Raw genomic sequence first — 381,684 nt, forward strand, 5'->3', positions numbered from 1 at the left:
TCGGCGGCTCGTTCACGAACGCGCAGAACCGGGGTTCCTCACCCACTCCGGTCGACCGCCGCGGGCTGCTCGCCTTCGACAAGGCGACCGGCAAGATTGACAACGCGTTCGCGCCGGTGCTGGACAACGACGTCACCGCCGTCATCGCCGGCCCGACGCCGGACACCGTCTACGTCGCCGGCAAGTTCAACAAGGTCGGTGACAAGAACTTCCGCAAGCTGGTGCTGCTGAACGTCGCCGACGGCACCCCCGTCGACGGCTTCAAGGGCCCGGCGTTCAACGGCACCGTCAACGACATCGCGCTCGTCGACGGCCACCTGCTGGTCGGCGGCATCTTCACCACGGCGACCGCGACGATCAACCGCAACGGGCTGGCCTCGCTGAACCCGACCACCGGCGCGGTGGACGACTACCTCACCGTGGCGCTCACCGAGAACCACAACTGGACCCCGACCAACAACGGCGCCTCGGCCGGTGTCGGCGTGGAGAAGTTCACCGTCTCGCCGGACGGCAAGCACCTCGTGGTGATCGGCAACTTCAAGAAGGCCGACGGCGTCGTGCACGACCAGATCGTGCGGATCAACCTGGGTGCGAACTCGGCGACCGTCGCCGACTGGAACACCGACGGCTACTCCGCGGCCTGCAAGTACACCGCGTTCGACTCGTGGGTGCGCGACATCCAGTTCTCCCCGGACAGCAAGTACTTCGTCGTGGTCACCACCGGCGCGTCGTACCCGGGCACGCTCTGCGACTCCGCGGCCCGCTGGGAGACCGCCGCCACCGGTGACGGCCAGAAGCCGACCTGGACGAACTTCAGCGGCGGCGACACGTTCCTCTCCGTCGGCATCAGCGAGAAGGCCATCTACGTCGGCGGTCACTTCCGCTGGTCGAACAACCCGCTCGCCCGCGACAAGGCCGGACCGGGCGCGGTGCCGCGGGCCAGCATCGCCGCGCTCGACCCGGCGAGCGGCCTGCCGCTGTCCTGGAACCCGGGCCGCCACCCGCGCGGCTACGGCGTCACCGAGATGCTGGTGACCCAGGAGGGCCTCTGGCTCGGCAGCGACCAGGAGTACATCGGCAACTTCGACTACCAGCGCAAGCGGCTCGCCTTCTTCCCGCTGGACGGCGGCAACGCCCCGCACTCGACCAGCACCAAGGGCCTGCCGGGCAACGTCTACCAGGCCGGTCGCGCGGCGCAGACCGAGGTGCTCTACCGGGTCAACGCCGGTGGCCCGGCCATCCCGGCCACCGACGGCGGGCCGGACTGGGCCGCCGACAGCGCCACTGAGCCCAGCCCGTACCACAACACCGGCAACCAGGTCACCAGCTACACCACGAACGCGACGTTCGACCCCACCGTGCCGGCGAGCACGCCGGCCACGCTGTTCAACACGGAGCGGTGGGACGAGGCGACCACGCCGGACATGCAGTGGGACATCCCCGTCGCGGCCGGCACCCGGGTCGACGTCCGGATCTACATGGGCAACCGCTGGTCCGGCACGAGCAAGCCGGGCGCCCGCAAGTTCGACGTCAGCGTCGACGGCGTGCTCAAGCTGAACGACTTCGACCCGGTCGTCGCCGCCGGCGGGACCGACCGCGGCACCATGCAGTCCATCTCGGTGGTCAGCGACGGCGTCGTCGACATCGACTTCGGCCGGGTGCTCCAGAACCCGCTGCTGCACGGCATCGAGATCGTCAAGACCGCGCCCACGCCGGACGCCTCGGACGTGCTCTACCGGGTCAACGCCGGTGGCGACCAGTTGGCCGCGCCGAGCGGACCGGCCTGGGCCGCGGACAGCGCCACCGCGCCGAGCACCTACCACAACGCCGGCAACCAGGTGACCAGCTACACCACGAACGCCTCGCTCGACGGCACGGTGCCGTCGGGCACGCCGGTCGAGCTGTTCAACGCGGAGCGGTGGGACGAGTCGCCCGCGCCGGACATGCAGTGGGACTTCCCGGTCCCGGCCGGCACGCCGGTGCAGGTGCGTCTCTACCTGGCGAACCGCTGGGCCGGCACCGCCACCGCCGGCAAGCGCAAGTTCAACGTGACCATCGACGGCGTGGTCAAGCTGAGCAACTTCGATCCGATCGCCTCGATCGGCGCCACCAACCGGGGCACGATGCGCGCGTTCCCGATCACCAGCGACGGCAACATCGACATCGACTTCGGTCGCGTCTTGGAGAACCCGCTGGTGCAGGGCATCGAGATCGTCAAGCTGCCCCCGGTGCCGCCGGCCACCACCGTCGACAGCATCACCAAGCGGACGTACGACGGCGCGACCTCGGTCGGCAACGCGATGTCGGTGCCGAATGCGGACAGCACCCGCTGGTCGGGCGTCAAGGGCGCGTTCTGGGTCGGCGGTGACCTGTTCTACGGCGTCGGCGGCGACCTCTACAAGCGCTCGTTCGACGGCAGCGAGTTCGGCACCCCGAAGAAGCTGGACCCGTACCACGACGCCAAGTGGGACACGGTCGTCACCGGCTCCGCGCCGGAAGGCTCCACGTACGCCGGCATGACCGGCAACTTCGCCGCCGAACTGCCGAACGTGACCGCGATGTTCTACAAGAGCGGCCGGATCTACTACTCGCTGGCCGGTCAGAGCACGCTGTTCTGGCGTCAGTTCGCGCCGGACACCGGCACCGTCGGCGCCGAGCGCAACACCGTCACCGGCACCACGGCCTTCGCCGACGCGGGCGGCCTGTTCCTGGACGGCGACACGCTCTACGTCGTGTCCCGGAGCAACGGCAACCTGTCCTCGATGGCCTGGTCCGACGGCGTGCCGACCGGCTCCGCCACGGTGCGCAGCGGCCCGGCCGTCGACGACGTGGACTGGCGCGGCACCTCGGTCTTCGTCGGCCCCTGACGGGCGGACACGACCGAACAGCACGACGATGGCCCGGCCGGTATCGGCCGGGCCATCGCCCTTTCTCCGGCTTCTCCCTCGCCCGGGGGAGGATCAGGTCCGGTTCGGCGCGTGCTCTCCCGCCCAGACCCGCATCAGGTCCCGTACCGAGATCACTCCCGCCACCTCCCGCCCGTCGAGCACGACCAGGTGCCGGAACCCGCCCCGGGCCATCGCCGCGGCCGCCTCCTCGACCGTCCAGTCCGGGCCGGCGTAGACGACGTCCCAGGTCAGGTGTGCGCCGGTGCGCTCGACATCCGGGTCGAGCCCGGCGCCGATCGCCTTCAGCACATCGCGTTCGGTCATGATCCCGACCCCTTCGGAGTCCGGGTCGATCACGACCGCCGACCCGACACCGCGGGCCGACATCATCCGGGCCGCCTGCCGGAGCGTGTGCTCCGGCCCGACCACCAGTACCTCGCTGGACATCGCTTCGCGTACCTGCATCACACATCACCCCTGTGGGACGGCGACTGAGTACGGACATGGTGGGCCCTCGATGCGTACCGGGACAAGAACGGGCATCGCCGCAGACGGCGCGGATGGCTACTGTCGGAGGGTGCCTACCGAGCCCCTCCGCTGCGCCGGCGCGCTGATCGTCGACGACGACGCCCGCATCTTCATCCAACGCCGATCACCCGAGCGACGCCTCTTCCCGAACTGCTGGGACATCGTCGGCGGGCACCTCGAACCGGGCGAGGAGATCGACGACGCGCTGTGCCGGGAGGTCACCGAGGAGACCGGCTGGGCCGTCTCGCACGTGCTCGGCCTGGTCGGCGAATACCGGTACACCGCCGACGACGGGCTGACCCGGGTGGAGACCGACTTCCTGGTCCGGGTGGACGGCGACCTGAGCCGGCCCCGGCTGGAACCCGGCAAGCACACCGAGTTCCGCTGGCTGGCGGAGTCCGAGATCGCGCTGCTCGACGAGCACCGGGACGTCAACGAGGGGCTGATTCGGCGGATCGCCGAGGACGGCTTCGCCGCGCTGCGCTCGATCGGGTTGACGGGCTGACGGGCTGAACCACTGCGGGTCGGTGCCCGGCGATATCCTCGCCGGGTGGAATCGGGTCGAGAAGAGGAGCGTGTCGGCATGATCGGGATGGTGCTCGCCGCCGGTGCGGGGCGCCGGCTGCGGCCGTACACCGACACCCTGCCCAAGGCCCTGGTGCCGGTCGACGGGGAGACCACCATCCTCGACATCGCGCTGCGCAACCTCGCCGAGGTGGGGCTGAACGAGGTCGTGATCGTGGTCGGCTACGCGGCCGACGCGGTGCGGCAGCGCCAGGCCGCCCTGGAGGAGAAGTACGGCGTCACGCTCAACCTGGTGCACAACGACAAGGCCGAGGAGTGGAACAACGCGTACTCGCTCTGGCTGGCGCGGGAGCACTTCTCCCGGGGCGTGCTGCTCGTCAACGGCGACACCGTGCACCCGGTGAGCGTGGAGAAGACGCTGCTGGCCGAGCGCGGTCCGGGCATCCTGCTCGCCGTGGACACGCTCAAGCCGCTGGCCGAGGAGGAGATGAAGACCACCTTCGACGCGGCCGGCCAGCTCACCCGCATCACCAAGCTGATGGACCCGGGCGAGGCGTACGGCGAGTACATCGGCGCGACGCTGATCGAGCCGCAGGTGGCAGTGCCGCTCGCCGACGCGCTGGAGACGACCTGGCGGCGTGACCCGAACCTCTACTACGAGGACGGCTACCAGGAGTTCGCCGAGCGCGGTGGCGAGGTGCGGGCGGCCCCGATCGGCGACGTCTCCTGGGTCGAGGTCGACAACCACGCCGATCTGGCCCGGGCGCGGGAGATCGCGTGCCGCTACTAGCCCGCAGCGTCCTCACCCCGCTGCACATCGACGTGCGGCGGGGCGCGGTGGCCGACCTGGCGGCGATCCTGTCCGACGGCCGGATCTCGGCCGGTGGCGACGTCGCCGTGGTGGTCGGGCCGGGGCAGGGCGAACGGATCGCCGAACTGCTCCGGCCGTCGCTGCGCTCGGCGGACGTGTTCACCGTCGCCGGGGGCACGCTGGACGCCGCCGACGACCTGGGAGCGAAGCTGCGCAGCCGGTCGTACGACGCGGTGGTCGGCATCGGCGGCGGCAAGACGATCGACGTGGCGAAGTACGCGGCGACCCGGCGTGGGCTGCCGATGGTCTCGGTCGCGACGAGCCTCGCCAACGACGGCATCGCCTCCCCCGTGGCCAGCCTGATCACCGAGGGCCTGAAGGGCTCCTACGGCGTCCACATCCCGATCGCGGTGATCGTCGACCTGGACTTCGTGGACGCCGGGCCGGATCGGCACAACCGGGCCGGCATCGGCGACGTGATCAGCAACATCAGCGCGCTCGCGGACTGGGAACTCGCCCGGCGCGTACGCGGCGAGCGGGTCGACGGGCTGGCCGCCTCGCTGTCGCGGGCCGGCGCCGAGGCCGTGCTCAACCACCCCGGCGACATGAGCGACGACGGCTTCGTCACTGTGCTCGCCGACGCGCTGATCTCCAGCGGTCTGGCGATGGCGATCGAGGGCACCAGCCGGCCGTGCAGCGGCGGCTGCCACGAGATCATGCACGCGATCGACGCGCTGTTCCCCGGCACCGCCTCGCACGGCGAGCTGGCCGGGCTCGGCGCGTTGTTCTGCACGTTCCTGCGCGGCGACGAGCGCCGGTTCGCCGAGATGGCTGCCTGCCTGACCCGGCACGGGCTGCCCCGCCTGCCCGCCGAGGTCGAGCTGACCGACGACCAGTTCGTGGAGGCGGTGCAGTTCGCGCCCGCCACCCGGCCGGACCGCTACACCATCCTCGAACACCTCGCGATGTCCGCTACCGAGACGCGGGAGCGGCTGGCAGACTACGCCGGTGCCCTCCGCGACCACATTGGCTGAGCCCCGTCCCACCGTCGCCGACTTCCACCGGGTCAACCGGGGAGGCGGCCTGTTCAGCGAGTCGATCAGCCAGTGGATCGGGGCGGCGTTCGCGCTTGCGGCCCAGCGGTTGGGGCTGCGCCCGACCGCGCTGACGCTGACCAACCTGGTGCTGGGGCTGGCCGCCTCGGTCACCGTGGTGGCGCTCGCCGACGACGTGGCCGCCGGCACCGTCCCGGCCTGGGTGGTCGGGCTGGTCGCCCTGGTCGCCTGGCAGATCGCGTACGCGCTCGACTGCGCCGACGGTCAGCTCGCCCGGGTGACCGGTCAGAACAACGCGGCCGGGGCCCGGGTCGACGTGCTCTGCGACGTGGCCGCCCAGATCGCGCTGGTGGCCGCCCTGTCCGCCACGGCCGTGGCGCAGCGCCCGTCCACGCCGGTCTGGCTGGTGGCGGCCTTCGCCGGCACCTGGATGGTCAACCTGGTGACCTCGGTGATGCAGTCCGGGCCGAACGCGGCGAGCATGGTCACCTCGACCTCGTTCCCGGTACGCCTGGTCAAGCTGGTGCGCGACTACGGCGCCGTGATCTTCGTGGCCGGCCTGGTGCTGGCGTTCGCCCCCGCGCTGGCGCTCTGGCTGATGGTCGCGTTCACGGTCGTCAACGGCGGGTTCCTGCTGGCCAGCATCGCGTTCTCCGCCCGCGCCTCTTTGCGCTGAGGCCTGCCCTGGCTTTGCCGCTTGCGTCGGCCCCTCCGACGCTGCCCTGCGCTGTCGTGCCCTGCGCCGTCCTGTCCTGGCACCGTCCTGCTCGGTGAGACGGCCACCCGGGCGGGACGCGCCGATGACGCCTGCGCAGGCCAGCCCTTCTGCCGCCGCACCAGAGGCCGGTTACTGATAGTGACCTCCCAGGGAGGGGCGGGGTGCCTCTTCGGCGACTTTGCTCTGCAGCCATACGCGCACCAGGAACTCTCAGTTACCGCTGCCTCGATGGCTGCAGAGCGAAGGTGCGAAGGGGCATCTGTCGGCAAAAGCCAGCTTTCAGGTATTCGACCAGCTCAGGCTTATGATGGGTGACCCAGAGCAGGGATCGGCGACAAACCGACCGTCACAGATGGTGACCGACGCAGGGGCGCACCTACCAGTAACGCAAGGTGATCGAATTGCGTCAGGAGTGCCTCTGCAAGCCCGCGTAGACGTCGATCAGGCGCTTGGTGATCACGTCGGGGTGGAAGGTGCGCTCGTAGCGGCTTCGAGCCGCTGGGGCCAGCGCGGGCGCCTCGGCGGCGGCCAGCGGCAGGGCGGCGGCGAGCGCCTCGACCTCGGGCGCGACCACCCAGCCGGCCTCGCCGCGCTGCACCCCGGAGGGCAACGCGACCCGCCCGTCGCCCGGCGCCGAGGTGGCCACCTCGGCCGGGCCGGTGCCGGCGGGCTCCCTCGGCCCGTCCGCGCCCACCAGGTACGGGATGCCGCCGAGCGCGGTCCCGAGCACCGGCCGCCCGGCAGCCAGCGCCTCGATGATCACGGTGGGCAGCACGTCGTGCCAGGTGGAGGTGGCCAGCACCACGGAGCTGTCGGCCAGCGCCGCGCGTACCCCGGAGCGGTCGAGCTGGCCCAGGTAGAGCACGTCGGGCCGTTCGGCGGCGGCCGCCTCGGCGAGCGGACGCAGCTCGCCGTCACCGGCGACGCGCAGCGGGCCGAGCGCGCCCACCGGGTGCCGCCGCCACGCCGAGAGCAGCAGGTCCAGGCCCTTCTCCGGGCTGAGCCGGCCCATGAACAGGAAGCCGTTCCCGGCCGGCGACGGGGTGCCCGGATCGGGCACCGCGTTCGGCTTGACCACGATCCGCTCGTCCGGGATGCCGTAGTCGCGCAGATGATCGGCGACCGCCGTGGTGAGCGCGATGAACCGGTCCACCGACTTCCAGGTGGGGCGGTGCACGGCGAGCGTGGTCGCCATCAGCGCGCTCTGCGCCCGGGAGTTGCGGTAGCAGCGGTGCACGATCGCCGGTACGCCGAGCGTCCGGCCCCGGCAGTCCTGGCAGATCACGCCGTCGCGGAAGTAGAGACCCGAGGAGCAGACCTGCCGGTAGTTGTGCACGGTCTGCACCACCGGCACGCCGCGCTTGTGCGCGGTCCGCACCACCCAGGGCGAGAGCAGGGGGTACGGGTTGTGCAGGTGCAACACGTCCGGCCGGTGCTCGGTGAGCAGGCGGTCGAGGTCGTGCTGGGCCTTCGGGGCCCAGATCGGCGAGATCGGCAGCAGCGCCTTGGCCGGCTTGGACATCGACGGGATCTCGTCGGAGCTGCGCAGGAACGGCAGCACCTCCACACCGGCGGCGGTGAGCTGGGCGATCTCCGCGTCGACGATGGTGTTCTCGCCGGAGGGCTGGGCTTCCCGGTACCGGTTGTGCGCCACCACGATTCTCACGGGAAAGAAGGCTACCGTTGGACGATGCCCGAACTACCGGAGGTGGAAGCGCTCGCCGGTTATCTGCGTGAGCGTGCGGTGGGCCGCCGCGTCGAGCGGTTCGAGGTCACCGCGATCAGTGCGCTGAAGACGTACGACCCGCCGCCGAGCGCGGTCACCGGCCGGACGGTCACCGGCACGGGCCGGCACGGCAAGTTCCTGGACGTCCGGTTCGACGAGGGACTGCACCTGGTGATCCACCTGGCCCGGGCGGGCTGGCTGCACTACCGGGAGGCGTTCCCGTCGGCGACCCCGCTGCGACCCGGCAAGGGCCCGATCGCGGTGCGGGTACGCCTCGACGACGGCTCCGGCTTCGACCTGACCGAGGCGGGCACCCAGAAGAAGCTGGCCGCCTACCTGGTCACCGATCCGGCGCAGGTGCCGGGCGTGTCGAAGCTCGGGCCGGACGCGCTGGAGGCGGACCTGCCGACCTTCGCCGAGCGGCTGCGCAGCCGCCGGGGCCAGGTGAAGGGCGTGCTGACCGACCAGTCGGTGCTGGCCGGCGTCGGGAACGCGTACTCGGACGAGATCCTGCACGCGGCGCGGCTCTCGCCGTTCGCGATCACCGACCGGCTCACCGATGACCAGCTCGCCGGTCTGCACGCGGCGACGCGCACGGTCCTGGCTGACGCGGTGCGCCGGTCGATGGGACAGGGGGCCGCGGAGCTGAAGGGTGAGAAGCGTTCGGGCCTGAAGGTGCACGCCCGCAAGGGACTGCCGTGTCCGGTCTGCGGCGACACCGTGCGGGAGGTCTCGTTCGCCGATTCGAGCATCCAGTACTGCCCCACCTGTCAGACCGGCGGCAAGCCGCTGGCTGACCGAAGGTTGTCCCGCCTCGTACGGTGAGTGATGGCATTCGCCGGTTACCGAGCGGAATCGACCCGCGATCACCCAAGGTCCGGTCCGCCCCTCTACCCGAGCCGTCATCCATCGGTATAGTGGCTCGGTCCCCGGCTTCACAACTGATTCGGAGCCGGCCAGATCTCACCGAGCACCAGCGGAGCGGCTTCCTCGCGGGGCCGGTCCGGGCCGGGCCCGCGTGGGAGACTGGGACGGTGAGCGACCCGGGCCCTCACGCCGAGTGAGGACGCGGGTCATGCGGGAGGACATGGGTTGAGGTGACGACAAGCCTCCAGCGCCCGGTAACCGAAAGAGGCCGGAGCAAGAGCGTGCGGCACGTCGACAGCTTTGAGATCCAGCCGCCGACTCCGCCGTCGCACAACGGCGTGCCCCGGTCGGCGTGGGCCCGCGCCCGGCGCCGGGTGTCCCGGTGGCACCGGCCCTACATCGTGTTCCTGCTGCTGCTCGACTTCGGCGCGGCGGCCCTGGCCAGCTTCCTGGCCGTGCAGATCTTCGAGCAGGCCGACTCCGGCTTCCGCAACTCGCCGCAGGTCTGGTTCTACACCGTGGCGTTCGTGCTGCTGCCGCTCGGCTGGCTGCTCTTCCTCTGGGGCAACCGGGCCTACGACCGGCGCTACCTGGGGCTCGGCCCGGACGAGTTCAAACGGGTGATCCGGGCCGGCGTCGCGGTGGCGGCGGCGGTCTCGTTCATCGCCTTCGCCACGAAGACCTACTCGCTGTCCCGGTGGACGGTCGGCTTCGCGCTGCTCGGCGCCCTGTTGCTGATCCTGCTCGGCCGCATGATCGCCCGGGCCTTCCTGCACGCGCTGCGCCGCCGCGCCGGCCACGCCGGGCACCGGATGGTGCTCATCGGCACGCTTCCGGAGTGCCTGGAGGTCTACACCACTGTCACCCGGAACCCGTCCGTCGGTCTGGTGCCGGTGGCCATCCACCTCACCGACGGATACGCCGCCGCGCGCGGCCTGGAGACCCCGGTGCCGGTGTACGCGGGCCGCGACGTGCTGGCCCTGGTGCGTGAGGTGGGCGGCGACACCATCGCGGTCTGCGGCTCGGCCAGTGCCGAGCCGGGCGAGCTGCGCCGGCTGGCCTGGCAACTGGAGGGCTCCGGCGTCGACCTGGTGGTCGCGCCCCAGCTCACCGACATCGCCGGTCCCCGGGTGCACATCCGCCCGATCGAGGGCCTGCCGCTGCTGCACGTCGAGGAGCCGACCCTGTCCGGGCCGGCGCTGCTGGCCAAGAACCTGATGGACCGGGTCGCCGCCGGGCTGGGCCTGCTGCTGCTGGTCCCGCTCTTCCTCGCCATCGGCCTCGCCATCCGCATCTCCGACCCCGGGCCGGTCTTCTTCCGTCAGCCCCGGGTGGGGCACGAGGGGCGGACGTTCCGGGTCTGGAAGTTCCGGACCATGTACGTCGACGCCGAGGAGCGGCTGGCCGGCCTGGTCGACCGGAACGAGACCGACGGCATGCTGTTCAAGATGAAGCAGGACCCCCGGGTCTTCCCGGTGGGCCGCTTCCTACGGGCCACGTCGCTCGACGAACTGCCCCAGTTGATCAATGTGCTCTGGGGCGAGATGTCGCTGGTCGGCCCGCGCCCGTTGCCCGCCGACGACGGCGACTTCCTCGGCGACGTCCGGCGCCGGCTGCTGGTCCGACCGGGCATGACGGGTCTGTGGCAGGTCTCCGGCCGCTCCGACCTTTCCTGGGACGAGGCGGTCCGGCTCGACCTCTACTACGTCGACAACTGGTCGCTGGCGTACGACCTGAGCATCCTGTGGCGGACCGTCGGCGTGGTGCTGGCCCGCAAGGGCGCGTACTAGCGCTACCGGGCCGACACCCGGCAGGATCGCTGCGTGGGTGGCAACCTCTCCGCCGTCTTGGCCGTCGTCTCGCTGGTCACCGCGTTGGCCGCGGCGCTCTGGGCGGTGCTGCGCCTGCGCGGTCGGCGGGGCATCGCCACCGCCACCCAGCGGGCCACGTACGAGGTGTTGCACACCGCCGGGCTCGCCGCCGAGCCGCTGCGGGCCGGCCTGACCGCAGCGGACGCGGCGAAGGCCGTACGCCATCTGCGGGCCCTGGTGGGTGCGGCCGGGCTGGCGCTCACGGACCGGGACGCGTTGCTCGCGATCGACGGGCAGGGGGCGCACCACGGCGACCAACTGGTCGCGGCGGCCCGGCGGGCGGCCGACAGCGGGCGCTCCACGGTGCTTGGCGACTCCGAGCTGCACTGCGACCTGGTCGACTGCCCGGTACGCGGCGCGGTGGTGGCGCCGCTGCGCGCGGACGGCCGGGTGGTCGGCGCGCTGGTGGCGGTGGCCGACGAGCGGCCGGCGCCGGGTCTGGTGCAGGCGACGCTGGAGACCGCGCACTGGGCCGGTGACCAGCTCGCGCTGGCCGAACTGGAGTCGTCGCGGGAGCGGCTGGCCCGGGCCGAGGTACGCGCGCTGCGCGCCCAGATCAGCCCGCACTTCATCTACAACGCGCTCACCGCGATCGGCTCGTTCGTGCGCACCGACCCGGAGCGGGCCCGGGAGCTGATCCTGGAGTTCGCCGAGTTCACCCGCTACTCGTTCCGGGCGCACGGCGAGTTCACCACGCTCGCCGAGGAGCTGCGCTCGATCGACCGCTACCTGACGATCGAGCGGGCACGCTTCGGCGAGCGGCTCCAGGTGCGTCTCCAGATCGCGCCCGAGGTGCTGCCGGTGACGCTGCCGTTCCTCTGCCTCCAGCCGCTCGTGGAGAACGCCGTCCGGCACGGGTTGTCCCGCAAGCCGGGCACCGGCATGGTGAGCATCGAGGCCCGGGACGCGGGCGCGGAGTGTCACATCACGGTGGAGGACGACGGGGTGGGGATGGATCCGACGACGCTCACCGCAGGCATCGCCGAGGTCTCCGGCGCGGCCGGCGACCCGGCCGACGACCCGGGGCAGCACGTCGGCCTCTCGAACGTCGACGAACGGCTCCGGTCGGTCTTCGGGAACGGTTTCGGCCTGGTCGTGGAGACCGGGCTGGGTTCGGGTACGAAGGTCAGCATGCGCGTACCGAAGTTCCACCCCGGGGTACGGGTGTCGTCATGACCGTCACCGGCACCGGGTTCCTGCGGGTGCTGGCGGTGGACGACGAGCCGCCCGCGCTGGACGAGCTGGCGTACCACCTGCGCGCCGACCCCCGGGTGGCCCGGCTGCACACGGCCGGCGACGCGACCGAGGCGCTACGCGTGCTCCGCGACGACGACGTGGACGTCGTGTTCCTCGACATCCGGATGCCAGGGCTGGACGGCATGGAGCTGGCCCGGGTGCTGCGCCGCTTCGCCCGGCCACCGGCGATCGTTTTCGTCACCGCGTACGACGACGGCGCGGTGGACGCGTTCGATCTGGGCGCCACCGACTACGTGCGCAAGCCGGTCCGCGCCGAGCGGCTGGCCGAGTCGCTGCGCCGGGTGATCGGTTCCCGGGTGGTGCCCTCGCATCCGGCCGCGCTGGCCAGGGCGGAGGAGGATCCGACCATCCCGATCGAGCTGGCCGGCACCACCCGGATGCTGCCCCGCTCGGCGGTGCGGTGGGTGGAGGCACAGGGTGACTATGCGCGGCTGCACACGGCGGAGGGGTCGCACCTGGTCCGGGTCTCGCTGGCCACGCTGGCCGAGCGCTGGGCCGATGCCGGCTTCGTCCGGATCCACCGCTCCTATCTGGTGCAGTTGCGGCTCATCGCCGAGCTGCGGCTGGTCAACTCCGGCTACGTGGTGGTGATCGACGGATCGGAGCTGCCGGTGAGCCGTCGGCACACCCGGGAGTTGAAGGACAAGCTGGTCCGCGCCGCGAAGCAGGACTGGAGCCGCTGAGGGACGGGGTGCCGACGGCATGTCGTCGGCTTGTCGCTGCGGCGCCCTGCCGTACACTGTACGGCAGACCGTACGACAGCATGGGGGACCGCATGTCCGACGCCCGCTTCGACGCCGCCGCCGAATTCGACAGTCAGCTCGACCGCCTCGTACAGCTCGGCTACCCGGCGCTGGCCGGACAGACCGAGGACGAGTTCCGCGCGCTGCTCAGCCCACTGCGCGACGCGGCCGTCACCGGTGCCGCCGGGCTGGCCGCCCCAACCGACGCGCGCGTGCCGTTCCTGCTGGTGACCACGCGGGAACTGGTGCCGGCACCGGAGCGCATCGCGCTCACCACGCTCGCCGGCAAGCGCAAGACCGGCGTCCTCGACCGGAACTTTCCCGCCGACGACCTGCCGGCGTTCCACCCGATCAAGGAGCTGGAGGTGCCGGCCGGTCCCGCGTACCTGCTGTTCGACGTGGACCGGGGCGAGGAGTACCGCAACGTGCCGCCGTCGGCCGCGCTGGAGGACATGACCGCGAAGGACCGGCTGCCGCTCACCATCGACGAGGGACTGGCCTTCGTCACGCTGCACCCCGCCGCGCTGGCGAGCAACAGGTGCTTCTCGCTTGTCGGGTCGCGCTGCGGCGACCGGCGGGTGCCGGCGCTGTGGATCAGCCAGGGGGCGCCGAAGCTCGGCTGGTGCTGGTTCGGCAACCCGCACACCTGGCTCGGCTCGGCGACCGCGAACCCGGTACGGGTAGGCCTGGACTGACCGGTGGTCGGGGCGGGCCGGAACGGTCCCGCCCCGGCACGGTCAGGAGGACGCCAGCGGGATCCGCGACCAGACCCGCGCGTCAGGCGTGAGGACCAGATGGTCCGCCTCCCCGTCCCGCCCGTCGTTCCGGCCGAACAGCCACGCGTAGCCCGGCGCGACACTCACCGAGGCGACCGGCATGCCGCCCGCCCGGGCCACGGCGAGGCTCCGGCCGTCGTCGCGGCTGACCCGCACCTCCGCGACCCGGTCGTCGCCCGCACCGGTCTGGGTGACGGCCAGCAGGGATCCGTCCGATCCCACTGTCAGATCCCAGTGCGCCACCTCCGGCAGCCCGGTGACCGTGGTGGACCAGGTCGTCCCGCCGTCCTGGGTCCGCTCCAGCGTCACCGCGCCATCCGCGTCCGCGGCGATCTGGTAGCCCACCCGCCGGTCCACCCCGGCCAGCGCCAGAACCGTCTTCCCCGGGGCCGGCGTCCAGGTCGTCCAGGTCACTCCCCGGTCGGCGCTACGGGCCCCGACCGTCGTTCCGTTGCTCCCGTACGTGGTCCAGATGCTGCCGTCCGACGCGGGGTAGAGGCCGGAGAACGCCAGTGGTGACGGCGGCTGCCCGCTGAGCCGGTAGACGTCCCCCGTCGACGGGTCCACCGCGAGCGGCTCGGTCACGGCCGGCGACGCCAGTCCGCGCGGGATGGGCCGGGCGGCGGGCGGGAAGGCCCGTACGGCGGTGATCGCCTGCTCGGCGTCCCGCCAGGTGCGGCCGTAGTCGGTGGAGAGCCGACGGACTCCGTCGTCGTGGACCAGATAGGTGCGGTCGCTCAGGACGGCGTAGTCCAGGCTCGTCGCGCTGCGGGCCGGACCGGGCTCGCAGTCGGCGGCCCGGTAACGCGCATCGTCCCAGTCGGTCCAGGTCCGGCCCCCGTCGGCGGTCCGGGCGAAGGGCAACACGCACGTCTCGACCCGTACGTCCACCCCGGAGGTCGGGCCGGTCAACGTGAAGTCGCCGGCCTTGCCCGGCAGGTTCGGCCCGGGTGGATCCGACGATCCGAACTGCGCGGACCGGCTCGCCAGCGGCGGGGCGACCAGGGCCGCCAGCACCACCAGGGCGGTGGCGCCCAGGACACCGGACCGACGTCGGCGGGAGTGGGCCACGGACCGCAGCGACGTTCACCGCGACCCGCCGCAGCCACGCCTCCGGATTCTCGAGCCGGGCGAACCTCCCGGGCGCGACCAGCGCCTTGGTGAACGCCTCCTGGACCGCCTCCTGAGCCTCGCTCAGGTCACCGGTCACCGCGTAAAGCTGGACCACCAGCCGGCGGAAGGACCCCGCGTACAGCTCCGCGATGAGATCACCGTCGGGCACCGTCACCCCCTCTCCCCACCTGTCCACTCACAGGACGGCGGGAAGGTTCCGGGGGCGTTCAGGAGATCTCGTAGTCCTGGCCGTCCTCGGGGAGATCCTGGAGGTCGTCGACCGTCCAGCATGCTGACATCCCGTCCGGTCGTCCACAACGACTCCGCGCCATCCACCGGGTTATCCACAACCGTGAAGCGTTATCCACAGGTTGTGCACAGGGCTCGGAATTGTGCTCTTGACATTCCCGCTGAGCGGGCGAGACTGCCGGGGGTGACCGGAGCCGAGGAACAGCACCCTTCGGGCCGGGCCGCCGAGGCCGCCCCGGTTCCGGGCCCGCGCGCGTCCCGCACGCCCGGCCTCCGCGAGCCGGGCAGCAGGCCGGAAAGCGGGCCGCAGCCGGCCGCCGCGCCGAAGCGGACGCGGATCGTGCTGGCCGAGGTCTCCAGGGTGGGCAGCCCGGCCGATCGCGCCCGCTCGGAGCTGACCCAGCAGACCCCGGTCGGCGAGACGCTCGTACGTGGGCTGATGCGCGCCCAGCTCTCGCTGGCGCTGCGGCTCAGCCTGCTGGTGCTGATCGGGCTCGGCGGCCTGCCCTGGCTGTTCGCCATCGCGCCCACCGTCGGCCGGGTCACCGTGCTCGGCGTCAACCTGCCGTGGCTGCTGCTCGGCGTGGTCTCGTTCCCGTTCCTGATCGTGGTGGGCTGGGCGTACGTGCGGCTGGCCGAACGCAACGAGCAGGACTTCGTCGACCTGATCCGACGGCCGGAACGCTGATGCCGAACGACTACGTGGTACCGGCGATCGTCGCCGTCACACTGGTCACCGTCGGCATCGGCTTCTACGGGCTGCGGCTGGCCCGGACCACCTCGGACTTCCTGGTCGCCTCCCGGTCGGTGAGCCCGACCTGGAACGCGGCCGCGATCGGCGGGGAGTACCTGTCGGCGGCGAGCTTCCTCGGCGTCGCCGGGCTGATCCTCAAGTACGGCGTGGACGTGCTCTGGTACCCGGTCGGCTTCGCCGCCGGATACCTGGCGCTGCTGCTGTTCGTGGCCGCGCCGCTGCGCCGCTCCGGCGCGTTCACGCTGCCCGACTTCTGCGAGGTGCGGCTCGGCTCGCGCCGGCTGCGCACGCTCGCCACCGTCTTCGTGATCTTCATCGGGTGGCTCTACCTGGTGCCGCAGTTGCAGGGCGCCGGGCTGACGCTCGCCACGCTCACCGGCTCGCCGTACCCGCTCGGTGCGCTGCTCGTCGCCGTGGTGGTGACCGCCAACGTGGCGCTGGGCGGCATGCGGGCGATCACGTTCGTGCAGGCGTTCCAGTACTGGCTGAAGCTCACCGCGCTCGCCGTACCCGCGATCTTCCTGGCGTTGCAGTGGCAGGCCGACGCCCGCCCGGCGGTGACCCCGCCCGACGGGCCGACGTTCCGGACCGCGACCACAGTGGTGGTCGAGCACCGCGCGACGCTCACCCTGCCCGACGGCGACATCCGGGAGGTACGCCCCGGCGACCGCATCGAATTCGCCGCCGGCGACCCGGTGCCGGAGGTGACCGGCGCGGCGAACGGCGCCGCCGAATGGCTGCTGCCGGACACCGCGGGCGAGGACGACCGAGGGCTGTTCGCCACGTACTCGCTGATCCTGGCCACGTTCCTCGGCACGATGGGTCTGCCGCACGTGCTGGTCCGCTTCTACACCAACCCCGACGGCGCCGCCGCCCGCCGCACCACGCTCGTGGTGCTGGCGCTCGTCGGCGTCTTCTACCTGCTGCCCACCGTCTACGGCGTGCTGGGCCGCGTCTACACCCCGCAACTGCTGGTGAGCGGCCAGACCGACGCGGTGGTGGTGCTGCTGCCCGAGGCGGCGCTCGGTGACGGCACCACCGGCCGGCTGCTCGCCGCGCTCGTCGCCGCCGGCGCGTTCGCGGCCTTCCTGTCCACCTCGTCCGGCCTGCTCACCAGCGTGGCCGGAGTGATCTCCACGGACGTGCTGGGACGCGGCTCGGTACGCGGTTTCCGGCTCGCCACGGTGATCGCCGGGGCGGTGCCGGCGGTGCTCTCCCTGAACGTCTCCGGGCTCGACGTGTCGCAGGTGGTGGGGCTGGCGTTCGCGGTGGCCGCGTCGAGCTTCTGCCCGCTGCTGGTGCTCGGCATCTGGTGGCGCGGCCTGACCGACCTGGGCGCCGCCGCCGGGGTGCTGGTCGGCGGCGGCGCGGCGATCGGGGCGGTGCTGCTCACCGTGCTCGGCCCGCCGCTGACCGGGTGGCCGGCGACGCTGACCAGCCAGCCGGCCGCGTGGACGGTGCCGCTGGCGTTCACGGTCATGGTGGTCGTCTCGATGGCGAGCCGGCGGCGGCTCCCGCGCGACGTCGGCGCCACCATGCTCCGCCTGCACACCCCGGAGTCGCTGCGGTTGTAGGGCAGGCGGTGCGGAGCGGCGATGCGACTCGTACCTCTCAGAAATGACGCGAGATCACCCTGCCGCCCGAGCAGCGGTTGGCCGGGGCCGGATACGGTCGGACCATGACCGATCAGCACCCGGCGCTCTCCCTTCGCGGTCTGGCCAAGCAGTTCGACACCAAGGTCGCGGTGGCGGGCGTCGACCTCGCCGTGCCGACCGGCTCGTTCTACGGCCTGCTCGGTCCGAACGGCGCGGGCAAGACGACCACGCTCTCCATGGCCGTCGGCCTGCTGCGGCCCGACGCCGGTGAGGCGCGGGTGCTCGGGTACGACGTCTGGGCCGACCCGGTACGCGCCAAGCGCCTGCTCGGTGTGATGCCGGACGGCGTACGCCTCTTCGACCGGCTGAGCGGGGCGGAGCTGCTGGCCTACCATGGTCTGCTGCGCGGCATGGACCCGGCGGTGGTCGATCAGCGGGCCGCGGAGCTGCTCGACGTGCTGGCGCTCTCCGACGCCGGCCGCACGCTCGTGGTCGACTACTCGGCCGGCATGAAGAAGAAGATCGGGCTGGCCTGCGCGCTGCTGCACGGTCCGCGCCTGCTGGTGCTGGACGAGCCGTTCGAGGCGGTCGACCCGGTCTCGGCGGCGCTGATCCGCGACATCCTGCACCGGTACGTCAGCGGTGGCGGCACGGTGATCTTCTCCAGCCACGTGATGGAGGTGGTCGAGCGGCTCTGCTCACACGTGGCGATCCTGGCCGAGGGCCGGATCAAGCGGGTGGGCACGCTCGCCGAGGTGCGCGGCGACCGGTCGCTGGAGGACGTCTTCGTGGAGGTGGTCGGCGGCCGGACCGCGACCGGCGAGGAGCTGTCGTGGCTGTCCCGGTGACCGTGCCCGAACGTCCGGCCCGGCGCGTGTCGCCCCGGCACTTCGTCCGGCTCAAGCTGCGGGTGCTCGCCAACAACTTCCGGGGCCAGAACTGGCGGATCGCGCTGTTCGTCCTCGGCCTGCTGTTCGGGCTCTGGTTCGCCGCCGTCGGGTTCTTCCTGCTCGCCGCGCCGGGGCTGGCCGGCGAGTCCCGGTACGCGCTGATGGTCGCCGCCTTCGGCGGTGGCCTGCTGACGCTCGGCTGGCTACTCCTGCCGCTCGTCTTCTTCGGCGTGGACGAGACGCTCGACCCGGCCCGGTTCGCGCTGCTGCCGCTGTCCCGCCGCACCCTGGTCACCGGCCTGCTCGCCGCCGCGCTGGTCAGCGTGCCGGCCCTGGCGACGGTGATCGCGGCGGCCGGGCTGGTGGTCACCGCCGGTGCGCTGGGTGGATGGTCGGCCGCCCTGGTCGGCGCGCTCGGCGTGGTCGTCGGGCTGTTCGTCTGCCTGGCCGGCGCCCGCGCGCTGACCAGCGCGTTCGCCACCATGCTGCGGTCCCGCCGGGTACGCGACCTGGCCGCCGTGCTGCTGGCGGTGCTGGCCGCGCTGCTCGGGCCGTTGCAGTTGCTGGTGCTCGCGGCGGTACGGCAGACCGACTGGGACCGGCTGGACGGTGTGGCCCGGGTGGTCGGCTGGACGCCGTTCGGCGCGCCGTGGACGGCCGGTGTGGACGTGGCACAGGGCCGGGCCGGCACGGCGGTGGTGAAGCTGCTGATCGCGCTCGCGACGCTCGGCGTACTCCTGTTCTGGTGGTCCCGGTCGCTGGAGTCGGCGATGGTGGGCACGGCGAGCAGCGGCCCGGCGCGGGCACCGCGCGGCGTGGCCGGTGGCGCGGTGGCGCAACTCTTCCCCCGCGCGGTGGGCTGGGCCCGGCGGGGCCGGTTCGGGGCGCTCGTCGCCCGCGAGTGCCGCTACTGGTGGCGGGACGCCCGGCGGCGGGCCAACCTGATCACGATCGCCGTGGTCGGCGTGTTCGTGCCGGTGATGGTGAACCTCGGCGGCTTCTCGTTCAGCACCGACGACGGGGCGGCGTTCGGCGGGACCGCCGCCGACTCGTCGCCGGTGCTGGTCAGCATCTCCATGCTCTTCGTCGGGGTGCTCGCGTCGGTGACACTCGCCAACCAGTTCGGCTTCGACGGCAGCTCCTACGCCGCGAACGTGGTCGCTGGTGTGCCCGGACGGGTGGAGCTGCGGGCCCGGATGGCCGCGTTCTCGCTCTACGTGGTGCCGATGCTCGTCGTGATCGCGGTCGTGCTGGCGGTCGCGCTCGGGCGCCCCGGATGGCTCGGGGTGATGGTCGGGGCCCTGTTCGCGTCCTACGGCTGCGGGCTGGCGATCAACGGGTTCGTGTCGGTGCTCGGCGCCTACTCGCTGCCCGAGTCGAGCAACCCGTTCGCCATGAACAGCGGCGCGAGCTTCACCAAGGGACTGCTCACCCTCGTCTCCATGGTCGTCTCGGCGGTGGCGGCGGTGCCGTTCGTGGTGGCCGCCGCGCTGCTCGGCGACGTGTGGCTCTGGCTGGCGCTGCCGGTCGGCCTGGCGTACGGCGCAGGCGCGGCGCTGCTCGGCGCGTACATGGCGGGGGACACACTCGATCACCGGCAGCCGGAGCTGCTGGCCGCAGTCACCCCGAGGCGCTGATGCCTGTCGTCGAAGCGGTCACCACGGTCCCGGTTCCGCCGGAGCTGGCGTTCGCCGTCTCCCAGACCACCGCCCCGGTGCGGTACCGCTGGGACCCGTTCGTCCGCGAGCAGCACTTCGTCGACGGCGCGACGCGGCCCGGCCGAGGCGTGCGCACGTTCACCCGCTCCCGGCACGGGCTGGTCATGGTCAGTGAGTACGTCTCCTGGTCACCACCGACGAACGTCGGCATGAAGATGGTGCGCGGACCGTGGTTCTTCGAGCGGTTCGGCGGCGGGTGGCGCTTCGCGCCCGGCCCGGAGCCCGGCACCACGATCGCGACGTGGCGGTACAACTTCCGCTGCCGCCCGGCGTTCCTGCGCCCGGTCGCCGAGCGGATCGGGGGATGGTTGCTCGGGCGCGACATCCGCCGCCGGATCGCCGGGTACGCGGCCGGCTGCGCCGACCCGGAGGTGCTGGCCGCCGCCCGTCTGTTGCTCGCCGACGGAACGCCGGACGGCGGCTGACCGGACGGCGGCGGGCCGGTCCGACGTCGACCGGTACGGCGGGTCTCAGCGGTCCCCGGCCGGTAACGCTCAGGCGGTCCGGCGCATCGCCGCGTAGAGAATGCTGCTCTCGCCGACGCTCGTGATGTTGATCAGCTCCCAGCCGTAGTTCGACAGGTGCTCGATCGCCTCCATGAGTGGCTGGAAGCTCTTGCGACCCCAGGAGGTAGCGCAGGCGATCACCAGGTGCCGGTGCGGATAGAGCCGCAGGTCGACCCGGCCCCCGACGATGGCGTCGGCGCTGACGACCCGTTCCTGGGCGAGCTTCTGCGGGGGTATGAGAGACATACCCGACAGCGTAGGGCGCACCGGCGAGCGGCGCGGTCGCCGCAGGACCGGGCGGCCCGGGCGGCACAATGTTTCACGTGAATCCAGAGCCGGGCGCCGAGATCCATTCCACCGATCCGTTCGCGGCACCGGCCGCGCAACGCTCGCCGGCACGGCGGCTGCGCGGCCGGCTGGCTTCTCCGGTGACGCTCTGGACCGCGCCCGGCCCGGCCGGGCTGACCGTCTCCTCCACGCTCGTGGCCGAGGGGGAGCCGGACCGGCTGCTCGGGCTGATCGATCCGGAGTCCGACCTGTGGGCGGCGATCGAGGAGGCCGGGCGGTTCGCGGTGGCCCCGCTGGGCCCGCGGCACCGGCAGCTCGCCGACCGCTTCGCCGGCCTGTTCCCGTCGCCCGGCGGCCTGTTCGCCCTGGACGCCTGGACCGGGACGCCGTACGGCCCGGTGCCCGCGGACGCCGGCGGGTGGGCGGGCTGCCGCCTCACCGCCGCCCGGGAGTACGGCTGGAGCCTGCTGGTCGAGGCCACCATCGAGTCGGTGGACCTGCCCGGGGAGACACCCCCCTTGCTCCACTACCGAGGCCGCTACCACGACCTCCCCCACTGAGCCCCCTGCACGCCCGACGCCCCCCGGGGGTGAGGGCTTTGCGGTTGGGCAGAGCGCGGGGGGCGACCGGTTAGCGGAGTGATGTGGGTCACTGGGCGCAGTGGAGGTGCCGTTCGGCGCAGCCGTTCGCCGCCGGGCGGCGGAGCCTTCCGGGGCCGGGAGCGCGCTCTCTACGGTGCGCGAAACTCCCCACGCCTTGCGAAGGTGGTGATCCACAGATGTCCACGGACACACCCGCGTCCGCACCCGCCGAGTCGGCGGCGGAACGGTACCTCGCCGTCCAGCGGTCGGACGAGTTCGCCGGGTTGCGGCGCACTCTGCGCGGCTTCGTCTTCCCGATGACCGTCGCGTTCTTCCTGTGGTACGCGCTCTACGTCATCCTCTCCGCGTACGCGCGGGGATTCATGGGCACGAAGCTGATCGGCAACATCAACGTCGCCCTGGTCTTCGGCCTGCTCCAGTTCGTCTCCACGTTCGTCATCGCCTGGCTCTACTCGCGGTTCGCCAACCGCCGGATCGATCCGGTCGCCGACCGGATCCGCGACGAGATGGGGGAGGTGACCCATGAACACGGTCCTCGCGGCTGAGGCGGGCAGCACCACCGCCCGGAACCTCACCATCACGCTGTTCCTGGTGTTCGTGGCGATCACGCTGGCGATCACCGTCTGGGCCAGCCGGCAGACCAAGACCGCCACCGACTTCTACGCCGGCGGCCGTTCCTTCTCCGGCTTCCAGAACGGCATGGCGATCGGCGGCGACTACATGTCGGCGGCGTCCTTCCTGGGCATCGCCGGCATCATCGCGCTGTACGGCTACGACGGCTTCCTCTACTCGATCGGCTTCCTGGTCGCCTGGCTGGTGGCGTTGCTGCTGGTCGCCGAGCTGCTGCGGAACTCCGGCCGCTACACGATGGCGGACGTGCTGGCGTTCCGGATGCGGCAGCGGCCGGTCCGGACCGCGGCGGCGGTCTCCACCATCACCGTTTCGATCTTCTACCTGCTGGCCCAGATGGTCGGCGCGGGTGCGCTCGTCGCCCTGCTGCTCGGTATCAAGCCGGGCACCACCTTCCTCGGCATGGACGCCGGCACCGCCAAGGTCGCCACCATCATCATGGTCGGCGCTCTGATGATCATCTACGTGACGGTCGGTGGCATGAAGGGCACCACGTACGTGCAGATCGTCAAGGCGTTCCTGCTGATGGGCGGCGCGCTGCTGATGACGCTGCTGGTGCTCGCCAAGTACAAGTTCAACCTGTCGTCGCTGCTCGGTGACGCGGCGGCCGCGTCGGGCAAGGGAGCGTCCTTCCTCGAACCCGGGCTGCGCTACGGCGTGGAGACACCCGGCGACGCGCTGAAGACGTTCTACAGCAAGATGGACCTGCTCTCGCTGGGCATCGCGCTGGTCCTCGGCACGGCCGGCCTGCCGCACATCCTGATCCGCTTCTACACCGTGCCGACCGCGCGGGCGGCCCGCAAGAGCGTGCTCTGGGCGATCGGCATCATCGGCGCGTTCTACCTGCTGACCCTGGCGCTGGGCTTCGGCGCGGCGGCGATCGTCGGCGGGCAGGCGATCACCGCGCAGGACAAGGCCGGCAACACCGCGGCCCCACAGCTCGCCGAGGCACTGGGGATGGACTTCTTCGGCGGGAACCTGGGCGGGGCGACACTACTGGCGATCATCGCGGCGGTCGCGTTCGCCACGATCCTCGCGGTGGTCGCCGGGCTCACCCTGGCGTCGTCGTCGAGCCTGGCGCACGACTTCTACGCCAACGTGATGAAGAACGGTGAGGCGTCGGAGCGGCAGGAGGTGAACGTCGCCCGGATCTCCGCGCTGGTGATCGGCGCGGTCTCGATCGTCCTGTCGATCTTCGCGCAGAACCTGAACGTGGCGTTCCTGGTGGCGCTGGCGTTCGCGGTGGCCGCCTCGGGCAACCTGCCGGCGATCCTCTACAGCCTGTTCTGGAAGCGGTTCAACACCTCCGGGGCGGTCTGGTCGATCTACGGCGGCCTCCTCGCCGCCGTGGTGCTGGTCTTCTTCTCCCCGGTCGTCTCCGGCGCGGCGACGGCGATGTTCCCCGAGCACGACTGGCAGTGGTTCCCGCTGTCCAACCCGGGCATCATCTCGATCCCGTTCGGCTTCCTGTGCGGCTGGCTCGGCACGATCCTCTCGAAGGAGAACGACGAGGAGAAGTACGCGGAACTGGAGGTGCGCTCGCTCACCGGAGCCGGCGCCCACTGATCACCACGGTGGAGCGGGGCCCCTGCCTTACGCGGGGGCCCCGCCTCGCGTGTATAGGCTGACCGCCATGAAGGTCGCTCCCCGCTTCGGTACCGGACACCGCATCCTCGTCACCGGCGGCGCCGGTTTCGTCCCGTCCCACCTGGTCGACCGGCTCGTCGAGCGCGGCTGCACCGTCGTGGTGCTGGACAACTTCGTCACCGGGTCCAAGGACAACGTGGCCCACCTGCTGGACACGCCGACCTTCACGCTCGTCGAGGCGGACATCTCCGACGGCCTGCCGCACCACCCGGCGATGACCGAGCGGTTCGACGCGATCCTGCACATGGCGTCCCCGGCCAGCCCCACCGACTTCGAGAAGCTGCCGGTGGAGATCCTCCGGGTCGGCTCGGTGGCCACGCTGGCGCTGCTGGAGCGGGCCACCGACGACGGCGCGCGGTTCCTGATGGCCTCCACCTCCGAGGCGTACGGCGACCCGAAGGAGCACCCGCAGCGCGAGACGTACTGGGGCAACGTCAACCCGATCGGCATCCGGAGCGTCTACGACGAGGCGAAGAGGTTCTCCGAGGCGGCCGCCATGGCCTACCACCGCAGCCGGGGCACCGACACGGCGATCGTGCGGATCTTCAACACGTACGGCCCGCGGATGCGCCCGGACGACGGCCGGGCCATTCCGACGTTCATCTCCCAGGCGCTGCGCGGGGAGCCGATCACGGTGCACGGCACCGGCAACCAGACCCGGTCGATCTGCTACGTCGACGATCTGGTGCGCGGCATCCTGCTGCTGCTGGACTCGACCGAGACCGGGCCGATCAACTGCGGCACCGAGCACGAGATGTCGATGCGGCAACTGGCCGAGACGATCGTGTCACTCACCGGAAGCAGGTCCGAGGTGAGCTACATCACTCGCGCCTCCGACGACCCGGAGATGCGCCGCCCGGACCTGACCCTCGCCCGCGAACTGCTCGGATACGAGCCGAGCGTCACGCCCGAGGACGGCCTCCGGCGCACGATCGAGTACTTCCGCGAGCGTCTCGGGTACTGAACCCGCCGAGGACCCGGCTGACATCGGCGCGCGTACGAGGGCGTCGGTGGCCCGGCCGACCTACCCTCGGTTACATGTCAGCGACCTCGTCTGCCGGCGCACCGCTCCCCCGACACCTGAACCGGGGCGCGGGCCGCGCACCGGTTCCCGGCTCCGGCCGGGCCGCCACCGGGCGTACCCGGCCCTCGGAAGCCAGGTGGTACCCCGCACACGACGAGGCACCCCGCTCCGGCGGTCCCGGCGGCCCGGCGGGCCCGGCCGGTCCCGATGGTCCGGGCGGCGGCGGTCCGGGCGGGTCCGGCAGGCGTGGTCCCCGGCCGCGCTGGGGGCGCATCGGCCTGGTGGCCGGCGTCGCGGTGCTGGTGCTGGCGCTGCTCGGCGGCCTCGGCGCCTGGTTCTACGCCCGCAACCTGGACGACGATCTGGCGCGTACCGACCCGTTCGCCGGACTCACCGGGGGCCGGCCGGCCAAACAGGTCGACGGCGCGTTCAACATCCTGCTCGTCGGCAGCGACTCGCGTGATCCGGACGCTCCGGTCGACGGCTCCGGCAAGTGGCGCGCGGACACCGTGATCGTCATGCACATCCCGGCCGACCACAAGCGCGCCTATCTGGTCTCGGTGCCGCGCGACCTGTACGTGCCGATCCCGGAGAGCGCCGGCGCGTCCTGTGACTCCGGTTCCCGCAACAAGATCAACGCGGCGTTCGCGTTCGGCGGCCTGCCCCTCGCGGTGAAGACCGTCGAGTGCTTCACCGACGTACGGATAGACCACGTGATGGCCATCGACTTCGGCGGTTTCAAGGAGGTCACCGACGCGCTGGGCGGGGTCGACCTCAAGGTGGAGCGGACCATCACCTCGATCCACAAGCCGTACCGGACGTTCACCAAGGGCGTGAACCACATGAACGGCGCCGAGGCGCTGGACTGGGTCCGGCAGCGCAAGCAGTTCCCGGACGGCGACTTCGCCCGGATGCGGCACCAGCAGGAGTTCCTGAAGGCGCTGATGGACAAGGCGGCGAGCACCGGGACGCTCACCAACCCGAAGAAGCTCAACGATTTCCTCAAGGCGGTGACCGCCGCCGTCACGGTCGACCAGGGCTTCTCGTTGACCGACATGGCAGTGCAGTTCCGCAGCCTGCGGGGCGAGAACCTGACGTTCGTCACCAGCCCGCACCTGGGCGGCCAGACCATCGACGGCCAGTCGGTGGTGGTGTCCGATCGGGAGAAGGCGCTGGCGATGTACAAGGCGATCGCCGCGGACCGGATGGCCGAGTGGATGCAGGCCAACCAGAAGGATTCGGGCGACAGCGCGGGCGGCTGACGCCGGCACGGCATGACCGGTGTCGCGCGCTGGATCCCTCGCCACCACGGAGGCCAACCGCCGACCGGCTCCTTACTCCTGCCCGTTCGGCCACACCCCGAGGGTGCTGCCGGGATTGACGGGAATTGCCGCTCTACGAGGTCGCATAAACGAGAACCAGTACGTAAAGTGGTCCCGCCCCCGATCACCGAGCTGGAGCACGCATGCCGGTCCAGACCAGCCGTCGCACCCACTCACCGGGACCCGGATCATCCGGGCGGGTTCCTCCGGTCATCCCCCCACAGCCCGGTTCCGGCGGTCGCGGTCCCGGCGGTGGCAAGAAGAAGCGCACCAAGCGCAAGGACCCGCTCTGGGCGAAGCTCACGCTCGTGCTCGGCGCGGTGCTGATGGTGACGAGTGGCGTGGCGATCGTCGGCAGCAAGGCGGTCATCGGTCAGGCCACCAGCAACATCGCCCAGCGCAACCTGCTCGGCGAGGCGGGCAAGACCAAGGCCGAGGGCGGCAACAACCTCGAAGGCCCGATCGACATGCTGCTGCTCGGCGTGGACGCGCGTGCCCGCTGGGCCGCCGACGACGTCCGGGCCGACACGATCATCGTGCTGCACATTCCGGCCAGCCACGACCAGGCTTACCTGATCTCGATTCCGCGTGACACCGAGGCGCACATCCCGGCGTCCAAGAACGGCTTCAGGGGCGGCACCGACAAAATCAACTCCGCCTTCCAGATCGGCGCGCGCAACGGCGGCGGCTGGGAGGGCGGCGCCCAGATGATGGCCAAGACCATCAAGGGGATGACCGGGATCAGCTTCGACGGGGCCGCGATCATCAACTTCGGCGGATTCAAGAACGTCATCGACGAGCTCGGATCGGTGCGGATCTGCGTGACCGAGGAGGTCTCCTCCCTGCACATGTCGTACGTCGACGGCAAGCCGATGTGGAACGCGGACGCCAAGAAGACCGGCAAGCAGCGCAAGCCGGTGACGTACAAGAAGGGCTGCCAGGAGATGGAGGGCTGGCAGGCGCTCGACTACTCCCGGCAGCGCAAGACCCTCCGCAACGGCGACTACGACCGCCAGCAGAACCAGCAGCAGCTGATCAAGGCGATGGCCAAGAAGGCCTCCGAGAGCGGTACGCTGACCAACCCGATCAAGCTGAACGGGCTCATCAAGGCGGCCGGCAAGGCGTTCGTGCTGGACACCGGCGGCGTATCGATCGAGGACTTCATCTTCACGATGAAGGGTGTGACCGGCAACGACCTCGTCACCCTGCGGACCAACGGTGGCACCTTCAACGGCAACGGCAACAACCGCGAGGTGCTCAACCAGCTCAGCATGGACATGTTCCAGGCGGTCAAGGACGACAAGCTGGCCGAGTTCGTGGTGAACAACCCGGACGTCCTCTCCACCCGTAAATGACGTTCTGACCTGCGCGAAAGCGATACCGGTCGGCCGATCCCCCGTACCCTGGACGTGAGCGGGTCTCATGTCGCGGCTACGGGGGGATCGTCACGTCCAGGCCAGCACGGAACCGACGCGGGCGGGGTGGACCCGCCCGCTGGGCGCGGATCCTGCTCGGCGCCGGGCTCGTCCTGGTGCTGCTCGCCACGCTCGGCGTCGCCGGTCTGCGCTGGCTCAGCTCACGCTACGACCGCACGGTCGCCAAGGAGCAACTGCTCGACCCGGCCGCCCGGAAGAAGCGGACAGACCTGGACGGCGCACTCAACTACCTGCTGATCGGCTCGGACCACCGGCCCGGCGCGAGCCCGGACGACCAGCGCTCCGACAGCATCCTGATCGTGCACGTGCCGGCCGGGATGCGGCAGGCGTACCTGATCTCCGTGCCGCGCGACCTGCTGGTGGCGCTCCCCGCGACGCCCGGCTTCCCCGGCGGCCAGGACAAGGTGAACGCCGCGTACGAGCACGGCGGCGGCGGTGAGGGCGGCGCGCGGCTGCTCAGCGCCACCCTGAGCCGGCTCACCGGGATCCGCTTCGACGGCGCGGCGCTCGTCGACTTCTCCGGTTTCAAGCAGGTGATCGACCAGCTCGGCGGCATCCGGATGTGCGTGGACACGCCGGTGCGCTCGATCCACACCCAGCACCAGTTCGACGCCGGCTGCCAGCAGATGGACGGCGCGCGGACGCTCGACTACGTACGGCAGCGCTACGACCTGCCCGGCGGCGACTACGACAGGCAGCGGCACCAGCAGCAGATGCTGCGGGCGATGGTCGACCGGGCCGGCCAGACGCGGCTGCGCAACGACCCGGTCAAGCTGGACCGGGTGCTGCGCGCGGCGGGCGGGGCGCTGACCGTGGACACCAACGGCGTACCCCTGGACGAGCTGTTGTTCGCGCTGCGCGGCCTGCCCGCGGACGCCCTGCGCGGGGTCCAGGTGCCCTCCTACCCGCAGACCATCGACGGCGTCTCGTACGTGGTGCTGGACGACGACGGCGGCGGCGGGCTGTTCACCGCGCTGCGCGACACGCGCGTGCCGCAGTGGGCCGGCGCGAACCCGCGCTGGGTCAACCGGCTGTGAGCGGCTCGGGCGACTAGGCTTGGTTACCGTGTTCGGAGCCTCACTACCCAGCGTGCCCGCGTCGGCCGTGCCCGACGACGTCTACCTGCTCGACGTCCGGGAGGACGACGAGTGGGCCGCCGGCCACGCGCCGGCCGCCCATCACCTGCCGATGACCGAGTTGCCCGCCCGGATCGCCGAGATCCCGCAGGACCGCGACGTGGCGGTGATCTGCCGTTCGGGCGGACGGTCCGCCCAGGTGGTCGGTTACCTCATGCGCAACGGCTGGGACCAGGTGCGCAACGTCGACGGCGGGATGGGTGACTGGGCCGCCGCCGGTCGTCCGGTGGTCACCGACGACGGGCAGCCGGGCCGGGTCGCCTGAGCCGGTGACGCGTCCGTGACCGCCCCCCTGGTCTTCGCCCATCGCGGCGCCTCGTACGACCTGCCGGAGCACACGCTCGCCGCCTACCTGCGCGCCCTGGACGAGGGCGCGGACGGGCTGGAGTGCGATGTCCGGCTGACCCGCGACGGGCACCTGGTCTGCGTCCACGACCGCCGGCTGGACCGCACCAGCAACGGCCGTGGGCTGGTCAGCGCGCGAACGCTCGCCGAGCTGGAGGCGCTCGACTTCGGCTCCTGGCACCGGGCCGCGGCGCTCGCCGAGGACGACGTGCCGCTGGACGAGTCGCACACCCGGTTGCTCACGCTGGAACGGCTGCTCGACGCGGTGCTGGCCGCCGGGCGGCCGGTCCGGCTGCTGATCGAGACCAAGCACCCGTCGCGCTATCGGGGCGAGGTGGAGCGCCGCCTGGTCGAGTTGCTGCGCCGGTACGGGCTGGCCGAGCCGCGCCCGGACCATCCCGTCCAGGTGACCGCGATGTCGTTCTCGCCGTTCGCCGTACGCCGGATCCGGGAACTCGCGCCGGCGCTGCCCACGGTGCTGCTGCTGGAGGTCCTGCCGCGCCTGCTGCCGCTGGGCCGGTTGCCGTTCGGCACCCGGATCGCCGGTCCCGGCGTGGCTCTCGTCCGGGCCCGCCCGCGCCTGGTCCCCTCGCTGCGCGCCGCCGGCAACTCGGTGTACGTCTGGACCGTCAACGAGCCGGAGGACCTGGAACTCGTGCTCGAAGCGGGCGTGGACGGGGTGATCACGGACCGGCCGGCCCACGCGCTGGCCCGGTTGGGCCGGTGAGTCCCGTCGATCGGTACGGGGGGACGGTCGACCGGCCGGGGGTGTCCCCGACGCGCACGGCGCGGCACACTCGTGGCATGCCGGAGCGAACCGACTACCCCGCCTTCATCGCCGGCCACACCGCAGTGATCAATATGATCAACTCCGGCGAGTCCGGTCTCGCCGTGCTCACCCGCCTGCTCGGCGAGGTCCAGCCGACGGTCGGCGCGGCCGGCCTGGTCTTCGTGGAGTTCACCCCGGCCGGTGGACGGGTGATCGCGGCGACCGGCAACGCCGAGTTCGTGCTCGGCCGCCCGCTGCCCGCCAGCGATCCGGCCACCGTCTGCCTGCTCGCCGGCCCGCCGGTACGGGAGGTCCGGGTCGACGCGATCCCGGGCGCGCTCGCCGACGAGGTCGCCGGCCGTGGTCTCTGCCGGATGATCGTGGCGCGCGCCGAGATCGGCGGGCTCACAGTCGGCAGCCTGCACGCGCTCTACCCGCTGGGCGAGCCGCTGCAACCCTCGCAACGGGCCGTCATCGGCTACATCGCCGCGTGCGTCGCCCACATGTACGGCGACCAGACCGGTCTGCCGGTGCACGGGGACGGCCCGGTCGTGGCGGCGCTCGCCGACGGGCTGGCGGTGGTGGACCGGGACGGGCGGGTCCGGCTCTGGAACCCGGCCGCGGTCCAGGTCACCGGCCGGCCGGCGGACGAGGCGTTGAGCCGCCCGCTGCCGTTCCCGCTGCCGCCGCCCGGCCATGTGCTCGACCACCGGCTGCCCGACGGCCGCTGGCTGCGGATCACCTCCGGCGAGTTGCCCGGCCCGAACGCGCTGCGCGTGGTCACCTTCCGCGACACCACCGACCAGCAGCGGCGCGACCACGACCGGGATCTGTTCGTCGCGGTGACCAGCCACGAGCTGCGTACCCCGGTCACCGTCATCAAGGGGTACGCGGACACGCTCACCGACCACTGGGACTCGCTGAGCGACGGCGACCGCAGGCAGGCCGCCCGGATCATCGGCCAGCGCGCGAACGAGCTGGCCCGCCTGGTCGACCGACTGCTGACCGCCGCCACCGAGAACCGCCCCGGCGGTGAGCCGACCGCGCCGTTCGACCTGGTCGACGCGCTGCGCGCGGCGGTGACCGACCTGCCGGCCGACGTCCGGCACCGGGTCGTGCTCGACCTGCCCGCCGACCTGCCGAAGGCGCTCGGCGACCGGCACAGCCTCGCCACGGTACTCACCGAACTGGGCACCAACGCCGGAAAGTACTCGCTGCCGGACACGCCGATCGAGATCACCGCCGAGGCGAACGAGCGGACCGTCTCGTTCCGGGTGGCCGACCGGGGCATCGGCATCCGCCCGGAACACGTGGAGCGGGCCTTCGAACGGTTCTGGCAGGGGGAGTCCGGCGACCGCCGCCGCTATCCCGGGGCCGGGCTCGGCCTCTATCTCGTTCGCCAGATCGTTGAACAGCAGAAAGGATGGGTATCCCTACGGCCTAGAAACGGTGGCGGTACGGTCGCAGAGGTGCGGCTGCCCCGGGGCTGACCCGGGGCGCTCACGGGCGGGGAAGGAACTGCGGGTCGCCTGGCGGCTACGCCCGACCGAGCGGGGACCGAGCATCGAGCTACGGGTCACCGACGGCGGCACCGGCGCCGGCCCGTGCATGCGTACCGCCTCGCCGGACGCGGCCGACGGGCGCGGGCTGCACATCGTCGCCGGGCTCGCCAGCGGCTGGGGGGTGGAGCGCGATGGTCTGGGCCAGAGCGTGTGGGCCCGGTTCGACCCGGTCCCGGCGCAGCGGACGGACCTGGTCGCCGCCGGCTGACCGACGCGACAGCCGGGTCCGGCCCCCACCGCCGGGGCTCGGCATCTAGGCTGTCTCGCCATGAGCGAGCGGAGCGGAGCGGGCGCATGAGCAAGCGTCGGAAGAACCAGCGGGCCGTCGAGGCCACCCCGAAGCGGGAGAAGGTACGCGACGTCTTCGTGCCCCGGCCGTTCGAGGGCTTGGCCGACGAGCCGGAGTGGATCGCCCTGCGCGAGCTGGTCCCGGCCGCGTCCGCGCCGCTGCGGCTGACCCCGGACCTGATCGAGGAGTACGGCGACCGGCCGGTCACGCTGGCCACGGTGCTGCCGATGGCCGCCCCGGCGATCACCAAGCCGGACGGGCGGGTCTTCATCGGCCTGCAGCGGCACCAGCAGTCCGGCGACGTCTCCCGGGACCTGGCCGACGCGCTGATCTCCGCGCTGCGCACCGAGCCGGGCGGCCAGGTGAGCGTGCCGCCGCTGCCCGGGCCGGGCCCCCGCCTCCAGGACATCCTGGTGGACGGCCCGCTGGAGATCAGCATGCACGACGGGTTCGACTTCTGGCTCGACCCGGGCGCGGCCGACGACCCGAACGTGCAGGCGTCCCTGGAGCGGGCCAACTCGGCCATCTACCCGACCGTCAAGCTGGCCGCCGCGCGGGCCGCGTACTGGTGCCAGGTGCCGGAGAAGGCCCACGTTCGCCTGGTCCTGGCGGAGGACGAGGACGCCGCGCTGGACGCGCTGTCCCGGCTGGCCGCGGCGGGCGCGCTGACGCTCGGCGACGACACGAAGTTCGCGGGCATGTTCCGGGCGCACGGGCGGCTGGCGCCGGTCTGGGACCTGCCGGAGGACACCCCGGCCGCCGAGTGGGAGGCGCCGGTGGCGGAGTTCGCCAAGCGCTACGCCGAGGCGGTCGCGGAGCGGGAGCCACTCGACGCGGCCGGCCGCCGGGCCCGCCAGGGCCTGCTCGGCCGCCAGTTGACGCTGCGCTGACGTCTCCGGGTCAGGCGGCCCCGCCCTTCTCCCGCACCAGCGGGCAGGACATGCAGCGCGGGCCGCCCCGCCCGGAGCCCAGCTCCGACCCGGCGATGGCGATCACCTCGATGCCGGCCCGTTCCAGTTGCGCGTTGGTCTCCACGTTGCGCTCGTAGCCGACGCAGAGCCGGGGCGCGAGCGCGAGCGTGTTGTTGCCGTCATCCCACTGCTCCCGTTCGGCGGTGACCGGGTCGAGGCCGGTGTCGATCACCCGGAGCTGGTCGAGGTCCATCGCGTCGGCAGCGGCCCGCAGGAACGGCGCCGGCCCGTCGACCCGCAGGTCGTCGCCGTCCGCGCCGGCGATGACCGTGTACGCGGACAGCTCGTCGGCGACGTTCGGGTACATCAGCACGGCGTCGGCGTCGACCATCGTGCAGATCGTGTCCAGGTGCATGGTGGCGCGTTCCTGCGCGATCGGCACCACCAGGATGGTGTGTGCCAGGCCGGCCGCGAACACCTGCCGGGCCAGCCGTTCCGCGCCGGCCGGGGTGGTGCGCTCGCCGACGCCGACGGCGAGCACTCCTGGCGCGAGCAGCAGCACGTCGCCGCCCTCCAGGTGCTCCAGCCGGGGGTGGTAGACGAACTCGGTGCCGGCGAAGCGCGGGTGGTAGCGGTAGATGGCGTCGGTGAGCGTGGTCTCCCGCCGCCGGGCCGGCATGGCCAGGCTGGTCACACCGACCCGGTCGCCGATCCAGACCGACGAGTCGCGGGTGAACAGCAGGTTGGGCAGCGGGTCGATGACGAAGTCGTGCCGGTTCATCAGCGTCCAGACCAGACCGCCGGGGCGGTCGGCGCCGATCCGCAGTTCCTCGTGGGCCAGCCCGGCGGTGAGCACGTCGGCCAGCCCGGCCGGGTCGAGGTACGTCAGATGGTCGGCGACCCGGCGCCGCAGGGTGTGGCCGAGCCGGCGGGACCGCAGCACCTGCTCGGTCAGCTCGGCCCGGGCGTCGGCCACGGCGAGCGTCTCGACCAGCAGGTCGACCAGATAGAGCACCTCGACCCCGCGGGACCGCAGCGCCGCCGCGAACGCGTCGTGCTCCTCCTGCGCGCGTCCCACCCATGGGATAGCGTCGAACAGGAGACTGTCGTTGTTGCGTGGGGTGAGGCGGGCCAGTTCCGGTCCCGGACGGTGCAGCAGCACCGTCCCGAGGCGGGCGACTTCGCTGTCCACATAGTGGGTCACCCCCGCAGCCTAGGGCAGGCTTGCGCAGCATCCGGAAAAGAAGTGTGAATGAATATGGCATTCATCCGCACTCACTCCGGCGGTCCAACTTGCCGAGCCCCCGGGGGCGCAACGTAGGGTAGTGGAGACATAACTTCGAGAGACCTTTTGCCGGAGGTCGCGATGACTGTCTTTCCCGCTCGTCGAGCCGTATCGAGTAGGGCACTGCCGCCCCACACGGTGCCGCACTCCCGGGTCGAGCCCACCTCGGTGCTCGAACCGGCCCGACCGACTCCATTGGAGTGGGCCCGGCGTCGCCGGGCGGAGCGGGGGGCCCGCCGGTTGGAAGCGGCCGGGGCCCGCGCCCTGGGCCAACTCGACCACCTCGGTCCCGCCTGGCACGTCATCGAATGGCCCCGGACGGACCCGGCCGAGATGCTGCTCGACCGCGGCGGCGACGACCGCGCCGGGTTCCTGGCCATCGGGCCGAGCGGCCTGTTCGCGGTCACCATCGCCGACCACGGCCGGGCCCGGGTGCTGGTGGCCGGAGACGTGGTCCAGATCAACGGCAAGCGCCCGCCGTACGTGGCGGAGGCACGCCGGGACGCCAAGCGGGCCAGCAAGGCCCTCTCCGACGCGGTCGGCCTGCCGATCCCGGTTACCCCGGTGCTGACGTTCGTCGGCTCCGGGGTGATCAGCGTCTACGGCCTGCCGAAGGACTGCCTCATGGCCACCCACCGCGAGCTGGATCGCCTGCTGGTGGCCGGCGGAAACCGGATCAGCCCGGCCACCGCCGAGAAGCTCTCCCGCGTCGCCCAGGCACCGGCGACCTGGTTCAACGGCACGTACCGTCCATCCGCCGACTACCGGTGGTATGACGAGGGCCGAACGGCCGCTGACAAGCGGGCCGCCCGCCGGTAACGTCTCCGGCGACGCCACGCGGCCCCCGGCACCGCCCCCGACTGGTTCCGTCGGTCCGCGCCGTCGCCGGCCGCCCGGCAGCCGATGCTTCCGCCGCACCGACCGGCTAGCGTGGACAGACGGTCGGTGTACATAGGAGGCGCGGTGGCCCACGTCGAACTCTCACTCTCGGAAGTGTTCGCGCCCGCGGCATCCACCGAGCAGGAGTCCGACAACTTCGGGCAGTGGTCCGGCATGGTCTCCCGGGCCGCCGAGCCGTGCCTGCTGATCGACGCCGGCACCACTGTCGTGGCGATCTCCTCGTCCGGCTGCGGCCTGCTCTGCCTGGGCGCCCCGGAGGACGTGATCGGCCTGCCCCTGCTGGAGGGCGGCCTGCGCCTGGTCGACTTCACGGCCAGACCGAGCGAGCTGACCGAGCAGGAGACCGACAAGATCCCGCCGTTGCTCGCGCTGCACTCCGGGCGGCTCGCCCGCGGCCTGCTGCGCGTGCAGGGGCCCGGCTCCCACGCCGGCCGGACGGTCGACGCCATCTCCACGCCGGTGCTCACCGACGGCGCGGTGGCCGGCTCGCTCACCTTCCTCTCCGCGGTCTGACCCCCGCGACGGGACCCGGTGTGCTTCACCCGGGCCGGTCGACCTCCTACGATGACCTCGGCCCCGCAACACGACGACACCCCTCGATGTCGAGGACGCACACCGTGCCAGGCACCCCGCACCCCCGCCGCCACCGCCACCGCCCGCTGGCGCTGCTGATGCTGCTCGCCCTCACCGCCTGCGGCACCCCGCCCGAGCTGCGCGCACCACCATCCGCCGCCGCGACGCCCGGCCCGGCCCGGACGGCGTCCGCCACGCCGACCCCGAGCGCCACCCCGACCCCACCGGCGCCGGTCCTCCCGCCCACGCTCGCCCCGTCCGTGCCGTCGTCGGCGGCGCCCTGCCGGGGGCGGCCCTCCGGCGACCGGATAGTCGCGCTGTTGCGCGGCTCCGCAGGCGTGCTGCCCCGCGACGTCCGGGTCACCGTGACGACCGGTCCGCTCTGCGCCGACGGCTGGCAGTACACAGTGCTGACGGTCCCCGGGCACGAGGAGTTGCAGGTGGTCACCCGCGGCGAGACCGGCACGCCGAGGCTGGTCACCGCCGGCACCGACGTGTGCGGCGTCGAGGTACGGACCGTGGCGCCGGCCGGCATCCGCACCCTGGCCTGCGACGGCACGCCAGGTGCGTAGGCTGGTCGGCATGCCCGGAACACCGCCGACCCGCTTCATCTACCTGGGCCCCGAGGGCACCTTCGCCGAGCAGGCGCTGCGTACCGTGCCCGCCGCCGAGCGCGGGGACCGCACACCCGCCCGCAGCGTCGGCGAGGCGCTCGACGCGGTACGCGCCGGAGAGGCGGACGCGGCACTGGTGCCGCTGGAGAACTCCATCGGCGGCGCGGTCGGGGTGACGCTCGACGAACTGGTCGAGGGCGACCCGCTGGTGATCACCCGCGAGGTGGTCCTGCCGGTGGAGTTCGTGCTGGCCGCCCGCGCCGGCGGGCTGTCCGACGTCCGCGCCGTCGCGGCCCACCCGCAGGCGTCCACCCAGTGCCGGGGCTGGCTGCGGGAGCACCTGCCCGACGCCACAGTGGTCGACGTGCTCTCCAACGGCGCCGCCGCGGCCGGGGCGGCCAGCGGCGAGTACGACGCCGCCATCTGCGCCCCGATCGGGGCGACCCGGCACCGGTTGTCGGTGCTCGCCGACAAGATCGCCGACCACTCGGACGCGGTGACCCGGTTCGCGCTCGTGGCCCGCCCCGGACCGCCCCCGCCGCCCACCGGCGACGACCTCACCTCGCTCGCGGTGTTCCTCGCCCACGACCGGGTGGGCGCGCTGCTGGCGGTGCTGATGGAGCTGGCGGTACGCGGCGTGAACATGACCCGGATCGAGTCCCGCCCCACCGGCGAGGCGCTCGGCCGTTACGTGTTCTTCCTGGACTGCGCCGGGCACGTCGCCGACGTACGCCTCGGCGAGGCGTTGCAGGGGCTGCGCCGGGTCTGCGCCGACGTGCGGTTCCTGGGGTCGTACCCCCGGCACCGCTGGAGCACGGCGGTGGGTGAGCAGCCGGCGCCGGTGCCGCCCGGGCTCACGGACGCCGACTACGCCGACGCGGCGGCCTGGGTGGCCCGGCTACGGGCCGGAGAGCTGAGCTGACCGGCCCGGGGCGACCTCGCCGCCCCGGGCACCGGAGGGTCACTGAAGCAGGCCGCCGAGCACGCCGCCCTGCTGCTGGGAGCCGCTGCCGGCCACCGGAGGCTCCTCGGAGGGCTGGACCACCACGAAGCCCTGCCCGGCGAAGCTCATCGTGAACGCCTCGCCGGTGCTGCGGCCGAGCAGCGTGCCGAGGCCGAGCTGCTCAGCTCGGTGGTAGCCGGTCTGGAGGTTCGCCGACCAGCAGACCGCCGCCTGCGGGTCCACGTACGTCGGCGCGTCCACGTTCAGCACCACAGGGGTGCCCTTGGTGGTGATGGCGATCCGGCCGTGCCCGGTGAAGACGCAGTTGAACAGGCCGGAGGAGGACGCGAAACCGGCGCCGCCCACCATCTTGATGTCGTACTGAAGGGTCGGGTCGAACGCCAGCACGCTGGAACCGTTGATGGACAGCGCGTCGCCCGGCTCCAGGTCGATGATGTGCACGTCCTTGGCGAAGTCGGCGAGGAAGACGTCACCGCGCCCGGAGAGCTTCATCAGCGGCACGCCCTCACCGGTGAGCCGCTGCTTGATGAACTTGCCGATGCCGCCGGAACCGAGCGCCTGGAAGTGCACCTGCCCCTGGTAGGCGACCATCGACCCGACGCGGGCCATCGCCTCGCCGTTCAGCTCGATCTTCAGCATCTTGGCGTTCTGCAACCTCATGCCCGGCTGCTGGGACTCCTTCTCAAGGTTCTCTGCGGAGAACAGCGCGCTGCGCATGGGTCTTCCTCCTGCATCAGATCGGTCTGATCCGCAGGTTAGGGGACCGGCGCAACCGCCGGAATCGGCCGGGCGGGGACGCTCCGCAGGCCGGTCAGCCCCAGCCCAGGGCGTGCAGCCGCTCGTCGTCGATGCCGAAGTGGTGGGCGATCTCGTGCACCACCGTCACCGCCACCTCCTCGACGACGTCGTCGTCGGTGTCGCAGATCGCCAGGATCGGGTTGCGGTAGATCAGGATGCGGTCGGGCAGCACGCCCGAGTAGTCCCAGCCGCGATTGGTGAGGGCATGTCCCTCGTACAGGCCGAGCAGGTCCTCGCCCGGCGGCGGGTCGTCCTCCACCAGGATGACCACGTTGCTCATCAACCCGAGCAGTTCCTCGGGCACCTCGTCGAGCGCCTCGCCGACCAGTTCCTCGAACCGGTCCCGGCTCATCTCCACAGCCACGCGGCCCGGTCACTCCCTCCCGATCGGGCACACCGCAGGGCGAGGGCGTCCCGCAGGACACCCCCGCCGTGCCGTACGCGATGTCAGGCCAGACGGGCGTTCAGCGTGATCTGCGCGCCCGGGGACAGCAGCCGGGAGATCGGGCAGTTCTCCTTGGCCGCCTCGGCGAGCTTGGTGAACTCGGTCTGGTCGATGCCCGGTACCTGGCCCACGGTCTCCAGGTCGATGCGGGTCACCGTCATACCGGCGTCGGTCTTGTCGAAGTGCACCTTGGCGGTGGTCTCCACTGCCGACTCCTGGGCGCCGGCGTCGGCGAGCTGCTTGGAGAGGGCCATCGAGAAGCAGCCGGCGTGCGCGGCCCCGATCAGTTCCTCGGGGTTGGTGCCCTCGCCCTCCTCGAAGCGCGACTTGAAGGAGTAGTTGCCGGACAGGCCGCCCTTGCCGGTGCGGACGGTGCCGGACCCCTCGGTGAGGTTGCCCTGCCAGCGAGCGGATGCGGTACGGATAGGCATGGCACCGACGCTAACCGAAAGCGGGCCGCCCCGCACCGGACCTCGGGTCGCGATCCCGGCCGGTGGGCGTGGGCTGTGCCATGATTCGACCCAGGCCCGCGCACGGGAAGGGTGGCCATGTCGCAGGATCTCCCCGTTCCCCGGCAGGACAAGCGGATCCCCATGCAGGACAACCGGTCCGACGACACCACGATCGTCGAGTGGGGCGACACCGAGCCGGAGTCGTCCGGCCGGGCCGGGCGCTCGTTCGCCGCGCTGGGCCGGGACCGTCGCCTGCCGACGGTGCTCACCGGGCTCGGCGCGGTGGCCGCCGTCGCCTCGCTGATCGGCGAGTGGCTGGTGATCGCGGTGCCGGCCGAGGTCCGGGGCGGCGAGACACCCACCCGGCTGACGAACGGCATCTCCGACATCGGCGGGCTCGGGACGGCGTACCTGGTGGGCCTGCTCGGGCTGTCGGTCGCGGTGGTGCTGACGCTGCGCGGCGCCCCGGCCGTACGGCGGCACGCCGGGCTGGCCGGGCTGGGCCTTGCCGCGGGCGTGCTCGGGGTGCTCGTCGCGACCGCCGCCTCCCTCGAACAGATCGCCCGGCGCATCCTGTTCTTCGTCGGCGAGCAGCGCCTCCAGGTCGAGCACGGACGCGGCCTGGTCAGCGCGTTCGTCGCCGTCGCGCTGCTGGCGGCCGCGCTGTACCTGGCCGGCCGGGCGCCCGGCGCCGAGGAGCCGGACGTGGACCGGCCCGGCCACGGCCGCCGGGCGGACGAGGACGATCTGCCCCCGGCCCCGGCGGACCTGACTGTGCAGCCCACGACGCCGTTCGCCGATCCCGGCCGGTCCCGCTGAGCCACGCCCGGCAGGGCGTACGCCGGCCACCGGAGCTTCGCCGCCGATTCGCCGGAAAGCCGTGGTTGCCGCCCGTCGCGCGAGATACGGTTGCTGCCCGCCGTCCCATGGTCGCGGCACCCGAGGACCTGGTCGGCCGGCGTGACGGCGGCGGGCGAAGGAGGAACCATGACCCGCCCGGGACTGCCCAAGCTGATCGCCACCGACCTCGACGGCACGCTCGTCCGCAGCGACGAGACCGTCTCCGCGTACACCCATCGGGTGCTGGACCGGGTGCGGTCCGCCGGGATCCCGGTGGTCGGCGCGACCGGCCGCGGACCGCGCCTGACCGAACTCACCCGCAACGACATCCGGGCCGCCGACTTTCTGGTGATGGCCGGCGGCGGCCGGGTGGTGGACCAGAGCGACCCCGAGGGGCCGCTGGTGCTGCGCGACGAGCGCCTGCCCGGCGAGGTGCTGGCCCGGATCCTCACCGACCTGGAGGCGGCGGTCGGTCCGCTGACGGTGATGGTGGAGGCGTCGGACGAGCACGACGCGCCGTTGTGGGGCGACTACCACCCGAGCTGGCCCTACCCGGACCGGTTCGAGGCGCGCAGCCGGACGGAATGCCTGTCCTGCGACGTCATCAAGGCGTTCGCCCGGACCGCCGACCACCACGTGGACGAGCTGCTGGCCGCGGCCCGCGCGATCGTGCCGCCGGAGGTGGCCACGCTCACCCAGGCCGGGCTCGGCTTCATCGAGATCTGCCCGCCCCGCACGGACAAGGCCAGCGGCCTGAGCGTGATCGCCGAGCGGCTCGGCGTGGACCCGGCGGACGTGCTGGTCTTCGGCGACCAGCCGAACGACCTGCCGATGTTCGGCTGGGCGGGATGGGCCCGGGTGGCGGTGGCGAACGCCCACCCGGAGGTGCGCGCCGCGGCGGACGAGGTCACCCTGCGCAACGACGACGACGGCGTCGCGGTCTACCTGGACCGACTACTGTCCCGATGATGGAAGATCCACCTCGGCTCGTCGCCTCCGACATCGACGGCACGCTGCTGCGCGACGACCGGACGCTCAGCCCGCGTACCGCCGCGGTGCTGGCCCGCATCGCCGCCGCCGGCACCCCGGTGGTCCTGGTCACCGGCCGTCCGATCCGCTGGCTCCAACTCGTGTACGAGCAGCTCACCGAGCCGCTGCCGGCCATCTGCGCGAACGGCGCCGTGGTGTACGACCCGCACACCGACCAGGTGCTGCGGGCCGACCCGTTCGCCCCGGAACTGCTGGCCGAGGTGGCCCGGCGGCTGCGCGCCGAGGTGCCCGGAATCAGCTTCGCGGTGGAGATCGTGGACAGCCGGCAGATGCGGCACGAGGCGCACTACCCGCTGCGCTGGGACGCCGACCACGACGCGATCCGGGCGATCGAGTCGCCCGAGGAGCTACTCGCCGCGCCCGCGGTGAAGCTGCTGGCCCGCGCCGGCGACCAGGACCCGGACGTGTTCGTCCGGGTGGTGGCGGGCGCGCTGGAAGGGCTGGCCGAGGCGACCCACTCGTCGTACAGCGGGCTGATCGAGATCTCCGCCGCCGGTGTGACGAAGGCGGCCGGCCTGGCCTGGTACGCGGAGCGGCTGGGCGTCGACGAGCGGGACGTGCTGGCCTTCGGCGACATGCCGAACGACGTGCCGATGCTGGCCTGGGCCGGACGGGCGGTGGCCGTCGCCAACGCCCACCCGGCCGTACGGGAGATCGCACACGAGGTCACCGGGCCGAACACCGAGGACGGCGTGGCGGCGTACCTGGAGAAGGTCTTCGGGGTGGACTGAGCGGCCGGGGCGCGCGACGCGCCCCGGCCTGCGGTCACAGGTACTGGCCGGGCGCGTGGCCCTCGGCGCTCCCGGGCATCCCGGGCATGCCCGGGATCACGCCGCCCGGGCCGCTGGGCAGCGCCTGACGGCCGGAACGCATCTGCTCCAACTGGACGCGGGCGGCCATCTGCTGGGCCACGAGCGCGGCCTGGATGCCGTGGAACAGCCCTTCCAGCCAGCCCACGAGCTGGGCGTGTGCGATGCGCAGCTCGCCCTCGCTCGGCGTCTGCTGCTCGGTGAACGGCAGCGAGATCCGCTCCAGCTCCTCGCGCAGCTCGGGGGCGAGGCCCTCCTTCAGCTCGACGATCGAGCGTTCGTGGATCTCCCGCATCCGGTTCCGGCTGGCGTCGTCCAGCGGCGCGGCCTTCACCTCCTCCAGCAGCTGCTTGATCATGCTGCCGATCCGCATCACCTTGGCCGGCTGCTCGACCAGCCGGGTCGGGTCCTCGCCCTTGTCCTCGTCGGTCTGCACCGTGCCGACCGGGCGGCCGTCCGGCCCGACCACCACCACGGTGCCGGGGATCCCATCGTTGCCCTGTTCGTCGTCGTGTCCGGCGGAATGCGCTTCGGTCATGGCACCCATCTTTACCCACGCGAACCAGGTGCACGCGGCCGGACCGGTGGCGCTACCGTCGCCGCATGCTCTCCGACCCGCGCGAGGTGCTGACCCGCCCGTCCCCGCCCCCGGATGCCACAGTCGCCTACGGCGACCATCCGGACCAGTGCGCCGACCTGCGCCGGCCGGCCGGCGACGGGCCACCCCGGCCGCTGGTGGTCGTGGTGCACGGGGGCTTCTGGCGGGCGGAGTACGACCGCACCCACACCGGTCCGATGGCGGCGGCGCTCGCCGCGCTCGGCCACCCGGTCGCGCAGATCGAGTACCGCCGGACCGGCCAGCCGGGCGGTGGCTGGCCGCACACGCTGGCCGACGTCCGCGCCGGGATCGCCGCGCTGCCGGAGCTGGCCGCCGCCGCACTGCCCGGCCGGGTGGCGCCGGCGCCGCCGATCCTGGTCGGTCACTCCGCAGGCGGGCACCTGGCCCTGTACGTGGCCGCGAAGGCCCCGGAGACGGTCGGCGGGGTGCTCGCGCTGGCGCCGGTTGCCGACCTCGCTCAGGCGTACCGGCTGGACCTGGACGGGGGTGCGGTGGCCGCGCTGCTCGGCGGCGGCCCGGAGGAGGTGCCGGACCGGTACGCGGAGGCGGATCCATCATCATTGGTGCCTTTTCGCACACGCACGGTAGTCATTCACGGCCAGGCGGACCTCCAGGTTTCGGTGGCGATCAGCCGGTCCTGGGTGGCCGCCGACCGGGCCGCCGGAGGCTCCGCCACCCTCGTTGAGCTGCCGGAATGCGAGCATTTCGGACTCATCGCCCCGGATTCCACCGCCTGGCCCCTGGTGATCGAGGCGTTGCGGTCGCTTCACGGTGATCTTCAGGGCATTGACGCAGCGTCTCCGAGCAGGTAGAACGCCGAAGGGGTGTGCACCATGGCCACCCTGTCGGGAAGGAAATCGGTGGCACAGATGAACCGCAGGCGGACGCTGCAACTGCTGGCCGCGCTGGGTACCACCGGACTGGCGGCGGGCTGCGGCTCCGGGGACGACTCCGGGGAGCAGGCCGGATCCGGCAGCCCGATCAAAGTCGGGCTGATCGTGCCCGGCAGCGGGGCGAACAAGGCCATCGGCGACGAGATCACGAACGGCTTCCAGCTCTTCCTCAGCATGCGCGGCCAGCAGATCGCCGGCCACCCGGTCACGCTCGTGGCCGCCGAGGAGGGCGACACCGCCGCCACCGGCAAGGCCGCCGTCGACCGGCTGCTCAAGGAGGGCGTTCTCGCGCTCACCGGCGTGGTCAACCCGGCCGTGATGACCGGCATCAAGGATGCCGTCGAAGAGGCCCGGGTGCCGCTGCTCGGCTCCAACGCCTCCCCGTCGACGCTCCAGGGCGTGGTCTACATCTGGCGCACGTCGTACGTGCTGACCGAGCCCGGCGAGGCGCTCGGCGAGTACCTGCGCCAGAAGCTGGACGCGTCGAGCCGGATCGCCATCTTCGGCACCCGCGGCCCGGGCAGCCAGGACGTCGTCGAGGGCCTGCGGCGCACGTACGAGCGGGGCCGCCGGCTCACCGAGGACCCGATCTTCACCGACGACGACCCCAACCCCTCCCGGACGCTCTACTCCGGGCCGATCAGCAAGGCGCTCGGGCGCAAGCCGGACGCGGTCTTCTGCCACTACTCCGGCGCGCAGGCCGTGCAGTTCGTCAAGCAGCTCTACGCGCAGGGCTACCGGGGACCGATCTACGCTCCCGGGTTCCTCACCGAGGGCACCGCGCTCGACCAGCTCGACGACGGGGAGAAGGGCCGCGAGCGCAAGCTGATCCAGTCGCACGGCATCGAGACCGCGCTGAACTACTCGGCCGACCTCAACAGCACCGCGAACCGGATCTTCGCCTCGGCGTACCGGAAGACGTTCAACTCGGCACCCACCACGTACGCGATGGCCTCCTACGACGCCGCGCTGGTGCTGGACAAGGCGATCCGGCTGGCCGGCGCGAACCCGTCGCCGCAGCAGGTCAACCTGGCACTCGGCAAAATCGGCCAGGTGGACAGCCCGCGCGGCACCTGGCAGTTCAACCAGACCCGTACCCCACAGCAGAAGTGGTACCTGCGCCGGGTGCAGACCGACGGCCGCCTGCTCTCCAACGTCGTGATCAACGAACTGGCCACGCTGGGCTGACCGGAACCCGTACGCGCCGAAGGGCGGTCTCCCCGGGGGAGGCCGCCCTTCGCGCGTCGAGGCGTGACGTCGAGGCGTGGCTCAGTGCCGCAGCTCGGCGATGCAGCACTTCACGCTGCCGCCGCCCTTCTTCAGCTCGGCCAGCTCCACCGGGACCGGGTGGTAGCCGGCCGCCTTCAGCTTGCCGGCCAGCCGGGTCGCCTCGTTGTTCAGCACCACGTTGAGCCCGTCGCTGACGAGGTTCAGGCCGAACGCCAGCGCGTCCTCGTCGTCCGCGACGATCGCGCCCGGGAAGAGCTGGGCCAGCACCTGCTGGCTCGCGTGGGAGAAGGCGCCCGGGTAGTAGACGATGTTCTCGTCGTCGATCGAGGCCAGCGCGACGTCCAGGTGGTAGAAGCGCGGATCGACCAGGTGCAACGAGACCACCGGCCGTCCGAGCGCCTCCTGCGCCTCCGCGTGCGCGGCCGGCTCGGTCCGAAAGCCGTAGCCGGCGAGGATCAGGCCGCCGTGCGCGTCCGGCAGGTACGCGAAGTCGCCCTCGCCCTCGTTCGTCTCGCTCGGCGCGATGAACCGCCAGCCCTGCTCCTCGTAGAACGCCCGGTGCGCGGCGGCCTCGGCGGACCGCTGCTCGTGCTTGAACCGGGCGCCGTAGGCGGTGCCGTCGACCACGAGGGCACCGTTGGCCGCGTACACCATGTCCGGCAGGCCCGCCTCGGGGGCGAGCAGGTGCACGTCGTGACCCAGCCCGACGAGCGTCTCCCGCAGCCGGTCCCACTGCTTGACCGCCAGTTCGGCGTCGACCGGCGTGGTCACGTCCATCCACGGGTTGATCGCGTACTCGACCGTGAAGTGCTCGGGCGAACACATGAGATATGTCCGCTTTCGCGGGACTCGCTGCTGGTTCACGGTCACCAACAGTAGGTACGGTACAACTTTGGTAACAGCCACAAGCATTGCTTCCCGGGAGCAGAACGTTGCAGATAGACGCGGTTGACCAGCGAATCATTGCGTTACTCGTCGCGGATGCTCGCGCCTCGTACGCGGACATCGGCAGCCGGGTGTCACTCTCCGCCCCCGCCGTCAAGCGACGGGTCGACCGCCTCCGATCCGCCGGGGTGATCCGGGGGTTCACCGCCGTCGTCGACCCGGCCGCGGTCGGCTGGACCACCGAGGCGTTCGTCGAGCTGTTCTGCGCCGGCCGGACCACTCCGGCGCAGATCGGCGCCGCCGCCCGCCGGCATCCCGAGGTGGTCGGCGCGTACACCGTCTCCGGAGAGGCGGACGCGCTCGTGCACCTGCGCGCCGCGGACATCTCCCACCTGGAGGACGCGCTGGAACGGCTGCGCGCCGAATCGTTCGTCACCTCGTCCCGCAGCACCATCGTGCTCTCCCGGCTCGTCGAGTCCCCGGGCGTCGGACCGTCCACTCCTTGACCTCAACCTCACTTCATGTCGTGCACTCGTCATCGGTGGACGACGAGGAGGCGGTATGCGTGCGGTGTGGCTACGAGAGTTCGGCGGACCGGAGATGCTCGTGCCCGGAACGGCGCCCGACCCGGCACCCGGACCGGGCCAGGTGCTCGTCGACGTGGCACACGCGAACATCACGTTCATCGAGACGATGTTCCGGGCCAGCGGATTCGGACCGTTCGGCACCGAGCTGCCGGTGATCCCCGGCAACGGCGTCGGCGGCACGATCACCGCGCTCGGACCGGACGTCGACCCGGCGCTCGCCGGACGCGTCGTGGTCACCGTGACCGGCGGCACCGGCGGGTACGCCGAGCGCGTCGTGGTCGACCAGGCCGCGCCCGTCCCCGTACCCCCGGGGTTGCCGCTGGACGCGGCGGTGGCGCTGATGGCCGACGGCCGGACCGCCCTGATGCTGGCCCGGGCAGCCGGGCTGCGGCCGGGCGACCGGGTCCTGGTCGAGGCGGCGGCCGGTGGCGTCGGATCCCTGCTCACGCAGTCGGCGGCGGCGGCCGGGGCGACGGTGGTGGCCGCCGCCGGCGGCCCGGCGAAGGTCGACCTGCTCCGCGCCGCCGGCCTCGACGTGGCCGTCGACTACCGGCAGGCCGGCTGGACCGACCGGGTCCGGGACGCCGTCGGCGCCGTCGACGTGGTGTTCGACGGCGTCGGCGGGCCGCTCGCCCGGGAGGCGTTCGACCTGCTGGACCGCGGCGGGCGGATGCTCAGCTTCGGGCTGGCCGGCGGCGCCTGGGCGGACATCCCGGCCGAGGCGGCAGCCGCACGCGGCGTCACGCTGCTGAGCCCACGCCCCGGCCCGGACGAGCTGCGCGCCCTCACCGAGGCGGCACTCGCCGAGGGCGCGGCCGGGCGGCTGCGACCGCTGATCGGGCAGCGTTTCCCGCTGGACCGGGCCGCCGCCGCGCACGCCGCGATCGAGGCCCGTCAGACGGTGGGCAAGACCCTGCTCGACGTACGCTGATCCGGGCTCAGAGGTACATGCCGGTGCGGTGCTCCTCGGCCCGCGCCGGCTTGTCGCCCTCGCCGAAAAAGCGCTTGCCGCCGAACTCGCCGTGCAGACGGTCGTCCAGCTCGTCCGCGAGACCGGTCATCACCTGCACCGCGAGCATCAGATGGGTGGCCTGGAAGTTGCGGCCGAAGACCGGGATCGACGCCCACACCGTGTCGTCGGCGCAGTAGAGCCGGCCGATCGGCATCCGGTTGGTCAACTCGGAGAGCTTCACGTAGAGGCGCTCGGTCGGCTCGACCTCGGTCAGCACCGGCGAGAAGACGTCCACCAGCGGCGGGTTGTCGCGCACCCGGACGAAAACCATGGCCGACCCGGCCCGGATGTTTATGTCACCGTCGGAGTCGACCTGGAGCTGGTCGGACGCGGACTTCAGCATCGTCGACACGACGGTGCGGACCCGCTCCTCCAGCGCCAGCACGTCGTTCTCGCCGGCCTGGGCGGCCGCCGCCGCGGCCAGCGCCTCCTCCAGGTCGGCCTCGACGTCGCGGTCCGGGCCGAACTCGCCGCGGGCGGTGCCGAGCGGCTCCACCGGTAGCGGCTCGTCCTCGGCGTCGTGCACCAGGTAGACGAGGAAGGCCGGGTGCGGGGCGCCGTAGACGTCACGCAGCGTCCGGGACAGCACGGCAGCCAGCCGGGTCGCCTCGTCGGCGCCGCAGTCCAGCCCGAACTGCTCGCCGGAACCCGCCACCACACCCGGCGGCGACCAGCCGAGCGCCACCATGTCGGCCACCGCCGCCCGGTCCAGCCGGTAGCCCTGCGGCAGCGTGGCGTTGCCGACCGCGCGGGCCGAGAGGCGTCCCTCCTCGCCGGCATCCGCACTCACCGAGTAGACGGCGTCCCCGGTGCCCGAGGCGGTCGGGTCGAGCGTCACCTCCAGATGCCCGCCCGTGGGCAGCCCGCGCAGCCGGTCGGCGAGGGCCCGGGCGAACTCCCGCCAGGCCTCGGTGACCTTGGCCCGGAGATCAGCAGTGGTCGGCTCGTCGAGCAGGATCGGCTCGTGGTGCTCCGGCGTGGCGCCGGTGGCCTGCTCCTCCGGCGCCGAGGGGTGGTCTGCCGTCATATATCGCCTCCGTCCGTTCCCGTCACCCTACCCAGGCGCGACGGGGACCGAATCCCGCGCGAGGCGCTATTCCTCAGGTGTGGAACCGCCCAGGTCCACCGGCCAGGAGCCGGCCAGCGCGATGAGCCGCTCGGCCGCCGCGGCCGGGTCCGCGCCGCGCCCCACCGCCACCCCCAGCAGGTACGCGGTGACCGGCGCACCGGGCCGGACCACCTGGTGGGCCACGTCCCGGGCCACGTCGAGCACTGCCGACACGGGCACGCCCGCCGGGTCCAGGTCCAGTTCGGCGCAGACCGCCGTGACCCAGTCGTCAAGCACCGTCATCTCGTCCACTCCTCCGCCCGGCGTACGTCCTCGTCAGTGTCGCAGTCGAACCAGGGCGGCGGCCCTGAGCCGGACCAGGACACCTCCCGTACCGGAATCCCGGCGAGCAGCCCGCGTACCGGCGCACCGTCGAGCGAGCCGCCGCGCGTCGCGGCGAGCCGGTCGAGGGCGGCCCGCAGGGCGGGCACCCGCCAGATGGCGCAGAGGTGCTGGCGGCGGCCGTCACCGTCCACGTAGCAGGCGAGCGCGCCGGCCGGCCCGTCGAGCGGAACGTCGAGCGCACGTCGCAGCTCGGCCACCGCTGCGGCAGTAAGTAGCGGCAGGTCGGCGGCGAGCAGGGCGACTGTCGTCGTACCGGGGTCGAGCAACGCCGACCCGGCCGCTGTGGCGGCCACCGGACCGCCCCCGGGCGGCTCCTCCCGGGTCGTCCGGACTCCCCTCGGCACGGGGCCGGACGAGCCGACCACGATCCGCTGGTCTGCGTCAGTCACCGCCTCCAGCACCCGGTGCAACATCGGCCGGCCGCCGACCGCACGGGCCGGCTTGTCCACCCCGCCCATCCGCCGGGCCGCGCCACCGGCGAGCAGGATCGCCGCGTACCCCGTCACCGCCTCACAGTAGCGACAGCCACGACCGCCGCATCCCGGCTCGGGCCGGCGTTGTGCGGCGGTTCCGACGTCGATCGACCGCTCCTCGCCGAAGTGGTGGCGATCATCGGGCCGGGCAGGGCAGGCCGCACAGGCGAGGCGGAAAGGTGTGGGGCGAGGTGCGGGCGGCGGGGCGCCCGGGGAGGATGGCGGCATGGGACGGGCGACGGACAGGCATGCTGTGCTGCGGATCGACCTCGGCGCGCGGCACAACGGCCGAGGACGGATCCGGCGGCAGGACACCCTGGCGGTGGAGGAACCGCTGGAGATCCGCGTGGGCGCGGCCGGACCGGGCCGGCGCCGGCCGCTGGCGGTGACGATGCGTACGCCCGGCGACGACCTGGACCTGGCGATCGGCTTCCTGCTCACCGAAGGACTGATCCGGTCGGCGGAGGACGTGCACACCGCGCAACTCTGTGCCGGGGCGGAGACCCCGAACACCTACAACGTGGTCGACGTGGTGCTCTCGCCCGGAGTGCCCGAGCCCGTCACCGACCCGTCGCGCAACTTCTACACCACCAGCTCGTGCGGCGTGTGCGGCAAGGCGAGCATCGAGTCGGTGCGGACCCGCTCGCAGTTCGTGGTGCGGGACGACCCACTGGCGGTCAGCGACGAACTGTTGGCCGGGCTGCCGGACCGGCTGCGCGCGGCGCAGCGCGCCTTCGACCGCACCGGTGGCCTGCACGCCGCAGGTCTCTTCACCCCCGACGGGGAGCTGGTCGTGCTGCGCGAGGACGTCGGGCGGCACAACGCGGTGGACAAGGTGCTCGGCTGGGCCACCCGGGAAGGGCGGCTGCCGCTGGCCGGGCACGTGCTGCTGGTCTCCGGACGGGCCAGCTTCGAACTCACCCAGAAGGCGTGGATGGCGGGTGTGCCGCTGCTCGCGGCGGTGTCCGCACCCAGCACGCTCGCGGTCGAGCTGGCCGAGGAGGCCGGCATGACGCTCGTCGGCTTCCTGCGCGGGCCGACCATGAACGTCTACACCGGCGCGGAGCGCGTCGGCGGGTGACGGCTCACCCGCGTGGCCGGCGTCGGCGACGCCGGAGGACCGCGCCGCCGTCGGAATCCGGCCACCCGTCCAGCGCGGCCGGGGCGACGCCGCGGCGGAGCGCCTCGTCGAGCAGCACCGCGAGCGAATAGCCGGGGTGGGCGGACAACACCCGTTCCAGGGCGACGGCCGCGAGTGCCCCGTATCCGGATCGCCAGGCGGCGAACGCGAGCAGACATCCCGGCGCGGCGATCAGGTCCGGCTCGGCGCGTCGCAGCACGTCCGTCCAGAGGCTGATGTCGTCGTCCCGGCCATCGGTGCGGGACCACGCGTGGTCGCGCACCGCCACGCGGGTGAGGAGCACTGTCAGCCAGGCCACCTCGTCGTCGTCCAGCCGCTCACCGCGCCGCTGCCGGCGGAAGGCGGCGCGCACGGCCGCCGTGCCCGCCGTCCGCACGGCCCGAGGCTCACCGCCCGATCCGGCACCGGCCACCGGGACCGACGGCTCCCCACCCACGCCGGCACCGTCGGCCCGGACCGGTGACTCCGGGGCCGGTCCGGGCTCGCCTTCCGGTGCGCCGCCCGCCGGAGGACTCCCGGCCGTCGGCGTGGACGGCCGTCCGGTGAGTGCGGCCAGGCGGAGACGGGCCCGGGCGGTGGCCCGGCGCATGGCGAGCCGGACCGGCCCGCCGAGCGGGGACACCTGCGCCGCGAGCGCCGCCCGGTCGGGCAGCGCCACCTGACCGGCGAACACCGCCGCCGCGCTGACCCGGCTGGCGGCCGGGTCGTACGGGGTGCCATCGGGTGGGCAGCAGGACGGCTCCGCGCACAGGTAGGAGAACCAGCGGCCCTCGGTGACCCGCAGCGCGTCGAGCACCACCAGGCCGGTGGCGGTCAGCGCCTCGCCGATCGCGTCCACGATCCCCGTCACCCGGGAAGCCGGACCGTAGCCGACGACGGTGGCGGCATCGGCGTCCTGCCGGGCCACCACCTGCGCCAGGTGCCGGGCCGCCGGACCGGGATCGGCGCCCGGTGCGGGCAGGTCGCCGCGGGCGGCGAAGAAGACGCGCCGGCCGCGTACCGCGACCACCACGATGCTGTCGGCGGGGTGGAAGCCGAGCAGGTAGGGCACGGCCGCCACCATGTCGGCGGGTGAGCGGACGGAGAGGCGCGCTGGCTCGGTGGAGTTCATGCCGGGAGCCTGGGCGGCCGGACGACACCGCGTCGGCCCCTGTGGACGACACGCGGTCCATCCACAGATACGGAGCGTATCGGCGCAGGTCAGCGGCGATCGGCGACGCCGCAAGGTACACAGATGTCCGGGGTACCCGTTACCTTGCGCACATGGACCTGGCGTACCTGCGGGCACACCCGGAGCACCTGCCGACCTTCCTGACCCACCAGCGGATCCGGGAGACCCCGGTCTCCGGCGGCGAGATCTGCGCCGCCTCCCGGCTCACGCTCGACGACGGGCACTCGGTGTTCGCCAAGACCTGGCCGGAACGGGCCGCGCGTCCGTTGCCGGAGGGCTTCTTCGCCGCCGAGGCGGCCGGGCTGCGCTGGCTGCGCGAGCCCGGTTCGGTGCCCGTACCGGACGTGATCGTCACTCTGCCCGGCCTGCTCGCGCTCGACTGGGTGGAGCCCGGCGAGCCGACGCCGGAGGCCGCGGAGGCGTTCGGCCGCGACCTGGCCGGGCTGCACCGCGCCGGGGCGCCTGCCTTCGGCGCGGACTGGGCCGGCTTCATCGGCGCGCTGCCGCAGGACAACACGCCCGACCCCGGCCCGTGGGCGGACTGGTTCGCCCGGCGCCGTCTCCTGCCCTATCTGCGCATGTCGGTCGACGGCGGCGCGCTCGACCGACCCGGGACGGCGCTCGTCGAGCAGGTCGTCGACCGGATCGGCGAGTTCGGCGGGGACGAGCCGCCGGCCCGGCTGCACGGCGACCTCTGGCCGGGCAACCTGATCTGGGGTGCCGACGACCGGGTCTGGCTGGTCGACCCGGCCGCGCACGGCGGGCACCGCGAGACCGACCTGGCGCAACTCGCGCTGTTCGGTGGCCCTCCGCACCTGGATCGGATCATGGCGGCCTACCGGGAGGCGTGGCCGCCGGGTGACGGGTGGCGGGAACGTGTGCCGCTGCACCAACTGCACCTGCTGCTCGTGCACACCGCGATCTTCGGAGCGGCATACGCGGATGCCGTGCGCTCCACCGCTCGGGCCGCCCTCCGAGGGCTCGACCGCGCTACGGTCGACGGATGAGCGCCCCCCGGACGACGACCGACGGCCTTCTCGCCGACCGGTACGGCCGTGTCGCCCAGGACCTGCGGGTCTCGCTCACCGACAAGTGCAACCTGCGCTGCACCTACTGCATGCCGGCGGAGGGCCTGCCCTGGCTGGCCAGTCCGCAGTTGCTCAGCGACGACGAGGTCGTCCGGCTGGTGGGTGTCGCGGTGACCCGGCTCGGCATCACCGAGGTGCGCTTCACCGGCGGTGAGCCGCTGATCCGGCCGGGCCTGCCGGGCATCGTCGCGGCGGTCGCCGCGCTCACGCCCCGGCCCCGCATCTCGCTGACCACGAACGGCATCGGCCTGGCCCGGATGGCGACGGCACTGCGTGCGGCCGGGCTGGACCGCGTGAACGTCTCGCTCGACACGCTGGACCGGGACCGGTTCACCGCGCTGACCCGTCGTGACCGGCTCGCCGACGTGCTCGCCGGGCTGGCCGGCGCGGCGGACGCCGGGCTGACCCCCGTGAAGATCAATTCGGTGCTGATGCGGGGCACGAACGACGACGAGGCGCCGGCGCTGCTCCGGTTCGCCCTGGCGCACGGCTACGAGCTGCGGTTCATCGAGCAGATGCCGCTCGACGCCCAGCACGGCTGGGACCGCTCGACCATGGTCACCGCCGACGAGATCCTGATCTCACTGCGCGCCGCGTTCGCGCTGACCCCGGACCCGTCCGATCGGGGTGCGGCGCCGGCCGAGACGTGGCTGGTGGACGGCGGGCCGGCCCGGGTCGGGGTGATCGCCAGCGTGACCCGGCCGTTCTGCGGCGACTGTGACCGCACCCGGCTCACCGCCGACGGCCAGGTGCGCAACTGCCTGTTCGCCACCGAGGAGTCGGACCTGCGCGGCGCGCTGCGTGACGGCGCGGACGACGAGGAACTGGCCCGGCGCTGGCGTGCGGCGATGTGGGTCAAGCGGGCCGGGCACGGCATCGACGACCCGACGTTCCTCCAGCCCGCGCGTTCGATGTCGGCGATCGGAGGCTGAGGGTGGAGCTGACCGTCCGCTACTTCGCCGGCGCCCGGGCGGCCGCCGGACGATCCGAGGAGACCGCATCCGCCGGCCGGTCGCTGGACGAACTCCTCGACGAACTGGCCGCCCGGCACGGCGAACGCCTCGGCGTGGTGCTGACGGCGGCGAGTTTCCTGGTCGACGGCGTCGCCTGTCATGATCGACGGGCGCTGTTGCCGGCCGGGGTGACGGTGGACGTGTTGCCGCCCTTCGCGGGCGGCTGAGGGGGGCACACGTGCTGGCCACGGCAACATTCCTGGGCTTCGTCGTGCTCGTGATCGGCCTGATCCACTTCTACCTGTGGAAGCGGCTGGTCCGGGACACCATGCGCCCCGGGCGGTGGCGGCGGGCCGGCACGGTGGCGATCGCGGCGCTGGCGGTGCTCGTACCGGTGACCCTGGCCGGCACGCGCACCGGCTGGTACTGGCTGGCCTGGCCCGGCTACCTCTGGGTCGCGCTCATGTTCTACCTGCTGGTGCTGCTGCTGGTGCTGGAGGCGCCGACCGCGGTGGCCCGGCTCGTGCTGCGCCGGCGGGCCCGCTCGGCGACCACCGCCGGTCCCGAGCCCGCGCCCGCACTCGTCGGCGCGGCCACCGCGGATGGTCCGGCGCCGCCGCCGGTCGACCCCACCGAGGCGCCGCCCGCCGGTACCGACGCGCCGGACCACGACCCCTCCCGGCGGCTGCTGCTCGCCCGTGGGGCGGCGATCTTCGCCGGACTCACCGCCGCCGGCATCACCGGGTACGGCGTGCGTACCGCGATCGGTCCACCGCAGCTCGACCGCGTGCAGATCCCGCTGGCCAAGCTGCCCCGCAGCATGGACGGGCTGCGCATCGCCACCGTCTCCGACATCCACCTCGGACCGTTGCGCGGCCGGGCGCACACCGAGCGGATCGTTGCCATGATCAACCGGATGGACGCCGACCTGGTCGCGGTGGTCGGTGACCTGGTCGACGGCACGGTGGCCGAACTGGGCGAGGCCGCCGAGCCGCTGCGCGACCTGCAGTCCCGGTACGGCAGCTTCTTCGTCACCGGCAACCACGAGTACTACTCGGGCGTGGAGGAGTGGGTCCGCGAGGTGGACCGGCTCGGCCTGCGGGTGCTCCAGAACGAGCGGCAGGAGATCCAGGCCCGGGGCGGTGTGCTGGACCTGGCCGGGGTGAACGACGTGAGCGCCGAGGGCACCGGGGTGGCCGGGCCCGCCGACTACGCCGCCGCCCTCGGCGACCGCGACCCGAGCCGGCCGGTGGTGCTGCTGGCGCACCAGCCGGTGGCAGCGCAGGAGGCGGCGAAGTTCGGCGTCGACCTCCAACTCTCCGGGCACACCCACGGCGGCCAGATGGTGCCGTTCAACCTGGCGGTGAAACTCGAACAGCCGGTGGTCTCCGGGCTCGGCGAGGTCGACGGCACGAAGGTCTACGTCACGAACGGCGCCGGTTTCTGGGGCCCGCCGGTGCGGGTTGGCGCGCCGCCCCAGGTGACGCTCGTCGAGCTGCGCGCGCAATAGCGTGCCGGGGCCGCCGAGTCCAGCACCGCATTGCTCAGGTCACCCGTACGCGTGGCGGCGGGCGGGCGGGGGACCGGACGTGACAGGATGCGGCGTGCCTCCGTTCAGCGCCGCACCCCCCGGTGGCCTCCCGCCATACGTCGCGGATCTGCACATCCACTCGAAGTACTCCCGCGCGTGCAGCCGCGACCTGACCCTGCCGAACCTGGCCTGGTGGGCCCGGCGCAAGGGCATCGGCGTGCTCGGCACCGGCGACTTCACCCATCCCGCCTGGTACGACCACCTGCGCGAGACACTGCACCCGGCCGAGCCGGGCCTGTACCGGCTCTCGCCCGACGCGGAGCGGGACGTCGCCCGGCGGCTGCCGCCCCGGCTCGCCAGCGAGGCGGAGGCCGACCCGGTCCGGTACATGCTCAGCGTGGAGATCTCCACGATCTACAAGCGCGACGACCGCACGCGCAAGGTGCACCACCTGATCTACCTGCCGGACCTGGACGCGGTGGCCCGGTTCAACGCCGCGCTGGGCCGGATCGGCAACCTCGGCTCGGACGGCCGGCCGATCCTCGGGCTGGACTCCCGCGACCTGCTGGAGATCACGCTGGAGGCGAGCCCGGACGGTTTCCTGGTGCCCGCGCACATCTGGACGCCCTGGTTCTCCGCGCTCGGCTCGAAGTCCGGCTTCGACGCGATCGCCGACTGCTACGCCGACCTGGCCGGGCACATCTTCGCGGTGGAGACCGGCCTGTCGTCCGACCCGGAGATGAACTGGCGGGTCGGCAGCCTGGACCGCTACCAACTGGTGTCGAACTCGGACGCCCACTCGCCGCCCGCGCTGGCCCGGGAGGCCACCGTCCTCACCGCCGCCCGCGACTACTTCGCGATCCGCGAGGCGCTGCGTACCGGCGACGGGCTCGCGGGCACCGTGGAGTTCTTCCCGGAGGAGGGCAAGTACCACGCCGACGGGCACCGGCTGTGCGGGGTGAACTGGTCGCCGGAGCGGACCCGCGAGGCCGGTGGACGCTGCCCGGAGTGCGGCAAGCCGCTGACAGTGGGCGTACTCAGCCGGGTCGAGGAGCTGGCGGACCGGCCGGCCGGGCACCGTCCGGCGCACGCGCGCGAGGTGACGCATCTGGTGCCGCTGGCCGAGATCCTGGGCGAGCTGAACCGGGTCGGCGCACGGTCGAAGAAGGTCGAGGGCAAGCTCAACGAGCTGATCGCCGCGCTCGGCCCGGAGCTGGAGATCCTCACGCGTACCCCGGTCGAGGAGATCGGCCGCGTCGGCGGCGAGCTGCTCGCGGAGGGCATCGGCCGGCTGCGCCGCGGCGAGGTGCGCCGGGTGCCGGGCTACGACGGCGAGTACGGCGTGATCACGCTGTTCGATCCGGCGGAACTGGGCGGCCCGGGTGCCGGCGCGGGGCAGGAGACGCTGTTCGACGTACCGGTGCCAGCGCAGCGGCGGCCGGCGGAGCCGGCGCCGAAGCCGAAGGCCAAGCGCCCGGCGGGGGCCCGGCCGGAGCCGAGGCGCACGCCGCCGCCCGCGCCTCCGATCGCGCCGCCACCGTCGCCGCACGAGCCGTTCGAGCCGATGCTCGCCGGGATGGAGGAGGTCGGCACCGGTCTGCTGGACCGGCTGGACGCGATGCAGCGGGTGGCCGCGTCCGCGCCGGGTGGTCCGCTGCTGATCGTGGCCGGTCCGGGCACCGGCAAGACGCGGACGCTGACCCACCGGATCGCGTACCTGTGCGCGGAGCTGAACGTCTTCCCGGACCAGTGCCTGGCGATCACGTTCACCCGGCGGGCCGCCGAGGAGCTGCGGCACCGGCTGGACGGGCTGCTCGGCCCGGTCGCCGAGGACGTCACGGTGGGTACGTTCCACTCGCTCGGCCTGACCGTGCTGCGGGAGAACGCGGCGGCGGCCGGGCTGCCGGCGGACTTCCGGATCGCCGACGACGCGGACCGGGCCGCGGCGCGCGCCGAGGCCGGTGCGGACGACGAGCGGTACGCGGCGCTGCTGCGCAAGCGGGACCTGGTCGACCTGGACGAGCTGCTGACGCTGCCGGTGGCCCTGCTCAAGGGGGACCGGAAGCTGGTCCGCGAGTACCGCGAGCGCTGGAAGTGGATCTTCGTCGACGAGTACCAGGACGTCGACGCGGTGCAGTACGAGCTGCTGCGGCTGCTCAGCCCGCCGGACGGGAACCTGTGCGCGATCGGTGACCCGGACCAGGCGATCTACTCGTTCCGGGGCGCCGACGTCGGCTACTTCCTGCGCTTCTCGCAGGACTTCACCGACGCGCGGCTGGTCCGGCTGAACCGCAACTACCGTTCCTCCGCGCCGATCCTGGCCGCCGCGGTGCAGGCCATCGCGCCGTCGTCGCTGGTGCGCGGCCGTCGCCTCGACCCGGCCCGGCTCGACCCGGAGGCGCCGTTGGTCGGCCGGTACGCGGCCAGTTCGGTCGCCGACGAGGCCGACTTCGTGGTCCGTACCGTCGACGAGCTGGTCGGCGGGCTGTCCCACCGCTCGCTCGACTCGGGCCGGATCGACGGGCGGGCCACCTCGCTGTCCTTCTCCGACATCGCGGTGCTGTACCGCACCGACGCGCAGGCCGCGCCGGTCGTGGACGCGCTGGCCCGGGCGAACATCCCGGTGCAGAAGCGCTCGCACGACCGGCTACGCGACCGCCCCGGTGTGCCGGCCATCGCCCGCGAGTTGCGTCACGCCGGTCTCGACGGTCCGCTCGCCACCCGGGTACGCCAGGCCGGGCAGATCGTGGCCGAACGCTTCGCCGTGCCCACGCTCGACGGCTCCGGCGCGGTACGCCCCGACGACGTCCGTACGGCGGTGGACCTGCTCGCCCCGCTGGCCCGGCGCTGCGAGGACGATCTCGACCTGTTCCTCAACCAGCTCGCCACCGGCGCGGAGGTGGACGCGCTGGACCCGCGCGCCGAGGCGGTCACGCTGCTCACGCTGCACGCCGCGAAGGGGCTGGAGTTCCCGGTGGTGTTCCTGGTCGGCGCCGAGGACGGCCTGCTGCCGCTGCGCTGGCCCGGCGCCGAGCCGGACGACGACGCGGTGGCCGAGGAGCGCCGGCTGTTCTTCGTCGGGCTGACCCGGGCGCAGGACCGGCTCTACGTCAGCCACGCGGGCCGGCGTGCCCGGCACGGCGCGGAACGCGACACCCGCCCGTCGCCGTTCCTCGACGTGATCGACCCGGCGTTGTTCGAGCGCCTGGACGCCGCCGAGCCCCGCCGCCCGAAGGACCACCAGCTCCGGCTGATCTGAGCGGCCCGCGTCAGGTCAGGACGGCGGCGAGCCACGCGCCGCCGAGCAGCGCCGGGCCGAACGGCACCGGCGTGTCCCGGCGTACCCGGCCGGTGGCGAGCAGGACGAGCACCGCGACTCCGGCGAGCACGTGCGGCAGGAGCAGCCCGAGGCGCAGGGCCGGCCAGCCGAGCCAGCCCAGCGGCAGCCCGAGCGCCGCGGCGAGCTTCACGTCGCCGAAGCCGAGCCGGGCGCGGGGCAGGAGCGTCAGCAGCGCGTACCCGGTGAAGGAGAGCGCGGCCCCGGCCACCGCGACGGCCAGGCGGCGCGGTTCGCCGGTGACCGCCGTGACAGCGGCCGGGCCGAGGCCACCCACGAGCGCGACCACGCCGACGAGCGGGTCCGGCAGTCGCAGCGCGGTCAGATCGGTGACCGCGAGGACCAGCCCTGCGACGGCGACGAGCAGCAGCGCGGGCAGCGCCGGATCGGCGCCCCGGGCGGCGGCGAGCCCGCCGAAGACCACGCCGCCGACCAGTGCGAACGCCTCCCGGCTCGGCGTGTGTCTCCCGGCGATCCGATCCGTGCAGATCGACCGGCCGACCGGGACGGCAGCCCATCCGGTCGCCGCACCGAGCAGCGCGACCCCTGTCACCAGCACCGCCGACACGGGGCGGGACGCTACCGCCCGGCGGGCTTCCCGGCCGTCCCGTCGACGGCTGGTCGCGGGGACCGGCGCGGGCTGCGCGTGGGCGAGTCCTGCAGCGGACAGACCAGCACGAGGACTGCCCAGATCAGTGCGGTCCGGCCGGTGGCGCCGCGGAATCGACGAGGTTCGTCGCACTCGTGGGGCGTGAGCTCATCGTGGGACCACGCTACGGTGGCCACGGCGTCGGCGTCGCCAGTTGGTGGCCGGCCCCTCAGCACTGGCGTACGCAGGAGGCGTTCATGTCGAACTTCGGTCCACCGGGCGGTGGCTCTACCGAGCCGTGGGGACGGCGCGACGACGGCTACGCCCCGCAGCCCGACCCGCGTTACCCCCCGCAGGGCGACCCGCGTTACGCCGCCCAGCCCGATCCGCGGTACGGCCCGCCGGACGCGCGGCCGTACGGCCCGCCCGCCGATCAGTACGGCCCGCCCGACCAGTACGGAACGCCCACCCAGCAGTACGGGCCCGCCGACCGGTACGGCCCGCCGGCCGATCAGTACGGCCCGTCGACGCAGCGCTACGAGCCGGGTCCGGCCTGGTCCCCCGGACCGCCGCAGCAGGGCCACCCGGCCGGCCCCTACGCCGGGCCGCAGTACGACGCCGGCCGGCCGCCCTACGCCGAGCCGACGCCGCCCAAGCGCGGAAAGGGCCCGTTGCTGGTGGTCGTGATCGTGCTGGCCGTGCTGCTGCTGGGCGGCGCCGGGGCGTACTGGATGCTGGGCCGGGACGAGCAGAGCCCGACCGGCGGCACGACCGCCGCCACCGCGCCGGCCGCGGATCCGACCGGGGCGGCGCCGAGCGAACCGGCCGACACGACGCCCACGACGGCGTCTCCGGCCTCCTCGACCGATCCGCGTTTCGTCAAGGCGGGCCAGTGCGTCGCCAACGAGGGTGGCGGCGGTCAGCCCAAGCTGGTGATCGCCGACTGCGGCCCGAAGACGTACGAGGTGCTGCGCCGCATCGACGGCGCGACGAGCGGCAAGAAGGACGCGGAGGCGAAGTGCGGGAAGGTGGCCGGTTACACCGACTGGTACTTCTTCGACAGCGAGCTGGACGCGCTCGACTTCGTGCTCTGCCTGAAGCGCCGCTGACGCTCCACGCGGGTCGGTAACCAAAACTAGGGCTGTCTAGCATCCACGCTAGACAGCCCTAGTTTTATCTCGACGCCGACACGCGGTAGCCGCCTCTACGCGCATCTAGCCTGGTCGCTAGAGAACCCGATACTGTGCGATTCGTGGATCCGGTCCGCAACCCGTACGCCCCGGGCGCCGGCCAGCGCCCGCCCGAACTCGCCGGGCGGGGGCGGGAACTGGACGTCTTCGACGTGGTGCTGGAACGGGTCGCCCGCGGTCGCCCGGAACGCAGCCTGATGCTCACCGGCCTTCGTGGAGTGGGCAAGACGGTCCTGCTCAACACGCTGCGCTCCGAGGCGATAAACCACCTCTGGGGCACCGGCAAGATCGAGGCCCGGCCGGACCAGTCGTTACGCCGGCCAATCGCCGCCGCGCTGCACATGGCGGTCCGTGAGCTGGCGCCCCGGCACCGTGCCCCGGACCGGATCGACGCGTTCCTCGGCGTCCTCAAGGCGTTCGCGCAACGCTCCGGGCCGACCGGCCGGGGCGGTGCGGCGCCCAAGCTGCGCGACCGCTGGCAGCCCGGCATCGACGTACCCGCCAGCAGCGGACGCGCCGACTCCGGCGACATCGAGATCGACCTGGTCGAGCTGCTGAGCGACGCGGCGGCGGTCGCCACCGACGTCGGCACCGGCATCGCGATCTTCATCGACGAGATGCAGGACGTCGGCGCCGAGGACGTCTCCGCGCTCTGCGCCGCCTGCCACGAGCTGTCCCAGCTCGGCGCGCCGCTGATCGTCGTGGGCGCGGGCCTGCCGCACCTGCCGGCCGTGCTCAGCGCCGCCAAGTCCTACTCCGAGCGGCTCTACCGCTACCAGCGCATCGACCGGCTCGACCGGATCGCCGCCGACCAGGCGCTCTGCGCGCCGGCCGAGCGGGAGGAGGTCGAGTACGAGCAGAAGGCCCTCGATCTGCTCTACGAGAAGTCCGGCGGCTATCCCTACTTCGTCCAGGCGTACGGCAAGGCCACCTGGGACCACGCGCCCCGCTCACCGATCACCGCGGCGGACGTCCGGGTCGCCGCGCCGGAGGCGGAGGCCGAGCTGGCGGTGGGGTTCTTCGGCTCCCGCTTCGAGCGGGCCACTCCCGCCGAACGCGAGTACATGCGCGCGATGGCCACGCTGGCGCTGGTGGACGGCGAGGAGGGCGGCCGGGACGACATGGACGCGGCGGTGCCGACCGCCGAGATCGCGCGCGCGCTCGGCCGCAAGCCGGCCAGTCTCTCCCCGGCACGGGACGCGCTGATCAAGAAGGGGCTGATCTACTCCGGTGAGCGGGGAACCGTGGCGTTCACGGTGCCGCACTTCGGCCGCTACCTGCGCACCCAGCCCGCCTGACGGTCCGGATCGCGTCGGCTCGGATCGCGTCGGCCCGGCCGCGTCGACTCAGACCCGCGACCACGGCGCCGGGAAGACCACCTCGCCGGCCGGCGGCGGTGGCTCGTCGCTCGCCGACGGCGGCAGCACCAGCGCCTGCCACGGCTCCCCCAGCCCGGACCAGGGACTGGTGAGGCCGAGCCGGGCCGCCGGGCCGAACCCGAACCGCCGGTAGTAGGCCGGATCGCCGAGCACCACCACCAGCCTTTCCCCCAGCTCGGTCGCGGCATCCAGCGCCGCCTGAACCGCGGCCGTCCCGTGCCCCAGCCGCTGCCGGTGCCGGGCCACCGCCACCGGGCCCAGTGCCAGCGCCGGCCAGGTGCCGCGTCCGGTGCGTACGCCGACGCGCGTGAGCAGCGCGTACGCCACCACCTCGCCGCCGTACTCGGCGACCATGGCCAGCTCCGGGATCCACGCCGGGCTGTGTCGCAACTCCTCGACCAGGCCCACCTCCGGTGGGGCGGCCACGTCGGGCCGGGCGAAGGCGGCGGCCAGCACCCGGGCCACCGGCGCCTCGTCGGCCGGGCCCTCCGGGCGCAGTCGCAGCGTCGTCACCCGCGCGACCTTACCGAACGCGACGGGTCCATCCGCGACTGTCGCTGAAATCGATACCGTTCGGACGTCCACGTCGGCCCATACCTTTCGTGTGTTGCGGGGATGACGACGCCGCCGACGGGGTAAGACTGAGCCATGAAGCCCGTGCGTTCCCTCGCCCGAGTCATGTTGAGCGGCATCTTCGTGGTCAGCGGCGCCCGCAACCTGCGCAACCCGGAACGCGTGGTGCAGGCCGCGGAACCGGTCACCGGGAAGGTCGCCCCGCTGATCCGGAACGTCCACCCCCGCATCCCCACCGACACGGTCTCGCTCATCCGCGCCAACGCCGCCGCCCAGCTGGCCGGCGGCCTGATGCTCGCCACCGGCCGGTTCACCCGGCCGGCCGCGCTGGTGCTCGCGGGCACGCTGATCCCGACCACCGCCGCCGGTCACCCCTTCTGGACCAACGACGACCCGGCCACGCGCACCAGCAACCAGGTCCACTTCCTGAAGAACCTCGGCCTGCTCGGTGGCCTCCTCCTCGCCGCCGCCGACACCGAGGGCAAGCCGGGGCTGCGCTGGCGCGCGGGCCACCGGATCGACCACTCGCGCCGGTCGGTGAAGCGTGCGGTCCGCACCGCGCGCCGCGAGGCGAAGATCGCCGTGCGCTCCGCGGCGACCGCCCGCCGGATGCCCGGCTGACCAGGCGTTTCGTACGGCCCACCACCCCCCGCCAAGGCCACCAATCACCTGAACCGTCCGACACCCGTTAACGCGGTGGAAATGTCGCAAACACGTGTGGGATCGGACACGGTCGTGTAACGCGGGAGGCAGCAACGTGAGGCGCCGTTCTAGGCTCCGTTCTGGACCTGAACGGGTACGACGACCTTGGTACGGGGGTGGCCACGCCATGCCGACGACAGTCGGTAGACGGACCAACCGCCTCGCCCCGGCCTCCCGCGTCGACCGCCGGATCGTGGTGCGTCTCGGCGTGGTCGCCGCCGTGTCGTACGCGGCGTGGCTCGCCATCGGCGCCTTCGGACGGCCCTACAACTTCTTCGACATGAAGATCTACCACGGCGCGGTGCTGTGGTGGGCCGGTGGCGACGGGCTGTACGACTTCGTCGCGCCCTCGACCACGCTGGGCTTCACCTACCCGCCGTTCGCCGCGCTGGTCATGCTGCCGATGTCCTGGCTCCCGGTCAACGGCGCCGGTTTCGTCAACGGGATGGCCAGCATCGGCGCGCTCGCTGTCGTCCTCGCGGCACTGCTCCGTCCCATCGTGGACCGGCTCGGCTGGCCGCTCTGGTTCAGCGTCGGCATCGCCACCCCGCTCGCCGTCGCCATCGAGCCGTCCCGGGAGACGCTCGGCTACGGGCAGATCAATCTGCTGCTGTTTGCGCTGATCATGGCGGACATGGTGGGCCTGCGCTGGCGGGCCAAGCGGGGCACCCACCATGAGACAGCCGACTCTCCGCTGGCCCGGTTCGTCTACAGCGGCGCCTGGGCCGGTGTGGGCATCGGGCTCGCCACCGCGGTCAAGCTCACCCCGGCGCTGTTCGTGGTGTACCTGATGCTCACCCGGCAGTGGCGGGCCGCGCTCACCGCGGTCGGCACCACGATCGGCGTGACCATCGCGACGTTCGGCGTGCTCGGTGAGGAGTCCCGCGCGTACTTCACCGGGGTTCTCTGGCAGACCGAGCGGGTCGGCGCGGCGGACATGACCGCCAACCAGTCCCTCGCCGGACTGCTGGCGCGGCTCTACGACTCGATCGAGACGCCCGGCCTGCTCTGGCTGGCGTTCTCGGTGCTGGTCCTGGCGCTGGGCCTGTCCCGGGCGATGAGCGCCCGCGCCGACGGCGACGAGCTGACCGCGTTCACGCTCGTCGGGCTCACCGCCAACGTGATCAGCCCGATCTCCTGGTCGCATCACCTGATCTGGGTCATCCCGGCGATCATCGTGCTGGCCGACGCCGCGGTACGCCGCCGCGAAGCCAGTCGCGGCCTGCCGTTGCGCGGCACCGGCGGCCCCTCGGCCAACGGCGTGCCGGCGCTGCGCCCGCCGATCTGGTACCCGACGCTGACCGGACTCCGCCACGGCGCCGGCGCGCTCGGGCTCTACCTGCTGTTCCTGATCTCACCGATCTGGCCGTACGAGCACCAACTCCCCGAGGTGTCCCACTACCAGGACGGCCTGTTCGGCGCGCTCATGGAGAACTCCCTGGCCATCGCGCTGATCGTGCTCGTCACGGCGCTGCCGTGGCGCCCCGGTGCCGAGCCGGCGTTCTACCACGACCGGTTGGGCCGCACCGCCGCCCTCGCCGCCCGCCGCTGAGCCCTCAGGGGCAGTTCACCCACTCCTCGGTGCCGTCGTCGAAAACCTGGCGCTTCCAGATCGGGAGCCGCGCCTTCACCTCGTCGACCAGCCGGGCGCAGGCGACGAACGCGGCCGCCCGGTGCGCCGTGCTGACCGCGGCCACCAGCGCCACGTCCCCGATCTCCAGCGGGCCGATCCGGTGCGACACCGCCACCGCGTACACCTGCGGGTCGGCTGCGATCTCGGCCGCCACCTCGCGCAGCACCGCCTCGGCGGTGGGGTGGCCCTCGTACTCCAGCCGGGTGACCACCCGCCCGTGGTCGTGGTCGCGGACCACGCCCTGGAAGGACACCACCGCCCCGGCCCGGCGGTCGGTGACCGCCGCCTCGTGCGCGGCCAGGTCGAGCGGCCGGTCCGTGACCGTGCCGAGGACCACGCCTGCTCCCACCGTCACGACGTCTCCCGTCGGCTCGTTCGTCACGCTCACCCGAATCGCTCCCCCGGGGTCAGCGGCAGCGGCACGAGCGGCACCCGGTCGCCGGCCGCGCCGCTGGTGCCGGGCCGGATCACCGCGAAGCCGTCGGCGCCGGCCAGCCCGCGCAGCATCGCCGAGCCCACGTGCCGCACCGGGTACGCGGTCCCGGCGACCCGGTCCCAGCGGGCCAGCGCCAGATGGGTGTAGGCGCCGCGTCCGGCAACCGGCTCGGCGAGCGTCACCTGCGGCAGCACCGGCATCGGCCGGCCGGTGAGACCGGCGAGCAGCGGCGCGACGAGCGACACGAGCGCCACCACGGCCGACTGCGGGTTGCCGGGCAGGCCGGCCACGAACCGGACCCGCCCGTCGCCGTCCACCAGCCGGGCGAGCAGCATCGGGAAGCCGGGGCGCACCGCCACCGTGTTCACCACGTAGTCGGCGCCGAGCGCCTCCAGCGTCGGGTGCAGGTGGTCGACCGGGCCGTGCATGGTGCCGCCGGTGGTGCAGATTACGTCGGCGTTGGCGAGCGCGCCCCGCACCGCAGCGACGTGCGCGGGCAGCGTGTCGGCGACCGGGCCGACCACGTCGGCCGCGCGCACCTGGCAGCCGTAGCGGCGCAGCCAGGCCGGCACCGACGGACCGAGCGCGTCCCGGACCCGCCCGGCGCCGGGCGGACCCGAGGTGAGCAGTTCGTCGCCGAAGACCAGCAGCGCGGCCCGGGGCGGGCGGCGGACCCGCAGCGTGTCGTGCCCGCAGGAGGCGGCCAGGCCGATCACCGCCGGGTCCACCGGCGTGCCGGCGGGCAACAGTTCCTCCCCGAGGCACGCCTCCTCGCCCGGCTCCCGCCACTCCGGCGCCGGGCGGGGCGTGCCGGTCACCAGGCCGTCCGCCGTACGTGTCGACTCCTCGATCCGCAGGATCGCCGTCGTGCCCTCGGGCACCATCGCGCCGGTGGCGATCTCCACGGTGCTGCCGTCCGCCTCCAGCGGCGGCGGGGTGTGCCCGGCGAGCACCCGCCCGACCACCCGCCACGGCCCGGGACCCCGCACCGCCCAGCCGTCCACACTGGAGGTCGGGAACGCCGGCAGATCGGTGCGCGTGCTCAACGGCTCGGCCAGCGTGTGCCCGTCGGCCTCCGCCAGCGGGCGGGCGACGGCGGGGAGCGCGGCGGACAGCCCCACCGCGTACACCCGGGAGCGGGCCTCATCCCACCCGGCGGGGGGTGGCGTGCCCGCCTCGGCCGCGGCGGCTTCGGTTTCCGTGCTCATCCGGCGAGCCTAGCGCCGGGACACGTGCCGCGCGGGTTCAGTGGTCGCCGCCGCGAAGCTGGTCCACGGCGTGGCGCAGGATCGGCCCGAGCACCGCCAGGCCGTCGCGGGCGCCGCCGCGCGAACCGGGCAGGTTGACCACGAGCGTCCGGCCGGTCACCCCGGCCAGCCCTCGGGACAGCGCGGCCGTCGGCACGGTGTCGCGGCTGTGCGCGCGGATCGCCTCGGCGATGCCGGGGATCTCGTAGTCGAGCAGCTCGCGGGTCACCTCGGGCGTGCGGTCGGTCGGGGTGACGCCGGTGCCACCGCTGGTCAGCACCACGTCGACGCCGTCGGCGCGGGCCGCGCGCAGGGCGTCGCCGACCGGTTCGCCGTCCGGCACCACCACCGGGGCGTCGACCTCGCACCCCAGCTCGCGCAGCCCGGTCACGAGCAGCGGGCCGCTGGTGTCCTCGTAGACTCCGGCGGCGGCCCGGTTGGACGCGACGATCACCCGGGCCCGGATCACGGCCGGTCCTCCGGCCGGGCCCACTCGCCGGTCTTGCCGCCCTCCTTGCGGAGCACCCGGACGGCGTCCACCGAGGCGGCCGGGTCGACCGCCTTGACCATGTCGACCAGGGCGAGGCCGGCGACCGCCACCGCGGTCAGCGCCTCCATCTCGACGCCCGTACGGTCGGCGGTCCTCGCGGTGGCGGTGATCTCCACCGTGTCGGCGGTGAGGTCGAGGTCGACTGTGACGCCGTGCAGCGCGATCGGGTGGCAGAGCGGGATCAGGTCGGGTGTGCGCTTGGCCCCCATGATGCCGGCGAGGCGGCCGACGGCGAGCGCGTCGCCCTTGGGCAGGCCGTCTCGGCGCAGTAGCTCCACCACCTCGGCCGTGGTGCGGAGGCGGCCGGCGGCGACCGCGAGCCGGCCCGAGACCGGCTTGGCGGAGACGTCGACCATCCGGGCCGCACCGGCCGGGTCGACGTGGGTGAGCTGCGTGGTTTCGGGCACGGCCCGACCCTATCCAGCAGCCGGATATCCACCAACTGTTCCTCCGCGCGCGCCGAACGCGCTGAATCAAAATTATCCGCACCCGGGTGGACCGTGCGAAATGCAGACTTATGGAAGATAGCACTCAATACTCCGCCGACGTTCCGGTGCCGGAGAGCGACGAGGCTTTTTCAGTGAGTTGTCGTGGCGGATGTTACGTAAGGGGAAACCGAACGGCTACAGACACCCGGTGCGGAGGAGCTTGATAATCCCACTTGAAAGGATGCACTGAATACGCGTTCAGTCTCCAACCAAAGACCGAGCGTAACAAGAACCAGGTGCATTGGCGCAATATGCGCATATGGACATCTAATGGGATGTATCAGGGCCTAAAAGCCATAACATGTTCGACGTTGGATGGGCCGGCAGCGCCGGTTCCGGGGGTCGAACGAAGGGGCGAGGCCATGCGCGGCAACGACTGGCTGTGAAGCGAACTTCCGAGGGCGCCTGAGCGGGCCGTAGAGTACGGACACACGCACCGCTACGAACGAGCGCGGTGGAGGCAGACCACGTGACTCGCGCCCACGCACGCGACAATGGGACCGATCGGCGGCTCTTGCTGCTTGTCGGTCTCGTCGTGTTTCTGGCCGGCCTGGCCACGCTGGCGAGCATCCACCTGATCGCCGCCGGCGACCTGGTCACCCAGAAGGACGTCACCCGCGCGGCGACGATCGCCTTTCTGGTCGCCGCGGCCGCGACGGTGAATGTGCGAATCCGCATTCGCGCCACCACCCACGGCGTTTCCTGGACGGACGCGGCAACCGTGATCGGGCTCGCCGTCGCACCCGTGCCATGGGTCGTCATCGCCACCGGCGTCGGTGTCGCCGTCACCCGCCTCATCGGTCGCCTCCCCCCGATCAAGCTGGTCTTCGGTATCGCCAAGGAGATGACGCTGGCGGCGGCCGGAGGCCTGGTCCTCATCGCCGCCGGCTGGTCCTGGCCCTGGTCCGGCCCAATCAGCCGCTCACTGCCCGCCCTGGTGCTGGCCTACGTGACAGTCGTCGCCCTCGACGAGCTGCTCACCTTCCCGGTCCTGGCCTTCGCGACCGGGACGCCGATCCGCAAGCGCTTCCGGGAGCAGTGGGACCTCCGGCTGGCGAGCGTGCTCGCCCGCTTCTCGGTGATCGTGTGCACGCTGCTCATCCTCCGGATCGACCCGACCTTCCTGATCGTCGTACCCCCTCTCGTGCTGAGCCTGCATCTCGCCTACTCCAGCCGGCTTCGCAATCGCGCCGAACGGGAAGCCTGGCAACGGCTGGCCCGGACGACCGACGCATTGAATGTAGTCGATCTGAATCGGGTACTCACGACGGCCGTCACACAGGCGACCGAGCTGTTCTCCGCCGACGAGGTGGAAATCGAACTGCGTGAGGAAGCGCTGGTGGTACGCGGCGTCGGCGGAGCGATCACCTACCGCGGCCCGGCCGGTGAACCGAGCTCGATCGAAGGTTCGGTGCTGACCAACCGCCTCGAAGGCCACGACCGGACCGTCGACGTCGGCGTGCTGCGGCTACGGTTCGCCGGGCCGGTGGAATTCTCCGAACGGGAGGAGTACACGCTGCGCACCTTCGCCTCCGCCCTCTGCACCGCGGTCCGCAACGCCCAGGCGTACGCCGAACTCGCCCGCATCGCCGAGGACCACGCCTACGCCGCCACCCACGACGCCCTCACCGGCCTGTCCAACCGCCGGCACCTGCTCGACGAGGGCGGCGCCCAGCTCACCACCCGGCACGCCGACGGCGTCACCGCCCTGGTGCTGATCGACCTCAACCACTTCAAGGAAGTGAACGACACCCTCGGCCACGGCACCGGCGACCGGGTGCTCATCCAGGTCGCCGAACGGCTGCGCGACGCGGCCCGCCCCGACGACCTGGTCGCCCGGCTCGGCGGCGACGAGTTCGCCGTACTGCTGCGCGGCCTGCCCGCCCCGGCCGTCGCCGCCCACCGCGCCGAGGCCCTGCTCGCGGCGCTGCACGACCCGCTCGACCTCGACGGCATGCGGATCAGCGTCGAGGCCAGCGGCGGCATCGCCGTCGCCCCCGCCACCGGCGGCATGGCGGAACTGCTACGCCGCGCCGACGTGGCGATGTACCAGGCCAAACGAGCCGGCCAACGGGTCGCCACCTACGCGCCCGCCCGCGACACCGCCGACCTGAGCCGGCTCACCCTCGGCGGCGAACTGCCCCGCGCCGTGGCCGACCACGAGTTCACCGTCAACTTCCAGCCCATCGTCGACCTCGGCAGCGGCCAGGTGATCGGCGCCGAAGCCCTGGCCCGCTGGCACCACCCCACCCACGGGCTCATCGACCCGCTGCGCTTCCTCGAAGCGGTGGAACGCTCCGGGCTGCTCCCCGCGTTCGCCGAGGCCATCCTCGACCAGGCGCTCATCGCCGCCGGCTCCTGGCGCGACGCTGGCTTCGACCTGCCCGTCTCGGTGAACGTGTCCCCGCGCAGCCTCCTCGACGCCCGCTTCCCCGGCGCGGTGCTGGCCCGGCTACGAGCCCACGACCTCCCGCCGGACCGGCTCGTACTGGAACTCACCGAGACACTCACGCTCAGCCAGCTCGACGTGGTCGACCGCGTACTCAGCCGGCTACGTGACTCCGGCGTCCGGCTGGCACTCGACGACTTCGGCACCGGATACTCGTCGCTCTCCCTGCTCTCCCGCATCCCCGTACACGAATTGAAGATCGACCGCAGCTTCGTCGGCGCGATGGAGACCGCCCCCGAAGCCGCCGCCGTCATCCGCTCGACCCTCGACCTCGGCCGCAGCCTCGACCTCACAGTCGTCGCCGAGGGCGTGGAGAGCGAACCGCAACGTCGCGCGCTCTGGGAACTCGGCTGCGCCGCCGGGCAGGGCCACCTGTTCGCCCGGCCACTGCCCGCCGCCGCGCTGCTCGCCACCCTCCAACGCGGCCACGGCGGCCGGACCGGCGCGCTCGCACCGGCACTGCACGACGCTGGCGCCGTGATCCGCCTCCCCGGCCGCCGCACCGGCCGCACCCGCCCCTCACCCCCCGCCGCCACCGGCGACGCCCGGCAACCCTGACCCGGCCGGGGCACACCACCGGTCTGCCAGACTGGCCCGCGTGACCGCCCTCGCCGACCGACCGACCGCCCTCTCCCGCCGCTGGTCGGCGCTCGACGCCGCAGCCGGCGGCCTCGCCCTCGACCTGGGCCTCTACGCCGCCGCCACGGCCTTCGCCGCGATCACCGCCGCCACCTCCACGCTCCCTCCGCACCGCGCCTGGGGCGCCGTCGCCACCATCGGGTACGCGCTCGCCACGCTCGCCGCCGCCACCCAACTGCTCGCCTACCGCCGCCACCCCGGCACCCCCCTGGCCGGCCTGCCCGCACGGTGGACGATCACCGGCCTCACCTGGGCCGCCACCGCGCTGCTGCCCGTCGTCACCCAGAGCGTCGAACGCGCTGCCGGACGCACCGACCGCGCCCAGGAGGAGGTGATCGTCGTCGAACACGCCGGCGCCCGCCTCGCCGAGCAGGGCACCCCCTACCTCGGACCCGACGCCATCGCCGCCCTGCCCCCCGGCGAGCAACTCCTCGGCTACACCCCCTACCAGCCCGGCATGGCACTGTTCGGACTGCCCAGAGCCGCCGTGGACGCCTGGTGGACCGACTCCCGCGTCTGGTTCGCAGTGGTCACCGCACTCACCCTCGTCGCCCTCGTCGCCACGCTGCGCGCACACGGCGGCCCCGCCGCACCCCGCCGCGACGCCGCAGTCCTACGCGCCGTCCAGGCCGCCACCGTCCTGCCCGTCTGCGCGCTCACCCTCGCCACCGGCGGCGACGACCTCCCCGTACTCGCGCTCTGCCTGCTCGCCCTCGCGCTCGCCGCCGCCGGCCGACCCGGCCGGGTCGGCCTCGCGGTCGGCGCCGCCGGCGCGCTGAAACTCCTCGCCTGGCCGGTCGCCGTCGTCCTGATCTGCTGGGCCGCCACGCGCCGGGCCGCGCCCCGCACCGCCCTCGGAGCCCTCGGCCTCCCCCTCCTCGCCCTGCTCCCGGTGCTGCTGGTCGACCGCGACGCCCTCGTCGAGAACGTGCTGCGCTTCCCCCTCGGCCACGGCCTCGTCACCAGCCCCGCCCAGTCGCCGTTCCCCGGACACCTCATCGCCGAGGCCCTCCCCGCCGGACGCGCCGTCGCCGCCGCGCTGCTCGTCGCCGCCGGACTCGCCATCGCCGCCCGGCTGCTGCGCCGCCCGCCCCGCACCGCCGCCGCCACGGCGCTCATCTGCGGGTACGGGCTGCTCGCCGCGATCCTGCTGATGCCCTCCACCCGCTTCGGGTACCTGCTCTACCCGGCCGCCCTGCTCGTCCTCGCCCCCGCGCTGGCGCTCACCCGACCGGACGACCCGGCCGCATTCCCGGCAACCGCCCCGCGCGATCCGGCCGGAAGGCGTACACCTGAGGGATGACCACCTACCGCGACCGGGCCGAGGCGGGACGGGAACTCGCCGAACGCCTCACCGACCTCGCCGGCCGACCCGACGTCATCGTGCTCGGCCTGGTCCGCGGCGGCGTACCCGTCGCCCGGGTGGTCGCCGACCGGCTCGGCGCACCACTCGACGTGCTCGTCGTCCGCAAGCTCGGCGTGCCCTGGGCGCCCGAGGTCGCGTACGGCGCACTCGGCCCCGGCGGCGTGCAGGTCCTCAACGAGATGGTCGCCGGCCGGATCAGCGAGAACGACAGGGCCCAGGTCCGCCGCCGCGAACAGGCCGAACTGGAACACCGCGAGCAGCGCTACCGCGGCGGCCGGCCACCGCTCGACCTCACCGGACGCACCGCCGTCGTCGTCGACGACGGACTCGCCACCGGCGCCACCGCACGCGCCGCCGTCCAGGTCGCCCGCCACCTCGGAGCCGCCCGCGTCCTCGTCGCCGTCCCGGTCGGCTCCGAGCAGGCGTACGACATGCTCGCCACCGACGCCGACACGGTCGTGAGCAGCCGGCTCCCGCACGACTTCGCCGCCGTCGGCGCGTACTACGAGGACTTTCACGAGGTCTCCGACGACGAGGTCACGCAGGCGCTGACCGCCCCCGCGTGAGAACACCCGGTACCTTCGTTGTCATGCAGATGACCTGTCCCAAGTGCCGCGGAGAAATGCGCCAGTACGAGCGCAGCGGAGTAGTCATCGACCAGTGCGGCGAATGCCGCGGCATCTTCCTCGACCGTGGCGAGTTGGAGAAGCTGTTCGATGCCGAGGCCAACTGGAACCGGCAGCACGGCGGCGCCCCGCAGCAGCCCGCGCCGACCGGTGCCGGCTACCCGCCGCCCCCGCCACCCCCGCCCGCCGCCGCGCCGCACCAGCCCGGCTACGGCGCCGTCCCCCCGCCCCCGCCGCCGCCGCCGCCGCCCGGCCACGGCTACGCGCAGCCCGCGTACGGCCACAGCCAGCAGCAGCACTACGGCTACCACGGCCACTACCGGCGCAAGAAGAAGCACGGCTTCCTCGGCGAACTGTTCGACTGACCGCCGACCACACGCACGCCGGGTCGGTGCGCCGCACCGACCCGGCGCGCTCGTCGGCGTGCCGCACCCGCCACAGCGTGGCAGGCTGCACGGCATGAGCCCGATCCGGCAGCACGAGGCGCTGGCCCAGGCGTACGACGGCATCACCGCAGTGGTCAGCCCGCTCGACGACGCCGGCCTGCAACGGCCCACCCGATGCCGCGGCTGGCTCGTCGCCGACCTGCTCTTCCACGTGCTCTGCGACGCCCAGCGCGCACTCGTCGCCCTGGCCAGCCCCGCACCCGGACCGGCCGACGTGGACGACGTCAGCTACTGGCGTGCCTTCACGCCCGGCGATGACGACACGGGCATCAGGCACGCCTGGTGGGCCCGCCGGTCCGCCGTCGCCTTCGACCGGCCCACGGGCGTGGTCCGCCTCTGGGCCGACACCGCGCCCGCCGCCGTCCGCGCGGCAGCCACGGCAGACCCCGACGGGTACGTGACCACGCAGGGGCACGTGCTGCGCGTACCCCATCTGCTCGCCACCCTGACCACCGAGGCGGTCATCCATCACCTGGACCTGGTGGTGGACCTGCCGGACGCGCCGCGACCGGCGGCAGACCCGACGCGGGTCGCGGCGACCGCGATGGATGGTCTGCTCAGCGACGACGCGGTACGGCCGGCCGGCTGGGACGACCACGAATTCCTGCTGAAGGCGGCGGGGCGGGTGCCGCTCACCGACCGGGACCGGCTGGAGCTGGGCGAGGCGGCGGGCTGGTTCCCGCTGCTCGGCTGACGCCGCTCAGACGATCGCCATGTCCACGAAGCGCGACAGGTGCAGCTGGGCCGCCACCGTCACCGTGTCAGTCGGGCCATTCCGGTGCTTGGCGATGATGAAGTCCGCCTCGCCCGCTCGCGGCGACTCCTTGTCGTAGTAGTCGTCGCGGTGCAGAAGAATGACAACGTCTGCGTCCTGCTCGATCGAGTTGTGCGCGGCGATGCCGTTGGCGATGAAGTTGTGCGTGCCGAGCACCGTAGCGTCGTAGACGTCCTTCTCGCCGACGGATTCGATCGAGACGATCTCGTCCCAGAACACATCGTTCGTCGCGTGCAGGTCAAGATCCACGGAATCCAGGACTGCGGCGACCTTGACGAGACGTGACCGGCTGGGCGCACGCTTCCCCATCGCACTGCCGGAGAACTGGGTGCCGACGGCAGCCGCGAACTCTCGGTGACTCGTCTCGCGCTCCGCCAGGACCTCGCGAACCCGTGACCACACCTCCTTGGGCACCGTGTCCACGTTCGGATTGCTGACGACGGATTCGAGAATCACCAGCAGCGCCACGCACCCGTTGGCGCGCTCGCCGTGCACACCGATCTCCCGAAGGAAGCGGAGCTGGTCGTCACGACCCGAGATGTCCAGGGTGTACTGCGGCCGGTGTTTAGTGACCGGAACCTGTCGCAACCGAGCAGAGATTCCGTAGCGCAGCAGCAGGCGTGAGATGTCCTCCAGCATCCGGCGCGAGGTGGAGGAGAAGTAGATTCGCCCTCCTCGACCGGACTTGTTGACGGTCACTGACCCGTCGGTGGCCCAGAGGTGCCGCAGGAAGAGGGTGATCTGCTCCTTAGGCAGACCGAACACCGCTGGGGGCACGAACTTCTCGTGGGACCGCAGCCCGAACAGGCCCAAACCGTCCAGCCACTCGGCAATCGGGTTCCGCCGACCGCGGGCGAGCCGGAATGGTGCCGGTAGCCGGAGCGTGGTCACTCGGGCAGCCGGGTAGTCGTCTCGCACAGCCGTGATCCCGAAGTGCGTGGCCGCCTTCGTCACTGCCGCCAGGCTGGCCTCGTCGCAACTCGCGTAGCGGATCGGCTGCCGACGGACGAACGAACCGTCCCCGAGGAGGTGTGCCAGCATCACCACCTCCGCCTCGGCCCACGGCTGGATGTTCAACGGCGGCGGAATGTGCCGAGGCGCCGCAAGCCGAGTGCCAACCGTGAGTTCTCGCAGTGGCAGCCACCCGCCGAACGTGAGAAAAGGATGGTTGGCAGTCGCTTCTACCTGCTTGCCGGACGCAAGGGTCATCCGGAAGACCTCGCGCGTTCCGCTGGGGAAGGCGTGCGTGAGCGTTCGGGGGGTGTAGCGGAGACCCTCATCGAGTGCCCAGACGGGGATCTCCCTCAGGTTCCCGGCAAGAAGCGCCCCGAGAGTGATCTCCGAGTTGTCGTCGGCTCGAACGAGCCTGGTGTCGGCCGTCAGGCAGCCGGATTCGCGCAGATCGGAAAGCTGCGGCCGCTTGTCGGTACGCTGCTCGGGCCCACGGTTCAGCTGACTCACCGCGATCACCGGGCACTCGACCTCCTTCGCCAGCAGCTTCAGGCCACGGGACAGGTCCGCGACCTCCTGCTGCCGGCTCTCGGTGCGCTTCGGCGAGGTCATCAGCTGGAGATAGTCGACGACGATCAGCTTCAGGTCGTGCTTCTGCTTGAGCCGCCGCGCCTTCGCCCGGATCTCCATCAGGTTCATGCTCGGCGTGTCGTCGACGAAGAGCGGCGCCTCGCTGATCTCGCCCATGCAGCGCGCCAGCTTGGTCCAGTCGTCGTCGGAGAGCTGCCCGCTGCGCAGGACATGCAGCGGCACGCGCGCCTCGGCCGAGAGGAGTCGCATGACGATCTCGACCTTGCTCATTTCCAGCGAGAAGATCGCCGCCGCCTGGTTGGCGCGAATCGCCGCATTTCGGGCGAAGTCCATACTCGCCGTGCTGTTGTGCGTCGGGATCATCGAGCGGCCCGCCAGATACAGATGGTCGGGATTGTCAACCGTCACACAACGCACCGGCACGCTCGGCACCGGACGAACATCCACGATGAACCGCGAGTGGGAGCGGACGTCCGAGGACGTCCGGCGTCGGGCCGCATGAGCGGTGCGCTTCCGGTCCAGCCGGAAGACCGTGTCCGGGGTGGAGAAGTTCAGCGTGTATGCGATCGACGATTCCTCGGTACGGCCGCGCACCTTGCGCTCGGTCATGGTGCACCGGTAGCCCAGGCTGACGACGAGTTCCCGAACGCCGTCGATCAGGCGCCGCGAGGTGGACGTGTACTGCAGGTTCCCGGTCGGCGCCACCGTGCCGTCGGTGTCCATGAGACCGGCGAGCAACGCCCGGCGCTGTGTTTCGGAGGCGCGTAGGTAGTCCCGCGGAATGTGCTTGTCGTAGGCCACCCCGACTCGGCGGAGCAGGGCCAGGAATGAGCCGTTCCGCTCGTGACACTCGGCGCAGCGGCGGGTTCCGGGGTTCTCCCGCAGGGCACGGGTGGAGCCGCCGCAGTCGACGCAGGTGCGGTCCACCGTCCTGGCCGGCGTGGGCAGCTGCACGCTGTAGACCATGGGGCCGCTCGGGCATACCAGGAAGCCGTCCTGGGCCACGAGGTCGAGCATCTCCGCGTCCGCGGTGGTGAAGCGGCTGGCCCCGGTGTGCCCGTCGCCGAGCCACACCCCGAGGGTGTACGGCGGGACGGCCAGATCGCGTTCCGGAAGTCGGAGCGGCGCGCAGTTCCGCACGGCGTGGTTGAGACGGCGGTCGGCCGTCTCGGTACGCAGCGTGGCCGCGATCTGCGCCGTCGTGACGATCCCGTCGTGCTCGGCGCGGCTGCCGGCGTTCACCGGTCGTTCCGCGCGTGCACGGAGGCCGGAGACCAACGCGCCCACCGGGTAGCCCGGAGCCGTCCAGTTGCGTGTCTTGCCGGCCCGGGTCACCGGTCGGGTGGTGACCCGGCCGTTGGAGCCCATCGTCTGCGCCACCGTGTGGAGCACGTTGCGGAATTCCGGGCCGACCTGATCCAGGGTCTCCGCGAGAGTGACCAGCCGGTGCGGTTCGGCGGATGCGGCAGTCTCGGCCTCCCGCACCTTCGCCAACGCCGGCTCGGCCCAGTGGTGCCGCCGGCGTGCCTCCGGCTGACGTCGGCTGGCCCGGGTGGTGGTCTTCCACAGGTGCTCGGCGTCCGCCACGATGACGCTTCCGTCGGAGAACTCGACCTCGTAGCAGGGGCGGTCGTACATCACGTCGAAGACGTTGGTGATCGTCGTCGGAGTGCCGTCCGCGGCGAGGAGCTGCTCGCCGGCGCGCACCTCACCCATGGTGGTCCAGCCCTGTGGGGTGGGCAGCGGGGTGTCGAGTGCAAGCGCCTTACCGAGACCAGGCCGGCCGGCCACGATGATGAGCTGGCCGGCGTGCAGGCCGTTGAGCAGGCGGTCGAGGTCGGTGAACCCGGTCGGCACACCTGTCATCATCCCGCCCTGGGCACCGACCGCCTCGATCTCGTCGAGCGTCGGCTGGAGCATGTCGGCCAGGACGGCGAAGTCCTCACTGACACGCTTCTCCGTGATCTCGTAGACGGCCTGCTGGGCGAGGTCGACGATGTCGTCGACGTCGCGGCTGCCGCTCGGGCCGGTGCCGTAGCCGAGCTGCACGATCCGGGTGCCGGCCTCGACCAGTCGGCGGAGCACTGCCCGTTCGCCGACGATGCGGGCGTAGTAGGCGGCATTCGCGGCGGTGGGCACGCTCGCGATGAGCGTGTGCAGGTAGGGGGCGCCGCCGATCCGGGCGAGGTCGCCGGAGTCGGCGAGCGCGGCCGCCACGGTGATCGGGTCGGCGGGTTCGCCACGTCCGTAGATGTCCAGGATCGCGTCGAAGATGGTGGCGTGGACCGGGCGGTAGAAGTCGTTGGTCTTCAGGATCTCCACGACGTCGGCGATGGCGTCCTTGGAGAGCAGCATGCCGCCGAGTACGCACTGCTCGGCGGCGACGTCCTGCGGTGGTGTCTTCTCGAACGGCGCATCGCGCGGCGGCGGCTCGGGCGCTTGTCCCCCGGCCCGTTCCGCACGCGTCTCGTCGGTGACCGACACGGGTTCCCCCCTCGCTGCGTCGGATCGAGTCCAGCTCTATCGCCCGGGTGTGACAACTCCGCGCCGACCCTCCGGTCGATCGGGGGTCATCGCCCGGCGGTCGGGGGACAACGATACGGAACCCGAGGTCAGCCGCTCAACAAGGCCGGTGGACGAGCCTCGGGACAACCTGTGGACGCCGGTGCCCCCTCCTGTGCGCAGGGTGTGCACCGGGGTGTGGATAAGTGATGGGGAAATCCGGGCCTATCGCCTCTGACCTGCGGTTTTCCTGTCCCCACCCTGTGGACGAAAGATTTCCGGCTGAGCTTTGTCGTCGTTCGTCCCGTACTATCGCTGCGAACGGCGACACCTGGGACAGCGGGTTTACTTTCGGGTTGAGAGAGGTCACGCTCCGGCCGTGAGACACCAGGACTGGGGAAGCGGGGAGGACAGCCCGCGCGAGCGACGGCCGAGCGGTTCCTGGGACGAGCCCGCCGGTCGGCGCCGGGTCGACTCGTACGCGCTGGAGGGCCGTCGCACGGCGAGCCGGCGACGGGCGATCGAGCGTGGCCAGGACGAGCCGGTGGAGACGTACCTTCCTCGCTGGGCGCTGGAATCCGGGGTGAGTCGCGCGGACGGCGGCGGGCGGCATGCCGCGCCGGACGACGAGGTGGAGAAGCCCTCGTCGGCGGGCACCCGGCGGGATCTGCGCGCGATCGGTGCGGGTCCGCTGTCGGACCACACCGCCGAGTGGACGATGGACGCCCCGCAGGAGCGGGGGTACGTGGGCAACCGGCGGGCGGACGAGGACGACGAGCCGGTGTCGGGGGCGGCGCCCCGGAGTCGTCCGCGTCGCGCGGCGACGCGCCGGCCGCAGGTGACCTGGTCGGGGCTGCCGGAGTCGGCGGGTTCGGGCGAAGGGCCGGCCGGGCCGGAGGCCGGACTGCCGACGGATCGGCGGCGTCGGTCGGCGTCGGGCTCCTCCTGGCCGCCGGCGGGGTCGGACTCGGCCTGGTCGCGGTCGGCGGCCCCGGACGGCGCGTGGTCCCGGCCGGCGTCGGATGCCGAGTGGCCGGCGGCGCCGGATACGGGCTGGTCGCCGTCGACGGCCGCGGAGCCGGAGGCCACCTGGGGACGGACGGCGGCGTCCGCGAAGGCGGCGGAGCCGGAGTCAGCCCGGTCGCGGCCGGCGGCGAATCCGTGGCAGCGTCGCCGGGCGGCCGAGCGTGAGCCGGTGGAGCCGCCCGCTGTGGATCCGTGGGACGCGTCAGGGCTGCATGCCTGGGGCCGGTCGGTGCCCGCGAGCGGCTGGGGTCGGGCGGAGAGCCGGTGGGACCGTACGGAGCACACGGGTGAGTGGGACCGGTTCACCGATACGGGTTTCCTGGAGCCGGTGCGGGACACCGACGACCGGTACGCGAATGCCGATCCGTGGGACCGTTCGGCGCCGCCGGTACGGGAGGGCTGGGCGTCGCCGGAGCGGGCCGAGGCGTTCTGGTCGGGTACCCGGCTCTCGGGTGACGATCCGCGGTGGATGGAGACGCCGTCGACGGCACCGCGCTCGCCTGCCGTGGCGTATTCGGCGCCGCGTCCCCGTACCGCGCCTCGTCGTCGCCCGGTGGAGCCCGCGCCGTGGACGTTGCGGCGGCAGGTGGAGACGATCGGCGGCGGTTCGTGGGGCCGGCGACTGGAAGACGACCTGCTGGATCCGGATCCGGGTGGCCCGTTGCGTCCGCTGGTCTACACGGCGGCGTGCTATCTGATGCCGGCGGTGCTGCTGGTGGTCGGTCTGCTCTTCCTGAGTGGCCAGCCGCCGGCGGGGTGTGTCACGGACATCACCGGTGGCGGCTGTGATTCGCCGCGTGCGCACGCGTTGGAGTCGTTGTTGTCGGCGGCGCCGCGGTTCGGGTTGGCGATGGTGAGCAGTCTGGTGGTGGCGGTGCTGTTGCGGCAGGTCGGGACGACGTGGCGGTCGGCGACCGTGGCGCTGGCGGCCGCGGTGGTGGGTGGTGGGCTGTCCACGGTGGTGATCAGCGCGGTGACGGGCAAGCCGCTCGGTTGAGCCGCTTCGGTCGAGCGGCCAGGTTGCGAAAAGGCCCGCACCGGTTGCCGGTGCGGGCCTTTCACGTCGTGCTTCGGTGTCAGCCCTTGACCACGTTCAGGTCGAACTTGGCGGTCACCTCGGGGTGCAGCCGGATGCTGACCGGGTAGGAGCCGAGCGCCTTGATGTGACCAGGCAGCTCCAGCCGGCGGCGGTCCAGGGCCGGGCCGCCGGCGGCCTTCACGGCGTCGACGATCTCAGCCGGCGTGACCGAGCCGAAGAGCCGACCGCCGTCGCCGGCGCGGGCCTTCAGGTTGACCTTCAGGCCCTCGACCTGGGTCTTGACCTCGGTGGCGTGGCCGAGGTCGCGGATCTCGCGGGCCGAGCGGGCCCGCTTGATGACCGTGACCTGCTTCTCCGCACCCTTGGTCCAGGTGATCGCGAAGCCCTGCGGCAGCAGGTAGTTACGGCCGAAGCCGTCCTTCACCTCGACGATGTCGCCCGGAGAGCCGAGACCGGACACCTCCTGAGTCAGGATGATCTTCATGTCCGTGCCTCCTCTCAGCGGGCCGTGGCCGTGTAGGGCAGGAGCGCCATCTCACGGGCGTTCTTGACCGCACGGGCGATCTGCCGCTGCTGCTGCGAGGTCACGCCGGTCACCCGCCGAGCGCGGATCTTGCCGCGGTCGGAGATGAACTTGCGCAGCAGCGCGGTGTCCTTGTAATCGATATAGGTGATCCCGTCCTTGTCGAGCGGGTTCACCTTCTTCTTCGGCTTGCGCAGTGCCGCAGCCTTCGCCATTGCTCTTGCTCCTGGTTTGCGATCGCGGGCGCTCGGCGCCATCAGAACGGGGGCTCCTCGTCGAAGTTTCCGCCGCCCGAACCAGCGCGGGAGGGGGCGGGGGCAGCAGAGGCCCAGGGGTCGTCGAAGTTGCCTCCGCCGCCACCCTGGCCGCCACCACCACCGAAGCCGCCGCCACCGCCACCGGAGCGGGACATCTTCTGCACCTTCGCCGTGGCGTAGCGCAGCGACGGGCCGATCTCGTCGACCTCCAGCTCGATGACGGTGCGCTTCTCACCCTCACGGGTCTCGTACGACCGCTGACGCAGCCGGCCGGACACGATCACGCGAGCGCCGCGCTGCAGCGACTCGGCGACGTTCTCGGCGGCCTGGCGCCAGACCGTGCACGAGAGGAAGAGCGGCTCGCCGTCCTTCCACTCGCCGGAGGCCTTGTCCATGAAGCGGGGCGTCGAAGCGACCCGGAACTTGGCGACCGCCGCGCCGGAGGGGGTGAATCGCAACTCGGGGTCATCGGTCAGGTTGCCGATGACCGTGATGGTGGTGTCTCCTGCCATGACCATCTCCTCGCGCACTCATCGTTGTGCCGTACAGGCTCCCAGAGCCGTACGACAGCGTGGATGAGGCTTGATCCGGACGTGCCGGGTCTAGATGCTCAGCGCATCTCCGGACGGATGACCTTGGTGCGCAGCACCGACTCGTTGAGTCGGAGCTGACGGTCCAGCTCGCCAACGGCCTCCGGCGTCGCCTGGAGGTCGATGACGGCGTAGATGCCCTCGGCCTTCTTGTTGATCTCGTACGCGAGGCGCCGGCGGCCCCACACGTCGGTCTTCTCCACCGAGCCACCCGCGGTCCGGATCACGTTCAGATACGTGTCGAGCGACGGGGCGACGGTGCGCTCCTCGAGGCTGGGGTCGAGGATCACCATGACTTCGTAGTGACGCAAGACGTGCTCACCTCCTGTGGGCTAAGCGGCCACGGTCCTTCCGTGGCAGGAGGTCGTGCGTCGCTGCCCGCGCCGGTGCCGGGGGAACCCGGCCGGACACGGACAACCGCACCAGAATAGCCGGTCCGGACGATCATGGCCGCGCCGGTGGCTCCGGTGCGCCGGATGCGTGACAGGGGTCCACCTCCGGATGAGAGGTGGACCCCTGTCCACGGGACCGCGGGGCGTCCCGTCCGCATTCCTTGGGTGGGACCTGGGGAGGAACGACCACACCGATGAGGTTGGATCGAAGACGCCCCGCGGAGCTTTATCGTGTTGTCACCTGGTCTGACCATACAATGGCTCTCGTCACCACTTGGGGCAAATGGAAGAATTGGTCCTACTGCTGGTCTCCCGTACCGGAATGACGAGCGGATCCCGCCCCGTCGCGCCGGGCCGCACGGCGGGGCGTCCCGTTGCCGGGGGTCCACCCTCGCCCGTACGTGCTGTGGACCACGTGCGGGCGGAGCGTCGACCATCGATCCCATCTCGGACAACGACCGCCGGGCCCGGTGGTGACGCGTCCGACCCGCCGGACGCCTCGCGCGAGCGCGCCGACCGTCGCAGGCGCGACGTAGGCTGCCCAGCATGCGAATCGGAGCCCACGTCGATCCGACCGACCCGCTGGCCGAGGCGACCGCCCGGCAGGCCGAGGCGGTCCAGTTCTTCCTGGCCGACCCGCAGGGCTGGAAGGCCCCGAAGCCGCGCGAGGACGCCGAGCGTCTGCGCTCCGCCGACGTCGACATCTACGTGCACGCGCCGTACGTGATCAACGTAGCCACGCTCAACAACCGCATCCGCATCCCCAGCCGCAAGCTCCTGCTCGCCCACGCCACCGCGGCGGCCGACGTCGGGGCCAGCGGGCTGATCGTGCACGGCGGCCACGTCAACGCCGGCCACGACGTCGCCGTCGGCTTCGACAACTGGCGCAAGACCTTCGCGTACGCGGCGGATTCCGGCGGGTTCCCGCTGCCGGTGCTGATCGAGAACACCGCCGGCGGTGACAACGCCTGCGCCCGGCGCCTCGACTCCCTGGCCCGGCTCTGGGACGCGCTCGGCGACTACGAGGTCGGCTTCTGCCTGGACACCTGCCACGCGTACGCGGGCGGTGAGGAACTGCTGGGCCTGGTCGACCGGGTGAAGGCGATCACCGGCCGGATCGACCTGATCCACGCGAACAACTCCAAGGGCGCGTTCAACTCCGGCCAGGACCGGCACGACAACCTCACCGGAGGCACCATCGACCCGGAGCTGCTGGTGGCGGTGATCCGCGCGGCCGGCGCACCGGTGATCGTGGAGACCCCCGGTGGCGTCGAGGGCCAGGCCACCGACATCGCGTTCCTGCGCGGGCAGTTGGGCGCGGCGGCGTGACGACCGAGCAGTCCGGCACGACCGGACGCCGGTCCCGCGCCGGGACGCGGCCGGACGACGGCGCGAGCGCACCGGACGACACCGCCGGGGCGACCCCGCCCGGCGAGAGCGGGACCACGGGGATCGGGTCCGGCGAGGACGACACGGAGACGGCCGGGGCGTCCTCGTCCGACCAGGCCGGGAGTCCTGCGGGCAGCTCCGTCGAGGACGAGACCGCCGCCCCGGCGGTGAAGACCGGCAAGACGAGGAAGCCCGGCAGGGCAACCGGGGCCGGCAGGACAGCCGGGGCCCGGGACGGGACCGCCGCCGACGAGGACGACGCCCACGACACCCGGCCGAACGGCGGCGACGCCGATGACGGCGAGAAGGCGGACGCCGGGGACAGGAAGGCAGCGGGTACGGACGGCGACAAGCCCGCCGACCCCTGGTCCGCGTTCGGGCCGGCGCCGGAGCCGGTGCTCGGCCGGCCACGCCGGGCGGTCCGCGCGGTCGGCCGCTTCCTGGCGCACGAGTGGACGCTCGCCGCCGTCGCCGCGCTCGCGCTGGCCGCGGCGATGACGTGGCCCACGCTGCGCTATCCGCGGCACACGCTGCCGCAGGACTACTGGGATCCGAGCCTGCAGGCGTGGCAGATGGCGTGGTCCGGGCGCATCCTGCGCACCGACCCGGCGATGCTGTGGCACGCGAACACGTTCTATCCGGAGAACTGGAGCTTCGCGTTCTCCGACACGCTCCTCGGGTACGCCCCGGCCGGCCTGATCGGGGTCGGCCCGGAGCACGCCGTGCTGCGCTACAACATCATGTTCGTGCTGGCGCACGCGCTCGCCGCGTTCGGCGCGTACGCGCTGGCCCGGCAGCTCGGCGCGGGCCGCATCGGCGGCGCGGTGGCCGGGGCGAGCTTCGCCTACGCGCCGTGGCTGCTGGCCCAGGCGGGGCACCTGCACATCATCTCCAACGGCGGCATCCCGCTGGCGCTGGCCATGCTGGCCCGGGGTCACGGCTGGTCGCTGCGGCACGGCTACCGGCCGCGTCGCCGGCACGCGGGCTGGGCGCTCGCCGGGTGGCTGGTGGCCGCATGGCAGCTCAGCCTGGGGTTCGGCATCGGGTTGCCGTTCGCGTACATGCTGGCCGGGGCCGTGCTGGTCTCGGTGGTGCTGTGGTTCGTGCGGCGGCGCCGGGTGAAGCGTCCGTTCGGCCGGCGGCTGTTCCTGGCCGACGTGTTCGGCGGGCTCGCCTTCGCCGCGGTGGGCGCGGCGCTGGCGGTGCCCTACTTCAAGGTCGCCGAGATGCACCCGAACGCGGAGCGGACGCTCGGCGACATCGGGCTCTACTCACCACCCGCGAGCGGGTTCTTCACCGCGCCGGCCGAGTCGCGCGTCTGGGGCGGGCTGCACGAGGGCGCCCGCGCCGTGCTGCCCTGGCACCCGGAGATGACGCTGCTGCCGGGCTTCGCGCTCTACGCGCTCGCCGCCGGTGGCCTGTTCTTCTCGGTCTGGCGGGTCCGGCACCGGATCTTCCTGCTCGCCGGGGTGCTCGTGACGATGGCGCTGGCGATGGGCACCCGGTTCTTCGGCGGCCGGTTCACCTACGTGCCGTTGTTCGACTACCTGCCGGGCTGGAGCGGGCTGCGCACGCCGGGCCGGATGATGCTCTGGACCACGCTGCTGCTGGGTCTGCTCGCGGCCGGCGCGGTCACCGCGTTCTGCATGCGGGTCCGCGAGCTGGCCGCCGAGCGGGTGCCGCCGTGGCCGGGCCCGTGGCTGCGCCTGGCCACGCTGCTGCCGTTGGCGCTGGTGCTCGTGGAAGGGCTGAACGCCACGCCGCAGCCGGTGGTGCCGCAGCAGCCGGCGGCGCTGCGCACGGTGGACGGCCCGATGCTGGTGCTGCCGAGCAGCCAGAACCTGGACCAGCCGGTGATGCTCTGGTCCACCGACCGGTTCCAGCCGATGGTCAACGGCGGCAGTGGCTTCACGCCGCGCTCCCAGGCGCAGATCCGGGAGGCGACGGTGAGCTTCCCGGAATACGCGAGCGTCGAATACCTGCGGCAGATAGGCGTGAAGAACGTAATCGTGTTGCGCGACGAACTGGCGGGCACTCCGTGGGAGGGGATGCTCGACCGGCCGGTCGATGCGCCGGGGGTCACCCGGGAGCAGGTCGGCGAGGCGGTCGTCTATCGGCTGTGACATAAGGGCATGGTTCGCCCGAATGGTCGCACTTTACAGTCCGGCATCCCTTGACTAGCAAGATCCTCACTGCCATAGTCGCCTGACTACTAACGGGGAGCGTAGGGGTGCTGCGGTTCAGAATACTCGGGCCGTTGACGGTCCGGAGTGGGGATTCCTTTATCTCAATTTCGAGCTCACGTCAGCGGAAACTGTTGGCAGCGTTGTTGATCGGAAATTCGAAGAGCGTGTCGGTGGATCGCCTGATCGACGTGGTCTGGCCGGATTCCCCGCCAGTCACCGCGCGTCAACAGGTGCAGAACTGCGTGGGCCGGATCAATTCCTGGCTGATCCGGCACGAGCACCTGCATACGGTGCGGCGCTCCGGCTGCAACTACGTGCTCGAGGTCGAAGATGAATCGGTCGACGAACGCGTCTTCCGTGCCGAATACCGGGTCGCGGCGGAATTCGCGCGGGCGGGCAATTTGTCCACCGCGACCGCCCGTCTCCGGACGGCGCTGGCGATGTGGCGCGGGGAAGCGCTGGAGGACATCGGTTCCGAACGCCTCGTCGGGGAGGCCACGCATCTGCAGGAGATGCGGGTGCGGTCCCTGGAACAGTTGGCCGAATGGGAGTTCAGCCAGGGCCGGCACGGTGAACTGATCCCCGAGTTGAGTCTGTGGACCGAGTCCTATCCGTATAACGAGTACATGCACGGCTGCCTGGCGCGCGCGCTTCACCGCACCGGCCGGACGGCCGAAGCACTGCAGGTGCTCCAGCGGCTCCGCCGGCGGTTCGGGCAGGAGTTGGGACTCGGCCCCGGCCCGGCGCTGCTCCGCCTCGAAGACGACCTGCTGCGATCGGACGAGACGACCGAGCAGCACCCGCCGGCGATCCTTCCGATGCTCCGGGAGATTCAGTCCACTCTCAGCAACCTGTCCGAGGTCGTGCAGACTCTGATGATGAACACCGACGACCGGCAGTTGGTCGCTCCCCCGCCGGCGTCGACTCACGCCCGACGCGACGGGCCGGTGGTCGACTGCTCGACCACCGGCCGGAGCGGGAATGGACAGCCGTCCACCGTCCACTCATCCGCCTCGAACGGTGCCACCACCCACGTCGTTCAGACGGCCTGGGGCTCGGGATGGCCGGCAGAAGCGCGGGAGCGCCAGCGCTGATACCAGGGTGCGTCGGCTGCGCCGTCGAGCACCCCGCCGTCCGGGTCGTCGGTGTAGGTGTGCCGGACCACGTCCAGTTCGGGCCGCAGGATGTCCCGGATAACGAGCCCGCAGAGCACCGCCACGGTGATCAGTCGCAGGCTCGACGCCAGCACGAAGACGCCTTCGGGGAAGACCGGCCGGGACATGGCCGTGCCGAGCAGTTCGCCGTAGAACGCGGCGAAGTAGCAGACCTCCGCGACCTGCCAGGCCAGGAACGCTCCCCAGCGCGGCCGGGCGAGCACCGCGAGCGGCAGCAGCCAGAGCACGAACTGCTGGGACCAGACCTTGCTGAAGATGAGGAACGCGGCGACCACCAGGAAGGCGAGCTGGGCCAGCCGAGGGCGGCGCGGGGCGAGCAGCGCCAGCCCGGCCACGCCGAGGCAGGCGAGGCCAAAGAGCAGGTACGACACCCAGTTGAGGGTGGAGATGTTGGCGTTCAGCCATTCGAACGGCCCGAGTTCCCCGGGCGCGGACGGGCTGATCCGGCCGTCCAGGTAGCGGCCGATGTACCAGAGCGTGCCCCAGTCGATGGGGCGTGTCGTGTTCAGATCGAAGAAGCGTTCCCAGTTCTCTCGGTAGGGGATCGCCACCGGCAGGTTCACCGCCACGAGCGTCACCAGCGCGGTCGCCGTGGCGGCCAGGCCGGCCAGGAGCTTGCCGGCGCGCAGCGTGAGGACCAGGATCGGGCCGAGGAGGAACAGCGGCCACATCTTGGCCGCGCCGCCCAGTCCGATCAGGACGCCGGCCAGTCCGGGCAGCAGTAGCGCGTACCGGTCGGGTCGGGCGCGCGCCCACGCCAGCAGGCCGAACGCGGCCAGGCCGATGGCGAGCAGGTCCCAGTTGACGGTGGCGGTGAGCACCAGGGCCGGGGAGAGCGCGAACAACGCGGCGTCCCATGGTCGCCGTCGGCGCAGGCTGAGGATCACGGCGACGGTGGCGACCGCGAGCGCGCCGAGCACCAGCGCGTTCAGGTTGTAGAACCACTGGCCCTGGTTGATGCCGGGGTTGTCGGCACCGAGGGCGTGCACCGGCAGGCCGAGCGCGCCCATGAAATAGCCGGTCAGCACCGGGTACTCCACCGGGTGGTCGGCGTAGGGCACCTTGCCCTCGTTGAGCCCTTCGGCGTAGTAGAGCGCCAGCACGTCCGTGTAGCACATGCGGGTGTACTGGACGTTGTTCTGCCAGGCCCCGTCCTGGCAGGGCGACTTCTGCACCCAGTGCAGGGCCAGCGTCAGGCAGACGAGTGCCAGCACGATCCGGCCGGCGGTCCAGAACCGGCTTTCCCGGTCGGCTGGCTGGTCCAGGGCGACGGCGTGGTCGCCGAGCGGCCCACCGATTGCCTCCGAGGCGCCGCGGACGAAACCGTCCGACCGGGACGGGTGGTCGCTCGGGCCGGCTTCGCCAGTACCCGGGATCGGCTGGATGCTCATGGCAATGCATCCTGCCGCAACCGGCTCGAGAGGACGAGTACCCTCGCGAGCTTGCCGGTCTCGCTCCGGTGAAGCTTGCCTGCGGCAAGCACCTCCTCACAGACTGGCTCGATTTGCACCCTTTAGCTCCTTATGAATCCCTTGACCGCCATCGACCGCGGGCTATGCTGAGCGCGGCTCGCCAGAGCCAGGAAGCGCAGCTCCACGGGGGAAAGAATGGAATATCGATTCCTTGGCCCTTTGGCCATGTGGTCGGAAAGCAAGACGGTTAGAATTTCCGGTGAGCGAAGTCGAAAATTGCTCGCCGGCCTTGTCGTAAATGCCAACCGAGACATCAGCATCGACCGCCTCATCGACATCGTATGGGGAGAGGATCCCCCGGCGACCGCTCGGCAGCAGATCCAGAACCGACTCGGCCGCCTCCGCTCAGTGGTCTCACTCAACGCGCCTGATCAGCAGGTCCGGCGACACGGCGACTCCTACCAGCTGACCACGGCCGAGGAGCATGTCGACGGGCTCAGGTTCCGCAGCCTCTGCGCCGAGGCGGAGATCGCCCATCGCCACGGTCACCTCCCGCGCGCCGCTGATCTCCTCCGGCAAGGGCTGACGCTCTGGCGCGGAAAGGCCATGCAGGACGTCCGTTCCGACGCACTTCAGGCCGATGCCGTCCGCTGGGAGGAATCGCGCCTGCGGGCGATCGAGCGCCTGGTCGCGCTGGAATTCGCCCAGGGAAACAGTGCCGCCACCATTCCGGAACTGCAATCCTGGGTCGACAGCCATCCCTATCACGAAAGTCTGCACTGTCAGCTGGCCGAGGCCCTGCACGCGGCGGGGCGGACGGCCGAGTCGTTGGCCGTGATCCGTGAGCTGCGCGCCCGGCTCGACACCGAGTTGGGCATCGCACCGGGCGTCACCGTCCACGAGGTCGAGCGCCGGATCCTGGTGGGGCAGGGCGGGGATTCCTCGACCGGCTTCCACCTCGACCGGGAGGCGGCCGAGGCGCTGCGACGTGCGCTGACCGAGACCACACGCGCGCTGTCGATCCTGACGGTAGCCCTCGCCTGAACCGCCTTCCGCCTCGGGCAGCGACGGCGGCCGAGCCCGGATGGCCGGCCGCCGTCGTCCCGTCCGATCGCGGTTTCCCGACCGCAGCCCGGTACGGCAGCGGGCGGCGTCGAATCCAGGATCAGTACTTGGCGGTGCAGTTGCGGACGTGCCGGGTCGTCATCGTCTCGTCGTCGTAGTAATACCAGCACGCCTGCGCGGTCATGCCCTTGTCGTTCACCATGAACGACCAGTCGCCCGAGGTCCCGTTGTCGTAGTACGTCTTGCGCAAGCTGCCGTCGGCCGCGTAGCTGCGGATCAGGACCCCGGTCAGGTAACCCCCGCCGCCGGTCCATCGTGCCCACGCCGTGCGGCACCAGGGGCTGTACCGCAGTTCGACGTCGGTGGAGGTCGCCACCGTCCTCCCGTCCTGGTAGCAGTAGCCGGCCTGACCGACGACCGCCACATAGGTCTGCGGGTCCTTGCCGTCACAGGAACTGCCGCAGCCGGTGGTGGCCGCGGAGGCGGCACCGGGAGCCACCATCGTCCCGGTGACCACGGCGGCGGCGACGACCGCGCCGAGGCGCGTGAAGGCCCGCCCCGAGGTGCCGACCGGATTCCGTCGCGTTCTGCTCAGCATCTGCATCTTCTCGCCCGTCCGCTCGGCTCGTATCGAATGAGCAGATCCTGGCGAGGATGGCCACGGCGACGTCACCGTGCGGTCATCACCGGCGCGGCCCACCGTGGAGACGGCGGCGGCCGGACCCACTCAGGGATCCGGCCGCCGCCGTCAGGTGGTACGCGTCAGTTCTGTCGTGTCGGTGGTGTGCTCGGTAGCAACCCGCCACCGCCACCGCCACCGCCGGGACGTCCACCGCCACCGGGGAGCCCGCCACCGGGGTTGTTGCCACCGCCGGGATTGCCGCCCTGGTTGCCGCCGCCGGGCGTGCCTCCGGGGCAGAACAGGCCCAGTGGGTCACAGTTCTGGCCGGGCTGGCCGGGCTCGTTCGTCGGCGGAGGCGGCGGAGCCTCGCCGTTACCGGCGTCGTCCTTGCCGATGTTCGCCGGCGGCGGGAAGTCCTCCTTGTCCTGGCCCTTCAGCGCGTCGTTCATGAAGCGCTGGAAGATGGCGCCCGGCATTCGGGAACCGGTGATGCTCTTACCCTGGTCGTCCTTGATCGCCTTGCGGGCGCCCTTGTTGCCGATCCAGACCGCTGTGGCGAGCTGCGGGGTGTAACCGATCATCCAGGCGTCACCGTTGTCGGCAGTGCCGTTACCGAGTTCCCAGGTACCGGTCTTCTCCGCCACCTTGCGCCCGTCGTCCAGCCGGCGGCTCACCTGGGCCGGGTACTTCTCCAGCACGGCGGTCACGTCCGCGACGACCTCCGGGCGGATGCGCTGCTCCGGCTTCAGCTTCTCGCCGCCGAGCGTGTCCCACTTGCCGGTGGCCGGGTTCTGCTTCTGGACCTTGTAGACGAAGTGCGCCTTGTTGTAGCGCCCCTTGTTGGCGAAGGTGGCGATGCCGTTGGCGTGGTCCAGCACGGTGATCGGGTACTTGCCGAAGCCGACGTTGTAGTAGAACGGCTCCGGGGCGACGTCGGCCGCCTTCACCTTGGTGAGGTCGTACGCCTTCGCCGGACTGGTGTCCGTCCGCCACATGGTGGTGACGCCGGCCCGCCTGGCCATGTCGACCACCTTGTCCGGGCCGATCTTCTCGGCGACGTGCCAGAACGGCACGTTCAGCGAGAGCAGCGTCGACCTCTCCAGGGTGCAGGAGTCGCCGCAGTCCGGATTGTCGTTACCGGCGTTGCTGATCTTGTCCTTGAAGCCTTCCGGCTTGAAGGCCTTACCCTTCCAGCGGGACTTGATCGAGATGTCGTTGTCCAGCGCCGCCGCCAACGTGTAGATCTTGAAACTCGAACCCGGCGAGTGGCCACCGGCCAGCACACCGTTGTCGATGTTCTTGCCGGCGTAGTCGAAGTCGGTGCCGTTGTCACCGCCGTAGTACGCCCGTACGCCGCCGGTCTTCGGGTCGATCGCGACCACGGCGGACATCAGGTGCTTCGGCTGCCCGGAGAGCTCCGAGCCCTTGGTCGCCGCCCGGGCCGCCTCGAGCGCCGCCTTCTGCGCCTTGGTGTCGATGGTAGTGGTGATCTTGTAGCCGCCTCGGCTCAGCGCCTTCGCGCAGAGCGGCCGGTCCTGGGTCGCCTCGGCCTCGTTGTCCGTGCAGAGCTTCATCTCGCGCAGTTCCTGCGAGACGTAGTTGACGATGTTGCCGTACGGGGTGTCGATGCCGAAGCTGCCGCCGTTGTTCTTCTTCGGCGGCGCGATCTTCTTCGGGTACTCGGTGGGGTGCTGCGGCGTGTTCGGCGCATCAAGCCACTTCTCCGTGATCATGCCGTTGATCACGTAGTTCCACCGGTCCAGCGCGTCCTGCGGGTTGATCGCCGGATCGTAGCCCCTGTGGGTCGCGCTCGGCTCCGGCTGCTTGATCACCGCGGCGAGCACCGCCGCCTCGGCCACCGTGAGGCTCTTGACGTCCTTGTCGAAGTAGGTCCGCGCCGCCGCCTGGATGCCGTACGCGCCACGCCCGAAGTAGATCACGTTCAGGTAGTGCTGCATGATCACGCGCTTGTCGTACTTGTCGTTCAGCTTGGAGGCGAGGACCGCCTCCTTCACCTTGCGACCGTACGTGTCCTGGTTCAGGTTCTCGAACGCGTTGCGCGCGTACTGCTGGGTGATGGTCGAGGCACCCTGCTTGTCACCGCCGGTGAGGTTGTTCCACGCGGCCCGGGTGATGCCCTTGTAGTCCACACCGGAGTGCCGGTAGAAGTTCCGGTCCTCAGCGGCCGCGACCGCGTGCTGGACGTGCTCCGGGATCTGGTCGATGGTGACGAGCTGGCGGTTCTGGTCGCCGATCTTGGCGATGGCGGTCTTGCCGGTGCGCTCGTAGATGGTGGTGGACAACGGCGGGATGGTGTCCTCGGGGAGCACCACCTTGGTGGAGTACCAGGTGAAGGTCACCACACCCATGCCGGCGAGCATGATGAACACGGCGAAGCCGGCGATCAGGATGTTGATCCGGCGGCGCTTCTTGGCGCGCGCCGGGTCCTCACCGCGGCCACCCCGGCCGGGGCCGGTCGGGCCGCCGGGGCCACCGGGACCGCCGCCGGCAGGGCCGGGCACCCGGGCGCGGCCACCGACCGCCGCCGCGCCGACTGTCGCCCGAGCGCCCACGCTCGCCCGCCCGCCGACGCCGGCCGCGCCGACGCTCGCCGCGCCCACCGAGGCACGCCCGGCCGGAGCGGCCGGGGAGACCGGCACGGACGCCCGGCCGGCGCCCGCACGTCCGGTGGCACCGGGTGCCGGCGACACCGGCACCGAGGCGCGGCCCGCACCGGCCCGGCCGACCGAGGCCGACCCGGACGCTCCGCGTGGCGCCGGAGCGGCGGGACCGACCGAGGCCCGGCCGCCCGCACCGTACGGTGTCACGGAGGCACGCGCCGAGGCGCCGCCGTCCGCCGCGCCGGACCAACCGTTCCCGCCCCGGCTCCCTTCGGAACCGGGGTCGCCGTTCGGGCCCGGGATCTGGGCCCGCGCACGCGAAGAACTGGAATCGCCGTAGTTCATTCCTCACACCCTGCCGGTCGCGGTGGGACGCGGGGGCGCCGCCACCGGGTTGCCGTGAGCTGGAACACGGGACGCTACCCGCCGGTGGTGCCGGCGCACGCCCGTCAAATCCGATCTATTCGGACCAGTTGCGCTCAAAGGCTGTCGTTCGTGCCACCCGGGGAATGGGCCGGCAGTGATCGGGACAGCCGTGTTCACCGTTGCGCCTCTCGCCTTCGCCGAGGGGTGGAGCCGTCGGCCGCGACCGCTTCGTCCGCGTCCTCCGCCAGACCGTCCCAGCCGAGCAGGAACTGCTCGACGAGATGGTTCCAGTCGCAGCCGGGGCAGACCTCCACCACGAACACCTGGAACTCACGCAGCGTCATGGCCAGGACGGGCAACTCAGCCCGGGTACGCGCCTGGCCGGCCGACTGCTTGAGCTCGTCACCGTAAATGTAGTGGACGTGGATCAGGTTCTCGCTGCGGCAGATCGGGCAGCGGTGGTCGGTCGGCTCGCCGTGGAAACGAGCAGCGTTCTTCAGGTACGGCGAGGCGTCGCAGACGTCGTACGTGCCGATCCGCCCGGCGAGCAGTTCACGCAGCACAGCCCGCTTCTGAAGCGAGTAGTCGACTACCTGGCGCTGCGTACGCATGCGGCAAAGGGTACGCGCTCCGGCGAACCCAGGCGACCATGGTCACGAGGCGTGACGAACGCGTCGCGTAAGCAGAGGGTTTGCCCCGACCCCACCTCTCCGCTAACGTGCGATGTATCGGTCCGATACATCGCGGTGGTCAGTGCTCCGCGCAGGGGAAAGAGGGGATGGCTCGTGCTCGAGTTCGCCATCCTCGGCCTCCTGCAGGAGGCGCCGATGCACGGCTACGAGCTGCGCAAGGAGCTGACCGCCAAACTCGGTGCCATCCGGGCGGCGATCAGCTACGGCTCGCTCTATCCGACGCTGCGCCGGCTCCAGGCGGCCGGATGGATCACCGAAGCCGCGGAGGCACCCGCGACCGCCGAGGAGGTTCCCGCGCTGACCAGCCGGCGCGGTCGGGTGGTCTACACCATTACCGCGGAGGGCAAGGAACGCTTCGCCCAGCTCATAGCGCAGGCTGGACCCGAGACGTACGACGACACGGGCTTCGGCGTGCACTTCGCGTTCTTCGCCCGGACCGACCAGGCCACCCGGCTCCGGATCCTGGAAGGTCGTCGCCGCAAGATCGAGGAACGTCGCGAAGGTCTTCGTGACGTGCTCGGCCGGGCAGCCGAGCGACTCGACGCGTACACCCTGGAACTGCAACGCCACGGGCTCGACGCCTGTGAGCGCGAGGTCCGCTGGCTGGAGGAGCTCATCGCCAACGAGCGCTCCGGCCGGGCCCCCGCCGACCCGCGACGCGGGACGGCCGGTGGCCGAGGAGACAACGACAGCCCGCCCACGCCTGGAACGTCCAGGACAGAGCGGCCGTGATGAAGAAGAAGGAGGCAGACGCTATGGGCTCCGTCCGCGTCGCCATCGTCGGTGTGGGTAACTGCGCCTCGTCCCTCGTACAGGGCGTGGAGTACTACCGGAACGCCGACCCGAACGACCGCGTCCCGGGTCTCATGCACGTCACCTTCGGCGACTACCACGTCTCGGACGTGAAGTTCGTCGCGGCGTTCGACGTGGACGCCAAGAAGGTGGGCATGGACCTCGCGGAGGCGATCGTCGCCAGCGAGAACAACACGATCAAGCTCTGCGACGTGCCGCCGACCGGCGTCACCGTGCAGCGCGGCCCGACCTTCGACGGTCTCGGCCAGTACTACCGCGAGATCGTCGAGGAGTCGGACGCCAAGCCGGTCGACGTGGCGCAGGCGCTGCGCGACGCCCAGGTCGACGTGGTCGTCTCCTACCTCCCGGTGGGTTCCGAGGAGGCCGACAAGTTCTACGCCCAGGCCGCGATCGACGCCGGCTGCGCGTTCGTGAACGCCCTGCCGGTGTTCATCGCCTCCGACCCGGAGTGGGCGAAGAAGTTCACCGACGCCGGCCTGCCGATCGTCGGCGACGACATCAAGAGCCAGGTCGGCGCCACCATCGTGCACCGCGCCCTGGCGAAGCTCTTCGAGGACCGCGGGGTCGAGCTGCTGCGCACGTACCAGCTCAACTTCGGCGGCAACATGGACTTCATGAACATGCTGGAGCGCAACCGCCTGGTCTCGAAGAAGATCTCGAAGACCCAGTCGGTCACCTCCCAGATCCCGCACGAGATGAGCAAGAGCGACGTGCACATCGGCCCGTCCGACCACGTGCCGTGGCTGGACGACCGCAAGTGGGCGTACATCCGCCTGGAGGGCCGTTCCTTCGGCGACACCCCGCTCAACGCGGAGCTGAAGCTCGAGGTGTGGGACTCGCCGAACTCGGCCGGTGTCATCATCGACGCCGTCCGGGCCGCGAAGATCGCGCTGGACCGCAAGATCGGCGGCCCGATCCTCTCCGCCTCCTCGTACTTCATGAAGTCCCCGCCGGAGCAGTACGCCGACCACGACGCGCACGCCGCCGTCGAGGCGTTCATCGCCGGCGAGATCGAGCGCTGACGCGCCGCACGAGCACACGAAGAAGGCCGGGTCCGTCGGACCCGGCCTTCTTTCTCTTCGCGTACGTCAGGACCAGGCTCGCCGCAGCGCCACGGACGCCTCCAACTCCAGCAGCGTCACCTTGCGCGGCAGTCCCCCGCCGAAGCCGACGAGCTTGCCGCCCGCGCCGACGATCCGGTGGCACGGCACGATCACCGGCACCGGGTTGCGGTTGCAGGCGACCCCGACCGCCCGGGCGGCTCCGGGGTCGCCGAGCGCCTTCGCCACCTCGCCGTAGGTGGTCGTCTCGCCGTACGGGATGCGGGTCATCTCCCGCCAGACGGCGCGTTCGAACTCCGAGCCCCAGGGTGCCGACACGGGAATGCCGAACTCGGTCAGCTCACCGGCGAAGTACGCCCGCAGCTCCGCCACCGCCAGCCGGGCCACCGCGTCGCCGGGCTCGTCGGCCGCCCCCGCCGCCCGGCCGAAGTGCGCGCCGCGCACCGCGTCGTCGTCGGTGCCGACGGAGAACTCCCCGATCGGCGAGTCGAGCACGGTCCAGCGCATGCCGCCCATTGTCGCGCGTACGCCGACATTCTCGGCGACCGGCTCTCTGAGGCCGGGCTGGACGACCGCTGAGCGAAGTCGATGTTGCGCGGAGTCGATACCGTGCAGGTCATGGCCACCGGGACGCTCATCTTCCTGATCATCGGCGGGATCGGGGTCGGCGTGCTGACCCTCGCCCTGCTCGGCTCGGGAGTACTCCACCTCGGCCAGCCGGACGTCGACGGCCCGGTCTCGCTGGAGGCGGTCGCCGGGTTCACCGGGGCGTTCGGTTTCGGCGGCGCGATCGTCAACGAGTTGCTCGGAGGCCGTACCCCCGGAATGATCGCGGCGGCGGCGGCCGGCGGCGCGCTGGCCGCCGTGCCCACCGCGTGGCTGGCGGCCCGGCTGAGCCGCGCGGCCCGCAACATGCGCACCGACGCCACCCCTACCCGCGACCACCTGGCCGGCGCGATCGGCCTGGTGGTCACCCCGATCCCCGGCGACGGTTACGGCGAGGTCCGGGTACACCTCGCCGGACAGCCGGTGAAGCTCAACGCCCGCGCCGCCCGGCCGATCCCGGTCGGCGCCCGGATCTTCGTGGTCGAAGCACTGAGCGAGACCAGCGTGCACGTCGAGACCTACTGACACCAAACCACAGACAGGAACCCCCATGCCCCTGCTCGTCGCCATCGGCGGCGCGGTCCTCCTCGCCGTCGTCCTCGTCCTGTTCGTGCTCTCCCGGATCAAGGTGGCCGGGCCGAACCAAGCGTTCATCGTCACCGGCCGCAAGGGCCGGACCACCCAGACCGCCGACGGGGCCCGGTCCACCGACATGTCCGGTCAGAAGGTCGTGCTCGGCGCCTCGGTCTTCGTGCTCCCGGTGGTGCAGAAGCTCCAGTCGCTCGACCTGTCCAGCCGCCGGATCGACGTCAGCATCCGCGGCGCGGTGAGCAAGCAGGGCATCCGGACCGAACTGCACGGCGTCGCCATCGTCAAGGTCGGCGGCACCGAGAACGCGATCCGGGCCGCCGCCCAGCGCTTCCTGAACCAGCAGGAGGAGATCGACAACTTCACCCGGGAGGTGCTGGCCGGCGCGCTGCGTTCCATCGTCGGCCGGCTCACCGTCGAGGAGATCATCCGGGACCGGGCGGCGTTCGCCAGTGCGGTCGCCGAGGAGGCCGAGCACTCGATGACCAACCAGGGCCTGGTCCTGGACACGTTCCAGCTCCAGGACATCCTGGCCGAGGGGTCCTACCTGCAGGACCTGGGCCGGCCGGAGGCCGCCCGGGTGCTCAAGGACGCGGCCATCGCCGAGGCGCGGGCCCGGCAGCAGGCCGAGCAGGAGCGGCTGCTCGCCGAGGAGGCGATCGCCGAGGCGAACCGGAACCTGTCGCTCAAGCAGGCCGGCATCCAGGCCGAGATCGACGCGGCGAAGGCCAGGTCGGCGGCGTCCGGCCCGCTCGCCCAGGCCGAGCGGGACCAGGCCATCCTCTCCGAGCAGCAGAAGGTGGCCGAGCGCAACGCCGAGCTGAAGCAGCGCCAGCTCGACACCGAGGTGCGCAAGCCGGCCGACGCGGCCCGGTACAAGGTCGAGCAGGAGGCCGAGGCGGCTCGCAACGCGGCGGTGCTCAACGCCGACGCGCAGCGGCAGGCCACCATCGCCGCCGCGCAGGCCTCCGCCGAGCAGGCGCGCCTCACCGGTGAGGGCGAGCGGGCCCGCCGCGCCGCGCTGGCCGAGGCGAACGCGATCGAGGGCGCCAAGGAGGGCGAGGCCGAGCAGCGTCGTCGTTCCGCCATCGCCGAGGCGGTCGAGCGGGAGGGCCAGGCCGAGGCGGCGGCCATCCTCGCAAAGGGTCAGGCCGAGGCCGACGCGATGGCCCGCAAGGCCGAGGCGTTCGCCGCGTACGGCGAGGCGGCGGTGCTGGACCTGCTGGTCAAGGTGCTGCCCGAGGTGGTCGGCGCGGCGAGCGCCCCGATCGGCGCGATCGACAAGATGACAGTGATCTCCACCGACGGCGCGTCGTCGCTGACCAAGTCCGTGGCCGGCAACGTCGCCCAGGGCCTCCAGCTCGGCACCGACCTGACCGGCATCGACCTGGCCGGGCTGCTGGCACGGCTGGGCAGCAACGCGCAGCCCAACGGCAAGAACACGGTGGACGGCAGCACCGTCACCCAGTGACGACGGCGACGCCCGCCGGTTCCCCTCGGGAGCCGGCGGGCGTCGTACTGTGGTTCAACCGGTGATGCCCTCGTCGCGCGCCCAGCGCAGCAGCTCCGCCTCGGCCTCGTCGCGGTCCAGCGGGCCGCGCTCCAGACGCAGCTCCTTGAGGTGCTGCCAGGCGCGGCCGACCACCGGCCCAGGCGGTACGCCGAGCAGCTCCATGATCGCGTTGCCGTCCAGGTCGGGCCGGACCCGGGCCAGGTCCTCCTCGGCGGCGAGCCGGGCGATCCGCTCCTCCAGCGCGTCGTAGTCGGCGGCGAGCTGGGCGGCCTTGCGCCGGTTGCGGGTGGTGCAATCGGACCGGGTCAGCTTGTGCAGCCGCGGCAGCAGGTCACCGGCGTCGGTGACGTACCGGCGCACCGCCGAGTCGGTCCACTCGCCCCGGCCGTACCCGTAGAAGCGCAGGTGCAGCCCGACCAGCTTGACCACCTGGGAGGTGATCTCCTTGGAGTAGCGCATCGCCTTCATGCGGCTCTTGGTCAGGCGGGCGCCGACCACCTCGTGGTGGTGGAAGCTGACCCGGCCGTCCGCGCCGACCGCCTTGGTGGCCGGCTTGCCGACGTCGTGCATCAGCGCGGCCATCCGCAGCACGAAGTCGCAGCCGTCGGACTCCAGCGACACGGCGTTGCTGACCACTGTGAGCGTGTGCTCGTAGACGTCCTTGTGCTGCGCGTGCTCGTCGATGGTGAGCTTCAGGCCGGTCAGCTCGGGCAGGAAGCGCTCGGCCAGCCCGGTGTCGACGAGCAGGCGCAGCCCGGTGATCGGGTCGGCGCCGCAGAGCAGCTTGGTGAACTCGTCCCTGATCCGCTCGGCGGTGATCCGGTCCAGGTCGCCGACCATCTCGGTCATGGCCGCGCGGACGTCCGGGTCGACGGCGAAGCGGAGCTGGGCGACGAACCGGGCCGCGCGCAGCATCCGCAGGGGGTCGTCGCGGAACGACTCCTGGGGCGTACCGGGGGTACGAATGATCTTGGCAGCCAGGTCGGCCAGCCCGCCGTACGGGTCGGTGAACCGGTGGTCGGGAAGGCTGACCGCCATCGCGTTGACGGTGAAGTCGCGGCGCTTGAGGTCTTCGGTGAGGCTGGTGCCGTACTGCACCACCGGGTTGCGGCTGACCTGGTCGTAGACCTCCGCCCGGAACGTGGTGATCTCCAGGTTGAGGCCGTCGCGCTGGCAGGCGATGGTGCCGAACTCGCGGCCGGTCTCCCAGATCGACTCCGCCCAGCCGCGGATGACCTTGATCGTCTCGTCCGGGTGGGCGTCGGTGCAGAAGTCGAGGTCGTTGCCGAGCCGGCCGAGCAGCGCGTCGCGGACGGATCCGCCCACCAGGTGCAGTTCGTGACCGGCCTGGGCGAAGCGCCGGCCCAGCTCGTCGGCGACCGGTGAGACTCGGAGCAGTTCGGCGACGGCGTTGCGCTGCGCGGCGGTCAGCTCGCGGCGGTCGGCGGCGTGGGAGGCGGAGGCTTCGGACATGGGATCGCCAGCCTATCGGGCCGGGGGCGGATCGACCGCGCCGGGCGCGGGTAACGGGCTCGGGTTGACTAAGGTTCCGGTTGGGCGGGGCCGGCCGGGCCCGGTTGCCACGTACCCCCTGGAGGCTGGCAGATGAGCGGCGGGCTCTACCGCAGCGCGAACGCGCACGGCGGCGGCCTGCCGCCGGACGACGGCGCCACCTTCATCTCGGCCGATCCGCTGAACCAGCCCGGCGCCGAGGCCGTCGCGCCCCCACAGGAGGTGGTCGCCGAGACCAGCGCCGCGGCGAACAGCGCGGTGATGGCGATCGGCAGCCTGGTCAGCCGGGGTACCGGCTTCATCCGCAACCTGATGATCGGCGCGGCGCTGGGCGGCGCGCTGGTCGGCGACGCCTTCACCACAGCCATCTTCCTGCCGAACCAGGTCTACGAGTTCCTGCTCGGCGGCGTGCTCACCAGCGTGCTGATCCCGGTTCTGGTCCGGCGGCGCAAGTCGGACCCGGACCGGGGCGAGGCGTACTCCCAGCGGCTGCTCACGCTGGCCGTGCTGGCCCTCGCCGCCGTCGCGCTGATCGCGATGATCGGCGCGCCGGTGCTGACCGCCATCTACGCGGGCGGCAAGGACGAGAACTATCGGAACCTCGTCACCGGCCTGTCGTACCTGATGCTGCCGATGCTGTTCTTCACCGGCGTGAGCGCGCTCATCGCCGCGGTGCTGAACACGCGCGGGCACTTCGCCGCCCCGATGTGGGCGCCGATCCTGAACAACCTCGTGGTGATCGGCGTCTGCGGGCTCTACATCGCGGTCTTCGGCGCCAAGATCATCGAGCCCGACGAGATGGGCTGGGACCGGATCCTGCTCATCGGCGGCGGCACGCTGCTCGGCGTCGCGGTCCAGACCGCCGGCCTGCTGCCCGCGCTGCGCAAGGTCGGCTTCCGGTGGAAGTGGCGGTTCGACTTCCGCGCCCTCGGCCTGAGCGAGCTGGCCCGGCTCGGCGGCTGGATGTTCTGCTACGTCGGGGTCAACCAGCTCGGCCTCTTCGTGGTGGTCAACCTGCTCACCCGAGCGGCCGGCGGCGACAACGCCGGCCTGCTGATCTACAACAACGTCTTCCTGTTGCTGATGATGGCGCACGGCATCATCGCGGTCTCGATCATCACCGCGCTGATGCCCCGGATGAGCGCTGCCGCCGCCGAGAACCGGTTCGGCGACGTCACCGCCGACCTGTCCCGCGGCACCCGGATGGTCAGCGCGGTGCTCGCACCCATCGCGGTCTGCTACGCGGTGCTGGCCGCCCCGCTCTCGGTGGTGGTCTTCCGGTACGGCGCGTTCACCGGCGACAACGCGGTGGCCACCTCGACAGTGCTGCTGGTGGCGGCGCTCGGTCTGGTGCCGTTCGCGGTCAGCCAGCTCTTCACCTTCGCGTTCTACGCGCTGCCGGACACCCGTACCCCGGCTCTGGTCAACATCCCGGTGGTGATCCTGCGCGTCCTGCTCCAGGTGGGTCTGTTCCTGCTCTTCTCGAACACGTTCGCCGCGGCCGGGATGATGCTCGGCAACGCCGTGTCGTACCTGGCGGCGGCGATCATCTCGGCGATGCTGCTGCGGCCCCGGGTGGGCCGGATCGGGCTGGGCGGGATCGTGCGGACGCTCGGCCGGGTGGTAGTGGCAGCCCTCGGCGCGGCGGTCGTCGGCCTGCTCGTGGTGGCGGTGCTCCCCGGCGACCCGGAGAACCTGAGCTGGCTCGCCGCCGCGGCCCAGTTGGTGATCGGCGGCGCGGCGATCGGCGCGACCTACCTCGGACTCGCCATGGTGCTGCGGATCGGCGAGATCACCGAGGTGGTCGGGATGGTCCGGCGACGCCTCGGGCGTTGACGCCGTCGGTGACCGACGGTGAACGAGGATCACCAGCCTGGGGATACGGCTGTGGATAACTCGGAATTCCCCCGTCCACTGGGCCTCTCGGCCTGTGGACAACCAACCGTACGGACGAGGGAGCGCAGGCCGGGGCGGGGGAAACCACTCCACCGCCGCACCGGTACGCCCCTGTGCCACCTCGTTGCCGTCAACCTCTAGATTGGCGGTGCGTGTCCGGCTCGCCCGCCGGGTGGGCGGGTGACCCGGCCGGGGCCAGTGGCGACTGGCCTTCCGGCCGGTCACAGCGGGAAGATGACATGTCGGAGAACCGGGCATCCCGGGTAAGGTCGCTCTCGACGGGTACGACCGGGATCGACGCGGGTGTCGAGACCGTCGGCCGTTCCACCGAAGGCAGAGCGGGAAGCCACATGCCCAGCAGCACGGGTCCATCGATCGACGCGATCACCGAGGGAGGACGGGTGACCCAGGTCGGCGAGGGTCAGGAAGCGGAGGAGACCACTCCTGCGAACGTGACCCTCGGTGCTCCCACGGTCGGTGAGCTGCTCGCCGAGCGGTACGAGCTGGTCGAGCACGTCAACAACGACAGCGCGGGCCGGCTGGTCTGGCGTGGTGTCGACGTGGTGCTGCGCCGTCCGGTCGCCGTGGTCCTCCGCTACCCGGGTGGCGACTCCGCCACCGAGATGCTTCAGGCCGCGGTCGCCGCGAGCCGCGTCATCCACCCCAACCTGGTCGGCGTCTACGACGCGATCGACGAGGACGACCGGGCCTACGTGGTCCGCGAGTGGGTCGACGGGCAGTCGCTGCGCGAGCTGGTCGCCGCCGACGGGCCGCTTGATCCGGCGCGGGCCACCGCGATCGGCAACGCCGTCGCCAGCGCCCTCGCCGCCGTGCACGCCACCGGCATGGTGCACGGCAACCTGCACCCCGGCACCGTGATGATCAGCGACGAGGGCCGGGTGGTGCTCGCCGACGCCCGTACCGACGGTGCGGACAGCCAGGAGAACGACCTGCGCGCGGTCGGCGGGGTGCTCTACTTCGCCCTGACCGGGCACTGGCCGCACGGTGAGGCCCCGCTGCACGGCGCCACCGCCGGGCACGGCCGCGCCGCCCTGCCGGACGCCGTCCGGGACGCCGGTGGCGCCATCGCCGCGCCCCGGCAGATGCGCGCCGGAGTGCCGGCCTACCTCGACGACCTGACCATGGACCTGCTCGACCCGGAGATCGCCCCGCCGTCGTCGGACGTGCTGGCCGCCGAGCTGAGCCGGCTCGACATCCCGGCCGACGAGCAGTTCCTGGAGCAGGCCGGCCCGCTGCGCTTCACCGCCGAGCCCGGCGAGGAGCCTTCCCCGCTGGCCGCGGCCGGCGGTCGCAAGGTCGCCATCGGCATCGCCGGTCTGCTGGCGGTGGCCCTGGTCGGGCTGCTCATCGGCATCAACGCGCTCGGTGGTGGCGACGACGGCGACAAGGAGCCGGTCGCCCAGCCGTCGAACAGCGCGCCGGCCACCGGCGGGGCCGAGCCCGCCGCGCAGGTCCGCAAGCTCACCATCGACGACGTACGGATCATCGATCCGGACGGCGACCGCGCCGAGGTGCGCAACGCCGAGAAGGTGATCGACGGTAACGACGACGAGGGCTGGGAGACAAACACCTACCGGACGAACGCCAAGTTCGGCGGGCTCAAGAAGGGCATGGGTGTCTGGATCGACCTGGGCGCCCCGCACTCGGTCAAGCAGTTGGAGGCCACGCTCTCGGCCACCGGCGCCACGGTCGAACTGCGCGCCGGCACCCGCGGCGACTTCCCGTCCAGCTCCTCCGGCGACAAGCAGCTCGTCAACGCCTACTCGACGCTGATCGGTCCGCCGAACGAGGACGGCGGCACCAAGATGATCTTCAACGCGTTCGAGCCGGACCAGAAGTACCAGTACCTGCTGTTCTGGATCACCAAGCTGCCGGCGAAGGACAGCGGCAACTGGAAGCTCGGCGTCCAGGAGATCGTGGTCCAGGGCTCGTGACCCGGCCGCCGTCCCCGCCGCGCCACCTCCACCGGATGTGGTGATGGCGGAACGCGACGGCCTGCGGCCCGGCCGCACCGACCTGGAACTCCTGCGGGCGCACGTGGCCGGCGACCGGGACGCCTTCACCGAACTGTTCCAGCGGCACCGGGACCGGCTCTGGGCGGTCGCGCTGCGGACGATCGGCGACCGGGAGGAGGCCGCCGACGCCCTCCAGGACGCCATGCTGTCGGCGCACCGCGCGGCGGCCCGGTTCCGGGGCGACTCGGCGGTCACCACCTGGATGCACCGCATCGTGGTGAACGCCTGCCTGGACCGGATCCGGCGCCGGCAGACACACGCCACCGTCCCACTGCCCGACGGGGTGCACACCGACGGCGAGCCGGGCCGGCACACCGGCGGTCCGGAACCGGCCGCGCCGGTCCGCGACCACGACACCGCGCTCGTGGTCCGGCAGGCGCTCGCCGCACTGCCCGCGGAACAGCGGGCCGCGTTGGTCCTGGTCGACGTGCAGGGCTACCCGGTGGCCGAGGCCGCCGCCGTGCTCGGCGTCGCCGAGGGAACGGTCAAGAGCCGGTGCGCCAGGGGCCGGGCACGTCTCGCCGTGCTGCTCGGACACCTGCGGACCGGCACCGACGCCCCGGCCGGCGACGTGCCGCCGCTCACTCCCGGGAACCGTCGGCGTCCCGAGGGCGTCGGATCCTCGTCGGGAGCGTCCCGTCAGGCCGTCAGCCAGGAGGAGCCGTGACTTCCCGGGAGTTCAGCGAGGTCGACCACGACCTGCTCGCCGACTACCTCGGCGGTGCGCTGGACGGCACCCCCGAGCAGGCCACCGTGGCGCGGCTGGTCAAGCAGGACCCGGCCTGGCGTGCCGCGTACGAGAATCTCGCCGACGCGGTCGAGCTGGTCGGCGCCGACCTGGCCGGCTGGGCCGCGTCCTCCCCGCCGGAGATGCCACAGGCGGTGGCCGACCGGATCACGGCGGCGCTCGCCGGGGCAGGCCCGGCGCTGCGCGACGGTACGCCGCTCGTGCCGGCGCAGTCCGGCGGCCCGAGCCGGCCACCCGGCACGGCATCCCGTACCGACCGGCCCGGCGGCCCCGGCCGTCGCCCTCGGCGCTGGGCCCGCATCGCCGGGCCGGTGGCCCTGGCCGCGGCGTCGGTCGCCGCGGTGGGGCTCGGTGTCGGCCGGCTGGCGGACCCGGGCGACGGCGGTACGGCCGACCAGGCAGCCCGGGAGGCGGCGCCGATGGCCGCCGCGCCGTACCGGACCACCGGACCGGCCCTGCGCAGCGACACCGACTGGACACCGGAACGCCTCGCCGTCGACCGGATGCCCGCCCGAGCGAAGTCGATGCCGGCGGACATGGCCGGGCCGTCCGGCGCGGCGAAGGACGGCGCGGAGACGCCCCTGTACACCGAGAAGTACCGCGTCGGCGCCCTCGGCGGGCTGGACCGGCTGACCCGGCCGGAGACGCTCGCCGCGTGCCTCACCGCGATCGGTGCCGAGCACGCCGCCGGGCCGCTCACCGTGAACATGGTCGACTACGCCCGGTTCCAGGGCGCTCCGGCGCTCGTGGTGACGTTCGCGGACTCGACCGGCGCCCGCTGGGGCTGGGCGAGCGGGCCGGAGTGCGGCGTACCCGGGTCCGGCGCGGACACGCGCTTCCGTACGCGGGTAGGGTGAAAACGCGGTCATCACGCATGTCCCGCCACGTGACCTGACCCACCGGATGACCGGCTCGGGAATCCCCGCTTCGTACGATGACGTTCTGCAAGTCAGGCGCCGGCGCCGCTGAGCCGTCGGCACTCGGGATCGACATCGGTGCGGCCGGTGACGAACACACACATCGGGAGACGGCAGTGGACGAGGTCCGCAACCTGATCATCATCGGCTCCGGTCCGGCCGGCTACACGGCGGCGGTCTACGCCGCCCGCGCCAACCTGAAGCCGCTGGTGATCGAGGGCGTGCAGTCGGGTGGCGCGCTGATGACCACCACCGAGGTGGAGAACTTCCCCGGTTTCGCGGACGGCATCCTCGGCCCCGAGCTGATGGACAACATGCGCAAGCAGGCCGAGCGTTTCGGCGCCGAGTTCCTCACCGACGACGTGACCCGCGTCGAGCTGAAGGACACCGGCGAGATCGGCTCCGACACGGTGAGCACCGTGTGGGTGGGCGAGACCGCGTACCGCGCCCGCGCCGTGATCCTCTCCACCGGCTCGGCCTGGCGTCCGCTGGGCGTGCCGGGCGAGCAGGAATACCTGGGCCACGGCGTGTCGTCCTGCGCCACCTGTGACGGCTTCTTCTTCCGCAACCAGCACATCGTGGTGGTCGGCGGCGGCGACTCGGCGATGGAGGAGGCCAGCTTCCTCACCCGGTTCGCCGAGTCGGTGACCATCATCCACCGCCGCGACTCGTTCCGCGCCAGCAAGATCATGGCCGATCGGGCGCTGGGCAACGAGAAGATCAAGGTCGAGTGGAACTCCGTGGTCGAGGAGATCCTCGGCGACGACGGCAAGGTCAACGGCGTACGGGTGCGCAACGTGCACACCGGCGAGAGCAAGGTGCTCGACGTCACGGGCGTCTTCGTGGCGATCGGTCACGACCCCCGCAGCGAGCTGTTCCGCGGTCAGGTGGAGCTCGACGACGAGGGGTACGTGAAGGTCGAGGCACCGAGCACCCGTACCAGCGTGCCCGGCGTGTTCGCGGCGGGTGACGTGGTCGACCACACCTACCGGCAGGCCATCACGGCGGCCGGCACCGGCTGCGCCGCCGCGCTGGACGCCGAGCGCTTCATCGCCACCATCCAGGGCTGAGAGTTCGACGAGCAAGGTTCGGAGGAGGAGAGTTCATAGTGGGAGCAACCAAGGCGGTCACTGACGCGAGTTTCGTCAGCGACGTGCTGCAGTCCGACAAGCCGGTCCTGGTCGACTTCTGGGCGGAGTGGTGCGGCCCGTGCCGCAAGGTCTCGCCGCTGCTGGAGGAAATCGCCGGCGAAATGAAGGACCAGGTCACCATCGTCAAGCTGAACATCGACGAGAACCCGGAGACGGCCCGCGCCTACCGGGTGATGTCGGTGCCGACGCTGACGATCTTCAAGAACGGCCAGCCCGTCCAGTCGATCGCCGGCGCCAAGCCGAAGGGCGAGTTGCTCAAGCTCATCGAGTCGGCGCTCTGAGCCGTACCGACAGCGCCGGAACCCCCGTCACCCAGCCCGGGTGACGGGGGTTCCCGCTTTCCTGACCTGCATGAACACGAACCCGCTGGGTACCGGTCACGGTACGCTCCGTAAGCATCCGTCGGAGTTCCGGTCCTGCCAAAGTCCGTGCATAGGGGGTCGTCGTGCATCCGATCCGACCCGGTGACCAGGGACCGGCGGTGGCCGAGATCCGTACCGTGCTCGTCGGCCTGGAGCTTCTTCCCGCCGACAGCGGGGGCGACGACTACGACGCCGAGACCGAACGCGCGGTCCGGGCGTTCCAGCAGTCCCGCGGCCTCAGCGTCGACGGGCGCGTCGGTGCCGAGACCTGGCGGGCGCTGGACGCGGCCCGCTGGCGGTTCGGCGCCCGCGCGCTCTTCCACGCCGTACCCGAGCCGATCACCGGCGAGGACGTCCGCTCGCTCCAGGAACGCCTGCTGGAGATGGGGTACGACGTGGGACGCGCCGACGCCATCTACGGCATCCGAACCTCCCGCGCGGTGGCCCAGTTCCAGCGGGAGATGGGGCTGAAACCGGACGGCTCGTGCGGGCCGCACACCGTCAACGCGCTGCGCCGCCTCGGCCGGAAGGTGGTCGGCGGACGCCCGCAGTGGCTGCGCGAGTCCGACGCCATCCGGCAGGCCGGACCGGAACTCGTCGGGCGGACCGTGGTGATCGACCCGGGGCACGGGGGCACCGATCCGGGCGTGGTGGTGCCCGACGGCACGCTGCGCTGGACCGAGGCGGACCTCGTCCACGACCTCGCCAGCCGGCTGGAAGGGCGGCTCGCCGCCGCGGGCGTACGCGTGCAGCTCACCCGGGGCCCGTCGCCGGACGACTGCCTGCCGGACGCGGACCGGGCCGAGCTCGCCAACTCCCTCGGCGCCGACGTGTTCGTCTCGCTGCACACCGACGGGCACGCCAACCCGGAGGCCGAGGGGGTGGCCACCTACCACTACGGCACCGACAACGGCGTCACGTCGGCGACCGGCGAACGCCTGGCCGGGCTCGTGCAGCGGGAGATCGTGGCCCGCACCGGGCTGCGCGACTGCCGTACCCACGCCAAGGCGTGGGAGCTGCTCCGGCTCACCCGGATGCCCGCGGTACGTGTCGAGGTCGGCTACCTCACCTCACCTGACGACCGGGCGCGGCTCGTCGACCCGCGATTCCGGGACCGGGTGGTCGAGGCCATCGTGGCCGGCGTGCAGCGCATGTACCTGCCGATCGAACGGGACGTGCCGACCGGCTCGATCGACGTGAGCGAACTGCGGGCGATCGTCGCCGCCGGCAACGTGGTCGACTGACCCGCGGCTCAGCCGGTGGAGCGGGTGGCGGGCGCCGGGCGGACCGGCCGCAGCAGCGTCTCCGGGCTCATCGAGCCGAGCAGCTTCTCCAGCGCGTACTCGACGTCCGACTTCCAGCTCAGCGCCGTTCGCAACTCCAGCCGCAGGCGGGGGTAACGCGGGTGCGGCCGGACCGTCTTGAAGCCCACCGAGAGGAAGAAGTCGGCGGGCGCCACGCAGGCTCGGGCCGGGTCGTCCGCGTCGTCGCCGAACTTCGCGTCGCCGAACGCCTCGATCGCCTTGATGCCGCGCTTGGTCAGGTCGCGGGCCACACCCTGCACCAGCATCCGGCCCAGGCCGCCGTCGGCGAAGGCGGGCACCACGTGCGCCGTCATCAGCAGCGCCGCGTCCGCCGAGACCGGCGAGGTGGGAAACGCCATCGAGCGCGGGACGTACGCGGGCGGGGCGTACATGACGAAACCGGCCGGCATGCCGTCGACGTAGATGAGCTTGCCGCAGGAGCCCCACTCCAGCAGCGTCTGGGAGACCCACGCCTCCTTCTCCAGGCCCGGGTCGCCCGCGGCGCAGGCCCGCTCGGCGGAGACCGGATCCAGCTCCCAGTAGACGCACTGCCGGCAGGATCGAGGCAGGTCCTCCAGCGTGTCGAGGGTCAGGCTGACCAGACGTCGCGACATGAGCGCACCCCACCACTAGGCTCGGAGCGCCGGTGACCCCGCGCCCTCCTGCTCCCGACGAGCGATCGTACGCGTCTGTCCGGCGATACGGGAGGGAACGCGCGAACGCCCGCCCGGACCGGCGGGGGCGGGTCCGGGATGTGGACGTGTCCACACGGCCGGTGCCGCCGCCGTCACCGGGGACTACGATCGACAAACGGCCCCCGCCGCCAATGGATGTCGGCATCGCGGGTACCACACCGGGCGGCAGCCCCGCCGACACCCGATCGAGGTGATGTCATGACCGGCACGACGCTCGACGACTACACCGACCGGTACGCCCGGCGCGTCCGCGGGATGACCGCCTCGGAGATCCGGGCGCTCTTCGCGGTGGCCAGTCGGCCGGAGGTCGTCTCGCTCGCCGGTGGGGCACCCTACATCGCGGCGCTGCCGCTGGACGCAGTCGGCGAGATGCTCGGCCGGCTCGGCTCCGACCACGGCGCCACCACCCTCCAGTACGGCATCGGCCAGGGCACTCTCGAGCTGCGCGAGCGGATCTGCGAGGTGATGTCGCTGTCCGGGATCGACGCCTCCTGCGGCGCCTCACCGGAGGACGTGGTGGTCACGGTCGGCGGCCAGCAGGCCCTCGACCTGGTGGCTCGCCTCTTCCTGGATCCGGGTGACGTGGTGCTCGCCGAGGGCCCGACGTACGTCGGCGCGCTCGGGGTGTTCCAGGCCGCCCAGGCCCAGGTGGCCCACGTGCCGATGGACGACGAAGGACTCATCCCGGAGGCGCTGGAGGTGGCCATCGCCGACCTGGCGCGCGCCGGCCGGCGGGTGAAGTTCCTCTACACGATCCCCACCTACCAGAACCCCGCCGGCGTGACGCTGAGCGAGGAGCGGCGCGAACGGGTGCTCGACATCTGCGAGCGCGCCGGACTGCTCGTGGTGGAGGACGACCCGTACGGTCAGCTCGGTTTCGAGGGTGAGGCGCCCGCACCGCTGCGCGCCCGGCGCCGCGACGGCGTCTTCTACCTGAGCACGTTCTCCAAGACGTTCGCGCCGGGCCTGCGGGTGGGCTGGATCCTGGCGCCGCACGCGGTCCGCGACAAGCTGGTCATCGCCAGCGAGGCACAGATCCTCTGCCCGAGCGCCTACGCGCAGGCGGCCGTCTCGACGTACCTCGGCACCATGCCCTGGCGGCAGCAGCTCAAGGTCTACCGCGAGGTCTACCGCGAGCGCCGGGACGCGTTGCTCGACGCGATGGCCGACCTGATGCCCGAGGGCACCACGTGGACCAGGCCGCAAGGCGGCCTGTTCGTCTGGGCGACGCTGCCCGGCGGCCTCGACTCCAAGGCGATGATGCCGCGGGCCGTTGCCGCCCGCGTCGCGTACGTGCCGGGGACCGGCTTCTACGCCGACGGCACCGGCACCGGCAACATGCGGCTCAACTTCTCCTTCCCGACGCCGGAGCGGATCCGCGAGGGCGTTCGCCGGCTCGCCGGGGTGATGGAGCAGGAGATCGCCATGCGCAGGGTCTTCGGCGCGGTCGGCGGTGCCGGACCTCGCCGTCGCCAGGGCGGCTCGGACGCGCCCGGCCCCGACTTGGCATGATGCCCGCATGTCCGACAGCACCGCCGCACCCTCTCCCGTGACCGGATCCTCCGTCGACGAGTTGCACGTGCTCGTGCTCGCGGGTGGCCTCTCCTACGAGCGGGACGTCTCGCTGCGCTCCGGTCGCCGGGTCCTCGACGCGCTGCGCGCGGTGGGCGTACAGGCGGAACTCCGCGACGCCGACGTGACGCTGCTGCCCGCCCTGACCGCTGACCCCCCGGACGCGGTGGTGATCGCCCTGCACGGCGCCACCGGCGAGGACGGCTCGCTGCGCGGCGTACTCGACCTCTGGGACGTGCCCTACGTCGGCTGCGACGCCCGCTCGTCCCGGCTCGCCTGGGACAAGCCGTCGGCGAAGGCGGTGCTGCGCGAGGCGGGCATCCCCACGCCCGACTGGGTGGCGCTGCCGCACGACCGCTTCTCCGAGCTGGGCGCGGTGGCCGTCCTGGACCGGATCGTCGAGCGCCTCGGGCTGCCGCTGATGGTCAAGCCCGCGCAGGGCGGTTCGGGACTGGGCGCCGCCGTGGTCCGGGAGGCGGCGTCGCTGCCGGCCGCGATGGTGGGTTGTTTCGCGTACGACCAGACGGCGCTCGTGGAGCGCTACGTCCCCGGAATGGACGTGGCGGTCTCCGTGCTCGACCTCGGCGAGGGCCCGCAGGCCCTGCCCCCGGTCGAGATCGTGCCGCGCAACGGCGTCTACGACTACGCGGCCCGCTACACCGCCGGGCGTACCACCTGGCACGCGCCCGCCCGGCTCGACGCCGCGACCACCGCCCGGGTGACCGAGGTGGCGCTCGCCGCACACGCCGCGCTCGGCTTGCGCGACCTGTCCCGGGTCGACCTCATCGTCGACGCCGAGGGCGAGCCGCACGTGCTGGAGGTGAACGTCTCGCCGGGCATGACCGAGACGTCGCTCCTGCCGCTGGCGATCCAGGCGGCCGGGCTGGACTTCGGCCGGGTCCTGGGCGCGCTCGTGACCCGGGCCGCCGCCCGCCGCCGCTGACCTCAGCTCTCCGGGGTACGCCCCGCGCCCGGCCGGTCGTCCGGGACGTTCTTCGGCTCGTCCTCGTCGTCGCTGGTTGGATCGCCGCTCGGCGCGCTGGCCGGCGCCGGGCCGGCCTGCGGCACCGGGCCGGGCTCCGAGGGGTCCGTCGAGGGGTCTGAGAGGTCCGCTACCGCGTCGGACTCCGGGATCTCGTCCGCAGCCTCGATGACCGACACGGACTCCTCCTCGATCTCCTCAGGGGTGTTCGCCGGGGAGGTCGCGGAGAGAGTCGACGGCGCCTGCCAGTGGATGCGCGGCGGCTCGGCCAGCGGACGGCCGCCGAACTCGGCGAGCCACGCGGCAACCATGGCGAGGTTCTCCCGCCACTGCTCCTCGGAGATCGGGGGCAGGATCGAGTCCCACAGCGACAGGAACGTGCCCCGCAGTTGCAGCCGCCCGTACGGCCGGGCCAGGAACCACAGGTGCAGGTGCGCCGACCCGTCGCCCCACCGGTTCACGTGAACCCGAGCCACCCCGTCGAGCGAGCGCACGGCCCGCTCCAGGCGCACTGTCATCACGCCAAGCTCGGCGGCGAGCAGGTTCGGCAGATCGCCCAGATCCAGGTGGGAGCGGGATTCCAGGATCAGGACCATCGGCAGGCCGGTGGGCCGGTCCATGGCGCGGACGCGCCACCGCTCACCGACCCAGATGTACGCCTCGTCGGGCGCGTTGCAGGCGGTGCACTCCCGGTCCGCCTCGCCACGGCGGGGAGGTTCGAACGGTACGGGGTCGTCGAGCTGCTTGACGCGGAGATCGCCCTCGAAGGGGAAGGACGGCCACTGGGTGAAGTCGGGAACTGAGGGAGGGGTGTCCGGCACGACGCTGACCCTAACCGAGTTGGCGACGCCTGTCCCTACCCGTTCCACTGACCGCACACAGGTTGTCCACCGCGTTGTCCACAGGCTGGCGAGATCACCAGCACAGCGCGTCATGCACTGCTCAGTAAGGGTTTCATCGCTCCGTTTCACGTGAAACGGAGCGAGCCTGTGGACAACCGCTGTGGATAACCCTGGGTGGATCCCGGGCCCGTTCATCAAACGATCCAGCGACGGATCGGCACCGGCGGTGGTGGCTTCTGGTATTCGTTTCACGTGAAACGGCCCGGGCGTCGTGGTCGCTGCTCTGCTCCGCGGCTGGCGTTGGCACCGCGCCTCGCTTTGTCTCAGACGGCTGCTTTTCTGGCCGGCGGCAAGTCATGGCACGGCGACGGCTGAAGCTGTCCGAGTGCGAGCTGCTGCTGTCGATCGGTCATGGGTCAGGGTCTAGCCGACGACCGAACGACAGCGCGTCCTCGGTTGGATCGGGCGGCTTCGCCGCACCCGACATCGGAGTTGCTGTTTCACGTGAAACGGCCGTCCTCGTCAGTCACCACACCGGAGCGCAAGAGTTGCGGGCTGGATGTGGTTCGGTAGCGGGAGGCCTCATCGCCGGAGCCTTCGACTGCCTCGGTCTGAACCAAGGGTGTCGGTCCTCGGATCTACCGCGCGTGACGTCGGCGAATGGGGCCAGGCTGTGCCGGAGCATCTACTCGCCAGGAGTGCCCCGTGGCTCGTCTTCGTCGCCATACTCCGGCGCCTGAGCCCGCCGCGCTCTGCTCAGCGTGACCCGCCGGAGGGTGGCAGGTCCGGGCTGCCCCACCCGAGCACGCTGATGCGGACTACAGCCGTCGGACCTCTACACGCCAAGGGTCAGGCTCTCCGGCTAACCGCTTGCGGCCACCGTTCGCGGTCTCCACCCGTTTGACTCCGTTCCCGGCTCGGCTTGGCGGCAACGGCTAAGACCAACCCGGCTCAGCGTGCCCAGCTAGGACCAACCCGGCTCAGCGGTCCCCAACTTCAGCGCTCCCGAACTCAGCGCCTCACCCGGCTGGCGCCTCACCCGGCTCAGCGGCGATCTGGCTCACCGCGTGGCGGCTCGCTTCGCGGCTTTGCGCGCCGCGGCTCGCGCACTTCGAGGCTTACGGTGCACGGTGCACGCCCAACGGCCGTGGCTCGCGCTTCAAGGCACCCCTCCAGCATCCGCGCTTCGCGCCCCAACGCTCAGCGCGCCACCGTTCAAACGCCCTGGCTCCCTTAGGCCCTCTTCGGCCCTCGGTCTTCGCCTGCCGACACGCCCGCTCGCCAGTTCGGGCTCGTCAAGCCACCGCAGGGTCGGCCGACCGCAGTCAGGCTCGGCCACAGGCTCTCCGTTTCACGTGAAACGGCGGTCAATGTCGGGGAGACTCCTCGCCCGCTCAAAGACCGGGAGGCGAGAGCCCTCGCTTCAACCTCCCGACCGGGGCAAGGCCCGGAAACGTTGATCCGGCCGCACCCCCTCGGCGGGGTGCGGCCGGATCAACGACCTGAGAAGCCGGGCTACGCCTCGGGCTGCCCCTCCTCGCCCATGCCGATGATCCCGACGATCCGCTCCAGGTCGTCAACGGTGGCGAACTCGATCGTGATCTTGCCCTTGCTGCGGCCGATGTCGACCTTCACCCGGGTGTCGAACCGGTCGGAGAGCCGGTCCGCGAGATCGGTGAGGGCCGGGGCGTGCGCCTTCGGCCTGCGCTTGGCCGCGGCGGACTTCGCCGGCTCCTCGGCGAGCGCCAGGTGCACGAGTTCCTCGGCGCCGCGTACGGTGATGCCCTCGCGCACGATGCGCTCCGCCAGCGCCTCCTGCGCCTCTGCGTTGTCCAGGCTGAGCAGGGCCCGGGCGTGGCCGGCGGAGAGGACGCCGGCGGCGACCCGGCGCTGCACGGCCGGCGGCAGGTTCATCAGCCGGATGGTGTTGGAGATCTGCGGGCGGCTACGGCCGATCCGCCGGGCCAACTCCTCGTGCGTGGCGCCGAACTCCTCCAGCAGTTGCTGGTACGCCGCCGCCTCTTCGAGCGGGTTGAGGTTCGCGCGGTGGATGTTCTCCAGCAGCGCGTCCCGGAGCATGGCGTCGTCCTTGGTGTCCCGGACGATGGCGGGGATGGTCTCCCGGCCGACCGCCTGGGCGGCACGCCAGCGCCGCTCGCCCATCACGAGTTCGAACTTCTCGAGGTCGAGCTGGCGAACCACGATCGGCTGGAGGAAGCCGACCTCCTGGATCGAGGTCTTCAGCTCCTCCAGTGCCTCCTCGTCGAAGACGTGCCGGGGCTGCTTCGGGTTCGGCACGATCGCGTCGACCGGGATCTCCGCGAAGCGGGCACCGGGCACCGGGCTCAGATGAGACTCGGGCTCGGCCGGCGGAGGCGGGGTGCTCCCGACGCCACCGGTTATGGCAGCGGTGGCGTCGGCAACCGGGGTCGGGGCCGACGGAGACGCGCTGCCAACTGACGGCTCCGGCTCGACGGCAGCCGGTTCGGTGCCCGGTACCGGGCCTGTGGGGATGAGTGCGCCGAGCCCTCGGCCCAGCCCGCCGCGGGGACGGTTCTTCATACGACGCCTCCCAGCGACATCTCCGCACTACGCATTCCGGCTCACCGGCTCCTTGACGCCTCGCTCCGCGATCTCCTGGGCGGCCTCGAAGTAACTCGTGGCCCCCCGCGAACCGGGATCGTAGGTCATCACCGACTGGCCGTAGCTCGGTGCCTCGGAGACACGCACGTTGCGGGGAATCACCGCTTGGAGCACCTTGTCCCCGAAGTGGTTCCGGACGTCCTGCTCCACCGCGTCGGCCAGCCGCGTACGCCTGTCGTACATGGTGAGCAGAATCGTGGAGACCTCAAGCTGCGGGTTGAGGTGCTGGCGAACCAGGTTGATGTTGTTGATCAGCTGGTTGAGGCCCTCCAGCGCGTAGTACTCGCACTGGATCGGGATCAGCACCTCCTGCGCGGCCACGAGCGCGTTGACGGTGAGCAGGCCGAGCGACGGCGGACAGTCTATGAAGACGTAGTCGAAGTGACCCGGGTACGCGGCGATGGCCCGCGCCAGACGCGACTCCCGAGCCACCACCGAGACCAGCTCGATCTCGGCGCCGGCAAGGTCGATGGTGGCCGGTACGCACCACAGGTTGGGGATGCCCTCGACCGCCTGGGCCACCTCTTCGAGCGGCACGCTGTCGATCAGGCAGTCGTACACGTCGGGTACGCCCGTGTGGTGCGGCACGTTCAGACCGGTGGAGGCGTTGCCCTGGGGGTCAAGATCGACCACGAGCACCCGGTTGCCGTGCAGCGCGAGCGCCACTGCGAGGTTCACGGTGGTGGTCGTCTTGCCGACGCCGCCCTTTTGGTTGGCGACGCACATCACCCGGGTCCGGTCGGGGCGCGGCATGGTGACCTCGCCACTGGGATTCAGGATCTGCACGGCGCGCATCGCCTCCATAGCCAACGGTGGATCATCCTCTTCGCGCGTCGGGGTTTCACGTGAAACGTACGTGCTGGCGTCTACCTGGTCCCCGCACCCGTCCGCCTGTGGCGTGTCGGACGGCGCCATGGCGGCCTCGGGGGCAGCCTGGTGCGGTACGGCCGAAACGGGCGGCTGGGGTTCGTAGCGGGTGGGTACCGCGGCGTTCGCCCGCACTGCGGGCGGACGCGGGGTCGGCGCGTTCACCGGACCGTCGGCCGGGTCGAGCGGATCGCGGGCCGGTGGCACATTGGCAGGCACGGACGAGACCGGACGCATGCCGCCGGCCGACGACTCCCGTCGGTTCGCCGGCTGGTGCGGAGAGGACGGCTCGCCGGACTCGTTCACCGTCCACTCCTGGTAGTTGGTTTCACGTGAAACGGGGTCGGCGGAGGGCTTGCCTCCTGGTCCGGTCAATCGTGGATCGTCGTACCTGCCGTCGTCATGCACCTGTCATCCCTACCCGCTCCGGATGGTCGGTCCGCACCCGTCGAATCGCGTCCGCGCCGCGCGCGGCGCCATCGGCTCGGCGGGAACCGTCGGGCTCGAGTGCCGCCCGGCACCGCCGTTTCCACACTATCGACGCGCGGTCAGCCTACGGCCGACGGGCGTGGTGGGTCCATGTCGGGTTGTGATCGATCACGTCACGCCTACCGGTCCAACGACCGGACCGGGCGTGCGGAATGGCGTACCCGGTCAGCGGTCGCCGCGACGGCGGCCGCCCCGCGACCGCTTCGGCTTCTTGGGACGGCGCGGGTTGACCACGCGCTCCCGGACCACCTCGACCACAGTCGCCGGGGGTTCGATCACGCCGTCCCCGCACCGGTGCAGCTCCGGCGTCCCGCCGCCAAGGCGGATCACGGCCTCGGCGTGCTCGGCGATCTCGTCGGCCGCCGAGGCGCCCTTGAGGGCGACCAGGCGGCCGCCGGGCACCACGAGCGGCAGGCACCACGAGGCGAGCCGGTCCAGCGGCGCCACCGCGCGGGCCGTCACGACGTCGGCGCTCAGCGGTTCCCGGTCGCGCGAGCCGGCCGCCGCCTCCTCGGCCCGCCCACGGAACACACGCACGTCCCGGGTCAGACCGAGACGCTGTACCGCCTCGATCAGGAAAGTCGTGCGCCGGGCCAGCGGCTCCACCAGCGTCACGGTGAGGTCGGGACGCGCGATCGCCAGCACCAAGCCGGGCAGCCCGGCTCCGGAGCCGACGTCGATCACGGTGGCCCCCTCCGGGATCCGTTCCGCCACCACCGCGCAGTTGAGCAGGTGCCGCTCCCACAGCCGCGGCGTCTCGCGCGGGCCGATCAGGCCGCGGACCACGCCGTCGGTGGCGAGCAGTTCGGCGTACGCGGCGGCCAGGTCGAGTCGGTCCCCGAACAGCGCGCGGGCGGCCTCCGCCAGTTCCGGCGGAAGCGTCGCCGACGCCGGGTCGGGCTCAGCCGGACCGTCCACCAGGGACGGTCCGTCCTCCGACGGCTCCGCGAAGAACGGGTCGGCCGCCGCGGCCGGGCCGACCGGCGTCACCTCCGCCGGGGGCTCACTGGAGAAGGCGGGCGTCACGTCCACCCCGGGATCGGCCGGCTCGATCCCGGTCACCACCTCCGGTTCGCCGGAGAAGGCAGGCTCGCCAGGGTCGGTCACGGCCCTTCCCGGGCACGCCGGTTCGGCCGTCCCGTTCTTGCCGGAGAAGACCGGGTCGACAGTGGGGTCGGGGCGCGCAGCCGACGGCCCGGGCGGCGTACCGCCCGGGCCGCTCACGGCTCCTGCCGTCGTCTCGTCGGAGATCACTGACCTCAGTCCGCCACCGGCCGGACGACGATGCGGCGGTTGGGCTCGACGCCCTCGGACTCGCTCTCCACCCCGCTCATCGCGTTCACCACGTCGTGCACGCACTTGCGCTCGAACGCGGACATCGGCTCCAGGCGCACCGGCTCACCGTGCTCCTTGACCTTCTCGACCGCGTTCTTCGCCACGGCGGCCAGCTCCTTGCGCCGGGTGGCCCGGTAGCCGCCGACGTCGAGCAGCAGCCGGCTCGGCGTGCCGGTCTGGCGGAACACGGCCAGCCGGGCCAGTTCCTGGAGCGCCTCAAGGGTCGCGCCGCGCTGGCCGACCAGGTTCTGCAACCGGCCACCGACCACCTCGACGACCGGGCGGCCACCGGACACCAGCTCGTCGATGTCGCCGTCGTAGTCGAGGATGTCCAGCAGACCCTCGACGTAGTCGGCGGCGATCTCGCTCTGCCGGAACAGGTCGCTCTCGGCCGGGGCCTTCTTCTCCCGGGCCTCGCCCGCGGCGTCCTCGGTCTCGGTGGCGGCGGTAACGGGGGCCTCCTCGTCCAGGGACTGGTCGGCGCTGGGGGTGCTGGTCTCGGTCACGGGTCTCATCTCCGTACTCGCTCGGCCGGACCGTCGGGGGTCCGCTGGTCTCCCGGGGCCGGCGGGAGGTTCGCCGGGTGCCCTCGGGCACGTCTGTACGGGCCAGTTTCGCCCGTGTCCGCGCTCCGCGCGGCGATTCCGGCCCGGCGCCGACTTCTCGGATGGCAGCACGCGGCCGGAACGGGCCACCGACGACGTCGCGCCGGTGGCCCGAGGGCTCAGCCCTGTCGCTTGGCGGGCCGGTTGCCGCCCTTCTTCGGGTTGGCCGGCTTGGCGCCCGGCTTCGGGCCGGCCACCTTCGGCGCCGCGGCCGGAGCCTTCGCCGGCGGCTGCGCCGCCTTGCGGCCGAACAGGCCACCGGCCTTGGCCGGCTGCACCGGGCCCTTGGCGGCGCTGGTGCTCTTGGCGGTCACCGGCGGCGGGAACTTCCGCAGCACCCACTGCTGCTGGCCGAGCGTGAAGAGGTTGTTGGTGACCCAGTAGATGATCACACCGATCGGGAAGATCGCACCCGAGATCAGCAGCGACAGCGGGATGCCGTAGAGCATCAGTCGCTGCACCATGCGCTGCTGCGGGTCCTCGGCCCACCCGGTCTTCAGGATCATCTGCCGGCTGGTCAGGTAGGTGGTGGCGATCATGATGACCACCAGGATGCCGGCGACCACCTTGACCGTGCCGGTGCTCGCGCCCAGCCGGCTCAGCTCCTCGGCGGTGGAGCCGAACTTGCCGGAGATCGGCGCGGTGAACAGCGTCGCGTTGGAGGCGCTGTTGAACTGGTCGACGGTCCAGCCGTACAGCGTCTTGCCCTGGTTGTCGGGGCTGAGGCGGCGCAGCGTGTGGAACAGGCCCAGGAAGACCGGGATCTGGAGGAACATCGGAAGGCAGCCCATGAGCGGGTTGGCCTTTTCCTTCCGGTAGAGCTCCATCATCTCCTTCTGGAGCGTCTCCCGGTCACCCTTGTGCTTCTCCTGGAGCTCCTTCACCTTCGGCTGGAGCGCCTGCATCGCACGCTGCGACTTGATCTGCTTGACGAAGACCGGGAACAGGATCACCCGGACCGTCACCACGAGGAAGATGATGGCGAGGATCCAGGCCCAGTTCGTACCGATCACGGTCCCGACCGGCACTCCGATGGCGTCCCAGGCCGAGTGCCAGGTCAGCAGGATCCACGAGATCGCGTAGTAGATCCAGTCGAGACTAAACACTCAGGCTCCAGTCACGTCGGAACGGCGGCGGTCGCCCGGCTCCGGGACCGGGTCGTGTCCACCTGGGTGGAAGGGATGGCAGCGCGACAGCCGACGGACCGTCAGCCAGGCACCCCGCAGCGCACCGTGCCGGGAAACCGCCTCCACGGCGTAGGCACTGCACGACGGGTAGAACCGGCAGCGGGCCGGCAGAGCCGGACTTATCCACCGACGGTACGCGATGATGGGCGCCAGCAGCATGCGGGCACCGGTTGTGGGGGACGGCGTCGCCGTCGTCGGGCCGTTCACCGCGGCCGCCGTCCCCGGGAGGACCGCGCCGCGGCGAGGGCGGCGTCCAGGTCGGCCCCGAGCCGGGCGTACGTCGCGTCGGCGGACGCGGGCAGCGCGCGTACCACGACTGTGGTGCCGGCGGGCAGCTCGGCCAGCCGCTCGCGGACCAGGTGCCGCAGGCGACGGCGGACCTTGTTGCGGACCACGGCGCCGCCGACGGCCTTGGACACGACGAAGCCGGCGCGGCTGGGTGCGGAGGTCTCCGCACCGTTGCTTCGCGCCGGCTCCGGCAAGGGTGTCGCTGTGGTGCCGATCGGCTCGGGGATGGTCAGGTGGACCACGACGGCGCCACGGCCGACGCGTCGGCCACTGCGAACCGCTGCGGCGAAGTCGCTACTGCGCCGCAGTCGTTGCGCGGCTGCCAGCACGACTGCCCACGTCCCCGGACCGGACCTGTCGGCGTCAGGCCGACAGGCGCGCGCGGCCCTTGGAGCGACGGGTCGAGATGATGGCGCGGCCGGCACGGGTGCGCATGCGCAGCCGGAAGCCGTGGGTCTTCGCGCGCCGGCGGGTGTTCGGCTGGTAGGTGCGCTTGCTCACGTCAGGCTCTCCGTTGTCGTACGCCCCGCGCGGCGGATCGCCCGGGGTCGTGTGCTGGTTCAGATCACCTGTCGGTGACCTCCGATCGGCGCTGCCGTGACACTCGCCCCGGCGATGCGGGATGACAGCCACGGACAGCAAGCATCAATCACCCTAGCAGAGGGCGAGAGAGCAGCCGCTCCAGCCTACGCAGGGTCGCAATGACCGTCAACGTCACACTCAGGCGCCCGACCTGCGCGCAACCGCGACCGAAGGGGCGGTTTCACTGATGTTGCCAAGGTCGTCAGGGTGTCGCCGGTTGATGCTGTGGGGTCCGCGCTGTTAGCGTGCGCGATTGCGGTCGGCGTCGGGGTCCGGGGTTTGTCGCCGATCGGCAAGACCGGACACGCTGTTGAATCGTTCGGCACGGTGAACCCGCTTCAACGCCCCCGTGAATCGAGGGGGCAGGTCCGACCCGCGTCCGGCGGGCGGCCACAATCGGTCGGTACACAGGCTGTGGATAACTTGTGGATGACGACCGGTCAGCCGTCCGGGCGGGCGTGAGAAGGAGCAGGCGAGGGGGTGGGACGACGGTGACCGGAGCGACCGACCTTGCCGCGGTGTGGACGGCGACCACGGACGAACTCGCCGACGAGATCATCTCCGCGCAACAACGGGCATACCTCCGGCTCACCCGGCTACGGGCGATCGTCGAGGACACCGCGCTGCTCTCGGTGCCGGACGCCTTCACCCGGGACGTGATCGAGTCCCGGCTCCGCCCGGCCATCACCGAGGCGTTGAGCCGGCGGCTCGGGCGGCCGATCCAGGTGGCCGTCACCGTACGGGTCGCCGACGACCCCGCCGCCCGCCCGGCCGGCACGGTCTACCGCAGCAACCCGGAACCGCTGCCCGAGCACGACGGCGCCGCTCCACTGCCCGGTTTCGACCAGCCCGGCCCGTCCGCCCCGACCTACCCGTCACGGCGCCCGCAGTCCGGGTACGGCGAGCCCGGGTACGCCGATTCCGGATACGGCGAGCCCCGGCCGGAGCAGCCGGTCGACGAGCCGGCACCCCGCCAGCGGACCGCCGACACTTCCCGCTCGCACCTGATCCCGGCCGGCCGCGACGCGCAGGACACGCTGTTCAGCGCCGCGTTCGGCGAACCGGTGCGTACCGCGCCCGAGCGCCGCGCCTTCGACGAGCGCACCCGCGTCGAGCCGCCCGTGCCCGACGCCGGGGGGTACGAGCCCCGGTACCGGGAGAGCCCGGCCGCCGACCGCGCGCCGATGCGCGGCCTGCCCCGCGACGGCGCCACTGACAGCGGCCCTGGCCGGGGCGGTGCCGACCACCGCCGCCCGGGTAGCGGCCAGGCCGACCGCAGGCTCCCCGGCGGTACGGAGAGCGGCGGCAACCGGCTCAACCCGAAGTACATGTTCGAGACGTTCGTCATCGGCTCGTCCAACCGGTTCGCGCACGCCGCGAGCGTGGCGGTGGCCGAGTCGCCGGCGAAGGCCTACAACCCGCTGTTCATCTACGGCAGCTCCGGGCTGGGCAAGACCCACCTGCTGCACGCCATCGGGCACTACGCCACGACGCTCGGCAACGCGCGCTCGGTCCGGTACGTCTCGACCGAGGAGTTCACGAACGACTTCATCAACTCGCTGCGCGACGACAAGACGAGCGCGTTCCAGCGCCGCTACCGGGACGTGGACATCCTCCTGATCGACGACATCCAGTTCCTGGAGAACCGGGAGCGGACGCAGGAGGAGTTCTTCCACACGTTCAACACGCTGCACAACGCGAACAAGCAGATCGTGATCACGTCCGACCGCTCGCCGAAGCAACTGGCGACGCTGGAGGACCGGCTGCGTACCCGGTTCGAGTGGGGCCTGCTCGCCGACATCCAGCCGCCGGACCTGGAGACGCGCATCGCGATCCTGCAGAAGAAGGCGGCGCAGGAGCGGCTGTTCGCCCCGCCGGACGTACTGGAGTTCATCGCGTCCCGGGTGTCGAACTCGATCCGCGAACTGGAGGGGGCGCTGATCCGGGTCACCGCCTTCGCCAGCCTGACCCGCTCCTCGGTCGAGCTGTCGCTGGCCGAGGAGGTGCTGCGGGACTTCATCCCGGACGGCGCCGGCCCGGAGATCACCGCTGACCAGATCATGGTGTCCACGGCCGACTACTTCGGCGTGAGCATGGAGGACCTGCGCGGCCACTCCCGTTCCCGGGTGCTGGTGAACGCGCGTCAGGTGGCCATGTACCTGTGCCGCGAGTTGACCGACCTGTCGCTGCCCCGGATCGGGCAGGCGTTCGGCGGCCGGGACCACACCACTGTGATGCACGCGGACCGCAAGATCCGCCAGCAGATGGCCGAACGGCGCTCGCTCTACAACCAGATCGCCGAGCTGACCAACCGCATCAAGCAGAACACCTGACCCTCTCGCGGTCCCACCCTCCTCTGGCTCCCCGCTTCGGCGGTGAGATCAAGGAGTTCGTGGAGGCAGACCGCGTGTTTTCCGTCCCAAACTCCTTCGTCAACAGGAGAACCCGGGCGCCCGGACACAGCTGGAGCTGACGGGCGATCATGAGGTTGCCTATGACAAATCGGACGGTCGACGCCGTCAACCTCATGATCGACCTGAGCCGCGTCCGGGTGGGCGGATCGGCGTGCCGGCTGACGTGAGTGAGGCGACAGGTCGGGGGGCCGGGTTGGCGAGTGGCGGGAAGCCGACAACGGAACTTGTTGACCCTTGACCCGGTCGAGGGCCCAGGATCGGTCGCGTGCTCGTCCACAGCTCGTACCCGTTGTCCACAGCCCCTGTGTCACAGGCGGTGGACAACCACGCTTCGCACTCGGCCGGTTACCCACAGACTGTGGACAACTCCTGGGGACGAGCCTGTGGACGCCTGGGGACGACCGTCACGTTGTCCCCAGACGGCGGCACGGCTGTGGGCGGCCTGTTGAAGGTTCTGTGGATGACGGTCGCCGGCGCTGCCGCGGCTGTCCACAGAGCTGGGGAGAAAACCGGTGGATTACCGGTGGACAACCGGTGGACAGCCGTGGAAAACCCGGCGGCTGGCGAGGGCTGTGGACCGGGACACGAGTTCCACCCCTGGTTCTCCACAGCCAACCCACCTGTAGATAACGTGTCTGACCTGCGCGGACGCGGGTTCTCCACAGTTTGCACAGGTGCGATGAAGACGATGAGTTATCTCTTCTAAACAACAAAAACCAATCATCACCGTTGGACTTCCTGTGGATCGGGCCACGGCACTGCCGTCGGCAGTCGCCCGGGCACCTGGATCCACGGGGTCGGGCGCACAGCCGATGCCCGCGCGCCCTAAGGTGCGATGGGTACCCGCACGGTCGGGCGGGACGGGTGGCAGCGGTCGGCATGAGAGAGTTGTCGCTGACGTCGACGCGGAGGCATTGATGAAGTTCCGAGTGGAGCGCGACGCGCTCGCCGAGGCGGTCGCGTGGACCGCCAAGAGCCTGCCCAACCGACCCTCCGTACCGGTACTTGCCGGGGTGATGCTCCGGGTGACCGACGGCAACCTCCAGGTCTCCGGCTTCGACTACGAGGTTTCCAGCCAGGTCACCGTCGAGGTGCAGGGTGACGCGGACGGCGCCGCCCTGGTTTCCGGCCGGCTGCTCGCCGAGATCACCAAGGCCCTGCCGGCCAAGCCGGTGGACATCGCCGCCGTCGGCGCCCACCTGGAACTGGTCTGCGGCAGCGCCCGGTTCACGCTGCCCACCATGCCGGTGGAGGACTACCCGACGCTGCCGGAGATGCCGGAGAGCGCCGGCACCGTGGACGCCGCCGCCTTCGCCGCCGCCGTGGCCCAGGTGGCAGTCGCCGCCGGCCGTGACGAGACGCTGCCGATGATGACCGGCGTACGCCTCGAGCTGAGCGGCAGCACGATGGCCATGCTGGCGACTGACCGCTACCGCCTCGCGCTGCGTGAGATGGAGTGGAACCCGGACGACCCGGAGATCAGCCTCAACGCGCTGGTGCCGGCCCGCACGCTGCACGACACCGCCAAGGCGCTCGGCCCGCTGGGCGGCCACGTCACCATGGCGCTGTCCTCCGGCGGCGCCGGTGAAGGCATGATCGGTTTTTCCGGCGGCACCCGCCGGACCACCAGCCGGCTGCTCGACGGCGCCAACTACCCGCCGGTGCGTTCGCTGTTCCCGGCCGACCACAACGCCGAGGCCCGCGTCGCCGTCTCCGCGCTCATCGAGGTGGTCAAGCGCGTCGCGCTGGTCGCCGAGCGCACCACACCGGTCCTGCTGAGCTTCAGCGCCGACGGTCTGGTGGTCGAGGCGGGCGGCACCGAGGAGGCCCGGGCCAGCGAGGCCATGGATGCCACCTTCAGCGGCGAGCCGCTGACCATCGGGTTCAACCCGCAGTACCTCATCGACGGTCTGACCAACCTGGGCGCGCAGCACGCCCTGCTCCGGTTCGTCGACGCGTTCAAGCCCGCGGTCATCTCCCCGGCCGGCGAGGATGGCGAGGTCATCCCGGGGTACCGGTACCTCATCATGCCGATCCGCGTGTCCCGCTGATCGCAGGCAGCACGACCCTGACGTACGGAGGTAGGAGCAGATGCAGCTCGGCCTGGTAGGACTCGGCCGGATGGGCGGCAACATGCGGGAGCGGTTGCGCGCCGCCGGGCACGAGGTGGTCGGCTACGACCGCAACCCGGAGATCAGCGACGCCGCGAGCCTGGCTGAGCTGGCCGAGAAGCTCCAGTCGCCCCGCGCGATCTGGGTGATGGTCCCCGCAGGCGTCACCGACGCCACCATCGACGAGCTCGCCGGTGTGCTCGGCGAGGGCGACATCATCATCGACGGCGGCAACTCCCGGTTCAGCGACGACGCCCCGCGCGCCGAGCGGCTGAACGAGCACGGCATCGGCTACCTCGACGTCGGCGTCTCCGGCGGCGTCTGGGGCCGGCAGAACGGGTACGCGCTGATGGTCGGTGGTGCGCAGGAGCACGTCGAGCGCCTGATGCCGATCTTTGAGGCGCTCAAGCCCGAGGGCGAGTTCGGCTTCGTGCACGCCGGCCCGGTCGGCGCCGGCCACTACGCCAAGATGGTGCACAACGGCATCGAGTACGGCCTGATGCACGCCTACGCCGAGGGCTACGAGCTGATGGCCGCCTCCGAGCTGGTCACGAACGTCCCCGGCGTGTTCAAGTCGTGGCGTGAGGGCACCGTCGTCCGGTCCTGGCTGCTCGACCTGTTGGACCGGGCGCTCGACGAGGACCCGGAGCTGGCCGAGCTGAGCGGCTACACCGAGGACACCGGCGAGGGCCGCTGGACCGTGGACGAGGCGGTCCGGCTCGCCGTACCGCTCAACGTCATCACCGCGTCGCTCTTCGCCCGGTTCGCCTCCCGGCAGGACGACTCGCCCGCGATGAAGGCCGTTGCCGCGCTGCGCCAGCAGTTCGGCGGCCACGCCGTCCACAAGCGTTGACCGGTATCCACAGCCTGTGTACGTCCGCCGGCTCGAACTGGTCGACTTCCGCTCCTACGAGCGCGTCGGCGTAGACCTGGAGCCGGGTCCGAACGTGCTCGTCGGCGCCAACGGCGTCGGCAAGACCAACCTGGTCGAGGCGCTCGGCTACGTGGCGACCCTGGACTCGCACCGGGTCGCCACGGACGCCCCGCTGGTCCGGATGGGCGCCACCTCGGCGGTGATCCGCTGCGCGGTGGTGCACGAGGGCCGCGAACTGCTGGTCGAGCTGGAGATCGTGCCGGGCAAGGCCAACCGGGCCAGGCTCGGCCGGTCCCCGGCCCGGCGCGCCCGGGACGTGCTCGGCGCGCTGCGTCTCGTGCTGTTCGCGCCGGAGGATCTGGAACTGGTCCGCGGCGACCCGGCCGAGCGCCGCCGCTACCTGGACGACCTGCTGGTCACCCGCCAGCCCCGCTACGCGGGGGTACGCGCCGACTACGAGCGCGTGGTCAAGCAGCGCAACGCGCTGCTGCGTACCTCGTACCTCGCTCGCAAGACCGGCGGCACACGCGGCGGCGACCTGTCGACGCTGGCCGTGTGGGACGCGCATCTGGCGCAGCACGGCGCGGACCTGCTCGCCGGCCGTCTGGAGCTGGTCGCCGCGCTGACCCCGCACGTGGCGAAGGCGTACGACGCGGTGGCCGCCGGCCGCGGCGCGGCGGGCATCGCGTATCGGCCCTCGGTCGAGCTGCCCGAACCCGGCGCCGACCGGGCGGCGCTGGCGGAGGCGCTCGCCGCCGCGCTCACCGCGAACCGCGCCGCCGAGATCGAGCGCGGCACCACGCTCGTCGGCCCGCACCGCGACGACCTGGCCCTCACCCTCGGCCCGCTGCCCGCAAAGGGGTACGCGAGCCACGGCGAGTCCTGGTCGTACGCGCTGGCGCTGCGGCTGGCCGGGTACGACCTGCTGCGCGCCGACGGGATCGAGCCGGTGCTGGTGCTCGACGACGTCTTCGCCGAGCTGGACACCGGCCGCCGGGAACGGCTGGCCGAGCTGGTCGGCGGCGCCAGTCAGCTCCTGGTCACCTGTGCTGTTGACGACGACGTGCCGGCGACGCTGCGCGGCACCCGGTACGCGGTGGGCGAGGGGACGGTGCGGCGTGTCTGACGACGAGGTTCTGCTCCCGCCCGCGCGACTCGGGCCGGGACGCGACGCGCGTACCCCGGGGAAACCGGCGGACGGTGCGCCGGCCGCGAGCCCGCCGGAGGGCGCGGCCGGGCCGGAACTGGCCCGGGCGGTGCTCGACGCGGCGAAGGCCCGGCGGCAGGCAGCGGCGCCCCGGCGGCGCGGCGCGGTCCGCGGCGACGGCGAGAAGCGGCTGCGCGGCTATTCCGGCCCCGGACCGGACCCGCGCGACCCGCAGCCGCTCGGCGCGGTGCTGGACAAGCTCATGAAGGCGCGCGGCTGGCAGCAGCCGGCGGCCGAGGCGACGGTCTTCGGCGCGTGGGAGAAGGTGGTCGGCGCGGAGGTCGCGCAGCACAGCCGTCCGGTCAAGCTGGAGAACGGCGAGCTGACGGTGGAGGCCCGTTCGACCGCCTGGGCGACCCAACTGCGCCTGCTGGCGGGCTCGCTGCTCAAACAGATCGCCAGCGAGGTCGGCCACAACGTCGTGCGAAAGCTGCACATCCACGGCCCGGCGACGCCGTCGTGGTCGCGCGGCCCTCGACGGGTACGCGGGCGCGGCCCCCGCGACACCTACGGCTGACCGACACCGCCCGAACGCCGCGCCTCACGCCGGGCGCGCTTGAGTTCGCGCTGCTCGCGGCTCCACTGCTTGCGCCGCTCCAGGTCCTGCTTCCACGCCTCGCGGGCCAGCTTCGAGCCGCCCTGCACCGCGCCCTGCACCTGGGAGGGGCCGGCGAGGTTCTGGAACACCCAGCCCAGCAGGCGGCCACCCTTGCCGGAGGCGTCGCCCACCTGCTCGTCGTCGCTCATCCGCCGCCCCTCTCCCTGCTTTGTGTACAAACCATTGGTACACCAATCGTTGCTACGATCGCAACGACGACGAGGAGGACGCGGTGACCGATCCGATCGAGGATCCCCTGGCGCTGGAGCAGCAGGTCTGCTTCGCGCTGTCCGTCGCCGCCCGGAGCGTCGTCGCGGTCTACCGCCCGCTGCTGGAGCCGATGGGCCTCACCCATCCGCAATACCTGGTGATGCTGGCGCTCTGGCAGCACGCACCGCTGTCCGGGCGGGATCTGAGCCGGCTGCTCCAACTCGACCCGGGCACGCTGTCACCGCTGCTCAAGCGACTGGAGGCGGCCGGCTACGTCCGACGCGAACGGGACGCCGCCGACGAGCGCAGCCTGGCCGTCTCGCTCACCGCCGCCGGGCAGGCGCTGCGGGCGCAGGCCGAGCGGATCCCGCCGGCCATCGTGCAGCGCCTCGGCCTGCCGCTGGCCGACCTGCGGCACCTGCACACGGCGCTGACCGAGGTGATCGCCGCGGCCAACCGGGCCACGGCCGCCGTCTCCGAGCATGGATCGCGCGGGCCCGGCCCGGCCGCTCAGGCGTCCGCGTAGACCGCGAAGCCCCGCTCCGCGCAGCGCCGGTAGAAGGCGGCCAGCACGCTCAGCTCGGCGCAGGTGAAGTTCCACTGCGGCGGGTCGCCGCTCTCGTCCCGCAGCCGGTCCAGCCGGCTGTCCAGCCAGCGGAGCTGCTGCTCGGCCAGCCGGCCGTCGCCGAGCAGCGCGCGCAGCACCTCGCTCACCGACTCGAACGTGACCGACTCGCCGTACGGCCGGTGCCGGGCGACGAACTTCTCCACACCCTCGGCGATCCAGGAGCAGCCCTCCGGGTCGATCACCGGGTCCTCGTCCTCGACCGCGTTCTCCGTGGCGTAGAGCACATTCTCCAGCCCGAGGATCAGGTCGACCAACTCGGTGTACGCGGTCGCCCGTACCGTGCCGGTCTTCGCGATCAGCTCGGCGAGCGCCGCGGTCGGCGCGGAGATCCGGGGCACGTCCACGATCTCGCCGAAGTCCACGAACTCAGCCGGCGCGACCGGGTCGTAGAAGCGGCCGGTCCGCGGCCAGTGCACCGCGACGTTGTCCAGCCCCATCTGGCGTCACCTCTCACCAAGCGTTTTCGGACCATCTTCGACGATCGTCCCGGTTCCGGGCGCAAAAGATCAAGACCGCAACGGCGGCGCCGCAAAAGCTACGGCACGCCGGGCCCGGCCGCGACCCCCGGGCGGCGCACTGCCGATCGCCGGCCGGACGACCGGCCGCGGCTCACGGTGGCCGGTGGCGTGGGATCGGCCCGTTGGCGTGTAGGGGGAGTAGCGGGCGGAGCGGTTCGTCCGGCTACGGCATTCTCAGCCGCCCCGGAGAGGGTGCCGAGTGGCGGTTTGGTCGGCTCCGCACAGTAAGATTGAGGGCGAGACGAAAGACCCGAGACGGAGCGACGGACAGGGGCCCGCATGAGCCCTCGATCATAGTCCCGCATCGGGTCCGAGCCGATCGCGATCCGCGGGCAACCGCGGCGCCCGGCGTACGTGATCCGAGCCTGGCGATCCCAGGGGCGGTCCATGCGCGCCGACGTCGCGTCCTGTCCGCCGAACCCGTGCCCCCGCGCCCCACGCGCGGCCGGTGCGAGAAAGTGGCCGAGCGTGGCAGCGGAGGACAACAAGAAGTACGGTGCCGAGTCCATCACCGTTCTCGAGGGCCTGGAAGCGGTCCGGAAGCGGCCCGGTATGTACATCGGGTCCACCGGCGAGCGCGGTCTGCACCACCTGGTGTGGGAGGTCGTCGACAACGCGGTGGACGAGGCGCTGGCCGGGCACTGCGACACCATCGACGTGGTGCTGCTCGCCGACGGCGGCGTCCGGGTGACGGACAACGGCCGTGGCTTCCCGGTCGACCTGCACCCCAAGCTGAAGAAGCCGGGTGTCGAGGTCGCGCTGACCGTGCTGCACGCCGGCGGCAAGTTCGACGGCAAGGCCTACGCCGTCTCCGGCGGCCTGCACGGCGTCGGTGTCTCCGTGGTCAACGCGCTGTCCACCAAGATGGCCGTGGAGATCCACAAGGACGGCTTCGTCTGGCGGCAGGAATACCACCACTCCAAGCCGACGCCGCTGGAGAAGGGTGAGGCGACCGACCGCACCGGTTCGGCGGTCTCCTTCTGGCCCGATCCGGACGTCTTCGAGACCGTCGACTTCGACTTCCACACCATCTACCGGCGCCTGCAGGAGATGGCCTTCCTCACTCGGGGCCTCACGATCCACCTGCTCGACGAGCGGGTGCCGGAGGACGAGGACGGCAAGATCCGCGAGGTCACCTTCCACTACGACGGCGGCATCGCCGACTTCGTCCGGCACCTCAACGCCTCCAAGACCCCGATCCACAAGACGGTGGTCGAGTTCGGCGCCGAGGAGACGGGCATGTCGGTCGAGATCGCCATGCAGTGGAACGAGTCGTACGGCGAGTCGGTCTACACCTTCGCCAACAACATCAACACCCACGAGGGCGGCACCCACGAGGAAGGCTTCCGGGCCGCGCTGACCAGCGTCGTCAACCGCTACGGCGCTGAGAAGAAGCTGCTCAAGGGCGACGAGCGCCTCTCGGGTGAGGACATCCGCGAGGGCCTGGCCGCGATCATCTCGGTCAAGCTCACCGACCCGCAGTTCGAGGGCCAGACCAAGACCAAGCTGGGCAACACCCCGGTCAAGGGCTTCGTGCAGCGGGTCTGCAACGAGTCGCTCGTCGACTGGTTCGACCGCAACCCGGCCGAAGCGAAGATCATCATCCAGAAGGCGTCCCAGGCGGCGCGCGCCCGGATCGCCGCCCAGCAGGCGCGCAAGCTCGCCCGGCGCAAGTCGCTGCTGGAGTCCGGGTCGATGCCCGGCAAGCTGGCCGACTGCCAGTCCACCGACCCGCGCGAGTCCGAGGTCTTCATCGTCGAGGGCGACTCGGCCGGCGGCTCGGCCAAGCAGGGCCGCGACCCGCGCGTCCAGGCGATCCTGCCGATCCGCGGCAAGATCCTCAACGTCGAGAAGGCCCGCATCGACCGGGTGCTGAAGAACAACGAGGTGCAGGCGCTGATCACCGCGCTCGGCACCGGCATCCACGACGACTTCGACATCGAGAAGCTGCGCTACCACAAGATCGTGCTGATGGCCGACGCCGACGTCGACGGCCAGCACATCCAGACGTTGCTGCTCACGCTGCTGTTCCGCTTCATGCGTCCGCTGGTCGAGCTGGGCCACGTCTACCTGGCCGCCCCGCCGCTCTACAAGATCAAGTGGAACAAGAAGGGCGACGACGCCCAGTACGCGTACTCGGACCGCGAGCGCGACGGGCTGATCGCCCTGCGCCAGCAGAAGAAGCCCAACGCCCGCCCGGACGACATCCAGCGGTTCAAGGGTCTCGGCGAGATGAACTACCCGGAGCTGTGGGAGACCACCATGAACCCGGGGACGCGTACGTTGCGCCGGGTCACGCTCGACGACGCCGCAACCGCGGACGAGCTGTTCAGCGTCCTGATGGGTGAGGACGTCGAGGCTCGCCGGTCGTTCATCCAGCGCAACGCCAAGGACGTGCGGTTCCTGGACATCTGACGGACGCGCCGGGCCGGCCGGAGATCCACCGGCCGGCCCGGAAGTCCACAGAGTTATCCACAGCCTGGCCGCTTTCCACAGCCGTTATCCACAGCGAGACCACGACTGAAGAGTCTGATAAGGGTTAACAGTGACCGATACTCCCGAGTCCACCCCGAACGAGCCGGAGACCCCGGAGACACTGGCCGCGGTCGTCCAGCACGACCGGATCGAGCCGGTCGGCCTCGAGGTCGAGATGCAGCGCTCGTACCTCGACTACGCGATGAGCGTCATCGTCGGGCGGGCCCTGCCGGACGTCCGGGACGGGCTCAAGCCGGTCCACCGCAAGATCCTCTACGCCATGTTCGACTCCGGCTACCGGCCGGACCGCGGGTACGTGAAGTGCTCCCGTGTCGTCGGTGACGTGATGGGCCAGTTCCACCCGCACGGCGACTCGGCCATCTACGACGCGCTGGTTCGGATGGCGCAGCCGTGGTCGCTGCGCTACCCGCTGGTCGACGGCAACGGCAACTTCGGTTCGCCCGGTAACGACCCGGCCGCCGCCATGCGGTACACGGAGTGCAAGCTCGACCCGCTGGCCATGGAAATGCTGCGGGACATCGACGAGGACACCGTCGACCTGCAGGACAACTACGACGGCCGGGCCAAGGAGCCCACCATCCTGCCGTCGCGGATCCCGAACCTGCTGATCAACGGCTCCGAGGGCATCGCGGTCGGCATGGCCACCAAGATCCCGCCGCACAACCTGCGCGAGATCGGCGCGGCGGTCCAGTGGTGCCTGGAGCACCCGGAGGCCGACGAGGCGACCACTCTGGAAGCCCTGCTGGAGATCGTCAAGGGCCCGGACTTCCCGACCCACGGCCTGATCGTCGGGCAGGCGGCCATCCAGGACGCGTACCGGACCGGGCGCGGCTCGATTCGCATGCGTGCCGTGGTCGAGGTCGAGGAGGACAAGCGCGGGCGGCCGGCGCTCGTGGTCAGCGAGCTGCCGTACCAGGTCAACCCGGACAACCTCGCCGAGCGCATCGCCGAGCTGATCAAGGAGGGCAAGCTCGCCGGCATCGCCGACATCCGCGACGAGTCCTCCGGGCGTACCGGCATGCGGATCGTGCTCGTGCTCAAGCGCGACGCGGTCGCCAAGGTGGTGCTGAACAACCTCTACAAGCACACCCAGCTTCAGGAGACGTTCGGCGCCAACATGCTGGCGCTGGTCGACGGTGTGCCGCGCACGCTCAACCTGGCCCAGTTCATCCGCTACTACGTCGAGCACCAGATCGAGGTGATCCGGCGGCGGACCGCGTTCCGGCTGCGCAAGGCCGAGGAGCGGGCGCACATCCTGCGCGGTTTGTCCAAGGCGCTGGACGCGCTGGACGACGTGATCGCCCTGATCCGGCGCTCGCCCACAGTGGATGACGCACGGCAGGGCCTGATCCGGCTGCTGGACATCGACGAGGTCCAGGCGACCGCGATCCTGGACATGCAGCTTCGCCGGCTGGCCGCCCTGGAGCGGCAGCGGATCCTGGACGACCTGGCCAAGCTGGAAGTGGAGATCGCCGATCTCAAGGACATCCTGGCCAAGCCGGAGCGGCAGCGGCGGATCGTCTCGGAGGAGCTGGGCGAGATCGTCGCGAAGTGGGGCGACGAGCGGCGTACGAAGATCATTCCGTTCGACGGTGAGGTCTCGATGGAGGACCTCATCGCCCGCGAGGACGTGGTGGTGACGATCACGCGCACCGGGTACGCGAAGCGGACGAAGGTCGATCTCTACCGGTCACAGCGCCGCGGTGGGAAGGGCGTCAGCGGGGCGACGCTCCGCCAGGACGACATCGTCAGCCACTTCTTCGTATGCTCTACCCACGACTGGATCCTGTTCTTCACGAACAAGGGTCGGGTCTACCGGGCGAAGGCTTACGAGCTTCCCGAGGCCAGTAGGGTGGCCAAGGGCCAGCACGTGGCCAACCTGCTCGCGTTCCAGCCCGACGAGCAGATCGCGCAGATCATTGAAATCCCGAACTACCAGGTGGCGCCCTACCTGGTACTGGCCACGAAGAACGGCCTGGTGAAGAAGACGCGGCTCGAGGAGTTCGACTCCAACCGTACCGGCGGCATCATCGCGATCAACCTGCGCGATGAGGACGAGCTGGTCGGTGCGGTGCTGGCCGCACCGGAGGACGACCTGTTGCTGGTGTCGAAGAACGCCCAGGCGATCCGCTTCAACGCCACCGACGAGGCACTGCGCCCGATGGGCCGGGCCACCTCCGGCGTGATCGGCATGCGCTTCAGCGGCGAGGACGAGTTGCTCGCCGTCGAGGTGGTGCGAGAGGGTCTTGACGTTCTGGTCGCGACGAACGGGGGTTTCGCGAAACGTACCCCGATCGAGGAATACCCGGTCCAGGGCCGGGGAGGTAAAGGCGTGCTGACCGCGAAGATCACCGAGCGACGCGGTGGCCTGGTCGGCGCGGTCGTGATCGATCCGGAGGACGAGCTGTTCGCCATCACGAGCAACGGCGGCGTCATCCGGACTCCGGTGAAGCCTGTACGGCGTACGCGTGACCGGAACACAATGGGGGTCAAGCTGATGGACCTCCCGGACGGCGTGACTATCGTGGCGATTGCTCGCAATGCCGACGAGCCTGACGAACAGGACTAGTTGATGACGGAGACACAGGCGAAGTCGGGGAACAAGGGGACCTCGGCCAACCCGGTCGAGGAGGAGGCCGCGCAGGGCGGCACACCAGCGACCGGCCGCGCGGCCGTGGGCCGGGCCACGGTTCCCGCCGACGCGCCTGCCCCGAAGTTCACCCGGGCTCCCGGCATGGTCCCGCCTCCGGACAAGCCGGGCGAGGACTCCGGTTCCCGGGACTCGACCGAGACCAAGGTCGACGCGCCGACGTCGGCCGACGGTCTGGCCGCTCCGGCCGCCAAGTCCGCGAACCCCACGAACACCCAGGCGACCAGGATGCCGTCGGCGTCCGGCCGGGCCTCCACCGGCACGACCGGCACGCAGCCGCGGATCGGCGCCGGCCTGGGCACCGCCCCGAAGGCGTCGCCCGACGGCTCGCGCCCGGCCAGCCCTGGAAGCGCCCAGGCCCGGCCCACGAACGGCGGCGGCCTGCCGCCGGGCATCAGCGGCGCGGCAGCCGTCGGCGCCGCGCGCGTGGGTGAGGCGGTACGCGCCGCGCGTACCTCGGTCGGCTCGGCCGCGTCGCGCGGACCGCGACGGGCCCGGCTGAACCTGAAGCGGATCGACCCCTGGTCGGTGATGAAGTTCGCCTTCGCGGTGTCCGTGGTGCTCTTCATCGTGGTCGTGGTGGCGACGTCCGTGCTCTACCTGGCGCTTGACGCGATGGGCGTGTTCAAGAGCGTCAACGACAGCCTGACGGACCTGGTGAACGCCGGCGGCGGCCAGGGTGGCGGCGGCTTCAGGATCACCGCCAAGGGCGTGATCCTGACGTCGGCGCTGATCGGCCTGGTGAACGTCGTGCTGTTCACCGCGCTGGCCACGCTCAGCGCGTTCGTCTACAACGTCTGCGCCGACCTGGTCGGCGGCATCGAGCTGACGCTCGCCGAGCGGGACTGATCGGTCGACGCCGGGGCACCGCGTAAAGCGGTCGCCCCGGCGTCGTGCGTCCGGGTAGGTTCGAGATGGCGGGTGCTTCCGCCACGGACCCCGATTTGGGCGCGGTGGAGGCGATGGGTTAACCTAGCTCGTCGCTACGCGGGGCTATAGCTCAGTCGGTTAGAGCGCAGAGCTGATAACTCTGAGGTCGCTGGTTCGATTCCAGCTAGCCCCACCGCACGTCGTCCGACGGCAGTCGAGCGCGAGGGGTCAAGCAACATGTTCAAGAAGCTCCTGATCCTGGCCGGCATCGTCGGTGTGGCCGCCGTCGTGGCCAAGAAGGTCAAGGCCTCGAACGACGAGCGCGCCCTGTGGCACGAGGCGACCACGGCGCCCGACCTGCGCTGAGCGCCGTCACGGGGCCCTAGCTCAACTGGCAGAGCACTGCCTTTGCAAGGCAGGGGTTAGGGGTTCGAGTCCCCTGGGCTCCACAACACACACCGCCTGTCTCGGGTGGCATCTACCGGTGGGCCGCAGCACGCAGGACATCACCGATGACACCGCGCCAGCCGGGAACCGGCCGGACTGCCGACGTGTCTAGTCCCACCACATGCTTGACGAATCCGTCCCGACTGATGCTTACATCCGACAGATCGGTTGGGCATCCTTCCACGATCGCGCGCTGTCACGGCGGTCGCGTCGCGATAGCGGCGACCGACTCCAGGTCTTCTCTGCCTCTAGGGCTGCGACGTGGCCGTCGGGGAGATCGGCGCAGCCAGCAAGGTGCGGGTGTCGTTGTACGAGTTCACCCAGGAAGGCCAGGCAGAGGTCATCCGCGCGATATCCCCGCTCGTCAAGTACGTCGTAGCTGCCCTCGTCATGAATCACTTGGGCGATGGGGCGGGCGCCGCCAGCGATCCCGCGAGTGGTCAGTGCCCACGAGTCTGGGCCGACGGGGAACGGGAACTCTGGTTCCAACTCGCCGACCAGGCGCCAACCGCCCGCCGGGTGCTCATGGACCGGTAGCCAGGAGAAGGCTTGGCGGTCGCGACTACTCGCTGTGGCTTCTTCCGCCCAGGGCCAGAGGCCGTTTCGGTCCGGCCACACCAACTGCTGGAAGGGCACTGCCGCCCCTCGATAGAAGCGGGACGCCGTGCCGAAGAGGGCATCGTGCCAGGAGTCGTGCACCGGCCGAAGCTGCGTGGGGAAGTCCTCGATCACCCCGTGGAACGATTCGTTCTCACCGGGCCAGTCATGCTCGCGGGCATGGTCCACGTAGGCGTTCAGCCAGTGCTGCATGCCCTGGCCGTCGAGCCCGAACATCACTGCCTCTGGACGACGGAAGGTGTGCCACAGACCGACCGTATACGCGAAGTCCATCCCCCCGGTCACCCAACACCGACCAGCCGTGCTCGCGCACCTTCTCGGCTGTACCGCCATCCCGGCCTGGGGCACTTCCGCTGCAGATCAGGCACGAGCAACCCTCAATCGCCACCGGGCGATCCTACCGGGACCGCTACGGGATCCGCTTCCCGCACGAACGGGCACCACAACACCGCAACCGGCCAGGCGTTCCGGACAGCTCCACCGGGCGGGACGATCTTCCAAACTGACGGTGCGAGCTGTCGCTACGAGGTAGGTCCGACCGCAGCCCACCAGGCAACAAGCCGATCTGCGACGGAGTCGACGTCGTAGCGTGTCGGGTCCAGGCCGAAGTGGTCTTCAAGCTCGTGCCACAGAAACTCGCTGATCTCGGCGCGGCCCGCCCCGGCTCCCAACCTGCCCAACAACGGCCCGAGCATGCAGTCGTACTCGTCCGGCGCAATCTCGGCGACCCCGATGGGATCCCACTCGTTGAGCAGGTACCTCAGGTGCAGGTCGGCCAAGTCCATCCGTTGATCGTGCCAGCTGTGCGCGTGGGCCGTACAGCCATCCGTGCAGCCAAGCGTTCGGGTGGCCCGTGACCGCGAGCCGGGCGTGACGGTCGAGTAGATCGCCAAGGACGTCGGGGTGCACCCGATGACGTTGTTCAAGTGGCTGCGCGAGGCCGCAAGCGGATCCGGTTGTTGGAGCAGGAGAACGAGGTCCTGCGGCGGGCCGCGGCGTACTTGTCGCAGGCGCATCTCCCCGGAAAGGCTCTACCCCCCCCCCGCTCGTGAGCGAGCTGGCCACTGACGGGGTCCCTGTGCCGAGCGGATTCCGCCCGTGTCCACACTTCCTGAACCGTGTGTCGCAGTCCCGGCAGGGTCCGGCGCTGAACGGCTAGTCGCCGACGAATCGGAGACGCAGGTCTGGAGCGACGAGGCATCGCCCGGCAAGCCCACGAATGGCGTCGATCACCTGGCGCTCGCCGACGTTCTGGACGTTCCCCACGAGAACATCCAATTCGCCGAGGAACTGAGTCATCTCGGCGGGCGTGAGTTCCAGCAGCCCGCAGGGATCGATGCGGTCCAACATCGGAGTCCTGCCGTTGTGCTGCGAGCGCTCAAGCACGGCAGCGAACCGGAAGTGCGCGTCACCTACTACAGCTACTTCAAAATCCCGTCGGTGGCGCGGGCTCGTACCCAGCTGTTCGACCCTGATCAGCTCAACGTCTACGCCCACGCCGAGAACGCTAGCAATGGCACCTAACGGCAGACGACCGACCATCAGCAGTCCCCAAGGCGTGCCGGACCGCTCGCCTTGGTTCGAGCACCCGCTCCAGGCATTCAGCGAGATCCACAGCCCGCACGGTAGGCGACGAATTCAGCGGTGGTCACGGGCGAGCCGCAGGCCAGTAGCCGGGGTGCCAGTTTGCCCGGAGGTAGGTGCTTGACGATCTTGCCAGCGAGCGTGGGGCACCATTCCTGCGGTAGGGCCGTGCTGGGCTGAGGTCGATACTTCGACCTGATCGACAACGAGAGGTACAGAGGGATGGACGAGCATGCCGCCGAGCAGGCAGGGCCCTCGGCAGAAGAACTCGCGCGCCGAACCAGGTGGTTCGAGCAGTATGTCGAGGCGTTGAACCAGCGATCGGTAGTGGCAGAAGCAGGTGGCGAACCATACGCGTGTCCCTGCTGTCGGCACCCGACGCTCGAAGGGCGAGGTCAGTTCGAGATCTGCTTCGCCTGCGGCTGGGAGGACGACGGGCAGGATGACGAAGACGCTGACACGGTGCGCGGCGGTCCCAACGGTTCGCTCAGTCTGACTGAGGCACGGCGCGCTTACGCCGAACGGCCGGTCACTCTGGCGGATGCGCGGCGTGCGTACGCCGAGCGACAAGCCCGTTGGGAGGGTCGACGCCGGCGGTCGGCGCCCGAGAGGACTTGACGTGCCGGACCGCACAGCGGATCGCTTCCGGGCTCTCGGGATCATGGAGGCATGCGTCACGTCCTGGACGATCCTTCGGGGTTGTCGCCGAGAGCCGTCCGCTTCCTGAGGCATGCCGCGGAGCGAACGTCGTTCGACGTGTCGACCGGGCCAGCGACGGACGATCTCCGGTCGTTGTTGAGTCAGATGCCGGGCGTGGACGTTCAGGCAACGCTGACCCTCTTCCGGCGAGCGGTGGCCCGCTACGGGGGTCTGCGGTACCGCAGCGTCGCTTGGTCGTTCGAAGAAACCGTCACGTTCCTGCCGGCCCCGTGGGCGGCAGACGACTACGGTCCCGAGGACCAGGACGCGATGGCCGACCTCATCGAGCACGACGTCGCGCACCCGTACGCGGTCTGGCTGCGCGGCGACGGCACTGTCGTCTACTGCTTCACGGGCCCGCACTCAGCGCCGGTGGTGCCCGTCTTTCCCGGCATCGACGCGATGCTCGAAGCCGAGGCGCTCTACCAGGATTGCGCCACCTGGATGCCGGTATCGCTCGACGACGCGCCAGGCCTGGCGGCGGTCGAGGCACACGCCGTGCACCTCACCCCGATACCGGAGGCGTGGGGGTACACCGAGCGCTGGTGGGAGCAGGACGGCTACCGGCTGCACGTCTGGAAAACATTCGCCACCGTCTTCCCCGGCTCTGGAGCCCGGTGGGCGGTGTGGGCCCGTGACCGTTCAGGCGAGCGGGCGGCCCGATCCTTCCTCACGCAGGCAAGGACGTAGCTACAGTCGCGTCTGCTGGTCCAGCGATGCCGGGTGAGGCTCAGTAGAGTGCATCGACATGAGGCGTCGTATCGCTGTGGCCGGGGGCGGCCCCGCGGGCCTCACCTTCGCTCGTGTCCTGCACCGCCACGGCCACCCGGTCACCGTCTTCGAACGAGATTCCGGCCCCGACGCCCGTCCGCCGGGCGGCACGTTGGACCTGCACGAAGGGCTGGGTCAGCTGGCTCTGGCCAAGGCCGGAGTGCTGGCGGAGTTTCAGGCGCTGTCCCGCCCCGAGGGGCAGGCCATGCGCATCCTGGACACGGCCGGGAATGTCCTGCGCGACTGGCGACCGCGGCCGGACGAGCGGGCCAATCCCGAGATCGACCGCAGACAACTGCGTGACCTGCTGCTCGTCCCGCTCGACGTCCAGTGGGGACGGCGTGTGACGGGGGTCGTGCCGGGCACTGCTGACGGCGTCGTGGTCCAGTTCGACGACGGGCGGACGGAGACGTACGACCTCGTGGTCGGCGCGGACGGCGCCTGGTCCCGGGTGCGCCCGGCGGTCTCGCCGGTGACGCCGCACTACACCGGCGTGACCTCGATCGAGACCTCCCTCGACGCCGTCGACGCCCGCCATCCCGACCTCGCCCGGTTGGTCGGTGACGGTTCGGTGGCGGTCTACGGCGTGCACCGATCTCTCGTCGCACAACGCAACAGCGGCGGCCACGTCAAGGTGTACGCCCGCTTCCGCGCGCCGCTCGACTGGCACACGAACCTGGACCTGGCCGACGTCGAGGCCGTCCGGGCGAGCATGCTGGCTCTGTTCGACGGCTGGGCCGATTCCGTCCTCGACCTCCTCCTCCAGGGTGCCACCTTCACCCACCGTCCGCTGTACGTACTGCCGGTGTCCCACACCTGGACCCACGTCCCCGGGGTGACACTCCTGGGCGATGCCGCCCACCTGATGCCTCCGTTGGGGGCGGGTGCGAACCTCGCGATGCTGGACGGTGCCGAACTTGCCGAGTCCGTTGCCGCCGGCCCCGCCGATCTGGACGAGGCGGTCCGCGCCTTCGAGGAACAGATGTGGGCGCGGGCCGGCAAGTGGGCGGAGGTCACGACGGCGGGCCTGGAACGCCTCGTGAGCCCGGATCCCGCCGAAGCCCTCGCCCTCTTCGACGAGGTCCAGCCGGGCTGACCGCGCGGACGCAGGTCGTGCGACTGGACTCGCCGTCGCAGGCCGGAGCTCTCTCTTCAGCAGCGCGCCCGCCTGGCGGCGCGGAAACTCGGCCGCGAGCAGCGCGCCCGCCGCGGACAGCGGGCGCGCGGCTCCGGCGATCACTTCGGTAAGACGAAGATCAGGAAGTACGGCGACGAACGCCACGAGGACGCGCAGGCAGACGGTGGCATCGGCGGGAGCTACGGCGACGGTGGCGGGTACGGCGACAGCAGCAGCGGCAGCTCGTCCTGGTGATCGTTCAGCGCGTCCGGGGAGCTACGCGACGAAGCGGGCGCGGCGTCGGCGTCCGATGACGTAGCCCGCGCCGCCGAGGAGCAGCAGCGCTCCGCCGATGCCGGCCGCTGTCGCGGTGTCGGCGCCGGTCACGGGCAGGCCGCCACCCTCGCCGCCGCCGTCACCGCCGGGGACGCCCACGGTGGTGGAGGCGGCGGCGGTGGGCGGTACGACGGTCGTCGTGGCGCTGGGCGTCGCACTCGGCACCGTCGTCGGCTTGGACGTCGGCGTCGGCGTCGGCTGGGACGCGCAGTCGAGCGCACGCGCCGCGTACAGGTCGTCGTTCAGGTAGGCCAGGTAGGCGTCGTCGGAAGGGTTGTCGAGCACCTTTTGCGCGGCTGCCCGCACATTGGGGCCGGCACCCGTCAAGGTCTGGCCCACCGAGATGCGCAGAGCGGTCGACCACGTCCTCTGCAGGTCGTTCCTGAGGAATGCGCGAAGGTCGTCCGAGGTGCCCTTCAGCCGCTCCTCGATCGCGCCCGGCAGAACGGGCAACGATTCGGCTTGCGCCTCGGCCAGCAGCCGGTACGCCAGCACCCGCAGCTCGGAGATGGTGGCGGTGTCCAGGTCGATGGTGACAAGCTCGCGGAAGTCCTTGTACACCTTGCGTTCGACCGTCTGGCAGGACTCGTTCAGCCCGGGCGCCACGGTCTGAGCCGTTGCCGGTGCCGCCGGAATCACGAATGCCAGCGCCACCAGGGCGCCGGCCGGAATTTTCCACTGCATGGGGACCGTCCTCCCCGTGGAGATCAAAACATGGAGATGTTACCGGCGGCCCGCAGAAAGGGAAGGGAATTCGTTTCGCCGTTTTGCGTACACGATTCGGGTGAACGGATCAGGGCGACGGCTGATCGACTGCCTGCCCTATCAGCGCCACCCGGGTCGAGAGCGGGCCTGCCGGCACGTCAACGAGGTCGAATCCGGCCTCCAGGTAAGTCAGTTCGTGGACCCGCTCGAAGACGAGTGATTCGGTGAAGCTGATCCGGCGTGCCGCGGTTGCTTCGACGAAACCCTGGTGGCGTACGAAGAAGACGGACCGTTCGTACCGGCGCTCCGCCGTCATGCGCTCGATCTCGTCCGTAAGGGCCGACGGGACCGGCAGGTCGAGGTAGCGGCACAACGCCAGCGTGCACAGGGGTGAGCGGTCGTGGAAGACGACATCCGAGCCGTTGGCCTCGGCTCGGCGGCAGCGCTCTCGCTGGAGAGCCAGCACCTGGTCGGCGAAGTCCGGCTCACGCCACGGTTCTGGTCGGCCGAGTGCCTGGTGCAGCGCGATCACGTCGGTAGCGGACTCCTCCACGACGGGATACCCGTCGACCTCCAGGTGGCGCAGGATCGCTGTCTTACCGGAGCCGGGAGTGCCGGTGAGGATGTATCCGGGCATGAACGTCCTCCGATGCGGGCAACTCTCTTGATAGGCAAGCTGCTGCTTGCATATGGTGGTGACGTGGGCGACCTGTACCAGGCGCTGGCCGATCCCACCCGCCGCCTGATCCTCGACGAGCTGACCGAGCGCGACGGTCAGACCCTGTTCGAGATCTGCGGCCGGTTGGCCACCAAACACCAGGTCACGTCGTCCCGGCAGGCGATCTCCCAGCACCTCGACGTTCTGGAGGCCGCTGGCCTGCTCGTCACGCGGCGGCAGGGTCGCTACAAGTTCCACCACCTCGACACCCGCCCGCTGCGGTCCATCACCGAGCGATGGCTCAGGCCCGCCGCACCCACCCAGGAGAACCCATGAGAATCAACCTCACCAGCGTGTACGTCGACGACCAGGCCAAGGCCCTGCGCTTCTACACGGAGGTGCTGGGCTTCGTGAAGAAGACAGACGTGCCGACCGGGGAGTACCGCTGGTTGACGGTGGTGTCACCGGACGCCCCGGACGGCGTGGAGCTGCTGCTGGAGCCCGACGCGCACCCGGCCGCCAAGGCGTTCAAGGAGGCGCTCGCGGGTGACGGCATCCCGCTGACGCAGTTCGCCGTGGACGATGTGGCCGCCGAGCACGACCGGCTGCGGGGCCTCGGCGTGCTGTTCACCCAGGAGCCGGTCGACATGGGCCCGGTGACCACCGCGGTGTTCGACGACACCTGCGGCAACCTGATCCAGATCGCACAGTACCGGTAGCGGCGGGCCACGGCCGGAGCGGCGACCCGGCGGAGCCCTGAGCCGGCCTGGCTCGTCGTGGACGCTCGCGGGGCCGGTGACCGTGGGCCACCCCGGTCGAGCCGGTCCAGGAGTGCGCCGTGACTCGGCGGCGAACCGCTGGACACGATCGGTCACCCTGGCGGCATGATGGTGTGGCGGCGTCCGTACTCGCTGGACCTGACCACCGGCGGCGCGTTGGGCAGCGCGGTGGTCACGGCCGGCCTCCTGGTCTTCTTCGTGCTCGGTGGCCTTCGTGGCTTGCTGTCGGTTCCGGAGGCGACGTTCTGCGGGGTGTGGACCGCCGCCTCCGGCCTCGCCGTCGGGGTCCGCCGCGCGATGCTCGGCGTCTGGGTCAGCGACGCCGGCGTACGCTCGCGCTCGCTGTTCCACACGACCACCGTGCCGTGGGCGTCGGTTGCGGAGATCCGCAGCGGTGCCGGTTCGATACTGGGTCTCGACATGGGACGCGACGCGATAGTCATCGAGCGGATCGACGGCGATCCGGTGCAGACGCCGCTGCAGTCCGGCTCCCTCATCCGGCCGTTCCGCCCGGAGCTGACCCGGCTGGTCACCTGGCCGGAGCACTACGACGAGATCCTCGCGGCCCTGCGGGAGTGCCACCGGAACGCCCGGCCCCGGGAGCAGAGCCCGGCGCCGGACCCGGTCCCCGCCGACCGTCCGGACGAGCCGGAGCAGATCCGGAGACCCGCTCCGAGCGCCGCGCAGCGCGTGACATCCACGCGCTGACCAGGCAGTACGAGCGTGGGGTGTTGACCGGCGCCGAATACGCGGCGGCCCTGGCGCGGCTGCGGGGTGACGGGTAGGCGTCAGCCGAGCCGGTTGAGAAGATCGCGGCTGCGGCTCACCACCAGCGCGGTCGCGTCGGCGTCGTACGAGGGCAGCGAACTGTCGGTGAACAGGTGCCGGTCGCCGGGGTAGACGTACAGCTCGCCGCGCTCGGGACCGACGATCGACACCAGCTCGCGGGCGGCGTCCACGTCGCCTTCCAGCCCGAAGAACGGATCCCGCTCCATGCCGTGCACCTGCACCGCGACCCCGTCGGGCCAGGGACCGATCGCCCACTCGCCGGTGACCGGCAGGCAGGCTTCGTAGAGCAGGGCGGCCCGGGCACCGGCCCGGGTCTGGGCGAGCCGCTGGGCGGTCGCGGCGCCGAAGGACACGCCCGCGTAGACGAGGCCGGCGGGCAGGTCGGCGACGAACGCGTCCGCGCGCTGGTCGAGGACGTCGCCGCCGATCCGCTTGACCAGTGCGGAGCCGTCCTCGACGGTGGCCGGCCGCTCGCCGTCGAAGAAGTCGGGGGCGTGCACGGTGTGCCCGCCGGAGCGCAGCGAGTCGGCGAGCGCGCGTACCCCGTCGGTGAGCCCTTGAATGTGGTGGAAGAGCACGATCTCGGCCATCACTACACTCCTGGATTGTCGAACCAGAGTTATCGAACGAACCAGAATCTTAGAACGGTCGAGAAATGTCGGTCAATCAGCGGATCCCGGACTACGACCTCGACGACCTGCTCGTGGTGACCGCCGCGGAGCAGTTGCGTGCGCTCGCCGACCCGCTGCGCGGCACGCTGCTGGAACTTCTCCTGGAACGCGCCGCGACCGTGAACGAGCTGGCCGGTGCCGTCGGCCGGCCCAAGAGCAGCGTGGCCTACCACGTGAACCAACTGGTGGACGCCGGTCTGCTGCGCGTGGTGCGGACCCGGCGGGTACGTGCCATCGAGGAGCGGTTCTACGGGCGCGTCGCCCGCACCTACTACGTCGGCGCGCTCAGCCGGCCCGAGGACAAGCGGGTGGCAGCCGGGATCAACGGGCTGGCGGAGGCGGCCGCCGAAGCGGCTGCCGCGCACGCCGCCGACGAGCTGCGGTGCACGCTCGTGCACGCCCGTATCCCGATCGAGGATGTCCGGGAGTTCTGGGCGGAGGTCCAGGCGCTGGCCCGGCGGTTCACCCAGATTCCCCGGGCCGGTGACCAGGTGTACGGCTTCGCCGCCGGCCTCTACCCGACCGACGCCCCCACGCTCCCCGACGTGGAATCCGCCTCCGACCCGGCAACTGAATCCGGGCCATGACGGCACCTGGGCGAAAGAGAGATGTCTGGTCCGCCGCGACGCGCCCGGCCGCACGACCCGCCCGGCCCCACCACGGCGGGTAGGCGGCGTGCCCTCGGGGTCCTGCGGGGAGAGCGACGCGGGCAGGCTAGCGTCGGAAGTGTGAGCACCGGATCCCCGCGCGTCCTGCCGGCCGAACACGGCATCGACGAGGCAGCCGCCGTCCTGCGCGCCGGCGGGCTGGTCGCCTTCCCCACCGAGACGGTCTACGGCCTGGGCGCGAACGCGCTGGACGCCCGGGCCGCCGCGCGGATCTTCGAGGCGAAGGCCCGGCCCAGCTTCGACCCGCTGATCAGCCACCTGGCCGACGCCGCCGACCTGGCCGCGCTGGTGGGCGAGGTGCCCGTGGCGGTGGCCGCGCTGGCGAAGCGGTTCTGGCCCGGCCCGCTCACCCTGATCGTGGACCGGCCGGAGATCATCCCACCGATCGTCACCTCCGGCCTGGACACCATGGCGGTACGGGTGCCGGACGAGCCGTCGGCGCGGGCGCTGATCGCGGCGGCCGGTGTGCCGGTGGCCGCGCCGAGCGCCAACCGGTTCGGCCAGCTCAGCCCGACCCGGGCCGAGCACGTGGTGGCCGGGCTGGGCGGCGCGGTGGACGTGGTGCTCGACGGTGGGCCCACCCGGTGCGGCATCGAGTCGACGATCGTGGACGCCCGGGGCGAGCGGCCGGTGGTGCTGCGACTGGGCGCGCTGCCGGTCGAGGCGCTGGTCGACGCGGTCGGCCCGGTCGAGGTGCGCCAGGGCAGCTCCGGCCAGCCGGTCGCGCCCGGGACGCTCGCCGCGCACTACGCCCCGCGTACCCCGTTGCGGTTGGGCGCGGCGGCCGAGCCCGGCGGTGGCCGGCGGGGGTTCCTGGCCTTCCGGGAGCCACCGGCGGACGGTGACTGGGCGGCGGTGGAGGTGCTGTCGCCGGACGGCGACGTGACTGCGGCGGCGGCGCGCCTGTTCGACGCGCTGCACCGGCTCGACGCCGCCGGGGTGACCGAGATCGTCGCCGAGCCGGTGCCGGAGACCGGCGTGGGCCGGGCGATCAACGACCGGCTGCGCCGGGCCGCCGCCACCTGGCACTAGGAACCGTCAGGGCGTCAGGGGGACCGTCTCGCCACGACTGACGGTACGGACCTGGCCGGCGAAGCCGCGTCGCCTCGCCTCCTCGACGAAGTGCCGCAGCGGGGACCGGAACACCGGGTAGTCGTCATAGTGGATCGGCACGGTGAGTCGCGGCCGGATCAGCTCGACCACGTCGGCGCCCTGCCGGGCGTCCATGGTGAGCAGGATGCCCGCGATGCGGGTGCCGCCGAGGTGGATCAGCATGGCGTCGATGTCCGGGAAGCGGGCGGGGATCTCGGCGAGCTGCGGGCGGCGCAGCGTGTCCCCGGTGACGTAGAGGCGGAACCGCCGCTGCCCGCCCTCCTCCAGGTCGATCAGGCTGCCCATCACGTCGGGGAGCGCGTGGTCCAGCAGCCCGGGCCCGTGCTGGCCGGGCAGCGCGGTCAGCCGCAGCGTCTCGTCGCCCCGGTGCAGCTCGTACGCGCGCCACGTGGGCAGCCCTTCCGCCGCGCCGAAGCCCCAGCGGCGCAGCTTCCGCTGGGCCTGAGGTGTGGTGAGGATCGGCAGCGCCCGGTCCAGTCCACGCCGGGCGACCCGGTCGAAGTGGTCGCCGTGCAGGTGGGACAGCACCACCGCGTCCAGTGCGGGCAGTTCGGGGATGGTCAGCGCGGGATCGGTGCTGCGCTTGGACCACAGGCCCCGGCCCAGGTACGCCCGCTGCCCCCGGTGCAGGAAGTTCGGGTCGGTGAGCAGTGTGAAGCGGCCGATCCGTAGCACAGTCGTCGCCGTACCGACGAACGTCACCTCAGGCGTCATGCCCTTCGCCGTACCCCTGATCGGGACGCCCATGCGAGCCGGGCTGCGGCAGGCGGTCCATCAGCTTGGTCAGCGTGCCGTTGGCGAACGTCGCGCCGAGCGCCGAGCCGGTGGCGATGGTCCAGCCCACCGGGCCGAGCGGGGTGCAGCCGAAGAACTGGCTGACACCCGGCGTCTGCACCACCGCCACGAGCACACCAACCGACGCGGCGGTGGCGGCGAGCACGCTGGGGCTGGTGCCGCCGGCCAGCACGGTCTGCCCGAGCTGTGTGCCGACCAGGGAGGCGAGCGCGACGGTGCTGGCACGCCGGCGGGTGCCGGTCCACCTGGCGATGGTCCAGCCGGCGGTCGCGCCCAGCGTGGTCGACGCCGCGCGTAGCCCGATCTCCCGGGTCATGGTGACGCCGAGCGAGGAGTCCGGCCCCTCCCGCAGCAGGTGGTCGGCGCTGTCGTCGGCGGGCGGACGGACCGCGATGGCGAGCGCGGGCGCGAGGTCGGTGAGCAGGTTGACCAGCAGCAACTGCCGGCCACCCAGGGCGGACCGGCCGGTCGCGGCGGCGCTGAGCACGCTGAACGCGATCTCGCCGAGGTTGCCGCCGACCAGGATGCTCAGCGCGTGCCGCACCGACGACCACATGGCCCGGCCCTCGACCAGCGTGGCGATGATCGTCTCCAGCCGGTCGTCGGTGACCACCAGGTCGGCGGCGGCGCGGGCGGCGGGAGTGCCGCGCTGGCCGAGCGCGATGCCGACGTCGGCGAGGCGGATCGCCGGTGCGTCGTTGGCACCGTCACCGGTCATCGCGACAGTGCGGTCCTGGCGCTGCAACGCCTGGATGATGCGTACCTTGTGCGCGGGCGTGCAGCGCGCCACCACGTCGGTGGCCATCAGGCGCTCGGCGAGCGCGGCGTCGTCCAGCCGGTCCAGGTCGGTGGCGGTGACGACGCGCTGCCCGCCGTCGTCCGGGCTGATGGTGGCGGCGATCGCCTCGGCCGTGGCCGGATGGTCGCCGGTGATCATGATGGTGTGCACACCCGCCGCCCGGATCCGGGCCACCGCCGGCCGGGCGCTGTCCCGCACCCCGTCGGCCAGGGTCAGGAAACCCACGAAGACCAGGCCGTCGACCTGCTCGTCGCTCACCTGCTCGGTGGAGACCGGGCACTCGGCCACGGCCAGGACGCGGTGCCCGGCGCCCGCCCGCCCGGCCAGCATCGCCTGCACCTCCTCGCGTCCGGCCGCGTCAAGCGGCCGGTCACCCCCGGCGGTGCGCCGGGACGCGCAGCGCGGCAGCACCGACTCGGGGGCGCCCTTCACACTCAGCAGCAGCCCGTCTGCCGCCCGCCCGACGGCGGCGCTGTAGCCGCGGGACGGCTCGAACGGCAGCCCGGCCGTCGCGGCCCAGTCCGCCGCACCGGTCCGCTCGGTCACCCCGGCGGCATCCGCGCCGTGGCGTACCGCCCGGTCGGTCTGCTGCGGCAACTCGTCCGGGTCGTCGGCGGCCGGGGTGGCCCGCACCGCGGCGGCCAGCGTCGACCGGAGCGGCTCGTCCAGTTCGTCCAGCACGGCGTACCGGCCGTCGCCCGTACCCACCCCGGCCAGCAGCAGCTTCCCCTCCGTCAGCGTGCCGGTCTTGTCGAAGCAGAGCACGTCGACCCGGCCCAGCGCCTCGATGGTCCGGGGGTTGCGGACCAGGGCGCCGTGCTCGGCCAGCCGCCGCGCCGCCGCCAGCTGCGCGGCGCTGACCAGGAACGGCAACCCCTCCGGCACCGACGCCACGGCCAGGTTCGCGGCGGTCGCCGCCGTTTCGGCAAGGGGTACGCCCCGAAGCAGCCCCGCCCCGGCCACCGCGATCGCCGAAGCGGCCGCCATGGGTACGGCGCTGCTGGTCAGCTTGCCCAGCCGCGCCTCCACCCCACTCGCGGGCGGGGCCTCCCGGGCCATCGCGAGGCTCCGCCCGGCCTCGGTCTCCGCGCCGGTGGCCACCACCACCGCGGTGCCGTGCCCGGCGGCCACGGTGGTGCCCTCGAACAGCATCGAGCGCCGTTCCGCGATGGCCGCCGCCACCACGGGTTCCGGGCTCTTCAGCACCGGCAGCGACTCGCCGGTCAGTGACGACTCGTCCGCCTCCAGCCCGTCGCTCGTCAGCACCCGGCAGTCGGCCGGTACGGCGTCCCCGGAGCTGACCGTGATCACGTCACCGCGTACCAGCTCCTCGGCGGGCACCACCCGCTCGGCGCCGTCGCGCAGCACCCGGGCGGTGACCGCCGAACGGGACAGCAACTCGGCCAGGGAGCGTTCGGTGTTGCGCTGGTGCACCGCGCCGACCAGCGCCGACCCGCCCACCACGCCGCCGACCAGGGCCGCGTCGACCAGCGAGCCGAACGCGGCGGAGAGCACCGCACCGGCGGCCAGCACCGGAGTGAGCGGGTTGGACAGCTCCTCCACGAACGCGCGGAGCAGTCCGGCCGGGCCGTGCTCGTCCCCGACCTCGACGCGGCGGCGACGGACCGCCTCCTCCTCGGCCAGCCCGGACGGGTCGGTGGTGAGCTGGTCCAGGACGGTCTGCACCGGCATGAGATGCCAGGCGGTGAGCGCGGGCATCGGGGCTCCGGTACGGTCCGGCAGCCGGTGCGCCCGGAACACGCCGTGCGCGAACGCGAGCGCCGCCGCGCCGTTGACCGCCGCCAGGGCCGGGCGGGGCAGCCGTCGCCGGTCCGCGGTGAACGCGGCGAGCGCGCCCAGCCCGCTGCCGGCCATCGCGATCCGGACGTTCTGCGCGGTCATCCGGCGGGCCACCCCGGCGGCGTCGATGAGCAGGGCGGGTATCCGCAGGTCGTCGCCGACGAGCAGGTGCGCGCCCCACGGTGGCAGGTCGTCCGGGCCGTACACGCCGAGGCCACAGTCCGAGGCGGCGAGCGCCGACCGCTCACCGGAGACCACCATCACCACGGCGCCCTCGCGTTGCAGGTCGTGCACCCCGTCGGCGAGCCGGGGACCACCGGGCACCAGCAGGTCCGCGAAGTCGTACCGGCCGTCGTCCGCGCCGCCGACCACGAGCCGCAGGCCCGCCTGCCGGGCGGCCGACGCCAGCGCGTCCACCCCGGGCGCGGGCTCCGGCTCGATCCGCAGTACGGCGGCGAGCCGGCCGTTCCCGGCCAGCCCGAGCAGCCGTCCACCGTCGGCGCGCAGCCGGGCGCTGTCCGGGGTGTCACCGGGATCGTCGGCACCGAGGCGGTCCAGCGGGCCGATCCGCCAGCCGTCGGCGGCGCGTACCGCGTCCGGCTCGGCCGGGTCGAACAACGCGAACGCCCGGGCGGCCACCTGCCCGGTGTCGGCGTCGGCCAGCGGCGCGAGATCGGCCAGGATGCCCCGGTCCGAGCCGAGCACCGCCGCGTCCAGCACCACGGTGTCGATCCGGTCCAGCTCGCGCAGCACGCTGCGGTCCATCGCGATCACGCCGCGCCGGGCGAGCATCCGGCCGAGCTGGGCGCCGTACCCCTCGCGGCCGGAGCCGGGCGCCTTCGGCAGCGAGGACAGCGCCAGCGCGGCGGCCCGCTTCGGCCCCAGCACCGGCAGCGCCGCCGCCCCGGCGACCGCGCCGGCCGGAAGCACCCGCTTGGCGTACCGCTCGGGCTGCCCGTCCGGCACCGGGCAGGGCCGCTCGCTGTCCGGCACTCGGGCGACAGCCCGTTCCGGGTCACCGGTCAGGTGCGGCTCGGCCCGCCGCCACGCGACCAGTTGCGCGGCGCCCTCGCCCCATTGCACCACGCGCTGTGCGCCGTCGAGCACGATGCCCGCCCAGCCGCCGGTGAGACCCTGCACCACCGCCTCGGCCAGCGGGAACAGCACCTCGGCCCGGGGGTCGGCGCGGATACCCAGCCCGGCCAGCGTGTGCAGCTTCGGGTGCAGGTCGACCGCGCCGAGCAGCCCGGCCACCTCGGCCGGAACGGGGGTGAGCGGCAGCACCCGGGTGGCCGCGGAGATGCTCAACCCGAGGGCGTCGGACAGCAGCGCGCCGAACGTCCGCGCGGTGCGCGGGCCGTCCTCGGGCGGCTGCGGCGGTTCGATCTCCGGGTCCGGCTCGTACGGGCTGGCCCGCTCGACGCGCGCCACGGTGGCGATCAGGTCGCGCAGTCTCGGCGCCGGCTCCCCGGTGGCCACCACCACCCGGCCCGACGGCGCGTTGACCCGCGCCCAGGTGACGCCCGGCATCGACTCCAGCGCCGCCTCCACCTGGCGGGCCAGCCGGTCGCCGCCGTCCTGGCAGACGCCGTGCACCTCGATGTGGTGCCGGCCGTCGTGCGACCACACCCGTCGGCTGGTCAGACCGGTGAGGCGGGCCAGCCGGGCCGCGGCCGTACCGACACTGCCCGCAACCTCGGTGACCCGGGCCGGCACGGCGTCCGTGGGCAGGGCCGATCCGACGGTACGCGCGACGCGCGCGGCCGCTCCCGGTACGGCGGTCGGCGACAGCAGCAGGCCGGCGAACCGTGCCAGCGCCATCTCGCCTCCCGGTCTCGTCCCGGCGGCCCGACTTCCCGGCGCGGCGTCCGTCATGCCACCCCGACGGCAGAAGTTTCGGCGTGTGCGCCACCGTTCCCTCCGTTCCGGGTGTCCTGCCGTTCCCGGCGTCCCCGGGCGGACGAGACGCGCGACACAGTTGACCTCAACCGGGGGTGAGGGCCGAGGCTGAACGCCATGACCAGCACCGCCGCCGTACCGACTGATCCACCCGTCGACCTGTGGTCGCCGCGCCTGCGGGCGATGACCGTGGGCAGCGTCGCCCTGGTGTCCCTGCTCGCGTTCGAGGCGCTGGCGGTGGGCACCGCCATGCCGACCGTGGCACGCAGCCTCGATGGGCTCGGCCTGTACGCGCTGGCGTTCGGCGGCCCGTTCGCCTCCAGCGTGGTGGCGATGGTCGCCTCCGGCATCTGGTGCGACGCGCGCGGACCACGCCCGGCCATGTGGCACGGGGTCGTCTGGTTCGTCGCCGGGCTGGTCGTGGCCGGTGCCGCGACGACTATGGAAGTGCTGGTCGTCGGGCGGGTGGTGCAGGGCTTCGGCTCCGGACTGGTCTCGGTGGCGCTCTACGTGGTCGTCGGTCAGGCGTACCCGGAGCAGTTGCGGCGGCGGATCTTCGCCGCGTTCGCCGCGGCGTGGGTGGTGCCTTCGCTCGTCGGCCCGGCACTGGCCGGGCTGATCGTGGAACACCTGGGCTGGCGGTGGGTGTTCCTGGCGGTGCCGGCGGTGGCGATCCCGGCTGCGCTGCTGGTCCAGCCGGGGCTGCGGGCGCTGACCGGGACCGTGGCGACCCGCCCACCGGCCGGCGCGCTGGCGCGGCTCGGCTGGGCCTGCGGGGCGGGGGCGAGCGCCGCACTGCTGCACTACGGGGGGCAGCAGCGCGGCGCGCTCGCCGCCGGCCTGATCGCCGCGGCGCTGGCCGGGCTGCTCGCCTGCGTACCGCATCTGTTGCCGGCCGGGTTCCTGCGCGCGGCACGAGGGCTGCCGACGGTGATCGGGCTGCGCGCGCTGGCGTCGGCGGCGTTCGTCGCCGCCGAGGTGGTGATCCCGCTGATGCTGTCCCGGGAGCGCGGTTTCTCGCCCACCGGCGCCGGCCTGGTGCTGACCGTCGGGGCGCTGTCCTGGTCGGTGGGCTCGTGGATCCAGGGCCGGATCAGCTCACCGCGCTCGGCGGCGACGCTGCCCCGGGCCGGGCTGGCCTGCATCACGATCGGTACGGCGGGCGTGGCGTCCGCGCTGCTCCCAGAGCTGCCGGTGCTGCCGGCGGTGCTGAGCTGGTCGGTGGCCGGGCTGGGCATGGGCCTGCTCTATCCGTCGCTGTCGGTGCTCACCCTGGCCCATTCCGCCCCGGCCGAGCAGGGACGCAACAGCTCCGCGTTGCAACTGGGCGACTCGCTCGCCGCCGCAACCGTGCTGGCGCTGACCGGCGCGGTCCTGGCCGCCAATTCGTCCCCCGGCCCGGCCGGCTACGCGACCACGCTGGCCGTGGCCGCCGTTTGCGGCCTGCTCGGCCTGGCCGTGGCCGGCCGAGTGGTTCCCCGCCCCACCCCCTGACCACCCCACCGCCCGCCCCTCCTCGCCGATTGATCAAGGAGGGGCGGGCGGGGCTGAGGCGGGCGGGGTGATCCGGGCCGGGCGGACCGTCGGATGGCGCAGGATCAGGTGAGGGCGATGCCGGGCCGGCGACTGTCACGATCCGGGTCGGCGTTCCGTCCCAGAGTGGAGCCGCGGTGTGGCGGCTGCGCGTTTGTGGAAGGAGTGGCGATGCGGGTGCTGGTGACCGGGGCGACCGGGCGGCTCGGCCGGGTGGCGGTGCCGCGGCTGCGGGACGAGGGCTTCACGCTGCGGGCGGTCAGCCGCCGGCCGCGTACCGGGGACGGGGTCGAGTGGGTGACCGCCGACCTGGCCACCGGCGCCGGACTCGCGGAGGCGGTCGCCGGGATGGATGCGGTGCTGCACCTGGCGTCGTCGCCGCAGCGGCGTACCCACGACGTCGACGTGCTCGGCACCCGCCGTCTGGCCGTGGCCGCCGGGCACGCCGGGGTGCGCCACCTGGTGTTCGTCTCGATCGTCGGCGTCGGCCGGGTGCCGCTCGGCTACTACCGGCACAAGCTGGCGGCCGAGCAGGTGGTGGCCGCCGGACCGGTGCCGTGGAGCGTGCTGCGGGCGACTCAGTTCCCGGAGTTCCTGGCCGGGCTGCTGAGCGGCGCGAGCCGGCTCGGCCCGGTGATCGGGGACCGCGCGGTGCTCGCCCAGCCGGTCGACCCGGTCGACGTGACGGACCGGCTCGCGGTCCTGCTGCTGGCCGGGCCGTCCAACCGGATCGAGGACTTCGGCGGACCGGAGGTGTTGCGCTTCGACGAGGCGGCCCGCGCCTGGCTGGCGGCCCGCCGGGTACGTCGTCCGCTGCTGCCGGTCCGGATCCCCGGCCGTCTCGGGCGGGAACTGCGCGCGGGTGGGCTCACCACGACTGCCACGCCGACCGGCACCCGGACCTGGGCCGACTACCTGGCGGACACGTACGGGGGAACCGGCGGAAGATGAGAAACGGTCGGGTCAGCACCGGCCTACGGTGACCGCATGCTGGTCTTCGTCGCCACAGTGGTCCTCTACGTCTTCGGGTTCGTCTTCCTCTACGGCGTGATCCGGGTCGGCGTCCGGCACGGCATCGAGGACGCCGAGGCGAACCGTCCCGAGGTGCTGCGCCGCCGGCAGCTCACCACCGCCGAGAGCCGGGACTTCGCCCAGGAGAACGCGTTCCTCAGCAATCCCAACTGAAGGGCGAGGGCCGGGGTCCGGCGGGCCGATCCGCAGGGCGGGTGCGAGGATCGCGGCATGATGGGGACGCTGAAGACGGAGCCGGCCCGGACGCGGCTCGACCTGCTGGCCCCGCCGGTCGCCGCGGTTGTGCAGGTGTGGCCGGCCGAGGCCCCGGTGGACGTGGACGACGTGCTGGTCGCCCCGATCGACGCCGACCTGGCCGACACCGCCGCCTTCTGCGAGGCGTACGAGGTGGGGCTGGCGGAGTCGGCAAACTGCGTGGTGGTCGCCGGTAAGCGTGGCGGTGAGACCCGGTACGCGGCCTGCGTCGTGCTCGCCACCACCCGCGCCGACGTGAACGGCGTGGTCCGCAAGCTGCTCGACGTACGCAAGGCGAGCTTCGCGCCGATGGCCGAGGCGGTCGAGTTGAGCGGCATGGAGTACGGCGGGATCACGCCGATCGGCCTGCCGGCGGACTGGCCGATCCTCGTCGACTCCCGGGTGATCGCCACGCCGCACGTGATCATCGGATCGGGCGTACGGCACAGCAAGATCGCCCTGCCCGGGCCGGCGCTCGGCGCGCTGCCCGGGGCGAGGGTGGTGGAGGACCTGGCCAAGCCGGCCTAGGTCCTCATCCGCATCGATCTTGTTCCACGTGAAACATCAGGCTGCCGCTTCGCGCTGCGCCACCTCGCGCAGCGCGGCGAGCAGCGTCTCCGGCTCCTGGGCGCCGGTGACCGCGTACTTCCCGGCCAGCACGAACGTCGGCACGCTGGAGACGCCGAGCTGGTGGGCGGTGCTCAGGTCGGCGGCGACCTCCCGGCGGCCCAGGTTCGACTCCAGGTACTGCCGCGCCTCGCTCTCGTCCAACCCGGCCTCACCGGCCAGCGTGACGAGCGCGTCGGTCGAGCCGACGTCGACGCCGTCGTGGAAGTGCGCCCGGTAGAGCCGCTCGACCATCTCGGCGGAGCGGCCGTGCTCGGTGGCGAACCGCACCAGCCGGTGCGCGTCGAACGTGTTCGCCGCCACGGCGCGGTCGAACCGCAGGTCGAGGCCCGCGCCCGCGGCGACACCAGTGACGTGCGCGGCCATCCCCTCGGCCTTGTCCCGCCCGCCGAACTTGTCGCCGAGCGCCTCCAGCAGCGGCTTCGGCTCGGTGACCGGCGTCGGGTCCAGCTGGAACGGCCGGAACCGGACGTTCACCTCGCCGTCGTACGACTCCAGTGCCTGTTCCAGCCGGCGCTTGCCGATCCAGCACCAGGGGCAGACCACGTCGGCGTAGATCTCGATGTCCATGACCAGCGACAACCCGCCGGTCAGGAGATCTGTTCCCGGACCTGGCGCTTGAGCCGGGCCAGGATGGCGGTGCCGCCGCGTACCCGCAGCGGGCTGATCGCCTGCGCCAGGCCCATCCGCTGGTAGAGGTCGTCCGGTACGGCCAGCACCTCCTCGGCGCTCGCCCCGGCCAGCCCTTCGGCGAGGATGCCGGCGAACGCGCGGGTGGTGGGCGCCTCCGGCGGGCAGTCGAAGACGGTGCTCACGGTCTTGTCCGCGTTCACCTCGGCGCGCAGGAAGAACGCGGTCTGGCACTCGGGGACCTGCTCCAGCTCCTCCCGGCTCACGCCCTCGGGCAGGGGCGGGATCACGTCGGAGAACTCCAGCAGCATCTCCAGGACGACGTCGCGGGGCGCGGCGGCGAACTCGTCGACGATCTCGGCCAGCTTGGTCGGCATCTCGGGCATGGGTCGAGGCTATCCGCCGCCGCGCGTCGCCACGCGACGGTGTCGAGCGGGGCCTGCGACGGTGCCGAGCGGGCCCCGCGTCACGCGAGCGGGGCCCGCCCTCACATGTTCGGTGCCGCCTCGCTGATGTCGCTGAGCGCCGACTGGGGGTCGAGCTGCATGGCGAGGTCACCGAGGGAGACGATGCCGACGAGCTTGCGCTCGTTGTCGCACACGAGCACCCGGCGGATGTTGCGCTCGCGCATCAGCGCCGCCGCCTCGTTCGCCGTGCAGTTCTGCTCGATCATCACCACCTCGCGGGTGATGATCGAACCGATGGTCGTGCTGCCGGGGTCGGCGCGTTCGGCCACCGCCCGAACCACGATGTCGCGGTCGGTCAGCATGCCGGCGAGCGTGGCACCGTCGGTCACCACCACATCGCCGATGTCCGACTCCTTCATCACCCGGGCCGCCTCGTCCAACGGGGTCTCTGCCGGGAGGTAGACCACCTGCCTGGTCATGACGTCACTGACGCGGAACATGAGAGCCTCCGAACGCTTCGGTCGATCCGTTTGCGGTACCCGGTGGCGCGATTGCTACACCCCGTCGCGGTGCGTCGCGCGTACCTCGTCGCGCAATCGCTCCACGATGGCCTCCACCGGCAGTTCGGTGCGCTCACCGGTAGCCCGGTCGCGCAGTTCCACGTACCCCTCGGCGAGGCGACGGCCGACCACGACGGCGCGCGGGATGCCGATCAGCTCGGCGTCGGTGAACTTCACCCCGGCGGACACGTGCGTGCGGTCGTCGACCAGCACGTGCAGGCCGGCGGCGGCGAGCCGCCCGCCGAGGTCGAGCGCCGCGTCGAGCTGCGGCCCCTTCCCGGCGGCGATCAGGTGTACGTCACACGGCGCGACAGCGGCCGGCCAGACCAGCCCTCTGTCGTCGTGGTGTTGTTCGGCCACGGCGGCGACCGCCCGGGACACGCCGATGCCGTAGCAGCCCATCGTCGGCCGGACCGGCTTGCCCTGAGGGCCGAGCACGTCTACCGCGAAGGCGTCGGTGTACCGGCGGCCGAGTTGGAAGATGTGCCCGACCTCGATGCCCCGCCGGATGGTCAGCTCGCCGTCGGCGCAGGCCGGGCAGGGGTCGCCGGGCCGCACCTCGGCCGCCTCGATCGTGCCGTCCGGAACGAAGTCGCGCCCGCACACCACGTCGGTCGCGTGTCGGCCCGGCTCGTTCGCGCCGGTCAGCCAGGCGGTGCCGGACACCACGCGAGGGTCGACCAGGTAGCGGATGCCGTGCTTGGCCAGGATCTGCGGCCCGATGTAGCCGCGGACCAACTCCGGGTGGGCGTCCCAGTCCTCGAAGACCGCCACGGTGGCGGGGGCCAGCACCGCCTCGACCCGCTTGAGGTCCACCTCGCGGTCGCCGGGCAGCCCGATCACCAACAGCTCGGCCTGCTCCGCACCGGGTCGGCGGACCGTGAGGACAACGTTCTTCAACGTGTCGGCGGCGGTCCAGCCGGTGCGCCCGCCCAGTTTGCGGGCCTCGGCCAGCTCGACCAGGGCGGCGATGGTCGGCGTCTCCGGGGTGTCGTGCACCTCGGTGGACGGGTGCGCGTCCGGGTCACCGGCGGCCGGGGCGCGGGTCACCACCGCCTCGGTGTTCGCCGCGTAGTCGCAGGCGGTGCAGCCGACGAACGTGTCCTCGCCGACCGGCGTGGCGGCCAGGAACTCCTCCGAAGCGGAGCCACCCATCGCGCCGGACATCGCGTGGACGGTGGTGAAGTCCAGCCCGAGCCGGGTGAAGACGCGCTCGTAGGCGGCCCGGTGGCGGTCGTACGCCTGCTGGAGCCCGGTCTCGTCCAGGTCGAACGAGTAGGCGTCCTTCATCAGGAACTCGCGCCCGCGCAGCAGACCGGCCCGGGGCCGGGCCTCGTCGCGGAACTTGGTCTGGATCTGGAACAGCGTCACCGGGAAGTCCCGGTACGACGTGAACAGGTCCTTCACCAGCAGCGCGGCCAGTTCCTCGTGGGTCGGCGCGAGCAGGTGCTCGGCGCCCTTGCGGTCGGCGAGCGTGAAGATGTCGTCCCCGTACTCGGTCCACCGCCCGCTGGTCCGGTACGGCTCGGCCGGGAGCAGCGCCGGGAAGTGCACCTCCTGGTCGCCGATGGCGGTCATCTCGTCCCGCACGATCGCGGTGATCCGGTCCAGCACGAGCTTGCCCAGCGGCAGCCACGTGTAGCCGCCCGGCGCGGCCCGGCGGACGTATCCGGCGCGCAGCAGCAGCCGGTGGCTCGGCACCTCCGCGTCGGCCGGGTCCTCGCGCAGGGTCCGGAGCAGCAGGGTCGACATGCGCAGCAGCATTGCCGCAGCTTATGGCGCGAGTGGACGGCCGGGCGACCCCTTTCGGTGTCCGTGTGGACCGCTCGTCGCCAGCTCGGCGAGGTGGCGGTATCGACGCCAACCGGATGCCGCCACCCCGCCGAGGTGGCGCGGACGGGCCAGAAAATGCCGCGAGGATGGGGTAGGAATGCGGCATGGCTGAGCGACCGCTGATGAAGCTGACGACCACGGTGCTGGACGCGCCGTCCGCAGAGGACCTGGCCGCGTTCTACGAGCGGCTGCTCGGCTGGATCCGGCACGAGGAAGAACCCGAGTGGGTCGTGCTCGCCCCGCCGGAGGGCGGCCACTGGCTGGCGTTCCAGGACGAGTCGGCCTACGTGCGGCCGGTGTGGCCGGCCGGTCCCGGTGACCAGCAGATGTCGGTCCACCTGGACATCAAGGTCGACGACCTGGAGGCGGCCGTGGCGTACGCGGTGTCGGTGGGCGCGACGCTGCCGGACTTCCAGCCGCAGGACGACGTCCGGGTGCTCCTCGACCCGGTGGGTCACCCGTTCTGCTTCTATCTCTGATGACCGGTGGCGCCACTCCGTCGGCTCGCGCGACCAGCCAGTACGCGACGACGACCGGCAACCTGACCGCCCGCATGGCGCTGCACTCCCGGACGAGTTGGCGGTTCCGGCCGTGGAGCCGATCCTGGCCTACATCGCCAGCATGATCGGGTCGCTCACCGCAGCGCAGGAGGCGGCGGCGCGGGAGGTGGTGGGCGCCCGCATCGACGCCGAGGGCGCCTTCCGGGTACGCAAGCACACCGTCCTGGTCAGCGCGGTGCGCGGCTCCGGCTGACGCGGATGAAGGACCGCCAGGCATCAGGTGTGAAGGTGAGCACCGGCCCGGTCGGGTCCTTGCTGTCCCGCACCCCGACCACACCGGCAAGGTTGTCCGCCACCTCGACACACTCGCTCTGGCCGCTGCGGGTGGACTTGCGCCAGACCGCGCCGATCAGCTCCACGACTCGACCACTTCCTTCATCAGCTCGATCGACTGCCGGCGGGACAGTGCCTCGCTTCGGACGCTCTCCCATCTGGACAGCAGGATAGCTACGTCCTCATCTTTGTCGATCACTGTTCCGCCGAGTTGGTTCTCCAGGTAGCCGAGCCAACCCCCGTCGGCGCCCCGAGCGAGGGTGAACGGCCCGGTCAGTCCGATATGCAGGCCCACGTCTGCCGGAATGATGTGAATCGCGATGTGCGGGTGGCTGCTCGCCTCAATCAGGTGCGCCACCTGCTGGCTCATCAACCCGCGAAAGCTCTCGTCGGCGCGGCGCAGGACGGTCTCCTCGATCACCGCGACGAACTTAGGTGGATCGGCGACGGCGAGCACTGCCTGCCGGTCGAGTCGGACCGCGAGCCGCCGTTCTGCTTCCTGCTCGGCGAGCATGTCGTCCGTGTCGCGCTCGGCGAGCGTGAGCAATGACATCAACAACCCACCCGTGCCCAGCACCTCGTCGGCGCGGCGCAGGAAGAACCGGTCCAGCGGCCGGTGACCCAGCTCGACCGCCGACACCTGGGAGCCGGAGAAGTGCACCAGTTTCCCGAACTCTTCCTGACTCAGCTCGGCCCGTAAGCGCAGCCGCCGCAGTTGTGTGCGGATCAACTCGGCGGTCGGCTCGTTCTCCACACGCCCTCCCCGGTCGGCCGCCGGTCTCCCGGCCCTTTCCCGGACCAGCCCCGACGACTTCCGAGCGTAGTGGCGTTCTCAGCAGACTGTCACGCATGAACCTTCCGGTACCCCGACTCGGGCCGTACCCCGATCGGCCGCGCCCCTACCCGCCGGGCCAGCCCGCCCACCTGCCAATCCGGCCGCTGTGGCTCTGCCGCGCCTGCGGCGGACCGTGGCCCTGCGCGCAGGCCCGCCTGCTGCTCAAGGCCGAGTACGCGGACCACCCGGTCGACATGGCCGTCTACCTGTCCGGGCTCTACCACGAGGCCACCCACGACCTGTTCCGCCTCAACCCGCAGGACGGGCCGACCCCGCGCGAGCTGTTCGAGAGGTTCGTCGGCTGGGGGCCTTACCGGCGCGGCGCCACCGATACGATGCCGGCGACATGACAGCGCCCGGGGACTTCGAGCTGACGACGGACGAGCTGCGCGAGGTGGCGCGGTACGCGGTCCGGCACGCCGAGGACGTCCTCCCGGTCTACGAGCGGGCGGTTCCCGGCGACGGCCGTCCCCGCGCGGCTGTCGAGGCGGCCTGGACGTTCGTGCGCGGTGCCGCCCGGACGAAACTCCAGCGGGTCGCGTCCCTGGAGGCGCACCGCGCCGCCCGGTCCGCTCCCACCGAGTCCGTGCGTCTGGCCGCCCGGGCCGCCGGTGACGCGGCGGCCGCCGCGTATCTGCACCCGATCGCGAAGGCCACCCAGGTCGGTCACATCCTGCGGGCCGCCGCCAACGCCGCGCGGGTCGCCGAACTGGAGGCCGGTGGCGACGAGACCGTGGGCGAGGCGGTGCTGGACCGGTACCGGCGGCTCGCCACACCCGTGTTGGTCGACGTGCTCCGCCGCTACCCGCCGGTGACCGGCGGCGGCGGCCGGGTCGCCCGGCTCATGAGCACCTTGGACCACGACCTACGCCAGGGCGGCGCCGGATCGGAGGCCGGGCCATGATCCTGCCGACGGTCCGCGATCCCCGGTTCATCACCAGCCGCCGGGGCGGGACGCTCACCGACGAGCACCACCACCTGCTGGCGCTCTGGGCGGCCACCTGCGCCGAGCACGTCCTCGGGCTGTTCGAGGCGGTCCGGCCGGACGATCCGCGTCCGCGCGAGGCGATCGAGCACGCCCGGGCCTGGGTGCGGGGCGAGGTGAAGATGATGCAGGCGCGGACGGCCGGTGGGCACGCCATGGGCGCGGCCCGGGACCTGCGCGGGGCGGCCCGCCACGCCGCGTACGCCGCCGGTCAGGCCGCCGTCGTGGCCCATGTCGCCGCGCACGAACTCGGCGCCGCCGCGTACGCGATAAAGGCGGTACGCGCGGCGGCGCCCGTCGGGCTCGGCGAGGCGGCCGGGCGTGACGAGTGCCGGTGGCAGCGCGACCGGCTCCCGGCGGAGATCCGTGACCTGGTCCTGGACGACCAGCGCCTGCGCAACGACATCTGCTGGTCGGTCTTCGACTGCTGACGCCGGCCGGAGCCGGTCGGGAAAGAGTCACCGGCGGCGGCAACCATGGCGTGGACAGGTGGCGTCTCGGAAGGCGTCACGCTGATGCACCACCTGACCCCAAGGACCGGCTCGTGTGGACCCTCTCCTGAATGAGTTCGACCTTTTCGTCCGAACTCGCACCGCCGCGTTACTGCGATCCGCCTACCTGCTGACCGGCGACCAGTACCTGGCCGAGGATCTCGTCCAGTCCGCGCTCGCCCGTACCCACCGTGCCTGGAACCGGTTGCACGAGACCGGCAACGCGGAGGCGTACACCCGGAAGATCATGTACCACCTCCAGGTCTCCTGGTGGCGGCGCCGCCGGGTGGCCGAGTCGATGCCGGGCGACATGCCCGAGCCGCGCGGAGGCGGCTCGGCCCCCGACCACGCCCAGCAGACCTCGCTCCGGCTGACCCTCCGGGCCGCGCTGGCCCGGCTGTCGGCCAAGCAACGGGCCGTGCTGGTCCTGCGGTTCTTCGAGGACCGCACCGAAGCCGAGGCCGCCGAACTACTCGGCGTGACCGTCGGCACCGTCAAGAGCCAGACGTTCAAGGCGCTGGCGAAGCTGCGCAGCGTGGCCCCGGAGCTCGCCGAGCTGTACGTCACGGAAGGAACCGCCCGATGAACCAGGACCGACTGCGTTTCGACCTGTCCGACCTGGCCGAGGAGGTCACCCCGGTCGACCTGCGGGACCGGGCGCTGCGTACCTCGCGGCGACTCGGCATCCAGCGGGCCGTCGCCACCTCCGCCGCCGCGCTCGTGGTGCTGGCCGCCGCGACCGGAACCGCACTGGCGATCCGGCCGAACAGCCAGGCGCCCGCACCCGCCGGGCCCTCGGTGACCGTCACCGCCCCGCCGGTCGAGCCGTCCCGTACGCCCTCCACCGACCCGTCCCGCACGACGTCGACCGCGCCCGACGGCACCACCGATGGTGGGTCCAGCGCCGCCGCGACGTTCGGGCGGATGGTCTACGGGCCGTCGCTGCTGCCGGACGGCACGTCCTCGACGAGCACCGTCCGTCTCCAGTCCTGGCGACCGGGCGGCGACCCGGTCCGCCTGCTCGGCGTCCCGTACGAGGCAGCGGTGCTCAACGTCGCGGTGTCGCCCGACGGAAAGCGGGTGGCGTGGGCCGACGAAGCCGGTGCGGTCTGGGTGTCGGACCTCGACGGCTCGGGGCGGCGCAAGCTCAGGGACGGCCTCGACAACCTGTGCTGGTCACCCGTCTGGTTGCCGAACTCGCAACAGCTCGTCGTGCGGGTGACCGCCGGCGGCGACACCGGCCTGCTGGACGCCTCCTCCGGGAAGTTCACCAAGGTCACCGGCCTCGACGGCTGTCACGCCGTGTTCGCGGCGAACGGAACGCTGGCGTTCGCCGACGGCTCCGACGGCACGATCGTCCTCACCGACCGGAACGGCAACGGGCGGCGGACGATTCCGGACCTGGGCACCAAGGGCAGCCGGTACGTCGCCTTCGACCTGTCCAGTCTCTCCCCGGACGGCCGGCGGATCGCGCTGTTCCGGATCGACCGCAGCGGCACGTACGGCGACGCGGCGCGGGACCTCGACGTCAACGCCGTGCTCGACACCCGCACCGGCAAGGAGGTGGCGCTGCCGCTGGAGGGGCGTCAACTGCGGCAGGTCTTCTTCCAGCCGGACGGGTCGATGGTGGTCCGGGTCCGCAGTGGTGACGGCTACACGGTGATCCTGGTGGACGCGGCGGGCAAGAAGCTCGCCGAGCGGGCGGAGCCCTCGGCGCTGCGGAACATGCAGATCGTCAACGCGCTCGGCTGAGCGACTCATCGGGGCGGGCCACCGGAAGGTGGCCCGCCCCTCGTCGTTCCAGCGCGGTCGAGGCGGTCGAACTTTTCTCGATCAGGCGGCAACCACGCAGAACGAAATCGACGTCTGGGAGTGCGTCAGAGACGCGCACCACCAACCCCCGAGGACCGAATCGTGAACGTCATCGTCACCACCGCCCGCGGACTGCGTACCGTCGCCGCCCTCGCCGCCGCCGCGTTCGTCGCCGTGGGTGTGAGCGCTTGCGGCGACGGCGGGTCCGAGCCGTCCGCTCCCGCAGCCGGGCAGTCGTCCGCCGTCGCACCGTCGTCCGCCGCACCGAGCCCGTCGGACGCCTCCTCCGCCGCACTGCCCGGCACCCGGTACTACCTGTCGTTCGGCGAGCAGGCCGCGGAGGTGCACGTGGTCAAGGGCGGCATCGACCGGGTGAGCGCCAGCGTCCCCTACGGCGGCGGCGACTGCGTCCGGAACACCATCACCATCTCCCCGTACGGCGAGCGGCTGGCCTGGGTGGAGGGGGGCGCTGGGGCGGAGGCCGGCGCGCTCGTGACCACCCGGATCGACGGCAGCGACCGGGCCACCATCGCGGCGGAGTCGCCCTTCTCCGGCAAGGCGCCCTGCGACGGCGGCGACCCGCTCGTGTGGAACACCGACGACCGGGTGCTGGTGCAGCAGGACGGCCACATGGCGCTCATCGACCTGAGCAGCCGCAAGCCCGCCGACGGCGACGCCGGCAACGAGACCCTGAAATGGTGGACGCCGGACGGCCGCAACTGGGCCGCCGTCTCCGAGGGTCGGCCGTACGCGACGACCGACCCGAAGGTGAGGTTCTACCGCTACACGCCGCCGGCGGTCCAGGCGGCCCGCTACGACGGCTGGCGGGTCCGCAGCGTCTCGGCGGACGGCCGGTACGTGGCCGTCGGCTGGATCAACAAGGACGAGACCCGCAACGACGGGAGCTTCGCGGTGGTCGACACCACCATCAGCAAGACCGTCGAGCTGCCCGGCGAGGGCGCGGTCCGCAGCATCCTGTTCAGCACCGACGGCACGGTGCTGGTCCGGCGCGACAGCGGTATCAGCGTCCTGGACAAGCGTTTCCAGCCGGTCGGGACCGTGACCGAGCCGGCCGGGCTGAGCGGGGCGGCGCTGCTGGCGTACGTGCCTGCCTGACGACGGGCGACGCGGGGCGGGTCACCGAGGGGTGGCCCGCCCCGCGTCGTTTCAGCGCAGGACGGTGATCGCCGCGTCCGCGCTGACCTGCTTCCACGGCACCAGCACCACGGTGCCGTCGCGTTCCAGCACCTTTGCGTCGCTGCCCTCGGTGCCGGCCGAACGCGGCGCCTCGGCCAGCACGTCCACCTTTCCGGTGGCCGGGTCGATCCGGACCAGCCGGGGGGCGAGATCCCGCCGGTCGCCCACCTCCCACGCCAGCACACCCTGATCGTCGAGGCGGATCAGTTCCACCTCGCTGTCGGTGTGCCCGGCCGACACCCAGCGCCGCTTCCCGGTGGCCAGGTCGATCGCCACCACCTGATTGGCCTGGCGCATCCGGTCGCCGACCGGAGAGGCTTCGGTGGGCAGGTAGAGCGTGTCCGCGTCGGCCAGGTACGGCCTGATCTCCGGCCCCTCGACCGTGTTGGAGCGGTTGACCGCGAGGTCGCTGAACCGCGTACCGTCGACGGGGTTGCCGAAGGTGGCCCGCTCCTTGCCGGCGGCGTCGCGCGCGACGAACGTCTCGCCGACCAGGCCGGGCAGGCTGACCAGCGGGTCGGCGCTCAGCACCCCGCCGCTCTGCTGCGCGGCCGGCAGGTCGCGCTTCCAGCGCGGCTTGCCGGTGGCCGGGTCCAGGCCGAGCAACGCTCCCCGGTCGCCGTCGCAGAGCGCGGTGACCACGGCCTGGTCCCCGGTGGCCTGCGCGTCGGCCAGGCGGCAGTCGCGGCCGGGCAGCAGCCGGTCGGCGTCGGCCTGCCACAGCCGCTTGCCGTCGGCCAGCGAGTACCCGAGGACGCTCTGGTCGCTGCGCACGACGACCTGCCCGTTCGTCACCGACAGGTCCGGCGCGGTGACCGTGGACCGGCCCTTGCGGCGTTCGACCGGGAACGTCGCCCGCCACGTCCGGGTGCCGCCGGCCGCGTCGAACCCGACGAGCGTGTCGCAGGACTCGGCGGATCCGAGCGCCACCACACCACGCCCCTCGGCCAGCGTCTGCGCCGCCGCGCACAGCGATGTCGCCTGTGGCGCGGGCACACCCCACGCCTGGGCGCCGTCGCCGAGCCGGTAGGCGATGATCCCGTCCGGCTGGGCCCGGACCACCGCGTCGCCGACCAGCCAGGCGCCGAACATGTCCTGCCCGTCGTACGTCTTCAGCCCGTTGCGCTGCAGTTCCGGGAAGTCGAGCACCCACGCGGTACGCAGCTTCCGCCCGTCGCCGTCACCGCCGCCGACCAGCCGGGACACGCCGTAGGCGGTGCCGCCCGCGACCGCCAGCACGGCCACCAGGCCACCGGCGACGAGCAACGCCAGGCGTCCGCGTTTCCCGGGCGCCGCGGGCGGCGGGGCCACCGGCGGCGGCCAGCCCGCCGGGGGGTACGCGGGGGGCGGCTGCTGCTGGTGCTGATACGTCATCAGTCGTCTCCGTTCCCGGTCAGCGCGCCTGCGCGCGGACGTAGTCAGCCCAGCCGGCCTGGAACTCGTCGAACGACACGCCGAGCACGTCCCGGGCGGCGCGGTCGGTCGGGGTGCCGGCGTAGACGGCCTCGACGAAGCGGAACAGCTTCGGCTCACCGTGCTTCTCGGCGAGGTGGTTCATCGCGGTGTGCCCGAGCCAGTAGTGGAAGCTCAGCCGGTCGGGGTTGTCCCACTCGCCGTTGCCGGGCAGCTTGCCGTTCCACCCGTTGCGGACCAACTGCCGGGCCGGCGCGGTGCGTTCGCTGGCGGTCAGCGGAAGGCCGCTGAAGGCGATGTACTCGGCGAAGCCCTCGACCACCCACTCGTCGAGCTTGTTGAACTCGTCCACGGCGGCCAGGTCGGTGCGGAGCGTCATCAGCGAGTGCGCGATCTCGTGCCGCAACACCATGCGGGCGTCGTTGTCGCCGCCGGAGCGGGTGAAGTAGCGATCGGTGGTGTCCACCACGATGCGGGTGCCGCCGATCGTGGCCTTGCCGTCCTTGCGCTCGGCCGCGACCATGCCCACCGAGAAGCCCGCCGCGGTGGCCTTCTCGGTGCCGATCCGGTAGAGCGAGGTCATCTCGTCCTTGCCCGCGGCGAACGTGACGACGAACTTGCCCGTCATCGGTTCGGGCGGCGCGTTGGCCCGCCACACGGCCAGGTTGTCCGTCACCGACCTGTCGACGGCCAGGGCGTACCGTACCGCCAGGTCGGCCCGGGCCGCGTCGGTGATGATCAGGGCGTACGCGGTCCGCTCGACATGGATCTCCTGCCACTTGTCCCACGGCCCGGGGTAGTAGACGGTCTTCGAGTCGCCGTTGCCGCCGGCCGGTGCGCCGGTCACAGCGGTGACCCGGATCGGCGCGTCCTTGCCGGCGCGGACGATCGTCCAGCGGTACCACTCGGCGACCGGGGCCAGGTCGAAGCCGTCCAACTGGTGCACGAACGAGACGTCGAGCTGGAACGTGACGCCCTGCCCGAACGCGTCGCTGGCGCGGCCCTGCTTCTCGACCGTCTCGTAGCGGGCCACCGACAGCGGCAACTTCGCCAGGTTGCGGAAGAGCTGGGTCTGCCCGGCGATCAGCTCCTCGCGGGCCGGGTCGAACGCGGCCAGGTAGCCGTCCAGGTCCTTCGCCGCCAGCGCCTTGCTGTGCCGGTCGAGCAGGGCGTTCAGCTCGGCGTCCGTGACGGTGACGCCGTTCGCGCCGGCTGCCGCCTTCGGCGCCGGGCCGTCCTCGTCGTCGCCGCGCAGGCCCAGCCCGACGCCGACCGCCGTGCCGGCGCAGACCGCCAGCGCGAGCGCGCCCGCCGCGAGACCGATCCATAGCCCTCGGCGGGACTTCGGCGCCGGGGGCGGCGGCGGCCCCCACGGGACCGGCTGCGCGGGCGGCGGTGCTCCGTACCGGGGGTCGGCGTTGCCGGGCGGCGGCCAGCCCGCCGCGGGAGGGTGCCCCTGCGTCATCTGGTTCCTCGCTCGTGCCGTGTGCGGGACCGGCCGGACGGTTCCGCGCGGCCGGACGACGGGAGCCATCATCCCCGGTCCGGACGACGGATTCTGCCCCGGCTGGCGTGTCTGGTCGATTCGTCCCCCGGGTGCCGCTCGTTGCAGGACGTCGAGACATCCGCCACGTCCGGCGTCCAGGGCCAGCGGGATCGGCCCGCGCGGTGACAGACTGTGCGATGCACTTCTGCCGGGACGTCTGAGGGAGGCGCCGTGCGCTGGCGCAGCTACGTGGCGGTGGGCGACAGCTTCACCGAGGGCATGGACGACGCGTATCCGGACGGCAGCTACCGGGGCTGGGCCGATCTGGTCGCCACCCGTCTCGCCGCCGAGGCCGGACCCGACTTCGGGTACGCCAACCTGGCCATCCGGGGCCGGCTGTTCCCGAACGTGGTGGCCGAGCAGGTGCCGTCCGCGCTGGCCATGAAGCCCGACCTGATCAGCTTCGCGGCCGGTGGCAACGACGTGCTGCGCCGCAGCTTCGACCCGGACTCGTTCGTCCCCCGCTTCGACTCGGTCGTGCAGCGGCTGCGGTCCGTTGGCAGCGACGTGGTGCTGTTCCGGTTCGCCGACGTGATGTCCCGGCTGCCCGGCCAGCGGATGATGGCCCCGCGCGTGGCGTTGCTCAACCGGGTGGTGGGCGAGGTGGCCGAGCGGCACGGCGCGATCCTGGTCGACCTGTACGCCGACGACACGTACCTCAACCCGCTGCTCTGGAGCACCGACCGGATTCACCTCTCCGCGGAGGGCCACCGCCGGGTCGCCGCCCAGGTGCTCACCGCGCTCGGCGTCGGCTGCGACGAGGAGTGGCTGCTGGTCCCGCCGCACCCGGCGCCCAGCCCGTGGATGGCCGCCCGTGCCGCCGATCTGCGCTGGGCCGGCAAGCACCTCGCGCCGTGGCTCAAGCGTCGGCTGACCGGGCGGTCCTCCGGGGACTTCCTCACCGCCAAGCGGCCGGTGCTCGGCCCGGTCGACGCCGACTGAGCGTGCGTACCGTCCACGCCGCCGACCTGCTGCGGCTGACAGCCGACGACCCGCCCCGCGCCGGGTTGGCCGTCGTGGTCGCCGGTGACCGGGTCGAGGCGATCGTGCCGACGGCCGAGTTGTCCGGCGCGTACCCCGGGGTGCGGGTGCGGCGGTGGGCCGGCACTCTCGGGCCGGCGCTGGTGCACGACGGCCCGCTGCCCCCGGCGCCCACGCCCCGCGAGCGGGTGCACGCGCTGTTCCGGCTCGGCGTCGCCGCGGTGGTCGAGGAGCACGTCACCGATCCGGCGCTGCGGGCCGCCGCCGCCCGCAACGACGTGGCGGTGCTGCCCAGCGTGCGGCCGCCCGCGCTGGTGGCCGGCGGGCGGGCCGACCTCGCCGTGTTCGGTCCGGACGGCTCCTGCCTGGCCACAGTGGTCGCCGGGCGTCTGGTGCACCGCCGCGCCTGACCCCCGCCGGACGGCTCGACCTTCACCGCCGATCGTCCGATGTGCTACCTCGCCGGGCTATTGGGATCGTCCGATGTCCGACCGGATGGATAGCATCCGCTGCCCCCGTCGATCGAGCACGGGGCGACATCAGGGAAAGGGTGGATGGGGTTTGACCCTCACGCCTGACAGAAATCGACGTCGAAACGGCCGGCGAGGTCTGCTCGCCGCCGCGCTGTCGATTGTGACCGTGGCCGGAACGGTGACCGCCACCGCGGCGCCGGCCGCCGCGTACGACATCCGCTACGAGATCGTCGAGGGCTGATCGCCTGATCGCACCGGCCCCACCACCTTTCGCGAGGTGGTGGGGCCGGTGTCACATCCGTCGCCCCGGATCCGGCGTACCTTGGGGATCATGCCTGTGCCGAGCGATCCGCATCCCCGCCTCCAGTCGTACGCCGACCCGCAGCGCCTGGTCACCACCGAGTGGCTGGCCGAGCACCTGGGCGACGAAGGGCTCGTGGTGGTCGAGTCCGACGAGGACGTGCTCCTCTACGACACCGGCCACATCCCCGGCGCCGTCAAGGTCGACTGGCACACCGAACTCAACGACCAGGTCACCCGCGACTACCTGGACGCCGCGAGCTTCGCCGAGATGTGCGCGGCCAAGGGCATCGGGCGGGACGACACCGTCGTCTTCTACGGCGACAACTTCAACTGGTGGGCCGCGTACGCCCTCTGGGTCTTCACGCTCTTCGGTCACCCCGACGTGCGGCTGCTCGACGGCGGCCGGCAGAAGTGGATCGCCGAGGGACGGGAACTGACCCGGGACAAGGTGAGCCGGCCCCGCGCCTCGTACCCGGTGCCGGAGCGGAACGACGCGCCGATCCGCGCGTACCGGGAGCAGGTCATGGACCACGTGGCGGCCGGCCGGCCGCTGGTGGACGTGCGTTCACCGGGCGAGTACACCGGCGAGATGCTGCACATGCCGGACTACCCGCAGGAGGGCGCGCTGCGCGGCGGGCACATCCCGGGCGCGGTGAGCAAGCCGTGGAAGTCCGCCGCGAACGACGACGGCACGTTCAAGTCCGCCGACGAGCTGCGCGCCATCTACGCCGACCAGCTCGGGCTGAGCCCGTCCGACGACGTGGTGGCGTACTGCCGGATCGGCGAGCGGTCCAGCCACACCTGGTTCGTGCTGCACCACCTGCTCGGGTTCCCGCAGGTACGCAACTACGACGGCTCGTGGACCGAGTGGGGCAACCTGGTCCGGGCCCCTGTCGTGAGGGGCGACCAGCCCGGCGGCCTGACCCGCTGAGCGTCCCGGCCGGTCCCGCCGTCACCGCGCGGTGGGACCGGCCGCGTTCCGGGTCGGTCAGCGGGCGGCGATCGACAGTCGGCCCGGGACGTCGCTCGCCACCCAGTCGACAGCGCCGGTCTCCGGCCGCCACCGGGCCAGCCCGGCGTCGTAGTGGAACAGCAGCGCGCCGTCGGCGGTCCAGCCGTACACCTCGCAGCACCCCTTCGCCCGGTCCTCGCGGCCCAGGTCGAGCAGGCGGGTCACCGCCCCGGTCCGGGCGTCGAGCACCGCCACGCCCTCGGCGCCGATCGTCGTGCCGGCGGCGCCCGCGGTGGTGGTCCACCCGGCCTGCCCGATCCGGTCGCCGCGCTGCCAGCCCCGCCCGTAGACCTCGTTCACCTGGTAACCGGGGGGAAGCTCCCCGGTGGTCACCGGCCGCCGCTCCGGCGCGCGCCGGCCCGACCGGATCACCGGCATGGCGTGGTCGTCCCGATTCCGGATCCACCACCGGATCGCGAGCACGTACCGCTCCGGCCCGGTGCTGCTCGCCGGGGACGCGGCGCACGTGCACAGCCCCGCCGGTGGGCAGGGGATGAACCTCGGCCTGCGGGACGCGGTCGCCCTCGGCGACGCGCTCGCCGCCGGCCCGCAGGCCCTCGACGGGTACGCCGCCGATCGCCGTCCCCTCGCCGAGGAGGTGCTCGGTTTCGCCGCCGGGCTGACTCGGCTCGCCGCCGTCCCACCGGCCGTGCGACCGCTGCGGAATCTGCTGCTCCGGGTGGTCTCCGCGCTGCCGCCGGCCCGCCACCGTATCGCCGTCCGCCTGGCCGGCTTCGAACCCACTCCCTCCCGCCCTCGTCCTTGACCTCGCTGATCTTGCAGTGGCGGCCCCTTCGCCGTTCCTTGTGTACGCCCTTGCCCGGGCGAAAAGTGCAAGATCGCGGGGAGTTGGGGCGAGGGTGAGACGGGACGGACACTGTCGGCGCTGACCGGTACGGTGAGCGCCGAAATCCGAACCGGGAGCGCGATTGGACCGCACCTTCCAGGTCGACCTCCGTGGCGTGGTCGACCTGCTCAGTCATCACCTCTACGGCAGTCCGCGGGTGTACGTGCGCGAGCTGCTCCAGAACGCCGTCGACGCGATCACCGCGCGCCGCTCCGCCGAGCCGAAGGCCCCGGCCCGGGTCCGCATCGAGCCGCCGGAGCTGACCGGCGACGGCACACTGCGCGTGCACGACACCGGCATCGGCCTCACCGAGGCGCAGGTGCACGAGCTGCTCGCCACCATCGGCCGCAGCTCCAAGCGCGACGAGCTGGGCTTCTCCCGGCACGAGTTCCTCGGCCAGTTCGGCATCGGCCTGCTCTCCTGCTTCCTGGTCGCGGACGAGATCCGGGTGGTCACCCGGCACGCCGACGAGCCCACTGTGCTCTGGACGGGCTGGTCCGACGGGCGGTACGCGGTGCGCCTCGCCGAACCGGAGCAGGCCCGGGACGAGCCCGGCACCACAGTCACGCTGGTGCCCCGGCGCGACGCCGACCAGTGGCTCGGCGTACCCACCGTCACCGAGCTGGCCCGTCTCTACGGCGGCCTGCTGCCGGTCGACATCCGGGTCGGTGACACGCCGACCACCGCCGGCCCGCCGCCCTGGCCGACGACGCCCGGAGCGCCGGTCGACCGCGTCGCCCTCCATCGGTACGCGCAGGAACTGCTCGGGGTCGTCCCGTTCGACGTGGTGCCGCTGTCGGTGCCGGAGGCCGGCCTGACCGGCGTGGCGTTCATCCTGCCCACAGCGGTGAACCCGGCCGCCCGGACCGGGCACCGGGTCTACCTGAAGCGGATGCTGCTCAGCGAGCACGCCGACGGGCTGCTGCCCGAGTGGGCCTTCTTCGCGCACTGCGTGATCGATGCCGGCGAGCTGCGTCCCACCGCCAGCCGCGAGGCGCTCTACGAGGACGCGCTGCTCACCTCCGTCCGGGAGGCGCTCGGCGACCAGATCCGGGGCTGGCTGGTCCGGCTGGCGAAGCACGACCCGCGCCGGCTCGGCGAGTTCCTCCAGGTGCACCACCTCGGGGTCAAGGCGCTGGCGATGCACGACGACGAGATGCTGCGGCTGGTCGACCAGTGGTGGCCGATGGACACCAACGTCGGCACGATGACGCTCGCCGAGTTCCGGCAGCGCCACGGCGTGCTCCGGTACGCCGCCAGCCTGGACGAGTTCCGCCAGCTCGCCGCAGTGGCCGCCGCGCAGGACCTGGCCCTGGTGAACGGCGGTTACACGTACGACACCGAGCTGATCGAGCGGCTGCCCACCGTGGATCGCTCGGTGCTGATCGAGCGGTTGGAGCCGAGCGACCTGACCACCCGGTTCGAGATCCTCGACTCGGCGACCGAGCTGGCCCTGCGGCCGTTCCGCACCGCCGCGCAGCGGGCCCTCGAACGGCTCGGCTGCGAGGTGGTGATCCGGGCGTACGACCCGGTCTCGCTCCCCGCGCTCTACCTGGTGTCCCGCTCGGCGGCGTTCCACGACCAGCTCGTCGCCAGCCGCGACAAGGCCGATGAGTTGTGGGGCGGGGTGCTCGACGCGCTCGCCGCCACGGCCCCGCCGGACCGCCCGCAACTGGTGCTCAACCACCGCAACCCGCTGGTGCGCCGGGTCACCACGCTCGCCGACCCGGAGCTGGTCGGGCTGGCCGTCGAGGCGCTCTACGGGCAGGCGCTGCTGCTCGGGCACCACCCGATCCGGGCGGCCGACGCCGCACTGCTGAACAGTTCCTTCCTCGGCCTCCTCGGCCGGGCCGTACCGGGAGAGACCCGTGACTGACGACGACCTCTGGCGCATGCACCACGAGATCGAATCCATGCCGTACGGCCCGGGGCAGATCGCCGCGCTGGAGCAGTTGCTGCGCCGCGCCGACGCGGGCGACGACCGGCACCTCGCCTTCGCCGCCCGGATCATGGGCACCACCGCGTACGTCTACGGCGGCGAACCGGCGAAGTCCTTCGTCACGTTCTCCTGGTGCCTGTCCGAGTACGACAAGGATCCGCAGCCCTACCACCAGCGCTACACGCACCAACTGCTGTGGTTCTTCAAGTACATGGTCAACGCCATGGTGAAGTTCCCGGAGCTGCCGCTGGACCGGACGTACGCGGTCCTCGACGACATGGAACGGCGCTACCGCGAGTCCGGGCACTCGCTCCAGGCGGTCTACAAGCACCGCTACCTGGTGGCCGCGCACCTGGGCGACGAGGAGGCGGCGGACGGGTGGTACCGCAAGTGGATGACCACGCCCCGCGACGCACTCTCCGACTGCGCCGGCTGCGACCCGACCACGCAGGTCACGCACCTGGTGCGGCTCGGTCGCCACGAGGAGGCGGTGGCGCTGGCCGAGCCGGTGCTCGCCGGCCGGCTGACCTGTAACGAGCAGCCACAGGGGATCCTCACCGCGCTGCTCACGCCCTACCGGGAGACCGGCCGGACCGACGCCGCGCGGGACGCGCACCGGGAGGCGTACCGGCGGGTGCGCGGACACCTCGCCGACCTGTGGGACATCGCCGACCACATCGAGTTCTGCACCGTCACCGGCAACGAGGCGCGCGCGTTGGAGCTGGTCGAGCGGCACCTGGACTGGCTGGACCGGGCGCCCACCCCGGCCGCCGCGATGCACTTCGCGGCCGCCGCCTCGGCGGCGCTGCGTCAGGTGCCGGCCGAGCTGACCGTGCACCGCCGCGCCTCCGGTGAGCGGCCGGCCGCGGACGTGCCGGCGGGCGCGCTCGCCGACGAGCTGGCCGGTACGGCGACGGCGCTGGCCGAGCGCTTCGACGCGCGCAACGGCACCACGCACCAGTCCGGGGTGATCGCCCGCAAGCTGGCGGCCGGGCCGGTCGGCGAGCACCTGCCGCTCTCCGCGAGCATGCGTCGCCCGGCGGTGCCCGCCCCGCGTACCGGCTCGGACGCTTCGGTGGCCGTCGCGCAGCCGGTCGCCGTGCCCGCCGACGCCGGTGCCGACGAGTTGCTGGGGCTGGCGGAGGACTACTGGCGCACCAACCGCCGGGACGGTCTGGGCGCCGCGTTGCACGCGTACGACAAGCGGTTCGGCGACGCCGACGTGCCCGCGAGCACCCGGGCCTGGCGGCTGGAGCTGCGGGCCGGTGAACTGTCCCAGGACGACGACGGCGTGCCGGCGGCGATCGCTGTCAACCAGGAGGCGCTCGCCGCATGGCGGGACGTGCCGGATCCGCTGCGCGAGCAGGTGGTGGCCGGGCGGCTCGGTGTGCTGCTCAGCATGGTCGACGAGAGCGCGGACGAAGGGCTGGCTCTGGCCCGGGAGTCGGCCGAATACCTGACCGCGAACGGCGAACCGCGCGACCGGGCCGCGGGCTGGGACCGGCTCGCCCTGGCCCACGTGCACCGCGGGCGGTGGGCGGAGGCGCTCGACGCGCTCGACCGGGCCGAGCCGGACGCCGACGCCGATCCGTGGCTGGCCGGCCGGGTCGCGCTGCACCGCACGCACGTGCTGGAACAGTTGGAGCGGGCCGAGGAGTTCCGGGACGCGGCGGCGCGGTCCCGCCGGCTGGCGGGCGAGCTGGGCGACACCGACATGCTCATCGGCGCCTGCCTGGCGTACGCCCGAGCCGCCGACGATCCGGCCGACGCGGTGGCCGCGTGTGACGAGGCGCTGTCGGTCGCCCCGCCCGGCGTCCACCTGCCGCTGCGGGTGACCCGGGGCCGGGCGCTGATGGCCGCCGACCGGGCCGGCGAGGCGGTGGAGGATCTGGCCGAGGCGGTCACCCTCTGCGTCGAGCAGGGGCTCGACGGCGACGCGCTGCTGCGCTGGGAGCTGGCCGAGGCGTACCGGGTGGCCGGGCGGCTCACCGAGGCCGCCGAGGTGGCCGAGGAGGCGGTGCTCGGGCTCGACCGGGCCGGCGCGCAGGCCGAGGCGGACCGGTGCCGGCACCTGCTGGCCGGCATCTACGCGGGGCTGGGCGAGACGGACCTGGCGCTCACCGCGCTCGACAAGCTGGCCGAGAACCTGGACGGGCCGGACAACCTCCCCCATCGGGCGCAGGTGCTCGAAGAATCAGGTGGCCTGCTCTACGACGCCGACCGGGACGCCCTGGCCGCGCAGCGGTTCGCCGCGGCGGCGACCGCCTGGCGGCTGGCCGGCTATCAGGTGGACGAGCTGCGGTCCCGGCGGCGGGAACTGCTAGCCCTGCACTGGTCCGGCGATCTGCCGGCCGCGGTGGCCGCGATCGACCGGGTGGACGAGGCGGCGGCCGCGCTCCCGGGCGGGGCCGACGAGCCGCCGGTGCTCACGTACGAGCGGGCAATGGCCGCCGACGCGGTGGCCCGGGTGCTGATCGGCGAGGACCGGATCACCGCCGCCCTGGACCGGGTGGACGGCGTGCCGGAGCGCCTGCGGTCGATCGAGGCGTTCGGCGAGGCGGCGCAGGTCGAGGTGCTGACCGGTGAGCTGCTGCTGCGCGACGGCCGGCCGGAGCAGGCCGAAGGACTGCTGCGCCCGGTCCTCGCCGGGCTGCCCGCCGGTTCCCGCCCGGCCACGCAGGCCGCCTGGCTGCTGGCCCGGGCGCTCGACGAGCAGGGCCGGGAGGCCGAGGCGGCGAAGGTCCGCGCCGAACACGGCATCGAGGAGGACTGAGACGGCGAGCCGGGGCAACAGTCCACCGCGGCTGCCCCGGCTCGTACGCGAGGTCTAGGCTGGGCCGGTGGCGGTGGAACAGCAGGCACGGGGGGCGGCGGGTGCGGCCCGGCGGCGGTCCCGGCGGGACGAGATCCTGGAGATCGCGGTCGGCCTCTTCGCGGCGCGCGGCTACCACGGTGTGTCGATGGACGACATCGGCGCGGCGGCCGGGGTCACCGGGCCGGCGCTCTACCACCACTTCGCCGGCAAGGAGGCGATGCTCGCCGCCGCGCTGATCCCGGTGAGCGAGGGGTTGCTCGCGGGCGGGCGGGAACGGGCCGCCGCCCATCCGGGCGATCCGCGTGCCGCGTTGGAGTCGTTGATCGATTTCCATGTCGACTTCGCGCTGGCCCATCCGGCGGTGATCGCGTTGCACCTGCACGAGCTGGACCGCCTCCCGGACGAGCCGCGCCGCCGGATCCGCCGGCTCCAGCGGATGTACGTCGAGGAATGGGTCACCGTGCTGACCGCGCTGCACCCCGGCCTGCCCGACGGCGCGGCCCGGGTGCTCGCCCACGCGGCGTTCGGCCTGATGAACTCGACCCCGTTCCTCGGCGGGGAGGTGGACCGCCGGCGCCGTGCCGAACTGCTGCGCGGCGCGACCCTCGCGGCCCTGCTCGCGCCCACCGATCCGGCCTGACACGCCGCGCGCACCTTAACGCGTGTTAAGAAGAGACCCCGGCTTTGCGTCGAGAAGGGGTCATGTCCGTGCAGAAGATGATCGAATCGTTGTTGGTCGCGAATCGGGGGGAGATCGCGCGGCGGATCATTCGTACCGGCAGGCGGCTCGGGATCCGGACGATCGCTGTCCACTCGGAGGCCGACGCCGGCCTGCCGTTCGTGACCGAGGCCGACGAGGCGGTCTGTGTCGGCCCGGCCAACCCGGCGCAGAGCTACCGCAACGTGGAGGCGATCCTCGACGCCGCCCGTAGCACCGGCGCGCAGGCGATCCACCCCGGCTACGGCTTCCTGTCCGAGAACGCGGACTTCGCCCGTACCGTCGAAGGGGCCGGCCTGATCTGGGTCGGGCCCGGCGCGGACGCGATCAGCGCGATGGGCGACAAGATCAATGCCCGGAACCTGATGGCGGCGGCCGGTGTCCCGGTCGCGCCCGGCACCACCGAACCGGCGACCGACCTGGCCGCGGCGGTGGCCGCCGCGGAGATCGGCTACCCGGTGATGGTCAAGGCCGCCGCTGGTGGCGGCGGCATGGGCATGGGCGTGGCGGCCGACGAGACGGCGCTGCGCACCGAGTACGACAAGGTCCGCGCGTTCGCCGAGCGGATGTTCGGCGACGGGTCGGTGCTCATCGAGCGGTACTTCCCCCGGGTGCGCCACGTCGAGGTGCAGATCCTCGGCCTGGCCGACGGCCGGGTGGTGGCGCTCGGCGAGCGGGAGTGCTCGGTGCAGCGGCGTAACCAGAAGCTGGTCGAGGAGTCGCCGTCCCCGGCGGTCTCGCCGGAGCTGCGCGAGCGGTTCCTGGCCGCGGCGGTACGGGCGGGCGAGGCGGTGGGTTACCGCAACGCGGGGACCGTCGAGTGTTTGCTGGTCCCGCGTGAGCGGGATTTCAAGGGCGACAGCTCCCTCGTCGAAGAGTTCTTCTTCCTGGAGATGAACACGCGGCTGCAGGTCGAGCACCCGGTCACCGAGTACGTCTACGGCGTCGACCTGGTCGAGGAGCAGCTGCGGGTGGCGTCCGGCCTGGCACCGACGTTCGACCCGGACGCGCTCACCCCGCGCGGTCACGCCATCGAGCTGCGGATCAACGCCGAGGACCCGAAGCGTTTCCTGCCCGGTCCGGGCACGATCTCCACCTGGAACGAGCCGACCGGCGCCGGTGTGCGTGTCGACTCCGGCTACGTCGCCGGCAACACCGTCACGCCGTTCTACGACAGCCTGATGGCCAAGCTGATCGTCAGCGGCGCGACCCGCGAGGAGGCGGTCGAGCGGGCGCGGGCGGCGGTCGCCCAGTTCGAGATCGCCGGCCCGAAGTGCAACCTGCCGTTCTTCGCCGAGCTGCTGGAGAACCAGGAGTTCCTCTCCGGCGACTACGACACCGGCATCGTCTCCCGGATGCGCTGACGCCACCCGGTGTCACGCTTGAACCAAGTGAGGTGAACCTGATGGCGCAACGTCCGGAATCCGTGAGCATCCGTGAGGTCGGTCCCCGCGACGGCCTCCAGAACGAGGAGCCCATCCCCACCGACGCCAAGGTGCGGCTGCTCGACGCGCTGTCCCGTACCGGGGTCCGGCGCATCGAGGCCGTCTCCTTCGTCCACCCGAAGGCGATCCCGCAGATGGCCGACGCCGACGAGGTGTGGCAGCGGGCGGAGAAGGTCGACGGGGTGCGCTACTCCGCGCTGGTGCCGAACACCCGGGGCGCGCAGCGGGCGCTGGCGGCCGGCTTCACCGAGATCGAGGTGGTGGTCTCGGCCAGCGACACGCACAACCGCCGCAACGTCAACCGTTCCACGGACGAGTCGCTCGACGACATCGCCGAGCTGATCGACCTGCTGCACGGCGCGGGCGCCACCGCCGAGGTGATCGTGGCGACCAGCTTCGGCTGCCCCTACGAGGGTGACGTCGACCCCCGCCGGGTCGCCGCGATCGTCGATCGCGTCGCCCGCGACGGCGCGGACCGCGTCGCCTTCGGCGACACCACCGGCATGGGTACGCCGCGGCGGGTCCGCGAACTGGTCACGGCGGTCCGGGACCGTAACGCCCACCTGCCGGTGCTGCTGCACTTCCACAACACCCGGGGCACCGCCCTGGCGAACATGCTCACCGCTATGGAGCTGGGCGTCACCGAGTTCGACGCCAGCGTCGGCGGTCTGGGCGGCTGCCCGTACGCCCCGGGAGCCAGCGGCAACCTGGCCACCGAGGAGGCGGTGCACATGCTGCACGACATGGGCATCGACACCGGCATCGACCTGGATGCCCTGATCGAGGCCGCCGAACTGGCGGAAACCCTGGTGGGCAAGAAGCTCCCGTCCGGAGTCCTCCGAGCCGGCCCTCGCACCCGCCTGACTCCCCTTCCGACCTGACCCTCCCCGCCGCCCTCGCCCCTCCCCACCCCGTTGATCAAGAAGTTTGTGTCCTCGTTCGGGTGCCCGGAGGACACGAACTCCTTGACCACGGGAGTGGATGAGTGGGTGGAGTGGGCGGGGGCCAGCGGGTCGCCGGGAGGGGCGGCGTTGGGGTAGCCTAACGATCGTTCAGGTCGGTGGCGCCCTGCGCGGGCGGTGGCAACGGGAGTCGGCGTGACGCTCGATGGTGAGGCTCTGGAGCAGCTACGCAAGCGCGCCCGCGCCGGCGGCGCGGACAAGTACCACGCGGCCAACGCCGCGAAGGGCAAGCTGTTCGCCCGTGAGCGCGTGGCCTACCTGGTCGACGAGGGCTCCTTCGTCGAGGACGGGCTCTACGCCAACGCCATGGCCGACGGGCTGCCCGCCGACGGCGTGGTCACCGGCACCGCCACCATCGACGGGCGCCCGGTCTGCCTGATGGCCAACGACTCCACGGTCAAGGCCGGAAGCTGGGGCGCGCGTACCGTCGAGAAGATCATCCGGATCATCGAGCGGGCGTACGCGACCGGCGTCCCGATGGTCTACCTGGTCGACTCGGCCGGCGCCCGGATCACCGACCAGGTCGACCTGTTCCCGGGGCGGCGCGGCGCCGGCAAGATCTTCTGGAACCAGGTCCGCGCCTCCGGCTCGATCCCGCAGGTCTGCGCGCTGTTCGGCCCGAGCGCGGCGGGTGGGGCGTACATCCCGGCGTTCTGCGACGTGGTGGCCATGGTGGACGGCAACGCCAGCATGTACCTCGGCTCCGACCGGATGGTCGAGATGGTCACCGGCGAGAAGACCACGCTGGAGGCGATGGGCGGCGCGAAGGTGCACTGCGCCGAGTCCGGCGTGGGTCACTTCCTCTGCAAGACCGAGAACGACGCGCTCGACGTGGTGCGGACCTACCTGTCGTACCTGCCGTCGAACTGGAAGCAGGACCCGCCGGCCGCCGAGGCGGTGGCCGCGCCGGAGAAGGCCGACCTGGCCGCGCTGGTCCCGGCCAGCGAGCGGCAGGCGTTCGACATGCGCCGGTACGTCAAAGGGCTGCTCGACGAGGGCAGCTTCTTCGAGATCCAGGCGCTCTGGGCCAAGGAGTTGACCATCGGGTTCGGCCGGCTGAACGGCGAGGTCGTCGGCGTGATCGGCAACAACTCGATGTTCAAGGGCGGCGTGCTCTTCGTCGACTCGGCCGACAAGGCGACCCGGTTCGTGCAGCTCTGCGACGCGTTCAACGTGCCGCTGCTGTTCCTCAGCGACGTGCCCGGGTTCATGGTCGGCAGCGCGGTGGAGAAGCAGGGCATCATCCGCCACGGCGCGAAGATGATCACGGCGATCTCCGAGGCGACCGTACCCAAGATCTGTGTGGTGGTCCGCAAGGCGTACGGCGCGGGTCTGTACGCGATGGCCGGCCCCGGCTTCGAGCCGGACGCCACGATCGCGCTGCCCACCGCGAAGATCGCGGTGATGGGCGCGGAGGCCGCCGTCAACGCGGTCTACGCCAACAAGATCGCCGCCATCGAGGACGAGGCCGAGCGGGCCGCGTTCGTGGCCGCGAAGCGCGAGGAGTACGAGCGCGACATCGACGTGGTCCGCCTCGCCAGTGAGCTGGTGGTGGACGCGATCGTCGAGCCGCACGAGCTGCGCGTCGAGCTGGTACGCCGGTTCGCCGCCGCGCGCGGCAAGGAGCGGCACTTCTCCCGGCGCCGGCACGGCGTCACCCCGGTCTGACCGACCCACGCACCGGCGTCACGAGCGCCCGGCCCGTCCGCACCGCCGTCCCACCAGGAGGATCAGATGGACTTCCGGCTCAGCGACGAACAGGAGGCGCTGCGCTCCAGCGTGCGGGAGTTCGCCCGCGACGTGGTCGCGCCCACCATCGCCGAGCACTACGAGCGGCACACCTTCCCGTACGAGATCGTCCGTCAGATGGGGAAGATGGGCCTGTTCGGTCTGCCCTTCGCGGAGGAGCACGGCGGCATGGGCGGCGACTACTTCGCGCTGTGTCTCGCGCTGGAGGAGCTGGCCCGGGTGGATTCCAGCGTGGCGATCACGCTGGAGGCGGCGGTGTCGCTCGGCGCGATGCCGATCTACCGGTTCGGCACCGAGGAGCAGAAGGAGCGGTGGCTGCCGAAGCTGCTCAGCGGTGAGGCGCTGGCCGCGTTCGGGCTCACCGAGCCGGGCACCGGGTCGGACGCGGGCGGCACCCGGACGCGCGCGGTCCTGGACGGCGACGAGTGGGTGATCAACGGCTCGAAGGCCTTCATCACCAACTCCGGCACCGACATCACCGCGCTGGTCACCGTCACCGCCGTCACCGGTACGCGGCCGGACGGCGGCAAGGAGCTGTCCACGATCATCGTGCCGTCCGGCACGCCCGGCTTCACCGTCGCGCCCGGCTACTCGAAGGTCGGCTGGACCGCCTCGGACACGCACGAGCTGACGTTCGACGACTGCCGGGTGCCGGCGGCCAACCTGCTCGGCGAGCGTGGCCGGGGCTTCGCCCAGTTCCTGCGCATCCTGGACGAGGGACGGATCGCCATCGCGGCGCTCGCCGTCGGCCTGGCCCAGGGCTGCGTCGACGAGTCGATCAAGTACGCGAAGGAGCGCCAGGCGTTCGGTCAGCCGATCGGCAACTACCAGGCCATCCAGTTCAAGATCGCGGACATGGAGATGAAGGCCCACACCGCACGGCTGGCCTACTACGACGCGGCGGCCCGGATGCTCGCCGGTGAGCCGTTCAAACGTCAGGCGGCCATCGCCAAGCTGCACGCCAGCACCGTCGCGGTGGACAACGCCCGCGAGGCGACGCAGATCCACGGCGGGTACGGCTTCATGAACGAGTACCCGGTCGCCCGCTTCTGGCGTGACTCCAAGATTCTGGAGATCGGTGAGGGCACCAGCGAGGTGCAGCGCATGATCATCGCGCGCGACCTCGGTATGTGACATTCACCCGCGTCCTCGTCCTGTCGGATAACGGCGGTGGACGGTCGGGTGGTTGACGATGGGCTGTGGAGCGTCGGACTCCATCCGTACTCTTCGTGGCCATGACTCCGGATCATGACCGTGCGCGGGGCCCGGGCGGTCGCGCCGGTCTGTCCGAACTGTTACGCGGGCACCGGCTCGCCGTCGGCCTGACCCAGGCCGAGCTGGCGGACCGGGCCGGCGTGGGCGTACGGACGGTCCGCGACCTGGAACGGGGACGCGCCACCCGGCCCCAGCGCACCACCGTCGACCTGCTGGCCGACGCGCTCGGTCTGACCGCTGAGCGGCGGCGGGAGTTCGTGGACACCGCCCGGCCCGCGGCACTCCGCCCGCCCGCCACGGGTGCCACCGACGATCCGCCGGTCGCGCTGCCCCAGCCCGTACCGCTGCTGGGCCGCGAGCGGGACGTGGCGGAGGTGTCCGGCCTGCTCGACGCGTACCCCGTGGTGAGCCTGGTGGGGCTCGCCGGGGTGGGCAAGACCGCGCTGGCCGTCTCGGTCGCGCACGTGGTGGCGGCCCGGCATCCGGCGGGCGTGGCCGGGGTGCTCGTGGGCGAGGGCTCGGACACCGCCGACGTGCTCGCCGCGTCGACCTCGATGTTCGGCGTGAACCGGCTGGCCGACCTCGCCTGCAGGATCGGCGACCGGCGGGCGTTGCTGGTCGTCGACGCCGTGGACCGGGCGCCGGACGCGGTGGCTGGGGCACTGCGTGCGCTGACCGCCGCCGCGCCGACGCTGCGGGTGCTGGTGACCGGCCGCCGCCCGGCCGGCCTGCCCGGCGAGCTGGTCCGGCCGGTCGCGCCGCTCGACGTGCCACCGGCCGGCGTCGAACCCGCGTACGCCGCCGACCTGGACCGCTGGCCGGCAGCAGCGCTGTTCGCCGCCCGGCTCGCCCAGGTCCGCCCGGAACCACCCACAGCGGCCGAGCTGCCGGCGCTCGCCGCGCTCGTGCGCCGGCTCGGCGGACTGCCGCTGGCCATCGAGCTGATGGCGGCACGGGGACGCATCCTCGACGTCGTCGAACTGCTCGACCGCTACGGCGACCGCGTCCTGGACCTGACCGGCGTACGCCCCGGCTGGGAGCCCGCCGACCCGTCCGCCGGCACGGTGACGCTGCGCGACGCGGTGGCGACCAGCTATCACTCGCTCGCGTCCGCCGACCGGACGGCGCTGCGGTGGCTGTCCGCGTTCCGTAACCGCTGGTCGGTCGAGCTGGCCGAGGAACTGCTCGCCGACGGCGGCCGGCGGTGGGACGCCGCGCCGATGCTGGACCGGCTGCGCGAGCTGGGCCTGCTGAGCGTCCGCGGCACCGGCCGGTTCCGGTTCCGCCTGCTGGACGCCGTGCGTGACTTCGCCGCCGAGCAGGCCGACGTCGAGGGCGAGACCCACCGCGTCCGGTCGCGCCACGCCTCGGTGATCGCCGGTCTGGTCAACCGCACCGCGCCAGGGCTGGTGGGCCCGCGGATGGCCGGCGCGGTGCACGTGCTCGACGAGGTGACGAGCGACATCACCGCCGCGCTGGCGTACGCCGCCGAGCACGCGCCGGAGACGGCTCTCCTTCTCGCCGCCTCACTGCCGCGATGGTGGCGGCTGCGTGGGCGGGACGTCTCCGGCCGGCACCGGCTGCGCGGGCTGCTCGCCGATCCGCGTACCGCAGGCGCCCGGCCCACGCTGCGGGCCTGGGCCATGATCGGCGCGGCCCGGCTGGCCGTCGAGCACGGCGCGGGCGCGGAGGAACTGCCCGCGGCCCGGGCTGCCCTGGTCATCTTCACCGAGGCGGGCGACGTGACCGGCGAGCTGTCCGCCCGGTCCGTGCTCTGCGCGCTCCTGCCCGGGCTCGGCGCGCACGACGAGGCCCGCGCGCAGGCCGAGGCCGCGCTGGCGGCGGCCACCCGGCAGCACCGGGTACGCGAGATGGCCGTGGCCCAGTCGCACCTCACCTGGCACGACGTACGCGAAGCGAAGCTGGCCGGTGCCCGGCGGCGGCTGGCCACCGTGGACCGGCTGGCGGCGCAGTGCGGTGACCAGCGCCTGCGTGTGCTGGCGCGGGCCGATCAGGCCGAGCTGACCCGCCTGGAGGGCCGGTACGCGGAGGCGGTCGAGCAGGGGCGCCGGGTGGCGTCCGCGCTCACGGAGCTGGGCGATCCCGGGCGGCGGCGCCGGACGATCGGCGCGGTCGGGTTGGCCCTGGCCCACGCCGGGCGCGTGGACGAGGCGCTGGCCACCGTGGCCGAGCTGTGGCCGTCGGGGGCGGTGCCGGACCGTCGTCGGCCACCGGCGGTGGAGATGCTCGACGCGCCAGGCTCGGCCGGGGACGCCCGCACCGGGGACGCGCTGCGCGGTTTGATCGAGGGGCATGTGGCGTTGCGCCGGGGGGATCGGGATCTGGCGGCGGAGTGGTTCGCCGCGGCGGCTGACGCGGCCGAGGGCGTCGCCGACCGGCGGGATCTGGTCGAGGCGCTCGTGGGGCTGGCGGTCAGCACCGCCGACCCTGGTGTGCTGGACCGGTTGGACGCGGCGCGGCGGGTCACCGGCGTCAGCCTGCTGCCGCAGGAGGAGGAATTGCTGTTCTCCCTGATGGGTCGTCGGGCGCGATGAGCGCTGTCAGCGTTGCGACGGCCCGGGCGCGGGGCGGTGGAGGGCGCGGGGGTGGCACGAGCGAAGTAGCCCCCTGGTGCTGCCCCTCGCTCAACGCTCGCGCCAGCACCCCCCGGTGCCCCCCGCGCTCGGGAAGACTACCGAGGTCGGACGATCGATTCGCGATTACTTATGCTGATTTGTCTGACCGCTTGGCCGATTCTGCCGGTCATTCTGCCGGTGACCGGCGGGTAGCCGTCGCAGGCCGTCAGGCGACGTCCTCGGCCAGGTCGGTGCTGCCGGCGGTAGCGCCCGGATGGACCGCGTCGCGTACCCGGCGCAGCCCGTCCAGCAGCCCGGCGAGCTGCGCCGGATCGAGCTGGCTGGTGAACCACTGCTCGATGATCCGCAGATGGCCGGGAAGCACGGCGTCCAGCCGGCCAAGTCCCGCGGCGGTCACCACCGCGAAGGAACTGCGCCGGTCGGACGGGCAGGCACGCCGGCGGATCAGCCCGTCCCGTTCCATCCGGTCCACCACGCGGGTGACACCGCTGGTGGAGAGCGAGGTCTGTGCGGCCAGGTCGGTCATCCGCAACTGGTTGTTGGGTGAGCGGGCGAGTCGGGTCAGCACCTCGAACTCGACCGGAGAGAGGCCGTGCTCCTCGAATTGGGCGGCGAACCGGGCGGCGAGCCCGGCGTGCGCCTCGACGAGCAGGCCGACGGCAGTGATCCGGGGGTCGTCGAACACGTTCTGGTCCACGCCACCATCCTAGCAACACTTGACACGGGGAATATTGTCTAAACTATAGTTGCTTAGTCAGTCGTTGGGCACCTAGACATTCTTCTCCGGAGGAGAGCATCATGACCAGCAGCACCGAGGCGACTACCCGCGACTGGGAGGGTCTCACCATCCCCACCCCCGGCACCTACGTGCTGGACGCCGCGCACAAGCGCGTCGGCTTCGTCGCGCGGCACATGATGGTCAGCAAGGTACGCGGTGAGTTCGCGGACGCCACCGCCACCATCACCGTCGCCGACGACCCGATGCAGTCCTCGGTCACCGCCAGCATCCAGGCGGCCAGCATCAACACCGCCCAGGCGGATCGTGACGCGCACCTGCGCAGCCCGGAGTTCCTCGACGCCGAGCAGTTCCCGACGCTGGAGTTCCGCAGCACCGCTGTGAAGTCCCGCGAGGGCAACGAGTTCGTGCTCGCCGGCGAGCTGACCATCAAGGGCGTGACCCGCCAGGTCGAGCTGGAGGTGGAGTTCGAGGGCGTGGGCCGCAGCCCGTTCGGGCAGGACATCTTCGGCTTCTCCGCCTCCACCGAGATCGACCGGGAGGACTTCGGCCTGACCTGGAACGTGGCGCTGGAGACCGGCGGCGTCCTGGTCGGCCGCAAGATCAAGATCGAGATCGAGGGTGAGGCCATCCGCCAGGGCTGAGCCCGGCACCGGCCCGTGGGGCCCGCACCGTCCGCCGACGGTGCGGGCCCTTCCCGTGTACGCCCCGGCGGTGCGAATCGTCATGTGACGTTCTCCGCACGGATGTGCTGGTGACGGCGGTGACGGGGTACAGGTGCAGACCTGTCGCCCGCCCAGCAGGACGACGGCACGGGCGCACTTACGCCCATCACGCGAATGGTTCACAATGCGTTGCGGAACGGGTACGGTTCCGTCGCACCGGCGCCGGGAGGACACATGGGCAGAGACGTCGAGCAGGGCGCCTTCTCCCGCGAGGATCGGGTCCGCTACCGGCAGAAGGTGCGGCGGTGCCTGGACGTCTTCGCGCTGATGCTCGACGACTTCGGCTTCGACGCCGACCGCCCGATGACCGGGCTGGAGATCGAGCTGAACCTGATCGACGCCGCCGCTGAACCGGCCATGCGCAACGACCAGATCCTGGCCGACATCGCCGACCCGCTCTTCCAGACCGAGCTGGGACAGTTCAACCTCGAACTGAACGCCTCGCCCCGGCTGATCGAGGGCGGCGGCTTCGCCGACTACGAGCAGGACCTGCGCAGCAGCCTCAGCCGCGCCGACGAGCGGGCCGCCAAGTCCGACGCGACGATCATGATGGTCGGCATCCTCCCCACGCTCACCGAGCGCCACCTGGTCGCCGACAACCTCTCCACGAACGAGCGGTACCGCGTCCTCAACGACCAGATCGTCGGGGCCCGGGGCGAGGACATCGAGCTGGACATCAACGGCGTGGAGCGGCTGCGTACGCACACCGACTCGATCGCGCCGGAGGCCGCCTGCACCAGCCTCCAGTTCCATCTCCAGGTCGCGCCGGACAGCTTCGCCGACTACTGGAACGCGTCCCAGGCCATCGCCGGCGTGCAGGTCGCCGTCGGCGCCAACTCGCCGTTCCTCTACGGCCGGCAGCTCTGGGCGGAAACCCGGATCGCGCTGTTCCAGCAGGCCACCGACACTCGCCCGGACGAGCTGAAGGCTCAGGGCGTACGCCCCCGGGTGTGGTTCGGCGAACGCTGGATCACCTCGATCTTCGACCTGTTCGAGGAGAACGTCCGCTACTTCCCCCCGCTGCTGCCCATCTGCGAGGAGGAGGACCCGGTCGAGGTGCTGCACGCCGGTGGCGTGCCACAGCTCGGCGAGCTGCGACTGCACAACGGCACCGTCTACCGCTGGAACCGTCCGGTGTACGACATCATGAACGACCGCCCGCACCTGCGGGTGGAGAACCGGGTGCTGCCCGCCGGACCGACAGTGGTCGACATGCTCGCCAACGCGGCGTTCTACTTCGGGCTGGCCCGGGGCCTCGCCGAGTCCGATCGTCCGATCTGGAGCCAGCTGACGTTCAGCTCGGCGGAGGAGAACTTCCACGCCGCCGCCCGGCGCGGCATCGAGGCGGTCCTGCACTGGCCCCGGCTCGGCGACGTGCCGGTCACCAAGCTCGTCCTGGACACGCTGCTCCCGGTGGCCGAGCAAGGGCTGGACCGGTTCGGCGTCGCGCCCGCCGAGCGGGACCGCCTGCTCGGTGTGATCGAGGGCCGCTGCCGTACCGGCCGTAACGGCGCGGTCTGGCAGACCGAGACGGTGTGGACGGCCGAGCGGCACCGGGGCCTGGATCGGGAGGCCGCGCTGCACCACATGGTCAAGCGGTACGCCGAACTCCAGCGCGGCAACGAGCCCGTCCACACCTGGCCGGTCGACTGACCCTGTCGCCCCGCCCCACCCGCCCCGCGGGTGTCGCTTCAGCGGCCTCGACGGCGGGTGCTCTCGGTGGCCGGCGGATCGGTCTGGCCTGACGGCGTGGTCGGGGACGGCGTGGTCGGGGACGAGGAGTCGTCCTGGGGCGCTGCGGCCGTACTCTGCGGGTCCGGCCCCTCGGCGCTCGGACCGGCCGGCACGACCTCCGCGGATGCCTCGGGCTGCCGCTGCGCGGGCACGGCCCGGCTGCGACGCCCGGTGGTGGACCGGGTGGCACGTCCACGATTCGCCTCTGGCCGGCCGGGTGCCGTGCCCGGTGCGTCCTCCACTGCCGCATCCACGAGATCCGACGCCGACCGGCCCGACACCGACGTGCCGGACAGGGCGGACGCCGACGTGCTCGACCGGCCCGACGCTGCCGCGCCGGCCACGGTCGACGCTGCCGCGTTCGACTGCGACGTGTCGGACGTCGAGGCGTCCGACGGCGGCGTGCCCGGCTCGGCCGGGTCCGCGGTGACCGGCTCGGCCTCCGCGCCGATCGGATCCGGCTCACCGGTGCGCCGGCGGGGCGCAGCCGTCCGCTCGGCGCTACGGCGATCGCCGCGCTGGGCCAGCGCGGCCATCACCATCGAGCCGCCGACGCCCGCGATCACCGCGTACGGGGCGATCAGATGGGCCGACAACTGCTCCGCGGCGATCCCGGCCAGACGCGGTACGGCAAGCAGGTACGCCAGCGCGACGAGCAGCGGTCCGGCCGCCCCGGAGGCCGCCGCGCCGACCCGGATCTCCGGTGCGCGAGCGGCTCGCCGCGCCGCCACCAGGCCGATCACCAGAGCGGAGAGCACCGACAGCAGCGCGCCGGGCCAGTAGAAGTAGTCGCGGATCCAGAACACGCCACGGTCCGCGCTGATCTGCCAGATGCCGAGCTGGGCGGTGGTCAGGCCACGGCCGGCCACCACACCGTCCACCACCGACACCACGGCGAGCAGCCAGAGCCAGCCGGTGGTGGCGATCAGGTTGGTGGCGGCGGCACGGGTGTGCAGCGCCCAGACGGCCAGCAGCACGCCGAGCACCAGCCCGGCACCCGCGTACGCGGCGGCGACGGCCTGCGGCGAGGAGACGTCCGGCACCCGGGCCGCCCGCGCCGGAACCGCCACCAGCAGTACGGTGACGAGCGCGCCGACACCCGCGGCGAGCGCCAGCCCGAGCCGGGGCGGCGCGGCCTGCGGCTCCTCGTCGTGACCGCGCAGGCGCTGGGCGCAGACCGCACCGACGACGACCGAGGTCGCCGCGATCCAGGTCGCCCAGGCGAGGCTCGCCACCCAGGCCGCCTCGTCCCGTACCGCGCCGGCCGGCGACCAGTCGATGATGCCCAGCCCGTACCCGAACCCGAGTTGCGCGGCGCCCGCGCCGGCGGCGACGCCGAGCGCGGCGGCTGTCGATCCTCCCCAGCCCCGTCTGACCATGCCGGGGAGCGTAACGTCCCGAGGTCGGCGCGGCGAGTCGTAGCGACGGGCCGTGACCGCTTGGCGGCAAGGGATACGGTCGTCGATGATCGGGGCGAGGGAGCATGACGGACGAGCAGCAACCGGCAGACGAGGGCACCCGCCCGGGGCGGGCCAGGCTGCTCGTCAGCGGCGGCCTGGCCGTGGTCCTGCTGGCGGTGATCGGCGCCAGCGTCGGCTGGATCCTGGCCGGCGAGCCGGAGCGCCAGGCCGCGCCCGCCGGCACTCCACCGGTCGGCGCCACGCCCACGTCGGCCTCCCCGTCCACAGCGCCGTCGACCGCCACCGCCTCGCCCACCGGCACGCGCACGAGCGCCCCGGCCGGGCTCACGGTGCCCGAGGTGGTGGGCGCCGACTTCGAGCAGGCCCGCCGGGACCTGCGCGAGCGCCGGCTCGGCTGGCGACTGGTGTTCGGTACGGGCACCGGACGCACCGTGGAGCGCGCCTCACCGCCGCCCGGCACCCCCGTGAAACGCGGCATAACCGTCACCGTGTGGGTCTCCGGCCCGGCGCCGGCCGTCACCGTGCCCGCCGTGGACACGCTGTCCTGCTCCGACGCGGCAGACGATCTGGTGGACGCCGGGCTCTATCCCCGGTACGCCACCGGCCGCCAGGGCCCGGTAACGGCCCAGGATCCGGTGGCGCGCAGCACTGCCCGGTGGAACGACCAGGTCACGTTGACCTGCGGTAATGCGGTGTCGACGCCGCCGGCGGCGTCGCCGTCGCCGACTCCCTGACGAGCGCGGGCGCGCTGATCCCGGCCGAGCGGGCCGGGGCCCGCTACGGTGGACGATCGAGGGCCGTGCGCCCCGTCCCGGTGGGGAAAGGACGTGCCATGAGCGACGACCGTCAGGAATCTCCCGCCGGTGACGCGGACGCGACCCGGGCGCTGCCCCGGAACGCGGGCGGGGAGGACGCCGACGCGACCCGCGCCATGCCGCGGAACGCGGGCGACGCCACCCGTCCGTTGCCCGGCGGCCCGGTCGGACAGGGCGGGCCACCGGTGCCGGGCCGTCCGCTCGACGCCACCACCCCGCAGGAACCGGTGGGTGCCTGGTCCGGCCGGGCCGGGGTGCCGCCACCACGGCCGGCGGGCTATCCCGAGCCCGGAAGCGAGTGGTACGGCGAGGAGCAGGCCGGGCGCCGCTGGTGGATGCCGATTCTGCTCGGCATCCTGGCGCTGCTTCTGCTCGCGTTGATCGGGGTGGGGGTGTGGCTGGCGCTGCGTGCCGCCGACCGGGACTCCGATCCGGGCCCGCCGGTGCCGAGCATCTCGGCGCAGACGAGCGCCGCCCCGACGACCGCCGCACCGACCAGTGCCGCGCCGAGCAGTTCACCGCCGAGCACGCCGGCCACCACCGCGCCGGTCGAGGTGCCGATGCCGCCGCTCGTGGGGCTGCCGGAGGCCGCTGCCCGCGCGGCGCTCGATCGGCTGGACGTGGACTACCGGGTGCAGCGGCGGGCGTCGGACCGCCCGGCCGGTACGGTGATCGCCACCGATCCGGAGGCCGGCTACCCGGTGGGTGAGGACGACCGGGTCACCATCGTGGTGGCCGTACCCGCTCCGCCGACGAGCGGTCCGAGCACGCCGGGCTCCGCTCCGGCGACGACCACGACGCCCTGAGGTTCACGGCGTCGAGCATCCGAGGTCACCACTGGCGCCTGCGAGTGCCGACCAGGCCCAGCCCGGCCAGCGAGATGGCGAGCCCGAGCAGCCCGGAGTAGAACAGTGACCGGCTGAGGTCGTCGGTGCCGGCGGCCGGCCGCTCGGCCAGCGTGCCCTCGCCGCCCCCGGTGCCCGCCGGCGGGTCGTCCTCGTCCTGTGAGGTGTCGGTGGCGGCCCAGCCGTCCTGGTCGTCGGCCGTGTCGGACGCCGCCGGGCCGGAACCGGCCGCATCGGATCGAGCCGCATCGGACTCGGTCCGGCCGTCCTCACCGGCCACGGTGATCTCCGGGGCCGGCACCGGCTCGGCGAGCTGCTGGGTGGCGGAGAAGGCGGGGTGGCGTACCGCGAGCGCGAGCGCTGTCGCGGTGACGAGGAAGAGGAAGAGACCGAGGGCATAGCCGACACGGAAGCGGTGGTGCCGCCGCGCGGCGGGCAGATTGACCATGACCATCCCAGGTTCGGGGTCCATGGCGCGCGGGGTGGAACGTGCCGGGGTGGGCGTACCGATTCTATGGCGACGGCACGCCCACCCGACCGGGAATCGGCAGGTCAGCCGATCCGGACCGGAGTCCGGACCACCGGGCGGCGGGCCGTCCGCACGGTGTGCTGCCGCGGAGCCGGCGCGGCCTGGAGCTGCCGCAACCCCTCCTGGAGTACGAAGATCGACCGCCGGCTGACCGCGTCCCCCGCCGCGTTCAACTCGTAGCCTTCGAGCCAGAGCCAACCGTCGTAGGTCGGCCAGTCGAGCACCCGGATGACCCGGAACATGATCGGTCTGAGGAACTGGACACTCGCCGCGCGAGTCACGTGCAGTACGTCACCGGAGCGGGGAAGCACATGGGCTCCTGGGAGGGTCGGCCGGCCGGGACCGGCGAGGCGGATCGGGTCGGTGCGGTCCGGTGACGGGGGTTGCCTCGTGGACCGACGGTCTGTGGGTCGGTGGTGGTCGGGCAGTACCCGCGGTGGCGGACCGCCACCCGACCATCACCCGGCTGCTCCCGGTTACCGCTCCCGCCGCCGCAGCCAAGCTGGCGTGCAGCGACGGGGTCTTCATTCCGGGGCAGGTCGCACGGCGCGGGACGGCTCCCCTCCGGCCGTCCCGCGGACCGTGGTGCCACCACGCCCGGAGATCAAGCGAAGACGGTGAGTAACCCGTGCCATACGGACAGCCTGCATCAGGGACGTGCGACATGCAAGTTGCACGTCGACTTTTGCCGATAGGTGAGTCGGACACGCAATCGGCGATACTTGAAGCGTCAGGCACCAGAACGGCACACTGGACGCCGGTTTCGCCCGTCGCGGCCGGTCGACGACTGGCACCACCCTGCCGCGAACGTTCGCCCGCCGCCCCGGTCGCGCCCGCGGTGGGTTCCGAATCGGGGCGCGACCGACCGGAGGTAGCTGTGAATCGTGGTCCCGCCAGCCGATGGATGGCGCCGTGACCGAACGGCGCAGCCCTACCATCCGGCGACGCCGGCTGGGTGCGGAACTTCGCCGGCAGCGGGAGGCGGCGGGCATCACCATAGAGGTGGTCGCCGAGCAGCTGGAGTGCTCCGCGTCCAAGATCTCCCGGATCGAGACCGGCCACACCACAGCCACCCCGCGCGACGTGCGCGACATGCTCCGCATCTACGGGATCGTCGGCGCGGAGAGCGACGAGCTGGTGCAGATCGCCCGGGAGGCCCGGCAGAAGGGCTGGTGGCATCCGTACAGCACGGTGCTCGTCGGCGCCTACGTCGGCCTGGAGGCGGCGGCCGGCTCGATCCGCACCTACGAGCAGCAGGTGGTGCCGGGGCTGCTGGAGACCGAGGAGTACGCCGGCGCGATGATCCGCGCGGCCCGTCCGGACATCACCGACGATCAGGTCGACCAACGGGTGCGTGTCCGTCTGGGCCGTCAGTCGTTGTTGACGCAGGATGATCCGGTCGATCTGTGGGTGGTGCTCGATGAGGCGGTGCTGAGTCGGCCGGTTGGCGGCGACGCGGTGATGCGTGGTCAGCTCAAGCGGTTGGTGGAGGTGGCCGAACTGCCGAACGTGACGGTGCAGGTCCTGCCCTTCGCGGTGGGAGCGCACGCCGGCATGGACGGGACCTTCACCATTCTCAGCTTCCCCGAGCCGAGTGATCCCGATGTCGTGTACGCGGAGAACGCCACGGGTGGGCTCTTCCTGGAGAAGAGCGACGAACTTCAGAAGTACAGCTTCATCTTCGATCACATTCGAGCAGCGGCCATGCGCCCGGAGGAGTCCGTCGCATACATCGCGAGACTGGCAGAGGAGCCACTGTGGAAATGGCGACCAAGGAGTTCCCCGTGGACCTGACGCAGGCGACGTGGTTCAAGAGCTCGAAGAGCGGGCCGAACTGCGACAACTGCGTCGAGGTCGCGTACGTGACCGGGGCGGTCGGAGTGCGGGACTCAAAGGACAAGGCCGGCCCGGCCCTGGTCTTCGCTCCGGGTGACTGGCACGCCTTCGTCGCCCGCGCGCGAGGCGGCGCGTTCGGCCGGAGCTGACCGGCAACGAAGTGTGGTCCCGCCCGGCAGCGCCGCCGGGCGGGACCATTCGCGTTCCCGGGCCCGTGCGGTGGCGGGCACCCGTCGCCAGTTCCGATCCGCCTCGTTGAACCGCACGGATCGGCAACCGAACGAGGCAGGCGAGACGGATGACGACGATCGGTTCAGAGAACCTCACCAGCGGCCCGGGCAAGCCCGAGCGGTTCGGTGGCAAGTACCGGGGGGCCCGCCGGGACACCGTCCTCACCGAGGTGGTCTCCGGCGACGGTGAGGACGCGCGCGAGGGCAGCGTCCCCGAGCCGGCCGCGGCGCCGCTGTCCCTGCCGTCGCTGGACCCGAACCCGCTCACCGAGCCGTCCTTCCCGCCGAGCGGCTGGCCGGTCGAGCAGCAGGAGTCCCTGGTGGACCATCCACTGCTGCGCGGCCTGCTGATGGAGCTGCCCCCGAAGGGCAGCGTGCCCCCGCCCGGCTGGCTGGACCGCTGGTTCGAGGCGACCCGCGCGATCCTGGAACTGCTATACGTGCAGGGCACGAGCCGGTCGCGCTGACACCGCCTCGGCCGCCGGCATCGCCCGCTCGGCGAGCCGGTTGTGCCGCAGCGCGTGGCGTACCCCGATCGCGCACGCACCGAGCACCCCGACGGTGGTCACCGGCCCGGCGACGCCCGGCGCGGCGAACAGGTCGACCCCGACCGACGGCAGCACCGCCACCAGCACCGCGATCGCCGTCACCTGGAGAGGCAGCGCGATCAGCGGGTGCGCGGCCGCCGCGCGCAGTCCGTGCGGGGCGGGCGTGCCCGGTGCCGCCGCGAACGCGCCCGCGCCGGACCGCAGCCGCCGGACCCGCCGTACCGTGCAGACCGCCACCACGGCCGCCGGAAGCGCCGCGACACCGAGCGCGGCGGCGGCGCGGTCCACAGTGGTGCCGTCGGCGCGTTGCAGGCCCGCGGCGAGGACCGCCGCGGTGAGTGCGAGGCCGGTCAGCACCAGGGCGGACAACCATCCGGTACGCCGGCGCAGCGCCCGGGCGCGGTCGAGCCCGGGCAGGCCCTCCGCGACCAGTCCGGCGGCGAGCCAGACGGCGGCGACGGGAAGCAGTACGGCGAGACGGTCATCCATGCCCCCTAGCCTTGCCCGGTTCGGCGTTCGACGAATCCGGGACGGCACCCGGGTTCGTCCCGTACCCGGGCCCGTAGGGGTCGAGGGCTCAGACGTCGAACGTGGCAGGACGCCCGGTGGCCGGCGCCGGCGGAGTGGCCTTCCACAGCCCGGTCTTCTGGGCGGCGAGCCGGGCCAGGTAGGCCGGGTTGAGGATGACGTACCGGCGCCACAGGCGCTTGGGCTCCAGACCGAGCCGCCAGAACCACTCCAGTCCGGCGCGCTGCATCCACGGTGGCGGGTTGCGCAGCAGGCCGGCGTGATAGTCGAAGGCCGCGCCGACAGCCATCAGCGGCATGTCCAGCAGCGGGCGCATGGCGTACGCGAAGATCTCCTGGCGCGGGCAGCCCAGCCCGACCAGGACGAGGCGGGCGCCGCTGGCCCGGATCCGGTCGGCGATCTCGGCGTCCTCGCCCGGTGCGACGGCCCGGAACTTGGACGGCTCCACCCCGGCGATCTTCAGCGCGGGGAACTTGCGCTCCAACGCCGGGACCAGCCGGGACAGGGTCTCCTCGGTGGAGCCGTAGAGGTAGACCGGCAGCCCTTCCTCGGCGAACCGGGCGAGCACCCGCAGGGTCAGCTCCGGGCCGTAGACGCGGTCGGTGAGCCCGGCGCCGTGCAGCAGGTTGAGCGCCCAGCGCACCGGCTGCCCGTCGGGGGTGACCACGTCGAAGGAGTTGAGCCGGGCGTTGTGCGCCGGGTCGAGCACGCCTGTCATCACGCCGTGCACGGCCAGCGCGGTGAGCGCCAGCGGGCGGCGCTCGTGCGCGGCCGCCACCACGGCCTCGGTGGCCCGGGCGTAGTCGGTCGCGTCGACGCCCACGCCGAGCACGTTGCGCTTGGTCCCGGTGGTCATGCCTTCGGTACCCACTTGTCGGCGTTCGCCTCGTAGATCTCGCGGAGGATCATCGGCACGTCGTACGTGATCTTCCAGGACGGGTAGTGCTCCTCGAACCGGGCCATGCTGCTGACGTACCACTGGTGGTCGCCGGTGCGGGCCTGCTCGACGTAGTTGATCCGGGCCTCGCGGCCGGTGATCTCCTGGGCGACCCGGAACGCCTCGATGTGCGAGGTGTTCGAGTGCCGGCCGCCGCCGAGGTTGTAGACCTGGGCGGAGCGCGGTTCGCGGAAGAACGCCTCGAACGCGGTCAGCACGTCGTGCGAGTGGATCGCGTCCCGGACCATCTTCCCCTTGTAGCCGAAGAGGTTGTACGTCCGGCCCTCCATCACGCACCGCATCAGGTACGCCAGGAAGCCGTGCAGCTCGGCGGCGGAGTGCGCCGGGCCGGTCAGCGTGCCGCCCCGGAAGCAGGCGGTCCTCATGTCGAAGTAGCGGCCGTACTCCTGCACCATCACGTCCGCGGCGACCTTCGAGGCGCCGAAGATCGAGTGCAGCGACTCGTCGATCGACATGTCCTCGGTGATGCCGCCGTACCAGCGGTGGTCCTCGGGCAGCTCGTAGCGGGTCTCCAGCTCGATCAGCGGGAGCGAGTTCGGCCGGTCGCCGTACACCTTGTTCGTGGAACAGTGGATGAACGGCGCGTCGATCGCGTGCCGCCGGGTGTTCTCCAGCACGTTGAGCGTGCCACCGGCGTTCACGTCGAAGTCGGTGAACGGCTCCTTGGCGGCCCAGTCGTGGCTCGGCTGGGCAGCGCTGTGGATCACCACGGCGATGTCCTTGCCGTACCGCTTGAAGACCTGCTCCAGCCCGTCGCGGTCGCGGATGTCGACGGCGTGGTGGGTGTACGCGGAGCCCAGGTCGGCGGCGAGCCGGTCGAGGCTCCAGGCGGTCGAGCCGTCCTCACCGAAGAAGTACCGCCGCATGTCGTTGTCGATGCCGACCACGTCGAGACCGAGTCCGGCGAAGTGCCGGGCCGCCTCGGAGCCGATCAGACCGCCGGAACCGGTCACCAACGCGACAGTCACACGCCACTCCTGGTCCATGGGAGGCAGGGAAACCATCGGAGCATAGCGTGACGTCCGGAACGCCCCGATACGAAGCGAGGGCCCCGCAGTATGCGGAGCCCTCGTCCTGGTGGGGATGGGGGGAGTTGAACCCCCACGTCCTTTCGGACACACGGACCTGAACCGTGCGCGTCTGCCATTCCGCCACATCCCCGTGGCTGACCTGCGACACCATATCGCATCCCGCGCCCGCCATCTGCGGCGGGTGCCGGGACATATTACGCTGTCCACTGGCCACGCCACGAACGATCACCGCTCGTGGCGGGCGAAACTTTAGCACGTCCGCGGGCCTGGTCACGAACAGGCCGACGGCAGCCGGCCGAGCGGCGTGTGAGCTGCGGAGGCGGTGTCCGGATACCATCATTGCCTCGGGACCCGAGGAGGAGCCGGTGAGCGTGCTGCAACGCTTCGAGAAGCGTCTGGAAGGCCTGGTCGAGGGGGCCTTCGCCAAGGTCTTCAAAGGGGTGGTCCACCCCGTGGAGATCCTCAACGCCATGCAGCGGGAGGCCGAGGCGCACAAGGCGATCCTGGCCGGTGGGCGCACCCTTGTGCCCAACCGCTACGTGATCGATCTCTCGCCGTACGACCACAGTCGGTTGGCGCCGTACGCGGCCGCGCTGGCCCAGGAGCTGGCCCAGTCGCAGGCCGAGTTCATCGGCGAGCAGGCGTGGACGGTCTACGGCGACGTGATCGTCGAGGTCGAACGCGGTGAGGGCCTGGACACCGGCATGTTCCGGGTCACCGCCGAGGTCTACACGGGCGGGGACGTCGCCCCGGTCTCCGCGCCCGGCGGCTACGACGCCGGCCCGGCGTACCCGGCGTACGACCAGGGTGGCGGCTACGGCCCCCCGCCCGGTCACGGCGGTGGCCGCAACGTCCGCCTGGTCTCCGGCGACGGTCGCACCTACCCGCTCCAGATGGGCTCGACCGTGATCGGCCGCGGCGACCAGGCCAACCTGCGCCTGCCCGACGTCGGCATCTCCCGGCGCCACGCCCGGCTCGACTTCGACGGCGGTCAGGTGGTGCTCACCGACCTGGGCTCCACGAACGGCACCATGGTCAACGGCCAGCGGGTGTCGGCGGTCGCCCTCAACCCCGGCGACATGATCCAGCTCGGCACCACGACGCTGACCTTCCGCGTGGACGGCTGATCCGCGTTGCCGGAACTGGTCATCACCGTCGCCCGGTTCGGGTTCCTGATCCTGCTGTGGATCTTCGTGTTCACGGTGGTCGGCGTGATCCGCCGGGATCTCTTCGCCGGCGCCCGGTCGGGCAAGCTCGTGGCCGCGCCGCGGGGGATCGGCGCGTCGACCGGGCAGCAGCAGGGGAAGCCCGCCAAGGCCAAGCGCGGCCGGGCCGCCCACCAGTTGGTGGTCACCGCCGGGCAGCTCGCCGGCACCCGGATCACCCTCGGGGAGGCCCAGATCACCATCGGCCGGGCGGAGGACTCGACCCTGGTGATCACCGACGACTACGCCTCGGCGCGACACGCCCGGCTGATGCCCCGTGAGGGGCAGTGGTACGTCGAGGACCTCGGATCGACTAACGGCACCTATCTCGATCGCGCTAAGGTCACCGGACCAACCCCCGTCCCCCTCGGCGTGCCGATCCGGATCGGCCGCACTTCCCTCGAATTACGGCCATGACTCTGACCCTGCGCTACGCGGCCCACAGCGACCGCGGTCTGATCCGAGACGGTAATCAGGATTCCGTCTACGCCGGACCGCGGCTGCTCGCCGTGGCCGACGGCATGGGCGGCATGGCCGCCGGTGACGTCGCCAGCAACATCGTCATCGGTGCCATGGCGCCACTCGACGAGGACGTCCCCGGTGACGCCCTGGTCGACGCGCTCCGCTCCGCCGTGGGCACCGCCAACCAGCAGCTCCGCGACACCGTGGACGCCAACCCGCAGCTGGAGGGGATGGGCACGACGCTCACCGCGACCCTCTTCTCCGGCAGCAAGCTCGGCATGGTCCACATCGGTGACTCGCGGGCCTATCTCCTGCGCAACGGCGAGTTCGCGCAGATCACCAAGGACGACACGTACGTCCAGATGCTCGTCGACGAGGGCCGGATCAGCGCGGAGGAGGCGAGCAGCCACCCCCAGCGCTCGCTGCTCACCCGGGCGCTCGACGGCCGTGACATCGACCCGGAGTACAGCGTCCGCCAGGTGCTGCCCGGTGATCGCTACCTGATCTGCTCCGACGGGCTCTCGGGCGTGGTCAGCGCGGAGACCATCGCGGACGCCATGCGGGAGTACCCCGAACCGCAGCGGTGCGTGGAACGCCTGGTGCAGCTCGCGCTGCGCGGCGGCGGCCCGGACAACATCACCGTGATCATCGCCGACGCCACCGACCAGGACATCGTCGAGGCGTCCCCGATCGTCGGCGGCGCCGCCGCCCGCGACCGGGGCATGGCGACCTCGGCCGACGACTCCACCCCGGCGGCCCGCGCCTCGGCGTTGTCCGCACCCCGGCCGCCCGCGCCCGAGGAACCGGTGGACAACCGCGACGACGAGCCCGAGCGGCGTCGCCGCCGGCCGCTACGCACCGTCGCGATGGTGCTGGCGCTCGCGGTGATCGTCGGCGGCGCCGGGTTCGGCGGCTGGACGTACACCCAGCGGCAGTACTACGTCGGCGCCACCGACGACGGCCAGCTCGCGGTCTTCCGCGGGGTGCCCGGGCAGATCGCCGGGCTGGACCTGTCGGACGTGCACGCGCGCAGCGACGCCCGGCTCGACGACCTGACCCTGGCCGCCCAGGAGCGGGTGAAGCAGGGCATCCAGGCCCGCAACGAGCCGGACGCGGAGCGTCGGCTGGCGGAGTTGACCAGCGAGGACCCGGCGAACCCGAACCTCAAGCCGCTCTGCCCGCCCGAGCCGTCGCCGGGCCTGACCAGCCCGGCACCGGCGGCGACGCCGAACGCGCTGACCCCGCAGCTCAACGGCAGCCCTGCACCCTCCGCGCCGCCCGCCGGCTCGCCGACCTCGACCATCACGCCCGACGCCGTACCCTCCGACACCGTTCCGCCGGCCGACCCGGCGGGTTGCCGGTCGCCGGAGTGAGTGCCCGTTCGATCCTGAGGACGTATCCGTGACCGCAGCCGCCGTACCGGCCGCCTCGCCCGCTTCGACGGGCGGGGAGTCCGGCGCACGCCTGGCCCGGTCCCGGCGTAACGCCGAACTGTCCCTGCTCCTGCTCGCCATGGTGCTCGTGGCGGCGTACGCGGCGATGGTCGAGGCGAAGGCGCTGGACACGATCACGCCCGACTTCTGGATCCCGGCCGCCGCGCTGGGGCTGGTCTTCCTCGGCCTGCACCTGGTGATCCGCTGGCTGGCGCCGTACGCCGATCCGGCGCTGCTGCCGGCGGTGGCCCTGCTCAACGGCATCGGCGTGGGCTTCCTGCGCCGCTACGACCTGGCCAAGGCCACGCCCGCGGAGCGGGAGGACCTGGCCATCTTCGCCGGCACCGGCGGCCGGCAGCTCGCCTGGACGCTGGCGGCCGTGGTGCTCGCCGCCGGGCTGCTGGCGATCCTGCGCGACCACCGTTCGCTGTCCCGGTACGCGTACACGCTGGGCCTGGCCGGCATCGTGCTGGTGATGATCCCGGCGGTGCTGCCGAGCCGGTTCTCCGAGATCAACGGCGCCAAGCTGTGGATCAAGTTCGGCGGGTTCTCCATCCAGCCCGGCGAGTTCGCCAAGCTTGCCCTGCTCACGTTCTTCGCCTACTACCTGGTGCGCAAGCGTGAGGTGCTCTCGCTGGCCAGCCGGCGGGTGCTCGGCATCGACTTCCCGCGCGGGCGCGACCTCGGCCCGGTCCTCGTGGTCTGGCTGATCAGCCTCCTGGTCCTGATCTTCGAGAAGGACCTGGGCACCTCGCTGCTCTACTTCGGCATGTTCGTGGTGACGCTCTACATCGCCACCGAGCGGGTCAGCTGGCTGCTCATCGGTCTGCTCCTGTTCTTCGGCGGCGCCTATCTGGCATACGTGCTGGGCAGCACCGTGGGCGGCCCGTTCGCCAACTTCTACGACCGGGCGCAGATCTGGCTCGACCCGTTCGCCGAGCCGTACGACAGGGGCTACCAGCTGGTGCAGGGCCTGCTGACGCTCGGCACCGGCGGCCTGTTCGGGGCCGGCCCGGGTGGGGGCCAGCCGGCGCTGCTGCCCGAGGTGCAGACCGACTTCATCTTCGCCGGCATCGGTGAGGAGATCGGCCTGTTCGGTCTCTCCGCGCTGCTGGTGATCTACCTGCTGATCGTGGAGCGGGGCCTGCGGGCCGCGCTCGCGGTGCGGGACTCGTTCGGCAAGCTGCTCGCCGGTGGTCTGGCGTTCACGCTGGGCCTCCAGGTCTTCGTGATCGTCGGCGGCATCAGCAAGCTCATCCCGCTGACCGGTCAGACCACCCCGTTCCTGTCCGCCGGTGGCTCCTCGCTGATGGCGAACTGGCTGCTCATCGCGGTGCTGCTGCGCGTCTCCGACGGCGCCCGCCGTTCGGTGACCGGTGGCGGCGGTCCGGCGGCCCGGCCGTCCGGCGGTCCGCCCGAGCAGTTGCACGGCGCCCCGACGGAGGTGATCCGGCCGTGAACGCCCCCCTGCGCCGTGTCGGCGTTGTCGTGATGGTCCTGTTCGGGCTGCTGTTCGCGAACCTGAACTGGATTCAGGCCTACAAGGCCGACGAGTACCGCAACAGCGACTACAACGGCCGGGTCCAGGTCGCCGAGTACGACCGCAAGCGCGGCAACATCGAGGTCGGCGGCACCGCGTACGCGCTCAGCAAGGAGACCGGCGGTGAGCTGAAGTACCAGCGCACCTACCCGGGCGGGGAGATGTACGCGCACGTGCTCGGCTGGAAGCCGGTGAACGGCAGCGCGAGCGGCATCGAGCGGGTGGAGAACGACTTCCTGGCGGGCACCAGCGACGTGCTCATCGCCAGCCGGATCAAGGACATGTTCACCGGTGACGAGACCGGTGGCGGCAACGTGCTGCTGACGCTCTCCAAGCGCGCCCAGGAAGCGGCGTACAAGCAGCTCAACGACAACCAGGTCGGCGCGAAGAAGGGCGCGGCCATCGCTATCGACCCGCGTACCGGCGCGGTGCAGGCGCTGGTGTCCATGCCGAGCTTCGACCCGAACCCGCTGGCCAGTCACAACAGCACCGAGGCGGACCGGGCGTACAACACACTGGAGAAGGACAAGGACCGGCCGCTGGCGAACCGGGCGCTGTCCGAGACGCTGCCGCCCGGCTCCACCTTCAAGATCATTATGGCCGCGGCGGCGCTGGAGAACGGCGTCGGGCAGCAGACCCGCATCCCGGCCGGCTCCAGCTACACCGCGCCCGGCGCCGGCCAGCCGATCCGCAACGCCGCGCCGTCCATCTGCCCGGAGTCCCAGGTGACGCTCCGGGAGGCGGTGACCGAGTCCTGCAACACCGGTTTCGCCCAGCTCGGCGTACGCCTCGGCGCGGACAAGGTCAAGGAGAAGGCGAAGCAGTTCGGCTTCGAGCAGGAGGACCTCACCGTCGGGCAGCTCGGCGAGGGCGGCCTGCCGGTGGCGGCCAGCCGCACCGGCGACATGCAGAACCCGGACGGCAGCACCGACCCGGCTGCGCTCGCCCAGTCGTCGATCGGCCAGAACAACGTGCGGATGACGCCGTTGCAGGGCGCGCTGATCGCCGCCGCGGTGGCGAACAAGGACGGCAAGCAGATGCGTCCGTACCTGGTCAAGCAGCTGCTCGGGCCGGACCGCACCACCGTCTACGACGCCGCCCAGCCGCGCGAGCTGCGCCGCCCGATCAGCGGCCAGGTCGCGGCCGACCTGCGCGACATGATGCAGAACGTGGTGAAGGAGGGCACCGGCCGCCGGGCCGCCATCGACGGCTTCGTGGTCGGCGGCAAGACCGGCACCGCCGAGTCCGGCCCGAACACCCCGGACCACGGCTGGTTCATCGGCTTCGCGCTGGACAAGGACGGCACGCCTATCTCCGCGGTCTGCGTAGAGCTGGAGCAGGCGGGCAGCGGCGGCAGCGCCGAGGCGGCCCGCATCGCCGGCCGGATCATGGCGGCGGTCATCACGGACTCCGGGAGGCGCTGACGTGCTGGCCCCGGGAGTGAAGCTCGGCAACCGCTACCGCCTCGACGAGCGGATCGCCAGCGGTGGCATGGGCGACGTCTGGCGCGGCACCGACCAGGTGCTGGGCCGTACCGTCGCGGTCAAGAGCCTGCTCCCCGCGCTGCTGGACGAACCGGGCTTCGCCGAGCGGTTCCGCGGTGAGGCCCGGACCATGGCCACCATCAACCACCCCGGCGTGGTCGACGTCTACGACTTCGGCAGCGACCAGCACATCGCGTTCCTGGTGATGGAGTACGTCGAGGGCGACGCGCTCTCCGCCACGCTCAGCCGGGTCGGCCGGCTGACCCCGGCCCGCACGATGGCCCTGCTGGCGCAGGCCGCCGACGCGTTGCACGCGGCGCACGAGAAGGGCATCGTGCACCGCGACGTGAAGCCCGGCAACCTGCTGGTCCGGCCGAACGGCACGCTCGTGCTCACCGACTTCGGCATCGCCCGCTCGGAACTGATCGGCCAGCTCACCGCCGCCGGATCGGTGCTCGGCACCGCGTCGTACATCTCGCCGGAGCAGGCCACCGGCGCGGTCGCCACCCCCGCCTCGGACGTCTACGCGCTGGGTGTGGTCGCGTACCAGTGCCTGGCCGGCCGCCGCCCGTTCGAGGGGGACAACCCCCTTGAAATCGCCATGAAGCACGTGCGGGACAACCCACGCGCGCTTCCGCCCGACATCCCGCCGCAGGTGCGGGCGATCGTCGAGCGGGCCATGGCGAAGGATCCGGCCGCGCGCTGGCCCAGCGCCGCCGCCCTGGCGAGCATCGCCCGGCAGGCCAAGCTCGCGCTCTCCCAGGCGGCCCGCGCCGGGCACCCGATCTCCGGCGTGCCCGCCTCACCGGCTGCGCCCGTCGCGCGGGCGCAGGTGCCGGCCGCCGCGCCGCGTCCGCAGCCAGCCGCCGCGCCGCGCCCGCAGCCGGTCGCCGCCCCGCGCCCGCAGCCCCGGCCGCCCGTGTCCCCGGCCCGCCCGCCGGTCACGCCGCACCCGGCCGTGGTCGCGCACCCCGCCCCGCAGCCCCGTCCGCCGGTGGCGCCGCGCGGCGCGGCCCCCGTCCCACAGCCTCGCCCCATGCCCCACCACAACCCCGTGGGGTACCCGCGACCGCCCGCCGCCGCAGCACCCCGGCGCTCCCGGTCCGGGCTGTGGACGACGGCGATCGTGGTGGCCGTACTGGTCATCCTCTGCTCGGGCGTGATTTCGTTCCTGTACCGGAAATACGGTGCTACCGCAGCCGCTCCGGCGAGTGTGAGCGTGACCTCCGGCGCGGTGCGGCCGTACGAAGGCGACTATCCGGTCCGTACGTCGTACCGTCGTGAGGTACGCCTCCTGCCGGCCGGCGGCGGTACGACGACGAGCGAAGGACGAGAGACGCGATGACAGCGCAGGCCCGCCTGCTCGGTGGCAGGTACCAGGTCGGCGAGCTGCTGGGCTACGGCGGCATGGCGGAGGTGCACCGCGGCCGTGATCTCCGGCTCGGGCGCGATGTCGCGATCAAGATGCTCCGTACCGACCTGGCCCGCGATGCCACCTTCCAGATGCGGTTCCGCCGCGAGGCGCAGAACGCCGCTTCGCTCAACCACCCGGCCATCGTCGCCGTCTACGACACGGGGGAGGAGACCGCCCCCACCGGCGAGACCCTGCCGTTCATCGTGATGGAGTTCGTCAACGGCCGGACCCTCAAGGAGGTCCTCGGCGTCGAGGGGCGGCTCCAGCCGCGCCGGGCGCTGGAGATCTGCGCCGACATGTGCGCGGCGCTGGAGTTCAGCCACCGGCACGGGATCATCCACCGGGACATCAAGCCCGGAAACGTGATGCTCACCCAGACCGGCCAGGTCAAGGTGATGGACTTCGGCATCGCCCGGGCGCTCGCCAGCGGCGCCACCACGATGACGCAGACCAGCGCGGTCATCGGCACCGCGCAATACCTCTCCCCGGAGCAGGCGCGCGGCGAGGCGGTCGACGCCCGCTCCGACGTCTACGCGGCCGGCTGCGTGCTGTTCGAGCTGGTCTGCGGCCACCCGCCGTTCGTCGGGGACAGCCCGGTCAGCGTCGCGTACCAGCACGTACGGGAGCAGCCGCCGACGCCGAGCACGATCAACCCGGACGTCAACCCCGCTGTCGACGCCATCGTGCTCAAGGCGCTGTCGAAGAACCCGCTCAACCGCTACCAGAGCGCCGGCGAGATGCGGGCGGACCTGCTCCGCGCCGCCGCCGGCCGGCCGGTGCTCGCCACCCCGGTGATGCCGGCCGACGAGACGATGCCGATGGGCGCCGCCGCGGGCGGCGGGTACCAGCAGGCGCAGCAGACCCAGATGATGGGGCCGCAGACCCGCCAGCAGCCGGTGGCGCGGGTGGGCGACCCGGGCAAGCGCAAGAGTTCGTCCTGGGTCATCGCCGCGCTCGCCGCGATCGGCGTGCTCTCGGTGATCGCGCTCGGCACCGTGCTCTGGCTCAACCAGTCCGGTGCCGAGAAGGTCTCCGTACCGCAGTTGGTGGGCCGTTCGCAGGCCGAGGCGCAGGCGGCACTCACCCAGGCCGGGCTGCGGTTCAAGCCCGGGGCCCCGGTGCAGAACACCACGTGCGAGAAGGGCTCGGTGGTCGACCAGAGCCCGTCGTTCGGCCAGCGGGTGGAGAAGGACACCGAGGTAACCGTCAACGTCTGCACCGGCCCGGGCCAGGTGAACATCCCCACCGGCCTGAAGGGCAGCACCCTGGCCGCCGCCGAGTCGCGTCTGCGCGAGCAGAAGCTCATTCCGGTGGTGGAGCAGGTGAACAACAGCGCGCCGAAGGACCAGGTCGTCTCCGTGTCGCCCACCGAGGGCAGCCCGGTCGCCGAGGGCAGCAAGGTGACGCTCAAGGTCTCCCGGGGCAACGTCAGCGAGGTGCCGAACGTCCGCGGCTACACCGAGGCGCAGGCGACGCAGCGGCTCAAGGAGGCCGGCTACGAGGTCCGGGTCCAGGAGGGCGAGGAGGTCGATCCGGCCGAGGCGGGCAAGGTCAGCAGCCAGTCGCCCCGCGCCGGGACCAGCCTGGAAAAGGGTGAGCGGGTGACCATCAAGGTCGACGTGCCGCGCGAGGAGGAACCCACCAGCCCGACGCCGAGCGTCACCCCCAGCACGACGCCGAGCACGCCGGGTGGCGGTGGCGGCAACGGTGGCGGCAGTGGCTTCCCGTTCCCGACCATCGCGCCGACACGTACCGACCGCTGACCTTCACCTGACCCACCGCGGCGGTGTCCCCGATCCCCGGGGCCGCCGCCGCGCCCGTTTCCCGCGACGATCATGAAGTTAGCGGCGCCGGACGTCCGATTTGTCCCCGCTAACTTCATGATCAACGGGGAGGCGGGAGGGCGGGAGGGCGGGACGCGCGGGGGCCGGGGTGGGAGGCGCGGGGTGGGTCAGGCTGCGGAGAAGGCGGCCTGGCGGCGGGCGTCCACTTCGGCGGCCAGCTCCGGGGCGCGCTCCAGCGCCGCCGGGAAGCCGCAGGCGGCCAGCCAGTTCGCCAGCATCAGGTGGCCGCCCTCGGTGAGCACCGACTCGGGGTGGAACTGCACACCCTCGATCGGCAGCGAGCGGTGCCGCATCGCCATCACCACGCCGGAGGTGGTCCGGCCGGTGACCTCCAGCTCGTCGGGGAGCGTCTCCGGCAGTACGGCCAGCGAGTGGTAGCGGGTGGCGGTGAACGGGTCGGGCAGGCCGGCGAGCACGCCCACGCCGTCGTGGCGTACCTCGGAGGTCTTGCCGTGCAGCAGCTCGGGCGCGCGGGCGACGGTCGCGCCGAACGCCTCGCCGATCGCCTGGTGACCGAGGCAGACGCCGAGGATCGGGAGCTTGCCGGCGTACTCGCGGATCACGTCCAGGCAGATACCGGCCCGATCCGGGCTGCCCGGACCGGGCGACAGCAGGACACCGTCGGCGCCGACGCGGCCCACCTCGGCGACGTCGATCTCGTCGTTGCGTCGCACCTCGCAGTCGGCCCCGAGCTGGCCGAGGTACTGCACGAGGTTGAAGACGAACGAGTCGTAGTTGTCGATCACCAGTACGCGCATCGGGTCACCTGTTCGGGGTGGAGGGTGGGGCGTTGTTCGTCTCGGTGCTGTACGGCAGCTCCTCGCCGGGCGGCCCGCTGTCGCCTGGCACGCCGGAGTCCTGGGTGACCTGCACGTCGTCGAAGGGCAGCAGCGGTTCGGCCCAGGGGAAGACCACGAGCCAGAGCAGCGCGACGGTGGCGGTGGCGAGCAGCAGCGAGCCGATCAGCTTGCCGGGCAGCCCGAACGGCAGTTTGCGCCAGATCCACGCGTACACGGCTCACGCCTCCAACTCGGCCGGGCGGCCCGCCGACTTCGCCTGCGCGTGGTCCAGCCGGGCATGGATGATCAGCCGCTGGTAGTTGTCGAACTTCGGGTTGCAGGTGGTCAGCGTGAGCAGCTTCTCGGTGGCCTTCTGTTCCGGCTTGTCCGGAACCGGCGCGACCACCTCCACCTGGGACGGCTTGACGATCCGTTGCTGGTAGACCCGGTAGACGAGCCAGTCGCTCCTGGTCTCGACCACTATGGCGTCGCCGGCCTTCAGCTCGTCCAGCCGCCAGAACGTGGAGCGGATGCGGTGACCGGCGACGGAGAAGTTGCCCACCTCGCCGGGCATGGCGCTGTCCGGGTAGTGGCCCGGGGCGTACCGGATGTTCTCCGGGTCGACCCCCTCGACCACGACCCAGTGCTTGTCGAACTGGGGGATGTAGAGGCCGGCGACCGGCTGCCCCTTGGCCGGTGGCTTCGGCTTGACGGCCGGGCGGCTGGTCGGGCCGACAGTCGGGTCCGCCGGCGTGTCCCACTGCTGGGCGAGCTGGCTGCTCAGGTCGTTCTGGTGGGCCTCGACGATGACCGACTTGCCCCAGATCTCGTACCCGACGAAGAGGAGCACCACGAGGCCGAAGGTGATCAGCAGTTCGCCGGTGCCCCGCACGACGGTGCGCACCCGGGAGCCGACGGTGGGACGGGTCAGCTCGGAGTGGACGCTTCGGTATCCGTCGCCGGTCTGCTCCGGCCGCAGTCGCACCACCCGCTCGCCGCGACGGGGACGGGGCGGCTCGGCCGGTGGGCCGTCGTCGCCGGTGTCCGGCGCCGGGGGCACCGCGCCCATCAGCCCGGTGGCGTCCAGGCGGGGATCGGTGGGCGGGCGGGGAACGGCGGGCAGCACCGCTGTCGCTCCGGGGTCGACCGGCGGATTCCGGTCCGCGCCGGTCGGCCTGCCGAAACGGGGTACGCCGGGCGGCCGGGGCGCGCCCGCGGAAGGCTCGCGCGCCGGCGGGCGGCGCCGGGGGTCGGCCTCGGGATGGGAGGCGCCCAGGGACTGATGCGCCCGGCTGCCCGGCCACGGCGGCGGGGCGGTCCGGGGCGGAGTGCTCCGGGGCGGTGCGGACGGCGGTGTGGTGGTCCGCGGCGGTGCGGGCGGTGGGAGGTGCGGCCGGTCGGCCGGGCCGCGCCGGGCCGGGGCGGTGTGTGCCGGGCCGGCGTCGGGCCAGGGCAGGTCGAGCGGCTGTGGCGACCCCGGGGCAGGTGCCGGACGCTCGACCCGGGGGAGGAACGCGGTGGGTTCCTCCTCGCGGTCGTGACCGGCGCGTGCCCGCGGGTCGCCGCCGGTCACCGGGGCACCGTCGCCGACTGCAACGCGGTGGAGTCCTCGAACGCCGGCACGGTGACTGTGGAGACGCGCTCGGCGTACCCGAGTTGGTAGTGGTCGGCCACTTCCTTGAACACCCGCACTCCCTCAGAGGCGGCGAGCGCCCGCTGGAGTTCCGCGGGATCGCCGATTGCCACGATCTTGAAAGGAGGGGAGTACACCCGGCCGTGCAGCAGCAGGGTGTTACCGACGCAGCGTACCGCGCTGGTGCTGAGCACGCGCACGTTCATGATTGACATGGCTTCCGCGCCGCCGGCCCAGAGCGCGTTCACCACCGCCTGGACGTCGCCCTGGTGCACCACCAGGTCGTCGTTGCTGGCGCCCTTCGGCAGCGGCTGGTCGGGCCGGCGGTCGGCGTCGTTCAGCTCGACCGTCACGCCGCTGCCGGTGAGCGCGGTGAATCCGGCCGTCTGCCGGCTGGCGGCGGCCCGGTCCCGCTCGGTCTTGATCGGGCCGTCGGCGCCGGCCAGCGCGGCGGTCTGCTCCTCCACCTCGGCGCGGAGGCGGGCGGCCTTCGCCTCGCTGGCGGCGACCTCCTCGCGGCGGTCCTCGATGAGCTGGGTGAGCTGGGGTCGCCGGTCCTCGCGCAGGGGTGTGCCGCCCGCGGTGGTGGCGGTGGTGGTGAACAGCAGACCGGCCGCGGCGGCGATCAGGGGTACGCCGACGGACCAGCCCGGGCGGCGCTGGCGGGCGCGCCGGGGCAGCAGGGCGGCTACCGCGCGGCGGAGGACCTTCTGCCAGGAGGCGGCGCCGGACGTGTACTCCACCGGGCGTTCCCTTTCCCGTCGTCTCGTTTCCGGCCCGCGCCGGTGCGAGCCGACCTGCTCGACCCGGAAAGTCCGCTCTTTCCGGTTACTGAGTGCACCGTCCTGGCCCCATTCGTGGCCTGGAGGGTCCGTCGGGACTACGCTAGCTGTCGAACATTATTGGCCATGGACCGTCGCCCTCGCGCCCGGTTGTCAGGCCGGACGAGGTCGTACCCCCCTCTGGAGAGCGTCGTGCCCAAGTCTCAGGTTCGTAAGAAGAAGGTGTACACCCCGCCGACGGACGTGCGTCCGACGGCGACGGCGTCGACGCGCAAGCCTAGCCCGATCTGGCTGCCGGTCACGGCGGTCGCGCTGATCGTGGTGGGTATCGGCTGGCTGGTGATCTATTACCTCTCCGAGCAGGCGTACCCGGTCGCCAGCTGGGGTTACTGGAACCTCGCGGTGGGCTTCGGGGCGATGGTCTCGTCGCTGATCCTGCTCTCCCGCTGGCGCTGATCGGGCGCTGCGCCGCCACGGCGTAGGTCACGCCACGCCGCCCCTGCCCGGCGCTTCGACGCCGGTACACCTAAGGTGTGCGCAGGGCGGCGTGGCCTGGTGCGAGAAGACTCACGTTACTGCTGGGTAACCTTGCGCGTAGGCTGCACGGACAAGCAGCAGACCGGGAGGCCAACTCGATGGGCAGCGTCCAGATCGTCACCACGATCCTCGCGGCCGCCATCACCGCCGTTGCGGTGTGGCTTGCGGTGCGCGCGGTCATGAAGATGACCGCCGTCATCCGGCTCGGCCAGCCCGCGCCGGAGCGGTTCGGCGACAAGGGCGCGCGGACGACGAAGATGCTGGTGGAGACCGCCGGTCACACCCGCATGCTCAAGTGGAGCGTGGTCGGCGCCGCCCACTGGTTCGTGATGGTCGGCTTCATCGTGCTGTCGCTGCTGGTGCTGGAGGCCTACTTCGAGGTGGTCTCGACCGGCGGCGGGCTGCCGATCATCGGCCACTGGACGATCTTCGGCCTGGTCACCGAGTGGATCGGCATCCTCGGCCTGGTCGGCATCGTCGTGCTGATGGCGATCCGGCTGCGTAACCGCCCGAACCGCGCGGAGAACCGCTCCCGGTTCACCGGCTCGACCATGTGGCAGGGCTACTTCGTCGAGTGGGTCGTCCTGCTGGTCCTGATCTTCGGGTTCGTGATCCGGGGCTTCAAGGTCGCCACCGACCACTTCGAGTACCCGGTCTGGGCCGCCCCGCTCAGCCACGCGATCGGCTCGGTGCTCCCGAGCTGGGAGGCCGGCGTCAGCGTCGCCGCGCTCATCAAGATCTGCATCTCGATGACCTGGCTCATCGTGATCTCGCTCAACGTCACCATGGGCGTGGCCTGGCACCGTTTCCTGGCCTTCCCGAACATCTTCTTCAAGCGCGACCCGGAGAAGCCGGCCGGCTCCGGCCTGGGCCCGCTGCGCCCGATGACCAGCGAGGGCAAGCCGCTGGACTTCGAGGAGGCCGACCCGGAGAAGGACCAGTTCGGTGTCGCCCACGTCGAGCAGTTCACCTGGAAGGGTCTGCTCGACTTCAGCACCTGCACCGAGTGCGGTCGCTGCCAGTCGCAGTGCCCCGCCTGGAACACCGGCAAGCCGCTCTCGCCGAAGCTGCTGGTGCTGAGCCTGCGCGACCACGCGTACGCCAAGGCGCCGTACCTGCTGGCCGGTGGCGGCAAGGACCTGACCGGCGAGGAGAAGGCCACCGAGGCGCAGCTCGCCCACATGGACGTGCTGGCCCTGGCCGAGGCCGACCGGCCGCTGATCGGCACCGCCGAGGAGGGCGGCGTCATCGACCCGGACGTGCTCTGGTCCTGCACCACCTGCGGCGCCTGCGTCGAGCAGTGCCCGGTCGACATCGAGCACGTGGACCACATCGTCGACATGCGCCGCTACCAGGTGCTGATCGAGTCGAGCTTCCCGTCCGAGGCCGGCGTCATGCTGCGCAACCTGGAGAACAAGGGCAACCCGTGGGGCGCCCCGCAGAACACCCGCGAGGACTGGACCAAGGGCCTCGGGTTCGAGGTGCCGCGCGTCGGTGAGGTCGACGACTTCGAGTACCTCTTCTGGGTCGGCTGCGCCGGCGCGTTCGAGGACCGGGCCAAGAAGACCACCCGCGCGGTCGCCACGCTGCTCAACGAGGCCGGCGTCAAGTTCGCCATCCTGGGCGAGGGCGAGACCTGCTCCGGCGACCCGGCGCGGCGCATCGGCAACGAGTTCGTCTTCCAGATGCTCGCCCAGCAGAACGTCGAGACGCTGAACGAGGCGTTCGAGGGCCGGGAGAAGAGCAAGCGCAAGATCGTTGCCACCTGCCCGCACTGCTTCAACACCCTTGGCAACGAGTACGGCCAGCTCGGCGGCGAGTTCGAGGTCGTGCACCACACCCAGTTGCTGGCCCACCTGGTCAGCGCCGGCAAGCTCACCCCGGTGCAGCCGGTCGACGGCGGCGTGACCTACCACGACCCGTGCTACCTGGGCCGCCACAACCGGATCTTCGCCGCGCCGCGTGAGGTCCTCGGCGATTCCATCCAGGGCGAACTCACCGAGATGCCCCGTAACAGCGAGCGCTCCTTCTGCTGCGGGGCCGGCGGCGCCCGGATGTGGATGGAGGAGAAGATCGGCAAGCGGATCAACGTGGACCGGGTCGAGGAGGCCATGTCCACGGGCGCGAAGACCATCGCGGTCGGCTGCCCGTTCTGCTCGACGATGCTGAACGACGGCGTCAACGGCAAGGGCGCGGGCGAGCAGGTCGAAGTCGTCGACGTGGCGAGCGTGCTGCTGCGCTCGGTCAAGCCGGAGGCCCCCGCCGGTGAGCCGGAGGTCGCGCCGAGCGCGAGCTGAGGCGTACCCCGGCAGAAGCCGGACCACGACGGCGGCGGCACCCGTGCGGTGCCGCCGCCGTCGCGTTCAGCTGGTCGTGGCGGTCATGATGGCGGCGCTCGTCGTGGTCGTCATCACGACCAGCAACGCGGCCTGCATCTCCTCGATCGCCTTCTTGGTGGCGGCCGACGCCCAGTCGCCCGCCGCGATCTCGTCGATCCGGGCCTTGACGCGCTCCTTCGGCAGCTCGCGGAAGATCTTGCGGTCCAGGCCGACGGCGCGGGTCAGCGTGAGCAGCGCGGCGGTCCGGGCGTCGACCGGGGCGTCGGTGGTGAGCGCCGCCGTCATCCGCTGCCGGGCCGCGGTCTCCGCCGGCGGCTCCGCGCCGGTCGGCGAGGGATAGCGGGTACGCGGGAAGACCAGCAGCACTTTGTCGGACTCCCGGCGCAGCACCCCGGCGTCGACGAGCCCGCCGAGCACCCGGTCCGGCAGCCCCGGGGCGAGCTTGCCGATCCAGTCCTTCGGCTTGCGCGCCCGGCCGGTTCCCACAGTCGCCAGCGCCTCGTCGAGCAGCGGTACGCCGGTCGGGGCGGGATCGGTCACCACGAGCCGCTCGTCCGCCACCTCCGCCCGCCCGGCCAGGGCCAGTTCCAGCAGCACCGCACCGGCGAGGCCGTAGCCGAGGTGCGTACTGCCGAGCTGGTTCGTGCCGTCGTCGTCGTACGCGAGCAGGACCAGTTCATCAGTGAGCAACAGGCCGTCCATGCGTGCCACGCTACCGGGGGGTACGCCATCGTCGCGCGCGTGCCACAATCACGCCCATCGACGGCCTTCTGCTTCTGACGCTGTTGCCACTGGTCGGTTTCGTGCTGCTGACCGCCGGCAACGCCTTCTTCGTCGCGGCCGAGTTCGCCTTGGTCACCGTCGACCGGGCGGAGATCGGCAGGCGGGCCGACGAGGGGGACGGCCGGGCCGCCACGGTACGCCGCGCGCTGCGCGAGCTGTCCTTCCAGCTCTCCGGCGCGCAGCTCGGCATCACGCTCACCGCGCTGCTGACCGGCTACCTGGCCGAGCCCGCCCTGGCCCGGCTCGTCGCGCCGCTGCTGCACCCGCTCGGCGGCGCGGAACGCTTCACCGGCCTGCTCGCGCTGGCCCTGGCCACGCTCATCTCGATGCTCTTCGGCGAGCTGGTGCCGAAGAACCTCGCGCTGGCCCGCCCGATGCCGGCCGCGCTCGCCACCGCCGCGCCGATGCGGGCCTTCTCGCGCACCTTCGGCTGGCTTATCCGGCTGCTGAACGAGTCCGCGAACCGGCTGGTGCGCCGCCTCGGCGTCGAGCCGCAGGAGGAACTGGCGAGCGCCCGCTCCCCGGAGGAGCTGGGACTGCTCGCCGCCATCTCGGCACGCGCGGGCGCCCTGCCGCCGGACACCGCGATGCTGCTGCGCCGCACCATCCGCTTCGGCGACAAGCGGGCCGCCGAGGCCATGACGCCCCGGGTCGACGTGACAGCGTTGCGCGCGACCGCGACGGTGGCCGAGTTGCTGGAGGCGTCCCGGCGGACCGGCCGGACCCGGTTCCCCGTCTACGAGGAGACGCTCGACCTGGTCACCGGCGTCGCCGGGGTGCCCGACGCGCTCGGCGTGCCGCTGGCCCGCCGGACGGCCACCACTGTCGCCGCCGTCGCCCGGGAACCGGTGTACGTCCCGGAGAGCCTGAACCTGAACGGGGTGCTGGCCGCGCTCAAGGCCGCCGGGGCGGACCTGGCGATCGTGGTGGACGAGTACGGCGGCACCGACGGTGTGGTGACCGTCGAGGACCTGGTCGAGGAGCTGGTCGGGGAGATCGCCGACGAGTTCGACCCGGACGCGCTGGACGGCTTCGGGCCGATGGAGCTGACCGTGCCCGGCGGCGAGCGGACCGTCCTGGCCGACGGTGTGCTGCGCGCTGACGAGCTGGTCGAGCAGACCGGTTTCCGGCTGCCCGACGGGCCGTACGAGACGCTCGGCGGCTTCCTCATGGCGCGGCTCGGCCACATCCCGGTGCCGGGCGAGACGGTCGACGAGGCCGGGTACGAGTTCACGGTGGTGGAGGTCGACCGGCACCGGATCGAGCAGGTGCGGGTGGTGCGCCCCGAGGAGCCCGACGACGGTGCCTGAACTACTGGTCGCAGTGGGCCTGCTGCTCGGCAACGCGTTCTTCGTGGGCAGTGAGTTCGCGCTGATCGCCTCCCGCCGTACGGTGATCGAACCGCTCGCGGCGACGTCGAAGCGGGCCCGGTGGGCACTGGCCGCGATGAACCAGATCCCGTTGATGATCGCCGGGGCGCAGCTCGGCATCACCGTCTGCTCGCTCGGCCTCGGCGCGATCGCCGAACCGGCGCTGGCCCACCTGCTGGAGCCCTCGTTCACCGCGCTGGGGCTGCCCGCCCCGGCGGTGCATCCGGTGGCGTTCGTCATCGCGCTCGCCGTGGTGGTGTTCCTGCACACGGTGGTCGGCGAGATGGTGCCGAAGAACATCACGCTGGCCGGGCCGGAGCCGTCGGCGCTCTGGCTCGGCCCGGCCATGCTGGCGTTCTGCCTGGCCACCAAGCCGCTGCTGCTGGCGATGAAGTGGGCGGCACGGCAGGTGCTGCGGTGGTGGCGGGTGGAGGCGACCGACGCGGTGAAGACCGTGTTCACCGCCGAGGAACTGGCCGGTCTGGTCTCCCAGGCGCGTACCGAGGGGTTACTCGACGCCGAGGTGCACGCGCGGATCACCGGCGCGCTGGCCCTGCACAGCCGTACCGCTGCGGACGCGCTGCAACCCTGGTCCACGGTGACCACAGTGGCCGAGGACGTCTCCCCGGCTTCGCTGGAAGTGCTGGCGACCCGTACCGGCCGGTCCCGCTTCCCGGTGGTGCAGCGGGCCACCCGCCGGGTGCTCGGGTTCGTGCACGTCAAGGACGTGCTCGGGTACGCGGGGGCGAGCCGCCGGGCGCCGGTGCCGGCCACCGTCTACCGGCCGCTGGCGGTGGTGCCGCCGGACCGTACGCTGGCCGACCTGCTGCTCGCGATGCGCCGCGAACGCCGCCACATGGTGCTGGTCAGCGACGGGCGCCGGCCAATGGGAGTGGTCACGCTCGATGACGTATTGACGGCCATCGTCGGAAGGTGAAACGAATACCCTTGGTGTGCAATCGATTGCGGAAACGTGATGAAACAAACGGTCGCCTTGATTCCACCGGACGCCTTCCCTAATGTTGGGCACCGACCGCTGTGGGTCGTCTGCCTCGATCTTCCCTCTCGCGAGGCGCCCGGCGGTCGGTTGCAAAGGAGTCCGTGCCGGTGGCAACCACGCCCCCTCAACGTCACGCCCCGAGCGCACCACCCATCCGGCGGGCCGGGTTCCGACGGGTGGTCCACCGTCTGGTCACCCTGGTCGCGGCCGCCGCGGTCGGCGCCGGAATGCTGACGGCCCCGGCGCACGCGGCGCCGTCGGTGGACGAGATCGACGCGCAGATCGACAAGCAGTGGCAGCAGCTCGAACCCACGATCGAGCAGTTCAACAAGGTCCGTTCGCAGCTGCGCGCCAACCAGAAGAAGTCCAAGGCGTTGAAGGACAAGATGGTGCCGCTGGAGCTGGCCTCCACGCTCGCCATGAACAAGGTCGGCGACATCGCGGCCCGCTACTACATCCAGGGCCCGTCGCAGGAACTGGGCGCGCTGCTGGTGAACTCCAAGCCGGGCGCGCTGGCCGAGCAGCTGGTCATGCTGGACCGGATCGCCGAGGACCAGCGCCGCCAGATCGCCGGTGTGCTCAAGGTGCGCGACGAGTACAACAAGCAGAAGGAGAAGCTCGACGCGCTGATCGCGCTGGAGATCAAGCAGCAGAACGATCTCGCGGCGAAGAAGAAGCAGATCGACTCGGAGATCAAGCGGCTGACCGCCATGCTGCCGGTGACCTCGATCCGCCCGGCGGGCTGCCCCGCCGTCGACGGTGTGGTGAGCAGCGCCGCGCGGACCGCGATCAAGACGGCGTGTGCCCAGGTCGGCGACCCGTACGTGTGGGGTGCCACCGGCCCGAACTCGTTCGACTGCTCCGGCCTCACCCAGTACGCGTACAAGGCGGCGGGCATCTCGCTCACCCACTTCACCGGCGCGCAGTGGAACGAGGGCCGCAAGGTGTCCCGCTCCGAGGCGCGACCTGGTGACCTGGTGTTCTTCGGCTCCGATCTGCACCACGTCGGGCTCTATCTCGGCAATGGGGTGATGGTGCACGCGCCACGAACCGGTAAACCGGTCCAGGTGTCGAGCATCAGCACCCAGCCGCTCGCCGGCTTCGTCCGGGTCGCCTGACCCGCACCTCGTACCACGCGAGAGGCCCCCGGTCCGCATGGACCGGGGGCCTCTCGCCGTACGGTGACGGGATCAGCGCGGCGCACCGACCGGGGACGGCAGGATCAGCACGTCGTCCAGGTTCACGAACATGATCCGGTGGCCGAACTGGACCTGCACGTAGCGGTTCTCACCGCGTACCACGGTCCGGTCACCCGGGGCCGAGCCGTCGAACGAGACGGCCCGGTAGTACTCGCCGGGCAGCACTCCGCCGACCGCGTACCGCTGGCCCGCCGCGAACGTGTACTGAAGCGGCGAGATGGTCTGGTACGGGATGGTGTCCGGGTAGGCGGCCTGCTCCGGGTAGGCCCGCCCGTACACCGGGATGGTGGCCTTGCCGGGCCGCGGGGTCACCACGAAGCCGGTGGCCCACTTGGCGGTCGGCGCGGAGGCCGGGTTGAGGAACCATGCCTTCTGGCCGAGGTACCAGATCGCGGTCCAGTCACCCTGCCGGCCGGCGAGCGCGTACGTCTGACCGGCCGAGGCGCGGGCGCCGTGGTCGGAGATGTACATCGTGTCCGGCGTGCCGTCCGGGCGCAGCCCGAGGTCGTTCACGAGCGGGGCGTCCGGGCTCGGCGCGGTCCGCAGGATCACCGAGGATGAGCCGCGCGACGGGCACGGCTCGGCCGGCGGCCTGGGCGTCGGGACGCCCGGCGGCTGCTGGTTGCAGCCGACGAACGCCGGCCGGTTGGTGGCGAAGTCCGGGTCGATGGTGACCAGGCCGGTCCGCGCCGTGCCGGTGGTGCGGAACGGCGCCTTCATCAGGTCGAAGTAGTGCGACCAGTCCCAGTAGGGTCCCGGATCCCAGTGCATGCCGCCCACCGCGCCGGCGTTGATGCCGGGCACGTTGTCGTGGCCGATGATGTGCTGCCGGTCCATCGGGATGCCGAGCTTCAGCGCCAGGTGGCGCACCAGCTTGGCGGAGGTGCGGTACATCGCCTCGGTGTACCAGGTGCCCTGACCGGCGAAGCCCTCGTGCTCCAGGCCGATGGACTTCGCGTTCACGTACCAGTTGCCGGCGTGCCAGCCGACGTCCTTGGTCTTGATGTGCTGGGCGATGTAGCCGTCCACCGAGCGCAGCGTGTAGTGCCAGCCCAGGTAGTCGGCCCGCTTCACCAGGTCGACGCTCGGGCCGAAGTAGCCCTCGGTGTCGTGGATGACGATGTACTCGATCTTCTGCTGCTTCGGCCGGTCGCCCAGGTCGTGGTTGCCGTAGTCGCCCGGGTCGTCGCTGAGCTGCTCGTACGGCGCGGGGATCCACTCGCAGGCCAGCCGGACCGGGCACTCCAGCCCGTCCGGCCGCTCGGCGTTGCGCAGGCCGAGCCGGGCCAGCCGGGAGCGGTCCGGCTTCGCGGCGGTGGCGGCGAGCGTGACCCGCTGGCCGTCGTCGGTGGTCCGGCTGGCGCCCTGGCCGAGCTGGTCGTACACCTCGTCGGCGAAGGCCGCCGCGCCGTCGGTGGTGTCCGCGCCGGAGTACCGGGCCACCGCCCCGTACCAGGCCGCCGGGTCGGTGCCGGCGCCGACCGGCCCGCCCAGGGCCTTCTGGTACGACGCCAGCAGCGCCGCGCCACCGCGGATGTTCGCGGCCGGGTCGGTCCGCAGCGTCCCCGCGTCGAGCCCGGTGAGCGCGGCGGCGGCGTCGAGCGTCTGGAGCGAGGCGGGCGGCAGTGGGGTCTCCCGCTCCGGCGTGGCGGCCGTGGCCGGGTCGAGCTTCAGCGGGCGGGAGTCGTCGCCGCGCGGGTCCTCGTCCTCGTCGACGTGGGCGCTGCCCGGCGTGGCGAGGATGTGCGCGGCGTCGGTCAGGTGCATCGGGCCGTATCCGCCGCTGGTGCTCGGCTGCCCGGTGTGGGTGTCCCAGCGGGACTCCAGGTAGGAGACACCGAGCAGCACGTTCTGCGGGACGCCGTACTCGGCGGCCGCGGCGGCGTATTGTTGTTGCCTGTCGCTCGCGGGCGCGGACGTGTCCGGCGCGGCGTTCACCGGGCCGGTCGTCGCCAGCGCGGTGGCGGTCACCACGGCGGCGGCGAGCAGTATCCGTCTGCCTGACGGCGGGGCGGAGAGGTGCATCGAACCTCCTGGACAGGGATGGGGGTCACTGCGTTTCCACCCTCACTCCGCACACCCGCGATGGTCAATACCTTTCCAGTGGGTAATCAGTCTTGAAAGAAAATTTCGCCTCCGCTCGCGGCGCGCTGCCGCATCGCGTACGGAGTGTCACGCCGCCGGAAGTTGCGGATCGATAACTGTGGTCCCTACTCTGGTGAATCGTCGGCCGCATGTCTCACCGTCCACCCCGGTCGGTGACGGTCCGGCACCGCCGAGTCGCCCACGGGCGAGCCGGGGAACCAGGTACCTGGGGTGAATCCGCAGCGCTGCTGCGGTAGGGCGGCTCCCTTCCCGCCCGAATCCGTCAGCTAACCCGGTAGGCGGAACTGAAGAAGGAGTACGGACGCCCGGTGGCACTCCATGCCCCGCGGCCGTCGTCGAGCCGGTCGGTCGACCGGTTCACGGCTGTGCCGCGTACCCGCTGGTCCCGCTTCACCACCGCACTCGCCGCCCTGGTCGGCACCGCCGTCGTCCTGACCGGCGGCGCCACGGCGGCACACGCCGAACCCTCGGTCGCCGAGATCGAAGCCCAGATCGACCGCGACTGGAACAAGCTCGAACCGGTCATCGAGCAGGTGAACGCCGTACGCGAGCAACTCGCCGCGCGGCGCAAGCAAGCCGACGCGCTCGGCCGGCAGATCGCACCCCTCCAGGCCCGGGTGGACGCCGCGCTCGGCCAGGTCGGCGGGCTCGCCGCCGACGCCTACAAGGGCGACAACCTGTCCACTGTCAACGCGCTGCTCGGCAGCCGCTCGCCCGGTGACCTGGTCAACGGCCTGGAACTGCTCGACCGCTTCGCGCACCGGCAGCACGAGCAGGTGCGCTCCGTCGCGGCGCTGCGCGACGAGCTGGCGGCGAAGAAGAAGCCGCTGGACGAGATGATCGCCGGGCTGGCGCGCACCGAGGCCCAGCTCGCGGCGAAGAAGAAGCAGATCGACGCCGAGATCGCCCGGCTGCAGAAGCTGCGGCTCAAGGTGTACGGCAAGGGTGGTGGCGGCCCGCTGCGCCCGGCGCCCTGCCCGGCCGGTTACCCCGGTGGCGCGGCCGGTGCGGCGGTCAAGTTCGCCTGCGCCCAGATCGGCAAGATCTACGTCTGGGGCGCGGCCGGGCCGGACCACTTCGACTGCTCGGGCCTGACCATGGCGGCCTGGGCCAAGGGCGGTGTGTCGCTGCCGCACAACGCGCGCCAACAGCACGGCGTGACGAAGCGGATCAGCCGGGCCGAGCTGCGTGCCGGTGACCTCGTCTTCTACTACGGCGACCTGCACCACGTGGCGATGTACGTGGGCGACGGCTGGGTGGTGCACGCCTCCCAGTCCGGCAAGCCGATCACGATGAAGCGGGTCGACGACGGCGACATCAACAGCTACGGCCGGGTGTGAGGAAGGGCCCTCTCTTGACGCCTCCGGCAGCGGAGGGGGCCCCTCTCGACAGCCGCGGGCGCCGTCAGCGCGTCGGCCAGGTGCGCCAGCTCTGCCAGGACCGGCTCGGCGTCGGGCCGCGCTGGCCCTGGTAACGCGAGCCGTAGACGGCCGAGCCGTACGGGTGCTCGGCCGGCGAGGAGAGCCGGAAGATGCAGAGCTGGCCGATCTTCATGCCCGGCCAGAGCGTGATCGGCAGGTTCGCCACGTTCGACAGCTCCAGCGTGACGTGGCCGGAGAAGCCCGGGTCGATGAAGCCGGCGGTCGAGTGGGTCAGCAGCCCCAGCCGCCCCAGGCTCGACTTGCCTTCCAGTCGCCCGGCGAGCTGGTCACCCAGCGAGATCACCTCGAGCGTGGAGGCGAGCACGAACTCGCCCGGGTGCAGCACGAACGGCTGCCCCTCCGGCACCTCGACCATCGAGGTCAGGTCGTCCTGCTGCTTCGACGGGTCGATGTGTGTGTAGAGGTGGTTGTTGAAGACCCGGAACAGCCGGTCCAGGCGTACGTCGATGCTCGACGGCTGCACCAGCGTCGGCTCGAAGGGCTCCAGCGCGAGCGTGCCGGCCTTGATCTCGGAGACCAGGTCGCGGTCGGAGAGCAGCATCGGAACACCATAGCGACCGGTATGGGTGACCTGCGTGTCGCACTACATCTTCGTACATGTGTTCGATAGAGTGTCCACATGGCTTCCTGGTCCGAATTCGCCGCCGACGAGCCCTGCCTCGCCGACGAGATCCGCCTCCTGATGCAGCAGTACGGGCCGGGCTTCGGCTACCTCGCCACGGTCCGAGCCGACGGCGGCCCCCGGGTCCACCCGGTCTCCCCCGTGATCACCGCCGACGGGCTCTGGTGCTTCGTCGTCGACTCGCCGAAGCGCCGCGACCTGGAACGCGACGGCCGCTACGCGCTGCACTCGTTCCCGCCGGAGGAGAGCGACGACGAGGCGTACATCGCGGGGCGCGCGCAGCCGGTGACCGACCCGGCCACGGTCGCGCGGCTGGCCCGGATCGCCCGGGCGTCGCCCCAGGGCGACTGGCGGCTGTTCGAGTTCACCGTCGAGGCGGCGATGCTGACCCGGCGCGACCCGGTGGCCCAGCCCGGCGCCGCCCCGCCGCAGGTGCGGGTCTGGCTCGACCCGCGCGGGGCCGAACCGGCCCGGCGCGAGCCGGTCGCCGCGGAGGGCCTTCGCGGCCGGCACGGCTTCGACACCCGCCGCCCGGCCGCCTGACCACGACCCGAAACGAACGGTGCCGGCCCGTCCGAGGACAGGGCCGGCACCGGTGTACGTGGTGCGATGAGGTCAGGCTGCGCGGTAGGCGTTCCACGCGGTGAGCATGCGGCTCGCCTGGCCGGCGGTGAACTGGTACATGCAGGAGTCGTACGTGTAGTCCATGAAGTTGGTGATCGGGTCCTTGCCGGTGGTCGAGCAGGTGTCCCGCCCGGTCGGGCACTGGTACGCCGGGGACGACTCTGCCGGGGTGTCGGAGACGCTGTCGCCCGAGCCGGAGCAGCCGCCCTGGAAGGTGTGGTAGAGGTTCAGCCAGTGGCCGACCTCGTGGGTGCCGGTGTCACCCTGGTTGTAGTTGGTCGCGGTGCCGCCGGGCAGCGACTCGTTGAGCACCACCACGCCGTCCATCTTGTCCAGCGTCCGCTTCGGGAACGTGGCCCAGCCCAGCAGGCTGTCACTCAGCTCGCCGAGGTAGATGTTCAGCGTGTTCTTGCCGCCCACACGCAGCGAGGTCTTCATCGAGCGCTCGGCGGAGGAACCCTGCACGATCGGGTACCACGACGTGTTGGTCACCCGGTTGATCTTCGTGAGCTGGAACCCGAACGCGGTGGCGGCGCCGCCGGTCGAGCCCGCGTACGCCTGGTTCAGCACGGTGATCTGCTGGTTGATCATCGAGTCCGTGATGTTGCCGCCGGCCCGGGTGCTGTTCTCCTGGATGACGTGCACGACGACCGGGATCGTCACGGTGGCCAGCGGGGCGACGGCGCCGGTCCGGAAGTTGGCCCGCTCGCGCTGCGCCGCGGCGAGGTCGGCCTCACGGTCGCGGACCTGCTGGGCGGTCAGGTGGTTGGGGTCGAGCTTGGCGTTGCCGCCCTTCGCGACGCGGGCGTTCGCGTACTCGTCGGCGTGGGCGCCGACCGGCTCGGCGCAGACGCCGGCCGGGGCGGCCGAGAAGGCCGAAGCAGCGGGGACGACGCCGACGGCGGCGGTGCTGAGCAGCAGCGCGAGGGTCGACGTCGCGACACCGGCGGTACGCCGGGTCAGCAGGTCGGGACGGAGTCCCATGGGCCCACCTCTTTCTGACGGCGTGCCAGGGGGTGTGTCACGCCGGTTCGGAAACGTGGGGCAGACGTTACATCGCATCGACGCATTTGAGAACGCCCATAGGTTTCCGGCGTGCAACTTCGCGCCTGGGGGTGCCTGGGTGCACGGGCGTGGTGACCTCAGGTAGAGTGATGCCGCCTGCGGGTGTAGTTCAATGGCAGAACATCAGCTTCCCAAGCTGACAGTGCGGGTTCGATTCCCGTCACCCGCTCCACGCGGAAGGCCCTGGTCAGGATGCGAGTCCCAGCCAGGGCCTTCGACGTTTCTTGGGCCACGAGCACCCGTCGGGCCATCCACGGGCCACTGGCCACGCTTCTTGCTCTCGCCCTTGGCCTTGTCCGAGGAGCCGCGCGCCGACTTCTTGGCCTTCTTGCGCTCGGCCTTCACCGCGTCGCTCACCGCCTGGGCGACAGCACGGCACAGCAACACCCGGTCGCCGTCCCGAAGAACGGTCGTAACGATTCGGGCTCGACCCAGGGCTGCCGGCGGAGATCGGCGTCCATCGTCGCCACGGGCCTTCACCGTCGGCGGATCGACTGACACAATGCGGCGTGCGATCACGTCTGCGGATGATCAGAGTGACGACCACGCCGGTGCAGGTACGGGAGACGGCCACCGTCGACCTGCCCACCAGCGCGGAGGCGGCCTTCGGCTTCATGTGGGATCCGGCCTCGTCGGTCGCGATGCACGATTCGGTGGAGCTCGGCGTCACGCTGCCCGGCCCGGAGGGAGTCGGCGAGATCCAGGCGTTCGTGCATCGGACCCCCACGGACCGGATGGGCGTCATCCACGAGGTCGTCGAGATGGAACCGGGTCGTCGTGCCGTCACCCGTACCCTGACGGCCGGATGCCCCAGCGGCGGCGTGCTCACCGTCGTGCCGCTCGGTCCCGACTCCTGCCGTCTCACCCAGGAGTTCTGGCTGGAGCTTCCGGCGGGTATGCCGGCGGGCACCGACAGGCAGGTACGTGACGAGTACCGGACCCGGCTCGCTGAGCTGACGCGGCGGCTCGCGGCCTGGGCCGCTCACGCGCCCCGGGACGCCGCTCGCTGACACGCCCTCGGACCGAGCACGCGACGCATCGTCGTGAGGGCGGTCAGGCCCACCGCTCGGCATCGGGCAGGCCGAGCCGGCGTCGGGCCACTTCGTCGAACAGGTGATTCCGGCGGCGATGAGTCGCGGATCGTCGGCGGGTCTACCGGTTGACGGAGCGGAAACCGAAGGAGCAGACCCATGGGTACGTTGATCGTGACCGAGTTCCTGACCCTCGACGGCGTGGCGCAGGCGCCCGGCGAACCGGACGAGGACCGCGAGGGCGGCTTCAGCCACGGTGGCTGGCAGATGCCGCTGCTGGACGACAAGTCCGGCGCGGTGATGTTCCAGCGGGCGAGCAGCATGGACGCGCTGCTGCTGGGCCGCAAGACGTACGACATCTTCGCCGGCTACTGGCCCAAGGCGCCCGCGGACATGCCCTTCACCGGGCTGCTCAACGGCGTGCCCAAGTACGTCGCCAGCCGCACCCTGACCGAGCCGCTGGCCTGGGCGAACTCGACGCTGGTGAGCGGCGACCTGGCCGAGCGGGTGACCGAGATGAAGGCCCGCCACGACGAGGTGCACGTGATCGGCAGCCTCGACCTGGTGCAGTCGCTGCTGCGCGCCGGCCTCGTCGACCGGCTCAACCTGTGGCTGTATCCGGTCGTGCTCGGCACCGGCAAGCGCCTGTTCGGCGAGGGAACGGTGCCGAGCGCGCTGCGGCTCACCGAGTCGGTCACCCACGCGCACGGCACGCTGCAACTGACGTACGAGCCGGCCGGCGCACCCGTCTACGGGGACGCCGCCGCGTAGGGCGCGCGGAGGTCGAGCACGTGTCGCAGGCCGGGCTGCCCGTCGAGATCCACCTCGCAGTCGGAACCCGTGCCGTCCGGCACGAAACCGGCACGCCGGAGCACCGCCAGTGAGGCCGGGTTCGCCAGCGCCGCCGAGGCGACCAGCCGGCGCAGGCCGTACGTCGTGCGGGCCAGCTCGCACACGCGCCGTACGCCTTCACTCGCGAGCCCGCGCCCGGCGGCGCGCTCGGCCACCCGGTAGCCCAGCTCGGCGCTGCCGTCCGCCACGTCGACCAGGTTGAACCGCCCGAGCACGGTGCCGTGTTCGTCGACCAGCACGTGGAAGTGGCAGGTGCCGCGTTCCTGCTCGTCCAGGAGGGCCGCGTGCCGGGCGGGGTACCGGGTGAAGTAGTCGTCGCCCCGGTCGGGGACGTACCGGGCGAAGTACGCCTGGTTCTCCCGCTCGAACCGCAGCACGGCGGGTGCGTGGTGAGCGGCGAGTCGTTCCAGCTCCGGCATCGGACCAGGTTAGGCGTCGGCCGGGTAGGAGCGCAGTTCGATTGTGTTGCCGTCCGGGTCGCTGACGTAGATCGAGGTGCCGGTGCCGCGCGCGCCGAAGCGCGGTACCGGGCCGGTCAGCACGGTGAAGACCCCGGAGTCGACCACCCGCTGCCAGTCGACCGGCTCGACCACCAGGCAGAAGTGGTCCACGTTGGACCCGCCCGGCTCGCCCCGTACCAGGTCGATGATGGTGCCGGCGTCGACGCGTACGGACGGGAAGGGCACCTCGCCGGCCCGCCACCTGTCGACCCGCACCGGGGCCAGGCCGAGCGTGCCGCAGTAGAAGTCGAGCGAGCGTTCGACATCGCTCACCGAGAGCACGAGGTGGTCGAAACCGGTCACCGTCACGAGATCGTTGTGCATGCGTCTACCCTGGTCCGCCGCACCACCGGGACCAAGCCCGATCCGGACTACGATCGTTGACCCGCAGGCAACGACGGAGGTGCTCCGGTGCTGGAGCGGTACGAGATCGAGACGTTCCTGACCCTGGCCGAGGAACTGCACTTCGGGCGGACCGGCGAGCGGCTGCGGGTGAGCACCGGCCGGGTCAGCCACGTGGTGCGCAAGCTGGAACGCCGGATCGGCGCGCCGTTGTTCGAGCGCACCAGCCGGGTCGTCCGGCTCACCCCGATCGGCGTCCGCCTGGCCGAGGAGATGCGCCCGCTGGTGGCCGGCATCGAGGCGGCGGTCCAGCGGGCCGTGGACGCCGGGCGCGGGCTCACCGGCGAGCTGCGGGTGGCGTACGTGGGCGAGTCGACGGCTCCGGTGCTGTTGCGTGCGGTGGCCCTGTTCACCGAGCGTCACCCGGACTGCGAGGTGCACGTGCACGAGGCGCCCCTGGCCGGCACCCGGTCGAGCCTGCGGGACGGCACGATCGACGTGCTGATCGCCTCGTACCCCTTCGACGGGATGGCGAACGGCCCGGTGCTGATGCGCGAACGCCGGGTGCTCGCGGTGGCCGCCGGCCATCCGCTCGCGGCCGAGGAGTCGGTGTCGCTGGAGGTGCTCGGTGACCATCCGGTGGTGCAGTACCCGGCGGTGACCTCGGCCGCGTTCAAGCAGGACCGCACGCCGGACCGCACCCCGGCGGGCCGTCCGGTGCCGAAGGGCCCGGTCGGCGGCAGCTTCTCCGAAATGCTGGCGCTCGTCGCGCTGGGGCGGGGCGTGCTGCCGGTGGGCGAGCAGACCCGGCAGTTCTACGCCCGTCCGGACGTGGCCTACGTGCCGATCCACGACGCGCCGCCGATCAGTCGCGGTCCGGTGTGGATGGCCGAGAACACCACTTCCCGGGTACGCGAGTTCGTCCGCGCGGCGGCCGACGCCAACCCGCTACCGCCGGGCTGACGTCGTACCCGGGTGGCAACATCGGCGGGCATGTTGGAGGAGATCCGCGCACTGGTCGAGGAGCTGACACCTGGCGACGACCAGGAGGCGCGGCACCGGGAGGCGGCGCTTGCCTGGCTGGCCGGCACGGAGGACATCTTCCGCCGGGCCAAGCCGCGCACCCCGTCGCCGCACCTGGTCGCGTACTTCCTGCTCCGCGACCCGGCCGACGGCGCGGTGCTGCTGGTCGACCACCGTCTCGCGGGCATGTGGCTGCCCAGCGGCGGTCACGTCGAGCCCGGCGAGCACCCGGCCGACACGGTGCGCCGCGAGCTGCGGGAGGAGTTGGGCGTGGCGGCGGCCTTCGCGCCGCCGTTCGGCGAGCGCCCGGCGTTCCTCACCGTCACCGAGACGGTCGGCCCGCCCGAGCTGCGGCACACCGACGTGAGTCTCTGGTACGTGCTCTCCGCCCACCGTGACCAGCGCTTCACGCCCGATCCGGTGGAGTTCGCCGGCATTCGCTGGTGGACGCCCGCCGAGGTGGCGGACGCGCCGGCCGGCACGATCGAGCCGCATCTGGGCCGGATGCTGACCAAGCTGGCGGCAACCACGCTTTGACCCGTCCCCTGCGGCAAGGCCCAGCGTGGTCGGTGCCGGTCGCGGTGACCGGCACGAGGAGCGCGAGGGAGGACACGTGCGACTGCTGACCATCGGGGCGTTCGCCCGCGCGACCGGCCTGAGCGCCAAGGCGCTGCGCATCTACGACGACTGCGGGCTGCTGCCCCCGGCCGCGGTGGACCCGCACTCGGGCTACCGCTACTACGCGCCGGAGCAGCAGGACCGGGCCCGGCTGATCGGCGGGCTACGCCGGGCCGGGATGCCGCTGGCCGAGATCCGTACCGTCTGCGGCCTGCCGCCCGCCGCCGCCGCCGAGGCGCTCGACGCCTGGTGGCGGCGGGTCAGCGCGGACACGGCGGCGCGCGGCCGGGCCGTCGCGCTCCTCGCCGACACACTCAGCGAGAGGGGCACCACCATGTCCGAGACCACCTTCCGGTACGCGACGCGCTGCGAGACCGGCGCGGTCCGCGACTCCAACGAGGACACCGCGTACGCGAGCGCGGCGCTGCTGGCGGTCGCCGACGGCGTACGCGGTCCGGCCGGGTCCACGGCGAGCGCGGCGGCGGTGGACGCGCTGCGGCCGCTGGAGCAGGCGGACGCGCCGCAGGGCGACCTGCTCGCCGCGCTGGCCGACGCGGTGACCCGGGCCGACCGGGCGGTACGCGCGCACGCCACCGACGCCGACCAGCCGGCCACCACGCTCACCGCGCTCGTGCGGCGCGGCACCCGGCTCGCGCTGGTGCACGTCGGGGACAGCCGGGCGTACCTGCTGCGCGGCGGCGAGCTGTCCCGGCTCACCCAGGACCACACGTACGTGCAGACGCTCGTCGACCAGGGGCGGCTCACTCCGGCCGAGGCCGGGGCGCATCCGCAGCGGGCGCTGCTGGCCCGGGCGCTCGGCGCGGGCGCGGAGGTGGAGGCGGATCTGGCGCTGCGTACGGCGCTGCCCGGCGACCGCTACCTGCTCTGCTCCGACGGCCTGTCCGCGGTGGTGGAGCCGGGCGCGTTGCACGCCGCGCTGACGGAGGCGGACGGTCCGGAGACCGCCGTCGAGCGCCTGGTCGAGCTGGCGTACGCGGCCGGCGCGCCGGACAACGTCGCCTGCGTGGTCGCCGACGTGGCGGCGTGATCCCCGCGACCCGGGTCGGACTGTCCGGCCCGGGTCGTACCCTGGCGATCATGCGAATCGGCATCGTGATCCTGCCCGACCAGCGCTGGTCGGAAGCGCGCCGGCGGTGGGCCCAGGTGGACGAGTGGGGCTTCGACCACGCCTGGACCTACGACCACCTGGGCTGGCGTGACCTCGTCGACGGCCCGTGGTTCGACTCGTGGACGACGCTCACCGCTGCGGCCGGCGTGACGTCCCGGGTGAAGCTGGGGACGCTCGTCGCCTCGCCGAACTTCCGGCACCCGGCGGCGTTCGCCCGGCAGGTCACGGCGCTCGACGACGTGTCCGGCGGCCGGGTGCTGCTCGGCCTCGGCGCGGGCGGCATCGGCTTCGACTCGGCCGTGCTCGGCGGCGAGACGCTGCCGCCCCGGCAGCGCGTGGACCGGTTCGCCGAGTTCACCGAGTTGCTCGACGCGATCCTGCGGGAGGACGGCACGACCTGGCGCGGGGAGTGGTTCACCGCTGTGGACGCCCGCAACAACCCGGGGTGCGTCCAGCAGCCCCGGGTGCCGTTCGTGGTCGCCGCGAACGGTCCCCGCTCGATGCGGCTGGTCGCCCGGTTCGGGCAGGGCTGGGTCACCACCGGGCTCGGCGGCGACGACATCGAGACCTGGTGGGGCACGGTGGCGGAGCTGTCCGAGCGGATGGACCGCACGCTGGAGCAGGCCGGCCGTGACCCGGCGACGCTCGACCGCTATCTGTCGCTCGACTCGGCGCCGGTGTTCTCGCTCACCAGCGCCGGCTTCCTCGTCGAGCAGGTGGCCCGGGCGGCCCGGCTGGGCTTCACCGACGTGGTGACGCACTGGCCCCGGGCCAGCAGTTGGTACGCCGGTGACGAGGCGGTGCTGGTCGAGGCGGCGGCGCTGCTGCCGGAGCTGCGCCGGGCCGGTTAGGTGCCGACGCTGCCCTCGGTGGAGACCAGCCGGAACCGGAGGCAGACGATCCGGGTGTCGTCGGTGACCGGCGTGCCCTGCCGGGCCCAGTAGGCGCCGTGGCCCTCGCGCCACTCCTCGATCGACCGGTCGCCCTCGCCCTCGGCGCGGGCGAAGTCCCACGGCACGTCGGCGAAGCGCACCACCTCGACGCCGGTCACCTCGATCACGGCGACGAACCGGTCGTCGTCGTCGACGAGCACCTGCCGCTCGCCGACGTACTCCAGTTCCTCGTTCTCGTCGTCGTACTCCTGGACCAGCCCGGCGGTGGCGGTCTTCACACCGGAGAGCACGAGGGTGTTGAGTCGGGTGCGCAGCTCGCCGGGCGTGCCGAGGGCGAGCGCGCGCAATCCACCGATGCGGGGCCACATGCCGCCGACGCTACGGCACGTTCCGTCACCATCGGCGGGCTCACGGCAGGTCGGCGCCGGTGAGCAGGGCGCGCAGCCTCAGCCGCCCGGCCACCTCGGGCGGGCAGGTCGCGACCAGTGCGGCGGCGCCGATCAGGTCGGCTCCGGCGTCCGCGACGACCCGGCGCAGCGCGTCCAGTTGCGCGCCGGTGTCGACCCAGTCGTCGACCAGCAGCACCCGGTCTCCGGGGTTCAGCCGCCGGCCGTCCACGCCGACCCGCAGCCGCCGTCCCCGGTAGTCCGGGGGCGTCTGGGCCCAGCGCGTCGGACCGGCCCGGCGGCGCTCGCCACCGTCCTTGTACGCGGGCAGGAAGCCGGCGCCGGCGGCGACCGCGACGAGCGGGCCGAGCAGCAGCCCGGTCACCTCCGGGGCGATCACGACGGTTGGGCGGTCACCCGGGAACAGCCCGGCCAGTGCCGGCCCGACCTGGGCCAGCACGTCGGGGTCGCGCCACCAGCCGGAGATGTCGCTGACCAGGTGGGTGCTGCCCGGCCCGGGGTCGATCCACCGGAACAGCTCGACCAGGCGACGAGTCAGCACGGGTTCCATCCTGGCGGATCGGTGGGCCGTTCGGCCGATCGACTGTGGCGCGATCGGCTACACGTACCAGGGTAAATACGGGCATAACACCATGATCACGTTGACTTCGGAAGTGCTTCTCTCGTTACGGTCCGGGCGGTTTGTTCAATTGACGAAAGGACCGGGCCGGTGGCTGCTAGGCACCTTCGTACCCGCAAGTTCTCCTCGCCCGCCGCCATCGCCGCGACCGCCGCGGTCGGTGTGGCCCTCGCGGTCGGCGGCACCGTCGGCGCCGTGCGGCTCACCGCCGGCGAGCCGCCCGCCGCGCCGGTCGCGGTCGAGACCCTGCCCAGCACGCCCGCCCCCACCTCGGTCGCCCCCTCGCCGAGCGCGTCGGCCTCGCCGAGCGCGAGCCTCAGCCCGTCACCGAAGGCCACCCCGAGCCCGAAGGCGAGCCGTACCCAGGCGGCCTCCCGGAGCAAGCCCCGCACCACCGCGCCGTCGCCGACGGCGAAGAAGACGAGCAGCCCGAAGGTCGTGGACAGCGGCTCGTGCGGCGCCTCCTTCTACGCCGAGGGCCAGATGACGGCGAACGGCGAGACGTTCAACCCGAACGCGCTCACCGCGGCGCACAAGACGTTGCCGTTCAACACGAAGGTCCGGGTCACCAACCCGGCCAACGGCAAGTCGGTGGTGGTGCGGATCAACGACCGCGGCCCGTTCATCGACGGCCGGTGCCTGGACCTGTCCCGCGCCGCGTTCGCGACCATCGCCGCCACCGGTCTCGGCCACGTGAACGTCCGGTACGAGGTGCTGGGCTGACCGGCCACTCGGGCAGAACTTCCACAACCGACGGGCCAGGTTCATTCTCCCGCTCACATCCATCAGGCATGCTGTCCGATGTACGCACGCAACCCTTCCAGCCGGGCCGAGGCCCGCTGAGTCCCGGATCCCGCGCCGGCCTCGGCGCGGCCCTCGCGCTGCTCGCGATCGTGGTGGCGGTGGAGCTGGCCGACGGCCGCCCGGCGCACTACCTCGCGCTGATGGCCGTCGCGCCGTTCCTCGCGGCGGCACTGGCGTCCTGGCGGGTGGTGCTCGCGGTGGGCGGCCTGGCCACCGCCATCGGGATCGCCTTCGCCTTCGCCGAGCGGGGTAGCCCGCTGGTGACTGTCGTCAACGTGACGGCGGTCGGGGCGGCCACCGCGATCGCGGCGGCCACGGCGGCGATACGCCAGCGCCAGGCAGAGCGGATCGCGGAGCTGACCCGACTCGCCTCGGTGGCCCAGCAGGCGGTGCTGAGACCGCTCGGACCGCAGGTCGGCACGCTCGCGGTGGCGGCGCGGTACATCTCCTCCACCGCTACCGCCGCGATCGGCGGCGACCTGTACGAGGTGATGGACACCCCGTACGGCGTTCGCATGATCATCGGTGACGTACGCGGAAAGGGGCTGGACGCGGTCCGCCTGGCCAGCATCGTGCTCGGCTCGTACCGGCACGTCGCGTACGAGCGGGCCGACCTGCGCGCGGTGGTGACCGACCTGGACCGCGCGGTGGCCCGCAACGTCGGCGACGAGGACTTCGTCACGGCGGCCCTGGTCGAGGAGCGCGGCGGCACGCTGACCATCGTCAACTGCGGGCACCCACCGCCGCTGCTGCTGCGCCGGGGCGCGGTGATCCCGTTGGAGCCGCCCGCGCCCGCGCCGCCGCTCGGGTTCATGCCCGTGGTCCGGCCCCGGGTGGAGCGGCTGGAACCGGGTGACCGGCTGCTGCTGTTCACCGACGGGCTGGGCGAGGCACGCCGGGACGGCGAGTTCTTCCCCACCGCCGACCGGGCCTGGCGGCTGCTCGGCCACGGCACCGTCGGCGACGGGCTGGCCTCGTTGGAGACCGCCCTGGTCGAGTGGGTGCACGGGCGGCTCGACGACGACATCGCGCTGGTCCTGATGGAGTACGTCGGCCCGCGCAGCGCCACCGCCGCCGCGGTGCCGAGCTGGGAGGTCGGCGCCGCCGACGGATGAACGGGAAGTATGTAATCGCTGTCACTTCCGAGATCCGCTTGTCGTTGCCTACCGGCGAGTAATACAGTCTGGAGTTACTGATCGGTAACACCTGTCCGGAAGCGGGGCCAGCGAGCATGACCCACTACAAGAGCAACGTGCGGGACCTCGAGTTCAACCTGTTCGAGGTATTCGGGGCGGACCGGACGCTCGGTCAGGCCCCGTTCACGGACCTGGACGTCGACACCGCCCGCAGCTTCCTCGGCGAGGTCGACCGCCTCGCCCGCGAGGACCTGGCTGCCAGCTACTCGGACAGCGACCGCAACCCGCCGGTCTTCGACCCGGCGACGTTCACCGCGCCGCTGCCGGAGTCGTTCAAGAAGTCGTACAAGGCGTTCATGGACTCCGAGTTCTGGCGTCTGGACCTGCCGGAGGTCCTGGGCGGCACCAACGCTCCGCGCGCCCTCTGGTGGTCGCTCGCCGAGCTGGTGCTCGGCGCCAACGCCCCGATCTGGATGTACGCCTCCGGTCCGTCCTTCGCGCACGTGCTGCACGTCGAGGGCACCGAGGAGCAGAAGAAGTGGGCCCGGCTGTTCATCGACAAGCAGTGGGGCTCGACCATGGTCCTCACCGAGCCGGACGCCGGCTCCGACGTGGGCGCCGGCCGTACCCGCGCGATCCAGCAGCCGGACGGCTCGTGGCACATCGAGGGCGTGAAGCGCTTCATCACCTCCGGTGAGCACGACCTGAGCGACAACATCGTCCACTACGTGCTGGCCCGTCCGGTCGGCGTCGAGGGCGTCGGCGGTCCGGGCACCAAGGGCCTGTCGCTGTTCGTCGTGCCGAAGTTCCACTTCGACCCGGAGACCGGTGAGCTGGGCGAGCGCAACGGCGTCTACGCCACCAACGTCGAGCACAAGATGGGCCTGAAGGTCTCGAACACCTGCGAGGTGACCTTCGGCGAGCACGGCGTACCGGCCAAGGGCTGGCTGCTGGGCGAGAAGCACGACGGCATCCGCCAGATGTTCATGATCATCGAGTACGCCCGGATGCTGGTCGGCACCAAGGCGATCGCCACGCTCTCCACCGGCTACCTCAACGCCCTGGAGTACGCCAAGAACCGGGTGCAGGGCGCCGACCTCACCCAGATGGCCGACAAGACCGCCCCGCGGGTGACCATCACCCACCACCCGGACGTGCGCCGTTCGCTGCTGCTGCAGAAGTCGTACGCCGAGGGCCTGCGCGCGCTCGTCTGCTACACCGCCACCTGGCAGGACAAGGTCACGATCGCCGAGGCGGCCGGTGACGAGAAGGCCACCAAGCTGGCGAAGCGGGTGAACGACCTGCTGCTGCCGCTGGTCAAGGGCGTCGGCTCGGAGCGCGCGTACGAGTTGCTCGGCCACGAGGCGCTGCAGACCTACGGCGGTTCCGGCTTCCTCCAGGACTACCCGCTGGAGCAGTACGTCCGGGACGCCAAGATCGACACTCTGTACGAGGGCACCACCGCGATCCAGAGCCTCGACCTGATCTTCCGGAAGATCGTCCGGGACAACGGCAAGGCCCTGATGGCGGTCGCCGCCGAGATCCAGGAGCACATCGCCTCCGAGGCCGGCAACGGCCAGCTCAAGGAGGAGCGTCAGGCGCTCGGCAAGGCGCTCGCCGAGATCCAGAACATCCTCGGCGTGATGACCGGCTGGCTGGGCGAGGCCCAGGGCGGCGACACCCGCGCGCTCTACAAGGTCGGCCTGAGCAGCCGCCGGTTCCTGCTGGCGATCGGCGACCTGGTGGTCGGCTGGCTGCTGCAGAAGCAGGCGGACGTGGCGCTGAAGGCGCTGGCCGGCGAGGTCTCCGCGGCCGACAAGTCCTTCTACACCGGCAAGGTCGCCGCCGCCCGGTTCTTCGCCCGCGAGGTGCTGCCCCGCATCGGCGCCGACCGGCGGATCATCGAGGGCACCGACCTGGAGATCATGGACCTCCCGGAGGAGGTTTTCTGAGCCCTTCCGGGGGCTTTCACCCCTAGAACGTCACTCTTCCCCTCATGACGACGGCCGGCGGGCACCAGCCCGCCGGCCGTCGTCGTGCGCGTGCCCGGGGTGGATAGGCGGCCCGGTGGCGGGTAACCGTCGCGGACCACGACCGGAGTACGCCCAAGGCCATCGCACGGGGGAGTGCAGCGCACATGGGCATTGGTAGCGCCATCTTTCTCATCGCGCTCGGCGCGATCATGACCTTCGCCATCCGGGCCAACGTCTGGTGGATCGACCTGCGCGCGGTCGGCTGGGTGTTCATCCTGGCCGGGCTGGGCGTCCTGCTGACCACGCTGTGGTTCTGGCAGGACCGCCGCAAGCGGGCCCGCACGCTCATCGTGGAGGAGAACCGGCTCTCGCATCCGACCGCGATGATGCCGCCGCCGCCCGACCCGCCGCCGCCGACGGCCCCGCCGTCCTGACGCCGCGTCTCAGCGGCCGATCCGGTCCAGCTCGGCGAGGTCCTCGCCGGAGAGGGCCCGGCCGGCGCCCGTGATGTTCTCGCGCAGGTGCGCGACGGATTTGGTGCCGGGGATCAGCAGGATGTTCGGCGAGCGCCGCAGCAGCCAGGCCAGGGCGACGCCCATCGGCGTCGCCCCCAGGCGTTCGGCCACCGCCGACAACGCCGAGGACTGCAACGGGGTGAACCCGCCGAGCGGGAAGAACGGCACGTAGGCGAGGCCCAGCCGGGCCAGCTCGTCGATCAGGTCGTCGTCCTGGCGGTGGGCCAGGTTGTAGAGGTTCTGCACGCAGACGATCGGCGCGATCGACCGTGCCTCGGCCACCTGTTCCGGCGTCACGTTGCTCAGGCCCAGGTGGCGGATGAGGCCCTCCTGCTGGAGCGTGGCGAGCGTTTCCAGCGCCTCGGCGAGCGACCCGGGCTGGGGCCCGGCAGCGTCGCCCAGCCGCAGGTTGACCAGGCCGAGCGCGTCCACGCCGAGCGTCTCCAGGTTCTCCTGGACCTGCCGGCGCAGGCTCTCCGGACCCCGTGCGGTGGGCCAGCCGCCCTGCCGGTCCCGGTCCGCGCCGACCTTGGTGACGACGTGCAGCGAATCCGGGTACGGGTGCAGCGCCTCCCGGATCAGCCGGTTGGTGAGGAACGGCCCGTACGCCGCGCTGGTGTCGATGTGGGTGATGCCGAGCGCGACCGCCTCGCGCAGCACCGCCAGGGCGCCGTCGTGGTCGGCTGGCGGTCCCATCACCCAGGGGCCGGCGAGCTGCATCGCGCCGTAGCCGAACCGGGTGACGGTCAGGTCGCCCAGCGTCCAGGTGCCGCCGGGAAGGTTGGTGGGGGCCATACGTGTACCTCTTGGCTCTCGTCGTCCGTCATGGGCGCCGCCGGATCGCGGCGCCCGGCCTCCACTATCGGGGTGTAACTTTCCGGGGGGAAGTAGGCACCCAAAAGTGCGTAGCTCACCGGCGTGGCAGGAGCAGAGAATGAGCAAGGCGGAGTACGACGCGTTCCTGGCCCAGTGCCCCAGCCGGCAACTGCTCGACCGGATCACCGACAAGTGGGTCACGTTGGTGCTGGCCGCGTTGCGCAGCGACGGCTCGCACCGGTTCGGAGCGGACTGCGCCGGCGAGCCGCGACCGAGGCGATACTCCGAGCTGTTCCGCACGCTGCCCGGGGTCAGCCAGAAGATGCTCACCCAGACGCTGCGCGCCCTGGAGCGCGACGGAATGATTACCCGCACCGTGGAGCCGACGGTGCCGGTGACTGTCACCTACGAGCTGACCGACCTCGGGTTCTCCCTGCACGAGATGATCCGGGGCCTGAAGACCTGGGCGGAGACGCACATGGACGACGTGCTCACCAACCGGGCGGCCTACGACAGCCGGGTCTGAGTCGTACCGGTCAGGCGCGGGCGGTGTGGCGGCCGGTGATCGGCGCGTTCCCCGGCGCGAGGTCGGCCCAGCGGGTCGTCGGCCGGTGCACCACCAGGTCGGTGGTCCGTAGCCCGTCCGGGTCGGCCCGCTGCGGATCGAGCAGCGCCGACAGCAGAGAGATCCCCGGGTTGTGCGCGACGAGCAGCACCGTCCCGGCGGTCGGCTCGACCGTCCACAGCAGCTCCAGCAGCTGATCCGGAAGCGCGTCGTACGCGCTCACCTCGTATCGCACCGCGGGAGCCGAGCCCGCCGGACCGCCCTCCGGCGGGGAACCGGTCATGCCCGTCGCCACGTCGTGCCAGGTCTGCCGGGTGCGCCGGGCCGGTGAGCAGAGCACCACGTCGGGAAGCAGCCCTTGCCGGGCCAGCCAGGCGCCGGCCGCCGCCGCGTCGGCGTGACCGCGCGCGGTGAGCGACCGCTCCGCGTCCGGGCCGTTCGCGGACTGCTCGGCCTTGGCGTGCCGCAGCAGCACCAGCCTCCGCTGCGCGTTCCTGCCGTCCGTCATACCGCCCAGCTTGCCTGATTGACGATCAGAGCGCCTGGGTATGTCGATGTGTGCCGCTACCTCATCCATGGCCGCGGCGGGCAGGAAACGCCAGCAGTACGCCAAGGAGGCGACGTCATGGGCATCGGTGCCAGCATCTTTCTCATCGCGCTCGGCGCGATCTTCGCGTTCGCCGTGGACGCCGACCTGGGGTGGCTGAACCTCAACGTGGTGGGTTGGGTGCTCATGCTCGCCGGGGCCGCCGGCCTGCTCACCACGCTCTACTTCTGGAACAGCCGCCGCCGGGTGGTGGCCGCCCCGGTGCGCGAGCAGGTGGTCGCCGAGCCGGTGGTGCCGGTGCGCGACGACCGCGTCGTGCGCGAGGAGTACCGCGAGGTGCGCCGTCCGGGTTCGGGCTACCCGGCCTGACCCCTGAGAACCCGAGGGCCCCGCGCCGTTGCGGGGCCCTCGCGCATGTCCGGGGACAGGCTTCGGTTCCGTGAGGCCCGGCTCAGGCGAACAGCGCGAAGTAGATCGCGATGTGGTGGCAGATCGCCGCGACGACAGTGCAGGCGTGGAAGAACTCGTGGTGCCCGAAGACGGTGGGCCACGGGTTCGGCCGGCGCAGCGCGTAGAACACCGCGCCCACGCTGTAGATCGCGCCGCCCACGCTCAGCAGCACCAGCGCCGTGACGCCGCCGCCGCGCAGGATCTGCGGCAGCATGGCCACCGCGACCCAGCCGAGCGCCAGGTAGAGCGGGGCGGAGACCCAGCGCGGCGCGTGCGGCCAGATCAGCTTGACCGCCACGCCGGCCAGCGCGCCACCCCAGACCAGGCTCAGCATGATCGTGGCCTGCCCGTTGTCCAGCAGCAGGACGCAGAACGGCGTGTAGGTGCCGGCGATGAACACGAAGATCATCGAGTGATCCATCCGGCGCATGATCTGGTAGCCGCGTTCGGACCAGACCCGCCGGTGGTAGAGCGCGCTGGTGCCGAAAAGCCCGCACACGGTGAAGCTGTAGATCAGGCAGCTCACCAGCGGCGCCCAGCCGGGACGACCGGCGGCGACGGAACAGAGCACGATGCCGCAGACGAGAGCGGCGAAGAACGCGTAGGCGTGCAGCCAGCCGCGCATGCGCGGCTTCCCGATGTCGGCCGGCCGTAGCCGGGACGGTGCGGAGGTCGTCACCTCCTTAGGTTACGACGGCGTAGGTTACTTGCAAGTAGTGTGGACCGTCACCTCACCCGACGGCAGGATGACCGGATGCGGATCCGGCCGGTCGGGGCGTACGCCCTGCTCCTCGACTGTGACGACGCGGCCCAGGCACAGGCCTGGCGGGCCGAGCTGTGGCACCGGCGCGAGGCGGGCGAGCTGACCGCCACCGAGATCGTCCCCGGCGCGGCCACCGTGCTGCTCGACGGCGTACCGGACCCGGAGGCGGCCGCCGCCCGGATCGCCGGCTGGCGCCCCCGCACCACCGACTCCGGCACGGCCACCGCCGAGGTCCGGGTGCCGGTCGTGTACGACGGCGAGGACCTTCCGCTGGTCGCGGAACACTGGCACGCCGACGTACCGGCGGTCGTCGACCGGCTCCGGCGTACCGAGTTCCGGGTCGCGTTCTGCGGGTTCGCGCCCGGGTTCGCGTACCTGACCGGGCTGCCGCCCGAGCTGGCGGTGCCCCGGCTCGCCACGCCGCGTACCCGGGTGCCGGCCGGCTCGGTGGCGCTCGCCGGCCCGTACGCGGGCATCTACCCCACCGCGTCCCCCGGTGGCTGGCTACTGGTCGGTCGCACCGACCTGCCGCTGTTCGACGTGCACGCCCACCCGCCGGCCCGGCTCACCCCCGGCGCCCGCGTCCGGCTGGTCGACGCGCCGTGATCGAGGTGCTGCGGGCCGGGGTGCTCACCACCGTTCAGGACCAGGGCCGGCCCGGGTGGGCGCACCTCGGCGTACCTCGTTCCGGTGCCCTCGACCCGGCCGCCCTGCGCCTGGCCAACCGGCTGGTGGGCAACGACGAACGCGCCGCCGGCTTGGAGATCACCATGACCGGCTGCGTACTGCGGGTGACCCGGGCGATCGCTGTCGCGCTCACCGGCGCTCCGGCCGACGTGGTCGTCGAGTGGCGGGCCGGGGACACACAGCCGCGCCCGGGGGACGTGGGACGCGCGCTCTCGCTGCCGGCGGGCGCGGTGCTGCGCGTCGGGCCGGCCCGCGCCGGGGTACGGACGTGGTTGGCGGTCAGCGGCGGGATCGCCGTCGAGCCGGTGCTCGGCAGCCGCGCCACCGACACGCTCTCCGGCCTCGGACCACCACCGCTGCGCGACGGCGACCGGCTGCCGCTCGGCACCCCGGCCGGTCCGCCCGCACCCGTCGACCTCGCCGTCACCGGGCCGCTCCCGGACGAACCGCGGCTCGCCGTGCGCCCGGGCCCCCGGCAGGACTGGTTCACGGCTGACGCGCTGGACCTGCTGTGCCGTGCCGCGTACACGGTGAGCCCGGACAGCAACCGGGTCGGCGCGCGGCTGGCCGGTCCGGCGCTGCCCCGCGCGGTCGCCGGCGAACTGCCGAGCGAGGGCCTGGTGCTCGGCGCGGTGCAGGTGCCGCCGGACGGCCGGCCCCTGGTCTTCCTGGCCGACCACCCCACCACCGGCGGGTACCCGGTCATCGGGGTGGTGGACGACGTGACCCCGCTCGCCCAGGCCCGGCCAGGCACTACGGTGACGTTCCATGGACCTCAACGCTGACCTGGGCGAGGGATTCGGAAGCTGGCGGCTCGGCGACGACCAGGCGCTGCTCGACCTGATCAGCTCCGCGAACGTCGCCTGCGGCTTCCACGCCGGTGACGCGCCCACCATGCACCGGGTGTGCGCCGCCGCCGCCGAACGCGGCGTCGCGGTGGGCGCGCAGGTCGGGTACCGGGACCTCGCCGGCTTCGGCCGGCGGCACATCGCGTACGACTTCGCCGAGCTGCGCGACGAGACGATCTACCAGCTCGGGGCGCTCGACGCCTTCTGCCGGCTGTACCGCACCCGGGTTCGCTACCTCAAGCCGCACGGCGCGCTCTACCACGCGGCGGCCCGCGACGAATCGCAGGCCGCCGCGCTGGTGGCGGCGATCAGCGGGTACGACCACGAGCTGCCGGTGCTCTGCCAGCCCGGCACCGTGCTGGCCCAGTTGGCGGCCGGCTCGGGCCTACGGGTGGTGGCCGAAGGCTTCGCCGACCGCAACTACCTGCCGAACGGCGCGCTGGTGCCGCGCAGCTCACCGGACGCGCTGGTGACCGACCCGGAGCAGGTGGCCGTCCGGGCGGTACGGATGGCGGTCGAGCGCACGCTGGTCGCGATCGACGGGACGGTGATCCCCGCCCTGGTCGAGTCGATCTGCCTGCACGGCGACACCCCCGGCGCGGTGCGGTGCGCGGAGCTGGTGCGGGCCGCTCTCATCGACGCCGGGGTGACCCCCACCCCGTTCGCCTGAACGGGACGGTCAGGACTCGTCCAGACCCCGCAGGACCAGCGGCACGCGGCTCGCGCCGCCGGTGACCACCCGGACCGGCACGCCCCAGTCCTGCCGCGTCAGGTGGCAGGCCGCGTGCTCGACGTCGGCGTCGCAGGTCGCTGCCTGAGCCGTCACCTGGAGCACCCCCTGCGCCACGTCGCCGCTGAGCACCAGCCTGCGGGACAGGTCGGTGGTCGTGCCCGCGCCCTCGACCAGCAGCTCCGGCGGGGACGCCGAGACCACCAGCCGGGTCGACGGCCCGTACGTCTCGTCCAGCTTCTGCCCCGGCGCCGGCGTGAAGATCACGTCCAGGGCCAGCTCCCCGGCCGCCACGTCGGTCGGCTTGCGCTCCAACCGGTGCCGGGGGCCGTCCACCGTGTTCGCCCCGGCCGACGTCAGCGCGCCCGGCGCCAGCCGGGTCAGCCGGTGCGCGGCCGACTCGACCACCAGCACGTCGCCCTCGCCGGTGAGCACCAGGTCGCTCGGCTCGGCCAGCCCGTCCGCCACGGTGCCCACCTGACCCGTCTCCGGGTCGAAGCGGCGCACCGCCCCGTTGTACGTGTCGGCGATCAGCACCGAACCGTCGGGCAGTGCGCACACCCCCAGCGGGTGCTGGAGCAACGCCTGGTCGGCCGGGCCGTCCACGTGCCCGAAGTCGAACAGGCCCTGTCCGACGGCGGTGTGCATCACGCCGCCGGAGACCCACCGGATCGAGCTGGTCTCGCTGTCCGCGATCCAGAGCCGGCTGCCGTCGGCCGACACCGACAACCCGGACGGCTGGGCCATCCACACGTCCGGCAGCGGGCCGTCGCGCAGCGCCTCGACAGTGGTGCCGGCGTACATGCCGGCGGTCCGCTTGATCGGGTCGAACCACCAGAGCTGGTGGATGCCGGCCATCGCGACGATCACCCGATCGTCGTACCAGGCCACGTCCCACGGGGAGGACAGGTCGACCACGCGGGCGTCGTGCGCGTGGTCGTCGACAGTCGAGCGCCACTGCCGCCCGGTGCCGGCCACCGTGACCACCTCGCCGGAGGACAGCCGTACGCCGCGCAGCAGGTGATTGACCGTGTCCGCGACGACCAGGTCGTAACCGGCCACCTCGGCCACGTGCGGCGGCAGCAGGCACAGCCCCTGCGGCTCGGCGAACGTGGCGGCGGAGGGCGGGCCGTCCGTACGGCCCCGGGAACCGGCGCCGATGCGGCGGACCACTGTCTCGCCGTCGGCGGCCAGCTCGACCACCGAGTGCCGGGCCGAGTCGCTGACCAGCAGGTTCCCGCCTTCGAGCGGTACGGCCTTGCCGGGGAACCGCAGGACGGTGTCCGGCTCGGCCGGCGGCACGTACGGCCCTTCACCCCGGTGCAGCGTCCCCTTCGCCTCGTGGGCAGCGATCAGCTCGTCGAGCAGGCGGGCCAGCCCTTCGGCGTGTCCCTCGCCGGCCATGGTGGCGACCACGTACCCCTCGGGGTCGATCACGGCGAGCGTCGGCCACGCCTTGGCCGCGTACTGCTGCCACATGTCCATCTCGGCGTCGTCGAGCACCGGGTGGTGCACGCCGTACCGCTCGACCGCGGCAGCCAGCGCCGCCGGGTCCTTCTCGTGCTCGAACTTCGGCGAGTGCACCCCGATCACGACCAGGACGTCGCCGTACTTCTCTTCGAGCGGACGCAGTTCGTCGAGCACGTGCAGGCAGTTGATGCAGCAGAACGTCCATAAATCTAGGATGACGCAGCGACCTCGAAGGTCCCGCAATGTCAGATTTCGTCCGCCTGTGTTGAGCCAGGCTCGGCCGCGAAGTTCGGGCGCTCGTACGCGGGGCGAGGTAGCCATACGGCAACCCTCCCACGGGGTCGCCGAGGGCGGCGCGGGGGATCGGTCAACGTGATGCGGCGAACGGCAGGCGGCCGAGGTGGTGGCCCTCGCCGCCCTCGTTGGCCTCTCGGCGCTCGAGCACGAGGATCACCCGAAGCGCCTCGCCGAGCTGCCCGAGACGCCGGACCGCTGGGAGGACGTCCCGACCGGCGAGACCTTCCGCCAGGTGTGGGACCGGGACCCGGAAGGGCGGAACGAGATCCTTCGGACGGCCGGCGTCCGGGTCTTCGTGACCCGCGAGCCGCGACGCCGCGGAACCCCCGCCGATGTCCGCTTCACGATGGGCGAGTTTGACGACCCAGAAGCGCGGCGCCTGGCCGAGATCGCGGCCGAGGAAGCTTTCTAGCCGACGCCAGTCCTCCGCCGTAGCTGCACGGGTCCGAGATCGGCGATCCCGCTCGTATGGACGATCGATGCCACCAAGTGTCCCGTGGCGGACTTCCTCGCGTGGTACGGGGCGGTGGCGGTGCGTCTGCGGCCTGCTCTGGCGGGCGTGCCCTGACCGTCGCCGAGTGCCGCCGCCCGCCGAGCCAGCACCCCGCCCGGCGTGGGCGGACGAGGCGACGGACGCCTACCCGCAGCCCGGCCGGTCCCCCTGGTTGACATGAGGCCAGGCGTACCGCGCGAACGCGGGGCGGCGCTGGTGAGCCTGCACCGGCCGCAACGCCCGGCCTGGAACTGCGAGGCGTGTAAACAGCCGTACCCGTGTCCGGAAGCGCGGGCGACCCTGGCGGTCGGCGACGCCTGGGCGACGGCGACCTACCTCGCGGGTCTCTTCGTGACCGCCGTGGACGATCTCCCGGCGGTGCCGGTGGCGGATCTCTACGCGCGCTTCATGCTCGCCGTGCCTGTGCGGGGGTCGAGAGACGGCCGTCGACGGCCCAGGGCGGCCCGGCCGTAGGTAGGACCGGGGTCCGGGCCGTCCGGACGCCTGAGGTTGCCCCTAGAAGCCGAAGCGCTCGCGGTCGCTGATCGGGTCGGGGCCGGTCGCGCGGGTCGCTTCAAGCCGCTCCCGTAGCGCGGCGCGCCGATCGGCCAGGGATGAAACACCCTCGGGTAAGTCGTCGTCCTCCGCGTGCTCTATGACCATGCGGGCGCGCTGCCGGTCGACCACGGTCGCCCCTAGACGCTCTTCATTCATCCGCAGCTCGGCCAACAGCGCGGCCGATGGACGTTTCAGGATGGCTTCATAGACGAGAGCAAGCACGCCCAGTCGGCGCCAGTCCGTGCGCTCGAAGATCGCCGCTTGCGGAGAGTTCCGCCAGTCAGCGAACCAATCCAACGTGCCGGCGGCCGACGGGTCCGGACGGGCGCGGGGTGAAGGTGTTCGGGCAGCCCGGCGCTTCGCACGGGCGCGGGGTCAGACGGTCAACGTCAATCACGGCGGGTCCAATCCAGGAGGGGCGGTCGCCGTGGTCAGCGGCGACCGTAGAACGCTGACGAACTTCAGGTAGGCCAGCTCGGCGCTCTCGCGCAGCGGCCCTCTCCCTCAGAAGTCGGGCGCGGCGTCGAAGGACCGGTAGGGCTTCCCGACGGTGGTGAACCGGACGGGTCGATTTGGGCTGATCAGCTACAGCGTTAAGCGCGCCCGAATAGGCACCATCTGCACGGCGAAGGGATGAGTCGAGGCGTCGGCCGAACGGCTAGATCAACTGCACTGTCTGGCATGGACACGCACAGGCACGCACCGAGCCCCACGGGCGCAGCGTGCCCGCTCACCTGGGATAGAGCTACAGCGCTTCGAGCGCTGAGGACAGCGGCGCTCCCGCCCCGTACCGTCGCCGTCGTGACGACCGAAGAGCAGACCGGCGCCGCCGTGAGCGGCCGGCACGCGATCATCCTCGAATACCTTCGGACGGCCCCTGCCGTCCTGGGCGCCTTGGCCGGTCTCCTCGGCGCCGTGACGGCGCTCCTCGCTCTACTGGTCCGTTGAGCGCCGCCGGTCGACGTACGCCGCCCACGACGGGTACGCCGGATCGCCGCACCGGACGACCTCGTAACCGGCCAGCTCGACCGGCGGCGGTCAGGCGGACGCGCCGGATCAGAACCGAGTCGGCGTCGAGGCGGCGCGGGACAGGGCCAGGCGGCGGCCAGGCGGCGTCCATGGGCATTGGGCGGTAGGGCATGGGAACTCCTCGGCGTGATCGGTCGTAGCGGGCCCCGGGTACGGTGCGCGGCATGGGTGCTCTCAAGCCGTGGCACATCGCCACGCTGTGCTGTCTCGTCACGTCCGCCGCGCTTATCGGGGGCCTGGTCTGGTTCCTGATCAAGCGGACTGGTCGCCGCTAACCGGGGCCGACCGGAACGATCCGGCCGACCCCGGCGGGCGGTCAGGCGCTCGCCAGTGACGGCGTGCGGGCGGTACGTCGGCCCGCTGGCGGCACCTTGTCGGCAGGCAGGTAACGGCGGGCGGTGCGCTCGCTCACGCCCAGGCGTGCGGCGACCTGAGCGGGCGTCGCGTCGGGCGTCTCGGCGAGCACGGCGGCCACCCTGACGGCGGTCGTGGGCGGTGCCGCCGCCGGGTCAGGCGCGGCGGGCGGCGTGCCGACAGCGGCGACCAGCGGCAACGTCCGGGCGCCGGGCGGGACGACGGGCGGACGCGGGCGAGGCGCGGGCGTCGGTGCCTCGACGGCGGGCGGGGGCAGGGTGACCGCCTCGGCCAGCTCGGGCGCGCGCCCGGAACGGGCCAGGACCTCGACGGTCAGTAGCAGCGCCACGGCGGGCCACGCCGAGACGACCCGGGCGGTGGCGTCCGGCGGGGCGACGATCACGTTCGCGGCTAGCGAGGCAGCCACGCCGAGGACGAAGGCGAGCCACGCCGACCAGCGAGACCGGCGACCGTCGCCCAGGGCCAGCGTCGCCACGAGGATCATCCCGTCGACAGAGAGCGGCAGCAGGGAGGCCAGTAGCGGCGGCTGTCCGGCGCGCTCGGCCAGCTCGCGCATGTGGTCGTAGGAGGCAACGGCGGCGATGACGGTCACGGCGACCGTGCCAGCGAGGGAAGCGAAGCGGCGGGCGTTCACCGGGTCACCGCCAAGGCGTCGCCGAGGGACAGGACCGGGACGCCGAACAGGGCGGCGTAGACGGCCTCGGGGGAGTCCTCAGCCCCGGGCAGGATCACCACAACGTCAGCCGTGCGGGCGGCGTCCATGTCGGCGGCGACGTCGGCGACCAGGCCCGCGGCGTCGGCGGGGTCGGCGTCCGTCGCCGAGGTAACCAGGTAGCCGGCGGCGACGAGGGCGCCAGGGCCCGGCCGAGGTCGGCGGCGGCGAGGGCGGAACCGGCGAGGTAGGCGCGGAGGTGGGTAGGGTTGTGGGTCATGGCGGAAGCTCCGTTTCCGTCTAGGGCCTCGGAGGCGTTGCAGTCGCCTTTCCGGGGCCCGCCTTTATTGGTTAGCGGGTGAAATCTGTTAGGCGTCCAAGGACGCAGGGGCCGGTTCGTCGGCCCACGTGAACCGGAGGCGCGCTGCTGGGTCGAATCGCACGCCCCGGCGGCCATTCGCGGGGGCGACGGTTACGGCGTTCAGGGCCAGACCGAGGAGGTCGCGTCGGTCGGCGACGGTGGCGACGTCCCATGCTTCGCGGGCCTGTACCGGGTCGAGGAGCGGCGAAATATCGGCCTCGGGCAACGGGAAGTCGGCCAGGTTGCGACGCAGCCCGGCGACGCGGGCGGTCAGGCGTTCGTGTAGGCGCTCCCAGCGCTTCACGGCCTCGGGGCCGACAAACTCGCCGCGCAGATACCGGGCGTCCTCCAGGTCGACCAGGGAGGCGTTCGCGTCCTCCAGAGCGGTCGTGATGGTCGCCCGTTCGCGGATCACGTCCGGGTCGTGCCGGGCCACCCATCGTTCCGCCACGGCGTCTAGCAACGGATCGCCAGGTTCGGTCGCGGCCAGGCGGCTAATAAAGGAATCGACCACGGCGCGGTCTACGGCGGCGATCATCGCCGTGACGTGCGCCGGGCACGGGTGGCCGAGGCGGCGACCCTGGCAGACGTACGACTGACCGGCGGCGGACATACGACGCCCGCACGAACCGCACCGAAGGAAGCCGGTCAGGAGGTGCGAAGTCTGAGCACGGACGCCCCGGGCCCGGCCGGTCGGCTCGGCGACGGTGCGGGCTTCTAGGGCGCGGGTGATCTGTAGTTGTTCGGCGGGCGTGATGATGCCCCGGCCAATCTCGACGGTCTCGCCAGTCTCCGGGTCCCGCCAGGGGACGACCTTCCCGGTGTACTTGCCGTCACGCTTCACGGTCTCGGGCAGTAGCCCGGCGAACGCGGGGGACTTGAGCAGGACCGACAGGGACCCGACGCCCCATTTTCCGCCTCGGGTTGCGGGGATCTCTCGGGCGTTCAGGTCGCGGGCGATACGGACCAGGGGTTCACCGGACAGGGCGCGGTCGGCGATCTCCCGGGCGATGGGCGCGGTGCGCGGGTCATGATCTAACTTCCCGTCCTCGGCGACCGCCAGGCCGTACGGCGGCTGTCCGCCGATCCAGCGACCGAGGTTGCGAAGGTGAGCCTTCGCCGAGGCGACGCGAAGACCGATGTTCGCTGACTCGCTCCGGGCGACCTCGGACAGCAACGCCAGAACTAGAAGCGACTGTTGCTGCGTGGTGTCTAGACCGTCCTGGACGAAGACGATTCGCCCGCCGACCTTCTCGATCTGGTCCAAGACCTGTCCGACCTGGCCCATACCGCGCCGAGACAGGCGGTCGACCTTCCAGACGACCAGGGTCCCGACGGTGCTGGTCGTCAGGGCGGATATGGCGGCGTCGAACCCAGCGCGGTCTACCGACTTGTAACCGGACCGGCCCCGGTCAATATGAACGGTGCGAACTTCCAACCCGTTGCGCTCACACCAGGCCCGGCAGTCGGCCTCCTGGCGTTCGATGGCGGTCTTTCCCTCGCGGTCAAGGGATAGGCGTAGGTACAGGTCGGCGAGGTGTTCGTGATGGGACATGCCGAGGACGTTAAGGCCCTCGGCGCTGAGTTGCAAGCTTCTTCTAGGATTTCCAGAAGTCGAGCAGGACGATCCTGCCGCGCAGATCGGCCAGCGTGACGGCCTTGCCGCCGGTGTTCAGCCAGGCCCGACCCCGCAGTTCCGGTGCCCGTACGCGTGCGCTCATGCCCCCCATCGTGCCGCACCGGCGCGGCGCGTTCCCGGCGGTCGCGGCGTGAACAGACGCACACCCGGAACGGCGCGGAGCGCCCACCCCGGCGAGGGATGGACGCTCCGCGTACGTGCGGTTACTGGCCGGCCGGCTTCAGGCAGAGCACCCGGGTGGTCCCGCCGCTCTCCACCGAGACCGTCGGCTGGGACAGGTCGGCGCACTTGTCCTTGTTGTCCACCTTCGACACCACACTGAACGCGCCCGGCTCGCCGCAGTCGGCCGCTGCCGCGCTCGTGCCGGTCTGCTTCACGCAGGAACCGACCGCCGGGTCGAAGCCCGCCGACTTGTCGTCGCCGACCTTGCCGAGCAGCGTCAGCAGACCCAGCGGCACGGCGAGAATGAGCACCGCCGCGATCAGCACCGCGGCGAGCACCCGGCCGTTGCGCACCTTGGGCGGGGGCGCCTCGGTCTGCGACTCGGCGTCCGGCTTGAACGAGTCGAAGCGGCCCTGCTCCTGCTCGCCGCCGGAAGCGTCCTGCGCCCAGGCCGGAGGGGCCTGCTGGGGCGACGGGAAGGCGTTCATCCCACCGGCCGGGCCCTGGCCGGGCACCGCTACCGAGGCGCGTCCCCCGGCCGACGGGCCGAACCGGTCCGGCTCGCCGAGCGGCGCCTGCTGACCGGCCGGCCCACCGAACGCAGCCGGCCCGCCGAACGGCTCGGGTCGCCCGGCCGGGCTGCCGAACGGGGACTGCTGCCCGGCCGGCCCGTCGAACGGATCCGGCCGGCCGCCCGGGGTGCCGTACGCGTCCTGACCGCCGGGGGTGCCGTACGCGTCCGGCCGACCGCCCGGGGTGCCGTACGCGTCCGCCCGGCCGCCCGGGGCACCGTACGCGTCCTGGCCGCCGTACGGGCTCTGCGGACCGCCGTACGGGTCATGTGCCGCGTCGGGCTGCTCGTCGCCCGGGTGCACGCCGTTGGCGGGACGGGTGTTGCCGGGCGGGTCCACGAAGGACGGCACACCGACCGGGAAGGACGGCGGCGCGGCCGGCGAGGAGGACGCTCCGGCGTACCCGTGCGGGCCGTCGGCGTCCTCGGACCGCGCCTGCCGGCCCGGACCGGGGAAGCCGGTGCCGTGCGGCCCGTCCTGGCCGGGGTACCCGGCCTCTTCGGGTTCGCGGGCGTCCTCGGGCTCCGGACGGGCGGGCCGGCCGTACACCCGGGGCTGCGGCGTCGGGGCGCTGGTCGGCAGCGGCTGGTCGGACGGCGGGGTGACCCGGCTGGCCACCGGGACCGACGCGCTCGCCGAGACCGGGCCGCCCTCCGGGGAGGTACGCGGCGTGGGAACGGCAGGCGGCTGCGGCTCCTCCGGGCGGTGCGCGCCCCGGGCGCCGTCGCCGCGCTCCGGCTCGTACCCCTGGGGTTCGGTGCCCGGGCGGTTGGCGGGCGGCGCAGCGGCCAGCGCGGCGCCCGGCACCCGCTGCTGCTGCGCCGGCAACGGCACCGCGTTGCCGGGGGAGATGCCCGGCGCGGGGGCGGGCTGGTAGGCCGGAGCGGAGTCCTCGGACCGGCCCCACGCCTCGGCCGGCGACCACGGCTCGGGCGACGGTGCGGCCGGACGCTCGTCCTGGTTGCCGCCCCAGCCGGAGGGCGCGTCGGGAGACGGTGCGGGCACGCTCGCGCGGGCCTCGGCCGGCGCGGCGGCGCCCCAGGCGGGCTGCGCCGGTTCGTCCGCCGGACGCCCGCTCTCGTGCTGCTGCGGTACGGCGGCCGCGCCACCCCAGGCGCCGGCCTGCTCACCGGAGTCACGCTGCTGCGGTACGGCGGGGGCGTCGTTCCAGCCGCCGGCCTGCCGGCTCTGGTCCGGCTCCCAACCGCCCGGCTGCGCCGCCTCGGCCGGGTTCGCGGCCCGCCCGGCGGCCCAGCCGCCGGAACGGTCCGGGTCCTCGTTGCGGGCCGGCTCGTCCCAGCCGCCGGACCGGTTCTCCGCCTGCGGGGCGGGCCAGCCGCCGGGGCGGTGTCCCTCGTCGTGCGGCGCACCCGACTGCCGCCAGCCGCCGCTGTCCTCCGGCGAGCGGCCGTCCTGATCGGACTGCTCGGCGGCGGACCAGGCGTTGTCCGGGCGGGCGGCGCCGGGCACCGAGACCGCGGCGGCGGCCCGGGCGGGCGGGTCGGCCGGCGGCCAGGTGGCGCCGGTCTGCTGACCCGGTGCCCAGGCCGGCTGGCTCTCCCGCGGATTCCAGCCGCCCGAGCGGTTCGGGTCGTCGGACGCGGCGGGCTGCTCGTCGCGCGGGTTCCAGCCGCCGGAGCGGTTCGGGTCGTCCGGCGGCGGCGCGGCGGCCCAGCCGGCGGCGCGGCCGGGAGCGTCGTCGTGCTGCCGGCCCGTGGGCGCGAAGCCGCCGGAGCGGTGCGGGTCGTCCGCCGGGGCGGGCGTGACCCAGGTCTCGTTCGGCACGGTGGCCGGGGCGGGCACGTAACCGGTGCCGCGGGCGGGCTGGTCACCTGAGGGCGACCAGCCCGGCTGCTCGCCGGAGCCCCGGCCGGGACGGTTCTGCTCGGCGGCCCAGGGGGCCTGCGCCGGCTCGGCCGGGCTGCCCGGCGGCGTGGTGGCCCAGGCGGGCGGCGACGGTTCGGCGGCGCGGTCCGGTCCGGGCTGCTCCTGGTTGCCCCAGGCGGGGCTGCCGGAGCCGGCCCAGGCGGGATCGCCCTGGTCGTTGCCGCCCCAGGCGGGCTGCGGGACCTGGGCGGTCGCCCGCCCGGTCACCGATTGGCCCGCGGGTGGGGCCCACGCGGGTGGCTGGTCGTCGTTCGCGGCCCAGGCCGGGGCCGGCTGCGCGGGCCGACCGGCCGGCGGGGGCGGTGCCCAGCCGAGGTCGGGCGCGCCGTTGTACCCGTTGTCCTGCTGCGCCGGCTGATCGCCGTACGGCACCGGTCCGCCGGTGCCCGGCGACACCTCGCCCGGCTCCTGGCCGGGGCGGTGCGGAGCCTCGGACGTCATGGGTGCGCCTCCTCCATCACAGGTCGGCCGCCGATGCCGGTCGGGGAACCGTCGGCATGGCTGCCGGCGTCGCCGGCGGGTACCGGCCGTGCGGGCTCCCCGCACCGTATCCGGTGGTCGCCCGAGGCCGCTCGGGGGAGCATCAGCGGTCACCGAATGTCACCGGACGACGTCGATGGGTTTCGCTGTCTCTCGTTCGTCCGGAGTCAGCCGGTTGGCGACCGTGCCAACCGTACCGGGCGGTGGAGCGAGGTGGAATCCCGGTGCCGACCGAGACCGGTACGCCGAAGACCCGCCCGGTGCCGGGCGGGTCTTCGGACTGGAGGAGGTGAGAAAGGTCTGTGGCGTCAGCTCAGGTGACGCTGGGCGATGGCGAGAAGCTCCTCGCGGACCGCGGGCGAGTTGGCGGAACGCAGCGCGTGCTCGATGGCGCGGGCGCGGCGGTTGGCGTCGCGGCGGGTGCGGATTCGCTCGATCATGCTCATCTCGGGTCTCTCCTCCTGGCTATTCGGTTGTCAGCCCCTTGATGTCTCTATTTAAGCGCACCGGGCGGCCGGTTGCCATCGATTGTTAGGTGAGCTGAACCACTTACCTAAGGATCGTAGATCCACAGGGCTGGGACCCTACGATTCCTTTCCCGCAAACGGCCACGGCCGGTGTGCCGGGCGGTTCACCCATTGGCACACCGGCCGTGACCGGAGCGGTGGTACGTCAGGTCCAGGCGAGCAGCGCCGCCTCCGGGTCGGCCAGGAAGTCCCCGATGTCGCGGAGGAACTTCGAGCCCAGCTCACCGTCGATGATCCGGTGATCGAAGGACAGCCCCAGTGTGGTCACCAGGCGCGGCTTGACCTTGCCCTTGTGCACCCACGGCTGCTCGCGTACCGCGCCGAAGGCGAGGATCGCCGACTCGCCCGGGGGCAGGATCGGCGTACCGGTGTCGACGCCGAAGACGCCGACGTTGGTGATGGTGAGCGTGCCGCCGGACATGTCCGACGGGGACGTCCTGCCCGACTTCGCGGTCTGCACCAGATCCGTCATCGCGTCCGCCAGCTCGCGCAGCGAGAGCCGCCCGGCGTCCTTGATGTTCGGCACGATCAGACCGCGCTCGGTGGCCGCCGCGATGCCGAGGTTGACGTACTCCTTCACCACGATCTCGTCGCCGGCCCAGGTCGAGTTGACCATCGGGTGCCGCTTGACCGCCAGCAGCACCGCCTTGGCGACCAGCAGCAGCGGCGAGACCCGTACGTCCCGCCACTCGCGCCGGTCGCGGAGCCGGTCCAGCGCCTTCATCGCCCGGGTCACGTCGACGGTCAGGAACTCCGTGACGTGCGGGGCGGTGAACGCCGAGCGGGCCATGTTCTCCGCGGTGAGCTTGCGTACCCCCTTGACCGGGATGCGCTGCTCGCGGTCCGCGCCGAAGCTCGCGGCCGACGCGGCCGGTGCCGGGACCGCCAGCGGCTCGGCCGCCGGGGTCGCGCTCGCCGCCCGCTGTAGGTCCTCGCGGGTGATCGAGCCGAGCGGACCCGAGCCGGTCAGCGTGGCCAGGTCGATGCCGAGATCCTTCGCCAGCTTGCGGACCGGCGGCTTGGCCAGCACCGGCACGGCGACCCGCCCGTTGCCGTTCACCGCCGGCGCGGGCGCCACCGGTGCGGGGGCGGCGGGCTGAACCGGGGCGGCGGCCACCGGCGCGGGCTGGGCCGGCGCGTCGGCCTTGCGCAGGCGGCGCTTGGCCGGGGCGTTGCGCGGCCCGTAGCCGACCAGCACCGCGGTACGCCCACCCGGGGCCACACCACCGATCAGGCCCGGCTCGACCATGCCCTCGGCGGGCGCGACCTGGACCGCCGCCAGCGACGCGGCCGACGGGGTGGGCAGCTCCGACGTCGGGGTGGCAGTCGTCGACTCCGCGATCGGCCCGGCGCCGGGGTCGGTGTCGATCGCGATGATCGGCACGCCGACCTCGACGGTGGACCCCTCCGGGTGGAAGATCGCCTGCACCCGTCCGGCCCACTTCGCCGGGATCTCGACCGCCGCCTTGGCGGTCTCCACCTCGACGATCGGCTGGTTCAGCTCGATGTCGTCGCCGACCTTGACCAGCCAGGCGAGGATCTCACCCTCGGTCAGGCCCTCGCCCAGGTCGGGAAGGTTGAACTCCTTGATCCGGGACATGCCGCTCACCAGCCGAAGGTGCGGTCGACGGCGTCGAGCACCCGGTCCAGGTCGGGCAGGTACTCCTCCTCCACCCGGGCGGCCGGGTAGGGGGTGTCGAAGCCGGTCACCCGCAGAACCGGGGACTCCAGGGAGTAGAAGCACTCCTCGGTGATCCGGGCCGCGATCTCCGACCCGAGACCCAGGTTGCCCGGGGCCTCGTGCACGACCACGCAGCGGCCGGTGCGCCGCACCGACTCGTACGCGGCGGTCAGGTCCAGCGGTGAGATCGTGCGCAGGTCGATGACCTCCAGCTCCCGGCCGTCCTCGGCGGCGGCGGTGGCCGCGTCCAGCGCGGTGCGGACCATCGGGCCGTACGCGAGCACCGTCGCGTCGGTGCCGGGCCGCGCGACCCGGGCCGAGTGCAGCGGGTACGCGTCGGCGATCGGCGCCTCCAGGTCCACCGGACCCTTCTCCCAGTAGCGCCGCTTCGGCTCCAGGAACACGATCGGGTCGTCCGACGCGATCGCCTGCTGGATCATCACGTACGCGTCCTGCGGGTTCGCGCAGCTCACCACCTTGAGACCGGCGGTGTGCGCGAAGTACGCCTCCGGCGACTCGGAGTGGTGCTCGACGGCGCCGATGCCGCCGCCGAACGGGATACGGATGACCATCGGGATCCGCACCTTGCCCTGCGAGCGGTAGTGCATCTTCGCCACCTGCGACACGATCTGGTCGTACGCGGGGTAGACGAAGCCGTCGAACTGGATCTCGCAGACCGGCCGGAAACCGCGGATGGCCAGGCCGACAGCGGTGCCGATGATGCCGGACTCGGCCAGCGGGGTGTCGATCACGCGCTGGTCGCCGAAGTCCTTCTGGAGGCCGTCGGTGATCCGGAACACGCCGCCGAGCTTGCCGACGTCCTCGCCCATGATGACGACCTTGGGGTCGCTCTCCAGGGCCCGCCGCAGACCGGTGTTCAGTGCCTTGCCGAGGGTGAGCGTCTCCGTGGCCATCAGTGCGCGCTCCCCTCGAAGGACTCCATGTACTGCGTGAACCGGGCCCGCTGCTCGTCGAGCTCGGGAGAGCCGTTGGGGTAGACGTGGTCGAACATGGTCACCGGCTGCGGGTCGGGCATCGCGAGCACGCGCTCGCGCAGGTGCACCGACTCGGTGCGGGCCTGCTCGTCGACCTCGGTGAAGAACGACTCGTCGGCGATCTTCTGCTTGGTCAGGAACGCCTTCATCCGGGCGATCGGGTCCTTGGCCTGCCACGCCTCGACCTCGCTGGCGATGCGGTAGCGGGTCGGGTCGTCGGAGGTGGTGTGCGCGCCCATCCGATAGGTGTACGCCTCGATCAGGCTCGGGCCCTGGCCGTTGCGCGCGTTGTCCAGCGCGTGCCGGGTCACCGCGTACGACGCGAGCACGTCGTTGCCGTCCACCCGGACGCCGGGGAAGCCGAAACCGCCGGCCCGCCGGTACAGCGGCACGCGGGTCTGCCGCTCCAGCGGCTGGGAGATGGCGTACTGGTTGTTCTGGCAGAAGAACACCAGCGGCGCGTTGAAGACGCTGGCCCAGACGAACGACTCGTTGACGTCGCCCTGGCTGGTGGCGCCGTCGCCGAAGTAGGCGATGACCGCCTCGCCGTCCTCGCCGCCGGTCTTGCCGTCCATGGCGACACCCATGGCGTACCCGGTCGCGTGCAGGGTCTGCGCCCCGATGACGATCGTGTACATGTTGAACTTGAACTCGTTCGGGTCCCAGCCGCCCTGGTCGACGCCGCGGAACAGGCCCAGCGGCATGATCGGGTCGATGCCGCGGCAGTAGAGCACGCCGTGCTCGCGGTAGGTCGGGAAGGCCATGTCCTGCGTACGCAGCGCCCGGCCGGAGCCGACCTGCGCGGCCTCCTGGCCCAGCAGGCTGGCCCACAGGCCCAGCTCACCCTGACGCTGGAGGGCGGTGGCCTCGGCGTCCAGCTTGCGGACCAGGACGAGGTCGCGGTAGAGCCCGCGGTACTCCTCGTCGGTGAAGTCGACGCGGTACTCGGTCCCGTCCGGGCCGAGCGCGGTCTCGATCCGCTCACCCTCGGGGGTCAGCAGCTGTACGAGTTCTGGTTCACCGGGCGCGGCGGCGCGTCTGGTGCGGGGTGCGGCCCGCTTGCTGCGGGTGGCGGCCCCGGGGTCGCCCTTTGCCATCCGTCTCTCCCTGTCTGTCTGCGCCGGCGCCGGGGGTGACCCGAGCCGAGCACCTCGTGCGCCGCCCGGCTGGTGCCGGGTCGGTCCCTGGCGACCGCGCCTCACCCCGGTAGGGGTTGCCGCGCGGCGTGAGCCGGAGTCGGTCGGGGGACGGACCCTGGCCCGGGAGCGCCGGCACCGTTCCGCACCAGCCGCGGGGTACGCGGAGGTGTCGGCTGCGTTGCCGTCATGTCTGAATGATTGCAGAGGAGGTGAGCGGGCCCACAGTATGGCCTCCCTCGCAGGTGAGGTTCGGCCGGGTTGACGACGGATCGGCGGTTTTGTCCGCAGTGGTGAGAGCGCCCGACGTACAAAATGTGTGTCGACACGCGGTTGTGGCTGGTGAACTGAGCGTCACTGGGTCAAGCTGACGGCGAGCCCTAGCGCGGCATTTGTCCTAATCCGCGCGCTCTCCCGTCCCGTCCGCGCGTGAGGAGTGTGCCGGTGTCCGAACCAGAGGGTCCACCCGGTACGCCTCTCCTCGGCCGGCACCGGGTGCTGCCCGCCTCGCCGTACCGCCCGATCGTCGGCGTGCACCGCGCCCCCGGAACCGGCGGTCCCCGCCGCGGCTACCTGCTCACCGTGGCGCTGCTCGCCGGCACCGCGTCGATGCCGATCCTCGCCGCGATCAGCACCGGGTCGGCCACCGTCGGCAACAGCGCGCTCCCCGACACCAGCACCCCGTTCCTGCCGACGCCCTCCATCGGACCGGTGGTCATCCCGATGCCGCACGGCACCCAGGCCCCGGTGCCGTCCACGCCCATGCCCGCCGTCGACGTGACCTCGGTGCCCCCGGCGCGGCCGTTCCTGCCGGTGCTCCCGGCGGCACCGGCCCTGCCCGACGACAGTGACCTCGGCGGCCGGCGCCGGTCCCGCCCGGTCGCCGTACCCCCGCCGCCGTCCACGCCGGTCCGGCCCACCCCGGTACGCCCGCCGCGCCCGTCGCCGGTGCCGTCGCCGTCGCCGTCGCATCCGGGTACGCCCGGGCCCAGCCGGACGCCGAGCCCGAGCCCCAGCCCCAGACCGGAGCCGTCCGTCACGACCGTCGAGCCGACGCCCTCGGAGAGCTCGTCCGAGCCGTCCGGCCCGTCGGATCCGTCCGAACCGCCGGCCACCTCGCCGTCGAACTCCACCGCCGAGCCGACGTCATCCAGCGAAGACCCCGAGGGAGCGCCGGCACGCCGGGGCGCTACCGCCTAGGCCGGGTCGTCGGTGAGGCGGTGACGGTTCGCCTCGATCCAGGCGTTCAGCGCCTCCGGGTCGTCCGGGTCCACCCCGTCCGCCATCAGCTGGGCCACCGCCGCGGTGGCCGGGCTGCGCCGCTCGCCGGTGCTGTAGAGCCGGGCGAACTCCGGGACCATCTCGGTGATCGCCTCGTCCGTCCGGGCGGCGGCCGGCTGCGACAGCCCGCGCTGGCGGGCCGCGTACGCCGCCCAGGCGCGCAGCACCCGGGGGAGCATCGCCGCGTCGTCCATGTCCAGCACGGCCCGGCGGTGCACCCAGTCGAGCAGGAACAGCTCGGCGACCATCGGGCTCCACCGCATCGGGTCGGCGTCCGGGAAACTGGCCGCGTGGTCGAGCAGCAGGCCCAGGCAGAAATGCAGCGAGGCCAGCTCGCCGTCGGCCACCTCGGGCAGGCCGAACCGGGTCGCCTCCGGCGAGTCGAGGAAGGCCCGGACCAGGCGGGTGCGCTCCTCGTCGGTGGGCGGCGGCACGACCGCCGGACCGGCCGGCGGCGTCGGCCCCGGTAGCGCGGCCAACCGGGCGCCCACCAGCGCCCGGTCGGTTGCGAGCGAGCCCTGCGCGGGCAGCTCGGCGAGGTCGTCGGTGACCGCCAGGTGACGGCTCACCTCGGCGTGCATCCGGGCCGGGTCCTCGGTGCGGAACCAGGTGAACTCGTCCTCGGTGCAGATCTCCCGGGCCTGCTCGACGATCCGTCCGGCCGGACCGCCGACGAAGACGTCCTTGGTGATGCCGATGTTGTGGTCGACGAGGGCCACCAGGGCGTGCTCCGGGCCGCCCTCCTCCTCGTCGTCGTACGCGAACGTGGCGAGGTAGGAGGTCTGGTCGCCGTACACGTCGCCGTAGGCCCAGGCGCCTGTCACGCGCACCCGGCCGAGCTGGCCGACCCACGACGGGGCGTACGCGCCGGGCCGGACCCGGGCGGCGCCCTCGGCGTCGGGCACCAGGGCGGCGAAGACGGCCCGCAGGGTGGTCGCGGCGGCGCTGCGGCGCCGGGACGTGGCGGCGAGGAAGCCGCTGACGAACTCGCGGACGGCCTGCTCCCGGTCGTGCTCCGCGACGGCGTAGACGCTGCCCAGCAACGCGGCGCCGAGCATCTCCGCGTCCAGGGCCGAGTCGAGCCTCGTCACGTCGCGCGCGGCGTGCAGCACCGCGTCGTAGGGGGTCTGTGGCGTGGCCATGCGTCGACCCTACGCCGCGCGCGCCGCCCTCACACCGGTCAGCGCGCCGGGCTCAGCGCCGCCCGGCGTCGCGCAGCGCGTCCCGAGCCGTGCCGTAGCGCGCGAGCACCGCCCAGGCCGGGTCGAGCACGTACTTCTCGCTGACACTGCCCACCGACGTGAGTAGGCGTTGCTCGGCCCGCGCCCGGGCCCGCCGGGCCGCCCACCCGACCACCGGCCGGGTCACCGCCGCGATCAGCGCCCCGGCCAGCAGGCCACCGAGCAGCAGGACGGTCGGCCACGGCACCACGCCGAGCGTCGGGTGCTCCAGCGGCGGCAGGCCGAGCAGGCGCAGCGCGTACCCGAGGAGCAGCCAGACCAGGCCGGCCAGCGCGGCCAGGGTGACCACCCACTGGAGCACGCCCACCACCCGCCACCAGGCCGGCCGCCGCTCCATGCCCAGGTCTGTCGCCGCGACCGCGTGGTCGAGCGCGCCCGGCAGGTCGGCCTGCCGGGACCGGGCCGCGGCGGTCACCGCGGCGGGCCACGGCGCCGGCAGGCCGGCCCCGGAACGCTCGGCCACCGCGCGGATCGCCAGCGTGACGGCGGAGCGCTGCGCGGCTGTCGGATCGGGTACGGAGGTGGCCGCGACCAGGCTCTCCCCCGGCGCGTCCGGATCCCGCCCGGACAGGTGCAGGCGGCGCAGCGGATCCGGCCGCAGTTTGCGCCAGCTCCGCAGCAGCGGCCAGCCGGTGTTGCTCACCGCCCGGTGGCGGTACGCGCCCTCCACCGCCGCCGCCACCGTCGGCACCCCGGCCGCGCCGGCGAGTGCCCGGGTCAGCTCCCGCGCCGAGGCGTCACCGGGCCGGGTGCGCGGCGGCTCCGGCCCCACCAGCGGTTCGAGATCGGCCACCACGGCGTCCACGTCACCGGAGAGCCGGCGCAGCGCGGCCTGACGCTCGGCGACCGTACGCTCCAGCTCGGCCCGCAGCCCGTCCAGCCCGTTCGGGTCCACCGCGACGGTGGGCAGCAGCGGCACCCCGTCCAGCCCGTCGGCGTCGAGCAGCCGGCGCAGGTCGTCGAGGACCTTGGGCAGCTCGGTCGGGTGCAGCCGGTCGGCCTGGTTGAGCACCACGACCGTGACGTCCTTGTGCCTGTGGAACTCGCGCAGGTAGCTGGTGTGGATCACGCGGTCGGCGTACTTCTGCGGGTCGACCACCCAGACCACGAGGTCGACCAGGCCGAGCAGGCGGTCGACCTCCAACCGGTGGCCGTGCTGCACCGAGTCGAAGTCGGGCAGGTCGAGCAGGACGAGGCCGTGCAGGTCCGACTCGTCGTCGCCGTCGAGCGGGCTCTCCCGGACGAACCGGTGCCGGGGCAGCACCCCCACCCAGTCCAGCAGCCGGACCGCGCCGTCCAGCGGGCCCCATACGCAGGCGTGCGCGACACCGGTGGTGGGCCGGCGCACGCCGACCGGGGAGAGGTCGAGCCGGGCCAGCGAGTTGAACAGGCTCGACTTGCCGCTGCCGGTCGCGCCGGCCAGCGCGACCACCGTGTGCCGGCCGGACAGCGCGAGCCGGTCACCGGCGCGCTCGACCACCGTGTGGGCGGGGACGAGCTGGGCGTCGGGCACGTGGCCGTCCACCGCGCCGAGGAACCGCTGGATCGCGGTCAGCCGCTCGATCAGGACGTCCGGGTCGACCCGCTGCTCACCCCGCATCGCCTCGCGCATCCGTCCCACGATGTTGCTCACGGTGCCTTCCTCGCGCTCACGGGGCACGTCCTTGTTCGCGACTGCGGGGCTCGCAGGACCGGCTCGCTCCTCGCGCTCACGGGCGACCGTCCTGCTCGGGGGTCGGGAACAGACCACTGCGGTGCCGGGCCCGCTCGACCTCGACGGACGCCCAGCGCAGCGCCGCACCGGCGTTCGCGGCCGGGCGTTCGGCCTCGGTGCGGGTCAGGTAGCGCGCGGCCTCCTCGGCCAGCAGCTTGCCGACCCGGTCGAGCAGGTCGACGCGGGCCTTGCGGGACAGGTTGCGGACCGCCTGGTCACCGAAGATCGCCTGGAGCACCGTCTGCCCGGCCACCGCGGTGCCGGTGCCCGCGGCGACCTCCAGCCCCGTCGGGATGAACGCGGTGGAGGCGAAGACGCCGATCATGACGACGAGGCCGGTGGCGTTCACCGCGTACGCGGCCGTGCGGGCCACGAACCGCCGGTCGCCGCCCTCGACCCGCACCAGCTCCAGCACGCCGCGCTGCCAGTCGCGGACGAGCTGCTCGGCCCGCTCGGGCAGATCGGCCGAGGGGTGGGCCAGGTCCGGCTCCAGCAGCGCCGCGCCCGCCGGGTGCGCCTTCCAACTGGTGTACGCGTTCTCCGCCGCCTCGGCGGTCACTCCGCGCAGCAGCGTGACGAGCTGGGACTCGATCGCGGTACGCAGTTCCGCAGCGGGCGCCGGCCGTCCGGTGACCGCGGCGACCACCCGGTCGCGCAGCCGCCCGATGCGGGCCTCCAGGCCACGGAAGAACTCGCCGGTGCCGACGAACTCCTGCCAGCGGGCCAGCACCTCGCCGCGCAGCAGCCGCCCGTCCTTGAGCCCTTGGTCGACGCTCCGCTCCGCGCCCCGGTACGCGGCCTGGACCCGCTCGTCCAGCGCGTCGGCGGCGGTGACCTGCTCGTCGGCGGCCTCGGCCAGCGCCTCCACCACCGGGTGCAGCGCGGCGAGCGCGCCGTCGAGCGTCTGCCGGACCACGGCGGCGCGGGCCTCGGCGTCGGCGGCCAGCCGGGTGAACCAGTCGCTCAGCGGTGCGGTGATCCGGTCCGGCAGCAGCCCCTGCCCGTCCACCCAGGTCTCCGGCAGCACGAACAGCGGCGCGGCGCCCAGTTCCTGCTCGGCGAGCATCTCGGACAGATGGGTGGCGATCTCGTCGGCAGCCTCCGGGGGCACCCGGTCCAGCACCATCGCCACAGCGGTGCCCCGGGCGCGGGCGCTGCGCAGCAGTTCCCAGGGGACGGCGTCGGCGTAGCGGGCGGCGGTGGTGACGAACAACCAGAGGTCGGCGGCGGCGAGCAGTTGGCCGGCGAGCGCCCGGTTGGCGTCGACCACCGAGTCGATGTCGGGCGCGTCCAGGAAGGCCAGGCCGGGCGGCAGCGCCGGGGCGGTGACCAGGTGCAGGGTGCCCGGCTGGTCGCTCGGTTCGGTGGTCCGGGTCAGGCCGGGCAGCAGCTCGCCCTGCCGGAACCAGGAGGCGTCGGCCGGGCTGCACACCAGCACCGGGGAGCGGGTGGTCGGGCGGAGCACGCCGGCCGCGCTGACCCGCGCCTTGACCAGGCTGTTGACGAGCGTCGACTTGCCGGCGCCGGTGGAGCCGCCGACGACCACCAGGAGCGGGGCGTCGAGCCGGGCCAGCCGGGGCAGCAGGTAGTCGTCGAGCTGGTCGGTGACGCTCGCCGCGGCGTGCCGGGCCGGCTCGGCCGAGGGCAGGGTGAGCGGAAAGCGGGCGGCACTGATCGCCGCCCGCAGGCCGGTGAGCGCGGCGGGCAGGCCGTCGGCGCCGTGAGCAGGCTGGTCGGCGCCGTTGGTGGCTCCGGTGCGGGCTGCGACGGCGGGCGCGCCGGCACGGGTGGCGGAATCGCCATGCGTCGTCACCGCTAAAGCGTGCCCGACCGACGCAAGGTAAGACAACCGGACGGTAGTAACGGTCGGGTTGCGCCGGGTCGGCTCAACCTCGACTTGCGGATTGGCGACCGCGTGGCACTATTGAGTCAAGTTCACTCAACTTGTGGTGCGGTCGCTTCCGGGCGGCCCGCCGGGCAGGCCGTCTGACCTGCTCACCCGTTATGAAGCGAGGAAGCGAACATGGCACGTGCGGTCGGCATCGACCTCGGCACGACGAACTCCTGCGTCAGCGTTCTCGAGGGCGGTGAGCCCACCGTCATCGCCAACGCCGAGGGCTCGCGTACGACTCCCTCGATCGTCGCGTTCGCCCGCAACGGCGAGGTGCTCGTCGGTGAGGTCGCCAAGCGCCAGGCGGTGACCAACCCCGACCGGACCATCCGGTCGGTCAAGCGTGAGATCGGCACCAACTGGACCGTCGACATCGACGGCAAGAAGTACACCCCGCAGGAGATCTCGGCGCGCACGCTGATGAAGCTCAAGCGGGACGCCGAGGCGTACCTGGGCGAGCAGATCACCGACGCGGTGATCACCGTCCCGGCCTACTTCAACGACGGGCAGCGCCAGGCCACCAAGGAGGCCGGTGAGATCGCCGGCTTCAACGTGCTGCGGATCGTGAACGAGCCGACCGCGGCGGCCCTGGCGTACGGCCTGGACAAGGGCTCCAAGGAGCAGACCGTCCTGGTCTTCGACCTCGGCGGCGGCACCTTCGACGTGTCGCTGCTGGAGCTGGCCGAGGGCGTGGTGGAGGTCAAGTCCACCAGCGGTGACAACCAGCTCGGTGGTGACGACTGGGACCAGCGCATCATCGACCACCTGGTGAAGACGTTCCGCGGCGAGCACGGCATCGACCTCTCGCAGGACAAGATGGCCATGCAGCGGCTCAAGGAGGCGGCCGAGAAGGCCAAGATCGAGCTGTCCGCCGCCACCACCAGCAACATCAACCTGCCGTACATCACCGCCGGCTCGGCCGGTCCACTGCACCTCGACGTGACGCTCAGCCGCGCCGAGTTCCAGCGCATGACGCAGGACCTGCTGGACCGCTGCAAGGGCCCGTTCGAGCAGGCCGTGAAGGACGCCGGGATCAAGATCTCCGACGTCGACCACGTCATCCTGGTCGGCGGCTCGACCCGGATGCCGGCCGTGACCGACCTGGTCAAGCAGCTCACCGGCCGCGACCCGAACAAGGGCGTCAACCCGGACGAGGTCGTCGCCGTCGGCGCCGCCCTCCAGGCCGGCGTGCTCAAGGGCGAGGTCAAGGACGTCCTGCTGCTCGACGTGACCCCGCTGAGCCTGGGCATCGAGACCAAGGGCGGCATCTTCACCAAGCTCATCGAGCGCAACACCACCATCCCGACCAAGCGCTCCGAGGTGTTCACCACCGCCGACGACAACCAGCCGTCGGTGCTGATCCAGGTGTTCCAGGGCGAGCGGGACATCGCCGCCTACAACAAGAAGCTCGGCACCTTCGAGCTGACCGGTCTCCCGCCGGCCCCGCGCGGCGTGCCGCAGATCGAGGTCACGTTCGACATCGACGCCAACGGCATCGTGAACGTGCACGCGAAGGACCTGGGCACCGGCAAGGAGCAGAAGATGACGATCACCGGCGGCTCCTCGCTGCCGAAGGACGACATCGAGCGGATGCGCCGGGACGCCGAGGAGCACGCCGACGAGGACAAGCGTCGCCGTGAGGAGGCCGAGACCCGCAACGTGGCCGAGGCGCTCCAGTGGCAGACCGAGAAGTTCCTCGCCGAGAGCGGCGACAAGCTGCCCGGCGAGAACCGCGACCAGCTCAACGAGGCGCTCGGCGAGCTGCGCAGCGCCCTCGGCGGACAGGACATCGAGAAGATCAAGTCCGCGCACGAGAAGCTGGCGCAGGTCTCCCAGCAGGCGGGCTCGCTGCTCTACGCCCAGCAGCAGGAGGGCGAGCAGACCGCCCCGGGCGCGGCCGGGCCGGGTGCCGGCGCGGGTGCGGCCGGTGGCCCGAAGGCCGGTGGCGCCGACGACGACGTGGTCGACGCGGAGATCGTGGACGAGGACAAGAAGTGACATCCGGTCCCGGACACGACTCGACGGCAGAGGGATGAGGTAACCGCATGACGGACAAGCCACGAGCGGCCGACCCGGGTGCCACCGGGTCGGCGCCGGGCGCCGGCAAGGACACCGGCGACGAACCCCGGGTCGTCATCCGCGACAAGCGCAAGCTCGGCAAGGTGACCGAGCAGTCGGCGAACGACGCCTCGGCGGCCGACGCGGCTTCCGACGCGCCCGCCGAAGGGCTGGTCGAGGAGGCCGAGGTCGTGGTCGACGAGATCGGCGGCGAGGCCGAGGTCAGCGGTCCGACAGTGGTGGTCGACTCGCCCGCCGAACCGGACGGCGGGACCGGCACGGACGCGCCACTCGGCGCCGAGTTGGAGTCGCTGCGCACCGACCTGGAGGAGCGCACCCGCGACCTCCAGCGGGTGACCGCGGAGTACGCCAACTACCGCAAGCGGGTCGACCGGGACCGCAACCTGGTGCAGGAGCAGGCCACCGGGGCGGTGCTGACCGCGCTGCTGCCGATCCTCGACGACCTGGACCGGGCCCGCGAGCACGGCGACCTGGTGGGGCCGTTCGGGAGCGTGGCCGAGCAGCTCACCGGCGCGCTCGCCAAGTTCGGCCTGACCGCGTTCGGCGAGAAGGGTGACCCGTTCGACCCGACCCAACACGAGGCGGTGGCGCACCAGACCTCCGCCGACGTGACCGAGCCGACCTGCGTGCAGGTCATGCGTCGGGGTTACCAGCTCGGCGAGCGGCTGCTGCGGCCCGCCATGGTCGCGGTCGCGGACCCGGAGTAGTGCCGACCCGTGACGTCCCGCCCGCCCGCACCGGGCGGGCGGGACGACCGGGATTCGACCCGTGGAAGGGGGTGGACCGGTGAGTTCCAAGGACTGGATCGAGAAGGACTACTACGCCGCGTTGGGCGTGGACAAGTCCGCCTCCTCGGACGAGATCAAGAAGGCGTACCGCAAGTTGGCCCGGGAGTCGCACCCGGACCACAACCCCGGCGACACCGGGGCCGAGGAGCGGTTCAAGACCGTCTCCGAGGCGTACGCGGTGCTCGGTGACGAGAAGAAGCGCCGCGAGTACGACGAGATGCGCTCGCTGTTCGGCTCCGGCGCCTTCCGGCGCAACTCCCGCGGCCCGGGTCAGCCGGGCGGCATGCCGTTCGATGTCTCCGACCTGTTCGGCGGCGGCGCCGGCGGTGGCGACAGCCGGTTCGGCGGTGGCGGCTTCACCGACCTGTTCAGCACGATCTTCTCGGGTGGCGGCGGGGGCGGTGGCCCGGCGCGTCCGCGCGGCCCGGCCCGTGGCCGCGACGTCGAGGCCGAGGTGGCGCTCGACTTCACCGACGCGGTAAGCGGCGTCACGCTGCCGCTGACGCTGCGCGCCCCCGGGGTCTGCGACACCTGCCACGGCAACGGCGCGAAGCCCGGCACCCAGCCGGTGGCCTGCCCGGTCTGCCACGGCGCCGGGGTGACCACCCGCAACCAGGGGTCGTTCAGCTTCTCCGAGCCGTGCCGCAACTGCCAGGGCGTCGGCACGATGGTCGAGGAGAAGTGCCCGGAGTGCCACGGCACCGGCGGGGTCACCAAGACCCGCACGCTGACCGTGCGCTTCCCCGCCGGGGTGGCCGACGGGCAGCGGATCCGGCTGGCCGGCCGGGGCGAGCCCGGCGAGCGGGGCGGTCCGGCCGGTGACCTGTTCGTGCAGGTGAAGGTCCGCCCGGACGAGCTGTTCGGGCGTACCGGGGACGACCTGACCCTGAACGTCCCGATCACGTACGCCGAGGCGGTTCTCGGCACGGACCTGCGCGTACCGACCCTGGACGGGACGGTGACCCTGCGGGTGCCACCGGGTACGCCCGCTGGGCGGGTGCTGCGCGCCCGCGGCAAGGGCGTCGTACGCAAGGACGGCCGCGCCGGTGACCTGCTGGTCACGCTCGACGTGGTGGTCCCGGCGAAGGTCTCGGACGAGGCGCGGGCGGCGCTGGAGACCTTCGCGGCGCAGACCCCGCCCGCCGCGCGGGAACATCTCGACGCGCGGGTACGTCGATTCAGTTGACGGCGGCAGCGGAGGTGAGCGGGCATGTCGGAGGAGTACGTCGGCTCGGGTGACCCGGCCTACGAGGCCAAGGTCTTGATGATCTCGGTGGCCGCGCGGATGGCGGGGATGCACCCCCAGACGCTGCGCCAGTACGACCGGCTGGGCCTGGTGCAGGCCGGCCGGGCGTCCGGCGGCGGTCGCCGGTACAGCGTCCGGGACGTGGTGCTGCTCCGCGAGGTGCAGCGGCTCAGCCAGGACGACGGGATCAACCTGGCCGGGGTCAAGCGGATCATCGGGTTGGAACGGCTGCTCGAAGAGGCGCAGCAGCGGGTGGCCCGGCTGGAGGCGGAGCTGGACGCCGCGTACCGGCGGATCACCGAGCTGGAGTCGCTCGGCGGCTTCCCCCGCGGTGACCTCGTGCCCACCAGCCGCACGTCCACCGCGCTCGTCGTCTGGCGTCCACGCCGCGCACCCGACCGCTGACCTCGTACCGGAAGGCCGGCGCGCCCCGCTCCCCCGGGGCCGCGCCGGCCTTCGTCGTCGCCCGGACGGTTCGCGGGCCGGGTCGGGGAAAACGGGGTACGGCAGGGCGCGGTCCACTACGCTTTTCCATAGGGGCAAAAGCCCCGAATGCGGACTCCGGGCTGGCGGGGGGAGCCATGACGGAACCGGCGAAGAAGGTGGCCGAGCGCGCGGAGGAACGGCTGGAGAAGGTGGCCGAGAGCGTCCGCGAGCGGTTCGACCGGGTCACCGAGGGACGCTTCAGCGACACGGTCAAGGAAGGGCGCTTCGCCGACCAGACGGACCACGGCGTGGACCGGGCGCGGGACGACGAGCGGCGCCGCAAGCAGGGCGGATCGACCTGACGATCCGCCGACGTGCGGGCCGGGATCCACGGGGGATCCCGGCCCGTTCGTCGTTTGCTCAGAGGCGGCGGTTCTCGCGGACCAGGCCGCCCTCGCACCAGTCCCGGTAGACGAAGAGGTCCGGCCGGGCCAGCAGCACCCGGCTGTTGTGCGCCCAGTTGATCATCAAGTCGTCGCCGGACTTCTCCGCCTGCTCGACCAGCTTGCGGAACCGGCGCTTGGGGTGGGCGCGGAAGTTCGTCCGGATGCCGTCGGCGGCGTAGATGTAGAGGCAGTGCAGGGCGAACCGCCGGGCCGGGCAGCTCTGGTCCATCGCCAGGTCGAACAGCGTCTGCACCAGGTGGTCACCGGCGACCAGCAGATCCCAGTCCGGCGGCATCGAGGTCAGCGGCACCGAATCCGGCTGATACGCCCACGCCCGCAGTTCGGCGGGCGAGGGATCGACCGGGTTGGCAAAGCCGCGGAACGTACCTTCCTGCACGCTCACCGGCCGACCTTCCGCTTGCGCTGGCGGGGGCGCGCGCCACCCGCGGACCCTGGCTGCTGGGCCGAAACGTTAACGCGGTTTGACGGAGCAGGGGTAGACCTTCCCGGGATCAATTTGACAACGCCGGGCCGGATCTGCCCTGCGGCTGATCCGGCCCGGCCCCGGGTCAGTCGCCGGAGCCCAGAGGCAGCGGCGTGGGCGGCCGTACGGCGGCGGCGCGGGTACGCAGCCACTGCTTGAACCACCGGGTGTCGGGCAGCCGGGCGAGCAGCGGCCCGGTCACCACCGTGATCAACACGTACGCGGTGGCGAGCGCGGCGAGCTTCGGCTCCACCGGGTAGACGGCCGCGACGGCGAGCCCGGCGATGACGATGGAGAACTCGCCGCGCGGGGTCAGCGCCAGCCCGGCCCGCCAGCGTCCGGGCTCGGCGATCCCGACCCGGCGGGCGGCCAGGTAGCCGGTGGCCACCTTCGTCGCCATGGTCACCACTGCGAGCAGCAGCGCGGGCAGCAGCACCGGAGGCATGTCCAGCGGATTGGTGACCAGCCCGAAGAACACGAAGAAGACCGCGGCGAACAGATCGCGCAGCGGGGAGAGCAGTTCGGTGGCGTGGTGCGCCACCGGCCCGGACAGCGCGATGCCCACCAGGAACGCGCCGACCGCCGCCGACACCTGGAGCTTGGCCGCGACGCCGGCGACCAGCAGGGTCAGGCCGAGCACCCCGAGCAGCAGCGCCTCCGGGTCCTTCGCGGAGAGCGCGGCGGAGATCAGGTGGCCGTACCGGATCGCCACGCCCAGCACGAGGACCACGGTGAACACCGCGACGGCGAGCGCGATGCCGCCCTTGGTCAGGCCGACCCCGGCGAGCAGCGCCGTGACCAGCGGCAGGTAGAGGGCCATCGCCAAGTCCTCGATCACCAGGACGGAGAGGATCACCGGGGTCTCCCGGTTGCCGACCCGGCCCAGGTCGGCGAGCACCTTGGCGATCACGCCGGACGACGACACCCAGGTCACGCCCGCCAGCACCACGGCCGCCACCCAGCCCCAGCCGAGCAGGAGCGCGAAGGCGAAACCGGGCAGCGCGTTGAACACCGCGTCGATCAGGCCGGCCGGCGCGGCCGAGCGGAGGTTGCCCACCAGCTCGTTGGCGCTGTATTCCAGGCCGAGCATGACCAGCAGCAGGATCACGCCGATCTCCGCGCCGACGGCGAAGAACTCCTCGCTGGCGTTGAGCGGCAGCAGGCCACCGTGCCCGAACGCCAGGCCGGCGAACAGGTACAGCGGGATGGGTGAGACCCCGACGCGGCGGCTCAGGCGGCCGAGCAGGCCGAGCAGGAGCAGCAGCGCACCGACTTCGATGAGCAGGATTGTGGTTTCGTGCATACGCGTCAGCCGTCCGGGTCGGTCTCGGCGAGGATCGCTGTCACGCCGTCGAGCCCCTGACGGGTACCGACCACGACGATCACGTCGCCGGCTTCGAACCGGAAGGTGGGTTCGGGTGAGACGTTCACGGCGCCCTGACGCAGCACGGCCACGATGGACGCGCTGGTCCGGGTGCGTGCCTTGGTGTCCGCGAGCCGCCTGCCCACGTACTTCGACCCGGCCGGCATGGCGATCTGCTCGGTCAGCAGCCCGGCGGCCTGCTCGCGCAGACCGGAGAGCTGACCCAGCATCAGCGACGCGCCGAGGATGTCGGCGAGCGCCTCGGCCTCGTCGTCGGTCAGCGGTATGTCATGTTGACAGGAGTCGGGATCGTCCGGGTCGTAGAGGACCAGGTCGCGGCGGCCATTGCGGTGGGAGACCACGCCGAGCCGGCGGCCGGATTCCGTCATCAGATCATGACGTACGCCGATCCCGGGCAGGGCGGTCTGTTCGACACGTACTCGCACGCGGGTGAGGCTACCGCTGCCGCGCACCTGCCGCGTTCGGGGTGGATCGGCCGCCCGGCGGTGCGGGATCAGGGGGCGCCGAGCGGACCCCTTGCGCCCCCGGCCGGACCGGCGGACGGTGACTCACGTCACAGGGATGGAGTTGAGCGGAATAGACTCAACTCTGGTTGTGTCATGTCCAGTGGACACGCCGATCCGGGGGAGCCCATGAACACGGAACGTCTCACCACCAAGAGCCGCGAGGCCATCACCGGTGCCGTCGCGCTGGCGAACCAGCGCGGTCACGCCACCGTGGAGCCCTGGCACCTCCTGCTGTCACTGCTGGAAACCGAGGGTTCGACCGCCGCAGGTCTGCTGCGTGCTGTCGGGGCCGACCCGGCCGAGCTGCGCCGCGTCGCGCTGCGTTCGGTCGACGCGCTGCCCGCCGCCCGCGGGTCGAGCATCGCCGAGCCGACGCTGGCGCGCGAGTTCGTCAACGCCATCGGCGCCGCCGAGCAGATCGCGCGGCCGCTGGGCGACGAGTACACCTCCACCGAGCACCTGCTGGCCGGGCTGGCCCGGGTCGGCGGCGCGGTCTCGGTCGCACTGAAGAACTCCGGCGCCACCGAGGAGAACCTGGTCGCCGCGTTCCCCACCGTCCGGGGCGGGGACCGCCGGGTCACCACCGCCGACCCGGAGCAGACCTACCAGGCCCTGGCCAAGTACGGCGTGGACCTCACCGCCAGCGCCCGCGACGGCAAGATCGACCCGGTGATCGGCCGGGACTCGGAGATCCGCCGGGTGATCCAGGTGCTGTCCCGGCGTACCAAGAACAACCCGGTGCTGATCGGCGAGCCGGGCGTCGGCAAGACGGCGATCGTGGAGGGCCTGGCCCAGCGGATCGTGGCCGGCGACGTGCCGGAGTCGCTGCGGGACAAGAAGCTCGTCTCGCTCGACCTCGGCGCGATGGTGGCCGGCGCGTCGTACCGGGGCCAGTTCGAGGAGCGGCTGAAGTCCGTGCTGGAGGAGATCAAGAACTCCGACGGCCAGGTCATCACGTTCCTCGACGAGCTGCACACCGTGGTCGGCGCGGGCAAGGGCGAGGGCTCGATGGACGCCGGCAACATGCTCAAGCCGATGCTGGCGCGCGGCGAGCTGCGGATGGTCGGCGCGACCACGCTCGACGAGTACCGCGAGCACATCGAGAAGGACCCCGCGCTGGAGCGGCGCTTCCAGCCGGTGCTGGTCGGCGAGCCGACCATCGAGGACACCATCGGCATCCTGCGCGGGCTCAAGGAGCGCTACGAGGTGCACCACGGCGTACGGATCACCGACGCCGCGCTGGTGGCCGCCGCCGCGCTCTCCGACCGGTACATCACCGACCGGTTCCTGCCGGACAAGGCGATCGACCTGGTGGACGAGTCCGCGTCCCGGCTGCGCATGGAGATCGACTCGCGGCCGGTGGAGGTGGACGAGATCGAGCGGGCGGTACGCCGGCTGGAGATCGAGGAGATGGCGCTGGCGAAGGAGCCGGACGCCGCCTCCGCCGAGCGTCTGGAGCGGCTGCGCAAGGAGTTGGCCGACAAGCGTGAGCAGCTCACCGCGCTCTCCGAGCGCTGGCAGACCGAGAAGAGCCACATCACCAAGCTCTCCACCGCCAAGGAGGAGCTGGAACGCCTCGGCGGCGAGGCCGAGCGGGCCGAGCGCGACGGCGAGCTGGAACGCGCCGCCGAGCTGCGGTACGGCCGGATCCCCGCGCTGCGGGCCGAGCTGAAGCAGGCCGAGGAGGAACTGGCCCGGCTCCAGGCCGACGGCGCCATGCTCAAGGAGGAGGTCGGCGCGGACGACATCGCCGCCGTGGTCGCCTCCTGGACCGGCATCCCCGCCGGGCGGCTGCTGGAAGGCGAGACGGCCAAGCTGCTCCGGATGGAGGAGTCGCTGCGGGCCCGCGTGGTCGGCCAGGCCGAGGCGGTCGGCGCGGTCTCCGACGCGGTACGCCGCGCCCGGGCCGGTGTCGCCGACCCGGACCGCCCGACCGGCAGCTTCCTGTTCCTCGGCCCGACCGGTGTCGGCAAGACCGAGCTGGCCAAGGCCCTCGCCGAGTTCCTCTTCGACGACGAGCGGGCCATGGTCCGCATCGACATGAGCGAGTACGGCGAGAAGCACTCCGTGGCCCGCCTGGTCGGCGCCCCGCCCGGGTACGTCGGCTACGAGGAGGGCGGCCAGCTCACCGAGGCGGTACGCCGCCGCCCGTACTCGGTGATCCTGCTGGACGAGGTGGAGAAGGCGCACCCGGACGTCTTCGACGTGCTGCTCCAGGTGCTCGACGACGGCCGGCTCACCGACGGTCAGGGTCGTACCGTGGACTTCCGCAACGCGATCCTGATCCTCACCTCGAACCTGGGCTCGTCGGTCATCAGCGACCTGACGCTGACCGAGAACGAGCGCCGGGAGGGTGTGCTGGCGGTGGTCCGGTCGCACTTCAAGCCGGAGTTCCTCAACCGGCTCGACGACATCGTGGTGTTCGCCGCGCTCCAGGGCGAGGACCTGCGGTCGATCGTCGACATCCAGCTCGACCGGATGCGAACCCGTCTTGCGGACCGCCGGCTGGGCCTGGAGACCACCGACGCGGCCCGGACGTGGCTGGCCGAGCACGGGTACGACCCGATCTACGGTGCCCGCCCGCTGCGCCGGCTGGTGCAGTCGGCGATCGGCGACCAGCTCGCCAAGGCGCTGCTGGCCGGTGACATCCGTGACGGCGACACGGTCCGCGTCGACCTGTCCGACACCAAGGAGTCCCTGGCGGTGACCGCCGCCTGACCCACCCCACCCCGCGAAGGCCCGGCCCTCCAGGCCGGGCCTTCCGCCATGAGGGCCGGAGCGGGAGGGGTGACGGGTCGGCGGGGTGGGCACATAGTGGGGCATGAGCGGGACGTGGGAGCGGGAACTGGACGAGGCGGCGCGGGAACTCGACGGCGCGGACACCCTCGCCTTCGGCGGGGTGGGGCTGGCGGGGCAGATCCTGCCCGCGACCGAGGCGTACCGGCGGCTTGAGCAGGGGTTGCGTGAGCACCCGGAGGCGGCCCGCAAGCGGATCGACAGGTTGCTCCGCAAGGGTTCGCCGGCCGGCCGGGCGTACGCGGCGACGCTGCTGGAGGCGGTCGACCCGGCCGCCGGGCGGGCGGCGTGGACCCGGCTGCGCGACCACGACGGCGAGTTCACCACGTTCTCCGGCTGCCTGATGGGCCGGGCCACGCTGGGCGAGTACGCGGCCGACCGGCTCGCCGGCCACGTCGGTAACTGAGCGGATACTCAGCGTCCAGGACTTCAGCAGGCGTGCGTGCGGTTGTTACCGTTCCCGCCGAGCACCTTGGGGAGGCGGCTGTGAACGGTTCAGTGGCGTGGCTGGTGACGACGCTCGGGTGCCTGGTCGGGGTGGCCGGTGTGGTGATCGCCGTGATTGCGATGCGGAAGTCCCGGTCCGCGTCCGACCCGAAGACGAAGGCGGCGCCGGGTGACCCGTTCCGGGACCGGGACGCCGACGCGCTGCGCGGCGACCCGCGCGGGCTCAAGCCCGGCGACATCGTCGAGATCCGCGCGGTGCCGTACACCGTGCGCGGCTCGGTGCACCTGGTCGAGGGCGGCTGGAGCTGGGCGGAGCACCTGCTCGACGACGCGGGCGGGGTGAAGCGCTGGCTCTCCGTCGAGGCCGACCCGGATCTGGAGCTGGTGCTCTGGACCAGCGAGCCGGGGGCCACCGTGACGCCGGGTGCCCCGACGTTGGAGATGGCCGGCCGCCGCTACAACTGGGACGAGTCCGGCCAGGCCCGGTACACCGCGACCGAGGGCACCGGCCTCGATCCGCGCGGCACCATGCGCTATCACGACTACCAGGCGCCCGGCGGCGCGCGGCTGTCGTTCGAGGCGTACGGGGAGTCGGGCTGGGAGGTCAACCTCGGCGAGGAACTGCGCCGCGCCGAGGTGATGATCTACCCGCAGGGTGGCCCGGAAACGGTGCGCTGACGTGCTCGTCTGCCTGGACGCGCCCTACGTCGACACCAGCGCCGCCGACCTGAGCCTGGCCCTCGGCGGCCCCGAGCTGCCGGCGCTGGCCGTACGCGACCTCGACCTGCCCGGCCTGCCCCGGCTGCGGCTGCGCCTGCTCGGCGCCTCCCACCAGGTGGTGCTCGGCGGGCTCACCGAGACCGTCGCCTGCCTGCCCGGCCGCCCGCCGCACCTGCCGAACGCCCTGCACGACGAGACGACCGGTTACCGGTTCCTCGCCACGGTGCTCCGGCCGGACGGCGACGGCCTGCGTACCCGGGTCGCGGCGCTGCGCGCCGAGCTGGCCGACGACCCGTACGCGCTGGTCGGGGTCTTCCCGGGCGACGAGGACGCGGTCACCGCGCTCTCCGTCCGGCCCCGCCCGCCGGACGGCGCGCTGGCCTGGCGTACCTGGCACGTCTACCCCCAGACGAACGAGCTGGTCCTGACCGAGACCGTGGTGGAGGAGCTGTGACATACCGACGGTGGTTCGTGGTGGGCGTGGCGGTCGCCGTCGTCGGTGCGCTCATCGCCGCCTTCGCGATCTTCAACGGCAACTTCTCGCCCCGGGGCTACGTGCAGGACACCTTCCGCCGTGCCCCCACGCGGGACATCGGGTCGCAGGCGGTCGCGTACACCTCGAACAAGACGCCGAGCCAGGTGTCCAAGCAGATCACCGACAAGTGGAAGCCGGCCGACCAGTATGTCGACGGCAGCGGCGTCTACCTGCGCTACGACGACGACTCGGTGGTGATCCTCCCGCTCGCGGTGGGATCGGTGATCCTGCTGGAGAGGATGACCACCGCCTATCCCCGCTACCACACCGTCGTCGGCAACAGTTGGGGCTGGGGCCGAGGCAGCACGGTGCGGGGCGGTGGCCCCGGTTCCGGTAAGTAGTCATTCGCTCTATCCCCTCACTCTGGAGTCTTCTGTGGAGAACCTTGTCACCGATCTGCTGGTCACCCTCGCGTACGGCGTGGTCGGCGTCGTCCTGATGGCCGTCGGGTACGTCCTGGTCGATGTGGCCACCCCGGGCAAGCTTCACGAGTTGATCTGGGTCGAGCGCAACCGCAATGCGGCGCTGTTGCTCTCGTCGAACCTGGTCGGGGTGGGCACCATCGTGGTGGCCGCGATCGTGGCCAGCGCCAACGACTGGAAGCTGGGGCTGGTCGGCGCCGCCGCGTACGGCATCCTCGGCCTGGTGATCATGGCGGCGGCGTTCGTGCTGCTCGACGCGGTCACCCCGGGCAAGCTCGGTGAGCTGCTGGTCGACCCGCAGCCGCATCCGGCGGTGTGGGTCTCCGCCACGGTGCACCTCGCCACCGGCGCGATCATCGCAGCCGCGATCATCTGATGAGCAGCACTGCCTCCAAGCACTCGACGTCGCAGGGCACGGGCAAGCTCACGAGTGTGTTGGCCTGGACCCTGGTCGTCGGGTGCCTGGTCGGCCCCTGCGTCATCGGCGTCATCATCGGGTTGAGCGAGGATTCGGACACCTCCGTACCCGCCCCGGCGGACGACGAGCGTTCCGGCGCCGTGCCGATCCTCCGGGCCGCCGCCGACAGCCAGGGCATCTGCTACGGCTGGGAACTGCTCGACCGGTCCGACCAGGTGAGTGTCGGCTCCAACGTCGGTGACGGGACGCCCGTGGCCGACGCGTCCGGCTGCACGCGCTGGATCCAGGTCTCCGCGGAGATCAGATACACCTCGTCCAGCAGCGAGGTGGAGGACTCCGTCATCGTCCGGGTCGAGGGCTCGGACGACATCGAGGTCGCCGACCTGACCGCGATCAGGAGAGGGCTGGGCCGCTTCGGGCTGGACGCGGGCGCGTTCCTCGACGACCCGGGCCAGGCCGTCACCCGGGCCGCCATGATCCTTCCGCTGCTCGCCGCCGAGCGAGGGCTCGCCGAGCCGGCCGCGACGCCGTCCGCCGGCCCGTCCGCCGCCCCGGCCCCGCTGCCCGACGCGGGCAACGACTTTCTGCGGGACCGGTGGGTCCTGCTGCTGGTGACCGCCGGGCTGTTCGCGTTCGCCGCGCTGTTCCTCGCCGTGGGCGTCCGCCAGCGCCGCATCGCCGTCGCGTCGAAACCCGCCCCGCCGGGCGCACCCTTGCCGAAGCGGGGAGCGCCCCTGATCCCGGAGCCCACGAGGCGCCTCGAGATCGCTCCCGCGCGGCGTACCCGGGGCGAGCGGTGACCGCCGACGTGGCCGCGCGGCCGCGGTGGCGCCTGGCCCGCGCGGCGGTCCTGCTCGCGGTCTTCGTCTGCGCGGCCTGTGGCCTGGTGTACGAGCTGGCGCTGGTCGCGCTCGGCAGCTACCTGATCGGTGACACGGTCGGCCAGGCGTCGATCGTGCTCGGCGTGATGGTCTTCGCGATGGGCGTCGGCGCGCTGCTGGCGAAGCCGTTGCAGTCCCGGGCGGTGGTCTCGTTCGCGGTGATCGAGCTGACGCTGGCGCTGCTCGGCGGCCTGTCCGTGCTCGGCCTCTACGCCGCGTTCGCCTGGCTCGATCTGTACGGCCCGGCGCTCGTCGGGACCGCGTTCGTGCTCGGCCTGCTGATCGGCGCGGAGATCCCGCTGCTCATGGTGATGCTGCAACGCATCCGGGAACAGTCCGCGGGCAGCGCGGTGGCCGACCTGTTCGCCGCCGACTACGTGGGCGCGCTGCTCGGCGGGCTGGCCTTCCCGTTCCTGCTGATCCCGGTCTTCGGCCAGCTCAAGGGCGCGCTCGTGGTGGGCGCGGTGAACGCGGTCGCCGGTGTGGTGCTCGTCTTCACCGTGTTCCGCGCCGAACTCAGCCGGCGGGCGCGGGCCGCGCTGGGCGCGGCCACCGTCGTGGTCGGCCTGCTTCTCGGGTACGCGTGGGTGACCGCCCAGGACTTCGAGGTGACCGCCCGCCAGCAGCTCTACCGTGACCCGGTGGTGCACGCCGAGCGCAGCCGCTACCAGGAGATCGTGCTGACCCGCTCGGTGCGCGAGCCCGGCCACTCCGACACCGACCTGCGGCTGTTCCTCAACGGCGACCTCCAGTTCAGCTCGATCGACGAGTACCGCTACCACGAGGCGCTCGTGCATCCGGCGATGCGCGGGCCGCACGGCGACGTGCTGGTGCTCGGCGCCGGGGACGGGCTGGCCGCGCGGGAGATCCTCAAGTACCCGGACGTGCGTTCGGTGACGCTCGTCGACCTCGACCCGGCGGTGGTCGAGCTGGCCCGCCGCGAGCCGCAGTTGCGCGAGCTGAACCGCGGCTCGCTCACCGACCCCCGCGTACGGGTGCTCAACCTGGACGCGTTCGCCTGGCTGCGTACCGCCACGGACCGCTTCGACGTGGTGATCGCCGACCTGCCGGACCCGGACGAGACGGCCACCGCGAAGCTCTACACGATCGAGTTCTACACGCTGATCCGGCCGGTGCTGGCCCCTGGCGGGCGGCTCGTCGTGCAGTCCGGGTCGCCCTACTTCGCGCCCCGGTCGTACTGGTCGATCGAGCGGTCGATCCGCGAGGCCGGCTTCGCCACCCTGCCGTACCACGTCGACGTGCCGAGCTTCGGCGACTGGGGATTCGTGCTCGCCGCACCCGGTGACGTCGCGCCGGAGCTGGCGCTGCCGGACGACCCGCCGCCGCTGCGCTTCCTCACCCCCGCGGTGCTGGCCGCCGCCGGCACGTTCCCCGCCGACCGGGCCCGCCTGGACGTGCCGGCCTCCACCCTGCTGCGACCGAGGGTGCTGGACTACGCCCGCGAGGAGTGGCGCGGCTACTAGGTTTCGGGACATGCCACCCGAAGCGCTGCGCAACCGACCCGGAATCGGCTGGCTGGTCCGCCGGTTGCCGACCCGGGCGATCGAGGCGGCGTCCTACCTCCAGGGGTTCGTGCTCTCCGGCGTGGTCACCGTGCTGGCCGTACGGGCGTACCTGAAGGCCACCGACTATCCCCAGCTCGGCGGCGGCGGGCTGCACATCGCGCACGTGCTCTGGGGCGGTCTGCTGCTCGCCGTCGGCCTGGGCATCCCGCTGGTCTTCCTCGGCGACGCCTCGCGCAGCGCCGGGGCGGTGGTCGGCGGCATCGGGTTCGGGTTGTTCATCGACGAGGTGGGCAAGTTCGTCACCACCGGCACCGACTACTTCTACGCCCCCGCCGCCGCCATCATCTACGTCGCGTTCGCGCTGCTGGTCCTGCTCATCCAGGCGGTACGCGGGCGCACCGGACGATCCCGGCTGACCCCGGCCGAGCGCACCGCGAACGCGCTGGACATGGTGCTCAGCGGCCTGCCGGGCGGGCTGACCGATCGCCGCCGGGTCGCCGTGCTGCGGCTCGTGCAGGGCACCGGACCGGCCACCGAGACCGCTGTGGCGCGACTGCTGGACGCGGTGCCGCACCGGGAACCGCCGCCGGTGCGGCTCTGGCAGCGGGCGGCGGACCGGGCCCGGCGCCTCGCCGTCTGGGCGGCCGGGCGCCGTTGGCTCATCTGGCCGGTGGTGGTCTACCTGGTGGTGGAGCCGGTGCTCGCCGTGCTGGCGGTGTTCCTCGACGGCGTGACCGGGCACCTGGGCCAGGAACGGGAGTGGGGCGCGATTCTGGGCGTGAGCGCCAGCGCGCTGGTCACCGCCGTGCTCGGCCTGTGGGCCGCCTGGCTGCTGCGCCGCAACCGGGCCGAGGCGTTCCGCCTGTTCAAGCTGGCGCTGCTGGTCGACCTGCTGTTCGGGCAGGTCTTCAACTTCACCGTCAACCAGTTCGGCGCGGTCTCCGCTGTCGCGCTCGATCTCGCGCTGCTCGGCGTGGTCACCGCCGAGCACCGCCGGTTGCGCCGCGCCGTCGAGAAGTAGCCGGTCCAGGGTGCTGAGCTGGTCGGAGATCGCTACGGTGGGGCATCTGATCTAGGAAGGGAGAGTCATGGTCGATGCCTCGGGCACCCCGCCCCGCGCGCGTCCCGGTGTGGTGACGCTTTCCAGTTGGCTGCTCATTCTCGTCGCCGCGATCCAGGTGGTGAACCTGATCGTGGCGCTGACCGTCATCGGCAAGATCCGTGACGTGCTCAGCGACGCGTACGCGGGCACCGGCGCCGAGTCGGTCGGCGACATCGCGTACGCGTTCAGCCTCATCACGGCTGTCGTGTCGCTGCTGATCGCGGCCGGGCTGGTCGTGCTGGCGCTGTTGAACAACAAGGGCAAGAACGGCTCCCGGATCACCACCTGGGCGCTGGGCGGCATCCTGTTCTGCTGCACCGCCGGCGGACTGATCAGCGGCATCTCCGGCGGCATGACGGGCAGCGGCACCACCACCGGTGACGCGCCCAGTCCGGAGGAGATCCAGCGTCGGCTGGAGGACGTGCTGCCGTCCTGGTACACGCCCGTCAACCTGCTGCTGGGCCTGGTCGCGCTGCTCGCCCTGCTGGCCGCGCTGATCCTGCTCGCGCTGCCGCAGGCGAACGAGTTCTTCCGCAAGCCCAAGGCCGGCTGGGAGCCGCCGGTGCCGGGTGGCGCCTACCCGGCGTACCCGGGCCAGTCGGGGGACCCGTCGTACCCGTCGTACCCGCCGGCGCCCGGCACGCCGCCGCCCGGTGGCCAGCAGCAGTTCCCGTCCGGCGGTCAGCCGCAGTTCCCGTCCGGCGGTCAGCCGCCGTCCGCACCCGGCGGCCAGCCGGGTGAGCGCCGCGATCCGGAGCCGCCGTCCGGAAGTTGACCTCCGGATTGCAGCGACGCCGACGATCCCTCCGAGTAGGTTGCAAGCCGACGCCTACCGGAGGGATCAGTCGTGTCGTACCCCGATCGGGCCGCACCCCGTCGGCCGGGCGCCGTCCTCGCCGCGGCGGCGCTGCTGCTGGTGATGGCGGTCGGCGCTGTGGCGTACGCGGTGGTCAACCTGGCCGTCAGCGGCGGCACGGTGGACCGGTTCCGGGTTGCGGCGGCCCAGCGGACCGGCGCGGGCGGCGGCGACATCGACCAGGTGGCCGGCCTGCTGCGCGGCTCCACAGTGCTGGCCGCCGTGCTCGGCGTGCTCGCCGGGCTGCTGCTCCTCGGGCTCGCCCTGGGCCTGCTCGCGGGCCGTTCCGGCGCCCGGACCGGGACCTGGGTGGTCGCCGGTACGGGCCTGCTCTGCGGCTGCTGCGGTCTGGCGGTGCTGGTGGGCCAGCGGGCCGTCCCGCTGCGGCTCGGCACGGACGACCGGGTCACCGCCGACCTGCTGGAACTCGTCGGTGACGCCTACCCGTCGTGGTGGATCCCGGTGAACGCGACGCTGTCGGTGGCGCAGGTCCTCGGCTACCTGGTGGTGGCCGCGCTGCTCACGTTGCCGTCGGCGGGCGCGTTCCTGCGCCACCGCACCGCACCGCTGCGGCTGTCCGGTTACGGGTCGACCGTCTCCGGCACGCAGGCGCCCGGTCCCACGCCCTGGGGCCCGCCCGCCGGCCTGCACGAACCGTCCGCGCCGCCCGCCTCCGCGCCGCCGCCAGGTGGGTTCCCGTCACCACCCGAGGACCCCCGATGACAGGTGACACCCCCTCCCGTCGTCGAGCCCTGATCACCGGCGCCAGCCTGGGCATCGGTGAGGCGTTCGCCCGCCGGCTCGCCGCCGACGGCTGGGACCTCGTCCTGGTGGCCCGCGACGCCGCCCGGTTGGACGCGTTGGCGGCCGAGCTGACCGGCCGGCACGGCGGCGACGTGGAGACGATCGCTGCCGATTTGTCCACGGAGGACGGCTGCGTCGCCGTCGAACACCGGCTGGCCGCTGGTACACCGATCGAGCTGCTTGTCAACAACGCCGGCATCACTCTGAACACGTCGTTCGTCCGGTCGTCGGTGGCGGACGAGTCGCGGCTGGTGCGGCTCAACGTGCTCGCGGTGCTGCGTCTGACCCATGCCGCGCTCGGCGCGATGATCGAACGAGGCCACGGGGCAGTGATTAATGTCTCTTCCGTTGCGGGCTTCGGTGTCCCCATGCCGGGATCCACGTACTCGGCCAGCAAGGCGTGGGTGACGAATTTCAGTGAATCGATCGGCCAGTCCGTCGCGCCGTTCGGCGTTCGTGTGATGGCGCTCTGCCCCGGCTACACACGAACCGGAAATCACGAACGCGCGGGCATCGACATGTCGCGCCTGCCCGCCTGGGCCTGGCTGCGCGCTGACGATGTGGTCGTCGAAGGGCTGCGTGACCTGCATAAAGGTAAGTTCGTGAGTGTCCCGGACTGGAAGTACAAGGTGGCGGTGGCCGGGCTGCGGTACGCGCCGAAGCGCCTGCTGCGCGGCTTCCGGCAGGACACCCGGGGCGCGGTCGGCCGGCAGCGCGGCTGACCAGCGGCGGGCCGCACGCGGCCGGTTCGACGGCCGGCCGGGATGGACGGTCGCACAGCGTAGCCGCTCATCGCCACCGTCCGGTCGCCCGCAGGGTTGACCAGGGCGGACCCGAAGCGCGGCGCGCAGACTTGCGAAGTACGCTCTTGGGCCATGGGCGACCGCGACGACCTGCGCAAATTCATCACTGACCTCGCTGTGGTGCACGGCCGTGTGGTGCTCTCGTCGGGCCGCGAGGCGGACTGGTACGTGGATCTGCGTCGCGTCACGCTCCATCACGAGGCGGCTCCGTTGATCGGTCGGGTCATGCGTGACCTCACCGCCGACTGGGCCTACGACGCGGTCGGCGGGCTGACCCTGGGTGCCGATCCGGTGGCCGCCGCCATGCTGCACGCCTCGGCGGGCGCCGGTCGCGCGGTCGACGCCTTCGTGGTCCGCAAGGAGGGCAAGGCCCACGGTCTTCAGCGGCGGATCGAGGGGCCGGACGTCTCCGGGCGGCGAGTGCTGGCGGTCGAGGACACATCCACGACCGGTGGAAGTGTGTTGACGGCGGTCGAGGCATTGCGTGAGGCAGGGGCCGAAGTGGTGGGTGTGGCGGTTATTGTTGATCGAGGTGCCGGCGGCGCGGTGCGAGCCGCCGGATTGCCCTATCGGGCGGCCTATACGTTGGCTGACCTCGGCCTTGTGGCGTAAAAGTTTGCCGATTCGGATCTGCTGATATGCAGGCGGATCGATGCTGCTGGTGGAAGGATGGAATACGTGGGAACTGCGTTGGCTGAAATGACCATGCCTCAGATCTCGCCGCTTGCCGGCGAGCCGATCGAACGTGCCGACGCCGAGCGGCTCGCGGGGGTCCTCAAGGCCCTCGCGGACCCCGCCCGGCTGCGGCTGCTCAGCCTGATCCAATCGGCTCCCGAGGGGGAGGCGTGCGTGTGTGACCTCACCGCGCCGCTCGGCCTCTCGCAGCCGACGGTCAGCCACCACCTGCGTATCCTCACCGAGGCCGGCTTGCTGGAGCGGGAGAAGCGCGGGGTCTGGGCGTACTACCGGCTGGTGCCGTCCGCGATCGCCACGGTCGCGGATCTGCTCACCCCGCCGCGGAAGCGGGCCACGAAGAAGGCTCGCTGAAACCTTCCGGGCCGACCCGATCGAGGGTCGTCCCGACCGGGTGACCGGTGGCGTGCGAGGGGTGGCGCCATCAGCGCGCGGGTGACGGCTGTCGTCGTTCCGTGTGACCCGGCTGGAGCAGTGATGTCCGAAGGCCGGTCCTCGTCAGAGGGCCGGCCTTCGGCGTCCGTACGTGCTCAGCGCCGGTGCTGGCCGCCGTCCCCGGGCCGGTGCTCCTCGATGCCCTCCCGGGCGGCCTCCACAGTGCCGGCCACTGTCGCCGCGGTGATCACCGCGACCGCCTCGCCGCGCTTGCGTGCCCGCCGGTCCCGCAGGAACTCGAAGAAGATCGGCAGTACCGAGATCACGATGATCAGCGCGACCACCGGCAGGATGTACCTGTCGATCTTGTCGCCGATGGCGTCGTAGATCTGCCGGGCCAGCAGGTAGCCGATCAGCAGGATGCCGTCCACCCAGAGGACCGCCCCCACCACGTTCCACACGAAGAACTGGCGGGCCGGCATGCCGAGCACCCCGGCCACCGGGTTGAGGAACGTCCGCACGATCGGGATGAAGCGGGCCAGCACCACGGCCTTCGCCGGGCCGAACTTCTGGAAGTAGTACTCCGCCTTCTCCACGTACTCCCGCTTGAACAGGCGGGAGTTGGGCTTCTCGAACATGCGGCGGCCGTACCGGGCGCCGAGCCAGTGCCCGAGCTGGGCGCCGGCGATGGCGCAGAGCGGACCGCCGATCATCAGCCCGGCCAGGGACAGCCGCGTGCCGTCGCCGAAGATGGCGTCGGCCACCGGGGAGGCGGCCACCCCGGCCAGGAACAACAGCGAGTCGCCCGGGAAGAAGAAGCCGACCAGCAGCCCGGTCTCGGCGAAGAGGATCACCCAGACGCCGATCATGCCGAAGGTGTGGATGAGGTCCTTCGGGTCGAGCGGGTTCAGCGCCACGCTCTCGGAGAACATCCGCGTCTTCTCTGCTGTGTCCACGGCCACACAGGGTACTCCGGCCCGGTCCCCTCCCGCCGACGACCGTGGCCCGCTACCTCGAAGCCGTGATGCCGCCGCGATGAGCTGCCGGTGAACGCGCGATGGCGGCGCCTGCCACGGTTCTCGCACGCAGGTACCGGAGCATCCGGGACCGGAAGGGGAAACTGTCATGAGGGCACGCATCCGAACCATCGTCGCGACCCTGGGCATCGCGGTGACGGCGGCGCTCGCCGTACCGTCGCCGGCCAGCGCCGTGCCTCTCCCGGGCGAGGAGACGCCGACGGGCGCGGGCATCCCCCTCTCCAAGCTGCTGCAGAGCGGCTGCGGATCGGCCTGCGACCAGCGCGACCCGCAAACCTTCAAGATTTACTACGACGGGTCGAACTACGCCACCTGCGCCACCGGCCGGAGCGGGAAGAACGAAGCGGCGTACGACATCGACAGCATCTGGTTCGCCAGCGGCACCATCACGCTGCGCTACAGCCCCATGTGCCAGACGGTCTGGACCCGGCGGAGCGGAAACATCTACCCGGTCACGAAGAGCTACTACATGAACGGCTCCAAGCGGACCGAGGCCAGAGGGCCGCTGTCCGGCACCAACTGGACCGCGATGCTGAACGACGCCGGCCTGCTCGGCCAGAGCTGCGCGAGCGACGGCCCGGCGGTCGGCTGCACGGTCAAGTACTGATCCCTGTGGGGCCGGCGGTGCCACCGCCGGCCCCACCGACCGATCGCCTACAACCTCGGGTCGACCGGCTCGGACTCGCAGGCGAGGATCGCGAACACCAGCTCGTGGCGGCGCCACAGCGGGGCGTCCTCGGCCAGCGCGTCCAGGGCGGCCAGACCCAGACCGTGCTCCCGCAGTGCCATCCCGCGCTTGCGGCCGAGCGATCGGCGGCGCAACGCGGCGAGCTGAGCCGGGTCGGTGTACCCGGGACCGTAGATGATCCGCAGGTACTCCCGCCCACGGCACTTGATGCCCGGCTGGAGCAGCGAGCCCTTCGGTGAGCGGGCGGCCAGGCCCGCGTACGGCTTGACCACCATGCCCTCGCCGCCGGCCGCGGTGAGCGCCAGCCACCACTCGGTGGCGTCGGCCACCGCCGTCTCGTCGGCCAGGTCCACCACCCGCCGCCGGGTCGGCGTGAAGAACTCCGGGTCGGCGGCGCAGAGCCGGTCGGCAAGCGCCAGATGCCAGCCGTGGTCGCGGTCGGCGTAGCTCGCCCCGGCCCCGGCCAGCACCGCGAACGGCGCCAGCGTCACTCCGCGCAGGCCGTCGGTCGGCCGGACGTACGCCCGGTAGGCCGCCGAGTAGGCGGTGACCTCGGCGGCCCGCCCGGCCATCCGGTCGCGCAGCCCGGCCACCGGCAGCCCGCGCCCGGCGGCGGTGTCCAGCGCGGCGAGCACCGCCGGCAACGCGGCCCGCCCGGCCGCGCCGACGCTCGCGTACTGCTCGCGGATCAGCCCGCCCGCCTTCGCCGACCAGGGCAGCAGCTCGGTGTCGAGCAGCAGCCAGTCGGTGTCCAGCTCGGCCCAGAGGCTGGCGGTACCGATCGCTGCGCGCACCCGGGTCAGCAGCTCGTCGTGCAGCGGCGGGTCGAAGAACGGCCTGCCGGTACGCGTGTGCACCACCCCGCCCTCGAATCGGCCCGGCTCCCGCTCCACGAGCACCACCGCCCGCGAGCCCATGTGCTTCTCCTCGCAGACCACCCGCTCCACGCCCGCGCTGCGGTAGTCGGCGAACGCCTCGGCCGGGTGCTCCAGGAAACCGTCCACGCTCGACGTGGAGCAGGGCGCCATGGTCGGCGGCAGCCACACCAGCCGGCCCGGGTCGATCGCGAACCGGCTCATCACCTCCAGCGCGGCGGCGGCGTTCTCGGCCGGCACGGTGAGCGACCCGTACGCGTGGGTGAGGTGCCGTCGCCCGGTCACGTCGGCCAGGTCCAGCACGGTGTCCGGCCGCGCGGGCGCGACCGGGACCAGCGGGCGGGCCGGGGCGTACCACTCCTTCACCGCCGGGACGGCCACCAGCTCCTTCTCCGGGTAGCGCAGCGCGGTGAGCTGCCCGCCGAACACGCAACCGGTGTCCAGGCAGATGGTGTTGTTCACCCACTCCGGCTCGGGCGTCGGCGTGTGCCCGTACACGACCATCGCCGAACCCCGGTAGTCCCGCGCCCACGGGTAGCGCACCGGCAGGCCGTACTCGTCGGTCTCGCCGGTGGTCTCGCCGTAGAGCGCGAACGACCGCACCCGGCCGGACGCCCGCCCGTGGTAGGCCTCCTTCAGCCCGGCGTGCGCCACCACGAGCCCGCCGCCGTCGAGCACGTAGTGGCTGACCAGGCCGTCGATGAACGTCTCCACCCCGGCGACGAACTCCGGCGGCTCGGCGGCGAGCTGCTCCATCGTCTCGGCCAGGCCGTGGGTCAGCCGGACGTCCCGGCCGCGCAGCTTGCGCAGCAGCTTCTGCTCGTGGTTACCCGGCACGCAGATCGCGTGGCCGGCCGCCACCATGCCCATCACCAGGCGGAGCACGCCGGGGGAGTCCGGGCCGCGGTCCACCAGGTCACCGACGAACACCGCGGTACGCCCCGACGGGTGCGCCGCGTCCACCGGGCGGCCCGCGTCGTCGCGGCGCAGCACGTAGCCGAGCCGGGACAGCAGCGCCTCCAGCTCGGTACGGCAGCCGTGCACGTCCCCGACGATGTCGAACGGCCCGGTCAGCTCGCGCCGGTCGTTGAACAGCTTCTCGTAGCGGATCTCCGCGGCGTCGATCTCCTCCACCCCGCGCAGCGCGTGCACCTTGCGGAAGCCCTCGCGGGCCAGCCGCCCGTACGACTGCCGCAGGTCGCGGCGCATCCGGGTGAGCACCTGGCGGCCGTGCGTCCGGTCGACGCGCGCCTCGGTACGCTCCCAGGCCACCGCCTCCGGCACGTCCAGCACGATCGCCACCGGCAGCACGTCGTGCTCCCGGGCCACCCGGATCAGCCCGGCGCGGGCGTGCGGCTGGAGGTTCGTCGCGTCGACCACGGTCAGCAGACCCCGCCGCAGTCGGATGGCGGCGACGTGGTGCAGCGCGTCGAACGCGTCGGTGGACGCGGCCTGGTCGTTCTCGTCGTCGGCCACCAGGCCGCGGAACGTGTCCGAGGAGAGCACCTGGCTGGGCGCGAAGTGCCGCCGGGCGAACGTGGACTTGCCGGAGCCGGAGACGCCAACGAGCGCCACCAGTGCCAGCTCGGGGATGTCCAGGACGGTCATCGGTTCGTCGCCTCCTTCCGGTCGTTGCTGTCGTTCCGGTCGCGCTGGTCGGCCCGGTCGCGCTGACCGGCGCTTTCGGCGCGGGTGAGCACCGCCATCTGGGTCGGCGTGCCCACCTCCGGGTCGTCGTCGCCGACACCGCCGAGGACGGCCGTGTAGCCGTGCGCCGCCGCCACCCGCTCCACCCAGGCGGCGAACTCGGCCCGGGTCCACTCGAACCGGTGGTCCGCGTGCCGGAACCGGTCCGGCCCGAGCCCTTCGTAGCGCACGTTGTACTCGACGTTCGGCGTCGTCACCACCACGGTGCCGGGCCGGGCGTGGCCGAACACCGCGTCCTCCAGCGCGGGCAGGCGCGGCGGATCGAGGTGCTCGATCACCTCCATCAGCACCGCAGCGCCGTACCCCCGGAGCCGGTCGTCCCGGTACGTCAGCGCAGACTGCCACAGCCGGATCCGGTCCCGCTGGCGCTCCGGCAGCCGGTCCAGGCGCAGCCGCCGGGCCGCCATGCCGAGCGACCGGTCGGACACGTCGACGCCCACCACCTCGGTGAACCGCCGGTCGGCGACGAGCGCGGTGAGCAGTGCGCCGCCGCCGCAACCGAGGTCCAGCACCCGGCTCGCGCCGCTGTCCCGCAGCGCGGCGAGCACCGCCTCCCGCCGCCGTACCGCGAGGGAGGCCCGGCGGGCGTCCCCTGCACCGTCGCGCTCGGCCGGGCCGTCGCCGGACGGCTCGATGCTGTCGTCGGCGGACGGCTCGTCGGCCAGCCGCAGCTCGGTGAGACGGGCCATCGCCTCGCCCGCGAGCGCCCGGCGGTGCGCCAGGTAGCGGCGCGTGATCAGGCCCCGCTCGGGATGACCGGCCAGCCAACCGGCGCCCGCGCGCAGCAGCTTGTCCACCTCGTCCGGCGCCACCCAGTAGTGCTTGGCGTCGTCGAGCACCGGCAGCAGCACGTACAGGTGGTTGAGGGCGTCGGCGAGCCGCAGCGTGCCGGTCAGCGTCAGGTCGACGTAGCGGCTGTCACCCCACTCCGGGAACGTCTCGTCGAGCGGGATCGGGGTGGCGGTCACGGTCCAGCCCAGCGGGGCGAAGATCCGTACCGCCAGCTCGGCGCCGCCCCGGCAGCGCAGCACCGGCACCCGTACGGTCAGCGGGATCGCGCTCGCGGCCAGCTCAGGACGATCGCGCGCCTCGCCCCGCAGGGCGGAGCGGAACACCTTCGACAGCGCCGACGAGAGCAGGCTCGACGCCGCGTACGGGCGGTCGTTGACGTACTGCCCGAGCGCGAAGCCCTCCGGCGCGCGGTTCCGGCGTCCGCCGCCCAGCTTCAGCGGATCGACCTCGACCAGCAGCGCCGCGGTGCAGCGCGCCTCGTCCGACTCCGGGTAGAACACATGCGCGGCGCCGGCGGGCAGGTCGAAGCTCTGCACGCGGTCCGGATGCTTCACCAGGAGGTAGCCGAGGTCGGTCGCCGGGCGGTGGGTCGTGGTCAGGGTCAGCAGCACTCGTCGATGATCTCGTTCTTCACCGGCTTCTGTCGTGGGGGTTTCCGGGCAGCCGGCACGCCACCGCAATGTTCCGGCCGCCCGGGACCGTCCATCTATGCGGGACACCCGGGAGGTGCAGTGACGTACGAGGAGTTCGCCGACGCGCGGTTGGGCGCCCTGCTGCGCTACGCGGTCATGCTGACCGGGGATCCGCACCAGGCCCAGGACCTGGTGCAGGAGACCATGGTCCGGGTCCAGCTCAACTGGCGGCGGGTGGCCCGCACCGACGCCCCCGAGCGGTACGTGCGCCGGATGCTCACCAACCAGGCCGCCGCCCACCCGGGGCAGGTGACCGCCCTGCGGTGACCGGGTGCCGGGTCAGCGGTAGTCGTCCTCGTCGGCGGTGACGACACGGGCCTGCTCCATGGCGTCCCAGTCGTCGACCTCCATGCCCCGGTGCGGCTCACTGTCTGTGTCGTCCGGGGTCGCGGCGGTGGCCTGCTCGACCGCGTCGGCCGGCTCGGTCTCCAGATCCCGCTCCTCCGGGGCGAGGTGGTCACTGGGGGCGAAGTCCTCTTCGGGCTGACCCATCGTGCCTCCCTGTTCTCCGTGCGGGCGCTGTCCCCACCACCGTACGGGCTGCTCCGGGCCACCGCAGGGGGGCGGGCGGAACGGCGGAGTCGGCGATTGTCCCGCTCCCGGCGCGCGGCCGGTGCCAGGATGGGAGGCATGGGCTTCCTGATCCGACTGGCGATCACCGCGGTCGCGCTGTGGGTCGCGACGCTGATCGTGCCCGGCGTGGAGGTGAGCGGCCGCGACACCGGCAACAACCTGCTCACCCTGATCGTGGTGGCGCTCGTCTTCGGTGTGGTCAACGCGGTGCTCAAGCCGCTCATCAAGGTGTTCGGCTGCGTCTTCTACCTGCTCACGCTCGGCCTGTTCGCGCTCGTGGTGAACGCGTTGCTGTTCCTGCTGACCGACTGGATCGCCGGGGTGCTGAAGCTTCCGTTCCACGTCGACGGCTTCTGGGCCGCGTTCTGGGGCGCCATCGTGGTCGCGGTGGTGAGCTGGCTGATCAGCGTCGTCGTACCGGACCGGCTGGAGAACAGGTGAGCGGCGTCCGGGCCGGTTGCGCCCCGCTCACACTCCTGCGGGATACTGCCCGCGGTGGACAGCGCGGTCCGGCGCACCCATGGACGTCAGCGACCGGAACGGTCGGCCCCCGGGAACCCCGGGGCCGGAACGGCCGCCCTCCATGGAAGACAGCGGCCTGCACGGCCGAGAGCGGTAAGTAAGGAGCGTTCGACATGCCCATCGCTTCCCCCGAGGCTTACGCGGAGATGCTGGACCGGGCCAAGGCCGGCCGGTACGCGTACCCCGCGATCAACGTGACCTCCTCGCAGACGCTGAACGCGGCGCTCAAGGGCTTCGCCGATGCGGAGAGCGACGGCATCATCCAGGTCTCCACCGGCGGCGCGGAGTACCTGTCCGGCCCGTCCGTGAAGGACATGGTGACCGGCGCGGTGGCGTTCGCGGCGTACGCGCACGAGGTCGCCAAGAAGTACCCGGTCAACATCGCGCTGCACACCGACCACTGCCCGAAGGACAAGCTGGACAAGTTCGTCCGGCCGCTGATGGCCATCTCGCAGGAGCGCGTCAAGGGCGGCCAGGAGCCGCTGTTCCAGTCGCACATGTGGGACGGCTCGGCCGTGCCGGTGGCGGAGAACCTGGAGATCGCCGAGCAGCTCCTCGCCGAGGCCGCCAAGGGCAAGATCGTCCTCGAGATCGAGGTCGGCGTCGTCGGTGGCGAGGAGGACGGCGTTGAGAACGCCATCAACGACAAGCTCTACACCACGGTCGAGGACGGCCTGGCCATGGTCGAGGCGCTCGGCCTGGGTGAGAAGGGCCGCTACATGGCGGCGCTGACCTTCGGCAACGTGCACGGCGTCTACAAGCCGGGCAACGTCAAACTGCGCCCCGAGGTGCTCAAGCAGATCCAGGACGCGGTCGGCGCCAAGTACGGCAAGGACAAGCCGCTCAGCCTCGTCTTCCACGGCGGCTCCGGCTCGCTGCTGTCGGAGATCCGGGAGGCGCTGGACTACGGCGTGGTGAAGATGAACATCGACACCGACACCCAGTACACCTTCACCCGGCCGGTCGCGGATCACATGTTCCGCAACTACGACGGCGTGCTGAAGGTCGACGGCGAGGTCGGCAACAAGAAGCTGTACGACCCGCGCGTCTGGGGCAAGGCCGCCGAGGCCGGCATGGCCGCCCGCGTGGTCGAGGCCTGCGAGCACCTGCGTTCCACCGGCACCACCATGAAGTGATCCCCCGCTTGTGAGGAAGGGGCCCTTGTTGACGCGCCGTGTCAACAAGGGCCCCTTCCTTTCACCGCACCAGCACCCGGACGGCCTCGCGTACGTCGTCGGTCAGGTGGATGGTGTGCGACAGGTCGCCGAACGGCGACGCGGCGAACAGCGGCCGCAGCAGCGACTCCACCGGCAGCTCGGTGGTCCAGTACGTGCGGTCCAGGAAGATGTACGCCCCGCTCGCTCCGTCGGTGCCGTAGAACGTCTTGGTGGCCGCCTGGAACACCTCCTGCACGGTGCCGGCCTTGCCGGGCGCGAACACGATCCCGCCCCGGGCCAGCCGCAGGATCGTGTCCTCCCGGATGGCGTTGGAGAAGTACTTCGCGATCCGGCCCGCGAACAGGTTCGCCGGCTCGTGGCCGTACAGCCAGGTGGGGATCGCCAGCCCGCCGGAGCGGGCCCACTCGGTGCCGGGTGCCGCCGGGCGGGGCGAGGGCAGCGACGGGCCGTCCGCGTACCGCTCGCGCACCGCCAGCGCCGCCGCCGTGTACCGGTCGTGGTCGGTGAAGTCCGGCGCGACGGCGAGCACGTCGATCGCGGCGGTCAGCTCCTCGGCCGGCCAGGCCGCGAGGAACGCGCCGAGGTTCGCCGCCTCCATCACGCCCGGACCGCCGCCGGTGACCACCAGGCGGTCGGCCCGCGCCAGCTCCCAGCCCAGCACCGCGGCCATCCGGTACGCGACGCTGCCGCGCGGCACCGCGTGCCCGCCCATCACCCCCACCACCGACTGCGGCCCGTGCGCGGCCAGCCACGACCGGGTGGCGTCGGCCAGCGCGTTGTCCACGCCGTGGTCGTGCAGCCGCTGGCCGAGCGCCTCGCGTACGTCCGGCAGCGCGCCGCCGTGCGCCCGGAAGTGCGCGTACACCCGGGTGTCGTACATCCCGGCGAACCCGCCCTCGGCGAACCCGGCGGCCAGCTCGTCGGCGGTGTAGAGGTGCGACGGCTGGGTCGGGTAGGGCAGCCCGGAGAACGGCGGGACCACGTTGGCGCCCCGGCGGACCAGGTCCGCGCCCACCTCGCGGCCGGCGAAGCGGCAGCCCACGAAGAGCGTGCCGGTGACGTCGACGTCGCGCATGTCGGGGACCGGGTCGAGGTCGAGGCGCAGGCCCTGCACGGTCAGCCCGGCCAGGGTCCCCCCGGCCAGCCGCTGCTCGAACGCGGTGCGGGTCTCGATCTCGTTGACGTGGGGGGCGTGCGGCTCGATGACGTCCGCGGGTGGTGGGGTCGGCACCCCGTCATCCTGCCCCCGCACGGCAAGTGCCGAAACCGGGACGGGAACGACAGGAGCCCGGCGGGCACGCCGCCGGGCTCCTGCGTAACCGGGTCCTGGGGAGGCTCCGGATCTGTATTTGTAGTGCAAGAACCACTGCGGCGGCATGGGCCGCGGGTACGTGTGCTCCCGCCGCAGGCGTGACGAAACCCTCAGCCGTTCAGCCAACCGTACGGGCGGGCCCTCTCGCGTACCCGGGGGCGAAGCGGGTTGAATGGGGCGATGCATAACCTGTTACCTGAGCCACCGGCCACCCTGCTCCCGGCCCACGAGGAGGCCGACGCCGCGCTCGCGGCGGCGGCCGAGCAGGGCACCGACGAGGCGTACGCCGAGGTCGCGGCCCGCTTCCCGACCTACAGCGCGGCCTGGGCCGCGCTGGCCAGCCGCGCGCTCGCCGCGGATCAGGTCGTCACCGCGTACGCGTACGCCCGCACCGGCTACCACCGGGGCCTGGACCAGTTGCGCCGCAGCGGCTGGAAGGGCCACGGCCCGGTGCCCTGGCCGCACGAGCCCAACCAGGGCTTCCTCCGCTGCCTCTACGTGCTGTCCCGTGCCGCGGGGGAGATCGGCGAGGCGGACGAGGCGGCCCGCTGCGCCCAGTTCCTCCGGGACTGCGACCCGGTTGCCGGGGACGCCCTGTCCGGCGAGTGACCACCGCCGCGACGGCCGGCCCCGACCCGGGCGCCGGCCGTCGCGCCCGTCCTACAGTCCCTCCGCCACGGAAGCGGCGATCTTCAGCCAGGCGTCGCGGGTGGCGGAGGAGAGCTGCCCGTACCGCAGCGGCTCGCCGGTGTCGATGAGCCGCTCGTACGGCGCCAGCAGCACCGCCCGGGTCCGCGCCGCGAAGTGGGCCTGGATCGCGGGCAGGTCGATCTCCTTACGCGACGGCGGCATCGACACCACCGTGACCGCCTGCCGGACCAGCCGTTGCCGGCCGCTCTGCTCCAGGTGGTCGAGCATCCGGGCGGCGGTCTCGGCCGAGTCGTTACGCGCCGACATGGTCACCACGAGCTGGTCGGTGGCGTCCATCGCGGCCTGCCAGTTCTGCGCCCGGACGTTGTTCCCGGTGTCCACGAAGATCAGCTTGTAGAACCGGCTGACCACCTCACGGATCTCCGCGAACGCGGCGGCGGTGAGCATCTCGCCGCCGGTCGCGGACTCGTCGGAGGCCAGCACGTCGAACATGCCCTCGCCCTGCGAGCGGACGTACTGCGACAGGTCACCGACCCGGCCGTGCGGACCCTGGAACTGGGCCAGGTCGCGCAGCATGTCCCGCACCGTACGGGCGTGGAAGTCCTGCTGGGCCCGCATGCCGAGGGTGCCCTGGGTCTCGTTGTTGTCCCAGGCCAGCACGTACCCGCCGCGCCTCTGGCCGAACGTCATGGCGAGCAGCAGGATGGCGACCGTCTTGCCGGCGCCGCCCTTCGGGTTGACCACTGTCACCTGGCGCAGCCCGCCGAAGTTGCGGCGGACCATCTCGATGTCGCGCCGCACCTCCTGCTCGTGCCGGCCGGGTGCGAGCCGGACCAGCCCGATCTTGTTGACCACCGCGCGTACGCCCATGGTGGCCACCGGGTCGACCGGCCGGGCCTGACGGCGGCGGGCGAAGTCCTCGGCGGTCGGCGGCACCGCCTGCTGCGGCGTCCAGCCCTGCTCCGGCGGGGCATGCGGTGGAGGGGGCGCGACGGGACCGGACACCGGCGCCTGCGGTGGCACCGGACCGCCCGGCTGGGGCGGGCCGGCCTGGGGCGTCCAGCCGGGCGGCGGGTACCAGCCGGCCTGACCGGGCTGCGGCGGGTACCCGGGCTGCGGGTACCCGTTGCCGTAGGGGGACGGCTGCGCCGGCACGCCCGGCGACGGCGGGAACGGTCCGAGGCGGGGCGGCTCCGGGGTGGGATCGCCCGGCCCGGCCGGCCCCGCACCGGATTCCGGCTGCGGGAGCGTTGCCCCGGCAACCGTGGCGCGGCCGAAGGCGATGCCGTCTTCGGGGAGGGCGTCGGGTGGCGGTGGCCCGGCGACCGTGGCGCGGCCGGAGGCGGTGCCCTCGGCCTGGAGGGCGTCGGGTGGCGGTGAGGCGGTGACCGTGGCCCGGCCGGAGGCGGTGCCGTCGTCCTCCGCCGCGCCGGACCACGTGGCCGTGCCGTCGGCGGGAGCGGGATCAGGCGTGGTGGCGCTCTCCGGCGCGGTCCGCTGCGGCGGCTGTGCCCACGGGGAGGTGGCCCGCCCGTTCCCGGTGCCCTCGCCACCGGTCCCCGGGACGGGCGTGGCCTCCGGGACCGGCGTCGTCTCCGAGGCAGGCACGGCCGCCGGGGCGTGCGTCGCCTGCGGCGCCGGCGAAGGCGGGCTCACCGGCGTCGTGGCCGGCGAGCCGGACGTCGCCGGTTCCGGCTGGGCCGGTGCCGGGCCGGAAGCCGCCTGGTCGAGTGTGAACGGCCGCTCCAGGTCGACAGCGGGCGCCTGTGGCACCGGGACGTCCGCCGCCGGCGTGGGAGTGTCGGCCGGCGGGAGCGGCCAGGGCACCGACGCCCACGGCGGGATCGCGGCCACCGCCGCGTCGCTCTCCTCCGGCGGCCAGAGCGGCTCGACGTCCCGCTGCGGCACCTGCGGTCGGCCCGGTACGTGGGCCCGGTCGTCGTTCTCGTGCACCACGGTTCCTCCCCCATTCCTTCCGCCGAGGATAGGCGGTTCGGCCAGCGGCGCGAGCCGGGTGGGGATCGACCGAGGTCAGCCCGTCCAGACCGCCCAGGCGCCCGGCTCGGTCCACCAGGAGCGCTTGCGGCTCAGCTCGCCCTCGACGCCGTCGTCGAGGAAGGGCACCTTCTCGTCGCGGGGAACCACCGCCACCGCGCGTCCCCGCGCCCGGCGTACCTCCAGCCGGACCTTCTTCCGGCCCAACGCCGACCGGGTCACCACGGGCACGGCGACCCCCACCGTCACCCGTCCGTCGGCCGGATCCGGGTCGGCCAGCAGATCCACCTCGCCCAGGCGCGCGTACCCGCCCGCGTTGCCGATCGCGCACGCGGTGATCGGCTCGGAGCCGTCGCTGAGCACCGTGCCGTCGACCTCGACCCGGGCCCGCCAGTGCAGCGGCCGGCCCGCGTCGTCGGCGGCGCCGAGCAGCGCGCCGTCCAGCGTCACCGAGCCGCCGTCGTTGCGCAGCAGGTCCAGCCGCCGGGCGGTGCCGTCCAGCACCGCGGCGGCCACGCCCGCCGGATCGCGGGGCAGCCCGAGCTGCGCGGCCAAGTCCCGCGCCGTCCCGGACCGGGCCGGATCGAGCGGGAGTACGCCGACCGGGGGCAGGTCGGGCACCGTACGGTTGTCGGCCAGGTCCGCGGGGCGGCGGCTCGGCGGTGGAGCGTACCGGCGGACCAGCCGGCGCAGGACGGCGCGCAACTGACCGTCACTCGCAGTGGCGACGATCAGCCGGGTCTTGCCGTCGGAATCCGGCCAGGTGAGGCCGTCGGCGCGCGGCGGGCCGTCGAGCCGGGCCAGCACCTCGTCGATTTCCTTGTCCGACCGGGCGGTCACGGTGGTCACCCGGGCGCCCCGGGCGGTCAGCTCGTCCACGCAGGCCAGCACCGGCACGCGCGGCGTCTCGCAGCGCTCCTCGCCGCTCCCGGCGGCAGTGCCGTCCGTGCCGCCGCAGCAGGCGCCGCCGCTGCCGCAGCCACCACCGGGAGCGTCCCGCTCCGAGCCGAGGGTGAGCAGCACCACGTCGTACACGAAGGAGCCTCCTGCTTCTTGACCAACCCCTGCTGGTCCCACCGTCACTACTTGTTAGCCTGACACCCCGGGCTCGCTGACCGGTAGCCACCTGGCACCCGAGCCTTCTGGAGGCGAGAAGATGCCAGCGATCGTGCTGCTCGGCGCCCAATGGGGCGACGAGGGCAAGGGCAAGGTTACCGACCTGCTGGGGGAGCGGGTCGACTACGTCGTGCGCTACTCCGGCGGCAACAACGCGGGCCACACGGTGATCACGCCGGACGGCCAGAAGTACGCGCTGCACCTCATGCCGTCCGGTGCGCTGTCACCGAGCGCGATGATCGTGATCGGCAACGGCGTGGTGGTCGACCCGAAGGTGTTGCTCCAGGAGATCGACGGGCTCGCCGAGCGGGGTGTGGACGTGTCCCGCCTGCGCATCTCCGGCGACGCGCACCTGATCATGCCGCACCACCGGGCGCTGGACCGGGTGGTCGAGCGCTACCTGGGCAGCTCCCGCATCGGCACCACCGGTCGGGGCATCGGTCCCGCCTACGGTGACAAGGTCGCCCGGATGGGCATCCGGCTCCAGGACCTGCTCGATCCGGGCATCCTGCGCAAGAAGCTGGAGCTGGCGCTCCGCGAGAAGAACCAGCTCCTGTTCAAGATCTACAACCGTAAGGCGATGGACGTCGAGGAGACCGTCGAGGAGTACCTCCAGTACGCCGAGCGGCTGCGCCCGTACATCGCCGAGACCCGGGTGATGCTCTGGGACGCGCTCGACCGCGGCGAGACCGTGCTGCTGGAGGGCGCCCAGGCCACCATGCTCGACATGGACCACGGCACCTACCCGTTCGTCACCTCGTCGAACCCGACGGCCGGTGGGGCGTGCGTGGGAGCGGGCATCCCGCCGACCGCGATCACCAAGGTCATCGCGGTGAGCAAGGCGTACACGACGCGCGTGGGTTCCGGCCCGTTCCCGACCGAGCTGTTCGACGACAACGGGCAGCACCTGCGCAAGGTCGGCCACGAGTACGGCACCACCACCGGCCGGGAGCGCCGGTGCGGCTGGTTCGACGCCGTGGTGGCCCGGTACGGGTGCCGCCTCAACGGCGTCACCGACCTGGTGGTCACCAAGCTGGACGTGCTGACCGGCCTGGCCAAGGTGCCGATCTGCGTCGGGTACGAGATCAACGGCGAGCGCTTCGACGACATGCCGATGACGCAGACCGACTTCCACCACGCCAAGCCGATCTACGAAGAGCTCGACGGCTGGTGGGAGGACATCACCAAGGCGCGGACCGAGGACGAACTCCCCGAGAACGCGAGGCGCTACATCGCAAGAATCGAGGAGCTCACCGGCACCCGCGTGAGCGTGGTAGGCGTAGGCCCAGGCCGAGAGGAAAACGTCCTCCGCCACCCCCTCCTCCCCTAACCCCCCACCCCCACCCCCACCCCCACCCCCACCCCCACCCCCACCCCCACCCCCACCCCCACCCGCCTCCGCTCAGTTGATCATGAAGTTAGCGGTCGTTTTGTAGATCCACATCGCCGCCAACTTCATGATCAACCGCGCAAGGCGGGAGGGGCGAGGGGAGGCGGCGGGTTGTTATCCACAGGGTGGGGTGGGTCGTCCACAAGGGCTTCGCGCGGGTGGGGTTCGCGGGGACGCTCGGTGGGTGGAACGGGCTTGGGTGATCCGGCAGATTGCGAGTGACCAGGGTGGCGTCGTCACCCGTGCGCAGGCGCTCCGGGCGGGCTACAGCCGGCACGAGATCGACAACCTCCTGACCTCGCGTCGGTGGCGGCGGCTGGCTCGCGCGACCTACGCCGTCGAGCGCGCCGGGCCCGACGGACCGGAGCGGCGTCGTCAGATCCGGGCGGCGGTCCTGTCGCTCGGTCCGGAGGCGCACGCCGTTCTCGGCACGGCCGCCGAGCTGCACGGGATCGCAGGGCTGCCTGGAACGGGCGCGATTCACGTCGCGGTCCCGGGGCGCGCGGCCCGGCCGGCCCGCGTCAAGGATCCCGCCGTGACGTTGCACCAGTTCGAGCATCCCGAGCAGGCGCTGACGACCGTCGACGGCATTCCGGTGACGGCTCCCCCGCACACGCTCGCGGAACTCGTCCTCCGGGTGCGCCGCTACTTCGCGGTTGCCCTGCTCGACTCGGCGCTCAACCAGGGAAGGATCACGGAGGAGGAGTTCGGTGCCATTCCCGCGCTGATCGCGGGCCGGCGGGGCGTGGTGGACGCGCGTCGCCACCTCGCCGAGGCGAACGGCGCCGCCCAGTCGCCGCTGGAGACGCGTACCCGGCTGCGGTGCGTCGACGGCGGCGTTCCGCCGGACGCACTCCAGGTCGAGGTGCGTGACGCCGACGGTTACCTGCTCGGCATCGGTGACATGGGCTGGCGGGCCGGCCGGGTGATCGCCGAGGCGGACGGCAGGGATCCGCACTCCACGCCCGGCGCGCTCTTCGACGACCGGCAGCGGCAGAACCGCCTGACCAACGCCGGCTGGACCGTCCTGCGATTCACCTGGCCCGACACCCTCCGCCCCGACTACATCCCCCAGGTCGTCCGCGCCGCGCTGGCCGCGAGGGCCAGGCGTTGACCATGAAGTTGACGGCGATGTCGATCTCACATCCTGCCGTCAACTTCATGATCGACGGGGTGGGGTGGGGTGGTCAGTAGGATGCCGGTCGTGCGCGTACTTCTTGTGGGTGGTGGTGGGCGGGAGCACGCTCTCGCGCTCGGGCTGGCCGGGGATCCGGCCGTCGAGGCGCTCGTCGCGGCGCCGGGGAATCCGGGGATCGCTGCTGTGGCGTCGCTGCGGGAGGTGACACCCAACGACCCGGCGGCCGTCGCGGCCCTCGCCGTCGAGGTCGCGGCCGACCTGGTGGTCATCGGGCCGGAGGCGCCGCTGGTGGCGGGCGTCGCCGACGCGGTACGCGCCAAGGGCATCGCGGTGTTCGGCCCGAGCGCGGAGGCGGCCCGGCTGGAGGGCTCGAAGACGTTCGCCAAGGACGTGATGACGGCTGCGGGTGTGCCGACCGCGCGCGCGTACACCTGCGAGGACGCGGCTGCGGTTGCGCACGCGCTGGACGAGTTCGGCGCACCGTACGTGGTGAAGGACGACGGGCTCGCCGCCGGCAAGGGCGTGGTGGTCACCGACGACCGGGCCGCCGCCGAGCGGCACGCCGCGGAGTGTGGCCGGGTGGTGATCGAGGAGTACCTGTCCGGTCCCGAGGTCTCCCTGTTCGTGGTCACCGACGGTGAGGCGGCCGTGCCGCTGCTGCCCGCGCAGGACTTCAAGCGGGTCGGCGACGGCGACACCGGGCCGAACACCGGCGGCATGGGCGCGTACGCGCCGCTGCCCTGGACTCCGCCCGGCCTGGTCGACGACGTGATGCGCGACGTGGTGCACCCGACGCTGGCGGAGCTGCGCCGCCGGGGCACCCCGTTCGCCGGCCTGCTCTACGTGGGCCTGGCGATCACCCCCTCCGGCCCTCGGGTGATCGAGTTCAACGCGCGCTTCGGCGACCCGGAGACGCAGGTCGTGCTCGCCCTGCTGGAGACGCCGCTGGCCGGGCTGCTGCACGCCGCCGCCACCGGCACGCTGGGCGCGCACCCGCCGCTGCGCTGGCGCGACGGCGCGGCGGTCACCGTCGTGGTGGCGGCCGAGGGCTACCCGGCGGGCCCGCGTACCGGTGACGCGATCACCGGCGCGGACCGCGCCGGGATCATCCACGCCGGCACCCGCCGGGACGCCGACGGCACGTTGCGCTCCGCCGGTGGCCGGGTCCTCTGCGGTACGGCGACCGGGCCGGACCTGGCCGCCGCGCGCGACGCCGCCTACGCCCTGGTACGCGACGTCGAGCTGGCCGGTTCCCACCATCGCACCGACATCGCCGCCGCGGCGGTCGGCGGGCGGGTCACGGTTCCCCGCTGATCCGGGCAACCCGCCCGGTCGCTTCCTCCGTTTGAAGGGGAAGCGAGGAGGTGGCCGGGTTGCCGGTGGACATTGAGGGTTACCGCGCATATGTCGTGGCGCGCATGGAGCCGCTGCGGCGTACCGCGTACCTGCTCTGCGGGGACTGGCACACCGCCGACGACCTGGTGTCGGCCGCGTTGCTCCGACTGCTCCGGCACTGGCGCCGGATCTCTGCGATGGACAATCCCGACGCCTACGTCCGGCGGACGCTGCTTCGCCTGTGGTTGGACGAGCGTCGCCGACCCTGGCGGCGGGAGCGCTCCTGGGCGGAGGTGCCGGACACCGGAGTCCACGCCGTGTCGGAGGACAGCGTCGAACGTCTCAGCCTCCTCGCTCTGCTGGCCGAGCTGCCACCACGACGGCGAGCCGTCCTGGTGCTGCGCTACTTCTGCGACCTGTCGGTCGAGGAGACGGCGCGGGAACTCGGCTGCTCCCCGGGGACAGTGAAGAGCCAAGCCGCGCGAGCGCTCAAGACGCTGCGAGGCCGTCTGGAGGTGCGGACCGATGGATGAGCTGATGCGGGAACTGCGGGCGGCGACAATGGAGGCGCCACCCAGCCGAATCGACCTGGACCGACTGATCACCACGTATCACCGGGATCGCCGGAGGCGGGGATGGATGACAGGTGGTGCCGTGGTGGCGGTGACGCTGGCGTCGGTGCTCGTCGCCCCGCCCGTCGTGCGGGGCCTGGGAGTCGACACGTCCTCGGGCCGCCCAGCCCCAGGATGGCCTGGGCCCGCCGGCTCTCCCACGTCGCCCGCCTGCGCACCGGTGACGCCGAAGCCGAGTGGACCAACCGCGCCGATGCAGTCGGATCCGACGGTGCGGACGCTTCCCACCGAAGCGCCGGCGGCGGCCGTGCAACGGCTGTCGGCGGAGTTGCGCGAGGCGTTGAAGAACGACGTGCCGTCCGGCGTCACCGTGCGCGGGGTCCTGCCCGGTTGCACCGCGCCGCAGTTCCAGTACGAGCGGAGCTACCGGGAGTACACCGCGGGCGGGCGACTGGCCACGGCCACCGAGCAGGGGCCCCTGCACGTCTCGGTCCGACCCACCGGGGTGGGCGAGCGGCTCGACTGCGAGCAGCGCGCCCCCTCCGGCGCCGCTTGCACGAGGACCGAGCTGCCCGACGGCGGTGAGCTGCTGGTCGTCGAGACGCCGGACGGGGTGCCCGGGGTGGTGCACCGCCAAGCGGTCGTGGCGCGGACGGACGGCACCACGGTGACGGTGACCACCAGCAACGCGGAGGTCGGTGCGAACCGCGAGCCGACCCGCGGGGCCCGGTATCCACTGCTCACCGTCGGTCAGTTGGCGGCTCTGGCGCAGGCACCGGGGCTGACGCTCTATCCGTGAGTGGTGTTCTCCCGCTCGGCGGACGGGGCGGCGGGCAGCCCGTAGCGGCTCGGATCAGGTCGATGTCGTGCGACGCCGGCCGGCCATCCGGTCGAGCACGTTCGCCGTGGCCCGCTCGATGCGCGGGTCACGGTGCCCCTGCTGGTCCAGTGCCATGGTCCAGCCGAGCGTGCCGCTGGCGAAGACCACCGCGCCGCGTGCCGTCTCGTAGACGTGGCTGTTCTGGACCCGCCGCCCGCCCTGCTGGGCCGGGTACGGCGACGAGCTGAGCGTGGTCCCGGCGGGCCGGGCGAGGGCGGCGTGCACCCCGTCCGCCTCGCCCGCGACCACCCCCGGGATGCGGTCGCCGTCTGCCACGCCGGTGCCGGCCCACACCCAGTTGTCGGCACCGCGCACCACGAGCGGCTGCGGGGTCAGCACGATGCCGTTGTACTGCACGCCGAGCAGCGCCTGTTCCGGCTGGTCGAGGTTGCGCCAGGTCAACGTCGGGTCGCTGCCGTCGGCACCCCGGCGGGGGTCGGTCTTGGCGCACTCGACGACCCGCTCGGGGCGGCCGTCGGCGGCGGGGTGGATACGGGCGTGCCAGTAGACGCTGTTCGCGCCGAGAAACGCCAGGCTGGTGCCCCCGGCCAGTCCGACCTCGGTGGCCCGGCGCATCTCGGCCGACCAGTACTCGTCGTGCCCGCAGAAGACCAGGCCCCGGTACCGGGTCGGATCGAGCCGGCCGGAGTGCAGGTCGAAGCTGGTGGCGTAGCTGACGTCGTACGGGTTGCGTTCCAGCCACCGGATCGCGGCCTCGTCGCGGTCGAAGTGGAAGGGCCGGCCGGCACCGGAGTAGGGACGGTCGAACGTGACAGCGCGGGCCCGCAGCTCGGGGTCGCGCCGCCCGTCGGGCCGGTAGCCGCCGTACAGGCTCTTGCCGACCCGCCGGTCGCGCGGCCACTGGTTGTACGCCTGCCAGGTGGTCACCGGCAGCACCACGCACAGCGCGGCCGGGCGTCGGTCGTCGCGCACCACGAACGGCGTGCAGGCCCGCCAGCCGTCGGCCGAGGTGAAGACCGCCTGGTAGAGGCCGGAGGCCCAGCCGTGCGGGACGGACAGCCGCCAGGACACCGGCCAGCGGCAGTCGAGCACGCCGGTGTCCGGGTCGGCGATCGGCACCGGCTGCGGCACGCCGCGCAGCTCGGGGCTGGTCAGCATCGTGCGGGCGCCCGCGCCGCCGTACCAGCCGAGGCGGTGCACGCTGATCCGGAACCGGCCGGCCGCTTTGACCGCGACGTGGAACTCGATCTCCTCGCCGGGGGCGACGCTCGTCGTCGAGGCGTACCCCTGGATCTGGCGCCGCCGGTCGTCGGCGGCCCGGCCGTCGTCCTCCGGCCACCACGGCTCACCGACGGCGCGGTTCTCCCGCTCGACCGGCGAGACCGGCGGGATCGGCAGTCGGTTGGGTGAGTCGCCGGGCCGGTCGCCGAAGACCGGGTCGAGCGGGCCGAGGGCGGCGGCGGACGCGCCGCCGACGAGAAGGCCGAGAGCGGTACGGCGCCGAAACCGGTCCATTGTGGTACACCCCGTCTCCCCGTTCGATCGGGGGAGACCGTAGCACCGGGAGGCCCGAGCTGTCTGACCGATGTTGATCAGTCGAAGTAGCGGCGCAGCTCCCGGTTGAGTACCTTGCCGGTGGCGTTGCGCGGCAGGTACTTGACGAACACCACGTCGCGGGGCACGGAGAAGCGGGCCAGGTAACGGCGGACGTACTCGCGGACCGCTTCCGGGTCGAGCGTCTCGCCGGTGTGCAGCGCCAGGAACGCGGCGAGCCGCTGACCGTAGTCGGGGTCCGGTACGCCGATCACGGCGACCTCGCGGACCTGCGGCAGCCGAGCGATCAGATCCTCCACCTCGGACGGGAAGACGTTCTCGCCACCCGAGACGATCATGTCGTCGGCCCGGCCGTCGACGAAGAGGAGCCCGTCGGCGTTGAGCCGGCCCAGGTCGCCGGTGTCCAGCAGGCCGTCGCGGCTCTCCCGGCCGGTGCCCGAGGTGTAGCCCTCGAACAGCATCTCGTTGCCCACGAAGATGCGCCCGACCTCGCCGTCGCGAACCGGCCGGCCGTTGCCGTCGAGAATGGCCAGCCGGGTGCCGTGCGGCGGGCGGCCCGCCGTGGTGGGCGCGGCGCGCAGCTCGGCCGGGCCGGCGATGGAGGCCCAGGAGACCTCGGTGGAGCCGTAGAGGTTGTAGACCACGTCGCCGTAGCGGTCCATGAACGCGGTGGCCAGGTTGCCGGGCAGCGCGGATCCGCTGACCGCCACCACCTTGAGCGGGGGCCGGGGCTGCGGCGGCGCCACCTCCATCAGCCGTTGCAGCATCACCGGTACGGCGAACATGGCGTCGCACCGCTGGTCGACGAGCGCGGCGAGCGTGGCGGCCGGGTCGAAGCGGCGGTGCAGCACGACTGTGGCGCGCAGCGCGAACGAGACCTGGAGCGCGGCGTACCCCCAGGTGTGGAAGACCGGCGCGGCGACCATCACGGTGTTCTTCGCGTGCAGCGGGATCCGGTCGATGATGGACACCAGCGGGCCGAAGCCGTGCGGGGTGGGCCGGCGGGCGCCCTTCGGCGCCCCGGTGGTGCCGGAGGTCAGCACTATGGTGCGTCCGTCCCGGTCCGGCGGCGTGAGCTTCTCACCCGGGACGGCGGCGGCGATCAGCTCCTCCTGCCGCCGCTCGTCGACCCGGTACAGTTCGGGCGGCAGGCCGAGGACGCGTTCGGTGAACTCGCCGTCGTGCACGAGGACGCGCAGGCCCTGCTCCTCGGCCACCGTCACGAGTTGCGCGGCGGACAGCCCGGTGTTGACCAGGACGGCGTCCGCGCCGAGCAGCATCGCCGCCACTATCGCCTCGATCAGGCCGTGGTGGTTGCGGCAGAGCACACCGACCCGGTCGCCGCTCTGCACGCCGAGGTGGGAGCGCAGGGACCGGGCCAGCCGCTCGGAGCGGTCGAGCAGTTCCCGGTACGTCATGGTGGTGCCCTGCTCGTCGACCACGGCGACGCGGCCGGGGTCGCGGACGGCGGCCTGGCGCAGCTCTCCGGCGAGGCTCCAGCCCCACCGGCGCAGCGCGTTCAGTTGGGAGACCACGCGGATCGGTCCGCCCGGGGCGAGCAGTCCACGTCGGGTCAGCGTGGCGGCGATGAACGGCAGGTCCACGGCGCAACTCCTTCGCGTTCGTGGTTCGTCGACCAGGCTCCGGGCGGTCTGCCGTCCGGTTCGGCGTGATCTTGTGCCCGATCGCGGTTCGGGTCGGCCCGGGAGCGGCGGCCGGGCCCGCGACGGCACGGGGTGTCGTCACGGGCCGGGCCGCGGCCCGCCGGCGGTCAGCGGATCTGCATCCCGGAGATGGCCCGGGAGATGACCAGCCGCTGGATCTCGGAGGTGCCCTCGAAGATGGTGTAGATCTTGGCGTCGCGGTACCACCGCTCGACCGGATGGTCGCGCAGGAAACCCGCGCCGCCGAGGAGCTGGACCGCCTTGTCGGTCACCGAGACGGCCACCTCGCCGGCCTTGAGCTTGGACATCGAGCCCTCGCCCGCGGTGAACGGCCGGTTGTTGCGGCCCATCCAGGACGCGCGCCAGACCAGCAGCCGGGCCGCGTCGATCTCCATCTTCATGTCGGCGAGCGCGAACGCGACCGCCTGGTTGGCGATGATCGGGCGTCCGAACTGGACCCGCTCCTTGGCGTAGTCCAGGGCGTACTCGTAGGCGGCGCGGGCCACGCCGAGCGCCTGCGCGCCGACCGTCGGGCGGGACAGCTCGAACGTCCGCATCGCCGCCTGGCCGGAGGCGCGCTGCCCGGACCGGGCGCGGGCCAGCCGCTCGTCGAGCGCGTCCTTGCCGCCGAGCAGGCAGCGGCCGGGCACCCGGACGTCGTCGAGGAAGACGTCGGCGGTGTGCGAGGCGCGCAGGCCCAGCTTGCGCAGCTTGCGGGTCGCGGCGAGGCCGGGCGTGCCCGGGGGTACGACGAACGCGGCCTGCCCGCGCGAGCCCAGCTCGGGCTCGATCGAGGCGGTGACCACGTGCACCCCGGCGATGCCGCCGTTCGTGGCGTACGCCTTCTGCCCGTTGAGCACCCACTCGTCGGTGGCCTCGTCGTAGACGGCGCGGGTACGCATCGACCCGACGTCGGAGCCGGCCTCCGGCTCGCTCGTGCAGAACGCGGCGACGGCCGGCGAGTCGACGTCGCCGAAGCACTGCGGCACCCATTCGACGAGCTGGTCGGGGGTGCCGGCGCCGTAGATCGCGGCGACCGCGAGGGAGGTGCCGAAGATGCTCAGGCCGATGCCGGCGTCACCCCAGAAGAGTTCCTCGCTGGCGATCGGCAGGGAGAGGCCGGTGGGGTCGGCCCAGCAGGTGGCGAGGAACTCGAACCCGTACAGGCCGACCTTCGCCGCCTCCTGGATGATCGGCCAGGGGGTCTCCTCCCGGGCGTCCCACTCGGCCGCGGCCGGGCGCACGACCTCGGCGGCGAAGCCGTGCACCCAGTCGCGAAGATCCCGCTGTTCCTCGTTCAGGTCGAGCGAGAACTCGGCCATGTCAGGCCTTGGGGATGTCGAACAGGTTGGCGATGTTGGCGGCCAGGCCCAGGTCGCCCTTGGCCTTCAGCTTGCCGGTCATGAACATCATCACCGGGTTCGCGCCACCGGAGACGATCTTCAGGAACTCGACCGGGCCCATGGTGAGGCTCAGCTTCGGGTCGCGGGTCGCGGTCTCCGAGACGGTGCAGGTGCCGTTCTCGATGACGATCTCGTACGTGTCGGTGCCACCGTCCGGGCGGCCGGTGATGTTCCAGTGGATGACCGCGTTGGTGGCGCCGGCGCGGTCGGCGCGGAACAGCGCGGGCATCCGGTTGAAGACCTCGCTGAGGATCTTGTCGCGCGACTCGCCGGACATGACCTCGGCGATCTTGGCGTCCGGCGTGGACTTGACCAGCTGCGCGAACTCCTTCGGGCCGACGTTCGCGAAGTTGGCGGGGTCGAAGTCAGTCATAAGGGATTGCACCTCTCGGGCGGGGCCACTTTGGTTACTCTGGCGTAACCTTACGCACGGGTAGGTATGCTCGCAAGAGTGTCCAGCACGCCGACCTTCAAGCGCCTCCCCCGGGCCGTACGCGAGCAGCAGATGCTCGACGCGGCGGTGAAGGTGTTCTCCCGCCGCGGCTTCCACGCCGCCAGCATGGACGAGATCGCCGACGACGCCGGCATCTCCAAGCCGATGGTCTACGCCTACCTCGGCACCAAGGAGGAGCTCTTCATCGCCTGCCTGCACCGGGAGAGCACCCGGATGATGGAGGCGATCGCCGGCGCCGCCGCGCCCGATCTGCCCGCCGACGAGCGGCTCTGGCGTGGGCTGCGCGCGTTCTTCGGGTTCGTCGGCGCACACCGGGACGGCTGGGCGGTGCTCTACCGGCAGGCCCGCGGCTCCCAGCCGTTCGCCGCCGAACTCGCCACCATGCGCGGCCGGCTGGTCGACGTGGTCGCCGGGATGCTCGACCACGCCCTGCGCGCGTCCGGCCGCGAGATCGGCGCCACCGACCTGGAGGTGGTCGCGTACGCGCTGGTGGGCGCCAGTGAGTCGCTCGCCGACTGGCTGGCCGACCACCCCGAGGCCGACGCCGGGAAGACCGCGACCCGGATGATGAACGTGGCCTGGCTCGGCGCCGACCAGCTCCTGCGCGGCGTCACCTGGCACCCACCGGTGGCGTGACGCCGGTCAGCGACGGACGGCGGCCCGCCGGTGCGCCCGCCGCCGGCCCCAGCGGACGGCCTCGAACAGGCCGGTGACGGCCAGCGAGATGGCGACGCCGGCGAGCAGCCCGGAGACCGGGTTGTGCTCGAACGCCAGCCCGCCGAAGTAGCCGAGCAGCCCGCAGTAGATCCCCCACGTGACGCAGGCCAGGCCGTCGTACAGGAAGAACGTGCGTGCCGGATAGCGGACCGCGCCCATGGTGAGCGTGACGGCGGTGCGGCCGCCGGGGACGTACCGGGCGGTGGTCAGGATCATCCCGCCGCGCCTGTCGACGGCCCGGCGGGCCCACTCCGAGCCGGCCCGCCACCTGCTGTCCGCCGGGAAGCGGGCCAGCCGGTTCGCGCCGCCGCCGCGCCCGATCGCGTACGAGATGTGGTCGCCGAGGAGCGCGCCGAACGCGGCGGTCAGGATCACCAGCACCAGGTTCGGCTCGCCGCCGGCCGCGAAGACCCCGGCGGTGATCACCACTGTCTCGCCGGGGACCGCCGGGAAGAACGCGTCGACCGCGGTGACCGCGATGATCACCAGGTACACCCACGGCGAGGTCACCGTGTGGTGCAGCAGGTCGAGCACGTCCCCCATGCACCCATGCTGGGCGGTGCGGTGTTAAGCGGGGGCCCTTCCCAGGCAAAATGCGTTAACGAGGGGCCCTTCCTTCTCCTCGGCCGTGGGGCCGTGCGAGGTGAGTACCACCGGCGTCTCCAGCGCCTCCGAGACGGCCGCCGGCCAGTCCGCCGGTGCCTCGTCCAGCACCGGCCGGGCGCGCAGCAACCGCTCGGTGAGCGCCGCCTGCCGGTCCAGGTCACCGGCCGGGCCGGGAACGAGCCGGTCGGTGTCCTCGTACCGGCGGCAGATCCGCAGCTTCGGGCCGGCCAGGTCGAGATGGGTCAGCGCCAGTCCGTCCACGCCGCCGGCCACCTCCAGCGCGTACCGGTGGGCGACCGCGTCGAAGTGCCCGAACCGGAACCGGCCCTGCCAGGGGTTCGTCCCGTTGTGCCGGTCGGTGAACGGCAGCGCCGCGTCCTCGGTGACCAGCGGACCGGGGCCGTGCCGCGTGGTGGTCGTCCGCAGCACGCCGAGCCGCTGCGCGGTCCCGGCCATGCCCGCCTCGGCGAGCAGCGTCTCGGCGTTGGCGAACGTCGTGGTGCTCCACGTCGTGTACGGGTGGAAGCCGTGCCACTCGTCCAGCAGCACCCCCTGCGCGCCCTCGAACACGCAGGTGCCCTCGCGCAGCGCGCCGGCCAGCCAGCTTCGGTCGACGATCGCCACCCGCCGCGCGAAGGCCGCGTACGCGGGCAGGCAGTCCTCCACCGGCGGGGCGTCCAGCGGTCCCAGCTCGGCGGTGAGCCGGTCGCGCAGCGCGGCCAGGCGGCGGCGCAGCACCGCCGGGCGGCGGCAGTCCGCCACCCGGGGCGCCTCGGCGGGGTGGGCGAGGCCGTACGCGACCGCCTCGCCCACCCCGAGCCCGCAGGAGCCGTGCCGGTCGGCTCCCCGGGCGATCTCCCGGGCCCGGTTGGCGGCCCGGTGGTACGGGGTGGCGAGCAGCGCCTCCCCGTCCACTGTCAGCCGGTCGAGCACGTCGGGGACGCCGACCGACGCGAGATGGTCGGCCTCGGCGGCCAGCGCCAGCGGGTCCACCACCACGTGCCGCGCCAGGTGTGTCCGTACGCCCGGACGGAACGTCCCGGCGCCGAACTGCGCGAACGTGTGGTGCCGCCCGTCGCGCAGGACGACGTTGTGCGCCGCCTGCGCGCCCCCGTTGAAGCGGATGACCGTGTGCACCTGCCGGGTGGCGCAGATCAGGTCCACCACTGTGCCCTTGCCGGCGTCGCCGTAGCCGAGGTCGACCACCATCACGTGGTTCACAGCCGGGTGACCCCGCTTCCGCCGTCGGCCGGGCTGAACGGCAGCGTCGCCACCGCGCGCCGGCCGGAGCCGACCCGGGCCAGCGCCTTCGACACGGTGCGGGTGGCCTTCGAACCGGCCCGGTCCAGGTCGCGCAGCCCGGCCTCCAGGTCGATGGCCTGCTCACCGAGGCCGACGGTGAGCGCGATCGTCTCGCAGACCGCGTCCAGGTCGTCCAGCTCGACCGCGTTCTGCCCGAGCAGGCCGCGCCAGAAGTCGAGCACCTTGCGGTTGCCCGCGTAGTGGCTGCCGGCGGGCAGCAGGTAGTAGGTGTCCCAGCGTGCGGTCACCTCGTCCACGACCTGCCGGACCGGCACGTTCTCGCGCAGGTCGTCGCCGATCAGCCGGGCCACCTCAGCGGTCTTCACCGCCGGGTACGCCAGCTCGTCGCCGATGATGAACAGGTAGCCGCGCCGGCCGCGCTTGTCCCAGCTGTCGGTGGCCGTGTGCCGGGCCATGAAGTAGAGCGCCAGCTCGTACGACTCCATCATCTGACCGCCGCCGCCGCCCTCCAGCACGATCCGGCCGAGGTCGTCGTCCATCCGGTTGTCGGACTCGAACTGCCCGACCTGCAACGGCACCCGGTCGCAGGTGGCGTCGCCGATCGCGCCGAACATGACCTGCGGGTCCTTGGCGTACCCCTGGCGCAGCAGCAGGCCGAGCAGGTGCGGCAGCTTGCTCTGCAACACCCGCGGCACGTGCCCCATCGAGCCGGTGACGTCGAACAGCACGGCGATCGGCGTCGACTGCGGGTGCTCGGCGGAGTCGCGGCTCTCCCGTACCGCGTCGCGCGGGTCGAGCGCCGGGTGCACCTTGCGGGCCCCGCTGTCGCTGTAGGCGAACGCGCTCTTGCCGGTGCGGCGCCGGTAACGGTCGGCGGCGTCGTACACGTCGGTGGACCAGGCTCCACTGCCCATGGCAGCCTCCTTAGGGGTTGAGGGTGAAGGGTCGGAAGGTGCGCGGCCCGTACAGCCGGTGCAGCACCTCGTCCAGTTCGCGCAGCACCCGCCAGGCGTCGTCCGGCCGGGTGGCGAGCGCGGAGCCCTGGCAGCCGTCGGCGAAGGCGCGCAGCTCGCGCGGCACGCGGCCGGCCATCAGCCAGGTCATGCAGCGGGCGGCCATCGCGATGTCGGTGCCGGGGCCGCACTGCCGCTTCGCGGCGACCTCCGGCGGATACCAGTCCTCCTGGCCGGGCACCAGCGCCGGCACGAGACCGCCCGGCTCGGCCGAGAAGCACCAGTCGACGAGCACCACGCCGTGCGCGTCCGGCTCGATCAGCACGTGCCGGGGCAGCACCGCGCCGTGCACCACGCCGGCCCGGTGGGCCAGGCCGAGCGCCACGAGCAGCCGTCGCCACATCCAGGCCGCGTCGCGCGGGTCGAGCCCGTCCGGGTACGCGCGGCGCACGTCGTCCAGGCTGTGCAGCCGGGGTACTGTCACCAGCTCGTTCACCTGCCGTTGCACGCCGCTCGACGGGTCCCGCGCCGGGTAGGAGTCGACGAGCTGCGGCACGTACGCGAGATGCCGGGCGTCGCCGCGCTCGGCGATCCGGCGCAACGCGCGCGCCTCGCGGGCCATCAGGTCGTTGTCGCCCGGGTGCCGGGCCACCTTCAGCAGCCGCCCGTTCCCGTGGTCGTGCAGGTCGGCGACGTCGCCGGCGTACATCGGGGCGGGGGTGCGCCACCGGGTGGTGACGGTGACGAGCGCGTCGCTGGCGGCGGCGCGCACCCCCGGGTCGGCCGCGCCCAGCCGGTCGGGGTGCAGCGCGCCGACCAGCTCGCGGTAGCGGCGGGCCGGCTCCTGCGTGCCGAACAGGTCGGCGTCGGTGCGCGCGGCCGTGACCAGCCGGATCGCCTCCTCGGTCCTCACCGCACCGTCTCCTCCCGGGCGGGGCGCAGCAGCGCCGGGTGCAGCAGCCGGGCGTCTCCGGCGCGGTAGAGCTTGGCCCGAGGGCCGCCGCGCGCGCCGCCGCGTTCGGTGCTGGCACCGGTGCTCTCCACGAAGCCGGGCACCGAGAGCACCTTGCGGTGGAAGTTGCCGGCGTGCAGCGGGTGGCCCCAGACCGTCTCGTAGACCTCCCGCAGCTCGGTGACTGTGAACTCGGGGGCGAGGAACCGGGTGGCCAGTGGCGTGTACTCCAGCTTGGAGCGGGCGCGCTCCAGCCCGTCGTCGATGATCCGGCCGTGGTCGAACGCGAGCTGGCGACTGGTCAGCGCGGTCACCGGCAGCCAGATCGCCTCGTCGGCGTCGGTGTCGGCGACCGGGTCGGGCAGGTCGGGGGCGAACGCCAGGTGCGCGACCGAGACCACCCGCATGCGCGGGTCGCGGTCCGGGGCGCCGTAGCTGCCGAGCTGTTCCAGGTGCACCCGGCGCAGCCGCTCGCCGCCGAGGCCGGTCTCCTCGGCCAGCTCGCGCCGGGCGCCCGTGGCCAGGTCCTCGCCCGGCTGGACGAAGCCGCCGGGCAGCGCCCAGTGCCCCGCGTAGGGCGGTGCGCCGCGACGGATCAGCAGCAGGTGCAGCGCGCCCTCGCGGATGGTCAGCGCGACCACGTCGACGGTGACCGCGACCGCCGGGTAGTCCCGGGGGTCGTATCCGGCAAGGAAGTCCTGCTCGTTCACGGCCGCTCACTCTCTCAGGTTGAGAACAACTCAATCTGAGAACAACTTAGCGCCGAAAAGAGGGGACGGCAAGTCCCCTCTTTCACTCAGCGCACGGAGCCGACCAGATGCGGCCTTCCGTCCCGGGCGCTGTGCAGCGAGAAGTCCCAGCCCGCGCCCGCCGCCGAGGCGCTGAACGCCACAGTCGACGGCAGCGGCACCGGCAGCTTGAACGACACGTCCACCGTGTACGCCTCGGGCAGCCGGGGCTCCAGCGCGGCCAGGCAGCGGGCCTTGCTCCACATGCCGTGCGCGATCGGGCGCGGGAAGCCGAACAGCCGCGCGCCCAGCTTCGAGGTGTGGATCGGGTTGTGGTCGCCGGAGACGCGCGCGTAATCCGTACCCACCTGGGGCGTCACCCGCCACTGGGCCGAGAAGGCCGGTGGCGCCGGGCGGTCACCCCGGTCGCGCCGCGGGCCGCCGCCTGCGGCGCGCTCCTTCCCGAGGTAAGTGGACACGCCGCGCCACACCTCCTCGCCACCGATCGACCCGATCAGCACCACGTCGAGCTGGCGGCCCCGCTCGTGCGGGCGCAGGTTCTCCGCGTACGTGTGGAAGTCGACGCTCTCGCCGACCTCGACCGGCCGGTGCACGGTGATCCGGTTGGCCATGTGCACCACGCCGGTGAGCGGGATCGGGAAGCCCGGACTCGTCATCAGCCGCAGCGACAGCGGGAACCCGAGCACGTGCAGGTACGTCGCCGGCAGCCGGTCGGTCAGCCGGAACCCGCACACCCGGTCGTAGTCCGCCAGGTGCCGCTGGTCCACGGCGACCCCGGAGACGGCGAGTTCCAGTCCCGGCACGTCCGTCCCGCGCCGCCCTCCAACCCCAGGCACTGCTCCCAGCAGCGCACGCCGGTAGAGCGCCCCACTGGCAGGCAACCCGTCCAGCGCGACCCGCCGCCGCCCCGCCGCCCCTTGGCTCGGTCGATCATGAAGTTGGCCGCCTTGTGGATCTCCAGAAGTGCCGTCAACTTCATGATCGCCGGACGCCGGGCGGGCGTTGGTCTGGGCGAGGGCGGCGGCTCGGGCGGAGGTCAGGTCGCGGGTGGGGCCCTCGATCAGGTCGTGCAGGGTCAGATCCTCCTCGTGGTCCTTCGCCATCACGCCCCCAGCAGGCTCTGGCCGCAGACCCGGACCACGTTGCCGCTGACCGCGCCGGTCGCCGGCCAGGACAGCCAGCCGATCGTCTCGGCCACGTCCACCGGCAGGCCGCCCTGGGCCATGCTGTTCATCCGCCGGCCCGCCTCGCGGATGGTCAGCGGAATACGCGCGGTCAGCCGGGTCTCGATGAAGCCCGGCGCGACCGCGTTCAGGCTGATCCCGCGCTCGCGCAGCACCGGGGAGAGCGAGTCGACCAGGCCGATCACGCCGGCCTTGCTGGTGGCGTAGTTGGTCTGCCCCCGGTTGCCGGCGATCCCGGCGATCGAGGAGACCGACACGATCCGGCCGCCGGCCGGGATCAGGTCGCGTTCCAGCAGCACGTCGTTGATGCGCTCCTGGCTGGACAGGTTCACGTCGATCACCGAGTCCCACCGGTCGGCGTCCATCCGGCCCAGCGTCTTGTCCCGGGTGATGCCCGCGTTGTGCACCACCACGTCGACCCGGCCGTGCCGGGACGCCAGATGCTCCGCCAGCCGGGTCGGCGCGTCCGGCGCGGTCAGGTCGAGCTGCACCGCGCTGCCGCCGATGTCGTTCGCGACAGCGGCCAACTCGTCCCCGGCCGCCGGAATGTCGAGCGCCACCACCTGGGCGCCGTCGCGGGCCAGCACCTTCGCCAGCGCCGCGCCGATGCCCCGGGCCGCGCCGGTCACCAGCACCACCTGCCCGTCCAGCGGCCGGTCCCAGTCGGCCGGCGCCACGGCGGTGCCGGTGCCGACGCGGACGACCTGGCCCGAGACGTACGCGGACCGGCCGGAGAGCAGGAACCGCAGCGTGGACTCCAGGCTCACCGGGGTGCCGGCGTCACCGTCGCGGGTCACGTAGACCAGCTGGGCGGTCACGCCCCGGCCGAACTCCTTGCCGATGCTGCGGGTCAGGCCCTCCAGCGCACGTTGGGCGGTGGCCTCCCGGGGAGAACCGCACTCGGCCGGCGGCGTGCCCAGCACGATCACCCGACCGCTGGGCAGCAGCGACCGGGCCTGCGGGTGGAAGAAGTCGTAGAGCTGGCGCAGCCCGGCGGAGTCGGTGATGCCGCTGGCGTCGTACACCAGGGCCGCGAAGCGGCGGTCGGCGTCGTGGGTGGCGACCGGGTCGGCCAGCTCGACCCCGGCGGCGGTCAGGATCTTTCCGGCCGGCTCGGCGATCCGGCCACCGGCCGAGGAGCCGAGCAGGACCGGCCCGGGAACGAGCGGGTCGCCCGGCTTGTGCCGGCGCAGTCGGGGCGGGTCGGGCAGCCCGAGGCGCTTGACCAGCGCGCGACCGGCCCCCGTCTGGACGAAGCTCGCGTACCTGTCGGTCATAGGCGTAGCCTACTGGCGAGTAGGGTTGGGGCAACAGTTTCGAGGGAGGCCGATCGTGCAGAGTGTCCGGCGGGTCGCGGTCATCGGGGGCAACCGCATCCCCTTCGCCCGGTCCAACTCGCGCTACGCGCACGCGTCGAACTCCGACATGCTGGGCGCGGCGCTCGACGGGCTGGTCGCCCGGTTCGGGCTGGCCGGCGAGCGGGTCGGCGAGGTGGTGGCCGGCGCGGTGCTCAAGCACTCCCGCGACTTCAACCTCACCCGCGAGGTCGTGCTCGGCTCCCGGCTCGACCCGCACACCCCCGCGTACGACATCCAGCAGGCCTGCGGCACCGGCCTGGAGGCCGCCATCCTGGTCGCCAACAAGATCGCCCTCGGGCAGATCGAGGTCGGCATCGCCGGTGGCGTCGACACCACCTCGGACGCGCCGCTGGCCGTCAACGAGGACATGCGGCGCACGCTGCTCCAGCTCAACTCGGCCCGTACGCTCGGCGAACGGCTCAAGGTCGCCGCGAAGCTGCGCCCGCACCAGCCGTTCAAGCCGGAGATCCCGCGTAACGCCGAACCCCGTACCGGGCTGTCCATGGGTGAGCACGCGGCCCGGACCGCGCTGCGCTGGAACGTCGACCGGACCGCGCAGGACGAACTCGCGCTGCGCTCGCACCAGCGGCTCGCCGCCGCGTACGACAAGGGGTTCTTCGACGACCTGATGACCCCCTACCTGGGGCTGACCCGCGACCAGAACCTGCGGCCGGACACCAGCCTGGAGAAGCTCGGCTCGCTCAAGCCGGTCTTCGGCGCCTCCGGCGCGGACGCCGAGCGGGCCACCATGACCGCCGGCAACTCCTCGCCGCTCACCGACGGCGCGTCCACGGTGCTGCTCGCCTCCGAGGAGTGGGCCCAGGCGCACAACCTGCCGGTGCTGGCCTGGTTCTCCTGGTCCGAGGCCGCCGCCGTCGACTTCGTGCACGGCGACGAGGGCCTGCTGATGGCCCCCGCGTACGCGGTGCCCCGGATGCTGGCCCGCGCCGGGCTCAGCCTCCGGGACTTCGACTTCTACGAGATCCACGAGGCGTTCGCCTCGCAGGTGCTGGCCACGCTCGCCGCCTGGGAGTCGCCGGAGTTCTGCAAGGAGCGCCTCGGCCTGGACGCCCCGCTCGGCTCGATCGACCGGGAGAAGCTGAACGTCAACGGCTCGTCGCTGGCGGCCGGGCACCCGTTCGCCGCCACCGGCGGCCGGATCGTCGCCACGCTCGCCAAGCTGCTGGATCAGAAGGGGAGCGGGCGCGGCCTGATCTCCATCTGCGCGGCCGGTGGGCAGGGTGTGACCGCGATCCTGGAGCGCTGACGGGCGACGCCCGCCCGGTTCGTCGGCCGGGCGGGCAACCCGAGTCGCCTGTCGCCTGTTCACCGGGCCGGACGGCGAGCGGGTGGTGACGTTCGAGTCGCGGGGCCTCGGTGCGCCGCCCACGTCCGGGCGGGGGCCGATCAACGTGCGGTTCGTGATCGTGAAGCGGGCCGACGGCACCCGGGTGAGCGTGCAGACAACCTCGTTCACCGACCGGTACCTCCTGACCGCCGAGGAGATGGCCGCCGTCGCGCTGGACCCGAAGATCCGGCTGGGCTGAGGGCTCCCGGTCCGGCCTGCCCACAGGCCGGACCGGGGACCGGCGTCGCCGGGGCCCGCCCGGGCGTCGTGAAAGACTGAGGTACGTGACGACGATCCCGAACGTGCTCGCCAACCGGTACGCCTCGCCCGAACTGGTCGCCCTCTGGTCGCCGGAGGAGAAGGTCCGGATGGAGCGCCGCCTCTGGCTGGCGGTGCTCAAGGCCCAGCGTGATCTCGGCGTGCCGGTGCCGGACGGGGTGGTCGAGGCGTACGAGCGGGTGGTCGACCAGGTCGACCTGGCCTCGATCGCCGCGCGTGAGCGGGTCACCCGGCACGACGTGAAGGCCCGGATCGAGGAGTTCAGCGCGCTCGCCGGGCACGAGCACGTGCACAAGGGGATGACCTCCCGGGACCTCACCGAGAACGTCGAGCAGCTCCAGATCCGCGCCTCGCTGGAGCTGATCCGGGACCGGGTGGTCGCCACGCTGGCCCGGCTGGGCCGGCACGCGGGCGAGTATTCCGCGCTGGTGATGACCGGCCGGTCGCACAACGTCGCCGCGCAGGCCACCACGCTCGGCAAGCGCTTCGCGTCCGCGGCGGAGGAGCTGCTGATCGCGTACGAGCGGCTGGAGGACCTGATCGGCCGCTACCCGCTGCGCGGGATCAAGGGGCCGGTGGGCACCGCCGCCGACCAGCTCGACCTGTTCGACGGCGACGCCGGCAAGGTGGCCGAGCTGGAGCAGCGGGTGGCCGGGCACCTGGGCTTCCGCCGGGTGCTGGACAGCGTCGGCCAGGTCTATCCGCGCTCGCTGGACTTCGACGTGCTCTCCGCGCTGGCGCAGGTGGCCGCCGCGCCGTCGTCGCTGGCGACCACGATCCGGCTGATGGTGGGCCAGGAGCTGGTCACCGAGGGCTTCAAGCCCGGTCAGGTCGGTTCCAGCGCGATGCCGCACAAGATGAACACGCGTTCGTCGGAGCGGGTGAACGGCTTCGCGGTGATCATCCGGGGCTACCTGTCGATGGTCGGCGAGCTGGCCGGTGACCAGTGGAACGAGGGCGACGTCTCCTGCTCGGTGGTGCGCCGGGTCGCGCTGCCGGACGCGTTCTTCGCCGCCGACGGGCTGTTCCAGACGTTCCTCACCGTGCTGGACGAGTTCGGCCCCTACCCGGCGGTGATCAACCGGGAGCTGGAGCGCTTCCTGCCGTTCCTCGCCACCACGAAGATCCTGGTGGCGGCCGTACGCCGGGGTGTGGGCCGGGAGGTCGCGCACGAGGTGATCAAGGAGCACGCGGTCGCCGTGGCGCTGGCCATGCGGGAGAAGGGCGCGACCGAGAACGACCTGTTCGACCGCCTGGCCGCCGACGGCCGCCTCGGCCTGACCCGGCCCGAGATCGACACCCTGGTGGCGGACCGCAACGCCTTCGTGGGTGCCGCCGCCGACCAGGTCAACCGCGTGACCGCCAGAATTACCAGGATCGTGGAGGCCCACCCCCAGGCCGCCACCTACTCCCCGCCTCCCATCCTCTGACCGCCTGGCCCGGTCTCGTGGATCATGAAGTTGGCGGCCCTCAAGGAGATCATTCCTGCCGTCAACTTCATGATCGACGCGGCCAACGAGGGCGGTCAGGTGCCGGTGGGGGTTTCGGCGGCGGAACTCAGGTTGGGGGCGCTTGCCGGTTCGGCGATGCCACCGGGCGCGGAGGCGATCTCCGGGTCGTGGGCGGTCTCGGCCGCGATCGCCGGCTGGTCCGGCGGCATCACGTCCGGCGTCTTCGGCGCGACGATCACCGCAGTGCCGTACGCGCAGATCTCCATCCACATCTCGCCGCAGTCGCGGCTGTCGAAGCGCATGCCGATCACCGCGTTCGCGCCCAGCCGGCGGGCCTCCTCACCGAGGCGGGCCACCGAGTCGGTGCGCCAGCGGGTCAGGTTGTCCGGCGCAAGCGGGTCGTAGGCGCCACCGCGCAGGTTCTTGACCCCCTCGCGGTACGGGTTGCGGGTCCTTGCCATCGAGGAGACCACCTCGCCGAGGATCTGGCGGATCTCGTAGCCGGGCAGTTGATCCGTCGTCACGACCAGCACGCTTCCGATGCTGTCAGTCCCCGGGCGGGTGTTTCGCGAGCCCCGTTCAGCTGATCGGATGCTGAAAAACGGCGCGGCGCGGACGCCCGGGTCGCACCCGGCCGATCCGCGCCGCACCGGCATCAACCGTCAGACACCGGCCGTCGAGGTGATCCAGGACCGGTTGTACGCGACACTGCCGTAGTTCTGGATGCTGGAGCCGTCGGCGGTGGAGGCGACGCCGACCTGCCGGCCGTTGTAGAACTGCGGGCCGCCCGAGTCGCCCCGCCACGCGTTGCCGTTGACCCGGGTGCTCCGGATCGCCTGGCCGCCGTACGCGTCGGTGACGCTGGTGCTGGTCACCCGTACGCTGGCGGTCTTGAGCTGGGGCGACGCGCCGCAGCCGCTGTAGCAGGTCATGCCCCAGCCGTAGATGGTGTTGGTGGAGCCGACCGGCGGGTTGCTGGTGGCCAGCGACACGGCGGAGGTGCTGACCGTGCTGGACAGGCGCAGCAGGGCCAGGTCGTTGCGGGTGTAGGAGGCGCTCACGGTGCGGGTGACGCCGCCCGAGGCGTAGTAGACGCTGCCGACCCGGACGGACATGGTGCCGCTGACGCAGTGCCGGGCGGTGAGCACCCACTGGGGCGCGATCACGCTGCCGGAGCAGGTGAACGAGCCGTTGCTGAAGACGGCGGCGGCCCACGGCGCCGACGAGACGGTGCCGCCGCCGATGATCGGCTGCGGGCCGGCCGGCGCGGCGGTGGCGCCGGAGGCCGTGGCGAGGACGCCGGCCAGCGCGGTGGTCAGCACGGCGAGCAGGGGACGGAGGCGCATGTCGGGGCTCCTTCTGCGCAGGCGCCCGGGGTTGCCGGGCAGGGGGTGACACCCGCCGGGTGGGGTGGCCGGCGAGGGAGGTCGATCTACCTCATCGACATCTGACGATGCATGTTACGGCGGCGCCGCCCGGTGTCACAAGGCGTTGATCGAAACTCGCCGATGCCTGACGTGTGCCGCGCGCCGCGCGGGCGGGCTGTCGGATACCGGTCCAAGGTGGGGTGTTTAGCGGCAGAATGCCTGCTGGGAGGTGCTGTCGAGGGGTGCTCGCAAGCACGCAGCGCAACGAATTCGCATCGACGCCGCAACGAACGGGCAACGACACCCTTCCACCGCCGTCGGGCGCGTCCGTCAGTGCCGGAACTGCCCCCGGCCGGTGCGGGCCGGGCGGTATCTGCCAGGTAGGCTGGCTGCGCTCGCCCGATTGTTGGGCCGGCACCCAACTGCGTACACAGTCAGGAGTGCCCAGTGCCTCGCGTCGTAGTCGACGTCATGCTCAAGCCCGAGATCCTCGATCCGCAGGGCCAGGCCGTCGCAAACGCGCTGCCCCGACTCGGCGTCAGCGACGTCGCCTCGGTTCGGATCGGCAGGCGGATCGAGATCGAGTTCACCGGCGAACCAGACCTGGACCGGGCCCGGGAGATCGCCGACAAGCTGCTGGCCAACCCGGTCATCGAGGACTTCACCGTCCACGTGGTCACCGCCGACGAGACCGCGGGCGCGCAGTCGTGACCGCCCGGGTCGGTGTGGTCACCTTCCCCGGCTCCCTCGACGACGGGGACGCGGCCCGGGCCGTACGGATCGCCGGCGCCGAGGCGGTCCGGCTCTGGCACGGCGACCCGGACCTGCACGGGGTGGACGCCGTCGTCCTGCCCGGCGGTTTCTCCTACGGCGACTACCTGCGCTGCGGCGCCATCGCCCGGTTCGCCCCGGTGATGGAGACGATCGTCCAGGCCGCGCGCGGTGGCCTGCCGGTGCTCGGCATCTGCAACGGCTTCCAGATCCTCTGCGAGGCGCACCTGCTGCCCGGCGCGCTCACCCGCAACCAGCACCTGCACTTCCGCAACCGGGACCAGGTCCTGCGGATCGAGAGCACCGGCACCGCCTGGACGAACGCGTTCCAGCCCGGCCAGGAGGTGCTCATCCCGGTCAAGAACGGCGAGGGCTGCTACGTCGCCGACACCGCGACGCTCGACCGGCTGGAGGGCGAGGGCCGCGTCGTCGCTCGCTACATCGGCGGCAACCCCAACGGATCGCAGCGCGACATCGCGGCGATCACCAACGAGGCCGGCAACGTCGTCGGCATCATGCCGCACCCCGAGCACGCGGTGGAGGCGCTCACCGGCCCCTCCCTGGACGGCCTCGGCTTCTTCACCTCGGTGCTCAAGCATCTGGTGGGAGCGCCGGCGTGATGGTGGCCGGGAACATCGGTCGGCTCACCCGCCGTACCGGCGGCGAGCGCAGCAAGGAGACGTCATGACCACCCATCCGGACCCGGCCCTGCGCGAGCGCCAGGGCGTGGTGCCGCAGGCCGGCGCGATCGACGACTGGGCGCTGAGCGTGGACACCGTCCCCCGGGCCGCCGGCACGCCGGAGGAGCTTCAGCCGTACGCCGAGCTGGGCCTCCGTGACGACGAGTACGACCGGATCCGGCACATCCTCGGCCGCCGGCCCACCCAGGCCGAGCTGGCCATGTACTCGATCATGTGGAGCGAGCACTGCTCCTACAAGTCGAGCAAGGTGCACCTGCGCCAGTTCGGCGAGAAGGCGCCGCCGAGTGACCGACTGCTCGCCGGCATCGGGGAGAACGCCGGCGTGGTCCAGGTCTCCGACGAGCTGGCGGTGACCTTCAAGGTCGAGTCGCACAACCACCCGAGCTTCGTCGAGCCGTACCAGGGCGCGGCGACCGGTGTCGGCGGCATCGTCCGCGACATCCTCGCCATGGGCGCCCGCCCGGTCGCCGTGATGGACCCGCTGCGCTTCGGCGCGGCCGACCACCCGGACACCGCCCGGGTCCTGCCCGGCGTGGTCGCCGGCGTCGGCGGCTACGGCAACTGCCTGGGCCTGCCCAACATCGGCGGCGAGGTCGTCTTCGACCCCTGCTACCAGGGCAACCCGCTGGTCAACGCGCTCTGCCTGGGCGTGCTGCCGGTCGACCGGCTGCAGAAGAAGGACGCCACCGGCCCCGGCAACATCGTGGTGCTGATGGGCGCCAAGACCGGCCGCGACGGCATCGGCGGCGTGTCCGTGCTGGCCAGCGCCACCTTCGACGAGGGCAGCGAGCAGCGTCGCCCGTCCGTGCAGGTCGGCGACCCGTTCATGGAGAAGCTGCTGATCGAGGCGTGCCTGGAGCTGTACGACGCCGAACTGGTCGTCGGCATCCAGGACCTCGGCGGCGCCGGCCTGACCTGCGCCCTGACCGAGACCGCCGCCTCCGCCGGCACCGGCATGCGGGTCTGGCTGGAGCGGGTGCCGCTGCGCGAGCCCTCGATGGAGCCGCACGAGATCCTGGCCAGCGAGTCCCAGGAGCGGATGCTGCTCGTCGTCTCGCCGGACAAGCTCGACGCCGTGCTCAAGACCGCCGAGAAGTGGGGTGTCTGGGCCACCGCCATCGGCGAGGTCACCGCCCCGTCGGCGGACGGCCAGCCGGGCCGGCTCGTCGTCACCTGGCGCGATCAGCTCGTGGTGGACGTGCCGCCGGGCTCGCTCGTCGACGACGGCCCGGTGTACGCCCGGCCGATGCGCGAGCCGGCCGACCTGATCCTGCTCCAGGCCGACCGCGCCGAGACGCTGCCCCGGCCGAGCACCCCGGAGGCGCTCCGGGAAACCGTGCTGCGCATGATCGCGTCGCCGAACCTGACCGACAAGACCTGGGTCACCGAGCAGTACGACAGATACGTGCTCGGCAACACCGTGCTCGCCCAGCCGGAGGACTCCGGGGTGATCCGGATCGACGAGCGCAGCGGCTTGGGCGTCGCGCTCTCCGTCGACGGCAACGGCCGGTACGCGCGCCTCGACCCGTACCACGGGACGAAGCTGGCGCTGGCCGAGGCGTACCGGAACGTGGCCGTGACCGGCGCGAAGCCGATCGCGGTGACCAACTGCCTGAACTTCGGCTCGCCGGAGGACCCGGGCGTGATGTGGCAGTTCGCCGAGGCCGTGCGTGGCCTGGCGGACGGCTGCCTGGAGCTGGGCATCCCGGTCACCGGCGGCAACGTCAGCTTCTACAACCAGACCGGCGCGGCGGCCATCCACCCGACCCCGGTGGTCGGCGTGCTGGGCGTGCTCGACGACGTCGCCAACCGGGTGCCGATGGGCTTCGTGCCGCGCCCGGCCGGCGACCACGACCAGCTCTTCCTGCTGGGCGAGACGCACGTCGAGCTGTCCGGCTCGGAGTGGGCCTGGGTGACGCACGAGCACCTGGGCGGCATCCCGCCGCAGGTGGACCTGGCCCGCGAGCGGCAGCTCGCCGAGCTGCTGGCCGAGGCGGCCCGGGTCGGGCACCTCAGCTCCGCGCACGACCTCTCCGACGGCGGCCTGGCGCAGAGCCTGGTCGAGTCGGCCCTGCGCCGGGGCGTCGGCGCCCGAGTCGTGGTGCCGGAGCACTTCGCCGACGGCTCGATGCCGTTCGTCTTCCTGTTCAGCGAGTCCGCCGGCCGCGTGCTGGTGTCGGTACCGCGCGGCCACGAGAAGGCGTTCACCGCGCTGTGCGCCGAGCGCGGCGTGCCGTGGGAGTTCGTCGGCGTCACCGACCCGGCCTCCGGCGCGCTGGAGGTGCACGGCCAGTTCCGGATCGGCCTGGACGAGCTGCGCGAAGCGCACACCGGTACGCTCCCGCGCCTGTTCGGCGCCGCCGAGGCGGCCCGGGTGGAGGTGGCGGCGACCCGTACCGGGACCACCACTGTGCTTCCGGCCACCGCCGAGCAGCCGGTCGGCGTGGACCCGGCCGAGGTCGACGCCGAGCCGATCGCCAAGGCCGGCCGGGACACCCCGCCGGCCGACGCCGAGGCGTTCGCGCCCGCCGCCACGGCGGAGCCCGACGCGCCGGCTGCGGCGTCGGATGAGGACGTGCCGGCCGACGCGACGCCTGCCGTCGACGGAACCCCGGCCCAGGACGAGTCGGCGCCCGCCGACGGGTCCGACGGTCCGGCTTCTGGTGAGCCGGCGCCGGGTCAGCGCTGAGGCGGTGGCCTTGGCCGTCTTCGCCCAACCCGGCGCCGGTGCCCGGTTCGACTGGGGACTGACCGGGGCGGCGGAACTCGGCCGGGTCTGTGCCGCCCTGGTGGTGGTGGACGTGTTGTCGTTCACCACCGCCGTGGAGGTAGCGGTGAGCCGCGGCATGCGGGTGCACCCGTTCCCGTGGGGTGAGCAGGCCGCCGACTACGCCCGCCGGTTGGGGGCGGTGACCGCTGTGGGCCGCCGGCAGACGACTCCGGAGCATCCGTGGTCGCTCTCCCCGGCGGCGCTGCGGTCCGCGCCCGTCGTGGCCGACCTGGTGCTGCCGTCGCCGAACGGCTCGGCGATCAGCGCCGCCGCGAGCGCCACCGGCGTGCCGGTGGTCGCCGCCTGCCTGCGTAACGCACCCGCCGTCGGGCGCTGGCTCCGCGCCGAGGGGTACGGCTCGAACGACGCCCCGGTGGGCGTGGTGGCGGCCGGCGAGCGCTGGCCCGACGGGTCACTGCGGCCCTGCGTGGAGGACCAGCTCGGTGCGGCCTGCGTACTCGACGCGCTCGCCGGGGTGCCCGGTGGGCTCTCGGTGGAGGCCGCGATGGCGCTCGCCGCGCTGGCTAGCACGCCGGACGTGCCGGCCGCGGTCCGGGGATGCGTCTCCGGGCGGGAACTCGCCGAGGGCGGCTTCGCCGAGGACGTCGCGGTGGCGACCGCTGTGGGTGCCTCCGACGTGGTGCCGGTGCTCCGCCAGGGCTACTTCGCCCCCGCCTGAGCAGCGCCTTCACGCCTTCCGGGAGCGCGGCGCGCTGACGAGAATGTGGCCGCCCACTTCTCGCGGGCGGCCACAGTTCCTACGTCTGGTACGGGTCAGTCGTCCAGCCAGTCGAGGCGTCGTCCGGAACGGTCCGGCTGTGCGTCCGGGCGGGCACCACCGGCCTGCGCCGGGTCGTTGTCGTAGCCGCCCCCGCGCTGCTGCTGCGGCGGCTCCTGGCCGTATCCGCCCTGCTGGCCGTATCCGCCCTGCGGGGCCTGGCCGTACCCGTCGCCGTATCCGCCGCCCTGCTGGCCGTAGCCGCCCGACTGGTGACCGCCGTCGTAGCCGCCACCGGCGTTGCCGTACCCGCCGGTCGGCGCGTTGCCGTACCCGCCCTGCTGACGGCCGCTGTCGTAGCCGCCGGTCGCGCCGCTGTCGTAGCCACCGGCGCTCTTGTCGTAGCCACCCGGCGAGCGGGTGTCGTAGCCACCGCCGGGGTTGTCGTAGCCGCCGGTCGGCGCGTCGCCGTATCCGCCCTGCTGACGGCCGCTGTCGTAGCCGCCGGGCTGCTTGTCGTAGCCGCCGGCGGGGGCGTCGCCGTAGCCCGCGCCCGCCGCCCGGCCGCCGTAGGCCGGGGCGTCGCCGTAGGCCGGGGCGTCGCCGTAACCGCCGGGCGGGTTGTCGCCGTAGCCGCCGCCCGCGGCGTTGCCGTAGGCGCCCGTCGGCTCGCCGTACCCGCCCTGCTGGCCGCTGTCGTAGCCGCCCGGGGCCGCGCCGTAGCCACCGGCGGCAGCACCGTAGCCGTCGCCCTGCTCCGGGCCACGGCCGTACGAGGCCGAGCCGGCCTGGTCGTAGCCGCGGTCCTGCTCCGGCTGGTAGGTGCTGGTCGGGTACGGGTCGGCAGCCGGGGCGTACTGGGTGCTGCTGTCCCCGGTGTAGCGGCCGGTGGGCTCGTCGAAGCGCTCGTTGCCGTATCCGCCGCCCTGGGCCGCGTAACCGGCCGCACCGGCCGCGGCGCCGGCGGCGTAGTCCGGGCTGCCGTAGCCGGCGCCGGAGGACGGGCCGTTGCCGTAGGCGGCGCCGGAGGTGGGGCCGTTGCCGTAGGCGGCGCCGGAGGTGGGGCCGTTGCCGTAGCCGCTGCCCGAGGAGGGCGCGTTGCCGTAGCCGCCCGCGCCGTAACCGCCCTGACCGGGCGCGTCCTCACCGTAGCCGTAACCGCCCTGGCCGCCGCCGACGCTGTAGGACGTGCCGGGCGGTGCGCCGTACGGGTCCGGCGGGACGTCGTCCACGACCGGCCGCTGGAGCATGGTGGGGGCGTCGCTGATCGACGGGCCGCCGGCCATCGTCGCGGCCGGCCCGGCGCCCATCCCGTTCACCACCCGGGTCTGGTCGTCAGTGCCGTGGTAGGCGCCCCGGGCCGCCGGGATCGCGGTGGGGCCACCGGGGCCACCCGGACCGGCCGGCCCACCCGGACCGTCGCCGTCGTCGTCGCCCTCGTTCTTGCGGCGCAGGTAGAGCAGCACGATGGTGCCCACGCCGACGGCGACGAAGAGGCCACCGAGCAGGATGAGCAGCCAGGAGCCGAAGCCGCCGGAGTCCTCGTTCGCGGTCGGCTGCTGCGCGGCGGGCGCCTCGGCCGACGGTGTGTCGGCCGGCTCCTCCTCGATCGGCTCCTCCGACGGCGGCGCGGACTCACTGGCCGACGGGGTGGCGCTCGGGCTCGCCGACGCCTTCACCTGGATGCTGAGCCGGACGCCGGTCACCGACTGGCCGGCGTTCGCGTTGATCGACCGGGCGACGGGCGAGGCGCCGTCGGTGGAGGCGCCGAGGTCGATCCGGCCGGGTGCGATCGGGTTCGACTCGGAGCCGCTGAAGCTGAAGTTGCCGTTGCCGCTGGTGTTGGTGCGGCGTTCCTTGCCCGCGCTGTCGCGGAGCATGACAAGGGCGCCGGAGATCGGCTCGCCGTCGGCGTTCACCACCTTGCCGGAGACCGTCTTGACCGTCTGCGGCTGCTGCGGCTCCGGGGCCTTGCCCTTGACCGCCAGCTGGAAGTTGCCGGTGGCCGGGTCCGAGTTGCTGGGCCGCACCTGCACCGTAACCGAGGCGTTTGCGTCCTGCGCGTTGTCGCTGGCGCGGATGGTGAGCAGTTGAGTCCTCGGCCTGTTGTTCCCAGGCGGGAAGTTGATCTGGCCGCAGCCCGAGGCGCAGCTGACACCGGCCGGCAGGCCCGTCAGGCCGATCTCCGCGTTCTCGTCGCCGTCGCCGGGAGTGACTTGAACGCTCACGGTCGCGTCACTTCCGGCGTTGACCGTGATCGATCCGGGCGCGACGCTGACGCCGGCTGCGAGGGCGGGGGCTGCGGGGACGGTGAGCAGGGCGCCGGAAACCAGCGCCACGACCACACCGGCCCGCTGCTTCCAGGCACGTCGGTGTGTTGACACGTCCACCGCCTTCCGGGTCTGACCTCTCCGCCGGCCGCCGGGCCGAGGTTGATCACTCACGGTACGAATAACGCCGTCGGCAACTATGCCTTGTCTGACCGGATCATCTCTACCCAGGGCCGCCGTCGGGCGGCGTCCCGGCGGGTCGTATCGTCCCGTCGTGTCCTCTCCGCACGCTTATTCCGAAGCGGTACGCGCCGCGCTGGCGGCGCTGGACGAGGGGCGTACGCCCGAACGGCCGGTGCTCCGGGAGGCGGTCCGGACGCTCTTGGCTGCCCTCGCGGATCGTGCGCCCGGCCGATCGGTGGAGGTGCGCGTCCCACCCTACGGTGCGGTCCAGTGCGTGAGTGGTCCACGACACACCCGCGGCACGCCGCCGAACGTGGTGGAGATGGATCCGCCGACGTGGCTGGCGGTCGCCACCGGCCGCCTGGGTTGGGCGCAGACCGTCACCGAAGGTCGCATCCGGGTGTCCGGAAACCGGGCTGACCTCTCCCCGTACCTCCCGATTTAGGCATTGGACAGCGGGAACGCCGCTCACGCTGAGCTGACATCTCGTGACTGTCGGTGGCGACTGCTGGTCGCGTACACTGAGAACCCGACGACGGTCCCGGCCCATGTGTGGGGAGCTGACCCCCCGACTCCGCCAGGCCGGTCCAGACCCCACTGCGAGGGAGCGGCAGGTGCCCCGAGGCGATGGCCGGCTGAGCCACGACCTTGACCCCCAGCGACCCGGCCCACAGGACGCGTGCGGCGTCTTCGGCGTCTGGGCGCCGGGTGAAGAGGTCGCCAACCTCACCTACTTCGGGCTCTACGCCCTCCAGCACCGCGGTCAGGAGGCCGCGGGCATCGCGGTGAGCGACGGTTCCGGTGTCGTCGTCTACAAGGATCTCGGCCTGGTCGCCCAGGTGTTCGACGAGCCGACGCTGGCGAGCCTGCGCGGGCACGTCGCGATCGGGCACGCACGCTACTCCACCACCGGCGGTTCGACCTGGGAGAACGCCCAGCCGACCATCCGGGCCACGAGCGCCGGCACCACCATCGCGCTGGCGCACAACGGCAACCTGGTGAACACCGCCGAGTTGCAGCGCGAGGCGGCCGTGCGAGGGCTTGACTCCGACGGCTCGACGAACGACACCTCGCTGGTCACGATGCTGCTGGCCAGCCGTCCCGACCTGTCGGTCGAGGCGGCCGCGCTGGAGGTGCTGCCCCAGCTCCGCGGCGCGTTCAGCTTCGTCTTCATGGACGAGTCGACGCTCTACGCGGCGCGCGACGCGCACGGCGTACGCCCGCTGGTGCTCGGCCGGCTCGAACGCGGCTGGGTGGTGGCGAGCGAGACCGCCGCGCTGGACATCGTCGGCGCGAGCGTGGTCCGCGAGGTCGAGCCGGGCGAGCTGATCGCCATCGACGAGAACGGGCTGCGGTCCAGCCGGTTCGCCTCGCCCGAGCCCAAGGGCTGTCTCTTCGAGTACGTGTACATCGCCCGGCCGGACGCCACCATCGCCGGCCGCAACGTGCACGCCGCGCGGGTGCAGATCGGCCGCCAGCTCGCCAAGGAGCACCCGGTCGAGGCCGACCTGGTGATCCCGGTGCCGGAGTCCGGCACACCGGCCGCCATCGGCTACGCCGAGGAGTCCGGCATCACCTACGGCCAGGGCCTGATGAAGAACCCGTACGTCGGGCGCACGTTCATCCAGCCCTCGCAGACGCTGCGCCAGCTCGGCGTCCGGCTGAAGCTGAACCCGCTACGCCAGAACGTGCGCGGCAAGCGCCTGGTGGTGGTGGACGACTCGATCGTGCGGGGCACCACCCAGCGGGCGATCGTCCGGTTGCTGCGCGAGGCGGGCGCCCTGGAGGTGCACGTCCGGATCTCCTCGCCGCCGGTGAGCTGGCCCTGCTTCTACGGCATCGACTTCGCCACCCGCGCCGAGCTGCTGGCGAACGGGCTGGACAACGACGGCATCCGGCGGTCCATCGGCGCCGACTCGCTCGGTTACGTATCGCTGCCCGGTCTCATCGCCGCGACCGAGCAGCCGAAGAGCCGGCTCTGCCGGGCGTGCTTCGATGGGGAGTACCCGATCGAACTGCCCGCCGGGAACCTGATCGGCAAGCACGTGCTCGAAGGAGTGGGACGCCGGGTCGCCGCCGAGGCGGCCGAGTCCGCCACTCCGCTCGTCGCCACACCGACCCACCACCCGTAGCACCACCGACGCGGGTCCGGCCGCTCCGGGACCGCGGAACCACAAAGGGGAGAACCGTGACGCACGTGTCCGAGCGCAGCGGCGCAGGATCCAGCCCGACGGGCGCCGGGGGCGACCGCCAGCCCTGGTCGGCGGGGTCCGGCCGGACGCAGCGCAAACGCTCGGTCTCGTACGCCGACGCCGGGGTGTCGATCGAGGCGGGCGACCGCGCGGTCGAGCTGCTCAAGTCCAAGGTCAAGGAGACCCGGCGCCCCGAGGTCATGGGTGACCTGGGCGGCTTCGCCGGCCTGTTCCGGCTGGACACGAAGAAGTACAAGAACCCGATCCTGGCCTCCTCGACCGACGGCGTGGGCACCAAGCTGGTGATCGCCCAGCAGCTCGACATCCACGACACGGTCGGCATCGACCTGGTCGCCATGGTCGTCGACGACCTGGTGGCCTGCGGCGCCGAGCCGCTGTTCCTGCTCGACTACATCGCCACCGGCGAGGTCGTGCCGGACAAGGTCGCCGAGATCGGCGCCGGCATCGCGGACGGCTGCCGGTACGCCGGCTGCGCCCTGCTCGGTGGCGAGACCGCCGAGCACCCGGGCGTGCTGCGCCCGGACGAGTACGACATCTCGGCCACCGGCGTCGGCGTGGTGGAGGAGAGCGAGATCCTCAGCCCGGAGCGGGTGGAGGTGGGCGACGTGGTGATCGCGATGCGCTCGTCCGGCCTGCACTCCAACGGCTACTCGCTGGTCCGTCACGTGCTGCTCGGCGCCGGCCGGATGCGGCTGGACGTGGTGATCGACGACTTCGGCCGCCAGCGGACGCTCGGCGAGGAGCTGCTCACCCCGACCAAGATCTACGCGAAGGACTGCCTCAAGCTGATCACCGAGGCCGAGGTGCGGGTGCTGGCCCATGTCACCGGCGGCGGCATCCCCGGCAACCTGGTCCGGGTGCTGCCCGAGCACGTCGACGCCGTGGTGAACCGCTCCACCTGGAAGCCGCAGCCGATCTTCGACCTGATCCAGTCCAAGGGCCGGATCGAGGACCCGGAGATGGAGGCGACGTTCAACATGGGCGTCGGCATGTTCGCGATCGTCTCCGCCGAGGACGCCGACCGCGCGCTGGCCACCCTGACCGGCCGGGGCGTGGACGCCTGGCAGGCCGGCGAGATCATCGAGGGGTCCGGCAACGTGCAGATGGTCGGGCAGCACACCCGAGGCTGATCACCCTGCGCCAATCGGCCGGGCAGCTGATCGGGGGTTCACCCGGGCGGTCGCCTCGGCCTAGCCTGGAGGTTCGGTTTTCAGGCAGGCGGGGGAGGTGCTGATGGCTGCGCGCACGCCCGAGGGTATGCGGGGCATCGCCGTCGTCCCGTCGTACGTGGTGATGCAGCCGACGACGCTGTGCAACCTCGACTGCGCCTACTGCTACCTGCCCCTGCGGGCCGTCGACAGGCGGATGCCGGTGGCCGTCGCCGAGGCGGTGGCGGCGTCGGTGAACCAGTGGGCCGCGGACGGTCGCTTCTCCGTGGTGTGGCACGGCGGCGAGCCGCTCGCGGCCGGCCGGGAGCACCTGGCCGCGCTGCTGGCGCCGTTCGGGCCGGATGTCGAGCACCACGTGCAGACGAACGCCACGTTGATCGACGACGCCTGGTGCGCGTTCTTCGCCGAGCACCGGGTGCGGGTCAGTGTCAGCGTGGACGGGCCGCAGGCGCGCAACGCCGAGCGGGTCACCCGGGGCGGGCGGCCCGCGTACGACCGGATCGTGGCGGGCGTGACGGCGCTGCGCCGCCACGGCCTGCCGTTCTCGGCGCTCGCGGTGGTCTCGCGGCCGGAGCCGGGCCTGGCGACCGAGCTGTACGACTACTTCCTCGACCTGGGCTGCGACGTGCTCGGCGTCAACATCGAGGAGACCGAGGGCGTCAACACCCGGACGAACGCCCGGGACGCGGGCGCGGTCACCGGGTTCTGGGCGGAGTTGGTGGCGGCCTGGCGGCGGGATCCCCGGATCCACCTGCGTGAGGTGGAGTGGTCGCTGCGATACGCGGGCGCGGTGCTGGCCGGCACCGCTCACGACCTGCTGCCCCGTAGCCTCGACCCGATCCCGACGGTCGGGCACGACGGCTCGGTGGTGGTGCTCTCGCCGGAGCTGGCCGGCTTCACCGACCCGCACTACGGCGACTTCGCCAGCGGAAACGTGCTCGCCACGCCGCTGCGCGACATCCTCGCCGGCGCGGCCGGTACGCCGTGGGTGGGCGAGTTCCTCACCGGCGTGGAGGCGTGCCGGGAGTCCTGCGCGTACTTCGGGTTCTGCGGTGGCGGGCACGCCGCCAACCGTTACTTCGAGCTGGGGCGTTTCGACGGCACGGAGACCGAGCACTGCCGCAACAGCAAGATCCGCCTACTGGAGGGAGTGTTGGAGCATGCCCGAGACCATCAGTGACACCGACCGGGAGGCCGTCGCCGACCGGGTGCGGGAGGCCGCTGCGGGGCTTACCGCTCTGCTCCGTGAGGCGGAGGCGGCACGGCTGCTGCGGGCGGAGGTGTCGGGCGACGGCGCCAACGCGGTCTGCGCCTGGAACCACTTCGAGAACATCCCGACGTTCTACAACTGGAACAACCGGCCGCGCTGAGGGTCGGTTCCGCGATCAGGGACCTGCCGGCGAGTCGGCACGGCAGGCCCCTGCATCGTCGGTCGTACGCCGACTCAGCAGAGCACATGCGTGAGCACGCGGGGGTTACCGCGTGCTCAGATGTGACCGGAGGTCAGCGGGTCGGACGAGCCCAGGTGTCCGGGTCGTCGTCCGCATGGTCCTCGTCATCGTCGTCGACATACTCTTTGTAGTCGTCGTCGAAGTTGTGCTCAGACTTTCCACTACCCGCCAGTTCGCGCTGCAAGGCGGTTAGGTCGGTGTTCGGGGAGTGGTACTTCAACTCCCGGGCCACCTTCGTCTGCTTGGCCTTAGCACGGCCGCGCCCCATGGCTCGACCCCCTCGCACAGAATGCGGGGCAGCCCGAAGGCGGGCCCCGATGACGTCAGGCATCTCTCGTGGCTCTTACGGTACATGGGGATGCCATCGTTCGGCACCTCGGGTCACCGTCGACCGGACCTGCGCGTCGCTGTGGTCCAGCCGTCACAAAGTGTACCGGGTAAGGGGTAGAACCCGGGGCTGGCCGTGACACCGGACGAACCGGTATGAACGGGGCCGATGGTCAGCTTAACGTGCGCGGCCCCCGAGGGTGGAGCCGCCGCTCCGCCCTCGGAGGTGAGCTTCACCGCAGATGAATCGTGCGCAGCCGGCCGACCTCGGCCATCCGCCGCTCGGCGAGCCGGTCCGCGGCGACCGCCGGCGGCACGCCCTCGTCGTCGGCGAGCTGGAGGATCTGCCGGGTGGTGTCGAAGATCCGGGTGGCGCGCAGCTTGGCGCGGTCGAAGTTGAAGCCCTCGATCTCGTCGGCCACCTGGATCACGCCGCCCGCGTTCACCACGTAGTCCGGCGTGTAGAGGATGCCCCGGTCGGCGAGCACCTTCTCGATGCCCGGGTGGGCGAGCTGGTTGTTCGCCGCCCCGGTGACCACCTTCGCCCGCAGCACCGGCACCGTGTCGTCGTTCAGCGCGCCGCCGAGCGCGCACGGGGCGTACACGTCGATGTCGGAGGCGGCCAGCGCCGCGGTGTCGTCGACCAGGGTGACCTGCGGGTGGGTGGTGCGCGCCCATTCCTGGGCGCGCGGGCTGACGTCGGTCGCCACGACCTCGGCGCCGTCGTCGAGCAGGTGGGCGGTGAGGTACTTGCCGACCTTGCCCAGCCCGGCCACGCCGACCCGGCGGCCGGTCAGCGTCGGGCTGCCCCAGACGTGCTCGGCGGCGGCCCGCATCCCCTGGAACACGCCCCAGGCGGTGAGGATCGAGGAGTCGCCGGCGCCACCGTGTTCCACGCTGCGCCCGGTCACGAAGCGGGTCTCGCGGGCGACCACGTCCATGTCCGCCACGTAGGTGCCCACGTCGCAGGCGGTGTAGTAGCGGCCGTTGAGCGACTCGACGAAGCGGCCGTACGCGCGCAGCAGCGCCTCGCTCTTGATCTGGTCGGGGTCACCCCAGATGACCGCCTTGCCGCCACCGAGGTCGAGGTTCGCCAGGGCGTTCTTGTAGGCCATGCCGCGCGAGAGGTCGAGCACGTCGGCGAGGGCGTCGGCCTCGCTGGCGTACGGGTAGAACCGAGTGCCGCCGAGCGCGGGACCCAGCGCGGTCGAGTAGATCCCGATGATCGCCTTCAGGCCGGACTGCTTGTCCTGGCAGAACACGACCTGCTCATGCCCTGTGGGAACGGGGTCGTCGGTACTGGCGAATACGCTCATGGCTGACTCCTGTGTCGGTGAGCGCCCTTGTGGGGTGCGGAACCTGGTGGCACGCCGGCGGGATGCTGCCGGTGTCGTTGAGCCTAATATCGGCCCGAGCCGTACTGTCGCGCATGTCACGCCACGGACCCGAGGGCGGCGACGGGCGGTCCCGTCTCGTGGGAGGATCGCGCCGTGCCGTCGCTCTTCGCCTCATACCTGCGCGTGTACGAGCCGCTCACCGCCTTCGACCGGGATCGGCAGTCGTACTGGCGCCGGTATGTCAGCGAGGGCCGCGCCATAGCCCCGCTGGAGGGGCCGGTACGGCAACGGACGGCGGTGATCGAGGCGCTCGGCGCCGGCTGGACCCGGCTGCCCGACCTGCCCGACGAGGCGTACGTCCTGGAGGCCGACGACGCGCTGCTGGTCTGCCCGTGGAACCTGCGGATCCGGGTCGCCGAGGCGGCGCTGAGCGCCCGCGACGGTGTGCCCCCGGTGCTGGCCGACGCGTTCGTGCCGCCGGTGCTCGCCGGGCAGGCGAAGGCCGTGGTGGAGGACTGGCGCAGCGGGGCCCGGGTGCTGGAGCACGGGGTGCCGCGGGTGCACGAGCAGATCGCCACCTGGGGGGTGCCGCTGCGCTGGTTCGTGCTGTTCGAGGCCGGTGAGCGGCACCTGGTCACCGAGCCGGAGCGGCGGGCGCTGCGCTACCGCACGGAGATCTCCAAGGCGCGTCGCCGGGCGTCCCGGGCGCTGTCGGTGCTGCGCAAGTCGATAGGCGAGGCGCCGATCACCGAGGCGGTCGAGGAGGCGGCCCGGTGGCTGGAGGAGTTCCACCCGCGTTCGGTGGTCGAGCTGGACTACGGCGGCCTGGTGCAACTGCTGCCGGACGAGACGCTGGAGGCCGACGACTCGACCGAACTGGTCGCCACCGGACTGTCCGGACTGGGCCGGGGCGAGGCCGAGGAGGCGTCCGCCGCGTACGACAAGCTGGTCGCCCGCTGGCGCGCGGTGCAACTGCTGGAGCGCTGCAACTGACGCCCGGTTTGCCATATTTAATGGCCTTGGACACGAGTGTGTCTCGTAGTTGATGCGTCACGACCCGTGATCATGAGTCCGGATAAGGCAGGTTCTGCGGCATAAAAGTCGTAAAAATCGGGCATGGTTCATCCGTCCGTCTAGGGACCTTCAGCCGTTCGGCCCATGTCGGACATCGGGGACTAGCCGGACCATGGGAGACGCGTCGGCCGGCGGGACCCCGGCCGATGTCTATACATGTGGAGGAGTGACCCCGATGGCATCGCGAACGCACGAACCTGAGCCGCTACTCACACCGGCCGAGGTGGCGTCGATGTTCCGTGTCGACCCGAAGACGGTGACCCGGTGGGCCAAGGCTGGCAAGCTCAGCGCCATCCGGACCCTGGGCGGCCACCGCCGCTACCGCGAGTCTGAGGTTCGGGCTCTGCTACAGGGGCAGATCCCCCAGCAGCGCCAAGGAGACTGACGAACCGGCGTTCTCCGGCGTTCCGATCAGGGGCGGTGCCGTCGCGGCAGCGACGATCCACCGCCCTCAGTCGTTTCCAGGACTCAGTCGTGTCCGGGGGGCGGCCCGTCCAGCACGATCCGCAGCCCCACCGTGCCGCGCCCACCCCGGCGCAGCCGGCTGCCCAGCAGGCTCAGCCGCCCGATCAGCCGGTACTTCTGCTTCAGCAGGCCCCGCAGCCGGTCGGTGCCCTCCTGATCGGCGATCGTCGCGTGCCCCGGCACCGCCGCACCGTGCGGCCGGCCGCGCACGTCGCACGGCGCGACGGTGACCCGGCCGTCCCGCCGGATGCGCTTCACCTTGCCGGAGTCGGCCACCGTCCACACCGCGAGGCCGTCGCCGTCGCGTACCGCCCACACCGGAGTCGGCACCGCCCGGCCGTCCTTGCGGAACGTGGTGAGCAGGACGTACTTCTCCGCTGCCAGGCGGTCCAGGTCGGTCACGCCGCCAAGGATACGGCGTCGCCGACCCCCGGATAGCGTTGCGGGCATGACCGGGGAACCCGAGATCGGCGACGTGTTCGGCGAGATGATCCGCGACGCGTACGCGGTCGCCACCGGAATCGGGCCGCGCCCGATGGCCGGCGGTCGCCTGCCCCGGCCGGTCATCGAGATCATCGAGCGTGACGACGGGCTCGTCAACGGCGCTCCCGCCGGGCACTACCTGGACCCGCCGCAGCTGTGGCAGCCGCACGACCACCGGGCCGTGGACCGGGTACGCGGGCACGTGCTCGACGTCGGCGTCGGCGCCGGCCGGATCGCGTTGCACCTCCAGGACCGGGGCGTGCCGGTCACCGGGCTGGACACCTCGCTCGGCGCGCTGCGGGTCAGCCGCCACCGGGGCGTACGCGACCTCGTGCACGGCACCGTCGACGAGCACGCCGCCGACGGCCGCCGGTACGACACGTTCCTGCTGCTCGGCAACAATCTCGGCCTGTTCGAGGGGCGGGAACGGGCCCCGGCGATGCTCGCCGCGCTCGCCGCGCTGGCCCGCCCCGGCGCGCGGGTGATCGCCCACGGCACCGACCCGTACGGCACCACCGACCCGGTGCACACCGCCTATCACGAGCGCAACCGGCAGCGGGGCCGGATCGGCGGGCAACTGCGGCTTCGGCTGCGGTACCGCATGCTCGGCACCGAGTGGTTCGACTACCTGGTCTGCTCGCCCGAGGAGTTCGCCGAGCTGGCCCACGGCTCACCGTGGCGACTGACCGACGTGGACGACACCGACCACCCCTACTACCTCGCCACGCTGGCGCTGCGGTGAGCGGGGGAGCCGCCGGGCATCCGGCGGTTCCCCCGTACCGCTCAGACCTGGATGGTGGGGGTGGTCTCCTCCGGGGGCAGCCCACCGTCGCCGTCGACCACCTCGTCCGGCGTGCCGTCCTCGTCGATGTCCACCATGGTGATGTCCACCTTGCCGTCACCGTCGGTGTCGAACTGGAACAGGTCGGCCTTGCCGTCGCCGTCGGTGTCCACCACCCACACGTCGGTCTTGCCGTCGTTGTTGGTGTCCGCACGGAGCAGGTCCACCCGCTCGTCGCCGCGGGTCTCGACCGTCTCGGTGCTCTCCGCGCTCTCCGGTGCCTGGCTCATCTCGTTCCTTCCTTCGGCGTTGACGGCCGTCCTTACCCCGTCCGCTTCGCCCCCACGCATCTCCGGCGGCCCGGCCATGCATAGGGTCGCATGCAGGAACGAGCGAGCGGACGGGCCCGGCGGCGGAGACCCCGCGCGCCCCCGCCGCGGCGAGGGGACACCGATGAGTGGTCGTTTTGTGGTTGTCGGGGCCGGCACCATGGGCCTCGGCATCGCGTACGTGGCGGCCGGCGCCGGGTACGCGGTCGAACTGGTCGAGGTCGACCCCGCCCGGGGCGCCGAGGCACTGCGCCGGCTCGGCGAACTGTGGGACCGGGGTGTGCGGCGCGGCAAGCTGACCGAGGCGGCCGCCACCGCCAACCGGGCCCGCGTCACGCTCCGGGGCGGGCTCGCCGAGGTGGCCGAGGGCGCCGACGTGATCGTGGAGGCGGTGCCCGAGCGGCTCGACCTGAAGCGCGCCGTCCTGCGCGAGGCGGAGAGCCGCCGTCCGGCGCTGCTGGGCAGCAACACGTCGAGCATCCCGATCACCGGCCTGGCCGCCGGGCTGGAGCGTCCCGCTGACTTCCTCGGGTTGCACTTCTTCAATCCGGTGTGGGCGATGGCGCTGCTCGAAGTGGTGGTCGGCCCGGCCACCGCACCGCAGACCACCGAGGCGGCCGTCGCGCTCGCCGGCCGGCTGGGCAAGGACCCCGTCGTGGTACGCGACATGCCCGGCTTCGCCACCTCCCGGCTCGGCGTCACGCTCGGGCTGGAGGCGATCCGGATGGTGGCCGACGAGGTGGCGAGCCCGGCCGACATCGACAAGGCGATGGTGCTCGGCTACCGGCACCCGATCGGCCCACTGGAGCTGACCGACCTGGTCGGGCTGGACGTGCGGCTCGACATCGCGCGCACGCTCCAGGCCGCGTACGGGGACCGCTTCGCGCCGCCGCCGCTGCTCGTCGAGATGGTCGCCGCCGGCAAACTGGGTAAGAAGTCGGGGCAGGGCTTCTACACCTGGAAGGACGGCGTGAAGCAGTGAGCGCGAGGAGTGAGCTTGCGAGCCCCGCAGTCGCGAACGAAAGGCTGGCACGGTGAGCGGGCTGCGGATCGAGGAGCTGCCGGACCGGCTCGTGGTCACACTGGACCGGCCGGAGAAGCGCAACGCCATCGACGCCGACCTGGTGGGTGAGCTGCACGCGGTCTGCGCCGACCTGGAGGCGCGCCCCCGGCTGCTGCTGCTCACCGGTGGGACGGCGGGCATCTTCGCCGGCGGCGCCGATATCGCCCAGCTCCGTGAACGCGGCCGGCTGGACGCGCTGGCCGCCATCAACCAGGGCGTCTTCGCCCGCATCCGGGCGCTGCCGATGCCCACCGTCGCGGCCGTCGACGGGCCGGCGCTGGGCGGCGGCGCCGAGCTGGCGTACGCCTGCGATCTCCGGGTGTGCACGGACCGCGCGGTGTTCGGCCAGCCCGAGGTACGGCTGGGCATCCTGGCCGGCGCCGGCGCGACCTACCGGCTGCCGGCGTTGATCGGTGAGGCCCGGGCCAAGGAGCTGCTGTTCACCGGCCGGCGGGTGGACGCCGAGGAGGCGCTGCGGATCGGGCTGGTGAACCGGGTGGTTGCCGACCCGGCGGAGCTGCTGCCGACCGCGCACGGCCTGCTCGACGAGATGGCGAAGGGCTCCGCGCTGGCGCTGCGGCTGACCAAGCTGGCGGTGGACGCCCCTGCGGCCGCGCACCCGCAGCTCGACCTGCTGAGCCAGGCGGTGCTGTTCGAGGACGAGGAGAAGCACCGGCGGATGACCGAGTTCTTGGAGCGGCGCCGGTCGCGCTGACGACGGCGAGAGACGACAAGGGCCGCACCGGTGTCCTCCGGTGCGGCCCCCACGTCGGTAGGCCTCAGTGCTTGATGTCGACTCCCGCGTCGGCGAGCGCCGGAATGGCCGGTGCGGACTCACCGAAGCCGATGAGCAGCAGCGCCTCCGGCCCGAAGGCCTTTATCTCCTTGGCGACGCCGGTGAAGTCGAGCGGCGTCTTCGGGTCCGCGGGCGGCTCGTAGGTCAGCAGCTTGACCCGGTCCGCGCCGATCCCGGCCTTCTCCAGCTCGGAGCGGACGTTCTCCTGCAGACCCTCACCGTAGGAGTCCTTACGGGCCAGAATCACGATCTTGCGGGGCCCGTCCCGGAGCATCACGTCGGCCAGCGCGCGACCCTGGAGGCTGTCCGGCGGCGCGGTACGGAAGTAGAGGCCCTTGTCGTCCACGGTGCTCAGCCCGGCGTCGGTGTTCGTCGGGGAGAACAGGATCCGCCCGGCGGCCACCACGTCCGGCAGCACGGCCCGGGAGATGCCGGAGCCGCCCGCGCCGATGATGACGTGGACGCCCTTGCTGACGTGCGAGGCGACAGTGGCCTTGGCGATCTCCGGGTTGGTGCCGTCGTCGCCCTCGATCCACTTGACCGGCTCACCGAGCGCGCCGCCGGCGGCGTTCACCTCGCGGATCGCCAGCGCGGCGCCGGCCACAAGCGGCGGTCCCGCCAGTGCCAGGTCACCGGTCTTCGGCAGCAGCCCGCCGAGGACCAGCGGGGCGTCCTTGGCCTTGCCGTCACGCAGCTTGCGACCACGCGGCGCGGTCTTGGCGCTCGCCCCGGACTCCTCACCGGCGCCGACGAACTCCGTCTTGCTGTCGTCGATCTTCTGGTTGTCGAAGTGCCGGGTGCCGTAACTCGCGGTGGATGGCTCGCCGGCGTCGGTGAATCCGGCGCGAATCAGCGACACGCTCCGGTACTCGATGTCCCGGCCGGCGCGGGCGAGCTGGAGGCAGGCCGTCACGTCGTCGCAGCGTTCGCCGCCGTTTGTCACGCCGACGATCTGCTTGGCGATCTCGGCCGGCGCGGTGGTGCCGGCGAGCTGGGCGGCCAGCACGCTGATCACGACCGCGTCGTAGGACTCGGCGGAGTAGAGGAAGTCGGTCAGCTTCGGATCTACGGCGAGTAGCCGCTCCTTGAAGCTCTCCGGCAGCGGAGTGAGGGGCGTGGTGCCCTTCATCCCGTTCACCAGATCCGCCCGGTCCTTGAGTTCCGCGGCGTACGAATTGGTCATGTTGCCGTCGGTGCCGTAGAGGCGCAGCTGGGTGGCGGGCGCTTCCTCCGGCTCGTCGCTCCCGCAGGCGCTCGTGGCGAGCAGGAGCGCCGCGCAGGCCATGGACAGGGCCGCGCGCGACGTGCGTGTTCTCAGCATGGTCGTCCTTCCTCCGGCGAAGGTCCGCTGCGCACCTTAGCGTGCTCGTGCGGCACACGGGGCCGTGGAGTGGGCCGCGTCGGCACCCCGACTGCGGGTATCACTGTGCGTGGTCGACGGGCTGTTTCCGGGTCACCGCTTGACCTCCGGCGATACTGTTCCGCGGGTGAACGACGAAGCACAGCAGACGCTCGACGACGCGACCGCCGTGCTCCGTTCGGCCCTCGCCGGGGACGGCGCCGGGGTGGTGGGCACGTTCGACGCGGTGGTGGACCGCTCCGGCCTCGCCGGGGCGTACGGAGTGGCGTGGTGCCTGGCCGCCACCATGCTCGGCGACGACGCCCCGGCCGGCGGCGCCGCCCTCGACTTCCCCGGCATCGACCAGGCCGACTACGACACCCGCTGGGTGGCCCGCTTCGTCAGCGCGTGCGCCAACGACGACGCGGACACCGGCGAGGCGCTGTTCGGGGCGGCGGCGGCCGACGGGCTGCTGCCCGACTGCCTCCTCACCCTCGCCGGCTCGACCATCGCCACGCTGCGCAGCCGGTCGGACTGAGCCCGCCGCGCGGTCGGCGCCCCCGACTGTGGTAGCTCTGGGTGCATGTCCGAGGCGATGCTCAGCAAGGTGCGCAAGCTGCTCGCCCAGGCCGAGGACCGGGCCTGCACGCCCGCCGAGTCGGCGGCCTTCATGGCCAAGGCCACCGAGTTGATCGCCCGCTACGGGGTGGACCGGGCGCTGCTCGCCGCACGCGATCCGGCCGTCGACCCGGTGGGTGACCGGACCGTCGAGCTGGTCGCGCCGTACGCGCGGGACAAGGCCGGCCTGCTCGCGGCGGTCGCCGAACCGCTGCGCTGCCGATGCGTACGCCGCCGGCAGGGCAACGGCTTCGTCATGCACCTGTTCGGCTTCGCCAGCGACCTGGAACGGGTCGAGCTGCTGTTCACCTCGCTGCTGGTGCAGGCCGCGCACGGGCTCGCCGGTGCTGCCGTACCGGCCGGGGAGCATCCGGCGGCGTTCCGGCGTACCTGGCTGGCCGGGTTCGCGTACGTCGTCGCGGAAAGACTGCGCGCGGCCGAGAGCAAGGCGGTGGCGGAGGCGGGTGGGCCCTCGACGGCTCTGGTGCTCGCCGATCGCTCCGACCGCGTGCAGCGCCGGGTCGTCGAGGCGTACCCCCGGTTACGCACCGCCCCGCGACGGCGGCTGGCGGGCGGTGGCTTCGGTTCCGGCGCGGATGCCGGCCGCCGGGCCGACCTGGGCGGCACCGGCGTGGCCGGCAGCGGCACGGCGCCCGGCATCGCGGGCTGACCTCGGGACGCCCGGGGTGCGTCCGGCGGTGCGGGTCAGGCGGTGGTGCGGGCGACGGTCGCGAGGTAGCGGCAGAGCAGTTCGTGCCAGCCCGCGGTGAGCGCCTCGCGGTAGCCCTCGGCCGCCGTGCCGTGCCGGTCGAAGTAGCGGTGCTCGACGTCCACCCGGGTGTGCTCCGGGCCGTCGGAGTGGAACAGCACCTCCACCTCGCTGGCCCGCGCCGGATCCGGCACCGGCACCCGGTCCGGGCCGATCTGCCAGGTGAACACCAACCGTCGGGGCGGATCCCAGGTCAGCACGCGGCCCCAGTCGTTGCGGAAGCCGTAGGGCCCGATCTCGTAGAGCATGCCGCCGGCTCGCGGTTCGATGCCGATCGCGGTGAGCGCTTCCGGGCCGGACCAGGTGTATTCACGTACCCACCAGTCGGCCAGTGCGCCGGTGAAGACGGCGTACGCCCGCTCGGCGGACGCCGGGACGAGCAGGTTGCTGCGGAGGGAGAAGCGGTCGGATTCCTGCCGGACCTCATCCGGATCGGCCATCTCCTGTCCCATAGGTCCGGACCATACCGGCTCATGTCTCGGTGTGCAGCTCCCGAAGCGGCCGCTTTCGGACATCCGCAGCTCCGGTTCCCGACAGCGCTGAGTGGCGGGACAGACGCTCTGCGCAAAGGGCGGCGGCGCTTCGGGAGGTGTCGGCGGGCGACGGATGCCGTACCGGAAAGCGGGTAAGCGCCGCCGACCGGACCGATGGGAGAGCGGGGAGCATGACCGACAGCCGAGCCACCGAACCAGTTCCGGACCCCGGCGACGAGCAGCCCACCTCGCCGGGCGGTCCCGAGCCGGAGCCGGATGTCCTGCTCGACGTGCCCGAACTGACTGTCGACGAGATCCGGCTCGCGGTGGACGGGCTCGACGCCGACCTGTCGCTGCGCGCCCGGCTGGCCGACCTGCTCCAGATCGACGCCGGAGTGCGGGTACACCTGACGGGCGTCGAACTCGACGTCACCGGGGTGAGCGCCGAGGCTCTGCTCAAGGTACGGCTGGAGAATCTGATGCGGATCCTGGACCGGGCGCTGACCACCATCGACCGCAACCCGCAGCTGATCGACGCGCTGGCCCGCTCGGCCACTGCCACCCTGGACGACGTGCACCGGCTCACCGCGCCGGTGGTAAATCGAAACGGCCGTACGGTGGCCGCGGCCGGCGAGGTGGTCGAGCGCACCGGTCCGGCGCGGGCGGAGCCATCACCGCCGACCGGTGGTGATCGCGCGAAGCCCGCACCGGCAGCCGGTGCCCGACGGCCGGAGCCGCCACCGGGGTCCGATGCCGGGCGGAAGGAAAAGGCGGAGTCCGGGTCGGCGCCGGCCGCTGGCCCGTCGGCCGGCCGCCCCGCCGAGAAGAAGCGCGGTTCGGAGCGTTCCGGCCAGCCGGCGAGCGCCACCGCCGAGGCGGCACAACTGGCGGGCCAGGCCGGACAGGCACTCCGGCAGGCCGGCCGAAGCGTCTGGGAGGCGATCCAGGGCAACCCCTCCCAGAACCGCCAACCTCCCAAACCCTGACCGCCGTCGCACCCCTCGCCCGGCCCTCGCTCCGGTGATCCGAGAGTTTGTGTCCGGACCACCGGCACGGCTCCACCAGGCGTACGGACATCGGCGGGCAGCGGCGACCGCGTCGAGGTTCACGACCGCAAGTGACTTTTTCGACCCTTATCTAGGTTGACAGAGTTCGAAACAAGAGCCAAGGCTAGCGCTGCTTCGGCAGGCATCTAGATAGGGAGCGCACATGTCCCGCGTCCAGCTCGCCCTGCGCGTGTCCGACCTCGAAGGCTCCGTGGCCTTCTACAGCAAGCTGAGCCGGCCAAGCGCCGCCCCGGCTACGCCAACTTCGTGGTGGAGAGCCCGCCGCTGAAGCTCGTACTCCTCGAAGGTGAGCCCGGCCTGCCGACGGTGATGGACCACCTCGGGGTCGAGGTGGCCACCACCGAGGAGGTCGACGCCGCGACCAACCGGCTCACCGAGTCCGGCCTGATCACGCTGGAGGAGAACGACACCGAGTGCTGCTACGCGCTCCAGGACAAGGTCTGGGTACGCGGCCCCGGCGACGAGCGCTGGGAGGTCTACACGGTCAAGGGCGACTCGCCGCAGTTGGAAAAGGTGGCCGGGAGAGCCTGCTGCGACTCCGGCACCGCCGCGCTGCCGGGTGTCAGGGTGGAGGAGCGGCTCTGATGTGCCGCAGGGAATATTCGGCGCTGGTGTAGGCGCCGCCCTGGAAGGCGGCGGCGTCGATCGGGTCCTCCGAACCGGGCACCTGAGGGGCGAAGACCTCAGCGTCGTCCACCGGTAGATAGCCGAGCTGGGCGCCGGTGGTGGTGTCCCAGAACGAGCGGGTGTTGGCGGACACGGCATAGGCGGTCAGGAACCGCACCCCCGGCGCGCTGAGCGCCGCGCCGATGAAGCCCACGCCGTCGCGCGGGCTCAACCAGGTCGCCAGATACCGCGCCTCGTCCGGCACGTCCTCGAAGCTGCCGATCCGCAGGCACACGACGGACAGCCCGAACTTGTCGGCGTACATGCGCCCGAGTGCCTCCACGGCAACCTTGCTCACCGCGTAGAACCCGTCCGGCCGTACCGGCGCGTCCGGTGCGACGACCTGGCCCACCGGGTAGAAGCCGGTGACCCGGTTGCTGCTGGCCAGGACGACCCGCCCCACGCCCTGCCGGCGGGCCGCCTCCAGCACGTGGTAGGCGCCCAGCACGTTGGCGTCGAGCAGGTCGGCCAGCGGCGCCTCGTCCGGAATGCCGGCCAGGTGCACCACGGCGTCAGCGCCCTCCAGCGCGGCGACGACCGCGTCGAGGTCCGCCAGATCCAGTTGGACCGCCCGCTCCGCCGGGGACTCGGGATGCACGGGAACCCGATCGACCAGGACGAGTCGGCGGACGTCGTCGCGCAGGTATCGGCGGACGGCCGAACCGATCCGCCCGGCGGCCCCGGTGACCACGACCGTGCCCGGCTGTGAACTCATGGCCGCATTCTTGCAGCATGCACCGACGTCGGAGGTCAGCGGAAGGCGTCGATGTTCCGCGCGGCCCATGCCGCGAAGGGGCGTGGCGATCGGCCCAGCACCTCCGCCACGTCCGGGCTGATCCGCTGCTCCCGCTCGGTCGGCGAGCCGAGGATGGCCAGCGTGCCGTCGACCACGGGTGGTGGCATGAACCGCAGCATCTGTTCGCGGGCCTCGTCCGGCGTCTGCTGGACGAAGTCGATCGGCTCCCCGAGCGCGGCGGACAGATCGGCGACCCGTTGGCGCGGCGTGCTCAGCGCCGGGCCGGTCAGCTCGTACGTGCGGCCGTCGTGCGTGTCGTCGCGCAGCGCGACGGCTGCCATCTCGGCGATGTCGTCCGGGTCGACCACGGGCAGGCCGACGTCGCCGAACGGCGCGGCCACCCGCCGCCCGGCCCGGACCGGTTCGGCCCACACCAGGGCGTTGGAGGCGAAGCCGCCGGGGCGCAGGATCGTCCAACCGAGGCCGGACCGGCGCACCAGGTCCTCGATGGCGTGCAGGGGCGCGTGCGACGGCGCCCCCGGCCGCGTCCCGACGGCCTGCGAGGACTGCGAGGACTGCAGCACGATGCGCTTCACGCCACCGGCCGTGGCGGCCCGCAGGATCTCGGGCACGTCGAGGTGCGCTCCGGCGCCCTCGACGAGCAGGAACAGCGCTTCGGCGCCGTCGAGCGCCGGACGCAGGCTCTCCGGCCGTTCGAGGTCCGCGTGGTGGTGGCGAACCCCGTCCGGCGCGACGACCGGCCGTCGCCCACGGGACACCGCCGTCACCTCGGCGTCCGACGCCGCGAGGATCGACAAGAGGGTACGGCCCACGTTCCCGGTGGCGCCTGTCACGACAACCATGGCTGGGTCTCCATTCGACCGCGTCGTTCGCGCGGCTGGAGGAGACTTTCATCCGCCGAGCCATGCCGCCATCGTCGCCCGTCGAGGCTCGGTAGCGGGCTGGCGACGGAAGGTGCCAGGTTCGGCCGGACGGGACGGACAGTCGGCGGACTGCAAGAGCTGTCGCCCTCACGGGCAACGCTGACAGATGCGGGATGAGGGCACAAAGCAAGATCCCCACCCGCGTTTCCGCTGGTGGGGATCTCTGTAGCCCGGCGAAAGGCTATGTGGCCAGGGGCGGGGTCGAACCGCCGACCTTCCGATTTTCAGTCGGACGCTCGTACCAACTGAGCTACCTGGCCGTGGTGCTCGGCACATGCTACCGCACGGGCCGATACGCAGAACGCCGCGCATAGATCTGCGCGGCGTCAGCGCTTGCGGTCCTGACGGGACTTGAACCCGCGACCTCCGCCTTGACAGGGCGGCGAGCACTCCAACTGCTCCACAGGACCTGGCTGGTGTTGCATCCGGCGCGAGCCGGACCGTGCCCCCAACGGGATTCGAACCCGTGCTACCGCCTTGAAAGGGCGGCGTCCTGGGCCGCTAGACGATGAGGGCGGCCCCGCCATCATTGCACACTCGCAACTTCAAGCGGACTTGCTCCCATCCGGCCCCGCCGGAGGCAGGAGAAGCATATGCCATGCCTGCACGGACGACAAAACCGGTATGGGCGTGACCGCGGTGCCGGGCGAAACCGCAGCTCAGCGCGGTAGGACGACGCCGTACCGCCGCTTGATGTCCGGAATCAGGTGCCGGCAGGCGGCCATCGTCTGAGCCCGGTCGCCGCCCGCGTCGTGCATCAGCACGACCGAGCCGTGCCGGGTGGCACCCGTCACCCGCTTGATGATCGCCTTCGCCGGAGGGTGGTCCCAGTCCTGCGGGTCGACGCTCCAGTGCAGTGGGCGCAGGCCCATCTGCTTGGCGATCGTGACCTCCTCGGCCGTCCAGCGGCCGCCGGGCTGGCGGAACCAGGTGATCGGTGCCTTGGGCGCGGCGGCGTGGATGGCCTGGTTGGTCCGCTCCAGGTCGGATCGGATCTCGGCGGGGGAGCGCCGGCCCAGGTTCACGTCGTGGTGCCAGCTGTGGTTGCAGAGCTGGTGGCCCTCCCGGGCGATCCGGGCCACCAGCTCCGGGTAGCGCTTGGCCTGCTTGCCGACGACGCAGAAGGTGGCCTTCACGCCGGCCGACCGGAGCTGGGCCAGGATCTGCGGGGTGTAGCGCGGATCCGGCCCGTCGTCGAAGGTGAGCGCCACGCCCTTGCTCCCGCTGGCCCGGTGCAGGCCCGTGGGCAGCTTCTTCGGCAGCGGGCGCAGCTTCGGCTTCGCGGGGGTGTGGGCCGGTGAGGGCTTCGTCACCGGCGTCGGTGAGGGTGACGCCGAGGCCGACGGAGGCGCGGCGACCTTTTCGGGCGATTTTCCGGCGTCGCCGCAGCCGGTGACGAGGAGTGCCAGGCCCAGGGCGAGCGCCGACAGGGCGCGTGGACGCATTCGTCACTCCCGGAGGGGTCGGGGTCAGACGGACTTTCCGACCGTAGTGGACGCCGCCCCGGAACGGGAGAGGGGTTCAGCTCGTCGTCGACTGGTCCAGCGAGTCCCGTACCGCCACGGCCAGCGACAGCGCCTCGGCCAGGTCGACCGGCCGGACCACCCCGGCCGGCAGCGAGTCGGCCCGCCAGCCGGGCCCGGCGGCGAGCACCAGCAGCGGCCGGCGCGGCACCGCCAGCAGCGCGGTGAGCTGGCACGGGTCGGCCGTGGCGCGGGCGTGCGACCAGAGCACCACGGCCGCCGGCCCGGTCCGGTTGACCGCCTCGACCAGGGCGGGCACCGGCACCCGGGCGCCGAGCATGCGGCAACTCACACCGACCTCGGCCAGCGCGGCGGCAAGCGCCTCCAGTGGCAGCGAATGCTGCTCCTCGTCGGCGCAGGAGAGCAGAATCCGGGGCGGGCCGGTGGTCGGATGGGCCCGGGCGACCGTGGCGAGCGCCACCGAGACGCACCGGGACATGAGGTGTTCCACCTCGATCAGCGCGGAGGTGGCGGCGTGCCGCTCCCCGATGCCGGCGAGCACCGGCCGCAGCAGCCCTTCCCAGGTGGCCACCACCCCGTCGGCAGCCAGCGCGTCGGCGAGGGTCCGGGCGATGGTCACCGAGTCCAGTCGCATCGCGGCACGGGCCAGTCCGCGCGCGGCCGGTCCGGCCCGGCCGACCGGGATGGTGGTGCCGCCGCCGTCGCGCACGGTCGAGGCTCGTGCCTTGGGGCCGAGCCGCTCCGGCGGCAGCACGGCCGGCGCCTGCCGGGCCCAGCGGGCGGCCTCGGCGGGCGCGACCCCCTCGGTGGTCAGCCGACGCATGATCTCCAGCCGGGCCAGGTCGGCCGGCGTGTAACGGCGGTGGTGGCCCGGTACGTGCTCGCTGGGGCCGAGACCGTAGCGCTGGTGCCAGGTACGCAGCGTGGTGACCGCCACGCCCAGACGGCGTGCGACGGCCCCCGCGCTCAGCGCCTCATCGGCCACCCGACCGCTCCGGTGCCTCGGTGGCCGGTACACCCGGCCGGGACGCGTCGGTCGGGTGCAGCAGCCGGTTGACCACACCGCCCAGCCACGGGGCGTACTCGCGGGGGTGGGCGTCCAGGTCGGCCACCGCCGCGCCGGGGTCGACCCAGCGCAGGTCGGCCACCTCGTCCGGGTCGGGCCGCGTGGCCAGGTCGGCGGGTACGTCGGCGCGCAACACGTGGTCGTACTCGAACTCGACCCGGCCGGTCGCCGGGTCCTCGGCGTAGTAGAGGTAGACGCCGACCTCGGTGAGGTCGACCGGGTCGACGCCGAGTTCCTCGGCGAGCCGCCGGTTGGCGGCCTCGGCCGGCGACTGGCCGGGCAGCGGGTGCCCGCAGCAGGAGTTCGCCCAGCGCAGCGGGAACCGCGTCTTGACCGCGGCCCGCTGCTGCAACAGCACGCGTCCCTCGGGGTCGACGAGGAGCACCGAGAAGGCGCGGTGCAGCCGCCCGGGTGGCTGGTGCGCGGCGGCGACCGTGGTCTCGCCGAGCACCCGCCCGTCGTCGTCGACCAGTTCGACCAGGTGGGTCTCCCGCTCGCTCACGACATCGCCCCGGTGACCCGGGCGGCGGCGAGCTTGCCGCTGATCAGCACCATCGGCACCCCGACGCCCGGCTGGGTGCCGGAGCCGACGAAGACCACGTTCTCCAGCGTCCGGTGCAGGTTGGCGGGGCGGAACGGGCCGGTCTGGAAGAGGCTGTGCGAGGCCGCGAACGGTGTGCCGGCGGCCATGCCCTGCGCCTCCCAGTCGGCCGGAGTGACGGCTCGCATCACCTCGATGCCGTCGCCGAAGCCGATGTAGCCGCGCTCCTCCAGCGTGCCGACGAGTTGCTCGGCGTACCGGTCGGTGAGGTCGCCCGGCCAGTCGAACGGCGCCCGTTCCAGGTTCGGCACCGGGGCCAGCACGTAGTAGGTGTGCTTTCCGGCCGGCGCCACCGACGGGTCGGTGCGGCTCGGATTCGTCACCAGTAGCGACGGGTCGGTCATCAGCTCGCCTCGCCGGATCACCTCGTCGAACGTGCCCTTCCAGGAGCGCCCGAAGTGGATGTTGTGGTGCGCGATCTTGTCATAGCCCTGCGTCGAGCCGATGTGCAGCACCACGCAGGACGGCGAGTAGGTGAGCTTGCGCTGGCGGCTGGGCGGCAGCAGGTCCTGGTAGGCGACCGGCAGGTCCGGGTTGAGCACCACCGTGTCGGCGGGGATGAAGTCGCCGTCCGCGGTGACCACGCCGGTGGCGCGGCCGTTGGCGGTCTCCACCCGGGTCACGGTGGTGCCGTACCGGATCTGTACGCCGTGCTTCTCGGCCGCGCCGGCCATGCCGCGCGAGACCGCGTGGATGCCGCCCCGCGGGAAGCACACGCCGGCCACCGAGTCGAGGTACGCGATGACCGCGTAGATCGCTAGCGCGTCGTGCGGCGACAGGCCCGCGTACATGGCCTGGAAGGAGAAGATCCGCTGGGTACGCGGGTCGCGGAAGAACTGGTTGATCTTCGTCTGGAGCCGCCGGAAGGCCCCGTTGGCGAACAGCTTCAGCAGGTTGCCGGTGAGCAGGTCGGTCGGCGCGTCGAGGTTGCGCTCGATGAAGTCGGTCCGCTCCCACTCCCACAGCTTGCGGGCGTAGTCGACGAAACGCAGGTAGCCGTCCGCCTCGCGGGGGCCGCAGACGCGGGCGATCTCGGCGGCCATCCGGGTGGTGTCGGTGATGACGTCGAGCGTCGACCCGTCCGGGTAGTACGCGCGGTAGGCCGGGTCGAGCGGCGTCAGGTCCAGCCAGTCGGTCAGCTCCTCGCCCACCGCGCCGAGCGCCTCGGCGATCAGGTCGGGCATGGTGAGGACCGTCGGGCCGGTGTCGAACTCGTACCCGTCGACGCTCAGCCGTCCCGCGCGCCCGCCCGGCACCGGCTCGCGTTCCAGCACTGTGACCTGCCGGCCGCTGCCGGCCAGGTGCAGCGCGCAGGCCAGCCCACCCAGCCCGGCGCCGACCACTACCACCCGGTCGGTCCGTCCCTTGACGGTACGCATTCCGGCCCCCTTGCTCACGAAGTTGCTCATCATGCCCGCCGCGCCGTGGCGGCGGTGGCGAGACCGGTCAGCGCCGTGCGCGCGGTCTCATCGATCGGTGCGGTGTCGAGCGCGGCGAGCGCCTCGGTGACCCGGTCGGAGATCATCCGCTCCACCCGGGCCGCGGCACCGGTGTCCCGGACGACGTCGGCGAGCCGGTCCACCTCGTGGTCCTCGGTGACCGAGCCGGCCCGGCCCAGGGCCCGGCGCTGCGTCGGGTCGGCGAGCTGCCGGGCCAGCATCAGCAGGGCGGTCGGCTTGCCGGTACGCAGGTCGTCCCCGGCCGGCTTGCCGGTGGTCTCCGGGTCGCCGTAGACGCCCAGCAGGTCGTCGCGGAGCTGGAACGCCTCACCGACGGCCAGGCCGTACCTGGTGTACGCGGTGATGAGCGGGTCGTCCGCATCGGCGCCGGCCAGGCAGGCACCGAACAGCAGCGGACGCTGGACGGTGTAGCTGGCGGTCTTGTACCGGGCCACCCGCAGCGCCCGGTCGACGGTCCAGCTCGCCGGGTCGTTCTCGCCGAGCACGTCCAGGAACTGCCCGGCGACCGTCTCCACCCGCATCTGGTCGTAGCAGCGGCGTACGTCGAGCAGCCGGTCCGCCGGAACCGCCGCGTGTGCCATCAGCCGGTCGGCCCACACCATGCAGAGGTCGCCGATGAGGACGGCGACGGCTTCCCCGTACCGGTCGGGGTCACCGGTGTGTCCGGCGGCCCGGTGCCGGGCGGCGGCGGCCCGGTGCGCGGTGGGCAGCCCTCGCCTGGTGTCGGAGGCGTCCATCACGTCGTCGTGCACAAGCGCGAACGTGTGCAGCAGTTCGAGCGCGGACAGGGCCGGGAGCACCGAGCACAGCGACTCCTCCCCGCCGACCGCACCCCGCCATCCCCAGTACGCGAACGTGGGGCGGACCCGCTTGCCACCGGCCAGCACGCAGTCACGTGCCGTCGCGGCGAAACCACCCATCGCTGCGTCGATCTCGGTGAGCGAGTCGACCTCCGCGGCGAGGAACGCCGTGAGCGTCTCGTCGACCCCTTTGATCAGGTCTTTCGTGAACGCGGCCAGTACGCCGCGGACCGGATCGTCCGTCGCCCCGGGCTGAGCCGGCGCGACGCGGAGCGCATTACCCGCAACTGCGTCGTTGGCCATGTGGGCGAGCGTACCCTAGGGTTACGAGTTGCGTCGATTGCTGCGTCGAAACTGAGGAGGGCCGAATGGACACGGATCTGACCGCCGCCTATGACCGTTGCCGTGAGCTGCACCGCCGTCACGGCCGTACCTACTATCTCGCCACCCGGCTGCTTCCCGCCTGGAAACGGCGGCATGTGCACGCCTTGTACGGGTTCACCCGCTACGCGGACGAGATCGTCGACCGCACCGAGGACCTGCCGCCGGCCGAGCGCGCCGCCCGGCTGCGCGAGTGGTCGGATCGATTCGTCGCCGGGCTGCACGGTGCGTCGGTCGACGACCCGCTGCTCCCCGCCGTGCTGCACACCATCGCCGTGTTCGACCTCGACCGCGACGACTTCGCGTCGTTCCTGCGCAGCATGGCGATGGACCTGACGGTCATGTCGTACCCGGCCTACGACGACCTGCTCGACTACATGGAGGGCTCGGCCGCCGTCATCGGCACCATGATGCTGCCGATCCTGGGCAGCTCCGACCCGGCCGCCGCCCGTGAGCCCGCCCGTCAACTCGGCTTCGCGTTCCAGCTCACCAACTTCATCCGGGACGTCGCCGAGGACCTCGACCGGGGCCGCACCTACCTGCCCGACGAGGACCTGGCCAAGTTCGACGTCACCCGCGAAGACCTGCTCGCCGCCAAGGCCGCCGGCCGCACCACGCCGCGCATCCGCGAGCTGATCGAGTACGAGGTGACCCGCGCCCAGGCCCACTACGTCGCCGCCGCGCCGGGCATCCCGCTGCTCGACCCCGCCTCGCAGGCGTGCATGCGCACCGCGTACGCGCTCTACGGCGGCATCCTCGACGAGGTCGCCGCGCAGGACTACGATGTCTTCGTCCGCCGGGCCCTGGTGCCGCAGCGACGCCGGATGGCGGTGGCCGCTCGGTCGCTGCTCACCCCGTCCGGCACGCCGGTGCGGGTGCCCGGCCCGGCACTGGAACCGGCCCTGGCCGGATGACCGGCCGCACGGCCGTCGTCCTGTTCACCCGGGACCTGCGGGTGCACGATCACCCGGCGCTGGCCGCCGCCTGCTCCGCGTTCGACCGGGTGGTCCCGCTCTACGTGCTCGACCCGGCGCTGCAGAAGCTCTCGGCGAACCGCACCCGGTTCCTGCACCAGAGCCTGGCCGACCTGCGCGAGGCGCTGCGCGCCCTCGGCGGCGACCTGGTGATCCGGCGCGGAGACCCGGTGGCCGAGACGGTCGAGCTGGCCCGGAAGGTGGGTGCCGAGGGCGTCGGGCTCTCCGCCGACGTCAGCCGCTACGCCCGCCGCCGGGAACGCCGGCTGCGCGCCGAGTGCGGCCGGCACCGGATGTTCCTGCGCCTGTTCCCCGGCCTGACGATCGTCGAACCGGGTGCGTTGCGCCCCGGCGGCGGCGACCACTACCGGGTGTTCAGCCCCTACTTCCGGGCCTGGCAGGGCGCCCGGTGGCGGGACGAACTGGCCGCGCCGAAGCGGGTCCGGCTGCCCGACGGCGTCGACCCGGGCCGCCTGCCGGACCCGCCGAAGGGCGACAGCCCGGATGCCGCCGTCGGCGGCGAGACCGTCGCCCGGCGCCGGCTCACCGCCTGGCTGCCCACCCTCGACCGGTACGGCGACATCCACGACGACGTGGCCGGCGACGAGACCTCGCGGCTCAGCCCCTACCTGCGCTTCGGGTGCGTGTCGCCGCTGGCGGTGGCGAACCGGGCCGGTGACCGGGACGGGCCGTTCGTCAGGCAGCTCTGCTGGCGCGACTTCTACCACCAGGTGGTCGCCGGTTTCCCCGACCTGTCCACCGTCGCCTACCGGCGGGGCGCGCGGGAGGACTGGCGCGACGACGCGCACGCGTTCGACGCCTGGGCCGAGGGGCGGACCGGCATGCCGATCGTGGACGCCGGTATGCGTCAGTTGCGCGCCGAGGGCTGGATGCACAACCGGGCCCGGCTGATCACCGCCGGCTACCTGACCAAGCACCTCGGGCTGGACTGGCGGCCCGGCCTGGAGGTCTTCTTCCGCGGGCTGCTCGACGGCGACCGGGTGAACAACTCGGGCAACTGGCAGTGGGTGGCCGGCACCGGCAACGACACCCGGCCGTACCGGGGCTTCAATCCGGTACGGCAGGCCGAGCGCTACGACCCCGACGGCGTGTACGTGCGGCGCTGGGTGCCGGAGCTGGAGTCGGTGGCGGGTAAGGCGGTGCACCAGCCGTGGCGGCTGCCCGACGAGGTACGCCGCACGCTCGACTACCCGCCGCCGCTCGAGGTGCCCGGCACCGACCCGGTCTGGTTGCGCTGACGCGGGACTGCGCGGGCCCGGACGGAGCGGCGCACGCGTCGCCGGCACACGGTCCACACGCGTCGCGCGTGCCGTTGCTGCGGTGACTTTCAGTTAACGCATGCCCGTCCGGCCCTTCCATCCCTCGGTCGCCTTTGCTCTGCAGCCACATCCGCATCGATTGCGGAAAGTGACCGTCCGCGTCGTCGGCGGTTTTCGGACCTTCGAGGAAAGCCCTGTTCGAAGCGGTGCTGCCTCATTGGCTGCAGAGCAAAGTCGGAAGAGGGGAGGACGGGCCGCTCAGCCGCCCGAATACGCTGCGTGATGACATCCGGAATCACGGAACGTGACGGGTGGTCAGAGGCAGGAGTGCAGCGCCTCGGCCAGCTCCTCCACCCGGTCGTGGTCGGCCAGCCGGGCAGTCGCATACGCGAAGGCGTAGCCGCGCTCCGGGTCGGCCCAGGCGCTGCTGCCGCCGATCCCGCCCATGCCCCAGCTGCCGTCCGGCTCCCACTGCATGCCGAGCGTCCAGTCCACCGGCCGGTCCAGCAGCAGGTCCGGGCCGGAATACTGCACCCGCGTCGCCTCCGCGACCAGCTCCGGGCTGAACAGGCGTACCCCGTCCAGGGTGCCGCCGGCGAGCAGGCCCGCGTACAGCCGGGCGAGCCCGGCGGCGGTGGCGTGCAGGTTCACCGCCGGGATCTCGGCGGCCCGCCACAGGTCGCTGTTCACCATCGCCAGGTCGCGCCCGCCCGGTGGGTTCTTCAGCGCCCGCGCCCACAGCGAGCCCGGCTCGCCACCCGCCCGGTCCGGCCAGGCCGGATCGCCGTACGACAGGTCGGCGCACCGCCGCCGGTCCGCCTCACCCAGTCCGAAGGCCAGGTCCAGGCGCCACGGACCGGCGATCTCCTCGGCCAGGAACCGGCCCACCCGTCGCCCGTCCACCCGGCGGACCAGCTCACCCACCAGATGCCCGTACGTCCAGGCGTGCTCGCCCGCGACGGTGCCCGGCGTCCACTCGGGCTCGGCCGCCGCCAGGTCGGCGCAGAGCAGGTCCCAGTCGGCGATCGCGGCGGCGGGCCGGGGCACCGGGAAGGCGGGCAGCCCGGCGGTGTGGGCGAGCACCTGCCGCACCGTGGCCGGGGCGCGGAACCCCGGCCAGTACGCGGACACCGGCGCGTCCAGGTCGACCCGGCCCCGGTCGACGAGCAGCAGCAGGCAGAGCGCCACCACCGGTTTGCCGGTCGAGTAGACGTCCACGAGCGTGTCCGGCCGCCACGCGCGGTCCGCCCCCGCCACCGGGACGACCGCGCCGGGCGGGACCGCCGCCGACGTGCCGCCCACCAGATCGATCACCGGTACGCCGTCGTGCCACACCGCCAGCGACGCACCGGTCTCCCGGCCGGTGGCGAACAGGTCGTGGAAGCAGTCCCGGACCGGGGCGAAGCGTGCGTGCATGCGGCCACGGTAGGGGGTGGAACTCGTTACCGGCGCGGGAATTCGGGCCCCGTGTGGTGGCCGGTGTCCCGAACGTACGGAATGCTTGCGGAATGGCGGAGCCGGAGCTGGTGGACGTGGTCGTTGTCGGGCTCGGCGTCGGCGGCGAGGAGGTGGCCGGGAAGCTCGCCGAGGCCGGCCTCACAGTGGTCGGCATCGAACGGGACCTGGTCGGCGGCGAGTGCCCCTACTGGGGTTGCGTGCCGAGCAAGATGATGATCCGGGCGGCGAACGCGCTGGCTGAGGCGCGCCGGGTGAACGAGCTGGCCGGGTCGGTCGAGGTGCGGCCCGACTGGGCGCCGGTGGCGAAGCGGATCCGGGCCGAGGCCACCGACACCTGGGACGACAAGGTGGCGGTGGAGCGGTTCACCGGCAAGGGCGGCCGGTTCGTCCGGGGCAGCGGCCGGCTCGACGGCCCGAACCGGGTACGCGTCGGCGACCAGGTCTTCCAGGCGCGCTACGGGGTGGTCCTCGGCACCGGCACCCGGCCCTCGGTCCCGCCGATCGACGGGCTGGCCGACACGCCGTACTGGACGAACCACCAGGCCATCGAGGTCGAGGAGCTGCCCGCGTCGCTGCTGGTGCTCGGCGGCGGCGCGATCGGGCTGGAACTCGCGCAGGTCTTCGCCCGGTTCGGGGTCCGGGTGACGGTGATCGAGGCGGCCGACCGGGTGCTCGCCGTCGAGGAGCCGGAGGCGTCAGCGCTGGCCGCCGACGCGCTGCGCGCCGACGGGGTGCAGATCCACACCGGCGTCAAGGCCGGCCGGGTCGGCCACGACGGCGGCGCCTTCACCGTGTACGCCGACGGCGCCGAGTTCACCGGCGAGAAGCTGCTCGTGGTGACCGGCCGCAAGGCACACCTGGAGGAGCTGGGCCTGGACACGATCGGTGTGGACGCCGGGCAGCGCTACCTGCCGGTGAACGACCGGATGCACGTCACCGACGGGATCTGGGCGCTCGGCGACCTCACCGGCGAGGGCGCGTTCACCCACATCGCCATGTACCAGGCCGGCATCGTGGTGGCGGACGTGCTCGACCACATGCGGCGTACCAGGGGCGGCCCGGACGGCAGCGGCACCGCGAGTGTCGTCGGCGGCGCGGCCGGGGTGGTCAGCGCGGTCGGCGGCGCGATGAGCGCGGGCGGCTCGACCGCCGCGCCCGGCAGCGTCCCGGTCGCCGACTACCGGGCGCTGCCCCGGGTCACGTTCACCGACCCCGAGGTCGGCGCCGTCGGCCTCACCGAGCAGCAGGCCCGTGAGCGCGGCGTCAACGTCCAGGTCGGGTACGCCGACCTCACCTCGTCGGCCCGCGGCTGGATCCACAAGACCGGCAACGCCGGGTTCATCAAGCTGATCGCCGACGCCGACCAGGGCGTCCTCGTCGGCGCCACCTCGGCCGGACCGGCCGGCGGCGAGGTGCTCTCCGCGCTCGTGGTGGCGGTGCACGCGGCGGTGCCGATCAGCCAGCTCCGGCACATGATCTACGCGTACCCGACGTTCCACCGCGCCATCGAGGACGCGTTGCGCGCGCTGAAGTGACGCCTCAGCCGGCCGGCGCACCGTGCCGTCCGTCGGCGCGCACCGAGCGGCCGGTGAGGATCAGGTCCATCGCCCGGCTCTCGCCGATCAGCCGGGGCAGCCGGACCGGTCCAGGATCACAGTGGTCACGGCACCGGCGTGCTCGACGCGTACCCCCATGGCCTCAGCATGCCCGCGACGCACCTGCGAGGGAATTCCGGCGCGTCCGGTTTGGGGCCTCTCCTGCCGGGAAGTCGGAACGGGTGCGCGAACTACTGACGAAAATCGAACAGGCCTCCGGTCTCGACCGGGTGGGCGACCGGTTGCAGCGCGCCGTCCAGGGCACACTGCGTTCCCAGCGGGTACGCGACGCGCTGCACGGCGTGTGGCTCGGCCATCCGCTGCACCCCGCGATGGTGCAGGTGCCGGTCGGCGCCTGGATCTCCGCCGCCGTGGTGGACCTGCTGCCCGGCCAGCGCCGGGCCGCCACCGCGCTGGTGGGCCTCGGTACGGTCAGCGCGGTGCCCGCCGCGCTCGCCGGGCTCAACGACTGGGCCACGCTCTCCCGCGACCAGCGTCGGGTCGGGCTGGTGCACGCCGCCGCCAACACGGTCGGCCTGGCACTGTTCGCCGGCTCGCTGGCTGCCCGGCTCAACGGGCGGCACGGCCTCGGCCGGGCGCTGTCCTACCTGGGGCTGTCCGCCGCGGGCGGCGGGGCGTACCTGGGCGGGCATCTCGCGTACAAGCAGGGCGCCCAGGCCAGCCAGAGCGTCTCCGAGCTGCACCTGATCAGCGACGGCTGGCACCCGGTCGGCGACCTGGCCAGCCTGCCCCGGCACGAGCTGGTGACCAAGAAGATCGACGACGTCTCGGTGCTCCTCTACCGGGACGGCGACGACGTCACCGTGATGCTGGAGCGCTGCCCGCACCAGAGCGGCCCGCTCGGCGAGGGCAAGGTGGAGCAGATCGACGGCCACCCCTGCGTGGTCTGCCCCTGGCACGGCAGCGCGTTCCGCCTCGACGGTGGCGAGGTGGTGCACGGCCCGGCCGCCAACGACCAGGTCGTGCTGCCCACCCGCGTGGTGTCCGGCCAGGTCGAGGCCCGGCTGCCCTGAGTCAGTCCCGCCGGTGCCGCCCGTTGGACAGCGCGCGGGCGGGCACCGGTCGCTTGCGCAGCCCGAGCAGCGCCCCGATCTGCGCGCCCACGATGCTCGCCACGGCCAGCACCGCCGAGATGGCGAGCGGGCGGTTGATGCCCTCCTCGGCCGTGGCCCGGGACGCTCCCGCCGACATGGCCGGCGGCTGACCGACAGGAGCCTCCACCGTGGGCGTCGCCTCCCGCGGCGTGGGCTTGGGCTTCGCCTTCGGCGCGGTCGACGAGGCGCCGCCCCCACCCGGCTTCGCCGGCGCCGACTCGGCCGGCTTGGTGACCACGAGCCGCCCGGCGGCGTGCCGGCGGGCACCCGAGTCCGTCGCGTCCTCCGGCAACGTGATGAGCTGACCCGGGCGGATCCGGTCCGGGTCGGCGAGCCGGTTCAGCCGGGCCAGTTCCCGGTAGCGGTCGAAGTCGTCCAGGTACCGATCGGCCACCTCGCCCAGGTAGTCGCCCTTCGCCACCCGGTACACGGCCGGATCCCCGGCCTTCGACGCGGCCGGGGCCGGCCCTGCGACGCCTGCCGCCGGGGCGGCCGGAAGGGTGACGGCGGAAGCGGAGACGGCTTGGGTGGCGACCGCCGGGTGCGGGGCGGTGAGCGCGGCGGCACTCGCCGCGGCCGGGCTCGCGGCCAGGATCAACGCGACCGAACCCACGAGCGCGGCCGCCGCCTTCTGCTGGCGACCCATGCCCGGGAGCTTCGGCGCCGGCCGGCGTACCACCGCCGCCAACAGTTCCACCAGCACGGAGAACGCGAACGTCGCCCAGCCGAACCAGCCCACCACCGCAAGCGTCCGCAGGAACAGCTGACCATCGTCGCGGCTGGTCAACGCCGTACCGATCTCGGTCAGCGTGGGCAGATGGTCGGGCAGCGGGTTGCCGGCGAACGCCAGCAACGCGATCGGGCCCCCGGCCAGCACACCGACGAGCACGACGAGGGCGCCGAGCCCGGTGAGGACCTGGCCGGCGCGGCGGACGGGGGAGCGTCGGAGTGCACCCATGGCGGCCTTCCTTCCTACGGTGGTCCGGTGAGCGCCCGAGCGGTGGCCTCACCGGTGACGGTGGCGGTCTTCGACGCGCCGAACAGGCCGAGCAGATCCCGGCGGTAGACGATCTGGACGTGGACCCGGATCTGGGTCTCGGCGCCGACCACGGGGAAGTCGACCTCGTGGTCCTGGACGCCGCCCGCGGCGTCGAGGTAGTCGGCCACGGCCGCGCGGGCGGCCACCTGGTCGATCCGTTTCGGGCCGCCCTCGATGGCGCGAGCCCGGTCGATCATCTGGCCGCCGCTGCGCGCCGCCTCGGCGGCCAGGTTGTCCGCGCGTTGCAGGGCGCGTAGCTGCCCGGCGCCGTCGTAGGCGAGGCTGATGACGGCGAGCACACCCGCCATCGCCACGGCCAGGAACAAACTCACCCGGCCACTCTCCGCGCCGCGCCGCCCCGTCATCCGCGGCTCCGGTACGTGTCCAGCGGCGAGGTGAAGCTCGCCGAGACGGTCTTGCCGCCGGGCACGCCGGGCAGGCCGGGGGCGCTCAGGTCGTCGAAGGAGACGGTGCAGGTCACGGTGACCGTCACTGTCGCCGGCACGCCGGCGGCGCTCTCGTACGCGGCGGCGAAGCTCGCCGTCTTGCCGGCCACCGACCCGGCCAGCTCCAGTTGCGGCGGTCCGGCGCAGTTGAGCGCCGCCCAGCCGAGTTGGTTCCGGGCCGCCACCTCGGCCGCCTCCTCGCCGTCGTCGGCGTTGCGGGCGAGCGAGGCGGCCCGGGCGGCGTCGTGGGCGGCCGACTCGACAGCCTCGTCCGCGACGGCGGTCCGCCCGGCCACGCCGGCCAGCACCATCAGCCCGATGAAGGCGGGGGCGAGCACCGCCACCTCGATCGAGACGGAACCGCGCTCCCGTCGCCGCCCGGCGCTCATCCGGTGGTCCAGCGTTCGGCCGGCCCGTGCGCGGTCTGCGTGACCTCGAACGAGACGCCCGGGATGACGGACAGGGACCGCCCCCGCACCGTGCAGGTGACAGCGGTCTCGGTCTCCTCGCAGGTCGGCCCGGCCTTCTCCCAGCCGACCAGCCAGTCCCCGGAGCGTTTCAGGAAGCTGGTCGCCCGCTCCCGGCCGGCGTCCGGCCCGGCGTCGATGGTGCGCTGGGCGTTCACCCCGGTCTGCGCGGCGTTCAGCGCTGTGGACCGGGCGACGAACCAGACCGCGACCTGGATCGAGCCGAACAGCAGCACCAGGATCACCGGCATCACCACTGCCAGTTCGACCGGGTTCGCGCCCCGCTCGCCCTCGGCCAGACGGGCGCGCAGGGCAGCGGCGATCCGCCCCGGACCGGGCGGACCGGCGGGCCGGCCGGCGGGCGCCGGCCGGCTCCGGACCGTACGGGCGGGGCGGGGCATCACTCCGCGCCCGGCTCGACGTGGTCCGGGATGGCGTCCATCCAGTCGTTGGCCTTGGCCAGGGCGACAGCGGTGACCGCCATGGCGACCGCGACCAGGCCGAAGATGATGACGGCGGTCGGCACCGGGCTGTCGCCCCGCTCGCCGTCCCGTCGCAGCTCGGTGAAACGGCTTCGAACTGCCACATACAGATAGGTGAAGAGGTGCATGGTCGTCTCCTTCGCGGGATGGGGGTTCACAGACGGGCGAGGAACGGATAGATGGCGAAGCCGAGCAGGACGAACACCAGCAGCGAGCCGGGGATGTCCAACTTGCTGGTCACCCCCTCGGCCCGGGCCAGGTTGTCGGTGCGGATCTGGTCGCGCAGCGAGTCGGCGCGGGACCGCAACGTCTCGTGCACCTGGGCGCCCTCGCTGCCGGAGGAGCGCATGATGGCGCCCACGTCGCCCAGCTCCGGGATGCCGATCCGCTCGGCCAGCTCCTGCAACTCGTCCCACGGCGAGTGCATCTGGAGCTGGGCGAGCCGCAGCGCCTCCCGGATCCGGTCGAAGACCCAGCCGTCGCAGACCGCCGCCGCGCGCTCCAGCGACTGCACCGGGCCGTGCGCGGCGGAGAGCTGCAACGCCACCAGGTCGAGGTAGGTGCAGACCGCCTGCCGGAACTCGTCCCGGGCGGCGTCCGCCTTGACCAGCACGGAGCGGTGCGCGAGCAGGGCGGCCACGAGTGCCAGGCCCAGGCTGGCCAGCACCGGTACGGCCACCGGCAGCGCCACCCCGCCGACGAAGAGCACTGCCGAGGCGACCGCCGGGGTGGCGAACCCGACGAGCGCGGAGATCAGGACGGACAGCGCGTACTGCTCGGGGGTGCGGTCGAGCAGGGCCAGTTGCCGGTGCGGCGGGCGCAGCCAGCGGGCGAACCCGCCGAGCCAGTCCGGCCCGGCGCCGGCGGCCGGGGCCCGGCCGGGCGGCTGGTGCAGCCGGCGCAGCGCCGGGCCGAGCGCCGGGGTGGCGGGCAGCGCCTCGCGTACCACCAGGAACAGTCCGAGCCCGATCGCGCACCCGCCGAGCACCCCGATCGCCATCTGCCAGTTGAGGATCACGCGATCGCCTGCTCCGGGTCGGGCGCCGGCAGGAAACGTGCCGGCCGGGGCGGCTGGCTCATCGAGCGCACCCAGACCAGCAGGCCGACGAACGCGGCGCCGAGCACCGCCATCACGAGCTGGCCGGTCACCGTTCCGTAGGGACGGATGTAGTCGCTGTTCACCAGCCCGTACGCGAGCGTCGCCAGCGTCATGCCGGTGAGGAAGCGGACCGCGAACCGGGGCTGGGTGCGCTTCGCCTCGATCTCGCGCCGGGTCGCCACCTCGGCCGAGGCGGCGGTGGCGATCGACCCGAGCACGTCGCCGAGGCGCTCCCCCCGGTCGGTGAGATGCAGGATCAGCGCGGCCACCACCTGGTCGGCGACCGGGTCGGCGATCTCGTCGGCGAAGGCGAGCAGCGCGGAGCGGGCCAGCCAGCCGGCCTGGAGGCGGGCGGCGAGCGTGCGTACCTCCTCCTGGATCTCCTCCGGCGCGGCGGCGATGGTGCCGATGATCGCCTGCTGCAGGCCCTGGCCGGTGGCGGAGATGTCCTTGAGGCGCCGGGTCCACTCGCCCACTGCCTCGATCCGCGCGATGGCCCGCTGCTCGGCCCGGCCGACGGCGAACAGCCACGGCACGCCCGGTACCGCGAGCGCCACCAGCAGGCCGACCACCGGCAGCCCGGTGAGCAGGAACGCCAGCGCCCCGGCCACCACGGCGGCGCCGAGCAGGAACTGGTAGCGGCGCTGGTCGGCGCGGCTCGCGCCGGAACCGGTCCAGAGCCGGCTCAGGCTCGGCCCGGCGCCCGGTGCCGGGCCCGGTGGACGGCGGGTGCCGACGAGCGCCACCACGGTCAGCACCAGCCCGGCCACGCACGCGGCGCCGGAGACGAGGGCGATCAGTTCGATCTGCGTCACGCCGCACCTCCGCTCGGCCGCGCGCCGAGGCGGGTGTGCCGGGGCCGACGCCACGCGCCCACGCCGGCCTCGACGAACCGGGTGAGCAGGCGGGCGTCGTAGCCCACGCGCAGCAACTGGTCGCGGATGCGTTCGGGCAGGTGGCGGGGGACCGCGCGGCCGTCCGGCCCGGGACCGAAGACGGTCGTCGTGGTGATCCGGTTGCCCTCGCCGACGCCGATGACCTCCTCGACGTGTGAGACGAACCGGTACTTGCGCCCGCCGATGGCGGTCTCGTCCTCGACCGTGACGTAGACGATCAGGTCGAGCGCGTTACCAGCCATCCGCCGGGCCTGGTCGACCGTCATCTCCCGGCCGTGCGACAGCGCCAGCTCGATGATGCGTTCGCCCACCCCCGAGGGGGTACGCGCGTGGATGGTGCACATCGACCCGCGGCTGGTGGTCATCGCCTGGAGCATCGGCACGATCTCCCGGGACCGCACCTCGCCGACGATGATCCGCAGCACGCCCATGCGCAGCGACACCGGGATCAGGTCGGCGATGCTCACCTCACCCGCCGGCCGCCCGTCCGCGCCGCGCTCGCCGTGCCCCTCCCGGGACTCGAAGCTCATCACCGCCCGGTGCTTGTGCCCGCGCCGGGCCGGCAGCAGTTCCCGGCTCTCCTCCAGCAGCACGTACGGCTCGTCGGCCGGGATCTCGTCCATCAGCGCGCGGATGATCGTGGTCTTGCCGGCCCCGGCGAGCCCGGCGACCATGATGTTCAACCCGGCCCGCATGGACGCGCGGAGGAAGTCGCGCAGCAGTGGGTCGATCATCTCGTCCAGGTCGGGCCGGCCGCCCGTGATGTCCTCCAGGCTCACCGCGAGCGTGTTGTGCTTGCGGATCACCGCGTACGGGCGGTGGCTGACCAGGAACACGGCGGCGAGCCGGCTGCCGTCCGGTAGTTGCAGGTCGAGCGTGGGCTTCGAGGTGGACAGCGACCGCTCGGTGGCACCCGCCCGGCGGGCCGCCGCCTGAAGGATCTCCACCAGCTCGTCGTCGCTCTCGGCGATCGGCTCGGCCCAGTCGACGCCGCCGCCGTGCCGGGTGATGCGTACCTGGTCGCAGCCGAGGATGTGCACCTCCTCGATGCTGTCGTCGACGAGCAGTGTCTGGAGCCGTCCCAGCCCGACGAGTTCGGCTGTGACCTGGTCGAGCAGCAGCCGCTCCTCGTCCGCCGCCATCGGCGTGCCGGCCCGGCGTACCGAGTCGGCGTACGCGGAGACCACGGCGACCGCCAGCCGGGCGCGCTCGACCTCCTCGGCGTCGGCGTCGAACTCGCGTCCGCGCTGCCAGTGGGTGAGCCGTTCGCTCAGCTCCCGGCGCAGTTCGCGGACCACCGCGAAGTCGACACGGGGGCGCGGCGGTGGCGCCGGCGCCGCGGCCGGCGTCGGGCCGGGGACGTGGTGCCGCCCGTTCGGCGGGGCGAGCGGCGGGACCGTGGAGACGACGCCCGGCTGCTGCCCGCGTGGGTCGTGGGAGACCGGCTCAAACCGCACCGGGCACCCCCGGCATGCTCGACGCGGTCACCGCGCGCGGCGTGGTCGCCCCGGGCCAGGCGAGCCGGGCCCGCCGCCGGTCCAGCAGCGCCCGGACCGGCACCTCAAGGGCGCCGGCCGCGCGCATCAGCGGCCGATTCGCCCGTACGGTGCCGCCGTGGCCGAGCACCTCGGCGGTACGCGGGTCGTCCGGCAGGCGGGCGATCACCGGCAGCCGCAGCACCTTGCTGATCTCGCTGGTGCCGTGTCCGTCGCCGACCACCAGCAGCCGCAGCGTGCCGGGCGGTACGCGGTGCTCGGTGAGATCCCGCTCGATCGCGCGTGCGGTGGCCTGGGTGGCGGAGAGGTCGGGCAGGTGCGCGCGGGTGACCAGCAGCACCACCGCGGCGGCCCGCAGCAGCGGCCACGGTGGACCGCCGACCGCCAGCCGGCCGCAGTCGACGAGCACGTCGTACGGCGGTTCGCCCCGTTCCAGCCCGACGAAGTAGTCGGCGAAGCGCTGCCAGAGCGGAATGACGCTGCCGGCCTGGGCCGGGTCCACCACGCCCGGTAGCAGCAGCCGCTCGCGGCGGGGCGCGTCCAGATCGACCAGCTGGGACCAGAACGCGTGCTCCAGGCTGCCGTCGCGCAGCTCGCCCACGGCGAGTTCACCGATGCCGCGCGGGCCGTCCAGCGCCCCGCCGAGGTAACCGGCGAGGATCGAGCCGCCCGCCGGGTCGCACTCGGCCAGCACGAGCCGCCGGTGCCAGCTCAGCGCGGCGGCGAGCGCCGCCGTGGTGACGCCCGGCGAGCCCTTCGCCGAGACCAGGGCGATGATCGCCATCAGGCCGCCTCGGTGAGGACGAGCGCGATCCGGTCGTCGGCGGCGAGCGCCACGACCGCCGGCACGTCTCGTACGGCCAGCGCCAGGTAGACCACCACGTCGCCGCTCTGCGGCGTGACGCTGTCGATCACCGTGCCCTCGAACCGGGTCCCGCCGCCGCGAGCGGCGTCGGTGCTGTTCGTGCTTCTGCTCGGCGTGCTGACCAGCAGGACCTTGTCGCCGGGGTGCAGCTTGCGGGCCGGCACCTGCTCGGGTTTGAGCCCCAGCGCGATCTGCTGCTGACCGGGGCCGAGCAGCGGGGCCTCGGTGAGCTGCGCCGCCGTGAGCAGCGTGCCCGGGGTGAGCCGGACGGCCGCCCGCAACCCCAGCACCTCGTCCATCCGGTCGGCGGATACGGGCCGGAGTTCCCGTCCGCCGGAGACGCGTACCGGCACCAGGTCGTCGGCGGTCAGTTGCCGTCCGACGTCGACCGGCCGGGCCACGGCCAGGTACGTGCCGGTGGAGCGGACCGACGTGACGGCGAACGCCGCGCCCAGCCCGCCGAGGGCGATCAGCAGGATTGCCAGGCCGAGCAGGCCGGGCCGGACGCGTCGTTGCCGGACCACCTTCGGCGGCGCGACCGGCGCCTCCACCGGGGATCCGTTGCGGGCTGCCACCACACTCATCGGGTCACCACCTGAAGCTCGTTGATCTGTACCGGGATGACGCCGCTGGACCGGCTCTGGGCGATCACGCCGCTCTCCCCGCCGCCGGACCACTCGACGGTCCAGAACGTGGTGGCGCTGACCCGGTAGGTGTCCGCGTTCGGATAGCCCTGGTCGAGGCCGCAGTCGGGCGAGGCGGAGCCGGCGTTCGGCCCGTCGGCCCGGTACGGCGTGCCCGGTCCGTGGCAGGTGACGTCGATGTCGTCGGACATGTGCCAGACGATCCGGTCCACCTTGGCGGTGATCTCCACGGTCAGCCCCCGGTCGGAGGCGGAGGCGGTCAGCGGCCCGAAGTACGCGGGACCCGGGCTGGCCCACATCCAGACCGGCAGCCCGACCAGGCCCGGTCCCTGGCTGCGCCGGGGCGCGACCGAGGCGCGCGGCGGGAGCAGCGAGATCGAGGCCAGCGCGCGGCGGGCCAGTTCCTCCGGGTCCGGCGGTGTGCCGTAGCCGGGCGGCGGGGCGTCGAGGAGTTCCTGGCGCATGCTGCCCGTGTCGCCGCCGTTGCAGGTGAGCTGGTACCACTGCTTGCCGGGGGGTGCCTCGTCCTGCGGCTCGGCGAGCTTGTAGTAGCAGCCGTCGGCGTTGTTGAACCAGCCGAGCGCCTCGTTGTAGCAGGGGATGGCGCGGCCGTTCCACTGGCACTTCGCGGTGCCGCCGCCGTTGCCGCCCCCGCCGCCGTTGTCCCCGCCGCCACCGGGGCCACCCGGCCCGCCCGGGGTGCCGGAGTCGTCGTCCCAGACGTCGCAGTCGGTCTGCTCGGGCGGGCACGAACCGCCGGGGTCGGCGGCGCGCGCGGGTGCGCCGGTGAGCGTCAGCAGCGCGGCCAGGCCGGCGGCGAGCAGCAGCCGGCGGGACGTCCCGGCCCGGGTCGGCCGGGCCGGGACACCCCTTCCTCCCCAGGTCAACACGGCTGGTCCTGGTGTGCGGCGCCGCCGTTTACCAGCCACCGGCCGTCCGGGAAGCGGACCGCCGTGGCGGTGGCCAGGTAGCGCCCGCCGCGGGCGCCCGGTACGGCCTTGCGGTCCTTGGCGTAGACGAGCCGGTAGCCGCTCGCGTCCAGGCAGTCCTGGATCTCGACGGTGGGCGGGCGTGCGGCCAGGTCGACCGAGACCACCTCGGGGTCGGAGTGCAGTTTCCCGGTACGCATCGCGCCGTGCTCCTTCGCGTCGAGAATCGACATTCGCACCCGGGTCAGCAACGGATCAGCCAGAAATCGGGTCAGAGCGGGATGGGACGGATCACTGCGCGCACTGGCTGCCCGGGACGCGTCGAGATAGCCGGAATATGCGGCCAGAGCGGCTTTTCCGGCCGCGTTCTCCTCCGCGCCGGAATGGGTGGCGGGGGCGGCGGCGCGGCCGGCGAGGGGCCCGGTGGCCGCCTCCGGCTCGGTGCCGCAGCCGGCCGAGCCGACCGCCAGCGCGAGGCTGAGCAGGAAGATTCTCCATCGGCGGGATTGCCGTGTGCGCAACGCCGATCCCTCCTCGGTGCTGGCCCGGGGCGATCACGCCGACCTGCTCCGGGCATGCGGAAGCGCGCCCGGAACTGTCACTCCGGGCCCCCGTCGCCACCACTGGTATTTACCTGTACTGATCACTGCGGATTCGTGCCTGGTGCCTCCGACGCCAATTGATCGGGGGTTGCGTCGTACCCAAGGGGCGAGCATAGGCTCACGTCCGCCGATGCAACAGAGGCAATTCACGTGAACACGGTGAGTGAAGACGGGAGGTGGTGGCCGGTGTGTCTCGCCGCGGTGACGAGCAGGCTTCCGCGAGGCTCCGAGCCCGCGGGCGTGTGCTCACCCGTACACGCCCCGGCGGCGGCGACGAGCCGCCGCCGTACCGCCGGTATGGGTGGGGAGGGTGCCGCTCGTCCGATCCGTCCCGCCGCTCCGCCGGGGTGTCCGCTGCGGCCCGTCGCGACCGCCGGCGCGTCGCGTCAGGTGCACGTGTGGCATGCAACCGTCACATCGAAAGTTGAACAAAATCACTCTGCGTGCTCCCGGATGGAACGCACGGCGACCGGACGGGAGGGCCGGCATGACGGCTGAACGGGTACGGCGTCCCGGATCGACAGTCGACGCCCGGCTGCCGGCCGCCCTCGCCGTCGTACCCCTGCTCCGGCTGGCGGTCGCGCGCTACGCCGTACCGCAGGGGTCTCCGGACCGGACGTCGTGCGACGGCTGCGGCGCCCCGATCGGCCTGGCCCGGCCGCTGCCGGCGCTCGGGCCCGCCGCCCGCTGCCCCGGCTGCCGGGCCCGGATCGGTGCGCCGCCCGCTGTGGTGGAGGCGGCGCTGCTGCTCGCGGTGGCGGTGCCGGTGTTCGCCGGCGGCGCGCCCGCCGCGCGGCTGGCACTGGCGTGGTGGCTGGTCTGGGCGGTGCCGATGACGATCGTGGACGCGCTGGCGCACCGCCTGCCCGACCGGCTCACCTGGCCGTCCGCCGCGGGGGTGTGGGCGCTGCTCGGGGTGGCCGCGCTGACCGGTCCCGGGGCGGACCCGTGGATACGCGCCGTCCTGGCCGGTCTGGCGCTGGCCGGCGGCTTCGCCGCGACCACGCTGCTGTTCGGGCGGCGCGGCTTCGGCCTCGGCGACGCCAAGCTGGCGCTCGGCGCGGGCGCGCTGCTCGGCTGGTACGGCTGGCCGGCGCTGGTGACCGGGCTGGTGCTCGCGTTCGCCCTCGCCGGGCTGGCCGGGGTGGTGCTGCTCGCCGCCCGGCGGGTCCGCTGGTCCGGGCATCTGCCGTTCGGGCCGTTCCTGGTGCTCGGCACCGCCGCCACGCTGGTGCTCGTCAGCGTGTGATCGGCCACCCGCAGGTGCGGGCCGTGGCCGCCACGGGTACCGGAGTCCCAGCCACCTCCCAGTCGGGTCTGGTTCGGTGGCGTCCAGACTTCGGACTCGGGAGGGCACGTGCCGCACGGCGACGACGGTTGGCGGATCCGGCGCACCAGCGCGGACCTGGACCGGCTGGGTGAGACCGAGTCCGTCTTCGCGCTCGCGAACGGCTGGGTGGGCTGGCGCGGGACGCTCGACGAGGGCGAGCCGTGCGGCATGCCGGGCAGCTACCTCAACGGGTTCCACGAACAGCACGACCTGAGCTACCCGGAGAGCGGGTACGCGTTCCCGGAACTCAGCGACACCGTGATCAGCGCGCCGAACGCCGCCCTGATCCGGCTCTGGGTCGACGACGAGCCGCTGGACCTGCGGACCGGCACGATCCGGCGCCACCACCAGGAACTGGACCTGCGTGCCGGGGTGGTCCGCCGGGAGACCGAGTGGGTCTCGCCGGGCGGCCGGGGCGTGCGCATCCGCAGCACCCGCCTGGTCTCGCTGACCCGGCGTCCGGTCGCCGCGCTCGACTGGGCGGCCGAGCCGCTGGACGAGCCGGTCCGGCTGCGGGCCGGCGCCGACCTGCTCGCCAACCAGCGGGTGCCGGAACGCGCCGACGACCCCCGGGCCGCCTCGGTGATCCACGATCCGCTCACCGGCGAACTCCGCCGCGAGGACGGACTCGACGGCGTGCTCGTGCACCGGACCGGGCGCAGCGGCCAGCGGGTCGCCGTCGCCGTCGCGCACCGGATCGAGGCGCCCGACGAGGTCGCCACCGACACCGAACTGACCGCCGACCGGTTCCGGCTGGCGCTGTCCGGCCCGGTACGCCCCGGCGAGCGGATCCGGGTCACCCGGTTCGCCGCGTACGAGTGCGCGGACGTCGACGGCACGCCGGCCGCTGAGCTGGCCGACCTGGTCGTCGCGGAGGCGGACGCGGCCCGGAACGACGGCTTCGACACCCTGCTCGCCGAGCAGCGCGCCGCGCTCGACGCGGCGTGGGCCACCGCCGACGTCGAGCTGGACGGCGACCCGGAGCTGCAACTCGCGGTGCGGTTCTCGGTGTTCCACCTGCTCCAGTCCGGCCGCGCCGACGGCGACCGGACCATCCCGGCCAAGGGGCTGACCGGCAACGGCTACGACGGGCACGTGCTCTGGGACACCGAGGGGTACGTGCTGCCGGTGCTGACGTACCTGGCGCCGGAGCTGGCCCGCTCGGCGCTGCGCTGGCGGCACGCCCACCTGCCGGAGGCCCGGGAACGCGCGGCCGAGCTGCGCCTGACCGGCGCCACCTACCCGTGGCGGACGCTCAGCGGCCGGGAGTGCTCCGGCTACTGGCCGGCCGGCAGCGCGGGCCTGCACGTCAACGCGGACATCGCGGACGCGGTGCTGCGGTACGTCGCGGTCACCGGCGACACGGAGTTCCTCGCCGAGTGCGGCGCCGAGGTGCTGATCGAGACGGCCCGGCTGTGGCACGGCTACGGCCACTTCGACGACGGCGGCGCGTTCCACCTGACCGGCGTCACCGGCCCGGACGAGTACTCCGCGCTCGTCGACGACAACGTCTTCACCAACCTGATGGCCCGGCGTAACCTGCGCGGCGCCGCCGACGCCGCGGAGGACTGCCCGGAGGTGGCCGCGCGGCTCGGCGTCGACACCGCCGAGGTGGCCGGCTGGCGGGCCGCCGCCGACGCGATGTTCGTCCCGTACGACGGCAAGCGCGGTGTGCACGAGCAGTCGGCCGGGTTCACCGCCCAGCCGGAGTGGGACTTCGCCGGCACCGGCGAGGACGACTACCCGCTGCTGCTGCACTTCCCCTACCAGGAGCTGTACCGCAAACAGGTGGTCAAGCAGGCCGACCTGGTGCTGGCCATGCTGCGCTGCCCGGGGGAGTTCACCGCCGAGGAGAAGACGCGCAACGTCGCCTACTACGAGGCGCGGACCGTCCGGGACTCGTCGCTGTCGGCGTCCGCGCAGGCCATCCTCGCCGCCGAGGTCGGGCACCTCGACCTGGCGTACGACCTGTTCGCCGAGACGGCGTTGCAGGACCTCGCGGACCTGGGCGACAAGACCGCCGACGGGCTGCACCTGGCGTCCCTGGCCGGCGCTTGGCTGGTGGTGGCGCAGGGCTTCGGCGGGCTGCGCGACGATCGGGGCGTGCTCTCCTTCGAGCCGCGGCTACCCGGGCCGATCACCCGGCTCGCGTTCCACCTGCGCCGGCGCGGGCAGCGGCTGCGGGTCACGCTCACCGAGCGGGAGGCCCGCTACGAGCTGCCGGACGCCGGTCCGGACGACGCGGTGGAGCTGTGGCACCACGGCGAGCAGCTCCGGGTCACCGGCGACGGGCCGGTCACCCGGCCGATGCCGCGGGTGCCCGACCCCGGCCCCGAGCCGCAGGCCCCACCCGGCCGCCGTCCCGAACGGCGCGCTCAGGAGGCGGCCGGCGGCGACTGAACCGGCAGGCCGGACATCCGGGCGACGACCTCCTCCAGCGCCTCGAACGCGTACGCCCAGTTGTGGCACTTGAAGCTGCGCAACCCGGTGATCGGGGTGCGGCAGTCGGCACAGTGGACACCCGGGATCGCGTCCGGCACCTCGGTGTTCACGTACTTGCGCTCACCGAGGATCACCCGCGCGATCATCGTGTGGTCGTGCACGCCGTGCAGCGCGGACGCGACGATGTCGTACCAGGTGACCCGCCGGCCGCACTTCGGGCAGTCCGGCTCGTCGCCGCTGACCCACAGCGGTGCGCCGATGCTGCGCGCCGGCATGTTCAGCAGCTTCTCCAGCCGCCGCACGTCCGCCTCCGGGGTGGTCCACCGGTGCCGCCCGGGCAGCGACGCGGGCGAGTCGTAGACGGCGCGGAACACCACCGGCTCGACCTCCACTGTCTCCCGTCCACCTGCCATCGGGTACCTCCTCGCCATGGTGTGTCCCACCGTCGTACCAGGTGGAGGGCGGTATCAACCGGATCACCGACACCGCGGGTCAGCGGTGTGTCGCGCAGGGTGCTAGACATCGAGGCGTGACGGAGGCTGAGAACCGACCCAATGTGGCCCGGATGTACGACTACTACCTCGGCGGCTGCCACAACTTCGCCGCCGACCGCGCCGCCGCCGAGGAGATCCTGAAGATCTTCCCGGACACCGGCGTCGCCGCGCAGAGCAACCGCGCGTTCCTGCGCCGGGTCGTGCTCTGGGCGGCCGAGCAGGGCGTACGCCAGTTCCTCGACATCGGCGCCGGCCTGCCCACCCAGGGCAACGTGCACGAGGTGGTCCGCGCGGTACACCCCGACGCCCGGGTGGTCTACGTCGACCACGACGAGGTCGCCGTCGCGTACGCCCAGCGGTTGCTGCCCGCCGACGGCCGCACCGTGGTGCTCCAGGGTGACCTGCGGCGTCCCGACGAGCTGCTGGCCGACCCGACGCTGCGGGCCACCATCGACCTGTCCGAGCCGGTGGCGGTGCTGCTGCTCGCGGTCCTGCACTTCGTGCCCGACGCCGACGACCCGTACGCGGCGGTGGCGACGCTGCGCGACGCCACAGTGCCGGGCAGCGTGCTCGCGCTGTCCCACCTCACGCTGGACGGTCTGCCGACGCTGCCCACCGAGCAGGGCACGGCGATCTACCGCCGCAGCAGCTCCCCGCTGGTGCCGCGCAGCCGCGACGAGGTGGCCCGCTTCCTCGACGGATACGAGCTGGTCGAGCCGGGTCTGGTCAAGGTGGCGGACTGGCGGCCCGACGGCGAACCGCAACTGGGGGTGTCGCACGGGTACGGCGGGGTGGGCGTCCGCCGCTGACCCGTCGTCGTCAGTCCAGGCCGCTCGCGTCAGTCCAGGCCGCCGTGCGCGGCCCACAGCGCGGCGGCCCGGTCGGCCGCCGCCACGAGCGCGGCCAGCTCCGGCCGGTCGGGTACCCGGAACGACACGTACGCGCCGCGTCCGCCCGCCGTGGGCCGGCCGTACGCCTTCGCGGCGAGGCGCCCGTCCGGCAGCAGCCGGATGTTGAGCGTGGTCAGCGTGAACTCCTCGCCGCGCCGGGTGTCGGTCCAGCGCAACTCCTCCGGCACCGTCACGTTGATGGCGAGGGCGCTGATGTCGGGGGAGGCGGGGCTGCTCATCCGGCGATCGTCGCACGATCGCGTGCTCACCGGCGCAGCGTGGTCTCCCGGGTCATGTGGGACAGCTTCTCCGGCTTGCGCACCGCGTAGAGCCCGCTGATCAGGCACCGCTGTCACCGCAGGTTCCGGAAGAACGACCGGACGTCGTCGGCGAGTTGCGGCGGCTGGAGAAGCGGCTCGCCGCCGTCCAGGACGACCTGCTCGCGCCGCTGTCGCCGGACGAGCGCGCGGACCTGACCCGGCTCCTGTCGCGAGTGCTGGCCCACCACACCCGCCCGTCCGCCTGACCGCCGCCTTCCGGCGCGGTTCTCGCTCACGCCCTACCATTATCGTTCTCGATAGTGATAACGTCTGTGGCGTGACGACGTCGATGGAGCGGTGGGCGGAGACCGCACTGCACCCGGTGCGGATCCGCATCCTGCGCGCGGCCGCGGGTGCCCGGGTGACCACTCACGACCTGGTCGAGCTGCTGCCCGACGTCCCGCAGGCCACGCTCTACCGGCACCTGGCGACGCTCGTGAAGACCGGGATGCTCGACGTGGTGGAGGAGCGCAAGGTCCGCGGCGCCGTCGAGCGGGTGTACGCGCTGCCCGCGCACGGCGCGGCGCTGGACCCGGCGGCCCTGGCGGCGGCGACGCCGGAGGACCACGCGCGCTACTTCACCGCGTTCGTGTCGAGCCTGCTGTCCGAGTTCTCCCGCTACCTGGCGCGGGACTCCGTCGACTTCGTCGCCGACGGCGTCGGATACCAGCAGCTCGTACTGCACCTGACCGACGCCGAGCTGCACGAGTTCGCGGCCGGGCTCAACGCGCTGGTCGGCCCGTTGCTCGCCAGAGGGCCCGGCGACGGACGGATCCCCCGGCTGCTGGCGACCATCCTGATGCCCGCCGACCGCCAGGCGACCCCCGGCGACACGCACACATCAGCGCACGACTCCGACACGACGAAGGGCGACGACTGATGGCCTCCGTAATCCTCGACGGCGATGTGATCGACATCCGGTTCACCGGATGGGAACGGATGTGGGTCGGGCGGGAGCGGTTCGCGCTACGCCTGGCCGCCGTGCGGCACGCCGCACCGGTGGACGAGCCGATCCGGCTGGCCCGTGGCGCCCGGCGCGGGTACGCGGTGTCCGGCTTCGCCAAGATCGGCGTCTGGGGCATCTTCGGCGGCCCCCGGCAGCTCGTGGCGGCCCGGCGGGGTCAGCCCGGCCTGCACCTGGTGCTGGACCGCGCGGCGGCCGGCGGAGAGTTCGACGAGGTCGTCGTCTCCGACCCGGCCGCAGCGGGCCTCGCCGAGACGATCGGGCGCGCGACGAGGAGCCGGCCATGACCGGCGACCACCTGTCGATCGAGGCGTCGGGCCTGACCAAACGCTACGGCGACGTCACCGCCGTACACGATCTGACCTTCACCGTGCGGCCCGGCGCGGTCACCGGCTTCCTCGGCCCGAACGGCGCCGGCAAGACCACCACGCTGCGCATGCTGACCGGACTGGTGACGCCGACCAGCGGCACCGCCACGATCGGCGGACAGCCCTACGGCCGGCTGCCCCAGCCGTCGCGGATCGTCGGCGCGGTGTTCGACGGCAACGCGTTCCACCCCGGCCACACCGCCCGTGACCACCTGCGCCTCTACGCCGCGATGGCCGGCTGCCCGGACAGCCGCGTCGCGGAGCTGCTGGACCTGCTCGGCCTCGCGCACGCCGCCGACCGTCGTACCCGGGGGTTCTCCACCGGCATGCGCCAACGGCTCAGCCTCGCCACGGCGCTGCTCGGCGACCCTCGCGTCCTGCTGCTCGACGAACCGTCGAACGGCCTGGACCCGGAAGGCGTGTCGTGGCTGCGCGGCCTGCTGCGCCGGCTCGCCGACGAGGGCCGCACAGTGCTGGTCTCCAGCCACGTCCTGCACGAGGTCCAGCAGATGGTGGACGACGTGGTGGTGATCCGGCGCGGCGAACTCGTCGCAGCCGGGCCGTGGTCCCGGCTCACCGGCCCGCCGACGGTGCTCGTCACCTCGCCGGACGCGGACGCCCTGGCCACCGCACTGACGGCCGCCGCCGGGTCCGTCGAGGCCGCCGGGCCCGGCCGCCTGCGGGTACGCGGACTGGACGCGCCACGCGTCGCCGACCTCGCCGCGGACCACCGTCTGCGCATCCACGAGCTGGTCACCGAGACCACAAGCCTCGAACAGCTCTTCCTCGACCTGACCACCGACCCGGCGGAGGCCCGATGAACCTGCTCAGAGCAGAACTACGCCGGGTGCTGGCGACCCGGATGTGGGGCGGGCTGCTGCTCACCGCCGTCGCGCTCGGCGGCGGCCTGGTCGGGCTGATGGCGCTCGTCGGACCGGAGAACTTCGACCCGCCGATGCCCGGACTGCACACCGAGGAGGGCCTGCGGTCGATCCTCGGCATCCTCGGCTTCACCGCCTTCGTGCCGGCCGCCGCCGGCGCCCTCGCGGCCACGTCGGAATACCGGCACGGCACCGCCGCCGTCACGTTCCTGTTCGCGCCGCGCCGAGGGCGGGTGCTCGCCGCCAAACTCGCCACCCACGCGATCGTCGGCCTCGGCTACGGGATCGCGCTGGCCGGCTCCGCCGCGGTGGCCCTGTTCGCGGTCGCCGCCGTGCGTGGCGTGTCGCTGGGCCTGCCCGCTCCCACGGTGCTGGCGCTGCTCGCCCGCATCGGCGTCGCGATGGCGGTCTACCTGCTCGTCGGCACCGGCGTGGGCGCCCTGCTCCGCAACCAGATCGCGGCCGTGTGCGTGGTCGTCGGCTACCTGTACCTGGCCGAGCCCGTCCTGATGATGATCCCCGGCGTCAACGCGATCTACCCGCTCCTGCCCGGCGGAGCCACCGCCGCGCTCACCGACTTCACCTACGTCGCCGACGCGATGTCCGCGCAGCTCGGCAGCGACGCCGTCGCACTCCTGCCACCGGCGGCGGGCGCCCTGCTGCTGACCGGGTACGCGGTCGCCGCCGCCGCGATCGCCGTGGTCGTCCCGATGCGCCGCGACATCACCTGAGCGTCGCCGCGTCGTCGCCGTCCGGCGTATCAGGGCTGGCGCCGGCCGAAGACGATTCGTACTCTGGTCCTCCGACGCTCAGGGGCGACGGTGGGGGAGGGTCGACGCTGCATGGATCCGGTCCTCGCCGGTCTGCCGACCGACCGCGTCGTCGCCCTGCCCGGCGCGGACACCGACGCGGTCGCCATGACGATCGCCCGCGACCACGCGGAACCGGCCGCCGTCGTGCATCGCCCGGCCTCGGCGTACGCCATGCCGGCGGACTTCGCGCACGCCGCGCTGGACCGGCTCGAACAGGTCGCCGTCGAACTGCTCCCGGCGTGGCTGCCCGAGGCCGCTGACGGTGTCCGCCCGGACATCTCCGGACTCGCCGCCGTGCGCGCCGCGGCCGCTGCCCGGTCGCGCCGGGACCGTTACCCCGGCTCCTTCCTGAGCGACCTGGCCGTCCTCGCGGTCACCGGGCGGCGGCCGAGCGCCACGACGCTTCCGCTGCGTGTACGGGCTGCCGCGCTGGCGCGTCTGGTGGCCGGGGCGTTCGGGCGGCGGAAGGTGGTGCTGCTGATCGAGCCGGTCCACGGCGACGCCGCCGTGGTCGCGGCCGGGGGCGCGTGGCTCGTGCAGCACGGCGGCCCGCCGGTCTGGCTGGTCGGAGCGGGCGCGGCCGGGCTGGAGGGGATTCCGGCGTTCCCCGTCGCGCCGCTGGCCGGGCCCGCCGGGTACGCGCCGGTGGCAGGCCGGCCGCATCCGGGCAGCGACGCGGAGAAGAGGCTGGAGGCGGCGCTGGCGGCGCAGAGCTGGTCGGCCGGGCGGACATGGAACCAGAACTACCAGTCGCACCGCCTTTCCGCGCCGGTACGTCTGGATCTAGTGTGGCCGGACGAGCGGTGCGTGGTGGAGATCGACGGCCCGGAGCACTGCCGCCCGGTCCGCTTCGAGGCCGACCGGCAACGGGACGTCCAGTTGCAACTGGACGGCTATGCCGTCCTGCGCTTCACCAATGCCCGAGTAGTCCACGACGTCGGCACCGTGGTCACGCAGATCGGCACCTTTCTGCGGGCCCGTCGCCGAGACCTGGCGGAAGGACGGCACCATGGCCGGCGATGACCTGACCGCATCCGAGAGCGCGATCCTCGTCGTGCTCATGGCCGAGGCGCGGGAGGTGCTGAGCACCGAACTGCGGGACCGTTACGGCCTGGTCGTACGCAAGCCGCAGCGCGACAAGCTCACCCGCCTGCACTACGTCGCCAGCCGCAAGAGCGGACCGACGTACGCGCTGCAACTGGACGACAAGGGCTGGGTACGGATGCAGAGCGACCTGGACTTCGCGCTGCGCGGGGCGAGTGCGCTCGGCGCCGCGCTCACCGCGTTGCAGGTGAGCCTGCGTGATCGGGTCCTGGCCCGCAGCGGCTGCGCGACGCTCGCCGAACTCTTCGCGCTCACCGACGTGCGCGCGCCCGCCGCCTCGGCTCCCGAACCGTCCGGGTCGGTGGAGGCCCGTGTCGTCGCCGCGTACCGGGCGCTCGCCGACGAGCCCGGCGCCTGGGTGAGCCTGCGCCGGCTGCGGCCGTTCTTCGCCGACGTGCCGCGCGGCGACCTGGACGAGGCCCTGCGCCGGCTCAGCCGCTCCGAGGGCGTCACCATCGCGCCGGAGTCGAATCAGAAGACGCTCACCGGGGCCGACATCGAGGCCGCGCTTCGCCTCGGCGGGCAGGACAATCACCTGCTGGCGATCGGCGGGTAATGGACGAGGCGGAACGGAACGCGCTGGCCGCCCTGCGGTTCGACTGGGCGCCGGTGCCCGACGACGTGTGGCGCCCACTGCCCTTCCACGTCGACGGCCTGCACGTACCGGTGGTGCGGGAGGTCCTCGCCGGGGTGGACGAGGCCGCGCGAAACCCGCACGGCAGCCCGCTCGGCCTGGTCGTCCAGGGCCAGCGAGGCTCCGGCAAGACCCACCTGCTGGGCGTGATCCGCCAGCAGGTGCAGGAGCGCGGCGGCTACTTCTTCCTGGTCGGCCTGCTCGACGCCGGCGGCTTCTGGGACGGTGTGCTGGCCGCGATGCTCGACGGCCTGTCCCGGCCGGTGCCCGGCAGCAGCGAGACGCAGCTCAAACTGCTGCTGCGGCGGTTGTCCGCGAAGGTCGGGGCGCCCCGGACGGCACGCCGGGCCGTCATGGGCGACACCGAACTGACGAAGGCGGCGCTCGACGCCTTCCTGGACGGGCTCGGTGACTTCGACAGGCACACCGCCCGTACCTGTCAGGAGACGGCCCGGGCGCTGGCGCTCAGCGCCTCCGAGAACATCGCCCACCGCGACGTCGCGGAGAACTACTTCCTCTCCGGTGAGGAGATGGTCGCCGGGGAACGCGCGGCCTGGGGCATGCGCCGCGTCCCGCGCCCGGCCCAGCAGATCGTGCAGGACCTGTCCTGGCTGCTCGCCCTCACCGGCCCGTCGGTGGTGGCGATCGACCAGATCGACACGCTGATCGCCCAGTTGGCGATCCAGAGCGACCCGGCGCTGGCGGGCGCCGCCGCGATGAGCCCGGAGCAGGCGCTGATGCTGGCCCGGATGGCGGACGGCCTGATGGCGTTGCGGCAGTCGACCCGGCGCACGCTCACCGTCCTCGCCTGCATCCCGAACTCGTGGACCGTCATCAGGTCCGCCGCCGCCGACACCGTGGCCGACCGGTTCCGCGAGACGCCGCGGCTGCGCCGGATCGACGACGCCGACCTGGCTCGGGCGATCATCGAGAAGCGGTTCACCGTCCGCTACCGGGAGGCGGGGTTCGTGCCGCCGTACCCGTCGTGGCCGGTGTCCCCGCGCGCCTTCGCCGAGGCCGGCGCGTTCACCCCGCGCCAACTGCTCATCGAGATCGACAGGCACATCCGCGAGTGCATCGCCGACGACCAGGTCCGGGAGATGACCACGCTCGGCGAGCCACCCACCGCCGAACCCCGGGCGTCCCGGCCCGCCCCGGTCACCGCCACCGGCGAGGAGATGGACCGGTACGACGCCCGGTTCGCCGAGCTGCGGGCGGCCGCCGACGTCACCGGCCCGCTGCGGCGCGCGTCCGAGGACGAGATGATGCCGCCGCTGCTCGCGGCCGGGCTCACCGCCTGGATCCTGGAGCGGGGCGACGCGGGCGAGGCGTTCAGCGTCGACCCGCCCCCGAGCACCGAACCGCCGCTGCACGCCCGGCTGCGGCTCACGCTCGACGAGCGCACCGAGGACCAGGTGCACTGGTGTTTCCGGGCGATCGCCGACGATCACCACGGCAACGCCGCGCTGGCCCGGCTCCGCAAGGCGAGCGTTTCCGCCGCCCTCGACACCGGCTCGGGCCGGCGGAAGCTGTTCCTGCTGCGCAACCGCGCCTGGTCGGCGAGCGCGGCCACCAGCAAGGCGGTCGCCGCGTTCACCGAGGCGGGCGGTCAGACGCTCGGCATCGACGAGGAGGACGTGCGCATCCTGGCCGCGTTGCGGGTCATGCTCGCCGAGGCCACCATGGACCTCCAGGGCTGGCTGGTCGCGCACCGGCCGACCCGGGAGCTGAAGTTCCTCCAGCACGCGCTGGCCGATGTGGACCGCTGGACCACCGACGCCGGGCCTCCGCCGGAACCCGCCGAGCCGGTGCCGGCCGCCACCGCCGCCGCCCCGTCCGAGCCGTCCTTCGTCATCGGGTACGGGTACGACGACGGGCAACCGGTGCCGCTGGCGCTTGAGGCGCTGCGCAAGCACACCACGATCTTCGCCGGCTCCGGCTCCGGCAAGACCGTCCTCATCCGCCGCATCGTCGAGGAGTGCGCGCTGGCGGGCGTCTCCGCCATCGTGCTCGACCCCAACAACGACCTCGCCCGCCTCGGCGAGGAATGGCCCGAGCTGCCGCCACAGTGGCGACCGGGCGACGCGGACCGGGCCCGGGACTACCTCGCGCACACCGACGTCGTCGTCTGGACGCCGCGCCGCAACTCGGGCCGCCCGCTGAGCTTCCAGCCGCTGCCCGACTTCACCGGCGTACGCGACGACCCGGACGAGTTCGCCGAGGCCGTCGAGGCGGCCGTCGCGTCCCTCGCACCGCGCGCCATGGTGACCGGACGGGCCACCCGGGCGCACCTCGGGCTGGCTGTGCTGCGCAAGGCCGTCGAGCACTACGGCCGGCGCGGCGGCTCCCGGTTGCCGGGGTTGATCGACACGCTCGCCGACCTGCCGGACGGGATCATCGACCTGGACGACGCCGACAAGATCGGCCTCAGCCTGGCGCAGACCCTCACCGCCGCCATGGTGAACGACCCGCTGTTCGGCGGCGAGGGCACGCCGATGGACCCCGGCGTGCTCCTCACCCCCGCGCCCGGCAAGCGGGCCCGCGTCTCCGTGGTCAGCCTGGTGGGGCTGCCGTCCGACGACGTACGGCAGAGCTTCGTCAACCAGCTCCAGATGGCGTTGTTCGCCTGGATCAAGAAGAACCCGGCCGGGGACCGCCCGCTGCTCGGGCTGCTCATCATGGACGAGGCGCAGACGTTCGCCCCGTCGGGCGCGATGACCGCGTGCACCCAGAGCACGCTGGCGCTCGCCGCCCAGGCCCGCAAGTACGGGCTCGGGCTGATCTTCGCCACGCAGGCGCCGAAGGGGCTGCACAACCGCATCCCCGGCAACGCGGCGACCCAGCTCTACGGCCTGATGAACAGCCCGATCCAGATCGAGGCGGCCCGCGAGATGGCCCGGGCCAAGGGCGGTGACGTGCCGGACATCTCCCGCCTGACGGTCGGCGAGTTCTACCTCGCCGCCGAGGGCGCCGCACCCGGCAAGATCCGTACGCCGTTGTCGCTGACCCACCATCCGCGTAGCCCGCTCACCGTCGAGCAGGTGCTGGACCGGGCGCGCGGCGGTCAGGGGCGCAGCACGTAGCGTCCGCGTACCCCGCCCTTCGCCACCGCCCGGTGCGCGTCGGCCACCTGGTCCAGCGGCACCACCGTGTGCACCCGCGCGGGCAGCTCACCGGCGGCGGTGCGGGCGAGCAGGTCGGCCAGGAGTGCGCCGTCGGGGCGCACGTCGACCGCGCGCACAGTGACTCCGCGCTCGGCGGCGGGCAGGGCGTTCGGCCGTACGCCGACGAACACGCCGCCGTCGCGGACCAGCGCGAACCCCTGTTCCTGCCACCCGGCGGCGTCGGCGACGGCGTCCCAGCCCGGCTCGGCGGTGGTGGTGAAGTCGGCGCCGAGGTCGCGGACGAACTTCTCGTCCCCGGCCCGCGCCAGGCCGGTCACCCGCCATCCCCGGTCCCGGGCGAGCGGCACGACGTAGCCGCCGACCGCGCCGGCCGCGCCGGTGACCAGCAGCCGGCCGCCGTCGGGCGCGTCGCCGAGCAGGTCGACGATCTGCGCCGCGGTCTGGCCGTTGAGCGGCACTGTCGCCGCTGCCACCAGATCCAGGCCATCGGGTACGACAGCCAGGTCGGACACGGGTACGACGAGCTGCTCGGCGTAGGTGCCGAAGTCGCGGTCGAACCCGCCGACCAGTCCGGCGACCCGGGTGCCCACGGCGAGGTCGACGCCGGGCCCGGTCGCGGCGACGACACCGGCGAAGTCCCAGCCGAGTCCGGTGTGGTCGGGCTGGTGGATGAGCCCGATCGAGTGGAAGAAACCGCCGACGACCCCGAGGTCGGCCGGGTTGACAGGTGCCGCCGCGACGTCCACCCGGACCTCGCCGGGCCCCGGCTCGCGCTGCGGGACGTCGATGATCTCGATCGACTCAGGTCCGCCGGGCGTGCGGACGACGGCGGCGCGGAAGGTACGCGTACCCATGATCGTGTCTCCTTGTTCGTGAGGGTGTTCCTGCTCCACGATGGAGGGGTAACTTTCTTTCGGGAAGTACGCACTTCGGAGTGCGTTGGGTACCCCCGGGTAGGAGGCGCGGACGATGCCGACGCAGACGGCGGCGCAGCGGCGGGCGCAGGCGCGGGACGCGTACGACGCGTTCCTCGCCGAATGCCCGAGCCGGCAACTCCTGGACCGGATCTCCGACAAGTGGGTGGCGCTGATCCTGGCCGCGCTGGGCCGCGACGGCCCGGACCGCAACGCGGAGCCGCGGGTCATGCGCTACTCCGAACTGTCCCGCCGGCTGGCCGGGGTCAGTCAGAAGATGCTCGCCCAGACGTTGCGCTCGCTGGAACGCGACGGCCTGGTCACCCGCACCGTGACGCCGAGCGTGCCGGTGACCGTCACCTACGGGCTGACCGACCTCGGTCAGTCGCTGCACCAGCTCATGTACGGCATGAAGCTGTGGGCCGAGGCGCACATGGACGAGGTGCACGCCAATCGCGAGCGGTACGACGCCGCCGCCGATCGCTGACCGCCACGCCGGAGTTCTCCGAAACTTTCGGTCCTCGTCGCGCTTGTCGGCGCTCGGGCCGGGCACTGCCCTGCGACGTCCCTCGATGGCCTGACGCCCTGATCAGCCGGGTTGCGCCCCTGTTCGACTGAACATCGACATTGACCGATCGTGCCGTCGCGGATATCTTCCCAGGGAAGTTACCGGTACATCTTCGAAAAGTTTCAGGGCAGTGACGCGGGTGGGCGCACAACCGCTCCAACCCGCGTCCAGCCGGGCATCGCCGGCGCATCATCGTCCGATATGCAGAGGAGTGTCATGAAACATCTACCGAGGCGCAGCCACCGTGTGGTGCTGGCCGCCGTCACCAGCGCGCTGGCACTGGCCGGTGCCGCGCTCGTGGTGCCCAGCCTGGCCCAGGCGGCGGCGAGCACGCTCGGCGCCGCCGCGGCGCAGTCCGGCCGGTACTTCGGCACCGCCGTCGCGGCGAACCGGCTGAACGACTCGACGTACAGCACGATCGCGGCGCGTGAGTTCAACATGATCACGGCCGAGAACGAGATGAAGCCGGAGGCGCTCCAGCCCAACCGGGGTCAGTTCAACTTCTCCTCGGGTGATCAGATCTACAACTGGGCCACCCAGCGTGGTCTGAAGGTTCGTGGGCACACGCTGGCGTGGCATGCGCAGCAGCCGCCGTGGATGCAGAGCCTGAACGGCAGCACCCTGCGTCAGGCGATGATCGACCACATCAACGGGGTGATGGCCCACTACAAGGGCAAGCTGGCCGCGTGGGACGTGGTGAACGAGGCGTTCAACGAGGACGGCAGCCGTCGCAGTTCCAACCTGCAGGGCACCGGCAACGACTGGATCGAGGTGGCGTTCCGTACCGCGCGGGCGGCCGACCCGTCGGTGAAGCTCTGCTACAACGACTACAACATCGAGAACTGGTCGTACGGCAAGACGCAGGGTGTCTACCGGATGATCCAGGACTTCAAGTCCCGTGGGGTGCCGATCGACTGCGTGGGTCTGCAGACCCACTTCACCGGCGGTAGTTCGCTGCCCAGCAACTTCCAGACGACGCTGTCCAGCTTCGCCGCGCTCGGGGTGGACGTGGCGCTGACCGAGGTCGACGTCACCAACTCCTCGACCAGCCAGTACGCCGGGCTGACCCAGGCGTGCCTGAATGTGCCGCGCTGCATCGGCATCACGGTGTGGGGCGTGCGTGACAGCGACTCCTGGCGCTCCAACGAGAGCCCGCTGCTGTTCGACGGCAGCGGCAACAAGAAGGCCGCGTACAACTCGGTCCTCAACGCCCTCAACGCCGCGACGCCCAACCCCACGCCGACCGTGACCCCGACCGTGACCCCGACCGCCGGACCGACCACGCCGCCGCCGACCAGCGGGACGAACCGGATCGTCGGCAGCCAGTCCGGCCGGTGCATCGACGTACCGAACTCCTCGCAGAGCAACGGCACCCGGGTGCAGCTCTACGACTGCCACGGCCAGACCAACCAGCGGTGGACAAACACCTCCAGCCGGCAACTGACCGTGTACGGCTCGATGTGCCTGGACGCCGCCGGCTCCGGCAACGGCTCGGCCGTCCAGATCTACAGCTGCAACGGCCAGACGAACCAGCAGTGGAACATCAACTCCAACGGCAGCATCAGCGGCGTGCAGTCCGGCCGCTGCCTCGACGTCTGGGGCACCGGCAACGGCCAGCAGGTGCAGCTCTACGACTGCAACGGCCAGGCCAACCAGCGGTTCCAGCTCGTCGCCACGAGCTGATCGACGTACCGAAGGCGCACGACGGGCGGACCCACCGGGCCCGCCCGTCGTGTCTCTGCGACAGCGACGGACCGGCCGGGTCAAGGCTCAACGGTCGGCTCACCATTCCCGGTTGGCGATCAGTTGCCCGTCGCCGCAGACGCGGCCGATGACGTCGCGGCGCGGAGCGGCATCAGGAAGGGGACGGTGTTCAGCGCCGAGGCGCCGAACCGGAAGTACGCGAAGAGCACCGCGTGGACCCAGGCTGCCGGCCCGGTCAGCCGCAGCGGTTCGGTGTCGGCGAAGAAGAGCACCACACCGTGGTGGTCGAGGTGGTATTCCAGGACGCCGGCGTGGTCGAACGACAGCCACCGACCGAAGGAGTGGCACCAGGTCCGGGTGGGGGTGAGCACCACCCGGGTGAGCTGGTGCTCGCGCCACTGCGGGCGGGCCAGGCGTTCGGCCCGGGACCGGGCACTGGCGTTGCCGACGGCGTTGGCGAGCAGGGCGCCGGTGACGAAGGCCGTCGACCCGAACGCCACTGTCGAGGTCTGCTGGTAGGTGACCGTCGAGCCGTAGTGCCGCGCGTAGTGCAGTTGGGCGTCCAGATACACCGGTTCGTCGGTGAGGAACCCCGGGGCGGGCACGGTGTCCGGCTGCCCACCCTGGGACAGAAATTCGAGGGTACGCCGCGCGGCGTCGCTGCCGTCCGCCCATGCGGTCGACAGGGCGCTGACGGTGGGAGGCGGGAAGAGCCGGCCGATGCCGTAACCGGCGGCGTAGGTGACCAGCGCCCACGGGGCGGCGAGTCCGACGACGGCCACGACGAGCCATCGCCGGCACCCGAAGCCACGCCGGCGCCGGCCCTCCCACACGCCCACGCACAAACCGGTGATCAGGGTCGCGGCGAGGTAGGCGATGGCGACCAGGGCCAGCGTGCCCAGCAGAACACTGCTTCCCGAACACGCGTCGGGCATGTCGAGGTCGGGGTCACTGATCCGCAGTCCACGATCCCGGAGACACCGGTCCATCGAGCGGTACGACCGGTCGATGCCCCACACCAGCGCCGGGGTGACGACAGCGGTGGCGGCGGCGGTGAAGGTCCAGTGCCGGCTGGGCGGCGGCGGGGACGCGAACGACATGACCGACCGCTGCTCCCTCTGTCACCGCACTACGCTCCGACGCGCGATGCTACCGCTGATCGATGCGTGGTGGGGCTACGGAAGCAGCAGCTCCGAGCGGTACTCGGCGGCCAGCGCGGCGGCCCGGTCCCGGCGCTCGGCCTGCTCCTCCTCGGTGAGGGCCGGCGGCGGCGAGGTGGGACCGTCCACCCGGTCGCCGACGCGCAGGAAATACTCGTCCTGCCCGGCCGGCGTGCACATGCACAGCAGTCGCGCCGGCTGGTCGAACGAGTTGCGGAAGAAGTGCGGCGCGTTCGCCGGGATGTTGATCGTCTCCCCGGCCCGCGCGACGGTCTGCTCGCCCCGGAACGTGAACTCCACCGCCCCGTCGAGCACCGTGAACATCTCCTCGAAGTCGTGCCGGTGCGGAGGCGGCCCACCACCCGGCGGAACCCGCATGTCGATCAGGCAGTACCGGCCGGCCGTCTGCTCGCCGGTGACCAGGATCGTGTAGGTGCCGCCCGCGATGGCGAGGTGCGTGAGGCCGGGGTCGTCGGGACGGGCGTGGACGAGGGCACGGGTCGGATCGTCGGACGGGATCGCACCGCTGGCCATCGGCTCTCTCCTCGATCGTCGGTCTGCGGATCGATACCCCTCATAGCCATCCGCCAAGCCGCTAAACCTGGTGCTCTCGGCTGCGACCGCCAGGATCCGCCGCGCCGAGCGAGTCGGTCAGGTTCCGCTCGGCGGCATCGCCCTCATCAAGCTCTGCCATCGATCGGCGCAATGCGGCGGCGTTGCTCGGGTTGCGAAGGAGGTACTCGGTTTCCTCGACTCGCCTTCCGCCGGCGGCACGATCATCACGGGCTTCTGGCCGGACCGGTCATCGTTTCCTCCGCGTCATCGGTGAGGCGGACGAGTCAGTGTTCCGTACTCCTGGCGTCGGTAGAGCCGTTTCCCGCGTCCAGCCGAGAAAGCGGCGGTGCAGCACGCCGGCCGGCGTGCAGGGCATGTCCTCGGTGGCTTGCACGAGGTAGGAGCCGAGGTAGAGGGCCAGTGACACCGGAGCGTCGGCGTACTCCGCGCGCAGTTCCCGCTTCCGCGTCGGGCACGGCCAGGGCAAGGCGCAGCCACCGCAGCTCCAGACCGGCATGACCGGGCCGTGGGTGGTCACCGCACCCCCTCCAGGAAACGAGCGGTGATCGCACGGGCCTGCCGGCTGGTCGCCCATTCCACCTGCCAGCACGGGTACGGCGTGAGCCGCGACCACCAGGCGCGGCAGCCGATGCACATGCCGTCGAAGCCTCGGACATGCACGGCCAGGATCGCCTGCTCCTGGTCGTCTCTCATTGCGGGTCCTCTCCCGGCCAGTGGCCACGATTGATGGGGATTCGGTGCCGGACGCGACAGGGCAGATCGGCTCCGCAGCGGCAGATTCGTCGCCATTTCCGCCAGCACCAGACCGGCCGATGCCGCCGGGCGAGAGTGAGGGCCGTCGCGACCAGGTAGTCCTCGTACGAGACGTGCCGCCTGCTCGGAGGCATCCGACCAAGCCCGCCGGCGGACATCCGGCTCACCGCTGCTTTGTCGGCACGTCCGGCGCCGGCCCTCGGTCGCCCTGGGATCGCCGTAGCTGTGCTGCGTGGTCGAGTAGCCGCTGCCGAGCGGCCGCGTACTCGGCGTCCTGGTGCTGCTGCCCCGTCCGGGGCGGTCGTGAAGGCGCATGGTGCCGGAGCAACCACCTCAAGAACTGACCCAGGTGGATACACATCGTCACGAAGCTGCCCGCTCAGAGTCGGAGACGGCGTCGCGCTCCCGCACGTCAGGCGGGTCATCGACATCGAAGTCCATGCCGCATATGGTCCCGCCGACCGAGCTGCGGCGACCATGTCGAGAGGTCATGTCACGGTGACATGAGGAGGCTCGACCTGCCAGTACACCGCCCGTAGGCTCCGGGCTGAGCACCTTGGGTAGTCGCCCGACAACGCTGGGAGCGGTCGTACTGGTGGAGAATCTCCGAATACCCGACGACCTCTGGTCGCGAGAGGACGTGCACACCGCCCTGGCTGGCCGTGACATCGGCGCACTGTTCCGGCTGCTAGCCCGGCACACGGGTGCAAGCCAAACCCGCATCGGTGCGGCTGTCGGCCTGGAGCAGGGCTACGTCAGCCGGATCATCGCAGGCCGGCGGGTGACCTCGATCGACGTCTTGGAACGGATCGCCACCGGTTGTGGCATGCCCGACGACGCCCGGATGACGCTGGGCCTCGCGCCCCACCAGCGGTCATATCGCCCGGCCATGGCGGATCAATCCCGCGGTCGGCATGGTGACGTGCCGGCCAGCCGGTCCTGGCGCGAGGACGTCCGGGCCGCCGCGCAGCTATGGGAAGGCGATGTGAACCGTCGAGACATGCTTCGCCAGACAGTCTTCAGCTCCACGGCATACACCCTGCCCGCCCTACGCTGGTTCACCGCCACCTCGGCACAGCCCGTCGAGCAGGAGGGGCGCCGGGCAGTCGGTCAACCCGACATCGAGACCATCCGCCAGATGACCGCCACCTATCGGCGACTCGACAATCAGTACGGCGGCGGGCACGCGCGCGACAACGTCACCCGCTTCCTGCACCACGAGGTCACACCCCTCATGATCGAGGGCCGGTACGACTTGGCGACCGGCCGCAGGCTGCTCACCGCCGTTGCCGAACTGACCCAACTCGCCGGTTGGCAGGCGTACGACATGGCCGAACACGGCCTCGCCCAGCGCTACCTCACTCAGGCCCTGGACCTGGCCAGAACGGCCGGCGACACCGGGTTGGGCGCCGAGATCCTCGCCGCGATGAGCCACCAGGCCACCTACCTCGGGCACGCCGCAAGCGGAATCGACCTCGCCCGCGCCGCACGGCAGACGGCACAGCGCGCCGGACTCACGGTGCTGACTGCCGAAGCGCTGGTCATGGAAGCTCACGCTCACGCTGTCGCCCTCCACGAACGCGACTGTGCTGCCGCGCTTCACCAGGCAGAGCACGCCCTCGACCGCGCGGACCGCAGCAGCGACCCGCAATGGCTCGGCTACTTCGACGAGGCGTACCTGTCAGCCAAGTTCGGCCACTGCTTCCACGCGCTCGGCCAACACCGTCGAGCCGAACGCTTCGCCGCTCGCTCACTGAAGATGGACGAGCGCTACGTACGCGGCAAAGCCTTCAACCTCGCCCTGCTGGCCAGCGTCCACGCTCGCCACGGCGAGCCGGAACGTGCCAGCGCCATCGGCACGGAAGCCCTCACCCTGACCACGCAACTACGGTCGGCCCGTGCCGTTCGCTACGTGCGCGATCTGCAAACCGGTCTGATGTCCCACCGCCGTCGACCAGCAGTACGGCAGTTCATCACCCGGGTCGACGCGGCACTCGGCCAACGGCGCTGACTACAGCTCACCCTGGGCCCTCCGCGCCACCAACTCCAGCACCGCGATCACCGTGCCCGCACCAACGATCTCACCCTCGGAGACGAGCCGCCGCGCCTCCTCCAGCGGAATCCAAGCCACCCGCTCGGTCTCGTTGACGTCCACCGGAGCGCCGATGTGCTCCGCCTCCCGGGCGAGGAACAGCAGGTTCTCGGCGTCCGCGGTCGCTACCCACGGCTGAAAGGACAGCAACGGCTCTACCGCCTCCGGACGCCACCCGGTCTCCTCCTCGACCTCCCGGATCGCGCACCTCGCTGGATCTTCGCTCTCATCGACGTAGCCGCCCGGCAGCTCCCAGACCCACCGGTCGAACACGAACCGGTGCCGCCGCATCAGCAGCAGCCGCTCCTGACCGTCGAGCACGGCAACCATGGCCGACCGGGGTGCCCGGATCACGTATTGCTCGAAGCGGACTCCGTCCGGCAGTTCCACATCCGCGATGCTCAACCGGGAGCGTCTGCTGCCGTCGACAACCCGCTCGCCATGAGAGGGTGGTTCGGGAGGCTATGTCCGATGCGGATTTGGTGGTTCGTTAGCGGCCCTGGTTGGTGGGGTTACGCGGACGTCGTCGGTGGAGCC

At 72.4% G+C, this 381,684-nt stretch carries 373 protein-coding genes, 7 tRNA genes, 5 pseudogenes and 1 riboswitch (1 of these 386 only partly in view); of the genes and pseudogenes, 226 read left to right on the plus strand and 159 right to left on the minus strand.

The annotated features are described in order from the left end of the window. Positions 1-2,867, plus strand: the 3' portion of a protein-coding gene (locus ACFYO8_RS12440; RefSeq protein WP_357709933.1) for a malectin domain-containing carbohydrate-binding protein. The gene continues 220 nt to the left of window position 1, outside the view; 2,867 of the gene's 3,087 nt are visible here — the last part of the coding sequence; its start codon lies off the left edge, out of view; it ends in the stop codon at positions 2,865-2,867. A 93-nt stretch (positions 2,868-2,960) separates the two neighbouring features. Here ACFYO8_RS12440 and ACFYO8_RS12445 read toward each other — a convergent pair whose 3' ends face one another. Continuing rightward, positions 2,961-3,353, minus strand: a complete 393-nt coding sequence (locus tag ACFYO8_RS12445; protein WP_354866652.1) for a CBS domain-containing protein — start codon at positions 3,351-3,353, stop codon at positions 2,961-2,963. 112 nt (positions 3,354-3,465) lie between these two features. Here ACFYO8_RS12445 and ACFYO8_RS12450 point away from each other — a divergent pair, with 112 nt between their 5' ends. The 4 genes from ACFYO8_RS12450 (at position 3,466) to ACFYO8_RS12465 (ending at position 6,483) form a co-directional block, all read left to right on the plus strand. Then, on the plus strand, positions 3,466-3,921 hold the full coding sequence (locus ACFYO8_RS12450; RefSeq protein WP_355093758.1) for an NUDIX domain-containing protein: 456 nt from the start codon (positions 3,466-3,468) through the stop codon (positions 3,919-3,921). A gap of 78 nt (positions 3,922-3,999) precedes the next feature. After that, positions 4,000-4,731 (plus strand): phosphocholine cytidylyltransferase family protein, encoded by a 732-nt coding sequence (locus ACFYO8_RS12455; protein WP_355093762.1) that lies wholly within the window; start codon positions 4,000-4,002, stop codon positions 4,729-4,731. Next, a complete protein-coding gene (locus tag ACFYO8_RS12460) occupies positions 4,719-5,786 on the plus strand; it encodes an iron-containing alcohol dehydrogenase family protein (RefSeq protein WP_354866648.1) in 1,068 nt (355 codons plus the stop codon). The genes ACFYO8_RS12455 and ACFYO8_RS12460 overlap by 13 nt, the downstream gene beginning before the upstream one ends. Further along, positions 5,761-6,483, plus strand: a complete 723-nt coding sequence (locus ACFYO8_RS12465; protein ID WP_355093756.1) for a CDP-alcohol phosphatidyltransferase family protein — start codon at positions 5,761-5,763, stop codon at positions 6,481-6,483. Before ACFYO8_RS12460 ends, ACFYO8_RS12465 begins: the two co-directional genes overlap by 26 nt. A 448-nt stretch (positions 6,484-6,931) precedes the next feature. Here the strand turns inward: ACFYO8_RS12465 and ACFYO8_RS12470 are convergent, their stop codons facing one another. Continuing rightward, entirely contained in the window at positions 6,932-8,191 is a 1,260-nt protein-coding gene (locus ACFYO8_RS12470; RefSeq protein WP_387257207.1) for a glycosyltransferase family 4 protein, read from the minus strand. Between the two features lie 24 nt (positions 8,192-8,215). Between ACFYO8_RS12470 and ACFYO8_RS12475 the strand changes: the two genes are divergently transcribed. The 5 genes from ACFYO8_RS12475 (at position 8,216) to ACFYO8_RS12495 (ending at position 13,684) form a co-directional block, all read left to right on the plus strand. Continuing rightward, positions 8,216-9,076, plus strand: a complete 861-nt coding sequence (locus ACFYO8_RS12475; protein ID WP_387257209.1) for an Fpg/Nei family DNA glycosylase — start codon at positions 8,216-8,218, stop codon at positions 9,074-9,076. 323 nt (positions 9,077-9,399) lie between these two features. Next, positions 9,400-10,908 carry a sugar transferase gene (locus ACFYO8_RS12480; RefSeq protein ID WP_354866640.1) on the plus strand — a complete coding sequence of 503 codons (1,509 nt, stop codon included), beginning with the start codon at positions 9,400-9,402 and terminating at the stop codon, positions 10,906-10,908. Positions 10,909-10,941: 33 nt separating this feature from the next. After that, positions 10,942-12,165, plus strand: coding sequence for a histidine kinase (locus ACFYO8_RS12485; protein ID WP_354866638.1), 1,224 nt, complete (start codon positions 10,942-10,944; stop codon positions 12,163-12,165). Then, positions 12,162-12,929: a LytTR family DNA-binding domain-containing protein gene (locus ACFYO8_RS12490; protein ID WP_013289288.1), complete on the plus strand. Its 768-nt coding sequence runs from the start codon at positions 12,162-12,164 to the stop codon at positions 12,927-12,929. The genes ACFYO8_RS12485 and ACFYO8_RS12490 overlap by 4 nt, the downstream gene beginning before the upstream one ends. An 80-nt stretch (positions 12,930-13,009) precedes the next feature. Further along, entirely contained in the window at positions 13,010-13,684 is a 675-nt protein-coding gene (locus ACFYO8_RS12495; protein WP_354866636.1) for a DUF5701 family protein, read from the plus strand. A gap of 42 nt (positions 13,685-13,726) precedes the next feature. Here ACFYO8_RS12495 and ACFYO8_RS12500 read toward each other — a convergent pair whose 3' ends face one another. Both ACFYO8_RS12500 and ACFYO8_RS12505 read right to left on the minus strand, forming a co-directional pair. After that, a complete protein-coding gene (locus ACFYO8_RS12500; RefSeq protein ID WP_387257211.1) occupies positions 13,727-14,836 on the minus strand; it encodes a WD40/YVTN/BNR-like repeat-containing protein in 1,110 nt (369 codons plus the stop codon). A 19-nt stretch (positions 14,837-14,855) separates the two neighbouring features. Further along, a pseudogene (locus ACFYO8_RS12505) lies at positions 14,856-15,074 on the minus strand (sigma factor); the annotation flags it as partial. 390 nt (positions 15,075-15,464) lie between these two features. Here ACFYO8_RS12505 and ACFYO8_RS12510 point away from each other — a divergent pair. From ACFYO8_RS12510 to ACFYO8_RS12530, 5 genes are all read left to right on the plus strand, one after another. Continuing rightward, positions 15,465-15,815, plus strand: coding sequence for a hypothetical protein (locus ACFYO8_RS12510; protein WP_354866788.1), 351 nt, complete (start codon positions 15,465-15,467; stop codon positions 15,813-15,815). Continuing rightward, complete coding sequence (locus ACFYO8_RS12515; protein WP_387257212.1) at positions 15,815-17,455, plus strand: cation acetate symporter; 1,641 nt, start codon at positions 15,815-15,817, stop codon at positions 17,453-17,455. The genes ACFYO8_RS12510 and ACFYO8_RS12515 overlap by 1 nt, the downstream gene beginning before the upstream one ends. A 104-nt stretch (positions 17,456-17,559) precedes the next feature. Next, complete coding sequence (locus ACFYO8_RS12520; RefSeq protein ID WP_354866630.1) at positions 17,560-18,324, plus strand: ABC transporter ATP-binding protein; 765 nt, start codon at positions 17,560-17,562, stop codon at positions 18,322-18,324. Continuing rightward, positions 18,309-20,003, plus strand: a complete 1,695-nt coding sequence (locus ACFYO8_RS12525) for an ABC transporter permease (protein ID WP_354866628.1) — start codon at positions 18,309-18,311, stop codon at positions 20,001-20,003. The genes ACFYO8_RS12520 and ACFYO8_RS12525 overlap by 16 nt, the downstream gene beginning before the upstream one ends. After that, positions 20,003-20,509, plus strand: coding sequence for an SRPBCC family protein (locus ACFYO8_RS12530; RefSeq protein ID WP_354866626.1), 507 nt, complete (start codon positions 20,003-20,005; stop codon positions 20,507-20,509). Before ACFYO8_RS12525 ends, ACFYO8_RS12530 begins: the two co-directional genes overlap by 1 nt. A 69-nt stretch (positions 20,510-20,578) precedes the next feature. Here the strand turns inward: ACFYO8_RS12530 and ACFYO8_RS12535 are convergent, their stop codons facing one another. Further along, entirely contained in the window at positions 20,579-20,836 is a 258-nt protein-coding gene (locus ACFYO8_RS12535) for a hypothetical protein (protein WP_354866624.1), read from the minus strand. Between the two features lie 68 nt (positions 20,837-20,904). Between ACFYO8_RS12535 and ACFYO8_RS12540 the strand changes: the two genes are divergently transcribed. From ACFYO8_RS12540 to ACFYO8_RS12595, 12 genes and pseudogenes are all read left to right on the plus strand, one after another. Then, positions 20,905-21,438, plus strand: coding sequence for a flavin reductase family protein (locus tag ACFYO8_RS12540; RefSeq protein WP_354866622.1), 534 nt, complete (start codon positions 20,905-20,907; stop codon positions 21,436-21,438). Positions 21,439-21,656: 218 nt separating this feature from the next. Then, positions 21,657-22,025 (plus strand): DUF485 domain-containing protein, encoded by a 369-nt coding sequence (locus ACFYO8_RS12545; protein ID WP_354866620.1) that lies wholly within the window; start codon positions 21,657-21,659, stop codon positions 22,023-22,025. Further along, complete coding sequence (locus ACFYO8_RS12550; protein WP_354866618.1) at positions 22,003-23,676, plus strand: cation acetate symporter; 1,674 nt, start codon at positions 22,003-22,005, stop codon at positions 23,674-23,676. Before ACFYO8_RS12545 ends, ACFYO8_RS12550 begins: the two co-directional genes overlap by 23 nt. 67 nt (positions 23,677-23,743) lie before the next feature. Beyond that, complete coding sequence (locus ACFYO8_RS12555) at positions 23,744-24,721, plus strand: NAD-dependent epimerase/dehydratase family protein (RefSeq protein WP_355093750.1); 978 nt, start codon at positions 23,744-23,746, stop codon at positions 24,719-24,721. A gap of 74 nt (positions 24,722-24,795) precedes the next feature. Continuing rightward, on the plus strand, positions 24,796-26,043 hold the full coding sequence (locus tag ACFYO8_RS12560; protein ID WP_355093748.1) for an LCP family protein: 1,248 nt from the start codon (positions 24,796-24,798) through the stop codon (positions 26,041-26,043). A 203-nt stretch (positions 26,044-26,246) separates the two neighbouring features. Further along, the gene (locus tag ACFYO8_RS12565) at positions 26,247-27,458 is read left to right on the plus strand and encodes an LCP family protein (protein ID WP_354866612.1); all 1,212 of its coding nucleotides are present in this window, start codon (positions 26,247-26,249) and stop codon (positions 27,456-27,458) included. 176 nt (positions 27,459-27,634) lie between these two features. Then, a complete protein-coding gene (locus ACFYO8_RS12570; protein ID WP_354866610.1) occupies positions 27,635-28,576 on the plus strand; it encodes an LCP family protein in 942 nt (313 codons plus the stop codon). A 28-nt stretch (positions 28,577-28,604) separates the two neighbouring features. Further along, complete coding sequence (locus ACFYO8_RS12575; protein ID WP_013289303.1) at positions 28,605-28,940, plus strand: rhodanese-like domain-containing protein; 336 nt, start codon at positions 28,605-28,607, stop codon at positions 28,938-28,940. Between the two features lie 15 nt (positions 28,941-28,955). Further along, on the plus strand, positions 28,956-29,747 hold the full coding sequence (locus ACFYO8_RS12580; RefSeq protein WP_354866608.1) for a glycerophosphodiester phosphodiesterase family protein: 792 nt from the start codon (positions 28,956-28,958) through the stop codon (positions 29,745-29,747). A gap of 77 nt (positions 29,748-29,824) precedes the next feature. Then, positions 29,825-31,279: an ATP-binding protein gene (locus ACFYO8_RS12585; RefSeq protein WP_354866606.1), complete on the plus strand. Its 1,455-nt coding sequence runs from the start codon at positions 29,825-29,827 to the stop codon at positions 31,277-31,279. Positions 31,280-31,298: 19 nt separating this feature from the next. Beyond that, positions 31,299-31,559: pseudogene (locus ACFYO8_RS12590) on the plus strand (ATP-binding protein); the annotation flags it as partial. An 86-nt stretch (positions 31,560-31,645) separates the two neighbouring features. Next, the gene (locus ACFYO8_RS12595) at positions 31,646-32,530 is read left to right on the plus strand and encodes a DUF5926 family protein (RefSeq protein ID WP_354866604.1); all 885 of its coding nucleotides are present in this window, start codon (positions 31,646-31,648) and stop codon (positions 32,528-32,530) included. Positions 32,531-32,540: 10 nt separating this feature from the next. Here the strand turns inward: ACFYO8_RS12595 and ACFYO8_RS12600 are convergent, their stop codons facing one another. Then, complete coding sequence (locus tag ACFYO8_RS12600; RefSeq protein ID WP_354866602.1) at positions 32,541-33,755, minus strand: arginine deiminase; 1,215 nt, start codon at positions 33,753-33,755, stop codon at positions 32,541-32,543. 162 nt (positions 33,756-33,917) lie between these two features. On the opposite strand from ACFYO8_RS12600, the gene ACFYO8_RS12605 reads away from it, so the two are divergent. The 4 genes from ACFYO8_RS12605 (at position 33,918) to pheA (ending at position 36,845) form a co-directional block, all read left to right on the plus strand. Further along, the gene (locus ACFYO8_RS12605; protein WP_355093742.1) at positions 33,918-34,655 is read left to right on the plus strand and encodes a hypothetical protein; all 738 of its coding nucleotides are present in this window, start codon (positions 33,918-33,920) and stop codon (positions 34,653-34,655) included. Positions 34,656-34,799: 144 nt separating this feature from the next. Then, a complete protein-coding gene (locus ACFYO8_RS12610; protein WP_354866598.1) occupies positions 34,800-35,249 on the plus strand; it encodes a hypothetical protein in 450 nt (149 codons plus the stop codon). Between the two features lie 86 nt (positions 35,250-35,335). Then, positions 35,336-35,881: a hypothetical protein gene (locus ACFYO8_RS12615; protein WP_387188641.1), complete on the plus strand. Its 546-nt coding sequence runs from the start codon at positions 35,336-35,338 to the stop codon at positions 35,879-35,881. Between the two features lie 10 nt (positions 35,882-35,891). Further along, positions 35,892-36,845, plus strand: a complete 954-nt coding sequence (pheA, locus tag ACFYO8_RS12620) for a prephenate dehydratase (protein WP_354866597.1) — start codon at positions 35,892-35,894, stop codon at positions 36,843-36,845. 39 nt (positions 36,846-36,884) lie between these two features. On the opposite strand, the gene ACFYO8_RS12625 is transcribed toward pheA, so the two are convergent. The 3 genes from ACFYO8_RS12625 to ACFYO8_RS12635 form a co-directional block, all read right to left on the minus strand. Continuing rightward, a complete protein-coding gene (locus ACFYO8_RS12625) occupies positions 36,885-37,604 on the minus strand; it encodes an AIM24 family protein (protein ID WP_354866595.1) in 720 nt (239 codons plus the stop codon). 94 nt (positions 37,605-37,698) lie between these two features. Beyond that, positions 37,699-38,043 (minus strand): metallopeptidase family protein, encoded by a 345-nt coding sequence (locus ACFYO8_RS12630; protein ID WP_354866782.1) that lies wholly within the window; start codon positions 38,041-38,043, stop codon positions 37,699-37,701. A gap of 89 nt (positions 38,044-38,132) precedes the next feature. Beyond that, the gene (locus ACFYO8_RS12635) at positions 38,133-38,561 is read right to left on the minus strand and encodes an OsmC family protein (RefSeq protein WP_354866593.1); all 429 of its coding nucleotides are present in this window, start codon (positions 38,559-38,561) and stop codon (positions 38,133-38,135) included. 117 nt (positions 38,562-38,678) lie between these two features. Here ACFYO8_RS12635 and ACFYO8_RS12640 point away from each other — a divergent pair, with 117 nt between their 5' ends. The 3 genes from ACFYO8_RS12640 to ACFYO8_RS12650 all read left to right on the plus strand — a co-directional run bounded on the left by ACFYO8_RS12640 (position 38,679) and on the right by ACFYO8_RS12650 (position 41,203). Next, positions 38,679-39,401, plus strand: coding sequence for a hypothetical protein (locus ACFYO8_RS12640; protein ID WP_355093740.1), 723 nt, complete (start codon positions 38,679-38,681; stop codon positions 39,399-39,401). A 168-nt stretch (positions 39,402-39,569) separates the two neighbouring features. Beyond that, positions 39,570-40,391, plus strand: a complete 822-nt coding sequence (locus tag ACFYO8_RS12645) for an HAD family hydrolase (RefSeq protein ID WP_354866589.1) — start codon at positions 39,570-39,572, stop codon at positions 40,389-40,391. Continuing rightward, on the plus strand, positions 40,391-41,203 hold the full coding sequence (locus ACFYO8_RS12650) for an HAD family hydrolase (protein ID WP_354866587.1): 813 nt from the start codon (positions 40,391-40,393) through the stop codon (positions 41,201-41,203). Before ACFYO8_RS12645 ends, ACFYO8_RS12650 begins: the two co-directional genes overlap by 1 nt. A 34-nt stretch (positions 41,204-41,237) precedes the next feature. Here ACFYO8_RS12650 and ACFYO8_RS12655 read toward each other — a convergent pair whose 3' ends face one another. Next, positions 41,238-41,828, minus strand: a complete 591-nt coding sequence (locus ACFYO8_RS12655) for a bacterial proteasome activator family protein (protein ID WP_354866585.1) — start codon at positions 41,826-41,828, stop codon at positions 41,238-41,240. 56 nt (positions 41,829-41,884) lie between these two features. On the opposite strand from ACFYO8_RS12655, the gene ACFYO8_RS12660 reads away from it, so the two are divergent. Both ACFYO8_RS12660 and ACFYO8_RS12665 read left to right on the plus strand, forming a co-directional pair. Beyond that, positions 41,885-42,712, plus strand: a complete 828-nt coding sequence (locus ACFYO8_RS12660; protein WP_354866583.1) for an alpha/beta hydrolase — start codon at positions 41,885-41,887, stop codon at positions 42,710-42,712. A 48-nt stretch (positions 42,713-42,760) separates the two neighbouring features. Beyond that, positions 42,761-43,981 (plus strand): ABC transporter substrate-binding protein, encoded by a 1,221-nt coding sequence (locus tag ACFYO8_RS12665; protein ID WP_354866581.1) that lies wholly within the window; start codon positions 42,761-42,763, stop codon positions 43,979-43,981. Positions 43,982-44,062: 81 nt separating this feature from the next. Here ACFYO8_RS12665 and ddaH read toward each other — a convergent pair whose 3' ends face one another. Next, a complete protein-coding gene (ddaH, locus tag ACFYO8_RS12670; RefSeq protein ID WP_357709896.1) occupies positions 44,063-44,896 on the minus strand; it encodes a dimethylargininase in 834 nt (277 codons plus the stop codon). Positions 44,897-44,955: 59 nt separating this feature from the next. On the opposite strand from ddaH, the gene ACFYO8_RS12675 reads away from it, so the two are divergent. Both ACFYO8_RS12675 and ACFYO8_RS12680 read left to right on the plus strand, forming a co-directional pair. Beyond that, positions 44,956-45,414 (plus strand): Lrp/AsnC family transcriptional regulator, encoded by a 459-nt coding sequence (locus ACFYO8_RS12675; RefSeq protein ID WP_354866577.1) that lies wholly within the window; start codon positions 44,956-44,958, stop codon positions 45,412-45,414. Between the two features lie 55 nt (positions 45,415-45,469). Then, positions 45,470-46,426 (plus strand): zinc-binding dehydrogenase, encoded by a 957-nt coding sequence (locus tag ACFYO8_RS12680; RefSeq protein ID WP_354866575.1) that lies wholly within the window; start codon positions 45,470-45,472, stop codon positions 46,424-46,426. A gap of 7 nt (positions 46,427-46,433) precedes the next feature. Here the strand turns inward: ACFYO8_RS12680 and ACFYO8_RS12685 are convergent, their stop codons facing one another. The 3 genes from ACFYO8_RS12685 to ACFYO8_RS12695 all read right to left on the minus strand — a co-directional run bounded on the left by ACFYO8_RS12685 (position 46,434) and on the right by ACFYO8_RS12695 (position 48,466). Beyond that, positions 46,434-47,534, minus strand: a complete 1,101-nt coding sequence (locus ACFYO8_RS12685; protein WP_387189227.1) for a hypothetical protein — start codon at positions 47,532-47,534, stop codon at positions 46,434-46,436. A gap of 66 nt (positions 47,535-47,600) precedes the next feature. Then, entirely contained in the window at positions 47,601-47,858 is a 258-nt protein-coding gene (locus tag ACFYO8_RS12690) for a DUF6457 domain-containing protein (protein WP_354866571.1), read from the minus strand. Beyond that, on the minus strand, positions 47,855-48,466 hold the full coding sequence (locus ACFYO8_RS12695; protein WP_354866569.1) for an NTP transferase domain-containing protein: 612 nt from the start codon (positions 48,464-48,466) through the stop codon (positions 47,855-47,857). Before ACFYO8_RS12695 ends, ACFYO8_RS12690 begins: the two co-directional genes overlap by 4 nt. A 193-nt stretch (positions 48,467-48,659) precedes the next feature. Here ACFYO8_RS12695 and fdhD point away from each other — a divergent pair, with 193 nt between their 5' ends. Next, on the plus strand, positions 48,660-49,514 hold the full coding sequence (gene fdhD / locus ACFYO8_RS12700; protein WP_354866567.1) for a formate dehydrogenase accessory sulfurtransferase FdhD: 855 nt from the start codon (positions 48,660-48,662) through the stop codon (positions 49,512-49,514). A 4-nt stretch (positions 49,515-49,518) separates the two neighbouring features. Here the strand turns inward: fdhD and ACFYO8_RS12705 are convergent, their stop codons facing one another. Next, positions 49,519-50,685: a DUF4192 domain-containing protein gene (locus ACFYO8_RS12705; RefSeq protein WP_354866565.1), complete on the minus strand. Its 1,167-nt coding sequence runs from the start codon at positions 50,683-50,685 to the stop codon at positions 49,519-49,521. A gap of 152 nt (positions 50,686-50,837) precedes the next feature. Here ACFYO8_RS12705 and ACFYO8_RS12710 point away from each other — a divergent pair, with 152 nt between their 5' ends. The 5 genes from ACFYO8_RS12710 (at position 50,838) to ACFYO8_RS12730 (ending at position 57,576) form a co-directional block, all read left to right on the plus strand. Next, positions 50,838-51,752, plus strand: a complete 915-nt coding sequence (locus ACFYO8_RS12710) for a fructosamine kinase family protein (protein WP_354866563.1) — start codon at positions 50,838-50,840, stop codon at positions 51,750-51,752. Continuing rightward, the gene (moaA, locus tag ACFYO8_RS12715) at positions 51,749-52,765 is read left to right on the plus strand and encodes a GTP 3',8-cyclase MoaA (protein WP_387189211.1); all 1,017 of its coding nucleotides are present in this window, start codon (positions 51,749-51,751) and stop codon (positions 52,763-52,765) included. Before ACFYO8_RS12710 ends, moaA begins: the two co-directional genes overlap by 4 nt. 2 nt (positions 52,766-52,767) lie before the next feature. Beyond that, on the plus strand, positions 52,768-53,013 hold the full coding sequence (locus tag ACFYO8_RS12720) for a MoaD/ThiS family protein (RefSeq protein WP_354866559.1): 246 nt from the start codon (positions 52,768-52,770) through the stop codon (positions 53,011-53,013). Between the two features lie 11 nt (positions 53,014-53,024). Next, entirely contained in the window at positions 53,025-54,296 is a 1,272-nt protein-coding gene (locus ACFYO8_RS12725; RefSeq protein WP_354866557.1) for a metallophosphoesterase, read from the plus strand. A gap of 94 nt (positions 54,297-54,390) precedes the next feature. Beyond that, positions 54,391-57,576 (plus strand): UvrD-helicase domain-containing protein, encoded by a 3,186-nt coding sequence (locus tag ACFYO8_RS12730; protein ID WP_354866555.1) that lies wholly within the window; start codon positions 54,391-54,393, stop codon positions 57,574-57,576. Positions 57,577-57,586: 10 nt separating this feature from the next. On the opposite strand, the gene ACFYO8_RS12735 is transcribed toward ACFYO8_RS12730, so the two are convergent. Next, positions 57,587-58,222, minus strand: a complete 636-nt coding sequence (locus ACFYO8_RS12735; RefSeq protein WP_355094874.1) for an A24 family peptidase — start codon at positions 58,220-58,222, stop codon at positions 57,587-57,589. A 692-nt stretch (positions 58,223-58,914) separates the two neighbouring features. Here ACFYO8_RS12735 and ACFYO8_RS12740 point away from each other — a divergent pair. After that, positions 58,915-59,352, plus strand: coding sequence for a hypothetical protein (locus ACFYO8_RS12740; RefSeq protein WP_387188684.1), 438 nt, complete (start codon positions 58,915-58,917; stop codon positions 59,350-59,352). Positions 59,353-59,495: 143 nt separating this feature from the next. After that, positions 59,496-60,731 carry an ATP-binding protein gene (locus ACFYO8_RS12745; RefSeq protein ID WP_354866549.1) on the plus strand — a complete coding sequence of 412 codons (1,236 nt, stop codon included), beginning with the start codon at positions 59,496-59,498 and terminating at the stop codon, positions 60,729-60,731. Positions 60,732-60,779: 48 nt separating this feature from the next. Here ACFYO8_RS12745 and ACFYO8_RS12750 read toward each other — a convergent pair whose 3' ends face one another. After that, entirely contained in the window at positions 60,780-61,325 is a 546-nt protein-coding gene (locus ACFYO8_RS12750) for an N-acetyltransferase (protein ID WP_354866547.1), read from the minus strand. Between the two features lie 135 nt (positions 61,326-61,460). On the opposite strand from ACFYO8_RS12750, the gene ACFYO8_RS12755 reads away from it, so the two are divergent. Beyond that, a complete protein-coding gene (locus ACFYO8_RS12755) occupies positions 61,461-62,006 on the plus strand; it encodes a DoxX family protein (RefSeq protein WP_354866545.1) in 546 nt (181 codons plus the stop codon). A gap of 208 nt (positions 62,007-62,214) precedes the next feature. Further along, positions 62,215-63,639 carry a glycosyltransferase 87 family protein gene (locus ACFYO8_RS12760; RefSeq protein WP_354866543.1) on the plus strand — a complete coding sequence of 475 codons (1,425 nt, stop codon included), beginning with the start codon at positions 62,215-62,217 and terminating at the stop codon, positions 63,637-63,639. A gap of 4 nt (positions 63,640-63,643) precedes the next feature. Here ACFYO8_RS12760 and ACFYO8_RS12765 read toward each other — a convergent pair whose 3' ends face one another. Genes ACFYO8_RS12765 through moaC form a run of 4 tightly spaced genes read right to left on the minus strand, consistent with a single transcriptional unit; the run spans position 63,644 to position 66,360 of the window. After that, positions 63,644-64,069, minus strand: a complete 426-nt coding sequence (locus ACFYO8_RS12765; RefSeq protein WP_354866780.1) for a molybdenum cofactor biosynthesis protein MoaE — start codon at positions 64,067-64,069, stop codon at positions 63,644-63,646. Positions 64,070-64,104: 35 nt separating this feature from the next. Next, positions 64,105-65,364: a molybdopterin molybdotransferase MoeA gene (locus tag ACFYO8_RS12770; RefSeq protein WP_354866541.1), complete on the minus strand. Its 1,260-nt coding sequence runs from the start codon at positions 65,362-65,364 to the stop codon at positions 64,105-64,107. A gap of 37 nt (positions 65,365-65,401) precedes the next feature. After that, positions 65,402-65,872, minus strand: coding sequence for a MogA/MoaB family molybdenum cofactor biosynthesis protein (locus ACFYO8_RS12775; RefSeq protein ID WP_354866539.1), 471 nt, complete (start codon positions 65,870-65,872; stop codon positions 65,402-65,404). Then, positions 65,869-66,360 (minus strand): cyclic pyranopterin monophosphate synthase MoaC, encoded by a 492-nt coding sequence (moaC, locus tag ACFYO8_RS12780; protein ID WP_354866537.1) that lies wholly within the window; start codon positions 66,358-66,360, stop codon positions 65,869-65,871. The genes ACFYO8_RS12775 and moaC overlap by 4 nt, the downstream gene beginning before the upstream one ends. Positions 66,361-66,910: 550 nt before the next feature. On the opposite strand from moaC, the gene ACFYO8_RS12785 reads away from it, so the two are divergent. The 5 genes from ACFYO8_RS12785 to ACFYO8_RS12805 all read left to right on the plus strand — a co-directional run bounded on the left by ACFYO8_RS12785 (position 66,911) and on the right by ACFYO8_RS12805 (position 72,661). Continuing rightward, positions 66,911-69,448, plus strand: a complete 2,538-nt coding sequence (locus ACFYO8_RS12785) for a bifunctional diguanylate cyclase/phosphodiesterase (protein WP_354866535.1) — start codon at positions 66,911-66,913, stop codon at positions 69,446-69,448. Between the two features lie 40 nt (positions 69,449-69,488). Continuing rightward, a complete protein-coding gene (locus tag ACFYO8_RS12790; RefSeq protein WP_354866533.1) occupies positions 69,489-70,832 on the plus strand; it encodes a glycosyltransferase 87 family protein in 1,344 nt (447 codons plus the stop codon). After that, the gene (locus tag ACFYO8_RS12795) at positions 70,829-71,461 is read left to right on the plus strand and encodes a phosphoribosyltransferase (RefSeq protein WP_354866531.1); all 633 of its coding nucleotides are present in this window, start codon (positions 70,829-70,831) and stop codon (positions 71,459-71,461) included. The genes ACFYO8_RS12790 and ACFYO8_RS12795 overlap by 4 nt, the downstream gene beginning before the upstream one ends. A gap of 23 nt (positions 71,462-71,484) precedes the next feature. Beyond that, on the plus strand, positions 71,485-71,886 hold the full coding sequence (locus tag ACFYO8_RS12800; RefSeq protein ID WP_387257218.1) for a zf-TFIIB domain-containing protein: 402 nt from the start codon (positions 71,485-71,487) through the stop codon (positions 71,884-71,886). A gap of 94 nt (positions 71,887-71,980) precedes the next feature. Next, a complete protein-coding gene (locus tag ACFYO8_RS12805) occupies positions 71,981-72,661 on the plus strand; it encodes a maleylpyruvate isomerase N-terminal domain-containing protein (protein WP_354866527.1) in 681 nt (226 codons plus the stop codon). A 6-nt stretch (positions 72,662-72,667) separates the two neighbouring features. Here the strand turns inward: ACFYO8_RS12805 and ACFYO8_RS12810 are convergent, their stop codons facing one another. Further along, complete coding sequence (locus ACFYO8_RS12810; protein ID WP_354866525.1) at positions 72,668-76,768, minus strand: replicative DNA helicase; 4,101 nt, start codon at positions 76,766-76,768, stop codon at positions 72,668-72,670. A gap of 397 nt (positions 76,769-77,165) precedes the next feature. Here ACFYO8_RS12810 and ACFYO8_RS12815 point away from each other — a divergent pair, with 397 nt between their 5' ends. Beyond that, a complete protein-coding gene (locus tag ACFYO8_RS12815) occupies positions 77,166-78,809 on the plus strand; it encodes a hypothetical protein (RefSeq protein WP_354866523.1) in 1,644 nt (547 codons plus the stop codon). Between the two features lie 79 nt (positions 78,810-78,888). Here the strand turns inward: ACFYO8_RS12815 and rplI are convergent, their stop codons facing one another. The 4 genes from rplI to rpsF form a co-directional block, all read right to left on the minus strand. After that, positions 78,889-79,335, minus strand: a complete 447-nt coding sequence (gene rplI, locus ACFYO8_RS12820) for a 50S ribosomal protein L9 (RefSeq protein WP_354866521.1) — start codon at positions 79,333-79,335, stop codon at positions 78,889-78,891. Positions 79,336-79,349: 14 nt separating this feature from the next. After that, positions 79,350-79,589, minus strand: coding sequence for a 30S ribosomal protein S18 (rpsR, locus tag ACFYO8_RS12825; RefSeq protein WP_007073789.1), 240 nt, complete (start codon positions 79,587-79,589; stop codon positions 79,350-79,352). Between the two features lie 41 nt (positions 79,590-79,630). Further along, positions 79,631-80,161 carry a single-stranded DNA-binding protein gene (locus ACFYO8_RS12830; protein ID WP_175438580.1) on the minus strand — a complete coding sequence of 177 codons (531 nt, stop codon included), beginning with the start codon at positions 80,159-80,161 and terminating at the stop codon, positions 79,631-79,633. Positions 80,162-80,241: 80 nt separating this feature from the next. Beyond that, positions 80,242-80,532, minus strand: coding sequence for a 30S ribosomal protein S6 (rpsF, locus tag ACFYO8_RS12835; protein WP_013289357.1), 291 nt, complete (start codon positions 80,530-80,532; stop codon positions 80,242-80,244). A 627-nt stretch (positions 80,533-81,159) separates the two neighbouring features. Between rpsF and ACFYO8_RS12840 the strand changes: the two genes are divergently transcribed. The 3 genes from ACFYO8_RS12840 (at position 81,160) to ACFYO8_RS12850 (ending at position 85,282) form a co-directional block, all read left to right on the plus strand. Next, entirely contained in the window at positions 81,160-81,942 is a 783-nt protein-coding gene (locus ACFYO8_RS12840) for a deoxyribonuclease IV (protein ID WP_354866519.1), read from the plus strand. A gap of 227 nt (positions 81,943-82,169) precedes the next feature. Beyond that, positions 82,170-84,125 (plus strand): hypothetical protein, encoded by a 1,956-nt coding sequence (locus tag ACFYO8_RS12845; RefSeq protein ID WP_387188686.1) that lies wholly within the window; start codon positions 82,170-82,172, stop codon positions 84,123-84,125. Positions 84,126-84,358: 233 nt separating this feature from the next. After that, the gene (locus ACFYO8_RS12850; RefSeq protein ID WP_354866515.1) at positions 84,359-85,282 is read left to right on the plus strand and encodes a BTAD domain-containing putative transcriptional regulator; all 924 of its coding nucleotides are present in this window, start codon (positions 84,359-84,361) and stop codon (positions 85,280-85,282) included. Here the strand turns inward: ACFYO8_RS12850 and ACFYO8_RS12855 are convergent. Then, positions 85,228-86,754, minus strand: a complete 1,527-nt coding sequence (locus ACFYO8_RS12855; RefSeq protein ID WP_354866513.1) for a glycosyltransferase 87 family protein — start codon at positions 86,752-86,754, stop codon at positions 85,228-85,230. The two genes, ACFYO8_RS12850 and ACFYO8_RS12855, sit on opposite strands and share 55 nt — an antisense overlap. 216 nt (positions 86,755-86,970) lie before the next feature. On the opposite strand from ACFYO8_RS12855, the gene ACFYO8_RS12860 reads away from it, so the two are divergent. After that, positions 86,971-87,819 (plus strand): AfsR/SARP family transcriptional regulator, encoded by an 849-nt coding sequence (locus ACFYO8_RS12860; RefSeq protein WP_354866511.1) that lies wholly within the window; start codon positions 86,971-86,973, stop codon positions 87,817-87,819. A 121-nt stretch (positions 87,820-87,940) separates the two neighbouring features. Here ACFYO8_RS12860 and ACFYO8_RS12865 read toward each other — a convergent pair whose 3' ends face one another. The 3 genes from ACFYO8_RS12865 to ACFYO8_RS12875 form a co-directional block, all read right to left on the minus strand. After that, positions 87,941-88,438, minus strand: coding sequence for a DUF2690 domain-containing protein (locus tag ACFYO8_RS12865; protein ID WP_354866509.1), 498 nt, complete (start codon positions 88,436-88,438; stop codon positions 87,941-87,943). Positions 88,439-88,602: 164 nt separating this feature from the next. Next, on the minus strand, positions 88,603-91,428 hold the full coding sequence (locus ACFYO8_RS12870) for a transglycosylase domain-containing protein (protein ID WP_354866507.1): 2,826 nt from the start codon (positions 91,426-91,428) through the stop codon (positions 88,603-88,605). A gap of 194 nt (positions 91,429-91,622) precedes the next feature. Continuing rightward, positions 91,623-92,060, minus strand: coding sequence for a DUF5318 domain-containing protein (locus ACFYO8_RS12875; protein ID WP_354866505.1), 438 nt, complete (start codon positions 92,058-92,060; stop codon positions 91,623-91,625). A 174-nt stretch (positions 92,061-92,234) separates the two neighbouring features. Here ACFYO8_RS12875 and ACFYO8_RS12880 point away from each other — a divergent pair, with 174 nt between their 5' ends. Both ACFYO8_RS12880 and ACFYO8_RS12885 read left to right on the plus strand, forming a co-directional pair. Next, complete coding sequence (locus ACFYO8_RS12880; protein WP_354866503.1) at positions 92,235-92,873, plus strand: PadR family transcriptional regulator; 639 nt, start codon at positions 92,235-92,237, stop codon at positions 92,871-92,873. Between the two features lie 23 nt (positions 92,874-92,896). After that, positions 92,897-93,976, plus strand: coding sequence for an inositol-3-phosphate synthase (locus ACFYO8_RS12885; protein WP_013289364.1), 1,080 nt, complete (start codon positions 92,897-92,899; stop codon positions 93,974-93,976). A 66-nt stretch (positions 93,977-94,042) separates the two neighbouring features. On the opposite strand, the gene ACFYO8_RS12890 is transcribed toward ACFYO8_RS12885, so the two are convergent. Next, a complete protein-coding gene (locus tag ACFYO8_RS12890; protein WP_387257220.1) occupies positions 94,043-94,522 on the minus strand; it encodes a methylated-DNA--[protein]-cysteine S-methyltransferase in 480 nt (159 codons plus the stop codon). Between the two features lie 81 nt (positions 94,523-94,603). Between ACFYO8_RS12890 and ACFYO8_RS12895 the strand changes: the two genes are divergently transcribed. Both ACFYO8_RS12895 and ACFYO8_RS12900 read left to right on the plus strand, forming a co-directional pair. Beyond that, on the plus strand, positions 94,604-95,146 hold the full coding sequence (locus ACFYO8_RS12895; protein ID WP_354866499.1) for a hypothetical protein: 543 nt from the start codon (positions 94,604-94,606) through the stop codon (positions 95,144-95,146). 25 nt (positions 95,147-95,171) lie between these two features. Continuing rightward, positions 95,172-96,680, plus strand: coding sequence for an SPFH domain-containing protein (locus tag ACFYO8_RS12900; RefSeq protein ID WP_354866497.1), 1,509 nt, complete (start codon positions 95,172-95,174; stop codon positions 96,678-96,680). Positions 96,681-96,734: 54 nt separating this feature from the next. Here the strand turns inward: ACFYO8_RS12900 and ACFYO8_RS12905 are convergent, their stop codons facing one another. Continuing rightward, entirely contained in the window at positions 96,735-98,195 is a 1,461-nt protein-coding gene (locus ACFYO8_RS12905) for a CCA tRNA nucleotidyltransferase (RefSeq protein ID WP_354866495.1), read from the minus strand. Between the two features lie 132 nt (positions 98,196-98,327). Between ACFYO8_RS12905 and murJ the strand changes: the two genes are divergently transcribed. The 7 genes from murJ to ACFYO8_RS12940 all read left to right on the plus strand — a co-directional run bounded on the left by murJ (position 98,328) and on the right by ACFYO8_RS12940 (position 106,588). Further along, a complete protein-coding gene (gene murJ, locus ACFYO8_RS12910; protein WP_354866493.1) occupies positions 98,328-100,070 on the plus strand; it encodes a murein biosynthesis integral membrane protein MurJ in 1,743 nt (580 codons plus the stop codon). 410 nt (positions 100,071-100,480) lie between these two features. Next, complete coding sequence (locus ACFYO8_RS12915) at positions 100,481-102,085, plus strand: protein kinase family protein (RefSeq protein ID WP_354866491.1); 1,605 nt, start codon at positions 100,481-100,483, stop codon at positions 102,083-102,085. Between the two features lie 43 nt (positions 102,086-102,128). Further along, positions 102,129-102,833: an RNA polymerase sigma factor SigM gene (gene sigM, locus ACFYO8_RS12920; protein ID WP_354866489.1), complete on the plus strand. Its 705-nt coding sequence runs from the start codon at positions 102,129-102,131 to the stop codon at positions 102,831-102,833. Further along, a complete protein-coding gene (locus ACFYO8_RS12925; protein ID WP_354866487.1) occupies positions 102,830-103,771 on the plus strand; it encodes a hypothetical protein in 942 nt (313 codons plus the stop codon). The genes sigM and ACFYO8_RS12925 overlap by 4 nt, the downstream gene beginning before the upstream one ends. A 176-nt stretch (positions 103,772-103,947) precedes the next feature. Then, positions 103,948-104,901, plus strand: a complete 954-nt coding sequence (trxB, locus tag ACFYO8_RS12930; protein WP_354866486.1) for a thioredoxin-disulfide reductase — start codon at positions 103,948-103,950, stop codon at positions 104,899-104,901. Positions 104,902-104,939: 38 nt separating this feature from the next. Beyond that, positions 104,940-105,263 carry a thioredoxin gene (trxA, locus tag ACFYO8_RS12935; RefSeq protein ID WP_030499495.1) on the plus strand — a complete coding sequence of 108 codons (324 nt, stop codon included), beginning with the start codon at positions 104,940-104,942 and terminating at the stop codon, positions 105,261-105,263. A gap of 164 nt (positions 105,264-105,427) precedes the next feature. Then, entirely contained in the window at positions 105,428-106,588 is a 1,161-nt protein-coding gene (locus ACFYO8_RS12940) for an N-acetylmuramoyl-L-alanine amidase (RefSeq protein ID WP_354866483.1), read from the plus strand. Positions 106,589-106,596: 8 nt separating this feature from the next. Here ACFYO8_RS12940 and ACFYO8_RS12945 read toward each other — a convergent pair whose 3' ends face one another. Next, a complete protein-coding gene (locus ACFYO8_RS12945) occupies positions 106,597-107,262 on the minus strand; it encodes a GNAT family N-acetyltransferase (protein WP_354866481.1) in 666 nt (221 codons plus the stop codon). 279 nt (positions 107,263-107,541) lie between these two features. Here ACFYO8_RS12945 and ACFYO8_RS12950 point away from each other — a divergent pair, with 279 nt between their 5' ends. After that, entirely contained in the window at positions 107,542-108,855 is a 1,314-nt protein-coding gene (locus tag ACFYO8_RS12950; RefSeq protein WP_354866479.1) for a PLP-dependent aminotransferase family protein, read from the plus strand. A gap of 7 nt (positions 108,856-108,862) precedes the next feature. Then, positions 108,863-109,858, plus strand: a complete 996-nt coding sequence (locus ACFYO8_RS12955; protein WP_354866477.1) for a D-alanine--D-alanine ligase — start codon at positions 108,863-108,865, stop codon at positions 109,856-109,858. Between the two features lie 2 nt (positions 109,859-109,860). On the opposite strand, the gene ACFYO8_RS12960 is transcribed toward ACFYO8_RS12955, so the two are convergent. The 9 genes from ACFYO8_RS12960 to rpmH form a co-directional block, all read right to left on the minus strand. Next, positions 109,861-110,718 (minus strand): hypothetical protein, encoded by an 858-nt coding sequence (locus tag ACFYO8_RS12960; RefSeq protein WP_354866475.1) that lies wholly within the window; start codon positions 110,716-110,718, stop codon positions 109,861-109,863. Positions 110,719-112,254: 1,536 nt separating this feature from the next. After that, entirely contained in the window at positions 112,255-113,301 is a 1,047-nt protein-coding gene (locus ACFYO8_RS12965; RefSeq protein WP_354866473.1) for a ParB/RepB/Spo0J family partition protein, read from the minus strand. A 27-nt stretch (positions 113,302-113,328) separates the two neighbouring features. After that, positions 113,329-114,657, minus strand: a complete 1,329-nt coding sequence (locus tag ACFYO8_RS12970) for an AAA family ATPase (RefSeq protein ID WP_354866471.1) — start codon at positions 114,655-114,657, stop codon at positions 113,329-113,331. 246 nt (positions 114,658-114,903) lie between these two features. Continuing rightward, positions 114,904-115,659, minus strand: a complete 756-nt coding sequence (gene rsmG, locus ACFYO8_RS12975) for a 16S rRNA (guanine(527)-N(7))-methyltransferase RsmG (RefSeq protein ID WP_354866778.1) — start codon at positions 115,657-115,659, stop codon at positions 114,904-114,906. Positions 115,660-115,997: 338 nt separating this feature from the next. Beyond that, entirely contained in the window at positions 115,998-116,588 is a 591-nt protein-coding gene (locus tag ACFYO8_RS12980) for a R3H domain-containing nucleic acid-binding protein (RefSeq protein WP_354866469.1), read from the minus strand. Positions 116,589-116,797: 209 nt separating this feature from the next. Further along, positions 116,798-117,784 (minus strand): membrane protein insertase YidC, encoded by a 987-nt coding sequence (gene yidC, locus ACFYO8_RS12985; protein ID WP_354866467.1) that lies wholly within the window; start codon positions 117,782-117,784, stop codon positions 116,798-116,800. Next, positions 117,785-118,024: a membrane protein insertion efficiency factor YidD gene (gene yidD, locus ACFYO8_RS12990; RefSeq protein ID WP_013477538.1), complete on the minus strand. Its 240-nt coding sequence runs from the start codon at positions 118,022-118,024 to the stop codon at positions 117,785-117,787. A gap of 44 nt (positions 118,025-118,068) precedes the next feature. Then, positions 118,069-118,482, minus strand: coding sequence for a ribonuclease P protein component (gene rnpA, locus ACFYO8_RS12995; protein ID WP_354866465.1), 414 nt, complete (start codon positions 118,480-118,482; stop codon positions 118,069-118,071). Between the two features lie 34 nt (positions 118,483-118,516). Beyond that, positions 118,517-118,654 (minus strand): 50S ribosomal protein L34, encoded by a 138-nt coding sequence (rpmH, locus tag ACFYO8_RS13000; RefSeq protein WP_091100492.1) that lies wholly within the window; start codon positions 118,652-118,654, stop codon positions 118,517-118,519. 572 nt (positions 118,655-119,226) lie between these two features. On the opposite strand from rpmH, the gene dnaA reads away from it, so the two are divergent. The 5 genes from dnaA to ACFYO8_RS13025 all read left to right on the plus strand — a co-directional run bounded on the left by dnaA (position 119,227) and on the right by ACFYO8_RS13025 (position 125,858). After that, the gene (dnaA, locus tag ACFYO8_RS13005; protein WP_354866463.1) at positions 119,227-121,068 is read left to right on the plus strand and encodes a chromosomal replication initiator protein DnaA; all 1,842 of its coding nucleotides are present in this window, start codon (positions 119,227-119,229) and stop codon (positions 121,066-121,068) included. Positions 121,069-122,066: 998 nt separating this feature from the next. Continuing rightward, positions 122,067-123,200, plus strand: a complete 1,134-nt coding sequence (gene dnaN, locus ACFYO8_RS13010) for a DNA polymerase III subunit beta (RefSeq protein ID WP_354866461.1) — start codon at positions 122,067-122,069, stop codon at positions 123,198-123,200. Between the two features lie 40 nt (positions 123,201-123,240). Next, complete coding sequence (gene gnd, locus ACFYO8_RS13015; RefSeq protein WP_354866459.1) at positions 123,241-124,113, plus strand: phosphogluconate dehydrogenase (NAD(+)-dependent, decarboxylating); 873 nt, start codon at positions 123,241-123,243, stop codon at positions 124,111-124,113. A gap of 16 nt (positions 124,114-124,129) precedes the next feature. Next, the gene (gene recF, locus ACFYO8_RS13020; RefSeq protein ID WP_354866457.1) at positions 124,130-125,260 is read left to right on the plus strand and encodes a DNA replication/repair protein RecF; all 1,131 of its coding nucleotides are present in this window, start codon (positions 124,130-124,132) and stop codon (positions 125,258-125,260) included. Beyond that, positions 125,253-125,858 carry a DciA family protein gene (locus ACFYO8_RS13025; protein ID WP_354866455.1) on the plus strand — a complete coding sequence of 202 codons (606 nt, stop codon included), beginning with the start codon at positions 125,253-125,255 and terminating at the stop codon, positions 125,856-125,858. The genes recF and ACFYO8_RS13025 overlap by 8 nt, the downstream gene beginning before the upstream one ends. On the opposite strand, the gene ACFYO8_RS13030 is transcribed toward ACFYO8_RS13025, so the two are convergent. Continuing rightward, positions 125,849-126,088, minus strand: coding sequence for a hypothetical protein (locus ACFYO8_RS13030; RefSeq protein ID WP_354866453.1), 240 nt, complete (start codon positions 126,086-126,088; stop codon positions 125,849-125,851). The genes ACFYO8_RS13025 and ACFYO8_RS13030 overlap by 10 nt on opposite strands. An 83-nt stretch (positions 126,089-126,171) precedes the next feature. Here ACFYO8_RS13030 and ACFYO8_RS13035 point away from each other — a divergent pair, with 83 nt between their 5' ends. Beyond that, a complete protein-coding gene (locus ACFYO8_RS13035) occupies positions 126,172-126,675 on the plus strand; it encodes a MarR family transcriptional regulator (RefSeq protein ID WP_354866451.1) in 504 nt (167 codons plus the stop codon). Here the strand turns inward: ACFYO8_RS13035 and ACFYO8_RS13040 are convergent. Beyond that, entirely contained in the window at positions 126,660-127,214 is a 555-nt protein-coding gene (locus ACFYO8_RS13040; RefSeq protein WP_354866449.1) for a hypothetical protein, read from the minus strand. The two genes, ACFYO8_RS13035 and ACFYO8_RS13040, sit on opposite strands and share 16 nt — an antisense overlap. 549 nt (positions 127,215-127,763) lie before the next feature. Here ACFYO8_RS13040 and gyrB point away from each other — a divergent pair. The 6 genes from gyrB (at position 127,764) to ACFYO8_RS13070 (ending at position 133,760) form a co-directional block, all read left to right on the plus strand. Next, on the plus strand, positions 127,764-129,710 hold the full coding sequence (gene gyrB, locus ACFYO8_RS13045) for a DNA topoisomerase (ATP-hydrolyzing) subunit B (RefSeq protein WP_354866447.1): 1,947 nt from the start codon (positions 127,764-127,766) through the stop codon (positions 129,708-129,710). Between the two features lie 130 nt (positions 129,711-129,840). After that, a complete protein-coding gene (gyrA, locus tag ACFYO8_RS13050) occupies positions 129,841-132,360 on the plus strand; it encodes a DNA gyrase subunit A (RefSeq protein WP_355093727.1) in 2,520 nt (839 codons plus the stop codon). A gap of 3 nt (positions 132,361-132,363) precedes the next feature. Further along, positions 132,364-133,290, plus strand: coding sequence for a DUF3566 domain-containing protein (locus ACFYO8_RS13055; protein ID WP_354866443.1), 927 nt, complete (start codon positions 132,364-132,366; stop codon positions 133,288-133,290). Between the two features lie 140 nt (positions 133,291-133,430). After that, positions 133,431-133,504: transfer RNA gene (locus ACFYO8_RS13060), tRNA-Ile, on the plus strand. Positions 133,505-133,548: 44 nt separating this feature from the next. Next, complete coding sequence (locus ACFYO8_RS13065) at positions 133,549-133,677, plus strand: DLW-39 family protein (protein ID WP_013283222.1); 129 nt, start codon at positions 133,549-133,551, stop codon at positions 133,675-133,677. A 10-nt stretch (positions 133,678-133,687) separates the two neighbouring features. Beyond that, positions 133,688-133,760: transfer RNA gene (locus ACFYO8_RS13070), tRNA-Ala, on the plus strand. Positions 133,761-133,908: 148 nt separating this feature from the next. On the opposite strand, the gene ACFYO8_RS13075 is transcribed toward ACFYO8_RS13070, so the two are convergent. Further along, entirely contained in the window at positions 133,909-134,649 is a 741-nt protein-coding gene (locus ACFYO8_RS13075) for a DUF4262 domain-containing protein (RefSeq protein ID WP_354866441.1), read from the minus strand. Between the two features lie 248 nt (positions 134,650-134,897). Further along, a complete protein-coding gene (locus ACFYO8_RS13080; protein WP_354866439.1) occupies positions 134,898-135,161 on the minus strand; it encodes a hypothetical protein in 264 nt (87 codons plus the stop codon). Positions 135,162-135,474: 313 nt separating this feature from the next. Between ACFYO8_RS13080 and ACFYO8_RS13085 the strand changes: the two genes are divergently transcribed. The 4 genes from ACFYO8_RS13085 (at position 135,475) to ACFYO8_RS13100 (ending at position 138,526) form a co-directional block, all read left to right on the plus strand. Further along, on the plus strand, positions 135,475-135,900 hold the full coding sequence (locus ACFYO8_RS13085) for a hypothetical protein (protein WP_355093725.1): 426 nt from the start codon (positions 135,475-135,477) through the stop codon (positions 135,898-135,900). A gap of 282 nt (positions 135,901-136,182) precedes the next feature. Continuing rightward, a complete protein-coding gene (locus tag ACFYO8_RS13090; protein WP_354866435.1) occupies positions 136,183-136,578 on the plus strand; it encodes a CPCC family cysteine-rich protein in 396 nt (131 codons plus the stop codon). A 51-nt stretch (positions 136,579-136,629) separates the two neighbouring features. After that, positions 136,630-137,349, plus strand: a complete 720-nt coding sequence (locus ACFYO8_RS13095) for a hypothetical protein (protein WP_354866433.1) — start codon at positions 136,630-136,632, stop codon at positions 137,347-137,349. Between the two features lie 58 nt (positions 137,350-137,407). Next, complete coding sequence (locus ACFYO8_RS13100) at positions 137,408-138,526, plus strand: NAD(P)/FAD-dependent oxidoreductase (protein ID WP_354866431.1); 1,119 nt, start codon at positions 137,408-137,410, stop codon at positions 138,524-138,526. Positions 138,527-138,823: 297 nt separating this feature from the next. On the opposite strand, the gene ACFYO8_RS13105 is transcribed toward ACFYO8_RS13100, so the two are convergent. Both ACFYO8_RS13105 and ACFYO8_RS13110 read right to left on the minus strand, forming a co-directional pair. Then, positions 138,824-139,567 carry an LPXTG cell wall anchor domain-containing protein gene (locus tag ACFYO8_RS13105; protein WP_387189236.1) on the minus strand — a complete coding sequence of 248 codons (744 nt, stop codon included), beginning with the start codon at positions 139,565-139,567 and terminating at the stop codon, positions 138,824-138,826. 109 nt (positions 139,568-139,676) lie between these two features. Next, the gene (locus tag ACFYO8_RS13110) at positions 139,677-140,225 is read right to left on the minus strand and encodes an AAA family ATPase (RefSeq protein ID WP_354866429.1); all 549 of its coding nucleotides are present in this window, start codon (positions 140,223-140,225) and stop codon (positions 139,677-139,679) included. 12 nt (positions 140,226-140,237) lie between these two features. Between ACFYO8_RS13110 and ACFYO8_RS13115 the strand changes: the two genes are divergently transcribed. The 3 genes from ACFYO8_RS13115 to ACFYO8_RS13125 all read left to right on the plus strand — a co-directional run bounded on the left by ACFYO8_RS13115 (position 140,238) and on the right by ACFYO8_RS13125 (position 141,733). Next, the gene (locus tag ACFYO8_RS13115) at positions 140,238-140,582 is read left to right on the plus strand and encodes a helix-turn-helix domain-containing protein (protein WP_354866427.1); all 345 of its coding nucleotides are present in this window, start codon (positions 140,238-140,240) and stop codon (positions 140,580-140,582) included. Then, positions 140,579-140,965, plus strand: coding sequence for a VOC family protein (locus tag ACFYO8_RS13120; RefSeq protein ID WP_120572498.1), 387 nt, complete (start codon positions 140,579-140,581; stop codon positions 140,963-140,965). Before ACFYO8_RS13115 ends, ACFYO8_RS13120 begins: the two co-directional genes overlap by 4 nt. Positions 140,966-141,130: 165 nt before the next feature. Further along, positions 141,131-141,733, plus strand: coding sequence for a PH domain-containing protein (locus ACFYO8_RS13125; RefSeq protein WP_354866423.1), 603 nt, complete (start codon positions 141,131-141,133; stop codon positions 141,731-141,733). Between the two features lie 80 nt (positions 141,734-141,813). Here ACFYO8_RS13125 and ACFYO8_RS13130 read toward each other — a convergent pair whose 3' ends face one another. Next, positions 141,814-142,404 carry a dienelactone hydrolase family protein gene (locus ACFYO8_RS13130; RefSeq protein WP_354866421.1) on the minus strand — a complete coding sequence of 197 codons (591 nt, stop codon included), beginning with the start codon at positions 142,402-142,404 and terminating at the stop codon, positions 141,814-141,816. Between the two features lie 65 nt (positions 142,405-142,469). On the opposite strand from ACFYO8_RS13130, the gene ACFYO8_RS13135 reads away from it, so the two are divergent. Continuing rightward, positions 142,470-143,072 (plus strand): helix-turn-helix domain-containing protein, encoded by a 603-nt coding sequence (locus tag ACFYO8_RS13135; protein ID WP_354866420.1) that lies wholly within the window; start codon positions 142,470-142,472, stop codon positions 143,070-143,072. A 165-nt stretch (positions 143,073-143,237) separates the two neighbouring features. Next, complete coding sequence (locus ACFYO8_RS13140; RefSeq protein ID WP_354866776.1) at positions 143,238-144,185, plus strand: L-threonylcarbamoyladenylate synthase; 948 nt, start codon at positions 143,238-143,240, stop codon at positions 144,183-144,185. Between the two features lie 6 nt (positions 144,186-144,191). On the opposite strand, the gene ACFYO8_RS13145 is transcribed toward ACFYO8_RS13140, so the two are convergent. Both ACFYO8_RS13145 and ACFYO8_RS13150 read right to left on the minus strand, forming a co-directional pair. Beyond that, complete coding sequence (locus ACFYO8_RS13145; protein WP_354866418.1) at positions 144,192-144,980, minus strand: MBL fold metallo-hydrolase; 789 nt, start codon at positions 144,978-144,980, stop codon at positions 144,192-144,194. After that, positions 144,970-149,481 (minus strand): HAD-IC family P-type ATPase, encoded by a 4,512-nt coding sequence (locus ACFYO8_RS13150; protein WP_354866416.1) that lies wholly within the window; start codon positions 149,479-149,481, stop codon positions 144,970-144,972. The genes ACFYO8_RS13145 and ACFYO8_RS13150 overlap by 11 nt, the downstream gene beginning before the upstream one ends. A 195-nt stretch (positions 149,482-149,676) precedes the next feature. On the opposite strand from ACFYO8_RS13150, the gene ACFYO8_RS13155 reads away from it, so the two are divergent. The 4 genes from ACFYO8_RS13155 to ACFYO8_RS13170 all read left to right on the plus strand — a co-directional run bounded on the left by ACFYO8_RS13155 (position 149,677) and on the right by ACFYO8_RS13170 (position 152,886). Continuing rightward, positions 149,677-151,053, plus strand: coding sequence for an MFS transporter (locus tag ACFYO8_RS13155; RefSeq protein WP_354866414.1), 1,377 nt, complete (start codon positions 149,677-149,679; stop codon positions 151,051-151,053). A 210-nt stretch (positions 151,054-151,263) separates the two neighbouring features. After that, the gene (locus ACFYO8_RS13160; RefSeq protein WP_354866412.1) at positions 151,264-152,043 is read left to right on the plus strand and encodes an NAD(P)H-binding protein; all 780 of its coding nucleotides are present in this window, start codon (positions 151,264-151,266) and stop codon (positions 152,041-152,043) included. Positions 152,044-152,079: 36 nt separating this feature from the next. Then, on the plus strand, positions 152,080-152,277 hold the full coding sequence (locus ACFYO8_RS13165; RefSeq protein WP_354866410.1) for a hypothetical protein: 198 nt from the start codon (positions 152,080-152,082) through the stop codon (positions 152,275-152,277). A gap of 60 nt (positions 152,278-152,337) precedes the next feature. Next, the gene (locus ACFYO8_RS13170; protein WP_354866774.1) at positions 152,338-152,886 is read left to right on the plus strand and encodes a YbaK/EbsC family protein; all 549 of its coding nucleotides are present in this window, start codon (positions 152,338-152,340) and stop codon (positions 152,884-152,886) included. Positions 152,887-152,922: 36 nt separating this feature from the next. On the opposite strand, the gene ACFYO8_RS13175 is transcribed toward ACFYO8_RS13170, so the two are convergent. The 4 genes from ACFYO8_RS13175 to ACFYO8_RS13190 form a co-directional block, all read right to left on the minus strand. Continuing rightward, the gene (locus ACFYO8_RS13175; RefSeq protein WP_354866408.1) at positions 152,923-153,555 is read right to left on the minus strand and encodes a DsbA family oxidoreductase; all 633 of its coding nucleotides are present in this window, start codon (positions 153,553-153,555) and stop codon (positions 152,923-152,925) included. A gap of 20 nt (positions 153,556-153,575) precedes the next feature. Beyond that, positions 153,576-154,001 (minus strand): SufE family protein, encoded by a 426-nt coding sequence (locus ACFYO8_RS13180; RefSeq protein ID WP_354866406.1) that lies wholly within the window; start codon positions 153,999-154,001, stop codon positions 153,576-153,578. 101 nt (positions 154,002-154,102) lie between these two features. Next, complete coding sequence (locus ACFYO8_RS13185) at positions 154,103-154,522, minus strand: CBS domain-containing protein (RefSeq protein WP_354866404.1); 420 nt, start codon at positions 154,520-154,522, stop codon at positions 154,103-154,105. A gap of 54 nt (positions 154,523-154,576) precedes the next feature. After that, positions 154,577-156,346: a proline--tRNA ligase gene (locus ACFYO8_RS13190; RefSeq protein ID WP_354866402.1), complete on the minus strand. Its 1,770-nt coding sequence runs from the start codon at positions 156,344-156,346 to the stop codon at positions 154,577-154,579. 173 nt (positions 156,347-156,519) lie between these two features. Between ACFYO8_RS13190 and ACFYO8_RS13195 the strand changes: the two genes are divergently transcribed. Beyond that, positions 156,520-156,894, plus strand: coding sequence for a VOC family protein (locus tag ACFYO8_RS13195; protein ID WP_354866400.1), 375 nt, complete (start codon positions 156,520-156,522; stop codon positions 156,892-156,894). A gap of 112 nt (positions 156,895-157,006) precedes the next feature. Continuing rightward, positions 157,007-157,168: a hypothetical protein gene (locus tag ACFYO8_RS13200; RefSeq protein WP_354866398.1), complete on the plus strand. Its 162-nt coding sequence runs from the start codon at positions 157,007-157,009 to the stop codon at positions 157,166-157,168. Here the strand turns inward: ACFYO8_RS13200 and ACFYO8_RS13205 are convergent. Both ACFYO8_RS13205 and ACFYO8_RS13210 read right to left on the minus strand, forming a co-directional pair. Beyond that, the gene (locus ACFYO8_RS13205) at positions 157,143-157,334 is read right to left on the minus strand and encodes a DUF397 domain-containing protein (protein ID WP_354866396.1); all 192 of its coding nucleotides are present in this window, start codon (positions 157,332-157,334) and stop codon (positions 157,143-157,145) included. The two genes, ACFYO8_RS13200 and ACFYO8_RS13205, sit on opposite strands and share 26 nt — an antisense overlap. Further along, on the minus strand, positions 157,325-158,002 hold the full coding sequence (locus ACFYO8_RS13210; RefSeq protein ID WP_354866394.1) for a DUF5753 domain-containing protein: 678 nt from the start codon (positions 158,000-158,002) through the stop codon (positions 157,325-157,327). The genes ACFYO8_RS13205 and ACFYO8_RS13210 overlap by 10 nt, the downstream gene beginning before the upstream one ends. A gap of 95 nt (positions 158,003-158,097) precedes the next feature. Between ACFYO8_RS13210 and ACFYO8_RS13215 the strand changes: the two genes are divergently transcribed. The 6 genes from ACFYO8_RS13215 to ACFYO8_RS13240 all read left to right on the plus strand — a co-directional run bounded on the left by ACFYO8_RS13215 (position 158,098) and on the right by ACFYO8_RS13240 (position 162,487). Next, positions 158,098-158,433 (plus strand): hypothetical protein, encoded by a 336-nt coding sequence (locus tag ACFYO8_RS13215; RefSeq protein WP_354866392.1) that lies wholly within the window; start codon positions 158,098-158,100, stop codon positions 158,431-158,433. Next, positions 158,430-158,987 carry a putative immunity protein gene (locus tag ACFYO8_RS13220; protein ID WP_354866390.1) on the plus strand — a complete coding sequence of 186 codons (558 nt, stop codon included), beginning with the start codon at positions 158,430-158,432 and terminating at the stop codon, positions 158,985-158,987. The genes ACFYO8_RS13215 and ACFYO8_RS13220 overlap by 4 nt, the downstream gene beginning before the upstream one ends. Further along, entirely contained in the window at positions 158,984-159,499 is a 516-nt protein-coding gene (locus ACFYO8_RS13225) for a putative immunity protein (protein WP_354866388.1), read from the plus strand. The genes ACFYO8_RS13220 and ACFYO8_RS13225 overlap by 4 nt, the downstream gene beginning before the upstream one ends. Positions 159,500-159,614: 115 nt before the next feature. Continuing rightward, positions 159,615-160,145: a SigE family RNA polymerase sigma factor gene (locus ACFYO8_RS13230; protein WP_354866386.1), complete on the plus strand. Its 531-nt coding sequence runs from the start codon at positions 159,615-159,617 to the stop codon at positions 160,143-160,145. Then, on the plus strand, positions 160,142-161,311 hold the full coding sequence (locus ACFYO8_RS13235) for a hypothetical protein (RefSeq protein ID WP_354866384.1): 1,170 nt from the start codon (positions 160,142-160,144) through the stop codon (positions 161,309-161,311). The genes ACFYO8_RS13230 and ACFYO8_RS13235 overlap by 4 nt, the downstream gene beginning before the upstream one ends. Before the next feature lie 162 nt (positions 161,312-161,473). Beyond that, on the plus strand, positions 161,474-162,487 hold the full coding sequence (locus tag ACFYO8_RS13240) for a hypothetical protein (protein WP_387189507.1): 1,014 nt from the start codon (positions 161,474-161,476) through the stop codon (positions 162,485-162,487). A gap of 51 nt (positions 162,488-162,538) precedes the next feature. On the opposite strand, the gene ACFYO8_RS13245 is transcribed toward ACFYO8_RS13240, so the two are convergent. Beyond that, positions 162,539-163,942 (minus strand): PQQ-like beta-propeller repeat protein, encoded by a 1,404-nt coding sequence (locus ACFYO8_RS13245; RefSeq protein WP_387189506.1) that lies wholly within the window; start codon positions 163,940-163,942, stop codon positions 162,539-162,541. A 19-nt stretch (positions 163,943-163,961) separates the two neighbouring features. Then, positions 163,962-165,446, minus strand: coding sequence for a hypothetical protein (locus tag ACFYO8_RS13250; RefSeq protein WP_387189504.1), 1,485 nt, complete (start codon positions 165,444-165,446; stop codon positions 163,962-163,964). A gap of 252 nt (positions 165,447-165,698) precedes the next feature. Here ACFYO8_RS13250 and ACFYO8_RS13255 point away from each other — a divergent pair, with 252 nt between their 5' ends. The 4 genes from ACFYO8_RS13255 to ACFYO8_RS13270 all read left to right on the plus strand — a co-directional run bounded on the left by ACFYO8_RS13255 (position 165,699) and on the right by ACFYO8_RS13270 (position 168,215). Further along, the gene (locus ACFYO8_RS13255) at positions 165,699-166,469 is read left to right on the plus strand and encodes an SGNH/GDSL hydrolase family protein (RefSeq protein WP_354866376.1); all 771 of its coding nucleotides are present in this window, start codon (positions 165,699-165,701) and stop codon (positions 166,467-166,469) included. Positions 166,470-166,471: 2 nt separating this feature from the next. Then, positions 166,472-166,918, plus strand: a complete 447-nt coding sequence (locus ACFYO8_RS13260) for a hypothetical protein (protein ID WP_387189502.1) — start codon at positions 166,472-166,474, stop codon at positions 166,916-166,918. Positions 166,919-166,991: 73 nt separating this feature from the next. Continuing rightward, a complete protein-coding gene (locus tag ACFYO8_RS13265) occupies positions 166,992-167,222 on the plus strand; it encodes a hypothetical protein (RefSeq protein ID WP_387257226.1) in 231 nt (76 codons plus the stop codon). 90 nt (positions 167,223-167,312) lie between these two features. Further along, positions 167,313-168,215 (plus strand): sulfurtransferase, encoded by a 903-nt coding sequence (locus ACFYO8_RS13270; RefSeq protein ID WP_387257228.1) that lies wholly within the window; start codon positions 167,313-167,315, stop codon positions 168,213-168,215. A 57-nt stretch (positions 168,216-168,272) separates the two neighbouring features. On the opposite strand, the gene ACFYO8_RS13275 is transcribed toward ACFYO8_RS13270, so the two are convergent. Further along, complete coding sequence (locus tag ACFYO8_RS13275) at positions 168,273-168,629, minus strand: hypothetical protein (RefSeq protein WP_387257229.1); 357 nt, start codon at positions 168,627-168,629, stop codon at positions 168,273-168,275. Here ACFYO8_RS13275 and ACFYO8_RS13280 point away from each other — a divergent pair. The 9 genes from ACFYO8_RS13280 (at position 168,622) to ACFYO8_RS13320 (ending at position 182,541) form a co-directional block, all read left to right on the plus strand. After that, on the plus strand, positions 168,622-169,062 hold the full coding sequence (locus ACFYO8_RS13280; protein ID WP_387257230.1) for an FAD-dependent oxidoreductase: 441 nt from the start codon (positions 168,622-168,624) through the stop codon (positions 169,060-169,062). The two genes, ACFYO8_RS13275 and ACFYO8_RS13280, sit on opposite strands and share 8 nt — an antisense overlap. Positions 169,063-169,225: 163 nt before the next feature. Beyond that, a complete protein-coding gene (locus ACFYO8_RS13285) occupies positions 169,226-171,019 on the plus strand; it encodes an HSP90 family protein (RefSeq protein ID WP_387257231.1) in 1,794 nt (597 codons plus the stop codon). Then, positions 171,012-173,855 (plus strand): hypothetical protein, encoded by a 2,844-nt coding sequence (locus ACFYO8_RS13290; protein WP_355014966.1) that lies wholly within the window; start codon positions 171,012-171,014, stop codon positions 173,853-173,855. The genes ACFYO8_RS13285 and ACFYO8_RS13290 overlap by 8 nt, the downstream gene beginning before the upstream one ends. 67 nt (positions 173,856-173,922) lie before the next feature. Then, the gene (locus ACFYO8_RS13295) at positions 173,923-174,537 is read left to right on the plus strand and encodes a helix-turn-helix domain-containing protein (protein ID WP_354866360.1); all 615 of its coding nucleotides are present in this window, start codon (positions 173,923-173,925) and stop codon (positions 174,535-174,537) included. A 77-nt stretch (positions 174,538-174,614) separates the two neighbouring features. Beyond that, positions 174,615-175,979 carry a biotin carboxylase N-terminal domain-containing protein gene (locus tag ACFYO8_RS13300; protein WP_354866772.1) on the plus strand — a complete coding sequence of 455 codons (1,365 nt, stop codon included), beginning with the start codon at positions 174,615-174,617 and terminating at the stop codon, positions 175,977-175,979. A gap of 41 nt (positions 175,980-176,020) precedes the next feature. Further along, positions 176,021-176,941, plus strand: a complete 921-nt coding sequence (locus ACFYO8_RS13305; protein ID WP_355014967.1) for a hydroxymethylglutaryl-CoA lyase — start codon at positions 176,021-176,023, stop codon at positions 176,939-176,941. Between the two features lie 216 nt (positions 176,942-177,157). After that, positions 177,158-178,690, plus strand: coding sequence for an acyl-CoA carboxylase subunit beta (locus ACFYO8_RS13310; protein ID WP_354866356.1), 1,533 nt, complete (start codon positions 177,158-177,160; stop codon positions 178,688-178,690). A gap of 66 nt (positions 178,691-178,756) precedes the next feature. Continuing rightward, positions 178,757-179,905, plus strand: coding sequence for an acyl-CoA dehydrogenase family protein (locus ACFYO8_RS13315; protein ID WP_354866354.1), 1,149 nt, complete (start codon positions 178,757-178,759; stop codon positions 179,903-179,905). 101 nt (positions 179,906-180,006) lie between these two features. Next, complete coding sequence (locus ACFYO8_RS13320; RefSeq protein ID WP_354866353.1) at positions 180,007-182,541, plus strand: helix-turn-helix domain-containing protein; 2,535 nt, start codon at positions 180,007-180,009, stop codon at positions 182,539-182,541. 247 nt (positions 182,542-182,788) lie between these two features. On the opposite strand, the gene ACFYO8_RS13325 is transcribed toward ACFYO8_RS13320, so the two are convergent. After that, positions 182,789-183,280, minus strand: a complete 492-nt coding sequence (locus ACFYO8_RS13325) for a MarR family transcriptional regulator (RefSeq protein ID WP_354866351.1) — start codon at positions 183,278-183,280, stop codon at positions 182,789-182,791. A gap of 101 nt (positions 183,281-183,381) precedes the next feature. On the opposite strand from ACFYO8_RS13325, the gene ACFYO8_RS13330 reads away from it, so the two are divergent. Continuing rightward, entirely contained in the window at positions 183,382-183,963 is a 582-nt protein-coding gene (locus ACFYO8_RS13330; RefSeq protein WP_354866349.1) for a YceI family protein, read from the plus strand. Between the two features lie 255 nt (positions 183,964-184,218). Continuing rightward, complete coding sequence (locus ACFYO8_RS13335) at positions 184,219-185,697, plus strand: glutamate--cysteine ligase (protein WP_354866347.1); 1,479 nt, start codon at positions 184,219-184,221, stop codon at positions 185,695-185,697. Between the two features lie 38 nt (positions 185,698-185,735). Here ACFYO8_RS13335 and ACFYO8_RS13340 read toward each other — a convergent pair whose 3' ends face one another. Next, complete coding sequence (locus tag ACFYO8_RS13340; protein ID WP_355014969.1) at positions 185,736-187,157, minus strand: hypothetical protein; 1,422 nt, start codon at positions 187,155-187,157, stop codon at positions 185,736-185,738. A gap of 104 nt (positions 187,158-187,261) precedes the next feature. Here ACFYO8_RS13340 and ACFYO8_RS13345 point away from each other — a divergent pair, with 104 nt between their 5' ends. After that, entirely contained in the window at positions 187,262-187,933 is a 672-nt protein-coding gene (locus tag ACFYO8_RS13345) for a PASTA domain-containing protein (RefSeq protein ID WP_354866344.1), read from the plus strand. A 98-nt stretch (positions 187,934-188,031) separates the two neighbouring features. Continuing rightward, positions 188,032-188,820, plus strand: coding sequence for a PASTA domain-containing protein (locus ACFYO8_RS13350; protein WP_354866342.1), 789 nt, complete (start codon positions 188,032-188,034; stop codon positions 188,818-188,820). 25 nt (positions 188,821-188,845) lie between these two features. Here ACFYO8_RS13350 and ACFYO8_RS13355 read toward each other — a convergent pair whose 3' ends face one another. Next, positions 188,846-189,313 (minus strand): hypothetical protein, encoded by a 468-nt coding sequence (locus tag ACFYO8_RS13355; protein ID WP_354866770.1) that lies wholly within the window; start codon positions 189,311-189,313, stop codon positions 188,846-188,848. A gap of 98 nt (positions 189,314-189,411) precedes the next feature. After that, on the minus strand, positions 189,412-189,699 hold the full coding sequence (locus tag ACFYO8_RS13360; RefSeq protein ID WP_354866340.1) for a hypothetical protein: 288 nt from the start codon (positions 189,697-189,699) through the stop codon (positions 189,412-189,414). A 601-nt stretch (positions 189,700-190,300) separates the two neighbouring features. Between ACFYO8_RS13360 and ACFYO8_RS13365 the strand changes: the two genes are divergently transcribed. The 3 genes from ACFYO8_RS13365 (at position 190,301) to ACFYO8_RS13375 (ending at position 191,921) form a co-directional block, all read left to right on the plus strand. Further along, positions 190,301-191,182 carry a helix-turn-helix transcriptional regulator gene (locus ACFYO8_RS13365; RefSeq protein WP_354866338.1) on the plus strand — a complete coding sequence of 294 codons (882 nt, stop codon included), beginning with the start codon at positions 190,301-190,303 and terminating at the stop codon, positions 191,180-191,182. Next, complete coding sequence (locus tag ACFYO8_RS13370) at positions 191,152-191,373, plus strand: DUF397 domain-containing protein (RefSeq protein WP_099163142.1); 222 nt, start codon at positions 191,152-191,154, stop codon at positions 191,371-191,373. The genes ACFYO8_RS13365 and ACFYO8_RS13370 overlap by 31 nt, the downstream gene beginning before the upstream one ends. Before the next feature lie 149 nt (positions 191,374-191,522). Continuing rightward, entirely contained in the window at positions 191,523-191,921 is a 399-nt protein-coding gene (locus ACFYO8_RS13375) for a hypothetical protein (RefSeq protein ID WP_387257233.1), read from the plus strand. Here the strand turns inward: ACFYO8_RS13375 and ACFYO8_RS13380 are convergent. The 4 genes from ACFYO8_RS13380 to ACFYO8_RS13395 form a co-directional block, all read right to left on the minus strand. Then, positions 191,889-192,491 carry a hypothetical protein gene (locus tag ACFYO8_RS13380; RefSeq protein ID WP_387257235.1) on the minus strand — a complete coding sequence of 201 codons (603 nt, stop codon included), beginning with the start codon at positions 192,489-192,491 and terminating at the stop codon, positions 191,889-191,891. The two genes, ACFYO8_RS13375 and ACFYO8_RS13380, sit on opposite strands and share 33 nt — an antisense overlap. Positions 192,492-192,579: 88 nt before the next feature. Next, a complete protein-coding gene (locus tag ACFYO8_RS13385) occupies positions 192,580-193,386 on the minus strand; it encodes a WecB/TagA/CpsF family glycosyltransferase (protein WP_387257237.1) in 807 nt (268 codons plus the stop codon). Continuing rightward, a complete protein-coding gene (locus ACFYO8_RS13390) occupies positions 193,383-194,492 on the minus strand; it encodes an NAD-dependent epimerase/dehydratase family protein (protein WP_387257239.1) in 1,110 nt (369 codons plus the stop codon). Before ACFYO8_RS13390 ends, ACFYO8_RS13385 begins: the two co-directional genes overlap by 4 nt. Positions 194,493-194,563: 71 nt before the next feature. Continuing rightward, a tRNA-Leu gene (locus ACFYO8_RS13395) sits at positions 194,564-194,649 on the minus strand. A 208-nt stretch (positions 194,650-194,857) separates the two neighbouring features. Here ACFYO8_RS13395 and ACFYO8_RS13400 point away from each other — a divergent pair. The 7 genes from ACFYO8_RS13400 to pknB are packed head-to-tail and all read left to right on the plus strand — an operon-like array spanning position 194,858 to position 203,820. Then, on the plus strand, positions 194,858-195,646 hold the full coding sequence (locus tag ACFYO8_RS13400) for a DUF3662 and FHA domain-containing protein (RefSeq protein WP_026267912.1): 789 nt from the start codon (positions 194,858-194,860) through the stop codon (positions 195,644-195,646). A 6-nt stretch (positions 195,647-195,652) separates the two neighbouring features. Next, positions 195,653-196,141: an FHA domain-containing protein gene (locus tag ACFYO8_RS13405; RefSeq protein WP_354866330.1), complete on the plus strand. Its 489-nt coding sequence runs from the start codon at positions 195,653-195,655 to the stop codon at positions 196,139-196,141. Beyond that, entirely contained in the window at positions 196,138-197,559 is a 1,422-nt protein-coding gene (locus tag ACFYO8_RS13410; RefSeq protein WP_387257240.1) for a protein phosphatase 2C domain-containing protein, read from the plus strand. The genes ACFYO8_RS13405 and ACFYO8_RS13410 overlap by 4 nt, the downstream gene beginning before the upstream one ends. Before the next feature lie 28 nt (positions 197,560-197,587). Then, positions 197,588-199,078: an FtsW/RodA/SpoVE family cell cycle protein gene (locus ACFYO8_RS13415; protein ID WP_354866326.1), complete on the plus strand. Its 1,491-nt coding sequence runs from the start codon at positions 197,588-197,590 to the stop codon at positions 199,076-199,078. Beyond that, the gene (locus tag ACFYO8_RS13420; RefSeq protein ID WP_387257242.1) at positions 199,075-200,583 is read left to right on the plus strand and encodes a peptidoglycan D,D-transpeptidase FtsI family protein; all 1,509 of its coding nucleotides are present in this window, start codon (positions 199,075-199,077) and stop codon (positions 200,581-200,583) included. Before ACFYO8_RS13415 ends, ACFYO8_RS13420 begins: the two co-directional genes overlap by 4 nt. 1 nt (position 200,584) lies before the next feature. Next, the gene (locus tag ACFYO8_RS13425; protein ID WP_355094779.1) at positions 200,585-201,988 is read left to right on the plus strand and encodes a protein kinase; all 1,404 of its coding nucleotides are present in this window, start codon (positions 200,585-200,587) and stop codon (positions 201,986-201,988) included. After that, the gene (pknB, locus tag ACFYO8_RS13430) at positions 201,985-203,820 is read left to right on the plus strand and encodes a Stk1 family PASTA domain-containing Ser/Thr kinase (RefSeq protein WP_355014970.1); all 1,836 of its coding nucleotides are present in this window, start codon (positions 201,985-201,987) and stop codon (positions 203,818-203,820) included. Before ACFYO8_RS13425 ends, pknB begins: the two co-directional genes overlap by 4 nt. 188 nt (positions 203,821-204,008) lie before the next feature. Here pknB and ACFYO8_RS13435 read toward each other — a convergent pair whose 3' ends face one another. Genes ACFYO8_RS13435 through ACFYO8_RS13450 form a run of 4 tightly spaced genes read right to left on the minus strand, consistent with a single transcriptional unit; the run spans position 204,009 to position 207,056 of the window. Further along, on the minus strand, positions 204,009-204,659 hold the full coding sequence (locus ACFYO8_RS13435; protein ID WP_354866318.1) for an aminodeoxychorismate/anthranilate synthase component II: 651 nt from the start codon (positions 204,657-204,659) through the stop codon (positions 204,009-204,011). Between the two features lie 4 nt (positions 204,660-204,663). Next, positions 204,664-204,915 carry a hypothetical protein gene (locus tag ACFYO8_RS13440; RefSeq protein ID WP_354866316.1) on the minus strand — a complete coding sequence of 84 codons (252 nt, stop codon included), beginning with the start codon at positions 204,913-204,915 and terminating at the stop codon, positions 204,664-204,666. 3 nt (positions 204,916-204,918) lie between these two features. Continuing rightward, positions 204,919-206,253 (minus strand): class E sortase, encoded by a 1,335-nt coding sequence (locus tag ACFYO8_RS13445; protein ID WP_354866314.1) that lies wholly within the window; start codon positions 206,251-206,253, stop codon positions 204,919-204,921. Further along, on the minus strand, positions 206,250-207,056 hold the full coding sequence (locus tag ACFYO8_RS13450) for a DUF881 domain-containing protein (protein ID WP_387257244.1): 807 nt from the start codon (positions 207,054-207,056) through the stop codon (positions 206,250-206,252). Before ACFYO8_RS13450 ends, ACFYO8_RS13445 begins: the two co-directional genes overlap by 4 nt. A gap of 231 nt (positions 207,057-207,287) precedes the next feature. Between ACFYO8_RS13450 and ACFYO8_RS13455 the strand changes: the two genes are divergently transcribed. Together ACFYO8_RS13455 and ACFYO8_RS13460 are read left to right on the plus strand one after the other, a co-directional pair. Further along, positions 207,288-207,551 (plus strand): cell division protein CrgA, encoded by a 264-nt coding sequence (locus ACFYO8_RS13455; RefSeq protein WP_091062038.1) that lies wholly within the window; start codon positions 207,288-207,290, stop codon positions 207,549-207,551. Between the two features lie 179 nt (positions 207,552-207,730). Continuing rightward, positions 207,731-209,929 carry a (Fe-S)-binding protein gene (locus tag ACFYO8_RS13460; RefSeq protein ID WP_387189483.1) on the plus strand — a complete coding sequence of 733 codons (2,199 nt, stop codon included), beginning with the start codon at positions 207,731-207,733 and terminating at the stop codon, positions 209,927-209,929. A gap of 66 nt (positions 209,930-209,995) precedes the next feature. Here ACFYO8_RS13460 and ACFYO8_RS13465 read toward each other — a convergent pair whose 3' ends face one another. Continuing rightward, on the minus strand, positions 209,996-210,673 hold the full coding sequence (locus ACFYO8_RS13465) for a GPP34 family phosphoprotein (RefSeq protein WP_355014974.1): 678 nt from the start codon (positions 210,671-210,673) through the stop codon (positions 209,996-209,998). 83 nt (positions 210,674-210,756) lie between these two features. Between ACFYO8_RS13465 and ACFYO8_RS13470 the strand changes: the two genes are divergently transcribed. From ACFYO8_RS13470 to ACFYO8_RS13480, 3 genes are all read left to right on the plus strand, one after another. Continuing rightward, positions 210,757-212,064: a hemolysin family protein gene (locus ACFYO8_RS13470; RefSeq protein ID WP_354866306.1), complete on the plus strand. Its 1,308-nt coding sequence runs from the start codon at positions 210,757-210,759 to the stop codon at positions 212,062-212,064. Beyond that, positions 212,057-213,061, plus strand: a complete 1,005-nt coding sequence (locus tag ACFYO8_RS13475; protein WP_354866304.1) for a hemolysin family protein — start codon at positions 212,057-212,059, stop codon at positions 213,059-213,061. Before ACFYO8_RS13470 ends, ACFYO8_RS13475 begins: the two co-directional genes overlap by 8 nt. 170 nt (positions 213,062-213,231) lie before the next feature. Further along, positions 213,232-214,242 carry a C40 family peptidase gene (locus ACFYO8_RS13480; RefSeq protein ID WP_387188385.1) on the plus strand — a complete coding sequence of 337 codons (1,011 nt, stop codon included), beginning with the start codon at positions 213,232-213,234 and terminating at the stop codon, positions 214,240-214,242. Positions 214,243-214,314: 72 nt separating this feature from the next. On the opposite strand, the gene ACFYO8_RS13485 is transcribed toward ACFYO8_RS13480, so the two are convergent. Beyond that, a complete protein-coding gene (locus ACFYO8_RS13485; RefSeq protein WP_354866300.1) occupies positions 214,315-216,348 on the minus strand; it encodes a peptidoglycan recognition family protein in 2,034 nt (677 codons plus the stop codon). Positions 216,349-216,586: 238 nt separating this feature from the next. After that, positions 216,587-216,725, plus strand: a riboswitch (cyclic di-AMP (ydaO/yuaA leader). Positions 216,726-216,737: 12 nt separating this feature from the next. Between ACFYO8_RS13485 and ACFYO8_RS13490 the strand changes: the two genes are divergently transcribed. Further along, positions 216,738-217,769, plus strand: coding sequence for an NlpC/P60 family protein (locus tag ACFYO8_RS13490; protein ID WP_354866298.1), 1,032 nt, complete (start codon positions 216,738-216,740; stop codon positions 217,767-217,769). A 64-nt stretch (positions 217,770-217,833) separates the two neighbouring features. Here the strand turns inward: ACFYO8_RS13490 and dcd are convergent, their stop codons facing one another. Continuing rightward, positions 217,834-218,412, minus strand: a complete 579-nt coding sequence (gene dcd / locus ACFYO8_RS13495; protein ID WP_354866296.1) for a dCTP deaminase — start codon at positions 218,410-218,412, stop codon at positions 217,834-217,836. 78 nt (positions 218,413-218,490) lie between these two features. Between dcd and ACFYO8_RS13500 the strand changes: the two genes are divergently transcribed. After that, entirely contained in the window at positions 218,491-219,036 is a 546-nt protein-coding gene (locus ACFYO8_RS13500) for a pyridoxamine 5'-phosphate oxidase family protein (protein WP_354866294.1), read from the plus strand. 72 nt (positions 219,037-219,108) lie between these two features. Here ACFYO8_RS13500 and ACFYO8_RS13505 read toward each other — a convergent pair whose 3' ends face one another. Next, complete coding sequence (locus ACFYO8_RS13505) at positions 219,109-220,101, minus strand: zinc metalloprotease (protein ID WP_355014975.1); 993 nt, start codon at positions 220,099-220,101, stop codon at positions 219,109-219,111. Positions 220,102-220,280: 179 nt separating this feature from the next. Here ACFYO8_RS13505 and ACFYO8_RS13510 point away from each other — a divergent pair. From ACFYO8_RS13510 to ACFYO8_RS13520, 3 genes are all read left to right on the plus strand, one after another. Beyond that, positions 220,281-220,354: transfer RNA gene (locus ACFYO8_RS13510), tRNA-Gly, on the plus strand. A 355-nt stretch (positions 220,355-220,709) separates the two neighbouring features. Next, a complete protein-coding gene (locus tag ACFYO8_RS13515) occupies positions 220,710-221,192 on the plus strand; it encodes a hypothetical protein (protein WP_355014976.1) in 483 nt (160 codons plus the stop codon). Positions 221,193-221,372: 180 nt separating this feature from the next. Further along, positions 221,373-221,984, plus strand: coding sequence for a dihydrofolate reductase family protein (locus tag ACFYO8_RS13520; RefSeq protein ID WP_355014977.1), 612 nt, complete (start codon positions 221,373-221,375; stop codon positions 221,982-221,984). On the opposite strand, the gene ACFYO8_RS13525 is transcribed toward ACFYO8_RS13520, so the two are convergent. Both ACFYO8_RS13525 and ACFYO8_RS13530 read right to left on the minus strand, forming a co-directional pair. Next, positions 221,963-222,484: a GNAT family N-acetyltransferase gene (locus ACFYO8_RS13525; protein WP_355014978.1), complete on the minus strand. Its 522-nt coding sequence runs from the start codon at positions 222,482-222,484 to the stop codon at positions 221,963-221,965. The two genes, ACFYO8_RS13520 and ACFYO8_RS13525, sit on opposite strands and share 22 nt — an antisense overlap. Positions 222,485-222,493: 9 nt before the next feature. Next, positions 222,494-222,889: a VOC family protein gene (locus tag ACFYO8_RS13530; RefSeq protein WP_355014979.1), complete on the minus strand. Its 396-nt coding sequence runs from the start codon at positions 222,887-222,889 to the stop codon at positions 222,494-222,496. Between the two features lie 87 nt (positions 222,890-222,976). On the opposite strand from ACFYO8_RS13530, the gene ACFYO8_RS13535 reads away from it, so the two are divergent. The 4 genes from ACFYO8_RS13535 to ACFYO8_RS13550 all read left to right on the plus strand — a co-directional run bounded on the left by ACFYO8_RS13535 (position 222,977) and on the right by ACFYO8_RS13550 (position 226,528). After that, positions 222,977-223,870: a LysR substrate-binding domain-containing protein gene (locus ACFYO8_RS13535; protein WP_355047217.1), complete on the plus strand. Its 894-nt coding sequence runs from the start codon at positions 222,977-222,979 to the stop codon at positions 223,868-223,870. 30 nt (positions 223,871-223,900) lie between these two features. Further along, positions 223,901-224,467 carry an NUDIX domain-containing protein gene (locus ACFYO8_RS13540; protein WP_354866276.1) on the plus strand — a complete coding sequence of 189 codons (567 nt, stop codon included), beginning with the start codon at positions 223,901-223,903 and terminating at the stop codon, positions 224,465-224,467. Between the two features lie 76 nt (positions 224,468-224,543). Next, positions 224,544-225,596 carry a MerR family transcriptional regulator gene (locus ACFYO8_RS13545; protein WP_354866274.1) on the plus strand — a complete coding sequence of 351 codons (1,053 nt, stop codon included), beginning with the start codon at positions 224,544-224,546 and terminating at the stop codon, positions 225,594-225,596. 50 nt (positions 225,597-225,646) lie between these two features. Then, the gene (locus ACFYO8_RS13550; RefSeq protein ID WP_387189475.1) at positions 225,647-226,528 is read left to right on the plus strand and encodes an LLM class flavin-dependent oxidoreductase; all 882 of its coding nucleotides are present in this window, start codon (positions 225,647-225,649) and stop codon (positions 226,526-226,528) included. Here ACFYO8_RS13550 and ACFYO8_RS13555 read toward each other — a convergent pair. Both ACFYO8_RS13555 and ACFYO8_RS13560 read right to left on the minus strand, forming a co-directional pair. Beyond that, the gene (locus tag ACFYO8_RS13555; RefSeq protein ID WP_354866270.1) at positions 226,525-226,938 is read right to left on the minus strand and encodes an ASCH domain-containing protein; all 414 of its coding nucleotides are present in this window, start codon (positions 226,936-226,938) and stop codon (positions 226,525-226,527) included. The two genes, ACFYO8_RS13550 and ACFYO8_RS13555, sit on opposite strands and share 4 nt — an antisense overlap. 40 nt (positions 226,939-226,978) lie before the next feature. Beyond that, positions 226,979-227,527, minus strand: coding sequence for a phosphoribosyltransferase (locus tag ACFYO8_RS13560; protein ID WP_354866268.1), 549 nt, complete (start codon positions 227,525-227,527; stop codon positions 226,979-226,981). Positions 227,528-227,686: 159 nt separating this feature from the next. Between ACFYO8_RS13560 and ACFYO8_RS13565 the strand changes: the two genes are divergently transcribed. From ACFYO8_RS13565 to ACFYO8_RS13580, 4 genes are all read left to right on the plus strand, one after another. Further along, complete coding sequence (locus ACFYO8_RS13565; protein WP_354866266.1) at positions 227,687-228,319, plus strand: septal ring lytic transglycosylase RlpA family protein; 633 nt, start codon at positions 227,687-227,689, stop codon at positions 228,317-228,319. Between the two features lie 68 nt (positions 228,320-228,387). Next, positions 228,388-229,515, plus strand: coding sequence for a PP2C family protein-serine/threonine phosphatase (locus ACFYO8_RS13570; RefSeq protein WP_354866264.1), 1,128 nt, complete (start codon positions 228,388-228,390; stop codon positions 229,513-229,515). A gap of 116 nt (positions 229,516-229,631) precedes the next feature. Continuing rightward, positions 229,632-231,488 carry an acyl-CoA dehydrogenase gene (locus ACFYO8_RS13575; protein ID WP_354866263.1) on the plus strand — a complete coding sequence of 619 codons (1,857 nt, stop codon included), beginning with the start codon at positions 229,632-229,634 and terminating at the stop codon, positions 231,486-231,488. 185 nt (positions 231,489-231,673) lie between these two features. Beyond that, entirely contained in the window at positions 231,674-231,943 is a 270-nt protein-coding gene (locus ACFYO8_RS13580; RefSeq protein ID WP_013283345.1) for a DUF6458 family protein, read from the plus strand. A 9-nt stretch (positions 231,944-231,952) separates the two neighbouring features. Here ACFYO8_RS13580 and ACFYO8_RS13585 read toward each other — a convergent pair whose 3' ends face one another. Beyond that, positions 231,953-232,819, minus strand: coding sequence for an aldo/keto reductase family oxidoreductase (locus ACFYO8_RS13585; protein ID WP_354866260.1), 867 nt, complete (start codon positions 232,817-232,819; stop codon positions 231,953-231,955). A 139-nt stretch (positions 232,820-232,958) separates the two neighbouring features. Here ACFYO8_RS13585 and ACFYO8_RS13590 point away from each other — a divergent pair, with 139 nt between their 5' ends. Then, positions 232,959-233,366, plus strand: coding sequence for a helix-turn-helix domain-containing protein (locus ACFYO8_RS13590; RefSeq protein ID WP_262012819.1), 408 nt, complete (start codon positions 232,959-232,961; stop codon positions 233,364-233,366). Between the two features lie 10 nt (positions 233,367-233,376). Here the strand turns inward: ACFYO8_RS13590 and ACFYO8_RS13595 are convergent, their stop codons facing one another. Beyond that, on the minus strand, positions 233,377-233,913 hold the full coding sequence (locus ACFYO8_RS13595) for a histidine phosphatase family protein (protein ID WP_354866258.1): 537 nt from the start codon (positions 233,911-233,913) through the stop codon (positions 233,377-233,379). A 117-nt stretch (positions 233,914-234,030) separates the two neighbouring features. Between ACFYO8_RS13595 and ACFYO8_RS13600 the strand changes: the two genes are divergently transcribed. After that, on the plus strand, positions 234,031-234,321 hold the full coding sequence (locus ACFYO8_RS13600) for a DUF6458 family protein (RefSeq protein WP_354866256.1): 291 nt from the start codon (positions 234,031-234,033) through the stop codon (positions 234,319-234,321). An 82-nt stretch (positions 234,322-234,403) separates the two neighbouring features. On the opposite strand, the gene ACFYO8_RS13605 is transcribed toward ACFYO8_RS13600, so the two are convergent. Further along, positions 234,404-235,081, minus strand: a complete 678-nt coding sequence (locus tag ACFYO8_RS13605) for a hemolysin III family protein (RefSeq protein ID WP_354866254.1) — start codon at positions 235,079-235,081, stop codon at positions 234,404-234,406. Positions 235,082-235,156: 75 nt separating this feature from the next. Between ACFYO8_RS13605 and ACFYO8_RS13610 the strand changes: the two genes are divergently transcribed. The 3 genes from ACFYO8_RS13610 to ACFYO8_RS13620 are packed head-to-tail and all read left to right on the plus strand — an operon-like array spanning position 235,157 to position 237,370. Further along, positions 235,157-235,771, plus strand: a complete 615-nt coding sequence (locus tag ACFYO8_RS13610) for an allophanate hydrolase subunit 1 (protein ID WP_354866252.1) — start codon at positions 235,157-235,159, stop codon at positions 235,769-235,771. Beyond that, positions 235,768-236,637, plus strand: a complete 870-nt coding sequence (locus ACFYO8_RS13615; RefSeq protein ID WP_354866250.1) for a biotin-dependent carboxyltransferase family protein — start codon at positions 235,768-235,770, stop codon at positions 236,635-236,637. The genes ACFYO8_RS13610 and ACFYO8_RS13615 overlap by 4 nt, the downstream gene beginning before the upstream one ends. Continuing rightward, complete coding sequence (locus ACFYO8_RS13620; protein ID WP_357708118.1) at positions 236,621-237,370, plus strand: 5-oxoprolinase subunit PxpA; 750 nt, start codon at positions 236,621-236,623, stop codon at positions 237,368-237,370. Before ACFYO8_RS13615 ends, ACFYO8_RS13620 begins: the two co-directional genes overlap by 17 nt. Positions 237,371-237,379: 9 nt before the next feature. Here ACFYO8_RS13620 and ACFYO8_RS13625 read toward each other — a convergent pair whose 3' ends face one another. Continuing rightward, positions 237,380-239,221 (minus strand): NHL domain-containing thioredoxin family protein, encoded by a 1,842-nt coding sequence (locus ACFYO8_RS13625; protein WP_355093900.1) that lies wholly within the window; start codon positions 239,219-239,221, stop codon positions 237,380-237,382. A 79-nt stretch (positions 239,222-239,300) separates the two neighbouring features. Here ACFYO8_RS13625 and ACFYO8_RS13630 point away from each other — a divergent pair, with 79 nt between their 5' ends. Then, positions 239,301-239,609, plus strand: a complete 309-nt coding sequence (locus ACFYO8_RS13630; RefSeq protein WP_355093898.1) for a hypothetical protein — start codon at positions 239,301-239,303, stop codon at positions 239,607-239,609. Positions 239,610-240,206: 597 nt separating this feature from the next. On the opposite strand, the gene ACFYO8_RS13635 is transcribed toward ACFYO8_RS13630, so the two are convergent. Continuing rightward, positions 240,207-240,470: a hypothetical protein gene (locus ACFYO8_RS13635; RefSeq protein WP_357708115.1), complete on the minus strand. Its 264-nt coding sequence runs from the start codon at positions 240,468-240,470 to the stop codon at positions 240,207-240,209. A 579-nt stretch (positions 240,471-241,049) separates the two neighbouring features. Here ACFYO8_RS13635 and ACFYO8_RS13640 point away from each other — a divergent pair. Beyond that, the gene (locus ACFYO8_RS13640; RefSeq protein WP_355093894.1) at positions 241,050-241,196 is read left to right on the plus strand and encodes a hypothetical protein; all 147 of its coding nucleotides are present in this window, start codon (positions 241,050-241,052) and stop codon (positions 241,194-241,196) included. Positions 241,197-241,593: 397 nt separating this feature from the next. Here ACFYO8_RS13640 and ACFYO8_RS13645 read toward each other — a convergent pair whose 3' ends face one another. The 9 genes from ACFYO8_RS13645 to pdhA form a co-directional block, all read right to left on the minus strand. Next, on the minus strand, positions 241,594-242,286 hold the full coding sequence (locus tag ACFYO8_RS13645) for a DUF2637 domain-containing protein (protein ID WP_355093892.1): 693 nt from the start codon (positions 242,284-242,286) through the stop codon (positions 241,594-241,596). Further along, a complete protein-coding gene (locus ACFYO8_RS13650; RefSeq protein ID WP_355093890.1) occupies positions 242,283-242,414 on the minus strand; it encodes a hypothetical protein in 132 nt (43 codons plus the stop codon). Before ACFYO8_RS13650 ends, ACFYO8_RS13645 begins: the two co-directional genes overlap by 4 nt. Positions 242,415-242,672: 258 nt before the next feature. Next, positions 242,673-244,220, minus strand: coding sequence for a recombinase family protein (locus tag ACFYO8_RS13655; RefSeq protein WP_387257246.1), 1,548 nt, complete (start codon positions 244,218-244,220; stop codon positions 242,673-242,675). A gap of 43 nt (positions 244,221-244,263) precedes the next feature. Further along, positions 244,264-244,386 (minus strand): hypothetical protein, encoded by a 123-nt coding sequence (locus tag ACFYO8_RS13660; protein ID WP_355093886.1) that lies wholly within the window; start codon positions 244,384-244,386, stop codon positions 244,264-244,266. Between the two features lie 121 nt (positions 244,387-244,507). Next, complete coding sequence (locus tag ACFYO8_RS13665) at positions 244,508-247,366, minus strand: hypothetical protein (RefSeq protein WP_354866244.1); 2,859 nt, start codon at positions 247,364-247,366, stop codon at positions 244,508-244,510. Between the two features lie 347 nt (positions 247,367-247,713). Next, positions 247,714-247,851, minus strand: a complete 138-nt coding sequence (locus ACFYO8_RS13670; protein ID WP_176730560.1) for a hypothetical protein — start codon at positions 247,849-247,851, stop codon at positions 247,714-247,716. A gap of 226 nt (positions 247,852-248,077) precedes the next feature. After that, the gene (locus ACFYO8_RS13675; RefSeq protein ID WP_354866768.1) at positions 248,078-249,532 is read right to left on the minus strand and encodes a dihydrolipoamide acetyltransferase family protein; all 1,455 of its coding nucleotides are present in this window, start codon (positions 249,530-249,532) and stop codon (positions 248,078-248,080) included. Positions 249,533-249,537: 5 nt separating this feature from the next. Further along, the gene (locus tag ACFYO8_RS13680) at positions 249,538-250,527 is read right to left on the minus strand and encodes an alpha-ketoacid dehydrogenase subunit beta (protein ID WP_354866241.1); all 990 of its coding nucleotides are present in this window, start codon (positions 250,525-250,527) and stop codon (positions 249,538-249,540) included. After that, positions 250,527-251,705, minus strand: coding sequence for a pyruvate dehydrogenase (acetyl-transferring) E1 component subunit alpha (gene pdhA / locus ACFYO8_RS13685; RefSeq protein WP_354866239.1), 1,179 nt, complete (start codon positions 251,703-251,705; stop codon positions 250,527-250,529). The genes ACFYO8_RS13680 and pdhA overlap by 1 nt, the downstream gene beginning before the upstream one ends. Before the next feature lie 483 nt (positions 251,706-252,188). Between pdhA and ACFYO8_RS13690 the strand changes: the two genes are divergently transcribed. Then, positions 252,189-252,944 (plus strand): hypothetical protein, encoded by a 756-nt coding sequence (locus ACFYO8_RS13690; RefSeq protein ID WP_355096711.1) that lies wholly within the window; start codon positions 252,189-252,191, stop codon positions 252,942-252,944. Here the strand turns inward: ACFYO8_RS13690 and ACFYO8_RS13695 are convergent. The 3 genes from ACFYO8_RS13695 to ACFYO8_RS13705 form a co-directional block, all read right to left on the minus strand. Next, on the minus strand, positions 252,941-254,167 hold the full coding sequence (locus ACFYO8_RS13695) for a hypothetical protein (protein WP_354866236.1): 1,227 nt from the start codon (positions 254,165-254,167) through the stop codon (positions 252,941-252,943). The genes ACFYO8_RS13690 and ACFYO8_RS13695 overlap by 4 nt on opposite strands. A 52-nt stretch (positions 254,168-254,219) precedes the next feature. Continuing rightward, positions 254,220-255,878, minus strand: a complete 1,659-nt coding sequence (locus tag ACFYO8_RS13700) for a GTPase (protein ID WP_354866764.1) — start codon at positions 255,876-255,878, stop codon at positions 254,220-254,222. A gap of 97 nt (positions 255,879-255,975) precedes the next feature. Continuing rightward, a complete protein-coding gene (locus ACFYO8_RS13705) occupies positions 255,976-257,793 on the minus strand; it encodes an ABC transporter (RefSeq protein ID WP_354866234.1) in 1,818 nt (605 codons plus the stop codon). Positions 257,794-258,003: 210 nt separating this feature from the next. Between ACFYO8_RS13705 and dnaK the strand changes: the two genes are divergently transcribed. From dnaK to ACFYO8_RS13730, 5 genes are all read left to right on the plus strand, one after another. Further along, positions 258,004-259,869 (plus strand): molecular chaperone DnaK, encoded by a 1,866-nt coding sequence (gene dnaK / locus ACFYO8_RS13710; protein ID WP_354866232.1) that lies wholly within the window; start codon positions 258,004-258,006, stop codon positions 259,867-259,869. Positions 259,870-259,916: 47 nt separating this feature from the next. Further along, a complete protein-coding gene (grpE, locus tag ACFYO8_RS13715; protein ID WP_354866230.1) occupies positions 259,917-260,657 on the plus strand; it encodes a nucleotide exchange factor GrpE in 741 nt (246 codons plus the stop codon). 79 nt (positions 260,658-260,736) lie between these two features. Beyond that, positions 260,737-261,924, plus strand: coding sequence for a molecular chaperone DnaJ (gene dnaJ / locus ACFYO8_RS13720; RefSeq protein ID WP_354866228.1), 1,188 nt, complete (start codon positions 260,737-260,739; stop codon positions 261,922-261,924). Between the two features lie 24 nt (positions 261,925-261,948). Next, on the plus strand, positions 261,949-262,389 hold the full coding sequence (locus ACFYO8_RS13725; RefSeq protein ID WP_354866226.1) for a heat shock protein transcriptional repressor HspR: 441 nt from the start codon (positions 261,949-261,951) through the stop codon (positions 262,387-262,389). A gap of 176 nt (positions 262,390-262,565) precedes the next feature. Then, positions 262,566-262,772 carry a hypothetical protein gene (locus ACFYO8_RS13730; protein ID WP_355094068.1) on the plus strand — a complete coding sequence of 69 codons (207 nt, stop codon included), beginning with the start codon at positions 262,566-262,568 and terminating at the stop codon, positions 262,770-262,772. Between the two features lie 58 nt (positions 262,773-262,830). On the opposite strand, the gene ACFYO8_RS13735 is transcribed toward ACFYO8_RS13730, so the two are convergent. From ACFYO8_RS13735 to ACFYO8_RS13745, 3 genes are all read right to left on the minus strand, one after another. Further along, a complete protein-coding gene (locus tag ACFYO8_RS13735; RefSeq protein ID WP_354866222.1) occupies positions 262,831-263,259 on the minus strand; it encodes a hypothetical protein in 429 nt (142 codons plus the stop codon). A gap of 166 nt (positions 263,260-263,425) precedes the next feature. Further along, positions 263,426-264,643 (minus strand): cation:proton antiporter, encoded by a 1,218-nt coding sequence (locus tag ACFYO8_RS13740; protein WP_354866220.1) that lies wholly within the window; start codon positions 264,641-264,643, stop codon positions 263,426-263,428. Between the two features lie 5 nt (positions 264,644-264,648). Continuing rightward, positions 264,649-265,149 carry a cation:proton antiporter regulatory subunit gene (locus ACFYO8_RS13745; RefSeq protein WP_354866218.1) on the minus strand — a complete coding sequence of 167 codons (501 nt, stop codon included), beginning with the start codon at positions 265,147-265,149 and terminating at the stop codon, positions 264,649-264,651. A gap of 207 nt (positions 265,150-265,356) precedes the next feature. Here ACFYO8_RS13745 and clpB point away from each other — a divergent pair, with 207 nt between their 5' ends. The 14 genes from clpB to ACFYO8_RS13815 all read left to right on the plus strand — a co-directional run bounded on the left by clpB (position 265,357) and on the right by ACFYO8_RS13815 (position 277,587). Next, positions 265,357-267,948, plus strand: coding sequence for an ATP-dependent chaperone ClpB (clpB, locus tag ACFYO8_RS13750; protein WP_355094070.1), 2,592 nt, complete (start codon positions 265,357-265,359; stop codon positions 267,946-267,948). Between the two features lie 103 nt (positions 267,949-268,051). Further along, complete coding sequence (locus ACFYO8_RS13755; protein ID WP_357708107.1) at positions 268,052-268,432, plus strand: hypothetical protein; 381 nt, start codon at positions 268,052-268,054, stop codon at positions 268,430-268,432. An 80-nt stretch (positions 268,433-268,512) separates the two neighbouring features. Next, a complete protein-coding gene (locus ACFYO8_RS13760) occupies positions 268,513-269,151 on the plus strand; it encodes a DUF4178 domain-containing protein (protein ID WP_354866212.1) in 639 nt (212 codons plus the stop codon). Between the two features lies 1 nt (position 269,152). Next, positions 269,153-269,647, plus strand: coding sequence for a DUF2617 family protein (locus ACFYO8_RS13765; protein WP_355094074.1), 495 nt, complete (start codon positions 269,153-269,155; stop codon positions 269,645-269,647). Further along, positions 269,644-270,069: a DUF4247 domain-containing protein gene (locus ACFYO8_RS13770; RefSeq protein ID WP_354866208.1), complete on the plus strand. Its 426-nt coding sequence runs from the start codon at positions 269,644-269,646 to the stop codon at positions 270,067-270,069. The genes ACFYO8_RS13765 and ACFYO8_RS13770 overlap by 4 nt, the downstream gene beginning before the upstream one ends. Positions 270,070-270,103: 34 nt before the next feature. Then, positions 270,104-270,526, plus strand: a complete 423-nt coding sequence (locus ACFYO8_RS13775; RefSeq protein WP_354866206.1) for a DUF350 domain-containing protein — start codon at positions 270,104-270,106, stop codon at positions 270,524-270,526. Next, positions 270,526-271,368, plus strand: coding sequence for a hypothetical protein (locus ACFYO8_RS13780; protein WP_387189459.1), 843 nt, complete (start codon positions 270,526-270,528; stop codon positions 271,366-271,368). Before ACFYO8_RS13775 ends, ACFYO8_RS13780 begins: the two co-directional genes overlap by 1 nt. Beyond that, on the plus strand, positions 271,365-272,933 hold the full coding sequence (locus ACFYO8_RS13785) for a polyamine aminopropyltransferase (RefSeq protein ID WP_354866203.1): 1,569 nt from the start codon (positions 271,365-271,367) through the stop codon (positions 272,931-272,933). Before ACFYO8_RS13780 ends, ACFYO8_RS13785 begins: the two co-directional genes overlap by 4 nt. 64 nt (positions 272,934-272,997) lie before the next feature. Further along, positions 272,998-273,996: a hypothetical protein gene (locus tag ACFYO8_RS13790; protein WP_355094082.1), complete on the plus strand. Its 999-nt coding sequence runs from the start codon at positions 272,998-273,000 to the stop codon at positions 273,994-273,996. A 67-nt stretch (positions 273,997-274,063) separates the two neighbouring features. Next, positions 274,064-274,852, plus strand: a complete 789-nt coding sequence (locus ACFYO8_RS13795; protein WP_354866201.1) for a hypothetical protein — start codon at positions 274,064-274,066, stop codon at positions 274,850-274,852. A gap of 72 nt (positions 274,853-274,924) precedes the next feature. Beyond that, a complete protein-coding gene (locus ACFYO8_RS13800; RefSeq protein ID WP_354866199.1) occupies positions 274,925-275,656 on the plus strand; it encodes a hypothetical protein in 732 nt (243 codons plus the stop codon). Continuing rightward, positions 275,653-276,459 carry an SDR family NAD(P)-dependent oxidoreductase gene (locus ACFYO8_RS13805; protein ID WP_354866197.1) on the plus strand — a complete coding sequence of 269 codons (807 nt, stop codon included), beginning with the start codon at positions 275,653-275,655 and terminating at the stop codon, positions 276,457-276,459. The genes ACFYO8_RS13800 and ACFYO8_RS13805 overlap by 4 nt, the downstream gene beginning before the upstream one ends. Before the next feature lie 153 nt (positions 276,460-276,612). Beyond that, the gene (gene pyrE, locus ACFYO8_RS13810; RefSeq protein ID WP_354866195.1) at positions 276,613-277,152 is read left to right on the plus strand and encodes an orotate phosphoribosyltransferase; all 540 of its coding nucleotides are present in this window, start codon (positions 276,613-276,615) and stop codon (positions 277,150-277,152) included. Positions 277,153-277,209: 57 nt separating this feature from the next. Beyond that, positions 277,210-277,587: a metalloregulator ArsR/SmtB family transcription factor gene (locus ACFYO8_RS13815; RefSeq protein ID WP_354866193.1), complete on the plus strand. Its 378-nt coding sequence runs from the start codon at positions 277,210-277,212 to the stop codon at positions 277,585-277,587. A 176-nt stretch (positions 277,588-277,763) separates the two neighbouring features. Here the strand turns inward: ACFYO8_RS13815 and ACFYO8_RS13820 are convergent, their stop codons facing one another. After that, a complete protein-coding gene (locus ACFYO8_RS13820; protein WP_354866760.1) occupies positions 277,764-278,540 on the minus strand; it encodes a VTT domain-containing protein in 777 nt (258 codons plus the stop codon). Between the two features lie 193 nt (positions 278,541-278,733). Between ACFYO8_RS13820 and ACFYO8_RS13825 the strand changes: the two genes are divergently transcribed. Beyond that, entirely contained in the window at positions 278,734-279,252 is a 519-nt protein-coding gene (locus tag ACFYO8_RS13825) for a DUF2690 domain-containing protein (RefSeq protein ID WP_354866191.1), read from the plus strand. 47 nt (positions 279,253-279,299) lie between these two features. On the opposite strand, the gene ACFYO8_RS13830 is transcribed toward ACFYO8_RS13825, so the two are convergent. Continuing rightward, positions 279,300-281,816, minus strand: a complete 2,517-nt coding sequence (locus ACFYO8_RS13830) for a polynucleotide kinase-phosphatase (RefSeq protein ID WP_354866190.1) — start codon at positions 281,814-281,816, stop codon at positions 279,300-279,302. Then, entirely contained in the window at positions 281,813-283,318 is a 1,506-nt protein-coding gene (locus ACFYO8_RS13835) for a 3' terminal RNA ribose 2'-O-methyltransferase Hen1 (protein ID WP_354866188.1), read from the minus strand. Before ACFYO8_RS13835 ends, ACFYO8_RS13830 begins: the two co-directional genes overlap by 4 nt. A 120-nt stretch (positions 283,319-283,438) precedes the next feature. Between ACFYO8_RS13835 and ACFYO8_RS13840 the strand changes: the two genes are divergently transcribed. Next, positions 283,439-283,666 carry a sigma factor gene (locus ACFYO8_RS13840; protein ID WP_354866186.1) on the plus strand — a complete coding sequence of 76 codons (228 nt, stop codon included), beginning with the start codon at positions 283,439-283,441 and terminating at the stop codon, positions 283,664-283,666. Between the two features lie 12 nt (positions 283,667-283,678). On the opposite strand, the gene ACFYO8_RS13845 is transcribed toward ACFYO8_RS13840, so the two are convergent. Next, the gene (locus tag ACFYO8_RS13845; RefSeq protein ID WP_354866184.1) at positions 283,679-283,891 is read right to left on the minus strand and encodes a hypothetical protein; all 213 of its coding nucleotides are present in this window, start codon (positions 283,889-283,891) and stop codon (positions 283,679-283,681) included. A 138-nt stretch (positions 283,892-284,029) separates the two neighbouring features. On the opposite strand from ACFYO8_RS13845, the gene ACFYO8_RS13850 reads away from it, so the two are divergent. Together ACFYO8_RS13850 and fbaA are read left to right on the plus strand one after the other, a co-directional pair. Continuing rightward, complete coding sequence (locus tag ACFYO8_RS13850) at positions 284,030-284,413, plus strand: phage holin family protein (RefSeq protein ID WP_354866182.1); 384 nt, start codon at positions 284,030-284,032, stop codon at positions 284,411-284,413. Positions 284,414-284,607: 194 nt separating this feature from the next. Beyond that, a complete protein-coding gene (gene fbaA, locus ACFYO8_RS13855; protein ID WP_355094080.1) occupies positions 284,608-285,630 on the plus strand; it encodes a class II fructose-bisphosphate aldolase in 1,023 nt (340 codons plus the stop codon). Between the two features lie 61 nt (positions 285,631-285,691). Here the strand turns inward: fbaA and ACFYO8_RS13860 are convergent, their stop codons facing one another. Beyond that, positions 285,692-286,903: a hypothetical protein gene (locus ACFYO8_RS13860; protein WP_354866178.1), complete on the minus strand. Its 1,212-nt coding sequence runs from the start codon at positions 286,901-286,903 to the stop codon at positions 285,692-285,694. Between the two features lie 261 nt (positions 286,904-287,164). Between ACFYO8_RS13860 and ACFYO8_RS13865 the strand changes: the two genes are divergently transcribed. Then, a complete protein-coding gene (locus tag ACFYO8_RS13865; RefSeq protein WP_354866176.1) occupies positions 287,165-287,593 on the plus strand; it encodes a DUF3151 domain-containing protein in 429 nt (142 codons plus the stop codon). Between the two features lie 51 nt (positions 287,594-287,644). Here the strand turns inward: ACFYO8_RS13865 and ACFYO8_RS13870 are convergent, their stop codons facing one another. Together ACFYO8_RS13870 and ACFYO8_RS13875 are read right to left on the minus strand one after the other, a co-directional pair. Then, positions 287,645-289,591, minus strand: coding sequence for a chromosome partitioning protein (locus tag ACFYO8_RS13870; protein ID WP_387189450.1), 1,947 nt, complete (start codon positions 289,589-289,591; stop codon positions 287,645-287,647). Between the two features lie 75 nt (positions 289,592-289,666). Next, complete coding sequence (locus ACFYO8_RS13875; RefSeq protein WP_354866172.1) at positions 289,667-290,665, minus strand: diacylglycerol kinase family protein; 999 nt, start codon at positions 290,663-290,665, stop codon at positions 289,667-289,669. A 121-nt stretch (positions 290,666-290,786) separates the two neighbouring features. Between ACFYO8_RS13875 and ACFYO8_RS13880 the strand changes: the two genes are divergently transcribed. From ACFYO8_RS13880 to ACFYO8_RS13900, 5 genes are all read left to right on the plus strand, one after another. Continuing rightward, positions 290,787-292,076, plus strand: coding sequence for an adenylosuccinate synthase (locus tag ACFYO8_RS13880; RefSeq protein WP_354866170.1), 1,290 nt, complete (start codon positions 290,787-290,789; stop codon positions 292,074-292,076). Between the two features lie 259 nt (positions 292,077-292,335). Beyond that, positions 292,336-293,250 (plus strand): type IV toxin-antitoxin system AbiEi family antitoxin domain-containing protein, encoded by a 915-nt coding sequence (locus ACFYO8_RS13885; RefSeq protein WP_354866168.1) that lies wholly within the window; start codon positions 292,336-292,338, stop codon positions 293,248-293,250. A gap of 90 nt (positions 293,251-293,340) precedes the next feature. Next, complete coding sequence (gene purD / locus ACFYO8_RS13890) at positions 293,341-294,588, plus strand: phosphoribosylamine--glycine ligase (protein WP_355093827.1); 1,248 nt, start codon at positions 293,341-293,343, stop codon at positions 294,586-294,588. A 59-nt stretch (positions 294,589-294,647) separates the two neighbouring features. After that, a complete protein-coding gene (locus ACFYO8_RS13895) occupies positions 294,648-295,142 on the plus strand; it encodes a SigE family RNA polymerase sigma factor (protein ID WP_354866164.1) in 495 nt (164 codons plus the stop codon). 310 nt (positions 295,143-295,452) lie between these two features. Beyond that, positions 295,453-295,980: a hypothetical protein gene (locus tag ACFYO8_RS13900; RefSeq protein ID WP_354866162.1), complete on the plus strand. Its 528-nt coding sequence runs from the start codon at positions 295,453-295,455 to the stop codon at positions 295,978-295,980. A 54-nt stretch (positions 295,981-296,034) separates the two neighbouring features. Here ACFYO8_RS13900 and ACFYO8_RS13905 read toward each other — a convergent pair whose 3' ends face one another. From ACFYO8_RS13905 to ACFYO8_RS13920, 4 genes are all read right to left on the minus strand, one after another. After that, the gene (locus ACFYO8_RS13905) at positions 296,035-297,537 is read right to left on the minus strand and encodes a N,N-dimethylformamidase beta subunit family domain-containing protein (protein ID WP_354866160.1); all 1,503 of its coding nucleotides are present in this window, start codon (positions 297,535-297,537) and stop codon (positions 296,035-296,037) included. 77 nt (positions 297,538-297,614) lie between these two features. After that, a complete protein-coding gene (locus ACFYO8_RS13910) occupies positions 297,615-299,180 on the minus strand; it encodes an AMP-binding protein (RefSeq protein WP_354866158.1) in 1,566 nt (521 codons plus the stop codon). Between the two features lie 167 nt (positions 299,181-299,347). Further along, on the minus strand, positions 299,348-300,562 hold the full coding sequence (locus ACFYO8_RS13915) for an acyl-CoA dehydrogenase family protein (protein WP_354866156.1): 1,215 nt from the start codon (positions 300,560-300,562) through the stop codon (positions 299,348-299,350). Position 300,563: 1 nt separating this feature from the next. Further along, positions 300,564-301,016, minus strand: a complete 453-nt coding sequence (locus tag ACFYO8_RS13920) for an SCP2 sterol-binding domain-containing protein (protein ID WP_354866154.1) — start codon at positions 301,014-301,016, stop codon at positions 300,564-300,566. Between the two features lie 78 nt (positions 301,017-301,094). Here ACFYO8_RS13920 and ACFYO8_RS13925 point away from each other — a divergent pair, with 78 nt between their 5' ends. Next, complete coding sequence (locus ACFYO8_RS13925; protein WP_354866152.1) at positions 301,095-301,733, plus strand: TetR/AcrR family transcriptional regulator; 639 nt, start codon at positions 301,095-301,097, stop codon at positions 301,731-301,733. 6 nt (positions 301,734-301,739) lie between these two features. On the opposite strand, the gene ACFYO8_RS13930 is transcribed toward ACFYO8_RS13925, so the two are convergent. The 7 genes from ACFYO8_RS13930 to ACFYO8_RS13960 form a co-directional block, all read right to left on the minus strand. Next, positions 301,740-302,357, minus strand: a complete 618-nt coding sequence (locus tag ACFYO8_RS13930; RefSeq protein WP_354866150.1) for a DedA family protein — start codon at positions 302,355-302,357, stop codon at positions 301,740-301,742. 24 nt (positions 302,358-302,381) lie between these two features. Continuing rightward, positions 302,382-303,641, minus strand: a complete 1,260-nt coding sequence (locus tag ACFYO8_RS13935; protein WP_354866148.1) for an adenylosuccinate synthetase — start codon at positions 303,639-303,641, stop codon at positions 302,382-302,384. Beyond that, positions 303,638-304,597, minus strand: a complete 960-nt coding sequence (locus ACFYO8_RS13940) for a hypothetical protein (RefSeq protein ID WP_354866146.1) — start codon at positions 304,595-304,597, stop codon at positions 303,638-303,640. Before ACFYO8_RS13940 ends, ACFYO8_RS13935 begins: the two co-directional genes overlap by 4 nt. A gap of 10 nt (positions 304,598-304,607) precedes the next feature. After that, positions 304,608-305,549 carry a serine/threonine protein kinase gene (locus ACFYO8_RS13945; RefSeq protein ID WP_354866144.1) on the minus strand — a complete coding sequence of 314 codons (942 nt, stop codon included), beginning with the start codon at positions 305,547-305,549 and terminating at the stop codon, positions 304,608-304,610. After that, on the minus strand, positions 305,546-306,298 hold the full coding sequence (locus ACFYO8_RS13950) for an NUDIX domain-containing protein (protein WP_354866142.1): 753 nt from the start codon (positions 306,296-306,298) through the stop codon (positions 305,546-305,548). Before ACFYO8_RS13950 ends, ACFYO8_RS13945 begins: the two co-directional genes overlap by 4 nt. Positions 306,299-306,384: 86 nt before the next feature. Next, positions 306,385-307,440: a MaoC/PaaZ C-terminal domain-containing protein gene (locus ACFYO8_RS13955; protein WP_354866140.1), complete on the minus strand. Its 1,056-nt coding sequence runs from the start codon at positions 307,438-307,440 to the stop codon at positions 306,385-306,387. Beyond that, positions 307,440-308,798, minus strand: a complete 1,359-nt coding sequence (locus ACFYO8_RS13960) for a 3-oxoacyl-ACP reductase (protein WP_354866138.1) — start codon at positions 308,796-308,798, stop codon at positions 307,440-307,442. The genes ACFYO8_RS13955 and ACFYO8_RS13960 overlap by 1 nt, the downstream gene beginning before the upstream one ends. A 55-nt stretch (positions 308,799-308,853) precedes the next feature. On the opposite strand from ACFYO8_RS13960, the gene ACFYO8_RS13965 reads away from it, so the two are divergent. From ACFYO8_RS13965 to purB, 3 genes are all read left to right on the plus strand, one after another. Then, positions 308,854-310,146: an acetyl-CoA C-acetyltransferase gene (locus ACFYO8_RS13965; protein ID WP_355093831.1), complete on the plus strand. Its 1,293-nt coding sequence runs from the start codon at positions 308,854-308,856 to the stop codon at positions 310,144-310,146. 85 nt (positions 310,147-310,231) lie between these two features. Beyond that, positions 310,232-310,426 (plus strand): hypothetical protein, encoded by a 195-nt coding sequence (locus tag ACFYO8_RS13970; protein WP_354866134.1) that lies wholly within the window; start codon positions 310,232-310,234, stop codon positions 310,424-310,426. Positions 310,427-310,511: 85 nt separating this feature from the next. Further along, complete coding sequence (gene purB, locus ACFYO8_RS13975; RefSeq protein ID WP_354866132.1) at positions 310,512-311,936, plus strand: adenylosuccinate lyase; 1,425 nt, start codon at positions 310,512-310,514, stop codon at positions 311,934-311,936. Positions 311,937-312,031: 95 nt separating this feature from the next. Here purB and ACFYO8_RS13980 read toward each other — a convergent pair whose 3' ends face one another. Beyond that, positions 312,032-312,613 carry a YbjQ family protein gene (locus ACFYO8_RS13980; RefSeq protein ID WP_354866130.1) on the minus strand — a complete coding sequence of 194 codons (582 nt, stop codon included), beginning with the start codon at positions 312,611-312,613 and terminating at the stop codon, positions 312,032-312,034. Positions 312,614-312,619: 6 nt separating this feature from the next. Beyond that, positions 312,620-313,303, minus strand: a complete 684-nt coding sequence (locus ACFYO8_RS13985) for a trypsin-like serine protease (protein ID WP_354866128.1) — start codon at positions 313,301-313,303, stop codon at positions 312,620-312,622. A gap of 468 nt (positions 313,304-313,771) precedes the next feature. Between ACFYO8_RS13985 and purS the strand changes: the two genes are divergently transcribed. The 4 genes from purS (at position 313,772) to ACFYO8_RS14005 (ending at position 318,245) form a co-directional block, all read left to right on the plus strand. Next, on the plus strand, positions 313,772-314,035 hold the full coding sequence (gene purS / locus ACFYO8_RS13990) for a phosphoribosylformylglycinamidine synthase subunit PurS (RefSeq protein ID WP_013283420.1): 264 nt from the start codon (positions 313,772-313,774) through the stop codon (positions 314,033-314,035). Then, complete coding sequence (gene purQ / locus ACFYO8_RS13995; protein WP_354866126.1) at positions 314,032-314,715, plus strand: phosphoribosylformylglycinamidine synthase subunit PurQ; 684 nt, start codon at positions 314,032-314,034, stop codon at positions 314,713-314,715. The genes purS and purQ overlap by 4 nt, the downstream gene beginning before the upstream one ends. Before the next feature lie 64 nt (positions 314,716-314,779). Then, positions 314,780-317,485, plus strand: a complete 2,706-nt coding sequence (purL, locus tag ACFYO8_RS14000) for a phosphoribosylformylglycinamidine synthase subunit PurL (protein ID WP_354866124.1) — start codon at positions 314,780-314,782, stop codon at positions 317,483-317,485. Between the two features lie 10 nt (positions 317,486-317,495). Continuing rightward, positions 317,496-318,245 carry a 2-phosphosulfolactate phosphatase gene (locus ACFYO8_RS14005; RefSeq protein ID WP_355093835.1) on the plus strand — a complete coding sequence of 250 codons (750 nt, stop codon included), beginning with the start codon at positions 317,496-317,498 and terminating at the stop codon, positions 318,243-318,245. Positions 318,246-318,340: 95 nt separating this feature from the next. Here ACFYO8_RS14005 and ACFYO8_RS14010 read toward each other — a convergent pair whose 3' ends face one another. Then, a complete protein-coding gene (locus tag ACFYO8_RS14010; protein WP_387257249.1) occupies positions 318,341-320,668 on the minus strand; it encodes a carboxypeptidase-like regulatory domain-containing protein in 2,328 nt (775 codons plus the stop codon). Between the two features lie 160 nt (positions 320,669-320,828). Here ACFYO8_RS14010 and ACFYO8_RS14015 point away from each other — a divergent pair, with 160 nt between their 5' ends. The 5 genes from ACFYO8_RS14015 (at position 320,829) to amcA (ending at position 325,489) form a co-directional block, all read left to right on the plus strand. Beyond that, positions 320,829-321,182, plus strand: a complete 354-nt coding sequence (locus tag ACFYO8_RS14015) for a sterol carrier family protein (protein WP_354866118.1) — start codon at positions 320,829-320,831, stop codon at positions 321,180-321,182. A 169-nt stretch (positions 321,183-321,351) separates the two neighbouring features. Next, positions 321,352-322,869, plus strand: a complete 1,518-nt coding sequence (gene purF / locus ACFYO8_RS14020; RefSeq protein ID WP_354866116.1) for an amidophosphoribosyltransferase — start codon at positions 321,352-321,354, stop codon at positions 322,867-322,869. Positions 322,870-322,925: 56 nt separating this feature from the next. Next, positions 322,926-324,080: a phosphoribosylformylglycinamidine cyclo-ligase gene (gene purM, locus ACFYO8_RS14025; protein WP_354866114.1), complete on the plus strand. Its 1,155-nt coding sequence runs from the start codon at positions 322,926-322,928 to the stop codon at positions 324,078-324,080. 127 nt (positions 324,081-324,207) lie between these two features. Then, positions 324,208-325,299, plus strand: a complete 1,092-nt coding sequence (amcB, locus tag ACFYO8_RS14030) for a cyclophane-forming radical SAM peptide maturase AmcB (protein ID WP_354866758.1) — start codon at positions 324,208-324,210, stop codon at positions 325,297-325,299. Continuing rightward, entirely contained in the window at positions 325,280-325,489 is a 210-nt protein-coding gene (gene amcA / locus ACFYO8_RS14035) for a multiple cyclophane-containing RiPP AmcA (RefSeq protein WP_354866112.1), read from the plus strand. Before amcB ends, amcA begins: the two co-directional genes overlap by 20 nt. A 133-nt stretch (positions 325,490-325,622) precedes the next feature. On the opposite strand, the gene ACFYO8_RS14040 is transcribed toward amcA, so the two are convergent. Then, entirely contained in the window at positions 325,623-325,838 is a 216-nt protein-coding gene (locus ACFYO8_RS14040; protein WP_013283429.1) for a DUF3073 domain-containing protein, read from the minus strand. Positions 325,839-326,130: 292 nt separating this feature from the next. Beyond that, positions 326,131-327,213, minus strand: coding sequence for a Glu/Leu/Phe/Val dehydrogenase dimerization domain-containing protein (locus ACFYO8_RS14045; protein WP_355093839.1), 1,083 nt, complete (start codon positions 327,211-327,213; stop codon positions 326,131-326,133). Between the two features lie 174 nt (positions 327,214-327,387). On the opposite strand from ACFYO8_RS14045, the gene ACFYO8_RS14050 reads away from it, so the two are divergent. After that, on the plus strand, positions 327,388-328,227 hold the full coding sequence (locus ACFYO8_RS14050) for a hypothetical protein (protein ID WP_354866108.1): 840 nt from the start codon (positions 327,388-327,390) through the stop codon (positions 328,225-328,227). A 256-nt stretch (positions 328,228-328,483) separates the two neighbouring features. Beyond that, a complete protein-coding gene (locus ACFYO8_RS14055; RefSeq protein ID WP_007073996.1) occupies positions 328,484-328,693 on the plus strand; it encodes a BldC family transcriptional regulator in 210 nt (69 codons plus the stop codon). Between the two features lie 83 nt (positions 328,694-328,776). Here the strand turns inward: ACFYO8_RS14055 and ACFYO8_RS14060 are convergent, their stop codons facing one another. Then, entirely contained in the window at positions 328,777-329,175 is a 399-nt protein-coding gene (locus tag ACFYO8_RS14060) for a PPOX class F420-dependent oxidoreductase (protein ID WP_355093841.1), read from the minus strand. A 46-nt stretch (positions 329,176-329,221) separates the two neighbouring features. On the opposite strand from ACFYO8_RS14060, the gene ACFYO8_RS14065 reads away from it, so the two are divergent. Next, on the plus strand, positions 329,222-329,998 hold the full coding sequence (locus ACFYO8_RS14065; RefSeq protein ID WP_355093843.1) for a class I SAM-dependent methyltransferase: 777 nt from the start codon (positions 329,222-329,224) through the stop codon (positions 329,996-329,998). Positions 329,999-330,039: 41 nt separating this feature from the next. On the opposite strand, the gene ACFYO8_RS14070 is transcribed toward ACFYO8_RS14065, so the two are convergent. Then, entirely contained in the window at positions 330,040-330,327 is a 288-nt protein-coding gene (locus ACFYO8_RS14070; RefSeq protein WP_354866102.1) for a hypothetical protein, read from the minus strand. 163 nt (positions 330,328-330,490) lie between these two features. On the opposite strand from ACFYO8_RS14070, the gene ACFYO8_RS14075 reads away from it, so the two are divergent. Together ACFYO8_RS14075 and ACFYO8_RS14080 are read left to right on the plus strand one after the other, a co-directional pair. Continuing rightward, positions 330,491-331,348 (plus strand): 3-hydroxyacyl-CoA dehydrogenase family protein, encoded by an 858-nt coding sequence (locus ACFYO8_RS14075; protein WP_355095450.1) that lies wholly within the window; start codon positions 330,491-330,493, stop codon positions 331,346-331,348. Positions 331,349-331,400: 52 nt separating this feature from the next. After that, on the plus strand, positions 331,401-332,144 hold the full coding sequence (locus ACFYO8_RS14080) for an enoyl-CoA hydratase/isomerase family protein (RefSeq protein ID WP_355095452.1): 744 nt from the start codon (positions 331,401-331,403) through the stop codon (positions 332,142-332,144). A 64-nt stretch (positions 332,145-332,208) separates the two neighbouring features. On the opposite strand, the gene ACFYO8_RS14085 is transcribed toward ACFYO8_RS14080, so the two are convergent. Then, positions 332,209-333,546, minus strand: coding sequence for an ABC transporter substrate-binding protein (locus tag ACFYO8_RS14085; RefSeq protein WP_354866097.1), 1,338 nt, complete (start codon positions 333,544-333,546; stop codon positions 332,209-332,211). A 166-nt stretch (positions 333,547-333,712) separates the two neighbouring features. Here ACFYO8_RS14085 and ACFYO8_RS14090 point away from each other — a divergent pair, with 166 nt between their 5' ends. Then, positions 333,713-334,102 (plus strand): hypothetical protein, encoded by a 390-nt coding sequence (locus ACFYO8_RS14090; protein ID WP_043327529.1) that lies wholly within the window; start codon positions 333,713-333,715, stop codon positions 334,100-334,102. A 45-nt stretch (positions 334,103-334,147) separates the two neighbouring features. Beyond that, positions 334,148-334,852 (plus strand): DUF2786 domain-containing protein, encoded by a 705-nt coding sequence (locus ACFYO8_RS14095; protein WP_355095455.1) that lies wholly within the window; start codon positions 334,148-334,150, stop codon positions 334,850-334,852. Between the two features lie 35 nt (positions 334,853-334,887). Here ACFYO8_RS14095 and ACFYO8_RS14100 read toward each other — a convergent pair whose 3' ends face one another. After that, positions 334,888-335,403, minus strand: coding sequence for an SRPBCC family protein (locus tag ACFYO8_RS14100; RefSeq protein ID WP_354866093.1), 516 nt, complete (start codon positions 335,401-335,403; stop codon positions 334,888-334,890). A 212-nt stretch (positions 335,404-335,615) separates the two neighbouring features. Between ACFYO8_RS14100 and ACFYO8_RS14105 the strand changes: the two genes are divergently transcribed. Beyond that, a complete protein-coding gene (locus tag ACFYO8_RS14105) occupies positions 335,616-336,410 on the plus strand; it encodes a hypothetical protein (protein WP_355095457.1) in 795 nt (264 codons plus the stop codon). Positions 336,411-336,633: 223 nt separating this feature from the next. Next, positions 336,634-337,076: pseudogene (locus ACFYO8_RS14110) on the plus strand (ArsI/CadI family heavy metal resistance metalloenzyme). Here ACFYO8_RS14110 and ACFYO8_RS14115 read toward each other — a convergent pair. The 10 genes from ACFYO8_RS14115 to ACFYO8_RS14160 all read right to left on the minus strand — a co-directional run bounded on the left by ACFYO8_RS14115 (position 337,054) and on the right by ACFYO8_RS14160 (position 344,551). Beyond that, positions 337,054-337,872, minus strand: coding sequence for an NAD(P)-dependent oxidoreductase (locus tag ACFYO8_RS14115; protein WP_354866756.1), 819 nt, complete (start codon positions 337,870-337,872; stop codon positions 337,054-337,056). The pseudogene ACFYO8_RS14110 and the gene ACFYO8_RS14115 overlap by 23 nt on opposite strands. A 35-nt stretch (positions 337,873-337,907) precedes the next feature. Beyond that, on the minus strand, positions 337,908-338,756 hold the full coding sequence (locus ACFYO8_RS14120) for an NAD(P)H-binding protein (protein WP_387257251.1): 849 nt from the start codon (positions 338,754-338,756) through the stop codon (positions 337,908-337,910). 267 nt (positions 338,757-339,023) lie between these two features. Next, a tRNA-Phe gene (locus tag ACFYO8_RS14125) sits at positions 339,024-339,097 on the minus strand. Between the two features lie 76 nt (positions 339,098-339,173). Continuing rightward, positions 339,174-339,247: transfer RNA gene (locus ACFYO8_RS14130), tRNA-Asp, on the minus strand. Between the two features lie 33 nt (positions 339,248-339,280). Then, positions 339,281-339,353, minus strand: a tRNA-Glu gene (locus ACFYO8_RS14135). Between the two features lie 143 nt (positions 339,354-339,496). Then, the gene (locus tag ACFYO8_RS14140; RefSeq protein ID WP_354866085.1) at positions 339,497-340,282 is read right to left on the minus strand and encodes a polysaccharide deacetylase family protein; all 786 of its coding nucleotides are present in this window, start codon (positions 340,280-340,282) and stop codon (positions 339,497-339,499) included. A 76-nt stretch (positions 340,283-340,358) separates the two neighbouring features. Further along, positions 340,359-341,306 carry a MerR family transcriptional regulator gene (locus tag ACFYO8_RS14145; protein ID WP_355014983.1) on the minus strand — a complete coding sequence of 316 codons (948 nt, stop codon included), beginning with the start codon at positions 341,304-341,306 and terminating at the stop codon, positions 340,359-340,361. Then, positions 341,296-341,889, minus strand: a complete 594-nt coding sequence (gene idi / locus ACFYO8_RS14150) for an isopentenyl-diphosphate Delta-isomerase (protein WP_354866081.1) — start codon at positions 341,887-341,889, stop codon at positions 341,296-341,298. The genes ACFYO8_RS14145 and idi overlap by 11 nt, the downstream gene beginning before the upstream one ends. Continuing rightward, positions 341,886-343,367 (minus strand): phytoene desaturase family protein, encoded by a 1,482-nt coding sequence (gene crtI, locus ACFYO8_RS14155; RefSeq protein WP_354866754.1) that lies wholly within the window; start codon positions 343,365-343,367, stop codon positions 341,886-341,888. Before crtI ends, idi begins: the two co-directional genes overlap by 4 nt. 29 nt (positions 343,368-343,396) lie before the next feature. After that, positions 343,397-344,551, minus strand: coding sequence for a polyprenyl synthetase family protein (locus ACFYO8_RS14160; RefSeq protein ID WP_355014984.1), 1,155 nt, complete (start codon positions 344,549-344,551; stop codon positions 343,397-343,399). Positions 344,552-344,616: 65 nt separating this feature from the next. On the opposite strand from ACFYO8_RS14160, the gene ACFYO8_RS14165 reads away from it, so the two are divergent. Beyond that, entirely contained in the window at positions 344,617-345,543 is a 927-nt protein-coding gene (locus ACFYO8_RS14165; protein ID WP_354866077.1) for a phytoene/squalene synthase family protein, read from the plus strand. Beyond that, complete coding sequence (locus tag ACFYO8_RS14170; protein ID WP_355014985.1) at positions 345,540-346,862, plus strand: deoxyribodipyrimidine photo-lyase; 1,323 nt, start codon at positions 345,540-345,542, stop codon at positions 346,860-346,862. Before ACFYO8_RS14165 ends, ACFYO8_RS14170 begins: the two co-directional genes overlap by 4 nt. A 336-nt stretch (positions 346,863-347,198) precedes the next feature. Here ACFYO8_RS14170 and ACFYO8_RS14175 read toward each other — a convergent pair whose 3' ends face one another. Then, complete coding sequence (locus tag ACFYO8_RS14175; RefSeq protein WP_354866073.1) at positions 347,199-348,299, minus strand: serine hydrolase domain-containing protein; 1,101 nt, start codon at positions 348,297-348,299, stop codon at positions 347,199-347,201. Positions 348,300-348,391: 92 nt separating this feature from the next. Between ACFYO8_RS14175 and ACFYO8_RS14180 the strand changes: the two genes are divergently transcribed. Further along, entirely contained in the window at positions 348,392-349,876 is a 1,485-nt protein-coding gene (locus ACFYO8_RS14180) for an FAD-dependent oxidoreductase (protein ID WP_355014986.1), read from the plus strand. A gap of 34 nt (positions 349,877-349,910) precedes the next feature. On the opposite strand, the pseudogene ACFYO8_RS14185 reads toward ACFYO8_RS14180, so the two are convergent. Beyond that, positions 349,911-349,994: pseudogene (locus ACFYO8_RS14185) on the minus strand (enoyl-CoA hydratase); the annotation flags it as partial. A gap of 124 nt (positions 349,995-350,118) precedes the next feature. Here ACFYO8_RS14185 and ACFYO8_RS14190 point away from each other — a divergent pair. Beyond that, complete coding sequence (locus ACFYO8_RS14190) at positions 350,119-350,970, plus strand: Rieske (2Fe-2S) protein (protein WP_354866069.1); 852 nt, start codon at positions 350,119-350,121, stop codon at positions 350,968-350,970. 1 nt (position 350,971) lies between these two features. Here ACFYO8_RS14190 and ACFYO8_RS14195 read toward each other — a convergent pair whose 3' ends face one another. The 12 genes from ACFYO8_RS14195 to ACFYO8_RS14250 are packed head-to-tail and all read right to left on the minus strand — an operon-like array spanning position 350,972 to position 359,935. Beyond that, positions 350,972-352,009, minus strand: coding sequence for a LysM domain-containing protein (locus ACFYO8_RS14195; protein WP_355014987.1), 1,038 nt, complete (start codon positions 352,007-352,009; stop codon positions 350,972-350,974). A gap of 14 nt (positions 352,010-352,023) precedes the next feature. Then, positions 352,024-352,455 (minus strand): hypothetical protein, encoded by a 432-nt coding sequence (locus tag ACFYO8_RS14200; RefSeq protein WP_357708065.1) that lies wholly within the window; start codon positions 352,453-352,455, stop codon positions 352,024-352,026. After that, entirely contained in the window at positions 352,452-352,925 is a 474-nt protein-coding gene (locus tag ACFYO8_RS14205; RefSeq protein WP_354866064.1) for a TadE/TadG family type IV pilus assembly protein, read from the minus strand. Before ACFYO8_RS14205 ends, ACFYO8_RS14200 begins: the two co-directional genes overlap by 4 nt. Then, complete coding sequence (locus tag ACFYO8_RS14210; protein WP_354866062.1) at positions 352,922-353,404, minus strand: TadE/TadG family type IV pilus assembly protein; 483 nt, start codon at positions 353,402-353,404, stop codon at positions 352,922-352,924. Before ACFYO8_RS14210 ends, ACFYO8_RS14205 begins: the two co-directional genes overlap by 4 nt. Then, complete coding sequence (locus ACFYO8_RS14215) at positions 353,404-353,613, minus strand: hypothetical protein (RefSeq protein WP_354866060.1); 210 nt, start codon at positions 353,611-353,613, stop codon at positions 353,404-353,406. The genes ACFYO8_RS14210 and ACFYO8_RS14215 overlap by 1 nt, the downstream gene beginning before the upstream one ends. 26 nt (positions 353,614-353,639) lie before the next feature. Further along, entirely contained in the window at positions 353,640-354,485 is an 846-nt protein-coding gene (locus ACFYO8_RS14220) for a type II secretion system F family protein (RefSeq protein WP_354866752.1), read from the minus strand. Between the two features lie 14 nt (positions 354,486-354,499). Next, positions 354,500-355,453, minus strand: a complete 954-nt coding sequence (locus ACFYO8_RS14225) for a type II secretion system F family protein (protein ID WP_387188340.1) — start codon at positions 355,451-355,453, stop codon at positions 354,500-354,502. Then, positions 355,396-356,937 carry a CpaF/VirB11 family protein gene (locus tag ACFYO8_RS14230; protein WP_354866056.1) on the minus strand — a complete coding sequence of 514 codons (1,542 nt, stop codon included), beginning with the start codon at positions 356,935-356,937 and terminating at the stop codon, positions 355,396-355,398. Before ACFYO8_RS14230 ends, ACFYO8_RS14225 begins: the two co-directional genes overlap by 58 nt. Continuing rightward, positions 356,927-357,760 (minus strand): ParA family protein, encoded by an 834-nt coding sequence (locus tag ACFYO8_RS14235; protein ID WP_355014990.1) that lies wholly within the window; start codon positions 357,758-357,760, stop codon positions 356,927-356,929. The genes ACFYO8_RS14230 and ACFYO8_RS14235 overlap by 11 nt, the downstream gene beginning before the upstream one ends. Beyond that, the gene (locus ACFYO8_RS14240) at positions 357,760-358,425 is read right to left on the minus strand and encodes an SAF domain-containing protein (RefSeq protein WP_354866052.1); all 666 of its coding nucleotides are present in this window, start codon (positions 358,423-358,425) and stop codon (positions 357,760-357,762) included. The genes ACFYO8_RS14235 and ACFYO8_RS14240 overlap by 1 nt, the downstream gene beginning before the upstream one ends. After that, a complete protein-coding gene (locus tag ACFYO8_RS14245) occupies positions 358,422-359,375 on the minus strand; it encodes a hypothetical protein (protein ID WP_355093946.1) in 954 nt (317 codons plus the stop codon). The genes ACFYO8_RS14240 and ACFYO8_RS14245 overlap by 4 nt, the downstream gene beginning before the upstream one ends. Next, positions 359,369-359,935, minus strand: a complete 567-nt coding sequence (locus ACFYO8_RS14250; RefSeq protein WP_354866048.1) for a hypothetical protein — start codon at positions 359,933-359,935, stop codon at positions 359,369-359,371. The genes ACFYO8_RS14245 and ACFYO8_RS14250 overlap by 7 nt, the downstream gene beginning before the upstream one ends. Before the next feature lie 568 nt (positions 359,936-360,503). Between ACFYO8_RS14250 and ACFYO8_RS14255 the strand changes: the two genes are divergently transcribed. Continuing rightward, entirely contained in the window at positions 360,504-361,265 is a 762-nt protein-coding gene (locus ACFYO8_RS14255; protein WP_354866047.1) for an A24 family peptidase, read from the plus strand. A 108-nt stretch (positions 361,266-361,373) separates the two neighbouring features. Continuing rightward, on the plus strand, positions 361,374-363,746 hold the full coding sequence (locus ACFYO8_RS14260) for a glycosyl hydrolase family 65 protein (RefSeq protein WP_354866045.1): 2,373 nt from the start codon (positions 361,374-361,376) through the stop codon (positions 363,744-363,746). On the opposite strand, the gene ACFYO8_RS14265 is transcribed toward ACFYO8_RS14260, so the two are convergent. Continuing rightward, complete coding sequence (locus ACFYO8_RS14265) at positions 363,722-364,201, minus strand: hypothetical protein (protein WP_354866043.1); 480 nt, start codon at positions 364,199-364,201, stop codon at positions 363,722-363,724. The two genes, ACFYO8_RS14260 and ACFYO8_RS14265, sit on opposite strands and share 25 nt — an antisense overlap. A 116-nt stretch (positions 364,202-364,317) precedes the next feature. Here ACFYO8_RS14265 and ACFYO8_RS14270 point away from each other — a divergent pair, with 116 nt between their 5' ends. After that, entirely contained in the window at positions 364,318-365,091 is a 774-nt protein-coding gene (locus tag ACFYO8_RS14270) for an SAM-dependent methyltransferase (protein WP_354866041.1), read from the plus strand. 29 nt (positions 365,092-365,120) lie between these two features. Here ACFYO8_RS14270 and ACFYO8_RS14275 read toward each other — a convergent pair whose 3' ends face one another. Continuing rightward, entirely contained in the window at positions 365,121-365,411 is a 291-nt protein-coding gene (locus ACFYO8_RS14275; RefSeq protein ID WP_354866039.1) for a hypothetical protein, read from the minus strand. A 155-nt stretch (positions 365,412-365,566) separates the two neighbouring features. On the opposite strand from ACFYO8_RS14275, the gene ACFYO8_RS14280 reads away from it, so the two are divergent. From ACFYO8_RS14280 to ACFYO8_RS14315, 8 genes are all read left to right on the plus strand, one after another. Beyond that, positions 365,567-365,698: a hypothetical protein gene (locus tag ACFYO8_RS14280; RefSeq protein ID WP_354866037.1), complete on the plus strand. Its 132-nt coding sequence runs from the start codon at positions 365,567-365,569 to the stop codon at positions 365,696-365,698. 71 nt (positions 365,699-365,769) lie between these two features. Next, entirely contained in the window at positions 365,770-366,372 is a 603-nt protein-coding gene (locus tag ACFYO8_RS14285) for a helix-turn-helix domain-containing protein (RefSeq protein WP_244933151.1), read from the plus strand. Further along, positions 366,372-366,743, plus strand: coding sequence for a hypothetical protein (locus ACFYO8_RS14290; protein WP_121686283.1), 372 nt, complete (start codon positions 366,372-366,374; stop codon positions 366,741-366,743). Before ACFYO8_RS14285 ends, ACFYO8_RS14290 begins: the two co-directional genes overlap by 1 nt. Continuing rightward, positions 366,740-367,645, plus strand: coding sequence for an ATP-binding cassette domain-containing protein (locus tag ACFYO8_RS14295; RefSeq protein ID WP_354866035.1), 906 nt, complete (start codon positions 366,740-366,742; stop codon positions 367,643-367,645). Before ACFYO8_RS14290 ends, ACFYO8_RS14295 begins: the two co-directional genes overlap by 4 nt. Continuing rightward, positions 367,642-368,436, plus strand: a complete 795-nt coding sequence (locus tag ACFYO8_RS14300; protein WP_121686285.1) for an ABC transporter permease — start codon at positions 367,642-367,644, stop codon at positions 368,434-368,436. The genes ACFYO8_RS14295 and ACFYO8_RS14300 overlap by 4 nt, the downstream gene beginning before the upstream one ends. A gap of 111 nt (positions 368,437-368,547) precedes the next feature. Next, the gene (locus ACFYO8_RS14305) at positions 368,548-369,540 is read left to right on the plus strand and encodes a DUF559 domain-containing protein (protein WP_354866033.1); all 993 of its coding nucleotides are present in this window, start codon (positions 368,548-368,550) and stop codon (positions 369,538-369,540) included. Then, positions 369,527-370,177 carry a hypothetical protein gene (locus tag ACFYO8_RS14310; RefSeq protein ID WP_354866031.1) on the plus strand — a complete coding sequence of 217 codons (651 nt, stop codon included), beginning with the start codon at positions 369,527-369,529 and terminating at the stop codon, positions 370,175-370,177. The genes ACFYO8_RS14305 and ACFYO8_RS14310 overlap by 14 nt, the downstream gene beginning before the upstream one ends. Then, on the plus strand, positions 370,177-373,338 hold the full coding sequence (locus ACFYO8_RS14315; RefSeq protein WP_354866029.1) for a helicase HerA domain-containing protein: 3,162 nt from the start codon (positions 370,177-370,179) through the stop codon (positions 373,336-373,338). The genes ACFYO8_RS14310 and ACFYO8_RS14315 overlap by 1 nt, the downstream gene beginning before the upstream one ends. On the opposite strand, the gene ACFYO8_RS14320 is transcribed toward ACFYO8_RS14315, so the two are convergent. After that, positions 373,320-374,234: an NADP-dependent oxidoreductase gene (locus ACFYO8_RS14320; RefSeq protein ID WP_354866028.1), complete on the minus strand. Its 915-nt coding sequence runs from the start codon at positions 374,232-374,234 to the stop codon at positions 373,320-373,322. The genes ACFYO8_RS14315 and ACFYO8_RS14320 overlap by 19 nt on opposite strands. Positions 374,235-374,349: 115 nt before the next feature. On the opposite strand from ACFYO8_RS14320, the gene ACFYO8_RS14325 reads away from it, so the two are divergent. Continuing rightward, on the plus strand, positions 374,350-374,781 hold the full coding sequence (locus tag ACFYO8_RS14325) for a winged helix-turn-helix transcriptional regulator (protein ID WP_387257253.1): 432 nt from the start codon (positions 374,350-374,352) through the stop codon (positions 374,779-374,781). A 297-nt stretch (positions 374,782-375,078) separates the two neighbouring features. Then, positions 375,079-376,545, plus strand: coding sequence for an endo-1,4-beta-xylanase (locus ACFYO8_RS14330; protein ID WP_355093948.1), 1,467 nt, complete (start codon positions 375,079-375,081; stop codon positions 376,543-376,545). A 119-nt stretch (positions 376,546-376,664) separates the two neighbouring features. On the opposite strand, the gene ACFYO8_RS14335 is transcribed toward ACFYO8_RS14330, so the two are convergent. From ACFYO8_RS14335 to ACFYO8_RS14350, 4 genes and pseudogenes are all read right to left on the minus strand, one after another. Continuing rightward, a complete protein-coding gene (locus ACFYO8_RS14335) occupies positions 376,665-377,666 on the minus strand; it encodes a hypothetical protein (RefSeq protein ID WP_357711861.1) in 1,002 nt (333 codons plus the stop codon). Between the two features lie 75 nt (positions 377,667-377,741). Then, positions 377,742-378,260, minus strand: a complete 519-nt coding sequence (locus tag ACFYO8_RS14340) for a cupin domain-containing protein (protein WP_357711859.1) — start codon at positions 378,258-378,260, stop codon at positions 377,742-377,744. 268 nt (positions 378,261-378,528) lie between these two features. Then, complete coding sequence (locus ACFYO8_RS14345; protein WP_387189059.1) at positions 378,529-378,819, minus strand: hypothetical protein; 291 nt, start codon at positions 378,817-378,819, stop codon at positions 378,529-378,531. Further along, positions 378,816-379,184: pseudogene (locus tag ACFYO8_RS14350) on the minus strand (hypothetical protein); the annotation flags it as partial. The gene ACFYO8_RS14345 and the pseudogene ACFYO8_RS14350, both read right to left, overlap by 4 nt. Before the next feature lie 448 nt (positions 379,185-379,632). On the opposite strand from ACFYO8_RS14350, the gene ACFYO8_RS14355 reads away from it, so the two are divergent. After that, positions 379,633-381,066 carry a helix-turn-helix domain-containing protein gene (locus ACFYO8_RS14355; protein WP_387257256.1) on the plus strand — a complete coding sequence of 478 codons (1,434 nt, stop codon included), beginning with the start codon at positions 379,633-379,635 and terminating at the stop codon, positions 381,064-381,066. On the opposite strand, the gene ACFYO8_RS14360 is transcribed toward ACFYO8_RS14355, so the two are convergent. Then, complete coding sequence (locus tag ACFYO8_RS14360) at positions 381,067-381,552, minus strand: NUDIX hydrolase (RefSeq protein WP_387257254.1); 486 nt, start codon at positions 381,550-381,552, stop codon at positions 381,067-381,069. Positions 381,553-381,684 lie beyond the last annotated feature (132 nt).

The organism is Micromonospora sp. NPDC005257 (assembly GCF_042872445.1).
GTDB lineage: Bacteria > Actinomycetota > Actinomycetes > Mycobacteriales > Micromonosporaceae > Micromonospora.

Coding starts and splice junctions, on each gene's coding strand:
- clpB (WP_355094070.1), top strand. CDS start 265,357: ATGAACACGGAACGTCTCACCACCAAGAGCCGCGAGGCCATCACCGGT.
- ACFYO8_RS12770 (WP_354866541.1), bottom strand. CDS start 65,364: ATGAGCACGGAAACCGAAGCCGCCGCGGCCGAGGCGGGCACGCCACCC.
- ACFYO8_RS13225 (WP_354866388.1), top strand. CDS start 158,984: ATGATCCTGCCGACGGTCCGCGATCCCCGGTTCATCACCAGCCGCCGG.
- ACFYO8_RS12760 (WP_354866543.1), top strand. CDS start 62,215: ATGCCGACGACAGTCGGTAGACGGACCAACCGCCTCGCCCCGGCCTCC.
- ACFYO8_RS13150 (WP_354866416.1), bottom strand. CDS start 149,481: ATGGCGCTGGCACGGTTCGCCGGCCTGCTGCTGTCGCCGACCGCCGTA.
- ACFYO8_RS13235 (WP_354866384.1), top strand. CDS start 160,142: ATGAACCAGGACCGACTGCGTTTCGACCTGTCCGACCTGGCCGAGGAG.
- ACFYO8_RS12710 (WP_354866563.1), top strand. CDS start 50,838: ATGGACCTGGCGTACCTGCGGGCACACCCGGAGCACCTGCCGACCTTC.
- dnaK (WP_354866232.1), top strand. CDS start 258,004: ATGGCACGTGCGGTCGGCATCGACCTCGGCACGACGAACTCCTGCGTC.
- ACFYO8_RS13380 (WP_387257235.1), bottom strand. CDS start 192,491: ATGGATGACCGTCTCGCCGTACTGCTTCCCGTCGCCGCCGTCTGGCTC.
- ACFYO8_RS14075 (WP_355095450.1), top strand. CDS start 330,491: ATGAGTGGTCGTTTTGTGGTTGTCGGGGCCGGCACCATGGGCCTCGGC.
- ACFYO8_RS12645 (WP_354866589.1), top strand. CDS start 39,570: ATGACCCGCCCGGGACTGCCCAAGCTGATCGCCACCGACCTCGACGGC.
- ACFYO8_RS13345 (WP_354866344.1), top strand. CDS start 187,262: ATGACGGACGAGCAGCAACCGGCAGACGAGGGCACCCGCCCGGGGCGG.
- ACFYO8_RS13600 (WP_354866256.1), top strand. CDS start 234,031: ATGGGCATCGGTGCCAGCATCTTTCTCATCGCGCTCGGCGCGATCTTC.
- ACFYO8_RS13500 (WP_354866294.1), top strand. CDS start 218,491: ATGGCTTCCTGGTCCGAATTCGCCGCCGACGAGCCCTGCCTCGCCGAC.
- ACFYO8_RS13880 (WP_354866170.1), top strand. CDS start 290,787: ATGCCAGCGATCGTGCTGCTCGGCGCCCAATGGGGCGACGAGGGCAAG.
- ACFYO8_RS12605 (WP_355093742.1), top strand. CDS start 33,918: ATGACTGTCTTTCCCGCTCGTCGAGCCGTATCGAGTAGGGCACTGCCG.
- ACFYO8_RS13560 (WP_354866268.1), bottom strand. CDS start 227,527: ATGGAACCCGTGCTGACTCGTCGCCTGGTCGAGCTGTTCCGGTGGATC.
- amcB (WP_354866758.1), top strand. CDS start 324,208: ATGCGGGGCATCGCCGTCGTCCCGTCGTACGTGGTGATGCAGCCGACG.
- ACFYO8_RS13620 (WP_357708118.1), top strand. CDS start 236,621: ATGGACCTCAACGCTGACCTGGGCGAGGGATTCGGAAGCTGGCGGCTC.
- ACFYO8_RS13670 (WP_176730560.1), bottom strand. CDS start 247,851: ATGAGCATGATCGAGCGAATCCGCACCCGCCGCGACGCCAACCGCCGC.
- ACFYO8_RS13540 (WP_354866276.1), top strand. CDS start 223,901: ATGTTGGAGGAGATCCGCGCACTGGTCGAGGAGCTGACACCTGGCGAC.
- ACFYO8_RS13960 (WP_354866138.1), bottom strand. CDS start 308,798: ATGACCGACAGGTACGCGAGCTTCGTCCAGACGGGGGCCGGTCGCGCG.
- ACFYO8_RS12865 (WP_354866509.1), bottom strand. CDS start 88,438: ATGCTGAGCAGAACGCGACGGAATCCGGTCGGCACCTCGGGGCGGGCC.
- ACFYO8_RS13805 (WP_354866197.1), top strand. CDS start 275,653: ATGACAGGTGACACCCCCTCCCGTCGTCGAGCCCTGATCACCGGCGCC.
- ACFYO8_RS13625 (WP_355093900.1), bottom strand. CDS start 239,221: ATGGCTACCTCGCCCCGCGTACGAGCGCCCGAACTTCGCGGCCGAGCC.
- ACFYO8_RS13160 (WP_354866412.1), top strand. CDS start 151,264: ATGCGGGTGCTGGTGACCGGGGCGACCGGGCGGCTCGGCCGGGTGGCG.
- ACFYO8_RS13915 (WP_354866156.1), bottom strand. CDS start 300,562: ATGGCCGAGTTCTCGCTCGACCTGAACGAGGAACAGCGGGATCTTCGC.
- ACFYO8_RS13375 (WP_387257233.1), top strand. CDS start 191,523: ATGACGACGATCGGTTCAGAGAACCTCACCAGCGGCCCGGGCAAGCCC.
- crtI (WP_354866754.1), bottom strand. CDS start 343,367: ATGCGTACCGTCAAGGGACGGACCGACCGGGTGGTAGTGGTCGGCGCC.
- ACFYO8_RS13300 (WP_354866772.1), top strand. CDS start 174,615: ATGATCGAATCGTTGTTGGTCGCGAATCGGGGGGAGATCGCGCGGCGG.
- ACFYO8_RS13920 (WP_354866154.1), bottom strand. CDS start 301,016: ATGACTGACTTCGACCCCGCCAACTTCGCGAACGTCGGCCCGAAGGAG.
- ACFYO8_RS13905 (WP_354866160.1), bottom strand. CDS start 297,537: ATGGACCGGTTTCGGCGCCGTACCGCTCTCGGCCTTCTCGTCGGCGGC.
- ACFYO8_RS13180 (WP_354866406.1), bottom strand. CDS start 154,001: ATGCCCGAGATGCCGACCAAGCTGGCCGAGATCGTCGACGAGTTCGCC.
- ACFYO8_RS14275 (WP_354866039.1), bottom strand. CDS start 365,411: ATGAGCAGCCCCGCCTCCCCCGACATCAGCGCCCTCGCCATCAACGTG.
- ACFYO8_RS13695 (WP_354866236.1), bottom strand. CDS start 254,167: ATGGCCACGCCACAGACCCCCTACGACGCGGTGCTGCACGCCGCGCGC.
- moaA (WP_387189211.1), top strand. CDS start 51,749: ATGAGCGCCCCCCGGACGACGACCGACGGCCTTCTCGCCGACCGGTAC.
- ACFYO8_RS13040 (WP_354866449.1), bottom strand. CDS start 127,214: ATGGGGCTGGACAACGTCGCGGTGCACTGGCCGCGGACCGGCCGCTTC.
- ACFYO8_RS12555 (WP_355093750.1), top strand. CDS start 23,744: ATGAAGGTCGCTCCCCGCTTCGGTACCGGACACCGCATCCTCGTCACC.
- ACFYO8_RS13250 (WP_387189504.1), bottom strand. CDS start 165,446: ATGACGCAGGGGCACCCTCCCGCGGCGGGCTGGCCGCCGCCCGGCAAC.
- ACFYO8_RS12495 (WP_354866636.1), top strand. CDS start 13,010: ATGGGGGACCGCATGTCCGACGCCCGCTTCGACGCCGCCGCCGAATTC.
- ACFYO8_RS12915 (WP_354866491.1), top strand. CDS start 100,481: ATGCCCAGCAGCACGGGTCCATCGATCGACGCGATCACCGAGGGAGGA.
- ACFYO8_RS13215 (WP_354866392.1), top strand. CDS start 158,098: ATGAACCTTCCGGTACCCCGACTCGGGCCGTACCCCGATCGGCCGCGC.
- ACFYO8_RS13155 (WP_354866414.1), top strand. CDS start 149,677: ATGACCAGCACCGCCGCCGTACCGACTGATCCACCCGTCGACCTGTGG.
- rplI (WP_354866521.1), bottom strand. CDS start 79,335: ATGAAGATCATCCTGACTCAGGAGGTGTCCGGTCTCGGCTCTCCGGGC.
- ACFYO8_RS13190 (WP_354866402.1), bottom strand. CDS start 156,346: ATGCTGCTGCGCATGTCGACCCTGCTGCTCCGGACCCTGCGCGAGGAC.
- ACFYO8_RS13270 (WP_387257228.1), top strand. CDS start 167,313: ATGCCTGTGCCGAGCGATCCGCATCCCCGCCTCCAGTCGTACGCCGAC.
- ACFYO8_RS14210 (WP_354866062.1), bottom strand. CDS start 353,404: ATGCCCCGCCCCGCCCGTACGGTCCGGAGCCGGCCGGCGCCCGCCGGC.
- ACFYO8_RS12545 (WP_354866620.1), top strand. CDS start 21,657: ATGTCCACGGACACACCCGCGTCCGCACCCGCCGAGTCGGCGGCGGAA.
- ACFYO8_RS14235 (WP_355014990.1), bottom strand. CDS start 357,760: ATGGCGATCATCGCCCTGGTCTCGGCGAAGGGCTCGCCGGGCGTCACC.
- ACFYO8_RS12595 (WP_354866604.1), top strand. CDS start 31,646: ATGAGCAAGCGTCGGAAGAACCAGCGGGCCGTCGAGGCCACCCCGAAG.
- ACFYO8_RS13080 (WP_354866439.1), bottom strand. CDS start 135,161: ATGGACTTGGCCGACCTGCACCTGAGGTACCTGCTCAACGAGTGGGAT.
- ACFYO8_RS14205 (WP_354866064.1), bottom strand. CDS start 352,925: ATGAGCGCCGGGCGGCGACGGGAGCGCGGTTCCGTCTCGATCGAGGTG.
- ACFYO8_RS13590 (WP_262012819.1), top strand. CDS start 232,959: ATGAGCAAGGCGGAGTACGACGCGTTCCTGGCCCAGTGCCCCAGCCGG.
- ACFYO8_RS13580 (WP_013283345.1), top strand. CDS start 231,674: ATGGGCATTGGTAGCGCCATCTTTCTCATCGCGCTCGGCGCGATCATG.
- ACFYO8_RS13955 (WP_354866140.1), bottom strand. CDS start 307,440: ATGGCGAAGGACCACGAGGAGGATCTGACCCTGCACGACCTGATCGAG.
- pdhA (WP_354866239.1), bottom strand. CDS start 251,705: ATGGCAAAGGGCGACCCCGGGGCCGCCACCCGCAGCAAGCGGGCCGCA.
- ACFYO8_RS13515 (WP_355014976.1), top strand. CDS start 220,710: ATGATCAGAGTGACGACCACGCCGGTGCAGGTACGGGAGACGGCCACC.
- ACFYO8_RS14220 (WP_354866752.1), bottom strand. CDS start 354,485: ATGGCGATCGGGGTGCTCGGCGGGTGCGCGATCGGGCTCGGACTGTTC.
- ACFYO8_RS12905 (WP_354866495.1), bottom strand. CDS start 98,195: ATGTCCGAAGCCTCCGCCTCCCACGCCGCCGACCGCCGCGAGCTGACC.
- ACFYO8_RS13655 (WP_387257246.1), bottom strand. CDS start 244,220: ATGTCCCATCACGAACACCTCGCCGACCTGTACCTACGCCTATCCCTT.
- ACFYO8_RS12955 (WP_354866477.1), top strand. CDS start 108,863: ATGTCCGACAGCACCGCCGCACCCTCTCCCGTGACCGGATCCTCCGTC.
- ACFYO8_RS14335 (WP_357711861.1), bottom strand. CDS start 377,666: ATGTCGTTCGCGTCCCCGCCGCCGCCCAGCCGGCACTGGACCTTCACC.
- ACFYO8_RS12690 (WP_354866571.1), bottom strand. CDS start 47,858: ATGACGGTGCTTGACGACTGGGTCACGGCGGTCTGCGCCGAACTGGAC.
- ACFYO8_RS14320 (WP_354866028.1), bottom strand. CDS start 374,234: ATGGGTACGCGTACCTTCCGCGCCGCCGTCGTCCGCACGCCCGGCGGA.
- ACFYO8_RS14170 (WP_355014985.1), top strand. CDS start 345,540: ATGACCGGCCGCACGGCCGTCGTCCTGTTCACCCGGGACCTGCGGGTG.
- ACFYO8_RS13220 (WP_354866390.1), top strand. CDS start 158,430: ATGACAGCGCCCGGGGACTTCGAGCTGACGACGGACGAGCTGCGCGAG.
- ACFYO8_RS13550 (WP_387189475.1), top strand. CDS start 225,647: ATGCGAATCGGCATCGTGATCCTGCCCGACCAGCGCTGGTCGGAAGCG.
- ACFYO8_RS12655 (WP_354866585.1), bottom strand. CDS start 41,828: ATGGGTGCCATGACCGAAGCGCATTCCGCCGGACACGACGACGAACAG.
- ACFYO8_RS14105 (WP_355095457.1), top strand. CDS start 335,616: ATGACCGACAGCCGAGCCACCGAACCAGTTCCGGACCCCGGCGACGAG.
- ACFYO8_RS13110 (WP_354866429.1), bottom strand. CDS start 140,225: ATGCCCGGATACATCCTCACCGGCACTCCCGGCTCCGGTAAGACAGCG.
- ACFYO8_RS12635 (WP_354866593.1), bottom strand. CDS start 38,561: ATGCCTATCCGTACCGCATCCGCTCGCTGGCAGGGCAACCTCACCGAG.
- ACFYO8_RS13185 (WP_354866404.1), bottom strand. CDS start 154,522: ATGTTCCGCGTCAGTGACGTCATGACCAGGCAGGTGGTCTACCTCCCG.
- ACFYO8_RS12475 (WP_387257209.1), top strand. CDS start 8,216: ATGCCCGAACTACCGGAGGTGGAAGCGCTCGCCGGTTATCTGCGTGAG.
- ACFYO8_RS13675 (WP_354866768.1), bottom strand. CDS start 249,532: ATGTCCCGGATCAAGGAGTTCAACCTTCCCGACCTGGGCGAGGGCCTG.
- ACFYO8_RS13390 (WP_387257239.1), bottom strand. CDS start 194,492: ATGGTTTCCCTGCCTCCCATGGACCAGGAGTGGCGTGTGACTGTCGCG.
- ACFYO8_RS13460 (WP_387189483.1), top strand. CDS start 207,731: ATGGGCAGCGTCCAGATCGTCACCACGATCCTCGCGGCCGCCATCACC.
- ACFYO8_RS12650 (WP_354866587.1), top strand. CDS start 40,391: ATGGAAGATCCACCTCGGCTCGTCGCCTCCGACATCGACGGCACGCTG.
- ACFYO8_RS13145 (WP_354866418.1), bottom strand. CDS start 144,980: ATGACGCCTGAGGTGACGTTCGTCGGTACGGCGACGACTGTGCTACGG.
- ACFYO8_RS13595 (WP_354866258.1), bottom strand. CDS start 233,913: ATGACGGACGGCAGGAACGCGCAGCGGAGGCTGGTGCTGCTGCGGCAC.
- ACFYO8_RS13355 (WP_354866770.1), bottom strand. CDS start 189,313: ATGGTCATGGTCAATCTGCCCGCCGCGCGGCGGCACCACCGCTTCCGT.
- ACFYO8_RS13725 (WP_354866226.1), top strand. CDS start 261,949: ATGTCGGAGGAGTACGTCGGCTCGGGTGACCCGGCCTACGAGGCCAAG.
- ACFYO8_RS14290 (WP_121686283.1), top strand. CDS start 366,372: ATGGCCTCCGTAATCCTCGACGGCGATGTGATCGACATCCGGTTCACC.
- ACFYO8_RS13660 (WP_355093886.1), bottom strand. CDS start 244,386: ATGAGCGCACGCGTACGGGCACCGGAACTGCGGGGTCGGGCCTGGCTG.
- ACFYO8_RS13370 (WP_099163142.1), top strand. CDS start 191,152: ATGGCGACCAAGGAGTTCCCCGTGGACCTGACGCAGGCGACGTGGTTC.
- pheA (WP_354866597.1), top strand. CDS start 35,892: ATGCCCGGAACACCGCCGACCCGCTTCATCTACCTGGGCCCCGAGGGC.
- ACFYO8_RS12875 (WP_354866505.1), bottom strand. CDS start 92,060: ATGCGTACGCAGCGCCAGGTAGTCGACTACTCGCTTCAGAAGCGGGCT.
- ACFYO8_RS12965 (WP_354866473.1), bottom strand. CDS start 113,301: ATGAAGAACCGTCCCCGCGGCGGGCTGGGCCGAGGGCTCGGCGCACTC.
- ACFYO8_RS13730 (WP_355094068.1), top strand. CDS start 262,566: ATGACGGAACCGGCGAAGAAGGTGGCCGAGCGCGCGGAGGAACGGCTG.
- ACFYO8_RS13850 (WP_354866182.1), top strand. CDS start 284,030: ATGGGCTTCCTGATCCGACTGGCGATCACCGCGGTCGCGCTGTGGGTC.
- ACFYO8_RS12520 (WP_354866630.1), top strand. CDS start 17,560: ATGACCGATCAGCACCCGGCGCTCTCCCTTCGCGGTCTGGCCAAGCAG.
- ACFYO8_RS14045 (WP_355093839.1), bottom strand. CDS start 327,213: ATGAGCGTATTCGCCAGTACCGACGACCCCGTTCCCACAGGGCATGAG.
- ACFYO8_RS12535 (WP_354866624.1), bottom strand. CDS start 20,836: ATGTCTCTCATACCCCCGCAGAAGCTCGCCCAGGAACGGGTCGTCAGC.
- ACFYO8_RS12625 (WP_354866595.1), bottom strand. CDS start 37,604: ATGCGCAGCGCGCTGTTCTCCGCAGAGAACCTTGAGAAGGAGTCCCAG.
- ACFYO8_RS12660 (WP_354866583.1), top strand. CDS start 41,885: ATGCTCTCCGACCCGCGCGAGGTGCTGACCCGCCCGTCCCCGCCCCCG.
- yidD (WP_013477538.1), bottom strand. CDS start 118,024: ATGCTGCTGGCGCCCATCATCGCGTACCGTCGGTGGATAAGTCCGGCT.
- ACFYO8_RS14140 (WP_354866085.1), bottom strand. CDS start 340,282: ATGCGTCCACGCGCCCTGTCGGCGCTCGCCCTGGGCCTGGCACTCCTC.
- fbaA (WP_355094080.1), top strand. CDS start 284,608: ATGCCCATCGCTTCCCCCGAGGCTTACGCGGAGATGCTGGACCGGGCC.
- ACFYO8_RS14310 (WP_354866031.1), top strand. CDS start 369,527: ATGGCCGGCGATGACCTGACCGCATCCGAGAGCGCGATCCTCGTCGTG.
- ACFYO8_RS13165 (WP_354866410.1), top strand. CDS start 152,080: ATGCTGGTCTTCGTCGCCACAGTGGTCCTCTACGTCTTCGGGTTCGTC.
- ACFYO8_RS12945 (WP_354866481.1), bottom strand. CDS start 107,262: ATGTCGCGACGTCTGGTCAGCCTGACCCTCGACACGCTGGAGGACCTG.
- ACFYO8_RS13845 (WP_354866184.1), bottom strand. CDS start 283,891: ATGGGTCAGCCCGAAGAGGACTTCGCCCCCAGTGACCACCTCGCCCCG.
- ACFYO8_RS14180 (WP_355014986.1), top strand. CDS start 348,392: ATGGCGGAGCCGGAGCTGGTGGACGTGGTCGTTGTCGGGCTCGGCGTC.
- ACFYO8_RS12755 (WP_354866545.1), top strand. CDS start 61,461: ATGAAGCCCGTGCGTTCCCTCGCCCGAGTCATGTTGAGCGGCATCTTC.
- ACFYO8_RS13520 (WP_355014977.1), top strand. CDS start 221,373: ATGGGTACGTTGATCGTGACCGAGTTCCTGACCCTCGACGGCGTGGCG.
- ACFYO8_RS13075 (WP_354866441.1), bottom strand. CDS start 134,649: ATGGACTTCGCGTATACGGTCGGTCTGTGGCACACCTTCCGTCGTCCA.
- ACFYO8_RS13115 (WP_354866427.1), top strand. CDS start 140,238: ATGCGGGCAACTCTCTTGATAGGCAAGCTGCTGCTTGCATATGGTGGT.
- ACFYO8_RS14055 (WP_007073996.1), top strand. CDS start 328,484: ATGGCATCGCGAACGCACGAACCTGAGCCGCTACTCACACCGGCCGAG.
- ACFYO8_RS13555 (WP_354866270.1), bottom strand. CDS start 226,938: ATGTGGCCCCGCATCGGTGGATTGCGCGCGCTCGCCCTCGGCACGCCC.
- ACFYO8_RS13245 (WP_387189506.1), bottom strand. CDS start 163,942: ATGACGTATCAGCACCAGCAGCAGCCGCCCCCCGCGTACCCCCCGGCG.
- ACFYO8_RS13120 (WP_120572498.1), top strand. CDS start 140,579: ATGAGAATCAACCTCACCAGCGTGTACGTCGACGACCAGGCCAAGGCC.
- ACFYO8_RS14255 (WP_354866047.1), top strand. CDS start 360,504: ATGACGGCTGAACGGGTACGGCGTCCCGGATCGACAGTCGACGCCCGG.
- ACFYO8_RS13130 (WP_354866421.1), bottom strand. CDS start 142,404: ATGGCCGAGATCGTGCTCTTCCACCACATTCAAGGGCTCACCGACGGG.
- ACFYO8_RS14340 (WP_357711859.1), bottom strand. CDS start 378,260: ATGGCCAGCGGTGCGATCCCGTCCGACGATCCGACCCGTGCCCTCGTC.
- ACFYO8_RS13980 (WP_354866130.1), bottom strand. CDS start 312,613: ATGCCGGTGCGGCGCGGATCGGCCGGGTGCGACCCGGGCGTCCGCGCC.
- ACFYO8_RS12890 (WP_387257220.1), bottom strand. CDS start 94,522: ATGCGCTGGACCGTGCTCGACTCGCCGATCGGGGAGTTCTCCGTCGGC.
- ACFYO8_RS12560 (WP_355093748.1), top strand. CDS start 24,796: ATGTCAGCGACCTCGTCTGCCGGCGCACCGCTCCCCCGACACCTGAAC.
- ACFYO8_RS13330 (WP_354866349.1), top strand. CDS start 183,382: ATGACCAGCAGCACCGAGGCGACTACCCGCGACTGGGAGGGTCTCACC.
- ACFYO8_RS13985 (WP_354866128.1), bottom strand. CDS start 313,303: ATGCGCCTCCGTCCCCTGCTCGCCGTGCTGACCACCGCGCTGGCCGGC.
- ACFYO8_RS13780 (WP_387189459.1), top strand. CDS start 270,526: ATGAGCAGCACTGCCTCCAAGCACTCGACGTCGCAGGGCACGGGCAAG.
- ACFYO8_RS14120 (WP_387257251.1), bottom strand. CDS start 338,756: ATGGTTGTCGTGACAGGCGCCACCGGGAACGTGGGCCGTACCCTCTTG.
- ACFYO8_RS13610 (WP_354866252.1), top strand. CDS start 235,157: ATGCGGATCCGGCCGGTCGGGGCGTACGCCCTGCTCCTCGACTGTGAC.
- ACFYO8_RS13465 (WP_355014974.1), bottom strand. CDS start 210,673: ATGGACGGCCTGTTGCTCACTGATGAACTGGTCCTGCTCGCGTACGAC.
- ACFYO8_RS13680 (WP_354866241.1), bottom strand. CDS start 250,527: ATGGCCACGGAGACGCTCACCCTCGGCAAGGCACTGAACACCGGTCTG.
- sigM (WP_354866489.1), top strand. CDS start 102,129: ATGGCGGAACGCGACGGCCTGCGGCCCGGCCGCACCGACCTGGAACTC.
- ACFYO8_RS13940 (WP_354866146.1), bottom strand. CDS start 304,597: ATGGGCAGTGGAGCCTGGTCCACCGACGTGTACGACGCCGCCGACCGT.
- ACFYO8_RS13740 (WP_354866220.1), bottom strand. CDS start 264,643: ATGCACGAAACCACAATCCTGCTCATCGAAGTCGGTGCGCTGCTGCTC.
- pknB (WP_355014970.1), top strand. CDS start 201,985: ATGACAGCGCAGGCCCGCCTGCTCGGTGGCAGGTACCAGGTCGGCGAG.
- rpsR (WP_007073789.1), bottom strand. CDS start 79,589: ATGGCGAAGGCTGCGGCACTGCGCAAGCCGAAGAAGAAGGTGAACCCG.
- ACFYO8_RS13795 (WP_354866201.1), top strand. CDS start 274,064: ATGGTCGATGCCTCGGGCACCCCGCCCCGCGCGCGTCCCGGTGTGGTG.
- ACFYO8_RS13320 (WP_354866353.1), top strand. CDS start 180,007: ATGACTCCGGATCATGACCGTGCGCGGGGCCCGGGCGGTCGCGCCGGT.
- ACFYO8_RS14160 (WP_355014984.1), bottom strand. CDS start 344,551: ATGGCCAACGACGCAGTTGCGGGTAATGCGCTCCGCGTCGCGCCGGCT.
- ACFYO8_RS13525 (WP_355014978.1), bottom strand. CDS start 222,484: ATGCCGGAGCTGGAACGACTCGCCGCTCACCACGCACCCGCCGTGCTG.
- ACFYO8_RS13305 (WP_355014967.1), top strand. CDS start 176,021: ATGGCGCAACGTCCGGAATCCGTGAGCATCCGTGAGGTCGGTCCCCGC.
- ACFYO8_RS12685 (WP_387189227.1), bottom strand. CDS start 47,534: ATGACGGCAGACCACCCCTCGGCGCCGGAGGAGCAGGCCACCGGCGCC.
- ACFYO8_RS12455 (WP_355093762.1), top strand. CDS start 4,000: ATGATCGGGATGGTGCTCGCCGCCGGTGCGGGGCGCCGGCTGCGGCCG.
- ACFYO8_RS12870 (WP_354866507.1), bottom strand. CDS start 91,428: ATGAACTACGGCGATTCCAGTTCTTCGCGTGCGCGGGCCCAGATCCCG.
- ACFYO8_RS14065 (WP_355093843.1), top strand. CDS start 329,222: ATGACCGGGGAACCCGAGATCGGCGACGTGTTCGGCGAGATGATCCGC.
- ACFYO8_RS13930 (WP_354866150.1), bottom strand. CDS start 302,357: ATGGGGGACGTGCTCGACCTGCTGCACCACACGGTGACCTCGCCGTGG.
- ACFYO8_RS13030 (WP_354866453.1), bottom strand. CDS start 126,088: ATGAGCGACGACGAGCAGGTGGGCGACGCCTCCGGCAAGGGTGGCCGC.
- fdhD (WP_354866567.1), top strand. CDS start 48,660: ATGGGACGGGCGACGGACAGGCATGCTGTGCTGCGGATCGACCTCGGC.
- grpE (WP_354866230.1), top strand. CDS start 259,917: ATGACGGACAAGCCACGAGCGGCCGACCCGGGTGCCACCGGGTCGGCG.
- ACFYO8_RS12540 (WP_354866622.1), top strand. CDS start 20,905: ATGTTTCACGTGAATCCAGAGCCGGGCGCCGAGATCCATTCCACCGAT.
- ACFYO8_RS14095 (WP_355095455.1), top strand. CDS start 334,148: ATGTCCGAGGCGATGCTCAGCAAGGTGCGCAAGCTGCTCGCCCAGGCC.
- ACFYO8_RS12615 (WP_387188641.1), top strand. CDS start 35,336: ATGTCGAGGACGCACACCGTGCCAGGCACCCCGCACCCCCGCCGCCAC.
- ACFYO8_RS13575 (WP_354866263.1), top strand. CDS start 229,632: ATGACCCACTACAAGAGCAACGTGCGGGACCTCGAGTTCAACCTGTTC.
- ACFYO8_RS12950 (WP_354866479.1), top strand. CDS start 107,542: ATGACCGGCACGACGCTCGACGACTACACCGACCGGTACGCCCGGCGC.
- ACFYO8_RS14165 (WP_354866077.1), top strand. CDS start 344,617: ATGGACACGGATCTGACCGCCGCCTATGACCGTTGCCGTGAGCTGCAC.
- ACFYO8_RS13650 (WP_355093890.1), bottom strand. CDS start 242,414: ATGGACGCCGCCCGCACGGCTGACGTTGTGGTGATCCTGCCCGGGGCT.
- ACFYO8_RS12895 (WP_354866499.1), top strand. CDS start 94,604: ATGTTGCGCGGAGTCGATACCGTGCAGGTCATGGCCACCGGGACGCTC.
- ACFYO8_RS14295 (WP_354866035.1), top strand. CDS start 366,740: ATGACCGGCGACCACCTGTCGATCGAGGCGTCGGGCCTGACCAAACGC.
- ACFYO8_RS13065 (WP_013283222.1), top strand. CDS start 133,549: ATGTTCAAGAAGCTCCTGATCCTGGCCGGCATCGTCGGTGTGGCCGCC.
- ACFYO8_RS12585 (WP_354866606.1), top strand. CDS start 29,825: ATGCCGGAGCGAACCGACTACCCCGCCTTCATCGCCGGCCACACCGCA.
- purL (WP_354866124.1), top strand. CDS start 314,780: ATGACCACCCATCCGGACCCGGCCCTGCGCGAGCGCCAGGGCGTGGTG.
- ACFYO8_RS13340 (WP_355014969.1), bottom strand. CDS start 187,157: ATGGTCAGACGGGGCTGGGGAGGATCGACAGCCGCCGCGCTCGGCGTC.
- ACFYO8_RS13530 (WP_355014979.1), bottom strand. CDS start 222,889: ATGCACAACGATCTCGTGACGGTGACCGGTTTCGACCACCTCGTGCTC.
- ACFYO8_RS12490 (WP_013289288.1), top strand. CDS start 12,162: ATGACCGTCACCGGCACCGGGTTCCTGCGGGTGCTGGCGGTGGACGAC.
- ACFYO8_RS13090 (WP_354866435.1), top strand. CDS start 136,183: ATGGACGAGCATGCCGCCGAGCAGGCAGGGCCCTCGGCAGAAGAACTC.
- ACFYO8_RS13410 (WP_387257240.1), top strand. CDS start 196,138: ATGACTCTGACCCTGCGCTACGCGGCCCACAGCGACCGCGGTCTGATC.
- ACFYO8_RS13865 (WP_354866176.1), top strand. CDS start 287,165: ATGCATAACCTGTTACCTGAGCCACCGGCCACCCTGCTCCCGGCCCAC.
- ACFYO8_RS14315 (WP_354866029.1), top strand. CDS start 370,177: ATGGACGAGGCGGAACGGAACGCGCTGGCCGCCCTGCGGTTCGACTGG.
- ACFYO8_RS13100 (WP_354866431.1), top strand. CDS start 137,408: ATGAGGCGTCGTATCGCTGTGGCCGGGGGCGGCCCCGCGGGCCTCACC.
- ACFYO8_RS13175 (WP_354866408.1), bottom strand. CDS start 153,555: ATGGACATCGAGATCTACGCCGACGTGGTCTGCCCCTGGTGCTGGATC.
- ACFYO8_RS14325 (WP_387257253.1), top strand. CDS start 374,350: ATGCCGACGCAGACGGCGGCGCAGCGGCGGGCGCAGGCGCGGGACGCG.
- ACFYO8_RS13265 (WP_387257226.1), top strand. CDS start 166,992: ATGTCCGACCGGATGGATAGCATCCGCTGCCCCCGTCGATCGAGCACG.
- ACFYO8_RS13665 (WP_354866244.1), bottom strand. CDS start 247,366: ATGACGTCCGAGGCTCCGCACCGCCCCGGCCAGGAGCCGGGCGAGGTG.
- ACFYO8_RS12900 (WP_354866497.1), top strand. CDS start 95,172: ATGCCCCTGCTCGTCGCCATCGGCGGCGCGGTCCTCCTCGCCGTCGTC.
- ACFYO8_RS13830 (WP_354866190.1), bottom strand. CDS start 281,816: ATGACCGTCCTGGACATCCCCGAGCTGGCACTGGTGGCGCTCGTTGGC.
- ACFYO8_RS14040 (WP_013283429.1), bottom strand. CDS start 325,838: ATGGGGCGCGGCCGTGCTAAGGCCAAGCAGACGAAGGTGGCCCGGGAG.
- ACFYO8_RS14240 (WP_354866052.1), bottom strand. CDS start 358,425: ATGAGTGTGGTGGCAGCCCGCAACGGATCCCCGGTGGAGGCGCCGGTC.
- ACFYO8_RS13820 (WP_354866760.1), bottom strand. CDS start 278,540: ATGTTCTCCGAGAGCGTGGCGCTGAACCCGCTCGACCCGAAGGACCTC.
- ACFYO8_RS13570 (WP_354866264.1), top strand. CDS start 228,388: ATGCTGTCCGATGTACGCACGCAACCCTTCCAGCCGGGCCGAGGCCCG.
- ACFYO8_RS12840 (WP_354866519.1), top strand. CDS start 81,160: ATGCGAATCGGAGCCCACGTCGATCCGACCGACCCGCTGGCCGAGGCG.
- ACFYO8_RS13350 (WP_354866342.1), top strand. CDS start 188,032: ATGAGCGACGACCGTCAGGAATCTCCCGCCGGTGACGCGGACGCGACC.
- ACFYO8_RS12445 (WP_354866652.1), bottom strand. CDS start 3,353: ATGCAGGTACGCGAAGCGATGTCCAGCGAGGTACTGGTGGTCGGGCCG.
- ACFYO8_RS14070 (WP_354866102.1), bottom strand. CDS start 330,327: ATGAGCCAGGCACCGGAGAGCGCGGAGAGCACCGAGACGGTCGAGACC.
- ACFYO8_RS13485 (WP_354866300.1), bottom strand. CDS start 216,348: ATGCACCTCTCCGCCCCGCCGTCAGGCAGACGGATACTGCTCGCCGCC.
- ACFYO8_RS13195 (WP_354866400.1), top strand. CDS start 156,520: ATGGCTGAGCGACCGCTGATGAAGCTGACGACCACGGTGCTGGACGCG.
- ACFYO8_RS13505 (WP_355014975.1), bottom strand. CDS start 220,101: ATGGGACTCCGTCCCGACCTGCTGACCCGGCGTACCGCCGGTGTCGCG.
- ACFYO8_RS13700 (WP_354866764.1), bottom strand. CDS start 255,878: ATGCGCGAGGCGATGCGGGGTGAGCAGCGGGTCGACCCGGACGTCCTG.
- ACFYO8_RS13125 (WP_354866423.1), top strand. CDS start 141,131: ATGATGGTGTGGCGGCGTCCGTACTCGCTGGACCTGACCACCGGCGGC.
- ACFYO8_RS12565 (WP_354866612.1), top strand. CDS start 26,247: ATGCCGGTCCAGACCAGCCGTCGCACCCACTCACCGGGACCCGGATCA.
- ACFYO8_RS14085 (WP_354866097.1), bottom strand. CDS start 333,546: ATGCTGAGAACACGCACGTCGCGCGCGGCCCTGTCCATGGCCTGCGCG.
- ACFYO8_RS13385 (WP_387257237.1), bottom strand. CDS start 193,386: ATGACCACCGGGACCAAGCGCAACGTGCTCGGCGTGGGCGTCGACGCG.
- amcA (WP_354866112.1), top strand. CDS start 325,280: ATGCCCGAGACCATCAGTGACACCGACCGGGAGGCCGTCGCCGACCGG.
- ACFYO8_RS14100 (WP_354866093.1), bottom strand. CDS start 335,403: ATGGGACAGGAGATGGCCGATCCGGATGAGGTCCGGCAGGAATCCGAC.
- ACFYO8_RS13055 (WP_354866443.1), top strand. CDS start 132,364: ATGACGGAGACACAGGCGAAGTCGGGGAACAAGGGGACCTCGGCCAAC.
- ACFYO8_RS13335 (WP_354866347.1), top strand. CDS start 184,219: ATGGGCAGAGACGTCGAGCAGGGCGCCTTCTCCCGCGAGGATCGGGTC.
- ACFYO8_RS13315 (WP_354866354.1), top strand. CDS start 178,757: ATGGACTTCCGGCTCAGCGACGAACAGGAGGCGCTGCGCTCCAGCGTG.
- ACFYO8_RS12980 (WP_354866469.1), bottom strand. CDS start 116,588: ATGAGACCCGTGACCGAGACCAGCACCCCCAGCGCCGACCAGTCCCTG.
- ACFYO8_RS14300 (WP_121686285.1), top strand. CDS start 367,642: ATGAACCTGCTCAGAGCAGAACTACGCCGGGTGCTGGCGACCCGGATG.
- ACFYO8_RS12855 (WP_354866513.1), bottom strand. CDS start 86,754: ATGAGCATCCAGCCGATCCCGGGTACTGGCGAAGCCGGCCCGAGCGAC.
- ACFYO8_RS12805 (WP_354866527.1), top strand. CDS start 71,981: ATGAGCCCGATCCGGCAGCACGAGGCGCTGGCCCAGGCGTACGACGGC.
- ACFYO8_RS12885 (WP_013289364.1), top strand. CDS start 92,897: ATGGGCTCCGTCCGCGTCGCCATCGTCGGTGTGGGTAACTGCGCCTCG.
- ACFYO8_RS13825 (WP_354866191.1), top strand. CDS start 278,734: ATGAGGGCACGCATCCGAACCATCGTCGCGACCCTGGGCATCGCGGTG.
- ACFYO8_RS12705 (WP_354866565.1), bottom strand. CDS start 50,685: ATGAACTCCACCGAGCCAGCGCGCCTCTCCGTCCGCTCACCCGCCGAC.
- ACFYO8_RS13135 (WP_354866420.1), top strand. CDS start 142,470: ATGTCGGTCAATCAGCGGATCCCGGACTACGACCTCGACGACCTGCTC.
- ACFYO8_RS12860 (WP_354866511.1), top strand. CDS start 86,971: ATGGAATATCGATTCCTTGGCCCTTTGGCCATGTGGTCGGAAAGCAAG.
- ACFYO8_RS12795 (WP_354866531.1), top strand. CDS start 70,829: ATGACCACCTACCGCGACCGGGCCGAGGCGGGACGGGAACTCGCCGAA.
- ACFYO8_RS13585 (WP_354866260.1), bottom strand. CDS start 232,819: ATGGCCCCCACCAACCTTCCCGGCGGCACCTGGACGCTGGGCGACCTG.
- ACFYO8_RS13105 (WP_387189236.1), bottom strand. CDS start 139,567: ATGCAGTGGAAAATTCCGGCCGGCGCCCTGGTGGCGCTGGCATTCGTG.
- ACFYO8_RS14265 (WP_354866043.1), bottom strand. CDS start 364,201: ATGGCAGGTGGACGGGAGACAGTGGAGGTCGAGCCGGTGGTGTTCCGC.
- ACFYO8_RS12640 (WP_355093740.1), top strand. CDS start 38,679: ATGTCGCAGGATCTCCCCGTTCCCCGGCAGGACAAGCGGATCCCCATG.
- ACFYO8_RS13170 (WP_354866774.1), top strand. CDS start 152,338: ATGGGGACGCTGAAGACGGAGCCGGCCCGGACGCGGCTCGACCTGCTG.
- ACFYO8_RS14330 (WP_355093948.1), top strand. CDS start 375,079: ATGAAACATCTACCGAGGCGCAGCCACCGTGTGGTGCTGGCCGCCGTC.
- ACFYO8_RS14200 (WP_357708065.1), bottom strand. CDS start 352,455: ATGACGGGGCGGCGCGGCGCGGAGAGTGGCCGGGTGAGTTTGTTCCTG.
- gnd (WP_354866459.1), top strand. CDS start 123,241: ATGCAGCTCGGCCTGGTAGGACTCGGCCGGATGGGCGGCAACATGCGG.
- ACFYO8_RS12515 (WP_387257212.1), top strand. CDS start 15,815: ATGCCGAACGACTACGTGGTACCGGCGATCGTCGCCGTCACACTGGTC.
- murJ (WP_354866493.1), top strand. CDS start 98,328: ATGAGCGGCGGGCTCTACCGCAGCGCGAACGCGCACGGCGGCGGCCTG.
- ACFYO8_RS12680 (WP_354866575.1), top strand. CDS start 45,470: ATGCGTGCGGTGTGGCTACGAGAGTTCGGCGGACCGGAGATGCTCGTG.
- ACFYO8_RS14195 (WP_355014987.1), bottom strand. CDS start 352,009: ATGGGTGCACTCCGACGCTCCCCCGTCCGCCGCGCCGGCCAGGTCCTC.
- ACFYO8_RS12800 (WP_387257218.1), top strand. CDS start 71,485: ATGCAGATGACCTGTCCCAAGTGCCGCGGAGAAATGCGCCAGTACGAG.
- dcd (WP_354866296.1), bottom strand. CDS start 218,412: ATGCTGCTCTCCGACCGCGACCTGGTCTCCGAGATCAAGGCCGGCACG.
- ACFYO8_RS13095 (WP_354866433.1), top strand. CDS start 136,630: ATGCGTCACGTCCTGGACGATCCTTCGGGGTTGTCGCCGAGAGCCGTC.
- ACFYO8_RS13435 (WP_354866318.1), bottom strand. CDS start 204,659: ATGCGCGTACTGGTGATCGACAACTACGACTCGTTCGTCTTCAACCTC.
- ACFYO8_RS12530 (WP_354866626.1), top strand. CDS start 20,003: ATGCCTGTCGTCGAAGCGGTCACCACGGTCCCGGTTCCGCCGGAGCTG.
- ACFYO8_RS14115 (WP_354866756.1), bottom strand. CDS start 337,872: ATGAGTTCACAGCCGGGCACGGTCGTGGTCACCGGGGCCGCCGGGCGG.
- ACFYO8_RS14175 (WP_354866073.1), bottom strand. CDS start 348,299: ATGCACGCACGCTTCGCCCCGGTCCGGGACTGCTTCCACGACCTGTTC.
- ACFYO8_RS13815 (WP_354866193.1), top strand. CDS start 277,210: ATGGAATACGTGGGAACTGCGTTGGCTGAAATGACCATGCCTCAGATC.
- ACFYO8_RS12550 (WP_354866618.1), top strand. CDS start 22,003: ATGAACACGGTCCTCGCGGCTGAGGCGGGCAGCACCACCGCCCGGAAC.
- pyrE (WP_354866195.1), top strand. CDS start 276,613: ATGGGCGACCGCGACGACCTGCGCAAATTCATCACTGACCTCGCTGTG.
- ACFYO8_RS14305 (WP_354866033.1), top strand. CDS start 368,548: ATGGATCCGGTCCTCGCCGGTCTGCCGACCGACCGCGTCGTCGCCCTG.
- ACFYO8_RS13755 (WP_357708107.1), top strand. CDS start 268,052: ATGAGCGGGACGTGGGAGCGGGAACTGGACGAGGCGGCGCGGGAACTC.
- ACFYO8_RS14215 (WP_354866060.1), bottom strand. CDS start 353,613: ATGCACCTCTTCACCTATCTGTATGTGGCAGTTCGAAGCCGTTTCACC.
- dnaN (WP_354866461.1), top strand. CDS start 122,067: ATGAAGTTCCGAGTGGAGCGCGACGCGCTCGCCGAGGCGGTCGCGTGG.